Annotated in this window: 406 protein-coding genes, 4 tRNA genes and 3 pseudogenes (2 of these 413 running past the window's edge); 197 read left to right on the top strand and 216 right to left on the bottom strand. The window is 67.3% G+C overall.

The genetic code is table 11. The features are described 5' to 3' along the window. Positions 1-857, bottom strand: the 5' portion of a protein-coding gene (locus tag BJ987_RS04750; RefSeq protein WP_209885029.1) for a cysteine desulfurase-like protein. 346 nt of this gene lie to the left of the window's left edge; 857 of the gene's 1,203 nt are visible here — the first part of the coding sequence; it begins with the start codon at positions 855-857; the stop codon falls past the left edge of the window. Positions 858-1,063: 206 nt separating this feature from the next. Between BJ987_RS04750 and BJ987_RS04755 the strand changes: the two genes are divergently transcribed. The 7 genes from BJ987_RS04755 to BJ987_RS04790 all read left to right on the top strand — a co-directional run bounded on the left by BJ987_RS04755 (position 1,064) and on the right by BJ987_RS04790 (position 7,536). Further along, on the top strand, positions 1,064-1,660 hold the full coding sequence (locus tag BJ987_RS04755) for a bacterial proteasome activator family protein (RefSeq protein ID WP_209885031.1): 597 nt from the start codon (positions 1,064-1,066) through the stop codon (positions 1,658-1,660). Positions 1,661-1,795: 135 nt separating this feature from the next. After that, positions 1,796-2,671 carry a galactan export ABC transporter permease subunit Wzm/RfbD gene (gene wzm, locus BJ987_RS04760; protein ID WP_372446836.1) on the top strand — a complete coding sequence of 292 codons (876 nt, stop codon included), beginning with the start codon at positions 1,796-1,798 and terminating at the stop codon, positions 2,669-2,671. Positions 2,672-2,683: 12 nt separating this feature from the next. Next, complete coding sequence (wzt, locus tag BJ987_RS04765; protein ID WP_209885033.1) at positions 2,684-3,529, top strand: galactan export ABC transporter ATP-binding subunit Wzt/RfbE; 846 nt, start codon at positions 2,684-2,686, stop codon at positions 3,527-3,529. Beyond that, entirely contained in the window at positions 3,526-4,488 is a 963-nt protein-coding gene (gene glfT1, locus BJ987_RS04770; protein WP_245365819.1) for a galactofuranosyltransferase GlfT1, read from the top strand. Before wzt ends, glfT1 begins: the two co-directional genes overlap by 4 nt. A gap of 191 nt (positions 4,489-4,679) precedes the next feature. After that, the gene (rsgA, locus tag BJ987_RS04775) at positions 4,680-5,732 is read left to right on the top strand and encodes a ribosome small subunit-dependent GTPase A (protein ID WP_209885035.1); all 1,053 of its coding nucleotides are present in this window, start codon (positions 4,680-4,682) and stop codon (positions 5,730-5,732) included. A gap of 314 nt (positions 5,733-6,046) precedes the next feature. Continuing rightward, on the top strand, positions 6,047-6,532 hold the full coding sequence (locus tag BJ987_RS37690; protein ID WP_281070356.1) for a hypothetical protein: 486 nt from the start codon (positions 6,047-6,049) through the stop codon (positions 6,530-6,532). Between the two features lie 155 nt (positions 6,533-6,687). Continuing rightward, the gene (locus BJ987_RS04790; RefSeq protein ID WP_209885037.1) at positions 6,688-7,536 is read left to right on the top strand and encodes an SDR family oxidoreductase; all 849 of its coding nucleotides are present in this window, start codon (positions 6,688-6,690) and stop codon (positions 7,534-7,536) included. 24 nt (positions 7,537-7,560) lie between these two features. Here BJ987_RS04790 and BJ987_RS04795 read toward each other — a convergent pair whose 3' ends face one another. Next, positions 7,561-9,153 carry a DUF2142 domain-containing protein gene (locus tag BJ987_RS04795; protein WP_209885039.1) on the bottom strand — a complete coding sequence of 531 codons (1,593 nt, stop codon included), beginning with the start codon at positions 9,151-9,153 and terminating at the stop codon, positions 7,561-7,563. After that, on the bottom strand, positions 9,150-10,118 hold the full coding sequence (locus tag BJ987_RS04800; RefSeq protein WP_209885041.1) for a glycosyltransferase: 969 nt from the start codon (positions 10,116-10,118) through the stop codon (positions 9,150-9,152). Before BJ987_RS04800 ends, BJ987_RS04795 begins: the two co-directional genes overlap by 4 nt. 196 nt (positions 10,119-10,314) lie before the next feature. Between BJ987_RS04800 and BJ987_RS04805 the strand changes: the two genes are divergently transcribed. Then, positions 10,315-10,848, top strand: a complete 534-nt coding sequence (locus BJ987_RS04805) for a GtrA family protein (protein ID WP_307869476.1) — start codon at positions 10,315-10,317, stop codon at positions 10,846-10,848. 83 nt (positions 10,849-10,931) lie between these two features. Next, entirely contained in the window at positions 10,932-12,833 is a 1,902-nt protein-coding gene (locus BJ987_RS04810) for a glycosyltransferase (protein ID WP_209885042.1), read from the top strand. Between the two features lie 43 nt (positions 12,834-12,876). Here BJ987_RS04810 and rfbB read toward each other — a convergent pair whose 3' ends face one another. After that, positions 12,877-13,893 carry a dTDP-glucose 4,6-dehydratase gene (gene rfbB / locus BJ987_RS04815; RefSeq protein WP_209885044.1) on the bottom strand — a complete coding sequence of 339 codons (1,017 nt, stop codon included), beginning with the start codon at positions 13,891-13,893 and terminating at the stop codon, positions 12,877-12,879. Between the two features lie 304 nt (positions 13,894-14,197). Between rfbB and BJ987_RS04820 the strand changes: the two genes are divergently transcribed. Further along, positions 14,198-14,908 (top strand): DUF8020 domain-containing protein, encoded by a 711-nt coding sequence (locus BJ987_RS04820; RefSeq protein WP_209885046.1) that lies wholly within the window; start codon positions 14,198-14,200, stop codon positions 14,906-14,908. Positions 14,909-15,091: 183 nt separating this feature from the next. Beyond that, positions 15,092-15,802 (top strand): DUF8020 domain-containing protein, encoded by a 711-nt coding sequence (locus BJ987_RS04825; RefSeq protein ID WP_209885048.1) that lies wholly within the window; start codon positions 15,092-15,094, stop codon positions 15,800-15,802. Between the two features lie 237 nt (positions 15,803-16,039). Here BJ987_RS04825 and BJ987_RS04830 read toward each other — a convergent pair whose 3' ends face one another. Then, positions 16,040-17,023, bottom strand: coding sequence for an alpha/beta hydrolase (locus tag BJ987_RS04830; protein WP_209885050.1), 984 nt, complete (start codon positions 17,021-17,023; stop codon positions 16,040-16,042). Positions 17,024-17,253: 230 nt separating this feature from the next. On the opposite strand from BJ987_RS04830, the pseudogene rfbA reads away from it, so the two are divergent. Both rfbA and BJ987_RS04840 read left to right on the top strand, forming a co-directional pair. Beyond that, a pseudogene (gene rfbA / locus BJ987_RS04835) lies at positions 17,254-18,120 on the top strand (glucose-1-phosphate thymidylyltransferase RfbA); the annotation flags it as partial. A 95-nt stretch (positions 18,121-18,215) separates the two neighbouring features. Further along, positions 18,216-18,764 carry a dTDP-4-dehydrorhamnose 3,5-epimerase family protein gene (locus BJ987_RS04840; protein WP_209897850.1) on the top strand — a complete coding sequence of 183 codons (549 nt, stop codon included), beginning with the start codon at positions 18,216-18,218 and terminating at the stop codon, positions 18,762-18,764. 63 nt (positions 18,765-18,827) lie between these two features. On the opposite strand, the gene BJ987_RS04845 is transcribed toward BJ987_RS04840, so the two are convergent. Next, positions 18,828-20,312 (bottom strand): MFS transporter, encoded by a 1,485-nt coding sequence (locus BJ987_RS04845; RefSeq protein ID WP_209885052.1) that lies wholly within the window; start codon positions 20,310-20,312, stop codon positions 18,828-18,830. A gap of 86 nt (positions 20,313-20,398) precedes the next feature. Between BJ987_RS04845 and BJ987_RS04850 the strand changes: the two genes are divergently transcribed. Continuing rightward, a complete protein-coding gene (locus BJ987_RS04850; RefSeq protein WP_209885054.1) occupies positions 20,399-20,824 on the top strand; it encodes a MarR family winged helix-turn-helix transcriptional regulator in 426 nt (141 codons plus the stop codon). Positions 20,825-20,827: 3 nt separating this feature from the next. On the opposite strand, the gene BJ987_RS04855 is transcribed toward BJ987_RS04850, so the two are convergent. Both BJ987_RS04855 and BJ987_RS04860 read right to left on the bottom strand, forming a co-directional pair. Next, the gene (locus BJ987_RS04855; RefSeq protein ID WP_209885056.1) at positions 20,828-21,700 is read right to left on the bottom strand and encodes a helix-turn-helix domain-containing protein; all 873 of its coding nucleotides are present in this window, start codon (positions 21,698-21,700) and stop codon (positions 20,828-20,830) included. A 235-nt stretch (positions 21,701-21,935) separates the two neighbouring features. Continuing rightward, on the bottom strand, positions 21,936-22,484 hold the full coding sequence (locus tag BJ987_RS04860) for a DUF4282 domain-containing protein (RefSeq protein WP_209885058.1): 549 nt from the start codon (positions 22,482-22,484) through the stop codon (positions 21,936-21,938). A gap of 140 nt (positions 22,485-22,624) precedes the next feature. On the opposite strand from BJ987_RS04860, the gene BJ987_RS04865 reads away from it, so the two are divergent. Beyond that, a complete protein-coding gene (locus tag BJ987_RS04865) occupies positions 22,625-23,152 on the top strand; it encodes a hypothetical protein (RefSeq protein ID WP_372446837.1) in 528 nt (175 codons plus the stop codon). A gap of 149 nt (positions 23,153-23,301) precedes the next feature. Then, the gene (locus BJ987_RS04870) at positions 23,302-25,482 is read left to right on the top strand and encodes a molybdopterin-dependent oxidoreductase (protein WP_372446838.1); all 2,181 of its coding nucleotides are present in this window, start codon (positions 23,302-23,304) and stop codon (positions 25,480-25,482) included. Here the strand turns inward: BJ987_RS04870 and BJ987_RS04875 are convergent. Further along, positions 25,479-26,123 carry an NAD(P)H-dependent oxidoreductase gene (locus BJ987_RS04875; RefSeq protein WP_209885062.1) on the bottom strand — a complete coding sequence of 215 codons (645 nt, stop codon included), beginning with the start codon at positions 26,121-26,123 and terminating at the stop codon, positions 25,479-25,481. The genes BJ987_RS04870 and BJ987_RS04875 overlap by 4 nt on opposite strands. Positions 26,124-26,174: 51 nt before the next feature. On the opposite strand from BJ987_RS04875, the gene BJ987_RS04880 reads away from it, so the two are divergent. Continuing rightward, positions 26,175-26,534, top strand: a complete 360-nt coding sequence (locus BJ987_RS04880) for a MerR family transcriptional regulator (RefSeq protein WP_209885063.1) — start codon at positions 26,175-26,177, stop codon at positions 26,532-26,534. A gap of 190 nt (positions 26,535-26,724) precedes the next feature. Then, positions 26,725-27,357, top strand: coding sequence for a pyridoxamine 5'-phosphate oxidase family protein (locus BJ987_RS04885; RefSeq protein WP_209885064.1), 633 nt, complete (start codon positions 26,725-26,727; stop codon positions 27,355-27,357). Here BJ987_RS04885 and BJ987_RS04890 read toward each other — a convergent pair. After that, entirely contained in the window at positions 27,354-27,809 is a 456-nt protein-coding gene (locus BJ987_RS04890) for a GtrA family protein (RefSeq protein WP_307869478.1), read from the bottom strand. The two genes, BJ987_RS04885 and BJ987_RS04890, sit on opposite strands and share 4 nt — an antisense overlap. A 178-nt stretch (positions 27,810-27,987) precedes the next feature. Between BJ987_RS04890 and dprE1 the strand changes: the two genes are divergently transcribed. Both dprE1 and dprE2 read left to right on the top strand, forming a co-directional pair. After that, positions 27,988-29,466 carry a decaprenylphosphoryl-beta-D-ribose oxidase gene (gene dprE1, locus BJ987_RS04895; protein WP_245365822.1) on the top strand — a complete coding sequence of 493 codons (1,479 nt, stop codon included), beginning with the start codon at positions 27,988-27,990 and terminating at the stop codon, positions 29,464-29,466. Between the two features lie 16 nt (positions 29,467-29,482). After that, complete coding sequence (dprE2, locus tag BJ987_RS04900) at positions 29,483-30,262, top strand: decaprenylphospho-beta-D-erythro-pentofuranosid-2-ulose 2-reductase (RefSeq protein WP_209885066.1); 780 nt, start codon at positions 29,483-29,485, stop codon at positions 30,260-30,262. 63 nt (positions 30,263-30,325) lie between these two features. Here the strand turns inward: dprE2 and BJ987_RS04905 are convergent, their stop codons facing one another. The 3 genes from BJ987_RS04905 to BJ987_RS04915 all read right to left on the bottom strand — a co-directional run bounded on the left by BJ987_RS04905 (position 30,326) and on the right by BJ987_RS04915 (position 31,921). Further along, positions 30,326-30,868: a hypothetical protein gene (locus BJ987_RS04905; RefSeq protein ID WP_209885068.1), complete on the bottom strand. Its 543-nt coding sequence runs from the start codon at positions 30,866-30,868 to the stop codon at positions 30,326-30,328. Further along, positions 30,865-31,134 (bottom strand): helix-turn-helix transcriptional regulator, encoded by a 270-nt coding sequence (locus BJ987_RS04910; protein ID WP_209885070.1) that lies wholly within the window; start codon positions 31,132-31,134, stop codon positions 30,865-30,867. Before BJ987_RS04910 ends, BJ987_RS04905 begins: the two co-directional genes overlap by 4 nt. A gap of 73 nt (positions 31,135-31,207) precedes the next feature. Further along, complete coding sequence (locus BJ987_RS04915) at positions 31,208-31,921, bottom strand: GbsR/MarR family transcriptional regulator (RefSeq protein WP_209885072.1); 714 nt, start codon at positions 31,919-31,921, stop codon at positions 31,208-31,210. Positions 31,922-32,189: 268 nt separating this feature from the next. Between BJ987_RS04915 and BJ987_RS04920 the strand changes: the two genes are divergently transcribed. From BJ987_RS04920 to BJ987_RS04940, 5 genes are all read left to right on the top strand, one after another. Then, complete coding sequence (locus tag BJ987_RS04920) at positions 32,190-33,002, top strand: alpha/beta fold hydrolase (RefSeq protein WP_245365824.1); 813 nt, start codon at positions 32,190-32,192, stop codon at positions 33,000-33,002. Between the two features lie 91 nt (positions 33,003-33,093). Beyond that, positions 33,094-33,486 carry a hypothetical protein gene (locus BJ987_RS04925; protein WP_209885074.1) on the top strand — a complete coding sequence of 131 codons (393 nt, stop codon included), beginning with the start codon at positions 33,094-33,096 and terminating at the stop codon, positions 33,484-33,486. A gap of 269 nt (positions 33,487-33,755) precedes the next feature. After that, positions 33,756-35,831 carry a galactan 5-O-arabinofuranosyltransferase gene (locus BJ987_RS04930; RefSeq protein WP_209885076.1) on the top strand — a complete coding sequence of 692 codons (2,076 nt, stop codon included), beginning with the start codon at positions 33,756-33,758 and terminating at the stop codon, positions 35,829-35,831. 41 nt (positions 35,832-35,872) lie between these two features. Next, a complete protein-coding gene (locus BJ987_RS04935) occupies positions 35,873-39,241 on the top strand; it encodes an arabinosyltransferase domain-containing protein (protein ID WP_209885078.1) in 3,369 nt (1,122 codons plus the stop codon). A 251-nt stretch (positions 39,242-39,492) separates the two neighbouring features. After that, positions 39,493-39,654, top strand: a complete 162-nt coding sequence (locus BJ987_RS04940) for a hypothetical protein (protein ID WP_194816755.1) — start codon at positions 39,493-39,495, stop codon at positions 39,652-39,654. 68 nt (positions 39,655-39,722) lie between these two features. On the opposite strand, the gene BJ987_RS04945 is transcribed toward BJ987_RS04940, so the two are convergent. Next, on the bottom strand, positions 39,723-43,076 hold the full coding sequence (locus BJ987_RS04945; RefSeq protein WP_209885079.1) for an arabinosyltransferase domain-containing protein: 3,354 nt from the start codon (positions 43,074-43,076) through the stop codon (positions 39,723-39,725). A gap of 131 nt (positions 43,077-43,207) precedes the next feature. On the opposite strand from BJ987_RS04945, the gene BJ987_RS04950 reads away from it, so the two are divergent. Beyond that, positions 43,208-43,687: a peptidylprolyl isomerase gene (locus BJ987_RS04950; RefSeq protein ID WP_307869480.1), complete on the top strand. Its 480-nt coding sequence runs from the start codon at positions 43,208-43,210 to the stop codon at positions 43,685-43,687. A gap of 69 nt (positions 43,688-43,756) precedes the next feature. On the opposite strand, the gene BJ987_RS04955 is transcribed toward BJ987_RS04950, so the two are convergent. The 18 genes from BJ987_RS04955 to BJ987_RS05040 form a co-directional block, all read right to left on the bottom strand. Next, positions 43,757-44,326 (bottom strand): Uma2 family endonuclease, encoded by a 570-nt coding sequence (locus BJ987_RS04955; protein ID WP_209885083.1) that lies wholly within the window; start codon positions 44,324-44,326, stop codon positions 43,757-43,759. A gap of 64 nt (positions 44,327-44,390) precedes the next feature. Then, positions 44,391-45,935: an acyl-CoA carboxylase subunit beta gene (locus BJ987_RS04960; protein WP_209885085.1), complete on the bottom strand. Its 1,545-nt coding sequence runs from the start codon at positions 45,933-45,935 to the stop codon at positions 44,391-44,393. After that, positions 45,932-51,343 (bottom strand): polyketide synthase Pks13, encoded by a 5,412-nt coding sequence (gene pks13 / locus BJ987_RS04965; RefSeq protein WP_209885087.1) that lies wholly within the window; start codon positions 51,341-51,343, stop codon positions 45,932-45,934. The genes BJ987_RS04960 and pks13 overlap by 4 nt, the downstream gene beginning before the upstream one ends. A gap of 201 nt (positions 51,344-51,544) precedes the next feature. Further along, complete coding sequence (gene fadD32, locus BJ987_RS04970) at positions 51,545-53,461, bottom strand: long-chain-fatty-acid--AMP ligase FadD32 (RefSeq protein ID WP_209885089.1); 1,917 nt, start codon at positions 53,459-53,461, stop codon at positions 51,545-51,547. A 212-nt stretch (positions 53,462-53,673) separates the two neighbouring features. Beyond that, the gene (locus tag BJ987_RS04975; RefSeq protein ID WP_372446839.1) at positions 53,674-54,732 is read right to left on the bottom strand and encodes an LLM class F420-dependent oxidoreductase; all 1,059 of its coding nucleotides are present in this window, start codon (positions 54,730-54,732) and stop codon (positions 53,674-53,676) included. A gap of 133 nt (positions 54,733-54,865) precedes the next feature. After that, positions 54,866-55,846, bottom strand: a complete 981-nt coding sequence (locus tag BJ987_RS04980) for a cutinase family protein (RefSeq protein WP_209885091.1) — start codon at positions 55,844-55,846, stop codon at positions 54,866-54,868. Next, positions 55,843-56,388 carry a DUF732 domain-containing protein gene (locus BJ987_RS04985; RefSeq protein ID WP_209885093.1) on the bottom strand — a complete coding sequence of 182 codons (546 nt, stop codon included), beginning with the start codon at positions 56,386-56,388 and terminating at the stop codon, positions 55,843-55,845. Before BJ987_RS04985 ends, BJ987_RS04980 begins: the two co-directional genes overlap by 4 nt. 78 nt (positions 56,389-56,466) lie before the next feature. After that, a complete protein-coding gene (locus tag BJ987_RS04990) occupies positions 56,467-58,212 on the bottom strand; it encodes an alpha/beta hydrolase-fold protein (RefSeq protein WP_245366550.1) in 1,746 nt (581 codons plus the stop codon). A 1,039-nt stretch (positions 58,213-59,251) separates the two neighbouring features. Beyond that, complete coding sequence (locus tag BJ987_RS04995; protein ID WP_209885095.1) at positions 59,252-60,286, bottom strand: alpha/beta hydrolase; 1,035 nt, start codon at positions 60,284-60,286, stop codon at positions 59,252-59,254. Between the two features lie 280 nt (positions 60,287-60,566). Further along, a complete protein-coding gene (locus BJ987_RS05000) occupies positions 60,567-61,634 on the bottom strand; it encodes an alpha/beta hydrolase (RefSeq protein WP_209885097.1) in 1,068 nt (355 codons plus the stop codon). Positions 61,635-61,844: 210 nt separating this feature from the next. Continuing rightward, entirely contained in the window at positions 61,845-62,900 is a 1,056-nt protein-coding gene (locus tag BJ987_RS05005; protein ID WP_209885099.1) for an alpha/beta hydrolase, read from the bottom strand. A 222-nt stretch (positions 62,901-63,122) separates the two neighbouring features. Further along, entirely contained in the window at positions 63,123-65,021 is a 1,899-nt protein-coding gene (locus tag BJ987_RS05010; RefSeq protein WP_245365826.1) for an arabinofuranosyltransferase AftB family protein, read from the bottom strand. Positions 65,022-65,025: 4 nt separating this feature from the next. Continuing rightward, positions 65,026-65,958 (bottom strand): decaprenyl-phosphate phosphoribosyltransferase, encoded by a 933-nt coding sequence (locus BJ987_RS05015; RefSeq protein WP_209885101.1) that lies wholly within the window; start codon positions 65,956-65,958, stop codon positions 65,026-65,028. An 89-nt stretch (positions 65,959-66,047) separates the two neighbouring features. Next, positions 66,048-66,584 (bottom strand): phosphatase PAP2 family protein, encoded by a 537-nt coding sequence (locus BJ987_RS05020; RefSeq protein WP_209897863.1) that lies wholly within the window; start codon positions 66,582-66,584, stop codon positions 66,048-66,050. 50 nt (positions 66,585-66,634) lie between these two features. Continuing rightward, positions 66,635-68,602 (bottom strand): glycosyltransferase, encoded by a 1,968-nt coding sequence (locus BJ987_RS05025; RefSeq protein ID WP_209885103.1) that lies wholly within the window; start codon positions 68,600-68,602, stop codon positions 66,635-66,637. Continuing rightward, positions 68,599-69,822: a UDP-galactopyranose mutase gene (glf, locus tag BJ987_RS05030; protein WP_209885105.1), complete on the bottom strand. Its 1,224-nt coding sequence runs from the start codon at positions 69,820-69,822 to the stop codon at positions 68,599-68,601. Before glf ends, BJ987_RS05025 begins: the two co-directional genes overlap by 4 nt. A gap of 153 nt (positions 69,823-69,975) precedes the next feature. Beyond that, positions 69,976-70,749 carry a MerR family transcriptional regulator gene (locus tag BJ987_RS05035; protein WP_209885107.1) on the bottom strand — a complete coding sequence of 258 codons (774 nt, stop codon included), beginning with the start codon at positions 70,747-70,749 and terminating at the stop codon, positions 69,976-69,978. A gap of 63 nt (positions 70,750-70,812) precedes the next feature. Then, positions 70,813-71,745 (bottom strand): EamA family transporter, encoded by a 933-nt coding sequence (locus tag BJ987_RS05040; protein ID WP_209885109.1) that lies wholly within the window; start codon positions 71,743-71,745, stop codon positions 70,813-70,815. Positions 71,746-71,853: 108 nt separating this feature from the next. Between BJ987_RS05040 and BJ987_RS05045 the strand changes: the two genes are divergently transcribed. Beyond that, complete coding sequence (locus BJ987_RS05045) at positions 71,854-72,354, top strand: MarR family winged helix-turn-helix transcriptional regulator (RefSeq protein WP_209885111.1); 501 nt, start codon at positions 71,854-71,856, stop codon at positions 72,352-72,354. Positions 72,355-72,604: 250 nt separating this feature from the next. On the opposite strand, the gene BJ987_RS05050 is transcribed toward BJ987_RS05045, so the two are convergent. Continuing rightward, on the bottom strand, positions 72,605-74,131 hold the full coding sequence (locus BJ987_RS05050; protein WP_245365827.1) for a SpoIID/LytB domain-containing protein: 1,527 nt from the start codon (positions 74,129-74,131) through the stop codon (positions 72,605-72,607). 196 nt (positions 74,132-74,327) lie between these two features. Between BJ987_RS05050 and BJ987_RS05060 the strand changes: the two genes are divergently transcribed. Next, a complete protein-coding gene (locus BJ987_RS05060; protein ID WP_245366552.1) occupies positions 74,328-77,456 on the top strand; it encodes an N-acetylmuramoyl-L-alanine amidase in 3,129 nt (1,042 codons plus the stop codon). A gap of 396 nt (positions 77,457-77,852) precedes the next feature. Here the strand turns inward: BJ987_RS05060 and BJ987_RS05065 are convergent, their stop codons facing one another. Both BJ987_RS05065 and BJ987_RS05070 read right to left on the bottom strand, forming a co-directional pair. Further along, positions 77,853-78,653 carry an HAD family hydrolase gene (locus BJ987_RS05065; protein ID WP_209897870.1) on the bottom strand — a complete coding sequence of 267 codons (801 nt, stop codon included), beginning with the start codon at positions 78,651-78,653 and terminating at the stop codon, positions 77,853-77,855. 101 nt (positions 78,654-78,754) lie between these two features. Beyond that, positions 78,755-79,534 carry a hypothetical protein gene (locus BJ987_RS05070; RefSeq protein WP_209885113.1) on the bottom strand — a complete coding sequence of 260 codons (780 nt, stop codon included), beginning with the start codon at positions 79,532-79,534 and terminating at the stop codon, positions 78,755-78,757. Positions 79,535-79,698: 164 nt separating this feature from the next. Between BJ987_RS05070 and BJ987_RS05075 the strand changes: the two genes are divergently transcribed. Genes BJ987_RS05075 through BJ987_RS05100 form a run of 6 tightly spaced genes read left to right on the top strand, consistent with a single transcriptional unit; the run spans position 79,699 to position 87,482 of the window. Beyond that, on the top strand, positions 79,699-80,676 hold the full coding sequence (locus BJ987_RS05075; protein ID WP_209885115.1) for an ABC transporter permease: 978 nt from the start codon (positions 79,699-79,701) through the stop codon (positions 80,674-80,676). Then, positions 80,673-81,590 (top strand): ABC transporter permease, encoded by a 918-nt coding sequence (locus BJ987_RS05080; protein WP_209885117.1) that lies wholly within the window; start codon positions 80,673-80,675, stop codon positions 81,588-81,590. Before BJ987_RS05075 ends, BJ987_RS05080 begins: the two co-directional genes overlap by 4 nt. After that, positions 81,587-83,425 carry an ABC transporter ATP-binding protein gene (locus tag BJ987_RS05085; protein ID WP_209885119.1) on the top strand — a complete coding sequence of 613 codons (1,839 nt, stop codon included), beginning with the start codon at positions 81,587-81,589 and terminating at the stop codon, positions 83,423-83,425. The genes BJ987_RS05080 and BJ987_RS05085 overlap by 4 nt, the downstream gene beginning before the upstream one ends. A 24-nt stretch (positions 83,426-83,449) precedes the next feature. Further along, positions 83,450-85,129, top strand: a complete 1,680-nt coding sequence (locus BJ987_RS05090) for an ABC transporter family substrate-binding protein (protein ID WP_209885121.1) — start codon at positions 83,450-83,452, stop codon at positions 85,127-85,129. After that, entirely contained in the window at positions 85,126-86,799 is a 1,674-nt protein-coding gene (locus tag BJ987_RS05095) for an ABC transporter family substrate-binding protein (protein WP_209885123.1), read from the top strand. The genes BJ987_RS05090 and BJ987_RS05095 overlap by 4 nt, the downstream gene beginning before the upstream one ends. After that, positions 86,796-87,482, top strand: a complete 687-nt coding sequence (locus tag BJ987_RS05100) for a hypothetical protein (protein ID WP_209885125.1) — start codon at positions 86,796-86,798, stop codon at positions 87,480-87,482. Before BJ987_RS05095 ends, BJ987_RS05100 begins: the two co-directional genes overlap by 4 nt. Here the strand turns inward: BJ987_RS05100 and BJ987_RS05105 are convergent. Beyond that, complete coding sequence (locus BJ987_RS05105) at positions 87,479-87,913, bottom strand: NUDIX hydrolase (RefSeq protein ID WP_209885127.1); 435 nt, start codon at positions 87,911-87,913, stop codon at positions 87,479-87,481. The genes BJ987_RS05100 and BJ987_RS05105 overlap by 4 nt on opposite strands. A gap of 114 nt (positions 87,914-88,027) precedes the next feature. Between BJ987_RS05105 and BJ987_RS05110 the strand changes: the two genes are divergently transcribed. The 5 genes from BJ987_RS05110 (at position 88,028) to BJ987_RS05130 (ending at position 93,137) form a co-directional block, all read left to right on the top strand. Further along, positions 88,028-88,744: a FadR/GntR family transcriptional regulator gene (locus BJ987_RS05110; protein WP_209885129.1), complete on the top strand. Its 717-nt coding sequence runs from the start codon at positions 88,028-88,030 to the stop codon at positions 88,742-88,744. Between the two features lie 25 nt (positions 88,745-88,769). Beyond that, positions 88,770-89,477, top strand: coding sequence for a sterol desaturase family protein (locus tag BJ987_RS05115; protein ID WP_209885131.1), 708 nt, complete (start codon positions 88,770-88,772; stop codon positions 89,475-89,477). A 142-nt stretch (positions 89,478-89,619) separates the two neighbouring features. Then, positions 89,620-89,838: a heavy-metal-associated domain-containing protein gene (locus BJ987_RS05120; protein ID WP_209885133.1), complete on the top strand. Its 219-nt coding sequence runs from the start codon at positions 89,620-89,622 to the stop codon at positions 89,836-89,838. 72 nt (positions 89,839-89,910) lie between these two features. Then, positions 89,911-90,843, top strand: coding sequence for a DUF8832 domain-containing protein (locus BJ987_RS05125; protein WP_209885135.1), 933 nt, complete (start codon positions 89,911-89,913; stop codon positions 90,841-90,843). A gap of 44 nt (positions 90,844-90,887) precedes the next feature. After that, a complete protein-coding gene (locus tag BJ987_RS05130) occupies positions 90,888-93,137 on the top strand; it encodes a heavy metal translocating P-type ATPase (RefSeq protein ID WP_209885137.1) in 2,250 nt (749 codons plus the stop codon). A gap of 51 nt (positions 93,138-93,188) precedes the next feature. Here BJ987_RS05130 and BJ987_RS05135 read toward each other — a convergent pair. From BJ987_RS05135 to BJ987_RS05145, 3 genes are all read right to left on the bottom strand, one after another. Beyond that, positions 93,189-93,261, bottom strand: a tRNA-Gly gene (locus BJ987_RS05135). 90 nt (positions 93,262-93,351) lie between these two features. Then, on the bottom strand, positions 93,352-94,002 hold the full coding sequence (locus BJ987_RS05140) for an HAD family hydrolase (protein ID WP_209885139.1): 651 nt from the start codon (positions 94,000-94,002) through the stop codon (positions 93,352-93,354). A gap of 34 nt (positions 94,003-94,036) precedes the next feature. Then, entirely contained in the window at positions 94,037-94,897 is an 861-nt protein-coding gene (locus BJ987_RS05145) for an NAD(P)H-binding protein (protein WP_209885141.1), read from the bottom strand. Between the two features lie 85 nt (positions 94,898-94,982). Between BJ987_RS05145 and BJ987_RS37965 the strand changes: the two genes are divergently transcribed. Then, positions 94,983-95,888, top strand: coding sequence for an AraC family transcriptional regulator (locus BJ987_RS37965; protein WP_209885144.1), 906 nt, complete (start codon positions 94,983-94,985; stop codon positions 95,886-95,888). Here the strand turns inward: BJ987_RS37965 and BJ987_RS05155 are convergent, their stop codons facing one another. Then, positions 95,889-97,118: a helix-turn-helix domain-containing protein gene (locus tag BJ987_RS05155; protein ID WP_307869483.1), complete on the bottom strand. Its 1,230-nt coding sequence runs from the start codon at positions 97,116-97,118 to the stop codon at positions 95,889-95,891. A gap of 91 nt (positions 97,119-97,209) precedes the next feature. Here BJ987_RS05155 and BJ987_RS05160 point away from each other — a divergent pair, with 91 nt between their 5' ends. The 3 genes from BJ987_RS05160 to BJ987_RS05170 are packed head-to-tail and all read left to right on the top strand — an operon-like array spanning position 97,210 to position 98,136. Then, a complete protein-coding gene (locus BJ987_RS05160) occupies positions 97,210-97,461 on the top strand; it encodes a hypothetical protein (RefSeq protein ID WP_209885146.1) in 252 nt (83 codons plus the stop codon). Further along, positions 97,461-97,685 carry a hypothetical protein gene (locus BJ987_RS05165; RefSeq protein WP_209885148.1) on the top strand — a complete coding sequence of 75 codons (225 nt, stop codon included), beginning with the start codon at positions 97,461-97,463 and terminating at the stop codon, positions 97,683-97,685. Before BJ987_RS05160 ends, BJ987_RS05165 begins: the two co-directional genes overlap by 1 nt. A gap of 28 nt (positions 97,686-97,713) precedes the next feature. Then, positions 97,714-98,136, top strand: a complete 423-nt coding sequence (locus BJ987_RS05170) for a TIGR03618 family F420-dependent PPOX class oxidoreductase (protein ID WP_209885151.1) — start codon at positions 97,714-97,716, stop codon at positions 98,134-98,136. Between the two features lie 4 nt (positions 98,137-98,140). On the opposite strand, the gene BJ987_RS05175 is transcribed toward BJ987_RS05170, so the two are convergent. Continuing rightward, positions 98,141-98,887, bottom strand: coding sequence for a lysophospholipid acyltransferase family protein (locus tag BJ987_RS05175; RefSeq protein WP_209885153.1), 747 nt, complete (start codon positions 98,885-98,887; stop codon positions 98,141-98,143). Between the two features lie 133 nt (positions 98,888-99,020). On the opposite strand from BJ987_RS05175, the gene BJ987_RS05180 reads away from it, so the two are divergent. Both BJ987_RS05180 and BJ987_RS05185 read left to right on the top strand, forming a co-directional pair. Beyond that, positions 99,021-99,911 (top strand): hypothetical protein, encoded by an 891-nt coding sequence (locus BJ987_RS05180; protein ID WP_307869484.1) that lies wholly within the window; start codon positions 99,021-99,023, stop codon positions 99,909-99,911. Between the two features lie 40 nt (positions 99,912-99,951). Beyond that, a complete protein-coding gene (locus tag BJ987_RS05185; protein ID WP_209885155.1) occupies positions 99,952-101,514 on the top strand; it encodes a Rieske 2Fe-2S domain-containing protein in 1,563 nt (520 codons plus the stop codon). Between the two features lie 39 nt (positions 101,515-101,553). On the opposite strand, the gene BJ987_RS05190 is transcribed toward BJ987_RS05185, so the two are convergent. The 8 genes from BJ987_RS05190 to serS form a co-directional block, all read right to left on the bottom strand. Beyond that, entirely contained in the window at positions 101,554-101,892 is a 339-nt protein-coding gene (locus tag BJ987_RS05190; RefSeq protein WP_209885157.1) for a BP74-related protein, read from the bottom strand. A gap of 194 nt (positions 101,893-102,086) precedes the next feature. After that, positions 102,087-103,073, bottom strand: a complete 987-nt coding sequence (locus tag BJ987_RS37695) for a MauE/DoxX family redox-associated membrane protein (RefSeq protein WP_209885159.1) — start codon at positions 103,071-103,073, stop codon at positions 102,087-102,089. A 212-nt stretch (positions 103,074-103,285) separates the two neighbouring features. Further along, on the bottom strand, positions 103,286-104,272 hold the full coding sequence (locus BJ987_RS05200) for a DMT family transporter (protein WP_209885161.1): 987 nt from the start codon (positions 104,270-104,272) through the stop codon (positions 103,286-103,288). A gap of 50 nt (positions 104,273-104,322) precedes the next feature. Next, positions 104,323-104,889 carry a dihydrofolate reductase family protein gene (locus tag BJ987_RS05205; RefSeq protein WP_209885162.1) on the bottom strand — a complete coding sequence of 189 codons (567 nt, stop codon included), beginning with the start codon at positions 104,887-104,889 and terminating at the stop codon, positions 104,323-104,325. A 46-nt stretch (positions 104,890-104,935) separates the two neighbouring features. Then, the gene (locus BJ987_RS05210; RefSeq protein WP_209885164.1) at positions 104,936-106,189 is read right to left on the bottom strand and encodes an oxygenase MpaB family protein; all 1,254 of its coding nucleotides are present in this window, start codon (positions 106,187-106,189) and stop codon (positions 104,936-104,938) included. 107 nt (positions 106,190-106,296) lie between these two features. Further along, the gene (locus BJ987_RS05215; protein ID WP_209885166.1) at positions 106,297-107,568 is read right to left on the bottom strand and encodes an MFS transporter; all 1,272 of its coding nucleotides are present in this window, start codon (positions 107,566-107,568) and stop codon (positions 106,297-106,299) included. Positions 107,569-107,806: 238 nt separating this feature from the next. Then, entirely contained in the window at positions 107,807-109,654 is a 1,848-nt protein-coding gene (locus BJ987_RS05220; RefSeq protein ID WP_307869486.1) for a putative bifunctional diguanylate cyclase/phosphodiesterase, read from the bottom strand. Positions 109,655-109,729: 75 nt separating this feature from the next. Continuing rightward, positions 109,730-111,004: a serine--tRNA ligase gene (gene serS / locus BJ987_RS05225; RefSeq protein ID WP_209885168.1), complete on the bottom strand. Its 1,275-nt coding sequence runs from the start codon at positions 111,002-111,004 to the stop codon at positions 109,730-109,732. 92 nt (positions 111,005-111,096) lie between these two features. Here serS and BJ987_RS05230 point away from each other — a divergent pair, with 92 nt between their 5' ends. The 6 genes from BJ987_RS05230 to BJ987_RS05255 all read left to right on the top strand — a co-directional run bounded on the left by BJ987_RS05230 (position 111,097) and on the right by BJ987_RS05255 (position 116,799). Then, complete coding sequence (locus BJ987_RS05230) at positions 111,097-112,797, top strand: aldehyde dehydrogenase family protein (protein ID WP_209885170.1); 1,701 nt, start codon at positions 111,097-111,099, stop codon at positions 112,795-112,797. Positions 112,798-112,870: 73 nt separating this feature from the next. Next, positions 112,871-114,010, top strand: a complete 1,140-nt coding sequence (locus tag BJ987_RS05235; protein ID WP_209885172.1) for a septum formation family protein — start codon at positions 112,871-112,873, stop codon at positions 114,008-114,010. Between the two features lie 9 nt (positions 114,011-114,019). After that, positions 114,020-114,373 (top strand): metallopeptidase family protein, encoded by a 354-nt coding sequence (locus BJ987_RS05240; protein WP_209885174.1) that lies wholly within the window; start codon positions 114,020-114,022, stop codon positions 114,371-114,373. 156 nt (positions 114,374-114,529) lie between these two features. Beyond that, positions 114,530-114,850, top strand: coding sequence for a PE family protein (locus BJ987_RS05245; RefSeq protein WP_209885176.1), 321 nt, complete (start codon positions 114,530-114,532; stop codon positions 114,848-114,850). Between the two features lie 42 nt (positions 114,851-114,892). After that, the gene (locus tag BJ987_RS05250; RefSeq protein ID WP_209885178.1) at positions 114,893-115,972 is read left to right on the top strand and encodes a PPE domain-containing protein; all 1,080 of its coding nucleotides are present in this window, start codon (positions 114,893-114,895) and stop codon (positions 115,970-115,972) included. After that, positions 115,969-116,799, top strand: a complete 831-nt coding sequence (locus BJ987_RS05255; RefSeq protein WP_209885180.1) for an ESX secretion-associated protein EspG — start codon at positions 115,969-115,971, stop codon at positions 116,797-116,799. The genes BJ987_RS05250 and BJ987_RS05255 overlap by 4 nt, the downstream gene beginning before the upstream one ends. Positions 116,800-116,850: 51 nt before the next feature. Here the strand turns inward: BJ987_RS05255 and BJ987_RS05260 are convergent, their stop codons facing one another. From BJ987_RS05260 to BJ987_RS05270, 3 genes are read right to left on the bottom strand one after another with little or no spacing between them, the layout of a single operon-like run. Then, positions 116,851-117,510: a histidine phosphatase family protein gene (locus BJ987_RS05260; protein WP_209885182.1), complete on the bottom strand. Its 660-nt coding sequence runs from the start codon at positions 117,508-117,510 to the stop codon at positions 116,851-116,853. Further along, entirely contained in the window at positions 117,507-118,421 is a 915-nt protein-coding gene (gene pheA, locus BJ987_RS05265) for a prephenate dehydratase (protein WP_209885184.1), read from the bottom strand. Before pheA ends, BJ987_RS05260 begins: the two co-directional genes overlap by 4 nt. A gap of 47 nt (positions 118,422-118,468) precedes the next feature. Then, positions 118,469-118,876: a hypothetical protein gene (locus BJ987_RS05270; RefSeq protein ID WP_209885186.1), complete on the bottom strand. Its 408-nt coding sequence runs from the start codon at positions 118,874-118,876 to the stop codon at positions 118,469-118,471. Positions 118,877-119,248: 372 nt separating this feature from the next. Between BJ987_RS05270 and BJ987_RS05275 the strand changes: the two genes are divergently transcribed. Continuing rightward, positions 119,249-120,010 carry a DUF2470 domain-containing protein gene (locus BJ987_RS05275; RefSeq protein WP_209885188.1) on the top strand — a complete coding sequence of 254 codons (762 nt, stop codon included), beginning with the start codon at positions 119,249-119,251 and terminating at the stop codon, positions 120,008-120,010. Here BJ987_RS05275 and BJ987_RS05280 read toward each other — a convergent pair. Beyond that, positions 120,007-120,672: a TetR/AcrR family transcriptional regulator gene (locus tag BJ987_RS05280; protein WP_307869489.1), complete on the bottom strand. Its 666-nt coding sequence runs from the start codon at positions 120,670-120,672 to the stop codon at positions 120,007-120,009. The two genes, BJ987_RS05275 and BJ987_RS05280, sit on opposite strands and share 4 nt — an antisense overlap. Before the next feature lie 13 nt (positions 120,673-120,685). Here BJ987_RS05280 and BJ987_RS05285 point away from each other — a divergent pair, with 13 nt between their 5' ends. From BJ987_RS05285 to BJ987_RS05305, 5 genes are all read left to right on the top strand, one after another. After that, a complete protein-coding gene (locus BJ987_RS05285; RefSeq protein ID WP_209885192.1) occupies positions 120,686-121,933 on the top strand; it encodes an oxygenase MpaB family protein in 1,248 nt (415 codons plus the stop codon). A 19-nt stretch (positions 121,934-121,952) separates the two neighbouring features. Then, complete coding sequence (locus BJ987_RS05290) at positions 121,953-122,741, top strand: CPBP family intramembrane glutamic endopeptidase (RefSeq protein ID WP_209885194.1); 789 nt, start codon at positions 121,953-121,955, stop codon at positions 122,739-122,741. A 98-nt stretch (positions 122,742-122,839) separates the two neighbouring features. Beyond that, positions 122,840-124,105, top strand: coding sequence for an LCP family protein (locus BJ987_RS05295; protein WP_209885196.1), 1,266 nt, complete (start codon positions 122,840-122,842; stop codon positions 124,103-124,105). Positions 124,106-124,115: 10 nt separating this feature from the next. Further along, positions 124,116-124,661 carry a ferritin gene (locus BJ987_RS05300; RefSeq protein ID WP_209885198.1) on the top strand — a complete coding sequence of 182 codons (546 nt, stop codon included), beginning with the start codon at positions 124,116-124,118 and terminating at the stop codon, positions 124,659-124,661. Between the two features lie 82 nt (positions 124,662-124,743). Beyond that, the gene (locus BJ987_RS05305) at positions 124,744-125,292 is read left to right on the top strand and encodes a ferritin (protein ID WP_209885199.1); all 549 of its coding nucleotides are present in this window, start codon (positions 124,744-124,746) and stop codon (positions 125,290-125,292) included. A gap of 294 nt (positions 125,293-125,586) precedes the next feature. On the opposite strand, the gene BJ987_RS05310 is transcribed toward BJ987_RS05305, so the two are convergent. From BJ987_RS05310 to BJ987_RS05325, 4 genes are all read right to left on the bottom strand, one after another. Beyond that, positions 125,587-126,507, bottom strand: coding sequence for a DUF5926 family protein (locus BJ987_RS05310; protein ID WP_209885201.1), 921 nt, complete (start codon positions 126,505-126,507; stop codon positions 125,587-125,589). Between the two features lie 69 nt (positions 126,508-126,576). Beyond that, entirely contained in the window at positions 126,577-127,344 is a 768-nt protein-coding gene (locus BJ987_RS05315; protein ID WP_209885203.1) for a glycerophosphodiester phosphodiesterase, read from the bottom strand. Then, positions 127,341-128,333 (bottom strand): DUF4328 domain-containing protein, encoded by a 993-nt coding sequence (locus BJ987_RS05320; RefSeq protein WP_245365830.1) that lies wholly within the window; start codon positions 128,331-128,333, stop codon positions 127,341-127,343. Before BJ987_RS05320 ends, BJ987_RS05315 begins: the two co-directional genes overlap by 4 nt. Positions 128,334-128,381: 48 nt before the next feature. Then, positions 128,382-128,744 carry a rhodanese-like domain-containing protein gene (locus BJ987_RS05325; protein WP_209885207.1) on the bottom strand — a complete coding sequence of 121 codons (363 nt, stop codon included), beginning with the start codon at positions 128,742-128,744 and terminating at the stop codon, positions 128,382-128,384. 413 nt (positions 128,745-129,157) lie between these two features. Between BJ987_RS05325 and BJ987_RS05330 the strand changes: the two genes are divergently transcribed. From BJ987_RS05330 to BJ987_RS05340, 3 genes are all read left to right on the top strand, one after another. Further along, positions 129,158-129,769, top strand: a complete 612-nt coding sequence (locus BJ987_RS05330) for a hypothetical protein (RefSeq protein ID WP_209885209.1) — start codon at positions 129,158-129,160, stop codon at positions 129,767-129,769. A 240-nt stretch (positions 129,770-130,009) separates the two neighbouring features. Then, positions 130,010-130,633 (top strand): superoxide dismutase, encoded by a 624-nt coding sequence (locus tag BJ987_RS05335; protein WP_209885211.1) that lies wholly within the window; start codon positions 130,010-130,012, stop codon positions 130,631-130,633. Positions 130,634-130,870: 237 nt separating this feature from the next. Further along, positions 130,871-131,689, top strand: coding sequence for a class I SAM-dependent methyltransferase (locus BJ987_RS05340; protein WP_209885213.1), 819 nt, complete (start codon positions 130,871-130,873; stop codon positions 131,687-131,689). Positions 131,690-132,110: 421 nt separating this feature from the next. Here BJ987_RS05340 and BJ987_RS05345 read toward each other — a convergent pair whose 3' ends face one another. Then, the gene (locus BJ987_RS05345; protein WP_209885215.1) at positions 132,111-132,878 is read right to left on the bottom strand and encodes an SDR family NAD(P)-dependent oxidoreductase; all 768 of its coding nucleotides are present in this window, start codon (positions 132,876-132,878) and stop codon (positions 132,111-132,113) included. A gap of 228 nt (positions 132,879-133,106) precedes the next feature. On the opposite strand from BJ987_RS05345, the gene BJ987_RS05350 reads away from it, so the two are divergent. After that, positions 133,107-133,997, top strand: coding sequence for an SDR family NAD(P)-dependent oxidoreductase (locus BJ987_RS05350; RefSeq protein WP_209897878.1), 891 nt, complete (start codon positions 133,107-133,109; stop codon positions 133,995-133,997). Between the two features lie 92 nt (positions 133,998-134,089). Next, complete coding sequence (locus tag BJ987_RS05355) at positions 134,090-134,755, top strand: TetR/AcrR family transcriptional regulator (RefSeq protein ID WP_209885217.1); 666 nt, start codon at positions 134,090-134,092, stop codon at positions 134,753-134,755. Here the strand turns inward: BJ987_RS05355 and BJ987_RS05360 are convergent. From BJ987_RS05360 to BJ987_RS05375, 4 genes are all read right to left on the bottom strand, one after another. Beyond that, complete coding sequence (locus BJ987_RS05360) at positions 134,748-135,443, bottom strand: TMEM165/GDT1 family protein (RefSeq protein WP_209885219.1); 696 nt, start codon at positions 135,441-135,443, stop codon at positions 134,748-134,750. The genes BJ987_RS05355 and BJ987_RS05360 overlap by 8 nt on opposite strands. 316 nt (positions 135,444-135,759) lie before the next feature. Beyond that, positions 135,760-136,287, bottom strand: a complete 528-nt coding sequence (locus tag BJ987_RS05365) for a peptidase (protein ID WP_209885222.1) — start codon at positions 136,285-136,287, stop codon at positions 135,760-135,762. A 205-nt stretch (positions 136,288-136,492) separates the two neighbouring features. Continuing rightward, positions 136,493-138,451, bottom strand: coding sequence for a molecular chaperone HtpG (gene htpG / locus BJ987_RS05370; RefSeq protein ID WP_209885224.1), 1,959 nt, complete (start codon positions 138,449-138,451; stop codon positions 136,493-136,495). A 24-nt stretch (positions 138,452-138,475) separates the two neighbouring features. Continuing rightward, positions 138,476-140,197, bottom strand: a complete 1,722-nt coding sequence (locus tag BJ987_RS05375; protein ID WP_307869493.1) for a TM0106 family RecB-like putative nuclease — start codon at positions 140,195-140,197, stop codon at positions 138,476-138,478. Positions 140,198-140,408: 211 nt separating this feature from the next. Between BJ987_RS05375 and BJ987_RS05380 the strand changes: the two genes are divergently transcribed. From BJ987_RS05380 to rraA, 7 genes are all read left to right on the top strand, one after another. Beyond that, the gene (locus tag BJ987_RS05380) at positions 140,409-141,029 is read left to right on the top strand and encodes a DUF6474 family protein (protein WP_209885228.1); all 621 of its coding nucleotides are present in this window, start codon (positions 140,409-140,411) and stop codon (positions 141,027-141,029) included. Between the two features lie 74 nt (positions 141,030-141,103). Then, positions 141,104-141,577: a hypothetical protein gene (locus tag BJ987_RS05385; protein WP_209885230.1), complete on the top strand. Its 474-nt coding sequence runs from the start codon at positions 141,104-141,106 to the stop codon at positions 141,575-141,577. Positions 141,578-141,624: 47 nt separating this feature from the next. Next, the gene (locus tag BJ987_RS05390) at positions 141,625-142,281 is read left to right on the top strand and encodes a YcnI family copper-binding membrane protein (protein WP_209885232.1); all 657 of its coding nucleotides are present in this window, start codon (positions 141,625-141,627) and stop codon (positions 142,279-142,281) included. Then, complete coding sequence (locus tag BJ987_RS05395) at positions 142,278-142,832, top strand: copper resistance CopC family protein (protein ID WP_209885234.1); 555 nt, start codon at positions 142,278-142,280, stop codon at positions 142,830-142,832. The genes BJ987_RS05390 and BJ987_RS05395 overlap by 4 nt, the downstream gene beginning before the upstream one ends. Positions 142,833-142,864: 32 nt before the next feature. Further along, positions 142,865-143,758, top strand: coding sequence for a CopD family protein (locus tag BJ987_RS05400; protein WP_209897880.1), 894 nt, complete (start codon positions 142,865-142,867; stop codon positions 143,756-143,758). Between the two features lie 37 nt (positions 143,759-143,795). After that, entirely contained in the window at positions 143,796-144,269 is a 474-nt protein-coding gene (locus BJ987_RS05405; RefSeq protein ID WP_209885236.1) for an SRPBCC family protein, read from the top strand. A gap of 70 nt (positions 144,270-144,339) precedes the next feature. Beyond that, the gene (gene rraA / locus BJ987_RS05410) at positions 144,340-144,825 is read left to right on the top strand and encodes a ribonuclease E activity regulator RraA (protein WP_209885238.1); all 486 of its coding nucleotides are present in this window, start codon (positions 144,340-144,342) and stop codon (positions 144,823-144,825) included. 66 nt (positions 144,826-144,891) lie between these two features. Here the strand turns inward: rraA and BJ987_RS05415 are convergent, their stop codons facing one another. Then, positions 144,892-145,110: an RNA-binding S4 domain-containing protein gene (locus BJ987_RS05415; protein WP_209885240.1), complete on the bottom strand. Its 219-nt coding sequence runs from the start codon at positions 145,108-145,110 to the stop codon at positions 144,892-144,894. Positions 145,111-145,275: 165 nt separating this feature from the next. Between BJ987_RS05415 and lysX the strand changes: the two genes are divergently transcribed. From lysX to BJ987_RS05435, 4 genes are all read left to right on the top strand, one after another. Next, entirely contained in the window at positions 145,276-148,638 is a 3,363-nt protein-coding gene (lysX, locus tag BJ987_RS05420; RefSeq protein WP_372446841.1) for a bifunctional lysylphosphatidylglycerol synthetase/lysine--tRNA ligase LysX, read from the top strand. 136 nt (positions 148,639-148,774) lie between these two features. Further along, the gene (locus BJ987_RS05425; protein WP_209885242.1) at positions 148,775-148,999 is read left to right on the top strand and encodes a hypothetical protein; all 225 of its coding nucleotides are present in this window, start codon (positions 148,775-148,777) and stop codon (positions 148,997-148,999) included. A gap of 80 nt (positions 149,000-149,079) precedes the next feature. Continuing rightward, a complete protein-coding gene (locus BJ987_RS05430) occupies positions 149,080-149,688 on the top strand; it encodes a histidine phosphatase family protein (RefSeq protein ID WP_209885244.1) in 609 nt (202 codons plus the stop codon). A 111-nt stretch (positions 149,689-149,799) separates the two neighbouring features. Then, the gene (locus BJ987_RS05435) at positions 149,800-150,162 is read left to right on the top strand and encodes a hypothetical protein (RefSeq protein ID WP_209885246.1); all 363 of its coding nucleotides are present in this window, start codon (positions 149,800-149,802) and stop codon (positions 150,160-150,162) included. A gap of 159 nt (positions 150,163-150,321) precedes the next feature. Here BJ987_RS05435 and BJ987_RS05440 read toward each other — a convergent pair whose 3' ends face one another. The 3 genes from BJ987_RS05440 to gltB all read right to left on the bottom strand — a co-directional run bounded on the left by BJ987_RS05440 (position 150,322) and on the right by gltB (position 157,715). Beyond that, positions 150,322-151,221 carry a cutinase family protein gene (locus BJ987_RS05440; RefSeq protein WP_209885248.1) on the bottom strand — a complete coding sequence of 300 codons (900 nt, stop codon included), beginning with the start codon at positions 151,219-151,221 and terminating at the stop codon, positions 150,322-150,324. A 321-nt stretch (positions 151,222-151,542) separates the two neighbouring features. Next, complete coding sequence (locus tag BJ987_RS05445) at positions 151,543-153,012, bottom strand: glutamate synthase subunit beta (protein ID WP_209885250.1); 1,470 nt, start codon at positions 153,010-153,012, stop codon at positions 151,543-151,545. A 50-nt stretch (positions 153,013-153,062) separates the two neighbouring features. Continuing rightward, entirely contained in the window at positions 153,063-157,715 is a 4,653-nt protein-coding gene (gltB, locus tag BJ987_RS05450) for a glutamate synthase large subunit (RefSeq protein ID WP_209885252.1), read from the bottom strand. A gap of 990 nt (positions 157,716-158,705) precedes the next feature. Here gltB and BJ987_RS05455 point away from each other — a divergent pair. Next, positions 158,706-160,412, top strand: a complete 1,707-nt coding sequence (locus tag BJ987_RS05455; protein WP_209885254.1) for a DUF4407 domain-containing protein — start codon at positions 158,706-158,708, stop codon at positions 160,410-160,412. A 68-nt stretch (positions 160,413-160,480) separates the two neighbouring features. On the opposite strand, the gene BJ987_RS05460 is transcribed toward BJ987_RS05455, so the two are convergent. Further along, entirely contained in the window at positions 160,481-162,016 is a 1,536-nt protein-coding gene (locus BJ987_RS05460) for an MFS transporter (RefSeq protein WP_209885256.1), read from the bottom strand. Between the two features lie 72 nt (positions 162,017-162,088). Here BJ987_RS05460 and BJ987_RS05465 point away from each other — a divergent pair, with 72 nt between their 5' ends. The 6 genes from BJ987_RS05465 to BJ987_RS05490 all read left to right on the top strand — a co-directional run bounded on the left by BJ987_RS05465 (position 162,089) and on the right by BJ987_RS05490 (position 168,316). Beyond that, complete coding sequence (locus BJ987_RS05465; protein WP_209885258.1) at positions 162,089-162,673, top strand: TetR/AcrR family transcriptional regulator; 585 nt, start codon at positions 162,089-162,091, stop codon at positions 162,671-162,673. A gap of 323 nt (positions 162,674-162,996) precedes the next feature. Next, entirely contained in the window at positions 162,997-163,830 is an 834-nt protein-coding gene (locus tag BJ987_RS05470; protein WP_307869497.1) for a hypothetical protein, read from the top strand. Then, on the top strand, positions 163,823-164,992 hold the full coding sequence (locus BJ987_RS05475) for a DUF4129 domain-containing protein (RefSeq protein WP_209885260.1): 1,170 nt from the start codon (positions 163,823-163,825) through the stop codon (positions 164,990-164,992). Before BJ987_RS05470 ends, BJ987_RS05475 begins: the two co-directional genes overlap by 8 nt. Further along, on the top strand, positions 164,989-165,972 hold the full coding sequence (locus BJ987_RS05480) for an AAA family ATPase (RefSeq protein WP_209885262.1): 984 nt from the start codon (positions 164,989-164,991) through the stop codon (positions 165,970-165,972). Before BJ987_RS05475 ends, BJ987_RS05480 begins: the two co-directional genes overlap by 4 nt. A gap of 2 nt (positions 165,973-165,974) precedes the next feature. Then, entirely contained in the window at positions 165,975-167,270 is a 1,296-nt protein-coding gene (locus BJ987_RS05485; protein ID WP_209885264.1) for a DUF58 domain-containing protein, read from the top strand. 89 nt (positions 167,271-167,359) lie between these two features. After that, on the top strand, positions 167,360-168,316 hold the full coding sequence (locus BJ987_RS05490; protein WP_209885266.1) for an esterase/lipase family protein: 957 nt from the start codon (positions 167,360-167,362) through the stop codon (positions 168,314-168,316). A gap of 87 nt (positions 168,317-168,403) precedes the next feature. On the opposite strand, the gene BJ987_RS05495 is transcribed toward BJ987_RS05490, so the two are convergent. Continuing rightward, entirely contained in the window at positions 168,404-169,180 is a 777-nt protein-coding gene (locus tag BJ987_RS05495) for an RDD family protein (protein WP_209885268.1), read from the bottom strand. A 43-nt stretch (positions 169,181-169,223) separates the two neighbouring features. Here BJ987_RS05495 and BJ987_RS05500 point away from each other — a divergent pair, with 43 nt between their 5' ends. Continuing rightward, entirely contained in the window at positions 169,224-170,231 is a 1,008-nt protein-coding gene (locus BJ987_RS05500; RefSeq protein WP_209885270.1) for a stage II sporulation protein M, read from the top strand. 1,188 nt (positions 170,232-171,419) lie between these two features. Here the strand turns inward: BJ987_RS05500 and BJ987_RS05505 are convergent. After that, positions 171,420-172,829 (bottom strand): hypothetical protein, encoded by a 1,410-nt coding sequence (locus tag BJ987_RS05505; RefSeq protein WP_209885272.1) that lies wholly within the window; start codon positions 172,827-172,829, stop codon positions 171,420-171,422. Between the two features lie 137 nt (positions 172,830-172,966). Between BJ987_RS05505 and BJ987_RS05510 the strand changes: the two genes are divergently transcribed. Next, positions 172,967-173,593 carry a class I SAM-dependent methyltransferase gene (locus tag BJ987_RS05510; protein ID WP_209885274.1) on the top strand — a complete coding sequence of 209 codons (627 nt, stop codon included), beginning with the start codon at positions 172,967-172,969 and terminating at the stop codon, positions 173,591-173,593. Here the strand turns inward: BJ987_RS05510 and BJ987_RS05515 are convergent, their stop codons facing one another. After that, the gene (locus BJ987_RS05515) at positions 173,594-174,361 is read right to left on the bottom strand and encodes an SDR family NAD(P)-dependent oxidoreductase (protein WP_209885276.1); all 768 of its coding nucleotides are present in this window, start codon (positions 174,359-174,361) and stop codon (positions 173,594-173,596) included. A gap of 92 nt (positions 174,362-174,453) precedes the next feature. Between BJ987_RS05515 and BJ987_RS05520 the strand changes: the two genes are divergently transcribed. Further along, positions 174,454-175,674, top strand: a complete 1,221-nt coding sequence (locus tag BJ987_RS05520) for an NADH:flavin oxidoreductase (RefSeq protein ID WP_209885278.1) — start codon at positions 174,454-174,456, stop codon at positions 175,672-175,674. 48 nt (positions 175,675-175,722) lie between these two features. On the opposite strand, the gene BJ987_RS05525 is transcribed toward BJ987_RS05520, so the two are convergent. After that, positions 175,723-175,808: transfer RNA gene (locus BJ987_RS05525), tRNA-Leu, on the bottom strand. 238 nt (positions 175,809-176,046) lie between these two features. Here BJ987_RS05525 and BJ987_RS05530 point away from each other — a divergent pair. From BJ987_RS05530 to BJ987_RS05565, 8 genes are all read left to right on the top strand, one after another. Continuing rightward, positions 176,047-177,453, top strand: a complete 1,407-nt coding sequence (locus BJ987_RS05530; protein ID WP_209885280.1) for an FHA domain-containing protein — start codon at positions 176,047-176,049, stop codon at positions 177,451-177,453. Positions 177,454-177,675: 222 nt separating this feature from the next. Next, on the top strand, positions 177,676-178,143 hold the full coding sequence (locus BJ987_RS05535; protein WP_194816648.1) for an FHA domain-containing protein FhaB/FipA: 468 nt from the start codon (positions 177,676-177,678) through the stop codon (positions 178,141-178,143). After that, positions 178,140-179,639 (top strand): PP2C family protein-serine/threonine phosphatase, encoded by a 1,500-nt coding sequence (locus BJ987_RS05540; protein ID WP_209885282.1) that lies wholly within the window; start codon positions 178,140-178,142, stop codon positions 179,637-179,639. The genes BJ987_RS05535 and BJ987_RS05540 overlap by 4 nt, the downstream gene beginning before the upstream one ends. Beyond that, positions 179,639-181,111: an FtsW/RodA/SpoVE family cell cycle protein gene (locus BJ987_RS05545; RefSeq protein ID WP_209885284.1), complete on the top strand. Its 1,473-nt coding sequence runs from the start codon at positions 179,639-179,641 to the stop codon at positions 181,109-181,111. The genes BJ987_RS05540 and BJ987_RS05545 overlap by 1 nt, the downstream gene beginning before the upstream one ends. Next, complete coding sequence (locus tag BJ987_RS05550) at positions 181,108-182,592, top strand: peptidoglycan D,D-transpeptidase FtsI family protein (protein ID WP_209885286.1); 1,485 nt, start codon at positions 181,108-181,110, stop codon at positions 182,590-182,592. Before BJ987_RS05545 ends, BJ987_RS05550 begins: the two co-directional genes overlap by 4 nt. Positions 182,593-182,629: 37 nt before the next feature. Continuing rightward, entirely contained in the window at positions 182,630-184,165 is a 1,536-nt protein-coding gene (locus BJ987_RS05555; RefSeq protein WP_209885288.1) for a protein kinase domain-containing protein, read from the top strand. Further along, on the top strand, positions 184,162-186,063 hold the full coding sequence (pknB, locus tag BJ987_RS05560) for a Stk1 family PASTA domain-containing Ser/Thr kinase (RefSeq protein ID WP_209885290.1): 1,902 nt from the start codon (positions 184,162-184,164) through the stop codon (positions 186,061-186,063). The genes BJ987_RS05555 and pknB overlap by 4 nt, the downstream gene beginning before the upstream one ends. 113 nt (positions 186,064-186,176) lie before the next feature. Next, positions 186,177-186,599, top strand: coding sequence for a CBS domain-containing protein (locus tag BJ987_RS05565; RefSeq protein WP_209885292.1), 423 nt, complete (start codon positions 186,177-186,179; stop codon positions 186,597-186,599). A gap of 4 nt (positions 186,600-186,603) precedes the next feature. Here the strand turns inward: BJ987_RS05565 and BJ987_RS05570 are convergent, their stop codons facing one another. Genes BJ987_RS05570 through BJ987_RS05580 form a run of 3 tightly spaced genes read right to left on the bottom strand, consistent with a single transcriptional unit; the run spans position 186,604 to position 188,414 of the window. Then, a complete protein-coding gene (locus tag BJ987_RS05570; protein ID WP_209885294.1) occupies positions 186,604-187,053 on the bottom strand; it encodes a deaminase in 450 nt (149 codons plus the stop codon). A 27-nt stretch (positions 187,054-187,080) separates the two neighbouring features. Then, the gene (locus BJ987_RS05575; protein WP_307869499.1) at positions 187,081-187,773 is read right to left on the bottom strand and encodes a RibD family protein; all 693 of its coding nucleotides are present in this window, start codon (positions 187,771-187,773) and stop codon (positions 187,081-187,083) included. Then, positions 187,770-188,414 carry an aminodeoxychorismate/anthranilate synthase component II gene (locus BJ987_RS05580; protein ID WP_209885296.1) on the bottom strand — a complete coding sequence of 215 codons (645 nt, stop codon included), beginning with the start codon at positions 188,412-188,414 and terminating at the stop codon, positions 187,770-187,772. Before BJ987_RS05580 ends, BJ987_RS05575 begins: the two co-directional genes overlap by 4 nt. Before the next feature lie 163 nt (positions 188,415-188,577). Here BJ987_RS05580 and crgA point away from each other — a divergent pair, with 163 nt between their 5' ends. Together crgA and BJ987_RS05590 are read left to right on the top strand one after the other, a co-directional pair. Next, the gene (gene crgA / locus BJ987_RS05585; RefSeq protein ID WP_209897889.1) at positions 188,578-188,841 is read left to right on the top strand and encodes a cell division protein CrgA; all 264 of its coding nucleotides are present in this window, start codon (positions 188,578-188,580) and stop codon (positions 188,839-188,841) included. Positions 188,842-188,952: 111 nt separating this feature from the next. Beyond that, a complete protein-coding gene (locus BJ987_RS05590) occupies positions 188,953-189,420 on the top strand; it encodes a PH domain-containing protein (protein ID WP_209885298.1) in 468 nt (155 codons plus the stop codon). Between the two features lie 49 nt (positions 189,421-189,469). On the opposite strand, the gene BJ987_RS05595 is transcribed toward BJ987_RS05590, so the two are convergent. The 6 genes from BJ987_RS05595 to BJ987_RS05620 all read right to left on the bottom strand — a co-directional run bounded on the left by BJ987_RS05595 (position 189,470) and on the right by BJ987_RS05620 (position 195,248). Further along, on the bottom strand, positions 189,470-190,342 hold the full coding sequence (locus BJ987_RS05595) for a rhomboid family intramembrane serine protease (protein WP_209885300.1): 873 nt from the start codon (positions 190,340-190,342) through the stop codon (positions 189,470-189,472). Positions 190,343-190,346: 4 nt separating this feature from the next. Beyond that, positions 190,347-190,874, bottom strand: coding sequence for a peptidylprolyl isomerase (locus BJ987_RS05600; RefSeq protein WP_209885302.1), 528 nt, complete (start codon positions 190,872-190,874; stop codon positions 190,347-190,349). A gap of 354 nt (positions 190,875-191,228) precedes the next feature. Continuing rightward, the gene (locus BJ987_RS05605) at positions 191,229-192,095 is read right to left on the bottom strand and encodes an ABC transporter permease (RefSeq protein ID WP_209885304.1); all 867 of its coding nucleotides are present in this window, start codon (positions 192,093-192,095) and stop codon (positions 191,229-191,231) included. Next, positions 192,092-193,084 (bottom strand): ATP-binding cassette domain-containing protein, encoded by a 993-nt coding sequence (locus tag BJ987_RS05610; protein ID WP_209885306.1) that lies wholly within the window; start codon positions 193,082-193,084, stop codon positions 192,092-192,094. The genes BJ987_RS05605 and BJ987_RS05610 overlap by 4 nt, the downstream gene beginning before the upstream one ends. A gap of 734 nt (positions 193,085-193,818) precedes the next feature. Continuing rightward, entirely contained in the window at positions 193,819-194,733 is a 915-nt protein-coding gene (locus BJ987_RS05615) for an acyl-CoA dehydrogenase family protein (RefSeq protein WP_209885308.1), read from the bottom strand. Between the two features lie 20 nt (positions 194,734-194,753). Next, on the bottom strand, positions 194,754-195,248 hold the full coding sequence (locus BJ987_RS05620) for a pyridoxamine 5'-phosphate oxidase family protein (RefSeq protein ID WP_209885310.1): 495 nt from the start codon (positions 195,246-195,248) through the stop codon (positions 194,754-194,756). 86 nt (positions 195,249-195,334) lie between these two features. Here BJ987_RS05620 and BJ987_RS05625 point away from each other — a divergent pair, with 86 nt between their 5' ends. Further along, on the top strand, positions 195,335-195,760 hold the full coding sequence (locus tag BJ987_RS05625; RefSeq protein ID WP_209885312.1) for a winged helix-turn-helix transcriptional regulator: 426 nt from the start codon (positions 195,335-195,337) through the stop codon (positions 195,758-195,760). Here BJ987_RS05625 and BJ987_RS05630 read toward each other — a convergent pair whose 3' ends face one another. Beyond that, positions 195,761-196,444: an AIM24 family protein gene (locus BJ987_RS05630; RefSeq protein ID WP_209885314.1), complete on the bottom strand. Its 684-nt coding sequence runs from the start codon at positions 196,442-196,444 to the stop codon at positions 195,761-195,763. Positions 196,445-196,575: 131 nt separating this feature from the next. Here BJ987_RS05630 and BJ987_RS05635 point away from each other — a divergent pair, with 131 nt between their 5' ends. Further along, positions 196,576-197,292 (top strand): YoaK family protein, encoded by a 717-nt coding sequence (locus BJ987_RS05635; protein WP_307869501.1) that lies wholly within the window; start codon positions 196,576-196,578, stop codon positions 197,290-197,292. A 50-nt stretch (positions 197,293-197,342) separates the two neighbouring features. On the opposite strand, the gene BJ987_RS05640 is transcribed toward BJ987_RS05635, so the two are convergent. The 11 genes and pseudogenes from BJ987_RS05640 to BJ987_RS38350 form a co-directional block, all read right to left on the bottom strand. Continuing rightward, positions 197,343-197,415 (bottom strand) — tRNA-Ala (locus tag BJ987_RS05640). 83 nt (positions 197,416-197,498) lie between these two features. Further along, positions 197,499-197,606 (bottom strand): DLW-39 family protein, encoded by a 108-nt coding sequence (locus tag BJ987_RS05645; protein ID WP_209885316.1) that lies wholly within the window; start codon positions 197,604-197,606, stop codon positions 197,499-197,501. Between the two features lie 93 nt (positions 197,607-197,699). Next, a tRNA-Ile gene (locus tag BJ987_RS05650) sits at positions 197,700-197,773 on the bottom strand. 167 nt (positions 197,774-197,940) lie between these two features. Then, a complete protein-coding gene (locus tag BJ987_RS05655) occupies positions 197,941-198,906 on the bottom strand; it encodes a DUF3566 domain-containing protein (protein ID WP_209885318.1) in 966 nt (321 codons plus the stop codon). 40 nt (positions 198,907-198,946) lie between these two features. Then, positions 198,947-201,454, bottom strand: coding sequence for a DNA gyrase subunit A (gene gyrA / locus BJ987_RS05660; RefSeq protein ID WP_209885320.1), 2,508 nt, complete (start codon positions 201,452-201,454; stop codon positions 198,947-198,949). A gap of 98 nt (positions 201,455-201,552) precedes the next feature. Next, positions 201,553-203,586 (bottom strand): DNA topoisomerase (ATP-hydrolyzing) subunit B, encoded by a 2,034-nt coding sequence (gene gyrB / locus BJ987_RS05665; protein ID WP_209885322.1) that lies wholly within the window; start codon positions 203,584-203,586, stop codon positions 201,553-201,555. Between the two features lie 306 nt (positions 203,587-203,892). After that, on the bottom strand, positions 203,893-204,498 hold the full coding sequence (locus tag BJ987_RS05670) for a DUF721 family protein (RefSeq protein ID WP_209885324.1): 606 nt from the start codon (positions 204,496-204,498) through the stop codon (positions 203,893-203,895). Positions 204,499-204,787: 289 nt separating this feature from the next. After that, positions 204,788-205,990 carry a DNA replication/repair protein RecF gene (gene recF, locus BJ987_RS05675; protein ID WP_209885326.1) on the bottom strand — a complete coding sequence of 401 codons (1,203 nt, stop codon included), beginning with the start codon at positions 205,988-205,990 and terminating at the stop codon, positions 204,788-204,790. Positions 205,991-206,083: 93 nt separating this feature from the next. Then, positions 206,084-207,244 carry a DNA polymerase III subunit beta gene (dnaN, locus tag BJ987_RS05680; protein WP_209885328.1) on the bottom strand — a complete coding sequence of 387 codons (1,161 nt, stop codon included), beginning with the start codon at positions 207,242-207,244 and terminating at the stop codon, positions 206,084-206,086. Between the two features lie 892 nt (positions 207,245-208,136). After that, a pseudogene (gene dnaA, locus BJ987_RS38345) lies at positions 208,137-209,246 on the bottom strand (chromosomal replication initiator protein DnaA); the annotation flags it as partial. 722 nt (positions 209,247-209,968) lie between these two features. Beyond that, positions 209,969-210,257: pseudogene (locus BJ987_RS38350) on the bottom strand (chromosomal replication initiator protein DnaA); the annotation flags it as partial. A 657-nt stretch (positions 210,258-210,914) separates the two neighbouring features. Between BJ987_RS38350 and rpmH the strand changes: the two are divergent. The 9 genes from rpmH (at position 210,915) to BJ987_RS05730 (ending at position 221,235) form a co-directional block, all read left to right on the top strand. Further along, entirely contained in the window at positions 210,915-211,058 is a 144-nt protein-coding gene (rpmH, locus tag BJ987_RS05690) for a 50S ribosomal protein L34 (protein ID WP_209885332.1), read from the top strand. Positions 211,059-211,079: 21 nt separating this feature from the next. Further along, complete coding sequence (gene rnpA / locus BJ987_RS05695; RefSeq protein WP_209885334.1) at positions 211,080-211,526, top strand: ribonuclease P protein component; 447 nt, start codon at positions 211,080-211,082, stop codon at positions 211,524-211,526. Next, positions 211,523-211,885, top strand: a complete 363-nt coding sequence (gene yidD / locus BJ987_RS05700; protein WP_209885335.1) for a membrane protein insertion efficiency factor YidD — start codon at positions 211,523-211,525, stop codon at positions 211,883-211,885. The genes rnpA and yidD overlap by 4 nt, the downstream gene beginning before the upstream one ends. Before the next feature lie 4 nt (positions 211,886-211,889). Next, positions 211,890-212,978, top strand: a complete 1,089-nt coding sequence (gene yidC, locus BJ987_RS05705) for a membrane protein insertase YidC (protein ID WP_209885337.1) — start codon at positions 211,890-211,892, stop codon at positions 212,976-212,978. 137 nt (positions 212,979-213,115) lie between these two features. Further along, positions 213,116-213,622 (top strand): Jag family protein, encoded by a 507-nt coding sequence (locus tag BJ987_RS05710; RefSeq protein WP_245366578.1) that lies wholly within the window; start codon positions 213,116-213,118, stop codon positions 213,620-213,622. Between the two features lie 154 nt (positions 213,623-213,776). Further along, positions 213,777-214,499, top strand: a complete 723-nt coding sequence (gene rsmG / locus BJ987_RS05715) for a 16S rRNA (guanine(527)-N(7))-methyltransferase RsmG (RefSeq protein WP_209885341.1) — start codon at positions 213,777-213,779, stop codon at positions 214,497-214,499. Positions 214,500-218,240: 3,741 nt separating this feature from the next. After that, a complete protein-coding gene (locus BJ987_RS05720; protein WP_245366581.1) occupies positions 218,241-219,191 on the top strand; it encodes a ParA family protein in 951 nt (316 codons plus the stop codon). A gap of 40 nt (positions 219,192-219,231) precedes the next feature. Further along, positions 219,232-220,284: a ParB/RepB/Spo0J family partition protein gene (locus tag BJ987_RS05725; protein ID WP_209897895.1), complete on the top strand. Its 1,053-nt coding sequence runs from the start codon at positions 219,232-219,234 to the stop codon at positions 220,282-220,284. 231 nt (positions 220,285-220,515) lie between these two features. Further along, on the top strand, positions 220,516-221,235 hold the full coding sequence (locus tag BJ987_RS05730) for a GNAT family N-acetyltransferase (RefSeq protein ID WP_209885343.1): 720 nt from the start codon (positions 220,516-220,518) through the stop codon (positions 221,233-221,235). 63 nt (positions 221,236-221,298) lie between these two features. Here BJ987_RS05730 and BJ987_RS05735 read toward each other — a convergent pair whose 3' ends face one another. The 8 genes from BJ987_RS05735 to BJ987_RS05770 all read right to left on the bottom strand — a co-directional run bounded on the left by BJ987_RS05735 (position 221,299) and on the right by BJ987_RS05770 (position 233,474). Further along, positions 221,299-222,495, bottom strand: a complete 1,197-nt coding sequence (locus tag BJ987_RS05735; protein WP_209885345.1) for an N-acetylmuramoyl-L-alanine amidase — start codon at positions 222,493-222,495, stop codon at positions 221,299-221,301. A gap of 266 nt (positions 222,496-222,761) precedes the next feature. Continuing rightward, on the bottom strand, positions 222,762-223,088 hold the full coding sequence (trxA, locus tag BJ987_RS05740; protein ID WP_209885347.1) for a thioredoxin: 327 nt from the start codon (positions 223,086-223,088) through the stop codon (positions 222,762-222,764). Positions 223,089-223,135: 47 nt separating this feature from the next. Next, on the bottom strand, positions 223,136-224,116 hold the full coding sequence (gene trxB / locus BJ987_RS05745; RefSeq protein ID WP_209885349.1) for a thioredoxin-disulfide reductase: 981 nt from the start codon (positions 224,114-224,116) through the stop codon (positions 223,136-223,138). A 92-nt stretch (positions 224,117-224,208) separates the two neighbouring features. Further along, positions 224,209-225,048 (bottom strand): RsmA family anti-sigma factor, encoded by an 840-nt coding sequence (locus tag BJ987_RS05750; protein WP_209885351.1) that lies wholly within the window; start codon positions 225,046-225,048, stop codon positions 224,209-224,211. Positions 225,049-225,125: 77 nt separating this feature from the next. Further along, entirely contained in the window at positions 225,126-225,746 is a 621-nt protein-coding gene (gene sigM, locus BJ987_RS05755) for an RNA polymerase sigma factor SigM (protein WP_209885353.1), read from the bottom strand. A gap of 265 nt (positions 225,747-226,011) precedes the next feature. Next, positions 226,012-229,854: a murein biosynthesis integral membrane protein MurJ gene (locus BJ987_RS05760; RefSeq protein ID WP_372446927.1), complete on the bottom strand. Its 3,843-nt coding sequence runs from the start codon at positions 229,852-229,854 to the stop codon at positions 226,012-226,014. Between the two features lie 483 nt (positions 229,855-230,337). Next, on the bottom strand, positions 230,338-232,938 hold the full coding sequence (locus BJ987_RS05765; RefSeq protein ID WP_209885355.1) for a DUF6049 family protein: 2,601 nt from the start codon (positions 232,936-232,938) through the stop codon (positions 230,338-230,340). After that, positions 232,935-233,474 (bottom strand): NUDIX hydrolase, encoded by a 540-nt coding sequence (locus tag BJ987_RS05770; protein ID WP_209885357.1) that lies wholly within the window; start codon positions 233,472-233,474, stop codon positions 232,935-232,937. Before BJ987_RS05770 ends, BJ987_RS05765 begins: the two co-directional genes overlap by 4 nt. Before the next feature lie 96 nt (positions 233,475-233,570). Here BJ987_RS05770 and BJ987_RS05775 point away from each other — a divergent pair, with 96 nt between their 5' ends. Beyond that, entirely contained in the window at positions 233,571-235,031 is a 1,461-nt protein-coding gene (locus tag BJ987_RS05775) for a CCA tRNA nucleotidyltransferase (protein ID WP_307869503.1), read from the top strand. A 17-nt stretch (positions 235,032-235,048) separates the two neighbouring features. Here BJ987_RS05775 and BJ987_RS05780 read toward each other — a convergent pair whose 3' ends face one another. The 7 genes from BJ987_RS05780 to BJ987_RS05810 form a co-directional block, all read right to left on the bottom strand. Then, complete coding sequence (locus BJ987_RS05780) at positions 235,049-235,864, bottom strand: hypothetical protein (protein WP_209885359.1); 816 nt, start codon at positions 235,862-235,864, stop codon at positions 235,049-235,051. 153 nt (positions 235,865-236,017) lie between these two features. Further along, a complete protein-coding gene (locus BJ987_RS05785; protein ID WP_307869505.1) occupies positions 236,018-239,656 on the bottom strand; it encodes a hydantoinase B/oxoprolinase family protein in 3,639 nt (1,212 codons plus the stop codon). A gap of 99 nt (positions 239,657-239,755) precedes the next feature. Further along, entirely contained in the window at positions 239,756-242,017 is a 2,262-nt protein-coding gene (locus tag BJ987_RS37970; RefSeq protein ID WP_209885362.1) for a tetratricopeptide repeat protein, read from the bottom strand. A gap of 89 nt (positions 242,018-242,106) precedes the next feature. Then, a complete protein-coding gene (locus BJ987_RS05795) occupies positions 242,107-242,571 on the bottom strand; it encodes a Het-E N-terminal domain-containing protein (protein ID WP_209885364.1) in 465 nt (154 codons plus the stop codon). Between the two features lie 281 nt (positions 242,572-242,852). Beyond that, positions 242,853-244,871: a M13 family metallopeptidase gene (locus BJ987_RS05800; protein WP_307869506.1), complete on the bottom strand. Its 2,019-nt coding sequence runs from the start codon at positions 244,869-244,871 to the stop codon at positions 242,853-242,855. 139 nt (positions 244,872-245,010) lie between these two features. Further along, the gene (locus BJ987_RS05805; RefSeq protein WP_209885366.1) at positions 245,011-245,388 is read right to left on the bottom strand and encodes a DUF397 domain-containing protein; all 378 of its coding nucleotides are present in this window, start codon (positions 245,386-245,388) and stop codon (positions 245,011-245,013) included. Positions 245,389-245,398: 10 nt separating this feature from the next. Further along, positions 245,399-246,250: a Scr1 family TA system antitoxin-like transcriptional regulator gene (locus BJ987_RS05810; protein WP_209885368.1), complete on the bottom strand. Its 852-nt coding sequence runs from the start codon at positions 246,248-246,250 to the stop codon at positions 245,399-245,401. Positions 246,251-246,384: 134 nt separating this feature from the next. Between BJ987_RS05810 and BJ987_RS05815 the strand changes: the two genes are divergently transcribed. Then, positions 246,385-246,891, top strand: a complete 507-nt coding sequence (locus tag BJ987_RS05815; RefSeq protein ID WP_209885370.1) for a hypothetical protein — start codon at positions 246,385-246,387, stop codon at positions 246,889-246,891. Between the two features lies 1 nt (position 246,892). On the opposite strand, the gene BJ987_RS05820 is transcribed toward BJ987_RS05815, so the two are convergent. Then, complete coding sequence (locus BJ987_RS05820) at positions 246,893-247,678, bottom strand: pirin family protein (RefSeq protein ID WP_209885372.1); 786 nt, start codon at positions 247,676-247,678, stop codon at positions 246,893-246,895. A 164-nt stretch (positions 247,679-247,842) separates the two neighbouring features. Between BJ987_RS05820 and BJ987_RS05825 the strand changes: the two genes are divergently transcribed. Together BJ987_RS05825 and BJ987_RS05830 are read left to right on the top strand one after the other, a co-directional pair. Further along, the gene (locus BJ987_RS05825; protein WP_209885374.1) at positions 247,843-248,322 is read left to right on the top strand and encodes an NUDIX domain-containing protein; all 480 of its coding nucleotides are present in this window, start codon (positions 247,843-247,845) and stop codon (positions 248,320-248,322) included. Between the two features lie 95 nt (positions 248,323-248,417). Next, positions 248,418-249,743: an MFS transporter gene (locus BJ987_RS05830; protein WP_209885376.1), complete on the top strand. Its 1,326-nt coding sequence runs from the start codon at positions 248,418-248,420 to the stop codon at positions 249,741-249,743. On the opposite strand, the gene BJ987_RS05835 is transcribed toward BJ987_RS05830, so the two are convergent. After that, complete coding sequence (locus tag BJ987_RS05835) at positions 249,740-250,225, bottom strand: hypothetical protein (protein WP_209885378.1); 486 nt, start codon at positions 250,223-250,225, stop codon at positions 249,740-249,742. The two genes, BJ987_RS05830 and BJ987_RS05835, sit on opposite strands and share 4 nt — an antisense overlap. 148 nt (positions 250,226-250,373) lie before the next feature. On the opposite strand from BJ987_RS05835, the gene BJ987_RS05840 reads away from it, so the two are divergent. Beyond that, positions 250,374-251,933: a glycoside hydrolase family 183 protein gene (locus BJ987_RS05840; RefSeq protein WP_209885380.1), complete on the top strand. Its 1,560-nt coding sequence runs from the start codon at positions 250,374-250,376 to the stop codon at positions 251,931-251,933. Position 251,934: 1 nt separating this feature from the next. Here the strand turns inward: BJ987_RS05840 and BJ987_RS05845 are convergent, their stop codons facing one another. The 6 genes from BJ987_RS05845 to BJ987_RS05870 form a co-directional block, all read right to left on the bottom strand. Next, on the bottom strand, positions 251,935-253,014 hold the full coding sequence (locus BJ987_RS05845) for an ABC transporter ATP-binding protein (protein WP_209885382.1): 1,080 nt from the start codon (positions 253,012-253,014) through the stop codon (positions 251,935-251,937). A gap of 23 nt (positions 253,015-253,037) precedes the next feature. Beyond that, complete coding sequence (locus BJ987_RS05850; RefSeq protein ID WP_209897903.1) at positions 253,038-254,342, bottom strand: ABC transporter substrate-binding protein; 1,305 nt, start codon at positions 254,340-254,342, stop codon at positions 253,038-253,040. Between the two features lie 76 nt (positions 254,343-254,418). Further along, positions 254,419-255,210, bottom strand: coding sequence for a carbohydrate ABC transporter permease (locus BJ987_RS05855; RefSeq protein ID WP_245366587.1), 792 nt, complete (start codon positions 255,208-255,210; stop codon positions 254,419-254,421). A 71-nt stretch (positions 255,211-255,281) separates the two neighbouring features. Then, positions 255,282-256,211, bottom strand: a complete 930-nt coding sequence (locus tag BJ987_RS05860) for a carbohydrate ABC transporter permease (RefSeq protein WP_209885386.1) — start codon at positions 256,209-256,211, stop codon at positions 255,282-255,284. 239 nt (positions 256,212-256,450) lie between these two features. Continuing rightward, positions 256,451-257,350 carry a L,D-transpeptidase gene (locus BJ987_RS05865; RefSeq protein WP_372446928.1) on the bottom strand — a complete coding sequence of 300 codons (900 nt, stop codon included), beginning with the start codon at positions 257,348-257,350 and terminating at the stop codon, positions 256,451-256,453. A gap of 277 nt (positions 257,351-257,627) precedes the next feature. Further along, positions 257,628-258,134 carry a DUF6764 family protein gene (locus tag BJ987_RS05870; protein ID WP_209885390.1) on the bottom strand — a complete coding sequence of 169 codons (507 nt, stop codon included), beginning with the start codon at positions 258,132-258,134 and terminating at the stop codon, positions 257,628-257,630. Between the two features lie 169 nt (positions 258,135-258,303). Here BJ987_RS05870 and lppU point away from each other — a divergent pair, with 169 nt between their 5' ends. Further along, on the top strand, positions 258,304-258,936 hold the full coding sequence (gene lppU, locus BJ987_RS05875; RefSeq protein ID WP_209885392.1) for an LppU family putative lipoprotein: 633 nt from the start codon (positions 258,304-258,306) through the stop codon (positions 258,934-258,936). 36 nt (positions 258,937-258,972) lie between these two features. Beyond that, positions 258,973-260,454 (top strand): MFS transporter, encoded by a 1,482-nt coding sequence (locus BJ987_RS05880; RefSeq protein WP_209885394.1) that lies wholly within the window; start codon positions 258,973-258,975, stop codon positions 260,452-260,454. A gap of 99 nt (positions 260,455-260,553) precedes the next feature. Here the strand turns inward: BJ987_RS05880 and BJ987_RS05885 are convergent, their stop codons facing one another. Next, on the bottom strand, positions 260,554-261,228 hold the full coding sequence (locus BJ987_RS05885; RefSeq protein WP_209885396.1) for a S1 family peptidase: 675 nt from the start codon (positions 261,226-261,228) through the stop codon (positions 260,554-260,556). Positions 261,229-261,695: 467 nt separating this feature from the next. On the opposite strand from BJ987_RS05885, the gene BJ987_RS05890 reads away from it, so the two are divergent. The 9 genes from BJ987_RS05890 (at position 261,696) to BJ987_RS05930 (ending at position 271,274) form a co-directional block, all read left to right on the top strand. After that, the gene (locus tag BJ987_RS05890; RefSeq protein WP_209885398.1) at positions 261,696-262,547 is read left to right on the top strand and encodes an MlaE family ABC transporter permease; all 852 of its coding nucleotides are present in this window, start codon (positions 261,696-261,698) and stop codon (positions 262,545-262,547) included. A gap of 4 nt (positions 262,548-262,551) precedes the next feature. Further along, positions 262,552-263,415, top strand: coding sequence for an MlaE family ABC transporter permease (locus BJ987_RS05895; protein WP_209885400.1), 864 nt, complete (start codon positions 262,552-262,554; stop codon positions 263,413-263,415). Positions 263,416-263,421: 6 nt separating this feature from the next. Beyond that, entirely contained in the window at positions 263,422-264,894 is a 1,473-nt protein-coding gene (locus BJ987_RS05900; protein WP_209885402.1) for an MCE family protein, read from the top strand. Further along, positions 264,891-265,925 (top strand): MCE family protein, encoded by a 1,035-nt coding sequence (locus tag BJ987_RS05905; protein WP_209885404.1) that lies wholly within the window; start codon positions 264,891-264,893, stop codon positions 265,923-265,925. Before BJ987_RS05900 ends, BJ987_RS05905 begins: the two co-directional genes overlap by 4 nt. Further along, entirely contained in the window at positions 265,925-266,917 is a 993-nt protein-coding gene (locus BJ987_RS05910) for an MCE family protein (protein WP_209885406.1), read from the top strand. Before BJ987_RS05905 ends, BJ987_RS05910 begins: the two co-directional genes overlap by 1 nt. A 44-nt stretch (positions 266,918-266,961) precedes the next feature. After that, complete coding sequence (locus BJ987_RS05915; protein ID WP_209897905.1) at positions 266,962-268,050, top strand: MlaD family protein; 1,089 nt, start codon at positions 266,962-266,964, stop codon at positions 268,048-268,050. Further along, a complete protein-coding gene (locus BJ987_RS05920) occupies positions 268,047-269,147 on the top strand; it encodes an MCE family protein (protein WP_209885408.1) in 1,101 nt (366 codons plus the stop codon). The genes BJ987_RS05915 and BJ987_RS05920 overlap by 4 nt, the downstream gene beginning before the upstream one ends. Beyond that, on the top strand, positions 269,144-270,322 hold the full coding sequence (locus tag BJ987_RS05925; RefSeq protein ID WP_307869508.1) for an MlaD family protein: 1,179 nt from the start codon (positions 269,144-269,146) through the stop codon (positions 270,320-270,322). Before BJ987_RS05920 ends, BJ987_RS05925 begins: the two co-directional genes overlap by 4 nt. Positions 270,323-270,446: 124 nt before the next feature. Next, positions 270,447-271,274, top strand: a complete 828-nt coding sequence (locus BJ987_RS05930) for a hypothetical protein (protein ID WP_209885410.1) — start codon at positions 270,447-270,449, stop codon at positions 271,272-271,274. Between the two features lie 73 nt (positions 271,275-271,347). On the opposite strand, the gene BJ987_RS05935 is transcribed toward BJ987_RS05930, so the two are convergent. From BJ987_RS05935 to BJ987_RS05965, 7 genes are all read right to left on the bottom strand, one after another. Beyond that, a complete protein-coding gene (locus tag BJ987_RS05935) occupies positions 271,348-271,920 on the bottom strand; it encodes a ribonuclease H family protein (RefSeq protein ID WP_209885412.1) in 573 nt (190 codons plus the stop codon). Between the two features lie 10 nt (positions 271,921-271,930). Next, positions 271,931-272,401, bottom strand: a complete 471-nt coding sequence (locus BJ987_RS05940) for an SRPBCC family protein (RefSeq protein ID WP_209885414.1) — start codon at positions 272,399-272,401, stop codon at positions 271,931-271,933. A gap of 99 nt (positions 272,402-272,500) precedes the next feature. Further along, the gene (gene lhgD, locus BJ987_RS05945; RefSeq protein ID WP_209885416.1) at positions 272,501-273,709 is read right to left on the bottom strand and encodes an L-2-hydroxyglutarate dehydrogenase; all 1,209 of its coding nucleotides are present in this window, start codon (positions 273,707-273,709) and stop codon (positions 272,501-272,503) included. Continuing rightward, on the bottom strand, positions 273,706-274,407 hold the full coding sequence (locus tag BJ987_RS05950) for a hypothetical protein (protein WP_209885418.1): 702 nt from the start codon (positions 274,405-274,407) through the stop codon (positions 273,706-273,708). The genes lhgD and BJ987_RS05950 overlap by 4 nt, the downstream gene beginning before the upstream one ends. Before the next feature lie 375 nt (positions 274,408-274,782). Continuing rightward, positions 274,783-275,574 (bottom strand): TIGR03084 family metal-binding protein, encoded by a 792-nt coding sequence (locus tag BJ987_RS05955; RefSeq protein ID WP_209885420.1) that lies wholly within the window; start codon positions 275,572-275,574, stop codon positions 274,783-274,785. Between the two features lie 67 nt (positions 275,575-275,641). Continuing rightward, positions 275,642-276,997: a DUF445 domain-containing protein gene (locus BJ987_RS05960; RefSeq protein WP_209885422.1), complete on the bottom strand. Its 1,356-nt coding sequence runs from the start codon at positions 276,995-276,997 to the stop codon at positions 275,642-275,644. A gap of 167 nt (positions 276,998-277,164) precedes the next feature. Beyond that, positions 277,165-277,779 (bottom strand): hypothetical protein, encoded by a 615-nt coding sequence (locus BJ987_RS05965; protein ID WP_209885424.1) that lies wholly within the window; start codon positions 277,777-277,779, stop codon positions 277,165-277,167. A 287-nt stretch (positions 277,780-278,066) separates the two neighbouring features. On the opposite strand from BJ987_RS05965, the gene lon reads away from it, so the two are divergent. Next, on the top strand, positions 278,067-280,403 hold the full coding sequence (gene lon / locus BJ987_RS05970; protein WP_245366596.1) for an endopeptidase La: 2,337 nt from the start codon (positions 278,067-278,069) through the stop codon (positions 280,401-280,403). Between the two features lie 70 nt (positions 280,404-280,473). On the opposite strand, the gene BJ987_RS05975 is transcribed toward lon, so the two are convergent. Next, complete coding sequence (locus BJ987_RS05975; protein ID WP_209885428.1) at positions 280,474-280,920, bottom strand: PaaI family thioesterase; 447 nt, start codon at positions 280,918-280,920, stop codon at positions 280,474-280,476. A 32-nt stretch (positions 280,921-280,952) separates the two neighbouring features. After that, positions 280,953-281,513: a TetR/AcrR family transcriptional regulator gene (locus tag BJ987_RS05980; RefSeq protein ID WP_209885430.1), complete on the bottom strand. Its 561-nt coding sequence runs from the start codon at positions 281,511-281,513 to the stop codon at positions 280,953-280,955. A 113-nt stretch (positions 281,514-281,626) separates the two neighbouring features. Here BJ987_RS05980 and BJ987_RS05985 point away from each other — a divergent pair, with 113 nt between their 5' ends. Then, positions 281,627-282,688: a DNA polymerase IV gene (locus BJ987_RS05985; RefSeq protein ID WP_209885432.1), complete on the top strand. Its 1,062-nt coding sequence runs from the start codon at positions 281,627-281,629 to the stop codon at positions 282,686-282,688. 3 nt (positions 282,689-282,691) lie between these two features. Here the strand turns inward: BJ987_RS05985 and BJ987_RS05990 are convergent, their stop codons facing one another. Beyond that, entirely contained in the window at positions 282,692-282,934 is a 243-nt protein-coding gene (locus BJ987_RS05990; protein ID WP_209885434.1) for a hypothetical protein, read from the bottom strand. 83 nt (positions 282,935-283,017) lie between these two features. Here BJ987_RS05990 and BJ987_RS05995 point away from each other — a divergent pair, with 83 nt between their 5' ends. After that, positions 283,018-284,013 (top strand): oxidoreductase, encoded by a 996-nt coding sequence (locus tag BJ987_RS05995; protein WP_209885436.1) that lies wholly within the window; start codon positions 283,018-283,020, stop codon positions 284,011-284,013. 51 nt (positions 284,014-284,064) lie between these two features. On the opposite strand, the gene BJ987_RS06000 is transcribed toward BJ987_RS05995, so the two are convergent. Next, positions 284,065-285,582 carry an MFS transporter gene (locus BJ987_RS06000; protein ID WP_209885438.1) on the bottom strand — a complete coding sequence of 506 codons (1,518 nt, stop codon included), beginning with the start codon at positions 285,580-285,582 and terminating at the stop codon, positions 284,065-284,067. 125 nt (positions 285,583-285,707) lie between these two features. Between BJ987_RS06000 and BJ987_RS06005 the strand changes: the two genes are divergently transcribed. Further along, positions 285,708-286,439 carry a TetR/AcrR family transcriptional regulator gene (locus BJ987_RS06005; RefSeq protein WP_209885440.1) on the top strand — a complete coding sequence of 244 codons (732 nt, stop codon included), beginning with the start codon at positions 285,708-285,710 and terminating at the stop codon, positions 286,437-286,439. Between the two features lie 69 nt (positions 286,440-286,508). Here the strand turns inward: BJ987_RS06005 and BJ987_RS06010 are convergent, their stop codons facing one another. Beyond that, complete coding sequence (locus BJ987_RS06010; protein WP_245366597.1) at positions 286,509-288,359, bottom strand: ABC transporter ATP-binding protein; 1,851 nt, start codon at positions 288,357-288,359, stop codon at positions 286,509-286,511. Positions 288,360-288,601: 242 nt separating this feature from the next. Between BJ987_RS06010 and BJ987_RS06015 the strand changes: the two genes are divergently transcribed. Both BJ987_RS06015 and BJ987_RS06020 read left to right on the top strand, forming a co-directional pair. Next, positions 288,602-291,439 carry an FAD-binding and (Fe-S)-binding domain-containing protein gene (locus tag BJ987_RS06015; RefSeq protein ID WP_209885444.1) on the top strand — a complete coding sequence of 946 codons (2,838 nt, stop codon included), beginning with the start codon at positions 288,602-288,604 and terminating at the stop codon, positions 291,437-291,439. Between the two features lie 99 nt (positions 291,440-291,538). Then, complete coding sequence (locus BJ987_RS06020) at positions 291,539-292,477, top strand: DNA-3-methyladenine glycosylase family protein (protein WP_209885446.1); 939 nt, start codon at positions 291,539-291,541, stop codon at positions 292,475-292,477. Between the two features lie 153 nt (positions 292,478-292,630). Here BJ987_RS06020 and BJ987_RS06025 read toward each other — a convergent pair whose 3' ends face one another. Next, the gene (locus BJ987_RS06025; protein ID WP_194816555.1) at positions 292,631-292,837 is read right to left on the bottom strand and encodes a hypothetical protein; all 207 of its coding nucleotides are present in this window, start codon (positions 292,835-292,837) and stop codon (positions 292,631-292,633) included. Between the two features lie 484 nt (positions 292,838-293,321). On the opposite strand from BJ987_RS06025, the gene BJ987_RS06030 reads away from it, so the two are divergent. The 3 genes from BJ987_RS06030 to BJ987_RS06040 all read left to right on the top strand — a co-directional run bounded on the left by BJ987_RS06030 (position 293,322) and on the right by BJ987_RS06040 (position 294,698). Next, positions 293,322-294,254 (top strand): helix-turn-helix domain-containing protein, encoded by a 933-nt coding sequence (locus BJ987_RS06030; protein WP_209885448.1) that lies wholly within the window; start codon positions 293,322-293,324, stop codon positions 294,252-294,254. Beyond that, a complete protein-coding gene (locus tag BJ987_RS06035) occupies positions 294,251-294,460 on the top strand; it encodes a DUF397 domain-containing protein (RefSeq protein WP_209885450.1) in 210 nt (69 codons plus the stop codon). Before BJ987_RS06030 ends, BJ987_RS06035 begins: the two co-directional genes overlap by 4 nt. 100 nt (positions 294,461-294,560) lie before the next feature. After that, positions 294,561-294,698 carry a hypothetical protein gene (locus BJ987_RS06040; protein ID WP_245367871.1) on the top strand — a complete coding sequence of 46 codons (138 nt, stop codon included), beginning with the start codon at positions 294,561-294,563 and terminating at the stop codon, positions 294,696-294,698. 48 nt (positions 294,699-294,746) lie between these two features. Here BJ987_RS06040 and BJ987_RS06045 read toward each other — a convergent pair whose 3' ends face one another. From BJ987_RS06045 to sdhC, 3 genes are read right to left on the bottom strand one after another with little or no spacing between them, the layout of a single operon-like run. Next, entirely contained in the window at positions 294,747-295,493 is a 747-nt protein-coding gene (locus BJ987_RS06045; RefSeq protein WP_209885454.1) for a succinate dehydrogenase/fumarate reductase iron-sulfur subunit, read from the bottom strand. 2 nt (positions 295,494-295,495) lie between these two features. Beyond that, positions 295,496-297,427: a fumarate reductase/succinate dehydrogenase flavoprotein subunit gene (locus BJ987_RS06050; protein WP_209885456.1), complete on the bottom strand. Its 1,932-nt coding sequence runs from the start codon at positions 297,425-297,427 to the stop codon at positions 295,496-295,498. A 35-nt stretch (positions 297,428-297,462) separates the two neighbouring features. Continuing rightward, complete coding sequence (sdhC, locus tag BJ987_RS06055; RefSeq protein WP_209885458.1) at positions 297,463-298,293, bottom strand: succinate dehydrogenase subunit SdhC; 831 nt, start codon at positions 298,291-298,293, stop codon at positions 297,463-297,465. Between the two features lie 332 nt (positions 298,294-298,625). On the opposite strand from sdhC, the gene BJ987_RS06060 reads away from it, so the two are divergent. Then, positions 298,626-299,783 (top strand): thiolase family protein, encoded by a 1,158-nt coding sequence (locus BJ987_RS06060; RefSeq protein ID WP_209885461.1) that lies wholly within the window; start codon positions 298,626-298,628, stop codon positions 299,781-299,783. A 47-nt stretch (positions 299,784-299,830) separates the two neighbouring features. Here the strand turns inward: BJ987_RS06060 and BJ987_RS06065 are convergent, their stop codons facing one another. From BJ987_RS06065 to BJ987_RS06080, 4 genes are all read right to left on the bottom strand, one after another. After that, on the bottom strand, positions 299,831-300,118 hold the full coding sequence (locus tag BJ987_RS06065; RefSeq protein ID WP_209885463.1) for an Rv0250c family protein: 288 nt from the start codon (positions 300,116-300,118) through the stop codon (positions 299,831-299,833). A 191-nt stretch (positions 300,119-300,309) separates the two neighbouring features. Further along, entirely contained in the window at positions 300,310-301,281 is a 972-nt protein-coding gene (locus tag BJ987_RS06070; RefSeq protein ID WP_245365838.1) for an alpha/beta fold hydrolase, read from the bottom strand. A 295-nt stretch (positions 301,282-301,576) separates the two neighbouring features. Further along, positions 301,577-303,532: an acyl-CoA dehydrogenase family protein gene (locus BJ987_RS06075; protein ID WP_209885465.1), complete on the bottom strand. Its 1,956-nt coding sequence runs from the start codon at positions 303,530-303,532 to the stop codon at positions 301,577-301,579. Between the two features lie 128 nt (positions 303,533-303,660). Continuing rightward, a complete protein-coding gene (locus BJ987_RS06080; protein WP_209885467.1) occupies positions 303,661-304,842 on the bottom strand; it encodes a DUF8462 domain-containing protein in 1,182 nt (393 codons plus the stop codon). 111 nt (positions 304,843-304,953) lie between these two features. Here BJ987_RS06080 and BJ987_RS06085 point away from each other — a divergent pair, with 111 nt between their 5' ends. From BJ987_RS06085 to BJ987_RS06100, 4 genes are all read left to right on the top strand, one after another. Next, positions 304,954-305,214, top strand: coding sequence for a hypothetical protein (locus BJ987_RS06085; protein WP_209885469.1), 261 nt, complete (start codon positions 304,954-304,956; stop codon positions 305,212-305,214). 358 nt (positions 305,215-305,572) lie between these two features. Further along, positions 305,573-306,139, top strand: a complete 567-nt coding sequence (locus BJ987_RS06090) for a C40 family peptidase (RefSeq protein WP_209897912.1) — start codon at positions 305,573-305,575, stop codon at positions 306,137-306,139. A gap of 9 nt (positions 306,140-306,148) precedes the next feature. Beyond that, entirely contained in the window at positions 306,149-306,547 is a 399-nt protein-coding gene (locus BJ987_RS06095; protein WP_307869512.1) for an RNA-binding S4 domain-containing protein, read from the top strand. A gap of 18 nt (positions 306,548-306,565) precedes the next feature. Then, positions 306,566-307,531, top strand: coding sequence for an MBL fold metallo-hydrolase (locus BJ987_RS06100; protein WP_307869513.1), 966 nt, complete (start codon positions 306,566-306,568; stop codon positions 307,529-307,531). Here the strand turns inward: BJ987_RS06100 and BJ987_RS06105 are convergent. After that, positions 307,528-308,457: an NAD-dependent epimerase/dehydratase family protein gene (locus BJ987_RS06105; RefSeq protein WP_209885473.1), complete on the bottom strand. Its 930-nt coding sequence runs from the start codon at positions 308,455-308,457 to the stop codon at positions 307,528-307,530. The genes BJ987_RS06100 and BJ987_RS06105 overlap by 4 nt on opposite strands. Positions 308,458-308,645: 188 nt before the next feature. Between BJ987_RS06105 and BJ987_RS06110 the strand changes: the two genes are divergently transcribed. After that, a complete protein-coding gene (locus tag BJ987_RS06110) occupies positions 308,646-309,170 on the top strand; it encodes a hypothetical protein (RefSeq protein ID WP_209885475.1) in 525 nt (174 codons plus the stop codon). A gap of 13 nt (positions 309,171-309,183) precedes the next feature. Here the strand turns inward: BJ987_RS06110 and BJ987_RS06115 are convergent, their stop codons facing one another. The 3 genes from BJ987_RS06115 to BJ987_RS06125 all read right to left on the bottom strand — a co-directional run bounded on the left by BJ987_RS06115 (position 309,184) and on the right by BJ987_RS06125 (position 311,903). After that, a complete protein-coding gene (locus BJ987_RS06115) occupies positions 309,184-310,275 on the bottom strand; it encodes an RNA ligase (ATP) (RefSeq protein ID WP_209885477.1) in 1,092 nt (363 codons plus the stop codon). 76 nt (positions 310,276-310,351) lie between these two features. Beyond that, positions 310,352-310,780, bottom strand: coding sequence for a DUF4189 domain-containing protein (locus BJ987_RS06120; RefSeq protein WP_209885479.1), 429 nt, complete (start codon positions 310,778-310,780; stop codon positions 310,352-310,354). A 151-nt stretch (positions 310,781-310,931) separates the two neighbouring features. Further along, on the bottom strand, positions 310,932-311,903 hold the full coding sequence (locus BJ987_RS06125) for an NAD(P)H-dependent flavin oxidoreductase (RefSeq protein ID WP_209885481.1): 972 nt from the start codon (positions 311,901-311,903) through the stop codon (positions 310,932-310,934). Between the two features lie 214 nt (positions 311,904-312,117). On the opposite strand from BJ987_RS06125, the gene fadD5 reads away from it, so the two are divergent. Together fadD5 and BJ987_RS06135 are read left to right on the top strand one after the other, a co-directional pair. Next, positions 312,118-313,695 (top strand): fatty-acid--CoA ligase FadD5, encoded by a 1,578-nt coding sequence (fadD5, locus tag BJ987_RS06130; RefSeq protein WP_209885483.1) that lies wholly within the window; start codon positions 312,118-312,120, stop codon positions 313,693-313,695. A gap of 100 nt (positions 313,696-313,795) precedes the next feature. Continuing rightward, positions 313,796-314,401 carry a cysteine hydrolase family protein gene (locus tag BJ987_RS06135; protein WP_209885485.1) on the top strand — a complete coding sequence of 202 codons (606 nt, stop codon included), beginning with the start codon at positions 313,796-313,798 and terminating at the stop codon, positions 314,399-314,401. 20 nt (positions 314,402-314,421) lie between these two features. Here BJ987_RS06135 and BJ987_RS06140 read toward each other — a convergent pair whose 3' ends face one another. Further along, the gene (locus BJ987_RS06140; protein ID WP_209885487.1) at positions 314,422-315,006 is read right to left on the bottom strand and encodes a TetR/AcrR family transcriptional regulator; all 585 of its coding nucleotides are present in this window, start codon (positions 315,004-315,006) and stop codon (positions 314,422-314,424) included. A gap of 104 nt (positions 315,007-315,110) precedes the next feature. Here BJ987_RS06140 and BJ987_RS06145 point away from each other — a divergent pair, with 104 nt between their 5' ends. Next, positions 315,111-315,797, top strand: coding sequence for a class I SAM-dependent methyltransferase (locus BJ987_RS06145; RefSeq protein WP_209885488.1), 687 nt, complete (start codon positions 315,111-315,113; stop codon positions 315,795-315,797). On the opposite strand, the gene BJ987_RS06150 is transcribed toward BJ987_RS06145, so the two are convergent. After that, the gene (locus tag BJ987_RS06150; protein WP_209885490.1) at positions 315,794-318,169 is read right to left on the bottom strand and encodes a lysylphosphatidylglycerol synthase transmembrane domain-containing protein; all 2,376 of its coding nucleotides are present in this window, start codon (positions 318,167-318,169) and stop codon (positions 315,794-315,796) included. The two genes, BJ987_RS06145 and BJ987_RS06150, sit on opposite strands and share 4 nt — an antisense overlap. A 257-nt stretch (positions 318,170-318,426) precedes the next feature. On the opposite strand from BJ987_RS06150, the gene BJ987_RS06155 reads away from it, so the two are divergent. After that, the gene (locus BJ987_RS06155) at positions 318,427-319,287 is read left to right on the top strand and encodes an SDR family NAD(P)-dependent oxidoreductase (RefSeq protein WP_209885492.1); all 861 of its coding nucleotides are present in this window, start codon (positions 318,427-318,429) and stop codon (positions 319,285-319,287) included. A gap of 7 nt (positions 319,288-319,294) precedes the next feature. Here the strand turns inward: BJ987_RS06155 and BJ987_RS06160 are convergent, their stop codons facing one another. Further along, the gene (locus BJ987_RS06160; RefSeq protein ID WP_209885494.1) at positions 319,295-320,056 is read right to left on the bottom strand and encodes an SDR family NAD(P)-dependent oxidoreductase; all 762 of its coding nucleotides are present in this window, start codon (positions 320,054-320,056) and stop codon (positions 319,295-319,297) included. Continuing rightward, positions 320,043-320,864: a 2OG-Fe(II) oxygenase gene (locus BJ987_RS06165; RefSeq protein ID WP_245365839.1), complete on the bottom strand. Its 822-nt coding sequence runs from the start codon at positions 320,862-320,864 to the stop codon at positions 320,043-320,045. The genes BJ987_RS06160 and BJ987_RS06165 overlap by 14 nt, the downstream gene beginning before the upstream one ends. A gap of 222 nt (positions 320,865-321,086) precedes the next feature. Here BJ987_RS06165 and BJ987_RS06170 point away from each other — a divergent pair, with 222 nt between their 5' ends. Continuing rightward, positions 321,087-322,211, top strand: coding sequence for a nitronate monooxygenase (locus tag BJ987_RS06170; protein ID WP_209885509.1), 1,125 nt, complete (start codon positions 321,087-321,089; stop codon positions 322,209-322,211). Positions 322,212-322,306: 95 nt separating this feature from the next. Then, a complete protein-coding gene (locus tag BJ987_RS06175) occupies positions 322,307-323,695 on the top strand; it encodes a threonine/serine exporter family protein (protein ID WP_209885511.1) in 1,389 nt (462 codons plus the stop codon). A gap of 46 nt (positions 323,696-323,741) precedes the next feature. Here the strand turns inward: BJ987_RS06175 and BJ987_RS06180 are convergent, their stop codons facing one another. Beyond that, positions 323,742-324,509 carry a FadR/GntR family transcriptional regulator gene (locus tag BJ987_RS06180; protein WP_209885513.1) on the bottom strand — a complete coding sequence of 256 codons (768 nt, stop codon included), beginning with the start codon at positions 324,507-324,509 and terminating at the stop codon, positions 323,742-323,744. A gap of 153 nt (positions 324,510-324,662) precedes the next feature. On the opposite strand from BJ987_RS06180, the gene BJ987_RS06185 reads away from it, so the two are divergent. Further along, entirely contained in the window at positions 324,663-326,030 is a 1,368-nt protein-coding gene (locus tag BJ987_RS06185) for an ABC1 kinase family protein (RefSeq protein ID WP_307869515.1), read from the top strand. Positions 326,031-326,055: 25 nt separating this feature from the next. Here BJ987_RS06185 and BJ987_RS06190 read toward each other — a convergent pair whose 3' ends face one another. The 7 genes from BJ987_RS06190 to BJ987_RS06220 all read right to left on the bottom strand — a co-directional run bounded on the left by BJ987_RS06190 (position 326,056) and on the right by BJ987_RS06220 (position 333,351). Beyond that, entirely contained in the window at positions 326,056-326,682 is a 627-nt protein-coding gene (locus tag BJ987_RS06190) for a DUF459 domain-containing protein (RefSeq protein WP_209885515.1), read from the bottom strand. 51 nt (positions 326,683-326,733) lie between these two features. After that, on the bottom strand, positions 326,734-328,083 hold the full coding sequence (locus BJ987_RS06195; RefSeq protein ID WP_209885517.1) for a WS/DGAT/MGAT family O-acyltransferase: 1,350 nt from the start codon (positions 328,081-328,083) through the stop codon (positions 326,734-326,736). A 109-nt stretch (positions 328,084-328,192) separates the two neighbouring features. Continuing rightward, the gene (locus BJ987_RS06200) at positions 328,193-328,819 is read right to left on the bottom strand and encodes a class I SAM-dependent DNA methyltransferase (protein WP_209885519.1); all 627 of its coding nucleotides are present in this window, start codon (positions 328,817-328,819) and stop codon (positions 328,193-328,195) included. Next, the gene (locus BJ987_RS06205) at positions 328,816-329,745 is read right to left on the bottom strand and encodes a DMT family transporter (RefSeq protein WP_209885521.1); all 930 of its coding nucleotides are present in this window, start codon (positions 329,743-329,745) and stop codon (positions 328,816-328,818) included. Before BJ987_RS06205 ends, BJ987_RS06200 begins: the two co-directional genes overlap by 4 nt. Positions 329,746-329,892: 147 nt before the next feature. Beyond that, positions 329,893-331,575, bottom strand: a complete 1,683-nt coding sequence (locus tag BJ987_RS06210) for a cutinase family protein (protein WP_209885523.1) — start codon at positions 331,573-331,575, stop codon at positions 329,893-329,895. Positions 331,576-331,710: 135 nt separating this feature from the next. Next, the gene (locus BJ987_RS06215; RefSeq protein ID WP_209885525.1) at positions 331,711-332,898 is read right to left on the bottom strand and encodes an NAD(P)/FAD-dependent oxidoreductase; all 1,188 of its coding nucleotides are present in this window, start codon (positions 332,896-332,898) and stop codon (positions 331,711-331,713) included. 75 nt (positions 332,899-332,973) lie between these two features. Further along, entirely contained in the window at positions 332,974-333,351 is a 378-nt protein-coding gene (locus BJ987_RS06220; RefSeq protein WP_209885527.1) for a winged helix-turn-helix transcriptional regulator, read from the bottom strand. Positions 333,352-333,424: 73 nt separating this feature from the next. Between BJ987_RS06220 and BJ987_RS06225 the strand changes: the two genes are divergently transcribed. Both BJ987_RS06225 and BJ987_RS06230 read left to right on the top strand, forming a co-directional pair. Continuing rightward, a complete protein-coding gene (locus BJ987_RS06225; RefSeq protein ID WP_209885529.1) occupies positions 333,425-333,835 on the top strand; it encodes a Rid family hydrolase in 411 nt (136 codons plus the stop codon). 96 nt (positions 333,836-333,931) lie between these two features. After that, positions 333,932-335,023: a serine hydrolase domain-containing protein gene (locus BJ987_RS06230; RefSeq protein ID WP_209885531.1), complete on the top strand. Its 1,092-nt coding sequence runs from the start codon at positions 333,932-333,934 to the stop codon at positions 335,021-335,023. Between the two features lie 63 nt (positions 335,024-335,086). Here BJ987_RS06230 and BJ987_RS06235 read toward each other — a convergent pair whose 3' ends face one another. The 5 genes from BJ987_RS06235 to rpsF all read right to left on the bottom strand — a co-directional run bounded on the left by BJ987_RS06235 (position 335,087) and on the right by rpsF (position 340,564). Beyond that, entirely contained in the window at positions 335,087-338,188 is a 3,102-nt protein-coding gene (locus BJ987_RS06235) for a replicative DNA helicase (protein ID WP_209885533.1), read from the bottom strand. A 676-nt stretch (positions 338,189-338,864) separates the two neighbouring features. Further along, positions 338,865-339,317 carry a 50S ribosomal protein L9 gene (rplI, locus tag BJ987_RS06240; protein WP_209885535.1) on the bottom strand — a complete coding sequence of 151 codons (453 nt, stop codon included), beginning with the start codon at positions 339,315-339,317 and terminating at the stop codon, positions 338,865-338,867. A 17-nt stretch (positions 339,318-339,334) separates the two neighbouring features. Continuing rightward, complete coding sequence (rpsR, locus tag BJ987_RS06245) at positions 339,335-339,586, bottom strand: 30S ribosomal protein S18 (protein WP_209885537.1); 252 nt, start codon at positions 339,584-339,586, stop codon at positions 339,335-339,337. Between the two features lie 47 nt (positions 339,587-339,633). Beyond that, positions 339,634-340,191: a single-stranded DNA-binding protein gene (locus BJ987_RS06250; protein WP_209885539.1), complete on the bottom strand. Its 558-nt coding sequence runs from the start codon at positions 340,189-340,191 to the stop codon at positions 339,634-339,636. A gap of 85 nt (positions 340,192-340,276) precedes the next feature. Continuing rightward, positions 340,277-340,564 (bottom strand): 30S ribosomal protein S6, encoded by a 288-nt coding sequence (rpsF, locus tag BJ987_RS06255; protein ID WP_209885541.1) that lies wholly within the window; start codon positions 340,562-340,564, stop codon positions 340,277-340,279. Positions 340,565-340,920: 356 nt separating this feature from the next. Between rpsF and BJ987_RS06260 the strand changes: the two genes are divergently transcribed. Both BJ987_RS06260 and BJ987_RS06265 read left to right on the top strand, forming a co-directional pair. Continuing rightward, the gene (locus BJ987_RS06260) at positions 340,921-342,201 is read left to right on the top strand and encodes a glycosyltransferase family protein (RefSeq protein WP_245366605.1); all 1,281 of its coding nucleotides are present in this window, start codon (positions 340,921-340,923) and stop codon (positions 342,199-342,201) included. A gap of 36 nt (positions 342,202-342,237) precedes the next feature. After that, positions 342,238-343,200: a DUF389 domain-containing protein gene (locus BJ987_RS06265; RefSeq protein ID WP_209885543.1), complete on the top strand. Its 963-nt coding sequence runs from the start codon at positions 342,238-342,240 to the stop codon at positions 343,198-343,200. A 62-nt stretch (positions 343,201-343,262) separates the two neighbouring features. On the opposite strand, the gene BJ987_RS06270 is transcribed toward BJ987_RS06265, so the two are convergent. Together BJ987_RS06270 and BJ987_RS06275 are read right to left on the bottom strand one after the other, a co-directional pair. After that, complete coding sequence (locus BJ987_RS06270) at positions 343,263-344,381, bottom strand: DUF475 domain-containing protein (protein WP_209885545.1); 1,119 nt, start codon at positions 344,379-344,381, stop codon at positions 343,263-343,265. A 173-nt stretch (positions 344,382-344,554) separates the two neighbouring features. Continuing rightward, positions 344,555-345,130, bottom strand: coding sequence for a TerD family protein (locus BJ987_RS06275; protein WP_209885547.1), 576 nt, complete (start codon positions 345,128-345,130; stop codon positions 344,555-344,557). Positions 345,131-345,273: 143 nt separating this feature from the next. Here BJ987_RS06275 and BJ987_RS06280 point away from each other — a divergent pair, with 143 nt between their 5' ends. The 4 genes from BJ987_RS06280 to BJ987_RS06295 are packed head-to-tail and all read left to right on the top strand — an operon-like array spanning position 345,274 to position 351,228. Beyond that, the gene (locus tag BJ987_RS06280; protein WP_307869516.1) at positions 345,274-346,509 is read left to right on the top strand and encodes a hypothetical protein; all 1,236 of its coding nucleotides are present in this window, start codon (positions 345,274-345,276) and stop codon (positions 346,507-346,509) included. Between the two features lie 19 nt (positions 346,510-346,528). After that, entirely contained in the window at positions 346,529-347,740 is a 1,212-nt protein-coding gene (locus BJ987_RS06285; RefSeq protein ID WP_209885549.1) for an HpcH/HpaI aldolase/citrate lyase family protein, read from the top strand. Beyond that, positions 347,737-350,382, top strand: a complete 2,646-nt coding sequence (locus BJ987_RS06290) for a phosphoribosyltransferase (RefSeq protein WP_209885551.1) — start codon at positions 347,737-347,739, stop codon at positions 350,380-350,382. Before BJ987_RS06285 ends, BJ987_RS06290 begins: the two co-directional genes overlap by 4 nt. Before the next feature lie 57 nt (positions 350,383-350,439). Next, complete coding sequence (locus BJ987_RS06295; protein ID WP_245365841.1) at positions 350,440-351,228, top strand: HAD family hydrolase; 789 nt, start codon at positions 350,440-350,442, stop codon at positions 351,226-351,228. A gap of 8 nt (positions 351,229-351,236) precedes the next feature. On the opposite strand, the gene BJ987_RS06300 is transcribed toward BJ987_RS06295, so the two are convergent. From BJ987_RS06300 to BJ987_RS06320, 5 genes are all read right to left on the bottom strand, one after another. Next, positions 351,237-351,650, bottom strand: coding sequence for a hypothetical protein (locus BJ987_RS06300; RefSeq protein WP_209885555.1), 414 nt, complete (start codon positions 351,648-351,650; stop codon positions 351,237-351,239). An 89-nt stretch (positions 351,651-351,739) separates the two neighbouring features. Further along, positions 351,740-352,786: an alpha/beta hydrolase gene (locus BJ987_RS06305; protein ID WP_209885557.1), complete on the bottom strand. Its 1,047-nt coding sequence runs from the start codon at positions 352,784-352,786 to the stop codon at positions 351,740-351,742. 109 nt (positions 352,787-352,895) lie between these two features. After that, complete coding sequence (locus BJ987_RS06310) at positions 352,896-353,657, bottom strand: AIM24 family protein (protein ID WP_209885559.1); 762 nt, start codon at positions 353,655-353,657, stop codon at positions 352,896-352,898. A 3-nt stretch (positions 353,658-353,660) separates the two neighbouring features. Beyond that, entirely contained in the window at positions 353,661-354,359 is a 699-nt protein-coding gene (locus BJ987_RS06315; protein ID WP_209885561.1) for an AIM24 family protein, read from the bottom strand. An 8-nt stretch (positions 354,360-354,367) separates the two neighbouring features. After that, on the bottom strand, positions 354,368-354,991 hold the full coding sequence (locus tag BJ987_RS06320) for an AIM24 family protein (RefSeq protein WP_209885563.1): 624 nt from the start codon (positions 354,989-354,991) through the stop codon (positions 354,368-354,370). Between the two features lie 129 nt (positions 354,992-355,120). Between BJ987_RS06320 and BJ987_RS06325 the strand changes: the two genes are divergently transcribed. Further along, positions 355,121-356,368, top strand: coding sequence for a TerD family protein (locus BJ987_RS06325; protein WP_209885565.1), 1,248 nt, complete (start codon positions 355,121-355,123; stop codon positions 356,366-356,368). Between the two features lie 32 nt (positions 356,369-356,400). Then, the gene (locus tag BJ987_RS06330; RefSeq protein ID WP_209885567.1) at positions 356,401-357,981 is read left to right on the top strand and encodes a TerD family protein; all 1,581 of its coding nucleotides are present in this window, start codon (positions 356,401-356,403) and stop codon (positions 357,979-357,981) included. Here the strand turns inward: BJ987_RS06330 and BJ987_RS06335 are convergent. The 3 genes from BJ987_RS06335 to BJ987_RS06345 form a co-directional block, all read right to left on the bottom strand. Then, positions 357,978-359,714: a glycosyltransferase family 87 protein gene (locus BJ987_RS06335; protein WP_372446929.1), complete on the bottom strand. Its 1,737-nt coding sequence runs from the start codon at positions 359,712-359,714 to the stop codon at positions 357,978-357,980. The two genes, BJ987_RS06330 and BJ987_RS06335, sit on opposite strands and share 4 nt — an antisense overlap. Before the next feature lie 99 nt (positions 359,715-359,813). After that, entirely contained in the window at positions 359,814-361,976 is a 2,163-nt protein-coding gene (locus BJ987_RS06340) for a transglycosylase domain-containing protein (RefSeq protein ID WP_209897927.1), read from the bottom strand. Positions 361,977-362,786: 810 nt separating this feature from the next. Further along, on the bottom strand, positions 362,787-363,176 hold the full coding sequence (locus BJ987_RS06345; protein WP_209897929.1) for a DUF5318 family protein: 390 nt from the start codon (positions 363,174-363,176) through the stop codon (positions 362,787-362,789). Between the two features lie 163 nt (positions 363,177-363,339). Between BJ987_RS06345 and BJ987_RS06350 the strand changes: the two genes are divergently transcribed. Continuing rightward, on the top strand, positions 363,340-363,915 hold the full coding sequence (locus BJ987_RS06350) for a PadR family transcriptional regulator (RefSeq protein WP_209885569.1): 576 nt from the start codon (positions 363,340-363,342) through the stop codon (positions 363,913-363,915). Next, a complete protein-coding gene (locus BJ987_RS06355) occupies positions 363,908-364,990 on the top strand; it encodes an inositol-3-phosphate synthase (protein ID WP_209885571.1) in 1,083 nt (360 codons plus the stop codon). The genes BJ987_RS06350 and BJ987_RS06355 overlap by 8 nt, the downstream gene beginning before the upstream one ends. Before the next feature lie 245 nt (positions 364,991-365,235). Here the strand turns inward: BJ987_RS06355 and BJ987_RS06360 are convergent, their stop codons facing one another. The 6 genes from BJ987_RS06360 to BJ987_RS06385 all read right to left on the bottom strand — a co-directional run bounded on the left by BJ987_RS06360 (position 365,236) and on the right by BJ987_RS06385 (position 372,017). Continuing rightward, the gene (locus BJ987_RS06360; protein WP_209885573.1) at positions 365,236-365,661 is read right to left on the bottom strand and encodes a GyrI-like domain-containing protein; all 426 of its coding nucleotides are present in this window, start codon (positions 365,659-365,661) and stop codon (positions 365,236-365,238) included. Between the two features lie 5 nt (positions 365,662-365,666). After that, complete coding sequence (locus tag BJ987_RS06365; RefSeq protein ID WP_209885575.1) at positions 365,667-366,125, bottom strand: GyrI-like domain-containing protein; 459 nt, start codon at positions 366,123-366,125, stop codon at positions 365,667-365,669. Positions 366,126-366,440: 315 nt separating this feature from the next. Next, positions 366,441-368,696 carry a transglycosylase domain-containing protein gene (locus tag BJ987_RS06370; protein ID WP_209885577.1) on the bottom strand — a complete coding sequence of 752 codons (2,256 nt, stop codon included), beginning with the start codon at positions 368,694-368,696 and terminating at the stop codon, positions 366,441-366,443. 127 nt (positions 368,697-368,823) lie between these two features. Then, positions 368,824-369,699: a carbohydrate ABC transporter permease gene (locus BJ987_RS06375; RefSeq protein WP_209885579.1), complete on the bottom strand. Its 876-nt coding sequence runs from the start codon at positions 369,697-369,699 to the stop codon at positions 368,824-368,826. Further along, positions 369,699-370,682, bottom strand: coding sequence for a carbohydrate ABC transporter permease (locus BJ987_RS06380; protein WP_372446843.1), 984 nt, complete (start codon positions 370,680-370,682; stop codon positions 369,699-369,701). Before BJ987_RS06380 ends, BJ987_RS06375 begins: the two co-directional genes overlap by 1 nt. Positions 370,683-370,715: 33 nt before the next feature. Beyond that, on the bottom strand, positions 370,716-372,017 hold the full coding sequence (locus BJ987_RS06385; protein WP_209885581.1) for an ABC transporter substrate-binding protein: 1,302 nt from the start codon (positions 372,015-372,017) through the stop codon (positions 370,716-370,718). A gap of 148 nt (positions 372,018-372,165) precedes the next feature. Here BJ987_RS06385 and BJ987_RS06390 point away from each other — a divergent pair, with 148 nt between their 5' ends. Both BJ987_RS06390 and BJ987_RS06395 read left to right on the top strand, forming a co-directional pair. Next, entirely contained in the window at positions 372,166-373,008 is an 843-nt protein-coding gene (locus tag BJ987_RS06390) for a DUF2786 domain-containing protein (protein ID WP_209885583.1), read from the top strand. Between the two features lie 47 nt (positions 373,009-373,055). Then, positions 373,056-373,562 (top strand): TIGR04338 family metallohydrolase, encoded by a 507-nt coding sequence (locus BJ987_RS06395; RefSeq protein ID WP_209885585.1) that lies wholly within the window; start codon positions 373,056-373,058, stop codon positions 373,560-373,562. 72 nt (positions 373,563-373,634) lie between these two features. Here BJ987_RS06395 and BJ987_RS06400 read toward each other — a convergent pair whose 3' ends face one another. Then, positions 373,635-374,603, bottom strand: a complete 969-nt coding sequence (locus tag BJ987_RS06400; protein ID WP_209885587.1) for an o-succinylbenzoate synthase — start codon at positions 374,601-374,603, stop codon at positions 373,635-373,637. A gap of 60 nt (positions 374,604-374,663) precedes the next feature. Continuing rightward, positions 374,664-375,833, bottom strand: a complete 1,170-nt coding sequence (locus BJ987_RS06405; RefSeq protein WP_209885589.1) for a thiolase family protein — start codon at positions 375,831-375,833, stop codon at positions 374,664-374,666. Positions 375,834-375,913: 80 nt separating this feature from the next. Here BJ987_RS06405 and BJ987_RS06410 point away from each other — a divergent pair, with 80 nt between their 5' ends. Continuing rightward, positions 375,914-376,426 (top strand): winged helix-turn-helix transcriptional regulator, encoded by a 513-nt coding sequence (locus BJ987_RS06410; protein WP_209897934.1) that lies wholly within the window; start codon positions 375,914-375,916, stop codon positions 376,424-376,426. Between the two features lie 61 nt (positions 376,427-376,487). Beyond that, positions 376,488-376,814: a hypothetical protein gene (locus BJ987_RS06415; protein ID WP_209885591.1), complete on the top strand. Its 327-nt coding sequence runs from the start codon at positions 376,488-376,490 to the stop codon at positions 376,812-376,814. A gap of 3 nt (positions 376,815-376,817) precedes the next feature. Here the strand turns inward: BJ987_RS06415 and BJ987_RS06420 are convergent, their stop codons facing one another. Further along, on the bottom strand, positions 376,818-377,909 hold the full coding sequence (locus BJ987_RS06420; RefSeq protein ID WP_209885593.1) for an ABC transporter ATP-binding protein: 1,092 nt from the start codon (positions 377,907-377,909) through the stop codon (positions 376,818-376,820). A 122-nt stretch (positions 377,910-378,031) separates the two neighbouring features. On the opposite strand from BJ987_RS06420, the gene BJ987_RS06425 reads away from it, so the two are divergent. From BJ987_RS06425 to BJ987_RS06435, 3 genes are all read left to right on the top strand, one after another. Then, the gene (locus BJ987_RS06425) at positions 378,032-378,826 is read left to right on the top strand and encodes an LLM class F420-dependent oxidoreductase (RefSeq protein WP_209885595.1); all 795 of its coding nucleotides are present in this window, start codon (positions 378,032-378,034) and stop codon (positions 378,824-378,826) included. Between the two features lie 67 nt (positions 378,827-378,893). Next, positions 378,894-380,690, top strand: coding sequence for an ABC transporter substrate-binding protein/permease (locus tag BJ987_RS06430; RefSeq protein WP_209885597.1), 1,797 nt, complete (start codon positions 378,894-378,896; stop codon positions 380,688-380,690). A gap of 155 nt (positions 380,691-380,845) precedes the next feature. Then, the gene (locus tag BJ987_RS06435) at positions 380,846-381,142 is read left to right on the top strand and encodes a hypothetical protein (protein ID WP_245365842.1); all 297 of its coding nucleotides are present in this window, start codon (positions 380,846-380,848) and stop codon (positions 381,140-381,142) included. A 56-nt stretch (positions 381,143-381,198) separates the two neighbouring features. Here BJ987_RS06435 and BJ987_RS06440 read toward each other — a convergent pair whose 3' ends face one another. From BJ987_RS06440 to BJ987_RS06465, 6 genes are all read right to left on the bottom strand, one after another. Next, positions 381,199-381,618, bottom strand: coding sequence for a hypothetical protein (locus BJ987_RS06440; RefSeq protein WP_209885599.1), 420 nt, complete (start codon positions 381,616-381,618; stop codon positions 381,199-381,201). A gap of 49 nt (positions 381,619-381,667) precedes the next feature. Further along, entirely contained in the window at positions 381,668-382,024 is a 357-nt protein-coding gene (locus tag BJ987_RS06445; RefSeq protein ID WP_209885601.1) for a nuclear transport factor 2 family protein, read from the bottom strand. 130 nt (positions 382,025-382,154) lie between these two features. Further along, positions 382,155-383,426: a CHAT domain-containing protein gene (locus tag BJ987_RS06450; protein ID WP_209885603.1), complete on the bottom strand. Its 1,272-nt coding sequence runs from the start codon at positions 383,424-383,426 to the stop codon at positions 382,155-382,157. Beyond that, entirely contained in the window at positions 383,423-385,126 is a 1,704-nt protein-coding gene (locus tag BJ987_RS06455) for a tetratricopeptide repeat protein (RefSeq protein WP_209885605.1), read from the bottom strand. Before BJ987_RS06455 ends, BJ987_RS06450 begins: the two co-directional genes overlap by 4 nt. After that, entirely contained in the window at positions 385,126-386,133 is a 1,008-nt protein-coding gene (locus tag BJ987_RS06460) for a hypothetical protein (RefSeq protein WP_209885607.1), read from the bottom strand. Before BJ987_RS06460 ends, BJ987_RS06455 begins: the two co-directional genes overlap by 1 nt. Continuing rightward, positions 386,133-387,476, bottom strand: coding sequence for a hypothetical protein (locus BJ987_RS06465; RefSeq protein WP_209897938.1), 1,344 nt, complete (start codon positions 387,474-387,476; stop codon positions 386,133-386,135). The genes BJ987_RS06460 and BJ987_RS06465 overlap by 1 nt, the downstream gene beginning before the upstream one ends. A 150-nt stretch (positions 387,477-387,626) precedes the next feature. On the opposite strand from BJ987_RS06465, the gene BJ987_RS06470 reads away from it, so the two are divergent. From BJ987_RS06470 to BJ987_RS06480, 3 genes are all read left to right on the top strand, one after another. Next, on the top strand, positions 387,627-388,160 hold the full coding sequence (locus tag BJ987_RS06470) for a lipoprotein LpqH (RefSeq protein WP_209885609.1): 534 nt from the start codon (positions 387,627-387,629) through the stop codon (positions 388,158-388,160). 75 nt (positions 388,161-388,235) lie between these two features. Further along, positions 388,236-389,030 (top strand): hypothetical protein, encoded by a 795-nt coding sequence (locus tag BJ987_RS06475; RefSeq protein ID WP_209885611.1) that lies wholly within the window; start codon positions 388,236-388,238, stop codon positions 389,028-389,030. A 243-nt stretch (positions 389,031-389,273) separates the two neighbouring features. Beyond that, positions 389,274-391,274: a PhoX family protein gene (locus tag BJ987_RS06480; RefSeq protein ID WP_209897940.1), complete on the top strand. Its 2,001-nt coding sequence runs from the start codon at positions 389,274-389,276 to the stop codon at positions 391,272-391,274. A 29-nt stretch (positions 391,275-391,303) separates the two neighbouring features. Here the strand turns inward: BJ987_RS06480 and BJ987_RS06485 are convergent, their stop codons facing one another. Genes BJ987_RS06485 through ggh form a run of 3 tightly spaced genes read right to left on the bottom strand, consistent with a single transcriptional unit; the run spans position 391,304 to position 394,256 of the window. Next, positions 391,304-392,008, bottom strand: a complete 705-nt coding sequence (locus BJ987_RS06485; RefSeq protein WP_209885613.1) for a glycoside hydrolase family 25 protein — start codon at positions 392,006-392,008, stop codon at positions 391,304-391,306. 15 nt (positions 392,009-392,023) lie between these two features. Beyond that, on the bottom strand, positions 392,024-392,872 hold the full coding sequence (locus tag BJ987_RS06490) for a G1 family glutamic endopeptidase (RefSeq protein ID WP_209885615.1): 849 nt from the start codon (positions 392,870-392,872) through the stop codon (positions 392,024-392,026). Between the two features lie 46 nt (positions 392,873-392,918). After that, positions 392,919-394,256: a glucosylglycerate hydrolase gene (ggh, locus tag BJ987_RS06495; protein WP_209885617.1), complete on the bottom strand. Its 1,338-nt coding sequence runs from the start codon at positions 394,254-394,256 to the stop codon at positions 392,919-392,921. Between the two features lie 167 nt (positions 394,257-394,423). Here ggh and BJ987_RS06500 point away from each other — a divergent pair, with 167 nt between their 5' ends. The 3 genes from BJ987_RS06500 (at position 394,424) to BJ987_RS06510 (ending at position 396,710) form a co-directional block, all read left to right on the top strand. After that, on the top strand, positions 394,424-395,122 hold the full coding sequence (locus BJ987_RS06500; protein ID WP_209885619.1) for an SDR family oxidoreductase: 699 nt from the start codon (positions 394,424-394,426) through the stop codon (positions 395,120-395,122). A gap of 144 nt (positions 395,123-395,266) precedes the next feature. After that, the gene (locus tag BJ987_RS06505; RefSeq protein WP_209897942.1) at positions 395,267-396,040 is read left to right on the top strand and encodes a polysaccharide deacetylase family protein; all 774 of its coding nucleotides are present in this window, start codon (positions 395,267-395,269) and stop codon (positions 396,038-396,040) included. Positions 396,041-396,110: 70 nt separating this feature from the next. After that, positions 396,111-396,710 (top strand): Uma2 family endonuclease, encoded by a 600-nt coding sequence (locus BJ987_RS06510; protein WP_209885621.1) that lies wholly within the window; start codon positions 396,111-396,113, stop codon positions 396,708-396,710. Between the two features lie 37 nt (positions 396,711-396,747). On the opposite strand, the gene leuS is transcribed toward BJ987_RS06510, so the two are convergent. Continuing rightward, entirely contained in the window at positions 396,748-399,591 is a 2,844-nt protein-coding gene (leuS, locus tag BJ987_RS06515; RefSeq protein ID WP_209885623.1) for a leucine--tRNA ligase, read from the bottom strand. Between the two features lie 116 nt (positions 399,592-399,707). Here leuS and BJ987_RS06520 point away from each other — a divergent pair, with 116 nt between their 5' ends. The 6 genes from BJ987_RS06520 (at position 399,708) to BJ987_RS06545 (ending at position 403,282) form a co-directional block, all read left to right on the top strand. Next, positions 399,708-400,109 (top strand): SdpI family protein, encoded by a 402-nt coding sequence (locus BJ987_RS06520; protein WP_209885625.1) that lies wholly within the window; start codon positions 399,708-399,710, stop codon positions 400,107-400,109. 117 nt (positions 400,110-400,226) lie between these two features. After that, the gene (locus BJ987_RS06525) at positions 400,227-400,547 is read left to right on the top strand and encodes a hypothetical protein (protein ID WP_209885627.1); all 321 of its coding nucleotides are present in this window, start codon (positions 400,227-400,229) and stop codon (positions 400,545-400,547) included. A gap of 10 nt (positions 400,548-400,557) precedes the next feature. Further along, positions 400,558-400,827: a hypothetical protein gene (locus BJ987_RS06530; protein WP_209885629.1), complete on the top strand. Its 270-nt coding sequence runs from the start codon at positions 400,558-400,560 to the stop codon at positions 400,825-400,827. 47 nt (positions 400,828-400,874) lie between these two features. Continuing rightward, positions 400,875-401,399 (top strand): EXLDI protein, encoded by a 525-nt coding sequence (locus tag BJ987_RS06535; RefSeq protein WP_209885631.1) that lies wholly within the window; start codon positions 400,875-400,877, stop codon positions 401,397-401,399. A gap of 111 nt (positions 401,400-401,510) precedes the next feature. Further along, the gene (locus BJ987_RS06540) at positions 401,511-402,476 is read left to right on the top strand and encodes an ATP-binding cassette domain-containing protein (protein ID WP_209885633.1); all 966 of its coding nucleotides are present in this window, start codon (positions 401,511-401,513) and stop codon (positions 402,474-402,476) included. After that, positions 402,476-403,282: an ABC transporter permease gene (locus BJ987_RS06545; protein ID WP_209885635.1), complete on the top strand. Its 807-nt coding sequence runs from the start codon at positions 402,476-402,478 to the stop codon at positions 403,280-403,282. The genes BJ987_RS06540 and BJ987_RS06545 overlap by 1 nt, the downstream gene beginning before the upstream one ends. A gap of 9 nt (positions 403,283-403,291) precedes the next feature. On the opposite strand, the gene BJ987_RS06550 is transcribed toward BJ987_RS06545, so the two are convergent. Then, positions 403,292-403,933, bottom strand: a complete 642-nt coding sequence (locus tag BJ987_RS06550) for a YqgE/AlgH family protein (protein WP_209885637.1) — start codon at positions 403,931-403,933, stop codon at positions 403,292-403,294. A 99-nt stretch (positions 403,934-404,032) separates the two neighbouring features. Here BJ987_RS06550 and BJ987_RS06555 point away from each other — a divergent pair, with 99 nt between their 5' ends. After that, complete coding sequence (locus BJ987_RS06555) at positions 404,033-404,794, top strand: lysophospholipid acyltransferase family protein (RefSeq protein WP_209885639.1); 762 nt, start codon at positions 404,033-404,035, stop codon at positions 404,792-404,794. Here the strand turns inward: BJ987_RS06555 and BJ987_RS06560 are convergent. Continuing rightward, positions 404,788-405,150: a GNAT family N-acetyltransferase gene (locus tag BJ987_RS06560; RefSeq protein ID WP_307869517.1), complete on the bottom strand. Its 363-nt coding sequence runs from the start codon at positions 405,148-405,150 to the stop codon at positions 404,788-404,790. The two genes, BJ987_RS06555 and BJ987_RS06560, sit on opposite strands and share 7 nt — an antisense overlap. Before the next feature lie 169 nt (positions 405,151-405,319). On the opposite strand from BJ987_RS06560, the gene BJ987_RS06565 reads away from it, so the two are divergent. Continuing rightward, positions 405,320-406,915 carry an alpha/beta fold hydrolase gene (locus BJ987_RS06565; protein ID WP_209885641.1) on the top strand — a complete coding sequence of 532 codons (1,596 nt, stop codon included), beginning with the start codon at positions 405,320-405,322 and terminating at the stop codon, positions 406,913-406,915. A gap of 79 nt (positions 406,916-406,994) precedes the next feature. Then, positions 406,995-408,122: a glycerate kinase gene (locus tag BJ987_RS06570; protein WP_209885643.1), complete on the top strand. Its 1,128-nt coding sequence runs from the start codon at positions 406,995-406,997 to the stop codon at positions 408,120-408,122. Here the strand turns inward: BJ987_RS06570 and BJ987_RS06575 are convergent. Together BJ987_RS06575 and BJ987_RS06580 are read right to left on the bottom strand one after the other, a co-directional pair. Continuing rightward, positions 408,119-408,496 (bottom strand): VOC family protein, encoded by a 378-nt coding sequence (locus tag BJ987_RS06575; RefSeq protein ID WP_209897945.1) that lies wholly within the window; start codon positions 408,494-408,496, stop codon positions 408,119-408,121. The genes BJ987_RS06570 and BJ987_RS06575 overlap by 4 nt on opposite strands. Positions 408,497-408,562: 66 nt before the next feature. Next, on the bottom strand, positions 408,563-408,919 hold the full coding sequence (locus tag BJ987_RS06580; RefSeq protein WP_209885645.1) for a winged helix-turn-helix transcriptional regulator: 357 nt from the start codon (positions 408,917-408,919) through the stop codon (positions 408,563-408,565). A gap of 127 nt (positions 408,920-409,046) precedes the next feature. On the opposite strand from BJ987_RS06580, the gene BJ987_RS06585 reads away from it, so the two are divergent. Both BJ987_RS06585 and BJ987_RS06590 read left to right on the top strand, forming a co-directional pair. After that, a complete protein-coding gene (locus tag BJ987_RS06585) occupies positions 409,047-409,928 on the top strand; it encodes an NAD(P)-dependent oxidoreductase (protein ID WP_209885647.1) in 882 nt (293 codons plus the stop codon). After that, positions 409,925-410,806 (top strand): NAD(P)-dependent oxidoreductase, encoded by an 882-nt coding sequence (locus BJ987_RS06590; RefSeq protein ID WP_209885649.1) that lies wholly within the window; start codon positions 409,925-409,927, stop codon positions 410,804-410,806. Before BJ987_RS06585 ends, BJ987_RS06590 begins: the two co-directional genes overlap by 4 nt. Here BJ987_RS06590 and BJ987_RS06595 read toward each other — a convergent pair. From BJ987_RS06595 to BJ987_RS06605, 3 genes are read right to left on the bottom strand one after another with little or no spacing between them, the layout of a single operon-like run. Beyond that, the gene (locus BJ987_RS06595; RefSeq protein ID WP_209885651.1) at positions 410,798-411,040 is read right to left on the bottom strand and encodes a helix-turn-helix transcriptional regulator; all 243 of its coding nucleotides are present in this window, start codon (positions 411,038-411,040) and stop codon (positions 410,798-410,800) included. The genes BJ987_RS06590 and BJ987_RS06595 overlap by 9 nt on opposite strands. After that, complete coding sequence (locus BJ987_RS06600) at positions 411,030-411,881, bottom strand: ABC transporter permease (RefSeq protein WP_209885653.1); 852 nt, start codon at positions 411,879-411,881, stop codon at positions 411,030-411,032. Before BJ987_RS06600 ends, BJ987_RS06595 begins: the two co-directional genes overlap by 11 nt. Next, entirely contained in the window at positions 411,878-412,807 is a 930-nt protein-coding gene (locus BJ987_RS06605; RefSeq protein ID WP_209885655.1) for an ABC transporter ATP-binding protein, read from the bottom strand. Before BJ987_RS06605 ends, BJ987_RS06600 begins: the two co-directional genes overlap by 4 nt. A 176-nt stretch (positions 412,808-412,983) precedes the next feature. On the opposite strand from BJ987_RS06605, the gene BJ987_RS06610 reads away from it, so the two are divergent. Continuing rightward, complete coding sequence (locus BJ987_RS06610) at positions 412,984-413,430, top strand: nitroreductase/quinone reductase family protein (RefSeq protein ID WP_209885657.1); 447 nt, start codon at positions 412,984-412,986, stop codon at positions 413,428-413,430. Here the strand turns inward: BJ987_RS06610 and aroQ are convergent. After that, on the bottom strand, positions 413,423-413,872 hold the full coding sequence (gene aroQ, locus BJ987_RS06615; protein WP_209885659.1) for a type II 3-dehydroquinate dehydratase: 450 nt from the start codon (positions 413,870-413,872) through the stop codon (positions 413,423-413,425). The two genes, BJ987_RS06610 and aroQ, sit on opposite strands and share 8 nt — an antisense overlap. 14 nt (positions 413,873-413,886) lie before the next feature. Then, positions 413,887-414,498 (bottom strand): ATP-binding transcription factor AbmR, encoded by a 612-nt coding sequence (gene abmR, locus BJ987_RS06620; RefSeq protein WP_209885661.1) that lies wholly within the window; start codon positions 414,496-414,498, stop codon positions 413,887-413,889. 397 nt (positions 414,499-414,895) lie between these two features. On the opposite strand from abmR, the gene BJ987_RS06625 reads away from it, so the two are divergent. Continuing rightward, positions 414,896-416,575, top strand: a complete 1,680-nt coding sequence (locus tag BJ987_RS06625; protein WP_209885663.1) for an NTF2-like N-terminal transpeptidase domain-containing protein — start codon at positions 414,896-414,898, stop codon at positions 416,573-416,575. Position 416,576: 1 nt separating this feature from the next. On the opposite strand, the gene BJ987_RS06630 is transcribed toward BJ987_RS06625, so the two are convergent. The 3 genes from BJ987_RS06630 to BJ987_RS06640 all read right to left on the bottom strand — a co-directional run bounded on the left by BJ987_RS06630 (position 416,577) and on the right by BJ987_RS06640 (position 419,626). After that, on the bottom strand, positions 416,577-416,945 hold the full coding sequence (locus BJ987_RS06630; protein WP_209885665.1) for a DUF3054 domain-containing protein: 369 nt from the start codon (positions 416,943-416,945) through the stop codon (positions 416,577-416,579). A gap of 64 nt (positions 416,946-417,009) precedes the next feature. Further along, positions 417,010-418,101 (bottom strand): lysylphosphatidylglycerol synthase transmembrane domain-containing protein, encoded by a 1,092-nt coding sequence (locus tag BJ987_RS06635; protein ID WP_209885666.1) that lies wholly within the window; start codon positions 418,099-418,101, stop codon positions 417,010-417,012. Between the two features lie 4 nt (positions 418,102-418,105). Continuing rightward, positions 418,106-419,626 carry an adenylate/guanylate cyclase domain-containing protein gene (locus tag BJ987_RS06640; protein WP_209897947.1) on the bottom strand — a complete coding sequence of 507 codons (1,521 nt, stop codon included), beginning with the start codon at positions 419,624-419,626 and terminating at the stop codon, positions 418,106-418,108. 102 nt (positions 419,627-419,728) lie between these two features. On the opposite strand from BJ987_RS06640, the gene BJ987_RS06645 reads away from it, so the two are divergent. The 4 genes from BJ987_RS06645 to BJ987_RS06660 all read left to right on the top strand — a co-directional run bounded on the left by BJ987_RS06645 (position 419,729) and on the right by BJ987_RS06660 (position 423,670). Further along, positions 419,729-420,985, top strand: a complete 1,257-nt coding sequence (locus BJ987_RS06645) for an AI-2E family transporter (RefSeq protein WP_307869518.1) — start codon at positions 419,729-419,731, stop codon at positions 420,983-420,985. Beyond that, positions 420,963-422,165 carry a MacS family sensor histidine kinase gene (macS, locus tag BJ987_RS06650; protein WP_209885668.1) on the top strand — a complete coding sequence of 401 codons (1,203 nt, stop codon included), beginning with the start codon at positions 420,963-420,965 and terminating at the stop codon, positions 422,163-422,165. The genes BJ987_RS06645 and macS overlap by 23 nt, the downstream gene beginning before the upstream one ends. 88 nt (positions 422,166-422,253) lie before the next feature. Next, complete coding sequence (locus BJ987_RS06655) at positions 422,254-422,913, top strand: response regulator (RefSeq protein ID WP_209885670.1); 660 nt, start codon at positions 422,254-422,256, stop codon at positions 422,911-422,913. Between the two features lie 121 nt (positions 422,914-423,034). Continuing rightward, positions 423,035-423,670, top strand: a complete 636-nt coding sequence (locus tag BJ987_RS06660; protein WP_209897951.1) for a DUF1707 SHOCT-like domain-containing protein — start codon at positions 423,035-423,037, stop codon at positions 423,668-423,670. A gap of 63 nt (positions 423,671-423,733) precedes the next feature. Here the strand turns inward: BJ987_RS06660 and BJ987_RS06665 are convergent, their stop codons facing one another. After that, on the bottom strand, positions 423,734-424,924 hold the full coding sequence (locus BJ987_RS06665) for a helix-turn-helix domain-containing protein (protein ID WP_209885672.1): 1,191 nt from the start codon (positions 424,922-424,924) through the stop codon (positions 423,734-423,736). Between the two features lie 287 nt (positions 424,925-425,211). On the opposite strand from BJ987_RS06665, the gene BJ987_RS06670 reads away from it, so the two are divergent. After that, a complete protein-coding gene (locus BJ987_RS06670; protein ID WP_209885674.1) occupies positions 425,212-425,670 on the top strand; it encodes a hypothetical protein in 459 nt (152 codons plus the stop codon). A gap of 51 nt (positions 425,671-425,721) precedes the next feature. On the opposite strand, the gene BJ987_RS06675 is transcribed toward BJ987_RS06670, so the two are convergent. Next, positions 425,722-426,846, bottom strand: coding sequence for an alkene reductase (locus tag BJ987_RS06675; protein ID WP_209885676.1), 1,125 nt, complete (start codon positions 426,844-426,846; stop codon positions 425,722-425,724). Between the two features lie 65 nt (positions 426,847-426,911). Here BJ987_RS06675 and BJ987_RS06680 point away from each other — a divergent pair, with 65 nt between their 5' ends. Together BJ987_RS06680 and BJ987_RS06685 are read left to right on the top strand one after the other, a co-directional pair. Next, positions 426,912-427,283 carry a MerR family transcriptional regulator gene (locus BJ987_RS06680; protein ID WP_209885678.1) on the top strand — a complete coding sequence of 124 codons (372 nt, stop codon included), beginning with the start codon at positions 426,912-426,914 and terminating at the stop codon, positions 427,281-427,283. A 74-nt stretch (positions 427,284-427,357) separates the two neighbouring features. Then, positions 427,358-429,535, top strand: coding sequence for a DUF2339 domain-containing protein (locus tag BJ987_RS06685; protein WP_245365846.1), 2,178 nt, complete (start codon positions 427,358-427,360; stop codon positions 429,533-429,535). A gap of 50 nt (positions 429,536-429,585) precedes the next feature. Here BJ987_RS06685 and BJ987_RS06690 read toward each other — a convergent pair whose 3' ends face one another. From BJ987_RS06690 to BJ987_RS06705, 4 genes are read right to left on the bottom strand one after another with little or no spacing between them, the layout of a single operon-like run. Further along, entirely contained in the window at positions 429,586-432,330 is a 2,745-nt protein-coding gene (locus BJ987_RS06690; RefSeq protein WP_209885680.1) for an MMPL family transporter, read from the bottom strand. Further along, positions 432,330-433,052, bottom strand: coding sequence for an NYN domain-containing protein (locus tag BJ987_RS06695; RefSeq protein WP_209885682.1), 723 nt, complete (start codon positions 433,050-433,052; stop codon positions 432,330-432,332). The genes BJ987_RS06690 and BJ987_RS06695 overlap by 1 nt, the downstream gene beginning before the upstream one ends. Then, complete coding sequence (trmB, locus tag BJ987_RS06700) at positions 433,052-433,867, bottom strand: tRNA (guanosine(46)-N7)-methyltransferase TrmB (protein WP_209885684.1); 816 nt, start codon at positions 433,865-433,867, stop codon at positions 433,052-433,054. Before trmB ends, BJ987_RS06695 begins: the two co-directional genes overlap by 1 nt. Positions 433,868-433,919: 52 nt before the next feature. After that, complete coding sequence (locus BJ987_RS06705) at positions 433,920-435,380, bottom strand: lipase family protein (RefSeq protein ID WP_245365847.1); 1,461 nt, start codon at positions 435,378-435,380, stop codon at positions 433,920-433,922. A 211-nt stretch (positions 435,381-435,591) separates the two neighbouring features. Here BJ987_RS06705 and BJ987_RS06710 point away from each other — a divergent pair, with 211 nt between their 5' ends. The 5 genes from BJ987_RS06710 to BJ987_RS06730 all read left to right on the top strand — a co-directional run bounded on the left by BJ987_RS06710 (position 435,592) and on the right by BJ987_RS06730 (position 441,642). Then, entirely contained in the window at positions 435,592-436,374 is a 783-nt protein-coding gene (locus tag BJ987_RS06710) for an SDR family oxidoreductase (protein WP_209885686.1), read from the top strand. 62 nt (positions 436,375-436,436) lie between these two features. Then, positions 436,437-437,573 carry a hypothetical protein gene (locus tag BJ987_RS06715; RefSeq protein ID WP_209885688.1) on the top strand — a complete coding sequence of 379 codons (1,137 nt, stop codon included), beginning with the start codon at positions 436,437-436,439 and terminating at the stop codon, positions 437,571-437,573. A 37-nt stretch (positions 437,574-437,610) separates the two neighbouring features. Next, positions 437,611-439,116 (top strand): hypothetical protein, encoded by a 1,506-nt coding sequence (locus BJ987_RS06720; protein WP_307869519.1) that lies wholly within the window; start codon positions 437,611-437,613, stop codon positions 439,114-439,116. Between the two features lie 272 nt (positions 439,117-439,388). Continuing rightward, on the top strand, positions 439,389-441,212 hold the full coding sequence (locus tag BJ987_RS06725; protein ID WP_209885690.1) for a phosphoenolpyruvate carboxykinase (GTP): 1,824 nt from the start codon (positions 439,389-439,391) through the stop codon (positions 441,210-441,212). Positions 441,213-441,450: 238 nt separating this feature from the next. Next, the gene (locus BJ987_RS06730; RefSeq protein WP_209899735.1) at positions 441,451-441,642 is read left to right on the top strand and encodes a hypothetical protein; all 192 of its coding nucleotides are present in this window, start codon (positions 441,451-441,453) and stop codon (positions 441,640-441,642) included. Here the strand turns inward: BJ987_RS06730 and BJ987_RS06735 are convergent. Beyond that, positions 441,639-443,084, bottom strand: coding sequence for an aldehyde dehydrogenase (locus tag BJ987_RS06735; protein ID WP_209885692.1), 1,446 nt, complete (start codon positions 443,082-443,084; stop codon positions 441,639-441,641). The genes BJ987_RS06730 and BJ987_RS06735 overlap by 4 nt on opposite strands. 234 nt (positions 443,085-443,318) lie before the next feature. Here BJ987_RS06735 and BJ987_RS06740 point away from each other — a divergent pair, with 234 nt between their 5' ends. Further along, entirely contained in the window at positions 443,319-443,594 is a 276-nt protein-coding gene (locus BJ987_RS06740; protein WP_245365848.1) for a hypothetical protein, read from the top strand. A gap of 2 nt (positions 443,595-443,596) precedes the next feature. Here the strand turns inward: BJ987_RS06740 and BJ987_RS06745 are convergent, their stop codons facing one another. Both BJ987_RS06745 and BJ987_RS06750 read right to left on the bottom strand, forming a co-directional pair. Beyond that, positions 443,597-444,361 (bottom strand): class I SAM-dependent methyltransferase, encoded by a 765-nt coding sequence (locus BJ987_RS06745; RefSeq protein ID WP_209897959.1) that lies wholly within the window; start codon positions 444,359-444,361, stop codon positions 443,597-443,599. 149 nt (positions 444,362-444,510) lie between these two features. Then, complete coding sequence (locus BJ987_RS06750; protein ID WP_209885696.1) at positions 444,511-444,657, bottom strand: hypothetical protein; 147 nt, start codon at positions 444,655-444,657, stop codon at positions 444,511-444,513. A 256-nt stretch (positions 444,658-444,913) separates the two neighbouring features. Here BJ987_RS06750 and BJ987_RS06755 point away from each other — a divergent pair, with 256 nt between their 5' ends. Then, positions 444,914-446,089: a glycosyltransferase family 4 protein gene (locus tag BJ987_RS06755; protein WP_209885698.1), complete on the top strand. Its 1,176-nt coding sequence runs from the start codon at positions 444,914-444,916 to the stop codon at positions 446,087-446,089. Between the two features lie 21 nt (positions 446,090-446,110). Here the strand turns inward: BJ987_RS06755 and BJ987_RS06760 are convergent, their stop codons facing one another. From BJ987_RS06760 to BJ987_RS06775, 4 genes are all read right to left on the bottom strand, one after another. Beyond that, positions 446,111-446,494: a nuclear transport factor 2 family protein gene (locus BJ987_RS06760; protein ID WP_209885700.1), complete on the bottom strand. Its 384-nt coding sequence runs from the start codon at positions 446,492-446,494 to the stop codon at positions 446,111-446,113. A 52-nt stretch (positions 446,495-446,546) separates the two neighbouring features. Further along, positions 446,547-448,679, bottom strand: a complete 2,133-nt coding sequence (locus BJ987_RS06765) for a hypothetical protein (protein WP_372446844.1) — start codon at positions 448,677-448,679, stop codon at positions 446,547-446,549. 346 nt (positions 448,680-449,025) lie between these two features. Further along, a complete protein-coding gene (locus BJ987_RS06770) occupies positions 449,026-449,598 on the bottom strand; it encodes a P-loop NTPase family protein (protein ID WP_209885704.1) in 573 nt (190 codons plus the stop codon). 44 nt (positions 449,599-449,642) lie between these two features. Next, entirely contained in the window at positions 449,643-450,203 is a 561-nt protein-coding gene (locus BJ987_RS06775; RefSeq protein ID WP_209885706.1) for a maltokinase N-terminal cap-like domain-containing protein, read from the bottom strand. Between the two features lie 159 nt (positions 450,204-450,362). Between BJ987_RS06775 and BJ987_RS06780 the strand changes: the two genes are divergently transcribed. Next, positions 450,363-451,553 (top strand): polysaccharide biosynthesis protein, encoded by a 1,191-nt coding sequence (locus tag BJ987_RS06780; RefSeq protein ID WP_209897961.1) that lies wholly within the window; start codon positions 450,363-450,365, stop codon positions 451,551-451,553. A 47-nt stretch (positions 451,554-451,600) separates the two neighbouring features. Beyond that, on the top strand, positions 451,601-451,954 hold the full coding sequence (locus BJ987_RS06785) for a VOC family protein (protein WP_209885708.1): 354 nt from the start codon (positions 451,601-451,603) through the stop codon (positions 451,952-451,954). A gap of 18 nt (positions 451,955-451,972) precedes the next feature. Here the strand turns inward: BJ987_RS06785 and BJ987_RS06790 are convergent, their stop codons facing one another. Then, complete coding sequence (locus BJ987_RS06790; RefSeq protein ID WP_209885710.1) at positions 451,973-452,908, bottom strand: NAD(P)/FAD-dependent oxidoreductase; 936 nt, start codon at positions 452,906-452,908, stop codon at positions 451,973-451,975. A gap of 104 nt (positions 452,909-453,012) precedes the next feature. Further along, positions 453,013-454,125, bottom strand: a complete 1,113-nt coding sequence (pgfA, locus tag BJ987_RS06795) for a cell envelope lipid trafficking protein PgfA (RefSeq protein ID WP_209885712.1) — start codon at positions 454,123-454,125, stop codon at positions 453,013-453,015. 203 nt (positions 454,126-454,328) lie between these two features. Here pgfA and BJ987_RS06800 point away from each other — a divergent pair, with 203 nt between their 5' ends. Continuing rightward, the gene (locus BJ987_RS06800) at positions 454,329-455,519 is read left to right on the top strand and encodes an acyltransferase family protein (protein ID WP_209885714.1); all 1,191 of its coding nucleotides are present in this window, start codon (positions 454,329-454,331) and stop codon (positions 455,517-455,519) included. 100 nt (positions 455,520-455,619) lie between these two features. On the opposite strand, the gene BJ987_RS06805 is transcribed toward BJ987_RS06800, so the two are convergent. The 3 genes from BJ987_RS06805 to BJ987_RS06815 all read right to left on the bottom strand — a co-directional run. Continuing rightward, on the bottom strand, positions 455,620-459,900 hold the full coding sequence (locus BJ987_RS06805; protein ID WP_209885716.1) for an alpha-(1->3)-arabinofuranosyltransferase: 4,281 nt from the start codon (positions 459,898-459,900) through the stop codon (positions 455,620-455,622). A 119-nt stretch (positions 459,901-460,019) separates the two neighbouring features. After that, on the bottom strand, positions 460,020-460,187 hold the full coding sequence (locus BJ987_RS06810; protein WP_209885718.1) for a DUF2613 domain-containing protein: 168 nt from the start codon (positions 460,185-460,187) through the stop codon (positions 460,020-460,022). A 150-nt stretch (positions 460,188-460,337) separates the two neighbouring features. After that, positions 460,338-461,373: the 3' portion of an isochorismate synthase gene (locus tag BJ987_RS06815; protein ID WP_209885720.1), read on the bottom strand. Its footprint extends 71 nt past the window's final position; the window shows 1,036 of its 1,107 coding nt (coding positions 72-1,107); the start codon falls outside the window, past its right edge — the gene reads right to left on this strand; it ends in the stop codon at positions 460,338-460,340.

A 461,373-nucleotide genomic window follows, 5' to 3' on the forward strand; every position in this document is an offset into this window, starting at 1 on the left:
CGCCGGGTGCCGGTGGCGCGTTCGTCCAGGCCCGCCAGAAAGTCGATGGAGGTGGTGAGGCCGGCCAGCAGCGCGTACTGGTGCCCGCCGACCTCGAGACGCTCGGCGCCTTTCGCGTACGGGTTCAACGACATCGACGGAATCCGGTCCAGGAACGCCGGGTCGCGGAACACCAGCGCGCCGATCTGCGGGCCGCCCCACGCGGGCGCGCTGAGCGCGATCACGTCGGCGTTGAGTTCGTCGATGTCGATGAGCGCGTACGGGGCCGCGCCGACCGCGTCGGCAACCAACAGGCCACCTACCTCGTGCACCCGATCCGCCGCCACCCGCACCGCGGGCGCGGAGCCGACGATCGGCGAGGCGGCCGTCAATGCCACCAGCCGCGCGGTGGGCCCGATCAATTCCTCGAACTGCCAGGACGGCATCTCGCAGGTCTCGATCTCCACCTCGGCCCAGCGCACGTGTGCGCCATAGCGGTTCGCGATGCGAAGCCACGGCGCGACGTTGGCTTCATCATCCAGCCGGGACAGCACGATGCCGGTGCCGAGCCCGAGCCGGGAACTCAGCGACTCCGCCAGCCAGGCCAGCAGTACCGCGCGATCAGGGCCGAGTACCACGCCGGCCGGGTCGCCACCGACCAGATCCGCGACCGCTTCGCGCGCCGCGTCCAGGATGGCGGCGCTGCGCACGGCGGCGCCGTTACGACCGATGTGCGAGAAGGCGGACGTGCGGAAACCCGTTGATACGGCACGCGATACCGAATCCGGAACCAGCATGCCCGCCTGCGGATCGAAGTGGATCCAGCCGTCGCCCAGGGACGGTATCAGGCCCCGAACCCTCGCGACGTCGTAAGTCATGTTGGCCACTCTAAGGGCAGCGGGCGAGGCTGCGTAACCGTGTTCCGCCTGACTGGCAGATGGCACCGCAGCGACCGGGGTGAATGCATGGCAACCGACTTTCCGCAAAAATCCGAACCACACGACGACCCGAACAGTTTAGGACGCCGGGCGCTCAGGTAAACACGGACGGGCAAGCCCGCGGAGCGGATGACATGATGGGGGTCATGACGCATTCGGATGAGGCACCCGATTCCATCGTTGTCGTCGGACCCGACGGGCGGCACCTGGTCATCCCGGCCGACGCCGGTACTCCGCTGAACGCCCAGGTGGTCTCCGACGACGAAGCCGGCGCGCGGGACGACAACGCGGACGCCGCCGAGTCTTTGGCCGACATGGTGGAGCAGCCCGCGAAGGTGATGCGCATCGGCACCATGATCAAGCAGCTGCTCGAAGAGGTGCGCGCGGCTCCGCTGGACGACGCCAGCCGCACCCGGCTGCGCGAGATCCACCGGTCCTCGGTGCGCGAACTCGAGCAGGGCCTGGCACCGGAACTGCGCGAGGAATTGGAACGCCTGACCCTGCCCTTCACCGACGAGGCCGTGCCCTCCGACGCCGAACTCCGTATCGCGCAAGCGCAGCTGGTCGGCTGGCTCGAAGGACTGTTCCACGGTATCCAGACCGCGCTGTTCGCCCAGCAGATGGCCGCCCGCGCGCAGCTGGAGCAGATGCGTCAGGGTGCGCTGCCGCCCGGCCTGCATGCCGGCGAACCTCGTACCGGCAGGCCGGACCATGTGACCGGCGGATCCGGGCAGTACCTGTAGCCCTTCCGGACGATCCGGTCACCGTGGTTCCGGCCGCTCCCGGTCAAATTCGCAAGGGTAGTGTCGAGCACCGTGTCCGCCGCTGCCGCTCGCCCCGACTCCGACGTGAGTGCGGTGCGTCCTGAAGAAAGCACAGTGCCTGTGACCACCGAGGAACCCCTCGCCGCGGAAGCCGTTCCGGCCGAGCCGATCGTGTCGGATTCGCAGACCTTCCAGCGCGCGTTCAAGGATTTCCGCGACGGTTTCAACCAGCGTGAGCTGTGGTTGTCGCTGGGTTGGCAAGACATCAAACAGCGCTACCGGCGCTCGGTGCTCGGCCCGTTCTGGATCACCATCGCCACCGGCCTGCAGGCCGCGGCGATGGGCATCCTCTACGCGACGCTGCTGAATCAGCCGCTGACCGAATACCTGCCGTATGTGACGGTCGGCCTGATCGTCTGGAACGTGATCTCCGCCAGCCTCATCGAGGGCTCGGAGGTGTTCATCGCCAACGAGGGTTTGATCAAACAGCTTCCGTCGGCGTTGAGCGTGCACGTCTACCGGCTGGTGTGGCGGCAGTTCCTGTTCTTCGCGCACAACATGGCCATCTATGTGGTGCTGCTGGCCGCGTTCAGCGTGTGGCGCGACCTGAGCTGGTCGGTGCTGCTCGCGGTCCCGGCGATTCTGCTGCTGTTCCTGAACGCCGCGTGGGTGTCGATCGTGTTCGGTATCTTCAGCACCCGCTACCGCGATATCGCGCCCATCCTGTCCAGCACCACGCTGATGCTGTTCGTGCTGACGCCGGTGATGTGGACGACCAAGACCCTGCAATCGGTGGGCGGCGGTGACCGGGCCAAGATCGTCGAGCTCGTGCCCACTTTCCACTACCTCGAAATCGTGCGAGCGCCCCTGCTCGGCGAGCCGTCGGGCTGGGACCACTGGGCGATCGTCGGGGCGATCACCCTGATCGGCTGGATCGTCGCGATCCTCGCCATGAAGCGGTACCGTTCGCGCGTGCCCTACTGGGTATAAAAGGAGCCCCCGGTGACTTCGAATGTGAGCATCGAAACCCACCAGGCGTGGGTGGAATTCCCGATCTTCGACGCCAAGTCGCGGTCGTTGAAGAAGGCGTTCCTCGGCAAGGCGGGCGGGGCCATCGGACGCAATCAGTCCGACGTGGTGGTCGTCGAGGCCCTGCGCGATATCAGCCTGTCGCTGAAGGAAGGCGACAAGGTCGGTCTGGTCGGGCACAACGGCGCGGGCAAATCGACACTGCTGCGGCTGCTTTCGGGCATCTACGAACCCTCCCGGGGCAGCGCGCGCATCCGCGGGCGGGTGGCGCCGGTGTTCGACCTCGGCGTCGGTATGGACCCGGAGATCTCCGGCTACGAGAACATCATCATCCGCGGGTTGTTCCTCGGGCAGACCCGCAAGAAGATGCTGTCGAAGATCGATGAGATCGCCGATTTCACCGAACTCGGCGAATATCTGTCCATGCCGCTGCGCACCTATTCCACCGGTATGCGGGTGCGCCTGGCAATGGGCGTGGTGACCTCCATCGATCCCGAAATCCTGTTGCTGGACGAGGGTATCGGCGCGGTCGACGCCGAATTCATGAAGAAGGCGCGGTTGCGCCTGCAAGAGCTCGTGGCCCGGTCTGGCATCCTGGTGTTCGCCAGCCATTCCAACGAATTCCTCGCTCAGCTCTGCGATTCCGCGCTGTGGATCGATCACGGCCAGATCCGCAAACGCGGCGGTATCGAAGAAGTGGTGCGCGCGTACGAGGGTCCCGACGCGGGAAATCACGTGGCGACGGTGCTGCGGGAAATGGCAGCCGAACGCGCGGCAGGTCAGCAAGCAGAGCGAGAACTGGAGCGTAATCAGGCATGAGTTCCCCGATCGGGCCTACCGACCCGACCAGGCCGGACGCACCGTTCGAGCAGCCTTCGACCGGGTCGGATGCCCGGATCGTGGCGGTGGTGGTCACGCACAAGCGCCGCGAACTGCTCACCGAATCGCTGAAAGTCCTCACTTCGCAGTCGCGGCCGGTGGATCACCTGATCGTGGTGGACAACGCCAACGAGCCCGAGGTGGCGGAGTTGGTCGCGGAGCAGCCGATCGAGGCGACATACCTGGGTTCGGCGCACAACCTGGGCGGCGCGGGCGGTTTCGCGCTCGGCATCCTGCACGCGCTGACCCTCGGGGCGGACTGGGTCTGGCTGGCCGACGACGACGGCCGGCCCGAAGGCTCGGAAGTGCTGGCGGTGCTGCTGGATTGCGCGCGCCGGCACGGACTGGCCGAGGTGTCCCCGGTGGTCTGCGATATCGACGAACCGGATCGGCTGGCGTTCCCGCTGCGCCGCGGTGTGGTGTGGCGGCGGTTGCGGTCCGAACTCGGCGACGAGGACTTCCTGCCCGGGATCGCCTCACTGTTCAACGGTGCGCTGATCGCGGCGAAGGCGGTCGATCAGATCGGCGTGCCGGATCTGCGGCTGTTCGTGCGCGGTGACGAGGTCGAGGTGCATCGCCGGCTGGTGCGTTCGGGGCTGCCGTTCGGCACCTGCCTGCAAACCGCGTACCTGCATCCCAATGGCGCGGCCGAGTTCAAGCCGATCCTGGGCGGGCGCATGCACACCCAGTACCCGGACGATCCGGTGAAGCGCTACTTCACCTACCGCAACCGCGGCTACCTGATGTCGCAGCCGGGCATGCGCAAACTGCTGCCGCAGGAGTGGGTGCGGTTCTCCTGGTTCTTCCTGGTCACCCGCCGGGATCCGGCCGGTCTGAAGGAGTGGTTCCACCTGCGCAGCCTCGGTCGGCACGAGCAGTTCGGGAAGCCCGAAAAATAGGTTGCGGCCCGTCAGGGGCTGTGCCAAAGTGATCGGGAACGTCGAGAGAGTCGAGGAGGTGGAGATCGTGGCGACAACGTCGCGGATTGTCGTGCCTGCGGTGGTTGTGCCCGCAGTACCGATCTCCTCCTCCACCTCCTTGCACTGAACCCTGATTCGGGGTTCGGGCCCGACGAAGGATTCCTTCCATCATGGTCGAGAACGACCCTAACTTTCATGTCCCTTTCGGCTGGACCGAAGCCGTAGCCGCGCAATACTCCCCCCTCATCGAGGATGGCCGGGTCCCCGCGCGCGTCATCCGAATGGATCGCAGCGAATGCGATGTGGCGACGCCCACCGGGCTCGCTCGGGCTCGCTGCCCCCGCGCGGATTCCGAGATCAGCGGTTTGTGCACCGGCGACTGGGTGACTGTGGACGCCGAGCTGAACGTGCGGCAGCTGTTGCCGCGCCGTTCGGCGATCATGCGCTCCTCGGTCTCCGGCCGTTCCGAAGCCCAGGTGCTGGCCGCCAACGTCGACACCGTGCTGATCTGTTCGGCCGCCGACGGCGACGTCGACCTGAACCGCATCGAACGGATGCTCACCCTGGCCTGGGAGAGCGACGCACAGCCCATTGTGGTGCTCACCAAAGCGGATGCGGCAGCGGAGATTCCGATCGACGACGTGCGGGCCGCCGCGCCCGGCGCGACCGTCCTCGCCCTCTCCGCCGAGACCGGCGCCGGGCTGGACGTACTGGGCGCCATGCTCGACGGCACCGTCGCTTTGATCGGTCCCTCGGGCGCCGGCAAGTCCACTCTGGCCAACGCGCTGCTCGGTCAGGAAGTGTTCGCCACCAACGGCGTTCGCTCGGTAGACAAGAAAGGCAGGCACACCACCGTCCATCGCGAGCTTCGCCCGCTTCCCGGCGGCGGCACCCTGATCGACACGCCGGGTCTGCGCGGGATCGGCCTCTATGACGCCGCCGAAGGCATCGAGAAGACCTTCAGCGACATCGAAGCCCTTGCCGCGAGTTGCCGTTTCCTCGACTGCTCGCACCTGGCCGAACCCGGTTGCGCCGTCCAGGATGCCATCGAAACCGGTGAGCTGACCCAGCGCCGCCTCGACAGCTACCGCAAACTCGTCCGCGAGAACGCCTGGATGGAAGCCCGTACCGACAAACGGCTGCAGGCCGAACGCTCCCGCGAGTGGAAGTCGATCGTCAAGCAGCAGCGTCGGATGTACCGGGAACGCGGTTCGCGCCGCTGAGCTCCCGAAACCGGTACCCCGCAGCGGTTTCGCTGCGGGGTATCGCCGATTTGTCCCCAGGCGTGCCCAGGCGAGGTGGGCCGTAGGGCCGGAATCGATGATCCACGGTAGGGTTCGGCGCGAATAACCGTGCTTTCGGGAGGGTTTGGATGAGTTACCCCGGCGGATTTCCGCCTCAGGGCCAAGCGCAAGGTGGGCAATACCCCGGGCAGCCTGCGCATGGTCAGCAACCAGTGCCCGCGGGAAATCCGTACGGCGCCCCGCAGCCCTATGGGCAGCCCGCGCCATACGGGGCACAGCCTTATGGGCAGCCGGTGCAGCAAGGCTATGGGCAGCAACCGAATCCGTATGGGCAACCGCAGTACGGACAGGCCGCGCCGCAGTACGGCCAGCCCGCGGCGACCCCGGCACCGCCGGGAATCACCGTGCAGGCCGACTACGAGTGGTTCGCGTTCATGCTCGGCCTGCTCACCAAGCCGAAGATCTTCATCAACGGTCAGCAGGTTCCGACAACGCGGTGGGGCGAGAACCACATTCCGGTCGGACCCGGCCAGTATCACCTGCGGGTGAGCACGCCGTGGCTGCTCGACATGGGGCCGGCGGATCAGCAGGTGGCGCTCGGTGAGGGCCAAGGGGTGCGGTACTACTACAAGCCGCCCGCCATGTTCTGGCTGCCCGGCGCGATCGGCGAGTTTCCGCAGAAGACTCCGGGTGTGGTGATCATCTATGTCCTCTACGGATTGATGGCGCTGCCGTGTGTGCTGAGCCTGCTTTTGTTCGTCATCGGACTGGCAGTCTGACGTTCTCCGAGCGGGGCACCTGACCGGTGCCCCGCTTTTTGTTGCCCAGCTCGCATATGCAACTGGTTGCATAGCACCGGAGGTTACGCTTAAGGTGCGAAGTGCGGATGGCCGCGGGGCGCCTCTTTCCTGCGGCATACAGACAGGAGCGGGTCATGGCGGAATCGGGCAAGCCGTTGGCGGGCAAGACGATGATCATGTCGGGCGGCAGCCGGGGCATCGGGCTGGAGATCGCCAAGAAGGCGGCGGCGGACGGCGCGAATGTCACGCTGATCGCGAAAACGGACCAGCCGCACCCCAAGCTGCCGGGCACCATCCACACCGCGGCCGCGGAGATCGAGGCGGCCGGCGGGCAGGTGCTGCCGTTCGTCGGCGATGTGCGGCTCGAGGAATCGGTGGCCGAGGCCGTACGACAGACCGTCGAGCGGTTCGGCGGCATCGATCTGGTGGTGAACAACGCGTCGGCGATCGACCTGTCCCCCACCGAGGCGCTGCCGATGAAGAAGTACGACCTGATGCAGGACATCAACTGCCGCGGCAGTTTCCTGCTGTCGAAGCTGTGCATACCGCATCTGCGGGCATCGGCGCGGGCCGGGCGGAACCCGCACATTCTGACGCTGTCGCCGCCGCTGAACCTGGACCCGAAATGGGCGGGCATGGCACTGGGCTACACCATCGCGAAGTACGGAATGTCGCTGACCACACTGGGTTTGGCCGAGGAACTGAAGGGCGACGGCATCGGCGTGAACTCGCTGTGGCCGCGCACCACCATCGCCACCGCCGCGGTGCGCAACCTGCTCGGCGGGGACGAGATGATGTCCACCTCGCGCACGCCCGCGATCTACGCCGACGCCGCGTACCTGGTGCTGACCGCACCGGCGGAGAAGACCTCCGGGAACTTCTTCATCGATGACGACGTCCTCGCGGCGCACGGAATCACCGATCTGGATCAGTACCGGGTCACCCCGGGCGACGCGGAACTGACCACCGATCTGTTCCTCTGACGCCGCCTCGACGTCTGGGGCGTGCTAGCCCCAGACGATCGAGTGGTACTTGGCCAGCGCCGCGATCACGCCGATCGAGCTGGCGGCGACGATGGCGATCGCGGGGCCGAATGTGGGCGTCTTGCCCTCGGTGTCGGTGAGCCGCAAGGGCATCCAGCGCAGCAGCACGCCGAGCGCGATGATGGCCAGCGGCACGAAGTACCGGCCCTGCACGCCGTCGATGATGTAGTAGCCGACCGGGGTGAACGACATGTACAGCGTCACGTAGATCATCGCGACGCTGGCGGCCACCGTCAGCGCGACCACCCAGGTGCGCCAGCGGTTCGACGCGGTCAGCCGGTCGGCGATGCCGACGGCCACCGCCAGCGCGAACAGGCAGGCGACGATGGACAGCGCGGGCACGTCGATGTAGGCGAAGCCGAGTTCACCGAAGAACTGGATGAACCAGCGCTGGTCGCGGTAGGCGATGCTGTCGCCGAACACGTCCACGAAAGCCAGCGGGTCGCTGAGGATTCCGGAGAGCTGGTCGGCCGGTCGCACCGAATTCCACTGGTGCTCCGGGCGCATCAGGCCCATGCCCTTGGTGGTCGGTTCGGCGATCTTGGTCCACAGGGCGAACCCGATCGCACCCAGGCCGGCGAACACCCAGGGCACGAAACGCTGCCAGGGACGCGGTTCGGCGGCACCGAAGGCGAAGCGCCGCACCGGAATCAACACGACCAGCAGCGCCAGGAGCACGTAGGTCGGCTTGCTCAGCGGCAGCAGGATGGCGGCGGCCAGGATGGCGGCGGTCTCGGTGCGGCCCAGCCGATCTCCGGCGAACAGCGCCTTCACCAGCAACGCCGAAACCATGATGGCGAGCGCGTTGGTCATGGTGTCGGCCGTGACCGTGCCCGCCTGGAACACCGCGATCGGCAGCAGCGCGACCGCGAACACCAGCCATTGCACCCGGTGCCGGCGCAGCGCCCACAGGGCGAATCCGACGAGCGCGAGATACACGGCCAGACCGGCGAGGCGGGTTGCCATGATCATGCCGCCGACCTTCAGGTCCAGCGCTTCGGCGACCCGGATGCCCACTGCGGCAGGGATATACGGCACCGGAGAGTACGCGGCGGTGTTGGTGAACCACACCGGTTCGGCGGCCTGGGAAACCTCGGCGCGCTTCATCCGGTCGTAGTCGGCCGGATCGTACACCATCGGATCCGGTTCCTGCGGATTGGTGGTGTAGTCCTGCAGCGCGTAACCCATCAGCTCGGTGATGCTCTCCGGCACGTCGGCGCCGTAGGCGACGCCGCGCGTGTCCGGAATCCGTTCGGGCAGGAAGCCGCCGTGGGCGACCTGATAGGCCCGCCCGAACTGAGTGATCTCGTCGTGTCCCCAGAACGGCGGCGTGCTCACCGCGAACGCCGCACCGAAGATCGTCACCAGCACCGCGAAAGCGACGGTGGCCGCACCGAATCGGTGCACGACCGAGGTCGCCGCGCGGCGCACCGGGCCCGGCGCCCCGCCACCGGTCCGTGGTTGTTCTACTGAAACACCTTCCGGCACAGACGCATTGGTGGCGGGTGCGGTGCTGCCTGCCGTGCTCGGCTCGGCGTGATCGGCGGAGGTGGTCACCGCGGCGGCTCCGCGTCACCGCCGCGATCGTCCACGCCCGGTGCGGAATGCAGCAGATAGATCAACCGCGAAGCCTCGTGCCGGGAGCGCCGGATGCCGTCGAGCACCAGCCCCGCGGTCCAGGCAAGGCTGCCGAGCAGCAGCAAGGTGAACGCGAGGAACAGCGTCGGGAACCGCGGCACCTCGTGCGTCGCGTAGAACTCGACGACGATCGGGATCGCCAGCGCGATCGACACCAGCCAGCTGAGCGTGCCGAACAGGCCGTAGAAGGCGACCGGGCGCTCGTGCCGAGCCAGGCCGATGATCAGCCCGAGGATCTTGAAACCGTCGTGGTACGTACGAAGTTTGGACTCGCTGCCGGCCGGCCGGTCGCGGAACCCGACCGGCACCGCGGTCTGCGGGACGCGCAGGTGCAGCGAATGCACCGTCAGCTCGGTCTCGATCTCGAATTCACGCGACACCGCGGGGAAACTCTTCACGAAGCGCCGGGAGAACACCCGGAACCCGCTGAGCATGTCTTCGACGTTGTCGCCGAACACCTTTCCGACCACTCCGTTGAGCACCTTGTTGCCCATCTCGTGGCCGGCGCGGTAGGCCGAGGCGCCCGCGTCCTCGCGGCGCACGCCCAGCACGTGATCGTAGGGGCCGTCGAGCAGCGTCTTGATCATCAACGGCGCGGCCGACGCCTCGTAGGTGTCGTCGCCGTCGATCATCAGATAGATGTCGGCGTCGATGTCGGCGAAGGCGCGGCGCACCACATTGCCTTTGCCCTTGGTGTTTTCATACCGCACGATCGCACCGGCCGCGCGGGCCCGTTCGGCTGTTTTGTCGGTGCTGAGGTTGTCGTAGACGTAGACGACGATTCCCGGCACAGCGGCCTGCAGATCGGCGACGACCTTGGCGACCGATGCCTCTTCGTTGTGGCAGGGGACGACTGCGGCGATACGAAGCTCGGTGGAGTCCACCCGGGTAAATCCTCTGTGTTCGATTTGCGGCGCTCGCTGAGCCCTGCGGGGTTACGCTGCGCTACCGCCTCCGGGCTCTGAGCTCACACCGCTGGTCGGCGGTGAAAGGGAACACCGGGAGGTTACAGGGCGCTGCGCGATTTGCCACGTTCACGGTCGGCTCCGGCGCGCACTCGCGTTCAGGTACCGTCACTCAGTGTCTTACCCCGAGCAGCCCGTGTCAGTCCCGGATCCGCCGCCGGTCTCCGCTGTCGAGGCCGTGGCCGCTGCTGAACCGGGGCCGAACCTGGCCGCCAAACTGATGTCCGCGCTGCGCAAGGGCAGCGCCTTCCTGGTCGTCGGCGCCATCGGTTTCCTGGTCGACGCGGGCACCTACAACCTGCTGGTGTTCTGGGGTGGCGAAGGGGTGCTGTATCACCAGCCGCTGGCCGCGAAGATCATCGCGATCCTAGTGGCCACGGTCGTCACGTATTTCGGCAACAAGTGGTGGACCTTCGCCGATCAGCGGACCGACAACCCGGGGCGCGAATACCTGCTGTACGCGCTGTTCAACGTGATCGCGATCGCGTTGCAACTGGGCTGTCTCGGGTTCTCCCGGTATGTGCTGGATCTGTCCACACCGCTGTCGGACAACATCGCCGGCACCGTCGTCGGCCAGGCGATGGCCGTCGGCTTCCGTTACTGGGCCTATAACAAGTTCGTGTTCACCGGATCCAAACCGCAAGTCTGACGGGCGGCGGAGGGTGCGGATTGATATCCTCACCCCCGCCGCGAACGGCATCCCGTCGGCACAATCAAGATTTCGAGGACTTCATGGAGCAGTCGGCTACCGAGGCCGTTACCGAAACGAACGACCGCAATTCGGCCGAGGCAGCACCTGCCGCACTGCGGGTCGACCATCGGGCGCCGGACCGGCTCGTGCTGCAGCGCGGCATCTTCACCGGGCCCTCGGCGAAAGTCAGCGACGAGCTCTACGCGGTGGTGAAGGGCCGTTCCCATCGGGAACGCCTGGAACTGCGACTGGAGAAAGGCGCGACGGCCCACACCAACACCTATTTCGGCCGTTTCGCCGCCGCCTACTGGCAGCGCTGGACCGTCGTCACCGAGGTGCGCGCGACCATGGTGCTGGAGGTGACCGGTAAGGCGCTGGTCCGGATCGTGGCCTCCGATATCGCCGGGCACCGCCGCATCATCGGTTCCGCCGACGTGACCGACAGCGGCGCGCTGACCCTGACCGCCCCGGTGGATCAGTTCGTCGACGGCGGTGCGCTGTGGCTGGAATTCGACGCCGTCGGCGGCCCGCTCGGCATCAGCGAACTCACCTGGACCGCGGCCGCGCCGGAGCGGATCCGCCCGGTCGCCATCGCGATCTGCACCTTCAACCGGGCCGCCGACTGCGCGGAAACCGTTGCCGCGCTGGCCTCCGACGCGCCCGTGCTGGCCGCGATCGACGCGGTGTACGTGGTCGACCAGGGCACCGATCTGGTGCAGGACCGGCCGCGCTTCCAGGAAACGCTGCCGATCTTCGGCGACAAACTGCGCTACATCCGGCAGCCGAATCTCGGCGGCGCGGGCGGCTTCACCCGCGGCCTCTACGAGGTGTCCGCGGTGAACGAGCACGCCGACGTCATCCTGATGGACGACGACATCCTGTGCGAACCGGAAACGGTGTTGCGGCTCAACGCCTTCGCCAATATGACCGTGGAGCCCACGCTGGTCGGGGCGCAGATGCTGTTCCTGCTCAATCCCGACTACCTCAACGTCGGCGCCGAAGAGGTGCATCTGCACGAGCTCAAGCACGGGCAGAAGGTGGCCAAGGCGCTGCGCAACACCTCCATGCTGAAGAAGAACCAGGAGCGGCGCGTCGACGCGGGCTACAACGCCTGGTGGACCTGCCTGATTCCGGCCGAGGTGGTGGCCCGAATCGGGCTGCCGGTGCCGATCTTCTTCCAGTGGGACGACGTCGAATACGGTGTGCGCGCCCGGGAGCACGGCTTCGTCACCGTCACCCTGCCGAACGCCGCGGTGTGGCACGCCGACTTCTATTGGAAGGATTTCGACGACTGGGCGCGCTACTTCAGCACGCGCAACTCGCTGATCGTCGGCGCCATGCACGCCGACCTGGACGGTAAGAAGATCACCCGCCAGTTCTTCCGCAATATCGCCGAGTACCTGGTGGCGATGCAGTACGGCCTGGCGCACACCACCCTGCAGGGCATCGAGGACTTCCTGGAAGGCCCGAAGGTGTTGCGCGACGGCGGCATCGACGCGCTCGCGCGGGCCCGCAAGAGCCGCGGCGACTACCCGGAGACCGCCAAGCACGCCGCCGCGACTCCGCCGGTGCGCGCCGCCGACGTCCAATTGCGAAGAGCCGGTGGCGAACCCAGCCGCGTGCTGCTGGTGCTGATCAAACGGGCCATCAACCAGTGGACCGGACGCACCCAGCACGGCCTGATCGGCGTCACCCGGGAGGACGCGCACTGGTGGCACGTGTCGCTGTTCGACCACGTGGTGGTCACCGACGCCTCGCAGTCCGGTGTGCGAATCCGGCAGCGGGACAAGGAACGTGCGCGTCAGCTACTCAAGCGCACCATCCGCGTCCTACGCCGGCTGCGCAAGGACCTCCCCCGGCTGACGGCCGAATACCGTGCCGCCATGCCGGAATTGACCAGCCGCGAGAACTGGGCGCGCCTCTACGGCATCGACCCGGACTGACACCCCGCACCGGGTAGCGCTCGAAACCAGTTGTGGGCGAGCGCTACTCGGCGGTGCCGTCCAGGGTGCGTTCACCCGCCGCGACGTAGGCCCGCTCGGTGGCCGCCTTCTCCGGCCGCCACCAGTCCTCGTTGTCCCGGTACCACTGGACCGTCGCCGCGAGGCCCGCGCGGAAATCGGCGTACCGCGGCGACCAACCGAGTTCGGCACGCAGCAGCGACGCGTCGATGGCGTATCGCTGGTCGTGGCCCGGCCGGTCGGTGACGTGGTCGAAATCGTCGGGTGCGCGGCCGAATTCTTCCAGGATCAGCTGGACGACGGTTTTGTTGTCGAGTTCGCCGTCGGCGCCGATCAGGTAGGTCTGGCCGATGCGGCCGCGATCCAGAATGTCCCAGACCGCGCGGTTGTGGTCCTCCACGTGGATCCAGTCGCGGATCTGATGGCCCGCGCCGTAGAGGCGCGGGCGGACGCCGTCGATCAGGTTGGTGATCTGGCGCGGAATGAATTTCTCCACGTGCTGATACGGCCCGTAGTTGTTGGAGCAGTTCGACAGGGTGGCGCGCACGCCGAAGGAACGGGTCCAGGCGCGGACCAGCATGTCGCTGGACGCCTTGGACGCCGAGTAGGGGCTGGACGGGTTGTACGGGGTGCGCTCGGTGAAGCGCGGCTCATCCGGGGTGAGATCGCCGTAGACCTCGTCGGTGGAGACGTGGTGGTAGCGCACGTCGTAGCGCCGCACCGCCTGCAGCAGCGAGTACGTGCCGACGATATTGGTCTGGATGAACGGCCACGGCTCGGTGAGCGAATTGTCGTTGTGCGATTCGGCCGCGAAATGCACCACCGCGTCGACGCCGCTGACGAGCTCGTCGACCAGGTCGAGGTCGGCGATGTCGCCGTGCACGAAGTCGATGCGGTCGGCGACGGGGTCGAGTGAGGCCTTGTTGCCCGCGTAGGTGAGCGCGTCGAGGACCGTCACCGTCGTGCCGGGCCGCTGGGCCACGGTCTGGTGGACGAAATTCGCACCGATGAATCCGGCTCCGCCGGTTACGAGCAATCGCACGGCATGAACCTTACGTCGGTGGCACTGTCTGGGTTGCCGCAGGCGGGAAACCGGCGCGGGCGGCACCTGAGAGCAACCTGAGTGTCGTTGATCACACTAGGGTTCGGTTAATGCCGAACGGAACGACTTCGGTAATTCGAAAAGCGTGCTGAGAGCGGACATTTCCAAAACCACACCACGGCGCAAGTCCGTTTGGTGAACAAAATTTGAATTAAAGGTCACAACCGGTTCACCACCCGTTAGCTGGTCTAGATTTCGATCAGTTAGTCCCCGCCGAACGCTCTACATCGAGGTTCAAAACCAAATGCTTATGAGGAAATTCGCCGCTACGTCGGCTCTGCTGATCGCCGCCCTGGGCGTCACGGCAGGCACCGTCAACGCGGCTCCGGCCGAGGCCGGTCCCGAAGCCATCAACTTCACCGCCCAGTCCACCGACACCCAGTCCATCATCTCCATCGACTCCGGCTCGCTGGTTGTCGAGGACGACGCGCTCAAGATCAAGGCGGCCGACGGCACCACCGTCGCGGGCACCCCGCTCAAGTTCAAGGTCGACGAATTCGAATTCCCGATCGCCGCCCAGGTTTCGGATCGCACCGCGACCCTGACCCCGCAGCTCGACATGGACAAGGCGGTCTACAAGCCGGTCGCCCTGCCGTTCGAGGACAAGGCGCCGTGGAAGACCGAATACGACCGTGAGGTGGCCGCCTTCAACCGCATGAAGGACACCATCGCCATGGGCGCCACCATCGCCACGCTGGTCGGTGGCCTCGGCGGCGCGGCCGTCGGCTGCGTGCTGGGCGGCGTCCTGGGCGGCGCTGTCGTCGGCGGCACCATCGTCGGCCTGTTCGGCCCGTTCATCCCGGCCGCCCTCGCGGGCTGCCTCGGCGGCGCGGCCGCCATGGGCGCGCTGGGCACCATCGCGGGCCAAATCTTCATCACGGCTCCGGTCGCCATCGGCGCCGTGATCCAGTACTTCGCCACCGTCAACGCGCCCTTCGTGCCGCCGGCGAAGTAATTTCCCCAGCTCACAACTGAATTCGCACAACTGAATCAACAACCGAACATCGAGCCAGGAGCCCCGCCCGGCGTGCTTTCCGCGCGGGGCTTCCTTCGGCCCGACCGGGTTACTGAAAGTTTGCGAACTCAGTCACCGGTCACCAGTCAACCGCTAAATGCACCTGATGAGGACCAAAACACCATGCGTTTCAAGAAGTTTGCTGCTACCTCTGCGCTATTGATCGCCGCCATGGGCGTCACGGCGGGCACCGTCAACGCGGACCCCACCGCTCCGGCCGCCCAGCCGATCAACTTCACCGCCGACTCCACCGACACCCAGTCGATCATCACCATCGACTCCGGCTCGCTGGTCGTCGAGGACGACGCGCTCAAGATCAAGGCGGCCGACGGCACCACCGTCGCGGGCACCCCGCTCAAGTTCAAGGTCGACGAATTCGAATTCCCCATCGCCGCGGAGGTTTCCCAGCACAAGGCGGTGCTGACCCCCCAGCTCGACATGAGCAAGGCGGTCTACAAGCCGGTCGCCCTGCCGTTCGAGGACAAGGCGCCGTGGAAGACGGAATACGACCGTGAGCAGGCCGCCTGGAGCCGCATGACCTCCACCATCTCCATGGGCGCCACCATCGGCACCCTGGTCGGTGGCCTCGGCGGCGCGGCCGTCGGCTGCGTGCTGGGCGGCGTGCTCGGTGGCGCGATCGTCGGCGGCACCATCGTCGGCCTGTTCGGCCCGTTCATCCCGGCCGCCCTCGCGGGCTGCCTCGGCGGCGCCGCGGCCATGGGCGCACTGGGCGCCATCGCCGGCCAGATCTTCGTGACCGCTCCGGTCGCGATCGGCGCTGCAATCCAGTACTTCGCCACCATCAACGCACCGTTCACCCCGCCGGCCAAGTAATTCGGTCTCAGACAGCCCCGTCCGGAATTCCGGGCGGGGTTGTTCTGTTGGGCAGTGCTTTTCGCGCGCTTGATGAACGAACGATTAACTGAGTAAGTCTAATTGGTGACAATTGGTTTGCCGCTACACGTGAATCAATTTCTTAACACACCGCTGACAATTGAACCCCCGCCCCTTGCACGGGAGCGGGGGTTCATGCTCGTCCGGCCGACCGGAGTCGAGGCCGTCCGAGCTCAATCAGGCGGTGCGCGCTTCGTCGGCTGCCGCGGTGCAGGCGCGGACGAAACGGGCCACCCGGCCCAGCGCCCTGCGGCCCTCGGGTAAGCCGGGAGCGATGCTCATGAAGGCGTGGACCTGGCCACGCCACAATTCGACGGTGTTCGGTACGCCCGCCGCGGTCAGACGCTGGGCCATGAGCTCGCAGTCGTAGCGCAGCACCTCGTCCTCGGCGGCGATGAGCAGGACCGGCGGCAGACTGGCGAGCGCGCCGTTCACCGGAGACAGCATGGGGTCCAGCCGTCCGTCGATCTCGGCCCCGATGCGGACCACCGCCGCCAGCGCGGACAGTGGGATATAGGGATCGCGGGCCACGTTCATGTACGCCCGCTTGGCGGCGTAGTCCAGGTCGAGCAGCGGGCTGAGACCGATCAGGGCCGCCGGGGTGGGCAGGCCGGTTTCGATGGCCGCGAGGGCGGTGGCGAAGGTGAGGTAGCCGCCCGCCGAATCGCCGGCGAAAGTGATGCGCGAGGGGTCCGCGCCCTTCCGTAGTAACCAGCGGTAGGCGGTCAGGCAGTCCTCGACCGACTGGGCGATGCTGCGCCCGGGTAGTTGGCGGTACTCCACATTGATCACCGGCAGTCCGGTGCGCCGGGCCAGGCTGGCGGCGACGGGGCGGTGCGTGGTCAGGCCGCAGACCGCGAAGCCGCCGCCGTGCATATAGAGCATCGCGCCGTGGCGCAGCGACTTGGAACCGCCCGCGGGCCGGAGGATCTCCATCCGGAAACCACGCAGCGTCACCTGTTCCCGGTCGACGCCGCGCGGGCCGGGCCGTAGCTTGGCGAGATTGTCGATGGCGAACGCGCCGATCGGGATGGTGGCCCGGGTGATCGGGGCTACCCGCAGCGCGGGTCGCACCACCGAGATGCAGGTCGCCAGGAGCAGGCGCGCCGCCGGGCTTGGTCCGTCCGGATTCATTACTTCGCCGACACCGATCGCGGACATCGCGCACCTGCTTCCCACTGGCGCGCCGACCTCTGAGACATCGGCGCTGACATCCCACACGGCGTTGTTTCACAACGCTCTGACTCAGGAGACCACGTGAATGTGACCTACACAACAAGATTCGCCCGAATCGCCGAGAAGCTAAACCCCCGTGATCATTTCGTAGGCGTGTCGGAACCTGCCCGACGTCGAGTGCGACGCTGGAAGTGGAAACTGGCAGACTCCTGGGCATGCGCGGAATCATCTTGGCGGGCGGCACCGGCTCCCGGTTGCACCCGATCACGCGCGGGGTGAGCAAGCAGCTGGTCCCGGTCTACGACAAGCCGATGATCTACTACCCGCTGTCCACGCTGATGCTCGCGGGCATCCGGGACGTGCTGGTGATCACCACGCCCGAGGACGCGGAGGCCTTCCGCCGCCTGCTCGGCGACGGTTCCCAGTTCGGCATCGCGCTCGACTACGTGGTGCAGCCGGAACCCGACGGCCTGGCCCGCGCGTTCGTGCTCGGCGCCGACCACATCGGCACCGACAGCGCCGCACTCGTGCTCGGCGACAACATCTTCCACGGTCCCGGCCTCGGCACCAGCCTGAACCGCTTCTCCGGGTTGGAGGGCGGCGCGGTCTTCGCCTACTGGGTCTCCGACCCCACCGCCTACGGCGTCATCGAGTTCGCCGAGGGGCGCGCGGTCTCGATCGAGGAGAAACCGAAGAAGCCGCGCTCCAACTACGCCATCCCGGGGCTGTATTTCTATGACAACGATGTCGTGGAGATCGCCAAGACGCTGCGCCCGTCCGCACGCGGCGAATACGAGATCACCGATATCAACCGCGCCTACCTGGAAGCCCAGCGGCTGCGTGTGGACGTATTGGCCCGCGGCACCGCCTGGCTGGACACCGGCACCTTCGATTCGCTGCTGGACGCCGCCAACTACGTGCGCACCATCGAGGAACGCCAAGGCTTGAAAATCGGCGTGCCCGAGGAGGTCGCCTGGCGAATGGGGTATATCGACGACGAACAGCTGCGCGCGCAGGCCGAACCGCTGGTGCGTTCGGGGTACGGAACGTATCTGCTCGACCTGCTCGCGCAGGGGCCGGACCACTCGGGAATGGCGGACGGCGCGGGTAAGCACAGCGCGCTGACGCACGGTTCGGCGGGCGCGGACGGGCGAGCGCCCAGGTGGGATTGGTGAGGATGGAGTTCCGGGAACTCGCGGTGCCGGGCGCGTGGGTGATGACCCCGCGCCTGCTCGGGGACGAGCGCGGCACCTTCGCCGAGACGTTCAAGGCCTCGGAGTTCGAGAAGGCGACCGGCCGGACCTTCGATCTGTGCCAGGTCAACACCTCGGTGTCGGCGGCCGGCGTACTGCGCGGCATCCATTACACCGAGGACCCGCCCGGCCAGGCCAAGTACGTGACCTGTGTGCGAGGCGCCTTCTTCGACGTGGTGGTGGACCTGCGTCCCGGCTCGCCCACCTATGGGCACTGGGACAGCGTGCTGCTCGACGATGTGCACCGCCGTTCGGTGTTCCTCTCCGAGGGTCTCGGGCACGCGATCCTTTCGCTGGAGGACCGATCCACCGTCACCTATCTGTGTTCGCTGGAGTACACCCCCGAATTCGACCGGGACATCGACGCTTTCGACCATCGGCTGGGCATCGACTGGCCCGAGGTCGGCCGGGACGGGCAGCGGCTGTCCTACGTGCGCTCCGCCAAAGACACTGCCGCCCCGCCGTTTTCCTGACGAAAAAGCCGAACGCCACACTGTACGTGTGACGTCCGGCTTTTCTATCGGCCGGATGAGGGGTCAGCCGACGGGCTCCAGGGCGGGCTTCAGCTCGGCCTCGACCGAATCCTGTTGCGCCACATTCTTACGCCGCTTGGGCAGGTAGACCGTGAGCGCCACCAGGGCTCCGACGATCGCCACCCCGGCGGCGAACTGCAGACCGGGCCGGTAGGTGTCCAGCATGGCGGCCGCGCTCCGGTCGGTGTGCACACCGCTGGTGATGATCGCGGTGGTCACCGCCAGGATGATGGCCGCGCCGACCTGCATGGCGGTCTGCAGCACACCGGCCGCCAGACCCTGCTCGTCATCCTCGATGCCGCTGGTGGCCTGAATGTTGATGGCGGGGAAGCCGACCCAGCCGATGCCGATCAGCAGCAGCGCGGGCAGCAGTACCGTCAGGTAGTTCGGCGCGACGTCCAGGCGCAGGTAGGCCAGGTAGCCCAGGGCCATGATCACCATGGTGACCGCGATGATCGGGCCGGTGCCGAAACGATCGACCAGCTTGTCGGAGATGAACGCCGAGGCGACCACCAGCAGACCGACCGGGAGCAGGGCGAGCGCCAGCTTCAGCGGCGACCAGCCGAGGGTTTCCTGCAGGTACATGGTGGTGATGAACTGCCAGCTGAAGTAGGAGCCGGCCACGGCGATGATGGCGAGGCTGGCCCGCACCAGGCTGGCCTTCTTCAGGATGCCGAGCCGGATCAGCGGGTACTTCACACGCTTCTCCACGGCGATGAAGCCGGCGAACAGCGCGGCGGTGATGAGGAACGAGCCCAGGGTGCGCACCGAGGTCCAGCCCACCTCGGGTGCGGTGACGACGGTGTAGACCAGCAGCAGCATGGCCGCGGTGGACAGCACCGCACCGAGGAGGTCGTGTCCGCCTTCTTCGGCGGGCTTGTCCTTGGGCACCAGGTACCAGGCGGCGACGAGGGCCGCGACGGCGACCGGGACCGGGAGCAGGAAGGTCCAGCGCCAGCCGAGACCGGTCATCAGACCGCCGAACAGCAGGCCCATGGAGTAGCCGCCCGCACCGAACACGGTGTAGATGGACAGCGCCTTGTTGCGGGCCGGGCCCTCACGGAAGTTCGTGGTGATGATCGACAGACCGGTCGGCGCGGTGAACGCGGCGGCCAGGCCCTTGATGAAGCGGGTGATGATCAGCAGCGTGCCGTCGCTGACGAAGGCGCCGGCCAGCGAGGCGATCGCGAAGACCGCCAGGGCGATCAAGAAGACGCTGCGGCGTCCGAGCAGGTCGGCGGTGCGTCCGCCGAGCAGCAAAAGGCCGCCGTAGCCGAGAACGTAGCCGGAAACCAGCCACTGCAGGGTCGAGGTGGACAGATCGAGTTCCGCGCCGATCGAGGGCAGCGCGACACCGATCATCGAAACGTCGAGGCCGTCGAGGAAGAGCACGATGCAGAGGGTGATCAGCATGCCCCAGAGCCGGGCGGACCACTTGGTCGGGTCGGTCGCCTCCACGGCGGCCGAGAGCGGTGCTGGTGAAGTCATGATCGAAACGATTGCATGCACGCGCATTAATTGTCAACACATCTAATGCGGTTGCATAGATCTGGAGTCATCACTAAGATGTGGGCATGTCGATGCCGTCTCTACCTGAGACAGCCCGGGGCAGCGCCGCCTCCGGGCTGGTCGGCGAGTGGCGTGAGCTGCTCGATCGTCACGCGGCGGTGAGTTGTGCCCTGGAAAAGGCGTTGCAGGGCGAGCACCAGATCGGGGTCAGCGAGTTCGAGACGCTGGACCGCCTGATCGACGCGAACAGCGGCGACTACCGGATGAGCGATCTCGCCGACGACATCTACCTGAGCCAGAGCGCGCTGTCCCGAACGGTGGCGCGCCTAGAACGCGACGGGCTGGTGTCGCGGCGGATGTGCGCCGACGACCGGCGCGCGATCTTCGTCTGCCTCACCGACAAGGGCCGCGACGTCTACGAACGGGCGGTGCCCACGCACCGCGAGGTCCTCGCGAACACGTGGGAGACCCGCAAGAAATGCGATACCTGACCGCTACACCAGGCTGGCCCGAGCGTCCTCGATGATCGGGCGCGCGTCCACCGACGCCGCCTTGATGTTCGCGAAAGCCGCACGGTAGCGGTCCGTTTCGGGCAACTTGTCCAGATAGACCGGCCCAGCGAACGCTTCGATGTAGACCACTGCCGGCTCCGACTGCTCGGCACTCTCGGGAAATTCGAGGATGACGAAGCGGCCGGCCTCCATGCCGTCGTGGTACTCCGATTCCGATTGCACCACTTGGATGCGAATATTCGGTAGATCGCACACCTGCCGTAGGTGATCGAGCTGAGCCGCGGACACGTCCGCGCCGCCGATCCGCCGCCACAGCACCGCCTCGCTGATCACCACGTCCAAGTGCACCGGCGACTCGCTCCGCAGAATCAACTGCTGACGGGCCAGGCGCAACTGCACCCGGCGCTCTACTTCCGCCGCGGACATACCGGGGCGCGCGGCCGCGGTCAGCGCGCGAGCGTAACTCTCGGTCTGCAACAGGCCCGGGACCAATTCGTTCTCATAGGAGCTCAGCACCCGGGCGGCCTCCTCGAGCCCGAGGTAGACCTCGAATCCCTCGGGAATCACGTCGCTGTAAGTGGTCCACCAGCCGCGCGACTTGGTCTCCTTGGCCAGTGCGGCCAGCGGTGCGACAAGTTCCTCCGGCGCGCCGTAGACCTTGCACATGGCCTCGACATCCAGGCTGCGCAGCGAGGTCTGTCCGGTTTCGATGCGCCAGATCTTGGCTTCGGACCACTCCAACTGCTGGGCGGCCATCCGGGTGGTCATCCGGGCCCTGGTCCGTAACTCACGCAGCTGACGACCGAGCTGGCGTCGCGGCATGGTGGATCCGGTGGTGCCCTGCGGTAAAGCCATGCTTCCCCCTCGTACTGATACGGCACGCGCCGCACGCCGACTACCCGGCGGCACCTCCACTGCCACCGGTACGACGCTTCCCTACCCGCATCCGTCGTCGTGTCCCGGACACTCGAACAGCATTGTTTCACAGCAAATCTGACATAGCGTACGATGTCCGGCACAGGTACGTCATCGTCACATTCGCGCCAAAGCGGTTCAAGGCAGGGGATATTGGGGAATATAGCCTGGTTAGCTACTTCTTGGGGCCCCTTTTCCGGAACCGCCAGAACTGCACCGCCCGTACATCCTCGGACAGCTGGTTCACCGGTTCGGCCACGTCGGAGAGTGCCTGGAACAGATCGTCGGCCAGCTCGCTGATGTGCTCCACGCGGGTCGCCAATCGAGAAGCGTTGACCAGGAATTCGAGCAGCAGTCGCACGACTGCCGCGATGGTGAGTCCCAGCGGGATGCCGATCAACACGGCCAGCACCCCCAGGACCGCGGAGACCTGCCACATCAGCACGATCAGAACGACCGGGACGGTGACTGCGCCGGCCAGGCCCAGCAGGTAGGCGAGCGGAAGGAGAGTGCGGGTGACAGGACGTTGGAACTGCACATCGAGCAGCCCGCGCGCCGCGTCGGCGCTCCACTCCCGAAACGCCCGCGGACTGCGGAAGGGTTCGGCGGCCGGTTCGTCCTCGACCGCCCGCGGCTTGGAAAAACGATCTTTCCAAGTGATCCAACGGGATTCGGTTTCGAACTCCTCGGGGTCCACGGGGATTCCCTCGGTGTCATCGGTCATGGCGTGATCCTGCACGTAAACGCTGATTCCGGCCAACCGGAAATTGATAGCAAACCCGCACCGATGAGATGAATCCGACACAAATGAAGAAGTTTCCGATCAATCCGTAACGCTGGAGCTACCTGGTGTCGATACGACCCATGAACGCAGCAGGACCCAGATCTATCGGGGAATGGAGAAAGACAGTGCGCACCACGTTTCCGACTTCCGTCTCGGCGGCCGACATGACTGCCGCAGCGCAGGACTACAGCCAGCGCGGGTGGACGGTTGCCGAAACGGCCAACGGGATCTGCCTGATCACCGATGCCGACGTTTCCGGCATCGAGGTGACCGGCGAGCTCGCCGGCGAGGTTCGCCGATTCCTCCGCGCGAACAACCTCTCCGGCCCGGTGATCGAGTTCCCGGGTAGCGAGCGGCGCGAGATCCACCTGGTCACCGGCGTCCGCAAGGCCGCCATGGCGCTCGAGGCGCTGCGCGAGTCCGGTGCGGTCATCCACACCGACGGCGCAGGCATCCCGTTGCCGCCCACTCAGCTCTCCGCGGGCTCCGCCTGCTGGGGTGTCGCCCCGAACGAGGCCCGCTGGCTCCCGCCGGTGGTCGCGATCGGCGCGGCGGTGCGTTCGGTGCTGGCCCGGCGTCAGGCCCGGCTCACCAGCGTCGCCTGCTGACCTGAACCACTGATAGCTGCGTTCCCACGATTCCCCCCTGCAGGGGCGGCCGGTCTTTGGAACCGGACGCGGAACGACCGGTACCCGCCACGCGCGGATACCGGTCGTTGTGGTTTCCGGGGTGTTGTCGGCGGGCTCGGCAGGCCAAGATGGTTTGTATGAGCGAGATCACGTCCAGGAACCTGCTGCGCACCTGCCCGTTATGTGAGGCGGTGTGCGGCCTGGAGCTCCAGCTCGACGCCGACGACCATGTGACCTCGGTACGCGGCGACAAGCTGGATCCGTTCAGCCAGGGATTCATCTGCCCCAAGGGCGCCAGCTTCGGCCAGTTGGACGAGGACCCGGACCGGGTGACCGAACCGTTGATCCGGGACCGGGCCACCGATACCTGGCGCACGGCCACCTGGGACGAAGCCTTCGACTACATCGCCGAGCGATTCCCCCCGATCGTCGCCGAACACGGAAATCAGTCGGCGGCACTGTATCTGGGCAACCCGAACGCGCACACAGTAGCGGGCGCGCTGTACGTGCCGGTGCTGATCCGGGCGCTGGGCACCAAGAATCTGTTTTCCGCCAGCACCGCCGACCAGATGCCGAAACAGGTGGCCAGCGGCCTGATGTTCGGTGACCCGCTGCGCATCCCGGTACCGGATCTCGATCGCACCGATTACCTGCTGATGTTAGGGGCGAATCCGCTCGAATCGAACGGGTCCCTGTGCACGGCACCGGATTTCCCCGGGCGGCTTAAGGCACTGCGCAAGCGGGGCGGAAAGTTCGTGGTGGTGGATCCGCGAGCCACCCGGACCGCGAAACTGGCCGACGAGCATTTGTTCGTCCGGCCGGGCAGTGACGCGTACCTGTTGTTCGGAATCGTGCACACCCTGTTCGCCGAGGAATTGACCTCGGTCTCCGTCGAGGCCAACGGCCTGGACGAATTGCGCACGGCCGCGCTGAAATTCACGCCGGAGGCGGTGGCCGCCCGGACCGGAGTGCCCGCGGCGACCATCGGGCGGCTGGCGCGCGAACTCGCGGCCGCCCCGACCGCGGCGGTGTACGCGCGGATCGGTACGTGCACCACCGAATTCGGCACTGTCACCCAGTGGCTGGTGGATGCGATCAACGTGCTCACCGGCAATCTGGACGTACCCGGCGGTGCGATGTTCCCGGAGGCCGCCGCGGGCGGGATCACCCGCACCAAACCGTTCCGGATCGGGCGCTGGGCCAGCCGGGTGCGCGGGCTGCCGGAGGCGATGGGCGAACTGCCGGTCGCCACGCTCGCCGATGAAATACTCACGCCGGGAACAGGTCAGGTGCGCGCCGTGGTCACCGTCGCGGGCAACCCGGTGTTGTCCGCGCCCAGCGGCGCGCGGCTCGACGCCGCCTTCGCGCAGCTGGACTTCATGGTCAGCGTGGACCGGTATGTCAACGAGACCACCCGGCACGCGGACGTCATCTTGCCGCCACCGCGCCCAGTGCAGTCACCGCACTACGATTTCGCGCTCTTGCAGTTCGCGGTGCGCAATTACGCCAGGTACTCCCCGCCGCTGGTCCCGCTGGGCGATCGGCCGTCGGAGGGCGCGGTGCTCGCCCGGCTGGGCGCGGCGCTGACCGGGCAACCGCACACCGGCGACGTGCTCGCCATGGTGGACGAGCTGATCATTTCCGGCACGCTGCACAAGGCCGGCCTCGCCGATCGCCGCCCGGAATTGCGGGGCGCCACCAGCACCGAGCAGCGCCTGGATCTCATGCTGCGCGTCGGCCCATACGGCGAATGGAACGGCGGATCCCTGAATCTGCAAGTCCTGCTCGACAATCCACACGGCATCGACCTCGGCCCGCTGCGGCCGCGGCTGCCCGGCGTCTTGATCACCGCGTCCCGGCGGGTGGAGCTGGCACCCGAGCCACTGCTCGACGAGGTAGAGCGGATGCGGGCCCGGATCGGCGAGGCCGCACCGGATTACGTGCTGATCGGACGACGGCAGCTGCGGTCCAACAACAGCTGGATGCACAATGTCGCGCCATTGGTGAGCGGGTCCAACAAGTGCACCTTGCACATTCATCCCGAGGATGTGGCCAAGCTCGGCCTCGGCAGTCACGCGGTGGTGAAATCCGCGGCCGGCACCTTGACCGTGCCGCTGGAGCCGACCGAGGCGATCATGCCGGGTGTGGTCAGCCTGCCGCACGGCTGGGGCCACCAGGACAGCGAGCAGACCGTCGCGCGGGCCCACGCCGGCGTGAACGCCAATGTGCTGACCGATGATTCGATCGTGGACGGACCGTCGGGCAACGCGGTCTTCAACGGCGTTCCGGTGACCCTGATCGCGACCTAAACCTGATCCGCCTTCCGGTCGAAGGCGGTTTGCGCTCGGTGCGCCAGATTCGCACCGAGCTTGTAGGCCTGGGCAACGAGTTCCTGGTGGGCCTCGGGGTCCGTGGTCTCGGTGCCGTAGAGCAGTTCCACGGAGGAGTTGGGGATAGCCGAGTAACCGGCGATGCCGTCCCGCAGTTGCAAGGCCATCGCTTCCTGGTAGCCGCGGCGCTGGTACGGGCCTTCGGCGACGCCGGCGAATCCGACGAAGTGCAGTTCGTCGAGCGCGCTCCCGGTCTCGGTCGCACTGTTCTCATAGGCCCAGCCGCGGCTGAAGACCCGATCGATCCAGCCCTTGGCCAGGGCGGGCAGGGACCACCAGTAGACCGGGAACAGTACGGCGACGACATCGGCCGACTCGACCAACCGGTGCTCGCGCGCGACATCCGCGGGCACTTCGCCGCGCAGCCGGTGCACGGCGAGGTCGGCGGCGGTGAAGACCGGGTCGAAGCCGGTCGCGGTGAGGTCGTGCACGGTGACCTCGGTGCTGCCGTCGGATCGGATGCCCTGTTCGACGGCGCGGGTGAGAGCCCAGGTGGCGGAGTCGTGGTCGGGATGCGAGACCACGAGCAGGACGCGCGGGCGGTTCCGTTCGTTCGTCATGCCGCCAAGGTAAAGTATGACATTAACGTCAATGTCAAGGAGCGAGTTCGGATGCGGATCAGTGACCTCAGCCGGGCCACCGGCGCGAGCCCGCGCATGCTGCGGCACTACGAGAACGCGGGCGTGCTGACGCCGCAGCGTCATCCCAACGGTTATCGCGACTACAGCGAGGCCGACGTCAAGACGGTGCATGACATCCGGTGGCTGCTCAGTTCCGGCCTCACACTCACCGAGGCCGCCGAACTGATCCATATCGCCTGCACCGCGCCGCAGCACGCCACCGCCGACGACCGCGCCGCCGTGCTCGCTCAGCTCGACGAGCGCGCCCGCCGACTGGAGGCGGGCATCGATCGGCTGCTCACCGAAAAGGCCAGACTGGCGAAATTGCGCGCCGACATCGCAACCGGCTGACAAAACGTCCGGTCGGAATGTAGCTAATCTCCGGAAACACTTGCGCTAACTAAGCATTCGGCGTTTTCGCAATGTTGATTTCGTAGATTAGCCCGTACGGTTTCCCCTAGACTGAACACGATTTGGTGTGCCCATGAGCTCATCGGGGAGCCGCGGCGCACGCGGATTCCGGCGACCCTAGGGGGCACCCATGCCCGGTACACGTTGCGGCAGTGACGGCGAGCACGAACTGCAGGACAGGTCCGGTACGCAGGACAGAGCCGATCGCTTCTACACCGACCAGGTCCTCGACCGGCTCAACCCGGCAATGATCGAATTCGTCGGGCGAATGGATATGGCTTTCCTCGCCACCGCCGACAAACACGGTGAATGCGACACCAGCTTCCGCGCCGGTCCGCCGGGATTCCTGCACGTCATCGACGAACGCACAGTTGCCTATCCGGAATATCGCGGCAACGGCGTAATGGCCAGCCTGGGCAACATCCTGGAGAATCCCCACGTAGGCATCCTGCTAATCGATTTCGTGCGTGCCCTCATCGGATTGCACATCAACGGATCGGCGCGCATCGTCGAGGACGCGGCGCTGCGCCGCTGCGTCGCGGATCTGCCGCCGAACCTCAAGGGCCGGATCGCCGAACACTGGGTGGTCGTGGATGTGGAGGAGGCATACATCCACTGCCGCAAGCACATTCCGCATCTCGCGCCGGCCCCGCGGGAACAGCGCGACTGGGGCACCGACAACGCGCGGGCCAAGGGCGGGGACTACTTCGGCGCGAAATCCGCGGCCGCCGAACGCCAGCTCGCGGACGTGCGCATCTCCTAGTGGATCTTGAAGATGACCACGCGCTGCACCACGAAGTTGATGACGGTGGCGGTGCCCTGCGCGACGAGGAAGGCCAGCGGCACGCGCCACCACTCGTCGGGCAGCGTGGTGTACATCACCCAGTTCAGGCCCACCTGGACGGCGAAGGTGCAGGCGTAGAGCGCGACGACCGCGAGGAAGCGCAACCGGCTCGGTTCGGCCTTGAAGGTCCAGCGCCGATTGATCAAGTACGCCGTTGTCGTGCCCGCGACGAAGCTGATCGCTTTCGCCACGCTGACCGGTAAACCGACCACCTGCAACAGCAGGACGTAGAGCCCGAAGTCCACGATCGCCGACAGACCGCCCGTGAGGGTGAATCGGATGATCTGGGTCTTGAGGTCGACATCGGTCCCGCCCGGCTCGTCTACCAGCGGAAGCTCGGCAGGCAGCGGGAGGTGGGGTTCGGCAGGCACGCGACGAGCCTAACGGTGCTGCGTTTCTCGACACTCCGGATGTCCACCCAAGCGACCGCTCGGATTGGTTTCAGGGCGCTAACCAGCCCGGATGTCCGATCCGCGTCATCGCCGCCGGCGCTGCCCCGGTCGGCGCTCGCCGCCGCTATGTCCGGTCCTACCTGTAGCCTCTATGCCGATGTCCACGAAAGCCTCGACCCCCACACAGGTCACCGACAGCGGTGCCGCCGGCAGTGAAATCGACAGCGCCCCCGCTGCCGAGCCCTTCACGTTGCCGACGCGCACCCGGTCACTGACCGGCTGGGGTCGCACCGCACCGACCTCGTCCGAAGTGCTCGCCACCAGCGATCCCGAAGTGATCGCCAAGGCGGTCGCCATGGTGGCCGAGGACAACGACAGCAAGCCCGCCCACCTGCGCCGCGGTGTCATCGCGCGCGGCCTCGGCCGCTCCTACGGTGACCACGCCCAGAACGCGGGCGGCCTCGTCGTCGACATGACCGCGCTGAACAACATCCACCGCATCGACCGCGATACCCGCATCGTCGACGTGGACGGTGGCGTCAGCCTGGATCAGCTCATGAAGGCGGCACTGCCGTTCGGCTTGTGGGTCCCGGTCCTGCCCGGCACCCGCCAGGTCACCATCGGCGGCGCCATCGCCTCCGATATCCACGGCAAGAACCACCACAGCGAGGGCAGCTTCGGCAACCACGTGCGCTCGATCGATCTGCTCACCGCGGACGGCTCGGTGCACCACATCACGCCCAAGCGCAATGCCAAGCTGTTCTGGGCGACCGTCGGCGGCAACGGGCTCACCGGCATCATCCTGCGCGCCACCATCGAGATGGCGCCGACGGAAACCGCGTACTTCCTCAACGACGGGTTGAAGACCACCACCCTCGACGAGACCATCGCGGCACACAGCGACGGTAGCGAGGCGAACTACACCTACTCGAGCGCGTGGTTCGACGTGATCAGCCCGCTGCCGAAGCTGGGCCGGGCCACGATCACCCGCGGCCGCCTCGCCAAGCTCGACGAACTGCCGAAGCGCCTGCAGAAGAAGCCGCTGAAATTCGATGCGCCCCATCTGATGACGGTGCCGGATATCTTCCCGAACTTCACCATGAACAAGCTGACGCTGTCGGCCATCGGTGAGGCGTATTACGCCATGGGCGGCAACTACACCGGCAAGGTGCAGAATCTGACGCAGTTCTACCATCCGCTCGACATGATCTCGGAGTGGAACCGCGGCTACGGCTCCAACGGCTTCCTGCAGTACCAGTTCGTGGTGCCGACCGAGGCGGTCGAGGAGTTCAAGCGGATCATCATCGATATCCAAGCCTCCGGGCACTATTCGGCACTGAATGTGTTCAAGCTGTTCGGCCCGGGTAACCAGGCGCCGTTGAGCTTCCCGATGCCGGGCTGGAACATCTGCGTCGACTTCCCGATCAAGCCGGGCCTGAACGAGCTGGTCACCGAATTGGACCGCCGCGTCATGGAATTCGGCGGACGGCTCTACACCGCGAAGGACTCGCGCACCACCGCCGAGACCTTCCACAAGATGTACCCGCGGATCGACGAGTGGATCAAGGTCCGCCGGACCGTCGACCCCACAGGCGTTTTCATGTCCGATATGGCGAGAAGGCTGGAGCTGCAGTGACCGTAGGAGTTCGCAAGTGATCAACGCCGTTGGTAACCCGCAGACGATTCTGCTGCTCGGCGGGTCCTCCGAAATCGGGCTGGCGATCTGCGCGGAGTACCTGAAGAAAGGTCCCGCCCACATCATCCTGGCCATGCTGCCCAACGATCCACTGCGCGAAGCGGCTTCGGCGCAGATGTACGCGGCGGGCGCGAGCAAGGTCGGCATCATCGACTTCGACGCGCTCGACACCGACAGCCACCCCAAGGTCATCGACGCGGCCTGGGACAGCGGTGACGTCGATGTCGCCATCGTCGCCTTCGGCCTGCTCGGCGATGCCGAGGAACTGTGGCAGAACCAGCGCAAGGCCGTGCAGATCGCCGGAATCAACTACACCGCCGCGGTTTCCGTCGGCGTGCTGATCGGCGAGAAGATGAAGGCGCAGGGTTTCGGCCGCATCATCGCCATGTCCTCGGTGGCGGGCGAGCGGGTGCGCCGCTCCAACTTCGTCTACGGCTCCACCAAGGCCGGACTGGACGGGTTCTACCTGGGTCTCGGCGAGGCGCTGCGGCCACACGGCCCGCGCGTGCTCGTCATCCGGCCGGGCCAGGTGCGCACCACCACCACGCTGGAGCACTGGAAGGCCACCGGCGCCAAGGAGGCCCCGTTCACGGTGGACAAGGAAGAGGTTGCCGCGCTGGCGGTTTCGGCTTCCGAGAAGGGTAAGGAACTGATCTGGGCGCCCGGCCCGGTGCGCTACCTGATGTCGGTCATCCGGCACATCCCGCGGCCGGTCTTCCGCAAGCTGCCGATCTGAGTTAGACGTCGAACAGCCCGCACACCTGAATGGTGTGCGGGCTGTTTCGTTTTCGGCGGTAGCTCAGGCCTCGGGTTCCGGATCGAGCCGGTTCCAAGCCAGGATGAGCCCCGGCGTGCAGCCGCCGGTCAGCAACGTCGCGAGGACCATGACACCGCCCGCGTACGCGGACTGAAAGGTGCCGATGTCGGGAAACACCGCCGACACGAAGATCAGATAGAACACCGGTGGCAGCACCAGGAACTGGGTGACCGACAAGCCGATGGAACGGGCCGTATTGCGTTGCGCCACCTCCAATTCGTCGAGTGCCGCCGCCGGCGCGGTGTCCTGCACGTGCGAGACGATCCGCAGCATGCCCCACACCGGAACGAAGATCAGGGCCGCCGGAAGCAGGGCCACGGCCGCCCAGCGCACATCGAAGGCGCACAGCAGGCCCGCGATGAACATGACGGCGAGGGCGAGCACCACCGTGACCGCCAGCGCGCGACGGCGGCGGCGATTGCGCCAGCCGGGCAGCATGCCGGACAGGCGCTGTTCCTGGATCTGCCAGCGCCGGACCCGGTAGTCCTGGTAGCGGTCGAGCAGGCCGTTGGTCGTGGTTGTCATGGCCGTCCTTTCGTGTAGATCTCGGCCGACAGGGGGGTGAACTCGGTCCGGGCGAACACGGCCTCGATCGGCAAGCCGAAGACATCGCAGATCCGCATGGCGAGATCGAGGCTCGGATAGTGATCGCCCCGCTCCAGCGCACCGATGGTCTGCACGTTGACGTTCACCGCCTCGGCCAGGGCCGCGCGGCTCATCCGATGTTCGGCCCGCAGCACCGCGATTCGGTTGTAGATCGGGAGGGTTTCTCCCCTTCTGACTGGGCTCACACAACATAGTGTTGGGAAAACACAACAATCTGTCAAGTGTTCCGCCCGAAAGCGCTGATCGCGCGGTGGCCGGCTACGGGCGTGCGGCGAGACGCTGCTGCCACTCCTCGGTGGCCCGCTCCAGCGCCTCGGTCACATGCAGGAGCAATGCGGCGGAGTCTTCGAAGCGCGTGCCCGCCGGGGTATCCCGCCCGAGAACCTCTGCGCCCCGCCGCATTTCGGCTGCGAGGGCCTTTTGCGAACGTACCGACGCGAGGAGGTTCCGGAGCCAGATCTCGTCGTCCAAGACGTAGCGCTCGCGGCGCCCACCGGGCACTCGTTCGCGCGCGAGCATGCCCTGCTGCTCGAGCCACGCGACGGCGTGTGAAACCGAGGCCGGGCTGACGCGCAGCCGCTGGACGAGATCAGCCGCGGTGAGCGCGCCGGAGTCGGTGATATGCAGACAGGCCAGCACTCTGGCCTCCATGCGGGGAAGCCCCTGCGCCACGAGCAGCGCCGTCCAGGATTCCGCGACGTCCCGCACCGCCCGCGGATCTCGCCCGTAGCCGACATCGGGGATTTCAGGCTCCGGCGGTTGCGCGCGCTTCTGTCTGCGCGCACGCTCACCGGTGGCCTTCTGGGCCCGATCGGCCCGATAGTCGTCGGGCCCGCCGTTGCGGGTGACCTCGCGCATGATGGTCGACGCGGGCCGGTCCAGCCGTCGGCCGATTTCCGCGTAACCGAGCCCTGCGGCCAGCCCCGCCGCGATCTGGCGACGGTCCTCGTTGGTGAGTCTGCCTCCGGGCATCTCGTTCCTCACTGTCGACGTGCGCGGCGCTCCGCGTCCGCTGGTCAGTATGCATCCGAACGCAACTCATTGCAAAGACAGGCACGGAATCGCTTTGCGTTTACTCATATTTTCATTGCAACGCAGTTGAAATAGCGCGGTCTATCAGGCGAATTTGCCTTGCTTTGAACGTTGACAGTTCTATGAACGCAACGTACTGTTCTCCTTGTTCAGAGATTCCCGAACAACCGGGAACACGGAGATCGAACCCTGATGCAAGGAGATCGAAATGACCACCACGGCTGCGAACCCGACCCCTTCGACCGCTTCGGCCTGGTCCGGGATGGTGCGGGTGGAGGACACCGCACTGGCGGTGACCGACACCGGCGGCGCGGGCTTGCCGGTCCTCTACCTCAACGGCGCCTACGCCAATACCAAGCCGTGGAAGAAGCTGATCGCCGAACTCGGTGACGGCTACCGCCACATCACCTACGACAAGCGGGCCCGTGGCAAGTCCGAGACCTCGGCCGACTACTCCTTCGCGGCCTGCCTGCGCGATGTCGACGCGGTCCTGGCCGCCGCCGGCGTGCAGCGGGCGATCCTGGTGGGGTGGTCCTACGGCGCGACCCTGGCCGCGCACTGGGCCGAGGCCAACCCCGACCGCACCATCGGCGTGGTATCGGTCGACGGCGCGATGCCCTACGGGCTCACCGGCGAAGAAGGGCGCGCACAGATCCGCAAGCTGTTCCACAAGATGCGCTGGCTGTTTCCGATCGTGCGCCCCTTCGGTTTGGCCGCGAAGATGTCGGTCACCGAGCATGCCGACGTCGGCATCGAGATCAATGAGATCTGCGCGCACATGGCCCCGGTCCTGAACAACATCACCCGCCCCGTGCGATACGTGCTTGCCAGCGGCTCCAATCTCGGTGGCAGCGAAGCGGAAATGGCCGCCGCCCGCGCCTCACTCGATCCCTGCCTGGCCGCCAACCCGAATCTGACCATCCACGCCCAGGTGGCCAGCAACCACTCCCACATCCTGCGCAGGGACTTCGAAGCCGTCGCCGCGGCCGTCCGCGAGACCGCCGCCGATGAGCAGAACTAACCGGCCGCGGTACCGCGCAGCCCTGGCCCTGACCGCATTCCGACCCCGTCGAACACCCCTCAGCACAACCGATTCCAAGGAGAACACCGCCATGTCCAGCACCCTGACCGACCAGAACAAGGCCACCCTGCGGACCGCCGCCTACGGGGCGATCTCGTTGCTCGCCGCCGCGAGTGGTTCGCCGCACAAAGCCGCGACCGCGGGCACCGCTGCCCTCTACTCCGCGACCGGAACGGTCGGACATGTCCTCGCCGCCAAGTCGAAGGACATCAAGCTCGACGGCAAAACCGTCGCCGAGCTCGCCGACCAGGTGTTGCCTGCCCTGACCGAGTCCATGCACCTGCTCGGTGCACTGGACCCGGCCGAGGCCGAGAACTTCCGCAGCACGATCGTTACCGCGATCGACGCGGCAACCGCCAAGGTCGAACCCAGCCCGACCACCACCCAGATCACCGGCAAGATCACCGCGGCCCTCGACGCTTGATGGGATCCCGACCTGGACAACCGCCACTCGGCAGGGGGACCACACCGGCCCCCTTGCCACGGCCGCCCAGTGCACACGCGGACGGAACATGAAGGCCCCGAACGGAACATCGTTCGGGGCCTTCATGGTGGTCGACCAGCCGGTCCCGAGGGAGACATCAGCAGCGCTGGGGCCGGGGTTGTGGCGGACTGCGGTTGGTGATCATGGGGCACTAGGCTGACGCGACGGCTTTTCGGTCTACAGGTCAACAGAGGGAAACCGGAGGGGCTATGAACGGCACCGTTACCGAGACTGGCACGGCGGCGACACCTGGGCGGGTGGGGTCGGCGGTCCGGCAGGTCGGGGCGGGCCTGGGGGAAGCGCTGCTGGCGGCGCTCGTCGCCGTGGTGGTCGCGGGCGTGGGGCTTTTCGCGTTTTCGCTGGTGCAGTGGCCGGCCTTCAATTCCTCCAACGTGACGCGGGCGTTGACCACGGTGGGGCAGGTCGGGGCGGCGGTGCTGCTGGTCGCGGCGATCTGGCTGTTGCGGGAGCGGAAGTGGCCGTGGATGGCGAAACTGCTGTCGTGGGCCGGGATTTCGACGTTCGTGACGGTTACGCTCGGCATGCCGCTGGCGGCTACCAAGCTGTACCTGTTCGGGGTTTCGGTGGATCAGGAGTTCCGGACCGAATACCTGACCAGGCTCACCGACAGCGCCGCGCTGCGCGATATGACCTATGTCGATCTGCCGCCGTTCTATCCGGCCGGGTGGTTCTGGGTCGGTGGCCGAGTCGCGAACGTGCTCGGAATGGACGGATGGGAGGCGTTCAAGCCCTACGCGATCGGGTCACTGGCGGTGGCGGCGGTGTTGTCACTGGTGTTGTGGTCGAAGCTGATTCGCGCCGACTGGGCCGTCGCGGTGACGGCCGCGACCACGGCGGTGACGGTGACCTGGGCGGCTCCGGAGGCCTACAGCGCGGTGATCGTGCTGCTGTTCGCCCCCGCACTGGTGCTGGCGTGGGGTGCGTTGCACCGGCCCGCCGCGCCGGGTGCGGAGCGGACGGCCGGTGGCTGGGGCGCTGTGGTCGGCACGGGGTTGTTCCTGGGGATGGCCGCCACGTTCTACACCCTGCATTTCCTGGTCGCGGCGTTCGCGGTCGCGTTGATGGGGTTGCTCGCCGCCTGGTCGGCGGTGCGGGCACAGCGGGTCGCCAATAGTCGGCGGGGTGCGAAAGACCTTGGCGGCGCGGCAAACACCGGCAGCGCCACAAACACCGGCAGCGCCAAAGATACTGGCAGCGCGAAAAACCCTGCGGGCGCCGGTCGCCCGGCGTGGCGAGCGGCGGTGCCGCCACTACTGCGGCTGCTCGCGATCGCCGTGCTCGCCGGGTTGATCGCGGCGATCGTGTGGCTGCCTTATCTTTTGAAGACGCTCAGCACGAAGATTCCGAGTTCCGGGACGGCGCTGCACTATCTGCCGCAGGGCGGCGCCGAATTGCCTTTGCCGATGGTGGAATTCACGCTGCTGGGCGGGCTGTGCCTGATCGGGACGATCTGGCTGGTGCTGCGGGCCGGGTCGTCGCGACGAGCGCAGGCGCTGGGCATCGGTGTGCTGGCCATCTATCTGTGGACGCTGCTGTCGATGGTGGCGACCGCCGCCGGGACGACGCTGCTGTCCTTCCGCTTGGACGCACCGCTGAAGGTGCTGCTGGCCGCGGCGGGCGCGTTCGGGTTCGTGGAGGGCGCGCGGGCGCTGTACCAGGCGTTGAACGAACCGGCGGCGCTGAAGCCGGTCGCGGCGGCGCTCGCGGTCCTGGGCGCGCTGGCATTCGCGCAGGACATTCCGCATGTGCTGACGCCTGAAATCAACACCGCCTACACCGATACCGACGGCGACGGCGTGCGCGCGGACCAGCGCCCGCCCGCCGCGGTGGCGCACTATCGCGAGGTGGACGCCGCCCTGCTGGCACAGACCGGCCGGCCGCGGGATCAGACGGTGGTGCTGACCGCCGACACCAGCTTCCTCGCGTTCTACCCGTACTTCGGGTTCCAGGCCCTGACCTCGCACTACGCGAACCCGTTGGCGGACTTCCCCGCTCGCGCCGCGCTGATCGCGGACTGGAGCAAGCTGAAGTCCGCGCCGGAGTTGCTGAACGCGCTGGCGCAGAGCCCGTGGCGGGCGCCGGACGCGTTCCTGTTCCGCCGCAGCGGCGACAACTACACCCTGCGCCTGGCCCGCGATGTCTATCCGAACGACCCGAACGTGGAGCGCTACCCGGTCGCTTTCCCGAAGATGCTGTTCGCCGATCCGGCTTTCACCACCACCGAGATCGGGCCCTTCACCCTGGTCACCGTCAAGCGCGCGTAGCGGCGGAGCGCGCGCCGGCGGGGTGGTTAGAGTGAACGATCGTGCGAGCGGACCGATCGACTTCAGCGTTCAACCGTTACCGCCTGATCGCCCTCGTCTCCGGATTACTCGGATTCGTGCTGGCGCTGCTGACGCCGGTGTTGCCGGTCGAGCAGGACCGGGCGACCTTGGACTGGCCGCAGGCGGGCAACAGCACCAGCGTGGCAGCGCCGCTGGTGTCGTATGTGCCGCTGCGGTTGCGGGCCGAACTGCCGTGCTCGGTGTTGTCGGAGCCCGCGGCGGGCGCGACGCGGACGTTGTTGTCGACCATTCCGGTGGGGTCGGGTAAAGCCACCTCCAAAGGGCTTGTGGTGTCGATAGCCGACGGCACCCTGTCGGTACTGCAGCGCGATGTGCCACTGCTGTCCGCGCCGGTGGCGGAGATCACGGGCTGCGGTTCGATCCGGATCGACGCGCAGGCCACCCAGACCTCCGTCGAGTTCCTCGGCGCGAACCGGCAGGACGGAACACCGTTCCAGAACACGGTTACCCGGGATATCCGACCGCAGGTGGTCGGGGTGTTCACCGAACTGGACCAGGCGCAGCTGACCGGTGCGCGGCTGCACGCCGATATCGACTCACGGTTCTCCTCCACCCCGAGCGGGTGGAAACTGGCCGCGATCATCGCGGCGGCGATCTGCACCGCGATCGCGCTGCTCGCACTCCATCTGCTCGACAACTCCGACGGCCGCCGCGCACGCCGGTTCCTGCCCGCGCACTGGTGGCGGGTCGGCCTCGCCGACGTGGTGGTGCTCGGCACGCTGCTGGTGTGGCACTTCATCGGCGCGAACACCTCCGACGACGGTTACATCCTGAACATGGCTCGGGCGTCGGAACATTCGGGCTACATGGCCAACTACTACCGCTGGCTCGGGGTCCCCGAAGCGCCGTTCGGCTGGTCCTACGAGGTGCTGGCCTGGATGTCGAAGGTTTCCGACGCCAGCCCCTGGATCCGCCTGCCCACCCTGCTCGCCGGAATCGTCTGCTGGCTGGTGATCTCCCGCGAGGTCCTCCCCCGCCTCGGCGCGCGGGTCCGCCGGCACCGGATCGCGCTGTGGACAGCCGGTCTGGTGTTCCTCGCGTTCTGGCTGCCCTACGACAACGGCCTGCGCCCGGAGCCGCTGATCGCCGCCGGCGCGCTACTCACCTGGTGCTCCATCGAGCGCGCCATCGCCACGGGCCGGCTGCTGCCCGCCGCGATCGGCGTCTTGATCGCCGCGTTCTCCCTCGCGGCCGGGCCCACCGGCCTCATCTGTGTGGCCGCGTTGATCGCCGGTTCGCGGCCGGTGCTGGAGATCATCGTCAAACGCGCGCAGGGCAAGCGAACCGAGCAGATCCCGGCCGACGCCTACGCCGCCGACTCGGCATCCGCCGACGCCGCGGCGGATGCCGGGACGCCGAAGGTGTACGCCGCGGACTCGGCGGATCCGTCGAGCAGTTCCCGGCTCACCACCTTCTTCCGCTATGCCGCGCTGATCGCGCCCGGCCTGACCGCCGGAACCCTCGTCCTCGCGGTGGTTTTCGCCGATCAGACCCTGGCCACCGTGATGGAGGCGACCCGTGTGCGCACCATCATCGGGCCGAACGTCGCCTGGTTCGATGAGCGCACCCGCTGGGATTCCCTGCTGATGCTCTCGCCCGACGGTTCGCTGGCCCGCCGGTTCGGTGTGCTGATGATGCTGTTGGCGCTGCTGGTCTGCGTGCTGCAGGTACTGCGGAAAGGCCGCATCCCCGGCACTTCGCGCGGTCCGTCGGTCCGCATCCTCGGCATCGTGTTCGCCTCGCTGCTGCTGATGATGTTCACCCCGACCAAGTGGACGCACCACTTCGGCGTCTACGCGGGGCTGGCCGGTTCGCTGGCCGCGCTGGCGGCGGTCGCGGTGGGCAGCAACGGGATTCGGTCACCGCGTAACCGGGCGCTGTTCGCGGCCGCGGTGCTGTTCGTCCTGGCGATCACCTTCACCGGTTCCAACGGCTGGTGGTACGTGTCCTCCTACGGCGTGCCGTGGTGGGACAAGGCGCCGCTGGTCGCGGGCAAGGGCATCTCCACCTTGTTCATGGGCCTCGCCCTGCTGGCTCTGCTGTGGGCGGTCTGGGAGCATTACCGCGCCCCGTACCAGAAGTCCGTGCCGACAAGGCCTTTCGACCGTTTCGCCTCCGCGCCGCTGACCATCGCGGCGGCACTGCTGGTGCTGTTCGAGGTGGCCTCCTTGGCCAAGGCCGCGGTCACCCAGTACCCCGCGTACTCGATCGGCAAGTCGAATATCGAGACGCTGGGCGGTGATCCGTGCGCGCTGGCGAACTCGGTACTCGTGGAGACCAACACACCGGACTCGCTGCTGCAACCCTACGACGGCTCCCCCGCCGACGGATTGTCCACTGAGGCAAAGGGATTCAGCCCGAGCGGCGTCGCCGCCGACCTCACCGCCGATCAGGAGGAAACCGTCTCCGGCGGCGCCAACTCGATCAGCAAGGATGAGAACAAGACCACCAACACCACCGGCGCGGGCACCGGCGGCGGCACCAGCGAGCAGGCCGGAATCAACGGCAGCACCATCGCTTTGCCGTTCGGCCTGGATCCGGCGCGCACCCCCGTCCTGGGTAGCTACAGCGCCGCCGCACAGGAGCAGGCGAAGCTGACCTCGCAGTGGTACCGCCTCGATCTCACCGACAGCATGCGCCAGGACCCGGCCTACCGAGTGCTCACCGTCACCGCGGCGGGCCGTATCCGATCGGTGGATCAGGACGGCGTCGTCACCTACGGCCAGGAACTGCATTTGGAATACGGGACTCGGCAAGCCGACGGACGGTTCGAGACGCTGGGTTCCATCGACCCGATCGACATCGGCCCGGCCCCGTCCTGGCGGAACCTGCGCGTCCCGCTGGATCGCCTGCCCGCGGGCGTGAACGCGGTGCGCCTGGTCGCCGTCGACAACGACATCACCCCGAAGCAGTGGCTGGCCGTCACCCCGCCGCGCCTGCCGCGCCTGGCCAGCCTGAATTCCGTTGTCGGTGACACCGACCCGGTGCTGCTGGACTGGCACGTCGGCCTCGCCTTCCCGTGCCAGCGGCCGTTCGATCACCACGACGGCGTCGCCGAGGTGCCGAAGTGGCGGATCCTGCCCGACCGGGTGGGTTCGGACGCGTCCAACGCGTGGCAGGACGATATCGGCGGCGGCCCGCTCGGCTGGACCGGCCTGCTGCTGGAGGCGGAGTCCATTCCGACCTATCTGGACCACGACTGGGGCCGGGATTGGGGCTCGCTGGAGCGGTTCACGCCGTACGACCCGACGGCCGCCCCGGCAACTATCGGAGCCACGGTCGTCAGCCGGTGGGGCGTCGCGAAGGACGCTCCGATCCGGATTCCGTGACGGAGACCGCGAAAGGGCTACCGGCGCGCTATCGGTCGTGCTATCACTTTCTGGGCATAACCGACAGCTGGCGCCGGGCCGCTCCGGGCAGGCGTTTACATTTTGTCAATATTCCGCCCCGGTTACGCCGGGGTGCTCCGTACAAGATCATGAAAGCGGTTGGGGCACTGACCGTTTCGTACCGATGACACCTTCGTAACCGATGATTCGAAATAGAGACGAAGGCGCGTCCGGGACGTAATGTGTGCGGTATGACAGCGGCGTTCGATGACATGGGTCTGCGCGATCTGGTCGATCTGCTCACCGACGAGGAGCAATCGGAATTGCGTCCGGAAGTACTGCGGGTTCTCGGGCGGTTGCCCTCGCAAGAGGTGCTGCGCCGAGAACTCGGCCGGCGCATGTTGAAGGTATAACTCACCACTCACACAAATAGGCCCGCTGAGAGTTGCTCAGCGGGCCTACTTCTCGTCCTGCGACCGGGCTAGAACACCCGCATCATCCCCGGCGACCAGAAACCCCAGCGGGTTTCGGTGCCGGTCTTCAGCTGGGCCGCGGTGGCGGGCAGGTACTGGTCGTAACGTTCCAGCGAACCCCAGTCCCGGGCCCAGTCGTTCTTCAGATAGGTCGGCAGCGTGGTCGACTTGGCCAGCATCTGACTGAACCCGAGCGGGCCGCCGAACTCCTGGGCCTGCCAGGTGTTGGTGGAGCTGATGGCCAGCGGACGGTCCGGCAGGATGCGGAACTTCGGCACCTCGGCCACCCCGTTGCGGTGCAGGAACGGCTGCTGGCACGGGAACTGCAGGCCGACCGCCCAGTCCTCCAGGATCGGCTGCTCCGAACCCAGGAAGGTGTTGAGCGACTCCAGCTTCGGCATCCGCGGCGGCGTGAACGCCAGCCACTGATCACCGATCAGAATCGGATCGTTGGCGACGAGGCGGACCGTGTCGGCCTCCGGCGCGATCTCGTCCAACGGCACCCGCAGGTTGCGCCAGGACGGGTACGGGCCGATATCGCGCGGCAGATAGGTGCCGAGCTTCTCGACCGAGCCGTCGGGCAGGCGCCTGCCGTAGTCGACGGTCAGCGACTGGCCGTAGTTCAGGTCGCCGGTGTCGTCGAAGGACAGGATACGGCCCGCGGCCGAGATCACCACCAGCGGCTTGTCCGCCGAACGCGGACCGAGCTCGTACCAGCTCGAGGTCAGGTGCGCGGGCTGCTGCACGCCGGGCTGGTAGCTGCCCATGATCGGGGTGGTGGCCGGGTTCAGGCCGAACGGAAGCGCGACATTGGAGCCGTTCACGCCGACCGCGCCCTTGCCGCCGCCGGTGCCCGCGCTCTCGCCCTCGGCGAAGGCCGCCCCGACCGACTGAGTGGAGGTGTTGCCGGTGCCCGGCTTCACCTCGACGCTGTCGGCGGACAGATCGTCGGGCACCCCATTAGGACTGAAACCGACCGGGTTCGCGCCGGCCAGCGGGTCGCCATCCTTCGGCGGATCGGCCGGATCGATGATCGGCTGCAGCAGGCCCGCGTTCGGATCCGCTTCCACCAGCACATCATTGGCGAGACCACAGGAATTGCCGGTGATCGCGTCGTAGTTCGAACGCGCCAGCGAATACGCCGGATACTGCGAGTAAGCGCCCTTGACCAGCGAGAGCACTTCCAGCGCCACCATGGCGGCGGCGACGATGGTCAGCGGAATCGCGGCGAACTTCCGGATCCGCCGCACGCGTTCGGACTTCGCCGAACTCTCCGGCTTGGCATAACCCTCACGCAGCGCGTGCCAGGCGACCAGCGCCAGCGCGACGCCGAACAGCACCAGCATCAGCGTGTTGCCCTGGTAGCCCTGCACCGAGATCCGCTTGTCGAACCACGGCACACCGAAACTGGAGACGTACCAGTAGCCGTTGATGCCGGAGAACGACACCGCGAGGACGAACAGCAACCCGGCCAGGAAGATCGCGCGATTCTTGCGATGCCGCAGCGCGGTGGCCGACACCGCGACCGCGGTCACCGCGGCCAGGGAGCCGGCGATACCCGCGTACGCGCCGAAGTGGTGCGTCCACTTCGTCGGGTTGAACATCATGAAGAAGATGGTGCCGAAGACAATGCCCATCAACCGCCAGGTCGGACCGCTAGCGATCCCCGCCACCTGCCGCCGGCGCAGCAGCACCAGCATGGTGGTGAACAGGCACAGCAGCATGGTCAGGAACGCGAACCGGCGCGGCAGCGAACCGTCCACCGTTTCCACGAACAGGTAGTAGTAGCGCAGATAGTCCTCGTACCAGGCCAGGTTCGGGCCGGTCGCCTGCCGCACGCGGTTGGCTTCCTGGATGGCCGAGAAGGTCTGGTCGCTGTAGACCACGGTCAGCACCAGCACGCCCGCCGCGGCGATCGGTGCCAGCAACGGGAACGTCGAACCCCACCACGGCGAGGCCCCGAGTTTCATGAAGTCGCGGCGGCGGCGCACCACGATCCGGATCAGCGGGCGAATACCGGCGAGCAGCGCCGCCACACACATCAGGCCCGTCGGCGCGGCCGCCAGGGTGAAGGCGGCGATGAGCACCGCGGCCGCCGCGGGCAGCAGCCGCCCGGTGGCGATGGCGCGTTCGATCGAGACCCAGGTCAACAGCGCGCCCAGGGCGACGATCGGCTCGGACCGCAGACCGTTGTCGTAGGGCAGCCAGAAGGCCAGGAACACCAGGCCGCCCGTCCACAGCGCGACCTTGCTGTTGCGGACACCCCGACCGAGCCGCGGCACCACCTCGCGGCTGATCACCATCCAGCACAGGATCGCGCAGGCCAGCGCGGGCACCCGGACCCACGGGCTGGCGGTGGAGATTTCGGCGAAGGCCTGGATCACGTAGTAGTACCAGCCGAACGGCGCCTCCGGGACGCCGTACCAGCGGAAGTAGTTGGCCATATATCCGGCGTGCGGCGCGACCCGCACCATGCTCAGGATGTAGCCGTCGTCAGAGGTGTTGGCGCCGATGAAGTGCCACACCAGCAGGGTGCCGATCACCGCGCCGTCCGCGCCGGTCGGCTTGAGCCAGTGCGCCGGGAAGAATCGCCGATGCCCGCGGCCGTCGCTGGTGTCCAGCTTGGCCAGCGCCGCCAGCGCGATCAGGGTCAGCAGTACCGCCGCGATGATCGCGACCAGCTTGGTCAGGCTCGGGCTCGTGCTGAAGCGGGTATCGATGGTCGATTCGAAGGACAGACCTTCGGGCGCCGCGCCCCGCAGATCGGTGAACACGCCCACGATCTGCGGCCGCAGATCGCCGATCAGCTCCCCGGCGAGCGGTTCCTGCACGATAACGGAATCCCCGCCCGGGACCGGCTTCTCCATAGCCTTGGTCAGCCCGACGAACTCGGCCCGCGTCTTGTCGATATCCGAGCTGATCAAGATCGAGGAGCACTGCGCCATGTCCGACCGCGGGGCGGACGCCACCACCGCATTGCGATCGACCACATCGACGGTGTCCGCGGACACGCGCACGAACAGCGCCTGCAGTGCCGCCTGATCACCCTGCGGCGGCGCGGTCGCCAGCAGCATGCCGCCCTGCTCCGGCAGCGACTCCACCGCCGAACACGGGATCGACGCCCGCACCTCGATCGGCACCTGCGACATCAGCGGCGCGGCCACATTGCCGAGCGTGCCGCTCTGCGGCCAGTTCAGTGTCGCCGTGGTCTGGGTGACCGGAAGAAACGGTGTGGCCAGCGCCAGCAACGCCCCTATCAGGCCGGTAATCAGCGCGATCGCGCGCGCGGTCCGGAAATCGCGGGGGGCGACGGCCGGAGCGGGGGCCGGGCGTTCGAGTACAGCGGTGGCGGCGTCTGACACGGTTGGCAATGCTAGCTGCCCAGGTCCGCGAAAGCCCCCTCGACCGATTGCTGGAACCCCGAAAAAGGACCCGAGTTGCTGACCGGCAACGGGGTCTTTGGCAGGGTGTGGGTATGACCAAGGTGAATCTCGTGACGAATAAAGGACCCATCGTCCTGGAACTGGACGATGCCCAGGCGCCGAACACGGTGCAGAACTTCGTGAGCTACGTGAATTCCGGCCACTACACCAACACCATCTTCCACCGCGTCATCCCGAACTTCATGATCCAGGGCGGCGGCTTCGAACCGGGTATGAAGCAGAAGGGCACCCAGGCGCCCATCAAGAACGAGGCCGACAACGGCCTGAAGAACGACAAGTACACCGTCGCGATGGCCCGCACCAACGACCCGCACTCGGCCACCGCGCAGTTCTTCATCAACACCGCCGACAACGACTTCCTCAACCACTCCGCGCCGACGCCGTCCGGCTGGGGTTACACGGTCTTCGGCAGGGTCGTCGAAGGCACCGAGGTAGTGGACAAGATCGCCGCCGTACGCACCGGCTCCGCGGGCATGCACCAGGATGTTCCGGCCGAGGACGTCGTCATCCAATCCGCCAGCATCGCCTGATCTTTCAGCGGTAACACGCGAATCGGGCCGTCTCCCAGCGGAGTACGGCCCGATCACGCGACCGGCCGGTTACTCCCGGCCGCGCACCAATCCGGTCAGATTCAACGCGACCGACATGCCGTCCAGCACCATCGACGTGTCTCCGGTTCGCTCGCCGACCTGCTCGTATTCACCGGCGATGAGGCGGTAGGCAGACAGACTCACCGGGTCGTCCAGATCGACGATCCAGTAATACTCGATCCCTACCTCGGCGTACTCGTCGAACTTGGTGCGCCGGTCGGTGCGTTTGGTGCCGGGCGAGATGATTTCGACGGCTAGCAGCACATCGTCCGGGGTGACGCGAGGAAGGTTCCGCTCGACCGCCGAGCTGTGCACGACCATGATGTCCGGGACCCGGACCGTGGCCGGCGGTGATGGGTCGACCACGAGCTCCGCCTCACTGACGGTGGCCCATGCCGGGGGTAGTTGCGACTCCAGTTGCGCTCCAAGCCGCACAATGGCGGCTTGATGACGCAATATCGGTCTCGGACACACAACGAGGACCCCCTCCGCCAACTCATAGTGGCGGCTGTTGTCCTCCGGCAGGGCGATCCAGTCATCCAGCGTCAACAGATGATCCGGCCAGTGCACGACAGTCACCATATCTCCTCCTGCGACAGTCTCGACCGGATCAGTGTGGCATAAGCCAGTTCGTCCCAGTGGGTTACAGCGGGATCAGGTGGTGCTTGCGGGGGTAGCGGATCATCTTCTTGTCCTGCAACATCTTCAGGGCCCGACGCAGTTCCAGCCGCGTCGCGGACGGTTCGATGACCGCGTCGAGGTAGCCGCGTTCGGCCGCCAGCCATGGGGTGGCCACGGTGGCGTTGTAGAAGTCGATCATCTGCTTGCGCATGCCCTCGCGCTGGTCCTCCGGCAGGGCTTCGATCTGCTTGCCGCCCATCAGGCTGACCGCGCTCTCCGCGCCCATCACCGCGATCCGCGCCGTCGGCCACGCCAGGTACACATCCGAGCCCAGGGCCTTGGACCCCATGACCGCCCAGCCGCCGCCGTACGCCTTGCGCACCACCACGGTCACCTTCGGGACCGAAGCGGCGGTGTAGGCGAACAGGAACCGGCCGCCGCGTTTGATGACGCCGATCTTCTCCTGCTCCACACCCGGCATGAAGCCCGGCGTGTCGACGACCAGCACGAGCGGAATCTCGTACGCGTCACACATGCGGATGAAGTGCGCCGACTTGTCCGAAGCCGCCGCGTCCAGCGCGCCCGCGTAATGCATCGGCTGGTTCGCGACCACGCCGACCGGACGCCCGTCGACGCGGGCGAAACCGGTGATCACGTTCTGCGCGACCTGGCCGCCGATTTCGTGGAAACCGCCGTCGTCGAAGATGCGCAGCAGTACCTCGTGCATGTCGTAGCCGGCGTTGTCGGAATCCGGGACGATCGTGTTCAGCTCCAGATCCGAATCCGTGAGTTCGGGTTCCAGACCGGGATTCACGACCGGCGGCAGCTCCACACAGCTCGACGGCAGGTAGCTCAGATAGTCGCGCACCCACTCGAACGCCGCGGGCTCATCCTTGGCCACATGGTGGATATTGCCGTACCCGGCCTGACTGCGGGCGCCGCCGAGTTCCTCGATGCTGACATCCTCGCCCGTCACCTCCCGGATGACCTTCGGTCCGGTGACGAACATGTGCGCGTCTTCGGTGGCGACCACGACATCGGTGCAGATCGGCTGGTACACCGCGCCACCGGCGCAGTTGCCCAGGATCAGCGAAATCATCGGCACGTACCCGGATAGCGGCTCCATCGCGGTCGCGAGCTGGCCGTACCAGTGCAGTGAGGTGACAGCCTCCTGTACGCGCGCGCCGCCGGAGTCGTTGATGCCCACGATCGGGCAGCCGACCTTGGCCGCGAATTCCATGGTGGCGACGATCTTGCGACCGAACATCTCACCGACCGAACCGCCGTACACGGTCTGATCGTGCGAGAAGACCGCGACCGGGCGACCCTCCACCAGACCGTGCCCGGTGACCACGCCGTCGGAGTAGAGGGCGTTCTTGTCGTTCGGATTGCGCACGAGCGCACCGATTTCCACGAAGGAGCCCGGGTCCAGCAGCATGTTGATCCGATCGCGGGCGCTGGGAATCCCCTTCTTCGCCCGCTTCGCCACGCCCGCTTCGCCCGTCGGCTCCTGCGCCAGCTCTAAACGCTTACGCAGATCCGCGAGCTTTTCGGCCGTCGTGCTCACTGGACTCCCTTCGCCTCGATCTCGGCGAGCTTCGCTGCGAGATCGGTACCAATCTTGCCGATGCGCGGCTCATCGACGATCTGCAGGTGGTCACCGGGGATGTGCACGATCTCCAGATTGGGGATGAACTCGTCCCAGCCGCCGTTGGGTCGCCGGTCGCCGTAGCGAGGCTCCAGCTCGATCGCGCCGTCGTGATAGCGATCGGCGAGGTAGAGCACTACGTGACCGTCGTACTGGCTGGGCTGAACCTGCTGCAGCGCACGCTGTTCGATCCACGAGGTCCGCTGGTGTTCGAGCACACCACCAGGGATCTTCGCACCACTCAACTTGACCAGATCCATGATCATCTTCATCTGGTCTTCGTCGCTGGCCGCGGCCAGCTCCTCGATCTGCTCGCTGTCCAGCTCGTGCGGAACGTTGTAGGTCTTCTTCGCGAAAGCCTGGTAGCGCTCGAGTCGACGCATCCGTTCCGCAGGGCTGTTGTCTTCCTTCTCGACCGGGATGGCCAAGTCGATCAGGCCGACGGTGCGCACGTCCGCCCCCTCCTCGCGGAGCAGCTGACCGACCTGCAGAGCCAGCACCGCACCCAGCGACCAGCCGTACAGCACATACGGGCCGTCACCCTGGATCTTGCGGAGCTCCGGCAGATACTGACGGGCGCGTTCCTCGATGGAGCCTTCCACGCGCTCGAAACCGTACATCGGCGTGTCGGCGGGCAGCCGCTTCAGCAGCGGTTCATAGACCAGTGTGTTGCCGCCTGCCGGATGGAAGACGAAGACCGGCACCGCGTTCGAGCCTTCGACGCGAGCCCGCAGCGGCCGGACGAATCCATCCACATCCGCGCCGCTGTCCTGCAGGTCGCGCACGATGTCGGCGAGCTGCTCGATGGTCTCGCAATCGAGCACATCGTCGACGGTGATCTCCGCACCGACTCGCTCGGTGAGGCGACGCGCCAGCTTCTCGGCGACCTCCTCCTCGAGGATCGGGAGGGTGTTGAAGATGCCGCCGGCGGACTTGCCGGTCACCAATGCCCAGGTGCCGTAGGCCAACCGCTCGGCCGCGTCGCGCGGCGGCACGTCGTCCTCGTTCTCGACTTCGTACGCCACGCCACCGAGTACCGCCGCCTCGGCCACCGGAGCCGCTTCGGCACTCGGAGGCGTTTCAGCGACTGGAGCCGCTTCGGTCACCACCGCGGCCTCGGCCACCAGCGCGCCCGCCTCGGACTCGATCGCTTCCTTCTTCGCCTCGGTCGACTTCACATCTGCCGACTGCACGTCAGTCGACTGCACGCCTGCCGACTGCACGTCGGTCGACTTCACTTCGGCCGACTTCGCATCAGTCGACTTCACTTCGGCCGCAGCGGCTTTCGCGATGGCGTCCGGGTCCTCGCCCGCCTCCATCGCGGCCCGCGCCTGGTTGACGAAATCGGCGTCGATGGTCACGTCTTCACCCGCGGCTTGCCGCTCGGCGATCGCGGCCACCTCGTCGCGGTGTTCGATCGCGTACCGCAGCACCTTGCCGACCTCGGTGAGGTTGGCGTCGCGCACGGCCTGGATCTGCAACTGCGGGATATCGAATTCGTACTCGACGCGGTTCTTGATCCGCATCGCCATCAGCGAGTCCAGACCGAGCTCCATCAGCGGAATCTCCATCGGGAGGTCTTCCACCGCGTAGCCCATGGACTCGGCGACGATCAACGCGAGCCGCTCCTCGAGCTTCTGGCTGCCGTTCGGATCCCAGCGGTCACCGAAGCTCTCGACGACCGCTACCTCGGCGGGGGCTTCCGCCGCGGCCGGGACCGGCTGCGCCGCAACGGGTTCCGGCAGTGCAGCGCCCGAGGTGACGACACCGTCGAACAGCAGCTTGAAGTTGTTGCCCTCCTTCGCGTGCACCTGCGCCGCGGCACCACCCGGGTAGGGGGTCAGCGTCGTGGTCAGCGTGCCCGTCGCCGGGACCGGGGCGTACGCGTACGACGCACCGGGTGAAACGTCCGAAAGCACCTGGGCGGCAGCGGCTTTCACCAGCTCGCCGAGATCGGTGACGGCCGCGGCCTGCACCTCCCACACGTGCCGGCCGTCCGGCAGCGACACGTGAGCGCCGGGAATGCGATTGTTGCCCGAGCCCGCGTTCAGCGTCACCTTCGGCCAGTACTGCTTGCGCAGGAAAGCGGTCCGTGGAACGGCCGCGTACTCCCCCGCGGTCAACAGCGACGGCAGATCGACCGGGTGGCCGTTGACGTAGAGCTGGGCGAGCGCGGCGATCACCGCGGCCGACTCGTCTTCCTTGCGCTTCAGCGTCGGAATCAAGACGGCGTTGTGCACACCGGCGGCGAAGGTGGTGCCCATAACCTGCATGAGCGCAACGGAATTCGGGGCCAGCTCCAAGAAGGTGGTGATCCCGACGTCGACCGCCTGGCGGATGGCGTTGGTGAAGTACACCGAGCCACGCATATTGGTGACCCAGTAGTCCTCGTTGTGCACCGGAGCGTGACCCGCGCGGTAGACGGTGTCCTTGTGCGCCGTGGAGTACAGATCCACCCGCAACGGTGTGGGCTCGATTCCGGCCAGTTCGGCGGCCAGCTCACCCAGCAGCACATCCATCTGCGAGGTGTGACCGGCGCCGCGAGTCTGCAGCACCCGAGCGAACTTGCCCTGCTCCTCGACCTTGGCGACGATGGCGTGCACCTGGTCCGGCGGGCCGCCGATGACGGTGTTGGTCGGCGCGGCGAAGACCGCGAGCTCGATGTCCGGGAAGTCCGGCAGCATCGCTTCGACGTCTTCGGCGCTCAGCTCGACCAGCGCCATATTGCGTACCTGGTCATCGGTGATCATCTGCTCGCCCTCGGCCATGAGGCGGCCGCGCGCACAGATGGTGCGCACCGCGTCCTCCAGCGGCAGACCGCCGGAGATATAGGCGGCCGCGACCTCACCCTGCGAATGACCCACCACGCCACCGGGTTCCGCGCCGTGGGCGCGCAGGATCGCGGCCAGACCCGCCTGGATGGTGAAGGTGCCGACCTGCGCGGTGCCGATATCCCAATCCTGGGCGTCGTCGAGCATCATCTCCGTGACGGAGTATCCGGCCTCGTCGACCACCAGCTGGTCGATCTGGTCGACGGTCTCCCGGAAGATCCGGTTCTCCTGGTAGAGCTGTTTGCCCATCTTCCGGTGCTGGGCACCGAAACCGGCCATTACCCACAGCGGTCCCTTGGCGGCGGGCGAGTCCGCGGTGAACACACCCGGCGCGGGCTTACCGGCCGCGATGGCGCGCAGGCCCGCGACGGCTTCCTCGTGGTTCGTCGCGATGACGACGCCGCGCGAACGCCAGTGGCTGCGCTTGGCAAGCGCGCGGGCCACATTCTCGAGCGGCGCGTCGCGGCCTTCCTCGGTCTCCAGCCAGTCCGCCAGATCCGCGGCGGCACGGCGGCGACGCGACGGCAGGTAACCCGACACGGGCAGGATCACCGGCAACGGCTCCGCGCGCGGTGCCCACTCCGGTTCCACGACCTCTGCGGCGACGGAGTCGTCCGAGGGCGCCTCCAGCATCTTCTCCGCTTCGGCCAGCACATCGGTGGTCTGGTGATCGAGTGCCTCGGCGAACTCATCGGTAACCGCCGCCGACTCCTCGACCGCAGTGGGCTCCGCCGGCGCGGCCTGCGCCTGGGCCGAAGCCGGCACATACTCCTGCACGACGACGTGGGCGTTGGTGCCACCGAAACCGAAGCCGGAGACGCCGATCGTGGCTTTACCGCTGTAGCGCGGGAATTCGGTGGGCTCCTCGACGACCTTCAGGTGCGCCTGATCGAACGGGATGTAGGGGTTCGGGCCGGCGAACCCGATGTTCGGCGGAATGACGTTGTGCTGCAACGCCATTACCACCTTGGCCAGGCTGGCCGCACCGGCGCCCGACTCGAGGTGGCCGAAATTCGTCTTGGCCGAACCGAGCAGCGCGGGCTGGTCGTCGGCGCGGCCACGGCCGACCACGCGACCGAGCGCTTCCGCCTCGATCGGGTCGCCGATGAGGGTTCCGGTGCCGTGCGCCTCGATGTAATCGACGGTGGACGGGGCGATTCCGGCATCGCGATACGCGCGGCGCAACACGTCGGCCTGGGCGTCCGGGTTCGGGGCGAGCAAGCCATTGGAGCGGCCGTCATTGTTGACGGCGGTGCCCTTGACTACCGCGTAGATCGTGTCGCCGTCGCGTTCGGCGTCGGCGAGCCGCTTGAGCACGACCAGACCGCCGCCCTCGGAGCGCACCATGCCGTCGGCGTCGCTCGAGAAGGCCTTGATATGACCGTCCTTGGCGACACCGCCGTTGGCGTCGAAACCGAGCGTCGCCATCGGCGCGAGCAGCATGTTCACGCCGCCGGCCAGGGCCAGGTCCGCGTCACCGCCGCGCAGCGCACGCACTGCCTCGTGCACCGCGACCATCGTGGAAGAGCACGCGGTGTCGATGGAAACCGACGGACCGCGGAAGTCGTAGAAGTAGGACACCCGGTTCGGGATGATCGACGAGACGCTGCCCATGATGCCGTAGGCCTCGGCCGACAACGGCGTACTGCCATCCGGCTCGGAGCCGAGGCCCAGGGCCGCGATCAGCATGAAGTCATTGCTGGACGAGCCGATGAACACGCCCACGGGCTCACCCTTGAGCTCGCTCGCGGGAATCCGGGCGTGCTCCAGCGCTTCCCAGGTCAACTCCAGCATGAGCCGCTGCTGCGGGTCCATGCGCTCGACCTCGACCGGGGAGGTAGCGAAGAACTCCGCGTCGAAGCCCTTCACCACCTCCTGATCGAGGTATCCGCCCTTGGTGTTGGCCTTTTCGATGGCTTCGGCGGCACGCGGGTCGGACTTGAACTCTTCCCAGCGCCCGTCCGGCAGGTCGCGAATCGCGTCCCCACGACCGATCAGGAACTCCCAGGTCGACTCCGGCGTATCCCCCGCGCCCGGCAGCCGGGTGGACAGACCGACGATGGCGATATCGTGCGCCTCGTCCGGCGTGTAGCCCGCGTAGAACGCGTCGTCGGCCGACTCCTCGGGCAACTCCGGCACACCGTTGACGACTACCTCGGCCAGCGAGCCGATGGTCGGATGCTGGTAGACGACGGTGGCGTTGAGCACCACGCCGGTCAACTCCTCGATATCACCACCGAGCGCGAGCGCGTCACGCGAGGCCAGCCCGAACTCCTCCATCGGGCGGTCCACCGTGATGTTCTCCAGCGGCTGACCGGTCGCCTCGGATACCCAGCGCCGCAACCACTCCCGCAGTTCCGCCACGGAGATGTCCGGGTTCGCCGCATGCTGTTGGGGCGGGGTGGGAGACTCCGCTGCAGGTGCGGCGGTCTCCGGTACCGCCGAGATTTCGGCGGCGTCGGTCGTCTGGGTGGGTGTGCCCTCGTTGTCAGCCATCAATTCCTCAAGCTACCTGTCTGCGTACCGGGCGCGCCGCGAATTGACGCTCGGTTGTTACCCCGCGCGTAGTCGCCCCGGGCGTGGATTAAGAGCGACTTGCACAGCACATTACTTACTCGCCCCGTCGGCCTCGCCGACCGCCGACCCTCGAAGCGCCCGCGGGTGAAGCCGGTGCCGAGCATCACCCGCCGGCGCGATCTACTCGGTATCCGGTGCGTCGGGGAACGCCTGCTGGGTGTAACCGCCCCGCAGCGTGCCCTCTAGATATGCGGCCTTGCAGGCACGCCGGGCGATCTTGCCGCTGGAGGTCCGCGGGATGGAACCCGCCGGCACCAGCAGCACGTCGCGCACGGTGACACCGTGGCGTTGCGACACCGCCGCGCGGACCGCGTCGGCGATCGGCATCGGATCGGCCTTGCCCGCCCCCGGGCCGCGCTCGGCCACGATCACCAACTGCTCGGAGGCGTCGTCGGCGTCGAAGTTCAGGCCCGAGTGGCTGCCCTGCTCGAACACCAAGGCCGGCAACTGATTCGCGGGCACCGAGAACGCGGCCACGAAACCCGGTCGCAGCGCGGTGGAGGCCTCCTGCGCCGAGAACTCGAGATCCTGCGGGTAATGGTTGCGTCCGTCGACGATCACCAGGTCCTTGACGCGGCCGGTGATGTAGAGCTCGCCTTCGAAGTAGACGCCGTAATCGCCGGTGCGCATCCAGTTGGCGTCGTCCGGGGTGCCCTCGGCGTGGCTGTCCTCGGGGTTCCGCTTGCTGATCTTGTTCTGGAAGGTCGCGGCCGTCTCGTCCGGGCGATCCCAATAACCGATGCCCATGTTGTTGCCGTGCAGCCAGATCTCGCCGACCTGGCCGTCGGGTAGCTCGTGACCCCCGTCACCGTCCACCGTGGCCGGATCGACGATCGCGGCCCACTGCGACACCGCCACATAACCGCAACTGACCTGAGCGATCGCGTTCTCGCTGTCCTGCGGCACCTTCACCATGCGCCCGGCGTTGAGCTCGTGGCGATCGACGTAGACGACCTTGGCCTCGTCCTCCGCCTTGGTCGCGGACACGAACAGGGTCGCCTCGGCCATGCCGTAGCAAGGCTTGATCGCCGTCTTGGGTAGGCCGTAAGGGGCGAACGCCTCGTTGAACTTCTTCATCGAGGACACCGTCACCGGCTCGGAACCGTTGATCAGGCCCAGCACATTGGACAGGTCCAACGACTCGCCCGGCTTCGGCAGACCACGCGCGGCGGCGTGCTCGAACGCGAAATTCGGTGCGGCCGCGAAGGTCCCGGCACCGTCGGAGACGGCGGCCAGCTCCTTGATCCAGCGATACGGGCGGCGCACGAACGCGCTCGGCGACATGATGGTGATGTACTTGCCGCCCACCGCGGGCAGGATCACCGTCAGCAGGCCCATGTCGTGGAACAACGGCAGCCAGGTGACGCCGCGCGAACTCCAGTCCAGGTTCAGCGCCTTGACCATCTGCAGCAGATTGGTGCCGACCGCGCGGTGCGTGATCTCCACACCGGCCGGGACCCGGGTGGAACCCGAGGTGTACTGCAGGTAGGCGATGTCGTCGACCTTGATGTCCGGGCGGACCCAGGCGTCGCCGACGCTGTCCGGAATCGCGTCCACCGCGATGATGCGCGGACGCTGCGCGGCGGGCAGGGCCCGGAAGAACTGGCGCACACCGGCGGCCGAGGAACTGGCGGTCAGAATGGCCGCGGGGGTGCAGTCACCGAGGACGGCGTGCAGGCGATCGGTGTGACCGGGCTCATCCGGATCGAACAGCGGCACCGAGATGCAGCCCGCGTAGATCGCGGCGAAGAAGGAGATCACGTAATCCAGGCCCTGCGGCGCCAAAATGGCGACCCGGTCACCGGGTTTGGTGACCTGCTGCAGTCGAGCGGCCACCGCGCGCAGCCGAACACCGAACTCCTGCCACGTCAGCTCGTGCACTTCACCGTCGCGTTCCCGCGAGTAATCGATGTAGCGGTACGCGAGCGTATTCGCGTCATTGCGGGTGTGCTTCTCGACGTGATCGACCAGGGTGCGACCCTCGGGAATATGGATGTTCCCGGTTTCGTCCAGGTAGTCGTCGAAAGTCTCTTCCATTCCTTCTTCTCCTCCGAGGCACCCGCAGCAAGACGGCTACTTCGCCGCTGTTTACCTGTGAGGCCCCGACTCGCTATCGCCCCGCTGGTCGCTCTACACGCTCCGCGTGAGCAACATGCATGAGCCGGCCTGCAGATTCTGGTGCGGTCTGCGCGGTGACCGCTATCGGCTAGATGTACCCAAACCGCTGTTATGTTACAGAGGAGAGCCGTTCACTCGTCCCTCAGCAGGGGGATGACGGGAGCGAACGCGTCCATCTGGGTGGGAAACACCCCGACGTACGACATCGACGTGAGTTGCCGCACACGCTTGATCTGCTCGGCGATTTCTTCGAACGATCCGATCGCCACATAGGGCGAATTCAGGATCTCCTCGACCGACAGTTCGACGTCCACCTCCAGGTCCGGGTGCAGACCCCGGCGGATGGCGTTGAGCGCCATCTCCGCGGTCTTCTCCCGGTCGTCGGTGATGACGATGGCCGTGATGGCCCAGTTCAATTCGATCTCGTGGAACCGATCTCCGGCGGCCTCCTTGATCAGCTCGACCTTTTCGATGGTCTTCTCCATCGTGATACCCGAGAGCAGGCCCTTGCCCTGCTTGGTGGTGACCGGCACGACCGAGACGATGTCGGCGTGCTTCGCGGCCAGGCGCAGCATCTTCGGACCGCCGCCGCCGGTACAGATCGGCGGGCGCGGGCCCTGCCGCGGCCGTGGCGTCCCCTTGATGCCGTCGACTTGGTAATACTTGCCGTCGAAGGTGCATTCCTGACCGCGCAGCAGCACGTCCAGGATGGTCAGCGCCTCATCGAGTTTGGCCAGGCGGACGCCCGGGGTGTCGTAGACCAGGCCGGCGGCGAGGTATTCGTCCTGCTTCCAGCCCGCGCCCAGACCCACTTCGAGACGGCCCTTGGACAGCACGTCGATGGTGGCGAGATCCTTGGCGAGCACCACGGGATGACGGAAACCGTTGGCCAGCACCGAAGTCCCCAGGCGGATCCGTTCGGTGGCCTGGCTCAGCGCGCCCAGCGCGGCGATCGGGCCGATCTGATCACCCAGGTGATCAGGCACGACGAAGGTGTCGTAGCCGTACTCCTCGGCCTGCTGTGCCGTCTGGATGAACTTGCGCGCCCCGCCCTCTTGCTTGTTCCCTTCACCCGCGGCGGCGAAGCGGAAGGGACGCAACGGCGTACCCAGCGCGCTCAGCGGCTGTGCGTCTTGGTCGCTGCGCAGGCTTCGCTCTTGGGCGGCCGGTGCGGCTCCCGCTTGTGTCATGAACTCATGCTCCTGGCGTTAGACGGCGTCTACGAACTTCAGCGCACTTTACAACGTGCTGACGAATCGCATCGCGAATGTCACACCGGCCCAGAGCCGGACACCACTGCCGACCGCTCTGGACTGTGCAGATTCACGAATGCGGAGGGTGCGGAGCGTTGTTGACCAGCTGGGTAGCCCAGTTGACGGTCCACTGTGTCGCGGTCGCCCCGGTGGCCGGATCGACGACGTAGCCGTTGTACAGACTGTGGATCGGATTGCCCGCCGCCCGCACCAGCGTCAGCACGCTCGGAATGAAGTTCGCCGGGTTCAGCGCCTGTTTCGGCGAGTCACAGATCATGTCACCGGGCGCGCAGATGGTGAAGGTGCGCTCGGCGAGCTTGCCGAATCCGGACCGCGCGCCGGTCATCGTGATGCCGGGCACCTTCAGGCCCTTCAACGCGACCTCCGCGCCGATGCCGGGCGGTTCGGCGCCGATCAAGGTCGCTTGACCCGGACCGGGCTCGCGCCGGCCGTCGGCGATCAGCATCACGCCCAGTACCCGGTCGGCCGCGACCGGGCCCTTGCCCGCGCCGATCCGTTCGGCCACATCACCGGCGATCACCGCGCCCTGCGAGAAACCCGCGAGGACATAGGTGGTCAACGGGCATTCCCGCTGCCGCTGCACCATGAAGTCGAGCGTGCGCTGCTCACCCTCGGCGCGGCTGAGGTTGTAGGAGGTCTGACCGTCCGGCGGGAACGCCACCGGATTGGAGAACTGCGCCACGTAGGGGACGGTGTAGACGTCCAGGCGGCTGGACGGGAATTGCTCCCGCATCGGCTGGGAGATGTTGAGCATCAACGAGATCGGATTGGCCGTCGGGTTGTACGGGTCGTCGGCGCTGTTGGATTCCCAGGTGCCCGGAATCGAGATGAACTGCACGTCCGGGCAGCTCTCCGGTTGTGATGTCGGCGGTTTCTCCGGGCCCGGCGTGGGACCCGGCGGCTTCCACCAGCCGGCGGCGATCGACCAGATCAACAGGACGATCGCCACCAGCAGTGCGACGACTGCGAGGAAGATCAGGCACCCCGCCGGTCGGAACCGGCGGGGGCTGGCACCTCGGCGCGCGCTCACTGGCAGTACGTCGACTTAGCGGCGCTCATGTACTTCTTGCCCGCGTCCTCGACCGACATCTTGCCCGCGTCGAAGGACGGATCCGAACCGGCCATGGCGTTCACGAAGGTCGTCATATCGGCCTCGGTCGCACCGGCGGCGACGCCCTGGCAGACGTAGGTACCGATGCTCAGCGCGATATCCGGGCTGGAGGGCACGACGCCCTCGGCCTTCAGCGCATCCAGGAACTTCTTGTCCTTGTCGGTCAGGTTCGAGCTGTCGGCCGGAGCGGCGGACTCGGTGGGCACCGGCTGCGGGCGCTCCAGCTCGGTGCTCGGCGCGGGAGCCGCCTCGCTGCTGGTCTCCGTGCTCGACGGTGCTTCCGACGGCGCGGCCGAGGACGACACCGCGGCGGCTGACGTGGTGGGGGTCAGCGTCGGCGTGCTCGATGCGGTCGAGTCGTTGCCGCCGCACGCGGCCAGCAGGCCGGAGGCAGCGACGGCTGTGAGCCCGAACTGCAGGCGGCGACTGACGCCGAAAACCTTTCCACGGGTCCGATCCATGAATACGTATCCTCGATCTGTTCGCTGTTGGGCTGCGGGTCGCCCACCAGGCTAGCGGGCGACACCGGAGACCGCCGCTCACAGACCGTGAATCTCGGCCTTGCCGTTCTTGACGACGATGCGCCCGAGCTGGAAGTTCTGCTGCACGCCGCCCGGAATCTCGACTTCGTCACCGGTCGGGAAACCCAGCCGTCCGTTCTCGAAGCCCACCGAACGCCACGCCTCGAACACCGGGCCGTCGCGCACCGACCAAGCTCCCGAAAGCGGACTCCAATAGATATAGCCACCCTCGAACCGGCTGTAGCGGCCGAAATCCTTCAGCGGTTGCTCCTCGCTCGCCGGGAAACCCAGCCAGCCGTTCTCGTAGCCCATCTGCTTGTACTTGTCGAGGATCTGGCCCTGCACCCGAAACACCCCGGTCTTCGGGCTGTAGTAGATCGGCCCGCCCTCGAAAGCCTGCACCGCGCCGTCGCGAATCGGCGTCTTCTCTTCCGGCGCAACGGGATACCCGGCCGGGCCGCGCTCGAAGCCCTGCCTGGCCCACTCGCTCAGGATCGCGCCGCGCACCATCTGCGCGCCGGTCTGCGGAGTCCAGTACAGCGAACCGCGCTCGAAATCCTGGACCCGGCCGCGACCGTCGGGCAACCCGCGTTCCCCGCTGATCGGCAGGCCGAGCGGACCGGCGGGACCATTCGCCGCCTGATAGCCGCCACCGATCATCCCGCCCACGGCGTGCGTGCCCGCGGCGGAATCGAACACTCGGCCGCCCTGGAAGTCCTGCGCGGTGCCGCCGGGCACCTGGTACGCGGCGGTGGTGCAATTGCCGAGCCACGGCGCGTGCTGGATCAGGTTCGCCATCGCACCGGCCGGACTGCAGTCGACCGTGCCCGGGTCCACCCCGAGCGCGGCCGCGGCCTGCGGCCAGGACTGGCGCAATTCGAAGTCCCAGTACGCCCACGAATGTGTGCCGGAGGGACGGTAATTCACCTGCGCCGGGATCTGCAGCTTGCTCAGTTTGGTGACGAAGTTCTGCGAGGTCAGCCGGGACAGGATCTCCAAACCCATGCCCGAGTAATTGGTGCTCACACCCGGGATACCGCCGGGCTGGTCGAACGGACCGGCGGTTCCCGAGCCGCTGGAGATATAGAGGCTGGTGCCCTTCAGTTTGTCCGCGAGGGCGTACGGGTCGTGTTTCTCCCACTCCTCGCTGGTCGGCGGGCCCCACATGGCGTTCGCGTCGAACCCGCCCGCGTCGCGCAGCGCGTACATGATCGCCTGCGGCATGCCGAGCGTGGTCGTGGTCAGGAAGCCGGAGTAGGACGCGGCGTACTTCGCGAAACCCGGATTGCGACCGGACAGGAACATGGCGGCGGTGCCGCCCATGGACAAGCCCGCCAGACCACGCACATCGGTGGCGCGCCACTCCCGCTCCAGCAGCGGCGGCAACTCCTTGGTCAGGAAGGTCTCCCACTTGTAGTTCTTGCCGTTGTTCGGCGCCACCCAGTCCGAATAGAAACTGGCCTGACCACCGATCGGCAGCACCACGGTGACATTCTTGTCGGCGAAGAATTCCTCGGCGTTCGCGTCCTTGGTCCAGCCGCTCTCATCGTCGGTGGCGCGCAATCCGTCCAGCAGGAACAGGGTCGGAAACTTGGCGTCCGGCTTGGTATTCCAGTCCCGCGGCAGCAGCAGCTGCACCTGGATCGGGGTGGCCATGGCCGCGGATTCCACCCACACCGCCACCCGCCGGTCCCCGAGCCAAACCGTTTTCTGCACCCGGGATGCGCCGGGGTGCGGCGCGGCCGCGGGAGCGGGCGGTGCCAGAGCAGCAGGAGCCGGTGCAGCAGGAGCCGGAGCAGCAGGAGCCGGAGCAGCGGGTTCCGCTGGAAGACCCGCAGCGGGAGCCTGAACCGGATTCGCGAGATCAGCACTCTGGGCAGGGGCCGGAGCCTCCGCAGGCGCAGGAGCGGCGGGTGCCGGAGCGGGAGGTGCGAGGTCCGCACCTGGGGCGGGAGCAGCGGCCGGAGCCGGAGCCTGCGCCGGGACTGGAGCCTCCGCCGGGACTGGAACCGGAGCGGGGGCGGGGGCGGGGGCCTCCGCCGGAACCGGGGCCGGAGCGGGGGCGGCGGCCTCCGCCGGAACCGGGGCCGGATTCGCCACATCCGCACCCGGACCAGGAGCAGCGGCCGGAGCCTGCGCCGGAACCGGGGCCGGAACGGCAGAAGCCGGATTCGCCACATCCGTACCCGGGCCGGGAACGGCAGCCGGAGCCGGGGCCGGAACCGCAGGGGCGGGATTCGCCACATCCGCACTCGGAGCGGGGGCGGCGGGCGGGGCCGGGGCCTCGGCGGGCGCGGCGGGTTCGGGAATCGGGGCCTGTGCGGGAGTTGGTGTGAGTTCCTGCGCCGGAGCGGGTGCGTCGGACGGCGGGGGAACGGGTTGCGGTGCGGGAGCGGATTCCGGGCCGGGGCCCGCGGCGGGGGCCGGCTCGAGGTGCGGTGGCGCGGGTTGGGGATTTGGAGCGAGGGCCGGCGGTGGGATCGGCGCGGGCTCGAAAACAACCGGGTCGGCCAGCGCGGGTACCGCGGCCGGTGTGATTCCGGCTGCCAGTGGTAGGACCAGCGCCGTCGCGATCAGTGCCAGGCGGCCGCGTCCCATGCGACCGTCACGTCGACCGTTTCGCCCCCGTCTGCTGCCGCTCTCAGCCCCTGTCATAGGTGTTTTGTACCCCGGACCAGGCCGAGAAGCCGGTAGGACGCGCTGATAGCGAGCGCCTATATCCAGATGTGTCCTGCCCCAAACAAACGACGCCGCCGCTTCTGTGCAGAAGCGGCGGCGTCGTTCGGTTCAGGCTGGTATCAGCTCACCAGGCGCCGGTGGCGTCCAGAATTCCCTTGCGGGAGTTGAAGAGCTGGCCTTCCCAGTACTTCCAGGAGTGCGTGCCGCTGGCCGGGAAGTCGAAGAACGCCGGGATGTTCAGCGTCTTCAACCGGGCCTGGAACGCGCGGGTGTTCACCAGCGAGAGCGCTTCCAGCGCCATGGCGTTACCGGTGTTGAACACACCGACGGCACCGTTCGGGCGATCGAACTGGCCGGGCAGGCCGCTCGCCGCCGAGATGTACATCGGCAGGCCCTTCAGCTGCGGCGCGAACACGAACGGGTCCATGCGCAGCCAGGCCGGGCTCCACGGCGCGGCCATCGAGTCGACGTTGTACTTGCCGGCGTCGAGCATCGCGATGCGGATCGCCTCACGCATACCCGGCGCGGAGATGTTCAGGTAGCCGGAGTAGGACGCGGCGTACTTGAACTGGTCGCGGTGGTAGGCGGCCAGGGCCAGGGCGGCGGAACCGCCCATGGACAGACCGGCGACCGCGTTGTTGGTCTTGGAAACGCCGTAGTTGGCGAGGAAGTTGGGCAGCTCTCGAGATAGGAACGTCTCCCACTTGTAGGTCGTCTTCTGACCGTTGGTGTTCGACGGGGAGATCCAGTCGGTGTAGAAGCTGGACTGGCCGCCGACCGGCATCACCAGGGTGATGTTGTCGTTCTTGAACTGCTCCATCGCGTTGGTCTCGAAGGACCAGGCGTTGCGGTCGTCCCGGGCGCGCAGGCCGTCGAGCAGGTACAGCGCGGCGCTACCGCCACGCGAGGCCCACTGGACCTGCACCTTGATCGGACCCATGGCCGAGGGGACCATCAGTTCTTCGTAGCCGCCGGCCGGCGCGCGCAGCGCCGGAGCGGTGATGGGGGCGGCGACAGCGGTCGGAGCGGCCACACCAGCGGCGATCGGCAGCGCCAGCGTGGCGGCACCGACGGCCAGAATTCGATTACGCCAACCGCGAGGTTCGCTTCGCCGGCCCGGCTGAGTACTCTTCGGCGCGGCGGCCCTGCCGAAACGCATGAATTCTGCTCTCTTTCTGCTGTTGTGGCATCACTCGAGACGCACGCCACATTCGTGCCACGAGCCCGACCTCTCGGCACAACGGCGGCGCTACAACGATCTGGTCACACACTCGTGCTCCAAGAGCACAAACTGTGATCGTGCGGTGACGATACCGCGTCGGCGGCGTGATGTCGTCCCCTGGGCCGGATTTTGTTATGCCGGTCCGGATTTCACCGAATAAAGACGACCGCCCGGCACCTGCGTGCCGGGCGGTCGCTATCCGAGCTTGCTATAGTCGTCAGCCGATATTCGCCGAGAGATCCGGCACCATCCGCGCCGCCTCCTCGATCCAGTTGTGCCAGTTATGGATACCGAACGGCGGGAACGAATACACCGCGTTGCCACCGCCCAGGCTGTCCATCCGCGCCTGGAACGCTCTGGTGTTGATCAGTGCCAGCCACTCCAGCGGCATGCCCTGGACGACATCCATCGCCGTATGGATATCCCCGTCCATCGGCCATCCACTACCCGCCGCTATCCACAGCCGGGTGCCGTTCTGAACCAGGTTGGGCGCGAAAACGAATGGGTCCATCCGCAGCCAGCTCGGGCCCCACGGCGGCGCCATCGAGTCCACGTTGTAGCCACCCGCGTCGATCATGCCGGCCCGGATCGCTTCCCGCATGCCCGGCGCGGAAATGTTCAGGAACCCCGACATCGCGCCGGCGAAGCTGAATTGGTCCGGGTGATAGGCGGCCAGGGTCAACGCCGCGCTGCCGCCCATGGACAACCCGAACACGCCATTGCGATAGGGGTTGAATCCGAGCCGCTCGCTGAGCGCGTTCCGCAGGTCGCGAGTGAGGAAGGTTTCCCACTCGTACCGATAGCTCTTGCCCGGTCCGGTGGAAATGACGTTCAGCGCACCGGAACCCGAACTCGAGCCGGCGTTGGGCGGGGCGCCGAAGAACGAACTTGGCGCGTTCCAGTCGGCGTAGAAGCTGGACATGCCGCCGACCGGCATGACGACGTTGATATTCCAATCCGCGAGTATGGCGGGGACATTCGTTTCGATTTCCCAGCCGCTCAGCGTTTCCGGCGCGCGCATACCGTCCAGGGCGTAGACGACACGATGGGTGTTGCCGTCGCGGGCGCGCAGGATGCGCGATTTGATCGGCCCCATCACCGGTGAGTCCACCCAGAAGTCGAAAGCCGCTGGGTCGAGCCCGGCTCGCGCTTCCGGAGCGCTGACGGAAGCGGCCGCGCCCAGTGGGAACAGCAGCGCCGCAACTAAGGTCAGAACCACGGGCTCGAGCCGGGCGCGCGAGGTTGCTGAACTTCTCGGCCTCCGTATCCAGCGGGCAATTCGCATTCGACTCGACCTCTCATTTCAGACGATCAGCCAGCAAATCTGAGCAGCAACAGCCAAGAATGCCTACATGTTGCTGGAAGTTGACCCGCGCTACAAGCACCGGGCGTATATAGCCCTTGCGATTCGTTGCCGCCGGGTGCCGCGGATGTGCCCGAAACGAAAACCGCCCGGTGCGCGAACGCACCGGGCGGTGGGAGAGACTACGGCCGACTAGCCGATGGTGGCCGACATATCCGGAATCATCCGGTAGGCCTCGGCCTCCCAGTTCGCCCAGTTGTGGATACCGGCGGACGGGAAGCTGTAGGTGACGTTCTGGTAGCCCAGCGTCGCCATACGCACCTGGAAGGCACGGGTGTTGACCAGCGCCAGCGCTTCCAGCGGCATGCCCTGGATGACATCCATCGGGTTGTTGATGTCGCCGGCCTGCGGCAGCGCGCTACCGGCGGCCACCCACAGGCGGGTGTTGTCGGCCTTCAGCCGCGGCGCGAACACGAACGGGTCCATCCGCAGCCAGGCCGGACCCCACGGCGGGGCCATGGCGTCGATGTTGTAGCCGCCCGCGCTGATCATGGCGACGCGCAGCGCCTCACGCATGCCCGGCGCGGAGATGTTCAGGTAGCCGGAGAACGAACCGGCGTAGTTGAACTGGTCCGGGTGATAGGCGGCCAGGGTCAGCGCCGCGGAACCGCCCATGGACAGGCCGAACACGCCGTTGCGGACCGGGCTGAAGCCCAGGCGGTCGCGCAGCGCGTTCTTCAGGTTCTGGGTGAGGAAGGTTTCCCACTTGTAGGTGTTCGCCTTGCCGAGGGTCTCCTGCCAGCCCGAGGAACCTGTCATCGAGGACCCCGAGGAGGAACCGGACGGGCCGGAGCCGGTGGCGATACCCATGAAGGTGCTCGGACCGTTCCAGTCCGCGTAGAAGCTGGACGGGCCGCCGACCGGCATGACGACGTTGATGTTGGCGTTGACCAGCGCGGCGGGCACGTTGGTCTCGATTTCCCAGCCGTTTAGGTCGCCGCGGGCGCGCATGCCGTCGAGCACGTAGACCACGCGGTTGGTGTTGCCGTCGGCCGCGCGGAAGACGCGCGACTTGATCGGGCCCATGCTGGAGTCGACCCAGAAGTCGAAGCCCGTCGGGTTGAACGCGGCTTGCGCGGCCGGGGCTCCGGCGGCGACGGACGCGCCGAGCGGCAGTACCGCCGCCAGCGAAACCAGTACCGACTTCTTAAGCCAAGAACCGGCTCTCCGGACTCTGAGGCGTCGCATATTTCTGTGGGGCCTTTCCCTCATCGCGGCCGAGTTCGGCCGCCTTCGACGATCAGCCCCGCCGGAATCTGCCCACGCAGAGTGGACGCCCCCGACGGGCGCACTTTCACCGAGGGTATCGCTCCATCGATGCCCTCGCGTTATCAAACCGATATGACTGAGGCGCATGACACGTTTACGACCCTTTGTGAAGTGCACGGATTTCTTTGCCGAGCGTCCCCATTATCGCGGCGGATCCGGATAGGGGTTCACCAATCCACAGCGCTCGATCTCGTACTTCGGCACCCGATCCATCCGGTATTTGGCGAAGGTCAGCGAATGGAGCAGGTTGTGCTTGAACCGGTCCCAGGTGAGCGGATCGCGGTAGGAGATGAGCAGCGCCTCGGTCGCCGGGCAGGACATCGCGGTGCGCGCCTGCGCTACCCACTTCTCGTCCAGGTACCACGGCATCCACGGCTTCACGTCGACCATGCCGGCCTCGACGATGACCCAGTCCGGGTACAGGCTCTTGTCGTGCCCGATCCGGCCGTCGGCGAGCCGCTCGGTGTGCGCGGCCAGCGGATAGGCCAGGCCCATCGGATCGATGACGCGCACGTCCAGCGGGACGTTCATGCTGGTCATGCCCAAGTTCAGAAAATACACCGTATGCCCGGCCCCGCCCTCGGGGATCGGCAGCGGCGGCGGCGCGACGTACCAGAACATGAACGACGGGGAGTTCAGCAGCACGCCGCCGTTGGGGTTGGCGGCGATGTCGTCGACCATGGCCCGGATGCGCGGGTAGTCGAGGTAGTCCTCGGCGCGGATCGGATGGTCGTGGCCGGTGTTGAGCACGTAGTAGATGCGCTCGTCCACGATGCCGGACGGCCGGATGACGGTGCCGGTCTTGATCGCGGTGGTGCCGGCGGCGAACAGCGACCAGCCGAGGGTGCCGATCCAGGCGAGCAGGATGCCCGCCAGCGCCCAATTCATCCCGCGGCCCGGCGCGGGCAGCTTGATCGGGATGACGGCGACCGGCAGCAACAGCAGGAACAACTGCGGCAGCAGCATGCGTCCGTGCATGAAGTCACCGCCGACGCGCAGGGCGTAGACGGCGAGCAGCAGCCCGGCGCCGATCACCATGGTGACCACCGCGCCGGGTGAGCGCAGCCATTCCCGGAACCGCCGCACGGTCCAGGGCTGCCGTTCGCCGTGCGTGCGGCGCAGGCGGGCGGCGAGCACACCGACGACGAGCAGCAACAGGACCGGGAGGTAGAGGTGGTACGGCCCGGCGAAGTCCCACAGGTAGGTGAAGCCCTGGCTCCACTTCGCACCGCCCGCGTCCTTGGCGACGGCGGTGTTCGGGTAGGGCAGGCCGTAGTAGCCCATTCGCCAGATCTGGTAGCCCAGCGGCACCAGCCCGGCGACGGCAACGATGAAGGCGCGCAGGAAGATCGGCCGCAAGCGCGACTCCGGCATCGGCGCCAGGAAGATCATCAGCAACGCCAGCGCGCCGACGAGCGTCATCTCGGGGCGGATCAGCGGGGCCAGTCCGGCGAGGAAGACCAGACCGAACAGCGCGGGCATGCGCACCCGATCGGCCCGCGCCCAGCGCATCATCAGCCACCAGAGCAGACCGATCCAGCAGATGACCAGGCCGCTCTCCAGACCGGAGGTGGCGTAGTCGCGGGACGGCGGCAGCGCGACATAGACGAGCACACCGGCCGGCAGCAACAGCGCCGAGGTGGTCCCACCCCACAGCCGAGCCGACCCGAGCATGGCGAAGATCACGGCCAGGATCGACATCGTGAGCGCGATGCCGAGCACTACGTACTCCAGGCGGGCCTGGGTCACCCAGCTGAAGAACCACACCAGGTAGGTCCAGGCGGTGCTGGTGTTGGCTTCCACGCGTTCGCCCGCGTTGAACACCGGTCCGTTGCCCGCGAGCAGGTTCCGGATGGTGCGCAGCACGATCAGGCCGTCGTCGGCGATCCAGCGCCGATTCCAGCCGCCGACCGCGAAAAGCACGGCGGTGAGCACGATCCCACCGACGAAGGTGGTGCGGGATAGCACAGCGAACCGCGAGGCGGAGCGCTCGTCACGCTCCGCCTCGTCTCCGATCCGCTCCACTTCCGCAACCAACATCTCGTCAGGTGAGATAGACAGCGACACCTACCGCTCCGATCCAAGCGATTGCGAGGAACTGGAGGATCCGGTCCCCCAGCGCGATCTCTTCGGGCTCACCGGCCTCGCCGCCATCGACGTCGACCGCGTAACGCAGGACTGCGATGGTGAACGGCACCATCGAAATCGCGTACCAGATGGTTTCGTTCTTCTCGCCCTGCTGGAACGCCCACAGACCATAGAAGATCACCAGGGCGGTCGCGGCGAGGGTCCAGATGAAACGCAGATATGTGGGGGTGTAGTACTCCAGCGACTTGCGGATCTTGGCGCCGGTACCCAGCGCGATCTGCAGTTCGGCGTAGCGCTTGCCCGCCGCCATGAACAGCGAACCGAACGCCATCACCAGCAGGAACCACTGCGACAGATCGATGCCCGCCGCCGCGCCGCCGGCCACCGCGCGCAGCAGGAAGCCCGAGGACACGATGCAGACATCGAGCACCGCCTGATGCTTCAGGCCGAAGCAGTAGGCCAGCTGGATGCCGATGTACACCGACATCACGATGGCCAGATGCCAAGAGGCCAGGAAGGACAACAGAATCGAACCGGTCAGCAGCACCAGCGCCAGCCCGTAGGCCAGGTTCACCGGCACCACTCCGGCGGCGATCGGGCGGTACCGCTTGGTCGGGTGCGCGCGGTCGGCGTCGACGTCCATCGAGTCGTTGACCAGATAGATGCCCGAGGCGGCCATACAGAACACCACGAACGCGATCGCCACGTTCCCGAGCACGCCGAAATCGCCGACCACATCGGGACCGGCGGCCAGCGGCGCGGCCAGCACCAGGACGTTCTTCACCCACTGGCGCGGCCGCATGGCCTTGATCACCCCGCCGGCCAGTGTCTTCGGCGGACCCTTGACGACCGCTTCGGCTAGGTCCGTGCTGGTCGGCTCCTCGCTCATGCCGCCGCCTCGCTGGGGTTCGGCTCCGGCACGAGCGACACCTCGGCTGTGCTTATTGCTAGCATCCTCAGTCTTTTCCTCGGCAGTGGTCACGACTTATCGAGTCTCTTTTCGGCGGCAAGCACCACGGCGGCGGACGCGGCGCCGAGCGCGGATCCGGCGAGCACGTCGGAGGGATAGTGCACTCCGAGGACGACCCGGGAGAGCAGCATCGGCGGAACGAGCACCGCAGGCAAGGGTAGCCCGGTCAGCCTGCCGAGCAACACGGCAGCCGCGGTCGTGGAGGTGGCATGCGAGGACGGAAAGCTCAACTTGCTCGGCGTGCTCACGTTGACCTGCACCGACGGATCGTTCGGACGGGGACGACGGACCACGCGTTTGATCACGATGGAGGCGGCGTGCGCGCCGACCGCGCCGACCGCGACCCCGGCCCACTGCCGGCGGCGGGGCTTGTCGACCAGCCACCCGGCCGCGGCGATGCCGACCCAGCCGAGCGCGTGCTCACCGAAGTGCGACATGCCCCGCGCGGCCGAGACCACCGCCGGGTTCGCGCCGATCGTGGACTGCACGGCGTTGAGGATCGCGACCTCGGGTGGCCGGTTCGCCTGGGCGGGACGATCTTCCACGCTGAACTCGTCCGGTAGTGCGTCCGCGGAAAAACTCCGGTGCACGGCGTTCACTTCTGGTCGCTCCCCTTCTCGGCACGGTCTGCTTGCTGCGCGGGCTCCGCGGCTCGGATGCCGAAGGCCTTTTCCCACGCGGCGGTGCTGGTGAGTTCCGGATGCGCGGCACGATAGCGCTTCTGCATTTCCGGGAACCGGGCGGCCAGTTCCTTGCGCAGCCGCATGGCCTCTTTGAACAGGCCGAGCGCCTGGCGCGGATCCCGCTTGCGGTAGACGACGCCGCGGCCGTCGGCCGTGGTCACGGTGACACCGTCGACCTGCGAGAGCAGGAACCAACGCGCGTCCAGCGTGGGCACGTTCAACTGCGGGGTCTGGTGATGTTCGGTGTGCGCGGGCTTGACGTTGTGCACCAGCCCCTTGGCCAGGCGGACCACCTTGGCGATCGGGTTCGGCGGCTCACCGACCGCGCCGACACCGAGGTGGCTGGCCAGCGGCAGTTCGGTGGAGGACGGGAGGATCACCGCGTCCGGGAACTGCTTGCGCAACTCGTGCACCGCGCCCAGGGCGCTCGGCAGCAGCTGGAACAGCCGCTCCGGTCCGGCCAGGAAGTCCTTGATCGCGAGATTCTGGATCGCGACGGTCGAATACTCCAGGCAGAGCAGGTGCTTCAGCGTCGCCTTGATGGTGTTGACGACCATGCCGCGGCCGTTGCCGGGCAACTGCAGCGAGGCCACCACCAGGCGGTTGCGCAGGTGGAAGTAGGCCTGCCAGTCGATGGCGTCGTCCTTGTCGCTCCACGCCATGTGCCACACCGCCGCGCCGGGCAGGGTGACCGTCGGGTAGCCGTGATCGCGGGCGCGCAAACCGTATTCGACGTCGTCCCACTTCAGGAACAGCGGCAGCGGCTGCCCGATCTCCTCGGCCACCTGACGCGGGATGACACAGGTCCACCAGCCGTTGAAGTCGACGTCGATGCGCCGGTGCAGCAGCTTGGAGTTGTCGCGATCCTTGAGCGGATACTTCGAGAAGTCGTGGTCGTACTCGACATTCGGGGCCGAGGACCACATGAAGACGCCGCGATCGACGACCTCGCCCATGGAGTGCAGGTGCGAGCGTTCCTGCAGGTTCAACATCTGCCCGCCGACCAGCATCGGCGATTTGGTGAAGCGGGAGAAGGCGAGCGCGCGCAGGATCGAATCGGGTTCGATCTCGATGTCGTCGTCCATGTAGACGATGTACTCGGCGTCGGAGTGCTTCAGTGCCTCGTACATGACGCGGCTGTATCCGCCGGAACCGCCGAGGTTGGGCTGATCGCGGATGACCAGCCGGTCACCCAGTGTCGCGGCGGCTTCGGTGAAGCCGGGCTCGTCGACGACCTTGCGGTTGCCCTGGTCGGCCACGATGACCTTGGCGACGTGCTCGAGCACCAGCGGGTCCGACCCCAGGGCGGCAAGGGTTTTCACCAGATCCGTGGGCCGGTTGAAGGTCGGCATGCCGCAGGCGATGGTGCCCGCGCCGGGCGCTTCGACGGGCGCGTACCAGCCGCCGGACAGCAGTGTGACCGCCGTGTCGGTGGTGATGTCGAACCACAGCCAGCCGCCGTCCTCGAACGGACCGAGGTCGGCCTCGAACTCGACGGTGGTGGAGTCGGCGCCGGGCGCTACCGCGAACTCGTCGCCCTGCACGTGGATCCGGGAACCGTCCGCTTTGGAGCGATACAGGTCGACCCGGCCGTGGCCGGCCAGTTCCAGCCGCAGCACCACCGACTTCAGAATGCTCCAGCGGCGCCAGTAGCTGGCGGGCAGCGCGTTGAAGTAGGTGCAGAAGGAGACCTCGGATTCCGCGCCGATGGACAGCTCGGTGCGGGTGGAGGCGTGCGCGCGGCGCGCGTTGGTGGTCGACTCCTCCAGGTAGAGGGTGCGCACGTCGAGCGGCTCACCCGGGCGCGGCAGGATGATGCGCGCCAGCAGCGAAATCGCGCGGGTCTCGGTCACTTCATCGATCATCGACGGCGAACTCATGCGTTGTCCTCATCCACGAGGGGGGCGCCGGACTCCAGGTGCGGGCGCAGCACATTGTCGAACATATTGAGCGCGCTGCCGATCGCCATGTGCATGTCCAGGTACTGGTAGGTGCCCAGGCGGCCACCGAAAAGCACCTTGCGCGAAGCGGTTTCGGCCTTGGCGCGCTCGCGGTAGGCGAGCAGCTTGGCGCGGTCCTCGGGGGTGTTGATCGGGTAGTACGGCTCGTCGCCGGTCTGCGCGAAACGGGAGTACTCGCGCATGATGACCGTCTTGTCCTGCGGGTAGTCGCGTTCCGGATGGAAGTGGCGCGGCTCGATGATGCGGGTGTAGGGCACGTCCGCGTCGTTGTAGTTCATCACCGAGGTGCCCTGGTAATCACCGGTTTCGACCACTTCGGTCTCGAAATCGATGGTGCGCCAGCCCAATTCGCCTTCGGCATAGTCGAAGTAGCGGTCCAGCGGGCCGGTGTAGACGACGGGAGCGTCCGGGTTCTGGGCCCGCAGCTCGTCGCGCACGTCGAACCAGTCGGTGTTCACGCGGACCTCGATGAGGTCGGAGGCGGCCATGTTCTCCAGCCACTTCGTGTACCCCTGCTTCGGCAGACCCTCGTAGGTGTCGTTGAAGTAGCGGTTGTTGAAGTTGTAGCGCACCGGCAGGCGGGTGATGTTGCCGGCGGGCAGTTCCTTCGGGTCGGTCTGCCACTGCTTGGCGGTGTAATCGCGCACGAACGCTTCATAGAGCGGGCGGCCGATCAGCGAGATGGCCTTTTCCTCGAGGTTCTGCGCATCCTTGGTCTCGACCTCGGCGGCCTGCTCGGCGATCAGCTTCTTGGCTTCGTCCGGGGTGAAGTAGCGACCGAAGAACTGGGAGATCAGGCCGAGGCCCATCGGGAACTGGTAGGCCTGGCCCTTGTGCATCGCGAAAACGCGGTGGTTGTAGTCGGTGAACTCGGTGAACTGGGTGACGTAATCCCAGACGCGCTTGTTCGAGGTGTGGAACAGGTGTGCACCGTAGACGTGCACTTCGATCCCGGTTTCCGGTTCCGGCTCCGAATAGGCGTTCCCGCCCAGGTGGTGGCGGCGATCGAGGACCAGCACGCGTTTGCCGAGCTGGGTGGCAGCGCGTTCGGCGATGGTCAGGCCGAAAAAGCCCGAACCGACGACGATCAGGTCGAAAGTGGAGTTTGCGGAGTTACCGGGGGACGATGCGACGGTCACGGGAGCCCAGAGTATCGGAAGTGCGCAACCGCGCTGGGTGCAGTCACGGCGGGCACGACTTTGCGACAGATTTCACAGCGTGGGCGGCAAATGGCGTCGGCCTGCCGGAGGCGCCCGCACCGGCTGTGCGGGCGCCGTCGGCGTTCGGCTACGTCAGTCCTGATGGGTCTCGGCGTAGATCTTCATGGCGTCCCGGACGAATTCCGCGGTGCCCGCCCCGTGGACGTCGTAATTGGCCCGGAAGCGGTCGTCGGAGACATACATTTCGCCGATGCAGGCGAATGTCTCCAGCGGGACCGATTTGCCGCCCCAGCCCTGGCCCATCCAGGCCCGGTGGCGGGCCGCGAGCGCCTGGACCGCGGCGCTGTCCGGGGTGTGACCGGCGGCGCGGGCGTCGGCGAAGCCGAGCGAGATGTCCTGCGCCTCCTGCTGGAACGCCTGCTTGCCGGCCTCGTCCAGCGAACGCCACCATTTGTCACTGTCGGCGTAGGCCTGTTTGCCCCACCGCTCTTCTACTTCGTCCTTGTACTGGGTGTGGTCGAACCCGTCGAAAACCTCTGCGGCCACGAGCTTCTCACCTCTTTCCGTCTTGTGCAGCGTGGTCAGTACCGAGTCGATCCGGCGCCGGATCCGATCCTGTTCTTGCCGTAGCAAACCCAGGTGCGTGCGCAGTGCGGTGGTCGTATCCTGTTCTCCGGCAAGGACTTCGGCGATGGCCGGCAGGCCGAGGCCGAGTTCCCGCAGCAGCAGGATGCGTTGCAGCCGCACGAGGGAGTCCTGGTCGTAGTAGCGGTAGCCGTTGGCGCCGGTCCGGCTGGGCGGCAACAGCCCGAGCTGGCCGTAGTGGCGCAGCGTGCGGCTGGTGGTACCGGCCGCCTTCGCCAGATCCTGGATGGACCATTCGCCGGTGCGGAATGCCGTACTCATCACCAGTTCTCCTTCCCGTTTCTCGTCGGTGGAACCAGTCTGCAAGTTGACGTAACGTCAAGGTCAAGCCTTTACCAGTATGCCCTCCACCTGCGGCGGCGCGACGGGTCGCAGCGTGCGCACCCGCGCGGTGGTCTGGCCGAGGACCGTGCCGCCGAGGGCGACCGCCATACCCAGCATCTGCAGTGGAGTGAGTGCCTGACCGAGGGCGATCCAGCCGATCACGGCCGCCGACACCGGCGACAGCAGCCCGAGGAAGGCGACCGAGGTGGCGGGCACCTTGGAGATGCCGCGCAGCCACAGCCAGTAGGCGCCGGCTGTTCCGATGACGCCCAGGTAGAGGTAGCCGCCGATGGCCGCACCGTCCAAGGCGGGTGGCGCGCCTTCGATGACCAGCGCGAGCGGGGCGATGAACAGTCCGCCGGCGGTGAGCTGCCAACCGGTCATACCGAGCAGGCTGACGCCCTCCGGACGCCCCCAGCGCTTGGTGAAGATGGTGCCGAGCGCCATCGACGCGGCACCCGCCAGTCCGGCGACCACGCCGACGGCGTCGAGTCGCGCCGTGCCCTGCAACACAACCAGCGATACCCCGGCGACACCCACCAGCGCCGCGAGAGCCTTACGGGTGCTGAGCTTTTCGGCCAGCACCAGGGCCGCGAATCCGAGTGCGAACATCGGCGCCACCGCACCCAGTACTCCGGCGACACCGCCCGGCAGCCGGTAGGCAGCCAGGAACAGCAGCGGGAAGAACGCGCCGATATTGAGGAATCCGAGCACGGCCGCCCGCCCGATCCACGCGCCGTGCGGCAGCGTCCGGGTGAAGGCGAGCAGGATCAAGCCCGCGGGCAGCGCACGCATGAGCGCGGTGAACAGCGGGCGATCCGGAGGCAGGAACTCGGTGGTGACCGCGTAGGTGGAACCCCAGACGATCGGGGTGAGGGCGGTGAGCGCGAGAGTGGCGGCGGGTGAGCCGGTTCGCACTGCGGGGGTTGTCATGGCGTTCGCTCCTCATTGATAATCTCAACGTTGAAATATCTACTCGCCGTGGTGTCTCAGCGTCAAGTAGATGAACGTTAAGATTTTCGATATCGAGAGGAGCTGTGGATGAGCGACGCGATCGACCTCATCACCGCCCAGTGGGCGCGCGAACGCCCCGACGTGGACGTCACCCCCATGGCGGTGATCGGCCGGATCACCCGCCTCGCCCAACTCCTGGAGGCCGAACTCAAGAAGTTCTTCGCCGGACACGACCTGGAATTCTGGGAGTTCGACGTGCTCGCCACCCTGCGTCGCGCGGGCGCCGAAACCGGGCTCACCGCAGGCGCTTTGAACCGCTCCGCCATGCGCACCTCAGGCGCGATCACCAACCGAGTCGACCGGCTGACCGCCCGCGGCCTGGTGCAGCGCGCCGCCTGCCCCAACGACCGCCGCGCCATCCGAGTCCAGCTCACCCCCGAGGGCCGCGCCCTGGTCGACAAGGTACTGCCGCTGCACATGGCGAACGAGAAACGCCTACTGGAAACCCTCGGCGTCGACGACCGGACACAGTTGGCCGACCTCCTGCGCGACCTGGCCGAGTCGCTGGGTGACACCAGCCTGGATTGAGCGGGGTCGACCACGGCGCGGTGCGGGGTCGTGCGCCTTTGGGGAGACGAGCACTGTGGGGGCCGAATACCCATGCGGTCGGCTCTGTCGAACTTCGGCGGCGCAGGGCTCCCAGGCTGCGGCGAAAGCCGAGTACTTGGTGTGACAATTGCGTAGGCGGGGTTATTCACTCGGGGTGGATACTGTCGACCTCCACTTGTTCCGACCGCGCGAAGGTACTCGGCGGTGCTGGAGACTGCAGGTGCCGGAGCTACCCATTCGGGTCTACACCGCCGAGTTCCGGCTGCGCGGAAATGTGTTCCGGCGCAACCAGTTCCACCTCGCCATCGAATGCCGGAGCACCAGCCTGCGCGGGAATGCCGGGGTCGGGCGGCGATGCGGCGGCGGGTTGTGCTGGTGGCACTGCGAGTTCAGGGGTGGCCGGTTCATGGTGCGTCGAATCTGCGTATGGTGCAGGGATATTCACCGTCGGTCGCGGGGTGGGGGTGGAGGCGGTGTGGGGTGGGATAGTGGCGGCCGGTCCGGGTTGGGCGACGCCGCCGGGGGCCAACTCCATGAGCGTGGTGAAATCGACGACGCGCGCGCCGAGGGCGGGGGTGGCGACGATGATGCCGTTGGTGAACATGCGGTAGCTGCCGATGCTGCGCGGTAGACGCAGTTCCGGGCCGAGGGGCGGGCCCAGCGCGCCGGAATCGCCGCCGAGCCTGCGGAATTCGAGGTCTATCGGCGATGTGGTTTCCGCGGCTTGGACCATTGGTTCCGGCACGTGCCCGATGCCGAGTTCGGCGGGCGTCGGGCCCACTTCGAAGGTGTGGATGTCGGCTGGACCGCCGCCGTCGGGGGCGGAGGAATATTCCGAGCGCAGGATTCGGCCGTCGCGCAGCAGTACGGCGCCCGCGGTGGCGTGGACGGCCTCGGCCGCGCGCGGGTCTTCGACCACAGTGCCCGCGTAGACCTGGCAGTCGGTGGTGTCGCAGGTCTGGGCGTAGGGGTAGCGGGATTCGGCGAGCACGTACGACCGGGCGGCGACGGCCTGCGCGCGCAACGCCTCACCCGCGCCCTTGTCGGCCCAGTTCGCCTGCATCTCGGCGGGGACCACGCCGAGCAGATAGTCCTCCACGTTCACCCGGTTGACGGTGCGCGCCACTCCGTCCTCGGTGGCCAGACCGAGTGCGCCGCGATAGCCGGTGCCGTTGCACAGCATCAGATGTTCGGCGGCGGGGCGCCCCGGATTCGGGTCGAGGGGGTAGACCCACGGATCACGGGTCTCGGTCTGCCACAGCACTTCTCCGTCGCATCCGACGGTCACGACGACATTCGCACCGCCGTCGGGCAGTGCGGTCAGGTGGGCGACCTCGCCGGGCGCGAGCACCTGTCCGGCAACCCGCAATCCCGCCTCGGCGTAGGTGTCGAGCGTGGAGTCGTCCTGGGCGGTGAGACGCACCGCGACGGTGGTCGGCGGGATGGTGCCGAGCGTCGCGCCCGGATAGTAGTGCTCGAGGATGCGTTCGGCGGCCCACCCCTGTACCGCGTTGTCGAAGGCGCCGTGCTGACTCATACCCCTGCCATGTCCCGGTCCGGCCAGCTGCCGATACTCGGCGGGCCAATTCACCCAGGTCAGCAGCATTCCGGCGAGGGCCGCCGCACATCCGGTGACCAGCAGCGGGCGCCACGTTCCGGTCAGTGCGGACGGCCGGATTCTGCGTCTGCGGGGCGCTTTGCACAGGCCGCCGGGGCGGCGGATCCGATCACCAAGAGGGCGTTGTCTGCGTCGCATTCGTTCACTCCCACCGGTTTCCGCCGACCGCATCGGTTCGGTAGCCGTCGGCATGTCGCTGCATCGGGGCAGAACTCGGAAGCTACATTCGAGCAATCCTCAACTTGACATCTAGACATGTGACATTTGTTGCTTAGTGTGATCGGTGATGCATCAAGAAGCAAGCACATGTGAGCCCGGTTCGACCTGAATGGAGATGCTCGTGCCGTACCGCAGACCGAAACGTTCCTACGTGCTCCCGGTGGTCACCACCCTCGCGGTTTCGGCCCCGCTCGCAGCGCTGCAGTTGGCCGATTCCACCGAGTACCGCTCCGCGAACGACAGCGAATTCGCCGCCGTCCCCGCGCAACTGGCCGAGGTCGTGCTCAGTTCGGTCCCCGAGATCACCCTGCCGCTGCGCGAACTCACCGGATTGGAGCTGCCGGACCTGCGCCTGTCCGACTTACGCAGATTGCCGCTCCCGGCCTCGATCCCGGTCCCCGAGGGACTGCCGCTGCCGCCCGGAGTCGAGCTACCCAGACAGATCCCGCTCCCCAGATTGGGTTCCGATCAGGACCCCGGCAAATACTCGATCCCCGGACAGAGCCCCGCGGCGCCGACAGCGCCCGCCACCAACGGCCAACCGGCCCCAGCTCAGCACCCCAACTCGACCGGTTCGACGCCCGGCCCATCGGCCGCGGTTCCCGGTCAGACTCCCCCCGCGAGTGGCCAGATTCCTGGCAACACCGCCACGGTTCCCGGCACACCCTCCGCGCCGAACGGCGCAGTTGCCGCTCCGGCCGACACACTGGCCGCACCAGCCAGCACACCTCCCGCGTCCAACGGCACACTTGCCGCTCCGGCTGGCACACTGACCGCACCGAACGGCACACCCGCGGTTCCGGCCAATACACTGCCCGCGCCGAACAGCGCAGTTGCCGCTCCGGCCGACACACTGACCGCACCGAACAGCACACCTGCGGTTCCGGCCAGCACACGCCCCGCGCCGAACGGCACACTCGCCGCACCGGCCGCACCGAACGGCACACCCGCGGTTCCGGCCCACACACGCCCCGCGCCGAACGGCGCATTTGCCGCACCAACCGGCACACTTTCCGTACCGAGCCCCGGCCTCGAGAACCAGGCGCCGATGGCTTTCGACCAAAGTTCCGTCGAGGCATTGCTAGGCATGATTTCCAGTGCGTCGAATCCGGCCGATACCGGCAGGCCCGGCGACTCGGTGCCGACTGCGCAGGCGCCCGCGCTTCCCGCAGTGGCTCCACACACCGCTCGGTTCGTCGCCGATCCAGTGGACAACTCGCTCCCGGGGCCGCCGCATATCACCGCCGTTCCGGCCGGACCGCCGCACGACGCAAAGGATTTCGTCGGCAACCCGACCGCACCGGCACCAGCCAGCGCCGCACCGATTCCCGGAACCTTGCCCGGCACAACGGTTCTCGCGGGTGACCCGATACCGGCGAAGCCGAACGGTCCGATCTTCGGGCCTGAAACCAGCCCGGACACACCGGCTCTTACTCCCGGCGCCATCCCAGCGGAGGTACTCGAGCAGGTCGGCGCACAGGTGAAGGAACTGTCCCGGGACAAACCGTTCAGCATGGTGGCCCTCACCGCCAAGGATCTCGCCGGCACCAAGGCGATGGTCCGGGCCAAGCAGCCCGACGGCAGTTGGGGTCCCTGGTACGAAACCGAACCCGTCGACACCCACCGCAACGACCGCGGCGCGCCGAGTCGGACCAGGGGTACCGAGCCGATCTACGTCGGCTCCACCAAGGCCGTGCAGATCCTGGTGACTCGCAAAGAAGCGGTTCAGCGCGCACCCGAGCAGCCCGCTCCGATCGCCACTCCGAAACCGGAGGGCGAGCTCCAATTCCCCAGCGACGAAGAAGTTTTCGGCCGGGACGTCCTGTCCCCGTTGACCGCGGTGCTGATCGATCCGGGTCGCGGTGCGATCGACAACGCCCGCACGGCGGTCGCCGCGGAACTACCCGGCGGCGGTCCGAACGTCATCAGCCGAGCGGGCTGGGGCGCGGACGAATCGATCCGCTGCGAAGACCCCACCTATGACGACTTCCTCGGCGGCGTCACCGTGCACCACACCGCGGGCCGCAACGACTACGACAAGTCCGAGTCCGCCGGCATCGTCCGCGCCATCTACGCCTATCACGCGAAAACGTTGGGCTGGTGCGATATCGGCTACAACGCCCTGGTCGACAAGTACGGCCAGATCTTCGAAGGCCGCGCCGGCGGTTTGGACAAGCCGGTGCAGGGCGCGCACGCGGGCGGGTTCAACGAGAACACCTCCGGTGTGGCACTGATGGGCAACCACGTCTCGGAGCCGCCGACCGACGCCGCGATCGACGCCATCGGCCGGTTCGTCGGCTGGCGCGCCAAGCTCGCGGGACTCGACCCCCAGGCATCCACGGTGATGGAATCCGAGGGCACCGAGTTCACGCCGATCCCGCAAGGCCAAACCATCGATCTGCCCATCGTTTTCGCGCATCGCGATGTCGGCAACACCACCTGCCCCGGCGACGCCGCCTACGCGATGATGGACCGCATTCGCGAGATCGCGGCCGACGCGCCCGCCCCGGCGCCGCGCGCCTCCCAGCCCCAGCAGCGAAAAGCGAACACCGCGCCCACCACCATGGGCACTCCGAAACCCGCCGACCCGCAGACCGCCGAGAGCACCGAGAAACTGGCCGCGCTGACCCAACGACTGCTCGGCATGCTCAACGACAACGTCATCGCCAAGCACTGGGCGGCCAAGGGCGGCGCGAGCGGCCCGCTCGGCGCCCCGCGTTCGGAGCCGATGCCCGCCGCGCGAGGCGGACAGTACGCCAAGTTCGTCAACGGCTACGTCTACAGCCCGCCGAACGGCCAGGTCTTCGAAGTGGCGGGCAGCATCCTCGACCGCTTCCTCGCGCTCGGCGGCGACACCGGCCTGCTCGGCCTCCCCGTCAGCAACGTCTACCCGGTGCTCAACGGCCTGCGCTCGGATTTCCAGCACGGCTCCCTCATCGTCAACGAGTTGAACGGGATCATCACCACGGTCTGGAAGGAAATCAACACCGACCCATACGGCCCGCCCACCGAGGGCTCCGCCCCCGCAAACGTGGCGGCTCCGGCCGACTCCCCCACAGCGTCCCCGGCGCCCGCTTCGGTCGATACTCCCAACCCGGCGCGAGCCCCAGCTGCGGTTCCATCACCCGCCCAGGCCGACGCCCCCGCGGCCCAAGCACCGCCAGCGATCGATGCCCCCGCTCCAGTCCCAGCACCCGCAGCGATCCAGGCACCCGCCGCGGTCGATGACGCCGCTCCGAACTGATTCCCTGCAGCGGGCGGGGCTTCGCTCAGCCGTCGCCGCTCCGTGTCCAAGCTCCGCCGCAGCGGGGACTTCGCTGAAGCCGAAGCACGCTCTCCTGCTTACAAATCCGCACCGGTCGAAGCCACAATCCCGTGAATGTGCCCCTCCGCCTGCGGCCTGATTCGCCCGCCTCGGCCTGAGCAGGTCGCCCGGTCCGAGCACCCGGTCCAGCCGAGGCCACACACAGGCGGAAATCACTCCTGCATTCGTCGCGTGGTTCCACGACTACGACGTCGCGGACTGCCGGGATCGAACGTGCCCGCTCCATCAATGTCTGCGGTTCGCGAAATCTTCCGTGCCGAGCACAGGGAACCGGAGCCGCCTACGCCCGTAGTCCGCATCGCCCGTTCGCTGTGCTCAGGACCACCAGCGTTCGAGGACCTGGGCGACGCCGTCGTTGACGTTGGTGCCGGTGACCTCGTCGGCGGCGGCGATCGCCTCGGGGTGGGCGTTGGCCATGGCGACGCCGTGGCCGGCCATGGACAGCATCGGAACATCGTTGGGCATGTCGCCGAACGCGATGATCGCGGAGTGTTCGACGCCGAGGCGCTGGGCGACGATGGCCAGGCCGGAGGCCTTGGTGACACCGGGCGCGGAGAGTTCGATCAGGCCATGGTCGGTGGAGTAGGTGATGTCGGCGCGATCGCCGATCAGTGGTTCGAGTTGGGTGCGCATGTCGCCGCTGCGCATGTCCCGGTGCCGGATCAGCATTTTCACGGCGGGGGAATCGATCACCTCGTGTCTGGCGACCATGGTGTCGTCCGGGTTCAGCCAGGCGTGTTCGTACTGCGGTGAACTGACGAACTGCGGGGTGACCGCGTCGTGCGCGCGTGCGCCGACGCGTTCGGCGGCCAGACCGCATCCGGGTAGCGCGGCTTCGGCGACGTCGGCGAGCCAGGACAGGGTCGCCACGTCGAGGGTGCGGCTGGAGAGCACGCTGTCGGTGGCGCTGTCGTAGATCACCGCACCGTTGCCGCAGACGCACAGCGGGGCGTAGCCGAGGCCGTCGACTACCGGATCGATCCAGCGCGGCGGCCTGCCGGTAGCGAGGACGAAGGGCACACCGTCGGCGATCAGGGCATCGACCGCGGCTTTGGTCCGTGCGGTCACACGCTCGTCATGATCGATCAGCGTGCCGTCCACATCGGAGGCCACCATCTTGGGCTTGGGCAGGTGCAGGCGGGTCACCTATTCCATCCTGCCGGAAAACCGTCTCGGCGCGGTCGCGATCGCGACCGGGGTATGACGTGCGCCTCACCTCAGCCGGGGCGCTGGCCGGCACCGTCGTCGGGTTTCTCGAAGGGGTTGGCCGGCGGCGACGGGCTCGCGCCATTGCTCCACGGCGCGACCTGGGTCGGCGCGTCGGCGAACCCGTCGACGCGCTGAGCAGGCGGTGCTTCGGGCAGACCCGGCGCCGGAACGTGGCCGAACGGGGCCTGCGCGAAACCGCCGAACTGGTTGGGAGCGAACGAGTTCTGTTGGGGATATCCGGCGGGCGGGTAACCCGAACCGTACGGCGGCGGATAACCCGCCGCCGCGGGTTGATATGCCAGCCAGCGCGCCGTCGAAGGCAAGAGCACCAGAATCAGGGTGGCGATCGGGAAGACGATCGCGATCAAACCGCCGACACCGGCACCCAGCAGATCGGCACCACCGGAATATTCGCCGACGGCGGTCGTGGCCACCACGAAGCTCACGATCTGCGCCAGGATGTGAATCGCGCAAGCGACGGCGACCAGGACACGGCCGATCTTCTTCCGCAGGAACAGCGTGACCGCCCCGATCCCCAGCAGGACGCCCGTCAGCAGCGAGAAACCCGCACTGACGAGGACGAAAGCGTAGAGCCCGTCCTCCTCGTCGAACACATCCGATGTCACCAGCCCGAGTCCCAGCACCCCCGCCCCGCTGATCAATTGCGCGACCGCGCCCAGCGCCGCGAGCACCCCCGCGGTGATCGCCGTGCCGCCACCCGGCGCCGGCTCCCAGCCCGGCCCCGTCGCATAGGGCTGATACCCACCGTCGTATTGCGGATAACCCACAGTCCCCCCTCATCATTCACCGGACGCGACCGTGCCGGTGCAGCCAGGATAGGCCCGCCCTCCGACACCCGCGACATGCCTGAGCTCCTCTCGCCTGCGCGAACCCGACCTCCCTCCCTATGATCAGTGCCTACTACCCCCCAGGTGAAAGACCGTGAGGACTGATGACCGGCTTCTTGCTGCGACGCGCTCTCAATTACGTCGTGCTGTTGCTGCTGGCGTCGTTCCTGACATTTGCCTTGGCCTCGTTGACATTTCGACCGTTGGATCGATACGAACAGGCCAGTCCGCGGCCGCCGCAATATGTGATCGACGCGAAAGCCGAGGAGCTGCATCTGGATGAACCCATCCCGGTGCGGTACGTGACCTGGATCAAGGGCGTGGCGCACGGGGATTTCGGTAAGACCCTGGCGGGCCAGCCGGTTAGTCAGGAGCTGGGGCGCCGGATCGGAGTCAGTTTGCGGCTGCTGATCATCGGCTCGATCGTGGGCACGGTGCTGGGGGTGCTGATCGGGGCGGCGGGCGCGATCCGGCAATACAAGTTCAGTGACTATTTCACGACGGTGTTTTCGCTGTTGTTATTGAGCACGCCCATCTTCCTGCTCGCCACTTTGCTGAAATACGGTGCGCTGGAAGTGAATTCGCTGACCGGCCAGCAGATCTTCCTCTATACCGGGGAGACCTCGGCCAGCCATATCGCCGGGTTCTGGCCGCAACTGCTCGACCGGATACAGCATCTGATACTGCCTACGACGGCGCTGGCGATGGGCGCGATGGCCGGTTACAGCCGCTATCAGCGCAACGCGATGCTCGACGTACTGCAAAGCGATTTCATCCGTACCGCCCGAGCCAAAGGCCTGTCCCGCGGAAAAGCTCTGTATAAGCACGGGCTTCGCACCGCGCTCATCCCGATGGCCACTCTGTTCGCCTACAGCCTGGGCGGGTTGATCACCGGTGCGACGTTCACCGAGAAGATCTTCGGCTGGCACGGCGTCGGGGAATGGCTGGTCGATTCGATCAATGCCCAGGACCTCTATGTGGTGGTCACCGTGACCGCGTTCGCCGGACTCGTGGTGCTCATCTCGGGGTTGCTCTCGGATGTGGTGCTGGCGATCCTCGATCCCCGGGTGCGTGTGTCATGACCGAAACCGAGCTCATCGTCCAGGGCGCGCCACCGGCGGCGGCCGGGCGACGAAAGCTGGTGTGGCGCAGGTTTTTGCGCAACAAGCCCGCGGTGGTGAGCGGGTTGATCCTGATCGCGCTGTTCGTGATCAGCTATGCGCTGCCGCCGTTTTTGGCCTATGACTACCAGCAGATGGATCCGACGGCGTTCCTGAAACCGCCGAGTGCGAAACATCCGTTCGGTACCACCCTGATCGGCCAGGACGTGCTGGCTCAGACGCTGCGTGGTCTGCAGAAGTCGCTGACCATCGGCTTGTGCGTGGCGCTGATCTCCACCACTATCGCCGCGACCGCCGGAGCGGTGGCCGGGCTGCTCGGCGGCTGGACCGATCGGGCCATCATGTGGCTGGTCGACCTGCTGCTGGTGATCCCCAGTTTCATCATCATCGCGATCTTCGCCCCGCGGACCAAGGGCAGCGGCTCGATCCTTATTTTGATCATCCTGCTCGCCGCGTTCGGGTGGATGATCAGCGCCCGCATCGTGCGCGGGCTCACGCTGAGCCTGCGCGATCGCGAATTCGTCCGCGCGGCACGCTATATGGGCGCTCCGACTCGAACCGTGATCGTTTCGCACATCGTGCCCAACATCGCCTCGATCTTGATCATCGACACCACCCTCGCGGTCGGAGCCGCGATCATGGCCGAGACCGGGCTGAGCTTCCTGGGCTTCGGCGTGCAGCCGCCCGACGTGTCACTGGGCTCGTTGATCGCCGCGGGCACGAAATCAGCGCTGACCCATCCGTGGCTGTTCATGTTCGCCGGCGGGTTCCTCGTGCTGACGGTCCTGTGCGCGAACTTGATCGGCGACGGACTGCGCGACGCCTTCGATCCCAGCGCCAAGCGCGCGCGGGCACGCAAGCAGGAGAAGGCATGACGAACCCGCCACTGCTCGAGGTCACCGATCTGCGGGTGTCGTTTCCCGGCGAAGAGGGTCGCATCGAGGCGGTGCGTGGAGTCGACTACACCGTCTCCGATGGCGAGGTTCTGGCCATCGTCGGTGAATCCGGCTCCGGGAAATCGGTGTCCTCGCTGGCGGTGATCGGTCTGCTGCCCGAGCAGGCGCGAGTGCAGGGGTCGATCCGGTTACGGGGACGGGAGCTGCTCGGGCTCGGTGACCGCCAATTGTCACGGCTCCGCGGCAGTTCGGTGAGCATGGTGTTCCAGGACCCGCTGTCCGCGCTGACTCCGGTGTATCGGATCGGCGAGCAGATCGCCGAAGCGCTGCTTGCACACGGCAAGATGAGCACCAAGGAAGCGGCAGCGAAAGCGGTCGAGCTGCTCGAGTTGGTCGGTATCGACGACGCGGCGGTGCGCGCCCGGTCATTTCCGCACGAGTTCTCCGGCGGCATGCGCCAGCGCGTGGTCATCGCCATGGCCATCGCCAACGATCCCGAGCTGATCATCTGCGACGAACCCACCACCGCGCTCGATGTCACAGTGCAGGCGCAAATCCTGAATCTGCTGCGCAAAGCACGTGACATCACCGGGGCCGGGGTCGTCATGATCACCCACGACATGGGCATCGCCGCCACCATAGCCGACCGCGTCGCGGTCATGTACGCGGGCAGGATCGTCGAAACCGCCGCCGCCGACGAACTCTTCAGCGCGCCGCGCATGCCCTACACGGTGGGCTTGCTCGGCTCCATCCCGCGCATCGATGGTCCGCCGCGGACACCGCTGATCCCGATCGTCGGCGCGCCGCCCGCCATGCATTCGCTGCCGCCCGGCTGTTCGTTCGCACCCCGCTGCCCCATCGCGATCGACGAATGCCGGGTCGCCGAACCACCTTTGGACCCGACCGGTCCGGGGCACGCGGCCGCCTGCATCCGTACCGACGAGGTCGGCACCGACGACCTTTTCACCGCCTACCGCCGGGAAATCTCCGAGCCCGCCGCCGAGGCCAGGCCCGATCCAGCAGTGGTACTGCGGGTAACGGACCTGGTCAAGACGTTCCCGATCACCGCCGGAGTGGTATTCCGGCGGCGCAAAGGCGAAGTCCGGGCGGTCGACGGCATCAGCTTCGAAGTGCGCGCCGGACGCACCCTGGCGCTGGTCGGGGAGTCCGGCTCCGGCAAATCCACCACCCTGACCCAAATCCTCGACCTGGTCCGACCCGAAGCCGGGACCATCGAAATCCTCGGCCGCGACGTCAGCACGATGACCAAGCCGCACAAGCGCGAGATCCGCAGGCAGATGCAGATCGTCTTCCAAGACCCCACCGCGTCGCTGGATCCGCGCCTGCCCGTCTTCGACGCCCTGGCCGAACCGTTGCGCATCGACGGCCGCTCGCGCACCGAAATCGCCAGGCGGGTACCGGAACTACTCGAACAAGTCGGACTCCGGCCCGAACATGCCGACCGCTACCCCGCCGACTTCTCCGGCGGCCAGAAGCAACGCATCAGCATCGCCCGCGCGCTCGCGCTCGACCCCGAACTGCTGGTCCTGGACGAACCCGTGTCCTCCCTCGACGTCTCCATCCAAGCCGGCATCCTGAACCTGTTGCGCGACCTGCAGTGCGAACGCGGACTCTCCTACCTGTTCGTCTCGCACGACCTCTCGGTGGTCCGCAACCTCGCCCACGACATCGCCGTCATGTACCGCGGCAAAATCGTCGAATCCGGCCCCGCCGAACAAATCTTCGCCGCACCCACGCACGAATACACCCGCAAACTCATCGAAGCGGTACCCGTACCGGTCGCCAGCCGGTAGCCGAACGAAAGTCAGGAGTGCGTCATGCGGATCCGAGCGAATCGAATGCGTTGTGCCGCTGCGCTGGTCGCGGTCGCGCTGACCGCGGCGGGCTGTGGATCAGGAGACGACTCCTCGGGGCAGGGCCGGTCCGACACCGTCGGCACCAGCAGTGACATCAACCCGAAACCCCGCGACGAAGTGCGCGAGGGCGGGAATCTGCGGCTGGCGACCTCCGCGATGCCGGACAACTGGAACACGCTGTCCAATGATGGCAACAACGGGGAGATCGCCGACATCGAACGGCCGATGATGCCGCGCTCACACCATGTCGACGCGGCCGGCAAGCTCACCGTCAACCAGGACTATTTCACCGATATCGCGTTGACCGGCAGCAACCCGCAGCAGGTCACGTACACCATCAATCCGAAGGCGTTCTGGTCCGATGGACAGCCGATCACCTGGGAGGACATCAAGTCCCAGGCGAACGCGCTCAGCGGCCGGGACAAACGCTTCCTGATCGCGATCACCAATGGTTTCGAATACGTGGCGAAGGTGGAGCGCGGCGCCGACGACCGGCAGGCCGTTCTCACCTTCTCGCAGCCCTACGGTGAATGGCGCGGACAGTTCTCCGGAAACGCCTCGCTGTTCCCGAAATCCGTGACGGCGGACCCGGAGTCGTTCAACAACAGTCTGGTCGATCAGATGGGGCCCACCGCCGGTCCGTTCAAGGTGCGGACCATCGACCGCGGCAATTCCCGGATCGTGCTGGAACGCGACCCGAACTGGTGGGGTGAGCGGCCCAAACTGGACACGATCACCATCAGCGTGCTCGACCAGACGGCGTGGGTGGGCGCGCTGCAGAACAACGAAATCGACCTCGCCCGACTCTCCTCGATCGAGGAGGTGCAGACGATAGGCAATACCGGCGGACTGGCGATCCGGCGCGCGCCCGGAAACCGCTGGCGGCATCTGACTTTCAACGGCGCGCCCGGATCGATCCTCGCCGACCCCGCGCTACGCGTCGCGATTTCCAAGGCCATCGATCGCCAGACCATCGCGACGGCCACCCAGATGGGCCTCGTCGAGAACCCGAAACCTTTGAACAACCACATCTTCCTGGAAGGCCAAGAAGGCTACCGGGACAACAGTCTCGGCTTCGATCCGGCCGCGGCCGCCCGCGAACTCGACGCGCTCGGCTGGAAACTCAATGGCGACGTGCGCGAAAAGGACGGCAAGCAGCTGATCATCCGCGACGTCATGTACAACAATCCGCTGTGGGTGCAGCTCGCGCAGATCATTCAGCAGAACCTGGCGGCGGTCGGCGTGAAACTGACCATCGACACCAAACCCGCTGTCGGATTCTTCCCCGATGTCATCCAGAAAGGCGACTTCGATGTCGCGCAATTCATTTGGCAGGGCGACGCGTTCCCGCTCAGCAGCGTCCGGCAGGTCTACTACTACGACCCCAACGATCTGCAGGGCAACTACGGACGCATAGGTTCACCCGAGCTGAACGCGCTCATCGACCGGGCCATCGCGGAACTGGACCCGCAGAAGGCGATCGAACTGAGCAACGAGATCGACCGGAAGGTGTTCGAGGAAGGGCACTCGCTGCCGCTGACCCAGGACCCGGGCACGTTCGGGGTACGCACCGAACTGGCCAATATGGGTTCGCACGGACTGGCGTCGTACGACTACACGAAGATCGGATTTGTGAAATGAGCACCAAATACGCGCGCCGGCTGCGGGCGATAGCGGCGCCGGCCGCCGCCTTTTCGTTGATCCTGGCCGGCTGCGGTGACGACAACGGTGGCGTCGCGACCGGGACGAGTGCCATCGGCAAGACCAACGACATCAATCCGAAAAGTCGCGAGGAGGTGCGGGACGGCGGAAATCTGCGCCTGCCGACGGGGGCGTTCCCGCCCACCTTCAATCCGCACCACATCGATTCCGACGGTGATGCCGCGAACATTCAGGCCTGGACACTGCCCGGTCCGGTCAGTTCCGACGTCACCGGTGAAATATCCATCAACCACGATTACTTCACCGATATCCAACTGACTGGCACCGACCCCCAGCGGATCGTCTACACCATCAACCCCAAAGCCGTGTGGTCCGATGGCAGCCCCATCACCTGGGAAGATATGCGCGCCCAGGCCGAAGCGCTGAGCGGCCGCAACACCGCGTACAAGATCGCCGCCAGCCAGGGGTACAGCCGGCTCGACAAGGTCGAGCGGGGCGCGGACGACCGGCAGGCGATCGTCACCTTCGCTCAGCACTACGCGGAATGGCGCGGGCTTTTCAGTCAGCTGGTGCCCAAGGAACTGACCGCGACGCCGGAGGCTTTCGACACCCTGGCCAAGTCGGCTCCGGTCAAATCCGCTGGGCCGTTCATCATTACCGATTTGGACCGTTCGGCGCAGCGAATCGTGCTGAGCCGCAATCCGAAATGGTGGGGCCAGACCCCGAAACTGGACACCGTCACCTACAGCGTGCTCGACCGTTCCGCCTACCTGGGCGCACTGCAGAACAACGAACTCGACGCTTTCGACCTGTCCGGCCTCGAAGAGGTCAAGGCGGTGGCGAGTACTCCCGGGCTCGCGGTTCGCCGAGCCTCCCGGCCGTACAACTCGCACTTCACCTTCAACGGTGCGCCCGGCGCGATCCTTTCGGATCCGCGCCTGCGCCTGGCTATTTCGAAGGCCATCGACCGTCAGAGCATCGTGTCCGCCATTCAGAACGGCATCGTGGAAGATCCGAAGCCGTTGAACAATCACATCTTCCTGAACGGTCAGAAGGGTTACCAGGACAACGCGGAAGCCGTCGCCTACGACCCCGCGGCCGCAGCCCGCATGCTGGACGAACTCGGCTGGAAACTGAACGGCCAGTACCGCGAGAAGGACGGGCGGCAGTTGGTGCTGCGAGATGTGATGTACCGGCAGGACACCTGGATCCAGACGGCGCAGATCGCTCAGCAGAATCTGGCGCAGATCGGCGTCAAACTGGAGATCGAGACCTACGGCGGTGAGCTGTTCACCGAGGTGGTCGACCCCGGCAATTTCGATATCGTCCAATTCAGCTGGCAGCGCAGCGCTTTCCCACTCGGCGCGTTGCCGCAGATCTACTCCTATGATCCGAACAACATCTTGAGCAACAAGGGCCGCATCGGCTCCCCGGAACTGAACGCGCTGATCGAAGAAGTGATTTCCGAACTCGACCCGGAGAAGGCGATCGAACTCGCCAACAAGGCCGACAAGATGATCTTCGAGATGGGCCATTCCCTGCCGATCGCGCAGTCCGCCGGAAACGTCGCGGTCCGCGACAACGTGGCCAACTTCGGCGCCTTCGGCCTGGCCGACACCGACTACACCATGGTGGGTTTCGTGAAGTGAGTTCCGCCCACCCGCTGACCTATCCGGTCGGCGTGACGCTCGGCGCCCTCGCGGTCTGTGCCGCGTGGGCGCCGTTCGCCAATTCGAGCCAATTGGCTGTGCTTGCCGCAGTGGCGCTGGTCATCCTCGGCTACACGGCATTTCAGGTCTGCACAGCGCGTGGGCTTCTGCCGCTCGGGCTGCCGGTTCCCGCGACCGCCGTGGTCAAGCGGGTTCGTCAGGAACATCGGCTGGTCAGTCGGTCTTGGCTGGAGTTCAGTGGGGTGTCGGCGGATTGTGCACAGTCATCCACAGGGGCACCGGGGACCTGGTGGGTTCCTGTTTATTTCGATCCGGCGCTGGTGTCGCTCACCGAGGCGAAGGCGGTGCTGGGTGGGCGGCAGGTTTGGGTCGGGGGGTTGCGGGTTTATCCGTCGGGGCGTGCTCGCACCACCGAGCCGCCGGGGCGTTTGATCGACAATCCGTCTCGGCCGGGGCCTGATTCGCGGGGGCTCGCGGTCGCCGCCGCGCGGACGGCACGTCGACTGCTGCTCGACGCGCAGTCGGGGGTTGCGGCTCCATTCGCCGCTTTGCTCTGGGTGTACCTCGACGGCGGCGGGCTGCCCGCGTTCGCCGGGGCGTTCTGCGTCGCGTTCGGTACCGCGGTCTGGCTGGCGGCTATCCGCGGGTCGGACCCCAGTTAGGAGAGCAGGCCGAGGGCGTCGGCGTGGTCCAGGGTTTTGCGCACGTGCCAGACCAGCGGGACGTGGGTGGCCTCCTGGTAGGTCATCCATTCGTACTCGTCGTGCTCGTCGTCCGGTAGGTGCACGGCGCGGCCGATCTCGTTCTCGAAGCAGCCGAAGGTGACGGTGTGGAAGTCGATATCTCGGCCGCTGGTGTCCGGGTTGACGAAGTGCGTCAACTCGTCGGTGACCAGGACGTCCAAGCCGGTTTCCTCGGCGACCTCGCGCCGCGCGGCGTCCGCCGGGTTTTCGCCGGGCGCTACGACACCGCCCGGAATATCCCATAGCCCACCCAGCGGCAAAATCGGATTGCGGTGCAGCAGTAGTACTTTCCCGGTGCGGATGGGCAGGGCGTGTGCCGTCCACCGCTGCTCCCCGTTGCGTTCTGTCATGTCCCGCTCCCTCCTCCCGCTGTCGAGTGTGCCACGCTCGGCGGCGGCATGGCTCGTCACTTCGCATTGGTCTGACCACTTGACCAGCTGACCATCAGGGCGCACAGTGGGGGCATGGCATTGCAACCTGTGGTCAAGCGGTCGGTGTCGGCGGATGTGTTCGAGCAGATCGCCGCGGATGTGCTCAGTGGGGAACTCGCGCCCGGCGCGACGCTGCCGAGTGAGCGGCAGCTGGCCGAAGCGCTCGGGGTGTCGCGGCCGGCGGTGCGCGAGGCGTTGCAGCGGCTGGCGGCGGCGGGGCTCGTCTCGGTGCGGCAAGGCGATGCGACCACGGTGCTGGATTACCGGCGCGGCGCCGGACTCGAGGTGCTGCCGCGGCTGCTGGTGCGGTCCGGGGCGCTGGAGCCGTCGGTGGCCCGCAGCATCCTGGAGGTTCGCTTGCACAACGGCCCGAAGATCGCCGAGCTCGCCGCCGAACGCCGCACCGATCCCGACCGGGTTCGCGCCGAATTCGATCGGATCATCGAAGCCCTTGCCGCCGAATCGGATCCGATCGCCAAGCAGCGGCACGCGCTGGCGTACTGGGATCACGTGGTCGACACCGCCGACTCCCTCGTCTTCGGCCTGATGTTCAACATGCTGCGCGCCGCCTACGAACCCGCGCTCGCGGCGCTCGCCCCGATCATGTCCGCCGAGGTGGACAACACCGCGGGCTACCGGGATCTGGCCGCCGCCATCGTGGCGGGCCGGCCGAAACAGGCCGCCAAACAGGCTCGGGCACTGCTCGAACCGGCCACCCAAGCCCTGATCGGCGCCCTCGGCGGGGCCTGATCGTCACGCGTCACCAGGAAGTATCATGAGCGATTCTGTTCCAGCCCAGCCTGATTCACCCCGCGCGCCGCGCGCGAAGGCGGCGCTCCGCCGCGGGCTCTCCCTCGGGGCCGCGTTTCGTGAGTTCACCCGGCATCCCTCGCCGTGGCTGATCGGCACCGCCCTCGTGGTGGCGCTGACACTGCGCATCGCGGTGGGCGACTGGCAGGTCACCGACGCGCTGCTGCCTTTGCTGATGCTCGCCGTCTTTCCCGCTTTCGAATGGGCTGTCCATGTGCTGGTGCTGCACTGGCGCCCGAAGCGATTCGGCCCGTTCCAGCTGGACAGCGAGTTGGCACGCAAACATCGCGCGCATCACGTGGATCCGCGCGATATCCCGCTGATCTTCATCCCCACCCGTTCGCTGGTGATGGTGCTCGTGGTTCTGCTCGCGCTGACCGGGTTCGCCTTCCCACGGCTGGGTCTCGGCCTGACGTTCCTGCTCACCATCACGGCGCTCGGCTCGGCCTATGAGTGGACGCACTACCTCATCCACACCGACTACAAGCCGAAGACCGCCCTGTACAAGGCCGTGTGGAAGAACCACCGGCAGCACCACTACAAGAACGAGCACTACTGGTTCACGGTGACCAGCTCCGGTACCGCGGACCGCGTCTTCGGCACCTACCCGGATCCGTCGGCGACCCCTACCTCCCCCACCGCGCGCCACCTACACGCGCAGCCGAGTAGTTAGCGCTCGTTCGACCGAAGGCACCCCCGCGCCCCGGGGGTGCCTTTTTCGTGGGCCGGAATCGGCCATTGACAATGTACCCTAGGGGGGTATGGTAATCAGCAGAGCGACGGCGCGGGCCGTCGACAGACCGGAGGAGAGCATCATGAGCACCGCAGCCAGCACCGCCACTGTCACCGTCACCGGCATGACCTGCGGCGGGTGCGCCAACTCCGTCCGCACCGAGGTCGGCCGGATCGACGGGGTCACCTCCGTCGACATCGACCTGGGCAGCGGGCTGGTAACCGTCGACAGCGCGAGCCCGGTCAGCCGCGAGGCGATCACCGCGGCGGTCGCCAAAGCCGGGTACCAGGTCACCGCTTGACCCGCCGGGATCGCGGTACCCCAGGGGCGCCGCGATCCCGCCTCATCCCCCGAAGCGAGACGGAGCGATCCGATGAACACCACCACCAAATTCGCCGGTTTCACCGCGGGCCTGGCCGCGGTCTTCGGGCTCGCGCTCGGCGCGGGCGCCGCCTTCGGACCGGAACCCGGCGAATCCGAGACCCACGACGCGAACAGCCACGGCGCTCCCGCCCCCGCGGCGGACCAGCTGCCCGGCGGCCTGATGGCCACCGAATCCGGCTACACCCTGCGCCTGGACAGCCCGCAGGCCCCGGCCGCGGCCGACGTTCCCGTCCGATTCCGCATCCTCGACAACGCGGGGCAGCCGGTCACCCGCTACACCCGCGCCCACGACAAAGACCTGCACTTGATCGTGGTCCGTCGCGACATGACCGCCTTCCAGCATGTGCACCCGGTGCTCGACGACACCGGAACCTGGAGCGTCCCCCTGAATCTCACCCGCGCGGGCGAGTACCGCGTCTTCGCCGACTTCACCCCCGAGGGCGGCGAGAACCTGACCCTGGGCAGCGACCTGCGGGTCGCGGGCAACTATGACGCCCGGCCGCTACCCGCGCCGTCGACCACGGCGACCGTCGGCGACTACACCGTCACTCTGAACGGCGCGGTCACTCCGGGCGCCGCCTCGAAGGTCACCCTTTCGGTCAGCCGCAACGGCACCCCGGTCACCGACCTGCAGCCCTACCTCGGCGCCTACGGCCATCTGGTCGCGCTGCGCGCCGCCGACCTCGCCTACCTGCACGTTCATCCGGAAGGCGAGCCCGGCGACGGCGTCACCCCATCGGGACCGGGCATCACCTTCTTCGTCACCGCGCCGAGTGCCGGCGACTACCGCCTGTTCCTCGATTTCCAGCACGAAGGCGTTGTCCGCACCGCCGAATTCACCGTCGGCGTCGGTGCGAGCGCGTCCGCCGCGCCTGCCCCGAGCCACGCCCCCGAGCCGGCCCAGCCCGGCCACGGGCACTGACGACGCCCCGCCGCTGAACCACACTTCCCAGAAAGGACCCTACGATGACCACCGTGACACAACCGTCCGCCGGGCAGGTCGAATTGGTGATCGGCGGGATGACCTGCGCGTCGTGCGCCAACCGCATCGAAAAGAAACTCAACAAACTCGACGGCGTCACCGCGTCGGTGAACTACGCCACCGAGAAGGCCCGCGTGGACATCACCGGCGATATTTCGGCCGCGGATTTGATCGCGACCGTCGAACAGACCGGATACACCGCGTCCTTGCCCGCTCCCCCGGTTTCCGAGCCGGAAAGCGCTGTGGCCGAGCCGGATCCGACGGCGTCCTTGCGGACTCGGCTGCTGGTTTCGCTGGTGCTCACCATTCCGGTGATCGCCATGGCGATGATTCCGGCGTTGCAGTTCACCAACTGGCAGTGGCTCTCGCTGACGCTGGCCGCGCCGGTGGTGGTGTGGGGCGCGCTGCCGTTCCACCGCGCCGCCTGGACCAATCTGCGCCACGGCGCCGCCACCATGGACACCCTGGTGTCGATGGGCACGCTGGCCGCGTTCGGGTGGTCGCTGTACGCGCTGTTCTGGGGTACCGCGGGCACACCCGGCATGAAGCATCCGTTCGAATTCACCATCTCCCGGATGGACGGCACCGGCAGTCTCTACCTCGAAGCCGCCGCCGGTGTGACCACGTTCATCTTGGCGGGGCGGTTCTTCGAGGCCCGGTCCAAGCGCCGCGCCGGTGCGGCGCTGCGGGCCCTGCTCGAGCTCGGCGCCAAGGAGGTCTCGGTACTGCGCGACGGCGCCGAGCGGCGAATTCCGGTGGAGCAGTTGGCCGTCGGTGACGAGTTCGTGGTGCGCCCCGGTGAGAAGATCGCCACCGACGGCGTGGTGGTCGAGGGTTCCTCGGCGGTCGACGCGTCCATGCTGACCGGCGAATCCGTGCCGGTCGAGGTCGCACCCGACGACACCGTGGTCGGCGCGACCGTGAACGTCGGCGGCCGGATCGTGGTGCGGGCCGCCAGGATCGGCTCGGACACTCAATTGGCGCAGATGGCCCGCCTGGTCGAGAACGCGCAAACCGGCAAAGCCCAGGCCCAGCGGCTGGCCGACAAGATCTCCGGGATCTTCGTCCCCATCGTGATCGCCCTCGCCGTGGCGACACTCGGATTCTGGCTCGGCACCGGCGGTTCGATCGCCGCGGCCTTCACCGCCGCGGTCGCCGTCCTCATCATCGCGTGCCCCTGCGCCCTCGGGCTGGCCACCCCGACCGCGCTGATGGTCGGCACGGGTCGCGGCGCGCAGCTCGGCATCCTGATCAAAGGTCCCGAGGTGCTGGAATCGACGCGGCGCGTGGACACCATCGTGCTGGACAAGACCGGCACCGTCACCACCGGCAAGATGACGCTGCTCGAGGTCGTCGCCGCCGACGGCGCGGACGCCGACGAGGTGCTGGAACTGGCCGGAGCCCTGGAGGATTCCTCGGAACACCCGATCGCCCAGGCGATCGCCAAAGCCGCCCGGGACAAGGCCGGCGCGCTGCGCCCGGTGCGGGACTTCGCGAATATCGAAGGCCTAGGCGTGCAGGGCATGGTGGACGGCCACGCGGTGCTCGTCGGCCGGGTCCGGCTGCTCGCCGACTGGTCCCAGCACCTCGACGCCGAGCTGGAACAGGCGGTGCGCTCCGCCGAAGCCGCGGGCAAAACCGCGGTCGCGGTGGGCTGGGATGGTCGGGCCCGTGGTGTGCTTGTAGTCGCCGACGCGGTGAAAACCACTTCCGCCGAAGCTATTACCCAACTGCGGGCGCTCGGCCTGACACCGATCATGCTGACCGGCGACAACGCCGCCGCTGCCCGCACCATCGCGGACGAGGTGGGTATCGACGAGGTCATCGCGGAGGTCATGCCGCAGGACAAGGTCGATACGGTCAAGCGTCTGCAAGCCGAGGGCAAGGTCGTCGCGATGGTCGGCGACGGCGTCAACGACGCCGCCGCGCTGGCCCAGGCCGATCTGGGCTTGGCCATGGGCACCGGCACGGACGTCGCCATCGAAGCCAGCGATCTCACCCTGGTCCGCGGCGACCTGCGCGCGGCGGTGGACGCGATCCGCCTGTCCCGCCGGACACTCGGCACCATCAAGGGCAACTTGTTCTGGGCGTTCGCCTACAACATCGCCATGATCCCCCTGGCGATGGCCGGTCTGCTGAACCCGATGCTGGCCGGTGCGGCGATGGCCTTCAGCTCGGTCTTCGTGGTCACCAACAGCTTGCGGCTGCGGGGCTTCCGCTCCACCGCGGCATAACCGCAAAACGAAAAAGCCCATGCTCCCGGGAAGCATGGGCTTTTTTTCGAGAGCGGATGACGAGATTCGAACTCGCGACCCTCACCTTGGCAAGGTGATGCGCTACCAGCTGCGCTACATCCGCACGCCTCCGGCACCGGGAAAATCGGTACCATCGTGCGAACGAGAACTTTAGCCGCTCGGCTCCGAATTTCGAAATCCGCTGGTCACGGCTTCAAGCCGGGGCGAGCAGATCGGGCAGGGCGTCGAGATCGTCGACGACGGTTCCGTATCGGGTGGCCTGCGGCAATTCGGCGTGCAGATAGCCCCACGGACCCCGGCGGATCAGGACCGGCTTCATGCCGGCGGCATGCGCGGGCAGGACGTCGTTGTCCACGCGGTCGCCGACGTAGCAGATCTGCGCCGGACGCACGCCCACCACCTCGGCCAGCTTCAGGAAGAACTTCGGATCCGGCTTCTCCAGATCCCATTCCGCCGAGGTGTAGACGCCGTCCACCGGAAGCTCCATCCGCTCCAGCGCCGACTTCGCCTGCGGCGGTTGGTTTCCCGCCACGATCACCCGCAAACCCCGATCCCGCAGCTCGGCCAGCGCCCGGCGCACATCCGGGTACAGATCGTCGGCGTCGAAATCGTTCCGCAGACTGTCGGGTTCGGCCGCGGCCCAGGCAGCTTGCTCCGCATCCAGATCGATACCCGGCGACACCAATTCGAAGGCGTCGGTGAGCGGCCGGCCCGTCGCCGCCATCCCGCCGATCACCCCGAGCATCGCGAATCGCGGCACACCGAGCCGATCGGCCCACCGGCACCAGATCCGCGTCTCGTCGATGAGTGTCTCGCCGACGTCGAACACCACCACCTTGATCATCAGGCCAGCGTATCGGTGCGCCCGATCCGGTGCGTCACTCCCGCTCGGGCGTGAACGCGGCGGCGTTCGCCGCCACCCACTCGGCATAGGTGTGCGGTGCGCGGCCGAGGACGTTCTGGACATCGTCGGTGAGGACGGCATTGCCGCCGGCGCGGACGTACGCCTGACCCGCGAGCGCACCCTCGACGTACTGCGGCGTCATACCGGCGGCTCGCATGTGTTCGGCGGCAACGGAATGCGGGACGTCGGCCACCTCGACGGGATGTCCGAGCACCTCCGCGAGGATGGCGGCTTGGTCCGGTCCGCTGAGCAGTTCGGGACCCGTGAGGGTGTAGAGGCGGCCCGAATGCGCGGACGAGACAAGCGCTTCCACCGCGACGGCGGCGATATCGCGGGGATCGATGACACCCTGCGTCCCGGTACCGCTCAGGTTCGGCACCGGCTGACCGGAGCGCACGGCTTCGGCCCAGCTCAGGGTGTTGGAGGCGAACGTGCTCGGGCGCAGGATGGTCCATTCCAGACCGCTGTCGCGAACGGCGTTCTCGCCGGGCAGATGCCATTTGCTGTAGACGCCGAGCCCGGGTTCTCCCGTCCCGATCGCGGACAGTTTCACGATGCGGCGCACTCCCGCGTCCCGGGCGATATCGATCAAGGCGCGATCGGTGTCGGCGTCATCGGGTCCGAGCACACTGACCAGGAAAGCCGCTTCCGCGCCCGCCATCGCGGCTGCCATCGATGCGCCGTCGGTGTAATCGCCGCGCACCACCTCCACACCCGCCGGAGCCTGGAGACGCGCCGGATCACGGGTTACCGCACGCACTTTCACCTCGCGTTCCGCCAACTGCCGAACGACCGCACTGCCGATGGTGCCCGTGGCACCGGTTACCAGAATCATGCTTCGAGCCTGCCGCCGCGCACCCCTCGGGCTATAGGAGAATTCGGCACGGTCGGCGCGGTGGAATTTCTCTACAGTGAGTCCGGTGAGCACCCTTCTCGCGCCGGAGATCGGCCCGGCGCCCGCGCGGCCGAACGGAGTCGCCGAACTGGTGGACGCCGGTGTGCCGCGCGGCGGCGTGCTCACCACAGACCTGATCGACTCGACGGTGCGGGCTCCGGAATCGTTGCGGCCGTGGATCTCCGAGGCCGGGCATATTCCGCCCGTCACCGCCGTGTCCACACCGTTCACCCATGTGCCGCACACCGCGACCACCATCGTGCTGCGCACGGAGCGGTCCGGTCACCGGAACGCGCTCGTGCTGGGCCCGCAAACCCGTGCCAGCTACTCGGTGAACGAACAACCCGCCGGTTGCCTGCGGCTACGGCTCGCACCGGGCGCCACCCGGCAGTTGCTCGGTGTGCCGGCGGTAGACCTCGCCGACAAGGTCTTCCGGCTCGCCGACCTCCCCGGAGTCGCCGCCGACCTCGTGCCCGAACTGTTCGAACTGGCTCCGGCGGAGGCGCTCGCCTTCCTCTCGGCCGCGCTGCCGCAGCGGATCTCCGAGGACGCCACCCAGCGCGCGCACCGCGCACTGCTCAGTTCCGCGGTCGCCTCCCTGGCCGCCGCGACGACCCCGGTCCACGCCCTGGCTTCGGACCTGGCGGTGAGCGAACGCCAACTCCGCAACCTCTTCACCACCGGCGTCGGCGTCTCCCCGAAACACTTCGCGCGCATCGGCCGAGTCCGCTCCGTCCTCGCGCACGCGGGCAACACCCCGTGGGCGCAGATCGCCTCGCTTGCCCAGGTAGCAGCGGTCAGCGGCTACTACGATCAATCCCATATGACAGCGGACTTCCGATCGCTCATGGGCACAACTCCTGCCAGCTACTTCAAAGGAAAGCTGCCTGCTCCAACGGCCTGCCGACCTACGAACCGAGTCGCACGGTGACTACGACTGGTAGGTGTCTCGGAACGCTTCGCGCACCGTAGCCGCGTCCGGCGCGTCACGGCCCGCTATCCCCGAAATCACCTCGGCCACCCGCCAGTAGTGGGACGGCACCAGGTTGCCGGACGTCACCACCGACAGCGCTACGTCCGCCGCCTCGTCAGGCTTATCGGCAGCGACCAACGCCAGACCCAGATCCAGACTCGCCATCGCGATTCGGCGCGGGCGGACCGACGCCGCACCGGACAGGTCGGCCAGGACATGCCGGGCGTAGGACTCTGCCGCAGGATCACCGAGCCAGGACAGCGTGGTGGCAACGTAGGTATCAGCTTTGGCCGGGTCGTACTGGAAATGGTGCTCCGGCCGGTCAGGAACACTCAGCCCCGACACAAGCCGGGCGACTTTACGCAGGGCCTCGTAGGTGCCCTGGCGGTCCCCCAGCCTGGCCGATGCGCGGCCCTCCTGGGCTGTCGCCTGAATGTGAACCGAACTATCTTGTGGGGCAATGGATTGCGCGGCACGCGACAGCTCCGCCGCCTCAGCGAATGCGCCGTCCATCAGCTGGTGCCAGGCCCTGGTCTCCAGGCACCAAGCCGCAATCTCCGGGTGCTGCGCTTCGTCAGCCAGTTTCCACGCGAGGTGCCCCCGTGCAGCTGCGGCGGAAGTTTCACCCAGGTCGATATGGCAGGTACTTCCCAGTAGTGACAACCACCCGACCACGACGAGCAACCGGCGGTGCTGGGTCAGAGTCTTGCGCGAGTCCATGAGTCGCCCGGCGTAGCCCAAATGCTGTCGGACGCGCACGAGCAATTCGCCCGGTGCGGTCGTCGGATACGCGGACGCCAGGTCGTCCACGGCCAATTCCAGGCGCTCCAGAGTGTCGCCTCCGATGTCCGAGGCCGCCGCGCGCTGCATCCATTCCGCCGCCGCCCGTTCGCCATCGGCCGGTTCGACGAACAGGGCCGAGCCGATCCCGAGCGCGTCGGCGTAGGCGCGCACGTGTTCAGGTCTGACCGTGCGCTGCCCGGTCTCCAGCATCCCGAGCAGCGGCTTGCTGAAGTGGGTACGCGCAGCTAGGGCGGACAAACTCAGCCCAGCGGCTTCCCGCGCCGCGCGCAGCCGCTCACCTGTGACGTTCTCACCGCCTGGGCGCATGAGTCCCACGGTAGCCGTGTGTTTTCGCTGTTGTAGACGGTTGTGGACAGCAAGAGGGTCACGGAACGAAATACGCACGCCTAGCGTTTTATTCAGCCCCCATCGCCGGTTTGATCTCGATTCGTCGGCGATGGGGCCAACCAACCCGGACTGTGGGAAGGGGCGGGCCATGAATCCCGCACGACGTGACGACGAAGACGACCGGAAGCCGGCGTTGGCACCCGAAGGCGGGCCGGGCCGCTACCTCCAGAGTGGCGACGGGACCTGGTCGTTCCCGGACTCCGACGGGTGGCCGGTCGATCCCGCCGAATTCCGCGACCTCGAACGCCAACTCCACGCCGATGCCATTTCGGCCATCGCCGCCGCGACGCACGCGCCGATCGACGTGGTGCCAACCATCGTGCGGGACACCGAGATTTGATGAGCGATGGCTGGATTCTCCTTGGCTGGATCGTCGTCTTCGGCCTGCCCTTGGCTGTAGTGGTCGCGGTGATCTTCTGGCCGGACCAGGTACCGCCGGACCGGTCCGTCGATGGGATCCGGCAGCGCATCGAGCACGAAGACCGGCCCCCGCCGGCCAAGTTCGTCCAGGGGCGGCTGCCCGACCCGACCCCGTGCCGCGCTCCCGAAGCTGGGCCGGAATGAATCGGGGCGCCCGCTGTTGGTAGTACGCATGCGACTGGATGATTCGGCACGTCAACTCATCGGCGCGGGGGCCGATGCCACCCTGGTCACGATCAACGCCGACGGGAGCCCGCAGGTGTCGGTGGTGTGGGTGGCCCTGCGGGAGACGCCGGACGGTGACGAACTGGTGACCGCGCACCTCGGCGAGTACCTGAAGGTGCGCAATGTGCGGCGCGACAGCCGGGTGGCGGTGACGATCCTGTCCCCGGAGCCCGGCGAGGTGATGCGGCCCTACCTGGCGATCAAGGGCACGGCGCGCGTCGTCGAAGGCGGTGCGCCGGAACTACTCACCGAACTGGCACGGACCCTGGCCAGTCCCGGTGTCGACTTCCCGCCGGCGGACGCGCCGCCGGGACTGCTCACCCGCATCCGGATCGACCGGGTCGGCGGCATCGGGCCCTGGGCGAAATGACGTGCTAGTCAGCTGATTTCCGGCGGGCCGAACGCTCGGCGCTCTCCGCGGCGTCCATCGCGTCGGCTTCCGCCAGGGTGGGGGCGCTGCCGCCGAGCCGGGCCGGTACCCAGTAGGCGCCGGGTTCGTGGACGTAGTCCTTCTGCAGGTCCAGCAGCATCGCCTGCATGGTGGACCGGAGTTCCGCGGTGAGGTCCGCAGCGGGCTCGTAGGGCTGGATCGGCCGGCCGACGGCGATGGAGATGGGAGTGTTGGTGCGGCCCAGGCGCTTCGGGAAGCCTTTGGTCCACACCCGCTGCGCGCCCCAGATGACGATCGGGATCAGCGGCACCCCGGCCTCGATGGCCATGCGGGCCGCGCCGGACTTGAATTCCTTGATCTCGAAGCTGCGGCTGATCGTCGCCTCCGGATACACGCCGACGAGTTCACCGCGCTTCAGGTAGTCGACGGCGGCCTGGTAGGAGTCGGCGCCCGCGCCCCGGTCCACCGGGATGTGTTTGAGCGCCCGCATGATCGGGCCCGAGATCGGGTTGTCGAACACTTCCTTCTTGGCCATGAACCGGATGTAGCGCTTGGGGGTGCGCACGGGCAGGCCGGCATAGGTGAAGTCCATGTAGCCGGTGTGGTTGACCGCGAGCACGGCGCCACCCGAGGCGGGGATATTCTCCGCGCCCTTGACGGTGAACTTCAGACCTTCGACGAAGAAGACGGTACGGGCCAGCCCGATGATCGTCCGGTAGACGGGTTCCACAAGTCCGCTAGCGTAGTCGCACCACGCCGGATCCGGCAGCGGCGACGCCGGGTACGGGGCGGCGGTAGCGCGGCGGCACCCGGTACGGCAAAGTGAGCACGGCAATTCCGAATGAAGGAAGAGGATCGTCGAAGTGGAACGCGCTCGGCCGAAATCCCGTGTCTGCGAACGGAACACACCACGCGGCCGACGGGCGCTGCTGAGTGGGCTGGCTGTCACCGGGGCGGTTCTGCTGACGGGTTGTGATTCTGTCGCCGGAATTCCCCCGGAGGAACCCGGCCCCGTCGCCACGCAGGCACAGACCACGCCGCCCGCCGCGGTCCCGGCGCCGGTCACCTCCACCCTGGCGCCGCCGCCCGCGGACGCACCGCCGGTCGGCGCGGTCCCCGGCGTGCCCGAGGCCGCGCCCGCGGTGCGGCGCTGGGCCGCCGACCTGCGCTCGAAGACTCTGGCCGAGTTGCAGGACAGGTGCTGGATCATCCCGCCGAAGAGCGCGCAGAGCATGTACGCCGACGAGGCGACCATTCTCGACACGCTCGCCAACCCGGGCACCGTGACGGCGAACACGGTGAGCTGGAAGAGCGACGACGCGACCGTCACCGTCGAACGGGACGCGGTCGCCTCCGGTTACGCCTGCCCGCGGGTGTTCCCGGCCGGTGCGCAGGTCGGATACGACGACGCCGACGCCCGGCACACCGTCCGCCGCTACCTCGCCCGTTTCGTCGGCAGCCCGCTCGACCCCGCCGATACCGAAGGCGACTATCCGCTGGTCTGCGCACCGGTTCCCGCCACCTGGGATCCGACCGGCTCCGGCAAACCCGTCCGCGCGCCGCTGTTCGACAACTCCGGCCGCCTCACCGGCATCAAGGCATTCGCTGATCAGCAGCTGGAATCCGAACGCCTGGGCGGGGACTACATCGCCGTCACCGCGCCGGTCACCAATGCCGCGGGCGTCGTCCAGACCCGCACCTTCACCCTGGTAGAACAGCCGGAGGGGTACTGCATCGGGGATATTTCGGGCTAGCCGTACCCTGGATGACTGGTAACGGTAGGAGGAGCAGCTCGTGCAGATCACCAGCGTCGGACACGCCGGATTCCACATCCGCACCGCGGCCGGGACGATCCTTTGTGATCCCTGGGTCAACCCCGCGTATTTCGGTTCGTGGTTCCCGTTCCCCGACAACACCCGGCTCGACTGGGACGATCTGGGCAATTGCGATTTCCTCTACGTCTCGCATCTGCACCGCGACCACTTCGACGCGAAACTGCTCGCCGAGAAAGTCAACAAGGACGCGACCGTGCTGCTGCCCGACTACCCGGTGCCGGACCTGCGCCGCGAACTCGTCAAGCTCGGCTTCCACCGGTTCTTCGAGACCGAGGATTCGGTCAAACACTCGCTGAAGGGTCTGCCCTGGCGCGCCGGCCGCCCGGAAGACACCGACCTCGACATCATGATCGTGGCGCTGCGCGCGCCCGCCGACGGCCCCATCGGTGACTCCGGCCTGATCGTCTCCGACGGCGAGACCACCTGCTTCAACATGAACGACGCGCGCCCGGTCGACATGGACGTGGTGCACGACGCGTTCGGCCACATCGATATTCACCTGCTCCAGTACTCGGGCGCCATCTGGTATCCGATGGTGTACGACATTCCGGCGCGCACCAAGTCCAACTTCGGTAAGCAGAAGCGGCAGCGCGGTATGGACCGGGCGCGCAGCTACATAGAGCAGGTCGGGGCGACCTGGGTGGTGCCCTCGGCCGGTCCGCCGGTGTTCCTCGACGACGAGCTGCGCTACCTCAACGACGATCGCGGCGACGAGGGCAATATCTTCCCGGACCAGGTGGTCTTCCTGGAGCAGATGGAGATCCACGGCAACAAGGGCGGGATCCTGATGATCCCGGGCTCGGTCGCCGAGGTGCACGGCGAAGAACTCGCGTCGCTGTCGCATCCGAGTGATCCGGCCGACATCTACGACCGCAAAGCGGATTACATCGCGGATATGGCGGAACGGCTGGCCCCGGTGCTCGCGGCCGAGAAAGCCTCCTGGGCAACGGGTTCCGAACCGTTCCTGGAGCCGCTGAAGGCACTGTTCGAGCCGATCATGGCGCAGTCGGATCTGATCTGCGACGGCATCGGCTACCCCGTCGGCCTGGTGCTCGGCGACGAAACCGTGGTGCTGGACTTCCCCAAGCGCGTCGTGCGCGCGCCCATCGAGGGAGAAGGCAAGTACCGCTACGGTTTCCGCATCGCACCGGAACTCGTGCGCACCGTGCTCCGCGACAACGAACCGGACTGGGTGAACACCATCTTCCTGTCCACCCGCTTCCAGGCGTGGCGGATCGGCGGCTACAACGAATTCCTCTACACCTTCTTCAAATGCCTCACCGATGAGCGCATCGCCTACGCCGACGGCTGGTTCGCCGAGGCGCACGACGACACCGCCTCCACCGAGCTCGCCGGGTGGGAGGTACAGCGCCGCTGCCCGCACCTGAAGGCGGATCTGTCCAAGTTCGGTGTGGTGGAAGGGAATACCCTCACCTGCAATCTGCACGGGTGGCAGTGGGATCTGGAATCGGGGCGGTGCAAGACGTCCAAGGGGCACGAGCTGCGCAGCCGCAAACTCTGAGCACAGGGCCGGTGCCGCGTCGAACCGGCCCTTTGCCGGTCAGGCGGTGAGTTCTCTGGTCAGCCGGGAGGACCAGGGGCACCAGAAGCAGCCCGGCAGGAAGGCCCCGCACGCTTCGTCGAGATGGTCTTCGACGTAGGTGATGCTGGCATCGCAGACCTCGATGGCCATCGTGAAGAAGCTGATGGTCTCGGGGTCGAGATGGAAGCTCCAGCCCGGGTTGTAATCGGCCTGGGTCTTTCGGAGACGGCCCATGACGTGGATCGACATCTGTTCCTCGCCGGAGAGAATGCGACGCGCCTCGCCGATGCGTTGCTCGTTGGTCAAACGGATAACGAATTCTTTGCCGGAGTAGTCGGTAAACGCGAAGTCGGCCATGATCTTTCACCTCGTTGCTAGTCCGCGGAGTAGATCCTTGCCTCTCGATGATATCGGCGGGTGAGCTAGCATATTCGCCGAAATAGATTGTGCGGCAAAAGAATTGAAGTACCGCCCTGTATTCGGCGAACAAACCGGGCGGCCCGGTACCCGCGGCGGGCAGTGGCCGACCGGCAACCTGTTCCTCCCGTCGGTTATTGCCGGACAACCGTTTTCGCTCGCATGATCAGTTCCCGGACCGCCATCGCGCCCCGAGCCACCGGCGCCGCCACCCGGCCCTCGGCATCGATCAGCACCGCCGAGGGTGTGCCGCGCACCCGGTACCGCAGCGCCGCCTCGTTACCCTGCTGCACCAGCACCGCTATCGCACCGAGCCCCTGCGCCCGGCCCCACTCCGCGTGCTCGGCCAAGTCACCGTTGCCTACGACTACTATTCGCAGCGCCTGCGAGGTCCGCGCCTGCCAACTCGGCAACTCCCTCGCCAATGCCGCACACATCTCACAAGCCGGATGCACGAAGACCAGCAGCACCTGTCGCCCCTGCGCCAGCAAATCCGCCGAAGTCACCCGGGTCCCGTCGGTCGCGAGCAACTCGAACTCCGGGGCCACCGCACCCGGCGGCAGCCCCTCCGCACCGAGGGTCGACAGCGCGTACTCGTCCAGTCGCCGCCGCAGCGCCCGCACCTGCCCCGCCATCCAGACCAGGGCCGCGGCCAGTACCGCGGCCACCGCCATCCCCCAGGCGTGGGCAGCGGGCAAGTCCTGCGGAACGCCCTGATACCCAACCGAACCCACAGCGGCGAGCAACGCGAACAGCATCAGCGCCGCGTTGCGCGCGATCGTCCACCGACTGATCGGCGCATTACCCGCCGCCCCGAAACAGGAACACGCGGGCCGTTTGCCCTGCGCCAGCAACCTCGCCACCGCCGCGGTGAACACGGCCAGCACCAGCATCGCGACCATTGCCGCCAGCACCGCTGTCCCGGGCAGCAACATCCCCACGGCCAATCCCGCCTCCACCACGGGCAACCCCCACGCGACCGCGGGCGCCCAACGGACCGGCACCCCGAAATCCACCACCGCCTGCCGCGCTCCGACCCGATCCGCCAGCTTTCCCCAAGCGGCCAGACCGAATACCACCGCAAGCCCCAACCGAACGACCCACACCCCGTACTCGGCCATGCTCGCACCATCCCACACGCGGTGCCGCGGTGAAAGGTGAATGGCGAGAACGGTTTTCGACGGGCCGGTGCCTGACCGTACGGTTTGTGAAATCCACGGTCCGGTGCACGCCCGACGCTGGAGAACCCCTCCGGCAAGAGGATTGGGCGTTCGCAGCCGAAGACCGTGGGGCCAATAGGTACTCGGTAAAGGCATGCGCTGCAACTGCCGAGCTATCGCCGAGGCCCAGTCGCCTCGTCCACCTGATCACCCCGGCGCGCGGCGACGACGACCGCCACCAGCGTCAACAGACAGCCGAGCACCGAAAGTGGTGACAGGCCAACGCTGGTGGGGATCAGCAGATCGAGGACCAGCGCGGTCGTGAGTTGTCCGGCTACCGAGGTGAGGCCGAACAGCAGAACACTGATCCAGCGAACGGTCACCGCCGCCAGCGCGATGAACGCGACACCGATCAGGCCGCCGAGGTAAAGCCATGGCGCGGTCGGGAATTCGGCCGGACCGCCGATGGTGACCAGCACCAGCGTCTCGATGACGAGCAGGGCGGCGAGTCCGATCGCGAAGTTCACCAACGTCGCCGAGAACGGGCCGCCGACCGCACCGACCCGCCCGTTCACGGCCTGCTGCCACGCCAGCCCGATTCCCGCCAGCGCGGGCAGCACGATCAGCAGCACCGAGGGCGCGTTCCGCATCGACTCCGGCAACGCGAGCACACCCGCCGACCCACCGGAACGATCCATCCCCGCCAGCAACACCGCCCCCACCGCCAGCGCGGCGCCGCCGCTGCGAAAAACAGTCACCGGCGCAGACCCGCTCGGCGCCAAACCGAGCCGGTCCACCACCAAACTGCTCACCAACTGCCCCGCCACCGCCGCCACCGTAAACGCGGTAACGCCGACCGCGGTCACCGTCAGCCCCTGACAGGCGACAAACAGCGCACCGCACAAGCCGCCCAGCAACTGCCAAGGCCGCAACACCCCTTCGGCAAGCCCCCGCCGCACCCTGCCCAGCCCATCCCGCAATCGCGCACTGAACCCGAACGCCACGCCCAGCAGGACCAACCCCACCGCGAAACTCACCGCGGCGGCGGCGATCCCGTCCTGCAGCCGAGCACCCAACGCCCCGTTGATCCGGCTCTGCACCGCCACCCCGGCCCCGACACAAAACCCGAATCCGACTCCCAGCCGCGTCCGCCCATCCACCCCCGCACGCTACCGCCGCCCCCAACCGGCCCTCGCGCGACGATGTCCGGTCAGTCGTGTTTCGCCTCGTAGCGCAGCAGGACCGTGCCGCCGGGGAAGGTGCGGTTCTCCAACAGCCGCAGCGAGATCCACGACGGCAGTGCCGGGAAGAAGGGGGTGCCGCCGCCCACGGCGGTGGGCATGACCACGATCCGGTACTCGTCCACCAGTCCGGCCTGCACGATCGGTGCGGCCAGGGTCGCGCCCGCCACCTCCAGTACGCCGTCGGTTTCGGCTTTCAACTTCGTCACCACCTCGACCGGATCGCCGCGTTCCAGGCGGGAATTCCAGTCGACGGACTCCAGGGTGCGCGAGAACACGACCTTGGGCATGTCGCGCCAGACGCGGGCGAAGTCGACGACCAAAGGGCTGGCGTCGGGGTCCTGGTCGGCGGTCGGCCAGTACGCGGACATCAGTTCATAGAGCCGCCGACCGTAGAACGACAGGGCGGTCTCCCGCTCGAAGTCGTTCCAGTACTGCTGCAGTTCTTCGCTCGGATCGCCCCAGCCGATGTCGCCTTGCGCGTCGGCGATGTATCCGTCGACCGACACGTTGAAGCCATAGATGAGTTTGCCCATGCATTACAGACTGCGCCGGCGGGCAGAATTCATCGCGACAGCACAATCAGCCCGCGCGGCGGGCGGGACGGGCGTAGGTGTCGTGGCGGGCGTAGGTGCGGTCGCCGCCGTTGCGGGCGATGGAACCGCGGACCAGGCGGGCGCGGACGCGGGCGCCGAGGTTCTCCTGGAGCCGGGTGGCGCCGGGGACCAGCTGGCGCGGGATCTCCAGCGCGCCGTTGACCACCGCGGTGGCCAGGACGGCGGACTTGAAGAGTGCGCGGTCGGGTAGGCCGAGGAAATCAGAGTTGCTGGGCCCGAGCACGATTCGGCTGTAGGCCGCCATGTACTGGGTGACCATGCGGCGGAAGGCGCGCTGCGCGAAGGTGTCGGTGCCGACGAAGAGACCACCGGCGGCGGGGAGCAGCGCCTGGGCCAGGCGACGCGAATCGTCGTCGGGGATGAATTCGGTGTCGGCGAGGATCCAGAACGCGCGCCAGGTGTCGGTTTCGTTGGTCGGCAGAATCTCTTGATCGATGCCGAGCAGGAACCCGATGTAGCGCCACAGATGGAAGACGGACTCCTTCTCGGCGGCCGAGAAACGCAGGCCGAGCGCCTGTGCGCCAACGAGATTCGCCATGGAGAACAAGGTGAGGGTGCCGACGGTGAGAACCTGATTGATCGGGTGATCCCAGGCGTCGTAGTCCCAGTCGGAGCGCTGGTTCATGCCCGAACGCACCAGCGCGTGCATCAACCGCACCCGCAGCGCGCTCTGGTAGCCGACCGCCCACCGATCCAGTTGCCCCGGCGTAGTGACATCGAGCCACCACTGGGTGGTCTCGGCCAGCCGGCGCGGAGCCATCGCGTCCAGATCGCCGGTGCCGACCAGGGTCTTGTCGGCGCGAGAGGCGAGATAGCCGCCCATCAGCGCGAACATCCCCATCGCGATACCGCCCCACACGCTGGTGCGGCCCACCACCCGCGCACCACGCTCGATCTTGGCGCGATCCAGCCAGTACGGCTCGGACTCCACCTGATCGAAGAAGGCGCGGAGTTCGGCGGGCGCGTCCGGCACGGCACCGATTCCGCGTTCCACCGCGATCTCGAACATCCGCCGGCCCTCCCCCACCGGCAATCGCTTGATCATGGCGACCACGTCGTCGGCCAGCGGATCGCCCACCTGCGCGAACTTCCGGAACGAATCCCGCTGCTCCGCGGTGCACCGCAGGTCACCGGGGGAAAACACCGGCACGGCGTACTTGAACGGGAACTCCGTGAACAGCGGCGGAGTCGGCAGGAAGTTCTGGTCGTCATGCGCCATCGCAATGCACCCATCGGCTCGAACGGTCGCATCCGGGCCCGTTGCCGAATGCGTCTGATACCGACGGTCCCATACAATCCGCAATCTGGCAACGCTCCATGCCAGATTCACGACTTGCGCGGCAACCAGGCGGGCGTGACCAGCGCGAGGACGAGCATGAGGACGCCGAGGATCGCGAGCGTGGTGGCCATCGACAACCACAGCGTGGCCAGCGCTACGAAACCGAAGATGGCCAGGGCGACCAACTCGGAGAGCAGGCCGGATACCGAGGTGACAGTGGCGCGAGCGGGTCCTTCGATCGCGTCCTGGAGCCTGGCCTCGGCGACCACGCTGGTGTTGTAGACGACGCCGTACGCCGCGCCGATCGCGGTGAATCCGACACCGGTCAGCAGGTAGACGGACTTGGGATGTTCCGTCGCCAGGCCGGTGATCAGGCAGCCGGCGATGAACAACGCCGCGCCGACCACCAATGCCAGGGCCATGGTTCGTGCGGACATGTTTTCGGTCCGTCCCGCCAGCAGCGCACCGGACATCGAGCCCAGCACCGTGAGACCGACCAGCAACGCCACCACCGCGGTCGCCGCGCCCGCCGACTCGGCCAGCAGCGCGAAATACTCGTCGTAGGCGGTGAGTCCGTACAACAGCGAGCCCAGCAATACGCCGTAGCGAACCTGCCGCACCCGGATCGCCTCACCGATACCGGTGCGCAGCATCGTCAGATAGCGGGCGAAGGGCGACTGCGTACCTTCCTCGCCGGAGCCAGCGCCATCGGATGCGGCGGGCGTCGTGGCCGACAAGTCATCTTCGGCCACTTGCTCTTCCAGCTCGTCGACCACACCGGCCGACACCGCCATCGGCGCCCGCGGCATCGACAGCGCGATGAACGCGTGCAGGGTCGCGACCGCCACGCTGGACCAGCCGACCAAGGCATACCCGCCCCAGGCATAAAGCGGGGCGGCGGCGAGGATCGCGACGACGACCGCCGTCTCCGCCGCGGCACGGGTGTAGCCCATGATGCGCGGATAGGCCGTTCGTTCGCCGCGTGCGACCAGGTCGTCGTAGATCAGGGCTTCGAAGGTGCCGGATTCCAGCGCGCCCGCGGTACCCCACAGGACGAAGCCGATCGCGAATCCGAGGTAGGACGGTGTCACCGTCCATACGGCGAACCCGCTGACCAGCAGGATCGCGCTGAGGATCAGCAGCGCGCGGCGCGACACCGTGTCGGCCCACGCGCCCGAGGGCACCTCGAGCACGAAGGCGGTCAGCGACCAGATCGCCAGGAGCGACGAGATCTGCGCGGTGCTCAGACCGTGGTCGGCGAACAGCAGCGCGTACAGCGCGTACAGCGGAATGAGATCGCGGGAGCCCTTGAACAGCACCGCGCGCAGCGTTAATCCACGGACTCCGTAGTCGGGACGACGCTCAGGCCGGGCGGATCGAAGACCCGCCGGAAAGCCGCGGCCGGCCGACAGGCTCCCTACCGCGAGCAGACAGCCGAGCAGGGCCGAGATGAACCGGGAAGGTCAACAGCCATAGATGAGCATGCGCATGGAACCACTTCACCGCACACCCTCGGTCTCGTCAACCCATTTGTTCGCGCTGGTGCCCGCGGGGTCGTCAGCCGAGCGGGAGCCAGCCGTTGGCGGAGGCCATCGGGTCGGCGTCGGGGTCGCGATCGGCGTGCGGTCCCACCCGGCCGTGGCCTTCGTTGAGGTCGCTGATCAGTTCCGAGACCGGATGCGAGTCGCTGTAGTGGTAGCCCTGAGCGAGCGCGAACCCCAGTTCGGTGAGCACCGCCGCCTGGTACTCGGTCTCGACGCCTTCCGCGATCACCTGCAAGTCCAGTGCGGAACTCAGCGCGGCGATAACCCCCAGCAGCGGCGGGGCCGGTGAATCGGAACGGATCGCGGCGACGAAGGATTGGTCCACCTTCAGAATGTCGCTGGGCAGGGTGGCCAAACGGCTCAGCGACGAGTACCCGGTACCGAAATCGTCGATCGCGATGCGCACCCCTCGATCGCGCAGCGTATGCAGATTGGCGATGGCCGTTTGGGATTCGGCGGCGAGCTCGCTTTCGGTGACCTCCAGCACCAGCTGGTCGGCCGGCCACCCGGTGCTGGCGAGAATCCCGGAAACCCGGTCGGCGTAACCGGTCTCCGCCAGCTCCAGCCCGCTGACGTTCACGTTCAACGTCAGATCCAGTTGGGCGAAGGTTTCCTGGAGCCGGGCGGCGTCGGCGCAGGCGCGGCGCAGCACCAGCTCATCGAGGTCCGCGATGAGGTCGTACTCCTCGGCGACCCGGATCAAACCCTCGGTGGTGACATCGGGCTGGGCATTGGACGACCAGCGCAGCAGCGCCTCCACGCCGACCGCTTTGCCGCCGCCTTCGCTGAGGCTGACGATCGGCTGGTAGTGCACGTCGAGCGCGCCGCGATCGATGGCCTCCCGCAGTTCCACCGCCAGCGGCAACTGCCGCGAGGACTCCAGGACGGTGCGGTTACGCCCGGCTTGCTTCGCCCGGTAGAGCCCGACGTCGGCGCGAGAGACCAGCAGGGAACCGGATTCGCCCGGCTGCCACGAGGTCACACCGGCCGAACAACCGGTCGTCACCGCGGCGCGCAACTGCTCGGTGAGCAGGATCGCGGCCTGCTCGGTGGTGTTCGGCAACAACAGCGCGAACGCGTCGCCGCCGTAGCGGGCGAGGATCTGTTCCGGCTGCAGCAGCCCCGACCAGGTGTCGGCGACCCGCTGCAGCACCGCGTCACCGGCGCGATGCCCGAGGTGATCGTTGATCTTCTGGAAGCGGTCGAGGTCGACCAGCACCAGTGAAAGTCCTTGTCCCGTGCGGGTAGCCAGTTCGATGGCGGAGTTCAGCCGGCGATCGAAACCGCGCCGATTGTGCAGTCCGGTGAGCACGTCGATATCGGCCTCGGACGCCATCCTGGTCAGGATTCCCACGACGACGCCGACGCCGAAGGTGACGCCCGCCGGGATCAAGCCGGACCACCACGGCAGGTCGCGCGTCGGCAGCACCCACAGGCACAGCACCACCGCGAACGCGATGTGCGCGGCGGCCTGGCTCCAGCGGAAGAACAGGGCCGCGTCGCAGGCGACGAACACATAGAACGCCGCGAGACTGATCGCGCCGACGGTATTGGGGAACGAATGCACCGCGATGGTCACCAGCACCGTCGCGATCGCGACGTAGGCATGGTGGATCCCGTGGGGTAATCGCGGTCCCCAGGCCAGCAACGTCAGGCCCAGCAGCAGCGCGATCGCTGCCGCTGCGCCGACCAGCGGTCGATTACCCTCCGAGCCCGGGGCGATGGCGGTGATCACCAAGCCCAGCACACCACCCATGACGTAGAACGCCCCGGTGGTTCGAGCCATAACCATTGCTGTCGCCAGCGCCGATGCCGCCCGCACCCGGGTTCGGGTATCGCCGCGCGCCCCGATTCCTCGCACGGGGAATAGCGTAAGGGCAATGATTCTCGGCGGTTGCCACATCAGGGGAAACTAGTCCGGCGAACTACGAGCTATTTACCTGCCGGCAACTTTGGGCGGCTCCAGCAGCTCGGTGCCGACGAACGGGACCAACGCCTGCGGCACCCGCACCGAACCGTCGGCCTGCTGGTGGTTCTCCAGGATCGCGACGATCCACCGGGTGGTCGCCAGGGTGCCGTTCAAAGTGGCTGCGATCTGCGGCTTTCCGTTCTCGTCGCGGTAGCGCACGGCCAGGCGACGCGCCTGGAAGGTGGTGCAGTTCGACGTCGACGACAGTTCGCGGTAGGTCTGCTGCGTGGGAACCCAAGCCTCACAGTCGAACTTGCGCGCCGCCGAGCTACCCAGATCACCCGCCGCGGTGTCGATGATGCGATAAGGCACCTCGACGGCCGCAAGCATTTCGCGTTCCCAGGCGAGCAGCCGCTGATGTTCGGCGTCGGCCTGCTCGGGCGTGGTGTAGACGAACATCTCCACCTTGTCGAACTGGTGCACGCGAATGATGCCGCGCGTGTCCTTGCCGTAACTGCCCGCCTCGCTGCGGAAGCACGACGACCAGCCCGCGTACCGCTTGGGGCCGGCGCTGAGATCGAGGATCTCGCCCGAGTGGTACCCGGCGAGCGGCACCTCCGAAGTGCCGACCAGATACAGATCTTGATCCGGCAGATGGTAGACCTCGTCGGCGTGCTGACCGAGGAACCCGGTGCCCGCCATGATCTCCGGGCGCACCAGCACCGGCGGAATCATCATGGTGAACCCGTTGGCCACCGCCTTCTGCGCCGCCAGCTGCAGCATGCCCAGCTGCAGCAGCGCGCCGTAGCCGGTGAGGAAGTAGAAGCGCGAACCCGACACCTTGGCGCCGCGTTCCATGTCGATCAGGCCCAGCGACTCACCGAGTTCCAGGTGGTCCTTCGGCTCGAAGTCGAACGTGGTCGGCGTGCCGACCGTTTCGAGCACGATGTAGTCGTCCTCGCCGCCCGCGGGCGCACCCTCCTGCACCACATTGGAAATGGCGCGGTGCGCTGCCTCGAGTTCCGCCTCGGCGGCGGCCTGCGCGGCCTCGGCCTCCTTGACCTTGACCGACATCTCCGTCGCCTGCGCGAGCAGGGCCGGACGCTCCTCCTTGGACGCCTTGCCGATCACCTTGCCCATCGCCTTGTGCTCGGCGCGCAGATTGTCGGCGGTCGCGATGGCGGAACGGCGCGCCACGTCGGCGGCCAGCAGGGCGTCGACGAGGGCCGGGTCTTCACCACGGGCGCGCTGCGAGGCGCGGACCGCTTCGGGGTCTTCCCGCAGGAGTCGGAGGTCGATCATGGACGATCAGCCTAGTCGGCGGCCCGAGGTGGTTTCACCTGGATATCCCGTGCCCGATTCCGGCCGATCTGCCCGGTTCCGGCCAGTTGATCATGCGTGACGCGCATAGTTGGCCTGTGGGCACGACTTTCGACGTAACGACCATCGACAACGCACTCGCCGATCTGGCCGCGGGCGAGAAAGTCTGGGCACAGACCTCGTTGCGCCGGCGCGGGGAACTGCTCGACGAGATCCATCAGCGGACCGGCCGTTTCGCCGAGGACTGGGTGCGGGCGGCCGGCACGATCAAAGACTTGGACCCGGCGTCGCCGCTGGTCGGCGAGGAATGGATGTCCGGCCCGCTGACCCTGTTGCAGGCCACCGCCGCGCTCTCGGAGACCATGACCGCGCTGGCGGCCGGTCGCAGCCCGCTCGACGGCGTCCGCCTCGGCAGCGCGCCGGGCGGCCGGGTCGCGGTGCCGATCCTGCCGCACGATCGCTACGACCGCCTGCTGCTCAGCGGTTTCCGCGGCGAAGTGTGGTTACGCCCCGGCGTGGACGCGGACACCGCGCGCCGCCGGGCCGGCCTGGCCCAACTCGACCCGACCACCACCCACGGCATCGGCGCGGTGCTCGGCGCGGGCAACATCACCTCGATCCCCGTGCTGGACGCGCTGTATGAGCTGTACGCGCACAACCGGGTGGTCGCGCTGAAGCTGAACCCGCTCACCGACCCGCTGTACACCGTCTTCGAGATGATCTTCGCGCCGCTGCTGGAGCTCGGCGTGCTGCGCATCCTGCTCGGCGGCACCGAAGCCGGCAGCTACCTGGTGCGCCACGCCGACGTCGCGCACGTGCACATGACCGGGAGCACCCAGACCCACGACGCCATCGTCTGGGGTACCGGCAAACGTGAACGGATGCAGCTCGACAAACCGATCACCAGCGAGCTGGGCGGTGTCTCCCCGACGATCGTGGTGCCCGGCGACTGGTCCGACGCGGATCTGCAATTCCAGGCCGAGCACATCGCCACCCAGCGACTGCACAACGGCGGCTACAACTGCGTCGCCGCCCAGACCGTCGTACTCAGCGCCGACTGGCCGCTGAAACACAAGTTCCTCAACGAACTCCGGGCCGCGCTGGAACTCGCGCCGCACCGCGCGCCCTACTACCCGGGCAGCGATCGCCGGGTCGCGAGCGCGCTCGAGTCCTACCCCGACGCCGAACAGCTCGGCCAGGGGCGCGTCCTGGTCGAGTTGCCGAACTCCGAAACCCCTTTGCTGCGCACCGAATACTTCGCCCCGGTCCTCGGGGTCGTCCAACTGCCCTACGCCGGCGGCGAATTCCTTGCTCGGGCCGTCGATTTCGCCAACAACGAGCTCACCGGCACGCTCGGCGCGAACGTGCTCGCCCACCCGGCGACGATCCGCCGGCTCGGCATCGCCTTCGACCGCGCCGTCGAACGGCTGCGCTACGGCGCCATCGCCGTCAACGCCTGGACCGGACTCGCGTTCCTGGCCCCGCGCGCGTCCTGGGGTGCGTTCCCCGGCCACACCCTGGCGGACGTGCAGAGCGGAATCGGCGTGGTGCACAACGCTTTCCTGCTCGACGACGTCGAGCGCACCGTCGTGCGCGGCCCCTTCCGGCCCGCGCCGCGCACCTTGCTGCACGGCGAACTGTCGCTGTCCCCGAAGCCGCCGTGGTTCGTCGGCAACAGCACCGCGGCGGCGACCGGGCGGAAACTCACGGAGTTCTACGCCTCATCGAACCCCGCCCGTCTGCCCGGCATATTCCTTTCCGCCATCCGCGGCTAGACCGGCCGCCATGACAGGTCGCGGTGTGCCGGGTCGTGGCACCGCGATGCGGACACTGCAATGATGGATCGCGATGTCTGAAGACGATGAGTACTCCCGGTACCCGGACCCCGAGCAGTCCTCGGGGTCGTCGTCGCGTGCCGAGGCGCTGCGGGATCAGCTGATCATCGACCGCAAGGTCCTCAACGACGGCAAGGTGCACCTGCCCGCGCCGACCCTGCGCTGGGTGCTGCTCACCATCGCGGCGGGCGCGGTGGTCGCCTCCCTGGTGGGCGTGTTCATCACCGGCTTCGACAACGAGAACGGCCTGGAGGCGCACAACCCGGCCGCGCCCGTGGATACCGTGCTGGACAAGGAATTCGGCACCGCCGCCGCCGGCGACTGTCTGAGCTGGACCAAGGCCGACCGCTCCGATCTGGTGAAGGTCGCCTGCTCCAACAAGCACCTGTTCGAGGTGGCTTCCGACATCGACATGAGCAAGTACCCGGGCGTCGAATTCGGGCCCGGCTCCCGTTTCCCCGATTCGCTGCGCCTGACCGAACTCAAGGAAGAACACTGCGTGCCCGCGGTGCAGCAGTACATGAAGGGGAAGTTCGATCCGCGCGGCCGCTACGTCGTCGGTCTGATGTACCCGAGCCCCGACGGCTGGAAGCACGGCGATCGCACGCTGCGCTGCGGACTCCAGTTCTCCGGCAGCACCGGCACTCCGCTGCCGTCCACGGGCAGCGCGACCGAGCACGACCAGTCGAAGGTCTTCGAACCGGGGACCTGCCTGGGCATCAACCAGAACCTGCCCACCGATCCGGTCGACTGCGCCCAGTCGCACTCGGTGGAGATCGTCTCGACAGTCGATCTGGCCGCGCACTTCCAGGGTCCGCCGCCCGCCAAGGAAGAGCAGGACAGGTTCGTCGAGGAAGAATGCTCGCGCACCTCGACCGATTATCTCGGCTCGCCCGATGCCATTCGGAACAAGACGCTGACACTGTTCTTCGACTACATCGACGCCCGGAGCTGGCTGGCCGGCAGTCGCAAGCTGGACTGCATGATCGGCAAGGGCACCGACCGGGAAGGCTTCGCGCCGATCCAGGGCTCGGCCCGCGGGGAGATCCTGATCAACGGTCAAGCCCCGGTGCCGCCGCCGAATTCCGGTCGCTCGACTCCGGCTCCGCTGCCCGGCGCGGCGCCGCTGCCGCCGCAGCCGCAACCCAGGTAGGAATTCGTCATGCCGGTCTCCATGTCCGACACCAGGTTCGAGGAACTGGTCGGTGATGCCCTCGATCGGATTCCGCCGGAACTGGCCCGTGCGATCGACAATGTGGTGATTCTGATCGAGCCTCGCAATCCGGAGGATCCACAATTACTCGGTCTCTATCACGGGATCGCACTGACCGATCGGGTCGACAGTCAGTACGGCGGGGTACTGCCCGACACGATCACCATCTACCGCAACGCGATCCTGGACATCTGCGCTGATGACAAAGAGGTCGTCGACGAGGTCGCGATCACCGTGATCCATGAGATAGCGCACTATTTCGGGATTGACGAAGACCGGCTGCATGAGCTGGGATGGGGATAATCTTGTTCGAGCTTGCGGGTTCATTAAGAGCTGGGCAAGATCGCTGAAAGAAGTAGGGGATTCGATGGAACCGATCGCAGAGCTATCGCGTCCTATCACTCGAAGGGGGAATTCTCGTGGTTCCGCCCATTTGCCGCCACTAGAAGGAGTCGAGTCATGGTTGGCCTGGTAAACATCACACCCGAAGCCGTCCTCCTCGCTGCCGCGGAGCTGGATCTGCTCGCCGATCGGCTCGCTGCCGCCGGTGCGATCACCGCCCCCGCCACGCACGTCGTCCCCTCCGGCGCCGAGGAAGTCTCCTTGCTCGCCGCGAACCACTTCAACAAGGCCGCCGGCAGCCACGACCGGGTCGTCGCACAGGGTGTGCTCGAGCTGCACCACGCCGCCAACGTGCTGCGTGCCCAGCTCGCCGCCCACATCTCCGAGGACGCGGCGAAGGCGAGCATCATGAGCGCCGTCACGAACACCATCGTCTAGGCCGCGGCGTCAACCAGTACTGATCACAGGGGAGAAATAAGCATGACCGCAGGTATCACCGGGGTGTTCTGGCTGCCCCGCATGGCCGAAGCCAACTCCATCGCACTCAACGCGGGCGCGCACGCCGTCCCGATCTCCGCCGCCTCCTCCGCCTGGGGCGCGCTGAGCGGCGTCTGGCTGGAAGCCACCGCCACTGTTTCCCGCGTCGTCGCCGAACTCGGCGTCGGCATGCAGGGCGTCAACGGTATGAGCGCGATCGGGAAGCTCGCCGGATTCACCGGCTGGGCCGAGCAGCAGAGCGTGATGGCCGCCGCCCTGAGCGCCAAGACCGCCGCCAACGCGGCCGCGTACACGGTGGCCTCGCTCGCCATGCCGAGTCTGCCGGAGATCGTGGCGCTCAACACCGCTCGCGCGGCGTCGCACACCACCGGCGGCGCGCTGCGCGGTGACGCCGAGGCGCTCGAGGCCGCCAAGGCCGCGATGGATCTGCGTGCCGCACTGACCATGGAGACCTATGAGGCGGCCACCACCGCTCAGGTCACCACCCCCGGCGAGTTCTCCGACCCGCCGCACATCGCCGAAGGCGCCGGCGCCGCCGATCCCGTGGGTATGGCGCTCAGCGCGGTCTCCGCGGCCGTGCAGAACGCGGGCGGCGCCGTCACCCAGGTCGCCAATGTCGCGGGCTCGGTGGCCAGCACCGCCGTCGGCACCGGCGCCAACCTCGCCGGCGCGGCCGTTTCGGCGGTCACCGCGCCGGCCGCCGCCGGCACGGCGATGGTCGCACCGGCCGCTACCGCCGTCGCCACCCCGGCCGCCGCGGTCACCGTCGCGTCCACCGTGGGTGCCAGCACGGTCCAGCTGCCCGCCGGCTGGGGCACCCCGTCCACGATGGGCGGCGCCGGCTTCACCTCCATGCCCAGCAGCAGCGGCATGCGGATGGAGACCACCGCCACCCGTCCGGCGTCCACGCTGAACAGCCCGCTGGTCCCCAACCGCACCACCAATGACGAGGACGAGGAGCACGAGCGCAAGGCCGCCGTCGATCTGCAGGACGACCAGTTCACCGATGGTCGTTTCATCGCCGACGGTGTGATCGGCGCGGGCACCGGGCAGAATAAGTGACCATTCTGGGCGCGGGCCCCGGCCCGTCGACGCTCGGGAGCGTCGTGTTGTCGCTCGACGAGATGCAGTTTCTCATGGAGAAACTGGAGCTCGACGAGATGCCCGTGGTGCTCCAGGCCATGGGCCGCTACGACGACCAGGCAGCTCACGACGCGGCGATGGCCGTGGCCGCCCAGTCCCTCGACGACCGGGATCTCCTGGTCGATCGAGCGGTGCACAGCGAACTCGAAGACAGGCTGCGCGTGCTCTACCGGCCGCACTGGGTGCTCGCGCTGCGCCTGGTCGTGGAAGGCGCGATCAGCCGACTGTGCCTGGCGAAGGGTGACGACCTCGCGGTTCTCGCCCTTCGCGGGCCGGAGTCCTATGTCATCAGCACCGTCGACGACGATCTGCCCGGTCCGATCATCGCGGCCCTCGGCACCGCCGAACCGCTCGAACTGTCCGGCATGAACGCCGAAACCGAGTTGCTCGCGGAGATTTTCGGCGACACCGGAGACGCGGCGGCCACCGCGACGCGGCTGGCGAAGGTCTGCAACCCGAACCGGGACGCGCAGGTGCTCGCCTCGGCGCTGGTGGAAGTCCATTCGCACGCCCAGATTTCAGCGGTGGTGTACGGCGACGGCACCCGCGATATCTCCGACAATCACATCGCCGTCTTCAACACCCGCGGCGGGCGATTCATCGTCACGGCCAGCCTCGCCGAGGACGGCACCAAATGGTCGTCTATCAGCAACGGCACCAATGCCCGGCTGCGCCAAGCCTTGCTCGACCTGATGAACACGCTGCCGGAGCGCCAGGAGTTCCCGCCCACGGCGAAACTCCAGTAGTGACAAGCACTTTCACCCCGTCGCAGGCGACCGCGGCGGGGTGATTTGTTTCTAGCCCATCGGGTCGTCCTGGGTGGGGGCGGCCTGATAGCTGAACGGTGGCGTGAAACGGCCCCAGCGGGCGCAATCCCACCCGCCGTCGGAGCGTGGGACCAATTCGATGGTCTCGGTGTTGTCCAGGTGGTTGTTGGTGGTGAACGGCGGGGCCACACCGGCGAGCATGCGTCCGATCAAACGCATTGCGGCGCCGTGGTTCACGAGCAGGATGTCACCGGTGGCCTCGGCGGTCAGGTACTCGGTGCGCAGGTCCTCGATGATCGGGACGAAGCGTTCCAGCACCTCGTGGCCGGTTTCGCCGCCGGGGACCCGCTGGGACAGGTCGCCCTCGTGCCAGGCGTGGTAGATGTCGAGGAAGATGTCGTGTGACCGACTGTCGTTGCGCCCCTCGAGATCACCGACCTGGACCTCGTGCACACCCTCCAGCACCTGGACGGGCACACCGGTGGCCGCTTCGATATAGCCGGCTGTCTGTCTGGCCCGCAGCGCCGCCGAGCAGAACAGCGCACGCGGCGGCGCGGCCAGATTCGCACCGAATGTTTTCGCTTGTGCCGCACCACGTTCGGTGAGCGGTAAGCCGGGCACGCGGGTATCGAGGATTTTGGCGACATTGCCTTCGGTCTCGCCGTGCCGGACCAGAATCAGCTTGCTCATAGGTCGGCCACCCCTTTCCGCAATTGCGTCAACCATTCCGCCGCGTCTTCGTCGGACGGGGGCGGGGCTCCGGTGGCCGAGGTCGCCGGCCAGGAACCGAGAAACCGGATCCGCGCGGTGCGATGCAGCGCCTTGAGCGCTTCCGCCACCGCGGTGTCGTCGATGTGCCCGACACAGTCCAGATAAAACCGGTAGGTGCCGAAACTCGTTCGGGTAGGACGGGATTCGATACGGGTCAGATCGATGCCGCGGGTCGCGAACTCGGCGAACGCGCGCATCAGCGCGCCCGGCTCATTGGCCAGCTCGAGCACGATCGAGGTGCGGTCGGCGCCCGTCGCGGTGGGCGCGACGCACGGCCGGGTGACCAGCACGAACCGGGTGATCGCCTGTTCGTGATCGGCCACTCCGCCGGCGAGTGCGGTCAGGCCCAGCCGCTCGCCCGCCAGCGCGGTGGAGACCGCCGCGTCAGCGAGGCCCGCCGCGACGTCTTCGGCGGCGGCCGCGTTCGAGGCGGAGGTGTAGAGCTGAGCCTCGGGCAACTCCCGCGCGACCCATTCGCGCACCTGCGCGGCGGCCACCGGATAGGCGGCCAGCGTGCGCACCTCGGCCAGCCGGGTGCCGGACCGGGCCAGAATCGTGAAGGTGACTTCGAGTTCGGTCTCCGCGACGATCTGCAACCGGGGCCCGATGGCGAGCGAATCCAGCGTCGCCGAAATCGAGCCCTCGACCGAACTCTCGATCGGCACCACCGCGCCGTCGACCTTTCCGGCCCGGATCAACTCCAGCGCCGCCCCTTGGCTGGGCGCGGCAATTCTCCGCACCGTCCCCTCGAAGGCGCCAGAGGATTCGAGCTTGGCCAAAGCCATCTCGGTGAATGTTCCGGAAGGACCGAAGTACGCGATACGCGGCACGCCTACGACATTACTTGCGTCCGGAAGGGATGCTCCGGGATCGCGGGCTAATCCTGGGCAAGAATCCGGAGCGCCCGGGTCACGTCCGCTACCGCATCGGTTTCGACCGCGAGCAGCACACCGCGCACCGCCTCCACCGCGGGCGGTTTCAACCCGGTCAGAAAGCCGATATCCGGCTCCGCGAGTGCGGCCCGAATGTCCTCCCCGCACAGTGCCGCCACGGTGGCCGCGACGACCGCCACGGCCCGTTCCCCGCTGCCCGTCCGAGCGACGAAACCGGAGTCGGCGTGCGCGACTCCGGCCAGGAAATCCGCGAGCTCCGCGTCCGGAACGTCGACGTCGACCACCGGCGCTGACCCTCGATAGTCGGCGACAACCAAACCCTCCACCAGACCGCGCCGGGAAGGCACCGTCAGTGCCACCAGCACCGGCTCACTCTTCCCAGATCCATCCACACACCCACCGTAACAACCGTGGGCGTCCCGATTCCCGTGAGCCATGACTACTTGCACGGCCGCCATGGCTCCCCCCGACAGCGTTGTCTCGCATGTCTTTTCGTCGGTTCACCGACATGCTCGCGGCGTCACGCCTGGCATGCCGCGCGCGCGGTGACGCGCGGTCGCTGGCAGTGGTGTGTCGTCGCGAGCGGACGGTCAGCAACTTGCGGCACAAAGCCTTTCGTCCCCCTGCGGACGTTCCGGTGCCGACCGCAGACTGCGCACCGCGCCCGGCGTGCATAAGAAATCGCGGTGAAAGGTTGCGGAAGTGATCTTCGTGACTTAGCTTAGGTTTACCTAATTTCACCGCCGTCTTCCTCGGAGGTTTGCATGCCGACTTCGACCATCGCGCCGACGACCGCTGAGCGGGTGCGGAGCGCGTGCGCCCACGCCGAGCAGGCGGTCCTGGCCCTGCCCGGCGTCGATCCGACACCCACCACCGTGCACTACCTGCGCGAATGCGGTGACGTGGTGATCGCGGTGCCCTCCGCTTCGGTGGCCGCCGTGCTCGTCGGGAACGCCCGCGCCGGCGGGTCGGCGGCGGTGCTGGAGCTCACCGATCACGCCCCGCTGCCGTTGCGGGAGCCGGTGCGATCGCTGGTGTGGTTGCGCGGATCGGTGCGATCGGTGCCCATGCAGGCGCAGCGCGCGCTGGCGGGCGAGGTCGCCAAGGAGCACCCGCATCCGGAACTGCTGGATGTCGGCCACACCGCGACGCTGCTGCGGCTGGTGCTGGAGTCGGCCGTGATGGCGGATTCCACCGGCGCGGAATCGGTGTGTGTCGACCAACTGCGCCTGGCTCAGCCGGATCCGTTCTGCGGCATGGAATCCGCGTGGTTGCAGCACCTGGACGAGGACCACGCCGACATCATCGCGCAACTGGCCCGGCACCTGCCGCCACGACTGCGCACCGGCGCCGTGCACCCGCTCGCCATCGACCGCTACGGCCTCACCCTGCGCATCGAAGGTCACGACGGCGACCACGATTTCCGCCTCCCGTTCAACGCGCCCGCCGACGACATCGAATCGCTCAGCCGCGCTGTCCGGACGCTCGCGGGATGCCCGTTCCTCAACGGACTCCGCCGAATCTAGTTCCCGGGCAAGGGGTCCCGCGGCTCGGAATTGGCGCTCAGCCAGCCCGCGACCATCACCGCCGCCTCGTCGATCAGCTTCGACCGGTCCAGGTGCGCGGGCGCGTCGATGCCGATGCGGAGGCTGGTGGCCAAGCCGACGCTCACCATGACGTAGGCCTTGATGTCGAGCTCGTCGTCCGGCAGGGGCCCGAGTATGTGGAGTAGATAGGCCCGGGTCAGTACCAGTAGGCGGCGCTCCAGTTCGCCGAAGCCGAGGCCGTCCAGAGTCGCTCCGGCCGAGAGCGCGCGCACCAGCGCGCGGTGTTTGGTCAGCGTGCCGACGATGCCGTGCAGACTTCGATTGAAGGATTCGCGCACGTCCAGCGACATCCCGGTAAGCACCGCGGTGGTGAAGTCCTCTTCCAGTTCCGCCAGCAGCCGCAACCGGAGCTGCTCCAGTATTTCCTCCTTGTCGGCGAAATAGCGGTACAGCGTGCCGATGCTCATGCCCGCGTGCTCGGCGATCCGGTTGGTGGAGGTATTCGCCACCCCGCGTTCTGTGAAAAGTCGAGTAGCCGACGCCAGTACCCGCTCGACGGATTCCCGTGAACGTTCCTGACTGGGCTGTTTACGCCGAACGGCCATGCGGAAAATGCGAGTAGAAGTCGAGCATTTACTCATCTTAGGCTGCGTTATGGCCGCAGAACCAAGAATTCCCACCGAGTTCCGCTACTGGGACCACCTCGACGATCCGAAAGTCCAGCGCGCCCGCCGCCTCTGGCAACGCCTGTTCGGTTTCGACCCGCAACCCTCCGACGACCTGGTCCGCGCCTTCGGCCAGGCCTACTATCAGGCCGATCCGGTCGCGGAGGCGTTCGTCGACGAGGTCTACCTGGGCCCGGCCGGCCCGCGTGCCGGACGTGAAATGCTGGATCGCGCACTGGAATTCGGGGTCGACGCGGTCGACGACGCCCCCGCCTCGCTGATCCGGCTGTTCGAGGAGTTCGAGACCCCGCCGGACTGGCTCGATCAGGAGCTCGTCGACCTCGGCGCGAAAGTGTTCCGGCGCTGGGGCACCTCGGTGTTCAGCTTCGCCACCACCAGCACGCTGGAGATGTATTCGGAGAGTTCCATCGCCAAACCGCTGTCCTACACGGGCGGCTACGCGGGCGACCGCGCGCACAAACGTCAGCTGGAGACGGTCCGATTCTGGATCGACGTCTCGGAGCCGGGCGGACTGGCCCTCGGAGCGCGCGGCCGGCAAACGGCGATGCGGGTGCGGATCATGCACGTCTTCATCCGCCGCAAGCTGGTGCAGCGACCGGAATGGGACGCGACCGCGTGGGGTGTGCCGATCAGCGTCGGCGACGCGACCTTGACTCTGATGGGCGGCAGCGTCGTGCCCGGCTTGGCGCTCTGGAGCGTGGGACACACGACCACGATCCGCGAAATCGAGGCGACCCTGCATTTCTGGCGGTATGTCGGGCACCTGCTCGGCGTTCGGCCCGAGTGGTATCCGCGGGATTTCCGGGAATCGGTGCGGCTGATGTTCGCGGCGTTCGTCAAACGCGCGCACACCGCCGGGGCGGACGGCGCCGAACTGGTGGAGTCCTATCTGCCCGCTTTCGCGCCGAAGCCGGGCACACCCTGGCACAAGCGGATCCGAGACGAACTCAACTACCGCGTCCAGATCGGTTACACCGGTTTCTGGTTGCCACCCGCCACCTATGCCGCACACAACATGCCGCGGCGTTTCCCGTGGGTGCTGCATCCCCTGGTGCAGTTTCCGTTCCAGCTGACCGCGGAAGCGGCACGGCGACTGATCCCCGGTCTGGACGAAGTGGCGGACCGGGTACAGCGCTACCGGCGAGAAGCCTGGTATCGCAACGAGGTCGGGGACGCCGCCGCGGAATTCCGTCCAGTACAGGAGTTCCGGCGCTGACTCCCCTAGATTCGACGGCATGCGTGCTGAGTCGGGGTCGGACGAGAGCGAGTTGACCGAGCGGGAGCGGCTCGGGATCCGGCTCGAGCTCGTGGTGGTGCTGATCGTCACCTTCGGTCTCAGCGGGATGAGCGCGGCGCTGTCACTGGTCGAGAGCGCGTTGTCGCCGGGCGGTGTCGGCGGCCAGACCATGAAACTCAATCCGTCACGGTCCGCGCAATCGGTGCTGGACCTGCTGTTTCAGCTGCTGGGTGTGCTGCGCCTGCTCGGCTGGGCGGCGCTGGGGCTGTATCTGTTGTGGCGCAGCGGGATCGGTCCGAAGGCGATCGGATTGGCGCGGCGGGTGCGGTGGCGGCAAGACGTGCTGCCGGGTCTGGGTTTGGCGGCGCTGATCGGAATTCCCGGACTCGGGCTGTATCTGACCGCGCACGCGCTCGGGATGAGCGTGACGATCGTGCCCGCGTCGCTCGGCGAGCACTGGTGGCGGTTGCCCGTGCTGGTACTGGCGGCGTGCGCGAACGCGGCGGCCGAGGAGATTCTGGTGGTCGGCTATCTGCTGACCCGGTTGCGCCGATTGGGCTGGACGGAGAACAGGTCGCTGTTCGCCTCGGCGCTGTTGCGCGGCAGTTATCACCTGTATCAGGGCGTGGGTGGCGGAATCGGCAATGTGGTGATGGGTGTGATCTTCGCCCGGTTCTGGCAGCGCACCAACAGGTTATGGCCGCTGGTGCTCGCGCACGCCACCATCGACACCGTCGCCTATGTCGGGTACACATTCCTGCACGGCCACGTGAGCTGGTTGCCGTAACGGAATCCAGCTGGTTCGGTATCAATAGAGGACGGCTATCTGTCGTTCGCGAGCCGCTTCCCCCAGCGTGCGCCCCTCCGATCAGTAAAGTCAGTGTGATGAACGGCGACGACCACCAGCGAAGCAACCGACCACGCCGGATGCCGCCGCCCGACTACGTTCCCGGATCAGCGGGCGCACAGCATGCGAAGCCCACGGAAGTCTTGCGACGCGACGGCCGGGCCTATGAGCCACCGCAGGCCTACTCGCAGATGCGCCGGCAACAGGCCCCGCCGCCACCACCGCGCCGCACGCACGCGCCCACGCAGCAGCCACAGCCCTACCACGAGCCCGCGCCACGACAGCGTCGTCAGCCACCACCACCTCCGCCGGCCGCACCGCCGACCCGCCGGGAACGCGAGCCGCGTCCGCCGCGCGCCCGCCGCAAGCGGCACCCGTTCCGCTGGTTTCTGATTTTCTTGCTGGTCTTCGTCGTCGGGTCCGTCGCCGGTGTCATCCACCTCGACGGCAAACTCCAGCGCATCGACGCGCTCGCCGATTACGAAGGCCGCGTGGGTGATACGCCGGGCACCAACTGGCTGCTGGTCGGCTCCGACTCCCGCACCGGCCTCACGCCGGAGCAGGAAAACGAACTCGCCACCGGCGGTGACGTGGGCAGCGAGCGCACCGACACGATCATGCTGATTCACGTCCCGAAGTCCGGCGGCACCACCATGGTCAGCCTGCCCCGCGATTCCTACGTCTCCATTCCGGGTTACGGTCGCGACAAACTCAACGCCGCCTTCACCTTCGGTGGCGCGCAGTTGCTCGTGCAGACCGTGGAAATCGCGACCGGCCTGCACATCGACCACTACGCGCAGATCGGTTTCGCCGGTTTCGCGGGCATCGTGGACGCGCTCGGCGGCATCGACCTCTGCGTCCCGACTCCCATCGACGACCCGCTGGCCGGGATCAACCTGGATGCCGGCTGCCAAAAGCTCGGCGGTGCCGAGGCTTTGGGGTTCGTGCGCTCCCGTGCGACGGCGCTGGCCGATATCGACCGGATGAACAATCAGCGCCTGTTCATGTCAGCGCTGCTGAAGAAGGCGACCAGCTGGTCGACCCTGATCAACCCGTTCAAGTTGTGGCCGCTGGCCAGCGATACCGCGAAGTCACTGAAGGTGGACGAGGGCGATCACCTGTGGCATCTGGGCCGGCTGGGCTGGGCGTTACGCGCCGACACGGTGACGACCACGGTGCCGATCGGCGGCTTCGACAACACCGCCAGCGGCAACGTGCTGGTGTGGGACAAGACGAAGGCGAGCGAGTTCTTCGAGGCGCTGGCTTCCGATCAACCCGTGCCGGAGGCGCTGCTCACCCGGTAACGTCGACCACATGGCCGGTACCGAGTCTTTCCCCGTCCTGCTTCGCGATCAGATCCGGCACGGCTTCACCGCTGCCCAGCAGTGTCTCGCCGCCGCGGTCTATTTCGATTCCCACCGCCTGCCACAGCTGGCGCAACACTGTTATCACCGCTCCGAGCAGCACCGCGCGCATGCTCTGCGGATGATCCAGTACCTGCTGGACCGGGAGCTCGAGGTGCGAGTGGGCAGTCTGGACGAGGTCCAGCCCGATTTCGAATCACCGCGCGCGGCGCTGGCCTTCCTGCGGCAGGCCGAGGTCGTGCACACCGAACAGATCACCGAGCTGGCCGGCGCGGCGCGCGCGACGAACGATTATCTCGGCGAGCGGTTCGTGCAGTGGTTCCTCGAGGAGCAGGTCCAGAATGTCGCCCGGATCAATACGCTGCTGACGGTGCTGGATCGGGGCGCGGGCGACCTGTTCGATGTCGAGGAGTTCGTCGCCCGCGAGTTGCGGACGCCCGCGCCGAAGGTGGATCGGAATGCACCGAAAATGGCGGGCGCGGCAAAGAATATTTAGGAATGGCTGACCTCAATAAGGCTCGACTCAATAAGGCTGCACTTGGATGACACGCGCTCTGACCAGCGTTAATGTGTCCCTCATGTCCAGCCACCCAGAGACCCCGCGCAGCAAATTCCACAAACTGCTTCACGACCAGATCCGGCATGAATTCAATGCCGAGCATCAGTACATTGCGATCGCGGTGTGGTTCGATAACGCGGACCTGCCGCAGCTGGCGAAGCGCTTCTACGCCCAAGCGGTGGAAGAGCGCAACCACGCCATGATGATCGCGCAGTACTTCCTGGATCGTGATCTCAGCGTCGAACTCACCGGAGTCGATGCCGCCAAGTCCTCGTTCAAGAATGTGATCGATCCGATCCAGCTCGCGCTCAAGCAGGAGAAGACGGTCACCGACCAGATCATCCAGCTTGCCAGCACCGCCCGCGAAGAGGGCGATTACCTGGGCGAACAGTTCATGCAGTGGTTCCTCAAGGAGCAGGTCGAAGAGGTTGCCGCGATGCACACCCTGCTCAATGTCGCCGAGCGGGCCGGCTCGAACCTGTTCGATCTGGAGAATTTCATCGCCCGCGAAATGAGCGGTCCGTCGGATGCCTCCGGTGCGCCCTCGGCCGCCGGCGGCTCGCTGTAAAACAGCCTTCGAGACAACTCAGGCCCAGCTCTTCGCGACGAGCTGGGCCTGAGTCGTGGGCAATAGTCTTATCAGGCTTTGGCGCTCAGCGAGCTGAGCAGCGTGACGAGCAGGGTGAGAATGCCGGAAGCGGATCCAGAATCCATAATGTGCCTTCTTTCCTCATCTTTCGGTGAGGTTGGTCCTCACCACCACCAGCTTTCGGTGATGGGGAGAACCTAGCCGAGCACAAGTCCGAAAGAAGTGTTTTTCACAAAATTCTTCCGGCAAATTTTGGACCTGTCACGGCCGGTGTCAGCGCAGTGTCACCTGGCGCGAACGCAATCCGTCGCGGGAACGACGCTCCTCCGCGGTCATCGGCGCGTCATCGGCCAGCGCCGCCGCCAACCGCACACCGAACTCCTTTGCCGGGGTTTCCCATTCGGTCGGGTGCAGCTCCGAATCCAGATCGAACACCGGCACCAGCAGACCGTGCGTGCGGAACGACCCCGCGAAGCGGGATCCCTCGCCCAGGGTCAACTCGCCCTTCGCGTGCAGCCGGGCCAGCGCGAGCATCAGATCGTCCTCGTTCTCGGGACGGACCCAGCGCAGATGCGCCTTGTCTCCGGCGTCGACCCACCAGGCCGCGCCGATCGCGTCGGGACCGAGAGTCAAACGCGCGGAAGGCATGATCGCCTGCTTGGCCTGCTCGATGGTTGCGGCGACCTGCGGGTCCGGCGTGACACCCTCGGGCACCCACCAGTCGAAGTCCTGATGCACGGTGAGTTCCAGATCCGCGCCGGGGTCGAGGACGTCGGCCAGGCGCGGGCCGCCCTCGATCGCTTCGGCGGAGGTCAGCGATTCGCCGGGCTCGGCGGACTGGGTCCACAGAATGGCGGCGGCCATGTCGGCGCTCGGATCCGCACCCTGGAACTGCACCTGGGTGCCGACGAACCCGATCTCCTGCTCACCGGCGCGCACCAGCGCGGCCACCGCGCCCGGCAGCACCGTCGCCAGCACGACCGACCGCTCCGCGGCCACACCCGGCGCCAGCTTCAAGGTCGCGGTCGCCGACGGCACGAACTCCCGCAGCGCCACCAGATCGCATTCGGCGGCCAGCCCCTCGAAAGGACGCGTCACGGCTTGCGCCGCCTGTTCCAGCGCTGCCTTCCGCTCGGCGAGACGCTGCGCCCGGTTCCCTCCGGGCTTAGGTTGATTGCGCTTGCTCTTACCCACGAAGGGTCAAACTACAGCGTGCGGGAGCGGTGTTCACTACGCCCTCCATGGTTACCCGGCGCGCCATGGTTACGCGGCGGCGAGCAGAGCTTTCGTGCGGCCGGGATGGTTGGTGGCGACCCAGCTGACGCCGAGGTCGGCACACAGGCGCACGTCCTGCGGGTCGTCGACGGTCCAGCAATAGGTGGCGCGACCGGCGGCGGCCGCTTTGTCGACGAGTTCGGGGTGTTCGCGCAGGGTTTTCACCGACGGGCCCACGGCGGTGGCGCCGACCGTGGTGGCCGCGCCGCCGCCGAGGTAGCGAGAGGACTCACCGAGCAGCACAGTCGGCAACAAAGGCGCGGAGCGACGGATACGCCAGACCGCGGTAGCCGCGAAAGACATGACGACAGCACGCGAATGGTCGGCCGAGGCCGGGGTGGCGATGCCGAACCGCTGGAGCTCGGCGAGCAGTTTGTTCTCCACCAGGGCGCCGTAGCGGACCGGATGCTTGGTCTCGATGAACAGCTTGGTCGGGCGGCTGCGCCAGTCGAGCACCAGCTCGATCAGTTCGGCGAGGGTCAGCACGTCGGCCGGTGCGTCCTTACCGCCGAAGTCGAGCTCCCGCAGCTCGTCCAGCGTCATTTCGCTGACCAGGCCGGTGCCGTCGGAAGTCCGGTCGACGGTGCGGTCGTGCACGCAGACCAGCTGCCCGTCGCGGGTGAGCCGGACATCGCATTCCACGCCGTCCGCGCCTTCCTGGAGCGCGAGTTCGTAAGCGGCGAGCGTGTGCTCGGGTCGCGCCGCCGACGCCCCCCGATGCGCCACGACGAACGGTGCGCGATTGCCCTGGCTCACTTGGCCATAACCTCCTGGTCTTCAACTTTCGCCTGACCCGCGCCCGGGTGCACCGGTTCGATGACGGGCACGGCCGCGTCGGCGGCGACCACCCAGCGGCGGGCGAGTTTGGTGCGGCCCAGCAGATCCCGGCCCGCGAACAGGCGTACCACCCACAGTGTGAGCACCGCGACGCCGGCGGCGACCAGGTCGGTCCAGACCATGAACAGCACGCCGTCGGCTTGGGCCTGCAACGAATCCGCTGTCCGCCAGAGCAGGGCGGCCGCCGCCATGGCGCCGCCGAGAATCCAAGCGCACCACCAGACGCGGATCGCGCGCAGGGTTCGCGGATCATCCCGCTGCCGTGCCAATTCGGTGAGAAACACTCCGGGCCACAGCAGATTGACCCCTGGAATCACACAGCCCAGCGTCAGTGTGCGCGCCGACCGCGGATCGCTGCGGCCGGCGCTCGCGAACGTCGCCGCGCGCGTCTCGATCAGCCAGCCGATCAGCGCCACCGCGGTGAGCAGCGCGAAAACCGATGCCAGTACGGCCGATCCGATGACGAGCGCGTCGGACGCGCGCAGCAGCAGCGGTTCGATCAACCGGGTGCGGTTGCGCAGCAGGATCCCGTAGCGCCCCAGCTCGGCGGCCGAGGCCAGCGCGAACAATCCGGCGGTGACGAGGAGCAGGGGTTCGACCCGCTCGGTCCACCGCTGCCACCTGGTGCGCGGCGCGTCGGCGGTGCGCGGCGGCGGGTCGATCAATCCCCAGCGCGGGATGTGAGTGTATTTCGGTGTGCCGGCTTGGGTTCCGGACCGGCCGCCCGCGGGCCGCCGGGGACGGTGGTCGGGCCGCCGGGCGATCCACCGATAGTTACGGCGTTCCGGGGGCGCGTCGATGGGCGCGGGCGAGAGGAGGACGCCCCGGCAGCGCGGGCACCAGTGCATCGGGGTCGATTGCACGGCCCAGCGCGCGCCGCAGCGCGCACAGGGTTGCACCACGCTCATGGGCTTACTCCCTTCGGGTACGGCAGACGGCGAATGCGGCGGCATATGTCAGTAGATCTTCGCCTGGTGATCGCCCTCGGCCACCAGCGGGCGGCCCTGCTGCTGCCAGGCCACCATGCCACCGTTCACCTGGATGGCGTCGAACCCGACATGCGCGAGGTATTTGGCCACTTCGATGGAACGGCCGCCCTGCCGGCACACGACGTAGAGGTCGACGTCGAATTCCAGTTCGTCGAGCCGAGCCGGCACGTCAACCATCGGGATGTGGATCGCGCCCGGCGCGTGCCCGAGTTCCCATTCGTCGTCCTCACGCACGTCGAGCAGGATGGGCCCCGGCTCGCCGCGCACGGGGTTGTCGAATTCGGCGGGCACGGCCTCCACCGGCACCGACGGTACTTCCGGGCTTGTCACATTCCCGATCCTGCCATGTCGGCCGAGCAAACGCCCCGGTGAAGTCGGGGCGGAAACCAAACCGTCGATAATCGACTCTCGGTACGTTCTTGCCCCGAAGACCCTATCGGGCAGCCTGCCCAAGCCGACCTGTGCATATCTCCCTCGGAGTTATCCACATAATCCACAACCTCATCCACAGGTTAAGACTTGTCGATCCGCAGCCGGGGTTTCCTTCAGCGCTGCGAACGATCGATCCGGGACTCCCCTCCTGAAATCCCGGAGCGATCATCCGCCGGTGGGTGCGGGAACCCGCACGGGGCCCGACAACTACTTGGACGCCGGCACCGCCGGTTCGGTTCCCCCGGAAACGAGAACGACTGGGAAAAAGTGAAATACCAGGTTCCACAAGGTCGTATCGGTAGCCTTGATGCATGAACGTGAGCAGGGGGCTACTCGACGGATTGGACACCACCGGACTCAACACCGCTCTGTCCGAGGCGACTTGCCTCGGCCTGGATGTCGACACCAAGGCGCGTGAGCTGCGCCTGCAACTCGAGGTGCTGACACTTCCTGCCAAAGGGCAGGCCAGTGATGATTTTCCAGTGCAACTGACCTTCACCGGGGTCAGCCGAGTCGCGGCGTCCCTGCGCATGCAGCGCTGGGACGACGTGGAGCCGCAGGTGCTACCGCTGCAGCTCGACGGACTCCACGACGCCATCCGCAGCTTCGGCGGCGGCCGGCTGCACGGCTGGGAGTTCATCGATCTCGACGACACCGGCTGGGCGCTGTGGCGCGAGTTGCTCAGTTTCGACACCAAGTTCGATGACCACATCTCCTCGCACGTGTTGGAGTTCTCCCAGGAGGAGGGCATCGATCCGCGCGAACTCGACATCCGGGTGTGGTTCGACAACATGACCATTCACGATTCCACCGGCAGACAGATTCCGCTCGAGGAGTTCATCGCGGGTGGTCGGAACTGGTGGAAGGCACACGACGAAGGCGATCCGCGGACCATCCGTCCCGGCATCGTGCCGCAGCTGTAGACCCGACCGGGCCCACACTCCCCCGCGACCGCGCACTCGTCAGGGTGCGCGGTCGCCTCATGTCCGGAAAAAGCCAGGTTTTCCGGCGCGCACCGGGTACCCGGCACCGCGGTCCGTTCGGTAACTTCCCAGGGGGAATGAGGGGGGACCGAGCCCGGTTGCTACCTAGCGGGTGTACGAATGGTGGTTGGGTGTTGCCCGAAAGCGGGCACACACGGCCCGACATTAGGAAGGGACATCGTGGCTGTTTACACGCTGCCAGAACTCGATTACGACTACAGCGCCCTGGAGCCGTTCATCTCCGGGCAGATCAACGAACTCCACCACTCCAAGCACCACGCCGCCTACGTCGCGGGCGCCAACACCGCGCTGGAGAAGCTGGAAGCCGCCCGCGAGGCCGGCGACCACGGCGCCATCTTCCTCAACGAGAAGAACCTGGCGTTCCACCTCGGTGGCCACGTGAACCACTCCATCTGGTGGAAGACCCTGTCCAAGGACGGCGGCGACAAGCCGGTCGGCGATCTGGAAGCCGCCATCGTCGACCAGTTCGGCTCCTTCGACAAGTTCCGTGAGCAGTTCTCCGCGGCCGCCAACGGCCTGCAGGGTTCGGGCTGGGCGTGGCTGGGCTACGACACCCTCTCGGGCAAGCTGCTCACCTTCCAGCTCACCGACCAGCAGGGCAACGTGCCGCTCGGCATCATCCCGCTGCTCGGCCTGGACATGTGGGAGCACGCCTTCTACCTGCAGTACAAGAACGTCAAGGCCGACTACGTGAAGGCGTTCTGGAACGTCGTCAACTGGGCCGAGGTGCAGGATCGCTTCGCCCGCGCCGTCAGCCAGGGCAAGGGCCTCATCTTCGGCTGAGGCTGCACTACGCTTTCGAGCCCGCGAACCGTCCGGTTCGCGGGCTTGCCGCGTCTTCGGGCGAAAAACGTGCGGGTCGACCGGTGCCGGACGGTTGCGGGGTGCCGGCACGCGGTCTTGCTGGTTCCGATCGTGAGTTCAGACACGTTTGGGCACAGCAATATTCGCATGAGGTTGTGGTTAGCGAGGGGGGTAGCCGCGTAGCCTGAGGCGGTTGGGTAGATCGTGGAGGAAGACATGTCCGGAAACCCCCTGGCCGCCGCCGAGCCCTGGGACCTCGTCGCCGATGGTTATGCCGAAGAGGCGCTGGCGATCATGGAGCCGTTCTCCGCGCGGGCCTTGGAATTGGCCGGCCTGTCCCAGGATTCGCACGTCCTGGATGTAGCCGCCGGACCTGGCACGTTGAGTCTGCTCGCCGCGGCCCAGGCCGCGCGCGTCACCGCCCTCGATTTCGCCGAGCACATGCTCGAGTTACTGAACCGGGCGGCCGCGGCCGCCGGGCACACCAATATCGAAACCCATGTCGGCGACGGTCAAGCGCTGCCGTTCGCGGACGACGGTTTCGACGCGGGCTTCTCCATGTTCGGCCTGATGTTCTTCCCCGACCGCGCCAAAGGCTTCGCCGAACTGCGCCGGGTGCTCCGGCCGGGCGGAGTCGCGGTGGTGTCGAGCTGGGCGCCGGTCGTCGAGTCTCCCCTGATGCGGCTGATGTTCGAAGCGATGGCCGCCGCCGACCCCGCGATCCAAGAGCCGCAACCGAACTACTTGAGCCTGGAAAACCCGGAAGTCTTCGCCACCGAGATGCGCTCGGCCGGGTTCGCGGGCGTCACCATCCAACGCCACACCACCGAACTGGCCTGGGACAGCGCCGACGACATGTGGGAGAAAATGACCCGCAGCAGTGCCCCCCTGGTCCTGCTCCGACGGTCACTCGGCGAAGAGCTATGGGCTGAACGCGCGGCCACCATGCGCGCCTACCTCACCGAGAACTACCGCCCGAAAACCCCCCTGGCCACCACAGCCTTCCTCGGCATCGGCCACAAGCCCAACCCCTGAAACGCGAACTGCGCGCAACCCTCTCAGGTCACGCGCAGTTCGATGTCAAGCACATCCGCAGGGCTCGCCGAACGACTAAGACCCGCCCGGCCCACCCCGCGTCAACCGCTGAGCGTCGCAAGATCCTGCCCCGCCGCCCCCAGCGTTCAACCGCTGCTCAACCCGCAAGACCCGGCCGCCGACCCGCCGAACCAGCGTTGTCCACTCAGCCAGCGAGGGCCGCCCTAGCGACCCAGTGCTAACCGCTGAGCGCAGCGAGGACCCGCCCCGCCGACCCGAGCGCCAACCGCCGAGCGCAGCGAGGGCCATCTCTCACCGATCGCAGGGCGAACCGCCGAGCGCAGCGAGGCAAGCCCGACTCAGTGCTCCACCGGATCGAAGCTGATCGGGCGAAACCGAGCGAAGCGAGGGCTTCGCCCGATCAGCGAGGAGCCATGCGCAGCGCGCCGTCCATGCGGATGGTTTCGCCGTTCAGGTAGTCGTGCTCGGTGATGTACTGCGCGAGCTGCGCGTACTCGTCCGGGCGGCCCAGGCGCGAGGGGAACGGCACGCCGGCCTCGAGGCCCTTGCGGTACTCCTCGGTGACGCCGGCCAGCATCGGGGTGTCGATGATGCCGGGGGCGATGGTGTTGACGCGAATGCCGAACTGCGCCAGGTCGCGCGCGGCCGGGACGGTCATGCCGTGCACGCCACCCTTGGAGGCGGAGTAGGCGATCTGGCCGATCTGGCCCTCGAACGCCGCGACCGAGGCGGTGTTGATGATGACGCCGCGCTGGCCGTATTCGTCGACCGTGTCGGTCTTGGCGATGGCGTCGGCCGCCAGGCGCATGACGTTGAACGTGCCGAGCAGGTTCACGGTGATGACGGTGCGGAACAGCTCCAGGTCGTGCGGGCCGTTCTTGGACAGGATGCGTCCGGCCCAGCCGACACCGGCGCAGTTGACCACGACGCGCAGCGGGGCGCCGGACTCGACGACCTTCGCGACGGCCGCGGAAACCTCGTCGTGGCTGGTGACATCGGCGGGAATAAGGGTGACGCCCGCGGGCACGTTGTCGCCCGCGCGCTCGATGGACTGCGGCACGTCAAGGCCGAAGACGGTGGCGCCGAGGTCGGCGAAACGCTTGGCAGTGGCGGCGCCGAGGCCGGATGCGCCTCCGGTGACAATGGCGGCGGAACCCGAAATCTCCACGATGGTCCTCTCGTTCGTGACAGCCAGTTGGCCTTTCGTCAATTGCACCCTAGCGCCTGACCTTTGCGAGCCCTAGCACCACTCCTTCGCACCCCGGTAGGACAGCTTTTTGTCCGGTATGTGACGCGGAATTATTTACGAACAGACCTGTTCATCGGTGGTATCGTCGGCCGCATGAAGTCCGCTCGCTCGTCGCCCGACCAGCACTCCGCAGGGGATCGCAAGGCGATGCGGTGGCTTCGGGGGCCGGGGGTTCGGGGGCGGAAGGTGTTGATCACGGGGGCGGCGCGGGGGATCGGGGCCGCGCTGGCCAGGCAGTTGCATGCGCGCGGGGCGGCGGTGGCGTTGCTCGGGATCGAGCCGGATCTGCTGGCCGAAGTGGCCCGGGATTGCGGGGAAGCGCCGTGGCGGTACTGCGATATCGGGGATCCCGCGCAGGTGGAGCGGGTGGTGGACATGCTGGTGGCCGAGCTCGGCGGGCTGGACGTGGTGATCGCGAATGCCGGTGTGGCCAAACAACTTCCGTTGCTCGGCGGTGATCCGCGGGTGATGGAGGAGACGCTGGCGGTGAATACGCTCGGCGTCTATTACACGTTGCGCGCGGCCGGACCGCATGTGTTGCACGGTAATGGATACGTCCTGATCGTTTCCTCGCTGGCGGCGGCGGTCAACCTGCCGCTCGCCGGGGCCTACAGCGCGTCCAAGGCGGGCGTGGAAGCGCTCGGCAACACCTTGCGACACGAGATCCGGCACACCGGGGCCAAGGTCGGTATCGCGTACTTCGCCGAACTCGACACCGACATGACCACCCGCGGCTTCGGCACGGCTGCCGCGCGCGCCATCCTCGGCCGCTCCACGGTATCGGGGACAGCGCCGCTCGGTCCCGCGATCGACGGCATCGAACGAGCTATCGCCCGCCGTAAGCGCCAGGTCGTCTCGCCGTGGTGGGTGGCGGTGGCGCTGCCGATGCGCTCGATCGCCCAGCGCCTCATCGACTTCGCGTTGCGCGGCGGTGTCGCCACAGCGCTGGAGATCGCGCGCACCGAGGACCCGCCCTTCACCACGGACCAACCTCGGCGGCCACGCCGCGTGCAGTCCGAAGCGGGCGGCGCGGCGTAACTCGCCACGCGCACCCCACCACCGGCAACCGGTTCCACCCAGCAGAATGGAGCGGCAGCCTGAGCCTCCCTCCCCGATCCCGGAGCCGCCGAATGACCCAACCCGCCGCCCGCCAGCTACCCCGCGGCCGCCACGGCCTGCCGCGGGAGCAGGTGATCGCCTCGCAGCGCGAACGCATCCTGCAGGCGATGGCCGAGGCCATGGCGGAAAACGGGTACGTCGGCACCTCCGTCGCGGTGATCCTGAAACGCGCCGGTGTCTCCCGGGAAACCTTCTACGAGCAGTTCCGTTCCAAAGAGGACTGTTTCGAGGCGGCCTACGAACGCGCCGTCGGCAGCCTGCTGACCCGCATCGCCCAAGCGTCCGCCACCCCGCAATCCGAGGCGAACGGCACCACGCCGCCGGACCCGGACCGCACGAGTCGCATCCTCAGCGCCTATCTGGACGGCCTGGCCGCCGAGCCCGCCTACGCCCGCCTGTTCCTCGTCGAGGTGTACGCGGCCGGTTCCAAAGCGGTCGCCCGCCGTGCGCAACTGCAGGAATCCTTCGTCGAACTGATGGCGGAAATCCTCGGCGCGCGCACCGAACCCCAGCGCTTCGCCTGCCAAACCCTCGCCGCCGGAGTCAGCGCCATGGTCACCACCCGCTTGGCCGCCGACGACCTCGACGGCCTGCGCGCCCTCCGCGAACCCCTGCTGGATCTGGTCCGCCGCAGCGGCGATCTCTACGGGACGGCGATGCGCAGCGGGACTAGTTGACGTTCTCTACCAACTCCGGTTGCGGGCGACGGCGGGTGCGCCGGGCCAGTAGGAACGCGCCCGCGGCGGCCGGGACGAGGACGGCGAGCGCCGCGCCGGCGAGCAGGCCGAGGCCCGGCAGGACGGTGGCGAGCAGGGTGGCGGAGCCGAAGTAGAGGAACAGCAGGCCGGCGGCGATACCGATGGCGCGTTCCGGGAGATGCTTTCCGACGACGATGCCCACCACGATGGCGAGGGCGTCGGCGGCGACCATGCCGAGGGTGGAGCCGAGCCACACGGCGAACCAGTTGTTGTCGGTGGCGAGGGCGGCGGTGGCGAACATGGTGCGGTCGCCGAGTTCGGCGAGCAGGAACGCCGACAGGACGACGAAGTAGGGGGCTTTGCTGGAGCGGGGCGGCTTGGGCTCGTCGCCGTCGTCCTCGGTGAGGTTCTCCCGCAGGGTCCAGAGGCCGACGCCGAGGAACATCAGCGCCGCGACCAAGGCGATGGCGGTGGTGGGGAGAGCGGCGCCGAGGAAGTGGCCGACGGCCACGGAGATGATGTGCACCAGGGCGGTGGCGGTGGCGATGCCGGCGAGGACAACCCACCAGCGGTAGCGCAGGGCGAACGTCAGCGCCATGAGCTGGGATTTGTCGCCCAGCTCGGCCAGGAAGACGATGCCGATGCTCAGCAATATCGTGGCGATCATGTTGGTGGTGACTCCCGGGTCTCCGGCCTGCCGGCCTGGAGACGGGGACGCCTCCGGCCGACAACGAATGGTTGTTCAGGCCGAAGGTCTCGCCCACCGGATCGATACCGGTTCACGCAACCGGATCCGGCTCGAGCTGAGCGGTGGATCAGTATGTCGACTGCATGATTGGGGGCTACTCCCCTTCGCTGTAGCCGACTTTACCCGGATGCCGCTCGGTTGCCAAGCGGCTGTTGTCGAAATCGCAATGCGCACAATAAGTTTGGGGCCCGACGTACAAAGTTTCGGGCACCCTTACCGCGTCCGCAGGGCAGGCTCACGCGGCCAGCAGCATAGCCAGAACCGCGGTGTCGGGATCGCTGATCGGGTCCAGTCCGACCCGGCTGACCAGGGAGGTGATGGTCCCGTCGGACTCGGCCTCGACCCATGCCGCGCGGTGCTCCAGACCCAGATGCGGCACGCCGGGCAACAACACGCAGCCCGAGGCTGCCCCCGCGCATTCGGGCAGTGTGGGCCGGGTTTCCGACGGCGGATGGAGCATCAACAAGGCCGGTGGCACATGTTCGGCAAACCTTCCGGGCTCGACCGCCTGGTCGCCCAGCACCGGCCCCTCGGCCAGCACCAAGCCCACCATGTCGGGCGCGGGGTCATCGGGCAGCTCCTCCCGGACCCCGAAGACAGTCGACGTACTCAACAGTCCGGGTAGCGTCGCGACTCGCACGGCGAGCACCAGCACCTGAGCCCATTCCTTGGTGGTATCGGGCCAACGCCCGGAAATAACGAAACCCCGCAACGAGCCCCGCGCGTGAAACGGCGTGATGCCGATCGGTCCACTGGTCCGCATGATGCCTCCATTCTTCCGGCACCGGCCAAACTGTTGGAGTCGAAGAATGAACCAGACATCACCTGGCACACAAGTACCAATGAGTGCCAGCCATGTGATTTCCCGTGCACTCAGCCAACTCTGTTATCAGGGAATACCCCGGTCAAAACCCTGATGACGGCGAATGGCCGCCCCCGAGGGAGCGGCCATTCGTAACCAGAACTTCTCAGAGCGTGCGCGTCAGCCGGTCGGTGAGGATATGCGCGAACCGCGCCGGATCCTTCAACTCGCCGCCCTCGGCCAGAACCGCGGTGCCGTAAAGCAATTCGGCAGTCTCGGTGAGCTCGGGCACCTTGCCCTCGTCGGCGTCGTCCTTGCGGGCGAAATACGCCTCCTTCAGCCCGTTGACCAGCGGGTGTGTCGGATTCAGCTCCAAGATTCGCTTCGACTCCGGCACGATCTGACCCGACGCCCGGTACATCCGCTCCAGCATCGGCGTGAAGTCGAAGACGTCACCGACCAGACAGGCCGGCGAGGTGGTGAGCCGGTTGGTGAGGCGCACCTCCTTGACGCTCTCGTCCAGCGTCTTGCCGAGCCAGGTCAGCACGTCGGCGTAATCCTTGTCCTGCTGTTCGCGCAGCGCCTCGGAGGCCTTCTTCTCCTCCTCGGTCTCCAGATCGACCTCGCCCTTGGCGATGGACTGGAACTGCTTGCCCTCGAACTCGGTCACCGAGCTGACCCACATCTCGTCCACCGGATCGGTGAGGATCAGCACCTCGCGGCCCTTGGCCTTGAAAGCCTCGATGTGCGGGGAGGATTCGATCTGCTGCCGGCTCTCGCCGGTCATGTAGTAGATCTGCTCCTGACCCTCGGGCATCCGCTCCAGATACTGCGCCAGGGTGGTGAGCTCGGACTCGGAGTGCGTCGAAGCGAACGAGCTGACCTGCAGGATGGTCTCGCGGTTGTCGAAATCCGAGAGCAGGCCCTCCTTGAGGACGCGGCCGAATTCCTTCCAGAAGGTCTGGTAGTTGGTCTGGTCCTCGGCGTTGCGCAGATCCTTGACCGTCGAAAGCACCTTCTTGACCAGGCGCTTGCGGATCATCTGGATCTGCCGGTCCTGCTGCAGGATCTCGCGGGACACGTTGAGCGACAGATCCTGCGCGTCCACCACGCCCTTGATGAAGCGCAGGTACTCCGGCATCAGCTCTTCGCAGTTGTCCATGATGAACACCCGCTTGACGTAGAGCTGCACGCCGCGCTTGTGCCCGCGGGTGAACAGGTCGAACGGCGCGTGCGACGGAATGAACAGCAGCGCCTGATATTCGAAGGTGCCCTCGGCCTTGAGCGGGATGATCTCCAGCGGATCGTCCCAGCCGTGGCTGACGTGCCGGTAGAACTCCTTGTACTCCTCGTCGCTGACCTCGCTCTTGGGGCGAGTCCACAGCGCCTTCATGGAGTTGAGGGTCTGCTCCTCGGTGACCGTCTTCTCGGTCTTCTCCTCCCCCTCACCCTCGGTGACCGTGCGCTCCACCGTCATCCGGATCGGCCAGGCGATGAAGTCGGAGTACTTCTTGACGATCTCGCGGAGCTTCCACTCCAGGGTGTAGTCGAAGAGGTGATCGTCCTCGTCGGCCGGCTTCAGGTGCAGGGTGACCGCGGTGCCCTGCGGAGCGTCCTCGACGGTCTCGATGGTGTAGGTGGAGCTGCCCGCGGCCGATTCCCAACGGGTGCCCTCGGTTTCGCCCGCCTTGCGGGTGGTCAGGACGACCTTGTCGGCGACCATGAAGGTGGAGTAGAAGCCGATGCCGAACTGGCCGATGAGTTCTTCGGCGGCCGCCTCGGACTTGGTTTCGTTGAGTTGCTTACGCAGTTCCGCGGTGCCGGACTTGGCAAGGGTGCCGATCAGGTCGACGACCTCGGCACGGGACATGCCGATGCCGTTGTCCCGGACCGTCAGGACCCGCGCCTGCTTGTCGACCTCCAGCTCGATGTGCAGGTCGGAGGTATCGACATGCAGATCCTTGTCCTTGTAGGACTCCAGCCGCAGCTTGTCCAGGGCGTCGGAAGCGTTCGAGATCAGCTCCCGCAGGAACGTGTCTTTGTTGGAGTAGACCGAGTGGATCATCAGCTCGAGGAGCTGATGCGTCTCGGCCTGGAACTCGAGTTTTTCGACGTGCTCTGTCACGCCCGAAATATTAGCGTCCCCGACTCAAGGTCCGACACGGACCGTGAAATCTTCCAGGCCGGGAACTTCCAGGTCCGCGCTGTGCGCCGTCGGCTCTTTCGGGCACATCCATTCGCGCAGCACCATGGTGGCGCGCACGTCGTCCTCGTTGTACTCGAGCAGCCGGGTGCGCTGGGACATGTCCGGCGCACCGTCGTATCCGACCGCCAGGCGATACCAGCTCATCGACGCCTCGCCGCCGGCCTCCGGATCACGCCAGGCGAACCCCGCGACCGGCGCGATCTTCTTCAAACCCTTACCGGCCGGGCAGATGAACTGATCGGAGACGGCCTGGAACATGTCCACCCATTCCGGGCCGTCGACGAACGCGCGGATCTGATCGACCGTCGGCACACCCGGCTGACCGGCGAACCGGCGCGCCGACTCGTAGAGCCACTTGTCCTCGGCGGTGCGCGAATAGCAGTAGGCGGCAAAGGTTTTCCCGGCCATGGCGGCCTCGGCACGCACCTGCATCAGCCAGGTCCAGAACTCGGCGAAGGAGCGGCCCTCGTCTTCGGTGGGCAGCGGATCCCAAGTGACGAACGGGCGGTACACCCCGTCCAGCAGCGTGCCCCACAGATAGGCGCCGTATTCCTGGTAGCTCTCCAAGTCGACATCCACCTCGACGTCGGCGCGCTTCACCCACACCCGGTCCACCCGGCGCACCAGCGGCGCGTTCGCGATCCAGGCGCGGGCGGTGACGACCGCCTCGTCGAACGGGCCGTGCTGCCAGTCGTCGGGATCCTCGCCGGTCCAGCCCGCGAGGTCGTCGATGGTCTGCACACCGTGCGCGCGCAGCACTTCCGCGCGCGAACCCGGCGCGACCAAGCTGACATCACGGTGCTCGGCCAGCCAGTCGGCGCAGCTGCTCAACCCCGGCGCGGCGCGGTTCCACCACGGGCACTGCCGGCACTCCGGAACCTTCGACGGAATCGTCGGCAGTTCGCCGCGCACCACGGCGATGCGATCGGCGTAGCGGTGGTCGTAATCGTCGAGCAGCGGGCCGATCTCGTGCACCAGGATCCGATCCAGGTGATAACCGATGACACCGCCGACCAGCGCCGGACTGGCCAGGCCGTGGCGCTGCAGCATCCGGTAGAGATGCGCGAGCCGCTGCTGATCGCGGGGCTGCTGGCGGAGCTTGCGGGTGGGATCGGGTTTCGGATCCCACCTGTACGGATCGGAGGTGATGGGGTGGAAGTCGGCGGGTTCGGGACGCCGCGGGTCGGTGACCTTGTGGTTGACCACGATGATCGGGATATAGCCGCCGCGGTCCAGATCGCGCAGCAGGATTTCCGCGCCGCCGCGTCTGCCGGTATCGGCTTCCTGCGGTAGCAGAGCGCCCCAAATGTGATGTGTCGCGGCCTCGCAGGCCGCCATCGTGGCTTCGGCGCGGGCGCGGGCGGGAAGCGTGGGATCGATGACGACCCAGCTGCCGGGATCCGCGGCGATCAAGGCGTCGCGCACCCGGTGCCGATGCGCGGCGGCGGCCTCACGGCGCTGGCGCACGCCCGGATCCTCCACCACCCCGGTCAGCTCGCGGGGAAAAGCGGCATCCAGATGCAACCGATGGCGGCAGCCGATCAACGCGCGCGCATCGATGTAGGCGACCGGAACACCGTGGTCGGAGGCAGCGATGCCCGCCGGCCGAGCCGCGGCCGAAGCGTCGTTGTTGCGACCGTCGCGGTCATCGATGCCCGAATACACATACGCAAGTATGGTCCCTACCCCTGACATGTCCCGCAGCTGTACCCACTGGCGGTGTTCCCCGGACCGCCGCGGACGACATGCTCGGGTTCACCCGATGGCAGCGGAGCCCAGGGAACCGATAGGGTACTGACAGACCGTGTGACATGGGCGGACGGGCGTTTGTGCACGTCGATCCGCCATGGCGAACCAGCATGACGGAGGGCCTTCGATGGGGTTGTTCACGAAGCGCAAGCGGCGGCCGAGCCGCCGGGCCGAGGCGAAAGCCCTCAAGCACAAGGCCGCGTTGGAGGCCAAGTACGGGGCGAAGATCACCCGCAAGGCCAAGCGCGCGGAAACTCGCACCCAGCGCGAGGTCGCGAAGGCGCAGATCGCCGCGTTCCAGGCCGAGGAGAAGGCCGCCCAGAAGCTGGCGGCCAAGGCCGAGCGCGACCCGTTCAGCGCGGCCCAGGTCCGCAAGTATCTCGGCGTCGCCCGCATCCTGGTGCCGGTGCTCGCGCCGCTGGCCTACCGCGCCGCCACCATGGTCCGCGCCCAGCTCGACGCCCGCCGCGCCCAGCAGCTCGGCATCGGCATCGACCAGCTCGGCGATTTCAGCGGGCACGGCGGGAAGTTGCACGCCCGTATCGCGAATATCGAAGCGAGCCTGACGAAAATCACCGATCAGGGTGAGTTCTCCCTGGCCACCCGCGATCGCCTGGACAGCCTCAGCGCCGCCGTGCGCACCGCCGAGCAGATGCCGGCCGCGCGCCGCCGCGCCGTGCACACCTCGATCGCGCACGAACTGACCACCATCGAAACAGAGGTGCTGGCCCGCCTCGGCGTGAGCTGACCGGTCCGGTGGTCAGCGGTCGCCGTGGCGATGTGACGCCGCAACGGGTTTCGACCGGTTCGGTTGTCGGTGCGATGAGCGCCGCACTCGCTATCGCCGCGCATGGGGCGGCGGGCGGCGCTTTCCCCGATTCCGTGGAAGCCACCTTGGTCTTGCTGGTCGCCGCGCTCACCGGTGGCGCCGCGGCGGCGGCGCCGGCCGGCCATCGTCGTGCCGGTGTGCTCGCCATGCTCGCCGCGGGCCAATATGCCGGTCACAGCGTGCTTTCCGGCCTGCATTCGCATGCTCACGAAACCACCGCGACGCGGCTGCCCGGCTGGTGGATGCCCGCCGCGCACGTGGTAGCCACGCTGGTCTGCGCCGCGCTCATCCTGCTGGCGCAGCGGTTGTATCTCGTTGCCTCGGGCGCGATCCGGCGCGTGCTGACGCGGCCGCACAGCCTCCGGCGCACTAGCTCGAGCGCCGGCTGGCCCGCCCCGGCCCGCGTTTCCTACCGCTTCTCTCCGAATGGCGCGATCGGTCCGCGCGCGCCGCCGGTCCCGGCCTGATTCACCGCACCGGTTCCGCATTTCATTCGGAGAGAAAGTCTTTCATCATGCGTAGTTCTGTTCTGCGTGCCTGCGGCGCGGTGGTCCCCGCCGTCGGCCTGGTATTGCTCGCCGGCGGTCCGGCCGCCGCACACGTCACCGTGGACGCTCCGGGCGCCCAGCAGGGGAAGTATTCGGTCGCGACCTTCCGGGTGCCGACCGAATCGGACACGGCCTCGACCACCGCGCTCACCGTCACCCTGCCGAACCTGAAAAGCGCTCGTAGCGAGCCGATTCCGGGCTGGACAGTCAAGGTCGAGAAGAACGACAAGAAGGAAGCCGTCGCGGTGACCTGGACCGCGGATCCCGGTAATCCGGGAGTCGGGCCGGGTCAGTTCCAGCGCTTCGTGCTGTCGGTGGGCCCGCTGCCCAAACAGGAGACGGTGTCCTTCCCTGCCAAGCAGACCTACAGCGACGGCAAGGTCGTGGCCTGGGATCAGCCCGCGCACTCCGACGGCTCCGAACCCGAACACCCCGCGCCCACACTGACTTTGGCGGCCGGCCAGGACGACACCGAGAACGGTCACAAGGTCGACGACAGCGCGGCGAGCGCACCGGAGGCCACCGACGACACCGCCCGCTGGCTCGGCGGCGCCGGCCTCGCGCTCGGCATTCTCGCGGTCGCGCTCGGCCTCGGCAATGTCCTCCGTGGACGCAAGTCATGAAGCGCGCCATAAGCACTCGGGTACTCGGCGCACTGGGCGCGGGCCTGCTGCTGCTCGGCTTCAGTGTGGTCGGCGCGGGTTCCGCGGCGGCGCACTCCGCGCCGATCGCCAGCGTGCCCGCCGACGGAGCCAGCATCGACGCCAGCCCAGGCAAGGTCTCCATCACCTTCAACGAGGAGCTGCAGCCCACCTTCCAGTCCCTGACCGTGGTGGGCCCGCCGGACCGCAACCTGTGGTCCAAGGGGCAGCCGGTGGTGGCGGGCAACACCATCAGCATGGAGGTCGGTGATCTCGGTCCCGCCGGGGAGTACACCGTCGCCTTCCGGGTCACCTCCGCCGACGGCCATCCGGTCAGCGGCACCCGGACATTCACGCTGACCAAGGCCGGTACCGGCACCCCTGGTCCGCGCGCGGACGCCAAGTCGACGGGCACCGGCGACGAGGGGGACGGCGGGATTCCGCTGTGGGTCTTCATCGCGGGTGCGGTCGTGCTGTTCGGCGGCGGTCTCGCGTTCGCGCTGTTCGGCGGCAGAGGCAAAGCCCAGAAGTGAGTGGCGTCAGCGGCGGCCGGGACGCGGGCACGATGCTGTTGCTCGTCCCGGCCGGGCTGCTCGGCGTCGTCCTGGCCTGGGCGCTGGCCGATCAGGATTCCGCGACCGCGGAGGCAGCGGTTCGGATGCTCGCCGACTGCCTCGGCGCGACGGTGCTCGGCCTGGCCGCCCTGCCGCGGCTGCACGAACGGCTCGACCCACCGTGGCGGCCGTTGGCCGTGCTGGCCGGACTGTGGTGCCTCGCCGAGGCCGTGCTGCTCGTGTTCGATGCGGCGGAGGTGGTGGGCGTGCCCGTGCGGCAACTCCGCGCGGGCCAGTTCGGCACCTTCCTGACCGATCTCAGTGGCGGGCAGATCGGCATCGCGGTCCTGGTCGGTACCGCGGTGGTCGCGGGTTACGCGGCGTTGTCGTTCCGGCGTCCGGATTCGGCGTCCACCGATCTGGTGCTCGTCTTCGCCGCTGTCGCAGCGGCGTTGCGGCCGATCACCGGTCACATGTCCCAGCAACCGTTCGGGTCGGTGCTGGCGGCGGTGCACGCGCTCGCGGCGGCGGCGTGGTTCGGTCTGCTCGTCGCCCTGGCGCTGGTCGTGCGCACCCGCGGGGCGTGGGCGGTGGTGCTCCCCCGCTATTCGACGCTCGCGCTGCCGTTGGCCGCCGCGGTCGGCGGCACCGGCCTGGTCAACGGTTTGGTGCGGGTGGGCGGTATCACCCCGCTGGTGACCACCGGATACGGCCGCATTCTGCTCGCGAAAGCCGTTGTGCTGATGGGTCTGCTGGCCCTGGGCTGGTGGTGGCGGCGCACCTGGGTGCGCCGGGCCGCCGACCATCGGATGACCGCGATAGCGTCGCTGCGCCGGGCGGTCGGCGAGGTCGTGGTGATGGCTTTCGCCTTCGGTTTGGCGGCCACTTTGGCCGTCACCGCCTGAAGAGCAACCCGCTATAGAACCAGTTACAGTGGCCCGCATGACCGAAGTCAAGATCATCGAACCCTGTGCGGCATCGGCCGAATCCGCGTTCGCGTACCTGAACGACTACCGCAATCTGACCAAGTTCCTGTACGGCATCCAGTCGTTCACGCCGGTCGGCGCGCAGGTCGAGGGCATCGGCGCGGCGTTCGACGGTCACGTGAAACTCGGTCCCGCCTCACTGAAGTCGCGCGTCGAGGTGGACAAGTGGGAAGAGAACGCCGTCATCGGCATCACCACCATCAAGGGTTTCGAGATCCACTCCACCTTCCGGTTCCACCCGAAGGGCGACGGCCAGTGCACCATCGACGCCGTCGTCGACTACCGGGTGCCGGGCGGTCTCGCCGGTAAGGCGCTGGGCCGCACCATCGAGCCGTTCGTGAAGATCGCGGTCAAGCACACCACCGAGAACCTGATCAAGCAGATCGCCGAGTTCCACGCCGCGCGCGCCGAGCAATCCGACGCCCACTGACGGACGGCGCAGCGGCCCGAGGAGTGCCGTGGCAGCACTGCGACCCAGGTCACAGGCCTAAGCTGACCCCATGACCGAATCGAATGTTGTTGCCACCGCGGACCTCGCCGACGAGATCGGCCCGGACATTCGCAGCTGTGATACCCAGTTCATTCAGTTCGGCGGACGCGAGGCGTTTTCCGGCCGGATCACCACCATCCGCTGCTTCCAGGACAACCTGCTCGTCAAGCAGACGCTGAGCGAGCCGGGCAACGGCGGGGTGCTGGTGGTCGACGGCGGCGCCAGCGTGCACACCGCGCTCGTCGGCGACATCATCGCCGGCCGGGGCGTGGACAACGGCTGGGCCGGTGTCATCGTCAATGGCGCGGTGCGGGATTCGGCGATCCTGCGCACTCTCGACATCGGCGTCAAGGCGCTGGGCACCAACCCGCGTAAGAGCACCCAGACCGGCAGCGGCGAGAAGGATGTGCCGGTCGAGTTCGGCGGCGTCACCTTCACGCCGGGCGACATGCTCTACAGCGACCACGACGGCGTCGTGGTGCGCGCGGAATCGTGAAAGCACGACTCGGGGAGTGACCTGTTCGCGGCCGTCGCAGCGGCCGCGCACACACGGTGCCGCCGGTTACACCGAGACGATGGCCCGGCGGCCGGCGAGGGTGACGACGTCGCCGACGACCAGTTGCCGTCCGCGCCGTAGTTCCACTTCGTCGTTGACTCGGACCAGACCGTTGGCGATCACGGTCTTGGCCTCGGATCCGGAATCGATCAGGTTGGCCAGCTTCAGAAACTGGCCGAGCCGAATTCCCTCGTCCTCGATCGGCACTTCGACTGGATCTGACATGGCTACATGCTTACCTTGCCGCCGAACCGACCGGAACGCCCACCCCCACGCAAGGCGCCGCCGATCAGCCACCGTGACGACCGACACGCTTGTGGGACGCGCCGAGTGCCGACATCCCGGGCGGTGATGGCGGCTCGGAGCGGCCGGACCGTACACACTGGTTCGGTGACTTCCACGCAAGCCGGGCACCGCAGCACCGAACACCCGCCTGAAAGATCGAATCCCGCTGTCCCGCGGCGTTCCGCCACCCCGTCGGCTACACCCACTGCCATCCCCCATCGCGGCCACGGACGCCTCACCGACGTCCCGCATGTCACCGCGACCTTCCTGGGTGTGTTCGCGGTTATCTGTTTTCTGTGGAGTCTCTCCCCCGGCTTCCGTTTCCTGACCCACGTACCACGGCACTACATCGACGACTTCTATATCGACGCGCCCGAAACGAACCTGATGTGGGCGCTCATCGTCGGACTGCTGGCCGGTGCGGTCGCCAGCCGGAAACGCATCGCCTGGTCGCTGCTCGTCGGCTACCTGGTGCTGTGGTCGGTGGCCAATGCGCTCGACTTCGCCACCAGCGGCAGCATGCACGCCCTGGTGGCGCTGGTCGTGCACGTCATCGTGCTGGGTGTGCTGCTCGCGGCGTGGCGGGAGTTCTACACCCGGGTGCGCTCCGGGGCGGGCTGGAAAGCGCTGGGGGTGTTGGCGGGTGGGCTCGCGGCCGGTTGCCTGCTCGGCTGGGGCCTGGTGGAACTGTTCCCCGGCACACTGCCGACCGGCTGGCAGCGTCCGGGCTGGGCGGTCTACCGGGTGACGGCCGCGGTGCTGGTGGACAACGAGCATTTCGACGGCCGCCCACACCAATTCGTGAACTTCCTGCTCGGCCTGTTCGGCGCGATCGCGTTGCTGGCGGCGGTGATCGTGCTGCTGCGGTCGCAGCGCGCGGACAACGCGATGACCGGAACCGACGAATCCGCGATCCGCGGGCTGCTGGAACGCTCCGACGTCGAGGACTCGCTCGGCTACTTCGCCACCCGCCGCGACAAGGCGGTGGTGTTCGCGCCCAGCGGCAAGGCGGCGATCACCTATCGCGTCGAACTCGGGGTCTGTCTGGCCAGCGGTGACCCGATCGGCATCCGCGAGGCCTGGCCGCAGGCGATCGACGCCTGGCTGCGCCAAGCCGACCAGTTCGGCTGGGCGCCGGCGGTCATGGGCGCGAGCGAACTGGGCGCGACCGCCTACCGCCGGGCCGGGCTCTCGGCGCTGCGGCTCGGCGACGAGGCCATCCTCGACACCCGCGGCTTCTCCCTGGCCGGGCCGGAACTCAAGCAGGTCCGCCAGGCGGCGAACCGGTTGCGCAAACACGGTGTGACCGTGCGGATCCGACGCCATCGCGACATTCCGGCCGAGGAGTTCCCGCAGGTGATCGCGCGGGCCGACACCTGGCGGGACACCGAGACCGAACGTGGTTTCTCCATGGCGCTGGGCCGTCTCGGTGACCCGCTCGACGGCGACTGCCTCCTCGTGGAAGCGGTGAACAGTCACGATGACGTGCTCGGCATGCTTTCGCTGGTGCCCTGGGGCCGCACCGGTGCGTCGCTGGAGCTGATGCGCCGGGATCCGAACGGACCCAACGGCGTCATGGAGCTGATGATCTCCCAGCTGGCGCTGACCTCCGAACAGCACGGCATCACCAAGGTGTCGTTGAACTTCGCGGTGTTCCGGTCGGTGTTCGAGGAGGGTGCGCGGATCGGCGCCGGACCGGTGCTGCGGATGTGGCGCGGTGTGCTGCTGTTCTTTTCGCGATGGTGGCAGCTGGAAGCGCTGTACCGGTCGAATGTGAAGTACGGCCCGCACTGGGTCCCGCGGTTCTTCCTGTTCGAGGAGCGCCGGCATCTGCCTCGCGTCGCCCTCGCCAGCGCGCTGGCCGAAGGGTTCCTGCCGCGACTGGGACGCGACCCCGAAACCGTCGCGCACACCGGTTTGCACAGTGCCGTACCGCCGACCATGACGGGTCTGCACGCCGACGGCAGCGCGCCGGAACCGCCGGAACTCGAAGTGGAGGAACAACTCCCACGCCGGCCCGAGCAGGTCCGGGTCCGGATGGACAAACTCGACCGGCTCAACGCCGCGGGCGTCGACGCCTACCCCACCGCCTATCCGCCGACGCACACCGTGGCGGCGGCCCGGCGCTCACCGCGCGGCACCACAGTCCGAATTTGCGGCCGGCTGTTGCGGATTCGCGACTACGGCGGCGTCATCTTCGCGGTGGTGCGGGACTGGTCCGACGATATCCAGCTGGTCATCGACCGGGACCGGGTCGGCGCGGAACGCAGCGCCGAGTTCACCGAGTTCTTTGACCTCGGCGATCTGATCGAAGTGAGCGGCAAGATCGGCACCAGCCGCCGCGGCGAGCTATCCCTGCTGGCCGCGGACTGGCGGATGAACGGCAAGTGCCTGCATCCGTTGCCGGACAAGTGGAAAGGGCTCTCCGACCCCGAAGCGCGGGTGCGCCAGCGCTACGTCGACATGGCGATCAATCCGGAAACCCGGGAGATCCTGGCCAAACGCAGCGCGGTGGTGCGCTCGCTGCGGGACTCGCTGAACGCCCTCGGCTACCTCGAGGTGGAGACGCCGATCCTGCAGCAGGTGCACGGCGGCGCCAACGCGACACCGTTCGTCACCCATATCAACGCCTACGATCTGGACCTGTACCTGCGAATCGCGCCCGAACTCTATTTGAAGCGGCTGTGTGTGGGCGGCATGGAGAAGGTCTTCGAATTGGGCCGCACCTTCCGCAACGAAGGCGTGGACTTCAGCCACAATCCGGAATTCACGATCCTGGAAGCCTATGAGGCGCACAGCGACTACCAGCGGATGATGGACACCTGCCGTCAGCTGATCCAGCACGCGGCGATCGCGGCCAACGGGAAGATGGTCGCGCTGCGCCCCGGCGCGGACGGCACCTTCGACGAGGTCGACATCTCCGGTGACTGGGCGGTGAAGACCGTGCACGGCGCGGTGTCGGAGGCCATCGGCGCCGAGATCACCCCGGAGACGACCGTGGCGGAACTGCGCGAACTCTGCGACAAAGCCGAGGTGCCCTATCAGCACGGCTGGGACGCCGGTCAGATCGTCCTGGAAATGTATGAACACCTGGTCGAGTCGCGTACCGAGGAACCCACGTTCTACATCGACTTCCCGACGTCGGTGTCCCCGCTGACCCGCGCGCACCGCAGCATTCCCGGTGTCGCGGAGCGCTGGGATCTGGTGGCGTGGGGCGTGGAATTGGGTACGGCCTACAGCGAACTCACCGATCCGGTGGAACAGCGCCGCCGGCTCACCGAGCAGTCCGTGCTCGCGGCCAACGGCGACCCCGACGCCATGGAATTGGACGAGGATTTCCTGCAGGCGCTGGAACACGCGATGCCGCCGACCGGCGGCCTGGGGATGGGTGTGGACCGGGTGGTCATGCTCATCACCGGGCGCAGCATCCGCGAAACGCTGCCGTTCCCATTGGTCAAACCGCGATGAACGTTAACGGGAGCGCGTAGATTTCAGAGTGAGATTTCGCATCGGAGAACTACGCACATCGGACGAAAGCACCGTCTAATGTGGGAAACTCGGCCCCGGGAGGAGGCCGTTTCACCTTCGACAAGGGGATGGATATATGTACCTCGACCTGCTGACCAACGCGACCCTGCTGGACCACGCGGTGTGGGCCAACCCGGACACCCTGCTGGCGTCCGATACCTACACCCAGGCCATGGAGCTTGCCGCCAAGAAAAAGAAGAAGGGCGGCGGCGGCCTCATCTTCGGCCTGATCTGCCTGCTCGTGGTCGTCGCGATCGCGGTCGGCGGCTACCTGCTCTACAAGCGCAGCAAGAAGAACTAGTCTTCCCCGCTGCCGCTCGACCGGCCCGTGTCACCCGACCCGGGCCGGTTCTGTTTGTCCGCTTGCGGCAGAGTGGTGGTGTGCAGTTGATACTCGTCCGCCATGCCCAGCCGCTCCGCGTCGTCAACGCCACCGGCCCCGCCGATCCGGAGCTGTCGCCGATCGGGCAGGAGCAGGCCGAACGAGTGCCCGCCGCGCTGAGCCAGCACCGCGTCAGCCGGATCTTGAGCAGCCCGCAGCGCCGCGCCCGGGACACCGCCACCCCGCTCGCGAGCAAACTCGGGTTGTCCGTCGAAATCGTCGACGACCTCGCCGAATACGATCGCGACCTGCCCGCCTACATCCCGATCGAGGACGCGAAGACCGAATTCCAAGCGACCTACGAGCGGATCAAAGCCGGTCACCTGCCCGAACAGATCGACGGCCCGGCCTTCATCCAGCGGGTGCGCGACGCCATCACCGAGATCGCCGCGAACACCGACCCGGCCGACACCGTCGTCGCCTTCGCGCACGGTGGCGTGATCAACGTGCTGCTCCAGGAAGTGCTCGGCCTGGCCCGCCCGCTGACCTTCCCGATCGACTACTGCTCGATCACCCGAATCCTGTTCTCCCGCACCGGCCGCCGCACCGCCGCGACCGTCAACGAGAACGGCCACGTCTGGGATCTGTTGCCGCGCAACCTGAAGTGATCACTCCCAGCTGATTGCCAGCTTCATCCCATCGTCATCCCAGCGTCCGAACCTTTGATAGGTCCGGTGAGCCGCCGCGAGGCGCTCACCGTCCCAGAGAAAGGAACCGACGTGCAATCCGACAAAACCACATTCCGTCGCCGCACCGCCCGATTCGTGGTGGCCGGTGCCCTGATCACCGTTCCGCTCAGCGCGTTCGCCGTCACCGCCCACGCGCAAACCGCCACCGACGCCCCCGTGGAATTCGAGACGACCACCGTCGCCGGCGAGGCGACCCCGGAAGCCACCGAAATCCACGACCGCCGCCCCGACCACCCCGGCCGTCCCGGCCAAACCATCATCATCCCCGGCCCCGACGCCCACCCCGGCGGCCCCCGCATCGAGCACCGCGAGTACCGCGAGGATCCCGGCCCCGACCACGGCCCGCGGATCTTCCACCACCGCCCGTCCACCGGCTCCGCCAGCATCAGCTAGCAGTGAAAAGGCCCGCCTCCCCTCAGGGAAGCGGGCCTTTTGTACGGTCCCGAGCGCAGTTGACTCAGCACGCATCCGGGCGAGCGAAGCGACCCCGGATGCCACCTCGAAGCAGATCACCATGCTGAACCCGGCCGGAGGCCGGGTTCAGCATGGTGATCAAGCCATGCCGGCGATCCAGTTCCGCATCCACGAGATCGCGGTCTGCCCACCTCCGACGTGGTAGCTGCCGTACAGGTGATGCGCCTGCGACTTGTAGAACTCCTCCAGGCTCTTGGCCCGCTCCTGGTTCGCGGATTCGCTGAGCTGGGACTGCAACACCGGCACGCCGCCGTGCGCCATCAGATCGTTGAGGATGGCTCCGGCTTCGAGCTGGTAGCGCCAGATGTTGGCCGGGTTGGCCTCCGAGCTCTGGGCCAGCCAGCCCGCGAAGCGGGTGACGAAGTCGTCGGTGGCCGTCGCGCAGTACAGGTCGTCGACCGCGCAGATGGTGCGGGTGCGGTCGGACAGCCAGCCGAAGCCGCCGACTCGGGGGCCACCGGCGCCAGCACCGGCCGCGTACGGCCCGACCTGGATATCGGTCGGTGAGCGGCGCGGGTCGGAGATCAGGCCGACACCGGAGACGCGGTCGGCCGGGACGACGCTCAGTCCGGTGCCGATTTCGGCCGCCAGGTCACCGGCGGCGTCCGCGCCCTGGCTGTAGCCGACGAGCGCGAACTTCGTCCCGCCGCACCGGGCCGCCATATTGCTGATGAGGCCGCGCGCGTTGCTGACGGCTTCCTTCTTGGAGTTGCCGTAAACCTCACCCTCCCAAGGGAAGGCTGTCGCGGCATAGGTGACGTAGTCGACATCGACGGAGGACGGCAGTCCTCTGGTGACGCCGGACAGCATGCCGGGGCCGGGCGGCTTGTCGTGCCCGGTTTCCCAGGTGCCAGGGATCGCCACCACATACAGACTCGGGCATCCGGGGGCCGCCGCGGCGGGACCACTGCCGAATGCCAGGCCGGACGCAATCGTCGCGGACACACCGAGGGCCGCGACAACCTTCTTCAACCGCATACTGCTCCAGTTCAAACCTGCCCTCTTGTGAAGGGCGCTCCCCGACAAGTTGCCGCTAACCATGTTGAACTCGGCGGATGACTCACTAGTGCACGCCGAGCAACAGCACGGTTAACCCGGTGGTATATCGCTGTGGAACCTCACATCCCGAAGATCCGCAGCACGCCGCTGATCACACTAGAGCCCAACGGCGCTGCGCGCCACGCAAACCGGGTCGGCATGTCCGATTTCCGACGAAGATCACTCTCGCAGAGCCGTCTCCGGACAGCAAAAACGCCTGCGGACCGGAGTCCGCAGGCGCCCTTGGCTATTCGTTTCGGCTCAGCGCTGAGCGACCATCGTGGGGGTGACCGGCGACGGCAGCGCGGTCTCGCCCTCCAGATAGTTGTCCACCGCGGCGGCCGCGGCGCGGCCCTCGGCGATGGCCCACACGATCAGCGACTGGCCGCGGCCCATATCGCCGGCGACGAAGACGCCGGGAATGTTGGTGGCCCAGTTCTTGTCGCGCTGCACATTGCCGCGCTGGTCGTAGCCGACGCCGAGATCTTCGAGCAGACCCGGCTTCTCGGGACCGGTGAAGCCCATGGCGAGCAGCACCAGGTCGGCCTCGAGGGTGAAGTCGGTGCCTTCGACCTTCTCGAAGCGGCCGTTGGCCATCTTCACCTCGTGCGCCTGCAGACCGGTGACCTTGCCGTCTTCGCCGACGAAACGCTCGGTGTTGACCGAGAACACCCGCTCGCCGCCCTCCTCGTGCGCCGAGGACACCCGGTACATCAGCGGGTAGGTCGGCCACGGGGTGGAACCCGCACGCTCCTCCGGCGGCCGCGGCATGATCTCGAACTGGTGCACGCTCGCCGCGCCCTGCCGGTGCGAGGTGCCCAGGCAGTCCGCGCCGGTGTCGCCGCCGCCGATGATGACGACCTTCTTGCCGCGCGCGTGGATCGGCGGCAGGCCGTTCTCGTCGGTGACATCGTCGCCGAGCTGCACGCGGTTGGCCCACGGCAGGAACTCCATCGCCTGATGGATACCGTCCAGCTCGCGACCCGGGATCGGCAGATCGCGGGCCAGGGTGGCGCCGCCGGAGAGCACGACCGCGTCGAACTGCTCGCGCAGCTGCTCGGCGGTGATGTCGACGCCCACGTTCACGCCGGTCTTGAAGATGGTGCCCTCGGCCTCCATCTGCGCGAGCCGGCGATCGATGAAGCGCTTCTCCATCTTGAATTCCGGGATGCCGTAGCGCAGCAGACCGCCGATGCGGTCGGCGCGCTCGTACACGGTCACGGTGTGACCGGCGCGGGTCAGCTGCTGTGCGGCGGCCAGACCGGCCGGGCCGGAGCCGACGACGGCGACCTTCTTGCCGGTGAGGCGGGTCGGGTAAACCGGGGTCACCCAGCCCTCGTCGAAGGCGTTCTCGATCAGCTCGACCTCGACCTGCTTGATGGTCACCGCGTCCTGGTTGATGCCCAGGACGCAGGACGCCTCACACGGCGCGGGGCACAACCGCCCGGTGAATTCAGGGAAGTTGTTGGTCGCGTGCAGCCGGTCGATGCCCTCACGCCACTGGCCCTTGTAGACCAGGTCGTTCCATTCGGGAATCAGGTTCCCGAGCGGACAGCCGTTGTGGCAGAACGGGATACCGCAGTCCATGCAGCGGCTGGCCTGGGTCTTGAGGGTGTCCTTCTGGAAACCCTGCTCATAGACCTCTTTCCAGTCCATCAGCCGCAGCTCGACCGGACGACGGGCGGGCAGTTCCCGCTTGGTGTGCTTCAGAAATCCTTGTGGGTCAGCCACGAGCCGCCCCCGAATAGTCACAGCGCCGAGTCAGCACTTTATTCGACACGTTAACCACGAGCGGCCTCCATAATCGCCTCGTTCACATCCGTGCCTGCTTTTTCGGCCTCGGAGATCGCGAGCAAAACCTTCTTGTATTCACGCGGCATGACCTTCACGAAGTGAGCCGATTCCTTGGCCCAATCGGTCAGGATGCGTTCGGCGACAGCCGAACCGGTCTGGGCGCGGTGCTCGCTGATGATGTCGCGCAGGAACGTGCGGTCATCGTCGGTGAGCTCCTCCAGGGCGCCGGCCTGTTCCGGGTTCACCCGCTCGGCGAAAGTGCCGTTCGGGTTGTAGACATAGGCCTCGCCGCCGGACATACCGGCGCCGAAGTTACGGCCGGTCTCACCCAGGATGACCACCTTGCCGCCGGTCATGTACTCGAGCGCGTGGTCGCCCACACCCTCGACCACCGCGGTGGCGCCGGAGTTGCGCACCGCGAACCGTTCACCGACCACACCGGACAGGAACGCCTTGCCGCTGGTCGCGCCGAACAGCAGCACGTTGCCCGCGATGATGTTCTCCTCGGCCTTGAACTCGGCCGGGGCGTTGAGCGCCGGGCGGACGACCAGGTGGCCGCCGGAAAGACCCTTGCCCACATAGTCGTTCGCGTCGCCCTGCACCCGCAGGGTGAGACCCGCGGGGACGAAGGCGCCGAAGCTGTTGCCCGCGGAGCCGGTGAAGGTGATGTCGATGGTGTCGTCGGGCAGACCGACGCCACCGAAGTTCTTCGTCACCTCGTGGCCCAGCATGGTGCCGACGGTCCGGTTCACGTTCGTGATCTTGGTTTCGAACTTGACCGGGGTGCCGCGCTCCAGGGCATCGCGCGCCTGGGTGATCAGCTGCTGATCCAGCGCCTTGTCCAGGCCGTGGTCCTGGGTCTTGGTGCAGCGGCGATCCTGGTACATGAACGCCGTCTCGACATCGTCGAGGATCGGCGACAGGTCCAGCTTGCTGGCCTTCCAGTGCTGCTTGGCCTTGGCGGTGTCGAGCATGTCGACCCGGCCGATGGCCTCGTCCAGCGTGCGGAAGCCCAGCGACGCCAGCAGCTCCCGGACCTCTTCGGCGATGAACATGAAGAAGTTCTCGACGAATTCCGGCTTGCCGGTGAAGCGTTCGCGCAGCACCGGATTCTGTGTCGCGACACCCACGGGGCAGGTGTCGAGGTGGCAGACCCGCATCATGATGCAGCCCGAGACCACCAGCGGCGCGGTCGCGAAGCCGTACTCCTCCGCGCCGAGCAGCGCGGCGATCACGACGTCACGGCCGGTCTTCATCTGACCGTCGACCTGCACCACGATGCGGTCGCGCAGACCGTTGAGCAGCAGCGTCTGCTGGGTCTCGGCCAGGCCGAGCTCCCAGGGACCGCCCGCGTGCTTGAGCGAGGTCAGCGGCGACGCGCCGGTGCCACCGTCGTGACCCGAGATCAGCACCACGTCGGCGTGCGCCTTGGAGACGCCCGCGGCGACGGTGCCGACGCCCGGCTCCGCGACAAGTTTCACGTGAATCCGCGCCTGCGGGTTCGCGTTCTTCAGATCGTGGATCAGCTGAGCCAGATCCTCGATCGAGTAGATGTCGTGGTGCGGCGGCGGGGAAATCAGACCCACGCCCGGCGTCGAGTGCCGCACCTCGGCGACCCACGGGTACACCTTGTGCGCGGGCAACTGACCGCCCTCGCCCGGCTTGGCGCCCTGGGCCATCTTGATCTGGATGTCGGTGCAGTTCGACAGGTAGTGCGAGGTCACGCCGAAGCGACCCGAGGCCACCTGCTTGATCGCGGACCGGCGCCAGTCGCCGTTCTCCTCGACCTCGAAGCGGGCCGGATGCTCGCCGCCCTCACCGGAGTTCGAGCGGCCGCCGAGCCGGTTCATCGCGATCGCGAGCGTCTCGTGCGCCTCCGCCGAGATGGAGCCGTAGCTCATCGCGCCGGTGGAGAACCGCTTCACGATCTCCGAAGCCGGCTCGACCTCGTCGATGGAGATCGGCGCGCGGTTCTTGGTCTTGAACTTGAACAGACCGCGCAGCGAAGCCAAACGCTCGGACTGGTCGTCGACCAGCTTGGTGTACTCCTTGAAGATGCCGTACTGACCGGTGCGGGTCGCGTGCTGCAACTTGAACACGGTGTCCGGGTTGAACAGGTGGTACTCACCCTCGCGCCGCCACTGGTATTCGCCGCCGACCTCGAGCTCGCGGTGCGCGCGCTCGTTGCGGTTCTCCAGGAACGCCACCCGGTGCCGGGCCGCCACGTCGTCGGCGATCTCGTCCAGGCCGATGCCGTTCAGCGGCGAGTTCAGTCCGGTGAAGTATTCGTCCACCAGGTCCTGGGACAGGCCGATCACCTGGAACAGCTTGGCGCCGTTGTAGGAGGCCACGGTGGAGATGCCCATCTTGGACATCACCTTCAGCACGCCCTTGCCGGCGGCCTTGTTGTAGTTCGCGACGGCCTTGCGGAAGTCGGCGGCATGATCGCCGGTGCTGCCCGGCATCTCCAGCGCGCCGCGCTCGAGCAGGTCCTCGATGGTCTCGAAGGCCATGTACGGGTTGATCGCGGCCGCGCCGAAACCGACCAGCAGGGCCATGTGGTGCACCTCGCGGGCGTCACCGGCCTCCACGACCAGGCCGACCTTGGTGCGGGTGCGCTCACGCACCAGATGGTGGTGCACCGACGCGGTCAGCAGCAGCGACGGAATCGGCGCCAGCTTCTCGTTGGACTCGCGGTCGGAGAGCACGATGATCCGCGCGCCGCCGTCGATGGCCGCCGACACCTGGGTGTTGATGGCCTCGAGCGCCTTGCGAAGACCCTTGCCGCCCTTCTTGACCGGGTACAGACCGCGCACCACGACCGACCGCAGCTCGGGGTGCGAGCCGTCGTCGTTGATGTGCACGAGCTTGGCCAGCTCGTCGTTGTCGAGGATGGGTCCCTCGATGGCGATCTGCTTACAGGACTCCGGGCTCGGATGCAGCAGATCGGCCTCGGGGCCGATGGCCCGCTTCAGGCTGGTGACGACCTCTTCGCGGATGGCGTCCAGCGGCGGGTTGGTGACCTGCGCGAACAGCTGCGAGAAGTAGTCGAACAGCAGGCGTGGACGCGAGGACAGCACCGCGATCGGGGTGTCGGTGCCCATCGAGCCGAGCGCTTCCATGCCGCTCTTCGCCATCGGCGAGATCAGCAGGTTCAGCTCCTCGGTGGTGTATCCGAAGATCTGCTGCCGGATCAGCACCCGGTCGTGCGACATGTGCACGTGCGGGCGGTCCGGCAGATCGCTGAGCTTGGTGACGCCGTCGTCGAGCCACTGCTGGTACGGGTGCTCGGCGGCCAGCTGCGACTTGAACTCGTCATCGCTGATGATGCGGCCCTGGGCGGTGTCGACCAGGAACATCTTGCCGGGCTGTAGTCGGAACTTCTGGACCACCTTGGACGGGTCGATGTCCAGCACGCCGACCTCGGAGGCCAGCACGACCAGGCCGTCCTCGGTCACCCAGATGCGGCCGGGGCGCAGGCCGTTGCGGTCCAGCACGGCGCCGACGACGGTGCCGTCGGAGAAGCAGACCGAGGCCGGGCCGTCCCACGGCTCCATCAGATAGGAGTGGTACTCGTAGAACGCGCGGCGCTGCGGATCCATGTTCTCGGAGCGCTCCCACGCCTCCGGGATCATCATCAGCACGGCGTGCGGCAGGCTGCGGCCACCGAGGTGCAGCAGTTCCAGCACCTCGTCGAAACGCGCGGTGTCCGAGGCCCCGGGGGTGCAGACCGGGAAGATCTTCTCCAGGCGGTTCTTGCCGGCCGAGTCGGTGCCGAACACGTCGGAGTTCAGCAGCGCCTCGCGGGCGCGCATCCAATTCTCGTTGCCGGTGACGGTGTTGATCTCACCGTTGTGCGCGACCCGGCGGAACGGGTGCGCCAGCGGCCACGAGGGGAAAGTGTTGGTGGAGAACCGGGAGTGCACGATGCCCAGCGCCGACTCGACGCGGTCGTCTTGCAGATCCAGGTAGAAGGCGCGCAGCTGGGGCGTGGTGAACATGCCCTTGTAGACGAAGGTCTCCCCGGACAGGCTCGGGAAGTACACCGACTCCTTGCCGGTCGAGCCCTCGCCCGCGCCGGCCTTGCCGAGCTCGTGCTCGACCCGCTTGCGGATGACGTAGGCGCGGCGCTCCAGAGCCATGCCGGACAGCTGCTCGGCGGAGTCCTTGGGCGAGGCGACGAAGATCTGACGGAAAGTCGGCATGGCGTCGCGGGCGAGCGCGCCGAGCGAGGACTCGTCGATCGGGACCTCGCGCCAGCCGAGGACCTCCAGGCCCTCTTCCTTGACGATCTTCTCCACGCCGTAGGCGGCGCGCGCGGCTTCTCGACGGGCCTGCGGCAGGAAGGCGATACCGGTGGCGTAGGCGCCTGCCGCCGGCAGATCGAAGTCCACGATCGCGCGGAAGAATCGGTCCGGCACCTGCAGCAGGATGCCCGCACCGTCACCGGAGTTCGGTTCGGCGCCGGCAGCACCACGGTGCTCCAGGTTCAACAGAGCCGTAATAGCCTTGTCGACGATGTCGCGGCTGCGGCGGCCGTGCATGTCGACGACGAACGCGACACCGCAGGCGTCGTGCTCGTTCGCCGGGTCATAAAGCCCGATGGGTCCAGGGGACCTGTGGCCAGGAAGTTGCGTCATGCCTCTGCCTTCAAGAAAAGTCGGCCTTCGAAGAAAAGAATTCGGCCTTTCCGCCTCTGTCGTATAACTCCGAACGCCTACGTCAAGACTGCGCCCGTACGTTCCGGATCCAGCCGCGCTGATGGTCCGGCGTGCAGTCACGTCTCCAGTTGTCCACCCGCTTCGGTGTGGGGTGCTCGGAAGTAACGGAACTCTTACGAGTTCCTAACTTCCTTGCGGGTGTCGCCCGCTACGCTGGGGCACCGGCTGGGTGAACCGTGCGGGCGATACAGCCGACCAGTTTGTGTTCGGCGTAAGAGCAAACGATAAGTCAGGTCCGGGGCCCAACCAACTTAGGTTTGACTAATAACCAGGTCTAGCTGGGCTTCTTCATGCGGTCCTCCAACTCGTGCGCGTTGTCCAGTGTAAAGCAGCGGGTACGGACCGATCGATCCCCAGCTCCGGGGTGTCAACCAGCGGAAACTTGACGTTCGCCGGATTGTGGACCCAGCCGTATCCACCTTCCGACCTGCATCGCAGTGGATTTCCCCGCGGTCTCGATCGACAAACCACGCAGTGGCGGCTACCTCGCTGCGGGCGGGCCTGAGACATTTCCTACAGAAGGCATGACGAGCATCGGAGTGGGATCCGACCGTTCGGACTCTTTCTCGGCATGTGGCTGACAGCACACTCTCAGCTATCGAATCGAGTGGGATTCCCCACAGCACCCGGCACTCTTCCGGCGGCTCGGCCGCAACACGGTATTTAGTCCCGTCGCAACCGCCTCGAGCCCGAAATCGCCTGCCGGAGTGGCGGTTCCCCGTCCAATTGTGAGGCTGCCCACAACCCCGTCCGCACGCTCGGTGTGTCGGGCACCCGGCTGTCACGCTGTCACAACGAATCCGTGACAGTTTCGCCTGACGCCATGCCCCCGACCGGAGTCCAAGCGGGGAAGCCGCGCAGCTTCCGGGGGTGCGGAGCCGGGCCCACCTATCCAGGATGTGAGATCCCATGACCGTCACCGGCTTGCTCACCTGGCTCGGCGGAGGTCTGCGGTGGGACACCCCTGATCGGTCCGAGGTCTATCGGCACGAACACTCCGACTACGCCGTCACCGGCGCTGTCGTCGCCTTGTTCGCCGTGGTCGCGGGAGTGGTGACAACGCTCGCGCTGGCCGCCGCCGAGTGGTCACTGTTCGCCGCGGTCCCGGTCGCCGTCGTCGTCGCCCTGCTGGCCGGGGCGGTCGGGCGGGCGCTGGCCACCGTGCGGCCCAGCGGCACCCCCGATCGGAGCGGGCAGCTGGCCCGGATCGGGGTCGCGGTGCTGGTGGGCGTGCTGATCGCCGAATTGGCGAGCACCGTGCTGTTCGGCGGCACCGTCGACCGGTTGTTGGACGAGAAGGCCCAGCGCGGGGTGGAATCGGCCCCTGCCGTCCTGGCCGCGCACACCGAGCTCGACAGCGCGCGAGCCGACCGCGGTGCGCTGGACCAGGCGATAACCCAGGCGCAGACCGATATCGATCGCCTGCTCGTCATCGCGCGGTGCGAATTCAATCCGTCGCCGGAATGCCCCCGAACCAGGATCACCGGGGTGCCCGGCAACGGACCCGAGGCGCGCACCGCCAACGAGATGCTGGACGACGCGCGCCGCCAACTGGCCACCGCGCAGGGCCGAGTGGAGGCGGCGAACCAGCGGATCTCCGAGGAGGAGAAAGACGCCGCCGCGGCCCGCACCGCGGCATTCGCCGACGCCGACCGCGGCCTGGGCGCGCGCTGGCTCGCCGTGCACGACCACGCCTTCGGCAGTGCGGGCGCGCTGCTGCTCTGGCTGCTCACCGTCGTGGCGTTCACCCTGCTCGCCCTGCTGCCGTTGCTGCTGCGCTGGTGGCGCGGCAGCACCTCCTTCGATCGGCGCAATGCCTTCCGCACGGTGCAGGACGAGGCCGAACGGGCCGCCGACGCGGCCATCGCCGTGAAACGAGCCGAGGTCCGTGCCGAAGCCGAAAAACTGCGCGCCGAACAACAACTCACCGCCGCCCGCCTGGCCGCCGAAGCCGACACCGCCATCGATCGGGAGCGCCAGCGCACCCGCGTCATCGCCGCCATCGGCGGCCTGGAGATCGGCATCAACGAACCCGAGCGCCTCGGATCAGCACCGCGACCCGCCGAACTTCCGGCCGGAAAGGACAGCACCGTGTCTTCCCACCTACCCGCCACCGTCTCCGCCCCGCCGTCCACCCGCTCCGGCGAACTCGTGCCGCATCAGCCCGCCGCACCGCGGAGCGGCGGCCTGGAACTGCCGATCATCGGCCAGGTCCCGTTCTCCGACACCGCCGCCCGCTGGATTCGCCCGCTGGTTCCGTCCTTCGTTGCGAACGCCGTCGACACCGCGACCCATCCGCTGCGCACCGCCCGGCAAGCCTTCGAAGAGGTCGAGGAGATCACCTTCACGCTGCGGCGCACCCGCAAAGTGACGGTGGACACCCAGGATTCGCCCGCGATGAGCACGCCGCAGTCCGGCTACCAGTTGCAGACGGGTTCCCCGCAGGCGCAGCACATCGCCGCCACCGTCGTCGACGCGGATTACGCACAACCGCAAACGCCCGCGCCGCAGACCCCCGCATTGCCCGACGCGGATCGTCAGGATGAGCTGTCCGGGCCGCGGAAGCGCCAGCTCTTCGGCCGCCGCGGACCTCGCGAACTTCCGCCCGGCAACTGACGCTGAAAGGGCGTGCCCTGACAGGTCGCTGTTCAACACCGAGTAACCGCCGTCGAACGTCGGCCGGACTACTCTCCCGAGTCCTTACTACGCGCTGCGCGGTACACCATCACCGCGGTGAGCAACAGGATCACCGTGGTCCCGGTCGCCGCCCAGTGGACACCCGACACGAAGGCCGCGCGTGCGGATTCCAGCAGCTCCACGGCCATGGATTCCGGTAGCGCGCGGGCGGTTTCGACCGCACCGCCGAGCGACTCGTGAGCCGCCCCGGAGTGTGCGGCCGGGACCGAGGACACATCCAAACCGTGCCGGAACACGCCCATGACGACGCTACCGAGTACCGCGACGCCCAGGGCCACACCGGCTTCCATCGCCGTCTCCGAGATGGCGGCGGCATTGCCCGCACGTTCGGCGGGCGCGGAGCTGACGATCATGTCCGCCGAAACGGTCAGCGCCACACCGGCTCCGATACCGATCAGGGTGAAGCCGAGGACGAACGGCGTGACCGCGGCCGACGGGTCGGCCCGCAGCAGCCAGAACAACATGCCACCCACGGCGGCCACCAGCAGCGCGCCGCACAGCACCATGACCGGTCGCCACCGGCGCACCAGCCAGGCCGCGCCCAGCGAACCCGCGATGCTGCCGACCATGCCCGGCACCAGCAGCACACCGGCTTCCAGCGGCGAGCGGCCGAGAACCAGTTGCAGATACTGCGAGCCGAAGAACAGCACGCCCGCGAGCGCGAAGACCGACAGCAGATTGGTCAGCGTCGCCGCCCGGAACGGCGGGCGCCGGAACAATTCCAGGTCGAGCAGCGGGTCGGCCAGGCGGCCCTGACGGCGCAGGAAAACCACGCCCGCCCCGACACCGACCGCGGCGGCGGCCACCGCGAGCCAGCTGAACCCGTGCGCCGCGGTTTCCTTGACCGCGTAGACGATCGGGATCAATGCCAGCATCGACAAGCCCGCGCTCGCCAGGTCGAAGCGACCGGGATTCGGGTCACGTGACTCCGGCACCAGCATCGGAGCGAGCACGATCAGCAGGGCCATCACCGGCAGGTTCACCAGGAACACCGAACCCCACCAGTAATGCTCGAGCAGCCAGCCGCCCAGCAGCGGACCGAGCGCGGAACCGGAACCCGCCATCGCGCCCCACACCGAGATGGCGATGGTGCGCTGCCGCGGATCGGCGAACATGCCGCGGATCAAACCGAGAGTCGCGGGCATCAGGGTCGCGCCGGCGAGCCCTTGCAGCACGCGCGCCGCGATGAGCATTTCGGGATTGATCGCCCAGGCGGCCACCGCCGAGGCCAGACCGAAGCCGGCCGCGCCGATGAGCAGCAGACGGCGGCGGCCGATCCGGTCGCCGAGGGAACCCATGGTGATGAGCAGGCCCGCCAGGACGAACGAATAGACGTCGATGATCCAGAGCAGTTGCGGGGTGGTCGGGGCGAGGTCCGCGCTGATGGCGGGGACCGCGAGGTCGAGCACGGTCGCGTCCACCGCGATCAGCAGCAACGCGAGTGCGAGGACGCCCAGGCCCGCCCAGGTACGGGCGGTGGCGGGTGCGCTCGAACCGGGTGCGGCGGTGATGTCGGTGGTCATGATCCTTCTACTTTCGGGGGGTGAACCGTCCAGCCGGTACAGTACCAGATTAACCGTCCGGACGGTACAGTTATGCCCGTGACGACTCGCGACCCAGCAAGCACCCGCGACCGAATCCTCGACGCGCTGGAGATGCTGCTCCTGGAAAAGGGCATGTCTCAGGTGACATTGGAGAACGTCGCCGCCGCGGCCGGCGTCTCCAAAGGCGGGCTGCTCTACCACTACAAATCCAAAGACGCCCTGCTCGCCGGGCTCGTCCGCCGTCTCGGCGAACGCGCTGATCAGCAATTGGAAACCGCCGTCGCCGAAGGCAAATCGGTCGCCGAGTGGTACCTCCAAGCCCCCCACCCGGACAACGAGGACGACGCACTCGAGATCGCGGTACAGCGCTCCATGCTGGCCGCCATGCGCACCCTCGACGGCCCCCAGGACACCGACGTCGACGAAGCCGAACGCGCCCTGGACGAGGTGATGGCCAAGTGGCAGACCGGCCTGGACAACGAGATCCCGGACCCGATCCAAGCCACGATCGTCAGCCTGGTCGGCGACGGCGTCTATTTGCGTGCCCTCCTCGGCCTCCCCCCAGTGGAGCCAGAGCTGTACCGCCGAGTCGTGGCCCGTCTACTCGGCGGACGGACGACGCCTCCGCCGTCTTGAGGCCGACTCGCGCGCCAACGGCCTGAGCACACGGCGAGCCGCGCCTCGATCCAATGGCGTGCTCCCCTTCATCGGGCCGCGGCTCATCCCAAAGGACGCGCTACTTCACTCCTGACCCACTGCTCGGCGGAAAGAAGTCGAGTCGCAAGCACTCTCGCCGCCGGCGAGCCGCTGCTGACCCGCGCTGAGCTGGATCGTCCGCGCGTTTACCGAGGTGACGGAAGCAGCGCGGACGCTCTAGACTCGGCCGGGTGTTACCAGCCGACCCGGCCGGTGCCGTCGGGGCGGAAGACGATCCGGCACCAGGGTCAGTAGGACCGACGGTGCCGGTGCGCCCGTTGACCTTCCGTGAACTGCTCGACCTACCGTTCGCGCTGGTCCAGGCCAATATCGGGGCGCTGGTCCGGCTGGGTGCGGCGGGGTTGGTGGTGGCCGAGATCTTCGTCATGGCTGTCACCGTGGGCGTTTCGGCGCTGACCGGCGGCTCCGACGAGGGAATCCGGTGGGGAGCGGTGCTGGCGACGCTGGCGGCCGCGTGGGCGCTGCGCTTTCTGCTGCGCGGGACGACCGTCGCGCTGGGGTTGGCCGACGTGGCCGGTCGCCGGATCACCTGGCGGGTGGCCCTGGACCGGATGGGTTCTTTCGTGCGGCCGATGGCGCTGTACGAGTTGCCCTATACGCTGATCCGGGCCGTGGCCTTCGGGGTTTTCTGCCTGCTGCTCACCACCGCCCCCGTGCTGGGGGTGACGTCGCTGGTGCTGCTCGCGCTCTTCGGTCTGCCCTTTCTCGGCCGGTGGCGCGCACGACACTATGTCGCCGTTCCGGTGATCGCTGCGGAGCGGGCCGACCGCGGCACAGCCGCAGGACGCACGAAACTGCTTGTCGCCGGTAAGGAATGGTCGTTGACCGGCGTGTGGCTGACGCACCGCGGGCTGCTCTTGCTGCTGTTGCTTCCGCTGCTCGGTCTCGGTCTGTTCGTCGCCGATTTCTCCGGTACCCGCATGTGGACGGTGGTCACGCTGACCACTTCGGCGGCGCTGCTGTTCCTGGCGTTCGGTGAGATGGTGGAGTCGGCGACACGGGTGGTGTCCTATCTCGACCTGCGCTGCCGCCGCGAGGGTCTCGACATCCGCATCCCGGAGCAGGTCTATGAGTGAAGTATCGCGTCGCGATTCCGCGCGGGCAGACGACGACGCGCCGGGCGGGCACGATCCCGTCGAAGTCGAGTTCTGGCGTCCGCCCGCGGCCGAGCCCGCGCCGCGGATCCCGCCGCTGGGTCCGGCGGCCGAGCATCGCGGCGCGGCCGACGCCGCCGCCGCGAACCGCGACTACGACCGTGCGCTCCGGGAGCGATTCCGTGCCATGGTGCGCGGCTTGGAACAGGGCGGCGTGCTCGAGGTGCGGCGCTCGCGCACCGCCGACGAAACCGCCCAGGACGTGTCCCGCGCGCTGCCGCCCGAAGCGAGCGACGAGATCCAGCCCGCGGCACGCGATTTCGACGAGGTCGTCTACGGCGGCCGCCGCGCCACCGAGGACGAATACCGGCGGCTGGAATCCGCCGATCGTTACTCCGCGGCCGCCCCGCCGCCCAAGCACGGCCCGGCCGACACCGAGCCGGTCGAGGTGCGCACGCGCAAACGCCGCGCGCTTCCGCCGGTACCCGACCTGCTGCGGAATCCGAAATTCTGGGCGGCCGTGCTGGCTTCCCTCGCTCTGGCGCTGGTCCTGTGGGGCGCGCTCAACGCGCTCGGCACGCCCCCCGCGCCGAAACCGCCCCAGCAGCCGGACATCCCGCCGCCACCGAAGCCGCCCGCGGATAGCGACGACACCTGCTGGATCTTCTGCTCCGGCGAGGACTCGATCTTCACCCGCATGCCCCCGTGGCTGGCGTTCGGTGGTCTGCAATTCCTGATCGCCGCCGCGGCAGTGGCTTGGTGGCGGGCCCGTCGCCGGGGCGCGCTGGTCCGGGAACCGCGCCCGGTCGAGGTCGCGGCGAACGAACTGCTGGCCGGGCAGGCCGCGCTCTATCGGCGTTCCGGCGATCACGAATATGTCGCCGCGAAACTTCGCGCCGCCACCCTGCGCCGCGTCCGGCCCACCCTCGGTGTGCCCGCCGACGCGCGGCCGGAACAGATCGTCGCCGCCGTCAGCGCACGCACCGGCACCGACCAGCAGTTGGTCGGCACCGCCCTGTACGGCCCCGTACCCGACACCGAGGCGCTGCGTATCGTCGCCGCGGTGCTCGATCTGATCGAGGCCGATACGCCGAGCAGCACACCAGCCGGCGCCACCGCCGGACCCACAGGAGGGGACCGATGACCCAGACCGACACCACCCACACCCCGACCGCCGCGGAGGCCGTGCAGGCGTTCGCGGCGCTGCGGAACGAGATCGGCAAGGCGGTCGTCGGAAACGACCAGGCCATCATGTATCTGGTGCTCGCGCTGCTGTGCCGGGGGCACGTGCTGCTCGAGGGTGTGCCCGGTGTCGCGAAGACCCTGCTGGTGCGGGCGCTGGCGACGGCGCTGGATCTGGAGCATTCCCGAGTCCAGTTCACTCCCGACCTGATGCCGGGCGATGTCACCGGTTCGCAGATCTACGATCCGCATTCCGCCGAGTTCACTTTCCGGCACGGCCCGGTGTTCACCAATCTGCTGCTCGCCGACGAGATCAACCGGACGCCCCCGAAAACCCAGTCGGCGCTGCTGGAATCGATGGAGGAGCGCCAGGTCTCGGTGGACGGCAAACCGCAGCTGTTGCCCGACCCGTTCGTGGTGATCGCCACCCAGAATCCGGTCGAGCAGGAGGGCACCTATCCGCTGCCGGAGGCGCAGCTGGACCGGTTCCTGTTCAAGGTCGACATCCAATTGCCCGGCCGCGACGACGAATTCCGCATCCTGCAGCGGCACGCCGCCGGCTTCGATCCGCGTGATCTGACCGCCGCCGGTCTGCGTCCGGTGGCGGGCTCGGCGCACATCACCGCCGGGCGGGCGGCTGTCGCGCAGGTGACGATCAGTCCCGAGGTGCTGGCCTACACCGTCGATCTGTGCCGGGCCACCCGCAACTCCCCCGCCGTGCAGCACGGCGCTTCGACCCGTGGCGCGACCGCGCTGATGGCGGCCGCGCGCGCCTTCGCCTGGCTCAACGGCCGCGCGTTCACCACCCCCGACGACGTGAAATACGTTGCCACGGCGGTACTCCGGCACCGGCTGCAGCTGAAGCCGGAGGCCGAACTGGACGGCGTGACGACCGAGGGTGTGCTCTCGTCGCTGCTGCTGTCGGTTCCGGTCCCGGTGTAGCCGTGGTCGTCACCGGACGGCTGGCCGCCGTCGCGGCGCTGGGCGCCCTGCTGGTCGCCGTGGAGTTGCACGGCTGGGGTGGGGTCATCTTCGTGACCTCGATTCTCGGCTGGCTGCTGTTGATCGATGTGGGCTGGGTGGCGCGGGCGCGGGCGGTGAGCCTGACCCGCGAGCCGCTCACGGTGGTTCGGCTGGATCGCAGCGTGGAGGTCGAGCTCGTCGTGACCAACACCGGTAACCGCACCGTGCGCGGCTACCTCTGGGACGACTGGCCGGACAGCGCCCGCACACGTAACCGCAGGCACCGAATCCATTTGGCGCCCAACACGATGGTTCGACTGCGCACCACCCTCACGCCGACTTGTCGCGGCGACCGCGTCGCGGGCCCGGTGACGCTGCGGCTGCTCGGCCCACTCGGGCTGGCGGGCAGGCAGACTCGTCGTGCGGTCCCCGCGCGGGTGCGTGCGCTGCCGCCGTTTCGCAGTGAGCGGTTGATGCGTTCGAAAGTGCGGCGGTTGCAGCATCTCGAGGGCCGCAATGTCGCCAACACCCGCGGGCAGGGCACCGAATTCGATTCCTTCCGTGAGTATGTCGCCGGTGACGACGTGCGGTCGATCGATTGGCGGGCCACCGCCCGCGCCACCGACGTGCTGGTGCGCACTTGGCGGCCGGAACGCAACCGGCACGTCATGATGCTGCTGGACACCGGGCGAATCAGCGCCGGTCGGGTCGGCGAGGGCACCCGGCTGGACGCGGGTATCGAGGCCGCGCTGCTGCTCGGTGGAATCGCCGGGGCCGCCGGTGATTCGGTCGATCTGCTGGCCTACGACCGCGAGGTCCGCGCGGAGGTGCGCGGCATCGGCGGAAACCGGTTGCAGCTCAAACTGATGCACGCGCTGGCCGGGGTGACGCCCGCGTTGGTCGACACCGACGCGCCGGGGCTGGTGCGCGCTGTCATCCAGCGGGCCCGCCGCCGCAGCCTGGTGGTCTGGTTCACCACCTTGGACGGCGCCGCGGTCGAGGAGAATCTACTGCCGGTGCTGCCGGTATTGGCTGTGCGGCACCGGGTCCTGATTGTCTCGGTCACCGATCCGGACATCGCCGCGGCCGCCACCCGCCGTGACCGTCTGGATGACCTCTACACCGCGGCCGCCGCCGAATCGGTGCTGGCCGAGCGTGCGCTGGTGCAGGAATCGTTGCGCCGCATGGGTATCGCGGTGGTTTCCGCTCCGCCGAATCGGCTGCCCGAAGCGCTCGCCGACGAGTATCTCGAACTCAAGCAATCCGGCTCCTTGTGAACCGCACTGTCTCAGTTGGTCATTTCCCGCATATCTAGAACCGGTTCCAGTTAGATTCGCGGAGCAGAGTCCAACTGGAGGGGTCCATCATGCGTGCGTTGTTCCGGCGCTCATCGAAAGCACTACTGCTCGTCGCCGCTCTCGCGGCCCTCTGGACGACGGCGAGCGCACCGGCCCACGCCGACCTGCCGGTGGACTACAACTTCTTCTCCGGCATCCCGTCCGAGCTGACCAACCCGAACGGAGCCTTGCCCGGCGCGAACGACTGGTCCTGCCGTCCCACCGCCGCACACCCCAATCCCGTTGTGCTGGTGCACGGTACCGGCGGCGGCGCGCAAACCAACTGGGGCGTCTACGCGCCACTGCTCGCCAACGCCGGCTACTGCGTCTATTCGCTCACCTATGGCGCACTGCCGGCGCCGTGGCCGCTGAACCAGATCGGCGGCCTGCGGCCCATTCCCGAAAGCGCCGCTCAGCTGGCCGCTTTCATCGACCGTGTGCGCGGCGCGACCGGAGCCGAACGCGTCGACATCGTCGCGCATTCGCAAGGCAACTTCGTCGGCAACTACTACGTCAAACGTCTGGGTGGCGCCGGTCAAGTCGACAAGTTCGTCGGCATCGCCCCACCCTGGCTCGGCATCTGGGAAGACGCCACCGACCTCATCCGCACATTCGCCCGCGGCCTCGGCGCCCCCGCCGCCTCCGTCGACAGCATGCTCACCCTCGGCCTCTGCCAGTCCTGCCCCACCATGCTCGGCGGCTCCGCTTTCCTGGCCGCCTTGAACGCCGACGGCGTCTACCACCCCACCGTCACCTACACCAATATCGCCACCCGCTACGACGAAGCCGTCATGCCTTATACCGTCGGCCTGGTCCCCGCCCCCAACGCCACCAACATCACCGTCCAGGACGGCTGCGAATCCGATTTCTCCGAGCACGCGGGCATCGCCGGCAGCCCCCGCGCAGCCGCCTTCGCCCTGAACGCCCTCGACCCAGCCAACCCCCGCCCGGTCCCCTGCGAGTTCATCCCCCCGTTCACCGGCTAGGCCGGAGACCACGGGATCCATGACCGGCTACGACACTGACGGCCGAGGTGACGCCGACCGGCGCACACCAGCGCAGCCGGGTTGAGGTCAGCCGGTGCGTACCAGGCTGGGTCCGCTGGTCGTGAGGGCGCGGCGCTGACGTTCGGCGATGATCGCGCCGAGGATCTGGACCGGCGGGTAGCCGACGGGAGGTGCGATGCGGAGGCGGGCGCAGACCGCGTGGACGAGTTGCTGTCCGAGGCCGGCTTGTGCTGCGGGAGTGAGGGTTCGGAGCCGGGTCAGGTATTGCCGGACCGCGAGGGCGAGGTCCTCCGGGATGCCGGTGAGATCGAGCTGGGTGACCCAGCCGGCCAGCCAGGGCGGGGGGACGGCGAGGGCCGGGCGGGGCAGCGGCTGCTGCGCGTGCACGACGACAGTGCCCGCGAGCACATCGCCGACGCGGCGGGCGTTGGGGGAACAGATCGAGGTGATGACCGCGATCGCGCCGAACCCGCCGAACACCCAGAAGTCGACGATCGCGCCGGACAGCCCACGGGTGAGGGCGTGCCGGAAATCGATGGGGCCGCCGTCGGTGCGGACGACCCGGAGACCGACGGCGATTTTGCCGAGTGTCCGGCCACGGCTGAGGGTCTCGCAGGTGACGGGGTAGCCGACCAGAACGGCCACGATGGTCAGCAAGAAGATCGCGGCGACCCACGCGTCGTCGGCGTCGGCCTGCTCCAGCAGGACGGCGACCGTGAGCAGGCCGACGGTGCCCAGCACGAGCTGGACCAGCACGTCGATGAGAAACGCGGTGGCCCTGGTGGGGATCCGGGCGATCGGCAGCTCTAACGAGACCGCTTCGCCGGTAGTGAATTCAGCCATGTGACTAGCATTCTTCCCATCGGCGGTATGGGAGGCAACCGAAATGGACGTGGACGCCTACAGCGTCATGCATCGGCGGTCCTGGGACCGGCTGGACTATCTGTCCCGGCGGGGGAAGCTCACCGGCGCCGAAGCCGAAGAGCTGGTCGCGCTGTACCGGCGGACGTCGCAGCAACTGGCCCGGCTGCAATCGCACAGTCCGGAACCGGAACTCATCGCTGGGCTGAGCGCGGTACTGACTCGGGCGCGCGGCAAGGTGCTGGGCACCAAATCCGATCCGTGGGCCGAGATCGGCCGATTCTGGACGCACGCCTTCCCGGCGGCGGTGTACCGGACCTGGGTGTGGTGGGCGACGGCGGGCGCGTTGTTCGTCTTGCTGACGGCCGGGATCGCCGAGTGGGTTCGCGGTTCCGGTGCGGCCCGCGACCTGTTCGGTATTCCGGCGGACAACTCCGCGATCACCGCGCCGGGCGGCAGGTTCGAGACGTATTACACCGAGCATCCGAACGACGCGTTCGCCGCGCAGGTCTGGACCAACAACGCCTGGGTGAGCGCGATCTGCTTGTTCACCGGCGTGCTGATCCTGCCCGTGCTCTACATGCTGGTGATGAACGCGGTGAATGTCGGCATCACGGGCGGCCTGATGGCCGAGGCCGATCGGCTGGACGCGTTCTTCGGCTACATCCTGCCGCACGGGATGCTGGAATTGACGGCGGTGTTCGTCGCCGGCGGCGCGGGTTTGAAGCTGGGCTGGACGCTGATCGATCCCGGCCGGTTGAGCCGGTTGGAGGCGGTCGCCCGGCAGGGCCGTGCCACCGCGACGATCGCGCTGGGTCTGGTGGCGGTGTTGTTCGTATCCGGCCTGCTCGAAGGGTTCGTGACGCCGAGCGGCTTGCCCGGTTCGATGCGGATCGGCATCGGTTTCCTCGCGGAGGCCCTGTTTCTGGTGTATGTGTTCGGCCTGGGACGGCGGGCGGTGCTCGCGCAAGCCAGCAATCCGGCGGCGGCGACGCTCGACAACCCATGGCAGACAACGCCGAGCACACACTGAGTGAAGTGGGACCGGAAACGCGGTAGCAACGCCTGATAACGGCGTAATCTCGGAACCCCCCATTTGAGTTCCGCTGGCCGCAGCGAGTCCAGCTCAGCTGCGGCCAGCGTTGGCGTTAACTCTACACAATCGTTACCCCTACGCAACCCCCCGCACAGCTGTCAAGTCTATTTAGCAGCCCTCCAGCAAACCCCAGTGAGCCCAGTGTTTTTCGTTGCTCCAGCTAACCCATGGCTGCCAACCTGAGCCAGTTCGAAAGGCGCTGGACACCGTGCTTTAGTGGTTACGAAAATCGATAGCGCGAGCCCCGACAAACGCAACAGGCGTCGCTCGATCGATTTGCCGAGAATAGTCCCACGCTCTCGATGAGCCTTCCCAAGGCTGTCTACCTGCAATTTCAGAGTTGCTTGCGAGGTAGCTAGATGGCGAAGCACACGAAAGAGACTTCAAGTTTGTTTATTAGCCTATTTGCAAGATACGTGCTTGCGGTTTCCCCTCTGGACATACTCCACACCGCCTCATCTCAACGATAACCAGTTACAGAAATGCTCCGCGGCCCGTGCCGCCCTCCGAGGCGAACAGCAGCACAGCCGCAACTTCGGTCAGCGGTGTGATCTTCGCCTCAGCCACGTTTCCACAGCGGCTCGACGGCCATATCTCAGACTTCGATTCGACTGGCGAGCACCGCCACCACCAGCCTCGGGCAGCCCCGAGACAACCCACCTGTGGACAAGTCGTCCACCTTCCGGCACGCGAAGCCGTCCGGCGCGTGTTCCATAGCGCGGGTTCCGCTGCGCACATTTGCGCCGATCTTCACATCGTCGCCGAAAACACGTCACCACCAGCGGTGTAGCCGCGACCCGGCGCAGTTGCGCCATCCGTCGTACGCAGCCGGTGCGGCACAGCAGCTTTCACTCCTGCGCTGTCTCCGCGACGCGACAGCCAGCACGAACGCCATTCGCACACAGCTGTTATCCACATTTTTGCCTCAGATATCCACAGGCTCGCGTACATCGGGCGAACGGCCCAAACCGGACCGCACCACGGCCTGGCGTGCGCGGCAAAACCCGCGCTTCACCGGCCGTCCGCCCTGTCACCCCGGCACACCCGCACTACCAGCGCTTTCCTTGCCCACAGCGACGAATTCCACAGGCCAGCGCCAGATATCCACAGGCCGTCGGCGAAAGCTCAGCTGATACGCAGGATTCCGGTGATCGTGCCCTGCAACACCTGTGCACCGGCGGTGATCAACGCGGAGGTCTGCAGCGGATCGTCGACAATCGTGCCCGGCAACGGCCGATCCGACAGCACCGCGCCGGAATCGGGGTCCAGCACGGTGAACGCGTAACCATCCAGTGGCGTAGTGGTATTCAGCCCCACCCGGCGCACTGTGTACAGCTTGCCGTCGGCTGTGGACAGATGCGGCACGGCCGCGCTGCGCACCGTGTTCTCCCAGACGGTGTGGCAACCGGTTTCGTCTACGTCGACCCGTGTCATACCGCCGACGAACGGCGCACTCGCGGGCACCGCGGGACCTGCGCCTTCCGGCACCGCGGGATACGGGTAGCCATAGGTACTCGCGACGAACAGTGACCGCCCGATTCCGATCGGCGAATTCTCGCTGCCCGCACCGCCCTTGGTGAGGACCGGCCGCGAGCACATCAATTCACCACTACCGGAACGGTAAACCAGCGCGTGCACCTGATCGTCGGCATTGTCGACGATGGTCAGATAGTCCGCGCCGTCGGTCGGCCCGAAATAAGTAGGCGTCGAACCGGTCCCCCAGCTGAGTTGTCCCGGCTTGCGTGCCGAACCCCGCGCATAGGCGGCGCGCCAGAGGATTTCGGGCCGCCCGCTCGAGTCGGCGCGCAACTCGTAGAGCGCGTGGGTAGAAGCCACCGCGACCCGGCCGCTCGGTGCGGCCGAAATACTGTTTGCCACTTGCTCGCCCGCGGGAAGCGCCACGGTTGCCGTGGTTCCGGAGGCGGTGACCGCACCGACCACACCCTTGCCCGTGGCGAACCAGACATTCCCGGACCAATCCGGCACCAGGCCGGTCACGTTGTCGCCCACCGGGATCACCCCGGACAGATCGGTGACCGCGTCGACCGCCAGTCGCCAGCGACCAGATTCCCGGAAATGCCCGATTCGCAACAATTTTCGGTCACCGTCCACAGCGACCAATCGGTCGGCGTGGTCCAGATACGCGTAAACCCCGCCGAGCAGACTGCCTTTCGACAATTCCAGTGACGCGAGCGAAGTGCCGATCGGACTGTCGCTCGCCGGATCCAGCAGGTGCACGGTCGGCGCCTGTCCGACGATCGCCGTGCACAGCGCGACCACCAAACCATCGGTTCCCTGCAACAGCGTCGGGCAGGCCGAGGCCAGCGGATACGCCGCCACCGAAATGTGTCCCGTCCCCGGCCCGGCCAGCGGCGTAGCGTCCGACGAACCCGCGTCTCCGTGCATGGTTGAGGTACCGACCGGCCCGAGGTACGGATTCGGCGGCGCCAGCGGGCCCCACTCGCCAGCCTGAGCGGTGCCGGCCGGCGTGAGCGCCAGAGCACAGGCGGCGAACAGGACAAAGGGGGAACGCATACTGATCAGCTTTCGGGGTCGAGCCAGGGTCATTCGTGCCGATCCAACCCGATCGGCATCAGCGGCGACAGTATTGGAACCAGGGCTAATTCAATTCGTCCGAGCGTGCGGCGACCGATCTCCCTACGATGAACGCCATGTCTGGAGTACGCGCGAAAATCCTGTCCACGCTCGCGGGCCAGCTCGGCAACCCGCACGGCGTGCTGGGTAAGGGTGTCGCCTTCGTGCTCAACCGCGGCAACAAAGCCCTCATCGCAGCCGCGGTCGATGCCGCCACGGGCGCGACCGTCGCCGATATCGGTTTCGGTGGCGGCGTCGGGCTCGAGTTGCTGCTCGCCCGCGAGGCGACCGCTGTGGTGCACGGCGTGGAGATCTCCCCGGACATGCTGGCCCGCGCGCGTTCGGCATACGCTCGCGAAGTCGCCGCGGGGCGACTGCGGCTCACCGCGGGCTCGATGACCGATCTGCCGTTCGCCGACGACAGCCTGGACGCGGCCATCACCGTGAACACCATCTATTTCGTGCCCGATCTGGATGCCGCCTGCGCCGAACTCGCGCGCGCCGTGCGACCCGGCGGCAAGGTGGTGATCGGCATCGGCGATCCGGAGGCGATGGCCGGAATGCCCTTCACCGCCTACGGATTCACGCTTCGCCCGGTAGCCGATGTACGGGCCGCGCTGGAGCGCGCGGGCTGCACTGTCGAACACCGGCAGCTCCCGAGCCGTCCGATCCCCACGCATCTGCTTGTCGCCGAACCGAATTGACTACATGACCGCGCCGCCGTCGACGCGGATCTCGCAGCCGGTCATGTACCGGCCGTCGTCGGAGGCGACCATGGCGACCACACCCGCGATGTCGTCGGGGGTACCGAGCGCGCCGCCGTTGAGCCAGCCGGTCAAGCGCGCGAACAGGTTCCAGTCCGCGCCCTCGGGCTGATCCAGGATCGACTTGGTGGTGATGCCGCTGGTGATGCCGGCCGGCAGGATGTTCACCGCGCGCAGTCCCTGCTTGGCGTATTCCAGCGCGATGGCATGGGTGAACGCGTTGACGCCACCCTTGGACGCGGCGTACGCGGCGAGGTACGGCGCGGCGTTGGTGGCCGCGGTGGAGGACAGATTGACCACGACGCCGTGCCCGGAATCCAGGAGCGCGGGCAGCGCGGCCTGGGTCATCAGGAAAGTACCGGTCAGGTTGACCGTGATGATCTGGTTCCAGGCGTCCAGCGGCATCTCGTGCGTGCGCGCGGGCTTCAGGATGCCGGCCGCGTTCACCAGAACGTCCAGCCCGCCGAGGAATTCGAGTCCTTCGGCGACACCCGCGCCGACCGACGCCGGGTCCGCGATGTTCACCTGGACCGTCCGCAGCCGCTCGGCCGCGTCACCCGCTTTGTCCGCGGTGGTTTGCAGGCCGGCCTCGTCGACATCGGCGGCGATCAGCTGCGCCCCCTCGTCGAGTAGGCGCAGGGCGATGCCCTGTCCGATACCCGATCCCGCTCCGGTCACCAGTACTCGACGGCCCTCATATCTGCGCATGCCCCAAACTAGAACAGGTTCTCGCGCGGAAGCAACGGTTTACGGCGTCGAATTCCGCCCTGCATAAGTGCAACACGTTCTAGTCTGGCTGCATGTCGCCTGATCCGTTCGGCCCCGCCATGCTCGGACCGGTGCACCTGCGTAACCGTGTCATCAAAGCGGCCACCTTCGAAGGCCGCACCCCGGACGCGCTGGTCACCGATGAGCTCATCGAATTCCACCGCCGAGTAGCGGCGGGCGGCGCGGCTATGACCACCGTCGCCTACTGCGCCGTCGCCCCCGAGGGCCGCACCGATCGGCACCAGATCTGGATGCGTCCGGACGCGGTGCCGGGACTACAGAAGCTCACCGACGCGGTACACGCGGAAGGCGCCGCCGCCTCCGCCCAGATCGGCCACGCGGGCCCGGTCGCGAACGCCGCTTCCAATCGGCTGCCCGCACTCGCGCCCGGCCGGCAGTTCAACCCGCTCGGCCTGCGCTTCACCCACGCCGCCACCGAATCGGACCTGCGCCGCGTCATCGACGCGCACGCCGGCGCCGCCCGGCTGGCGGTGCGGGCCGGATTCGACGCCGTGGAACTGCACTTCGGCCACAACTATCTCCTCAGCTCGTTCCTGAGCCCGCTGGAGAACAAACGCACCGACAGCTACGGCGGCAGCTTGGAAAACCGCGCCCGCCTGGTCCGCCAGACCGCCGACGCGGTGCGCCGCGCGGTCGGCGACTCGATCGCCGTGCTCGCCAAATTCAATATGGACGATGGTGTGCGCGGCGGTTTCCGGGGTGCGGAAAGCTTGACCGTGGCCCAGTGGCTCGCCGCCGACGGCAACCTGGACGCGCTCGAACTCACCGTCGGCAGTTCGCTGCGCAACCCCATGTTCCTGTTCCGCGGCGACGTGCCGATCCGCGAGTTCGCCGCCCAATTCCCGCCGTTGCAGCGCTGGGGAATCCGGCTCGGCGGCCGCAAATTCCTGCGCACCTACCCGTACCGCGAGACCTATCTGCTCGACGAGGCCCTGAAATTTCGCGCGGCCCTGGACCTCCCGCTGATCCTGCTCGGCGGCATCGCCTCCCGCGCCGCCATCGACACCGCCATGACCAACGGGTTCGAGTTCGTCGCCATGGCCCGCGCCCTGCTCTACGACCCGAACCTGATCAACCAGCTGCGCGCCGAAGAGCGCACGGTCTCCCCCTGTACGCACTGCAACCGCTGCATGCCCACCATCTACGAACGCACCCGCTGCGTACTCACCGAGACCGACATCACTTCCGCCACGCCCGGGAGCGCTCCCAGCACCAAACTGACGAAGAACTGATGCCGAAACGAGAAGAGGCCCACACTCTGGGAGTGTGGGCCTCTGCTGTGGTGGGCGAAGGGGGACTTGAACCCCCACGTCCCGAAGGACACTGGCACCTGAAGCCAGCGCGTCTGCCATTCCGCCACTCGCCCGAGCGACTGGAAGAACTTATCACGGGTGCGTCTCGGAAACGAAATCGCCTGTTCAGCGATACCGTTGATGACTCCTGGGGACGGTGGGAACCAGTCAGGGTTTCCAGGAGTTACAGGTGTGGACGATCGTGGATATCATGCAATGAACGTGGTCGACACACGACACGCCATACATGCGTGTCGTTGTTATGAAATGGGCAATGACTCGGGGAAGACGTTCGACGAAGGGAGGCCGGGGATGGGCATCGTTTCGCGATTCGAAGCGCGCTTGCGCGGCACCGTCGACGATGTCTTCGCTCGCGCCTTCGGTGGCAACGTCGTGCCCAAGGAGGTGGAGGCGGCGCTGCAGCGCGAAGCCTCCGAGCACATCGAGGACGTGGGCGGCGGACATCTGCTGGCGCCGAACAGTTATGTGATCACCATCAACTCCTCCGATCACGGCAAACTCGACGCCGATCACACCCTCACGACCCGTGCGTTCGCCAAACATCTCCAGGACTACATCCGCGATCAGGGGTGGCAGACCTACGGCGAAGTACACGTAGCGTTCGAGGCATCACCTACGCTGCACACCGGACAGTTCAGGGCACGCGGCCGGGTCGATCCCGACGCCGGTCGCGGAGCTACACCGGCTCACCGCCCGGAACCCTCGCCACAACGACCTGCAAACCCGCAACCAGGAGCTGGCCCCATGACGCAGAACTCTGGCTACGACCCGAGCCGTGAGCCCGCGGAGTCCGATCCACGCAATCGCGGGTACGCACCGCCGCCGGCGGGGCGGCCCAACCCGCCCAACGGCGCCTATCGCGAGGAATACCGCGCTCCCTACGAGGGTGGTGCCGACAACTATCGCGCGCCCGAGGGGCAGCAGGGCTACGGCGACTACCAGAACGGCTACGACTACCAGCCGCAACCCGGTCAGGCCGGGTATCAGGCCCCGGGTGGTTATCAGGCGCCGGGCGGTTACGAGGAGCCCGGCTACAGCCAGCAGGCGTACGGGCAGGCACCCGCCTACGGCGAACCGGGCTACGGCCAGCAGCCCGCCGGTTACCAGGAGCCGGGCTACGGGCAGGGCGGCGCCGGGTACGGCCAGCAGCCCGGCTACGGACAGCAGGGCTACGGGCAGGCACCCGCCTACGGCGAGCCCGGTTACGCGGAACCCGGCTACGGCCAGCCCGGATACGGACAGCAGCCGGGCTACGGACAGCCCGGATACGGCGAACCCGGTTACGGCGAAGCGGGTTACGCCGAAGAGCAGGGCGGCTACGGCCAGGCCTACTCGCAACAGGCCGGCTACGCCGCCCAGCCCGGGTACTCCGCGCCCGCGCCGTATTCCGGTGCGGCACCGGCCGGTTCGGGCTACTCCGCCACCCTGCAGCTGGACGACGGCTCCGGCCGCACCTACCAGTTACGCGAAGGCAGCAACATCATCGGCCGCGGCCAGGACGCGCATTTCCGCCTGCCCGACACCGGTGTCTCGCGCCGCCACATCGAGGTGCGCTGGGACGGTCAGACCGCGATGCTCTCGGATCTGGGTTCCACCAACGGAACCCTGGTCAACGGCTCGCCGGTGCAGGATTGGCAGCTGGCCGACGGTGATGTCATCCGCGCCGGGCATTCCGAGATCCTGATCCGTATCGTCTGATCCCGTAAGCTCGCGTCCAGGTCACGATATGACGTGTGCGGAACGCATGGCGAACAGCGGTTCTGCGGTCGTATCGTGATCGAAATCGACTGACGGCCCTATGATGCTGCCAACGCGCGGCACCGTCATGGGGCCGGGCAAGACCAGCAGGCCGGGTGGGGGCGAATCAGCACCTACGCGGCGGCACCGACAGACACACGGTCGAACAGGAGGTGGAACGCCGTGCAGGGACTGATCCTGCAGTTGACCCGAGCGGGGTTCCTTTTGCTGTTGTGGCTGTTCGTCTGGGCGGTTCTGCGAACCTTGCGCAGCGACATCTACGCGGCCTCCGGCATCCGGATCCAGCCCAGGGCCGCACGCGGTTCCGCGGTGCTGCCGTCCTTCAGCCGCGGCCAGAAGGGCGCCAAATATCTTGTGGTGACTCAAGGTTCACTCGCCGGCACGCGCATCACGCTCGGCACCCAACCGGTGCTGATCGGGCGCGCGGATGATTCCACGCTGGTACTCACCGATGATTACGCCTCCACCCGGCATGCGCGACTCTCTCCGCGTGGTGACGACTGGTATGTCGAAGACCTCGGCTCCACCAATGGCACCTATCTCGACCGCGGGAAGGTCACCACCGCCGTCCGTGTTCCGCTCGGCACCCCGGTTCGTGTCGGCAAGACAGTGATCGAGCTCCGATCGTGACACTTGTTCTCCGCTACGCAGCGCGCAGCGACCGCGGCCTCGTGCGAGGCAACAACGAGGATTCCGTGTACGCGGGCGCCCGGTTGCTCGCCCTGGCCGACGGCATGGGCGGCCACGCCGCCGGTGAAGTCGCCTCCCAGTTGATGATTGCCGCGCTGGCTCATCTCGACGACGACGAGCCCGGCACCGACCTGCTCGGCAAACTCGATCATGCGATCCACGAGGGCAATGCCGCGATCGCCGATCAGGTCGAGGAAGAGCCCGAGCTCGACGGCATGGGCACCACACTGACCGCGATCCTGTTCGCGGGCAACAAACTCGGCCTCGCCCATATCGGCGATTCCCGCGCCTACCTGTTGCGCGGTGGCGAACTGGCCCAGATCACCAGAGACGACACGTTCGTCCAGTCGCTGGTGGACGAGGGCCGGATCACCCCCGAGCAGGCGCACACCCACCCGCAGCGCTCACTGATCATGCGCGCGCTCACCGGCAACGAGATCGAGCCGACGCTGATCATGCGGGAGGCCCGCGCGGGCGACCGCTATCTGCTCTGCTCCGACGGCCTCTCCGATGTGGTGAGCGACGAGACGATCGCGAACACCCTGCGCGAGGGCAGCACCGACGAATGTGCCGATCGGCTCATCGAATTGGCGTTGCGCAGCGGTGGCCCGGACAACGTCACCGTGGTCGTCGCCGATGTCATCGATCTCGATTACGGGCAGAGTCATCCGATCGTGGCGGGCGCCGCCTCCGGTCAGGACGAGGACACTCCCCCGCCGAACACCGCGGCCGGCCGCGCCGCCGCGATGCGTCCCCCGCGCGCCGCACCGCCGCGCCGGGCGAGCAGCACTCCGGATCCGGAGCCACCGGCGAAATCGCACAAACTGCGCTGGATCCTGCTGTCGCTGGGTCTGGTGCTGGCGGTCGGTGTGGGCCTGCTGGTCGGCTACAAGATGGTGCGCAACAACTACTACGTGGCCGCCGAGGGCGGCAGTGTGGTGATCCTGCGCGGACTGCCGGGTTCGATACTCGGTTATTCGATCCACGAGGTCGACACCATCGGCTGCGTGAACAAAAGCGGTGAGCTCACCATCCTGAAGACGGGCACCACGCTGCCCGCGGGCTGCCGGGCGCTCGAGATCGAAGATCTCACCCAGACCGGACGCAACCAGGTCAACCAGGGTCTGCCGCCGGGCTCGCTCAACGAGGCCGAGAGCCAGATGCGCCGCTTGGCCTCCCAGCAGCTGCTGCCGGTGTGCACGCCCAAGGAATCGACGCCGCAGCCCGGTGTCATACCGCCGACCTCGACGGAGCCGGCCCCCGCCACGCCGAACCCGGTCGCGACGACCACCGCGCCGCCGCCCGTCGAACCGCCGCCTCCTGGGGACACCCGGGGTACCGATATCAAGACACCGACGAAGGTGGAACCCACCGCGCCGACGTCCACGTCGGCGACCCCCCAGACGCCGGGGGAGAACTGCCGGGTGACGGACTGATGTCCGCTCCGGCACAGCCGTCCGCTGGGGCATACCCCAGTCCGCCAGGCGGCTTCGCGCCCGCGCCCCCGCCGTCCACGCGGCGCAATGTCGAATTGCTGCTGCTGGCGTTCGCGGCGGTGCTGACGACGGTGTCGCTGTTCCTGGTGGAAGCCAGTCAGGAACAGTCGCTCACCTGGGATATCGCCAAATACGGCGCGGCCTACCTGGCATTGTTCGGCGTGGCCCATCTGGCGGTGCGCCGGTTCGCGCCGTTCGCCGACCCGCTGCTGCTGCCGATCGTGGCGGTGCTCAACGGAATCGGGCTGGTGCTGATCCATCGCCTGGATCTCGGCTCCGCGCAGAACGCCCGCTACAACTCCTGGACGATCCCCTCCCCCGACGCCAGTCCGCAGATCATGTGGACCGCGCTCGGCACGATCGGGTTCATCGCGGTGCTCGCGATCCTGCGCGATTACCGCACGCTGGCCCGCTACAGCTACACCCTGGGGCTGATCGGCCTTGTCGCCCTGATGATTCCGGCGTTGCTGCCCAGCGCGTACTCGGAAACCAACGGCGCCAAGATCTGGATCCGGCTGCCCGGTTTCAGTGTGCAGCCGGGTGAGTTCTCCAAAATCCTGCTGATCATCTTCTTCGCCTCGGTGCTGGTGGCCAAGCGCGACCTGTTCACCACCGCCGGGCGGCACATGCTGGGCATGGAATTCCCGCGCGCCCGCGATCTCGGGCCGATCCTCGCGGTGTGGATCGTGTGCATCGGCGTGCTCGTGCTGGAGAAAGACCTGGGCACTTCGCTGCTGATCTTCTCCACCGTGCTGGTGATGCTCTACATCGCCACCGAGCGGGTGGGCTGGCTGATCATCGGCGGCGGTCTGCTCGCCATCGGATTCGTCTTCGCCTACAACGCCTTCGGTCACGTCCGGGTGCGCGTGCACACCTGGCTGGACCCGTTCTCGGACTACAACAACACCGGCTACCAGATCTCGCAGTCCATGTTCGGCCTGGCCACCGGCGGGCTGGCGGGCACCGGCCTGGGCAACGGCCGGCCGAACCAGGTGCCCTTCGCCAAGACCGACTTCATCATCACCACCATCGGCGAGGAACTGGGCCTGATCGGGCTGACCGCGGTACTGGTGCTGTTCCTGGTGTTCATCGTGCGCGGCCTGCGCACCGCCCTGGCCGTGCGCGACAGCTTCGGCAAGCTGCTCGCCGCCGGTCTGGCCTTCACCATGGCGATTCAGCTGTTCGTGGTGGTAGGCGGTGTCACCAAACTGATTCCGCTGACCGGTCTCACGACGCCGTTCATGTCCTACGGCGGCTCGTCGCTGCTGGCCAACTATCTGCTGCTGGCCCTGCTGATCAAGATCTCCGACGCGGCCCGCGCACCGGCACCGGCGCGCAAGAAGGAACCCGCGGCGCCCCTCGCCGATGCCCCGACCGAGCTGTTCCGCAAGGATGCGAGGCCGCAGGAATGAACACTCCACTACGGCGGGTAGCCGTCGCGGTCATGCTGATGATCGTCGCGCTGCTGATCAACGCCACCTACGTCCAGGTCTCCATCGGCCCCTTCGGGAAGGCCGACAGCCTGCGCCACGATCCGCGCAACTCCCGCGTGCTGCTCGACGAGTATTCGCGCCAGCGCGGGCAGATCTCCGCGAGCGGCACCGTGCTGGCCAGTTCGGTCGCCACCGACGATCGCTACAAGTACCTGCGCACCTATCCGACCGCCCCGGACGCCTACGCCCCGGTCACCGGCTTCTACTCGATGCAGTACGGCAGCAACGGGCTGGAGAAGGCCGAGGATTCGGTGCTCAACGGCTCCGACAGCCAGTTGTTCGGACGCCGGTTGATCGACATGATCTCCGGGCGTGACCCGCGCGGGGCGAACGTGCTCACCACGCTGAACCCGGCGATGCAGCAGGTCGCCTACGACCAGCTGACCTCGAAGGGCTACACCGGTTCGGTCGTCGCGATCGAACCCAGCACCGGCAAGATCCTCACCATGGTCTCCACGCCGAGTTACGACCCGAACCTGCTGTCCGGGCACGACGGCGCGCGCGGCACCCAGGCCTGGGAGGAACTGAGCCGGGACAAGTCCAAGCCGATGCTCAATCGCGCTGTCTCCCAGACTTATCCGCCGGGGTCCACGTTCAAGGTGGTGACCACCGCGGCCGCGCTGCAGGACGGCATCGCGACACCGCAGGATCAGTTCACCGCGGCCAGTCAGATCACCCTGCCCAACACCGCGACCACGCTGGAGAACTACAACGGTTCGCACTGCGGCAGCGGCAACACCGCCTCGCTGTACGACGCGTTCCGGTTGTCCTGCAACACCGCCTTCGCCGAACTGAGCCAGAAGGTGGGCGCGTCCAACCTGAAGGACGCGGCCGCCGCGTTCGGTGTGGGCCCGAGCCGCGGCATCCCGATCCCGGTCGCCGAATCCACCGTGGGTCCCATCCCGGACAACGCGGCACTGGCGCAGAGCAGCATCGGTCAGCGCGATGTGGCGCTGACCCCGCTGGAGAACGCGGTCGTCGCGGCCACCGTCGCCAACGGCGGTGTCCGGATGGAGCCGTACCTGGTCGATTCGCTGCAGGGGCCGGACCTCAGCGAGTTGTCCAAGACCAAGCCGGTCTCGGTCGGCCAGGCCGTCAGCGCCTCGGTCGCCGACCAGCTCACCAGCATGATGATCGCCTCGGAACAGAACACCGCGGGCGGTCAGCAGAACCGCGGATACACCATCGCGTCCAAGACCGGCACCGCCGAACACGGCGACAATCCGCGCTCCACACCACCCCACGCCTGGTACATCGCTTTCGCCCCCGCGCAGAATCCGACCATCGCCATCGCGGTGATCGTGGAGAACGGCGGCGACCGTGCGCTGGCCGCCACCGGTGGTTCCGTGGCCGCGCCGGTCGCGCGGGCCGTGCTGGACGCCGGTCTGCGAGGGGGCTGAACGTTATGACTGTGCGAGTGAATGTACGGAGTCCCCGATGCTGAACAACGGCGCGTTGATCGCCGACCGCTACCGCCTGCAGCGGCTCATCGCCACCGGCGGTATGGGTCAGGTCTGGGAGGCGCTCGACACCCGGCTCGACCGCCGGGTGGCGGTGAAGGTGCTCAAGGCGGAATTCTCCGCCGATCCGACCTTCCGGCACCGGTTCCGCACCGAGGCCAGGACCACCGCGCAGTTGAATCATCCCGGTATCGCCGGGATCTACGACTACGGCGAGACCTACGACCCGTCCGCGGGTGAAACCGCTTACCTGGTCATGGAATTGGTCCAGGGCGAACCGCTGAACACGGTGCTGAACCGGCTCGGCCGTTTGTCGGTGGTGCAGGGTCTGGACATGCTGGAGCAGACCGGCCGCGCGCTGGAGGTGGCGCATGCCGCCGGCGTGGTGCACCGGGATGTGAAGCCGGGCAACATTCTCGTGACGCCGACCGGTCAGGTGAAGATCACCGATTTCGGCATCGCGAAAGCGGTGGACGCCTCGCCGGTCACCAAGACCGGCATGGTGATGGGCACCGCGCAATACATCGCCCCCGAGCAGGCGGTCGGTGAGGACGCGACCTCCTCCAGTGACGTGTACTCCCTCGGCGTGGTCGGTTACGAGGCGCTGGCGGGTCAGCGGCCGTTCACCGGCGACGGCGCCATCACCGTCGCGATGAAGCATGTGCGGGAGAACCCGCCGCCGATGCCCGCGGACCTGCCGCCGAACGTGCGTGAGCTCATCGAGATCACCATGCGCAAGGACCCGAATCAGCGCTACGCCAGTGGTGGCGAGTTCGCCGACGCGGTGGCCGCGGTGCGCGCCGGTCATCGGCCGCCGGACCCGAAGGGGGCGGCCGTCACGGGAGCGGCGGGCCCGCTCACCGAGGGCGCCACCCGGGTGTTGCCGCCCGGTCCGACCGTCATCCTGCCGGCACCGCAGCAGGACGGCCCGACCGTGCCCTACAACGGCACCGGCGCGAGCACTTACGGTGCCGCTGCCGCCGCCGGCGCTTACGGTGCGCCGGAGACGGCGATGAACCCGGGCAGCACCGGCACTCCGCCGCCCAAGCCCGCCGGTCTCACCAATACCCAGAAGTGGCTCATCGGACTCGGTATCGGTGCGGTTCTGCTGGGCGGCGCCGCCACCTGGCTGGCGTTCGGCGGCGACACCAATCCGCAGCCGGATCGTCCCGTCGTGACCAGCACACTGGTCCCGCCGACCACGACCAAACCGCCGGTGACCACGACGACGCGGCCGGCTCCGCCCCCGCCGCCGGTCACCACGGAGGCGCCGACCACGACCACGGTGCCGCCGACAACCACTACCGAACCGCCGACGACCACTACGGAACCGCCGACGACGACCACGAAACCGCCGACGACGACGCCGGTCCCGAGCACCACCAAAACGGGCAAGACGACCACGACCCGGCAGTACTTCCCCACCCTCGACTTACCATTTCCGGATAGTCCCGGTGCTCGAGGCCCCTCGTCCACTCGTAGCGTGCCTACTCCTCCGCAAGGACAACAATGACTACCCCGAAGAATCTCTCGTCTCGCTACGAGCTCGGCGAGATCATCGGATTCGGCGGTATGTCCGAGGTGCACAAGGCCCGTGATCTGCGGCTCAGCCGCGATGTCGCGATCAAGGTCTTGCGGGCCGACCTAGCGCGCGACCCTACGTTCTATCTGCGCTTCAAGCGCGAGGCGCAAAACGCCGCCGCACTGAATCATCCGGCCATCGTCGCGGTGTACGACACCGGCGAGGCCGAGGTGGACGGCGGCCCGCTGCCCTACATCGTGATGGAGTATGTCGACGGCGATACCCTGCGCGATATCGTGCGCGGCGAGGGCCCGCTGCCGCCGCGCCGCGCGATGGAGGTCGTCGCCGACGTCTGCGCCGCACTGGATTTCAGCCACAAGGCCGGCATCGTGCACCGCGATATGAAGCCCGCCAACATCATGATCAACCGCGCGGGCGCGGTGAAGGTGATGGACTTCGGCATCGCGCGTGCGCTGGCCGACAGCTCCAACCCGATGACCCAGACCGCGGCCGTTATCGGTACCGCGCAATACCTTTCACCCGAGCAGGCACGCGGCGAGACCGTCGACGCGCGCTCGGACGTGTACTCCGTCGGCTGTGTGCTCTTCGAAATCCTCACCGGTGAACCGCCTTTCACCGGTGACTCACCGGTCGCGGTGGCCTACCAGCATGTCCGCGAAGACCCGCGGCTGCCCTCGCACGTTCACTCCGGGGTGCCGCGCGAGCTGGACTCGGTGATCCTCAAGGCGATGAGCAAGAACCCGGCCAACCGGTATCAGACCGCGGCCGAGATGCGCGCCGACCTGATCCGGGTGCTCGGCGGGCAGAAGCCGAGCGCGCCGATGGTGATGACCGATGAGGATCGCACCACCGTCTTCGACTCCAACGAACCGTCCCCGCGCGGCTACCGCATGGTCGAACGGCGGGACGACACCGCCGAGCAGGAAGCCGCCGAGCCCGGCGGCTCCCGTCGCACCTGGATCGCGGTCGGCGTCGTCGCCGCGCTGGCGGTCGCCTTCGGTTTGTTCTGGGTACTGATCGGTCCGGGCAGCCGGCCCGATCAGGTCGCCATTCCGGATCTTTCGAACAAATCCCAAGCTCAAGCCCAGGACGCGCTGCAGAAGCTCGGCTTCAACGTCGCGGTGCAGCAGAAACCGGATGGCAAGATCGCGCAGGGCAATGTGATCGCCACCCAACCGCTCGGCGGCTCCCGCATCGACGAGGGCAGCACCGTCACCCTGCAGGTCTCCACCGGACCGGCGCAGGTACAGGTGCCCCGGCTCGAGGGGATGACCCAGGAGCAGGCCGAGCAGGTGCTCAATTCGCAGGGCCTGCGGATAGATCCGAACGTGCAGCGCAGGCCGTCCAGTCAGCAGGAGAAGGACAAGGTCATCGGCACCGAGCCCTCGGCGGGCTCCAAGGTCGACATCGACAAGGCCGTCATCGTCACCCTCGGTGACGGACCGGAGAAGGTGCGCGTTCCCTCGGTCGTCGGCCAGGACATCAGTTTGGCCCAGCCCAACCTGGAGGGCAGTGCCGGTTTCAAGGTCAACGTGGAGGAGGTGCCGTCCGCGAAGCCGAAGGGTGAGGTCCTCTCGACCAGTCCCGCGGGTGGTACCCAGGCCGACAAGGGTTCGTCGGTCACCGTGCAGGTTTCCAGCGGCGAGATCACCATGCCCAGCGTCGTCGGCATGACGCCGTCGCAGGCGGTGGAGGTACTGCGTTCGAAGGGCTGGACCGGCAGCACCAGTCAGATCGTCCAGCAGCCGCAGGGCACCTTCGACACCGGTAGCGTCGGGCGAATTCTCGGCCAATCTCCGGCGACCGGCTCCACGCTCGCCAAGAACGAGACAATCACCATTTCCGTCGGTGTTCTGGGCCCGCCGTGATCCTCCACAGGGCATACAGCTACTTTCTGGAAAACTCAGTCTCCGCCGCCTGACCCGCTGGAGAATGGGGCTGCTCATCCGAATGCGTCATACCGCAACCAGGAGGTAGCCCCATGACCACTGCCCGCGACATCATGCGTCCCGGCGCGCACTGGATCTCCATGGAAGACACCGTCGGCAAAGCCGCGCGGTTGATGGCCGAACTCGGCGTCGGATGCCTGATCGTCTCCGACGACAACGAACGCATGCGCGGCATCATCACCGACCGCGACATCGTCGTGAAATGCGTAGCCCAGGGCAAGTCACCCGGCGCCACCAAGGCCGCCGACCTCTGTGAAGCCACCCCGCGCTGGGTCGCCGCCGACGCCGACTTGGAAGAAGTGCTCGACGAGATGGAAGGCCACCGGGTCAAGCGTGTCCCGGTTATCGACGAGAGCAAGAAGCTCGTCGGCATGATCAGCGAGGCCGACCTGGCCAAACACCTGGACGACAATCAGCTCGGCGAATGGGTCAACTCCATCTACGGCCGCCCCTAACCGCCTAGGAGAGGTCGAGATGCCTGTTCATCGCCATGGCTTCCGCCGCGAGATCAGGCAACTCGATCACTTCGACCCCGTGCTGACGGAGCTTCTCGACGCCCACGCAGTTCGTCACGAAGGTCGCGGGCTCCCGCCAGGCGATGACGACCCGCGGAATCCCGGCGCGCAGAATCCGTTCCGTACACGGCGGCCGCCCCGCGCTGGCCCGCTGCGAACAGGGCTCCAGCGTGCTGTAGATCGTCGCCCGCGCCAGCCGCGGGTCCGCATCGCCCAGCTTGTCCAGCGCCGACTCCTCGGCATGCACCTTCGCATCGGTCTCCCGCGAGAACCCCGTCGCGATCTCGACCCCGTCCGCGACCACCACGGCCCCGACGGAGAACGCCGTAGCGCTCGGCGGGCACATCCGCGCGAGCTCGACAGCCCTCAGCATGTATCGGTGGTCGGTGCTCATCCTCGGTCATCCTTCCCTCGGGAGATGTCAGCGGGTGTAGCGCAGGACAGCCATGTCTCCCACTCGGGTCACCTCGGCGAGGTGCAAACGGCGGTGCGGTCCACCGGGATACGCGGCGGGCCCGGTGAACCGCGGCGCGGCCGGGTCGCCGACCAGGATGGGCGCGACGGCCAGATGCAGTTCGTCGGCCAGGTCGGCGGCGAGGAATTCGGTGTGGACGCGGGTACCGCCTTCGACCATCAACTGGGCGATGCCGCGTGCTCCGAGGTCGTCCAGTAGCGCGGTGAAGTCGACTACCGCGCCGAGGCTGACGACCTCGGCCAGGCCGGACAGCTGAGCACCGATCCGGGCGGCACCGGAATCGGTGGTGTAGACGAGCTTGTCGCCGCCTTGCTGCCAGAGGCGCCAGGCCGGATTCAATTCGCCGCTCGCCGTGACGGTCACCTTCGTCGGGTACTCCGGCTTGCCGGCGGCCACCCGGTCCGCGCGGCGTGCTTCGCTATTCACCAGCAGGCGAGGATTGTCGCGGCGCAGGGTCTCGGCGCCGACCAGGATGGCGTCGGATTCGGCGCGCACCTGATCGACGCGGTCGAAATCCGCGGTGTCGGACAGTTTCAGCCGGTCCGGACTCGCGTCGTCGATGTAGCCGTCGATGCTGACCGCTACCGAGAGCAGCACATGGGGCCGCGGCGCCGACGGGCCGGGCGGGGGCAGGGTCACTGCGTCACCAGCGCAGCGACCTCCGATTCGAGCATTTCCACCAGACCCTCGGCGGGGCGTTCGCCGCACACCTCGAGCCAGTTCGCGAGCATGCGGTGACCGCCCTGGGTGAGGACGGATTCGGGGTGGAACTGGACGCCGTGAATGGGCAGCTCACGGTGGCGTACCGCCATCACGATGCCGGACTCGGTGCGGCCGGTGACCTCGATCTCGGCGGGGAGGGTGTCCTCCGGGACGGTCAGCGAGTGGTAGCGGGTGGCGGTGAAGGGATCGGGCAAACCGGCCAATACGCCGTTGCCACTGTGGAACACCAGCGAGGTCTTGCCGTGCAGCAGCTCCGGGGCGCGAGTGACGGTCGCGCCGAACGCCTCGCCGATCGCCTGATGGCCCAGGCACACCCCGAGCAGCGGGGTCGTGGACTTCGCGCAGGCGTGCACCAGCGGGATGCTCGCGCCGGCCCGATCCGGCGAACCGGGGCCCGGGCTGATCAAGATACCGTCGAATTCGGTGGCGACGGCGTCCACGTCGGCGAGCTGCGGATCGTCATTGCGCCAGACCACGGCCTCGGCTCCGAGCTGGCCCAGGTACTGCACCAGGTTGAAGACGAAGCTGTCGTAGTTGTCGACGACGAGTACACGCATGAGTCGAGATTACGTGGGATAGCCTAGAGACACACCGGAGGGCGTCCGAGCCGCGCCCGGGTCGGTCCTGGCTGGGCCGGTTCGACCGTCGCGGCGAGTGGCTCGAGACACACAATTCAACCGAATCCCCGGTACCGACCTGCACGCCGAACACGAGGACGTCATGCCGAAGTCGAAGGTCCGTAAGAAGACCGACTATACGATCAATCCCGCCAGCCGGACTCCGGTCAAGGTCAAGGGTGGCCCATCGCCGGTCTGGTACGTGGCGATCATGCTGGGTTTCATGGTGGCCGGGCTGCTCTGGCTGCTGGTGTACTACCTGGCCGCCGAGAAGATCACCTGGATGAACGACCTCAACGCCTGGAACTTCCTGATCGGTTTCGGCCTCATGGTGGTCGGGCTGATCATGACCATGCGCTGGCGCTGACCCGTTCGAGCGCCGAGTCTGCCGGAATTAACCGGATAACAGACATGTCATTCATCCCCACCTGTGGATAAAGGTGTGGACAACTCGAGGAACGATTGGGGAATCGGCCGCATGGAACCGGAATCTTCGATTCCCCAGCCCACCGAATCCGCTCTGACCTGGTCTACTCCGACCTCCACGCTGATCGCGGTCACCGTCGGCGGGGTCATCCTCACCGGTGCGGCCGTACTCAGCAATGACGGCGCGAGCCGATTGTTGATCGGTCTGGCCGCCACCGGCCTGCTGGGTCTGGCGCTGCTCGGCTACCGCCAGCGGCCCCGCCTGGCCGTCATACCGGGCAGTGCACCCCGCCTGGTGGTGCGTTCCCTCGTCGGTTCAGCCGAGTACACGCGCGAGCAGATCATGCGCGCCCGGATCGTGAGCTACCGCCGCCTCGGCCGGAAGACCCCGATGCTGGAGATCGATGTCGACGACAACGGCACCGAGCGCCTGCTCATCTTCGGCCGCTGGGATCTGGGCACCCGCCCGGAAGACGTCTTCGACACCCTGGTCGAACACGGACTCGCCAGCCTCGCCTGACCCTGTGCATCGCCGACGTTTCACGTGAAGCAACGGCCGGAATCGGACCTCAGCCCAACGTGATCGCCCGCGCCGCGATGACCACCAGCGAGATCAGCCCGATCGACACAATGCTCGCCCAGCCGATGCTGCGCGCCGCTTCCTGCGACTTCGCGCCCAGCCATTCGGGCAGGAACAGCACACCGAGGGTGGCCAAGGTGCCGCCGAGCAGACCGCCGAGGTGGCCGGCCAGCGAGAGGCCGGGCAACGAGAAGCTGATGAACACGTTGATACCGATCAGGATGAACATCTGATTCGGGTTCTGCTTCACCCGGATCAGCAGCACCGTGATCGCGCCGAACAGGCCGTACACCGCGCACGAAGCGCCCGCCGACACACTGTTGGGCGCTTGGAACACCATGCAGGCGGCCGAGCCGGCGAGCAAGGCCACCGCATAGATCGCGATGTAGCGCAGGCGACCGAGCACCGGTTCCAGACTGCGGCCGACGATCCACAGCGCGAACATATTGAGCGCCAGATGGATCGGACCGAAATGCAGGAAACCCGAGCCGACGACGCGCTCCCACTGCCCGTAGGACACCAGGCCGGGGACCAGCACCCAGCGATCCATCAGCGACGAGTTCGCGTAGTTGTCGATCAAATTCCTGGACTGGAGGGCGGTGATGGCGAACAACGCCACGTTCACCGCGATCAGCGCGTAGGTCACATACGGAATGGGTGAGCGTGCGACCTCCGCGCCCGCGACGGTCCGGACCTGCCGGGTATGCCGCTGGCCCTCCCGCACGCAATCGACGCAATGCTGCCCGACCGAGGCGGGCCGCAGGCATTCGGGACAAGCCGGCCGCCCGCAGCGCGTGCACGCCAATCCGGTGGGGCGATCAGGGTGGCGGACGCACGTCGGTGCGGGCGGCTGCGGGTTCATAGCATCACTCGATCGTGATCTTGGAGATCACGACCGGCTCCTTCGGGCGGTCGTTGCGATCGGTCGGGGTGGCGGCGATCGAATCGACCACCTTGCGCGAGTCCGGGTCGATGACCTCGCCGAAAATGGTGTGCTTGCGATTCAGGTGCGCCTGCGGGCTCACGGTGATGAAGAACTGCGAACCATTGGTGCCCGGGCCCGCGTTCGCCATCGCCAGAAGGTAACCGCGGTCGAAGCGCAACTCCGGGTGGAATTCGTCCCCGAACTCATAGCCCGGGCCGCCGCGACCGGTGCCGGTAGGGTCGCCGCCCTGGACCATGAATCCGTCCATCACCCGGTGGAACAGCGCGCCGTCGTAGAACGGGCCGGTGCTGCCACCACTCGCGTTCTGCGTGGTGTACTGCGCCGAACCGTCCGCGAGCCCAAGGAAATTCCGCACCGTCTTGGGCGCGTGATTGCCGAATAGCGCGATCTTGATGTCGCCGTGGTTGGTATGCAGCGTCGCGCTCGCAGTCTGAATCGGTGAGGTCACCTCGTCATGCTAGCCGCGGGCGGACCGCTCGCAGCCGAAGCCGGTTACCGACGCGTCGCACTTCACAACCGGACGACCTGGGCCTCTGCGGGATTTCGCTGGTTGTGCCACAGTGGTCGAATGACCTTGGGGCGCCAGATTGTATCCGCACGTTCTCGTAACCGGTTTGTTGCCGCGGTCGTTGTCGCGCTGGCCGGAGCCGTTGCCTGGTTGCTGCGCAGCCGGCGGCCGCAACCGCCCGCGGTGGCTCCGGAACCGCCACGGATCGGTTACTCGCGCAACGGTTCTCCGCAGCCTGTCGGTGTCGACGGCCACGGCGAGGCCTGAGGTCCAGACTTCGCCGGGCCCGCCGGCTCAGCGACTGACGGTGCGCTTGTACTGACGCAGAGCCAGCGGCACGAAGATCAGCAGAATGACCACCACCCAGATCAGTGTGGTCGCGACCGGATGCCGCATCGACCACACATCCGGCGGCGGCATGGCCGGATTGGTATTGCCGAACAGATCCCGGGCCGCCTGCGTCAGCGCCGACACCGGATTCCATTCCGCGAACACCCGCAGCACCGACGGCAGATTCTGCAGCGGTACGAAGGTGTTCGCCAGGAAGGTCAGCGGGAACATCACCATGAAGCTGGCGTTGTTGAAGACCTCGGGCGCGCGGACCAGCAGGCCGACCACGGCCATCATCCAGGACACCGCGTAGGCGAACAGCAACAGCAGCACATAGGCCAGCACGGCGTCCAGCAGCGAGCCGCGGATGCGCCAGCCGACCAGGTAGCCGGTCAACGACATCACCGTCAGGCTGACCACATTGATCACGACATCACTGATCGTGCGCCCGAACAGCACCGCGGCCGGCGCCATCGGCAGCGAACGGAAACGGTCGATGATGCCCTTCTGCATATCCTCGGCCAGGCCGGCTCCGGTGAACGAGGCGCCGAACACCACGGTCTGGGCGAAGATGCCCGCGATCAGGAATTCGCGGTAGCCACCCTCCATGCCCGGCACGCTGATCGCGTTGCCGAAGACGTAGGCGAACAGCAGCACGAACATGATCGGCGACATCGTGGAGAAGATGAGCACATCGGGGACGCGCTTGATCTTGATGACGTTGCGCTTGGCGATGGTCAGGCTGTCACTCACAAGATAGGACAGGCGCGCCCCCAGCCCCACCCGCTGCGGTTCGGCGAAAGTAGTGGCTTCCTTGCGGAGATCGGTCATCGGACGCTCCCTTCCGCTTCGAGCTGCTTGCCCGCGCCGTTGACGTAATCCTCGGCCTCGTGCCCGGTGAGCGTGAGGAAGACATCGTCGAGCGACGGGCGGCGCAGCCCGACGTCGTTGATATGCACCTCGTTGGCTCCCAGCAGACCGATCGCGTCGACCAGCGCCTGCGACCCGTTGCTGACCGGCACGATGATCCGGCGCAACCCCGGCTCGAGGTGGATCTCGCCGTCCGCCAAGCCTTTCAGCACCTGTTCGGCGATCCCCAGCTTGGCCGGATCGGTGACCGTGAGTTCGATGCGATCGCCGCCGACCAGCGTCTTGAGTTCGTCGGCGGTGCCGCGCGCGATCACCTTGCCGTGGTCGATCACCGCGATGGAATCGGCCAGCCGGTCGGCCTCGTCCATGTACTGCGTGGTGAGCAGGAGCGTGGTGCCGCCCGCCACCAGTTCCTCGATGACGTCCCACAGGTCGAGCCGGGCGCGTGGGTCCAGGCCGGTGGTGGGCTCGTCCAGGAACAGCACCGGTGGATTGGCGACCAGCGCGCCCGCCAGGTCGAGCCGACGGCGCATACCGCCGGAATAGCCCTTGACCGGGCGATCCGCCGCATCGCTGAGCCGGAAGCGGTCCAGCAGCTCGCGAGCGCGCTCCTTACTGCGCTGGACGCCCATGTGGTACAGCCGGCCCACCATTTCGAGGTTCTCGAAACCGGTGAGGTACTCGTCCACCGCGGCGTACTGGCCCGACGCCCCGATGCGGGAACGCAGCGCCTGGGGGTTGCGCAGTACATCGATGCCGGCCACGGTGGCGCTGCCCTCGTCCGGGACGAGCAGGGTGGTGAACACCCGGACGGTGGTGGTCTTGCCGGCGCCGTTGGGGCCGAGCAGGGCGGTGACGGTGCCTTCGGGCACCGAGAGATCGAGTCCATCGAGGGCGACCAACTGGCCGTAGCGCTTGACCAGACCCTCGGCGACTATTGCGTCGGGCATGACTCTCCTGAAGTTCGTGGGTTTCGCGATAAGGGCCGATCGATACCGGAGTCAGTATTGCCCCGCGCACCCGGAAATTCATCCGTTCTGTCCGGTGCGCCGGTCGCGACGGAGACGTCGAAGGCCGCATCCCGGTCCAGGCGGTGCTCGGGGGTACCGGATCGGAATGCGACCGGTTCGATCCTGGCGCGCGCGAGCCCCGCGGGGCCTGCGTAGGCGGCTACCTGTTTCCGCGGCGGGCGGTACTCGAGTACCGAGCGAATCATGTGGCGATCCTCGCAGCAGGGTCCGACAAGTTCGAGTAGTCGACATGCCCGAGACCCCGATGACACGCGACAAATACGACAGAATTGGAACGAACGCGCCAACCTGAAACCCGCTGTGGGACAGGCAGCGACCGGTCTGCACGTTTCCCGGAACCAGTCGGAGTTCCAGCTGACCGCGCATTCCGGTCCGGTAATTTGCTGATAGACAACGGTTTTGGCAAACAATCAGCCGATGCCGTACCGCCCCCGGCCAACCCGGCCGCCTGGAGACGGCGAGCCTGCGGCGATACCCAGGTAAGTCAACCCCAAAAAATCTACGAAAGTGGCGTTCCCCACGCGTACACAAACACAAATCATCGCGTAGGATCATTCTCGTCGGCCCCTCCCCCCCGGGCCGACCCTACGCGGGCCTCGGCTAACTCCCCCCCTTCGCCGAGGCCCGCTCCCCATTTCCGGGGTAGGCCTCGATCAGTCGATCGCGACCCGCCGCCAAGCGGTCTCCAGTCGCTGGGCCCGCACCCGCCCGGCCGTCGCGAGCAGCGGGCGATCACGCTCCCAGCGCTCCCGAGTCCCCGCATCGACCTGCTGCCACAGCGGCTCCGACTCGGTCAGCAGCCGTTCGAATTCCGCGAAGATGCCGCCGAGCGCGATGTGCACACCGGGCGAAGCCGGCGAATCCAGATCCAGGCCCCGCACCATCGCCACCGACGCCAGCAAGCGCTGCAGCGTCGCCCGCGGCCACCGCGCCGCCCGGCCTACCCGAACCAGCCAGCCCAGCGTCGCCGCGAGCACGTGCGCGTCCTCGATGGTGCGGAACGGCTTCAGAAAATTCAGGTATCCGTCGCCCGGCAGCAGCCGCGCCGGTGCGTCCGCGAAAACCACTGTCGCATGCGGGATTTCCGGCGCCATCGGCAACGGCGGCCGGTTCGTCACCGTCACGCCGGGCTGTTCAGCCGCGACCAGCACGGCACGCAGCCGAGGTCGCCCATCGACCACCTCGCCGGTGCCCGCGATCACCACCAACTGCCGCGCGCGCTCGCCCATCGTCGTGAATGTCTTGGTGCCGCGCACGACCCAGCCGTCGCCGGCCGGGACCAGCGCGGTCCGGATCGAGGACGGATGCGCCCCGCCCTCCTCGGTCGCGGAAACCGCGAGCAGGTCGGCGCCCGCCACCTCGGGCAACAGCTTCCGCAGCGCCTCCTGATAGCCCGAGAGGAAGGCGACACCCAGCCGATCCGCCGCGAACCCGCCCGCGACCGCACGGTCCACCGGCGACCGGAAAGCCTCCGCTACCGCCAGGTGCCGGGCCCACGCCTGGTCGACATCGGCAGGCGCGGCCTCGGCGATCGGTTCGGTCAGCACATACTCGAGCACATCGTTCACTCCTGCACGGTATCCCGGGCTCAGGCCTCGACCCGCTCGTCCACCCGGGCCCAGATGCGGCTACGCAGATCCCGGCCCCGGATTACCTGGATCCGGTACGGCTCCAGCCGCATGACGTGCAGTTTCGGGTCCGCGGGCGAACTCCAGAACTGCCCGAGCGGATAGCCCGCACCCGGCGGGCTGGTCTGGGCGTACAGCTCCCAAACCCGTTGCCGCACCGCCATATCGTCGTCCCAGGCGGCGGTGGCGTCGACCGCCACCGAGTCATTGCGCCGATCCCAATACGAGAAGCTGACATGCGGATTCCGCGCGATATGCGCCGCCTTCACTGGTGTTCGGTAGGTGGCCAGCCAGCCCACCGGCTGTCCGTCGACGTTCTCCCAGATAGGGATCAGCACCCGCGTCCGCGGCCTGTTCTTGCTGTCCACCGTCACCATCGTGGCGTAGACGATGCGCCCCACATAGGCGTCGAACTCCGATTCCAGCTCCGCGAATTCCGCGACTTTCCCACTCATGGCGGTGTGTCCTTCCAGGATGGTTCTCTTCAAGCCCGTCGGTTACCTCTTGTAACTAAGGCCATCATGCGTCACCATCGATAACCATGGAAGAAGGCACTTCAGAGTCCCTCGGTTACTGCGCGGATACCGACGACTTCACGGCTCGGCAGTGGGACACCCGCGCCGACTGCGAAGTGCGCCAAATTCTGGACCGCATCGCCGACAAGTGGTCGCTACTCGCCATCGCACTGCTGGCCGGCCGCACCATGCGCTTCACCGAACTGCGCCGCGAGATCGACGGCATCAGCCAGCGCATGCTCACCCGCACCCTGCGGCAGCTGGAACGCGACGGCCTGGTCCGCCGCACCGTGTACGCGGTGGTGCCGCCGCGCGTCGACTACGAACTCACCCCGCTCGGCGCGAGCCTGCACGAAACCATTCAGGCGCTGGTGAATTGGACCGAATCACACCAGCGCGAGATCGCCGCCGCCCGCACCGCCTACGACACCGCCGAGGCGGCGGCGGTGTAGTCACCTCGATCCTGTTGCCACGCCCAAGTTCAACTCCGAGGGCTGGAGCATGACGAAACCCTCGCCGGCGAATCGCACCTGCGCCACCTCACCGGAGCCGCCGCGCAGCATCGAGCCGAAACTCTGGGTACGGACAATCGAGGTCTGCAATCCCGCGGACCAGCCGATCAACGCGTCCGAATCGGCGAACACCGGCTGCTGATGACTGACCGGGACGACGATCGGCTGACCATGGCTGGTGATCGCCAGCCTGCCCCGGCCTTGGAACACACAGTTGAACAGGCCACCGCCGACGAAAGCACCTGCGCCGGACACCATCTGGATGTCATAGCTCAAGGTGGGCTCGTAGACGAGGATGTGCTTGCCGTTGATCGAGAGCGAATCCCCCGGATCGAGGTCGATCAGAAAACACTCCGAGGAATGGTGGGCGAACCAGACCTCACCCTGGCCGCGGCAGGCCATCAACGCCACGCCTTCGCCCGTGGCGAACCGCTTCACCAGGTTGCCCAGCCCCTGGCTCTTCACCTCGAACGCGAACTGTCCGCGATAGCCGATCATCGCGCCTTGGCGGGCATAGACCTCCCCGTTGACACACGCCTTCACGCACCGCGAGTGCTGCAGGGCGAGGCCGAGTTCGGTGGCCGGCTGGGCCATATTCTCCGCGCGGAAGATGTCACTGCGCATGTCGGTCCTCCTGGAATGAGTCGGCGCTCGCTCGAAATCTACTGACAAACCACCGGCGCTGCCGCACGATCATCCACCTGGTTGTAGGTGAGACTGAACCTCCGTCACCTGCCGTGGGAGGAGCCTGACCTGTGAAGCAGCCGGATTCGGCGCGCAAACGGGCACTGTACGACGCCGAAGCCCGCATCTCGTGGGTGCTGGCGGGGCTGGCCGGTCTGATCGGCGCGGCCGCGTTCATGCACACCGCCGGCTACTTCGTCACCTTCATGACCGGCAACACCGAACGGGCCATCCTCGGCCATTTCGACGGCGGCCGCGATATGGCCGTCGCCGCGGCCGCGCTGCTGGCGTCCTTCCTGTCCGGTGTCATCGTGGCCTCCTGGTGCCGCCGCCATTTCTGGCACGCCCACCCGCACGGCCCCACCCTGCTCACCACCGTCAGCCTCGCTGTCTCCGCGCTCACCGACCTCTACCTGGTCAGCCACGCCGAGGACACCTCGCGGATCGAGTTCATCCCGATTCTTTTCGTCGCCTTCGGCGTCGGCGCGCTGAACACCTCTTTCGTCAAGGACGGCGAAGTCTCGATCCCGCTCAGCTATGTCACGGGCACCATCGTGAAGATGGGCCAGGGCATCGAACGTCACATCGGCGGCGGCGATTACGCCGACTGGCTCGGCTACTTCCTCGTCTACGCCGCCTTCGCCCTCGGCGCGTTCCTCGGCGGCCTGCTCAGCCTCGCCGTCCCCGGCTGGGCCATGCTCATCACCGCCACCGTGGTGTGCCTGCTGACCACCTGCTACACCTATTTGCACCTGGACCGGCACGGGCCGCTGGAGGAAACCGCCTGACACAACGAAAAATGGCCCACGCTCGTGCGAGCGCGAGCCATTCGATCGAGTGGAGCCTAGGGGAATCGAACCCCTAACCCCTGCCTTGCAAAGGCAGTGCTCTGCCAATTGAGCTAAGGCCCCTTACCGCCCGAAACGGTACCTGCCGGGCGTTTGCCTAGTCAAACAAGCCCATTGCGAGCGAACTGCCAGATAGCCGGCAGCGGTCAGCGGTTGGTCACCTCGTGCCAGAGATCAGCGTCGTCGCGCTTGCGCAGCTTGGTGATTCCGACGAGGACGGCGACCGCAATACCAACGGTGAGAAGAAGTTTCATGACTCCACCCTACTGGGCCGATCAGCCCGCACCCAGAATTACGACAATGGCTCATGCTCTGAGTGAGCATGAGCCATTTCTGGAGTGGAAATGTGGGCCTAGGAGGACTTGAACCTCCGACCTCTTCGTTATCAGCGAAGCGCTCTAACCGCCTGAGCTATAGGCCCGAAAACGACTCTGTGGTGTAGCACCCGAGCCGAGGACAAAGATTACCCGACACCACCCAGTACAACCAAAACGCCTGGTCAGATCACATTTCTTCGGCGTGCCTGGAAACGGCGGACGGCCGGCGCCCGCCCCGCGAGGGCTGACACCGGCCGTCCGTAAAGCATTGCTAGTCGGGGTCGGCCAGGGTGACCTGGATACCGCCGACGAGGTCGCAGCACTGGTTGTAGATGAACGTGCCGACCGTGCCGAGCGCGGTGAACAGCACCACGTTGATCAGCCCGATGACACCGGCATAGCCGAAGACCGTGCCCGCGTCGATCAGACCCACCGAACCGCTGTCCTGCGACACCATGTCGGTGAAGGTGTTGTTCAGCCGCTCCCAGACGCCCATGCCCTCGAGCACGATATAGAGCAGGCCGACGGCCAGCATCCACACGAAGAACAGGGCCACGCTGATCACCAGCGAGATCTTCAGCGTCGACCAGGGGTCGATGCGGCGGATCTGCACGGTGGCACGCAGCGGCTCACCGGAGGCGACAGCCGCGGCCACCGCTACCGGAACCGCCGGCGACACCGGGTGGTACTGCGGGACGGAGGCAGTCGCTTCCTGCGGCGGCAGCGGATGCCGGATGTCGGACAGGTCGGGCATGTCCTTGATGAGTTCCGGCCGCGCGATGCTGCGCGTAGGTCCGTCGATACCAACGGATTTCACCATCGCCGCTTCCTTGCGCGCGGCTTTGGCGGCGAGGTCGGCGGTGGTGCGGGCGTTGGTGACGCCGCCGTTCAGCCCGCCCGCGGGCCGTCCGGTGACCGGCGCCTGGCCGGGCCGGTACAGGTTGGACTGCGGTTCCCGCTGCGGAAGTTGCGACCAACCTTCCTGATAGGGCGATTGGCCGCCACCGGTCTGCCCGACCGGCTCCGACTGTTGTTCTCGCCCTTCGGCGCCGGATTTTTGATCCGGCGCCTTGGCGGAGAATTCGCTCTTCTGATCCGGATTTTCGTTCGACTGCCCGCCTTCGGCCGAAGCGACCGGCCGGGAAGTCGGCCGCGGCGGAATCGGGGACGGTGCGATCCGTTCGGTCACACCGTTCGTGTGCTGCCGCTCGTCATTCGGCTGATTCGGAGTGGTCAATGGGAATCCTTAGATCCGTTCGTTGCCGCCGCTGGTGGATTTACTCGGAACCGGTGCTGTCATCGCCGGCAAGCTGATCGGGCTCGTCGGCATTGCGCGCGATAGCAAGCAACGTATCGCCATCCGCGAGGTTCATCAATCGCACGCCCTTGGTCTGTCGTCCAGCCTTACGAACCTGCTTCGCCGCCGTGCGGATAACGCCGCCACTGGACGTGATCGCGTACAACTCATCTTCGTCGTCGACGATGAGCGCACCGACCAGAGTGCCACGCTTGGCGTCGAACTGGATAGTCAATACACCTTTACCGCCACGACCCTGTGCGGTGTATTCCTCGATCGCGGTGCGCTTGGAGTAACCGCCGGACGTCGCGACCAGCAGATAGGTGTCGGGGCGAACCACGTTGAGCGACAACAGTTCATCGTCGGTATTGAAACGCATACCCTGCACACCGGAGGTGGCGCGGCCCATCGGGCGCAGCGCTTCGTCGGTGGCGGAAAAGCGAATCGACTGACCGTGCGCCGAGACGAGCAGCAGATCGTCCTCGTTGGAGCACAGCGCGGCGCCGACCAGTTCGTCCTCGTCCCGCAGGTTCACCGCGACGATGCCGCCGCTGCGATTGGAGTCGAAGTCCGTCAGCTTGGACTTCTTGACCAGACCGTTGCGGGTGGCGAGCACCAGATACGGTGCGTCCTCGTAACTCTGGATGCGGATGATCTGGGCGATCTTCTCGTCCGGCTGGAAGGCCAGCAGATTCGCCACGTGCTGGCCGCGCGCGGTGCGGTTGGCCTCGGGCAATTCGTAGGCCTTGGCCCGGTACACCCGGCCCTTGTTGGTGAAGAACAGCAGCCAGTCGTGCGTGCTGGTGATGAAGAAGTGCTTGACGATGTCGTCCTGCTTGAGACCCGCGCCCTGCACGCCCTTGCCGCCACGCTTCTGCGAGCGGTAGAGGTCGGTCTTGGTGCGCTTGGCGTAACCGGTCTCGGTGACGGTGACGACCACATCCTCGCGGGCGATCAGATCCTCGTCGGCGACATCGCCGTCGGCCGCGACGATCCGGGTGCGGCGCTCGTCCCCGAACTTCTCGACGATCTCGCGCAGCTCGTCGCGCACGATGATGCGCTGGCGCTCCGGCTTGGCGAGAATGTCCTTCAGATCCGCGATCTCGGTTTCGATCTTGTCCAACTCGTCGACGATCTTCTGCCGCTCCAGGGCGGACAACCGCCGCAGCTGCATGTCGAGAATGGCGGTGGCCTGGATCTCGTCGATGTCGAGCAGCTGCATCAGGCCGGTGCGCGCGGTGTCGGTGTTGGCCGAACGCCGGATCAGCGCGATGACCTCGTCGAGCGCGTCCAGCGCCTTGACCAGGCCGCGCAGGATGTGGGCCCGCTCCTCGGCTTTGCGAAGCAGGTACCGGGTACGCCGGACGATGACTTCCAACTGGTGATCGACGTAGAGCCGGATCATCTGGTCCAGGCGCAGCGTGCGCGGCACGCCGTCGACGATGGACAGCATATTGGCGCCGAAGCTGGTCTGCAGCTGGGTGTGCTTGTAGAGGTTGTTCAGCACCACCTTGGCCACGGCGTCCCGCTTGACCGTCACCACGATGCGCATGCCCGCGCGGTCGGAGGACTCGTCGTGGATATCCGAGATACCGGCGATCTTGCCGTCTTTCACCTGCTCGGCGATCGAGTTGATGAAGTTGTCGGTGTTGACCTGGAACGGCAACTCGGTGATGACGATGGTGGTGCGGCCGCGGTTGTCCTCTTCGATCTCGACCACGCCGCGCATGCGGATGGAGCCGCGACCGGTGCGGTAGGCGTCCTGGATGCCCTGGCCGCCGACGATCAGGCCGTAGGTCGGGAAGTCCGGGCCCTTGACCCGCTCCATGCACGCTTCGAGGGTGGTTTCCTCGTCGGCCTCGTAGTTCTCCAGCGCCCAGTAGACGGCTTCGGCGAGCTCGTTGAGGTTGTGCGGCGGGATGTTGGTCGCCATGCCGACCGCGATGCCGTTGGAACCGTTCATCAACAGGTTCGGCACCCGGCTGGGGAGAACCGTCGGTTCCTGGGAACGACCGTCGTAGTTCGGGGCGAAATCGACCGTCTCGTGGTCGATTTCGCGCAGCATCTCCATGGCGAGCGGCGTCAGGCGGCACTCGGTGTAACGCATGGCGGCCGCGCCGTCGTTGCCGCGGGAACCGAAGTTGCCCTGGCCGTCGACCAGCGGGTAGCGCAGCGACCACGGCTGGGCCATGCGCACGAGGGTGTCGTAGATCGACGCGTCACCGTGCGGGTGGTAGTTACCCATGGTCTCGGCGACCGGGCGCGCGGACTTCACATAACCGCGGTCGGGCCGGTAGCCGTTGTCGTACATCGCGTAGAGCACGCGACGGTGCACCGGCTTGAGACCGTCGCGCACGTCGGGCAGCGCACGGCCCACGATCACGCTCATCGCGTAATCGATGTAGCTGTTCTGCATCTCGTTCTGGATATCGACCGGTTCGATCCGGTCACCGGCCCCGCCGTTGGGAGGCAAGGTGGTCTCAGTCATGCGGTGGTCTCCTTAGAGGGCCAGGCCCGAAAAAGCGCTGTTAGCAGCTGATCTCAGGGCTGGCCGGTTGTTTCGAGCGACCTGCGGGCGATCGCCGGCTACACGTCGAGGAAGCGAACGTCCTTGGCATTGCGGGTGATGAAGCTGCGACGCGCCTCGACGTCCTCGCCCATCAGAATGGAGAACAGTTCGTCGGCCGCGGCGGCGTCGTCCAGGGTGATCTGGCGCAGCACCCGCACGGACGGATCCATGGTGGTCTCCCACAGTTCCTTGGCGTTCATCTCGCCCAAACCCTTGTAGCGCTGGACGCCGTCGTCCTTGTTGATCTTCTTGCCAGCCGACAGACCCGCCTCGATCAGCACGTCGCGCTCGCGGTCGGAGTAGGCGAACTCGGGCTCGCTGCGCTGCCACTTGAGCTTGTACAGCGGCGGCTGCGCGAGGTAGACGTGCCCGTGCTCGACCAGCGGCCGCATGAAACGGAACAGCAGCGTGAGCAGCAGCGTCGAGATGTGCTGGCCGTCGATGTCGGCGTCGGCCATCAGCACGATCTTGTGATACCGCAGCTTGGCGATATCGAACTCGTCGTGGATGCCGGTGCCGAACGCGGTGATGATCGACTGGACCTCGTTGTTCTTGAGGACCCGGTCGATGCGCGCCTTCTCAACGTTGATGATCTTGCCGCGCAGCGGGAGGATCGCCTGGTACATCGAGTCGCGGCCGGACTTGGCCGAGCCGCCGGCGGAGTCGCCCTCGACGATGTAGATCTCGGACTTCACCGGATCCTTGGACCGGCAGTCGGCCAGCTTGCCCGGCAGACCGCCCAGGTCGGTGGCGGACTTTCGGCGCACCAGCTCGCGCGCCTTACGCGCCGCCACCCGGGCCTGCGCGGACGAAACCGCCTTGTTCACAATGGTCTTCGCGTCGGCCGGGTTGGCCTCGAACCAGTGCGTGAGATGCTCGTTGCACGCCTTCTGCACGAACGACTTGACCTCGGTGTTGCCCAGCTTGGTCTTGGTCTGGCCCTCGAACTGCGGCTCACCGACCTTGACGCTCACAATGGCGGCCAGGCCCTCACGGATATCGTCACCGGTGAGGTTGCCGTCTTTGTCCTTGATGAGCTTCTTGTCTTTGGCGTACTTGTTGACCACCGTGGTCAACGCCGCGCGGAAGCCCTCTTCGTGCGTACCACCCTCGTGCGTGTTGATGGTGTTGGCGAAGGTGTGCACAGACTCGGAGTAGCCCGAGTTCCACTGCATCGCGACCTCGAGTTCGTGACCGGTGCCCTTGCCGGTGAACGAGACGATCGAGTTGTGGATGGCCTGCTTGGTCCGGTTGATGTGCTTGACGAAATCCTCGAGCCCGCCCGGGTAGTGATAGGTGCGGGTCTTCACCTTCGGCGCAGCCGCCTCGGCCGCCTCGTCGGCATGCTTGGGCGCTTCCGCCGTCTCGCTGACCACCTCGTCGGTGATCTCGTTGTCGGAGACCCGCTCATCGGTGAGGGTGATGGTGAGTCCCTTGTTCAGGAACGCCATCTCCTGCAGGCGGCGCGAGACCGTCTCGAAGTTGTAGGTGGTGGTCTCGAAGATCTCCGAATCCGCCCAGAAGCGGATGGTGGTACCGGTGCGCTTGGTCGGCTCGCCCTTGATCAGCTGGCCCGGCTTCGCGTCCTTGTAGGTCTGGCTCCAGTGGAAGCCGGCATTGTCGATCTCGGCTTCGAGCCGGCTCGACAGGGCGTTGACCACGGAGATACCGACACCGTGCAGACCACCGGACACCGCGTAGGAGTCGGAGTCGAACTTGCCGCCGGCGTGCAGCTGGGTCATGACCACCTCGATGGTGGGGATGCCCTGCGCGTGCATGCCGGTGGGGATACCGCGGCCGTCGTCGACGACCTCGACGCCGCCGTCGGCCAGGAGCTTCACATCGACGCGCGAGGCGTAACCGGCCATCGCCTCGTCGACCGAGTTGTCGACGACTTCCCAGATCAGATGGTGTAGACCGCGCTCACCCGTGGAGCCGATGTACATGCCGGGGCGCTTGCGAACCGCCTCGAGCCCTTCGAGGACCGTAATGGAGGAAGCGTCGTAATCACCGGATGTTGCTTTGGTCGAGCCCGATTCGTTGGCAGCCACTTGTCGGTAGCTCTCCTTACTTGCTGATCCTCAGGACAGCGGCCGGACAGCGCCATGAACCCCGTAGTCTGGACTGGTCGAAATCTGGGGTCCGAGAGCGTGCCGATCCGAACGCGCCGAAGGTTCGCCGCTAGTTACGCCACCATCCTACTGGTAGACCCAAGCCACAGTGCACCTAACACACCCCTAACGGCTCCGTGGCCCAAAGAAATCGACTCCACACGTGTCCTGTCGGCCATCCGGCGGTTTGATTCGCCTCTCCGAGCACCTAGGGCGCACTAGTTACTTGCCCGGAAGTAGCACGGCCTACCCGTAGGTGTCCCGGGGGCCGCGACCGCGGATGTGCCGCTCGCCCTTGCGCCAGCTCGGCGCCGCCGGACCGGTGATCTTCACCTGGGTGACCACGCCGTTTCCGACCGCGGCCGCGATCTTGGCCAGGATCTGGCTCTGCAACATGCGCAATTGGGTTGCCCAGGCGGTGGATTCGGCGGCGATGGACAGCACGCCGTCTTTGAGCGTCACCGGGTTCGCGTGCGAGGCGATGTCCTCCCCCACCACCTTCGGCCACTGACCGAACACCATGCCCTCGGCCACCTTCGCCGACCAGCCGCGGTTCTTCGCCAGCGTGCTCGTGATTTTGAACAGCGGCTGTGGATCACGGGCGTCCGGACCCGGACCCGACCACCCTGAGCGCCCGCGGCGGGCGCCGGGACGCAGACTCCGCTTCGGTGACGCCCGGCCCTGGCCGACCGATTTACCGGAGGCCCGCGCCGCCGCCCTGGCTTCTTCGAGCGCACGCCGGGCCAGATCGATACCGCGCAGCTCGGGTTCGCCATCACCTGGTTGTGCACTGCCTGGTCGTGCCCCGGCTGATTGTGCACCGGCGCCGTGCTGTTCCGGCTGATCGGTCATCACCTGCTCCGTTCGCCCGCTGGGTTTGTCCCCAGTTTTGTCAAGTTGTCCCCAGGCGCTGAACCTGCGATCCGGGGATGGAAATCCCGTGGTCAGCGGCTCGAGCACACAAGATCGAACGTCTGTTCGCCCCGGTCAAGTGGGTGTTCTGCACAACATCCACCGTTCGCGCCACCAAGTCGCGGTAGCGGGAGGGCGGTCACCTGGACGAAGTTATCCACAGAACCTGTGGATAACTCATCGGTGCTGGTGATACCGCCGCCGACCCCGTAACTCGGCGCTGCGAACTCTACGGGAGAACGCAGACATCGCGCTGTCCCGAATCGTCAGGTGTGACGATTCGGGAGGTACGCCGGTCCGCCTCCCCGCTGGTTTCCACCCGCAGCGGCACCGCCGCCAATTCGGCCGGCACGTCCTCGGGCACCGCGGCGGTGATGAGGACCTGCTCGGCGTCGGCCGCCACCGCGGCCAGGGCGGCGCGCCTGCGGCGGTCCAGTTCGGCGAAGACATCGTCGAGCAGCAACACCGGCTCCGTGCCGCCGGCGCGCAGCAGCTCGAACGCGCCCAGCCGCAACGCCAGCGCGAAGGACCACGATTCGCCGTGACTGGCAAACCCTTTCGCCGGTGCGCTGCCCAGCAACAGGTCCAGATCGTCGCGGTGCGGACCGACCAGGCAGACCCCGCGGTCCAGCTCCTTGGGCCGGGCAATCCCCAACTCGCGCAACATGATCGCTTCCAGCTCCGCGGCATCCTCGGGCTGCGGCTCCCGGGCGGGGTCGAGCAGTTCCGGCGGCAGATAGCCGCTGCGGTAACCGATTGTGGCGGGCCGGGATTCGGGCGCGATCGAGGAGTATGCCTGTGCAAGATGGGGATAAAGATCGTGCACCAACGCCAGACGCTGCGCCAGCAATACCGAGGCATGGGACGCCAGGTGACCGTCCCACACGTCGAGAGTGCTCAGGTCGGACTTCGAACGCGCTTGGCGCCCGGCGGTTTTCAGCAGAGCGGAGCGTTGCCGCAGTACCCGGTCGTAGTCCGCGCGCACCGCCGCGAGCCGCGGGAGCCGGGTTGTGCACAACTCGTCGAGGAAGCGCCGCCGCTCCCCCGGGTCGCCGCGCACCAGCGCCAAATCCTCCGGCGCGAACAACACCGTCTGCAGGATGCCGAGGATCTCGCGCGGCCGGCGCACCGGCGAACGGTTGATCTGGGCGCGGTTGGCGGCACCGGCGTTGAGTTCGACATCGATGCGCAGTTCGCGGCCCGTATTCACCACGGTCGCGCCGACCCGGGCCTTGGTAGCCCCCATGCGGATCATCGGCGCGTCGGCCGCGACCCGGTGCGAGGCGAGCGTGGCGAGGTAGCCGATCGCCTCGATCAGGTTGGTCTTGCCGTTGCCATTCGATCCCAAGAAGACCGTGCGGCCTGGGGATAATTCGAGCTCGACCTGTTCCCAGGACCGGAAATCACGGAGCGAGAGCGCCCGGATGAACATGCGTTATCCCACCCTGACCTGCGGAAGAACCCAGCCCACGGCGAGTGGACCGGGTTCCACCCGGTTATGCACAGACGTTTGCACTCCTGGGGATCAGCCCGGCAGCCGGACCGGCATCAACAGGTAGATGTAGGGGCTGGCCAGCGCGGCGAAGGCACCGGAGTCGAGCACCTCGGGCTCCTCCTCGCCGGCGGGCAGCAGCACCGCGGGACGGCTCGGCGTGGTGAACCCGAAGGTGACTCGATCCACGTGCAGCGCCGCGAGACCGTCGACGAGATAACCGGGGTTGAACGCGATGGTGAGCGGTTCGCCGCGGAAATCGGCATCCAGCCATTCCTCGGCGCGTCCGGCGTCGTCACCGCCCGCGGACAGCAACAAGCCTTCTGTGGAGAACTCCAAGCGCACCTGAGCGCCGCGCTCGGCCACCAGTGCTACACGCTTGATGGCTTCGGACAAGGCCGAAACCGACAGCGTCGCAATGGAGGTGTGCTCCTTGGGGAGCAATTGGCGGAACTTGGGGAATTCGGCATCGAGCAGGCGCGTGGTGGTGCGGCGCCCGGCGTTCACGATGCCCAGCAGGCCCTCCGAGCCCGCTCCTGTGCCCAGGGACAGCTGCACGGGCGCATCGGAGGAGCCGAGGGTCTTCGCGGCTTCGGAGAGCGTCTTGGCCGGAATCAGCACCGCGGTCTCGATATCCGCCTTCTCCGGCTTCCACTCGATGTGGCGGACCGCGAGGCGGAACCTGTCGGTGGCCGCGAGAACGACGTTGGCGCCCTCGATTTCGACGCGGATGCCGGTGAGCATCGGCAGCGTGTCGTCCCGGCCGGCCGCGACGGCGACCTGACCGACCGCCTCGGCGAAGACATCCACACCGAGTTCACCGGTCTGCTGCGGAACTTCGGGAAGCTGGGGATAGTCCTCGACCGGCATGGTGGGCAGGGAGAACTTGGCGCTGCCGCAGCTGATCAGCACGCGGGTGCCGTCGACGGAGACATCGACCGGCTTGTTGGACAGCGCCTTGGTGATGTCGGCCAGGAGGCGGCCGGAGACGAGAACCTCACCGGGACCGGCGACCTCGGCGGCGACGCGCATCTGCGCGGACACCTCGTAGTCGAAGCCGGAGACCGTGAGGCCGTCCTCATCGGCTACCAGCAGCACACCGCCCAGGACGGGCACCGGAGGCCGGGAGGGGAGGCTGCGCGCGACCCAGGCGACGGATTCCGCGAAATCCTCACGGGCGACCCGAAACTTCATGCTTTCCATCGCCCGATCTGTCCTCTCCCAGTCTTGGAGTCGATACTGCCGTGATCCGTGTGCGGGGCCGAACGTCGTAAGAGGGTACTGGATCGGCCGCCCTTCGAAAGTCTGGCATAGGCGGCCGACAACAAACCGTACTCGCGTAGGCCGCGCAGACCTAGCCCGACCCTCCGGAGCTTTCACCGGTGAGTGGAGATCGCGTGTGAGTCCGCGACTTCCGGGTATCGCGCCGGCATGCGATTCGGGTTCGGCGGCGAAACGACTCGGCCGAACTTGTCGGTGCCGCGTGCTTGGCTCTGCCTCGATGCCGCTCTTCGGTGAGTGGCTCGGCGCGTGACCCTGCTCGACCGACTTTCCACACAGCCTGTTTTCAAGAGATCTCTCTAATTGAAAGAACTGAAGTAGTAGTAGGCACTGTGGAATCTGTGGACTGAGCCTGTTTTCGCAGGTGGCGCGGTGCGGTGCCGTGGGGATGACCGGCGCATGACTCGAGGATGAACCGAGGGTGTCTGTGGACCGCGGAAAGTTGTCCCGTATTCATCCTCGAGTGCTCCTCGAGTTGTTCCACCGTAATCAGGTGTTTGTGCACACGTGTGCAGGAACAGGTGCACAACTCGAGGATTCCTCGAGGACTCCCCAGGGACTCCTCGAGGAATCCACAGGGGTTAACCGGCAGTCTGCCTGGTCAGTGCCTGTGAGTAGCTGAAGGTGTTAGCGATGGGGACAACTGGCTGTGAGTGGCGGCCCCCAGGCCTGCTCCACAGGGTGTGTGCGAACCGGTGGACAAACCAGTGGATTCCTCGAGGAGTCCACAGGAATTCCTCGAGGAATCCCCAACCCATAAAAATGCACCGCCCCTGGTCAGAGGCGGTGCACAGGTGTGTATAACTTATCGGGAGCGTTGTTTGATGCGGGCTGTTAGTTCTTGCACCTGGTCGTACACCCGGCGGCGCTCGGTCATCTCCTTACGCACCTTTTTCTCCGCGTACATCACCGTGGTGTGGTCTCGGCCGAACGCCTGGCCGATCTTCGGCAGCGACAGGTCCGTGAGCTCACGACATAGGTACATCGCGATCTGCCGGGCCTGCGCCAGCGGCCGAGCCTTACCCGGCCCCGTCAACTCCTCCAGGGTCGTGTTGAAGTACTCCGCGGTCACCGCCATGATCGTGGCCGCGTTGATCTCCAGCGCCGCGGTCTCCGGCATCAGATCGCGCAGCACCACCTCGGCCAGCGGCAGATCCAGCGGCTGACCGTTCAACGAGGCGAACGCGGTGACGCGGATCAGCGCGCCCTCCAACTCGCGGATATTGCGCTCCACCCGGCTGGCGATCAGTTCCATCACGTCGTGCGGCACGTCGAGCCGGTCCATGCGCGCCTTCTTGCGCAGAATCGCGATCCGGGTCTCCAGCTCGGGCGGCTGCACATCGGTGATCAGGCCCCATTCGAACCTGGTCCGCAACCGTTCCTCCAGAGTCGCCAGCTGTTTGGGCGGGCGGTCCGAGGACACCACGATCTGCTTGTTCGCGTTGTGCAGCGTGTTGAAGGTGTGGAAGAACTCCTCCTGAATACCTTCCTTGCCCTCGATGAACTGGATGTCGTCGACCAGCAGGATGTCGGTCTCGCGGTAGCGGCGCTTGAACGCCACCTTCCGGTCGTCACGCAGCGAGTTGATGAAGTCGTTGGTGAATTCCTCGGTCGAGACGTATTTCACCCGCATACCCGGGAACAGCCGCTGCGCGTAGTGGCCGGCCGCGTGCAGCAGGTGCGTCTTGCCCAAACCGGAAGCGCCCCAGACGAACAGCGGGTTGTAGGCGCGCGCGGGCGCCTCCGCGATAGCGACCGCGGCGGCGTGCGCGAACCGGTTGGACGCGCCGATGACGAAGGTCTCGAAGGTGTATTTCGCGTTCAGGCTGGCCGAGGAACTCGGCGCGGGCGTCTCCTGGGTCTTGGTGAAGTAGGTCGGCCAGGAGTTGCGGGCGCTGACGATGGGTTCGTCGTCGTCCTCGTGGTCGGAGTGCGCGGGGCGGTTGTCGCGGACCGGTTGTGGTTCGCGGGGTTGATGTTCGCGTCCGGGATGTTCGCGCGTCTGGTGTTCGCGCGTCTGGTGTTCGCGTGACGGATGTTCCCGTCCCGGATGTTCCCGTCCCGGGTGCTCGCGGACCGGCTGGTGCGCGGCGGCGATCACGGGCTCGGGCTCGTCGTGGTGCGACCCGCGCCCACCCTGCTCGCGACCGGGGCCGCGCATCGGGACGGGTTCGGGTGTGAACAACGACTCCTGTCCGGGCGGACCGGACTCGCGGCGCGTCGATTGCCCGTTCGGCCGGGACGGCGGCTCGGGCGCGGGTGCGACCGGCACGGCGACCGGAGTCGGGTAGTCCTGGCCCGGGTAGTAGTCGTCGGGCGGGCCGTATTCCGGGGCCGGTTCGTAATCCGCTTGCGGCTGGTAGTCCGCTTGCGGCTGGTACTCGGGCTGCGGCTGGTACTCGGGTTCATAGCCCGGCGCGGGCTGGTACTCCGCGGCGGCGGGTGCGTAATCACTCCCACCCTGTTGATAGTCGGGCACCGGGTCGTAATCACCGGCCCCGCCGTAACGCTGGGGCTGGCCGTATTCACCGCGCGCCGGGTAGTCCGGGGCGGGAGCGCGCCGCGGTTCCCGGCGTTCGGGCCGGCTGGTCATGCGGGCATGCCGCGGATTCGCCGCGGACCGCTCGCTGGTCGACTGCGGCGGCGCGGCGATACGCACGCCGAGGCCTTCGACCTGGGGGCCGAGCCGTCGGCCGAGGGAACGCAGGATCGGTTCGCGCAGATCGCGTTCGATGGCTTCCTGGGCCAGCGACGAGGGCACCGAGAGCAGCGCGAAGCCCTGCGCCACGGTGATCGGCTTGACCAGCTTGAGCCAGGCCTGCTGCGCTCTGGTGACCGGGGGGATAGCGCCGTCGGGCGAGCCGGTGGTGAGCTCAGCGATCACCTCGGGCCACACAGTGGCCAACACGTTCTGCTCGTCGTCCATGCAGTGTCCTCCCCAGTAGTTGTCGATAGGCGCAGGCCGCCTTTCGGGTGACCCGCAAGCAGTTACCAACGGCCGGGGGCACGCGGGCATCTACCGTGGATGGCGGTACAGCGGTCCCGCGAGCGCGAGCGCTGTTAGGAACCTCCGGTTCCAGGTAGCGGCGAAGGGGCAGCCGTCGGCCTACGAATATGCCACCGGAGGGGTGTTTCCACACAATTATCCACAGATGTGGAAAACCCTGGGGACATGTGAAATGTGCTTCAGCTCGGCCGGTGTGTCGCTCTCACCTGCGGATCTTCAGCTACCAGCTGGCTATCGTTGGGCATCCGCACACCCCTGGGCGCCTAGGGGTGTTGATAACGCACGACGGAGTCCACAGCCCTGTTCATAGTTTGACCTGGTCCGATGACGGGCGACGTGGGGGCTGAGTTTGACCCGCATCTCGAGGATCAGTACCCTCGTACAGTCACCCCTTGGTGCGGTGGCGGTCCTGTGCTGACCGCGTTGAGGTCGTAACCGACCCTGTGCGCCAGGACCGACGCGCATCGATGATGACCGAACTTGCAATGCTTGGGCTACTCAGCATCGCGCGCACTACGTTTTACCGACCAGCTATCGGGCGCCACCTGGTGCCCACCAACTCTAGGAGTGTTGACCGTGGCCAAGGGCAAGCGGACGTTCCAGCCGAACAACCGTCGTCGGGCGCGTGTTCACGGCTTCCGTCTCCGGATGCGGACCCGTGCGGGCCGCGCCATCGTTTCCGCGCGTCGCGGCAAGGGCCGCAAGACCCTGACTGCCTGATCCTCGCATTCGGACGCTCGGGTGTTGCCTGAGCCGTATCGGTTGCATCATCGTGCCGACTTCTCCCGGACGGTGCGCCGCGGCCAGCGAATCGGGAGGCGAGATCTGGTCGTACACGTGCACATTCACGGGTATGACGGAATCGTGGGCACGAGTGGACCTGACGGCGCAGCGGGGTTTACCCACCCCGTCGGCTCCGCCTCCTGCCGTCCCCCGGCGGATGCGCTGGTCCGCGTGGGCGGTCCGCGATTCGGATTGATTGTCAGCAAGGCGGTGGGCTCCGCGGTGATTCGACACCGGGTAGCCCGCCGCCTGCGTCATATGTGCGGCAAGGTGATCCACGATCTACCCGTCGAGGCCGATATCGTGATCCGTGCGCTGCCCGGCGCCGCCGACGCCGATTCGGACGAGCTACTCCGCCAACTCCGGGGCGCGCTGCGCAAACTCGATGGGGCCCGGTCGTCGTGAGAAGCCTCGCGCGGCTGCCGGCTCGCTTGTTGATCTTCTTGATCGAGCTGTACCGGACCTACGTCTCCCCCACCCGAATGCCGGTGTGCCGCTTCACACCGACCTGCAGTGAATACGCCGTCACCGCGCTGCGCACCCGGGGCCTGTTCATCGGGCTCGGACTGACGGTCGTGCGACTGCTCAAATGTGCGCCCTGGCACCCTGGTGGGTGGGACCCCGTCCCGGAGCGCCGTCCGCGCGCCCGGGATGAGGCAGCCGCTGCCGACAATGCCACGTCATCCGACGACGCGTCGGCGCCACACGCTTGTACAGGATCACCGTCCGCGGTGATCGGCGAACCGAACGACGGGAGTGCATAGAGCCGTGCTCGACTTCATTTATTACCCGGTGTCCTGGATCCTCTGGTTCTGGCATCGAGTTTTCGCGGCCATCCCCGGCCTGGGTAAGGACAGCGGTATCGCCTGGGCCCTGGCCGTGGTGTTCCTGGTCTTCACGCTTCGCGTCGTGCTGTACAAGCCGTTCGTGAAGCAGGTCCGCACGACCAAGCAGATGCAGGAGTTGCAGCCTCAGATCAAGGAGCTGCAGAAGAAGTACAAGAACGACCGCCAGAAGATGGCGCTGGAGATGCAGAAGCTCCAGAAGGATCACGGCTTCAACCCGCTGATGGGCTGCCTGCCCATCCTGGCGCAGGTGCCGGTGTTCCTCGGTCTGTTCCATGTGCTGCGTTCGTTCAACCGGACCGGTCACGGCTTCGGTCAGCTCGGCATGAGCATCCAGGAAAACGCCAACACGCCGAACTACGTCTTCAATGCCGCCGACGTGCAGTCCTTCCTGAGCGCGCGCCTCTTCGGTGCGCCCATCTCCGCGTTCATCACCACTCCGGTGAGCGAACTGCAGGCCTTCGCCATCGACGGTCAACTGCCCTCCCGGGTCGCCATCGGCGCCGTCGCGATCCCGCTGATGATCATCGCCGGTCTCGCCACGCACTTCAACGCGCGCGCCTCGGTCGCTCGCCAGAGCCCGGAAGCCGCGGCCAACCCGCAGGCCGCGATGATGAACAAGCTCGCGCTGTGGGTGTTCCCCCTCGGCGTGCTCGTCGGTGGTCCGTTCCTGCCGATCGCCATCCTGCTGTACTGGGTCGCGAACAATATCTGGACCTACGGTCAGCAGCACCTCGTCTTCGGCCGGATGGCCAAGGAAGAAGAAGAGAAGAAGCAGCAGAAGCTCGAGCAGCGCGCACAGAACGCGCCGAGGCCGGGTGCCAAGCCGGTGAACGTCAAGAAGAAGCAGCCGGTCGACGCCGACGTGGCGGACGCGGTCGAGGATGTGGTGGACACGGTCTCCACGAACGGCACCGCAGCCGCCAAGCCGAAGACTTCGGCCCAGCGCCGCTCGGGTGGCGGACAGAAGCGTCCGAACCGCGGCCGGGCGAACCAGAAGCGACGGCGTTGATCGCGCGCCGGCACTGAGCAGCAACCCCTTGATCGCGTACCACCCGGCGGCGATGGCCAGGCGGTCGCGGCGAGCAGATGAAGGAAAACCAAATGACTGTTGAGACCGACGGAGGGGACGCCACAGTGGCGACGACGATGGTGAACGCCGAGACGGAACCAGCTGATGTCGCGAGTGACTCCGAGGAAGCCCTGATCGAAGAGGGCGAAATCGCGGGTGACTACCTCGAGCAGCTGCTCGATGTGCTGGATTTCGACGGCGATATCGATCTGGACGTCGAAGGCGATCGTGCGGTGGTGAGCATCGATGGCGGCCGGGATCTGTCGAAGCTGGTCGGCCGGGACGGGGAGGTGCTCGACGCGCTGCAGGAGCTGACCCGTCTCGCGGTGCAGCAGGCGACCGGTGTGCGCAGCCGGCTGATGTTGGACGTGGCCGGCTGGCGGGCCAAGCGTCGGGAGGAATTGAGTGCGCTCGGAACCGCTGCGGCCAAGCGGGTGCTGGAATCCGGTGCGCCGGAAGCGCTGGCGGCGATGACCCCGTTCGAGCGGAAGATTGTGCACGACGCGGTCGCCGCGGTCGACGGAGTCGAGAGCGAGAGCGAGGGCGTGGAGCCGAACCGCCACGTGGTGGTCGTTCCCGCCTGATATCGGGCGAGGTTGGGGACGGGGCGTTTCGTCACCGTGACGTTTTGGACCGGGCCCCTGATCTTCGGATCGGGGGCCTTCTCCATGTCCCGGCTGCGAACCCCGGGTGCCGGTTCAATACTGTTGACCTATCGAACGCGGAAGGAAGTTTCACGTGGAACGGGATCTCGGGGAAAGCGCTCCCCTGCCGACCGAGTTGGAGCCACCCGCCGAAGCCGCTCAGGTTTTCGGTGCGCGGTTGGATATCGCGCGGATGTACTGCGCGGCGCTCGCCAGCGCCGGGGTGGAGCGCGGACTGATCGGTCCCCGTGAAGTCCCGCGCCTATGGGATCGGCACATCCTCAACTGCGCGGTACTCGGTGAGCTGATCCCCGAAGGCGCGACGGTAGTCGATATCGGGAGCGGTGCCGGTCTGCCCGGCATCCCGCTCGGCATCGCGCGCCCGGATCTTCGAATCACCTTGGTGGAACCGCTCTTGCGCCGCACCATCTTTCTGAGTGAATTCATCGAAGCGGCCGGCCTCGACATCACCGTCGTGCGCGGTCGCGCCGAACAGTCCGGGGTGATGAAGGAAGCGGGCGGTGCCGACATCGTCACCTCCCGTGCGGTCGCCCCGCTGGCGAAACTGGCTCAGTGGTCCCTCCCCCTCCTCCGCGATCACGGACGGATGCTCGCGCTCAAAGGCATCAGCGCCGCAGAGGAGTTGGCGCGCGACGGTGAGGCGCTCGCCCGAGCCGGAGCAAGCAACGCACAGGTGCTCGAATGCGGAACCGGACTGGTCTCCACCCCCACTCTGGTGATCAGCGCCGAACTACTTCCCCGGGCTGAGCGGACGACTCGTCGTCGTGTGGCGCGGGTCAACAAGTCTCGGGGCTGAGCAAGTCTTTTGGTGCGTCGCCTGTTTCACATGAAACATCGCCGACTCGGCAGATGCTTCCGCGTCGTCTGATGCGACAGCGGCCTTACGCAGATGCCGACAAACCGCGTCGCGGACGATGGCAACCGATCAAGTCCGGTGCAGCGTCGAAGCCGGGTGCGACCACCTCCCAGCAGCGTGTCGACCAACGGCCAATCGGTATCTGCATGTTCTCCCCTCCCCTGTGCCCGGCTTCAAGACCGAGTTGGACTCAGTGACCGTCACGACGCTCGGCGTGCACATCCGCGCTGTATCCAGGTCGCCAGGAATGCCACCGGACGGGCCCAAGGCCAATAACCGACTTGCTTGGATTCGACCAACGAGTTGGCGTCTGAGGGACTGCGGTCAGGATGACAACCACTGCGTCTGGTGCGCCTACCTATCGCTGCGGTCTGACGCACGTCTCCCCCCTTGCGCGCAGGGCGACCGCCGACCGGCCTTTGCCCGACTCCCCTTCCTTGGTGTCTGGCGACAACTGACCGGCGTCTGATGTGAGTATCAACCAACGTCTGAGTAACAGCAGCCGCGATGACAACCAACTCGCATGTGGCGCGCCAACTGACCGCCGGAGTCTGGCGCGGCCCTGCTCCTCGCGTGTTGGCATCTGCGCGACTCCCCGTCCGGCGTCTGACGCAGCGATCGCCCGGCGTCTGATGCGGCAATCGACCGGCGTCTGAGCGTTGACAACCAACTGGCATGTGATCCACCCACTGACCGGCGGAGTTCGGGGCGGCTCTGGCTCCCCGCGTCATGGGCGTCTACTGCACCGCATACTGGGTGACTGTGACCGGTACGCGCTCGGCTCCCCCAGGTCTGGCGCAACGATCGGCTGGTGTCTGATGTGACTATCCCTTTACGTCTGAGCGATTGCTCAGGATGGCAACCAACCCGCGTGCGGTGCGCTAACCAACTCACGTGCTTTTGCTGCTCTCTCTCCGCGTGTGGGGCTTCTACTCCCCGCGTATTGAGTGACCGTCGACCGGCATGCGCGCTGCTCCTCTTCCGGTCTCTGGCACGACGACTGTCGACGACTGAAGCGAAGGCCGACCTGCATCCGAGCAACAGCGGCAAGTTGGCCGCCGACTGGCGTGTGATGCGCCCATTGCTTTGTGGTGACGCTGCGGGCGGCGTACGAGTGACTGGCTCAGGACGGCAGCCGACTGACTTGGTGCCATATCCGGCGGGGGTCTGGCCTGCCAACTGACCGGCGCCATTCGGACTACAGATTTCGATTTAGGAGGGTGACATCAGACCCGCGACGGAGCGACTGCGTTCAAGAGACATCCGATCAGCCTGTGGTGTGACCGTCGTTCGACTGCATTGCGATATGGATTGAGCGCCAGGGTGATTGCGTCGAGGGCAGCTGGCTAGCTTCCGGTGGACCAACCGACCGAGGGACTGAGTGACCATCGGCCAGAGGCTGACGCGACGATCCAGCCTGTATCTAACGCGGCACATGACCAATGTCTGAGTGACCTGTTCAAGAGGGCAGCGACTCAGTCTCGTTCAACGCCAGGGGTGCCGGTATGACAACTCCCGTGGCGCCGGCGCACCTGCCGACTGAGGGTTCGACGTGACACAGGACCGAATGTCCGATTGCCGATAGAGAAGGTGGCAGCCAACTTGTTAGTCAACCATCAACGGCAATCGGCGCCTCGTGCCAGTTGACCTTGGGATGGCGTGGAGGCCCAACTGGACGTCTTACGTGGCAGAGGAACCTGATATCTGATCGCCTTGGTGCTCACGTGCGGCAGCCAACTTAGCCGCCGAAGCGCGATCAGCGGTCAGTGAGCGGCGGTCAGTGAGCGGCAAGCGCGGCCGACGTGACAGCCGCCTGCGGCTGATGTGCTGATCGACGGGTTTGACAGGACACGGGAGCCGACCTCCGATTTCCTGGGTTCTGGGTGGCAGCCAACTCAATTTGTAATCCGCCATCCGCCATCCGGCGACCGCCAATCGTCATCTGTCGGGCGGTGCCTGGTGTGACAACCGGCCGGCTTGGCGTGCCTGTCGGTTTTTGGATTCGATGGCATGGGGGCCGGTTCCAGAGTGCCGGGTGCAGAGGTGGCGGACGATCCGGTCTCGTGCGACTCGCCGCTGGCGCCTGTCAGTCATCTGACGGGCGTCGGCGCGATTATGGGTTTTTGCGTCTGGCACGAGGTCACCCTCGGTGTTATCGACTGCATCCAGATGAGAACCCCTTCACTGTTGGTGGGAGCTACGGCCGATGCATGAAGACGGCGGCGGCGCTGCGCCTCGTTGTCATCTGCCTAATCACCTCGTAGTAGCGGGCTTGCGCTCCGGCGAAGCAGGTCGGTCCGCGAAGGGGACCGACTGTGTTCAGGCGGACGTTGAGGCCCAGGGGCGCGTCTGACGCGATGCGGGCTGAGAAGGTCTCCTAGCGCGTCGCCTTGTTTCACATGAAACATCTCCGTCCTCGGGAATCCCCTCTGCGCTGTCTCGTGAGCAGCGGCCTAACGCGAAAGCCGATAACGGCTGCACGCACGATGGCAACCGATCAAGGCCGGTGCAGCTCCCTACATTTGGCTGTGCCGGGGTGATCGCCGACTGAGTCCTGTGGACGACTCGGTGCGGTGCGGTGCGGTGCGGAGCCGGGCGGGTTTGGTGTCTGTGTCTGTGTGCCTGTTAGAGGTGCTTGCGGAATTGGCTTTGTGACAACCTGGTCGGCTTCCGGTGCTGTGCGTGCCTGTGTCGTGGGCGGTTTGTGGAATTGGTCGTGTGTCGAACTTGGTCAGGGGCTGGTCGCGCGGGGCTTGGTATCTGTGTGGATGTGTTCAGGTGGTGTGGACCGGATCTTGTGGGCAACTGATCCCGGCCTGGTGCGATATTGATCCGGTGTCTGTGTTCAGAGCTGCGGCCGACGCACCTGGTTCGAGAATCGGCCGTCGCCGCTCCGGACACCGAGCACGCATCTGGGCGGAGGCGTCTGGATATGGAGCTTGCGGTTCGGCGATGGCGGAGCTTCGAGTGCGCGATGGCGGAGCTTGTGGCGCAAGGAACGTCCGGTGTTGCGATGTGGTGCATCCGGGCCTGCGACAACGAACCCGAGCACCAGTTGCGTCACCTGATTCGCCGGGCCGCGCGACATCATGCGAACGATGTCGCCTATCAAACCGAGCTCGGCGAGTGGAGTGGCCACCGCAGTGGTGGGCGATGGCGGAACTTCCGGTGATTGGACGGCACTACAGCTTTGCGCACAGGACGACGTCGTTTGACGCCGCGACGCTGCTCAGAGGGGGAGACTTTTGCGGCGATCGACTTCGACCGGGTGGCGAGAGCCTGCTTCGCGGGCAAGTTCGGGCACGTCCAGGGGCGCGCCCGCTAGCGTTGCCAGGCCGTGCCGCTGTTTCATGTGAAACATTCGGAATCTCGGGTGGGGTTTGGGGACCGGCGGTGCGGTCAAATCGCTTGTCCTGTGCGCCGCACCGCGATTCAGCTTTCTAATCCTGCTGAGTGCTGGCAAGCTATGACACGTCGGGCGTGAGCGTTGTTGCCACGAAGGAATATTGGTATGCGGGATGACTCCGCTCGTGATGTTCGTTCCGACTCAGCTGTTTTTTGAAGTCACATGCGTCGGCGTTCGGCCGATGGTGCGTGATCTGAAGTTCTCGGTTAGGAGCAGTTATGTCGAGCGGTCCGGCGAAGAATGTTTCACGGGAAACCACGTCGCGCGTGCCGGGGATGCTGGACTCCAGCAACCTCGACCAAGAAGCCTTCGGGAGCACACCGTTCGGGCACATCTCCCCCAGCGAGACTCCGATCGCGGCCGAAGCGCAGCGCGCCAGCCAGATACTGCATCCAGGAAAGGTGACTGTGCCGAAACCGCACGAGCAACGGATCATCACCATCGCGAATCAAAAGGGCGGCGTCGGTAAGACGACAACGACGGTGAATCTTGCCGCGGCCCTGGCGCATCAGGGGATGACAGTGCTCGTGATCGATCTGGATCCGCAGGGCAACGCGAGCACCGCCCTCGGCATCGAGCACCACTCGGGGGTGCCCTCCAGTTACGAGCTGCTCATCGGCGAGGTCTCGGTGAAGGAGGCGATCCAGCAGAGTCCGCACAACGAGCGCCTGCTGTGCATCCCCGCCACCATCGATTTGGCCGGCGCGGAGATCGAATTGGTCTCCATGGTGGCTCGGGAAGGCCGCCTGAAGGCCGCGATCGAGCAGGCGAATATCGCCGGCTACGACATCGACTACGTAATGATCGACTGCCCGCCCTCGCTCGGTCTGCTGACCGTCAACGCGCTCGTCGCGGCGAAGGAGGTGCTGATTCCGATCCAGTGCGAGTATTACGCGCTGGAGGGCGTCGGGCAGTTGTTGCGCAATATCGGTCTGGTGCAGGCGCATCTGAACCCGCAGCTGCACGTCTCGACGGTGATCCTGACGATGTATGACGGTCGCACCAAGCTGGCCGATCAGGTCGCCGACGAGGTGCGCGCGCACTTCGGGGACGCGGTATTGCGTTCGGTCATCCCCCGCAGCGTAAAGGTCTCGGAGGCACCGGGATACGGCATGACGGTGCTCGATTATGATCCAGGCTCCCGGGGCGCGATGAGCTACCTCGATGCGGGCCGGGAGATGGCGCAGCGAGCGATGGCGAAAGCCGCTACGGGCGGCGCAGCTTAAATGCTCGGTGTGGTTGGCGACAGAAGGGATCGGTAAGCCGATGAGTCAGGCGAAGAAGGGTGGGCTGGGACGCGGTCTGGCCGCGTTGATCCCGACGGGCCCGGCGGCCGATCCGACGGCGATGGGGGCCACGCACGGCCTCGCGCCGGGGATGGGCAGTGCCGCGGCCAATGTGGTGATCGGCATCGATCCCATCGGCCCCCAGCCGGCTTCGGCCTATCTGCATCGGGTCCCCGACCCCACCGAAGACGCCGATCCGAACCTGGCGGGCGCGACGTATCGCGAGATTCCGCCGGCGCAGATCGAGCCGAATCCGAAGCAGCCGCGCCAGGTCTTCGAAGAGGAGGCGCTGGCGGAGCTGGTGCACTCCATCAAAGAGTTCGGCCTCATGCAACCGATCGTGGTGCGCCGGGTGGAACCGGGCGTGGACCGCTTTCAGCTCGTCATGGGCGAGCGGCGCTGGCGGGCCTGCCAGAAGGCGGGGCTGGAGAGCATTCCGGCCATCGTCCGGGAGACCGCCGACGAGGCGATGCTGCGGGATGCCCTGTTGGAGAACATCCACCGGGTGCAGCTGAATCCGTTGGAAGAGGCGGCGGCCTATCAGCAGCTGCTGGAGGAATTCGGCGTCACCCATGAGGAATTGGCGTCGCGCATCGGCCGGTCTCGTCCGGTCGTCACCAACATGATCCGCTTGCTGAAATTGCCGATTCCGGTGCAGCGCCGGGTGGCAGCCGGCGTGCTGTCGGCGGGGCATGCGCGCGCGTTGCTCGGGCTCGAGGCCGGAGCCGACGCACAGGAAGTGCTGGCCGCGCGGATCGTCGCCGAGGGCCTATCGGTGCGCGCCACCGAAGAAGCGGTGACGCTGGCGAATCGCGATCCGGAGAATGCCGCCACTCCCCCGGCGGCGCCGCGCCGCAAGCCGATTCATATGCCGGGTCTGCAGGATGTGGCCGAGCGGCTGTCGGAGTCCTTCGACACCCGGGTGACGGTGAGCCTAGGTAAGCGCAAGGGCAAGATCGTCGTGGAGTTCGGTTCCGTCGAGGACCTCGAGCGCATTGTCGGGATGATGCAACAGCAACAGCTCGACCAGTGACGAAAATCGCTCCGTAGTTCCGGTAGCCCTGTGCTCACCGCCGAAACGTCACTGTGACGGCGCGTTTCAGCGCAGCGTTTCGGCGGTCCGAACGGGGCCCTCTGACAACAGCACAGCGAGTGGAGTGAGGCGTGTTCTCTTTGATCGCTTATTCTTGCTGGCGAGCAGCAGCAACAAAGCGGCGTGCGCGAACGCATGGATGAATCGGACAGCTGGAGGCTGAGCAGAGCGGTGTCGACCAGCGTCACAGCACTTTCCCTCGGAGAACTCGACAAGCTCCCGGCACACGCCAGGCGCTGTGTTTTCTGGGAAATGGATCCGGCCGTTGCCGCGGACTCCCGCGACTTCAGCGACCCGGTCTTCGAGAAGGAAGCGTGGCTGTCCACGGTCCTGCTGGAGTGGGGGTCGTGCGGTCAGGTAGCCGCGGTGGACGGCAATGTCGCGGGGTGTGCGCTGTATTCGCCGCCCAGCGTTGTGCCGCGTGCCGCGCTGTTCCCCACCTCCCCCGTAAGCCCGGACGCGGTCCTGTTGACCACGCTGCGGACCGAATTCCGTTATGCCGACTCGGATATACCCCACCGGTTGCTACAGGCGGTGGTGGCCGATCTGGTGCGTCGTGGTGTGCGCGCGCTGGAGGTGTTCGGTATCCGCAGCGGTCCATCGTCCAAGGCGATGTCCGATCGTTCGGTTGGTTCGATGATGCTGATGGAGCGGATCGGCGCTCCGGTGCGGGAGAACCCGGCCGCGGACTGCTCGCCGGAGACCTGCATGATCGACGCCGACTTCCTGGAGGACGCCGGTTTCGAGGTCGTCGCGGCTCATCACAAGTTCCCGCGGCTGCGACTGGAGTTGAACTCCGATCACGGCTGGAAGGAAGACGTGGAGCGGGCGCTGGATCAGCTGCTGGCCGCCGCGGAGCTCACCGTGCCGTTCCGCATCGGCGCCGCTTAGTACGGGTATCGAAAAGCCCCTGCCGGATCAACCGGCAGGGGCAGTGTCGTCGGTGGCGCTTCGTCAGGCGCGTTCCGCGGCCGCCAGCTCCTCGGCCAGCAACTCGGCGAAGGTGTAGGTACCCGTGGGCTGATCGTCCTGGCCGAGCAGATACAGCCGCTTCACCGAGATGAGGATGGCCTCGGCGATGACGTCACGCATGCGCGGGTTACTGAGCACCGAGGCGTCGTAATCGTTGGTCAGATAACCGATATCGATCTGCACCGTCGGCATCTTGGTGAGCCGCAGCAGATCCCAGGTGCGGGCGTGGGTCCGGCAGTCCTGCAACGAGGTCCGGGCCACCACTTCACGCTGGATGAATCCGGCGAGCACCTGACCGATCATGGAGACCGAGCCGTGCGAGTTGCCGAAGTAGAAGCCGGCCACACCGTTGGCGGAGGGGCTCGGGTTGGTCGCGCAGCGCAGCGAGATCATCAGATCGGCGTCGAAGGCGTTGGAGGTGTCGGCACGATCGGCATCGCTGGGGTTGGCGCCCCAGGGCCGGGACAGGAACGTCTCCATGCCGGTGGCGGCCATCCGGCCCTCGAGCCGGCTCGCCAGGTCCCAGAGAATCTCCGACTCGTACACATCGCCGTACTCGGTGGGTACGGGATGACCCTTGTCGGGTCCTCCGAGACCCGGATCGATGACGATCCGTTTGCCCGTCAGCTGGGGACCGGCCCGGTGCACGACCTCTTCCTCGGCGATCCGGTGCGGGTTGCCGCCGGTGACGCGGGCGCCCAGCAGTTCGAGCGAACGCAGGGTCTCCGGACCGCAGATGCCGTCGGCGGACAACCCGATCTCACGCTGGAACGCTGTCAGCCCCTCGTGCGTGTGCGGGCCGAAGTAGCCGTCGACACGGTGCACGTAGAAGCCGAGATCCTGCAGGCGGCGCTGCAGGGTGGCGACATCGTCGCCGTACAGCGGTGCGGACAGTTGGTAGATGAGGGTTCGGGCGCCCAGGCGATAAGAGGCTTCCTTGAGCGCGCGATAGGTCGCCGGCCCGACCACACCGTCGACGAGCAGGCCGCGGTGCTGCTGGAACGCGCGGACGGCGGAATCGACTTGGTGGTCGAAGGAGGCTTCGGTGTCTTTCCAGTACTCGCGCGCATCGGCGGGATCGGTGCCTGCGGTGTGCGCGTGTAGGAACCCGAGGCTTGCCAGGGTGCTCCGAACCTCTGCGACGGCTGGACCGGTATCGCCGTGACGAAGTCGGTGCATGCGTGAGAGCCCTTTCCTTCCGTCAACCCGGGTACCCACTCATGCGAGGGTCTACACCCTTCGCACGACCGGAGCTGTGCTCGCGTCGATTGTCTCAGACCTGACCCGCAATTCAGCAATTCGCGGGGTCCAGGGCATCCTACGGCGCGTCGTGGGGCCACGATGTCCTAATGACACCGTGAATTACAGCACCGGGCCCTGGGGGATTAAACGGGGAGATTACCCGATCGAACCCCGCAGCGGACTGCGGGGTTCGTTAGGGGATTTCAGATAATGCCGTCGAGCTCGCGCAGCAGCGCGGCCTTGCCCTTGGCGCCGACGATCTGCTTGACCGGCTTGCCCTTCTCGAACAGCACCATGGTCGGGATCGACAGGATCTTGTATTCCTTGGCGGTCTCGGGATTGGCGTCCACATCCACCTTGGCGATGGTCAGCTTGTCCGAGTGCGCGCCGGCGATCTCCTCGAGCACCGGGGCGACCATCTTGCAGGGGCCGCACCAGGTGGCCCAGAAGTCGACCAGCACGGGCTTCTCGCTGAGCAGCACCGTATCGGCGAAATCCTTGTCGGTGACGGTGACCGTGTTTGCGGACATGGGTATCTCCTTGAATCGGGAAATGCGAACGGTATGGGTGAGTACCGTCAGTTCGCCGCGACGGGTTGCCCCGCGTGGTCCAGCGTGTTGGTGGTGATGTCGCCCTGCTCGGCCAGCCAGCGCTCGGCGTCGATCGCGGCGCGGCAGCCGGTGCCCGCGGCGGTGATGGCCTGGCGGTAGGTGTGGTCGACCAAGTCGCCCGCGGCGAACACACCGGGCACGGCGGTGGCGGTGCCGGGATGCTGCACCTGCACGTAGCCCTCGGCGTCCAACTCGACCTGGCCCTTGACCAGCTCGCTGCGCGGATCGTGGCCGATCGCCACGAACAGGCCGGTCGCGTCCAGCTCGGAGATCTCCCCGTTCTTGGTGTCGCGAATGGTGAGGGAGGACACCTTGTCGGTGCCATTGACCTGGACGACCTCGGCGTTGAGCCGGAACTCGATCTTCTCGTTCGCCTTGGCCCGCTCCAGCATGATGCGCGAGGCCCGGAACTCCTCACGGCGGTGCACGATGGTGACCTTGTCGGCGAACTTGGTGAGGAAGGTCGCCTCCTCCATCGCCGAGTCGCCGCCGCCGACCACCACGATGTTCTGGCCGCGGAAGAAGAAGCCGTCACAGGTGGCACAGGCGCTGACGCCGCGGCCGAGCAGATCCTGCTCCCCCGGGACGCCGAGGTAGCGGGCCGCCGAACCCATGGCGAGGATGATGGCGTAGGCCGAATAGGTCTCGCCGCCCACCGTGACGGTCTTGACCGGGCCGGACACGTCGATCGCGTCTACATCCTCGGTGCGGATCTCGGCACCGAAACGCTTTGCCTGCTCACGCATTTCGTCCATCAGGTCGGGGCCCATGATGCCCTCGCGGAAGCCGGGGAAGTTTTCCACCTCGGTGGTGGTCATCAGGGCGCCACCGAACTGGGTGCCCTCGAAGAGCAACGGCTGGAGTTCGGCGCGGGCCGCGTACACGGCGGCCGTGTAACCGGCCGGTCCGGAGCCGACGATGATCAGGTCGCGAACTGGCGTAGTCATGGGGCCCTTCCGAGAAGAAAAAACGTGGGACGGTTCGGTCAACAACAGCCTAATGTCCGTTGTTCCCGGGGGAATTTACCCGTCCCGCGGCCCTAACCGATGTCGGTGACATTTCTCATCTGGGCATCGGCCGCGGTGCAACCGGTCCCGACGACCAGCGCGGTGATCTTGCGTCCGTCCGGGCCGCTGAGCAGGATGAGCACCGCCGCCGCGCCCTTGTACTGCATGTCCGTCGAGCCGAGGATCTTGCGCTGGCCGAAGCCTGCCGCGGCGACGCAGGAGGACAGGGTGTCGCGATCGGCGAGGGCGCCGGTGACATCGAAGCGGCCGAGGGAGGCCAGGGCGACGGAGGCGGGGAACACATCGTTGTCGACGGACGCCGATGTCGGCGTAGGGGGCTGAGCGATCGGTACGCCGGGGGTATTCGAGGCATTGCGCAGCAGTTGGACGGTGAAACCCGCACCGGCGAGCAGAACGACGGCCGCGGCCGCCGCCGCCAGCCACCGCAGGCGCCTGCCACGGCGTTCGTCCAGCGAGATCGGTGCGTCGGGGCCTTCCGGCTCGGCGATGTAATGCTCTGGGGCAGCGCCGGATTCGGCGGCAGTGCCGGATTCCGGCCGGGCGGTGGCGGGCAGCCGGTGAACGCTGCCCGCCGGGCCGGTGATTTCGGCGCTGTCCTCGAGCTCGTCGACGAACGACGCCAGCCGGGCCGCTACCTCGGCGGGCATGGGTTCGGGGGCGCGGTCGCTGCCGGCGAGGGCGCGGAGCGCGGCATTCACCTCGTCGAGCGAATTCAGGTAACGGCGGGCTTCCGGGTCCTGGTCGACCACGGGCCACAGCTTCGCGCTGTCTTCCGGCGGAAGATTGTCCGCGTGCAGGTCGGCGAGCAGCTCCGGCGAGAATGGAGGCTGCGGATCGGACCGTGTCGCCATCGCACCTCCAGTGGTCTCGTAATACTGCCGTCAATTACATCGCCGAGTAGTTCGTCACTATTAATGACGCAGCCCGGCTACTTCCGGTTCCGTGGATCTCGCAGAAATTCCAGGCGTTCTTGCAAACGTTGCCGACCGCGGGCACAGCGGCTCTTGATCGTTCCTTCCGGCACGCCCAGTAATGCCGCCGCGTCGGACACGCTATACCCCTCCATCTCCACCGCGACCAATGCGGTGCGCTGGTCGGGCGGCAGGGCGAACAGGGCGCGTTCGACGACCATCGAGACCTCCTTCTCGGCGAAGGCGTCCCGGTCGTCGACCGGTTCCGGCACATTCTCCGGACTCAGTGACAGCGCGCGCCGGGTCTTGTTGCGCCGGATCCGATCCAGGCAGGCGTTGACCACGATACGGTGCAGCCAGCTGCGGACCTCGGACTCGCCGCGGAACGAGCCGGCGGTGCGATGCGCGGCCAGCAGCGCGTCCTGGAGTGAGTCGGCGGCGTCCTCGCGGGTGTAGGAGGTGCGGATGGCGGTCTGCCACAGGTGATCGTTGTGCCGGCGCACGAGCTCGCCGAAAGCATGGCGTTCGCCGCGGGCATGAGCACGGAGTAACTCGATATCGGAGAGTTCGTCCGGGGCGAACGGCCGAGTGCGGAACGTCACCGGCCCTGAGGGACTCCCGTGGGAACCCCCGTTCATTTCGGACAAAAGCCAAACCCCTCCGACGGCGCTCACCAGCGACAGCCGGGCCGGCTGTCGCCATCTATTTCCCGCGGCATCCAGGATCGAGACACTCCCGGGAAAAGCTCCCACCAGAGAGCGCAGAGAGATCATAACCGGGGGATCCGTCGCGTCGAGCACTTGGGACGAGTTGGCGCACTACAGCATTGGCAGGCTCGGGAACCGGGCACGGAATGGACACGTGCGCGGGTGGCACGGAATGGACACGTGCGGGCTTCGGTGCTTACCGGGCAGCGTCGAAGCGAAGATCGGCGATCGCGGTTTGGAACTGACCACCGGAATTGCCGAGTCCGGTGATCCAGACGAGTACGAAGCGGGCGGGCTGATCGGCGCGCACCGAGATCTCGGTGACGCCCTCCCCTAGTCGGGCCGAGCCGATCAGCTGGGTCTGATCCAAGGTCGGTGAATCGGTGGGCGAGGTCCGGATCTCCACCGACGTGCCCGGGCTCGGCGAATCGATCGACACATTGGTCAGCTTCGCCGGGCTCGGGAGCGTGGCCAGCAGCCCGATGCCCTTCTTCAGGGCGGGGAACTGCTGGAAATACTGATCCGTCTTCCACACGGTGCCGGCATTGCTGTCCAGCACCCCGCTCACCGTGCCGGCGTTGTCCGGGGTGCCCTCCGGGGAGAACACCTCGACCTTGGTCACCGGCACGGGCACCCCGGCGGGTGCGGCGGCGCTCGGCGCCGTGGGGCTACCCGCGGCCGAGGACGGGGACACCTCGGTGGTCAGGCCGATATTGCGCTGCTCGTCGAGCGGCTGATCGGAGGCCGTCGGGGCGAAGAAACTGACCATCCACCAGATGATGACGCCGACCACCAGCGCGGCCAGGATGCCCAGGCCGACCATGATCCACACCATCCGCTGGGAGCGCTCCCGCTCCTGGGCGAGCAGTTCCGGATCGGCCAGCGACTCGTCGACGGCGGCCGCGGTCTGCGCGTGCTGGCGCTGGCCCAATCTGAGCACGGGGATGAAATCGGTCTTCTGATCGACCACCGACGCCTGCTCCAGCACGTGCTGGACGGTGGCGGCGGTGCGCACGCCCTTGTTCGATTCCAGCGAGCGCACGGCGACCGCGGAGATCTCGAAGGGCACTTCGGGCCGGATCTGCCGCGGCTCCACCGGGGTGCCGTCCGGGCCGAAATCGGCCAGGTGCAGACCGCCGACGGTGGCGGCCGCGCCGGACATGCCGCCGGTGCGGATCGGCCAGCGCGCGGTGATCAGCGCGTAGAGCATGGCGCCGAGACCGCGCACGTCGGACTGCGCGTCCGAATCGGAGAGTGTGCCCGGGAACGCGAGCACGGCGTCGCCGGTGGCGCTGATCCGCACCCGATCCGGATGATCGATGGACAGCGAGCCACCACCGCGGTGCGCCAGTTCGGCGGCCGAGGCGAGGGCGCGGATGGCGCGGGCCGCGCCGATCGGGGACGGCACGGTTTCGGCCATCTCGCGCAATGAACGGCCCGGCGTCCACTCCGCGACCACGATGCCGCCGGAGCTGCCGCGCACCACATCGAGCACGCGAGCCAGACCGGGCGAGTTGATCCGGCCCAGGCGCAGCGTGCGGGACAGGATGGCCTGCGGACCGTCGTGGCCGGAGTTCTCGGCGGCCTTCTGATCGGCGTCGACGAAGGTCAGCGCGACCTCACGGTCGAGCTTGATGTCCAGCGCCTGCCAGAACCGCAGACCGCGCGCGCCACCATGCGGCGCGAGCAGCCGGTAACGGCCACCGGCCACCGACGCGCCGGCCATCAGCTTGGGACCGCGTGGGCCCCGGCGGGCGCCCGGATCGACCGGCGGCGCCTGCAACGGCGGGATCGGGATCATCCCGGTGTCATACATCGGATCGCGAGGCGCGGGGCCGTCGCTGTCGCGCCGCCCAGGCGCGGAATCCGGAGTGGGATGTTCGATGTCGGTCTCCAAACCGCCGGCTGTGGTCGCAGATGGATCGGCGGACGGGACGCCGCCCACCGCCGCGTCGTCGCTCACCCTCGGTCCTCCTTCGCCCTGATTTATCGAGGTGCCGGCGAATTCGCCACTTGTGCTTCTCTGCCGAACAGGGTACGGGAACTCACCCCTGCCGGTGCGGTCAACAGCCACGTCTCGAATGACGGGCAGCACCATGGTTTGTGCGTCCATGTACGGGTCGAATCCGGAGTAGCCGTACGGGTCCGGCCTGCGGAACACCTGCGTGGCGTACTCGTCCTCGACCGTGGCGTCCAGATCCAGATCCGGCGCGGGCGGCGTGATTCCGAGCCGCCGCGACACCGCGACCGTAATTGCAACGATTTCAGGAACACCGGCGAGTCGCATCAGGCCGAACGCCACGGCGAGCAGCACGATCCCGTCGATCGCCACCCGGATCAGCGAGCCGGGCCCGCCGAAGGAAGCGGAGAGCCGATCCAGCCCGAGCACGGTGTCGACGATGAGCATCACCGCGCCGCCCGCGATCGAGGCCAGCACGACCCGGGTGATGGTGCGGCCGACATTGGCCATCCGCAGATCGCCGAGACTGCGATGCAGCAGGTAGCCGCCGATACCGGCGCCGACCGCGAAGCTGACGCCGTTCACCGCGCCGAGCACGATCACGACCTGGTCGGGTGTACGCGCGATCATCGGCGCCAGGGCCGAGAGCGCGATTTTCACGCCGGTGATGCCGAGGATGATCCAAGTCGGGGTCCAGGCCTGATGCCGGGCGTAGAACACGCGCAGGTGAATCAGCACCAGCGAGTACGGGATCAACGTGAACGCCGACCAGGCCAGCGCCGTGCCGAGCCGAGCCGCGTCCCCGGAGAAGCGCGCGTACCCGAACAGCGCCTCACCGATCTGCGGGCCCGCCAGGGTGAAGAAGGTGACCACCGGCAGCAGCGCGATCATGCTCAGCCGGGTGGCGACCGACAGATCGTCGACCACTGCGGGGGTGTCGTCGGCGGCGGCATTGCGGCTCAAGCGCGGCATGATCGCGGTCAGCAGCGTGACCACCAGGACGCCGTAGGGCAGTTGCAGCAACAGCCAGGTGTAGGAGTAGATGGCCGGACCGGCCGCGTCGGCCTCCGAGGACACATGGTTGGCGAAGATCATGCCGACCTGGCTGATCGCCACGTACAGGATGATCGCCGCGCCCATGGTGCCGAACTGGCGGAGCCGATCGTCCAGGCCCCACAGCGGGCGCAGATCGATGCCCTCGCGGCGGATCGCGGGCAGCAGGCTCATCGCCTGCACGACCACGCCGAGGGTGACGCCGACGCCGAGGACCAGCAGCTTCGGATCGGTCATCTGGACCGGGTTCAGCGTGATCTCGCCCGGCGTCAGCGCGTAGAGCGCGAGCACCGCGAGCACCACCACGTTGTTCAGTACCGGGGCCCAGGCGCCGGGTTTGAAGTTCTCCCGGGTGTTGAGGATCGCGGTGAGCAGCGCGGACATGCCGTAGAACAGGATCGCGGGCAGCAGCAGGAAGGTCAGCGCGGTGGTGAGCGCGGTGTTGACCTTGCCGTCGGAGTCGACGAAGACGTGGGTCGCGAGGATCGGAGCGAGCGCCGTGGTCAGCACCGTGGCGGTCAACAGGACCGCGAAGGCGGCGGTGATCAGCCGTCTGGTGAAGGCCGCGCCGCGGTCGGGGTCCTCTTGTTCGGCGCGCACCAGCGTCGGGACGACGATCGCGCCCAGCACCGCGCCGAGCACCAACTCGGCGATCATGTTCGGGATCAGGCTCGCGGAGGTGAACGCCGAGGCGATCTCCGGGCCGAGCACGGCCGCGAGCATGAGCACCTTGCCGAAGCCGGTGATGCGGCTGATCAGCGTCGCGACCGCCATCGAACCGGAGTTGCGCAGCAGCCGCCCGCCGGCGCTCTCCTTGGGCTCCGGCTCTTTGGTGGCGACCGGCCATTCCTGCGTGCGCGGACGCCGTTCCCGCACCGGAGGTCCGGGCCGCCGCTGCTGCGGGGCCGGACGCGCGGGCGCCGGGTTGGGTTGTGGCGGCGGATAGTTCGGTGGCGCGGCGAGCCGCCGGGTGGGCTGCTCGGGACGCGGCTGACCGGGCGGTGGCTGGGGACGACCGGGCGGCATCGGTGGTCTGGGCCGTCCGGGCGGCGGCTGTTGCCGATCGCGCGGTGCGGGCGGCGGGTAGGACTGCTGACCCGGATGCGGCCGGGGCGCGGGCTGACGCGGATCCGGTCCCGGACGGCCGGGTGGCGGCGGCACCGGTCTGCCCGGTTGCGGCGGCGGACCGCCGGGCCGGCTGACCTGCGGCGGGCGCGGCGGGTTGCCGTACGGATCGCGATGGGTCATGCCCGGCTCTTCTCGCGGCTCGGACGGCGGTAGTCGCCGTTCCCAGGGTGCCGCAGGAGCCCGGCGGGCGGGCGGCCCGTCAGGTCTTTCCTCCGGTCGAGAAGGATGAGCGGACAAATCATCGTCGCTCATCATGCCTCCTGTACCGCGCCGGATCTGCGCATCCGGCTTGCTCGAGGCCCGGCGTTTCGCCACACATCACCAAAACACCGTCACCCATCGAGCTCTCCCCCATTGTGCACACCTGCGGGAAGGAGCGGCTCAACTCTCTTCACGCAGTACCCGTTTCCGTGCCCGCAGGTAGCGGTTGACGCGGCGCCGGGTACCCGGATCGAACCCTTCGTCGGCCGGATCCGGTTGACCCCGGAACCGGTGCCACAACCGGCGTCCGGCCAAGAGGAACAACAGCAATCCAGCGCATCCGGTAATTATCGCCAACGCCTGACCGTAAGCGTTCGAGCGCACGGAAACCGAGGTCGGATGACCCAGGGAGACCCCGTCCGGTGTGGTAATGGAGATGGGAACGACCAGGTTACGGCTGTCGTCGATCTCGGTCGGTACCTGGAACGAGCGGGTTCCGTTGGGCGGCAACTGCTGTTCGCCGATGTCGGTGATATTCGTCTCGGCGGGGGCTTCGATCCGGAACCGGATGCGGATCGTGACCGGCAGGTTGTTGCGCGCCACCAGCAGCAGCGGGCTCTGTTCGGAGGCGAGGGTGTAGACGCCGCCCGGCGGCAGCACTGTCACCGAGTTGTAGAGACTGTCCAGCTCCCGGGTCGTCTGATCCTGGCGGCGCTGCGCGAAGGTGTCCGGCTGATCGGAGTTTCCGGTGCGGCGATCCGACAGGGTGAGCGTCCGGATCAGGTCCTCGCGCAGCGGGGTGAGGAACGCGGTCGGTGTCGGCTCGGATTCGGGCACCTCGACCAGCGCGTCCAGCAGGTCGGTGACCCGGGCGGCCTGGTCCCGGACCGGAAGGATGAAACGACTCGGCACCGCGTCGCGCGCGGCCTGCCCGAGATAGTCCAGTTCGTACGGCTGCGGGTCCGGCTGTTCGGCGAGCAGTTCGGTGAACGGGCGCGGGGTAGCGAGATTGCTGCGCATCAGCAGATCCAGCTGTTTGAGCAGTGCCGAGGCCTCGTCCTTGTTGGCGCCCCACTGCTGTGGGGGCATGAGCAACTGCGAACGCGGGCGGCCTTCCAGCGGATTCAGCGCGGTCCAGGAGATGGCGCCGAGCGCGTCCTGCAACCGGGCGGTCCGGGAATCGTTGGTGACGTCGTAGCGGACCCGGCTCGGCGTGTAGGACGGGGTCGGCGGATTGGAGCCGACCGCGGCGAGGGCCGTCGCCGACCAGATGTCGAACGTCGCGACGTGCAGCGCGGGGTCGGCGGGCGGTGCCGCCGGAGTGGTCGGGGTGGGTGTGGTCGTGGTGGGCGCCGGGGAGGTGGACGCCGGCGTGCTGGATGGAGTCGCGGCCGTCGTGGAGTCGGTCGGCGCCTGCTCGGTGTCCGGGATCGTGATGCCGGGCACGCGGACGATATCGGGCACCGAGGGCTCCGGCAGCGCGGACTCCGCGGTGGCGGCGCTCTGCGGAAGATCATCGGCGCCCGCGGTGCCGACCGGGACCGCCGCGGTATCGGCGAGTACCGCGGTCCCGAAACCGTGGCTGCGCAGCAGCATTCCCGCGCCGGAGTCGATGCTGCCGGAATCGGGCAGGCTCACGCCGCGCACGGACTTGGTGGTGAGCAGGGTGTCGATGATGTCGGCGGGTGCGTTCAGTGCGCGCGCGGACAGGTCGGGGTCGTTCACCGCCGCCAGCGCCGAGACGTCGACCTGTGCGAACGGTAGCGCCACCGTGCAGGACGAAGCCGCGACCGTGCGCAAACGGTCCAGCCAGGCCTGCGCCGCCTCGGCGCCGCCACCCGCGCGGGTCGGGCCGTCCGGGTCCGACGGACTTGCCAGCACCCGGTAGCCCCCGGTCATCGCCCGTGCGGTGAGCAGGAGATCGGGGTCTATCGCGACACAGATCGCGGAGGCCGGGTTGTTGCGGCCGCTGTTGCCGATGGCGGTTTCCAGCGCGGCCAGCAACTGCTCCAGCCGACCGCCCTTGGCGAGTGACGCGGCCAGCTCGTCGTCGGTCAGTTCCGGCTGGTTGTCCATCGCGCCGGGGATGCCCGCGACCAGGCGCGGGCGGTCGGCCAAGGGCCAGATCAGGGTGGTGGCCACCGGCACGTCGGGCGGGGCCGGGATGGCGGGTTCGCCGTCGGCCGGCGGCAGGCCGAGCACCGGCAGCAGGAAGCGCGCATCGTCCAGCCGCGCCTGGCTGCCGTAGGCGGGCTCCCCGTTGACATTCAGCAGCAGCGGATACACACCGGCCTGCGTCAGCCCGAGCGAGGCCTCCCCGCTGCCGCGCAGGTCGATGCTCAACGTGAACTGTTTGCGCTGACCGGGACTGAGCCGTTCGGCCACATCCTCGAACGGACCGGTCACCTCGTAGTTGATCTGGTCCAGCCGCAACGCGTACCGCAGATCGCTGGGTGTGGTGACCGGCGCGGCGCGTTGAATGCGGACGCTGATGTCGTCGACCACCCGGTCGCCGATATTGGTGACCGTGCCCGACACCGTCAGGCGCGGATCGCTGGACGTGGTGACCGTGGACGGCGTCACCGAATCCAGCGACAGCTTCAGGAATTTCGGCGTGGCGGGGTTGGTCGATCCACTCGGTTGCGCGACGGCCAGCACCGGAACCGCGAGTGTCGAACCGATCAGGGTCAGGACCGCCACGATGATCCGGCACAGGCGCCCCCGCGGCCCGGCCACCACCTCCCACGGAATCGCTGCGTGACGCAGACAATCCTTGGTCATCGCTTGCCGGTCTCCATCCGGTCGATCAGCTTGTTCGCCACCTCGGCCAGACGCCGTTCGTCCGCGTAGGCCAGCCGGGAACCCAGCTCGCTCAACGGAACCCAGGCGACCTGGGTGACTTCCACATCGGCGTCGGACAGCTCACCGCCGACCGATCGCAGGAGATAATGATGCACGGTCTTGTGTACCCGGCGCCCCTCGGTCACGAACCAGTAATCGATGCTGCCGAGTTCGGCGACCACGACACCATTGATTCCGGTCTCCTCCGCCACCTCGCGAATCGCGGTCTGCTCGGGTGTTTCGCCCTCTTCGATATGGCCCTTGGGCAGCGACCACAGCAAACGACCGCGCCGATCGGTGCGCCCGATCAGTGCGGCACAGCGCTTTTCGCCCGGACCGTCGAGCCCGTCGACCACCAGACCACCGGCGGAGGTTTCCCGCACGGTGCGCATGCGCGGCTTCGGCGCAGCGTTGGCGGCCGAACCGCGGCGCCGAGGCTGGCGGCGTCGACTGTTCGCACGATCGGCCGAAGACACTCAGCAAGCTTAGACGGTGGGTCCGGAAAGCCTGAGTTCGCGGCGGCGATCCTCGCGCTTAGGAGCTGGTGCGGATGGTCGGTAAGCTGCCGTTTCGTGGTTTCGCCCAAGTCCGAGGATGCAGCAGTAGATCGACGTACCCGACTGCTGGCTGCGGCCGCGGTCACACTCGGCGGGTTGTCGGATGTGCTGACCCCGCTCGGTGAGTTGTTCGCGGCCCGTGGTCACGAGCTCTATCTGGTCGGCGGAAGTGTGCGCGACGCGGTGCTCGGACGACTCGGGACCGATCTGGATTTCACCACCGACGCCCGGCCCGATGTGGTGCAGGAGCTGATGCGCGGGTGGGCCGATCATCTGTGGGACACCGGCGGGCTGGCGTTCGGGACGGTCAGCGCGTCCAAGGCCGGGCAGCAATTGGAGATCACCACCTTCCGCAGCGACAGCTACGACCGTGTTTCGCGGAATCCCGAGGTGACCTTCGGTGACACGCTCGAGGCCGATCTGGTGCGGCGTGATTTCACCGTGAACGCGATGGCGGTGCGGGTCGGCGCGGACGGGACGCTGGATTTCGTCGATCCGCTCGGCGGCATGGACGCGCTGCTGGCCGGAATGCTGGATACGCCTGCCGCGCCCGAGGATTCGTTCAACGACGATCCGTTGCGGATGCTGCGCGGGGCGCGGTTCGTATCGCAGCTCGGGTTCGAACTGCATCCGCGGGTGTACACGGCGATCACCGCGATGGCCGAGCAGATCGACCGGATCACCGCGGAGCGGGTGCGCACGGAGCTGGACAAGTTGATCGGCGGCGCGCATCCGATCGACGGCATCAACATCATGTGTGAGACCGGGCTGGCGCAGCGAGTGCTGCCCGAGGTGCCGGCCATGAAGCTGGAAATCGACGAGCACCACCAGCACAAGGACGTGTACTGGCATTCGCTGACGGTGCTGCAGCAGGCGATCGACCTGGAAGAGGGCGATCCGGATCTGGTGCTGCGCTGGGCGGCGCTGCTGCACGACATCGGCAAGCCCGACACCAAGCGCAACGAGCCCGGCGGCGGGGTGAGCTTCCATCACCACGAGGTGGTCGGGGCGAAGATGGTGCGTAAGCGGTTGCGGGCGTTGAAGTATCCGAAGCAGTTCACCGAGGACGTGGCCCGGCTGGTGTTCCTGCACCTGCGGTTCCACGGTTACGGCAAGGGACAGTGGACGGATTCGGCGGTGCGCCGGTATGTCACCGATGCCGACGAGTTGCTGCCGCGGCTGCACAAACTGGTGCGTGCCGACTGCACCACGCGGAACAAGCGGCGGGCCGCGGCGCTGCGCGCTACCTACGACGAGCTGGAAGCGCGGATCGAACGGCTGCAGCAGGAGGAGGATCTGGCGAAGGTCCGGCCCGACCTGGACGGCAACGCGATCATGGAGTTGCTCGGCCTGCGCCCGGGTCCGCAGGTGGGTAAGGCGTGGTCGTACCTGAAGGAACTGCGTCTGGATCGCGGCCCGATGAGCCGGGACGAGGCCGAGGCCGCGCTGCTGGAATGGTGGAAGACGCAGAGCTGAACCGGGATTCGACCCGGTCAGAAGATGATCAGCGTGGTGCCCGCGACAATGGCCGAACGGATTTGCGCGAGGTCGAACGAACCCGTCATCGCCGGTAGGTCGACGCGGAACCGGACCAGGTCGCCGTCGCGGGTGGCGTGCACGATGCGGGCGTGATTGGGCAGGCCGTCCATCACCACCGCCGGTGCGGTGATCAGGTTGCGCGGTAGCCGCAGGCCCCACCAGGTGGCCTTCTCGATCCGTACGGTCAGCAGGTTGTTCTCGACGGCGGCGTCGACCAGTGCGGTGAGCTTGTGTCTGCGGTGCCTGGCCTGGATCAGGCCGCTGTCGTGCACGCTCAGTTCCCAGTCGAACTCGCGCTCGTTGAGCCAGCCGATCAGCGCCGCGGTGGTGACGGTGCCGTCCAGGTCGAAGTGCTGGGCGCGAACCCTGGTCGGCACGCCGGGGATCAGTCGCACGCCGTGTGCGATCAGCGTGACGGATTCGATCGAGTGCTTGTCCCAGAGCACCCGGGACAGCACGGTTTTGGTCTGGAAATGCGCGCCTCGACGCCGGACCTTGAGCACCTGGAGAGTGGCGTGCAGATCGTGGCCGAGCAGGGTGGCGCTGATCTCCTGGCCGCCGAAGCGGCTCAGGATGCCTTCGCTGAGCATGGTCATCAGGACGTCGGGGACGAGCGCGGTGACGGTGCCCGCGCCCAGGTCGGCCACCGGGTCGACCCAGGACGTGGTGACCGAAATCCACTGGTCTATCCACGACTGGTCGAACAGGCGTTTACCGGCTTCGACGGCCCGTAGTGGCGACCATGACTTCGGATCGAAATACGTGGCCATGATTGCTCCGAGCGTACCGGCGGGGTCCGCGCCCCGCCCATGCCCATCGGACATTACCGGCGTTTCCGCAGGTCCGCCGCCCAAGGAGGGGTTGCCGACCGGTTGCGGCACGGGTCCGGGTTCCACGTGAAACCGATTGGTACACCCGGGTTTTCACGACGGTGTCCCGTACCCGCCGCCGCCCGGGGTCTCGATCACCAGGACGTCGCCCGGCTCCAGATCCGCGGAGTCGGCCCCGTCCAGCTGCTCGACGGTGCCGTCCGCTCGCTCCACCCGGTTGACGCCCAGCGCTCCCGGCGACCCGCCGGCCATCCCGTACGGCGGGACCCGCCGGTGGCTGGACAGCGTGGAGACGGTGACCGCCTCGGTGAACCGGATTCGCCGCACCCCGCCGTCGCCGCCGCGCCAGCGCCCCGCGCCGCCGCTGCCCGTCCGCACGGAGAACTCCTCGAGCAGCACCGGGAGCCGCCACTCCAGCACTTCGGGGTCGGTGAGCCGGGAGTTGGTCATGTGCGTCTGGACGACCGACGCGCCGTCGAAGCCGTCACCGGCCCCCGAACCGGAACCGATGGTCTCGTAGTACTGACTGGTCGCGTTGCCGAAGGTGACGTTGTTCATGGTGCCCGCGCCCTCGGCCTGCACGTCGAGCGCCGCGTACAGCGCACCGGTGATCGCCTGGGAGGTCTCGACATTGCCCGCGACGACCGCGGCGGGCGGTTCGGGCGCGAGCATGGAGCCGGACGGCACGATGATCCGCAGCGGACGCAGGCAGCCGTCGTTGAGCGGGATGTCGTCCGCGACGAGGGTCCGGAAGACGTAGAGGACCGCCGCGTTGACCACCGCGTACGGTGCGTTGAAGTTCCCGGTCAGCTGGGCGGACGTGCCGGTGAAATCGACGGTGGCGCCGCGGTTCTCGCGGTCCACCCGAACCCGCACCGCGATGGTCGCGCCGAGATCGGTCCGGTAGGTGTACGCGCCGTCCTCCAGCGTGTCGATCACCCGCCGCACCGCCTCCTCGGCGTTGTCCTGCACGTGCCGCATGTAGGCCTGGACGACCTCGAGCCCGAAGTGCTCGATCATCTTGCCGACCTCTTCGACGCCTTTGGCGTTGGCGGCGATCTGCGCGCGCAGGTCGGCGAGGTTGGTGGCCGGATTGCGGGAGGGGTACGCGGCCTCGGTGAGCAGCCGATGGGTCTCCGCCTCCCGGAACCGCCCGTCCTCGACGAGCAGCCAGTTGTCGAAGACCACGCCTTCCTCTTCGATCCGGCGACTGTTCGCCGGCATGGAACCCGGTGCGATACCACCGATCTCGGCGTGATGACCGCGCGAAGCCACATAGAAGAGGATCCGCTCCCCCGCACTGTCGAACACCGGCGTGATCACCGTGACATCGGGCAGATGGGTGCCGCCGTGGTACGGATCGTTGACCGCGTAGGTATCCCCCGGGCGCATGGCCCGCGCGCCCGCGCGACGTTGGATGACCTCTTTGACGCTGGTGCCCATCGAACCCAGATGGACCGGGATGTGCGGCGCGTTCGCGACCAGATTTCCCTCGGGGTCGAACAGCGCGCAGGAGAAGTCCAGGCGCTCTTTGATGTTCACCGACTGCGCGGTGGACTCCAGGCGCGCGCCCATCTGCTCGGCGATCGACATGAACAGGTTGTTGAAAACCTCCAGCAGGACCGGATCGGCCTCGGTGTCCGCATCCGGTCCGGTGGTCGCGGCCACCCGCTCCATCACCAGGTGCCCGATCTCGTTCACCGCGGCCTGCCAGCCGTCGTCGACCACGGTGGTGGAGTTGTCCTCGGTGATCACCGTGGGGCCGGTGACCGCGGTTCCGGGCGTCAATTCCGTTCGCCGGTAGCGGGATACGTCTCGCCACCCGCCACCGGTGTGCAGTCGGACCGTCCGCGGCGCGCTCGTCTGCGCCGCCCGCCGCACCAGACCGGACAGGTCGGGCGGCTCGGTGATGCCGGTCGCCTCGATCGACATCGCCTCCACCACGATCGGCCGGTCCAGGGTGAACGAATAGGTTTCGCGGTGCCTGGTCTCGAATTGCGAAGCCATCGCGACGGGTTCGCCGAACGGTACGGCGATGGCGGTATCGGTGCCGTCGTAGCGCAGCTGCGCGCGGTGCGCGACCTGAATCCGTTGCGCGGGAACGCCTTCTGCCAGCAGTTCGGCGCGGGCGGCCTGCTCGAGCCCGTCGGCGATCGCCGTGACGCGCGGCATCGACTTCGCGTCCAACGGCAGTTCGACGGACTGCTCGCGCATCGCGGTGACATCCGCCAGTCCGATCCCGAGCGCGGACAGCACGCCCGCCATGGGCGGGACCAGCACGGTCCGGATACCGAGGGAATCGGCTACGGCACAGGCGAGTTGGCCGCCCGCGCCACCGAAGGTGGTCAGCGCGTACCGGGTGACATCGTGCCCCTTCTGCACCGAGATCCGTTTGATCGCCGCCGCGATATTGCCGACCGCGATCTGCAGGTATCCCTCCGCGACCTGCTCGGGAGTGCGATCGTCGCCGGTGCGCTCGCCGATGTCCGCGGCCAGCTCGGTGAACCGGTCCCGCACCAGCGCGTCGTCCAGCGGTTGATCCCCGTCCGGACCGAAAACGCTGGGGAAATACGCGGATTGGATCCGGCCCAGCATCACGTTGGCGTCCGTGACAGTCAGCGGGCCGCCGCCGCGATAGCACGCGGGTCCGGGCTGAGCGCCCGCGGAATCCGGTCCGACCCGGTACCGGCTGCCGTCGAAATGCAGGATCGACCCGCCGCCCGCGGCGACGGTGTGGATGTCGAGCATCGGCGCGCGCAACCGCACGCCGGCGATCTGGGTGGTGAACACCCGCTCGTACTCCCCCGCGAAATGCGAGACGTCGGTGGAGGTGCCACCCATATCGAACCCGATCACCCGATCGAATCCGGCGAGCTGCGACATTCGCACCATGCCGACGATGCCGCCGGCGGGCCCGGACAGGATCGCGTCCTTCCCCCGGAACTGCCCCGCCTCGGTAAGACCGCCATTGGACTGCATGAACATCAACCGCACCCCGGTCAGCTCGCCCGCGACCTGGCGCACATATCGGCGCAGCACCGGTGACAGATACGCGTCCACCACCGTGGTATCCCCGCGCGGTACCAACTTCATCAGCGGGCTGACCTCGCTGGACAGCGAAATCTGCGGAAAGCCCAAGCTTTCGGCAACCCGGCCGATCTCCCGCTCATGAGCGGGATACAGGTGGCTGTGCATACACACCACCGCCACCGCCCGGATCCCGTCGTCGTAGGCCCGGCGCAGCTCGGTGGCCAGAGCCTCGAGGTCCGGCTCCGTCAGCACCGTTCCGTCTGCGGTGACCCGCTCGTCGACCTCGATCACGCGCTCGTGCAGCAACTCCGGCAACACGATCGCCCGCGCGAAGATCTCCGGCCGATTCTGGTAAGCGATCCGCAACGCGTCCCGGAATCCGCGCGTGATCACCAGAACCGTCCGCTCCCCCTTACGCTCCAGCAGCGCGTTGGTCGCGACCGTCGTCCCCATCCGCACCGCTTCGACGACATCGCCCGTCGTCTCCCGGCTCCCCGTCTCCGCCTCGAGGATTTCCCGGATTCCGGCTACCGCGGAATCGGGGTACCGAGCCGGGTTCTCCGACAACAACTTATGCGTCACCAGCCGCCCGTCGGGCCGCCGCGCCACCACATCGGTAAACGTTCCGCCGCGGTCGATCCAGAACTGCCATCCTGGTGCCTGATCCGCCGGTTCGGTTGTCGCCCTACCCGCCTCGGTCACCGAAAACTCCTGCTCTGTGCACATGCGCCGACCCGCGCACGATACCGAACGGCCACCGCCGGGTGCGCGGCCCAGCGCCGTCGCCCGGGGCTGGTGCGGTCAGTCGTCGTCGGTGGGCCGGTCGCCGATGGCGAACGGGACGGTGGGCGGCATGTCGACGGTGGTCAGGGCCGCCAGCGCGCGTTCGGCGGCGAGGGTGTCCGGGTGTTCTACGCCGAGCACGCGCCGACGGGCCAGATAGACCTGGTTGCCCAAGCGGATGGCGGCATGGATTCGGCCCTGTTCGGCATAGAGTCCGGCCAGGTCTGCCGCGGTCGCGAGGGTGCGGGGATTGTCGGGGCCGAGCACCTCGCGGTACAGGCGGAGTACCTGCTGGTATTCGCGTTCCGCGTCGTCGAGCCGACCACGGCTCTTCAAAACGCGGGCAAGATTGTGACCGGTGCGCAACGTGTCCGGGTGCTCGGTGCCCTCGATCAGGCGGCGCGCTCCCAGCACCGCCCGGTATTCCTGCTCGGCGGCGGGCAGGTGACCGCGTTGTTCCAGCAGCCAGGCTTGCCCGTGCCGGGTGCGCAGGGTGTCGGGATGTTCCGGTCCGAGGATGCGGCACCGCGCCGCGTACACCTCGTTGTAGGCCGCCTCGGCTTCGTCCCACCGCTGGGCGTCGGTCCAGCAGTTGCCGAGTTTGTGGTGTGCCATCAGGGTGTCGGGGTGTTCGGGGCCGAGCACCCGCCGCCGCACGGCGAGGACTTCGCGATAGACGGCTTCGGCCTCGTCGAGCCGGCCCTGCTGGCGCAATGACCACCCGAGCTGGTGCCGGGCATCGATGGTGCGCGGATGTTCCGGCCCCAGTGTGCTTTCCGCGATTCGACGCGTCGCCTCCAGCACGGCGACCGCCTGCGCGTAGGCGCCGGCGGCGTTGAGATGGCGCGCACTGAAGATCGCCAGCCGGGCCGCCCGCGCCACCGTGCCCGGATCCGCGCCCGCCGCGGGGCACAGCCGCACGGCCGCGGTGCCGTGTGCCACCATGCGTTTCCAGCGGATGAAGGTGAAATGCGCGAAGGGGTCGAAGCGGCTTCCGTCCTCGCCCTGCTCGTCGACCTCGGTCACGGCGTATTCCATGACCTCGACCAGCACCTCGAGATACGTGGGAAGCAGTCCCGCGGTACGCAATTGGTCCAGCCCGACCTCCCGGATCAGCGGATGCAGATCGACCAGGAAGACCGAGGTCCGTTCCTCCGGTTGCTCCAGCCGCCGCAGATCGATCAAATGGCGATCGGCCAGTGCGAGCAGTCCCTCGCGGACCGCGTTGCCGTCCGCGCCGTGGAACGGCCCGGTTTCCGCCAGCTTCCGCGGATGCAGCACCTCCACCGGGACGACCGCTTCGTTGAAGCAGGCGAGCAGCCACAGCAGCGGTGTGGCCAAAGTGCCGCCGTGCCGGTCGATTTGGTGCAGCGAGGTGGAGACCACCTCCGAAATCGTCGCCAGCAGTTTCTGTCCCGCGCTGGCGGACCGCGGCAGGTCGACGCGATCGATCAACGCCCGGCGGTAGGCGGCGAAGGAGCGAAGGGATTCGTCACCGGTCCACGACGGGCCGGAAAGCGTTGCCTTGAGATCGTTTCCGACCAGGGTCAGGGCGAGCGGCAGATAGCCGAGGCGGGCGGCCAGCTGTTCGGCCTCCTCCGGCGTGCCGGCTTCCGGCCCGGCGAGATCGAGGAGGACGCGGGCGGCTTCGGCGGGATCGAGAACGTCCATGGCCAAGCGTACTGCCCACGGCCCCCAGGTTCGGGGCGATCCGTCGCGGCTGGTGACGATGACCGCGCCGTGTGGCGCGGCGGGCGCGCGCAGCCATCCGGTGCCGTCGGCGACCGTGGCGTGCTGGGCGCTGAGTAGTTCCGGCCGGTCGGCCTGATCCAGGATCAGCAGCCACGGTACCGGTGATCCATTCAGCCAGCGCCACACCAGATCCGGTGCGGACGACAGACCCGACCAGGCGGCCTGCACCTGAGCGGCATCCACTCCCAGACTGATCGCCACCTGCCGCATGCCGAGACTCAATTGCGACGGCGTCGAGGCGTCGACCCGCCACGTGCGGACGCCGAGTTCGTGCGCGCGGCGCGCGACTTCCAAGGCGACAGTGCTCTTTCCGCATCCGCCGGGGCCGTGCAGCACCCGGACCGGCCGGTGGTACTTGCCGAAAATCAAGCCGCCGACAAGGGATTCGACCAACGCGCCGCGCCCTCGGATCACCGCGGGCAACCGCCCGAACAGCGGTTCCACCGACACCATCAACGGTTCGTCGGCGCTGCGCTGCGCGATCGTTTGCAGAAAGATCTGATCTCGATCGGCGCGGAATTCGTACACCGTGCGCTGGTCGACGCCGATGTTCGAGCCGGCACGAACCCCGGTGAAGTGGACCGACGGCCCGCGTTCCGGCGCGACAGTTCCGGGTGCTACTGACGCGCCTGGGTGGGGTCCGAGTCCTGCTGTCCCGCGCGCACTCGCTGGATCTCGATGTCGCCGTGGAACTTCGCGTCCACGGCCCGGACCCCGGTCCCGCTGGACTCGACCGAGCCGATCCGCAGCGCCGCCGCCTCGACCCGCTGGAGGTCGACGCCGATCGCCGGACCGGTGCCGGGCGCGTGCTCGCGGACCGCGGTGATCACCGCGCGCGCCGCGGCGAGCAACTGCGGGTCCGCATCGGCGCCGGCCGCGGACAAATCCTCGGCCAGTGATTCTCGCTTGGCCGCCGAATCGGGCTTGCGCTCGAGCGGCGCCACGTCCACCTCCCGGTAGCGACCGGTCAGCAGATTCTTCAGCGCTGTGTAGGCGTCGGTGACTGCCTGCGAGACAGTCTGCGTGACGCCCGCCCCCGCCCCGGCAGCGATCGCGGCGACGATCACCGTCACTGGTTCCATGGCAGCAATCGTGCCGAGCAATCATGCTGGGAGTCAACCGGTTTCAGGTAACTTTCTGGGTTCTGACCTGCGCATACCGATCGGTTCGAGGCATGATGGGATCACCCGGCGTTTTCGGCGGCGACCTTCAGGGCTCGCGACCGGACCTCTTGCACCTTGCGACGTGACGGCCATGTACATCTCCCTGAGGTCGACCGGGTAGAGCGGGACTCCGCTGTCCTCCGGTACCCGGCCGACCCTGCGGTCCGCAGCGCCGCAGCGCGCCGCGTAATCGTCGGCTACTACCAGATCCGTACGCGCTCAGCGGGTTCCATGTACAACGCGTCACCCGGTCCGACGTCGAAGGCCTCATAGAAGCTGTCCACATTGCGGACAACGGCGTTGCAGCGGAATTCCGGCGGCGAGTGCGGATCGATGGACAGGCGGCGGATGGCCTCCTCGGTGCGGGCCTTGGTGCGCCACACCTGCGCCCAGCCGTAGAAGACGCGCTGCAGACCGGTGAGGCCGTCCAGCACCGAGGCTTCCTTGCCGTCCAGGGAGATGCGGTACGCCTCCAGCGCGATCGAGAGGCCGCCCAGGTCGCCGATGTTCTCACCCACGGTGAACGCGCCGTTGACCTTGTGGTCGTCGGAGAGCTCCTGCGGCGACAAGGCGTTGTACTGCTCGATCAAAGCCTTGGTGCGCTTACCGAATTCGGCCCGGTCGTTGTCGGTCCACCAGTCGACCATATTGCCGTCGCCGTCGTATTTCGCGCCCTGGTCGTCGAATCCGTGCCCGATCTCGTGGCCGATGACCGCGCCGATACCGCCGTAGTTCGCGGCGTCGTCGGCGTTCATGTCGAAGAACGGCGGCTGCAGAATGGCGGCGGGAAAGACGATTTCGTTCATGCCCGGGTTGTAGTAGGCGTTCACCGTCTGCGGTGTCATGAACCATTCGGTGCGGTCGACCGGACCACCGAGTTTGTTCAGGTCGCGGTCGTGATCGGCGGCGTAGCCGCGCCGGTAGTTGCCGACCAGATCGGCCGGATCGATCTCGACGGCGGAGTAGTCGCGCCAGTTGTCCGGGTAGCCGATCTTGGGCGTGAACTTCTCCAGCTTGGCCAGCGCGGCCTGCCTGGTCTCCGGGCTCATCCAGTCGAGCTGGGAGATATTGCGCCGGTATGCCTCCTGCAGGTTGGCCACCAGCTCGACCATGCGCGCCTTGGCCTCGGGCGGGAAGTGCCGCGCCACATACAGTTTGCCGACCGCTTCGCCCAGCAGCGCCTCGACCAGGGACACTCCGCGCTTCCAGCGCTCCCGGTTCTCCGGCTGACCGCTCAACGTGCGCCCGTTGAAGTCGAAGCTTTCCTCGACCAGTTCGTCGGTGAGGTAGGCGGCGCGGGAACGGATGATCCGCCACGCCGTCCACGCCTTCCAGTCGTCCAGCGATTCCGAATCCCAGGTCTGGGCGAAGGTACGCAGGAACTCCGGCTGCCGCACCACGACCTCGGCGAACAGTTCGGGGCCGGACTTGTCCACGCCTTCGGCGAGCGCGGAAGTCCACGCGGCCCAGTCGAATTCCGGGTTGGTCGCGGTGAGTTCGGCGAAGGTGGTGAGGTTGTAGCTCAATTCGGCGTCGCGCCGCTTCACCACGTCCCAGTGCCCGGCGGCGAGCTTCTTCTCCAACTCGAAGACCCGCTCGCCGATCCCGTCCAGATCCGAGGGCAGCAGCGCCGCGATGCGGGGATCGGCGGCCGCGAGCGCGAACATCCGGCCGATGTGCGCGAGGTATTTGGCCCGGATCTCGGCGAATTCGTCCTGCCGGTAGTACGACTCGTCCGGCAGGCCGATGCCCGCCTGCGTGGTGTGGGCCAGGTAACGGGTGGAGTTCTTGTCGTCGGTGTCGACGTAGAACGAGACCGCGCCACCGACACCGGTGCGCTGCAACCGGCCGAGCAGCGCCGCGAAATCGGAGCGATCGCTCACGGCTCGCACGGCGGCGAGTTCGTCGGCGATCGGGGCCAGTCCGGCCGCGGTGACGGTCTCGGTGTCCATGAAGCTGGTGTACAGATCGCCGATTTTGCGCGCGTCGGTCCCCGCCTCGGCCTGTTCGGCGGCGGCATTCTGGATGATTGCTTGCACGTCCAGCTCGGCCTGGTCGTAGAGCGCGCGGAACGCGCCGTCGACCGACCGGTCGGCGGGAATCTCATAGGTGTCCAGCCATTTGCCGTTGACATGCGCGAACAGGTCGTCCTGCACCCGCACGGCCGCATTCAGGTGGGACAGATCGATACCGGAAGGGCTCGTCAGTTCGGAAGTCACGGTCTCCAGTATGCCGTCGGTCCGGAGTGCGCGGTGGAGCGGAAAGCACCCGGGCAGCAAGCAACCAGACAACAGCCGTCCGCGACCAGCACGGCAGGCCAGCGCACCCCGGCCACGAACCGCGGCCTGGATAACGGCTCTAGCGGGCCTGCGGGACCCGGTCGAATTCCCCGTCGCGGACGCCCGCCAGGAAGGCGGTCCATTCCTCCGGGGTGTAGCTGAGGGTGATGTCGCGGTGGCGCAACGTCGCGCTGCCGTCGGCGGAGGTGCGCACGAGCAACTGATCATGTGCTCGTCCGCTGTCGAGGAGCTTCAGGAACGAATTCCATTGACTCGCGGTAACCGTGATGATGGGCTCGTCGGCAAGGCGGTTGGCCGGGTTGCGGCGGTATTTGCTGTCGCGGATGAGCACCGCATCACCATCGAATCGGACCTCGACGCATTGGTTGCCGTTATTGGAACGAGACGATGTGAACCAGCCGGTGTGCTCCGGCAGCGGACTCGCGGTGGTGGCCATGCGCTGGATTTTACACTTTGTCATAGGCTCTGAGCAGCGCCAATGACCCGTCACGAGAAAGAGATTGGTCGAGCGCGCGCACGTATGCGAAACCGAGATCGCGCACCAGGTCCGGATCCTCGACAGCCCCGCCGAACACCGAGCTCTCCGCCCACCCGAAGGTCGGCAGCTGATCGCCGGCGAAGTCGATCAGGTGGAAACTGGAGCCGCCGAGAATCGCGCCGGCGGTCGCGGTGAACGGGATGACCCGCACCTCGATGTTGTCGTGCTTCTCCAGCAGATCGGACAGGTGACTCAACTGCCCGCGCAGCACCTGCGGCCCGCCGGTCTGCTGGCGCAGCGCGGCCTCCCCGATCACCGCCGTCAACTCCACCGGGCTCGGCCCGAAAAGCCGTTCCTGCCGCCGCATTCGGATACTCACCAGCTGTTCCACCTGCACCGGCCGGATCATGACGTCGGCGCTGATCAACGCGCGCGCGTAATCCTCGGTCTGCAGCAGGCCGGGCACGATGAGACTGTCGTAACTGCGGATGCTCTGCGCGCCGAACTCCATACCGTAGAGCCGTTGCAGTTCCGGGCCGATCAGCGCCGAGGACTTGGTCCACCAGCCGCGCTGCTTGCTGGCTTCCAGCAGCGCCAGCAGTTCGGTGCGTTCCTCGGCGTCCACTTCGAGCAGTTCGAGGACGGGACCGATGGTGTTGGCGGTGAGGACGCGGCGGCCCTTCTCCACGTGCGACCAGTTCGCGGCGGTGAAGCCGACACGTTTGGCGAAGGTCGCGGAGTCGAAGCCGCGCTGTTCCCGTAATTCCCGCAGGCGCAACACCAGTTCCCAGCGCGCGACAGTGGGCGAAACGGGTGCCATGACTGGGCATGGTACGCCCGGCCGATTCTCCTGCGTGTGACTATTGTCAACCCGGTTTCCCGAGGCTACTGTCCCTCTCAGCTGGCCGTTCACCCGTCATATCGATCCATCGATGCATCGAGGCGAGGTTCGTCATGAGTACGTCCCGCACAGATCCCGGCAGTCCCGAAGCTTTCGCGGCGACCCAGGATGCCATCGCACGGTGCCGCCGATATCGCAAGGACCATGGGCTATACGGGCTGGTCGATCCGGCGCTCGGCCGAATCATGTTGGAAGTCGGGGCCGTAGGCGCGGTCGTCATGCCGGCCCCGCTCGGCGAACGGGTGCGGGCACTGCTGGCCCGCGACCAGGCGAGCACCGGGCCGGTCATCGCGCACCCGCGTTCAGGGCGCTGGACGTTCCTGACCGGACCGACCGACAGCTCGTTTCTCGATACGGCGCTGTTCTCGGATCTGTTCCGGGTGTGCGCGTCGGTGGCGTTGCCGGGCACCCGGGTGGTGTTGCCCTCCCCCGCCGACGAGCAAGCCGACTACCGCCTGTGGATAGACCCGCCGCAACGCGATTTCCGCCCACTGCTCGGTGACGTGGTCGCGGCGACCCGGGCCTGCTCGGCCCGGATCCGGGAACCCGCGACGGAATGAACTACTGCCCGCCCAGGCGCGCGTGCATCTCCCAGATGAGAACCTCGGCGGGCTCGCGGGCGGTGACGCGCTGACCGCCGGATCTGCTGAGCCGCACGGCATCACCCTCGTACAGCGGACCCACACCCTCCATCTCCACCTCGCCCCGCGCGACGAACACATGCAGATACGGTGCGTCGGGAAGATCGATGACCTGCGGTGTGCCTTCGACGCCCGGCATCCGCGCCACATGGAACGCCGAATGGCTGCTGTTGATGGCGATGGCGGTGCGATCGCGATAGCGCGGCAGGCCCGAGGCCACGGTGACCAGTCCACCGGCCGCCAGTTCGGCATCGATTTCGAGCTGCTGATAACCGGGGGTCAGGCCGGGCTCATCCGGCACCACCCACATCTGCACGAAGTGGACCGGGTCCTCGTGTGCGGCGGCGGCGTCGGACAGTCGCCAGGAGTCGTTCTTCTCCGAGTGCAGAATGCCGGTACCCGCGCTCATTCGCTGAGCCAGGCCCGGATAGATAACGCCACTGTGGCCCAGCGAATCCTGATGTACCAGGCTGCCGCCGAGCACCCAGGTCACGATCTCCATGTCCCGGTGCGGGTGGGTTTCGAAGCCCTGACCCGGCAACACGACGTCTTCGTTGTTGACCAGCAGCAACCCGTGGTGAGTGTTCTCGGGGTCGTAGTGCTCCCCGAAGGAGAAGGAATGCTTGGAGTCCAGCCACGATATCCGCGTTTTCATGCGGTCACCGCCGCGGTGGATGTCGATATGGGGAGTCGTGAGCGTGGACATCGGGGTCCCTCCTTCTCCGACCAGCGCTTCCGGGTGGAGCACCGCCGACGGGGTACCCCGGATTCCGAGTAAATTGTCCTGCACTTGGCATTTTACCCAGCGACTCCCGGGTGAACTCCAGGTGAGGAGTATCCGCGCGACAACGGAACCGGAGGTGACTCACGATGCGGCCCGAGACACTCGAACACATCGAGCGGGACCTGCGGGCGAGCGCGCGGGCCGAGGGCATCACCGACTTCGTGGTGGGCGTCGCCGTCTTCCGTGACCACAAGCTGCTGGTGGTGCGCCGGGTGCCGAATGCCTACTACGGCGGGATGTACGAACTGCCGGGCGGCGGCGTCGAGGCCGGGGAGACCTTCGCCGAGTGCGTCGTCCGGGAACTGCACGAGGAGACCGGGCTTCGGGTGCGCGGCATCGTGGAGTTCCTCGGCGGCGTCGACTACGCCACCCGCACCAAGGCCAGGGTGCGCAAGTTCTCCTTCATCGTCGAAGCCGAGCCCGGCCGGGTGGAATTGGCACCGGGTGAGCACGACGCCCACGCCTGGATCGACGCGGGCGCGCTCGAGGTGCTGCCGTTCGCGCCCGATACCCGCGAGACCATCCGGGTTCTGGTCGATTCGCTGGATCAGTCGCACCGGGCCTGAACTACCGCGGCGCGGTTGGAGCCCGAGGCGATAGCGCGGCGTAACCAGGTAGGGCTCAGCGACGACCGCCGATCGGGCACGGCACAATCAGCACGATGTCGACAGCCTCCGCCCCGCCCGAGTCGGTGCCGTTGCGCACCGCGCTGCGCGCGAGTCCGGGTGTGCTGCGCTTGGCGATCATGCGTTTCGCCGGGCAGTTCGGCGACGGGATGTTCCAGGCCGCGCTGTCCGGCGCGATCCTGTTCAATCCGGAGCGCGAGACCGATCCGCTCGCCATCGCCGCCGGTTTCGCCGTGCTGCTGCTGCCGTATTCGCTGATCGGGCCGTATGCCGGTGCGCTGCTGGATCGATGGGACCGGCGCGCGGTGCTGTTGGTGGCCAACATCGCGCGGGCGGTGCTGATCGGCGCGGTCGCGCTGGGGCTGCTGGCCGGGATCGGCGAGACGCCGCTGTTGCTCGGCGCGCTGGCGGTGGTCGGGATCAGCAGGTTCGTGCTGGCGGGGGTGTCGGCGGCGTTGCCACGGGTGCTGGCGCAGCAGTGGCTGGTGCCGATGAACTCGGTGTTCGCGACGGTCGCTTCGGGATGTGCCGGGGTGGGCGCGGCGGCCGCGGTGGGGATCATCGGGGTGCTCGGCGCGGGTGATTTCGCCGCGGCGGTGGCGGTCGGGGTGAGCGCCGCCGGATCGGTGCTCGGCGCGCTGCTCGCGACGGGGTTCCGGGCCCGGGTGCTCGGGCCGGCGGACGGAACCGCGGGCCGGGAGAGCGCGGTGCGCGCGATCGCGACGGGGCTGCGCACCGGAGCGGCGGCGGTGTGGCAGTCGGCGCAGGTGACCACCGCGATGATCGGCATCGGGGCGCATCGAATCGTGTTCGGCACCAACACGTTGATCATGGTGCTGGTGTTGCGGCAGCCACCGGCGGGCGGCTCGGGACTGGGCAGTGGGTTGCTCGGTTTCGGGGTCGCGATCACCGCGGTCGCCTCGGGCATGCTGGTGGCCGCTGTCGTCGCGCCGCTGGTGATTCCGCGGCTCGGACGGCCGCGCACCGTGGTGGCGGGCTTGCTGACCGCGACACTGGTGCAACTGATGCTGGTCACGCCGATCGCGGTGGCCGAGTCCGGGCCGATCGCCCAGTACGCGCAGCATCTGCTGCTGGCCGGGGCGTTCCTGTTCGGGCTGGCCGGGCAGACGATCAAGCTGACCGGTGACGCGACAATGCAGATCGATATCGACGATGCTCGGCGCGGGCAGGTGTTCGCGCTACAGGACACCGTCTTCAATATCGCCTTCGTACTGGCGATAGCCGTTGCGGCGCTGGCGATTCCCGCCGACGGACGATCGCTGCCGGTGGTATCGGCCGGTGCGGCAGTGTATTTCGCCGGAATAGTCGCGATCGCGCTGAATGCGCGGCGGGCGCGTTAGTCGTTGCGCCAGGAGTCCTCGGCCTGCTCCGGTGGTTCGAACTCGCGCAGCGGTGCGCGCAGCGAATCATGGGGCAGGACAGGATATTCCGCGAGTACGCGATCGAGGTCGGCGGTCACGATATTGTCCGGAGCCGGCCCCCGGTCCGGCTCGGTCTCGAGCCCCGGTTCGGGACGGATGGTCCACTCCAGTGGCTCGTTGGCCGAGTCGAAGCCGGTGACCAGGTGATTCCAGGTGCCCAGGCCGGACGGGTCGGTGTAGAAGTGGTCGAGGATTCCGTCGTCGGTCAGGTCGAGCGCGGCCACATCGGCGACACCGGTGCCGTGCGTATCCCACAGCGCGTCGTCGAGGAGGCCGTCGCCGTCGAAATCCAACTGCACCGCGTCGACCGTGCCGGTGCGGGCCAATTCCAGATCCGCCGGTGACGACCAGACATGGACCTCACCGTCACCCGTCCCGAAGACGTATTCGATATCGCTCATATCCAGTTGGACGCAGGCCAGCGGTTTCCGGTTCCATATCGAATGTATTCCGACCGCCCGGCCTCCCGCGCCCGCGCACCGACTCGGGTAAGTTGATCCTCCCGCGCTGCCCCCGTACGAGCCGAATCGACCAGGGAGTCAACAGATCATGGGATTGCTGCCGGAGAAACTGGATGCGCCAGTGGTCTTCGGAGCGGTCCTAGCCGGACTGCTCTGCGTGCCGTCCCCGGCGCAGGCCGACCCGCATCCGTGGGCGCCGCCGCCGGTGAATCTGTGCGGCGAGGTCGGCTTCGATCCGCTGCTGCGGCAACCCGACCCCAGTCTGCCGCCTCCGCCGCCGGTCCAGATTCCGCCGAGGATCGAGATTCCGGTGCCGGTCCCCGAGTTCACCCCGGTGCCGGTGCCCGATCCGCCGCAGGACAACACGCGCGTCAAGTCGGAGCCACTGCCCGCCGATCCGTGCCGCAACCCGTGTCCGGATGTCCGGGACACTCCCGAGCCCGAGGAATCGACGGAACCGGAGACACCGGACACCGGGTCGGGTTCCGGTTCGAGTTCGGGTTCGGGCCGGTTCGAGCTGCCGCGGCTGGAGATCAAGCCGGAGATCGAGCCCATTCCGATCCCGTATCCGGGCGACGACGGGGCGGAACCGCAGCCTGCTCCGCCCCGGGTGGTGCACCCCGCCGAACCCGGGCCGGTCGCCGAGCCGGTGGCCGGCCCGCAGGTCGAGCGGGTGGAGTTGGTCAGCCAGGTCACCGGCCACGGCTCGCTCAACCGTACCGATTTGCGCTGGCAGGTCGACGGCACCGACCTGGGCCTGATGTGGGAGACCGAGCCCGGGAAGGTGGCCGTGGTCTTCGGCGACACCTTCGGTGCCGGCTGGGTGACCGGCGGAGCGGGCGGCCCGGACTGGCGCAGCAATGTGCTCGGGTTCAGCACCGACCGTCACCTCGAAGACGGTCTGACCATCGACTCCTTCGTGCAGGACAGCCGCTGCCACGCGGCCGAATTCCTGGCCAGTCGCAAGATCAAGAACTGGGAGACCACGGTCATCCCGACCTCGGGATTCGCACTGGGTGCCCGCCAGTACCTGAGCTACATGTCGGTGAACCGCTGGAGCCGCATCCCCGGGCTGTGGTCCACCAACTACGGCGGTATCGCCTACTCCGACGACGGCGGCAGCACCTGGGTCAAAGACGAGCATGCCAAGTGGGACAACATGTTCGGCCGCGGCCGCTTCCAGGTCGCCGCCATGGTCCCGCAGGGCGACTACGTCTACATGTTCGGCACACCCAACGGCCGGATCGGCATGATCGCGCTGGCCCGCGTGCCCAAGGCCGAGGTGCTCAACAAGTCGGCTTACCAGTACTGGGTCGACGGCAACTGGGCGCCCGCCGCCGAAAACGGCGCCGACCCGATCGTGCTCGGGCTCGCGAGCGAGATCTCGGTCCGCTACGACGCGGCCGCGGAACAATGGCAGATGGTTTACCTGGACCCGGGTAAGGGCGCCATCGTCGTCCGCAATGCCGCCGCGCCCCAGGGTATTTGGACCGAAGCCGCGACCCTGGTCACCACCGCCGACTATCCGAAGTCCTACGGCGGCTTCATCCACCCCTGGTCCACCAGCGAGGATCTCTACTTCACCATGTCGGCGTGGGACAGCTACAACGTCTATCTGATGCGGGCGAAGCTGAAACCGTCCGAGTGAGTCAGCGCAGGCGCTGCTCGGTCTCGGCGTCGAAGAAGAAGATCTCGTCCAGCTTGGGCCGCAGCCGCAGCCGCTCGCCCAGGGCGATCTGGAAGTGCCGGTCGACGCGGGCGACGACCTTCCCGGAGCGGCTGGACCACGCCGCGGTGATCGGGTGGCTGTAGACGAAGGATTCGGCGCCGAGCTCCTCGAGCAGTTCGGCGTCGACCGCCAGGCTGTTGTCGGGATCGGTGGTGACTTCCCAGGATTCGGGGCGGATACCGATGATCACGCGGGCCTGGGAGTTGTTGTTGGGCACCGCGATCCGGAGGTCCTCGAGCACCGCGTGACCATCTTCGACGGGCGCCTCGAGCAGGTTCATGCCCGGTGAACCGATGAAGCCGGCGACGAAAGTGTTCAGCGGGTTGTCGTAGAGCTCGCGCGGTGCGGCGATCTGCTGGAGTTTGCCGTCGAGCATGACCGCGACCCGATGCCCCATCGTCATGGCCTCGACTTGATCGTGGGTGACATAGACGGTGGTGGTGCCGAGCCGTTTTTGCAGGGCGGCGATCTGCGAGCGGGTGCTGACCCGGAGTTTGGCGTCCAGGTTGGACAGCGGCTCGTCCATGCAGAAGACCCGCGGGCGGCGCACGATGGCGCGCCCCATGGCGACCCGCTGCCGCTGGCCACCGGAGAGTTTCGCCGGTTTGCGATCCAGCAGCGCTTCGAGTTCGAGCATTTTCGCGGCTTCCAGCACCCGGACCTTGGTGTCGGACTTGCTCATTCCCATATTGCGTAGCGCGAAGCCCATGTTCTCGGCGACGGTCATATTGGGGTAGAGCGCGTAGGACTGGAAGACCATGGCGACGTCCCGGGCCCTGGGCGGCAATCCGGTGACGTCCTTGCCGTCGATCAGGATGCGGCCCCGCTCCACCGATTCCAGGCCCGCGAGCATGCGCAGGCTGGTGGATTTGCCGCAGCCCGACGGGCCGACGAGGACGATGAATTCCCCGTCGGCGATGTCGAGTTCGAGGTTGTCGACAGCAGGGCTCGGCGCACCGGGATACTGGTGCGTCACCCCGTCGAAGTGCACTGTCGCCATGCTGTTTGTCTCCTGACGTGTTGCTACTTGGGCAGTTTCGGGGTGATCTGCCGGTCGATGATGGCCTGCAGCTGGGTGGTCACTCCGGCGAAGACCGTGGCCGGGTCGGCATTCTGCAGACCGATCTGTTCCAGCCCGGTACCGATGATCTGGTCGCCGCCCGGCACGAATACCCGGGCGTAGTCCTGCGACTTGGTCACCGCCAGCTGGTCGATGGCGACCTTGGAGTTCGGATTCTTCGCCAGGAATTCCTGCTCGCTCGGATCACTGACCGCCGATTTGCGGACCGGCATGTAGCCGGTGTTCTGCGAGAAGTACGCGGTGTTGGTGGCATTGGTGATGAACTCGATGAACTTGAGCGCGTTCACCTTCCGCTCATCGGAGATGCGCGACGGGATGGCCAGGCCCGCGCCGCCGGTGGTGACGCCCGGACCGTTCGGGTGCGGCAGGAACGCGGTGCCGAAACTCAGCTTGCCCTCGGCGTTCTTGGTGATGCCGCGCAGATCGCCGGTGGAGGCGATACAGGAGGCGATGACGCCGGCGCCGAAATCGACCGCGATCTGCGGCTTGATGCCCGCGTACTTCTTGGTGTGGATCATGTCCCGCAGGAACTGACCGGCCTTGATGGTGTTGGGGTCGTTGAACTTCAGCGTCCACTTGTCGGAGTAGGCGCCGCCGAAGGTCCAGTTCGGTCCCTGGAAGGTCCAGGCCAGGTAGTTCTTGGCGTCACCCCAGCCGTGCGCGAGCTTGTCCGGGCCGACGACGGCCTGAATCCGCGGACCCCACTCGTCGAACTCCTGCCAGCTGTTCGGACCGCGGTCCGGCAGACCGGCTTTGGACCACACGTCCTTGTTGTAATAGAACAGCGGGGTCGAGCGGGCGTAGGGCAGTGCGTAGTGCTTGCCGTTGAACAGGTAGTCCGCCGCCAGCGAGTCGACGTAGTCGTCGAGCTTCACCCCGGCGTCGCCGAAGTGCCCGTCCAGCGGTTCGATGGTGCCGTTGAGCGCGTAGTTGAACCACCAGACGTCCGACAGCACAACCACATCGGGCAGATCACCGCCGGACAGCGCCGCGTTGAACTTCTGCGACACCTCCTCGTAGTTCTTGCCCGCGTCGACCAGGTTCACCTTCAGGTCGGGATAGGCGGCCTGGAATCGGTTGATCAGCTCCAGCTCGAAATCCTTCGAGGTGCCGGGATGGTTGGACCAGAACGAGATGGTCTTGCTGTCACCGCCCTGCTTGCTGCCGCTGCCGCCGCCCGCACACGCGGTGAGCAGGGCGCCGGCGGCGGCCGCGCCGGTCAAGCCGATGAAGCCGCGCCGCGACAGCGCCGGGAACCGGGAATCGGCGGACCGCGCCGCGGGCGGGGTGGATGGGTGCTGTGATCGGGACACCTGGATCTCCTTAACCTTTGACCGCACCCGAGGTGAGGCCTTTGATCATGTGACGTTGCAGGAGCAGGAACACCACGAGGATCGGCAGCATCGTCAGCAATGTCCCCGACATCACCGGGCCCCAGTTGGTGACGCTCGGATTCTCGGTGTTCTGCAGCAGAGTCAGGCCGACGGGCAGTGTCGCGACATCGGTGGTGTCGGCCATCAGGAACGGCCAGAGATATTCGTTCCACTCGTTGACCAGCGTGACGACCGCGAACGCGACCATGGTGGGCCCGGACATCGGCAGCACCACCCGGGTGAGCAGGCGCCACCAGCCCGCGCCGTCCATGCGCGCGGCCTCGATCACTTCGCTCGGCAGTGACAGGAAGTGGTTGCGCATCAGGAAAGTGCCGAAGGCGACGCCGCAGAGCGGAACGATGATGCCCTGGAAGGTATTTCGCCAGCCTAGCTGGGCGATCAGCGCGTAGTTGGAGATCACCGTGATCTGGTTCGGCACCATCAGCGCGGCGATGATCACCAGGAACACGAAGGTCTTGCCGGGGAAGCGCAGGAAGACCAGCCCGTAGGCGCTGAAGATGCCGAGGACGAACTTCACCGCCGCGATCACACCGGTGATGACCAGCGAATTCCGCAGGAAGGTCCAATACGGCAGCGTGGTGGTGGCCTCGCTGTAGTTCTCCGGATGCCAGCTGTGCGGCCAGTACACCGCGGGCTGCACATAGATGTCGGGGCGCGCCTTGAACGAGGTGATGAAGATCCAGAACAGCGGCACCCCGACGATGATCAGTACGCACACCATGGCGGCGTAGCCGAGCACCGTCACCAGGCGCTGCCGGCGCCGGTACGAAAGTGTTTCCACAGCAGGAGTTTTCACCGTTCGCCTCGATCCATGATGCGCACCTGCACCAGCGTCACGATGAGCAGCACCAGGAACATGATGGTGGCCACGGTCGCGCCGTAGCCCGCGCGGAAGTTGCGGAACGACTCCTCGTACACCTGGTAGACCATCGTCATGGTGCCGGTGCCGAGCGGCCCGCCGCGGGTCATCACATTGATGATGTCGAAGACCTGCAGTGAGTTCAGCAGCACCGTGATGGACAGGAAGAACGTCGTCGGACGCAGTTGCGGCAGCAGCACTTTGGTGAATGTGGTCCAGCGGCTCGCGCCGTCGATCTCGGCGGCCTCCATCAACTCGGCCCGAACGCCTTGCAGCGCGGCCAGATAGATGACGAAGCTGTAGCCGAGGTTCTTCCAGATGTAGGTCACCGTCACCATGAACAGCGCCCAGTCCGGGTCTTGATAGAAGTCGGGCACCTTGTCCACGCCGATCCGGTGCAGCAGATCCTGCACCAGGCCGAAGCTGGGATCGAAGATGAACTGGAAGGCCACGCCGATGGCGGCGCCGGAGATCACGAACGGCGCGAAGATGGCCGAGCGGACCATATTGCGGCCGAACAGCTTCCGGTCCAGCAGCAGCGCCAGTGCCAGACCCAGCACCATGGATCCGGCCACGGCGGCCACGGTGAAGATCAGGGTGTTGGAGACGATCTGCCAGGAGTCGTCGCGGCCGAACCACTCGGTGTAGTTCTCGAATCCGATGTAGGTGACGAACTGGTCGGAGATATTGAAGTCGGTGAACGAGAGCCGGATGTTGTCGACCAGCGGCCGGTAGACGAACAGCGTGAGCAGCGCGAGATTCGGAGCTACCAGCACGAAGAACAGCGCGTAGTCCTGCCACGGCCGTCCGCGCCAACCCTTACCTCGGGGTTGCGGGAGTACACGCTCGGGTCTGGATCGCACCGCGGAAGCCTTACGGCGCGCAGCTAATAGAGAGTTAACGCCGCCGGGCGGCGAGCTGAACACTGTCCCTACCCGCCCCGCCGGCTTGGCCTCCTGCCGTCCCCGTGTGCGCATGCGCGCAAGTGAACCAAGGAGCGGACAAACCGGTCAGCGAATTCGCCGAATTGATCTTTAAGTTCCCGGGGAACGACGAAGGGCCACCGGAAACCGGTGGCCCTTCGGGTATCAGCGGGTGCGGATCAGTTCCAGTCGCCCAGACCGTCACGCGCGTTGAGGGTGCCGCCGGTGGTGTTCTGCACGATCACCGGGTCGCCCCGCTTGACGTTCTCGAAGAACCAGCGGCCGTTCTCGGTGCTCACGTTCAAGCAACCGTGGCTCGCGTTCGAAACGCCCTGCTGCGCGACCGACCACGGTGCGGCGTGCACGAAGATGCCGCTGTTGGAGATGCGGGTGGCGTATTCGACCTCGACCTTGTAGCCCTCCGGATCGGTGATCGGCACACCGTAGGTGGAGGAATCCATCGTCATCTTCCGCAGCTGCTCGCCGACGATGTAGATGCCGTTGGGGGTTTCGTGCTTCGGCTTGCCCATCGAGATGGGCATGGTCTGCACGACCTCGCCGTTGCGGGTGATGGTCATGGTGTGGGTGGCGTCGTCGGCGGTGGCGATGACCGCGTCACCGATCCGGAACGCGCTGCGGGTGCCGCCCGCCTCGACCGTCACCTCGGTGTTGTCCGGCCAGAAATCGTTCGGCCGGAAACGCACCTGCTTGTCGCCCCACCAGGTGAAGTGGCCGGGCGCGGGCTTGGACGACGTCACCTTGATGACCTTCTCCACGGCCGCGCGGTCGCCCTCGGCGATGGGATCCTTGAAGTTGATGATGATCGGCTGCGCGACGCCCACCGTCTCGCCGTCGGCGATATTGATGCTCGGCGGCGCGAAGGTGATCTTCGGCGCGGGATCGGTGGCCGAGGAGCCCAGCCCGGGGAAACCGGGGATCAGCGGTTCGGCCTGAGCCGGCGCGACGATCAGGGCACCGGCCGCTGCCACCGCCGCGGACAATAGGACGCCCTGCCGCAGGCGGCGGGATAGCCGGGATTGCGATCTCGGCGACGACCTGTTGTGCGAACCGGCATGCATAGGTACCTCATCCATTCCAAGAAAATAGGTAGAACTGACCCGACCCCGTCCGTCCTTCCTACCTGCCGGGCGTGAACGGAATCCAGCGCGATTCGAGATTGATACGAGCCGACCGGCCGGTGTGTCCTACGACACAGAAGTCGTTGGTAGTAGCCAACATTCACCAAAGGTGCCGGTCACCTCGGCGAGTCCCGGGGGCCGCGGGATCCCGGCCGTCCGTACGGTTTACCGGAACACCAAACCGGTTCGTGACGAAGATCACGTCTGGGAGGTGTTTCTAGGCGCGCAACCCGAACGGCGTCGCCAGACAGCTCGCCCCCGTGGCCGAGTTCCACGCGAAGGCGCCCGACCCGAGGCAGACCACGGTGTTCTCGGCGCTGCTGACCTGCGCCCGCGACCCGTTGACCGCGATCGCGATGCCGAGGGTGTCGCCGGGCGGGCCGGTGCCGGACAGGGCGGTGAGGGCGATCGCGTCCGGGCCCAGCCCGATGGCGATCGGCATGCCGCCCGACCCTTCGCTGGCGCCGACCCCACCGGCCGCGCCGATGCCGAGTGCGACCGCGCCGAGCGTGGCATTGGCATAGCCGACACCGTCGAAACCGGCGGCCCGCGCCTGCCCGATCGTGTCGGTGACCGCACGACAGGCCGTGCGGCCGTCGATGACGGTGATGTCCAAGCCGCTGTCGGACGCGCAGTGCACATCGGCGGCGGTGGCGGGCCCGGGCAGCAGGAACGAGGCTCCGGCCGCGGCGGACGCCACACCGACAGCGCTGATCAGCTTCACGGACTGCCCCTTTCCCACCGGTCGTCCCCACCCTAACGGGCGAAGTTGAAAGATTTGCGTTTCTACTGGTACCCGGCACGGCGCGGCGGCGTCGTTACGAGTCGACGCGCAGGCGGCGATTATGTAAGCATGGCGTGTTATTTCGGCGGGCAGCTCGGGAGGACTGTACGTGTCTCGTCTACTTGAGCGTCTCGCGCTGGGCGTCAGCGCCGTGGTGGCCGTGGCGGCGCTGGCCGCGTGCGGGCAGACCATCGAAGGCCGGGCGAAGCCGATCGGAGACGGGACCGTCGACGCGGTGGGGACCAGCACCACGAAAACCGCCACGGCCAAACCGAGTTCGAGTTCCCGGTCGAGTACGAGCAAGACGGCCAGTCCCACCGCTCCGGACCAGGGCGGCAGTATCGATTTCGACGCGGCCGTCGGCGACTGCGTCAGTCTCGGCGGCGCCAGCAACGATCCGAAGATCGAGAAGGTCGCGTGCGGCAGCAAGACCTCCAATTACAAGGTCATCGGCAAGGTGCCCAACACCTCGGAGTGCGTCAGCGACCGCGACAGCTACTACGCCGAAAAGCGCAACGGGATACAGACCGGTGCGCTGTGCCTGGACATCGACTGGGTGGTCGGCGACTGCATGGATGTCGGCGGCGAGGACCCCAAACGCATCGATTGCACCGAGACCGCCGTCGAGGGCGTGAAGGTGGTCAGCATCGAACAGAACACCACCGCCGTGGCCTCCTGCGGCACCGGCTCCGGATTCACCTACAAGGAACGTAAATTCGTGGTCTGCGTCTCCGACATGTAGCCCCGACTTGTCGGTTCCGGTGGCTAGTTTGTACCGGTGAGCACCCTCTCGGAGCTACCCCGCCTGCAGTCGGCCACCGGCCGCTGGATTCTGCTCGCCACCATCCTCGGTTCGTCCGTGGCTTCGCTGGACGCGACCGTCGTCAATATCGCGCTACCGCGTATCGGCGAGGAGCTGCGTACCGACGTGGCCGGCCTGCAGTGGACGTTGAACGGCTACACGCTCACGCTGGCGGCGTTCATTCTGCTCGGCGGTTCGCTCGGCGACCGGCTCGGCCGGCGCAAGGTGTTCCTCTGGGGCGCCGTCGGTTTCGCGATCGCCTCGGTGCTGTGCGGGGCCGCGGTGAATATCGAGATGCTGGTCGCCGCGCGCGTGCTGCAGGGCATCGCGGGCGCGATGCTCACTCCCGGCAGCCTGGCGCTGATCTCCTCCTCCATCGACAGTCGTGACCAGGGCGCCGCGATCGGCTTGTGGTCCGGGTTCGGCGGTGTCGCGGGTGCGCTCGGTCCGTTCCTCGGCGGCTGGCTCATCGATGTGGTGGGCTGGCGCTCCATCTTCTTCCTCAATGTGCCGCTGGTACTGGTGGTCGTGCTGGTAGCGCTGCGCCACGTACCCGAGAGCCGGGATCCGGACGCCACCAACCGCCTCGATGTGCCGGGCGCGGTGGTGGTCGCGCTCGCGCTCGGCGCGCTGACCTTCGGCCTGATCGAGGTCAACGCGCTGCTCATCGTCGGCGGCCTGCTGCTGCTCGCCGCCTTCGTGGTGATCGAGCTGCGCAGCGATCATCCGCTGGTGTTGCCGGCGCTGTTCCGCTCACGGGTCTTCACCGCGGCCAATCTGGTCACCCTGGCCGTGTACGCCGCGCTGGGCGGCGTGTTCTTCCTGCTCGTGCTGGAACTGCAACTGGTGGCCGGTTATTCGCCGCTGATGTCGGGGGTGGCGACGGTCCCGATCACGCTGATCATGCTGGTGCTGTCGGCACCGGCGGGCCGCTGGGCGCAGGTGCACGGCGCCCGGATCCCGATGACGCTCGGTCCGCTGCTGGCCGCCGCGGGCTTGATCCTGTTGCTGCGCATCGGGCCCGACACGGTCTACCTCACCGATGTCCTGCCCGGCGTGCTCGTCTTCGGGCTCGGTCTCGCGGTCCTGGTCGCCCCGCTCACCGGAGCCGTGCTGGGTGCGGTACCGGCCAGCGAGGCCGGTGTCGCCTCCGGCGTCAACAACGCGGTCGCCCGCACCGCCCAGCTGCTGGCGGTGGCGGCGCTGCCCGGCCTGGCGGGCATCTCCGGATCGCTCTCCGACCCAACGGAGTTCGATCGTGGCTTCGCGACGGCGATGTGGATCTGCGTGGGGCTGCTGGTGGCCGGCGCGCTGCTGGCGGGTGTGCTGCTGCGCCCGGAGCGCAAAACACCGGCGACGCTGCGCAAGAAGCCCGAGCTCGATCGCGTCGACTGCGTTCCACAGTGCGCGATCTCCGGTCCGGCGGTCGCCCCCCGCCGGTCGCTGACCGGGTCCTGAAAGCCCGGCCCGGCAGGTAAGGGCCCGGCAACGAGGTAAGGGCCCGGCAACGACAAAGGGCGGACGCTCACGCGTCCGCCCTTCGTACCGATCGTCAACCTAGATAGGCCGGAAACCAGCTCCGACGCCGCCGCGGGCGTTGATGTCGTCCATGATCACGGTCATATTGGTGCCGACCTCCGGACCGAAGCAGGCCAGCGCGAGGTAGGCGTTCACCATGCCGACCAGTGTCGAGCCGACGACCACCGGTGCGCCGGAATCGCCTTCCACGACGCACATCTGGGTCCAGGTCTCGATCTTGCTGTCGAACACGTCGCCCCACACCAGGCCACAGGTGTTGCCGGTGGTGCGGCCTTCCTTGCAGACGACCATCGGGAACTGCGGCGGCCCACCGACATTGGTGATGGTGACGCCGCCGACCCGGTTCACCGGCACGATGCTGCCCGGATCGAACTGGATCACCGCGTAGTCGAGGTCGTGGTTGGAGTAGATGAATCTGCCGATCACGCCCGCGTCGCGATCGGACTCGGCGTAAACCTCGGCGCCCGCGTCGCCGCAGTGGCCGGCGGTGAGCCCGACGAGCCGGCCCGCGTTGTCGTGGCCGACCGTGGTGACAGTGCATTCGAATTGGTTGTCGATGATGATCCCGGAGCCACCACCCAGGACCGGCGGGGCGGGCGCGCCTTGCGCGGCTCCAGCGCCCGTCCCGAGCAACGCCGCACCCAGGGCTACGGCGAGGACGGCGTGTGCCGCCTTGGCGAGTTTGCTGAACATGTCCCTCCAGACGTCGGAAGCCCGCACGATATCAATCTGTCGCACCCATCGTGTCAGTATTCGGTGCCGGGCGCGTCAGGTAGGGGTCTGTGTCGCTGATAGCGAGGCCCTATTGAAACCGTTTGATCGGTGCCCGAATTTGTATTCCGGGAACGACATCCGTTTGTCCAATTGGCATTTGAAAACAGGGCTTTTTTAGATGAAAGTTTTCCTGGTAAACACTCGGAGATACTCGGGACCTGGTCGTAACGTCGCAGGTGAGCTGTCACGGGTTCTAGAACTTTGCCTGGCTTTTTGGGGCGTGTCCCAAATAATGGACAGGCACTGCTGGCATTTTTCCATGCAGTGACATCAATCTATGACTGCAATCACATGACCATGGTGTGTTCCGCACTACTCCGTAGTAAGGTGCGTCAAGCAAACAGTCGTCGGGGTTGTCCAACCTGGCGTCGAGAGGGGTAGCGAAGTTGCAGTCGACCAAGAGTCCACCGAGGTCACGGTTCAGTGATGCGGTCGATTGGACGAGGGGCTACTGGGAAGACCATCCGAAGAAGTCGCTGGAGACCTTCGGACGTCAGATCACCATGGGAATCGCCGCTGTCGCGGAGCTTTTCATCGCGATCTTCCGGCGCCGCTTCCCGTTCAACGAATTCATCCGTCAGTGCGCCTTCATGTCGAACGTCGCCGCGGCGCCGACCCTGCTGGTCGCCATCCCGATCGGCGTGATCGTCTCGATCCAGGTCGGCGCGGTCGCGGGTCAAGTCGGCGCCACCTCGTTCATCGGTGCGGCCAATGGTCTCGGCATCATTCAGCAGGGTGCACCACTGGTCACCTCGATCATGATCGCCGGCGCGGTCGGCTCGGCCATCTGCGCCGACCTCGGCTCGCGCACCATCCGGGAAGAGATCGACGCCATGAAGGTGATGGGCGTCGACCCGATGCGCCGCCTGGTGGCCCCCCGGCTCGGCGCCGCCATGCTGGTCAGCGTGCTGCTCTGCGGCTTCGTGGTTTTCGTCGGCTTCCTGACGGGCTACATCTTCAATATCTTCGCCCAGAACGGCACCCCCGGCTCCTACATCGGCACCTTCTCGTCGTTCGCGGTCACCTTCGACCTGTTCGTCGCGCTGCTCAAGTCGCTGATCTTCGGCCTGCTCGCGGCGATCATCGCCTGCGACACCGGCTTGAATACGCGCGGTGGCCCGGGTGGTGTCGCCAATTCGGTGAACTCGGCAGTGGTCTCGTCCGCGATCATGTTGTTCGGGGTGAATCTGATCATCACCCAGATCTACAACACTCTCTTCCCCCCACAGGTGGTCTGAGCCGGTGTCCTCAACTTATGTGCCGCCGCTGCTGCGGCCGCTTCAGCAACTCAGGCGCGCCGGTCAAGCCCCGGTAGACCTGCTCGCCCGCCTGGGCCACCAGGTCTTCTTCTTCCTGCGGTCGCTCGGCTCGATTCCGCTGGCGCTCAAGCACTACCCCAAGGAAGTGTGGCGGCTGCTCTCGGACGTCACCTGGGGCAACGGCAACCTAGTGGTCGGCGGCGGCACCATCGGCGTCGTCGTCATCCTGAGCGCGTTCGGCGGTATGACCGTCGCGATCCAGGGCCACACCTCGCTGAATCTGCTGGGGCTGAGCCCGATCACCGGCGCCATCTCCGCCTTCGCCACCACGCGTGAGCTGGGACCGCTGCTGGCGTCGCTGGCATTCGCCGCGCAGGCCGGCTGCCGGTTCACCGCGCAACTCGGCGCGATGCGCATCTCCGAGGAGATCGACGCGCTCGAATCCATTGCGATCCGGCCGCTTCCGTACCTGGTGAGTACCCGGATCTTCGCCGCGATCGTGGCGATCATCCCGCTGTACTGCCTGGGCCTGGCCGTCGCCTACATCTCCTGCTCGCTCACCGTGCAGATGATCGGCGGCACCGCCAGCGGCACCTACGCGCACTACTTCTACCAGTTCCTGATACCTACCGACGTGCTCTATTCATTGGCGAAAGCGATTCTCTTCGTCGCGATCACCACGTTCATCCAGTGCTACTACGGCTTCTTCGCCTCGGGTGGTCCGGAGGGCGTCGGTGTCGCGGCCGGCCGCGCGATCAAGATGTGCATCATCCTGGTCGTCTTCGCGGACCTGTTCATGACGTTGGCGATCTGGGGCGTCGACGCCGGAATCCGGATATCGGGGTAGGGCGAGATGATCATTGATCCGAGTGGGCGCGGGCCCACGATGCGGCAGCTGCTCTTGGCCGGTGTGGCGGGACTCGTTGTCTTCGCGCTGATCATGGGCTTCCTGATGGCCAGGTATCGCGGCTATTTCGTACCGAAGGTGAACGTGGTCGCGGAGCTGACCACCACCGGTGACGGGCTGCCCGCGAAAGCGGACGTGAAGTTCCGCGGTGTGCTGGTGGGCGCGGTCAAGGGCGTCGACGTGGCGTCCCGGGGCGAGCTGCAGAAAGTCCAGATCGAGCTGAAACCCGAACTGGCCAAGGGCGTTCCCGCCAATGTCACCGCACGCGTGGTGCCGTCCAACCTGTTCGCCGTCACCTCGGTCGAGCTGGTCTTCAACGGTCCCGCCGACGAGTTCCTGCGCGACGGCTCGGTCATCGAGGAGGACCGCAGCCAGGGCACCATCGCGTTGCAGGACACCCTGACCTCGGTGGAGAAAGTGCTCGACAAGATCGACCCGGTGCAGTTCGGGCGCGTGCTGGGGACGCTGTCGCAGGCGCTCGACGGCAGCGGCCGGATGCCCGGCTCCACGGTGGAGCGGCTGGATCGCTGGCTGCTGTCGGTGGACGAGTCGATCCCGGATCTCGGTGTACTGCTCGGCGACTTCGCCGGCTCGCTGCACGCGCTGAACCAGTCCGCGCCGGAACTGCTCGACGTGGTGAACAGCTCGGTGCAGACCGCGCGCACCATCGCCGATCGCCGTGCCCAGCTGGTCGCGCTGATCACCGGCACCAGCTCCACGGTGGACAAGGTGAACGACCTGTTCGCGCGCAATCCTGATGTGGGCAAGCAGCTCACGGCCGGCACCAGTGACACCTTCGGCGCGCTCGCCGCGGATCCGCAGGCCGTCACCCAGGCGATCCTGAACCTGGGCACCTCGACCGCCAAGCTGAACACCGTCTTCACCTGGGGCACCCAGCAGCAGATGGTGTGGAACCTCGGGCTGACCTTCACCCCGTACAAGCCGTGGACGGTCGCCGACTGCCCGCGCTACGGCGAGCTGGCCGGACCGAGTTGCGCTACCGCGCCCACCGAGGCGATCCTGCCGCCGCTGCCGGAGAACCTGAAGCCGCGCAAGCTGGATTCGGCCGCGGGCCTGCCCGCGCTGGTGCCGATCCCCGGTCTGCCGATGATCCCGGGTCTGACGACCGAGGGTGCGCCGGCGCCGACCGCACAGGATCCGACCAGGCCGTTCGCGGGCACGCCGCTCGAGGGACTGTTCCCGTGGCTGCCGGGCATGCTCGGCGGTGGTCAGCCGGCCCCCGCCGCGCCGGCGGAACCGCAGGAGGTCAAGCCGGCCGCGGCGCCGATCGCCTACCAGGGCGAGGACGCGATGACGCAGTTGCTCGGCCGCAAGCCGACACCGTCGGAAGTCCTGTTGCTGAGCACGATCATGAGGAACGGAACCCTGCAAGTGACTCCTACAGGGGGTAGGCAGTGAGTATCAAAAAGCCGCTTATCGGCTTCTCGCTGTTCGCGATCGTCTCGATCCTGGTGACCGTCGTCGTCTGGAACACCCTGGCGCGCATCGTGCCCGGGGACACCCGGACCTACTCGGCGGTCTTCAGCGACGTGCTCGGTCTGCGCGAGGGCGACGACGTCCGGATGGCGGGTGTGCGCGTCGGCAAGATCGAGACGATCGAGCTGGACGCCAAGAACAACGCCAAGGTGACCTTCATCGTGCAGTCCGATCAGACGCTCTACGACGACACCAAAGCGCTGGTCCGCTACCAGAACCTGATCGGCCAGCGCTATGTCGCGCTGGCCCCGGGCAAGTCCTCCGCGCCGCAGCCGCTGAAGAACAAGTCGACCATTCCGCTCGAGCGCACCGAACCGTCGTTCGACGTGTCGGCGCTGCTCAACGGTTTCCAGCCGCTGTTCCAGGTATTGCAGCCCGAGCAGGTGAACCGGCTGTCGGAGACCTTCATCCAGGCCCTGCAGGGCGACGGAGTCTCGTTGAGCGCGTTCGTGGCCCAGGCCGCGGCGTTGGCCACCGACTTCCAGCGGCGCGACGCCATCCTCACCGATGTGATCGTCAACCTGTCCGGCGTGATGCAGGGGCTGGCCAAGCGAGGTGATGAATTGGAGACCCTGGTGACCCAGACCCGATCGTTGATCGGCGGGTTGTACGAGCAGGGCCAGTCGCTGCAGACCTCGACCGTGGCGATCGCGGACGCGACCAGCTCGCTGGTCGACATGATGGGCAACGTGCAGCCGAAGATCCAGGAGGCACAGAACTCCACCCACGCGGCGCTGACCCTGTTGATCAACACCGGTGCGCAGCTGGATCAGGCGGCGGTCGACCTTCCGGCCGTCCTGGCGAACGCGGGCGTCTTCACCTCCGAGGGCACCTTCGCCAACGCCTACCTCTGCCACCTCGACATCTCGCTGTACGGGGTGTTGTTCCCGCGCGGCTTCCTCGAGCGGACCGGACTCGGCGGCAAAACTCATTCGGCGGTGTGCAGGCCATGATGACCAAATTCAAGCGCAGATTCGACAATAACCGCTACTTCTGGCTCGGCATCCTCGGTGCCGCCGTCGTCGTGGTGCTGCTGGTGGTCTCCAGCGTCTTCCGGCTGCTCGGCGTCGGCGATCAGACGGTCAAGGCGGAATTCGCCCAGGCCGCCGGTATCCGGGTCGGTGACAAGGTGGACGTGGCCGGTGTCCCGGTCGGCACCGTGGCGGGCGCGAAGATCGAGGGCGATCACGTCCTGCTGGAACTGAACGTCAAGAGCGACCTGAAGCTGGGCCCGGACGCGCGCGCGTCCATCAAGATGGCCACCCTGCTCGGCGCTCGCTATGTCGATTTGGAGCCCGGTGACGGCTCCGGCCTGCCCGGCAAGCGAATCCCGAAGTCCAACACCGAGGTTCCGTACAACCTGGCCGACGTGGTGCAGATCGGTACGCCGAAGTTCGAGCAGCTCGACACCAAGAAGCTGAACGAATCGCTGAACCTGATCAACCAGGAGCTCAGCAATCCGGAGCTGCTGGCGCAGGCGCTCGATTCCGTCGGCGCGCTGGCCAAGGTCATGGACGCACGCAAGACCGAGGTCGACGGCCTGCTGAAGGACCTGAACAAGGTCACCCAACTGCTCGCCGACAACCGCAACAGCGTGCTGCTGATCATCACCCAGGGCGAGGCGATCGCCAACCGGGTGATGGAACGCCAGGGCCTGCTGCGCCAGCTGCTCGACAATGTGGCGATGCTGACCCGGCAGTTGCAGGAGATCGGTGCGGAGAACGACGGTCAGCTCGGGCCCACGCTCGACCAGCTGAACACCGTCGCCGAAGGGCTGCAGAAGAACAAGGACAATCTGGACCGGCTGCTGTCCATCGCGCCGACCTCGGTCCGGTACCTGGCCAACGCCTGGGGCAGCAACGGTAACTACGCCGAAGTCGGCCTGCCGTGGCTGTTCCCGGACAACTGGCTGTGCCGCGCGCAGGTTATCGAGGGGTGCCAGTGATGAACGTGAGGACTCTGTTGCGGAATCAGAAGCTCCGGCCGGCCATGTCGAGCGTCGCTACCCGGGCGGTCGTGCTGGGCGCGACCGCGCTGGCGATCGGCAGCTGCTCGATCCTGCCGAGTTCGGTGAACAACGCGCTCGGCACCACCACGCGCATCACCGCCGACTTCGAGAACATCGCCGGCATGTACGAGGGCAACCCGATCACGGTGCTCGGCCTGCAGGTGGGCAAGGTGGACAAGATCGTGCCCAAGGGCACCTTCGTCGAGGTGCACATGTCCATCGACAACGACACCAAGATCCCCAAAGACGCGATCGCCGCGATCATCTCGCCGTCCATCGTCACCGACCGGCACATCGAACTTACCCCGGTCTACACCGGCGGGGATCAGCTGAAAGACGGCGAGCATCTGCCGTTGCAGCGCACCCGCACACCCGTCGAGCTGGACACGATGATCAAGACCATCGATCAGTTCGCGGCCGCGCTGAAGCCGCAGGAAGGCCAGGAGGGCATCGGCGCGCTCTCCGGCCGGGTGCTGTACCCGATGGTGAACGGCAACGGCGAGAAGATGCGGGACACGCTCAACGCGTTGTCCGGTGCACTGAAGGTCGGCGTCGACAACAAGGACGCGGTCTCCAACATCATCATCAAGCTCAACGAGTTGACCACCATGCTCGCCGAGAACGACCAATCGGTCCGGGATTTCAGCAACCGGATGACCCAGATGACCGGCCTGCTCGCCGAGCAGGCGCCGGGTCTGCAGGCGACGCTGCAGCAGATCAACGACTTCCTGGCCAACACCAGCTCGGTGTTCGTGCAGTACGAGGACAAGCTGTCGGGCACCCTCACCGGCTTGACCACCGTGACCGACCAGCTGCGCGCCAACGCCTACGGTCTCACCGAGATCGTGGACACCGCGCCGATGCTGCTGCAGAACATGGATCGCGTGGTGAACCGCGAGAAGGGGTTCATCCGCCTGCACGCGGTGCTGGGCACCGCGCTCAGTGGCGAGATCGTCAGCCTGTTCTGTGAGCGGATCCAGATGCGGGCCGACGGCTGCCGCACCGGCAACATGCAGGACTTCGGGCCGGACTACGGTCTGACCGCGGCCCTGCTCGGACTGACGAAATGACGCACCGAATGAAGAAGGCTCGTAAAGCTGTTGTCGCGCTGGCCGGTGTAGCCGCGATCGGGGTCAGCTCCGGTTGCGGGTTCACCGTGGAGGAACTGCCGCTGCCGAAGCCGGGGCCGGGTGACGACACCTACACCGTGCACGCGGTCTTCGAGAACGCGCTGAACCTGCCGGATCAGGCCAAGGTGAAGATCGGTGGTTCCGATGTCGGCGTGGTCTCCAATATCCGGACCAAGAACTTCCAGGCCGTCGTCGACCTGACCATTCGCAAGGACATCGAATTGCCGAAGGGCAGTTCGGCGGAATTGCGCCAGGCGACGCCGCTCGGCGATGTGTTCGTGGCGGTCTCCAAGCCCAAGTCCGATCCGGGCACGCAGATGCTCACCGACGGTGACACGCTGCCGTTGGAGGTCACCTCGGCCGGCGCCACCGTCGAGGAGCTGTTGATCTCGGTCTCCATGCTGTTCAACGGCGGCGGCATCGCCAGCCTGAGCCGGTTGACCTCGGAGCTGGACTCCATCGTCGGCGGTCGCGGCGAGCAACTCGCGCACCTGATCAAGGAGATGACCGGCGTCGTCGGCAGTCTCAACGCCAACACCCAGCACATCGACAATGTGCTCGGGAACTTCAGCACGCTGGCCACCACCATCGAGACCCGGCACAACGACCTCGGTCAGGTCGCCGACACGCTGCCGCAGATGATCGGCGCGGTCGCCGAGAACAATCGGGCGCTCGGTGATCTGCTCACCAAGGTGGCGACCACCAGCGCCGCGCTCGGCGACTTCTCCAACACCACCGGTGACCAGCTGGGCGATCTGCTGGTGAATCTGCGCAACCTGATGGACGCGCTCGCCGCGACCGGCGACAAGTTCGGGTACGCGCTCGATCAGCTGCACACGATCCGGCCCAAGGCCGACGCCAGCTTCAAGGGCAAAGGCCTGGCTACCTACGCCACGCTGACCATGCTCGACGTCGGTCTGCTGACCGACCCGGCGAACAGCAAGTTCCCCGACCTGACGGATCTGTCGGACTTCACCGGCAGCTTCCTCCAGGTGCTGCAGGTCATCCAGAACCGGGTGGAAGGGGGCCAGCGGTGAGCCGAGTCGGAAACGTGCTGCGCAGCAAGCTGTTCCTGTCCAACGCGGGGCTGATCCTGGTGCTGGTCATCGGGGCCACCTACCTGTTGATCAGCATCATGCGGATCAACCCGCTGCAGGAGACCTACTCGGTCACGGTCAATCTGGACCGTTCCGGCGGCTTGCAGCCCGGCAACGATGTCACCCTGCGGGGCTACCGGGTCGGCAAGGTCAAGTCCATCGACTTGACCAACCGGGGTCAGGCCATCGCCGCGACCGCCGAGATCGACGCCGACTACCGGATCCCGCAGGACACGGTGATCTCCGTGCAGGCACTGTCCGGCGTGGGCGAGCAGTACATCGATTTCCGGCCGGCCGGTGAGCAGGGCCCGTACCTGCGGGACGGCTCCGTGGTCGACTTCGATGCCGCCAAGATCAAGACCCCGACCCCGGTCTGGTCGGTGCTGGACAACACCACCGCGCTGATCTCCCAGGTCGACCCGGACAAGTTCGCCGTCATCCTGTCCGAGCTGGATATCGCGCTCAGCGGTGGCCCGGACCAGTTGCGCGGTCTGGTCAACGGCGTCAGCCTGGCCGCCTACGGCCTGGACAACCTGCTGCCGCAGACCACCAACCTGATCACGAATCTGCGCACCATCACCGAGACCACCTCGCACGCGCAGCCCGATCTGGCCACACTCACCGCGAACTCGGGCGTGCTGTTCGACCAGTTCAACAACGCCAACGCCGAACTGCAGGCGATCCTGGATCAGGCGCCGGGCCAGTTCTCCAGCCTCGGCGCGGTGCTGGATCGCACCGCCGATCCGATCACCAGCCTGGCCGCCAACTTCGTGGCGATCACCAAGGCCGCGCAGTTGCGCACGCCGGCGCTGCGGGCGTTGTTCCCGTCGCTGGCACTGGGTCTGGACGCGCTCGGTGTGCCCGCCCACGACGGTGAATTCCACACCATCCTCGATATCTGGCCCCGGCCGACCTGCTACTACGACACCCCGGTGATCCGTAACGAGGTCGTGTCGGACAACACCATGCCCAAGTGGAACTACTGCGTGAACCCGCCACCGGGACAGCAGATCCGGGGCGCGGCCAACGCGCCGCGGCCGGACGTGCCGAACAACGGCGCGCAGCGGCCGCCCAACGCCGATCCGAACGAACGGACGTTGCCGCCGGTGCGGTGAGTCACACCCCGTCCGAGGCCACTCCCACCGGACCGGGCATACTCGCAGCAACGCGTACGGTTCGCCCAGGTGAGCCGCTAGCCGATCGGCACCTCCGGGTGCCGGGAAAGTGCAGGTTGTATCGATGTCCAAGGACGACGCCGACACCAATAAAGACGCCGAGGTCACCGAGAAGGTCGCTGCTGCCGACGAAGCGGCTACCGAGAAGATCGCGGCTACGGACAAGGACAAGGCCGCCGAGCCGGTCGAGGCCGAGACCGCCGCGGTGACGGCGAAGCCGGATCTGGCCAAGAAGCCCGCCGAGGCGGCCGGAGCCGACGTTCCGAAGGCCTCGGATTCCAGCACCGGCTCCGAGCGTCGCTCGTCGAACCTGGTGCCGGTCATCGCCGCTTTCGCCGCGGGCATCCTGCTCGTCGCCGCGGCCACCGCCGTGACGATGTTCTACCTGCAGGCCAGCAAGAAGAGCGATGAGCTGGCGGCGATCGATACGGCCACCAAGACCGCCTGCGCGTTCGGCCGCGACGTCTCGACCTACGACTACTCCAAAGACCTCCCCGGCTACTTCAGCAAGGTCAAGGAAGGCGCCACCGGCGAGTTCCTCAAGGAATTCGACGACGCCAGCAAGGCGCTGAACGATGCCATGGTGCAGGCGCAGGTGAAATCCTGGACCGACAACGTCGAGTGCGGCTACCAGTCCGGCGATACCAGCCAGGCCAAGGTGCTGGTCACGCTGGCCAACTACCGCACTAACTTCACCCAGGCCAACCCCGATCGGCAGTACGTCGCGATCGTCGCGGATCTGCAGTACACCGACGGCAAGTGGAAGGTGAGCAAGTTGGATTCGCCGATGCTCAAGGGTGCGGGCGCCGCGCTGCCCGGCACCACCGACCCGGGGCCGCAGGCGAACACTCCCGCTCCCGCGCCGAGCGGTGAGCCGGCGCCGGGCAACTGACCCGGCACGCACAAACCAGAGCCTCCGGCTCAGTGGGTCCCAGTACCACTGAGCCGGAGGCTCTTTTGGCTGCTCAGAACAGGGTCAAGGTCTGAGTAGCCGTAGGCGCGGAAGCCTTCTCCGGGGTCGGAGCCGGAGTCGGCTGCACTGGCGCCGCCGGTGCCTTCTCGGCCACCGGTTTATCTACTGACAGCGCCGTATCGGTGCTAGGCCCTGCCGCTGCCGCCTTCCGTGCTGCTTCCCCAGCCAGCACGTCAGCCTTTTCATTGAAGTAATTGCCCACGTGACCCCGCACCCAGCGGAACCGCACCGGCCCCGGGCGGGTGGCGATGGCCCGATCGATCTGTTTGATGATCTCGACGTTCTTCACCGCGCCACCGCTGGCGGTGCGCCAGCCGTTCATCCGCCAGCCGTTGATCCACTCCGAAGAGCACTTGATGGCGTAGAGCGAGTCGCTTTCGATGAGCAGCGGCTCGGCTCCCGGATGGGCGAGGATCGCCTCGCATACCGCGCGCAGCTCCGCTACCTGGTTGGTGCCGGACGCGGCTCCCCCACTGTTCGATCCCCCCTGGTGATTGACCCAAGCCCAGCCGATGGCGCCGCCGGGGTTGCGGAGGCAGGATCCGTCGGTGCTCACGATGATCATGGCTGGCACCCTACGCAATCCGGCCGACAAGATCGGTACCGTGGAATTCCTCTATCTCCCTTCGCAATTGCGACTCGGTGCGGCGTAGTGCCGAGCGCACCGCCGAATCCACCAGGCGGGCGCAGATGCGGCCGATGAATCCTCGCGGAGCAGCGTACTCCGCTTCCGAGGTGAGCACCGCGCGGCCGTAGCCGAGCGGGTCGAAGCGCAAGGTGAGTGTTCCCGCGAACGGACCCCGCAGGGTGTAGCCGAGGACCGCGTTGCGGCGATATTCGGTGATCTCGCAGTCCAGCACGGGCCGCCAGAGCACGATCCGCGCGGTCGCGGCGTAGCGGGCGCCCAGGCCCTGGTCGAGTTCCCCGACCGGTTCGAACGCGGCGACCGCGAACATCCAGTCCGGGACGAAGAGGTGATTGTCGGTGTAGCTGAACGCCGCCTCCACGGGAGCGCCGACGTCACTCGCGTACTTGATGTGGCCCATGAGGCCCTCCCTGCCCGATTTCGGCGGCGATCCACGGCTGCGCTAAAAGTACTACAGGTCTCCTCTTTATTAGGAGATATCCGCGAATCCGGTGCGACCTCAGTTACGCAGGAGATCGACGATGTGGGCGGCGATCGGCATGGCCGAGGTGGCCGCGGGTGACGGCGCGTTGAGCACGTGCACCATGCGGTCGGTGCGTTCGATCATGAAGTCGTGTACCAGTGTTCCGTCCCGCAGCACGGCCTGGGCGCGGATGCCCGCTTCCTTCGGCCGCAGATCGTCGAGGGTCAATTCCGGGCAGTAGCGCCGGCATTCGGCGAGATAGCCGCGTTTGAACAGCGAGTTGCGCAACTCCCGCACACCCGTTGCGAGGTGATCGCGTGCGACCCGGTGCAGGCCGCGGTAGCCGAGGACCTCGCGGGCATCGCGCAGGTTGACGCTGCCTTTGCGGTAACCCTCGCGGGCGAGCCCGAGCACCGCGTTCGGGCCCACGGTCAACCCACCGTCGATGGTCGGGCTCAGATGGACGCCGAGGAACGGCAGACTCGGATCGGGCACCGGATAGATCAGAGTGCGCACCAGGTCTTTTTGCTCCGGTGGCAGTTGGTAGTACTCGCCGCGGAAGGGCACGATGCGGAAATCCGTCGGCAGGCCCGCGAGCCGGGCCATACGGTCGGCTTGCAAGCCCGCGCAGACGACCAGCTGACCGGCGGTCCAGGAACCGGCCGGTCCGGCTACGATGACCGCGTTCCCGGTTTCGGTGAGGGACGTGACCTCCGCGCCGAGCACGATGTCACCGCCCGCTCGGCGCACCGAGTCCGCGAGTGCGGCAACGACTTTCGTGAAGTCGATAATGCCGGTGCCCGGGACGAACAGAGCGCCGGTACCGGTCACCCGGGGTTCGCGGCGGCGTAGCTCGGCGGCATCGAGCAGTTCGACTTCCACACCGTTGGTGACCGACCGCTCGTGCAGGGCCAGCATCCGCCGGTACTCCGCGGAATCGGTGGCTACCAGCAGTTTTCCGCAGACCTCGAACGGAATGTCGTGTGCGGCGGCGAATTCCTTGGTCCACTGCGCGCCCCGGCGGCACAGTTCGGCCTTCAGGCTGCCCGGTTCGTAGTAGATGCCCGAATGGATGACACCGCTGTTGTGCCCGGTCTGGTGCAGGGCCAGGGCCGGGGATTTCTCCAGCAGCACCAGGCTGGCTCCAGGATGGCGCCGCAGGATTTCGTGCGCGGTGGCGACGCCGACGATGCCGCCGCCGATCACGCAGAAGTCGTAGTTGGTGGAGGTGCCGGCTGACGTCACACGGTAATGGTGCCAGCGTTGGCCACCGGCGTCTGCTCAGCCGCCGCAGCCGATGCCGATGCGGCCGGGTCCGACGATTCGACGCGCTCCGCGGGTGCGGGGTTGCGATTCACCTGAAGCGCGTGCTCGCCGAGCACCGGGTCGGAGAACATCAAGGTGACGCCGGCGCGGGTATCGAGTTCGGTGCGCAGGCGCGTGACGCCGGCCAGTTCTTCCTGTGCGCCGAGGCCCTCGCGGACCGGGTCGGACAGCAGGATATTCGACAGCGTCGAGAACACATTGGTATCGAGCGTGATCGCGAAGGTGTTGCCGCGCACCGGCGCGACGTGCGCGCCGACATAGGCGGTCTCGCCCAGGCGCAGTGTTCCCGCGACGCCGCGGGGTGTGCTGGGTGTCGTCGAAGCGACCTGCGGCGCAACCGGTTCCGGCTCCGGCGCGGGCGGCTGGTGGAACGCGGGCAGTGGGCCATTGTTGCTGATCAACCGGATGTGCGGGGTGTCCGGCTCTGACCCGGCACCGTTCGGAGTGGATTCGCCCGGCGCGCGCACCGCGGCGGGCGGCGCTGACTCCGCATGCTGGATATCGGACATCTGACTCATGATGTAAGCGCCTGCGGCGCCGGTGAATCCGATACTCGCGGCACCGGCGAGCACGATGGCGGTATGCCGGATGACCTGGGCAGGACTGTGTGCGTGCACGATGCTCCCCTTCCCTGGGCGCCCCTGATCTCCCCTGACGACGACCCGCATCGTTGAAAGCCGTACGCCCGTCCAGGTTACGGGCCGCGACGCGGGGCGGTCGCCTTCGTGCGAGCAGGATCACAACACGCTACCCGCGAGTGTGAACTTGCGAAGGCGCGGAGTTGCCGCCGGCATGTTTCTGGAAGGCGTCCGGCGGGTAAATAGGGGGGTAGTCGGCGAGCGTCATCCTCGACTGCCACATCGAGACACCCGGCCAACGGCGTCCGGCCAACGCGAACGGCGCACCCAAGTGTGATGCTCGCCGGCTCCCGAATTTTTCGGATCGGGGGCCGGGTGGCTCCGGCCGGATTTCGCGTCCGGCCGGTTACCTGTTCAGCTGAACTGACCCGCTTTTCGGCCGGTTCCGGTGGGTCCGGCGAAGGCCTGCGCGATGCTCAGCCAGTGCTCGGCGTCCGCGCCGTGCGTTTCCAGCGCGAGATCGGCGCGATGCCGGCGTTGCGTCACCAACAGGCAGAAATCCAAGGCCTTCCCCGTGATTCGCTGCGCCGCGTCGTCCGGGCCCCAGGTCCACACCGAACCGTCCGGAGCGTCGAGTTGCACCCGGAATTCCGCGGCGGGCGGCGTCTCGCCCCGCACCTGGTAGGCGAAGTTCCTGGTCCGGACGCCGATGTGCGCGATATTGCGTAGCCGCGCCGTCGGGGTGCGGGAGGCGCCGAGCGCGTCGGCGACATCTTGGCCGTGTGCCCAGGTCTCCATGATGCGGGCGGTGATCATCGACGCCGCGCTCATCGGCGGCCCGAACCAGGGCAGCTTGGTTCCGGCGGGCACCGCGCGCAAGGCGTCGAGCAGCCCGGTTCGGCCGCGGCGCCAGCGCTCGAGTAGTTCGGCCGGCGGTGCCGTGGCGGCTTCCGCCGCGGCTTCGTCGACGAAGGTGAGCGCTTTCGGCCCGGCCTCGGTCACCAGGGTCGTGAAGCGTGCGGCGTCGGCGGCGGCGAGGGTGGCGACCTCGTCGGTCCAGGCCAGGTGCCCGATCTGATGCGCGATGGTCCAGCCTTCGGCGGGCGTGTGCCGTGCCCACTCGGCCGGCGCCAGCGGGGCAACCAGGGATTCCAGGTCCCCGCATTCCGCGGCGAAATCGCCGAGCAGCGCCTCTAGATCAGCCATGCCGCTCAGCATCGCAGCGGGCCTCTAAAAATGCAAGCACGCGTGCTTGTTTATTGGCGGTCGCCGCTCACCAACCGAAAAGAACCAGGTGCGCCGCGCCGACGACCAGCCCGAGCAGCGCACCGTGCAGGTACAACAGCCACGCGTCCTGCTCCACCGAGGCATAGAACATCTCCATGAACTCCCCCGGGCTCAGCTGCTGCAGCTTGCGCGCGGCGAACTCGTCGATCTTCGTGGCCTGCTCGCGCGCGAACTCCTCGTCGGCGATCATGCTCGGCGCCAAACCCACCGCGGCACCGGCCGCGCCGACCTTCAGATTGTCGAACTGCCGCTTGCCCAGCGCCGCCCGCACCATCGACTTGGTGGGGCCCAGCTGCCGGTGGATCTCCTCGGCGACCAGCCGCTCGATCAGTTGCCGGGTCTTGTCGCCGTTGGGCCCGTCGAGCAGCTCGGTCGCCAGGTTCGGCAGTGTCAGCACCTGGTAGGCCAGGATGCGCGCGAGATCCGTCGCCGCCTGCGGCTGCCGCTTGGCCAGCAGCGCCTGCCGCCACAGATACCGGTAGCGCGGCTGCGGATCGCCCGGTTCGAACACCATCTTGACCGCGATGACATTGACGAGCACCCCGATCGCCGCCGAGCTGGCCAGCACGATCACCCACGCGGGCAGCCAGCCGAGGACCGGAACCTCGTGATGCACATGCAGATACAGCGCCAGCAGCAGGCCGAACGGCGCGCCGAGCAAGCCGATCCGCACCATGAACTTCAGCTCCGGGGCCGCGATGGTGGTGGTGAGGTCCTTGAGGATGCCGGGGTTGTCCTGCAGATACCGGATGACGAAGCTCTTGATGTCGATGAGCTGGTCGATATTGTCGCCGAGCGTCTCGAAGGCGCGCTCGCACAGCGCGGGCAGTTCCTTGTCGATGCGCTGGTAGATGACCTGCTTGACCTGCCGCGGCACCGATCGCCACAGGTCCGGGTTCTCCCGGTACATGATCTCGTCGACGATGGGCCGCACCTGCGCGCGCGCCAGTTCGGCGATGTAGTCGGCGATACCGTCGAGGTCGAGTTCGTGGATGAAATCGCGCGGGCTGCCGATCCGCATCAGTGCCTTGTCGACGCAGATGCTGGCCATCTTCTCCGCCCGCGCCGGAATGAAGCCCTGGAAGCCGAGCCGGCGGCCGTCACCGGAGAAGGTGGGCAGCACCTGCACCCGGCGCGGGAAATACGGATACAGCAGGTGCAGGCCGGGAATCCGGACGCCGCGAAACCGCACCGGCCAGAACAGCATCAGCACGCCGGTCCAGTTGGTGAGCCAACCGGCCAGCGCGCTGAAGATCGGGAAGGTGATCAGCTCGACCACGAGCTTGGATTGGCCGGTGAGCTGCTCCCAGTCGATGAACACGCCGGAGGCGAGTGTCGCCATCGTGGGATCCCCCTAGAGCCTGACCTGAGAACTTAAGGCCCCAACAGTCTCATTGCCTTCGCGGGAGTGTCAACGCGGGCCGCGACGTGCGGATACGTTCCGTAACCCCACACCCGGTCGATCACCCGGGCGCCGCTCCGCCGCAGGTCGCGAGCACGATCTATCGATCACTGCCGGACCTGGAGTGTGTCGACGATCCGGTCCAACTGCTCCAGCGTCGCGTTGTCGCCGTGCAGCACCAGGGTCACCACCAGATTCTTGTTGCCGAGGATCGCGCAGACGCCTTTGGCTTCGATGCCGCGGCACACCGGCCCGGCGAAACCATGGTCGTTCCCGATTTTCTCGCCCCCGTCCCATTCGGCGGGAAAGCCTTCGACGCCCAGCACTTTCAGCCGCCGGGCCGCCGCGTCGGCGAAGTCGGTCACGCCGTTGCCGACGTGTACCGCGAGCACCGCGTCGTCCCTGGTCAGCAGTGCGGCGGCGGCGTCGCCGGTGGGCCGGCGTTGCCAGCCGTCGACGCCGGCGAAGCCGACGGTGTCGGGATCCGCGCCGATGGCGGTGAGATCGATCACCGAGTCCCGTGCGGTTTCCCGGTCCGGGACGGCCATCGCCAGGATGGCCGGGACGGCGATCAGCGCGGCCACCACCGCGAGCACGACGGCGGCGACTCTCCAGTCCTGGCGGCGCGGCGGCGGGGTGCGCAGGGCATCCGCCATTCGGACGGCCGGATCTCGCCAAGCGGGATCCGGATCCCAATTTTCGTGTGGCACGCCAGTGCTCATGTCAACGCTCCGCTCAGCTTCTATCGCGTTATCCAACCGAAGAAACTGGCCCTAACCTGCGGCTCAGTGACGCCAACCCTAGGGCAGCCGGATGGTCATTCCGGTGAGCGACGCGGCACGGCGGCGGTCGCGTATTCGCCGACAGCGAACGTGGGCGCGGACTCGGAACAAACTCGAAACCGGTGGGGTTGAGTAGGCATCGCTCAACTTTTGGAAGGTGCGAACTAGTGACTACACCTCAGAACCTGCCGGTGCTGTTCCTCACCGATCCGATCGTGCTGCCGGGCATGGTCGTGCCCATCGAACTCGACGAAGCCGCGCAGGCCGCGATCGACGCCGCGCGCGCCGCCAAGGCGGATCAGGTGCTCATCGCACCGCGGCTGGACAACGGCTATGCCTCCTACGGTGTGGTCGCCACCATCGAACAGGTCGGGCGGATGCGCGGCGGCGCGCCCGCCGCGGTCCTCAAGGCCGAACGCCGGGCCAAGATCGGGCACGGAGTGACCGGGCCGGGCGCCGCGCTGTGGGTCGAGGCCGAACCGGTCGAATCCGGCGCGGCCGACGGACGCACCAAAGAGCTTGCGGCCGAATACAAGAAGCTCGTGGTCTCGGTGCTGCAGCGGCGGGAAGCCTGGCAGATCATCGACGCCGTCAATCAGCTCGACGACCCCTCCGCGATCGCCGACACGGCGGGCTACGCCTCCTACCTGACCGCCGAGCAGAAGCGAGAACTGCTCGAAACCCCGGACACCGCAGCACGTTTGACCTTGCTGATCGACTGGACCAAGGCGCATATCGCCGAGGCCGAGGTCACCGAGAAGATCAGCGACGAGGTCCGGGAGAACCTGGAGAAGACCCAGCGGGAATTCCTGCTGCGCCAGCAGCTCAACGCGATTCGCAAGGAACTCGGCGAGGACGAACCCGACGGCGCCGACGACTACCGGACCCGCGTCGAACAGGCCGACCTGCCCGCCGACGTGCGCGAAGCGGCACTGCGCGAGGTGAGCCGGCTGGAGCGGGCCAGCGATCAGAGCCCGGAAACCGGGTGGATCCGCACCTGGCTGGACACCGTCCTGGAATTGCCGTGGTCGGTGAAAACCGAAGACAGCACCGACATCTCGGCGGCGCGTGCGGTGCTGGACGCCGACCACCACGGGCTGGACGAGGTCAAGGACCGCATGGTCGAGTACCTGGCCGTGCGCGCCCGTCGCGCCCAGCGCGGGCTCGACGTGGTCGGCGGTCGCGGCTCCGGCGCGGTGCTGGTGCTCGCCGGTCCGCCCGGGGTCGGCAAGACCTCGCTCGGTGAGTCCGTGGCGCGGGCGCTGGGCCGCAAGTTCGTGCGTGTCGCCCTCGGCGGCGTGCGCGACGAAGCCGAGATCCGCGGCCACCGGCGCACCTACGTGGGCGCGCTGCCGGGCCGGATCGTGCGCGCGATGAAGGAAGCGGGATCGATGAATCCCGTTGTGCTGCTGGACGAGATCGACAAGGTCGGCGCGGACTTCCGCGGTGATCCGGCGGCGGCCCTGCTCGAGGTGCTCGACCCCGCGCAGAACCACACCTTCCGCGACCACTACCTGGACTTCGACCTGGACCTGTCCGACGTGCTGTTCATCGCCACCGCGAACGTGGTGGAGTCCATCCCCGGCCCGCTGCTGGACCGGATGGAGCTGATCACCGTCGACGGGTACACCGAGGAGGACAAGGTCGCCATCGCGCGTGACTTCCTGGTGCCGCGGCAGTTGGAGCGCAACGCGCTGACCGCCGAGGAGGTTTCGATCAGCGAGGCGGCGCTGCGGGAGATCGCGGCGAACTACACCCGCGAGGCGGGTGTCCGCCAGATGGAGCGGTTGGTCGCGAAGGCCCTGCGCAAGGCGGCCACTCGGCTCGCCGAGACGGCTGGCCTGGGCTACGACGCCGAACTGGGCTACGACGCGGTCGAGACCGGTTCGCAGGCAACGACTCTAGCCATCGATATCGACGACCTGAAGGACTACCTGGGCCGTCCGCGCTTCACCCCGGACGGAGTGGAACGCACCTCGGTCCCCGGCGTCGCGACGGGTTTGGCGGTGACGGGTATGGGTGGCGACGTCCTCTACATCGAGGCCAACGCCGCCGAGGGCGACCGCGCCCTCACCCTGACCGGTCAGCTCGGCGACGTCATGAAGGAGTCGGCGCAGATCGCCCTCACCTACGTGCGCTCGCACCTGGAGGAGATCGGCATCGAGCCGAAGGTGCTGGACCGCAACATCCACATCCACTTCCCGGCGGGCGCGGTGCCCAAGGACGGTCCGTCCGCGGGCGTCACCATGGTCACCGCCCTGGTGTCGCTGGCGCTGGGCCGGCAGGTGCGCGCGGATGTCGGCATGACCGGCGAGGTCACGCTGAACGGCCGGGTCCTGCCGATCGGCGGCGTCAAGCAGAAGCTGATGGCCGCCCAGCGCAACGGACTGAAGACGGTCTTCATCCCGGCGCGCAACGAGCCGGATCTGGATGACGTCCCCGCCGAAGTCCTTGCCGCGCTGGATGTCCGGCCCGTCGCGGACGTGGCGGACATCCTGGCCTACGCCATCGAGCCGGTGCGCGAAGCGTCGCTGACCGCGCCGAAGTTCGCGGCGACCGCCTGATCGGACCGAATCGGGCCGGGCACGGAATTCACCGTGCCCGGCCCGTTCTCGTTCAGTTGCCCGTTCTCGTTCAGTTGCCGTTGTCGGCGAGAGCGCGTTCGACCGAGCGGGTGGTGCCCTGCGCGACGGCGCACAGCACGGGCTCGGAATCGGTTGTCTCGGCGTAGATCTCACAGCTGACGACGGCCTGCCGCCGGGTCGCGCCGGTGACCTTCGCTTCGACGCGCAGGCGGGCGCCCGAGGCGGGACGCAGGTAGGTGATGCTGAAGCCGCCGGTCAGCACGTTCGCGCCGAGTACGGTGCCGGCGGCGAAGGTCAGCGCGTTGTCCGCGGCGTAGGCCAGCACTCCCCCGTGCACGAAGCCGAACTGCTGACCGAGTTCCGGGCGGATGGGGATGATCAGGGTGGCCGCGCCGTCGCCGAAGGCGGTGATCTCGGTGCCGACCAATTGGGCGAACGGCTGGGCGTCCAGAACCTGCTGGGCGAGTGCGTGATTCAAGACGGTCGTGTCGGTCATCGGGACAGCTCCTGGGTGTGTCGGGCAGGGTTTCAGCGGTCGTCGGCGCGGAGCGAGACCCAGGCGGCGTCGGCCAGCTCTTTGCCGACATCCTTGGGCGAGGTGCGCATATCGCCGCCGAGCCATTGGCGGGCGTACTCCTGGGCCGGGCCGAGCCACAGCGCGTAGACGAGGTCGAATTCCAGATCGCGGACCGCGCCGTAGCGCGCGTGCGTGCGCCACCAGCGATACACGTTGGCGAAGAATTCCCGGTTGCTGTCGCTCTCGCGCACGCCGGGCGGGCGTGACGAGGTGAGCACCTTCGCGCGGTACTGGTTTTCGGTGACCCAGCGCAAGTGCTCGCGTACGCCCGCGGTGACGCCCTCTTGCGCGTCGGTGCTCTGCCCGACCGCGACCCAGAAGTGCTCCTGATAGTCGGCCAGCGCATGCGCCCATACCTGGCGGTACAGCTCGGCCTTGTCCGGGAAGTGGTGGTACAGCGCTCCCACGCTGGCCCCCGCCGCATCGCGGATCTGCGTCAGGGTCGCATCGAGGGCGCCGCGTTCGGCGAACTGCCGCTCGGCTGCCAACAGCAACCGATCTCGAATCTTCATGACCAGAATCTAGTTCTGTTTCGCGCAGCCGCGCAAGGGCGGGCGAGGTATTGGTTCTCGGGGTGAGCTGCGTATTCGCGCCTGTTCGCCCGTGCATGCGGTAAGACGGAGATATGGCCAGATGGCTGCTGCATGTCGATCTCGACCAGTTCCAAGCGGCGGTGGAGTTCCGCCGTCACCCCGAACTGCGCGGTCAGCCGGTCATCGTCGGCGGCAACGGCGATCCGAGCGAGCCGCGCAAGGTGGTGACCTGCGCCTCCTATCCGGCACGGGCCTACGGTGTGCGCGCGGGAATGGCTCTGCGGTCCGCGCAGCGTAAATGCCCCGAGGGCGTCTTCCTGCCGCTCGACATGGTGGCCTACGAGGAAGCCTCCGAGGAGGTGATGTCGCTGCTGCGCACCTTCCCGGGCCGGGTCGAGGTGTGGGGCTGGGACGAGGCCTTCCTCGCCGCCGACACCGATGACCCCGAACAACTCGCCACCGCCATCCGCGCCGCCATCGCCGAGTTGGAGCTCACCTGCTGTATCGGCATCGGCGACAACAAGCTCACCGCCAAATTGGCCACCGGGTTCGCCAAGTCGGTGAGCAAGTCCGACGCCCCGGCGGCCGGAGACGGCACCGGCCTGTTCCGTCTCACCGCCGCGAACTGGACCGAGGTGATGGCGCACCGCCCGACCTCGGCGCTGTGGGGCGTCGGCAAACGCATCGCCGCCCGCATGTCCGAACTCGGCATCGAAACCGTCGGCGATCTGATGGCTGCCGATCGGCAGCGGCTCGCCGCCGAGTTCGGCCCGAATACCGGGCCTTACCTCTGGGTGCTGGGCCACGGTAAAGGCGACACCGATGTGGTCACCGAGCCGCGAGTTCCGGTGGGGCGCAGCAAGTCCGAGACCTTCCCGCACGACCTGACCGAGCGCGCCGAGATCCGCGCCCAGGTCGCCCGCCTGGCCACCGAGGTCGCCGAGGAGATGGCCGCGGCCGGCCGCACGCCGTTCCGCGTCTCGGTCACGGTGCGCAGCAACACCTTCTACACCCGGAGCAAACAGGCCAAACTGCCTGAGCCGACCAACGACGTCACCGTCATCGTCGAGACGGCCGTCCGGATTCTGGACCGCTTCGAGCTCGAGCGCCCGGTCCGGCTGCTCGGTGTCCGCCTCGAACTGTTGCCCGAATAGCGTTCAGCGCCACCGGTGTACCACCGCGACCGACCGGCCGGCGAAGTCCGCCGCCGTCACCGCCAGCCGCCAGCCGCCGTACGCGCTGTCCTGCAGGAAGCCCTCGCAGGTATCGACATCGACCCAGGAGCCGTCAGGTAGTAGACAGGTGACCGCGCCGATGTCGGAGAGCTGATTCCACGCGTCGACCCAACGCATTTCGATTTCCGCGGCGGCGATTCGGTCCGCAGGATCTTGGTGCGTCATGCGACCACACTAGGTTTCCCCGAAGGTCTTCTCCACCGATGGAATCCCGGCACAGCACCGTCGGCACTCGTATGCTCGAGACCATGGAGTTCTGGGCGATGGTGGCGCACCGGTCGGATAACGGCATCGAGTTGGCGCGGGAGAAGGTCGGCGAGGAATTCCTCGGACCGGGCACCGTGCTGGTCAAAGTGCATTACTCGAGTGCGAACTTCAAGGACGGACTCGCGGTCACCGAGGGTGGCGGCGTGGTCCGGAACTACCCGATCGTGCCGGGTATCGATCTCACCGGTGAGGTCGTCAGCTCCGAGGACGATCATTTCGTCCCGGGTGATCTGATCGTCGCGCACGGCTACGACATCGGCGTCGCGCACCACGGCGGTTTCGCCGAGTACGCGCGCGTCCCGGCGGAGTGGGTGGTGAAGCTGGACGGCTTGACCCCCCGCGAGGCCGCCGCCCTCGGCACCGCCGGATTCACCGCGGCCATGAGCGTGCAGGAACTGCTGAACCGCGGGCTCACTCCCTCCGACGGCGCGGTGCTGGTCACCGGCGCGACGGGCGGGGTGGGCAGTGTCGCGGTCGACATCCTCGCCGGTCTCGGCTTCGAGGTCGTCGCCTCCACCGGCAAAAAGGATGCCGCGGAACTGCTTTCCGAACTCGGCGCCGCCGAGGTGATCGGCCGGCTGCCCGAAGACCCCGATGCCGCGCTGCGTCCGCTGGCCAAAGCCCGCTGGTCCGCCGCGGTCGACAGCGTCGGCGGAAAATCGCTCGCCTATGTGCTGAGCTCCATCGCCTACGGCGGCACGGTCGCGGTCAGCGGCCTCACCGGGGGTCCCGATCTGCCTGCCACCGTGCTGCCGTTCATCTTGCGCGGCGTCGCCCTGTTCGGCATCGACTCCGTCCACTTCCCGATCGACCAGCGCCGCGACCTGTGGACCAGGCTCGGAAAAGAACTGAAACCCCGGCACCTTTCCGCCATCGAGAACCTGGCCCCCGTCACCGAGGCGCCCGAGGTATTGCGCGCCATCCAAGCCGGTTCCCATTCCGGCAGAACAGTTCTGGCTGTCGCCGGCGCCTTCTGAAGACAGCACGAGGCCCGGCCTGCACGGCCGGGCCTCGTGTTTTCTCTTGGGCTACCGCGCGATTGCCAGCTCGCGGGTTTCCCGCATCGCTTCCGGTGCCGTCTTGTTGCCTCGCATGACGAACAGGGCCAGGATCGCGGCGGCCAGCACGCCAACGCCGCCGGCGAGGAAACTGGTGGTCATGCCGCTGGCGAAAGCCGTTCGGGCGGTGTCGATCAGCGCCGCGTCGCCGGTACCGGCGGCCACCGCGAAGGCGTCACCGATGGAGCGGCGGGCGGCCTCCGGTGCGTCCTCGGGCATGGCTCTGGTGAAGCCGCTGGCGAGAATCGAGCCGAGCACCGCGATGCCCAGCGCCGCGCCGGCCTGCTGGATGGTGTCGTTCAGGGCGGAGCCCGCACCGGCCTGCTCCTCCGGGACCGCGCTCATCAGGGCGGCGATAGCGGCGGGTTGAGCGAAACCGGCACCGGCGCCGAGGACGACCAGGGCGACGGCGACCAGGGTGAACCCGCTGTCGGCCCGCAGACTCGACAGCAGACCCAGACCAACGGTGGTGATCAACATGCCGGTGACGGCGAGGGCCCGGTTGCCCAGCGTCGCGCCCAGCCCGGCGCCGAGGCCGTTGCAGAGGATCGAGGCCAGCAGCATCGGGATCAGCGCCAGCCCGGCCTCGGTGGGCGAGTAGCCGAGGACGAACTGCAGGTACTGCGTCAGCACCAGCAGAATGCCGCCGTTGGCGACCTGCACGAGAGTCAGCGACAGGCTGCCGCCGGCGAAGTCGCGGTCCCGGAACAGGTGCAGTGGCACCATCGGTTCGGCGACGCGCTTTTCCCAGGCGATGAACGACACCAGGCTGAGGACGGCAATGGTGAGCGTGATCAGGGTGCTCGCGTGATCGAAGCCGCCCGCGGGGAATTCGATGATGGTCCAGACCAGGGCCGTCATGCCGACCATGGACAGCACCGCGCCCGGCACGTCCGGTTTCGTTTGCGGCCCTTTGGATTCCGGCATCAATACCAGTGCCGCGACGATGGCGATGATCGCCACCGGGATGTTGATCGAGAACGCCGCGCCCCACCAGAAGTGCGCGATCAGCACGCCGCCCAGCACCGGACCGGCGATCAGACCGAGCACCGACGCGGCGCTCCACGCCGCCATCGCTTTACGGCGCTCCTGGTCGTCGAACACGGTGATCAGGATGGACAGGGTGCTCGGCAGCACCAGCGCGCCACCGATGCCCATCACGGTGCGGGCCACGATCATCTCGATCGAGCTGTCGGCCAGGGTCGCGCCGAATGAGGCCGACCCGAACAGCGCCAAGCCGATGATCATCACCCGGCGGCGGCCGAACCGGTCGGCCAAGCCGCCCGCGGTGAGCAGCAGCCCCGCGAACACCAGGATGTAGGAATCCAGGATCCACTGGATGTCCTGTGCGCCGGCACCGAGATCCTCGGCCAGCGGCGGCACCGCCACGGCCAAGACGAAATTGTCGATGACCAGGACCAGGGTGCTCAGGCACAGCACCACCAGAATCCACCAGCGCTTGGGGTTGCGGGTGTCGATCGCGTCCATCGGAAACTCTTCTCTCGCAGTGTTGCGTACGCTGTTTGCGTGTTGCGAACACTGTATGCATCATTTTGGGACGTTCGCAAGTGCGAACATCGTGCGCTAGGCTGGCCGAAACGGAAGGAGACTCGATGCCCAGCGAGAAGCCGCAGGTGGAATCGGTGTGGACGCGCCCGCGCAAAGGCCGGGACCAGCCCGCCCTCACCCGCGAGCACATCGTCGCGGAGGCCGTCGCGCTGCTGGACGCGGAGGGCATGGAGGCGCTGACCATGCGCCAGCTGGGCGCGCGCCTCAACGCCGGCGCCACCTCCCTCTATCGGCACGTTGCCAACCGCGACGAACTGATCGAGCTGGTGGTGGACGAGGTCTACGGCGAGATCGCCGTCCCCGGGATTTGCAACCCCGACGAATGGCGTGGTGCCACAGTGCAATTCGCGGCCAACATGCGGGCAATGATTCTGCGCCATCCCTGGATGGCCGGCACGCTCAGCCAGGTGGGCCTGTCCCACCTGGGCCCCAACGTCACCCGCATGACCGACCGCATGATCGCCCTGTTCCAGGCGGGCGGCTTCACGCCCGGCGAAGTGGGCGATGCCATCAGCGCGCTGAGCTCCTACGTCGTCGGCAGCAGCGTCAGCGAAGCCGCCTGGCTCACCGCCATCGCCCGCTCCGGCGGCACCGAAGCCGAACTGGTCGCCGGTCTGCGCCCCGCCGTCGAGCAGGCCGCCGCCGAATTCCCCCGTCTCACCGCCGATCTCGCCACCGAGAACTGGGACCAGGACCCGGCCGAAGTCCGCGACCGCAAATTCACCTACGGCCTGGACCGTCTGCTCGACGGGCTCGATCCCCGCCGCAACCACTGAAACGTCAATCGCGCACAGCCGAACGCGGCCCCGCCCATGCCATGGGCGGGGCCGCGTTGCGGGTTGCGGTCAGGCCGCGACTTCGACCGTGTCGTCGGCGAATTGGGTGCGGTACAGCTCGGCGTAACGGCCTTCGGCGGCGAGTAGCTCGGTGTGTGTGCCGCGTTCCACGATGCGGCCGTCTTCCAGGACGACGATGAGGTCGGCGGCGCGGATGGTGGACAGGCGATGGGCGATCACCAGGGCGGTGCGCCCGTCGAGAGCTTCGGAAAGAGCTTCCTGGACAGCGGCTTCCGAGGTGGAGTCCAGCGAGGCCGTCGCCTCGTCGAGGATGACCACCCGCGGCTGCTTGAGCAGCAGACGGGCGATGGTGAGGCGCTGGCGTTCGCCGCCGGAGAGGCGGTATCCGCGTTCGCCGACCACGGTGTCCAGACCGTCCTGGAGCGAGGCCACCAGATCGCCCAGCCGGGCGCGCTCCAGGGCGTCCCACAGCTGCGCTTCGGTGGCTTCCGGACGGGCCAGCAGCAGATTCGAGCGGATCGAATCGTGGAACAGATGGCCGTCCTGGGTGACCAGGCCGACGGTGTCGCGCAACGACGCCGTGCTCAGCTGGCGGACGTCAGTGCCGTTCAGGCGCACCGCGCCACTGTCTACGTCGTACAGCCGGGAGACCAGTTGCGCCACAGTCGATTTACCGGCGCCGGAGGAGCCGACCAGCGCGACCAGCTGGCCGGGTTCGGCGCGCAGCGACACATTGTGCAGGACGTCCACACCGCCTCGGGTATCCAGCGTGGCGACCTCCTCCAGCGAGGCCAGCGACACCTTGTCGGCGGAGGGGTAACCGAAGGTCACGTCGTCCAACTCCACGGCCACCGGGCCCTCGGGCACCGGCACCGCGCCGGGCGCTTCCTCGATCAACGGCTTCAGGTCCAGCACCTCGAAGACCCGCTCGAAGCTCACCAGCGCGGCCATGATCTCCATCCGGGCGCTCGCGAGTGCGGTGAGCGGGGTGTACAGCCTGGTCAGGAGCAGCGAAAGAGCCACCACCGCACCGGCATCCAGTTGTCCGCGCAGCGCGTACCAGCCGCCGAGGCCGTATACCAGGGCGAGGGCCAGGGCCGAGACCAACGTCAGCGAGGTGACGAAGACCGTCTGCAACATGGCGGTGCGGACTCCGATATCGCGGACCCGGCGGGCGCGCAGCGCGAACTCGTCCGATTCCTGCGTGGGCCGCCCGAACAGCTTCACCAGCGTGGCGCCGGGCGCGGAGAACCGCTCGGTCATCTGGGTGCTCATCGCCGCATTCAACTTCGCCGCCTCCCGCTGCAGCGTGGCGAGCCGGTTGCCCATGCGCCGGGCGGGAATGACGAACACCGGCAGCAACAACAGCGCGAGCAGGGTGATCCGCCAGGAGATGGTCAGCATCACGCCCAGGGTGAGCGCCAGCGTGACCAGGTTCGCGACCACGCCGGACAAGGTGTCGCTGAAGGCGCGCTGCGCCCCGATCACGTCATTGTTCAAGCGGCTGACCAGCGCGCCCGTGCGAGTGCGAGTGAAGAACGCGATCGGCATCCGCTGTACGTGATCGAACACCGCGGTGCGCAGATCCAGGATCAGGCCCTCCCCGATGCGGGAGGACAGCCAGCGGGTACCGACCCCGAGTGCGGCGTCGAACAGCGCGAGTACGCCGATGATCAGGGCGAGCACGACCACGACCCGCGGCGCCGCACCGCCGACAATGCTGTTGACGACACGGCCGGCCAGCACCGGCGTGGCCACCGCGAGCAGCGCCGACACCACGCTGAAGACCAGGAATACCGCGATCCGCGCTCGATGCGGCTGCGCGAATCCGAGAATCCGCTTGGCGGTCGCCAGGCTGAACGGACGCTGCTCGTCGGGCGCGTTCATTCGCCGATACATCTGGCTGTACGCCACCGATTCGATATTCACGCTCGCACTCCCTCTCACTCCCGGCCCATTCAAGCCGGTAGCACCGACACTAGAACCTAAACATTGGTTCAGATCAACCCATTCCCCCAGGCCCCGGGTCCTGTCGAACCTAACGGCGCGCCCGTCGACAAGGGAGACCCTGCTACTACCACCCATATCGATGGTCTGTGTTGTCGCCGACCACGTCGGCGGGACAGGCTTAGGCTGGCGGGGTGAGCGAGCTGGATCGGATCGTCGAGGCGTTGCGCGAGCGGGTCGGCTGCGCGGTCGATCTGTCGGCGCGGCGGCGCGCGGAGTATTCCTCCGACGCTTCGAACTACCGGGTGCTGCCCGCTGCGGTGGTCTTCCCCCGTGAAGCCGACGATGTGGCGGCGACGCTCGAATTCGCCCGGGACAATGGGCTTTCGCTGACCGCGCGCGGCGCGGGGACGTCGGTGGCGGGCAACGCGATCGGCGACGGAATCATCCTGGATTTCAGCCGATACATGAATCGAGTGCTGGAACTGGATCCGGAACGGCGGACAGCCCGGGTGCAGCCCGGAGTGGTGCTGTCGGCGTTGCAGCGCGAGGCGGGAGCGCACGGGTTGCGGTTCGGGCCGGATCCGTCGACCCAGAACCGGTGCACGCTCGGCGGGATGATCGGCAACAACGCCTGCGGACCGCGGGCCGTCGCCTGGGGACGTACTTCGGACAACGTGCGTGAACTGCGCATCCTCGACGGCACCGGCGCGGATCGCGGGCTCGGCGACGACCTGACCGTCGTGCCCGGTCTACCGGAATTCACGCGGGCGAATCTGGCCGTGCTGCGCACCGATCTGGGCCGGTTCGACCGGCAGGCTTCCGGATACGGGCTGGAACATCTTCTGCCGGAGCGCGGTTCGTCGATCGCCAAGGCGTTCGCCGGTTCCGAGGGCACCTGTGGTGTGCTGCTCGAGGCCACCGTCGACCTGGTCGCGCTGCCCGGGGCCACCGTATTGACGGTGCTCGGATACGACGACATGGCCGCCGCCGCCGACGATGTCGCGGCCGTCATGCGCTGCGAGCCGATCGCCGTCGAGGGCATCGACGCCCGATTGGTCGACATCGTGCGCGCACACCGGGGGACAGTTCCGGAACTACCGCGCGGCGGCGGCTGGTTGTTCGTGGAAACCGCGGGCGACAGCGCCGAGCAGGCCTGGGCTGCCGCCGCCGGACTGTGCGAAGCGGCGAACGCGCTCGACTCCCGCATCGTCGCCGAACCCGCTGAGGCAGCGGCACTCTGGCGAATCCGCGCCGACGGGGCCGGACTCGCCGGACGCACACCGGACGGGAAACCGGCGTGGCCCGGCTGGGAGGACGCCGCCGTCCCGCCCGAACATCTGGGCGCGTACCTGCGCGACTTCGCCGACCTCACCCGCGAGCACGGTGTCGACGGCCTGCTCTACGGCCACATCGGCGACGGCTGTATCCACGTACGTCTCGACCTGCCGATCGCCGAGGCACCACAACGCTTCCGCGCCTTCCTGTTCGACTCGGCCGAGCTGGTCGTCCGCTACGGCGGCTCGCTGTCCGGTGAACACGGTGACGGTCGCGCCCGCTCGGAGTTGTTGCCCGTCATGTACTCCCGAGCAGTGCTCGACGTATTCGCCGGATACAAAGCACTGTTCGATCCGGACAATGTGCTCAACCCCGGCGTGCTGGTGGCCCCCCGGCCGCTCGACGCCGACCTGCGGGTGGCCGGCTTGCCGAGGGTCCCGCTCGCCGACGGTTTCGCCTACCCGCATGACGAGGGCGACCTCGCCACCGCGGTGCACCGCTGCGTCGGCGTCGGAAAGTGCCGGGCGGACAACAGCTCCGCGGGCGGTTTCATGTGCCCGTCCTTTCTCGCGACCGCCGACGAGAAGGACAGCACCCGCGGCCGGGCCCGGGTGCTGCAGGAGGTCGTGCGCGGCGCCCTGCCCTGGGACTCCCCCGCCGTCGCGGAATCCCTGGACTTGTGCCTGTCCTGCAAGGCTTGTCGTTCCGACTGCCCCGCGGGCGTCGACCTCGCCACCTACAAATCCGAGGCGCTGCACCGTCGCTACCGGGGCCGCCTGCGCCCGGTCGACCACTACACCCTCGGCCGGCTCCCCCGCTGGCTGGCCCTGGCGACCCGCGTGCCGCGGTTGGCCAATGCCCTATCCGAAATCCGCTGGTTGCGCCGAATCGGCCTGCGCGCCGCCGGCATCGACCCCCGTCGCGAGATCCCCCGGCTCGCCGATCGCAGTTTCCGCCGTCACTACCAGCAAAATCCCACCTTGGGGGCCGGTTCCGATAGCCAGCGAGATCCGGTGGCGCAGCCGGAGATCATGCTGTGGGTCGACACCTTCACCGATGCCTTCGACCCCGAAATCGCTCTGGCCGCAGTCCGATTGATCGAATCGCTCGGATTCCGGGTGCGCGTGCCGGATCGCCGGCTGTGCTGTGGATTGACGTGGATAAGTACCGGCCAGCTGGACGGAGCCCGGGCGCGATTGCGCACGACGCTGGACGAACTCGACGAGCACGTGCGCGGCGGCGGCATCGTGCTCGGGTTGGAGCCGTCCTGCACCGCTGTGCTGCGCGCCGATCTCCCGGAACTGCTCCCGGACGACCCGCGGGCCGCCCGGACCGCCGCGGCCATCCGCACGCTCGCGGAATTCCTTGCGGCACAATCCGACTGGCGTCCTCCGGTCCGGGAAGGCGCGGAGGTGGTGGTGCAGCCCCATTGTCACCAGCACGCGGTACTGGGTTTCCAGGCCGACCGGGAGCTGCTGGCCCGCATGGGTGTACGCGTACGGGAGATCGCCGGATGCTGCGGCCTGGCCGGAAATTTCGGTATGCAGCAGGGTCATTACGACGTGTCGGTGCAGGTCGCGGCGAACGGTCTGCTGCCCGCCCTACAGGCGGACGCGACGGCCACACTGCTCGCGGACGGCTTCTCGTGCCGTACCCAAGCCGAGCAGCTGGCGGGCCGCGAGGGCGTGCACCTGGCCCAGTTCCTGCTGGACGACCAGCTGCCGAACGGCAGCGTGCCGGGCGGAATCGAGTAACGACCGGCAAGCCCTGCTGATCGAGATCGTTATCGTCACCGGCACTTCGCCCGTCAGCCCGGTGTCTGGATCACCGGACGAGCCGGGCAGAATGGGGCCGTGCGCGAACAGGCGGCGGTTGCCGAATCCGGCCTGGTCCGGACGGTGACTTCGGCCCGTCCGGTCGATCTCGCCCACACCATTGCCCCGCTGGGCCGGGGGCCGGGTGATCCTTGCCACATCACCGCCGGTGACGGCAGCTACTGGCATGCCTCGCGCCTGCTGTCCGGCCCGGTGACCTACCGCCTCAGCCAGCCCGACAGACATTCCGTGCGGGCGAGCGCCTGGGGTCCCGGAGCCGACGAATTCCTGGACCGGCTCGAGCACCTGCTCTGCTTGGACGAGGACGTATCCGGTTTCGTCCCCGAGCACCCGAAACTGGCCGACGCGCACCGCCGCTACCCGGGTCTGCGCATGCTCCGCACCGGCTTGGTTTTCGAAGCGCTGGTCCCCGCGGTACTGGAGCAAAAGGTGCACACCAAATCGGCGCGGGCCTCTTGGCGCGCCCTGGTCCGGAAATTCGGCGAACCGGCGCCCGGCCCCGCTCCGGCCGGTCTCACCCTGCCGCCGGACGCGGACACCTGGCGGCGGATTCCCTCGTGGGTCTATCACCGCGCCAATGTCGGCCCGCAACGCGCCCAGACCATTGTCCGAGCCGCCCGCCTCGCGGAATCGCTGGAACGCATCGCGACACAGGATCCGTCCGAAGCGGCGCGCCTGCTGTGCACCATTCCTGGTATCGGGATCTGGACCGCCGCCGAAATCGGCCAGCGCGCCTTCGGTGACGCCGATGCCCTCTCGGTGGGCGATTTCCATCTCGCCGCGATCATCGGCTGGACCCTGCTCGGCCGGGCGATCGAGGACGACGAGATGATCGAATATCTGGAACCCCTGCGCCCGCACCGTTATCGAGCGGTTCGCCTGCTGGAGATCAGTGGTTACGCGCACAAACCCAAATTCGGCCCGCGCACTCCGCTCACCGATCACACCTGGCACTGACCCGCCGTACCTCCGGTCGGGACCCAGGCACCGGAACCCGATAACGGGTCCTCTCATCCGATGCGCCGGGTCCCGGCCGAAGGCGCGCCGGGACGACGGGGCGCGCTGCCGAGGCCTTCCCCAGTCCCGGCCGCGCGCCGCCACCGCGAGCCGTCAGGTTCGCAGCGCCCGCTCGTCCAGCACGCATTTGCCCGCCTCGACCAACGTCGCTCGCGCCCGGCGGCGCACCCGGCACCGGTCCACGGTGCAGTCGAGGTGCAATTGCATTGCCGCGTGCGCTTGCTCGGTCGTCATCGGGCCGGGGTCGGTCCCGCAGGCGAGCAGCGCGGCGACGTGCATGTTCAGATTGGTCAATTGCATGGCGCGATTTCCGTCCTTTCCCGGGAGACGAGAGCTGGCATTCTGTCAGTTACCTTCACAGTTCCGATCGCCCACGGGTCGACACGCCGCCGCGTGTGTGGTGGGGGAACCATCCAGCGCTCACGGCGGGACTGGTCTGGGCATTGATCATCAACGGCCATGACTCCTCGTTCCTGCATGCGATCGGTGATGTGCCCGGAGCTTTCACAGCGGGGAGGGGCCGGGCCTGGAAGGCTCCGGGCACACTCTCAGCACACCATCGCAGACGGCGGCGAGCAACGGACTTGCCGGATACCGGAAGATTTCGCGCGAATTCCCAGCACGAAGTCCATTCAGGGGAGGAAGATTCTCCATATTGGATGAGATGTGCTGTTGCCCCCAAAGAGCCTATTGCCCAAGTGAAGTGCCGGTCGCCGAGCGGCGGACCAGGCACGACGCCGGAGGCGAGCCTGAGCACTGAACGGAGCGTGCCGTGTCTGCGAGTATGGCTAGAGTTTCCGCGACCGACAGCTACACCGATCGCCCGGCCGCGAGTGCGGAGAGCGGGTCCTCCACCCTCCCCCGCCGCCAGCTCGGCCGGTATCTGCGCGACTGGCGCACCCAAGCCGGCCTGACCATCGCCGAAGCCTCACGGTTGATGGAATGGGGCGCAAGCACTTTGCAGCGGATGGAAAAAGGCCAGGCCGACCGGATACGTACCATCGACATCCAGGAGCTGTGCCGGATCTACGGCATACCCGACGATCTGGCCGAGGCGCTGAAGGGTTTGGCCCAGCAGGCGGCGGTCAAGAGCTGGTGGCACGCCTACGGCGACCTCATCCCCGAAAACTTCGATGTCTACGTGGGTTTGGAGGCGTCCGCGCATCAGCTCAACGCCTACCAGTCCGAACTCGTGCTGGGTCAGTTGCAAACCGGCGACTACGCCCGCGCCCTGCATCGCCTGGGGTATCCGGACGATTCCGAGGACGAGGTCGAGCGCCGAGTCCAGTTGCGCCAGCAGCGTCAGGCCCTGACCACCCGGAAAACCGCGCCCGCCGCGGTCGACGTGGTGCTGCACGAATCGGTGCTGCGCCGCGTGGTCGGTGACGCGAAAGTGATGGCGGCGCAATTGCGGCACCTGGCCGATATGAGCACCAAACCGAATGTGACGCTGCGTATTCTGCCGTTCGCGGCGGGTATTCCCCTCGGCGACGCGACGGGGCCGTTCACCGTCCTGCAGTTCGGGTTCGACAGCAAGGGGCATCCGGTGGAACCACCGGTGGTCTATGTGGAGGGTTTCACCGGCGATCTTTATCTCGAGCGCCCGGCCGACGTCGAACGGTATCTGCGGGCGCACGAATGTCTGCAGCGCGCGTCGCTGGACGTGCAACCGAGCCGAAATCTGTTGCGGCAGATAGCGAAGGAGTTCGTGGCATGAAGGGGAACGTGGATCTGTCCAGCGCCGTGTGGCGTCCGAGCGCCGGGACGGAGGGCACCGGCGTGGAGGTCGCGTTGCTCGCGGACGGCTACGTTGCGTTGCGCAACGGAAATGAACCGGACGGGGGAGTTTTGATATTCACGCCCTCGGAATGGTCGGCATTCACCGCGGGGGTGCAGGACGGCGAGTTCGACCGGCCGCGCTGAATTGTGTTTACCTCGCCTAACAGCGGGGTAGTAATAGCTAGTGGACCGTGGGTTGAAGAACACCCATCCTCGGTATCGGAAATTACGGCCGGGCGATTGGGTGGAATGGTTGATCGTGGCGCTGTTGTTCGGCGCCTCCGCGGTCGGTGTGTACGTCCTGTCGGGCTCACTGCTGTCGGCGTTGTTCGTCGGCGTGCTGGTGTGGGTCGTCGCTCTGGGTGTCATCGCCACGTTGTGAACAGGGTGCGCGGACCGGCCGGGTGATCCACCCGGCCGGTTCTTTGCGTCAGCGCCGGAACAGCTTGTTACCCAACCACACCAGCGGATCGTACTTTTGGTCGACCACGCGCTCTTTCATCGGAATCAGCGCATTGTCGGTGATCTTGATATGTTCCGGGCACACCTCGGTACAGCACTTGGTGATATTGCAGAGTCCGAGACCGTGCTCCTCCTGCGCCATATCTCGCCGGTCCGCCACGTCCAGCGGATGCATTTCCAGCTCGGCGATCCGCATGAGAAAACGCGGGCCCGCGAAGGACTCCTTGTTCTCCTCGTGATCACGCACCACGTGACAGGTGTTCTGGCACAGGAAGCACTCGATGCACTTGCGGAACTCCTGCGAGCGTTCCACGTCCACCTGCTGCATGCGGTAGTCGCCCGGTTTGAGATCGGCGGGCGGCGTGAAAGACGGTATTTCCCTGGCCTTCACGTAATTGAACGAGACGTCGGTGACCAGATCGCGGATCACCGGGAACGTGCGCATCGGTGTCACGGTGATCAATTCGTCCGCGCCGAAGGTCGACATACGCGTCATACAGAGCAGTCGCGGCTTGCCGTTCACCTCCGCCGAGCACGAACCACATTTGCCCGCTTTGCAATTCCAGCGCACCGCGAGGTCGGGCGCCTGTGTGGCCTGCAGGCGATGGATGATGTCGAGCACCACCTCGCCCTCGTTCACCTCGACGGTGAAATCCTCCAGCGCGCCGCCGGTATCGTCACCGCGCCATACGCGGAACTTCGCGTCGTATCCCATGGCTAGGCCTCACCTTTCGTGGCAGTAGCCGGCTGTCCCGGGAGTTCATCCGGGCGGTAGTACTTTTCGAGCTCGGCCACGTCGAACAGCTCGAGCAGATCGGCCCGCATCGGCGTCTGATCCTCCGGTGTCACCCGCACGGCGGGCACGGGGGCGTCGGCGTCGTTCGGGTCGATGGAGCAGACCAGCAATTTGTTGCGCCAAGCCGGATCCATCGAGGGAAAGTCGTCGCGGGTGTGGCCGCCGCGGCTTTCGGTCCGCAACAGCGCTGCCTGCGCGACGCATTCGCTCACCAGCAGCATGTTGCGCAGATCGAGCGCGAGGTGCCAGCCGGGATTGAACTGCCGCTTGCCCTCGACGACGATGGCGTCGAAGCGCTGCCGCAGGGCCGCCAGGCGCTCGATGGCCTGCTGCAGCTCGTGTTCCTTACGGATGATGCCGACCAGGTCGTTCATCGCCTGCTGCAGATCGGAGTGCAGAGTGTAGGGATTTTCGCCGGTGCCGTCCGCCGGCGGTTCGAACGGCGCCACAGCGGCTTCCGCCGCCGCCGCGACGTCCGCGTCGGTCACGGTCGGCCGCTGGGCCAGCTGCTCGACGTAGCTGGCGGCGCCGAGTCCGGCGCGTCTGCCGAAGACGAGCAGATCCGACAGCGAGTTGCCGCCCAGCCGGTTCGACCCGTGCATACCGCCGGAACACTCACCGGCCGCGAAAAGCCCGGGGACGGTGGCGGCTCCGGTATCCGGATCCACCTCGATGCCGCCCATCACGTAGTGACAGGTGGGTCCGACCTCCATCGGCTCACTCGTAATGTCCACGTCCGCCAGCTCTTTGAACTGGTGGTACATGGACGGCAGCCGACGGCGGATCTCCTCGGCGGGCAGCCGAGAAGCGATATCGAGGAAGACGCCGCCGTTCTTGGTGCCGCGGCCCGCTTTCACCTCGGAGTTGATGGCTCGGGCCACCTCGTCGCGGGGGAGCAGGTCGGGGGTGCGGCGCGCGGAATCGTTGTCGCGCAACCACTGATCGGCTTCTTCCTCGGTCTCGGCGTACTGCCCTTTGAAGACCGGCGGAATGTAGTCGAACATGAACCGCTTGCCCTCGGAGTTCTTCAGCACCCCGCCGTCACCGCGCACACCCTCGGTGACCAGGATGCCCTTCACACTGGGCGGCCAGACCATGCCGGTCGGATGGAATTGCAGGAACTCCATGTTGATCAGCGTCGCTCCGGCACGCAGCGCGAGCGCGTGCCCGTCGCCGGTGTACTCCCAGGAGTTCGAGGTGACCTTGTAGGACTTGCCGATGCCGCCGGTCGCCAGAACGACGGCGGGAGTTTCGAAAAGGATGAACTGTCCGGTCTCGCGCCAGTAGCCGAACGCGCCGGAGATCTTGTCGCCGTCTTTGAGCAGCTCGGTGATCGCGCATTCGGAGAAGACCTTGATCCGCGCCTCGTAGTCACCGGTGGCCGCGAAATCCTCCTGCTGCAGCGACACGATCTTCTGCTGCATGGTGCGGATGATCTCGAGGCCGGTGCGGTCGCCGACATGCGCCAGCCGCGGGTAGGTGTGGCCACCGAAGTTGCGCTGACTGATCCGGCCGTCCTTGGTCCGATCGAACAGCGCCCCATAGGTTTCCAGTTCCCAGACCCGGTCCGGCGCCTCCTGCGCGTGCAGCTCCGCCATCCGCCAGTTGTTGAGGAACTTGCCCCCGCGCATGGTGTCTTTGAAGTGGGTCTGCCAGTTGTCCTTCTCGTTGGCATTGCCCATCGAGGCCGCGCAGCCGCCCTCGGCCATCACCGTGTGCGCCTTGCCGAACAGCGACTTGCACACCACCGCGACGGAGTGGCCCTGTTCCCTGGCTTCGATCACCGCGCGCAGACCGGCGCCGCCGGCACCGATCACGACGACGTCGTACTTGTGCCGCTCAACTTCTGGCATGGGTGCGAATACTCCTGGGGTCGAGGCTGATTCAGCTAGTTGATGAACCGCAGATCCGAGATGGTGCCGCTGGCCACCAACATGACGTAGAAATCGGTGAGCACGAGAGTGCCGAGGGTGATCCAGGCCAGCTGCATGTGCCGGGTGTTGAGCTTGGAGATCTGGGTCCAGAACCAATACCGCACGGGGTGCGCGGAGAAGTGCTTGAGCCGTCCGCCCGCGATATGCCGGCAGGAGTGGCAGGACAGTGTGTACGCCCAGAGCAGGATCACGTTACCCAGCAGCACGATATTGCCGAGCCCGAAGCCGAAACCACCGCCCTTGCCGTGGAACGCGAGGATGGCGTCATAGGAGTTGATCAGCGCGATCAGCACGGCCACATAGAAGAAGTAGCGGTGCGCGTTCTGAATCAGCAGCGGCAGGCGGGTTTCGCCGGTGTACTTGGTGTGCGGTTCGGCCACGGCGCACGCGGGCGGGGAGAACCACACCGCCCGGTAGTAGGCCTTGCGGTAGTAGTAGCAGGTCAGCCGGAACAGCAGCAGGAACGGCAGGACGAGGAAGCCCAGCGGCAGGATGGCCGGGACACTGCCGAGCGGGGTGCCGAAGTGGCTGGAGCCCGGCACGCAGTCGGTGCTCAGGCACGGCGAGTAGAACGGCGTCAGATAGTGGTAGTCGTCCACCCAATATGCCGTCCGCACATACGATCTGATCGTCGCGTAGATGACGAACGCGGCCAGGCCGAGCACCGTGAGCAGCGGCGCGAGCCACCACTTGTCGGTGCGCAGTGTGCGCTCGGTGATCCGGGCCCGGGTCTTGGCGAAGACGCCGGTTCCTGTTTCGGGAGTGGATGTCGGTGCGGCACTCACGGCTGGATGCCTCGCTGATCTGGGAGTGGCATGGCGGCGGAGCCGCCGGGGTGGGTGGATACAGCTCTGGGGGCGGTCATTCGATACCTCCGCGATCGAATGTGATGCTGAGCACCATACGACACGTCAGCTATCGCGTGAGCGGGGTCCTGGCAAAGCCGACCCCTATGATCTGCGCCACAACTGATCTTGTCCGGGTATGACAGCACTCGAAACCTAGCACCGGTCGAACCCTGTTCGAGCAGAACAGGATTCACGTCACAACCGCGCAAACCAAACCGTACGGCCTTCAATTTCACACGGCGGCAACATGGCTGTGCTGTGCTGAGCCGATGAGAAGAGCCGCGATTGTGGCGCCGGTACGCACCCCGAGCGGCGTCGACGGCGGCGCACTGTCCGCACTGACGCCGGACGAACTGGCCGCCGCGATCCTGGACCGCGTCGTCGAGCGCTCCGGCATCGACCGCCGGTGCGTCGAGGATGTCGCGATGGCCGGCGGGGGAGCGCCCACCGGGCTGCGGCTGCCCGGTTTCGGCACCGATCGTCGCTGCGGCAGCGGACTGCAGGCGGTCATCACCGCGGCGATGATGGTCCAGACCGGTGCCGCCGACGCGGTGGCGGCGGTCGGGGTGGAGGGCACGCCGCGCCCGTCGCGCCCGGATCAGCGGGCGCTGGTCAACGCCGAGACGGTGGCGCAGCGCTACGGTATCGGCCGGGTCGAAGCGGACGAATTCACGGCGGCCAGCCATCGCAAAGCCGCCCGTGCCTGGCGGCAGGGCGTTTTCGCGGGGGAGATGGTCGCGGTGGGCCGCGCCGCCCGGCGTCCCGGGGTCGATCCGCTGACCGACTCGGCGATGCACCGAATCCTGCGCGACGAAGGCGTGATCGAGGAGATCTCGGCGCAGACCCTCGGCATGCTCGAGCCGGTGCTGCCCGACGGCGTGGTGACCATGGCCAACATGAGTTCGCACCGGCACGGCGCCGCGGGTTGCCTGGTGGTGGCCGAGGATCGGCTGGCCGAACTCGGTTTGCGACCGATCGCGTATCTGGCCGGTTGGGCCGCCGCCGGAACCGATTCCGCCGCAGCGACTCTCGGTGTCGCGCCCGCGGTCGCCAAACTATTGGCCCGCACCGGCCGCACCCTGGACGAGATCGACCTGGTCGAGATCAACGAGGGCTTCGCGGTCGAAGTGCTCGCGCTGGCCCGGGAATGGGACCTGGATCCGCAGGTCCGCCTGAACGTCAACGGATCCGCGCTCGCGCTTGGTCATCCGGTCGCCGCGACCGGCCTGCGGATCATGACCACGATGCTGCACGAATTGGCGCGCGGTGACGGGCGCTACGCGCTGGAGGCCATCGCGCTCGGGCCGGACCACGGGATCGCCGCGCTCTTCGAATCGGCCCGCGACGCCCCGGTGACCGAGGCGCCGCGGGGCGCGCGGTTCCACGGGTCGCGCCCGGCGCGGCGTTTCGGCCGGCATCGGGCCTGACATGGCGATCGTCCCGGCCGTGACCAGCCGGGACGATCGAGATCCGGTTACTTGGTGCGCGGGCGCGAGTGGAAACCGAGCCCCTCGTCCTGCGCGCCCATCCACGCCGCCTCGTCGGACTTGCTGTCCGGGACGTAGATGGTCTCGCCCGGCCGGCGAGTCACCTCCGGCGGCGGGGCCTGCTCGAAGTCCTCGGCGTCGATGACGAGCCGTTCGAGATCGTTCTCCAGCCGACGCACCATATTGGCGTCGCCGTAGTGGGAGCGCAGTGCGCTGATCGATTGCCGGAGCTGGCCCACCGCATAGCGGAGTTCCGCGATTTCGCTGCGTGTCATCGTTTCCTCCTGTGTTCGCTGGCAGGCCGTCGCTCGCGACGATGCTTGTCAATCCTGTGACCCACCACACATCGTGATCTACAACACAGTACGTGACGAATCCGGATCTGGCTCGTCGGATTCGGAAGTCTGGTGGATAGCCCGAGTGTTGCCAGTTAACCGGCGGCAGCAGCCGTAGCTTTCGCCGAGGCCTAGCCGGCGGCGGCGAACTCCGGCTCCGGCCCGTGGTCGGCCAGGGTCGCGCAGACCCGGTTGACCAGCGCGACGATTTGCAGCGCCACCTCTTCGGCCCGTTCCAGGATGACGCTGTGCCCGGCGCCCTCCACCCGCACCAGTTCGGAGCCGCTCAGCTGGGACGCCAGCACCACCGAGTGCACGAACGGCACCACGATGTCGTGCGAACCGGCCAGCACCAGCGCCGGAATCGTCCCCAGCTGGTCCAGCGCCGCGGTCTCGTCGAAGGCGATCAGCGAACCGAGGAAGCTGGACATGGTGAGCAGCGGCGTGTCGTTGAGCATGGCCGTGGCGACCGCGACCACACGCGGACTCACCTTCTTGGTGCCGAATTGCGCCTCCCGGATGATCGGTTCGAAAATGCGGCGGGAGAACCGCTTCGAGGCCTGCATGACCCGCGGTGCGCGCACCACGGCGGTCTGCAGCGAGTTCACCGCGTACCGGTGCAGGAAGCGGCCCAGGCCGACCGCGGTGATCGCGTTGGCGGCGCCGGCGATCAGGCCGACGCCGACCACGCGGGTGCCGATCGCCTCGGGAAACAGGCGGGCATAGGCGAGGCACACCATCGCGCCCATCGAGTGCCCGACCAGTACGACGGGACCGGCCGGCGCCACTACCCGCAGCACGGCGTCGAGGTCCTGGCCGAGCTGATCGATGGTGTAGGTGGCGGGGTCGGCCACTCCGGATTCGCCGTGACCGCGGTGGTCGTAGAAGACCATCCGGGTATCGGAGTGCCAGTGACTCAGCAGCTGATCCCGCAGGTAGGACCAGGAGTCGGTGCGCAGGCAGTGTCCGTGCACGAAAACCACGGTGAGCGGGGCGGTGTCGGCACCGAAGGTTCGCACCGCGATCGGGACACCGTCGTCGGCCGATACCGTGACACGGTGGCCGTCGTAATCGGCGGCCACCCGGGCGATGGGGGTGGACATGATTTCTCCTGTGGCGCGTCGACCCAGTGGAGCGTTTGCCCGGTTGTCGGTATACATAGCCGCCCCGTTAGCCGTTCATACCTGCCGTTATGTACGCGTTGCGCAACTGACGCGGTAGATCGACTAGATCTTTCTCGTCTATCGGAAACATCTGTCTATCAATCAGTCTCGGATATCTCATAGATACCCCTAGATAGTGCTAGCGCGATGACAAGGGCCCTCGCCGGAAGTAGCGCGAGGGCCCTTGTATCGACAATCTTCAGTTATCTAGTAAATATCCAATATTGATGAATATTTACCCGTCGAGGGTGCCGGTCGTGCGCGTCGACGGCAGGAACGGATTGAGCAGGTTCGGTTCCGTGGACGCGCCCAGCTGCCACTCCGAGATCCACGGTCCGGTGCCTTCGCTCGGATCGAAGATGCCGCCCTCCAGCCAGGTGTAGCGGCCGTCCAGCACGCCGCGGGTGACGGCGCGATCCTCGTCGTCGGTGTTGTCCCAGAGCGCGCCGAACAACTTGCGGACCCGGACCCGGGACTGCTGGCAGAAGGCATCGGCGAGTTCGGCCGCGCCCTTGCCCTCCGGGGCGTCGCGCAGCGCGTGCGCCCGGACCACCGCCGCCGACATCGCGAACAGTTCGGCGCCGATGTCGACGATGCGGCCCAGGAAGTTCTGCCGGTACTCCAGGTTCGCCTGCCAGCGGCCCATGGCGTACATCAGCGAGCGCGCCTGCTTGCGCGAGTTGCGTTCGACGAAGCGCAGATGCTTTGCCAGCGCGCCGAATTCGGCGTAGGTGGCGGGCACCGTTCCGGTGCCGACGGCGAGCTGGGGGAACCATTTGGCATAGAAACCGGTAGCGCCCACAGCGGCTTTCGCCTTGTCCTTGAACTCGGCGTTGCGGTCCACCAGCGCACCCGCGGCGGACATGTGCGCGTCGGCCATCTCGCGCGCGATGAGCAACCGCATGATCTCGCTGGAGCCTTCGAAGATGCGGTTGATCCGCAGGTCGCGCACCAATTGCTCGGCCGCCACCGCTCTTTCGCCGCGAGCCGCCAGCGAGGCGGCTGTCTCGTAGCCGCGTCCGCCGCGAATCTGGATGAGCTCATCGGCGATGGCGCAGCTCATTTCGCTGGCCCACAGCTTGGCGAGCGCCGCTTCGATGCGGATGTCGTTGCGGGCCTCGTCGCACATGGTGGCCGAAAGATCCAGTACCGCTTCCAGCGCGTAGGTGGTGGCGGCGATGAAGGCGATCTTCTCGCCGACCGCCGCGTGCTCGCCGACCGGGCGGCCCCACTGCACGCGCGCGCCGCTCCACTCGCGGGCGATCTTCAGCGACCATTTCGCCGAGGCCGTGCACAGCGCGGGGATCGCCAGGCGGCCCGCGTTGAGAGTGGTGAGCGCGATTTTCAGCCCGTCGCCCTCGTGGCCGATGAGGTTGCGCCTGGGCACCCGGACGTCGTGCATCCGGGTGACGCCGTTCTCGATGCCGCGCAGACCCATGAACGCGTTGCGGCGCTCCACGGTGATGCCGGGGGAGTCGGCCTCCACCACGAACGCGGAGATGCCGCCGCGGTGGCCCTCGCTCTTGGGCACGCGCGCCATCACGACGAGCAGCTCCGCGACAACGCCGTTGGTGGTCCACAGCTTGACGCCGTTGAGCACGTAGGCTTCGCCGTCCTCGGTCGGCGTCGCGGTGCTGGCCATGCGCGCCGGGTCCGAGCCGACGTCGGGCTCGGTGAGCAAGAAGGCGCTGACCGCACCCGCCGCACAGCGGGGGAGGAACTCGGCCTTCTGCTCGGGCGTGCCCGCCAGCTTGAGTGGTTCGGGGACACCGATCGACTGATGCGCCGACAGCAGCACGCCCAGGCTGGCGTGCGCCGAACCGACCAGCATCAGTGCGCGGTTGTAGCCGACCTGGGAAAGCCCTTGTCCGCCATAGGATTCCGGTATCTTCAGGCCGAAGCAGCCGAGTTCGGCCAGACCCTTGACCACCTCGTCCGGAATGCGGGCCGTCGCTTCGATCGCGGCGCCGTCGATGCTTTCGCAGAACGGGCGCAGCCGAGCCAGGTAGGCCTCGGTGCGTGCGGCGTCCGCGGCGTCGGGCCGGGGATAGGGATGGATGAGGTCGAGCCGGAACCGTCCGAGAAACATCTCCTTCGCGAACGAGGGCTTGGCCCAGTCGGTTTCGCGAGATTCCTCGACGAGCGCGCGGGACTGTTCTTCGGTGGCGTCGACTTTGGCGGTGGTCGCCATGATGTCCTCCTTCGGAGGTGATCAGCGTCACATCCGAGTGTAGGAACAATGGTTACCCGCCGGTAGGCGTTTGCCCGAGATTTCTAACGATCTCTAATGATCTTGTTAGAGAGGCGAATACACAGCAATCACACGCTGCGCAGATAGCGTCCGAAGTGCGGGACGGTGAAGCCGATGGTGCCCCGCTCCGCCGAGTAGATCAGTCCCTTCTTGATCAAGCCGTCCCGTGCGGGGGATAGGGACGCGGGCTTGCGGCCCAGCTCCTGAGCCACCGCCGAGGTCGCGACCGGGCCGTCGTCACCCGACAGATCGGCCATGGCGCGCATGTACTCGCGCTCGGCCGGCGTCGCGCGCTCGTAGCGCGAACCGAAGAAGCCCACGGCCAGTTCCTCTTCCGCCGCCGGGGCGGCCACCTCCACGTCCTCGGCGGTGATGGGACTCTCCGGCGCCTGATCCCAGGACGCCTTGCCGTAGGCCTGCACGAAGTACGGATAGCCGTCGGCCTTCTGGTACAGGGCATCCAGGGCTTCGTCGGTGAACTTCACGTCCTCGCGGCGCGCGGGCGCGATCAGGGCCTGATCCGCGGACTCGCGGTCCAGCCGGTCGATGCGGTGATAGCTGAACAACCGCTCGGAATAGCTCTTAGACGCGGACAGCACCGCGGGCAGGTGCGGGAGACCGGCGCCGACGACGATCAAAGGCGCGGCGTCCTGGCTCAATTCGTGGCAGGCGCCGCAGATGGCGGACACGTCGGCGGGGCCCAGATCCTGCATCTCGTCGATGAAGATCGCGATGCCGACCCCGATATCGCTGGCCAGCGCCGCCGCTTCCTTCAGCAACTCGACCAGGTCGATCTCGATGTCACCGGAATCGGCGCGGCCCGAGATCGCCGGGACGTCGATGCCGGGTTGCCAGCGTTCCCGCATGCCCTTGTCGGCGGTGGAGCGAAGCGCGAAGGCCTTGAGGATGCCGAGGAAATCGTCGACGCGCTCGGGATCGCGGTGTGCCATCGCGACCGCGCGGGTCGCCATGTGCAGCGCGGAGGAGAGTGGGCGGCGCAGTTCCTGGTCCGGGCGGGCCTCGATCTTGCCGGTGCCCCAGCCGCGGTTGATCGCCGCGGAGCGGAGTTGGTTGAGCAGCACCGTTTTTCCGACACCGCGCAATCCGGTGAGCATGACACTGCGTTCGGGCCGGCCGCGCGCGATGCGTTCCAGCACGATGTCGAAAGCGGTGAGTTGCTTGTCGCGCCCGGCCAGTTCGGGTGGGCGCTGACCGGCTCCGGGAGCATACGGATTCCGCACGGGGTCCATACCCTGACACCGTAGCGCTTGAAGTCCGTAAAATCTGGGGCAATCTACGGACTCTTCTAGACGCGGCAATTTTGTCCTTGCCATTGCCGCGGAAGTCTCTACCCTGAGCGGGTGTCCGAGGAAACCGTTCCCCATACGACCGCCGAGGTAGTCCAGTCCTGGCATGTGCCCCCGGGGGCCACGCAGGCGGAGGTGATCCGGTCCAACATCCTGGTCGCGATCGAGCAGGGGTACGACGATCCGCAGCTGGTCGCGGACCTGGCGGTCGGGCCGCTGGTAATGGCGTTGGGAAAACTCGAGATCGGGCTGGCCGACGCGCGCCGGCGGATCGCCGAACTCGAACGCGCGCTCGCCGAGCGGGATTCCCGGTAATCAGGTGGAACCTCGTCGGCCGGTGTGCCCGGTAACGCCGCGGGTTGCTCACCGATATCGAGTTGTAATACCCCGTATCCCTGCCGCAGGCAGGGCCCCGTCCTGGGGTTTTGCTGTCGCACAAGAATATGCGTAGCTGTGCGCTGGACAACACCGGGTCCGCGCCGTAATCTTCTCGTGACTTAGTGGAGTCTGTCGCTCGTAAGAGAAGCGGCGCCACGAAGTCACCTCTGATCGGTCGTCGGGGCCTCGGGTCCCCGGTCAGTGGTGGAGTATGAAACGGAGACTCAGCTCGGTGGGTAGACACAGCTTGCAGCGGGAATCTCGGTTGCCGAATTCCGTAAAGGGCGCCATCGTCATGGGCGCTATTGCTACGACCGGCGCGATGCCCGCCATTCAGGCGCAGGCCGCGACGATCAACGTCCCCGGTATCGGCGACTTCGATGTCCCGGTTCCGCAGGAGTTCGAGGTGCAGGCCCAGGACCTCGGTAAGCAGCTGGGCCAGGCCCTGTCCACGATGCCGCCGTCCGCCCTCGGCACACTGCCCGAGTCGAACATGCTTCCCTGGGAAGCTCCTTCGTCCCCCGCGGACATCGCGCTGGACGCCGCCAAGACCAAGGTCGGCGCCGCGTACTCCTGGGGCGCCTCGGGCCCGTACAACTTCGACTGCTCCGGTCTGGTCCAGTGGGCCTACAAGCAGGCCGGAATCGAACTGCCGCGCACCAGCTTCGAGCAGTCGCACGTCGGCGCGCCGGTGGCTTTCCAGAACCTGCAGCCCGGCGACATCGTCATCACCAACGGCGGCGGCCACGTCGGCATCTACGCCGGCGACGGCAAGCTGCTCAACGCGGTCCAGTCGGGCACCCCGGTGTCCTACACCCCGCTGCGGCCCGACCAGGTCGTCACGGCACGCCGCGTCGTTTAACTTGTAGGGGTGGCCCCTACCGAACGGATTGCTCCCGTCCAGGCCCGCGTCGACGCGTGGACCTGGGCGGTCCGTCTTTTCAAGACCCGTTCCGCCGCCGCCGAAGCCTGCCGGGGCGGCCACGTCCGCGTCAACGGCGCCACCGCCAAACCCGCCCAGACGATCAAGCTCGGCGATGAGATCCGTATTCGCGGCGGCGGTCTCGAACGCATCGTGATCGTGGAGCGGATCGTCACCAAGCGCGTCGGTGCCCCGATCGCCGCGCAATGCCTGATCGATCGCAGCCCGCCGCCGCCACCGAAGGAACTGCTCGCGACCCTGCCGGTGCGGGACCGCGGTTCCGGCCGGCCCACCAAACGCGAACGGCGCGAGACGGATCGGCTCCTGGGCCGCACCGACCAGCTCTGATCCGTTACCGTGGCAGTCGTGCCAGATTCCGACGGTTCCCGCGAAGGGCGCACACCCACCCTGCCGACCATCCTGCGCTGCTGTGCCGCGCTGGCCGCGACACCGCGCCGGCTGTTGCGGCCGCGTCGCGCCGATCAAGCCTTCCTGGCCGGGTTGACCCTCGCCGACGCACCTACGCCCGCCGCTACCGTCCGGCTCACAGTCCTTGCGCAGGGTGCCATGTCGGCGCCGGAAACCATTGTGGCCGAGGGTGTTCGGAGCCTGCGCGAACTGCCGCTGACGATGGCGGCGTTTCTCGTCGAGCATCCCGAGGCGCGCTTCCTCATCGATCCCGCGCTGTGCTCGGGTGTGCACGACCGGGTGATGCCCGAGTTGCCGTTCCCGGTTCCGCTGCTGGTGGCACCGGACAAACCGGTGCTCGGCCTGGCCGACGCACTCGCGGCCCGGGACATCGACGGCGATGACATCGATTTCGTGATCCCGACGCACCTGCACTGGGATCACATCTCCGGCTTGCTGGAGCTGCCCGCTTCGGTGCCGGTCAGACTCCCTGCGGCAGAGCATGATTGGGCACTGCGTGGCGCGCACGCGCCGATCGGGGTGGCGCGTGGTCCGCTGCGTGAACGGACTTTCGATCTGCTCGAGCTGGATGGTCCGCCGGTGCTCACCTTCTCCCGTAGCAAGGATCTGTTCGGCGACGGGTCCGTTGTGCTGGTAGAGCTCGCGGGGCACACTCCCGGCAGCATCGGCGTACTGCTGGCCGTCGACGACGGCACCCGGGTATTGCTGGCCGGGGATTCGGTCTACAGCACACTGCAGATCGACCTGCTCCGGGAGAAAGCCCCGATGCCGGGGTTGCTCTTCGACCACGACCGGGACGCGGCCTTCACCACCATCCACCGGCTGCACGCGCTCCCGCCCGGCATCGAGGTGATCGCGGGCCACGACCACGCCGCCGTCACCGCCCGCGCCGCCAAGAATTAGCGCCGGTCGTCCACACCGAGCCCGTCGCGCACCGAGCGATGGTCCGGCGTCCAACCCAGCTCGCGCCGTGCCTTTTCGCTCGACACCCGCATCGACGTGTCCGACATGAGGCAGGCCAGGTACGGCACGGTCAGGCGGATCAGCCAAGTGGGCAGGGCCAGCGGGCGCGGAGTGTGGTGGTGCGCGGCGACCGCGTCCATGAACTGCCGCCAGGTGATCGGCTCGTCGTCGGCGATGTTGTAAGCCGCACCGCGGCGGCCGTTTTCGAGCGCCGCGACAGTCGCGTGGGCCGCGTCGGCGACATGCACCCAACTGATGTATCCGCCGCCGCCCATCGGGATGACCGGCACGCGCTTGCGCATCAGGTCGGCGAACATATCGCTGAAGGCCCGCGGGCCGTAGAACAGGCCGTAGCGCAACGCGATTCCGTCGAGGTCGGCCGCGAAGACCTGTTCCTCGGTGGCCCGGCAGCCCGCCACCACCGGGTCGGCGTAACCGCCGGTTTCCACACCGAACGGATCGGCCTCGGTGATCGGGCGGTCCCCGTGGTCGAAGTAGCCGTAGCCGGTGATCAGCGACTGGGTGACGAATCGGCGCGCGCCGACCAGCTCCGCCGCCTCCAGCAGATGCGCGGTTCCCTTGCCGCGCAACGCGTTTGTCGGATCGTCCGCCTTCAGTCGGGGGCCCGCGCCCTTCAGGGCGGTCGCTTCGTGCAGCACGGCGTCGGCGCGGAGCCCGGCCACCGCGCGCAGCAGTCCGTCGCGGTTCAGCACATCGGCGGCCACCGGCTCGGCGCCGAGCTGCCGGATCAGTCCGTGGCTCTCCGGCCGTCGGGCCAGCGCCAGCACCTGGTGACCGCGGTCGGTGAGCGCTGTGATCAGGGGCTGTCCGATCGCGCCGGTCGCCCCGGCAAGCAGAACTCGCATCGTCTTCTCCTGTTCGTAGCTGGTACCCCTTGGACGAGACAGCGCCGGATGATGTGACGAGGCGTGACGCAGCACACGATGGCGGCGAAGTACACGATGGCGACACAGCCGCTGACCGCGCTTGCCGGGTTCCGGTGGCGAACCGGGGAAGAATCCGTGCCGAACGCCACCGCCGAAGGAGCCGGATCTTGGGAGAGTTCGTCGCATACAGCCCGCAGGAACTGCGTCAGCATGCGCTGCGGCAGCGTGACCCGGAGTTCACCACCTGGCTCGCCGCGATGGACGGAGACCTGGCGCGTCTGGCCCTCGACGAAGCGCCGGAGCTCGGCCCGCGGCCCTGGGGGCAGGATCGGCTGCCGATCTTGGAACAGGCGCTGCTGCGCCACTTTCCGACCGGCGGATTGGCGCCGACGATGGCGCAGTACGCGCTGTTCGAGCGGTTCGCCCGGGGCGTCGGTCATATCTTCGCCAGCACGTTGGACGGCGCGTGGGTGTACGCGACCCCCATCGTCGCACCCGGTGCACCGGCCCATCCCGTGGTGGAAGTGCCGCCGTTGCCGGTGTGGATCGACCCGGGCGCTTTCCTCGGTGCGGCACTGACCCGGCGCACCGGCGTCGTTTTCGACGCCGCCTACGAGGTCGCGGCCGCCGAGCACCGGCAGTGGATCGACGCGGGCAGCCCGGACCCGGAGCAGTGGGCCCGGACCCACTGACTCCGGGCTTCGGTCACTCGTATTCGGTGCCGCCGTCGCGGAGCAGGTACGCGTCGGACACGATCTTGCCGATGGCGCGACCGCCGAGGACGGGCGCGTACCGTTCGATGGCGGGCCGGACCACCAGGCCCTCCCGGATGTTCGCGCCGGTACCGGTGACGGTTTCGGCGCCCTCGGCGAGTTCGAGCAGGGCCTCGGCGTCGTACGGGCCTTCGTAGAGGACGGGTACGCGGGGCACGGAGATCCCGAGATCGCTCAGTACGGAGCCGATTTCGGCATGGCTCAGCCACCGCACCGGTTCCGGGTCCGGATCGATCGCGATATCGAACAGCGCGTAGCCGAGGGTCTCGTCGTGCGCGGCGGCGGCACCGTAGTGCAGGTCCTGGACGCCCTGCCCGTACACCTCGCCGAAGAACGCGACCCGCGCGAGACCCAGTGCGGCGCTGAGTTTCCGGGCCGCCTCCGGCAAGCCGTGCCGCTGTACCGCGCGCCAGTACAGGTTGCCCTCGGCCGCGACCAAGGCCAGCGATTGCCCGCCGATGCCCTTGGAGGACACCTGAACTCGGTCGCCCTCGCGGATATAGGTCATCAGGCACGCGCTGCCGTGGATCTTCTCGGTCGCGACGACCGGCTCCCCGACCTCGAAGATTCCCGGATACCGCTTGATGTTCTCCACATCGATCCACCGGATCAGCTCCGGCGCCGGCTCGACCTGCCCGGACATCGCCACCGGAATCGGCGGCACCCACTTGGTGATGCCGAGCAACTCGGCGAAGTCGGTCCGTTCGGCCGCGGCTTGCGCCAGGTCTGTTCCCGCCATGGCCGCCGGACGGCACACGATGCCCTGCGACACCTCACCGCGCAGCCGGACCGTTTTCACCCGATTGCGCTGTGGGCCAGCCAGTTTCCCGGTCAGCCCGAGCTCCTCAATCAGCGGCTCGGGCAGGATCGCCTGCTCCGGGATGTACAGCGCGTAATCGCCGGTCGCGAACTGCGACTTGGCGACCACGGCTCGGTACAGGCCGACTTGGGCCAGCTCGAGCCGGTCGGCATTCGCATGCGGATGGACTACGAGTTCTTCGACAGTGACAGACAGCGTGGACATGGGCATCCCCCTCCAGAAGATCGCGCCAGCCTACGTCCGCGCCGTCCGCGTCGTCGAAGCATTTTCGGCTGGGCTGTCAGCCGGTGCAGTGCGAGATCAGGATCTCGGCGGTCTTGGGCGCCGCGCTACCGAGATCGGGGAACGGCGGTGCGAGCGGCCCGAGATTGCGGATCGCGTCCTGTTCGGCGATGCGCAGGGTGGGGCCGTAGCCCTCGGTCCACTCGTTGTCGGAGTTCACCGCGATGGCGGCGCACCCGTCCCGGAAACGCGCGACGACGATGCAGTCCGCGCCGCCGCATTCCTCCAGCGCGTTGGCGTCCGACGTCGCCCAATCCGGATAGTTCACGGCCCACGCGGAGTCGCCGTTGTTCTCGTTCAACGCGAGCGAGCCGTACAGACTTCCGTCCGGCCCCGGCTCGGCCTGTGCCACTCCGGCCCCGGCCGTGGCGAAAGCGGCCGTGGCCGCCGTGACCAGAGCGAGGGCGGCCTTGCGCGACAGTGACATTCGAATACTCCCAGCTGATGAAGAAATCCCGACCAGGGCGCGATCCTTACCGAAATATCAGGTTTGTCCAAAATTGGACATACTGATCGGTACTTAACCCCTGGTGGGACGACTTCGTCAGGTTCGGCCTGAAAGATTCATTCGGCAGTCATCAGGCGACCAAGTCGGCCAACCGTGCCTTGATGAGCGACTCCGCCTCGGTAACCATCCGCTCGATGAGTTCCGCGCAGCTCGGAATGTCATGGATGAGGCCCTGCGCCAGGCCGGCGGACCAGATGCCCGCGTCGAGGTCGCCGTCCTCGAAGACGCGACGGCCGCGGGCGCCGGAAACCAGTTCGCGGACATCGTCGAAAGTGCCGCCGGCCTTTTCGATCTCGACGACCTTGCGGCTGATCTCGTTGTCCGCGACGCGGGCGGTATTGCGCATGGTGCGGAAGATCAGCTGGGTGTCGAGTTCGCTGTTGGCGACGATCTTTTCCTTGACCCGCTGATCGATCGAGGACTCCTGGGTGCACAGGAAGCGGGTGCCCATATTGACGCCGTCGGCGCCGAGCGCGAGGGCGGCGACCAGGCCGCGGGCGTCCGCGATGCCGCCGGAGGCGATCATCGGGATCTCCAGCGCGCGGGCCGCGGCGGGGATCAGGATGAGGCCGGGGATGTCGTCCTCACCCGGGTGGCCCGCGCATTCGAAGCCGTCGATGCTGACGCCGTCGACGCCGATCTTCTGGGCCTTGAGCGCGTGCCGGACGCTGGTGCACTTGTGCAGCACCTTGATGCCGGCGTCGCGGTAGTAGGGCAGGAACGGCTCCGGGTTGCTGCCCGCGGTCTCCACGATCTTGACGCCGCTGTCGATGATCGCCTGGACGTATTCGGCATACGGCGGCGGGTTGATCGACGGCAGGATGGTGACGTTCACGCCGAACGGCTTGTCGGTCAGTTCCCGGGTGCGCGCGATTTCCTTGCGCAGGTCCTCCGGGGTGGGCTGGGTGAGCGCGGTGAGGAAACCGAGGCCGCCCGCCTCGGCGACGGCGGCGACGAGTTCGGCGCGGCCGACCCACATCATGCCGCCCTGCACGATCGGGTGCTCCACCCCGAAGGTCTCGGTGAACCTGGTACGCAGCATCGCGCTCTCCTGTTTGTCTGTCGGTCTTCGGCCTTGATGGTGACATGGGAGTAACTGCCTATACAACCCGTAAGTGAGCCACGATTCGCTAGAAATTGATCGATTACCTCGATTTCGGGCAGATGGATTCGCTCTTGCCGCACAATTAAGTTAGTTGTTATTCTCGTCTCAGTCCGACCCCGGCGGTGTGGGTCGGCGGCGAGGAGCTCAACTCATGACCAACGGTGCCCAAGCGCTCGACGAGCCGATCCGTTCGCGGCGCAACCACTGGAACAACCAGATCGCGACGCACGCGCTGATGCGGCCCGACGCGGTCGCGCTGCGGTTCCGTGGCGAGGACACCACCTGGGCTCAACTGCACGAGCGTTCGGAGAAGTTCGCCGACGCGCTGGCCCGCCGCGGCGTCGGCTTCGGCGACCGGGTCCTGTTGCTCGCGCTGAACTATCCGCAGTACCTGGAGGCCGTCTTCGGCATCAACGCGCTCGGCGCGATCGCGGTGCCGGTGAACTTCCGGCTCACCCCGCCGGAGGTCGCCTACATCGTGAGCGACAGCGGCGCGAAGGCGATCGTCACCGACACGGTGCTGCAACCACTGGCCACCGCGGTGCTGGCACAGGCCCCCGCGCTGGAGACCTGCGTCGTCATCAACGGCACATCGGGCGAGGGCGTGCTGGGCTTCGAGGAGCTGCTGGCCGAGGGCGGCGAGCCGCACACTCCGCTCGACATCCCCGAGGACACTCCCAGCCTGATCATGTACACCTCGGGCACCACCGGCAGCCCGAAGGGCGCGGTGCTCTCGCACGCGAATATGAACGCCCAGGCGCTGACCTGCATCCGGGCCATGGACATCACCCCGGAATCGGTCGGCTTCTGTACCTCGCCGCTGTTCCACATCGCCGGATTGGGCAGTCTCGCACCGTATTTCCTGCTCGGCGGCAAGACCGTCCTGCATCCGCTGGGCGCCTTCGACGCGACCGAGTACCTGGACGCGGTGGAGCGGGAAGGAGCCACCACCGCGTTCTGCGTGCCCGCGCAATGGCAGCTGATCTGCGATGAGCCGACCGTCAAACAGCGCAAGCTGGCGCTGAAGATGCTCAGCTGGGGCGCGGCGCCCGCCTCGGACACGGTGCTGCGCGCCATGGCCGACTGCTTCCCGGACGCCCAGAACGTCGCGGTGTTCGGACAGACCGAAATGTCGCCCATCACCTGCGTGCTGGAGGGCAAGGACGCGATCGCCAAGCTGGGCTCGGTGGGCAAGCCGATACCTACCATCCAGAGCCGCATCGTCGACGACGAGATGAACGATGTCGCGCCCGGTGAGATCGGCGAAATCGTCTACCGCGGACCGACTCTCATGCAGGGCTACTGGAACAAGCCGGAAGCCACCGCGGAGGCGTTCGAGGGCGGCTGGTTCCACTCCGGTGACCTGGTGCGCCAGGACGCGGACGGTTTCCTCTACGTCGTAGACCGCAAGAAGGACATGATCATCTCCGGCGGTGAGAACATCTACTGCGCCGAGGTGGAGAACGTGCTGTTCGCGCACCCGAAGATCCGCGAGGCCGCGGTCATCGGGCGGGCGCACGAAAAATGGGGCGAGGTGCCGGTCGCGGTGGTGGCGCTCACCGACCCCGCGGGCGAGCTGAGCATGGCGGAACTGGAACCGTTCCTGAACGAGAACCTGGCCCGCTACAAGCACCCGAAGGACCTGGTCGTGGTGCCGGAACTGCCGCGCAACGCCAGCGGCAAGGTGGTGAAAGTACAGCTGCGCAAGGACTATTCGAGCGGTGCCTGATCGGCGGTGTGCGCCGCGCTCCGCGTGGTCACGTCCGGCCGGCTGAGTTCACACCTGCGGATACCCTGCGCAACCGGTGCGGATGCCTCATGATCGGCCCATGGCTACTCCCCGCATCCGCGCCGCCGTGCTCGGACTGCACTGGCAGGTGAATGTGATTCGGCCCGAAGGCTTCTTCGGGCCGATGCTGGCGGCTCCCGTCGCGCGCAGCGGGGTGGTGCGACGGGCCGTCGGCTTCCACGCGGGCGCGCTCGACGCCGGGGTGCCGGTCGTGTTCACCCGGTTCACCATTCCGATCGGGGAGGGCGAGCTGGTGCGCAACACCGGATTCATGCGCTCGGTCGCGGCCGGGCAGACCGACTTCCGGCCGGGATCGGCGGGCGCGCAGACGATTCCGGAGATGGCGGGCCGATACACGGTGGCTTTCGACAATCAGAAGTTGTCCGGCTTGGCGGGCAGCAAGATCGTCGAGTGGCTCACCGAGCACGAGGTGGACACGCTGTTCCTGACCGGCGTCGCCACCAATCTGACGGTCGAGCAGACCGCCCGGCACGGCACCGACCTCGGTTTCACCGTGCATGTCGTCACCGACTGTGTCATCGCGGCCACCGCGGAGGCGCACGCGGCGTCGCTGGCGAATCTGGAACTGGTGACCGCCGGCAGTCTCACCTCCGCGGTCGCACTGGAGTTGTTGCGCCGCCGATGAATTCAGCGTAGGCGCTGACTTCAGCGCAGCCGGGCGCGTAGCCCGGGGCCGACGAGTTGATCCAGCCGCCGGTAGGCCTCGCGCGGCGGTGTCGGCGGGTCGTCCTGGGCGATCGCGCCAAGCAGCCCGACCACACCCCAGGACAGGAACGTCACCGTGGCGGCCAGCTCGGCTCGGTCCAGGTCGAGGCGGTCGGCCAGCCGTTCGGTCAGCAGCTCCGCCAGCACCGCCTGGTAGGCGCGCAGCAGTTCGCCGGTGCTCTTGCGGCCCAGCCAGGCTCGGTACACATCGGAGTACTGGGCGGTCAGCCAGAACACGGTGTACATCGGCGCGAGCGGGTCGGTGTCCGGCGGGGCCCACTCGGCGTGCGCCGCGCTCCGCCGCGCCGCCGCGATGGCGCCGCGCAGGAACTCGGTGCTGCTCACCACCAGCAGGTCGTCCTTGTCGCGGAAGTGGGCGTAGAAGGTGGACCGCCCGACATCGGCGCGCTCGAGGATGTCGCGCACCGTGATCCGGTCGTACCCGCGCTCGAGCATCAACTCGATCAGCGCGCGATGCAGCAGCTGCCTGGTCCGCCGGACGCGGCGATCCGCGCTGTCGTTCATCTCAACTCCCGAACCCGGACAATACCGGGCCATCTGTCCGGAAACGAACGGTTCGCACCGCATTGTTCCTGGTCGGTACGGCCGTACCCGCCGACCATGAAGCCATGACCGAAACCCGAAATCCCGCCGACGAGGTCGGCATTCTGATCACCAGACCCCGAAGCTATCTGATCTTCCGCTCGGTGTTCACGCTGGGCCGCAGCGCCTCGCTGAACCGGAAGCTGACCGCGCTGAGCGGTGTCCAGGCGGGCGACCGGGTGGCCGACATCGGTTGCGGGCCGGGCGATCTGGTTCGCCGGCTGGCCGAGCGCACTGGTAGCGGGGGATCGGTGACCGGCGTCGATCCCGCCCCCGAAATGGTCCGGTACGCGAGTGCGCATTCCCGGCACCTGGGCAACTGCGCGTTCGAACTCGCTCCGGCACAGACACTTCCGCTGCTCGACTCCAGTGTCGATGTCGTGACCTGCACCTTCGTCATGCACCACATCCCGGAGGCGCAACGTCCGGCGGCGGTAGCGCACATGTTCCGGGTGCTGCGACCCGGCGGCCGGTTGCTGCTGGCCGACACCCACCCGCACGGCCGGATCCTGCCCGCCGTCTTGCGCGCGATGGGCCGTTCGGCCGGGCGCAAGACCCACGATCACGCCGCGATCGGCCCGGACGCGGATCCGGTGGCCGCTCTCGACATCCGTCGCTACCGGGAGTTGTTGGCGCAGACCGGCTTCCGGGATATCGAATTCAGCGCGGTGCGGCCGGTGACCGGCGTCCTGCGCGCTGTCAAGCCCGGCTAGATCAGGTTGCGGGTCGTCATCCAGCGCATCGTGAACCAGCCGCAGAAGACCGGCAGCCAGCAGGTCAGGACGCGATAGAGCAGGACGCTGGGCACCGCGATGGCCGGGGGGAGACCGAACGCGGCGAGGCCGCCGATGAGGGCGGCCTCGACCGCGCCGACGCCGCCGGGGGTGGGTGCGGCCGAGGCGAGGGTGCCGCCGATCATGGTGACGATGGTGACGGTGACGAAGTTGGCGCCGCCGCCGAACGCCTGCACGCTGGCCCACAGGGCGCCGGCCATGCCGAGGGTGATGGCGCCGGAGCCGAGCACGATGATCGCGAACCGTTTCGGATCGCGCGCCAGGTCACCGAGTTCGCCCAGCACCTCCTGTAATTGCGGGCGCACCGAATTGTTCAGCCAGTGCCGCAGTTTCGGCACGAACATGAAGGTGCCGATCACACCGACGCCGACACCGGCGGCCAGGTACAGCACGGTGGCGTCGGGCACGAAGTGCGACAGGTCCGTCGAGGTGCCCGCCACCACGCTGAACAACAGCAGCAGCCCGAGGTGCGTGATCACCTGAACGGCCTGCTGCAACGCCACCGCCGCGGTCGCGCGCACCGCGCCGAGCCCGCTCTTCTGCAGAAACCGCACGCTGAGCGCGAGGCCGCCGACCCGGGCCGGCGTCGTGGTCGCGGCGAAGGTGTTGGCGATCTGCATGATCACCAGGTTCGGGTACGACGCCATCCCGGACGCGCACGCCCACAGCGCCGCCGCCGCACCGAGATAGGTCAGCTGCGAGATGCCCAGACCGAGCAGCGCCCACCACCAGTCCGCCGTCTTCAACTGGGTGAAGAACGTCGGCACCTGGCTGATGAACGGGTACGCGACATAGACCAGGCCGATCAGCAAGGCCAACTGGATGATCTGCTTGCGGCTGAACCGGGTGATCTGATCGGCCTCGATCTTGTCCTTACCGGTCTGCTTGCGCACCTCGTCCCGGGTCCCGGCGAGCACGGACTTCCACTCGGGGACGGACTTGCGGATCCCGGAGGGCATGGCGGACTTGGTCAGTCGTGGTGAGGCGGTCAGCACCGGCTCCTCGCCGAGCGCGTCGATCGCCGCCCGCACCGCTGTCTCCTTGCCGAAGATCGCGGAGGTGAGCACCAGCAGTTGCGCGATATCGGTTTTCTGCTGAACCTCGGACGCGCCGAACTCGGCATTGCCGAAACCGGTGAAGCGGGCGACGCCGTCGTCCCCGAGCCGGACCTCCTCGGGCCGCAGATCACCGTGCGCCACCTGGCCGCAGTGCAGCGCCCGCAACGACTTCCACACATCGGGCAGGTCCTCGGCGGGCACCTCGCTCAACGGCTTACCGCGGGGTGTGGTGTGGGCGTACAGCATCCAGCCGCGGTCCAGCGCGGCGACCGCGAGGGTTTCCTGCGCCGCCAACCCGATCTCGCCGACGGCGATGGTCATCAGCGCCCGATGTTCCACGGCGCGATGCAGCGAACCGTGCATGGCCGCCGTCTCCCCGCGCCGGAAAGTCAGCCACCGGAACAGCATTCGCAACGCGCCGTGACTGCGCTGATCCTTGCCGTACAACTCGACGTTCAGTTCACCCGCGTCACCGTCGGTCGCGGCCGCGAGCACCAGCGGACCCGGCCCGGCCGGTCGTACCACCCGGAACGCGGTGACCGTGTGCCCGCCCCTGGCCAGCACCCGGACGGCCGCGTCCAGCGGCACCTCCAGCGCGGGTGTACCGACCAGCCAGACGATGATCGCGCCGACCAGCCAGCCGACCGCCAGCCCGAGCATGGCGCGCGCCGGCACCACGGTCGAGACCACCAGGTGGATCGGTGCGAACAACAGCAGCAGGAACCACAGCCACCGCCGTGGTTTCCGCGGCAGCCACGGGCTCGACACCGTGAGCACCGCCGCGATCATGGCGATCCAGCGCGGGTCGTCGAGGAACTGGGACAGGAAGGTGTCCAGGCGGTCCGGCACCTGCAGATGCCATTGCGGCGCGGACAGTCCGGTGCCGGTGATCGACAGCAGCAGTCCGGCCAGGACCGCCGCGGCCGCGTATCCGGCGAGCAATTTCCACTGTCTGCCGATGATCAGTTCGACCAAAATCGCGAACGGCAGGATCAGGATCAGCACGCCATAGACCAGATAGACCAGGTTCGACTGATCGGGTGTCAGGAAGCCGACGATATCGGAGACGGAGCGTTCCAGAGCCAGCCATTCCGGCCGGGTGATCACCGACGCGGCGATGATGAGGCCCAGCCAGGACGCGGCCAGCACGACGCGAACTATGTCGGTGGTCCGCCGGGTCAGCGGTTGCAGCAGGCTGCCCGTGACCGGGATGTCCCGCCCGTCGACTCGCATGTCGTATCGGCACTTTCGGATCGGTTGGAGCTGCACGGCGCGCTGTGTGGAGGGCCACCCCGTGGTGAGTATGCAGCAGCCCGCCGGGACGTTCGACGCCAACACGCCGACGTCCGCACGGTGATCAGCCTGCCAGAACCGCCACCGCCGGTCGTAGCCCGGGAGACATCTTCGGCACATGCGCGGGTATGCGCCCTTGAAGAACTCTTCCGATCCATCGACGATGAGGAAGGGTGGGCATTTCAGGGAGGAAAGTTATGGCAGTGCAGGACAAGGACTTACAGAACCGGACCGTAGTGATCACCGGCGCCAGCAACGGGATCGGCGCGGTGGCCGCCGAGCGGCTGGCCGCACGCGGCGCCACCGTCGCGGTGGTCGGGCGCGATCCGGAGCGGACCGCGCAGGTCGCCGACAAGATCGGCGCACCGCATTTTCTCGCGGATTTCGCCCGTCTCGATGACGTGCGCAAGCTCGCCGATCAGTTGCTGGGTCGTTTTCCCCAGATCGATGTCCTCGTCAACAACGCGGGCGGCTCCTGGGCCGAACGCGCCGTCACCACGGACGGCAACGAACGGACCTTCCAGGTCAATCATCTCGGCGGCTTCCTGCTGACCGCACTGTTGCTGGAACGCTTGCAGGCATCGCCGCAGCCGCGGGTCATCAATACTTCGAGCGTGACCTACCGGATCGCGAAACTGGACTTGGACACCGCGAACGCGCCCACCGGCTCGTTCTCGATGCTCGGCTCCTACGCCGCGTCCAAGCTGGCCAATATCGTGTTCACCCGCGAGTTGGCGCGCCGCACCGCCGGCACCGCGCTGGTCACCGCCGCCTTCCATCCGGGCGCGGTCGCCACCAACGTGTACGACAACATCCCGTTCGGGATCGGCGCGCTGATCCGGTCGCCGCTGTCGCGGCCGTTCTTCATCCGTCCGGACAAGGGGGCCGAGCCGATGGTGCATCTGGTGACCACTCCGGATGCCGCGGCGATCAACGGCAAGTACTTCCACCGGTTCAAGGAGGAACCGCCGAGCGTCAAGCAGGCGGTGGATCCCGTTTTCGCCCAGCGGCTCTGGGAGTTGTCGGAGCAGCTGACGGGCGTCGGCTACCAGCACTGACGCGGTGTCAGGCGGGCAGGGCGTGCCTGCCCGCCGGTGGCTCTTCCTCGATCTCGACGTCGAAGACACCACCGGTCATCTCGCCGTGGTCGAGTTCGAAGATGGCGCGCAACACGTTCTCGATCGGTACGACGCCGGGAAAGCTGTTGGGCGTGATGGCGTTCACGCGCACACCGAATTCGGTGAATTCCGCGGCCAGGTGCCGGGTCAGGTGGTTCAACGCGGCTTGGGACGCCGCGTACAGCGCCTGGCCGCCGGGCAATACCTCGGTGCCCGCGACGCAGGAGACGTTGACGATATTGCGATTCCACTCCCGGTTCCCGGCGTCGTCGTGCAGCCAGCTGCGCTGTGCCAGCCGGGTCGACAAGCGCAGGGGGACACCGACATTCGTAGCGAAGGTGCGGTCGAAATCGTCCAGCGCGGCATCGCCGTCGACCAGCCCGTTGAACTGGATGCCGGCGTGCACCGCGTTGTTGACCAGCAGGTCCACCCGGCCGAACCGGGCCAGCGCCAAGTCGACGACCCGCTCCACCTCGCCGGGCTCGGTCAGCTCGGACTTGATCAGGTAGACGCGCGAATCGTTCTCCGGCACAACGTCGTCCGGCTGGAACGGGTCGACGAACCATTCATGCTGCGAGGGCGCCGAGGGCAGTCGCTCGCGGTGCACGGCGACGATGTCGTACTCGGTGTAGAGGCGGCGGCAGAATTGGTCGCCCAGCCGCCCGCCCGCGCCGGTGATCAGGCAGACGCGGCGGTCACCACTGGACAATGTGGCCCTCGCCCCAGCGCCGGACGGCTTCGGCCTTCGGCCGGTGCAGCCACATCACCACGCAATTACGGTCGTGCACATTGGCGCCCGCGAAGGTGTGCCAGGACCGGGGCGTGCATTCGAAGATGACCATCGAGTTGTTCAGCGGCGGCACCAGCAGGTCGGGCGCGGGGTCGTGCCTGCCGTGCACGTGGGCGAACAGGGCCGTCTCGCCGCCGTCGCCGGCCGTCCAGGACGGATCGTTGGCGAGGTAGAACATGACCGCCACGCCGCGCACCAATTCGCGTGCGGGAGTGCCGGGTTCGCGTTCACCGTGCTGGATGTCGACCGAGTCGTCGGGCAGCCGGGTCTCGTCCGCGGCCGGCGGCTCCGCGCCGGGGAACCAGGCGGGCGCGAGATCGCTGTGCGGCCAGCCGCGCGGACTGGCCGGCGGGTGATGATGCACGGCTCCTTCGATGTCGCCGGTCCCGCGCACCCCCGCGACGCCCGCGATCAAGTCGTGCCATTCGCGGGAACTGAACAGCGCCAGCGGACCGTCCTGCAGTTTGTTCAACGAGATCGCGTCCGCGCTGTAGAGCTCGTTGACCTCGTGGAAGTCCGCGAGACGGTCGCGGCGCACGCGCAGGTACTCGGCGGCCAGGCGTTGATAGAACTCGTCGACGAACACGTCGCGCGCGTAGACGTGCGGAAACGGTGTGGCGCGGCGGACCCACCGCCGATGCGCGAACAACTCGGTGAACCACCCCGGTAGCGCGGGCGCCGGGCTTTCCATTACGCCGGTCAAGGTCACTCCCTCCCAAACGAACATCGCGATCCTATGGGGTCGGCGCGGTGTTCGAGGGCCCGGTTAAGGAGAAATTGATGCTGTACCGACAAAACTAGAACGTGTTACTGTCGGTTGATGGTGCACCCGCCAGTCGATGCTGCCGCTGCCGCGCCATGGCGATACTCGTGGTACGCGGCAGTTTCGAGCGTTGCGGGCGGCCGCCTGAACTGTAACCCGTTCTATGGCTAGGGAGACCAGCACGCCATGCGTACCGAAATCTGCGACCGGCTGGGGATCGAGTTCCCCATCTTCGCCTTCACTCACTGCCGCGACGTTGCCGCCGCGGTCAGCAATGCCGGTGGCATCGGCGTGCTCGGCGCGGTCGGTTTCACCGCCGAACAGCTCGAGGTCGAACTGGCCTGGCTGGACGAGCATGTCACCGGCGTCTACGGCGTGGACTTGGTGATCCCGTCCAAGTACGAGGGTAAAGGTGTCGAGGGCCTGAGTCCCGAGGAACTGGAAGCCAAACTGGCGGAAATGGTTCCGCAGGGGCACCGGGACTTCGCCGAGAAACTGCTCAACGACCACAACGTGCCGCACCTGCCCGACGACGAGCAGGTCAACCAACTGCTCGGCTGGACCGCCACCACCGTCGCGCCGCAGATCGAAGTCATCCTGAAGCATCCCAAGGCCAAGCTGGTCGCCAACGCGCTCGGCACCCCGCCGGATGACGTGATCAAGCAGATCCAGGACTCCGGTCGTCTGATCGGCGCGCTGTGCGGGTCGGTCAAGCACGCGCTCAAGCACAAGGAAGCCGGTCTGGACTTCGTCGTCTGCCAGGGCACCGAGGGCGGCGGTCACTGCGGTGAGGTCTCCTCGATGGTGTTGTGGCCGCAGGTGATCGACGCCATCGGCGATCTGCCGCTGCTCGCCGCGGGCGGTATCGGCAACGGCCGTCAGGTCGCCGCCGCCATGGCGATGGGCGCGGCCGGCGCGTGGACCGGTTCCATCTGGCTCACCGTCGAAGAGGCGAATGTGCCGCCCGCCCAGATGCAGAGCTACATCGAGGCCTCCAGCCACGACACCGTGCGTTCGCGCGCCTGGACCGGCAAGCCGGCCCGCATGCTCAAGAACGACTGGACCGAGGCCTGGGAAGCGCCGGAGAACCCGAAGCCGCTGCCCATGCCGCTGCAGATGATGGTCGCGATCGACGGCGTCAAGCGCGGGCATCGCTACCCCGAGCAGGCCAAGGATGTGAACTTCAATCCGGTCGGTCAGGTCGTCGGCATGATGAACAAGGTGGAGCGTTCGGCCGACGTGGTCGCGCGCCTGATCCAGGAGTACGTCGACGCCTGCGAGCGCCTGAACAAGCTCAACGACGCGTTGTAACCGCGTCGGAACCGGCGCCACGCGGTCCGTTTGCCATAAGCTTGCTGGATTGTCGGCAGCGGCGGAGGTGAGCGGGCGGCGTGGACGCCGATCGGGTGAGTCAGTGGACTGACGCACGGCTTCGGGGTGCGGTCCATTTCGTGTTGCGCCGCATGCCCGCTCCCCGTCCGCCGCTGGCGCAGGCCCCGCCGCCGGAGGAACCGCCGGTCTCGGCGGATCTGCTGGATCTGCTGCGGCGAATCGGTGTGGCGCTGATCGGCGCGGGCGAGACCACGAACCGCGTGCAGGCGCTGCTCGACGAACTCGCGCGTCGCTACGGTGCGCAGGGGGTGCACTTCTTCGTCCTGCCCACCGGCGTTTTCGTCCGGATCCAGGATGCGCGCGGTTCCGCGGTCGACATGCTCGGCGCGTCGATCGGCACCTTGCGTCTCGACCAGATCGCCGAGCTCTACCGGCTGCTGGATCGGGTGAAGGAGAAACTGCCGCCGCCCACGGAGGTGACCGCGGCGCTCGGCGACATCCTCGACTCCAAGCCGCGCGCCCCCGTATTGCTCACTCTGCTCGGCCAAGTCGTACTGACCGTCGGACTGGGCCTCATGCTCAATCCGGCGGAGCCGTCACTGGTCGGCTACTGCGTGCTCGGTGTGCTGGTCGGCCTGCTGGTGTGGGTCGCCGAGAAGGTTTCGCTGCTGTCGCTGGCGCTGCCGGTCACCGCCGCCGCGCTGGTTTCGGCGGTCGCGTTCGGGTTTCCCGATCAGCTGTCCGGCGGGCATCCGAGTCAGCTGGTGATCCCAGCGGTAGCCACCCTGTTGCCAGGTGCCATGCTCACCAACGGCACCATCGAATTGGCCACCGGTTCCATGGTCGCCGGGGCGAGCCGGCTGATGTACGGCATCAATATGCTGTTCCTGCTGTCGTTCGGACTGCTCATCGGCCTGGAAGTGCTGGGACCACGCCCGGTTCCGGAAGCCAGCGGGCCGGACCAGATGGGCTGGTGGGCGCCCCTGATCGGCGTGCTGCTGATCGGCCTCGGGCATTCCTGGCGGGCCAGCGCACCACCGAATTCGCTGGGCTGGTTGCTGGTCGTGCTCTACGTGACCTACGGAGCCCAACTCGTCGGCCAGAATTTCTCCGGTCAACTCCTGGGCTCTTTCCTCGGCGGACTGGCCGCGGTCCCGGCCGCCTACTTCGTGCAGCGGCGCAAGAACGCCCCGCCTTCGCAGGTCGCGTTCCTGCCCGCGTTCTGGATGCTGGTGCCGGGCGGGATCGGGCTCACCGGCGTCTCCAACCTTGTCGGCCAAGGGAACTCGGGTGGGCTGCACGTCATCGCCTCGGCGCTGCTCACCGTGCTGTCCATCGCCCTGGGCGTGATGGTGGGTTCGGGACTCGTCGGTGACCAGCGGCCGCGGATCAGCACGCTGCTGGATACGATCCTGCCGGCTGATCGCCGGAGTGCGGCCGCCCGGGACGAGAAGCAAAAGTAAAGCGGCCCAGACGGATGTCCGGGCCGCTGCACAGCTTTCAACACAATCACGCGGTCGCCGCGTGCACCTCGCCCGCTTCGTCGACAGTGCCGACGAGTTCGGTGAATCGGGCGATCACCTTTTCGTGGTACATCCCGAACAGGTCCTCGAACAGTGCCAGCTGCGCCTCCGAGGGGCCCGACCCGGATTCCCACACCGCGATCAGCGCCCGCCAGACCAGCACATGCAGATCGGCGGCGCCGGCGAAGTAGGCCTCGATGGCATTCGGCACTTCGAGCACCATGTCGCCGATGGAATTGAGAATGGCGCGCTGCATGCTCGATCCGATACTGATCAGCAGGTTACGCACCAGCGTGAGCTCGATATCGAGGATCCGGTAGAAATCCGGAACCTCTTGCCGCGCCAGCGCTTCCATCTCGTCGACGGCGGATTTCAATTCCGCCGTATCGATCTCCTGCGCGCTGCCGGTGTACGCGAGCAGCGCCTCCATCACGATCCCGCGTTCGACCTCCACCATGTCGCGGAACATATCGATCGCGACCTCGGGACTGGAAAAACGAAACAGATGCCGGTACACATCGATGCCGCCCGCCTCCCGGACGTCACGAATGGTAAACCCCTTGCCCCGGCGTGCTTCGACGAAACCGTAGGACTCCAGCCGCCCGAGGGTCAGCTGCGCGGTCGCGCGGTTCATCTGGAATTCCTCGGCGACCTGGCGGACCGAGGGCATCAAATCCCCTGGCTGATATTCCCCTGCGGCAACCCGGCGCGCCAATTCGTCGGCAACGTCGGCGACTACCGTTTGGGATCCCATCGATGCCACCTCTCAAGTCTGTGCCAATTACGTCCCAGACAGTCTAGGCCCTCTTGTGTCGCACCGCACCTGCGGTAACACTGGTCGGCGCAGAGTGTGAGGTGATTCATGACTGGGCTGGGTTCTGGGAAGAAACCGCCGGTACGGAGGTCGGTGCGCAACGCCAAACTGGCGGCGCTGCCGGTGGCGTACGCGGGGCGGCAGGCCGCGGGTGTCGGCAAGCGGGTGCTCGGCCGTTCGTCGAGCGAGATCAACCGCGACATCCAATTGCGCACGGCCCAGCACATCTTCGAGGTATTGGGCGAACTGAAGGGGTGTGCGGCGAAACTCGGGCAACTGCTGGCCATCTATGGTCTGGCGCTGCCGCGCGAGGTGGCCGAGCCCTACACCGTCGCCCTGAGTCAGCTGCAGGATTCGGCCCCGGCCATGCTGCCGTCGATGGTGCACGCGGCCATGGCGGAGAGCCTGGGCGCGGACTGGCGCTGGCATTTCCAGGAATTCGACGATCGCCGGGCCGCCGCCGCGTCCATCGGGCAGGTACATCGCGCGGTCTGGCACGACGGCCGACGGGTCGCGGTCAAGATCATGTACCCGGGCGCGCGGGCCGCGATCGAGGGCGACCTGGCGCAACTGCGCCGAATCTCCTTGCTGGCCACGGTGTTTCTGTCCGGCGCCGATGTGAAGGGCGTCACCGAGGCGATCTCCGACGGCCTGCGGGCCGAACTCGATTACGCCGCCGAAGCCGAGCATCAGCGGGCCTTCGCCGCCGCCTACGCCGACGATCCGGAGTTCTATATTCCGAATGTGGTGGCGCAGCACGGCGATGTGCTGATCACCGAATGGCTCGACGGCACTCCGCTGACCCGGGTGGTTGCCAACGGCAGCCGAGACGAACGAAATCGCCTGGGCATGCTCATGCTGCGCTTCGTGCTGTCGGGCTGGGCTCGCGACGGTCTGCTGTACGCCGATCCGCACCCCGGAAATTTCCAGGTGCTGGCCGACGGCCGGCTCGGCATCGTCGATTTCGGCGCCTGCTGTCCGTGGCCGCCCGAGGGTTTCGACGAACTGGCACTGGACTATTGCACCGCCATTTCCACCGGCGGGCCGAAAGATCTGGAGTCGGCCGCGCGCCGGCACGGTTTCGTCGAATCCAGCCGGGATTTCGATATCGACGCGTTGTTCAAGACGGTGATGTCGGCCAGTGAGCCGTTCCGCCGGTCGTCCTATCGGCTGACGACGCCCTGGTTGCGCACCCAGGTGCTGCGGACGACGAAACTCCAATTGACCAACGTGACACGGCAATTGACGATGCCCGCGTATTTCACGCCGTTCGCGCGTTCGGCGCTGACCCTGATCGGGACGCTGTCGCAGCTGGAAACCGAGGGGCCGTACCGGGACGAAATCGTGCGCTGGCTACCGGAACTGGCAGCGGTGATCGAGACGCAGCCGCGAAAGTCCGGCGGGCCGGTCGATTTGGCGGACGTGCGCGAGCGCCGGGAATCGGTGCGCCGAATCGGATAGCGATCCGTCTCAGACAGAGCTATTCTTACTCGCCGCGCCGCACATCGCGGGCCGGCCGCAGCAACCACTTGCGCCAATCGGGCAATACCAGTGCGGCGAGGACGTCGTATCCGGCGGCGCCCGGATGCGCGCCATCGCCGTCGCGAACTTCACGCATCCACACTTCGCTGGCCAGCAGGGCCTGGTGCACCTGGATGTACGGCACCTCGTGCGACGCGCAGACCTCGGCGAATCGCTCATCGAGCTCAGCGGTCCGGGCGTTGTGCTCGACATCGTCGATCGGCGGCGGCGCGACCATCAACACCTGCCACCCGCGCTCGGCCGCCTGCTCGAGCAGCTTCGCCAGATTGACCGCCGACCCCGCCGGATCGACCCGCGGCCCGCCGTTCTCCTGCGTGGCATCGTTCACGCCGAACGACACCACCACCCGGGCATCGGTCCCCGCGAGCAGCCGCTGTTCGCATTCCGCGGTGCAGCGGCTCAGCACGTCCGCCGAGGTCTGGCGGCGCACGCCCAGGTTGTAGGCGGTGAGCTGGATCCCGTCGGCGACCGCGCGCTGCCCGAGTCGGCCCGCCCACCCCAGCAACAGCGGGTCACCGACGCCCGCCACGAACGAATCTCCGACGAAACACACCCGAACGTCTGCGCTCACCCGACCATCCTGGCAGTTGCCGATTGCGTTCGGCGGATCGGCCTTCCGGTGCTAGATCGCGTCCTCCAGTTCGGCGAGCGCGTTCTCCAGGTGATCCAGAATCCGGTGCATATCCGGCACGCTGCGCCGGCACCCGACCAAACCGAAGTCCAGGTTCTCCGCGGTAGTGGTGAGGGTGATGTTCATGGCCTGACCGTCGAACGGGATCGACATCGGATAGCTGGCGTCCAAGCGAGCGCCGTTGAAGTACATGGGTTCGCGCGCGCCCGGCACATTCGAGATGACGATGTTGAACGGCGGCGCCGTCCGCTGCACCAGGGCGGGCAGCAGCGACATCGCGATCGGGCTGAGCGTCAGCGCCGACAGCGCCATCGCCTGGGTGCTGGACAGCTGCTTGTACACATTCTTGGCGTCGTGCATCGATTCGCTGATCACGGCTAGTCGGGCCACCGGGTCGACGACATCGGTGCCCAGATTGCACAGTGCGGCGCACACCTTGTTGCCGCTGACCTCGGTGTCGTCCTCGCCGCGCAGATTCATCGGCACCATGGCGATCAACGGGTTGTCCGGCAACGCGTCTCGCTCCAGCAGGTAACTGCGCAGTGCCCCGGAGGACATGGCCAGCACCACGTCGTTGATGGTCTTCCCGGTCGCCTTCTTCACCTGCTTGATCCGCTCCAGCGGCCAGGACCGGACCGCGACGGTGCGCGCGCCGCCGATCGGCACATTGAGCATGGTGCGCGGCGCTTCGAACGGCAGCGTCAGCTGCTGTTCGAGCAGCGCCGAACGAGCGGCACGAGCCAGCTTCGGGCCGAAAGACGCCGCGGACATCAGGTTTCGCGCACCGTCGCCGAGCCGGGAGTTCTCCGGCTTCGGATCCCGGTGCCGCCGCGGCAGATTCCATGGCACCCGGATCTCGCGGTCGGCCGGATCGCTGGTCAGGGTGCGCTGCATCAGGCGTTGCGCGGCGACGCCGTCGATCAGCGCGTGATGCATCTTCGTGTACAGCGCGAACCGTCCGTCGTTGAGCCCTTCCACCACGCGGATCTCCCACAGCGGCCGATGCCGGTCGAGCAACTGGCCGTGCAGCCGGGAGGCCAGATCGAGCAGCTGGTCGAAGGTGCCGGGGCTCGGCAATGCTGAACGCCGGACGTGATAATCGAGTTCGACGTGCGGATCCTCGGACCAGCCCAGTTGCGGCGCACCGAGCCAGGTGGCCGGGCGCTTGCGGAACGTAGGACTGATCTCGTGCTCGGTCAGCACCCGTTCATAGATGGACCGGGCGAAATCGGGCCCGGCGTCCTCGGGCGCCTCGAACAGTTGCAGGCCGCCGACATGCATCGGGTGTTCCCGGGATTCGGCGAGCAGGAAAATGGCATCGATCGGTGCGAGAAACTCCATGGAACGTCGCCCCCTGACGACAGTGGTGAAGTCTTGTTACGGATCGACCACGTTGTCGGACGAGCGATAGTCCAAAGTTACCCGGCCGGAAGGCCTCGTGTACGGCGAATCATCGTGGCTTACAGCACAACACGTAGGCCTGCTCGAACCGCTCGCCGTGGCCGGGTTCCCGGACCATCCGCGCCGATACCTCGAAGCCGCTGTCACGCAACAGCTCGGCCAGTCGTTCCGGCGACCAGCGGTAGGCGCGAATCACCTTGTGGTCGAACGGCTCCACCACTTCCGAACCGTCCGTCGCCTGGAAGGCGAACAAGGCGTGCCCTCCGGCTCGGAGTACCCGATGAAACCCGTTCAACACCCCCGGGATTCGCTCCGGCGGCAGATGGATGAACGAGTACCAGGCGACGAGGCCGTCGAGACTCGCCGCGCCGAAATCGAGATCCTCCATGCTGCCCTCGTCGAAGCGCAACTGCGGAAACTCGTTGCGCGCCAAGGCCAGCAGGCGTCTGGAGACGTCGATCCCGCGCACGTCCAAACCGGATTCGGCCAACTGCGCGGTGAGCCGGCCCTGACCGCAGCCGATATCGGCGACCACGCCGCCGGGGCCGACCAACTCGGTGAAGATGGCCAGCATCGCGTCGTCGAACGGTTTGCCGTAGAGCGGCTGCCGCACGAGTTCGTCGTAGAGCTCAGCGATTTCGTCGTAGGCCGCACCGACCGCGGCGATCTCGTTCATCGGCGACCATTGTAGGAACCGGGTGGTACCGGCACATCCGCACAGGGTGCCACCTGGGCGTCATCCGCCGGCCGGGACGCGCGCGAGCGGGCGGTGCCGAGAATGGAACCGAGGATGACCAGCGGGAAGCCGATGGCCATGCCCGCGGTGAGCGGTTCGTTCAGCGCGGTGACACCGAGCATGATCGCGACGGCCGGGTTGATGTAGGTGATGACCGTGGCACGGGACGGGCCGACCTCACTGATCAGCGCGAAGAACACGAGAAACGCCAGCGCCGTGCAGATGACGGCCAGGCCCACCACCGACCAGCTGGCGTCGGCGGGGTAGTGCGCGGGCCTGCGCAGTGCCGCCATCGGGGCGTAGATGATCGCGGCCAGCATCAGCGACGCCGTCACCACACCCATCGGCGGCAGATCGGCGAGCGAGCGATTGATGATGATAGGCCCGATCGCGTAACCGATGGCGGTGAGCCCGATCGCGCCGATCGCCGCCGGATCGGACAGGTCGACGTCCAGACCGACCAGCGTGGCGACGCCGCCGAATCCGACGATCAGCCCGAGAACCCTTCGGGTGTCGAAGGTTTCGTGTCCCATGGTGGCCACCAGGACCACCGCGATCAGCGGCACCGCCGCGATCAGCAGGCCGACGGTGGAACTGTTGAGCGTGGTTTCCGCGTAACCGATCAGGAACCACGGCCCGGTGATCTCCACCAGGGTGTAGGCCAGCAACGGTTTCCACCGCCGCAGCACCGGCATCAACGATTTCGTGAAGAGGGCGATCGGCAGCAGGATCAGCCCGCCGATGAGCGTGCGCCCGAACGCCACCACGAACGGATCGAAATCCTCGACCGCGATTCGGATCATCGCGTACGGCACGCCCCAGATGGCGCCCATAGCGAGAAACAGCACCCATCCGCGCCTGGTCATCGGCCTTCTCCACTCTGTGATCCACCCGGGAGCCTAACCAAAGATCCGATGATCCGACACTGCCAATTCCGGACTCGGCGCGCGACTGGCTCCGGACACCGAAAAACCGGCCGGATCGGATCCGGCCGGTTCTCGGTGGTGCGGTTACTACTTCGACTCGGTGGTGGTCGGCGCGGCCGACTCCGTGGTCGTGGTGGGCGCGGCCGGAGTGGTGGTCGGCGCGACCGTGGTGGTGGGCGCGACGGTCGTCGGCTTCGGCGCCTCGGTGGTCGTCGGAGCCGCGGTGGTCGTGCTCGAGGTCCCGGACGACGTGGTGGTCGGCGCGGCGGACGTCGACGTCGCGGCAGCACCGGACTGTGTGGTTGTCGTGGTGCTGGTCGACGGTGTCGTGGTGGGCGACTTGCTGGTCGAGGTCGCCGACGGCGTGGTGGTCTTCGGTGCCTTCGACTCGTCGACCACCTTGTACATCGCCTGGACGTCCTCGGTCTTCGGCGTGGCCGCCTTGTCCACCGGCTCACCGGCTTGGGCCTGCTTCGCCAGATGTGTCAACCACGCGGCCGCGTACTCGGCGGAGGTCAGCGGCTTGCCGTTCTCCGGATCGGCGTTCTTCCAGTAGTCGAAATGATGACCGGTGTGGTTCGGTCCGAGGGTGAGCTTGTACGGGTCGCTCATCACCACGGGGATCGTGTTCTGGTTGGTCACGATGAGCCCGATGATCTCGTTGAGCACCTTCTGCGGCAGGTAGGCCAGCGGCGACATCTCATCGGTCGAGATCTCCGACTTCACCGGGGTCTTGGGAGTGTTCTGGCCCGGCTTGTAGGCCGGGTCCGAAACCCGCAGCAGCACATTCAGGAACGTCTCGTCGCTCTGCATCCAGTTCGGCTGCGCGGCGATATCGGCGAACGCCGTCATCGCGATCCGGCCGAGCACCTCGGCGACGTTCTGACCGGTCGCCGGGGTCAAGCCCTCCCGCTCCAGGTTGTCCACATTGATCTGCCGGCCGACGTTCACCGCCAGCTGCAGCAGCGAAATATTCTGCGGCGCGGCACAAGTCAGGTCGCCCTCGGAGCAGAACGAGGCGACCTTGCCGTTCAGTTTGCCGAAGCCGCCGCTGGTGCCCGGCATCGCGCCCTGGCCCGAGACCGGCTTGCCGTTGTACTTCTGATCGAAGTTGTCCGGGTGGTTCGGATCCTGCGCGCCGATGAAGGTCCCGTCGCCGGCCGAGCGACCCGGGTCGGCGAGGATGACCACACCCACGACATCGTCCGGGTCGACGATTCCGTACTTCCCGTCCTTGTCGGACTCCTGGTTGCCGACCTCCATCGCGACACGGCGCACCACGTCCGCGCCCTCGCTGTAGCCGACGATGGAGAAACGGGTGTCCGGGCACGCCTGCGCGATCTCGCGCATGACTTGCTTGGTGTTCGCTACACCGGCGTTGACCGAATCCTCATAGCTGGACATGTTCGCCGGATAGGCGACATACACCGCGCGGTAGGAGCCGGGGTTCACATCGTCGGCCGGTGCGTTGACCACCGGATCCACCCACTCGCTGCGGTGGTCACCCGACAGCGCGGCGGGCAACGGATTGCCGTTGGCGTCGACCAGCATTGCCGTGGTCTCCGGATTCGGTGTGTCGTTACGACCGGCGACCGAGATGGTCACCATGTCGTGGCACTCGGTGACCGAGCTGGTCAGCCGCGTATCCCGGGTCTCCGGAGTGGATGTCAGCGCGAACGAGGCGGCGACGAGCGCCGTCACGCCCAGCACTGCTGGTGCGGCCACGCCTACGCCGATGCGATGGCGGGCAAGGAACTCACGAAGAGCCATGTCCTGATCCCTAATTTTCATGGAGCGACAAGCGGAAATGGACAGGCCCCCCGACGGGCCGTCTGTCACGAAAGCTGTCGTGCCAGAGGCCCCCGGTGTTACGGACTGTGTGCTACGCCCCTGCTCGAGCGTGAGTCAGCGGATCGGCTGGGCTTCGGTGGATGCGGCGCGCAACAGTTCCCGCCGCTTGGGGTCCTTGCTCCACCAGGTGCGCACACCCGGCTTACGCGCCTCGTAGCTCAGCTGCCAGACGGTGCTCCAGCAGACCGCCTCTTTGAGCAGCGCGCCGGGACGGCCACCGAGGTATTGCTTGTTCGCCCGGTCGTCCTTGCTGGAGAACTGGAAGACGCCCGCGCCGCGACCCAGGCTGATGCATTGACCCGCGAAACCGACGTCGATGGTCGCGGGCTTGTTGCCCGCGATCCGGCTGAGCACGGTCTCGGCGGCCTGCGGCCCGGTCTGTACCGCGGACTGGCAGCCCATCCGGAACGGCAGATCCGAGGGCGCCGCGGAATCGCCCGCCGCGATGACGCGTTCGTCATCGAGACTGGTCAGCGTCTCGTCGGTGCGAAGCCGGCCCGCCGCGTCGGTGCTCAGCCCACTGCGCGCGGCCAGATCCGGCACACCGAAGCCAGCGGTCCAGATGGTCAACGCACTGGGCAGCACACGGCCGTCGGCGAGTCGCACGGCATCGGCGCTCACGCCGGTCACCTCGGTGCCGCCGCCCTCGAGCACTGTCACGCCGAGCCGGGTCAGCCGCTTCGCGATCGAGCGCCGCCCGCGCGGATGCAGGTACGACCCGAGCACCCCGCCGCACACCAGCGTCACCACGCGACCCTGTTCGGCCAGTTCGGCGGCCGTCTCGATACCGGACGGACCGGCCCCGACCACGGTTACCGCCGCCTGCGCCGGGGCGGCATCCACGGCAGCGCGCAACCGCCGCGCCTGCTCCAAACTGGCCACCGGGTAGGCGTATTCAGCCGCGCCGGGCACGGCCGAGTCCGCGCTGCCACTGCCCACCGCGTAGACCAGGTAGTCGTAGTAGAGCGCGTCGCCGTCCCGCAGCAGCACCGTGCGACCGGCCGCATCGATTCGGGTAACGGTGTCGACCACCAACCGCACACGCTCGCTGAGCACCTTGCGGTAGTCGGCGACCGCGTCGTGTGTGCCACTTGCCAACTGGTGCAACCGGATTCGCTCCACGAAGGTGGCACGCGGGTTGATCAGCGTCACCGTGACGTCCGCGCGCCGGGTGAGGCGGTTGGCCGCCATGACACCGGCGTACCCGCCGCCGATCACAACCACATCGATGTTCCCGCTCATGGGTCTCTCCTCTGTCTCAGGGCGTTCGGCATGAAGACAGTTGAGCCTCGCGAGATGTGACAGTTGTGCGGGGTATCACATTTCCTGGTCGTCGAAGCGGGTGCGGGCTCGCTCGACCTCGGGCAACGTGACCGTGGACCAGTGCAGCAGCGCGTCGATGAGGTCCTGCAACGTCTTGCCGAGGGGCGTGATGCGGTACTCGACGGCGACCGGGCGGGTGCTGAGGAGATGGCGCTCGACCATCCCGTTGCGTTCCAGCCGCCGCAGCGCGGCGGTGAGCGACTTCTGCGTCACGACCGGGATCGCCCGGCGAAGCTCGTTGAAACGCAACGAGTTTCCGCACAGCGCGTCCAGGATCTGCATCGACCATTTGTCGAGCACCTCGTCCAGTAATTCGCGGTGCTGCTGGGTGAGGTGCGGGGCGGCCGAAAGCGGCGAGGCGGTTTCCTGCATGACACCTAGTCTCGTTGAAGTTCCCTTCGAATACCAGGTAGACATCGGATACCTACTACGAAAGAGGATCACGATGTCGGTGCAGCTGTTCAGTCCCGCGGGCATGTTCAGTCCGGTTCCGTACCACCACGTGTCGATCAGCACCGGTACCCGCCACGTGCACGTGGCGGGACAGATCGCGCGCGACGCCGAAGGCAATGCGGTCGCGACGGGCGACCTCGCCGGTCAGGTCGCACAGGCCTTGCGCAATACGGCGCGCGGTCTCGCCGGAGCCGGCGCGAGTTTCGCCGATGTCGTCCGCCTCCGGTTCTTCGTGACGAACTGGACTCCGGACAAGTACGACGACTTCGTCGCCGGAATCGATCGCGTCGCGGACGAACTCGGATTGCCCCGGCCGTTGCCGCCGCTCTCGGCGATCGGAGTCGACTACCTCTTCGAACCCGACGTGCTGGTGGAAGTCGAGGCATACGCGATGCTCGACTGAGATGTAGTGAGCCAGATCACTATTGAGGTTGACCCGGGGTCAAGGTGGAGGTTTGTCGCAGAACGAGATCGGAACACCCTCGAAGGAGCGACCACCATGACCACCACCTTGACCACCCAGGATCCCTCGCTGCTGCAGCAGACCATCGATGAACTGGTCGGAACCGGCTTCACCGGGTTGTCGTTGCGGGTCAACGACGAACACGGTGAGTGGGTCGGCAGCGCCGGGATCGCCGAACTCGGCACCACCGCGGTGCCGCCGGTGGACGGGCACATCCGGATCGGCAGCAACACCAAGACTTTCATCGCGACGGTGGTGTTGCAGCTGGCCGGTGAAAACAAGATCGACTTGGACGCCGCGGTCGTGGACTATCTGCCCGAGTTCGACCTCGACCCCCGGATCACGGTGCGAATGCTGTTGCAGCACACCAGCGGTGTCTTCAACTTCACCGGCGAGGTCTTCGAGGACGGGTCGGTCGCCCCCGGCATCGACTGGTCCGGCCAAGCGTGGGTGGACAACCGCTTCAAAACCTACCGCCCACAGGAATTGGTGGAGTTCGCGTTGTCCAAGCCGGCCCGGTTCGAACCCGGAACCGACTGGAGCTACGCCAACACCAACTACGTGCTCGCGAAACTCGTAGTGGAGAAGGTCACCGGCCGCACCCTGGGCCAGGAAATGGATCGGCTGATCCTGGGCCCCCTCGGCCTATCGGGCACCGTGGTCCCCGAAACCTCCACCGAGATCCCCGAACCCCACGCACACGCCTACTACCGCTACGAAGACGCCGCGGGCGCCCAGCAGATCGCCGACGTCACCAACCAGAACCCGTCCTGGATCTCCGGCGGCGGCGACATGATCTCCACCACCGCCGACCTGCACACCTTCATCACGGCACTCGTGACCGGCAAATTGGTCCCGTCGGCCCTGCTGGAGCAAATGTTCACCCCGCACTCCAAAATCCCCTACGGCCTCGGCGTCTTCGTGCAGGAAAGCGCCTCCGGCACAGTGATCACCCACAACGGCGGCCACGGCGGCCACGGCGCCCTGATGTACGCCACCGCCGACGGCCGCAAAACCCTGACCGCCACCCTCAACTACATCGACGACGCCGACCTCTCCCTTTCGGCAGAATTCCAAGCCGCCACCCAGCGCCTCGTCAACGACCTCTTCGGCGCGCCGCCACAGTAGACAAATCCAGACCATGCCGAACCTTTCCGGCTCGGCATGGTCTGCATTTCGCGGCAATAAAATTCAGCCGCGGGCCATATCCACGAACCGGCTCAAATGCAGCTGGTGCGCGACGGTGATGGTGGCGGTGGGGCCGTTACGGTGCTTTCCGAGAATCAGGTCGGCTTCACCGCCGCGGGGGTCGTCCCGCTCGAAGGCGTCGGGGCGGTGCAAAAGGATAACCATATCGGCATCTTGTTCGAGGCTGTTGTGTACTGCAATCCCTTGGGCCACAAAGTTGTTCGTGCCTGGCACGGTTCCGTCGTAGACGTCCTGCTCGCCCAGACTGGTGATCTCGACGACCCGGTCCCAGAAGACATCGTTGGTGGCGAGCATTTCGATATCCGCGTCGTCGAGGACAGCAGCCACTCGGGCGAGGCGGGCGCGGCTAGGGGAGCGCTTCCACATGGCCGACCCACAGAAACGGGAGCCCATGGCCGCCGAAAAGTCGCGGTGGGTCATCTGTTTGGTGGCGAGGAGGGTCCTGACCTGGGACCAGACTTCCTTGGGGACAGTGTCCACGTTGGTATTGGACACGATCGGAGCGAGTTCTCGCAGCACGATTTCGGCTGCCTCACCGCGAGCGCCGTTTACTCCCACATCACGGAGGAAAGTTGTCTGGTTCTCCGCACCGTCGATGGTGAGGTGCCAGCTGTCACGGTATCCGGCCTTGATCACACGCTTGATCCGCCCATGGACGCCGACGCGCAACAGCAACTGCGCCACGTCGTCGATCAGGCGACGACTGGTCGAGGCGTAGTAGACCCGGGCCTGGCGCCCCTTCGCGTCCCAGCGCACGGAACCATCCGTAGCCCAAAGATGATTCAGGAACAGTGCTACCTGACGGGTCGGCAGCGAAAACACCTGTTGCGGAACGAACTTCTCGTAGCTCCGCAGACCGAAAAGGCCGAGCTCGTCGAGCCATGATGCGATGGGGTTCCGCTTGCCGTGGGTAAGTTGATAAGGCGCCCGCAGGCGGAGCGTGGTGACCCGAGCGGCGGCGTACTCGTCGCGGACCGCGGTGACGCCGAAGTGCTCTGCGGCAGCGGCGACTGCGGCGAGGTTCGCTTCGTCGATGCTGGCGTAACGGATCGGCTGACGCTTCACACAGGAACCGTCACCGATCATGTGCGCCAGCAAAATGACTTCGGAGTCGTCCATTGACGCGGTCCGCACTGGTTCGGGAACCAAGCGCGGTGTGGCGAGGCGGTCACCGACCGCAAGATTTTCCAGCGCGATCCAGCCGTCAACAGTGAGGAACGGATGGTTGCCGGTGGCTTCTACTTCACGTCCAGAGGCCAGCCGCAGCTTGAAGACTTCCTTACGACCGCTCGGGAAGACCTTCACCATCGGCCGGGCAACCATTCGCATTCGCTCGTCCAACGACCACACGAGGGGCTGTTCACCGCTGGTAAGTAGTTCACCGAGGGTGACCTCGGCACCGTTGTCGGCGCGCAGAATGCGTGTGGATGCCGGAAGGCAGCCGGATTCACGGAGATCGGAGACCATGGGCCGCTTGTCGGTTCGCTGTTCGGGTCCACGGTTCAGCTGCGAGATCGCGATGACCGGAACCTCGAGTTCCTTGGCCAGCAGCTTGAGGTGACGCGAGAATTCCGAGACTTCCTGCTGACGGGATTCGACCTTCTTGCCAGAGCTCATCAGCTGGAGGTAATCCACGACGACGAGTTTCAAGTCGTGACGCTGCTTGAGCCGACGCGCCTTGGCGCGAATCTCCATCATGGTCAGATTCGGCGAATCGTCGACGAAGAGCGGGGCTTCGCTGATCTCACTCATCCGGCGCGCCAGCTTCGTCCAGTCGTCATCGCTCATCCGGCCGGAACGCATGTCACCCAGTTTTATCTTCGCCTCTGCGGAAAGCAGACGCATGACGATTTCTGTGCGGCTCATTTCCAACGAGAAGATGACGCTGGCGAGACCGTGCTTGATCGAGCAACTGCGCATGAAATCCATGCCGAGTGTCGAGTTGTGCGTGGGCACATGCGATTCGCCGGCGAGATAGAGGTGCTCAGGGTTGTCTACCTCGACGCACCGCACTGGCAAGCTGTCGATCTTACGGACATCCACTATGTGACGAGGGTCGGAGTGCGCGGATCCGGCCACTAGGTGGTTGAGACCACCATCGAGGCCACGCACGGTGTGGGCGATGTCGCCGGTGGTCCGCACAGCGACGCGGTTCGCCAGGTGCAGGCCCGACTCGGTGAGCCACTGATGCTGCTCATCGGCGACAAGAACTGTGCCGTCGGAGAATTCGACCTCGTAGCACGGGCGGTCGTGCATTACCTCGGTGGCGGCGACGACGCGGGTGGGGCGGCCGTGGGCGTCGAGGAGCTCGTCGCCGACGCGGACCTGGCCCATGGTGGTCCAGCCGGTCGGTGTCGGCAGCGGGGTGTCGAGGGCGAGCGCCTTACCCACACCGGGACGGGCCGCGACGATGATCATCTGGCCGGGGTGCAGGCCGTTGGTGATCTCGTCGAGTTCGGTGAAGCCGGTGGGGACGCCGAGGGAGATGCCGCCGCGGGAGGCGATGGAGTCGATTTCGTCCATGGTGGGCTGGAGGAGTTCCTCCAGGGGCATGAAATCTTCGGTGGTGCGGCGTTCGGTGACTTCGTAGACCTCGGCTTGGGCGCGGTCGACGACTTCGGCGATGTCCTGGCCGTCGGCGCCGGCGTAGCCGTATTGCACGATGCGGGTGCCCGCTTCGACGAGGCGGCGCAGGATGGATTTCTCCGCAACGATTTCGGCGTAGAAGCCGGCGTTGGCGGCGGTGGGGACGGTCTGGGTCAGGGTGACCAGATAGGGCGGGCCGCCGATGCGTTTGAGCTCGCCGCGGCGATCCAGGCCGGCGGAAACGGTGACCGGGTCGGCGGGTTCGCCACGGCCGTACAGATCGAGGATGGTGTCGTAGATGGCTTGGTGCGCGGGCCGATAGAAATCTCCCGGGCGCAGCACTTCGACGACGTCGGCGATGGCGTCCTTGGACAACAGCATGCCGCCGAGTACCGACTGCTCGGCCGCCATGTCGTGCGGGGGCTGGCGGCCGAAATCTTCGCCGGGTGGTTCGGGCGGGAATTCCGAGGTGTGCCCGCGGTCATCGACGACTGCCACCAGACTCGACCGTCCTCTCGTCCCCTCGACCGTCGCAGGAGCGGAGCCTGCGTAGCGACCACGAGGTGCTGTCACACTATCGATGAGTTGTTCTACTCCCGGGTACCGACACGTTCGCCGAGCGCCCCACGCCATCAGGCGCTTTCGATGAGGCTATCGGGCAGGGTGCCAGCAAACCGTTGCGGCACGGACGAACCGATCTTCGTTCCCGGTGCAGCGACGAACTTAGGCGACAGTACGGCGGGTCGCCAAACCGCCCTGTGTACACAATTGTGGATAACTTGGGGAGTGTTCCCCTCACCGTGTGCAGCCGCTGTGGACTACCTGGGGAAAACCCAGGTCACATCGCGAGAATGTGCAGATAGATATTCATTTCCTGAGCTATCTACATGTGGATTAATACAGTCACGGCGTGTCGGTCGAGATGAACAACCGGGCGTGTTGGGTTAACGGCAGATGTGGAGAAGGATGCCGCGCCTCACATTGCGATCGGTCGGTTTCCTAGTAATCCACAGGCCGAATAACCGGTGGTAGAGCGCGGACCGGAATTCGCCGGTGATGCACCCGAGCTCTGCTCGCCAGGAATGGCAAATATGCGGCTATCGATGATTCGCACCGCAGCCGCGCAGCCGAAGACCACCCTCGCGCGAACACGAGGGTGGTCTTCGAACCGGTATCAGTTGGCCGCGACCTGCAGGTCGAACTTGGCCACCACGTCGGGGTGCAGGTGCACCACGACGCCGTGCTTGCCAACGCTCTTGATGTGCGACTTCGGCAGCTCGATGCTGCGCTTGTCGACCACCGGGCCGCCGGCGGCCTTGATGGCCGCGGCGACATCCGCCTGGGTGACCGAACCGAAGAGCTTGCCGGTGCCGGCCGTCTTCACGCTCAGCGAGACCGACTCCAGGCCCTCGATGGCCTGCTTCAGCTCGTTGGCATGATCCAGGTCGCGCACCTTACGGGCGTCCTGCGCCCGGCGGATGCCCTCGACCTGCTTCTCGGCGCCACGGCTGGCCACGATGGCCAGGCCGCGCGGCAGCAGGAAGTTACGGCCGTAGCCGTCCTTGACCTCGACCGTGTCGCCGGGCGCACCGAGGTTGTCCACATCAGCAGTAAGAATGAGCTTCATCGCGATGCTTCCCTTTCTCAGCGAGCCGTGGAGACGTAAGGCAGCAGGGCCACCTCACGGCTGTTCTTGACGGCAACGGCGACATCGCGCTGGTGCTGCACGCAGTTACCGGTGACCCGGCGAGCGCGGATCTTGCCGCGATCACTGACGTACTTACGCAGCAGCGTGGTGTCTTTGTAGTCGATCTTGACGGTGCCGGACTTGGCTTCCTTGCAGAAAGTGCAAGCCTTCTTCTTCAGCACCTTTTCGCGCGCGGGCGCTTTAGGCATGGTTTTACTCCGTTGGTTATCGGGCCCGAAGCCCATGTATGCCGTTCTTAGAACGGCGGTTCGTCATCAACGCGGCCGCCGCCCCCGAAGGAGCCGGCCGCGGGCGCACTGCCCCAGGGGTCGTCCTCGGCGCCGCCGGAACGACCGCCACCACCACCGGAACCGGAGGAGGACGCGGCGAAGTTGTTGCCCCCGCCGCCGCCACTGCCGCCGCCGAAGCCGCCTCCGCCGCCACCACCGCGATTGGCCTTGTTGACCTTCGCGGTGGCATAGCGCAGCGAGGGACCGACCTCGTCGACCTCGAGTTCGACGACCGTGCGCTTCTCACCCTCGCGGGTTTCGTAGGAGCGCTGCTTCAGTCGTCCGCTCACGATTACGCGCGAGCCTCGGGTCAGCGATTCGGCGACATTTTCCGCAGCTTCGCGCCAGATGTTGCAGCGCAGGAAAAGCGCTTCGCCGTCTTTCCATTCATTCGAATTACGGTCGAACACACGGGGAGTCGACGCGACGGTGAAATTGGCCACCGCCGCCCCCGCGGGCGTGAATCGAAGCTCGGGGTCAGCCGTCAAGTTTCCGATGACGGTGATGACCGTGTCGCCTGCCATGTGGTTCCTCCTGCTCGGTGTGCAGTCCGCCTTGCACTCGCTTTGCGCTAGAGCCTAGGCATAGGCACCGACGCAATCGAGGGGGTCACTTGCCGTGGCGCAGAACCTTGGTGCGCAGCACCGACTCGTTCAGACCCAGCTGGCGGTCGAGCTCGCTCACCGTGGCGGGGGTGGCGGTCAGATCGACCACCGCGTAGATGCCTTCGGCCTGCTTGGAGATTTCATAGGCGAGCCGGCGACGGCCCCAGATGTCGACCTTGTCGACCTTGCCGCCTTCGGTCTTGACGACGTTCAGCATGTTGTCCAGTGTCGGACTAACAGTGCGCTCGTCCAGGCTCGGGTCGAGGATAACCATCACTTCGTAATGACGCACGGACCAATCACCTCCTGTGGGCTAAGTCGGCCACGGACGTTCCGTGGCAGGAGGGTCGTTGCGTCAGCAACCCGACAAGGCTACATGAAGCCCAGGTCAACCTCGAAATCGATCTGACGGGTCTGTGGGGGAAGCGTTCGCGGCCGGAGGCACCTAGGGTGGTGCGCATGTCGACCGGACCGGCTGTGAGCGACCTGGTTTCGGACCGCGAGCCCTCGTGGTCTGTCCCGTCGCGCGGTCCCGAGACGGATGCGGAGGGGGTCGAGGGCGCCCGGTTGCGCGCGGCGACGGCTCGTCGTTTCCCCCGGCTATCCCGCCGTACTGCCCTGGTCACGGTTACTTTCCTGCTCTGCGCGATGACCTTGGCCCTGGCCTACGCGAACAAGGCGCGGTGCGCGGGCGCGCCGTTCTACAGCGACGGTCGCAGCACTTCCTTCGACGTCGTCAAGGATTCCGACGTCTGCTATTCCGACATCCAGTTCCTCTGGCTCGGCCGCGAAATCGATCAGCATGTCTTTCCCTATATCCACGGCGGTATCACCGCCGATGGCGGGTTGACCGGTGGCGCGGTCGAATATCCGGTGCTCAGCGGCCTGCTGATGTGGCTGGGCGGCATCGGCGCGGACAACGACGCCGAATTCCTGCTGCACTCGGCGCTGCTGCTGGCCCCGTTCGCGCTGCTGACGGCGGTATTGCTGGTGCTGCTGGCCGGGCGCACCGCGCTGTTGTGGGCGGCGGGCCCGCCACTGGTGCTCTACGGCTTCCACAACTGGGAGTTGCCGGTCGTGTGCACGGCCGTGGCCGCGGTGTACGTCGTGATCTCGACCAGGTATTCGGTGCGCACCCGAGGGGTGCTGGCCGCGATCCTGCTCGGTCTCGGGTTCTGTCTGAAGGTCTATCCGGGGATCTTCGTCCTCCCGTTGCTGGCTTTCGTGCTGACCAGCGACCGGAAGGGCAGGGGCTTGGACGTGCGCGGCGCGATGCTGACCTTGGGCGCGGCGGTCGGCACGGTCGTCGCGGTGAACCTGCCGTTCTTGCTGGCCGGCTACGAGGGCTGGCGCGCGTCGATCACGTTCCAGCAGATGCGCACGGCCGATATCACCACCAATTCCATTTGGTACTGGGGTCTGCGCAGGCTGTTCGGCGCGGACTACGCGAGCGAGGTCTCCTTCCAGCAGTTGGTGTCGTTCGCCTCGCCGACGCTGATGCTCGCCGCGTTCGCGGTGGCGTTGTGGCTGGGCTGGAAGCGCTGTCAGGAGACCGGCGTTTATCCCTGGGTCGGTGTCAGCGGAGCCATGCTCTGCGGATTCATGCTGCTACACAAGGTTCATTCACCGCAGTACACGCTGTGGTTGCTGCCGTTCCTGGTGCTGCTCGAGGTGCCGTGGCCGGTGATCGGCGCTTACCTGCTGGCCGACGCCGCGATCGGGATCGGTGTCTTCCGCTACTTCCATGCCCTCGCCACCGGCCGATGGGTGGAGATCTCGGAAAGTGTCGTGCAGTTCGGGGTGTGGGGGCGCGCGATCCTGTTGGGCCTGTTGTTCTTCCTGTTCCTGCGCTCCGGTCTGCGTGGGGCCCGGCCGGAGCCGCCCGCCGTGCCGCGGTACGCGCCCGGCACGCTGGTGCCCGCCGGTTAGCCGGTGGCGCAGGCGAACTCGCGGCACACTGGGTGAATGTTGCACATCCGGGTCAACGCGCCGGCCGCGATGACCGATGCAGTGATCAAGATCTTCGACGAGGACGACGCCGTCACCGGACTGTCGGTACTTCGTGGCGCATCGGTGAAACCGCCCGGTGATCTGGTGCTCGCCGATGTTGCCCGGGAGGCGGGCAATGACGTGATCACTCGTTTACGCGAGCTCGGCGTGCACCGCGAGGGCACCGTCGAGGTCGACGCGGTGCGAACCTGGCTCTCCCGCAGCGGTTTCGACGCCGAGGTCCGCACGCCGGGCAGTAGCTCCGACGCGGTGGTGTGGGCCGATGTGGCCCAGCGCTCGTACGAGGAAACCGAGCTGAACTGGACCTACCTGAGTTTCATGACCCTGGCTACCGTGATCGCCTCGATCGCGATAGTCCTGGATTCGCAGGTGTTGTTGATCGGCGCGATGGTGCTCGGCCCCGAATTCGGCGCCATCGCCGCGCTGGGGGTCGCCCTGGTGCGCCGGCGCTTCACGCTGTTGGGCCTGGCGTTGCGGACCCTGCTGATCGGGTTCGCCGTCTCGATCACCGTCACCTTCGTGCTGGCGCTCATCGGGCGCGGATTGGGTTGGATCACCGTCGATGACGTGATCGGCCCGCGCCCGAGTACAGCGTTCATCTACACGCCCGACAAGTGGTCGTTCATCGTCGCGGTGGTGGCGGCGATGGCGGGTGTGCTGGCACTGACGTCAGCCAAGGCGACCGGCATGGCCGGTGTCTTCATCTCGGTGACCACCGTGCCCGCTTCCGGCAATATCGCCCTGGGCGCGGTTTTCGGTGTAAGCGAGGCGGTGTGGGGGTCGAGCTTGCAACTGGTGGTGAATCTGACCGGTATGGCGGTCGCGGGCTGGGCCACCTTGGCGTTCCAGCAGGCCGTCTGGCATCGAATGTCGCTGCGCCGCGCGAAAGCCCTGCACAAGCCGTACCGCATGCTGTGACAACGCCGAACGGCCCCTCCCGGAGGAGGGGCCGTTCGTTTGCGTCAGTGCGAATCCGAGCTTCAGCCGACCGGGGTCGCCGACTTCTCCAGCTCGACCTCCGGGGCGTCGTCCCCGCCGTTGCGCTTGTTGCGAATGATGCTGGACAGGAACGCCGCACCGATCAGCGCGATGCCGATGAAACCGGTGACGAGCTCCGGAACGTGCACCTTGATGGAGATGAACAGGATGATCGCCAGGGCGCCGATGGCCCAGTGCGCGCCGTGCTCCAGGAACACGTACTCACCGAGGGTGCCCTTGCGCACCAGGTACACCGTGATGGACCGGACGAACATGGCGCCGATCAGGCCCAGGCCCAGCGCGATGATGATCGGGTCGGAGGTGATGGCGAAGGCGCCGATGACACCGTCGAAGGAGAACGAGGCGTCGAGCACTTCCAGGTACAGGAACAGGAAGAACGCGGCCTTACCGGTCGCCTTGACCAGCTTGGACGGGCCGCCCTCGTGTTCTTCGGTGAGTTGCTCGGTGTGGAACAGGGAGCCGAGCCCGTCGACCGCGATGTAGATCACCATGCCGAGCAGACCCGCGAGCAGGACGGTGGACCGGTCCTCGTCGGCGGTGAGGAACTCGGCGGTGAGGATCAGGGCGATGCCGGCCACGACGACCGCGACCATGTCGAGCTTGCCGACCTTGGCCAGCGGGCGCTCCAGCCAGCCGAGCCAGGTGATCTCCCGCTCTTCGAAGATGAAGTTCAGGAACAGCATCAGCAGGAACATGCCGCCGAACGCTGCGATCGTCGGATGCGCGTCGGTGAGCAGTTTCTCGTAGCTGGGGCTGCCGTCGGGGAAGGTGAGGGCGCCGTCGGCGGGGGGGTTCAACGCGAGGTCGAAGGCACGCTGGGGATCGAGTCCGGCGGTGACCCAGACGATCGCCAGCGGGAAGACCAGGCGCATACCGAAGACGGCGATGAGCACGCCGATGGTAAGGAAGATCTTCTGCCAGAATTCGCTCATCCGCTCGAGGATGGTGGCGTTGATAACGGCGTTGTCGAAGGACAGGGACACCTCGAGGACACCGAGGATGGCACAGAGGATGAACGCCTCGGGGCCGCCGTACAGGAAGGCCGCGATCAGCGATACCACCGTGACGGCGATGGAGAGTCCGTATATGCGCAGGACCACTGGGGGACCTTTCGTGTTATGTCAGATGAGAACGAATAGCGGGGTCTTTTCAGCGTGGTCGCTGACGCGCTGGATGTCCAACTGCCGCCCCCCTTATTTGCACGCCACTGATCATGGCTTGCACATACGAGGAGGGGGCTCGGCGGCGAGCCCCCTCTTCGTTCGCGCTGTCTTTAGACGTTGACGCCGTAGTCGCGAGCGATACCGGCCAGGCCGGCGGCGTAGCCCTGACCGATGGCGCGGAACTTCCACTCGGCGCCGTTGCGGTACAGCTCACCGAAGACCATGGCGGTCTCGGTGGAGGCATCCTCGGAGAGGTCGTAGCGGGCCAGCTCTTCACCGTTGTCGCGGTTCACGACGCGGATGTAGGCGTTGCGGACCTGGCCGAACGACTGCTGCCGAGTCTCGGCGTCGTAGATCGAGACCGGGAAGAAGATGGACTCGATGGTCGGCGGGGTGCCGGCCAGGTCGACGTTGATGACCTCGTCGTCGCCCTCACCTTCACCGGTCTTGTTGTCACCCGCGTGCTCGATCGCGCCCTCGGGAGACTTCAGGTTGTTGAAGAACACGAAGTGCTGGTCCGAGACGACCTTCTTGTCGGCGCCGGTCGCGATGGCGCTGGCGTCGAGGTCGAAGTCGGTGCCGGTGGTGGTCCGAACATCCCATCCGAGGCCGACGGCCACCTTGGTGAGGCCAGGCGCCGCCTTGCTCAGCGAGACATTTCCGCCCTTGGACAAACTGACACCCATGCGGGAATCCCTTTCGATAGTCCGTCTAGTGGTTCCCAGCATGTCCGAATAGCCGGGTACGTCAACGACAGTAGTAGGTTTCGCCGGACTTGCGTAGGAACTGGATACGGCGGTCGTTCCTGAACACCGCATACGATCGGGGCGTGGCAGGCCGTAGGCGTGGTTGGTTCCGGCCATCCGAGAGCAATGAGTGGATCGAGGCCGCCCGCGCGCGGTTGGCCGAGGCGTTCCTGGAGATGGATCGGCGCCAGAGCGCGGCCGAGGCGGCAGTGCACGCCGCCGACCAGATCTACCCCGAGCGGGGGCACGCGGCGGGGTGGGAGCCGGTACGCGCCCGTTGCTATGCGGCCGCCGGCGCGTACCTGAGTTTGACCGAGGAACTGGAGAAGGCCGAACGGGAGAAGTCGCCGTTCCCGCAGGGGCAGCAGCGGGCCGATACCGTGACCCGGCAGCTGGTCGAGGCGACCCGCGGGGTGGACGAGTTCTATCGCGGGAATCAATCCCAGCTCGAGCAGGCGCTCGCGGTGCTGGGGTCGGTGCCGCAGCTGGCGCAGCAGGTGAAGCTCGCCGCCGCGCAGGTGCGCGGCGAGGCGGTCGCGAGCGAGTTCGCCGGGTATCCGTCGGTGCGTGCCCGGTCGGCGGCCGTCGATGAGGCTCTCATCACAGTGGAGGCGGCCGAACTGGAGGCCGCCGGCGGCGGGCGCGGTGCGGCCGCGAAAGTGCGCACGGCGGCCACCCGCCTGGAGGCAGCTACCGCAGAATTGGCAGATGCGTTGGCGCAGGCCCCATCTCGACTCGGAGCCGCGCGCACCGCGATCACCTCGGTGAATACCAGGTTATCGGCGGTGCGGACCCGTGCGGAGCGACTCGATCCCGCGTACTCGGCATTGCTGCGTGAGTTCAATGCTGCAAGTTCGGCGGATCTAGCGAACAATGGGCGCGAGAGCCAGCGAGACATGGACGCTGCTGCCGCCGCCTTGGAGCAGGCGCGGGCGGCAATGGCCGACAACAACCCGGAGTTAGCCCTTGAACTGACCGCTACCGCGCGGGGGAACCTCGCCGAGGCCGAACGCCAGGTCGACGCCGTCACCAAACGACTCGCTCTGCTGCGTGCGGTCCGTACGGATCCCCAAGACAAGGTGAAGGCCGTACGCTTCCGGCTGCGGGACGCGCAAATGCTCGCGGTCAGGCTCGGGCTCGTCGCCGAGTGGGGATCTGTGCTCGACGCGCAGGTGGACCGGATCGACCGAATAACCGAATCACTTACGGGGCGACACCCCGATTACTGGGCCTATGTGACGGAACTGGATGCCGTCACCGAATTCATAGCCGGTGTGGTGGATCGAATGAGAAAACAAGCAGGAAATCAACGAGAATGAGGTTGGGGATGGGGCACCGATGACCGCTGGCATCGCCGTCCAGCAGGAGGTATCCCTGCGGAAGCGTTTGCCGCTGCGCCATTTTCGGCAGCTGCACGGACCGGATGTACGACATCTGTTTCATCGGCCGCCGGAACCGTTCGGCGCCAGCACGGATCGGGAAATGCTCGCAATCGCTTTGGGGGCAACGCTTTACGCGCCCGCGACGCGTCCGGACCTGACCGAGACGATTCGAAAACGGGCCGCGCGCGGCGTGTGCTCGATGGTGATCGATCTCGAGGACGCGGTCGCCGATCACGAGGTGGAAGACGCCAAGCGTCAAGCGGTCGCGTCTCTGAACCTGCTGGCCGAGAGCATGGAGCCGAATCCGCTGGTGTTCGTGCGGGTCCGCGACGCCGACACCGTCGGCGAGATCGCGCACCAGCTCGGCGCGGGCGCCGCGGTGCTGACCGGATTCGTCTTCCCCAAGTTCGACAGCTCCACCGGCGCGAAATATCTCGATGCCCTGGAGGCGGCGGCCGAGCGGCTGCAACGGCCGGTGTACGGAATGCCGGTGCTGGAATCGAAGGCGTTGGTGCACCGGCAGACCCGGGATCAGGAGCTGACCGAGATCGCCGCGCTGCTGGACGAGCATCGGGAGCGGGTGCTCGCGGTGCGCGTCGGCGCCACCGACATGTGCTCGACCTTCGGCATCCGCCGCGACCGCGACCTCACCATCTACGACGTGCGAGTCGTCGCCGACGTGATCGCCGACATCGTGAACTACCTGGGCCGCGCCGACGGTAGCGGGTTCGTCATCACCGGGCCGGTGTGGGAGTACTTCGCCGACCACGAGCGCATGTTCCGGCCGCTGTTGCGCACCGCGCCGTTCGAGGAATCCGACGCGGTGCCGTTCCGGCAGTACCTGGTGAGCCGGGATCTGGACGGGCTGCTGCGGGAGATCACCCTGGATCGGGCCAATGGCATGCAGGGCAAGACGGTCATCCATCCGTCGCATGTGGCCGCGGTGCACGCTCTGTCGGTGGTCAGTCACGAGGAGTACTCCGACGCGCTGGACATCCTGCAGGTGGAGGTCGGCGGGGTCGCGGCCTCGGAGTACCGCAACAAGATGAACGAGATGCGCCCGCATCGCAGTTGGGCGCATCAGACGCTGCTGCGGGCGCGGGTGTTCGGAGTGGCGAACAAGGGAGTGTCGTTCGTGGATCTGCTGACCGCTCTGGTGAAGGTATGAGCGCGCTACCTTGGGCCACCAGGGAACTCGGCCTCGAACTGCGGCATCAGCAAGGGCACAGCACCGAATCGTCCATCCCGGCGCTCATCCAGCCCGGCCTGCGGCGGGGGAACCCACGGCGAGCGCATCTGCTGGTGTCGACGGTGCTCGGTAAACACCTGCCGACCGATCCGCGCGTGGTGCTCGATGCCGGTGACCGGCTGGGTGACCTGGTGCGCGCCGCGGTGGGGGAGCAGGACGTGGTCGTCCTCGGATTCGCCGAAACCGCAACGGGTCTCGGTCATATCGTGGCCGCGCGCATCGGCGCGGGCTGCTACCTGCACTCGACTCGCCGGGAGGTGGCCGAGGCGGAGACGCTGACCGGATTCGAGGAGGGCCATTCGCACGCCACCTCGCATCTGCTGCAACCGATGCCCGCCGCGATCTTCCTGAACGATCAGCCGCTGGTGCTGGTCGATGACGAGATCTCTACCGGCGCAACCGCTATCGACGCGGTGCGGGCGCTGCACGCGTTCGCTCCCCGCTCGCACTATTTGCTGGCCTCGCTGGTGGACATGCGCACCGAGGACGATCGCGTGGCCTTCGAGAAGGCGGCTGCCGAGCTGGGCGCGCGGATCGACACCGTCTGCCTGGCCGCCGGTCGCACTACGCTGCCCGAGGGGTTGATCGACGCGGTCACCGCGCTACCCGATTCACGGCTGAATCCCGTTGCCTCGCAGCGGGGATCGTTCAGCCGGATCGAATTGCCCTGGCCGTCCTCGGTTCCGGAGGGCGGGCGGCACGGCATCCTCAACTCCGACAGTGCGGCCTTCGACGCGGCGGTCGGCGCCGCCACCTCGGCATTGCGTGCGCGACTGGACGCCGAAGCCCCGGGCCGCCCCGCGATCGTGCTGGGCCACGAAGAACTGATGTATCTGCCGCTGCGATTGGCGTCGGCCCTCGCCGAATCCGGTGTGCCGACCAAATTCCAGACCACCACCCGCTCGCCCGCCTACGTGCTGGACGAGCCCGGCTACCCGCTGCGCCGCGGCTTCCGGTTCACCGCACCGGAATTCGACACCGAAGCACCGCGCTATCTGTACAACGCGCAGTGGAATGCGGATCCCGACGCGGAACCGCGGCCGATCACCGGGAGTTCGGAAACCGACTCGGCCGCCGTCTTGGTCGTGGTGATCGACAAGCCCGCCGACACCGCCGAGCTCGTCGGCGCGGGCGGGCTGGTGGACGTACTCACCGCGTCCGGAGCCGATGTCCTCGTCGCCGTGCTGCCGGGAGTTGACCCGCGTGAGCTGCACAACCAGCGCAAAGGTTCGGGGCCCGCACCCGCATCCCCGGCTCGGACCGCCGCAGCGGCTCGTGCTGCCGAGCAACACGGAACCGCGGAACTCACCCGTCCGGCCGACAACGGTGCCGATCTGGTTCCGAGCGACGCACGAACCGGCAGCGCCGCGAGCCCAGACGATGAAGGACCGGCTGTGACTAGAGCGCACACCGCGTCGAGACCGGCGCTGGTTCTCCCGCCACCGCTGCACGGGCCGGAATTCGGATCGTATGCGGCCGAAGAGGTTTCGTGGCTGCTGAAGGATCTTTCCGAGGTGGATCTCGAGGCGGATGTGGCCGAGCGGGAACGGCGGATCCAGGCGGGTGCGGCGCATTACGCGGAGTCGCTGCCGATCGAATTCCAGCCCGACGCCGCTTACCGCGAGCTGTTCGACCAGGTGCTGGCCGAGAGCGCCGAGCGGCTGGCGCTGGCGGTGGGAACGGTCGCCGAACTCGTTGTGGCCGAACGTGGTGACGACATCGTGCTGGTGTCGCTGGCCCGAGCGGGTACCCCGATCGGCATCCTGATGAAGCGCTGGTTGAGATCCGGGCGGGGCGCGGAGCTACCGAGCCTGGATGTGCCGCACTACGCGGTCTCGATCGTGCGTGATCGGGGGATCGACGCGGTGGCCTTGGATTACCTTGCCCACCACCACGATCCGTCGACGATCGTGTTCGTCGACGGCTGGACCGGCAAGGGTGCGATCACGCACGAGTTGAACGAGGCATTGGCCGCCTACCACGCCGCGGGCGGCGCGCGGTTCAACGGTGAACTGGCGGTGCTGGCCGACCCCGGTCACTGTGTGCGCACCTATGGCACTCGCGACGACTTCCTCATCGCGTCGGCCTGCCTGAATTCCACGGTGTCCGGCCTGGTTTCGCGCACCGTACTGAACGACACCTTGATCGGGCCCGGTGATTTCCACGGTGCGAAGTTCTACCGCGAGCTGGCCGATGCCGATGTGTCGGGGCGGCTGCTCGACACCGTCAGCGCGGCGTTCGGCGTCGTCCGGGACCAGGTACCCGCCGCGGTGGCCGAGATCCAGGGCAGCGACCGCACGCCCACCTGGTCCGGGTGGGCCTCGGTGGAGAAGGTGCAGGCCGAGTACGGCATTACCAGTGTGAATTTCGTGAAACCCGGTGTCGGCGAGACGACTCGGGTGCTGTTGCGCCGGGTCCCGTGGCGGGTGCTGGTCCGCGAAGCGGACGCGCCCGAGCACGCGCACCTGCGCATGCTCGCTGGAGCGCGCGGCGTGCCGGTGGAAGTCGTTCCAGACCTTGCCTATTCGTGCATGGGATTGATCAAGGAAGTGCGCAAGTAAATGCTGTTCAGCAGGCCCCGAAGTCAGACTCTGGTAGCTACCGACCTCGATCGCACGATGATCTACTCGCGCAACGCCATGTCGCCCGGCGCGGAGGTGCCGACCGTGTGCGTGGAACACCTGGAGGGTGCGCCGCTGTCGTTCATGACCACGGCCGCGGCGCTGCGAATGCAGGCGCTCACCGAATCCGCCGCGGTCATCCCGACCACCACGCGCACCATCAAGCAGTTCCAGCGCATCCAATTGCCCGGCGCGCCTTGGCGCTACGCCATCACCAGCAACGGCGGCAACATCCTCGTCGATGGTGTACCCGATACGCGCTGGCGCACCGGTATCGACGCCAAGGTACGTGCGGGCGGCGCCACCCTGTCGGAGATCAACGCCGAATTGCGGGCCCGCGTCGACGACTCCTGGGTGAGCAAGTTCCGCGTCGCGGACGACCTGTTCACCTACCTGGTGGTGCAACCTCGCGAGGTGCCGGACGGTTTCCTCGCCGAATGGGACGCGTGGTGTCAGGCCCGGGGCTGGTCGGCTTCGCAGCAGGGTCGCAAGATCTACACGATGCCGCGAGCGGTCTGTAAGAGCATCGCGGTAGCGGAGGTCCGACGCCGATTGACCGAGTCCGGTGAACTCACCGAGGACGCGACCACGCTCGCCGCGGGCGACGGCGCGCTGGACGCTGAAATGCTGCGCGCCGCCGACGCGGCGATCCGTCCCCGCCATGGCGAACTGGAGCAGCTCGACTGGACCAGTCCGAACCTGACGATCACCCGGGCTTCCGGCATTCTGGCCGGCGAGGAGATCATCGACTGGCTGATCCAGGAGTCCCCGGCCCTGGCCGCCTGAGCGAGCGACTACTTCTGACCGAGAGCCGCGCTGCCGGATTCGATGAGCTCCTGCAGCGGGTTCCCGGCGCTCGTCGCGCCCACCTCGACGCTCTTGTTCAGTAGCTCGACGGCCGGCGTGTTCACCGTGCAGCTCTCGCCCTCGCCGACGTAGACGTGAATTCGCACCTGATACGTGCCGGCCTTGATGTTCGCCAGCACCGCCGACGGCTTCTCTGGCGTCAGCAGGACCTGCTGGATCATCTCGTCCAGCAGCACGGTTCCGGACCAGCACTTGTCGTCGGTGTTGTTGATCGAGACGGTGATGTTGTCCTTACCGCCCACCGCGTCGGCGGTGCGCGCGGCCGTGGCCGTGCCCGCGAACAGGGTGATCGCCGCGGCGGCGAGGGCGGTGGCTCCGGTGGCAAGCTTGAAAGTACGCATAGTTCCTTTCCGAGGGCCCCCTTCGCCAGCGATCATAGGACCATCCGACGATCTTGTCTGTACCGAAAATTGTTGCAAGAGAACAATTCTCAGCCGAACAAGCCCTTCTCCAGGGTCGGCCAGGAGGCCTTCAGATCGTTCTGCCAGTAACCCCAGGAGTGCGTGCCGCTGTCGCGATAGACGAAGGTGGCGGGGATACCCAGCTGGTTCAGGCGGTTGTTCATGTTCTGGTTGGACCAGTTCACGCCCGCTTCGATGATGCCGCCCAGCGCGACGGTTTGCGGGGTGTCCTCCGGCGCCTCCATGCGGAACTCGCCGCCCGGCTTGTCGTACTCACCCGGGATGCCGTTGCCGGTGGAGAAGAAGAGATGGGTGCCGCGCAGCTTCTCGGCGTTGACCAGCGGGTCGTTGGCCGCCCACAGCGGATTGTCCGGCGCACCCCACATGTTCTGGGTGTCGCCGCCGCCCCAGGTCTCCACGGTCAGTTTCACCATCTGCTGCCCGATCGGGTCGCTGACCTGCGCGATGCCGCTGTAGGTCGCGACGCTGCGGAACAGGCCCGGCTTCTGGATCGCGAAGTTGAGCACCGAGGTGCCCGTCATCGACAGCGCCGCGATGGCGTTGACGCCGTTGGTGCCGAGCGCGGCGTCGATCAGCGCGGGCATCTCCTCGGTGACGAAGGTCTGCCACTTGTTCACGCCGAGCACCGGGTCGGGCGCGATCCAGTCGGTGTAGAAGCTCCACGCCCCGCCGACGACCTGCACCACATTGATGTTCTTCTCGGCCAGGAACTCCAGCGCGTCGGTATTGCGCCGCCAGGACGCGTCGTCCATGCCGCCGCCGGCACCGTTGAACAGGTACAGCGTCGGGCGCGGGACCGAGGTGTCGGCCGGCCGCAGCACGTCTACCGACACGTTCTTGTTCATGGCTGTGGAAAAGATCTGCATCCGCACATTGCGGCTGTCCTTGGTCGCGACCTTGTCGACATAGGACCCGTCCGCCGATTTGAGCGCGGGTTTGACCACGCCGGGATTGGTGATCACCGGATCCGCCGCGGCCGGCGCCACTCCTACGCCGAGCGCGGCGGCCCCTAGTAGCGCCGCCAGCGCGATCCGCTTACCCCGGTGGTGCGACATGCACGCCTCACTTCTCATACCGCTACGACCGTCCGGTCCGACGATCGGATCGGCTCTCACCTTAGCGCCGCCGATCGCCGGACCCACCCCATGGAAATGGGGGCGACTGTCAGTACTGCTGCTGGCCCTGCAGTTGCTGCATGATCGTCGCCTGCAAACGCTGCAGCCCGCTGGGGCCGATGCCGCTCTGCAATTGCCCCTCGATGGTGCGCACGAGCATCGCGTCGTTCATCACCTTCTCGCTGGACTGGATCAGCACCGTCCCGGCCCCGGTGAAGTCGAACTGGCGCTCCTCCCCGGAGGTGACGCCCATCCGGGCCGCACCCGCGGCCAGGAAGCTGGTGATCCAGCGCTGGTCGTAGTGGTGGCTCGGCGACGGGCAATCCGCCCAGCCGACCAGCGATTCCGGGTCCACCCGCAGTGGCGGTTCGGCGAACATGACCGGCCCGTTGGAGGACGCGAGGAACTTTCCGGTGCCGATCAAGGTCAGGAATCCCGGCACGATGGACTGGTTCAGCGACAGCCCCGGCTCGAAGGCGAGCAGGTTGGCCGCGCGCACGGTGAGGTTGCCGTCCTCGAGGTCATAGGAATTGATGTTGTAGCCGCGGTCACCGATGATCAACTTGCCGTGGCCCTCGGCGATCACGTAGTCGCCGGTGAACAGCGGCGCCGAGAACTGCTGCGACACCATGTGCATCAGCCCGCCCTGCAGGCCGTGGGTGAGCATCTGGAATTGGATCTGCCCGTAGTAGGCGATCATCGCGCCCTTGCGGGTGAACCACGGCTTGTTCAGGTCGATGCAGTAGGCGTAGTCGTTTCCCGGGATGTTGTCGCTCTCACCGAGATTCATGGGGTTGAACACTTGAGCCATGGTTTACAACTTCTCCTCGGAGGCCTGCACGTACACGACACCTTGTCCGGCGCAATGCAATTGCATCGCCTCGCCGGAACCCTTGCCGACCGCGTCCCGCCAGCTGGCCGCCGACTTCAACTCGGTCTGCACATTGCCGTAGGCGGCGATGAACGCCTGCGGGTCGACCACGACCGGATTCGGCCCGCCCACTTGGAGTTCCAGGAATCCGCCGTGCGCGAGCAGCACCGCCGCGCCCTGCCCGGACAGTTGCGTGGTGAACATGCCCTGCCCGGTGAGCGCGCCGGTCGCGGCACCGCGCAGCGCGCCCATCAGGCCGCCGCCACCACCGCCGCCACCCGAACTCATCACGGAGACAATCGAACTCTGCAACGCGGCGGTATTCGCGAGCAGCCGCGAAGCCTCCACCCGCAGCACCGCGCCCGGCTGCATCTGCACCACATGCACTTCCAGCCCGGCGAATCCGTAGTGCACCTCGCCATTGCCCTGCGCGAGCATGGTGCGCTCGTGCTCACCGGCCATCATCCGGCCGGCCATGCGCATCAGGCCGCCACCGCCGCCCATCTGCTGGGCCCCCGGAATCTGGTGCGGCGCGAAGGAGACATCGCCGGTGTAGAACAGCATCGCGCCGTTGCGGGCGACCACGCCGCCCGCCATTCCGACGTTGACCTTGACGACCTTGCCGTTGACTTTCTCGAACATCGCTGCCCCTACCGTTCCGCCGGCTGGATCAAAACCACACCCTGGCCGTCCCAGCGGATCTGGAACGCCTCGCCGGCGTCCTGACCGACGACACTGCGCCAGGACACGTCGGTGATGAACGAGGACTGCACATTGCCCTGCGCGGCGACGAACGCGTCTGGATCGACGGTCAGCGGATACTGTGGCGACACCTCCAGATGGATCAGCGGCCCACCCGCCGACAGCAGCGCGACCTGCCCCTGCCCGGTGACCGTGGTGGTGAACAGGCCCTGCCCGCTCGACGCGCCGCTCACCCCCGCGAAGCGCACATCGGTGCGCAGATTCCCGGCGAACGCGAGCAGCTGCTGCGATTCCACCTGCAATGTCTCGTTGTTGAGGTTCACCACCGAGACGTCCTGGCCGTTCACGGCGAAGAAGACACGCCCGTGGCCCTGACATTCCATCAGCGAGAGCTTCTCGCCGGTCGCGCGGCGCTTCATCCCGGCGAGTACGCCCTCGCCGCCGCCGAAACCGGCGGATTTGAACTGCACGTTGCCTTCGTAGGCGATCATCGAGCCCGAGATCGCACGAATGCTGGTGCCGTTGAGATGAGCCTCGACGACCTTTTTCGATTGTTCCAACAGTTGCGCCATGTGGAGAGTTGCCTGCCTTCCGACCGCTTCGGGCGTCACCCTAACGGAAGTGTGGCGTTTGCTCCGGCGGGAGCCGCCACATTTCTCGTAGAGTGACTATCGAATGCACCGACAAGCGAAGGGTCTACCTTGTCCGCAACACTCGCCAAGGGCCAGAACGGTCCGCTGGCCACCAACGATGTGGTGATCTCCGTCCAGCTCGCGGCGCCCGCGGACCTGTCCGCGCTGCTGGTAACCGAGCGCGGCAAGGTTCGCTCGGACGCGGACTTCGTGTTCTTCAATCAGCCCAGCGGTCCCGGGGTCAACCTGCAGCCCGCGCCCGCCGGTCAGCCCGCTTCGCTTGCGGTGTCGCTGAATTCGGTTCCGCCGGATATCGAGCAGATCCGCGCCGTGATCACGCTGGACGACGCGTCCAGCAATTTCGGCCAGTTCCCCCCGCCCACGGCGCTCGTCTCGGATTCCAGCGGCAACCAGCTGTTCGAATACCAGATCACCGGATTGCAGAGCGAGTCCATCGTCATCGCGCTGGAGCTGTACCGGCGGCAGGGGTCCTGGAAGGTGCGCGCGGTCGGGCAGGGCTACGCCGGTGGTTTCGCCGCGCTGGTCACCGATCACGGTGTGACCGTCGAGGATTCCGCGTCCTCCGCCGCCGCCCAGGCCAGCCCGCCGCCGGTGAACCCGCCGACCTACCCGCCGCAGCAGCAGTACGCCCCGCCCGCCGGACAGAGCTACCCGCCGCCGACCCAGCAGGCCCCGGCGCCGCAGTCCACCGGCGAGGTCAGTCTCAGCAAGGACCGCTCGGTCAGCCTGGTGAAGGGCCAGCGGGTCACGCTGCGCAAAGAGGGCGGCGCCGCACTGACTTTCGTGAAGATGGGCCTGGGCTGGGATCCGGTGCAGACCCGCGGCATGTTCGGCAATCGCACCGTCGACATCGACCTGGACGCCTCGGTGATCATGTTCGCCGACGCCAACCCGGCGGATTACGCCTACTACGGCCAGCTTTCGTCCAAAGACGGCTCGGTCCGGCACCAGGGCGACAACCTCACCGGTGAGGGTGAGGGCGACGACGAGATGATCCTGGTCGACCTGACCCGCATCCCCGCGCACATCAGCACGCTGATCTTCATCGTGACCTCCTACAAGGGCCACACCTTCGAGCAGGTGCAGAATGCGTTCTGCCGCTTGATCGACGGCATCAACAACGCCGAGCTGGCGCGCTACACGCTGGCCGGCGGCATGGCGTTCACCGGGATGGCGATGGCGAAGGTGTACCGGGCCGGGGCGGACTGGAAAATGCAGGCGCTCGGTGAGGGCTTCCAGGCCAAGCATCCGGGTGAGGCGATTCCGCAGCTCGGCCGCTTCCTGTCGGCGAACTAGCCGCTTCGGCGCGACACAGCGGGGGACACCACATGATTCAGCTCAGGGCCGGTCAGAACACGCCGTTGACCGCGGACGTCATCAGTTTCGGTGCGAAAGCCTCGGCGGCACTGGATGTCTCCGCGCTGGTGGTGGCGGAGAACCTGCGGGTGTTCGACACCGGCGACTTCGTCTTCTACAACCAGACCGCCACGGCGGGAGTGCGACTGGCCGATGACGAGGTGCGGGTCACGCTGTCGCAGGTGCGGGCCGACGCCAAGGCGGTGCTGCTCGTGGTCAGCGCCGACCCGGCGCCGCTGGGCGGGCTCGGGCCGGTGACGGCGGCGTTGTCCGAGAACGGAAGCGTGACAGCCGAATTCGCGATCACGCCGCTGGCGGGGGAGATCGCGCTGATCTGTCTCGAGGTGTATCGCCGGGGTATGGCGTGGAAGGTGCGCGCGGTCGGCCAGGGGTACTCCGGTGGTCTCCCGGTGCTGCTGACAGCGCACGGCGTCGAGGTGGATCACCCGGGGCCGGACGCGCACGTGCGATCCGCGCAGGCCGCCACCCCGCACGGCGCCGACCAGGGCGCGATCGCCGGCCCGCAGCAGGCCGAGCACTCGGCGGGCGCACCACTGGAGATGACCCACGGGGTGGAACGCCTCTGGATGATCTTCGAGGACGCCGCCCGCTCGGCCGCCGCCCTCATCGCCGCGCGCGACTACGCCACCGACCGGCTGGACGAGGAGCTGTCCGCGGCCGTCTCGGACCCGGCCACCCGCAACAGCCCGGCCGGTGCGGCCGCCCGGCAAGCGGCGCATCAGCGCTACGAGGACCTGATCGCCACCGCCGAGGCGAACCATCGCCGCGACAGCGAACACCTCATCCGGGAACTAGCCGACGCCGACAATCAGCTGCCGCCCGCGCTGGCCTCCTGGGACTCGGCCGCCTGGGACCGCCCGGCCGCCAAGTCCGACGGCATCCGTCTCGGCGAGCTGTACGCGGAAGAGCGTGGGCCACTGCGGATTCCGTACTGCGTCCCGGTGCCCCTGACCAGGCCGCTGTGGATCGATACCGAGCGCTCCGCGGCGGTCGTCCCGGTGGTCGGCGCGCTCCTGGCCCGGCTGCGCGCCGCCGACCCCACCCGCCGCTGCCGCCTCGACGTGATCGACCTGTCCGGCGCGTTCACCGGACTGATCGCCCCACTGCTCCCGCTGCTGAACGGCCCGGTGGTCACCGACCACAGCGAGATCTCGCCCCGTATCAAAGCCCTCGCCGACCAGGCCGAACTCGCCGAAATGGCATACAACAGCGACAATTTCACCCCACCGGCCGAGCATCGAGTGCTGATCGCCGCGGATTTCCCGCACGGTTACCAGCCTGTCGACGCGCAGCGCATCGGCGCGCTCATGCTGCGCGGCGATCTGATCGGGTTGTCCATCATGATCGTCGGCACCGACGAATCCGAATCCGAGGACGAGACCATCGCGGTCCTGTCCCAGGCCTGCCGTCACCTGCCGACGCTCTCGGACACCCCCATGTTCGATCCGTGGACCGGCAGCGCGTGGCGGCTCGAACTCGACCTGCTCCCGCCCGACCCGCATCGGCAAGCCCGGCTGCTGCGCGTCGACTAGCGGCGGAGCTGCTCCACGGGCCGCGCCGGGTGGTGGTCGCGCACCGAATCCCACGGACGCAACCACTCCGGCAGCCACGGCAGCAGCGGATCGGGCGCACGATCGGCGACCCCGCCGACCGGATCGTCCACGAAATCGCGGCGTACCAGGTCTTGTTCGGGGTGATAGACCTGCCAGACGATCAACGCGCACAACCCCAGCACGGCGAGGTCGCGGAGCGCGACGGTGCCGGTGAACCACTGCTCCGGCAAGCCTTTTCGATCCAGCCCGAGGTAGTAGAACATCCGCGGCACCCACACCAGCGCGTCGATTGTCATCCAGGCCAGCAGGATTCGGCGATGCGGCAGCGCCAGCACGGCCAGCGGCACCAGCCACAGCGAGTACTGCGGACTCCACACCTTGTTGGTCAGCAGGAACGCCGCCACCACCAGAAAGCACAGTTGCGCCAGTCGCGGCCGCTTCGGCGCGGTCAGCGCGAGATAGGCGATGAGCAGGCAGGCCAGGACGAACAGCACCAGCGACACCGTGTTCAGCACGGTGGGCGGCTGTCCGTGCTCCAGCGGCCCGTCGAACCCGCTCCACCCCGTGAACGAGGTGATCACGTTGTAGATCGAGTCCGGGTCCGCGTGCCGGGTGGTGTTGAGCCGGAAGAACTCTCGCCACCCGTCGGGGAACAGCAACGCGATCGGCAGGTTCACCAGTAGCCAGGTGCCCAATGCCGCGCCCACCGCCACTCCGGCGGCGCCGAGCGGGCGCACGCTCACAAGCCGGACGCGGGAAGGTGTCTCACGGATCCAGGTCAGTGCGGCCGCACCGCTGTCGATATCGCGCAGTCGCTGTCCGAACCGGGAACTCGGGGTCCGATGCATCGGATCCACCCGCAGGCACAGCACCACGATCGGCCCGAGCAGCAGCAGCGGATACAGTTTCGCCGCGCCGCCCAGCCCGAGCAGTACGCCGGCGAGTACCGGCCGCCGGCGCGCCCAGGCCAGCAGACCGGTCGCCGCGAAGGCGGTCGCGAGCGCGTCGAAATTGGTGAACGCGTGCACGATGACCAGCGGGGAGCAGGCGATCAGCGCCACGTCCCAGATCCGCCGACCGGCCAGCGAGGCCGACGCCCACACCGTCACCAGCCAGGCCAGCGCCAACCCGAGCGCGATCACGTTGAAGTAGATGACCACCTGCAGCGCGCCGGGTAACGGCGAGGCGTCCCAGGACTTGGCGAGCTGCATCCCCAGGTACTGGTACAGCCCGGACAGCACCGGATACTCCATGTACCGGGTCTCGACCCCGCCGTCGGGCCGCTCCTCGGTCCACTTCTTCTTGTACGGGAACGCGCCCTCGTCCAGCCGCTCCGCCCCGTACAGCGGCACGGTGTCGGAGTAGCACATGGCGGTGTACTGGCGTCCGTTGTTCCAGTCCAGCATCGGCCGCCCGTCCGAGGCGGTCGTCTGCTGGATACACGGCGACTTCGCCGCCCAGCCGAGCGCCAGGAAGAACACGGTGAACAGGAACAGCACCCGCAGCGGCGTCCAGAACCGGGCGCGCCCGATCAGCGCGTGATCGCCGACCGGGCCACCCACCACCGTGGACAGCTGCGCCGTCAGGGAGTCGTTGCGGCTCGGCCGATCTCGTCCATCGGCCGACCGCAGATCCGGCGCCGGGGGCCCGGCGAACACATACCGCGCACCCGGATGGTCCGCCTCGACGAGCTCCTGCCCCCCACTGGACAGCGGCACACTCCCATTCGTCCGCGCGTCCGTCAGTTGCTGATCCACGGCACCCGAGGTTACAGGCGCATCAGTAGACACCCCTCGACAACCTCAGCGCGCCTACCGTTCCCGAGTTGTCGGCTGCGTCTGGTTTCCGTTGCCGTTCCCGTTGTTGCTCGGACGCTGTGAATTCGTCGTGGTCGGCTGTGCGCCGTCGGTCGGCGCGACCGGCTGGCCGGGCAGCGGACCGGAATCCGGGGTTTCCGGCAGCTCCTGTTGCTGCTGTTGTTGCTGCTGCGGCTGCTGGACGCCGGGCACCGGGATGGTGATGCCGGGCAGGATCTCCACCTGGCTCGGCACGATCACCGGCGGCACGAACTGCTGCTGGGTGCTGGAGGGCGCGGTGTAGGGCGCGGACCACTCCGGCACACCGGCCTGGCCCTTGATCGGGGCCGGCTTCGGGAAGGTCTCATTGGGGGTGCCCGAGAGCGCACCGTCCATGGTGGCTTTCCAGATGTCCGACGGCAGACCCGAACCGTAGATCATGCCGCCCTGGTAGTTGCGCAGCTTGGAGTTGTCGACGCTGCCGACCCACACCGCGGTGGACAGCGACGGCGTGTAGCCGACCATCCAGGCGTCCTTATTCTCGCCGGTATCGCCGAGCTGGGCGGTGCCGGTCTTGGCGGCGGACTCCCGGCCGTTGGCCAGCTGGTGGTTGCGCGACCAGGCCGCGATCGGCTTCATCGCCGCGGTGACGTTGTCCGCGACGGCCGCGGAAATCCGCTGCTCGCCGGGGACCTCACCGCGGTCCAGCAAGACCTGTCCGTCCGCGCTGACGACCTTGGTCACGAAATGCGGCGCGTGGTAGACGCCCGAAGCCGCGAAAGTCGCGAACACCGAGGCCATATCGAGCGGCCGAGCCTGGTACTGGCCCAGCACGATGCCGTTGTTCGGGCCGGAGCCGTCCGGCTCGGAGAGCGTCTTGCCCACGCCCGGAAGGGTTTCCGGGATACCGAGCTTGTGGCCCATGTCCGCGATCTTCTTCGGGCCGTTGCCCATGTCCAGCTGCATCCGGTAGAAGCTGGTGTTCAGCGAGCGCTTCATCGCCTCGGCGATCGTGCACATACCGCACTGCTCGCCTTCCACATTGGTGATCTTGATGCCGTTCACGGTCAGCGGCGAGCTGTCGTACATCTGCGACAGCGGAACGCCCTGCTCCAGGTTCGCGGCCAAGCCGATCGCCTTGAACGCCGAGCCGGTCTGCAGCGGGGCATTCGCGTAATCCCAGCCCTGACCGTCGGTGCCGCCGTAGTAGGCCCGCACCGCACCGGTGCGCGGATCGATCGACACCGACGCGGTGCGCAGCTGCTCGGGCTCACCCTGCATCTTCTTGGTCGCGGCATCCACCGCGGCCTGCTGCATCTTCGGGTCGATGGTGGTGGTGATCTTCAGGCCCTCGGTGTTGAGCTCGTGCTCACTGATGCCGGCGGCGGCGAGCTCCTTGAGCACCTGGGCTTTGACCAGGCCCTCGGGTCCGGAATCCTGGGACTTGTCCCGGGTCGAGGCGAGCGGCACCACGGTCGGGTACTGCATACCCTGGCGCTCGGTACTCGCCAGGTTGCCCATGTCGACCATGCCGTCGAGCACATAACCCCAGCGCGATTTCGCGCCCTCGGGGTTCTTCTCCGGGTCCAGCGCCGACGGCAGCTGAATGGTGGCGGCCAGCACCGCGCCCTCGGGGACGCTGAGTTCCTGCACCGGCTTACCGAAATAGGCCTTGGCCGCCGCGTCGATACCGTATGCGCCGCGACCGAAGTAGATGGTGTTCAGATACGCGGTGAGAATCTCGTCCTTGCTCCACTGCCGCGCCATCTTCGCCGAGATGACGAGCTCGCGCAGCTTACGGGTGTACGAGCGTTCGTCACCGACCATCGCGTTCTTCACGTACTGCTGGGTGATGGTCGAGCCACCACCGGCGCTTTCCTTGCCCATGAGGTTGTCGCGGGCGGCGCGCGCGAAGCCGGAGATGGAGAAACCCGGGTTGGTGTAGAAATCCCGGTCCTCGGCGGCGATCACCGCGTTGCGGACGTGCGGCGGGATCTGATCGATGGTGACGTCGGTGCGGTTGCCCTCCGGCGGCACCACCTTGCTGAGCACGGTCTCGCCGTCGTTGCCGTAGATGAAGGCGACCTGATTGTTCTTCAGATCACCGGGCTTGGGCACCGACACCGAGGAGTAGGCGATCAGGAACGCGGTGCTCGGCACCACGATGGCCAGCGCCATCAGCACATACAGGGTGCGGCGCACGATCTTCCACGGCGACCGCTTGCGCTGGGCGGGACGGCGCTTGCCGGGGCCGTCGTCGCCGCCGTCACCACCGCGGCCGCCGCGGCGCGGCGGGGGACCGGACGGCGGACCGCCCGCTGTCACCCGGCGCTCGCCGGAAGTCGGACCGGTCGGACGGCTGTTGCGACCCGTGCGCTCGACACCGGGACGATTATCGCGGCCGGGACGGTCGGCGCCGGGACGCTCGGTCGCCGGGCGCGGCGCTGTCACCGGGCGCGAACCCGTCGCGGGACGCGCGCCGGCGCCCGCCTCGGGACGTCGATTGCGTTCGGCCACAGCCTCACTCAGCGAACCCGGACGACCCGGGTTCGGAAGCTTTTGAGTGGCCTGCGGATTGGGTGCGCCCTGGGGCGGCCGGCCTTGCGGCGGGCGACCCTGGGGCGGGCGGCCCTGCGGCGGCGGGCCCTGGGGCGGGCGACCCTGCGGCGGCGGACCCTGCCGCGGTGGCATGGGATTACGCGGTCCACCCTGCGGCGGCGGTGGATTCTGATCGCCGCGCGGATTCCGCTCCCGCGGGTCCCGCGCGTGTGGCGGGGGCAGCGGGCGGAAACCGGGTGGGGGACCCTGCCGTCGCTCCGGGGAGCCGGGAGCCGGATGTGAACCTCGCTGTGGACGGCCGCCGTGCGGATCATCGCCGTAGGGGGAAGTCTCGTAAGGCGAATTCACTGACAAGATCTCCATAACTCGTATCGGACTGCGGGTCTTCGGGTCTGGCGGCCGTGGCCGACGCCCGCGTTCGCGGTTAGCTCATTCGGCGGCAGTACGCCGGTTCGCGCGGCGCCGTGTCGGGGCCGGAGCCGTGCCGAGCACGTAGGACTGCACCAGATGATTCCAGCTGCAGGTCCGGCATACCTCGACGACATGAACCGAGAATTCCGACCGCGTCTCGGCGAGACGCACCAGCTCCTCGGGGGTACGAGCGGACCCGGCTGCCGGTCCGAGCTCGTCACCGTAGACCCAGGATACGAGTGTCAGCTGCTCTTTCCTGCAGATAGGGCACGTAACCTCGCTCCCCCGGCCGTGGAACTTGGCCGCACGCAGGAGGTAGGGATTCGCATCACATACCTCGGCGACGCCCACCCGGCCCGCATACACGTCAGCCAGCAACGACCGGCGCCGGAGCGCGTAGTCGACCACCTGCCGCTGAATAAGCACGGACCCCAGAGTACTGGTGAACCCCGAGTGCTGCCCTGGCCAGAGTGCGCCGTCACCTCGACGTGCGGGCAACTATATCGGGACGATATAGTAGGCAATCGCATCTGTTGGTTAGGTCTGGACACAAGTCAGGGGGTGAAGCCCGATGCTCGAGCTGGCAATCCTCGGGCTGCTCCTCGAAGCGCCCATGCACGGCTACGAGTTGCGCAAGCGGCTCACCGGTCTGCTCGGGCCGTTTCGGGCCTTCTCCTACGGGTCGCTCTATCCGACGCTGCGGCGCATGCAGGCCGACGGGTTGATCGACGAGGAGAACGTCGCGGGCGTCACCATGCGCCGCGCGCGACGGGTCTATCAACTGACACCGCAGGGGCGGGAACGGTTCACCGAACTGCTTGCCGACACCGGCCCGCAGAACTACACCGATGACGGCTTCGGCGTCCACCTCGCCTTCTTCAACCGCACCCCCGCCGAGGCGCGGATGCGGATCTTGGAGGGCAGGCGCAGGCAGGTCGAGGAGCGCCGAGAGAGTCTGCGGGAAGCGATCAAGAAGGCCAGCGGGTCCCTGGATCGCTACACCCGGCAGCTGCACCAGCTCGGTCTGGAATCAAGCGAGCGCGAAGTGCGCTGGCTCAACGAGTTGATTGCGGCGGAGCAATCGACGAGCTCGTCTGCCCAGAAGAATTCAGCACCACAGAAAGAGGGAAACACCGGCCATGAGTAGTGAAGGTCAAAAGCAAGTTCGCGTGGCCATTGTGGGCGTTGGCAACTGCGCCTCCTCCTTGGTCCAGGGCGTGCAGTACTACAAGGACGCGGACGAGAACGCGACTGTGCCCGGTCTGATGCACGTCAAGTTCGGCCCGTACCACGTCCGCGACGTGAAGTTCGTCGCCGCGTTCGACGTCGACGCCAAGAAGGTCGGCTTCGACCTGGCCGACGCCATCTTCGCGAGCGAGAACAACACCATCAAGATCTCCGACGTGCCGCCGTCCGATGTGGTCGTGCAGCGCGGCCCGACGCTGGACGGCATCGGCAAGTACTACGCCGAGACCATCGAGCTGTCCGAGGCCGAGCCGGTCGACGTCGTGCGGGTGCTGAAGGACGCGAACGTCGACGTCCTGGTCTCCTACCTGCCCGTCGGCTCCGAAGAGGCGGACAAGTTCTACGCCCAGTGCGCCATCGACGCGGGTGTGGCCTTCGTCAACGCGCTGCCGGTGTTCATCGCCTCCGACCCGGTGTGGGCGCAGAAGTTCACCGACGCCGGTATCCCGATCGTCGGCGACGACATCAAGTCGCAGGTCGGCGCGACCATCACGCACCGGGTGATGGCCAAGCTGTTCGAGGACCGCGGCGTGCAGCTCGACCGCACCATGCAGCTCAACGTGGGCGGCAACATGGACTTCAAGAACATGCTCGAACGCGAGCGCCTCGAATCCAAGAAGATCTCCAAGACCCAAGCCGTCACCAGCAACCTGAAGAAGGAGCTGGGCGCCAACGACGTGCACATCGGCCCGTCCGATCACGTCGGCTGGCTGGACGACCGCAAGTGGGCCTACGTGCGCCTGGAAGGCCGTGCCTTCGGTGACGTGCCGCTGAACCTGGAGTACAAGCTCGAGGTGTGGGATTCGCCGAACTCCGCGGGCATCATCATCGACGCGGTGCGCGCCGCGAAGATCGCCCTCGACCGCGGCATCGGCGGCCCGGTCATCCCGGCCTCGGCCTACCTGATGAAGTCCCCGCCCAAGCAGCTCGCCGACGACGTCGCGCGCGAGCAGCTGGAAGCGTTCATCGCTGAATAGTTTGGCGGCGTCAGTTTCGGCGGCGCCTGCGGCGCCGCGGGTTCGCGGCCCATTGATGTCTCGCCTCCGAGTAGCCGAGTCTTGCGCCTGCGGCGCTTGCGCTTTCGGCTACTCGGAGGCGAGACGGGCCGCGAACTTGTGATCGGGCTCGCTTCGCTCGAAAACAGTTGCCGGTGTTGTCGGGTGGTATGGGAAAGCGCTGAGTCATTGTGACTCAGCGCTTTTCGTTGATACTTGGTGCTTTGTCAATCCAGGGAGACGTATACCTCGACCGAGGTGGGGCCGGTGTAGCGCTCCAGTTCTGCTCGGTGCGAACGGGTGATCTTGCCTGCCGCTTCGGCTTTCGCGACTTGCGCCCATGCGGTGCGGAGCAGGTCGTATGGCTTGTCGGAGACAACGAATTTGGCGTAGCGACCGGTGGGGATGCGGGTAAGCACGTCGCCGGCGTCCACGTCGTCCAGGCCGCTCACCTCGTAGCCGAGGACGGCGACGGCGTGATCGTTCTGTCCGATGTAAGCGGCCATCCGGGGCACCGCCTTCTCTCTGGCGAGATAGCGGTCCCAGGTGAAATTCACCAGGTCCAGATCTCGGTTGGTCACTTCGCGCCCGGCCAGCGGAATGGTCAGTCCCGCGATCAAACTCTGGTCCAGCGTGACAATCTCGAAGTCCACGGTTTCTACCCCTCGCCCTGGTCGTCTGCCAGCGCCACGAACACCTCGGCCGTGCGCGAATCCGGATAGTGCTCCAAGTCACCGGTGTAGGAGCGCACGAACTTGCCCGCGGCCTCGGCATCCCACACCGCCCGCCAGATGCTGACCACGGTGTCGCCGAGGTTGTCGCCGCTGGCGGTGAACCGGGCGAACCGGCCGGCCGGCACTCGAGCGAGCACATCGCCGTCCTGCAGATCGTCCAGGCTGTCGCAGCGGTAGCCGACGATATGGGTCAGATACGAATTGATCTCTGGCGCGTGGTCGACGTACGCGGTGGTCGGGGGTCCGGGCAGTTTGCGCGCCATGGTGCGCTTCCACGCTTCTTCCACCTTGACGCGGCGCGGCCCTTCGACCGCGAGCGCCGGGCTGCGCAGAACTGTGCCCGCCACCAGCGTCTCGGGACGGTCAACGACATTGAAATCCACCGGCGTTGCCCCTATGTCTAGTCTGTTTCGCTTGGCGGCGCTGTGCTTACCCGTCCCGGTCGGCTTCGCTCCCTGCCATCCCCGGCGGGTGCCTCGTTACTCCCGGGCCTTCCTGGCTCGTCGTTCGCGCCGCTGTTCGTCGCTCGAGCGCCTATCCTTCCGCATCATCGCCTCGGCGTCAGTGCCGACCCGGATCCGGATTCGGAGTTTTCACCCAGGCTTCGCTCTCACTCTGGCAAACGATGCTGCCATGTCATGTGTTCCTGTGGGGCGTGGTAGGTCACAAGATCGACAAGACTGGCTGTGAAGTGGCTGTCACCTGGGCACCGGGATGCTGAAACCAGGGAAAATCTCCACCTCGCCGGGGCCGGGGCCGGGCGGGAACACGATGACCGGCTCCCGATCCTGCTCCGGGGCCTGGTTCTGCGGATTGAGAATGTCGTATGGCCCCCCGGACGGTCGGCCCGGAATGACGGCCTGCGCGTTGGCCGGAGCGGCGGGCGCGGGTAACGGCTCGACCGGAGTGCCGGCCAGTGCGCCGTCCATCACCTGCTTCCAGATGTCCGCGGGCAGGCCCGACCCGTAGATGTCGGCGCCGCGGGCGGTGCGCAGCGGCTGGGGCTGTTCGGTGCCGATCCAGACCGCGGTGGACAGCGACGGCGTGAAGCCGATCATCCAGGCGTCCTTGTTCCACCTGCTCTGGCCGAGTTGGGTGGTGCCGGTCTTGGCGCCGGACGGGCGGCCTTCGGCGAGAGCGTGGCCGTTGGAGTACGCGGCGATGGGTTCCATGGCCGCGATGGTGTTCTCGGCGATCGAGCGCGGGATGCGCTGCTCGCCCTCCGGAAGCTGCTGTCCCACCCGATTTTCCGGGGCGCCCCGATCGAGCAGCACCCGACCGTCGCCGGTGACCACGCGCTGCACGAAATACGGCTGGTGGTAGACCCCGGAGGCGGCGATGGTGGCGTAGGCCGAAGCCATGTCGATGGGCCGGACCAGGTACTGGCCCAACACGATTCCGTTGAGCGGGCGGCCGCCGTCCTCGGTCAGCGTCTTGCCCGCCACGCCGGGGATCTCCTCCGGGATGCCGGCCTGGTGCGCGGCGTCGGCGATGGCGCCCGGACCGTTGAACATGGTCATGGTCAATCGGTAGTAGCTGGTGTTCAGCGAGCGCTTCAACGCCTCGGCGAGGCTGCACTTGCCGCAGCTCTCGTCGTCCACGTTGGTGATCTTGGTGCCGCGGTCGGTGACCGGGGAACTGTCCATCACGCGGTGCAGCGGGATGCTCTGCTGCTGGGCGGCGATCGCCGCGAAAACCTTGAAGGCCGAACCGGTTTGCAGCGGCGCCTGGGCGAAGTCGTAGCCGATGCCGTCCTCACCGCCGTAGTAGGCGCGCACCGCACCGGAGCGCGGATCGATCGACACCACGGCGCCGCGCAGTTCGGGCGGCTGCCCACCGAGACGGTCGGCGATCGCGCCCAGGGCGGCCTGCTGGGCCTTGGCGTCGATGGTGGTGGTGATCTGCAGCGCGCCGGTGTTCAGGTCACGTTCGCTGATGCCCGAGGCGCGCAGTTCGCGCAGCACCTGGGTGCGGATCAGGCCCTCGGGCCCACGCGCCTCGTTCTCGCTGGGCATCTCGGCGATCGGGAGGATATCGGGGAAGCGGGTCGCGTCGCGGTCACCGGGAGCCAGCACGCCCATCTCGATCATGCCGTTGAGCACATACTCCCAGCGCGCTTTCAGTTCCGGCAGATGGGTTTCCGGGTCCAGCAGCGAGGGGGTGCGCAGCACGGCGGCCAGCATCGCGCCCTCGGCGCGGGACAGCTGCGGCGGCTCCTTGCCGAAGTAGGCCTTGGCCGCGGCGGCGATCCCGTAGGCGCCGCGGCCGTAGTAGACGGTGTTGAGGTAGGCGGCGAGGATGTCGTCCTTGCTCCACTGCCGGGACATCTTCGCGGCGATGATCAGCTCACGCATCTTCCGGCTCACGCTGCGCTCGGAGCCGAGGAAGGCGTTCTTCACGTACTGCTGGGTGATGGTGGAGCCGCCGCCGGCGTTCTCCCGGCCGAGCAGGTTGTCCCGGGTGGCGCGCAGGAAGCCGGAGGTGGAGTAACCGGCGTTGGTGTAGAAACTGCGGTCCTCGGCGGCGAGCACCGCGTCGCGCACGTGCTGCGGCACCGCGGCGAGCGGGACGGGAATCCGATTACCGTCCGGCGGTACGACTTTGGAGATGACAGTGCTGCTGTCGGAGGCCAGGATGGTGGCGATCTGATTCGTCTGCACCGACGACGGGCCGGGGATCTCGGCGCTCCAGTAGGCCAGGCCCGACAGCAGCGCGGGCACGCCGGCGAAAATGATGAACAACGCGAGCACGAGTCTGCGGACGCGTTCGGCGCGGGAGCGCGGCGGGCGATCGGCCCCGGCGTCCGGCGGTTGCTCGGCCGGGCGCTTCTTCGGCGCGGGCCGCACCGGCGGTGTGGGCGGCAGTGTCGGCTCGTCCCATCCCGCGAGCGAGGGATAGGGGGCGGCCGGTTTCTCGCGGTCTCTTCGCTTGCCGAACAACGAGCGCACGATCATCTCCTCCCGGAGCGTCGGTCGGACTCACCTGTGCCAAAGCAACGATCGGTACAGCACACCCGACGCTTCGAGACTATCGCGCCCGGGACGTGCCGGGATGCTATCACCGCACCCCGGCACTGGATCCCTAGCTCTTGACGCCGCCCGCGGTCAGACCGGAGATGATGCGACGCTGGAAGATCAGGACCATGATCACCAGCGGAATGGTGACGATGGTGCCCGCGGCCATGATCGCGGCGTAGGGCGGCACCACCGGGTTGTTGCCGGAGAACCGCGCGATGGCGACGGTCACCGGTTCGGTCGCGCCGCTGGAAAGCAGACGCGCCAGCAGGTATTCGTTGACCGCGGCGATGAAGGCCAGGATCGCGGTGGTGAACACCGCGGGCGCGGCCAGCGGCAGCATGACCAGCCGGAAGGCCTGCATCTTGTTCGCGCCGTCGATGCGCGCGGCCTCTTCGAGCTCCCAGGGGAGCTCGGTGAAGAACGACGCCAGGATGTACACCGTCATCGGCAGCACGAACGAGATGTTCGGGATGATCATCGCCTGGTATTCGCCGATCCAGCCGATATTGGTGAACAGCTGGAACAGCGGGGTCACCAGCACGACCACCGGGAACATCGAGGCGGACAGGATCAGCCCGGACACCAGGTACTTGCCGCGGAAGGCCAGCCGGGCCAGCGCGTAGGCCGCGAAGATGCCGATCAGCAGCGCGAGCACCGTGGTGATCGAGCCGATGATGAAGCTGTTGATCAGCGCCTTCCCGAAGTCGTTGCCACGGGAGGTGTCGAAGGCGTTGCGGAAATTCTCCATGGTCAGATGCGTCGGCCACGGAGTGTTGTCGAAGGTGTAGTCCGGATCGCGGAACGCGGTGACCGCCATCCAGTAGAACGGGCCCAGTCCCCACACCAGGATGATCAGCACACCCAGATACAGCCGCACCGAGGTGAGCCGCTTGGTCCACGGGACCGGCTGCGCGGCCGGGGTTTTCGTCGCGACGGACATCAGCGCACCGCCCCTTCTCGCTGGGCTTCCTGAGTGCGAACGGCATTGGCGCCCAGCACCTTCACGAGCAGGAACGCGATCGCGAAGATGAGCAGGAAGGTGATGGTGGACAGCGCCGCGGCGCTGTTGGGACCCTGCCGGAACTGATCGACCACCAGGATCGAGGCGGTCCGGGTGTTCGGGTTGCCCTGGGTCATGATGGCGGGCAGGTCGAACATGCGCAGCGCGTCCATGGTGCGGAACAGCACCGCGACCAGCAGCGCGGGCTTGAGCAAGGGCAGCGTGATCTGAGTGAAGCGCTGCCAGGCCGACGCGCCGTCGACCTTCGCGGCCTCGTAGACATCGCCGGGGATGACCTGCAGACCGGCCAGCAGCAGCAGGGCCATGAACGGGGTCGTCTTCCAGACGTCGGCGGCGATCACCGCGATCCGGGAAGCCCACGGATCGGTGGTCCAGAGGATGTGCGTACCGAGTATCCGGTTGACCACCCCGTCGTACTGGAACATGAACTCCCACAACCGCGCCGTGACGGCGGTCGGGATGGCCCACGGGATGAGCACCGCCGCGCGCAGCAACGCGCGGCCGGTGAAGCTTTTGCCCATCACCATCGCCATGCCGAGGCCGATGGTGGCCTCCAGCGTGACGGTGACGACGGTGAAGAACAGGGTGACGCCGATGGCCAGCCAGAACTGCGAACCGAGGTTGCCGGTCGGGCAGGCCACCGTCTCACCGGTCGGCAGCGTGCATTGCTGCAACAGCCAGTGCGTGTAGTTGGCGAACCCGGCGTTGCCGCCCTCGACGAACATGCCCGTCGCCGGGTCCAGACCCGCGTCCTTCTGGAACGACATGTAGATCGCGCGGAACACCGGGTAACCGATGACCACCGCCAATGCGACCAGCACCGGTGCCACGAACAGCCACGGTTTGCCACTGTCACGGAAGCTGAATCGTTTGCGTGTAGCCGTTCCAGAAGGATCCGACACCGTTATCTCTCTCCTACGGTTGGGTCGGGTCTACTACGAGCCGGCCGACTCGATGCCCTTCTGCATACCGACGATCGCGTCGTCCACGGACTTCTCGCCGCGCAGCGCCGCGGCGGCGTTGTCCTGGATGGCCTTGGAGACCGCCGGGTAGAACGGGGTGACCGGGCGCGGCACCGCGCTGGCGATCGAGTCCTTCAGGGCGGGCAGGTACGGCATCTTCGCGATCAGCGCCGGGTCGTCGTACATCGACGCGCGCACCGACGGCAGCGAGCTGGCGGCCACCAGTTGCTGGGCCTCTTCGCTGATCAGGTAGCGCAGGAAGTCCAGCGCGGTCGCCTTGTTCTTGGAGAAGGCGCTGATCCCCGCGTTGTAACCGCCGAGGGTGGACGCGCCGACGCCGTTCTCACCGGGCAGCGGGGCCACGGCGAACTTGTCCTTGACCGAGGAGCCCTCGGAGCCGAGGTCACCGAAGGTGGACGGCCAGCCGCGCAGGAACATCAGCTTGCCGGACTGGAAGGCGTTGGCCGACTCGGGTTCCTTGAAGGTGATGGCCTCTTTGGGGATGTCACCGTTCTTGTAGGCGTCCACCAGCGTGGTCAGACCCTTGCGGGCCTGCGGGCTGTTCACGGTCGGGGTCTTGCCGTCGGGCCCGACGAAGGTGCCGCCGAAGCCGTTGATCACCTCGGAGGCGTTCACGGTCAGGCCCTCGTAGGTGGCGAACTGGCCCGCGTAGCAGCCGATGTTCTGCGCCTTGGCGATCGGGCACTGGGCGAGCAACTCGGTCCAGGTCTTGGGCGGGGACTGAACCAGGTCGGTGCGGTAGAACAGCAAGCCGCCGTTGGTGTTTCGGGGGGCGGCGTACAACGTGTTGTTGTAGGTCGCGCTGGCCACCGGCGGGGACAGCAGCGACGAGGTATCGATGGCGAAGGTGTCCTTCAGCGGCTGCAGGTAGCCCTTGGCGGCGAACTCGGCGGTCCACGGCACGTCCAAGGCGACCACGTCGTAGTCGGCGGACTTGGAGCGCATGTGCTCGACCAGGTCGTCGTACTGCTGCGAGGCGTCGTTCGACTGTTCCTTGAACGTCACCTGCTCAGCCGGGTGCGCGGCGTTCCAGCGCTCGATCAGCTGCTTGACCACACCGGTATCGGTGGTGTCCTTGCCCTCGACATAGGTGATCGGACCGCGACCGGTCAGGTTCTGGCTGGTCGGGTTGGTACCGCTGTCGCTGGAGCAGGCACTCGTGAACGCCCCCGTGAGCAGCGCGCACGCGGTGACCGCCAGCGCGGCCCGCGGCACGAGCGACGTTCGTAGCGCCGACACCTTCTTCAAAGCCATCGCGTTCACTCCAGAGTTGATCGTGAGCGGCGGCACAGACTGCCGCTGCACAAGGCAAGATACATGGTGCGCGTGGAAGCCGTCCCGATTGTGCCGGTTTCGTACTCACCCGACCGCCTCCTCCGGGCCTCTCCTACGATGGCTGGCGATGACTGCGCCGAATGGGGACCGGATGCTCACGCGGATCGGGGGATTGCTGCGGCAGGCCGAGTCCACCGACAACGAGCACGAGGCCGAAGCCTTCCTGGCCGCGGCGCAACGACTGGCGACCCGCTCATCGATCGATCTCGCGGTGGCGCGCGCGCATGTGCGTGGACGCGAACGCAGGCCGACGCCGGTGCAGCGGGTCATCCCGATCGGCGCGGCGGGCAAGAAGGGATTGCGCACCTACGTGCAGTTGTTCGTCGCTATCGCGCACGCCAACGACGTGCGCTGCGATGTTGCGCGGACCTCGACGCAGGTTTACGCCTACGGATTCGATTCCGATATCGACACCTGTGAAGCCCTGTATACAAGTCTGCTGATCCAGATGGTGCGCGCTTCGGACCATTACATCAAATCCGGCGCGTACAAGACGGCGACGGTGGAGAAAGTGGTCGCCGAAAAGCGCTGGGGGCGAACCGTGCAACGCCGTGTGCAGGCGCCAGTCGCGCCGGTGACGGCACGGTTGAACTTCCAGATGGCGTTCGCGGCCCGGGTCGGGAAGCGGCTGGCGGCGGTGAAGCAAGAGGTGGAGACCGAGGCGGTCGTTCCGTCGGAAACGTCCCGCGGCACGGCGTTGGCCTTGCGCGACAAAGAGATCGAGCTCGTCGACTTCTACAAGCAGACCTCCGAGGCCCGCGGCACCTGGCGTGGACCGCAGGCCTCGGCCGGGCATTCCGCGGCGGCGCGGCGAGCCGGTGACCGCGCGGGCAAGGCGGCGCGTCTGGGTACATCGCCGGAATTAGGCGCGGCCCGTGCGCAATTGGCCGGGCGCGACCACACGGAGTGATCCGATTGTGGACAATTGACGGACCGTAGACGCGGGGGATCTGTGCGATGAGTGTGCGTGACAGCCAGCGGGCCAAGGTCTATGACGCCGAACAATTGGTTCGCGGAGTCTTCGACCGTGCCGACGAATACGGCAGTCGCACCGTCGATCTCTACGGTTCCCAGATCACGCTCCCGATCGAACGCCGTTTCGCTTCGGTCGACTCCGTACAGGCCTATGCTGACAAGGTGCTCGCGCTCAATTGGGTACGGGCGCAATGGGATAGGGCCTCGGTCCCGGTGCGGGTCCGGTCGCGTGCCGGAGCGACCGCTGCCCACTACGAGGCAGCCGACGCGGTCCTGGCGGTACCTCTGCACACCGGCGGGACCGCGTGGGCATTACGTGAACTCGTGCTGCTGCACGAAATCGCGCACCATCTGGGTGCGGCTTCCGAAGCGGCGCACGGCCCCGAATTCTGTTCGCGCTACCTGGAATTGGTGGATGGGATCATCGGGCCGGAAGCCGCGCTGCTGCTGCGCGCCACTCTCCTGAACTGCGGCGTCCGCCTCAACTAGGGCTGCGGCCCGGAAGATCTGGCCGCCAACCCTGTGCGACCGTCGGCTGTGTCGACTCGGATTGTCGCTCGGCTACCGCTGCGACAGCAGGTGGACTCGATGCAGCCGGTCGTGCCACCAGGCAGTTCGTTCGGGGTCCGGGTGCCGGTAGCGGGCGAGGAGTTCCGGGTCCGGTGCCGGAGGAGTGCGCGGGACCGAGAGGTAGCCGTCGACCGGGCGCAGGGAATCGGCGACGACATCGCCCGCGAACAGGGCGGTGGTGCCCAGGCCGCAGGCGAAGTCGAGTTCGGGGAGCGCACCCGCCAAGGCGAGTTGGGCGGAGAGGCCGACGCTGGTCTCCAGCGCCGAGGACACCACGCAGGGGAGTCCTGCCGCTTCGGCGACCTGCAATGCCCGGCGTACACCACCCAGCGGCGTGCATTTCAAAACCGCGATGTCCGCGGCGCCCGCCACCGCGACCCGCAACGGATCGTCGGCGCGGCGAATGGATTCGTCGGCGGCGATTCGCACATCGACCTTACGGCGGACCGCGGCCAGCTCTTCGATGGTGCGGCACGGCTGCTCGACATACTCCAAACCGCCTGCCGCCCGATCGATCTCGTTGATGCGCGCGATCGCGGTGTCCACATCCCACACCGCGTTGGCGTCGACCCGAACGGCTCCGCCCGAACCGAGCGCGTCCCGCACAGCCTCGACCCGGGCGAGGTCTTCGGCCAGCGAATCCGGGTGGTCGGCCACCTTCACCTTGGCGGTGCGGCACCCCGACGCGGTGACGATCTGATGCGCCCGCTCCGGGTCCACCGCGGGCACAGTGCAATTGACCGGTATCCGGTCCCGCACCGGCTGCGGCCATCCGACGATGCTCTGCTCGAGCGCCGTCATCAGCCAGCCTGCGGCCTCCCGATCGTCGTATTCGGGGAATGGGCAGAACTCACCCCAGCCGAGCGGGCCGGGGATCAGCATCCCCTCGCGCACAGTGATCCCGCGAAACCGGGTGCGCATCGGAATCGCGTAGACAACGGGTTCGTCCTCGGCAGTCATCCCCGCCACCCTACGACCGCGCCGATCACACCCCGCCCGATGGCTGCCGCTTCCCCGGATTCAGAGGCGTTCGTAGATGGTGGCGTTGGCCAAACCGCCTGCTTCACACATGGTTTGCAGTCCGTACCGTGCGCCACGTTCCCGCATGGCATGGACGAGGGTGGTGGCGAGCCGCGCTCCGGAGGCGCCGAGCGGGTGTCCGATGGCGATGGCGCCGCCGTTGACGTTCACCCGGGTGAGGTCCGCGCCGGTGTCCTGGGCCCAGGCCAGCACCACTGGGGAAAACGCCTCGTTGATTTCCACCAGGTCGATGTCGGAGAGTTGAAGCCCCGCGCGCTGCAACACCTTCCGAGTCGCCGGGATGACGGCCGTGAGCATGAGCAGCGGGTCGTCCCCGGCGACGGCGAAGCTGTGCACGCGGGCCAGCGGCCGCAAGCCGAGTTCGCGGGCGCGTTCGCTGGTCATGATCAAGGTCGCCGCGCTGCCGTCGCTGACCTGGCTGGCCGACGCGGCGGTGATCTGCCAGCCGATTTCCGGGAAGCGTGCGGCCATGGTCTCGTCGTAGTAGGCGGGGCGCAGTTTGCCCAAGGTCTCGAGGGTGCTGCCGACTCGGATGCCTTCGTCGGTTTCCAAGCCGTTGAGTGGGGCGAGTTCGGCCGCGAACGAGCCGTTCTTCGTTGCCAGAGCGGCCTTTTCGTGGCTGCCGAGCGCGAATTCGTCGAGCTGGGTGCGGCTGAGGCCCCAGCGGGACGCGATCAACTCCGCGCTGATGCCTTGCGGGACAAGGCCTTCCGGATAGCGGGCGGCGAAGCCGGCGCCGGAGAAGTCCGCCGACCCGACCATGCTGGCCCCCATGGGGATCCGGCCCATCGATTCCACGCCGGCCGCGACCACGATGTCGTAGGCCCCGGAGATGACGCCCTGGGCGGCGAAGTGGATGGCCTGCTGGCTGCTGCCGCACTGCCGGTCCACCGTGGTGGCGGGTACGGATTCGGGGTACCCGGCGGCGAGCGCCGCCCGCCGGGCCATGTTCGCGCCCTGCTCACCGACCTGGGTGACGATGCCGCCGATCACGTCGTCGATCAGCGCGGGATCGATCCCGCTGCGGTCCACCACCGCGCGCAGGCTGTGCGCGAGCAGGTCCACCGCGTGCACGTCGTGCAGGGCGCCGTTCGGCTTGCCTTTGCCGATCGGCGTACGTACCGCCTCGACGATCACCGCGTCTCTCATGGTGCTGTCCTTCCAGAGCTGACTTTACCGTTCAATAGTCAGAGTACTCCTGGCAATAGTTGACACAAGTCAGGGTGGCTATGATGTACGCCATGGCAGCAGTGATGGAAGGGCGTCTGGCAGACCTGAGTTCGTGGCAGCCCACCGAGTGCTCGATCGCGAAAGCGCTCGATATCGTCGGCACCCGCTCGGCCATTCTCATCCTGCGCGAGGCCTATTACGGCACCCGCCGCTTCGACGGTTTCGCCGCCCGGATCGGGATCACCGACGCGGCCGCCGCCGCGCAACTGCGCAAACTCACCGCCGCCGGTCTACTCGAAAAACGGCCCTACCAGGAGGAAGGCAGGCGTACCCGGCACGAATACGTGCTCACCCAGATGGGCCGCGACCTGCTCCCGGCGGTGCTGGCGCTGATGCAGTGGGGCGACGCCCACCTCCAACCCGGGCCCGCCCCGCTACAACTCGTCGAGGCCGCCACCGGCAGCCCGGTACATGTCGAAGTCCGCAGCGCGACGGGCAACGAGATCGGGCTGGAGGAGTTGGGCGTCCGCGTCAACGACGACTGGGTGCGGGCCCGGCGCAAGCGGCAGTGACGTTGCGCACCTGAGTAATTTCCCGGTGCCGGGACCGGGCGGACATTGCCATGATGGAGGCATGCCGTACCAGTATCAGGAAGTGCAGCAGCCGAAAACGTGGGACGCGACCGTGAGCAAACTGCTCTACACGGCCGCGGCCATCATCGGCGGCGGCGGCTTGCTGTACGCCACCTTCGCGCTGATTGTCACCTACTTCCAGGGCGGCGTCGCGATCGCGGAAGTGCTTGCGGCGCTGGCGGTCTGCTGGGTCGCGATGGGGCTCATCCTGGGCGTGCCCCGGGTGCTGGGGCGGATGGCGCGGGAACGCGGCCGGTCCAGCCTGATCTGGGCGGGAGCCTCGTTGCTGCTGGTGCTGGCCTCGATCTCGATGTTCATCGCGGTCTGACGCTCAGTTGAGGCGACGCCCGTCGCTCGCGGAGAAGAAGTAGGTGTGGTCGGGCGTGGTGGCCAGCTTCAGCCGGGTGCCCTTCGCCGGCGGGTTCCGCCAATCCGCCCGGGCCACAATGATTTCGCCCGCGCCGTTGGTCACGCCGTCGGCCACGGTGCGGCCGTAGAGGTAGGCGTCGGAGCCGAGTTCCTCGACCACGTCGACCTCCATCTCGATGCCCTTGTCCAGGCCGCCGCCGATTTCCAAATGCTCGGGCCGGATACCGACGACCACCGAGCCCTCCGACCCGTCGACCACCGAACGCGGAACGGGCAGCGCGTGGCCGCCCAGCGACACCGTGCCGTCCGTCACCGGCAGCGTGAACATGTTCATGGCCGGGGAGCCCATGAATCCGGCCACGAACGCGTTGACCGGGTCCTGGTACAGATTCCGCGGGGTCGCGCACTGCTGGAGCAGACCATCCTTGAGCACCGCGACGCGGTCGCCCATGGTCATCGCCTCCACCTGGTCGTGGGTGACATAGACGGTGGTGGTGCCGAGCCGGCGCTGTAGCTGCGCGATCTGGGTGCGGGTCTGCACCCGCAGTTTCGCGTCCAGGTTGGACAGCGGCTCGTCCATCAGGAAGACCTGCGGCTGGCGCACGATCGCCCGGCCCATCGCGACCCGCTGGCGCTGGCCACCGGAAAGGGCCTTGGGCTTGCGGTCCAGGTACGGCTCCAGGTCCAGCAGTTTCGCGGCCTCCAGCACCCGGCTGTCCTTCTCGGCCTTGGCGACCTTGGCGAGCTTGAGCGCGAAGCCCATGTTCTCCGCCACCGTCATGTGCGGGTAGAGCGCGTAGTTCTGGAACACCATGGCGATATCGCGTTCCTTGGGCTCGGCGTGCGTGACGTCGTTCTCGCCGATCAGGATGCGCCCGCCGTTGACCTCCTCGAGGCCGGCGAGCATACGCAGCGATGTCGATTTACCGCAGCCCGACGGGCCGACCAGAACGAGGAATTCACCGTCGGCGATCTCCAGATTCAACTGGTCGACGGCCGGTTTGCCGGAGCCCGGGTAGAGCCGGGTCGCGCTGTCGAAGGTCACTGTTGCCATGCCGAAACCATCCCATTCACCGGCAGGAACGTGCCGGACGATCCGAGTACAGGGTTGGCTGGACTCTACAAGGTCCGCCCGGGATCGGTAGCCTCGTTCCGGAACTACGTGAGGAGACTCGGATGAGCAGGCCAGTGCGTATCGGTGTCCAGCTGCAACCGCAGCATTCCCCCAAATACGGCTTGATCCGCGACGCTGTGCTGCGCGCGGAAGATCTCGGCGTCGACATCGTCTTCAACTGGGATCATTTCTATCCGCTCTCCGGTGACCCGGAGGGCGCGCATTTCGAATGCTGGACCATGCTGGGCGCCTTCGCCGAGCAGACCGAGCGCGTGGAGATCGGCGCGCTGGTCACCGGCGGTGGTTACCGCAATCCGGATCTGCTGGCCGATATGGCGCGCACCGTCGATCACATCAGTGACGGCCGACTGATCCTCGGCATCGGCGCGGGCTGGTTCAAGAAGGACTACGACCAGTACGGCTATGAATTCGGTACGCCGGGAACTCGTTTGGCGCTACTGAAGGAATCGATGGCGCGAATCGACGCGCGGTTGAAGAAGCTGAACCCGGCGCCGGTGCGCGATATTCCGATCCTGATCGGCGGCGGTGGCGAGAAGAAGACCTTGCGACTGGTCGCCGAGTACGCCGATATCTGGCACAGCTTCGCCGATGTTGAGGTGCTGGCCCGCAAGAACGTCATCCTCGGTGAGCACTGCGCCGCCGTCGGGCGCGAACAGGCCGAGATCGAGCGTTCGGTGCAGTGGCCGGGCGCGGCGGACGCGCACGGGTTGCATGCCGCCGGTGTCACGCTGTTCACCGTGGGGGTGAGCGGGCCGGACTACGACCTGTCCGAGGTGGAGAAGGCCGTGCGCTGGCGCGACGAGGTGAATCCGGACGCCGTCACCGGTCTGGCCTAGATCGCGTGGCGCAACCCTCACCCGGGTAACTGGGTATTCGCGTGTGCCGCCGATAGGGTTGTCGGTCATGGCCAGCCTGCTTTTCGTGCGGTTTCGCGCGTTGATCGCCGTGATGTTGCTTGCTGTCGGTGTACTGGCGACGGGATGCGCGTCCGGTGACGACACCACCCGGGATCTGTGCTCGCCGCCCGGGTTGAGTGCCGCGTCGGCCGCACCTCAGAACCTGGCGTCCTCCCAGGCGGCCGGGCCGGACAAGTACACGACCGAGACGTCTGCGCCGCTGAACGCGATCGATGTCGGCAAGTTGGGCCTGATCACGCCGGGGGTGCTCAGCGTCGGCACCCTGTCGGACGCGCCGCCCAGTATCTGCGTGAATTCCGGTGGCCGGTTCACCGGATTCGACAATGAGTTGCTGGTCGCCGTCGCCGCGAAACTCGGTCTGTCCGTGCAGTTCTCGGGCACCGAGTTCGCCGGTCTGCTGGCACAGGTAGCGGGCAAGCGGTTCGATGTCGGGTCATCGAATATCACGACCACGACGGCGCGGCGCGAACTCGTCGGGTTCACCAATGGATATGACTTCGGGTACTTCTCGTTGGTCGTTCGCGACGACAGCGGGATCAAGACCTTCTCGGATCTGAACGCGGGCAGCCGGATCGCCGTCGTGCAGGGTACCGTGCAGGACGACTACGTGGTCAACACGCTGCGTCTGGATCCGGTGAAGTTCCCCGACTACAACACCGCCTACGCGAATCTGAAGTCCGGCCAGGTCGACGCCTGGGTGGCGCCGTCCGCGCAGGCCGACGGCGCGATCAAGCCCGGTGACGGCACCGCGGTCGTCCAAAACGCTTACAGCTTGGACAATTTCGCGGCGTGGGCGGTCGGCAGGAGCAACCAGCCGCTGATCGACGCGCTGAACAGCGGGCTCGACGCGGTGATCGCGGACGGCACCTATGCCCGGCTCTACTCCGAGTGGGTGCCGCGCCAATTCCCGCCGGGCTGGAAGCCGGGCTCCAAGGCGGCGCCGACGCCGCAGCTGCCGGATTTCGCCGCCATCGCCGCGGAGAACGCGGGGAACGCGCAGCCGGAACAGGCGGCCGCGCCGAAGTCCACCTTGCAGCAATTGCGCGAGACATTCTTCGATTGGTCGCTGTACCGCAAGGCTTTTCCCGATCTGATCAAGACCGGCTTGCCGAATACCCTGATCCTCGCGCTAGTTTCGGGCGTACTGGGCAGCATTCTCGGCATGCTGCTCGCGGTCGGCGGCATTTCGCGCACCCGCTGGCTGCGCTGGCCGGCCCGGATCTACACCGATATCTTCCGTGGTCTGCCCGCCGTGGTGATCATTCTGTTGATCGGCTTGGGCCTCGGCCCGGTCTCGCGCAACCTCACCGGAAACAACCCGTACTGGCTCGGCGCACTCGCCCTGGCATTGCTGGCCTCGGCCTATATCGGCGAGATCTTCCGCTCGGGCATCCAGTCGGTGGAAACCGGTCAGCGTGAGGCGGCGGCCGCGCTCGGCCTCAGCTACCGGCAGTCGATGCGACTGATCGTCATTCCGCAAGGGGTGCGGAAAGTGCTGCCCGCCTTGATGAATCAGTTCATCGCCCTGATCAAGGACTCCTCGCTGATCTACTTCCTGGGCCTGCTCGCCACGCAGCGGGAACTGTTCGCCGTGGGCCGGGATCTCAACGCGCAGACCGGAAATCTCTCGCCGCTGGTCGCGGCGGGCCTGGTCTATCTGCTGCTGACCATTCCGCTGACACATCTGGTGAACTACCTGGACCGTCGGATGCGTGCGGGCAAGCCGAAGGCGGGCCGGCCCATCGACCCGCTGGAACGGGCCACCGTTACCGAAGGGCGATAAAAGGCACCGCTCAGGCGATAAAAAGGCACCGCCTATCGGAATCGTTGCCGCCGATTGGTTAGCACATCCTGGGCAATCTGCACGGATGCGCATTCACTAATATGTTGTGGGTAGCCAGAACCACCAATTCGCTCAATGAGAAGAGGGAGATTCTGATGACCACAGCACACCTCGAGCACACCGCCCACGACCACGTCCACGGCCCCAGCTGCGGCCACACCGCGGTGCCGCACGGCGATCACGTCGACTACGCCCACGACGGCCACCTGCACCGTGCCCACGACGGTCACTACGACGAGTGCGAGCCCGCCGGCCACCGGCCCTGCGACGGCCACGACCACGTGCACGGCCCCGACTGCGGCCATCAGTCCGTCCAGCACGGCGATCACGTCGACTACGTGCACGACGGCCATCGCCACGCTGTCCACGGGGACCATTACGACGATCACTGACCCGGAAACGCGCTGACGCGGCACCGGTAGCCGGTGCCGCGTCAGCGCGTTTCAGGTCAGGAGGCTTTGCGGATTCCGAGGAATTGCAGGGCGGCGAAGGCGCCGACGGTGCCTGCCTGCATGACGGTCCAGACGGCGCCGACCAGGGTCAGGTCGAGGCCCCCGACGAACAGGGCGGCCAGGCTGAGCAAGACCCAGCCGGTGTTGAGTGCGGCGACGCCGCGAGCGGCGGTGGTGCTGGGGTGGGCAGGCCGGCCGATGAGGGCGACGGTGATGCCGTAAAGGGTGAGGAACACGCCGATGCCGATGCCGATGGTGCGGTCGAGGCCGAGCAGGTTCTCGATCGGGCCGGACAGAGCGAGGTAGGCCAGGCCGTTGACGCCGGTGACGACAGCGTCCAGGCGCAGGGACAGGCGCAGGAGTTTGGGGCCGGGAGCCATCAGGGTCGACATCGCGGTCGGGGCGGTGGTGGTCATGGCGGGGCTCTTTCTCGTAGAAGCAATGAGTAGCGGGTGTGGGTGTTCCTCAGGCGGCGGCGGGGACCTTGTCGAGGAAGCCGTAGACCTTGGCGATCTTGCCGTCGGTGACGACGGCGACGTCGAAGCCGACGACGATCGCGGGTCCGTCGGCGGGGCCGAGGTCCCAGGTGAAGCGGACCTGGTCGTGGTGGGCGTCGACCGGCCCGGCCAGGCGGAAGGTCCAGCCCGGGAACTGGGCTTGCACACCGGCGATGACGCTTTCGAGTCCGTCGTGGCCGGTGACGTCGACCATGGGATCGGTGTAGGTGGCGTCGGCGGTGAATACCCGGGCGATGGCGGCTTCGCGGGCGGCGGCGTCGGTGGTGTTCCAGGCTTCCAGGTACTGGGCGACGAGCTCGTTCATGGTGTCCTCCAAGGGCTTTGAGCTGGTAGTTCTCGGTTGGTGTTGCTGATGAGAACTACGTTATGGCTCGGGGAGGGTGCACCGAATCAGTCGCCTATAAGTACTTTTCCGACGTCGTTACCTATGTACGTCACGCGCGCTGAGTACTGATGGTGGCGAGTGCGCTCCACAGGATCGGGGAATGCTCGATCGCACCCGTGGTGCGCCACGAGTGCAGTCGACTGCGCTGCCAAGCGGTCAGTGCGTCCACCGGGTCGGTCCGCTCGTGGGCGTCGTCGACCGCGCAGATCGTGTCCAGCAGTGGACGCGCGTCGGCGCCCGCGAAGCGCTGGAAGGCGAGATCGGTGGGCAGCGGCCAGCGGGTCGCGGTGACGAGTTCCGCGCCACCGGCGATCATCGCGGCCGTCAATCCGAGGGCCTCGGTGAACCGCAGGTCACCGCCGCTCTCACAGGCGATCAGCGCGACCCGGCTGGGTATTGGCCAAAAATCCTGCCCGGCAACCGGTTCGGCCTCGAGGGTATGTGTGCCGAGCAGGAAGTCCTTGGCGGACAAGGGTCGATGGGCCCGGGTCGCGGCCGCGAACCCGGGGGATTCCGCGGTGCAGGCGAGGTGGAGTTCAGCGTTCTCGCTCTGCCCCGATTCCGGTGCGGCCGCGGTCACGTGTCCCACATAAAGCAGACGACTGGCACCCTTACGCAGCACGGTTCCGAGCCATTCACGGTCGAGGTCGGTGCGCCGGAACGCCTCGGACGCGCTGGCCACGTCCGGGGTGAAACGTTGCTGGGCAAGGTATTCGGTGATTCGCTCGGTCAGCGCGGACGGCCCGTCCATCCGCCCCAGCACCGATCCCAGGGCGGAGTCGGCCCGGAAGCCCGGTATGCGCGGATCGAGTACCCCGACCACGGGCAGATCCCGATGATCGTCCCAGCCGCGCGCGACGCGACCGGGCGCGCCCACGATGCTCGCCGGAGCCAGCAAACCGATATCCGCCAGATCGAGCAACCGCACTTCGGGCGCGGGCGCGACAATCTCCCACGGCACCTGCGCGACCCGAGGCGACGGCTGCAACCGGATCAACGGCCGAACGCCTCGCGCATGCCACTGGGCGAGCTGCTCGGCCAACCCCGCGGGCAACAGTGCCCGCGAAAGGTCCCGCGCCAGCAGGTATTCCGACTCGAGGCCGGCGAACGCCCCAGTTGTGAGCGCCCGCTCGAGCCCACCCGCTACCCCCGGCACAGGCAAAGCCGCAGCAAGCCGCGCAACCACCTCGTCGATCGCGGACCCCGGCAACATGCTCACACCCCCGGGAGCAACATGCCCATTCCAGCGCCACGACATATAGAGATCAGCGGCATCGGCCATCCGCACCACCACGGTGGGTCGCTGAGTTGCGCGAGTCATGCCGACACCTCGCGGCGATCGCGAACCGGTCGACCGTAGCGCTGTTCGGCGGCGGCGATATAGGGCGCGAGGGCGACGTGACCGTCCGGTTGGCGGACCAGGCGGGGCGGTAGGGATACCGGAAGGCCCTCGGCTGCGGCGACGTCAGCCAGTGCCGATGCCAGTCGGAGAGTTGTCACCGCTGGGCTCGCCGCGTCGGCCGGGAGGGGGCCGACTTGCACAGTAGGGCCGTCGGTTCGACGGGGCGCGAGGTCTTGATCCAGTGGCTCCGTACGCTCGCGGCGAGGAACCGTGGGTGTCGGCTCAGACCCGGCCGCGAACGCCCCCGGGAAATCCGTCTCGGCGTCGTCCGGGTCGATGGTCGCCACGATGCCGGGGTCGAGCAGATCGAGTGGCAGTTGCTTTGTTTCGGGATCGGGCGCGGCGATCACCTGCAAAGTCGCGCCGGCACACTGGGTTTCGATCAGATCCGCGAGCAGTTGCCCGTCGCCGCTCAGGTAGGCGAAACGGAAGGCCAATCGCATTGCCGGGTCGGCGATGCGAGTGTTCCACTGCCGGCGCTGATTGCCGTTCGGGAAGGTGTGCCGGACGGCGTCGATGGCGAGCGCGGAGGTGACGGCGAGGTCGGTGCCGGTCGCCAAAACCGCGGCGGGGTCCGTGACGTGATCGAGCAGCGACTCCAGTAGCAGGGCATGCCAGTAATCGATTTGGGCGCAGTGCAATCCGAGACCGCGTGCGGCGTAGGCGGTGTACGCGGCCTCCAGCAGGGCTTCGCCCTCGTCGATCCGCCCGTTGGCGTAGGCGACGGTGGCGAGTCGAACCTGGACGTCGGCCGCGTCCAGCACGGCGCCCGAGTCCCGGAAATAGGCGTACGCGCGGCTGTACAGCTCTTGTGCCTGTGCCAGGTCGTCGCGTCCTTCGGCGAGGAAACCCAGTGTCTTCAGGCCGATCCCGGCCCGATGACCCAGACCGGCCTGCTCGAAGTAGTCCTGGCTGGCCCGCAGCAGCGGTTCGGCTTCCTCGTGCCGGTTCTGTCGCAGATGCATGGTGGCCAGGTTCTGCCTGGTCTCGGCGACGGCGTTGACGTCACCCGCCGTCTCGAAGGCTGCGAGGGCCTGCTGAGCGAAGTCGAGGGCCAGCTCCTGGCGGCCGGATTCGAAGTAGGCGCCCGCCAGATTCATCAGGGGATGACCGGCCAGGTGCGGCGCGAAACGTACCGCCGCGTCCAAGGATTCGGTGGCGATCTCGATGGTGCGGGTCCAGTGGCCGCGATGGAAGGCGACGGCTGCCAGCGACAGCAGGCAGGACACGCGCAACATGCCCAGCTCGTCGCCGCTGTCGGCGAGCAGTGCGCGCGCCTGCTCCAGGGCGGCCTGTGCTTCGTCGAGTTCGCCGAGGTGTTGCAGCGCCTGCGAAAAGTTGATCAGTGCGGAGCAGCGCTTTTCCACCGCGTCGGCGGGGATTTCGGCCAGCGCCTCGCGGAACCAGGTGAGCGCGGTCGTGTGGTCGCCGAGTTCGTCGGCCATGCTCGCGGCGTTGACCAGGGCGCTGATCCGCAGTGCACCCGTGGTGGTCCGGGCGACCTCGGCGAAGATCCGCAGCGCCTCGGCGACATCGCCGCGCTGGTAGGCCGCGGCGCCGGGCAGCAATGCCGCGCGGCCGTCGTCCGGTGCTGTCGGCTGATCGGCGACGTCGTCCATCAGAAGTCCGAATCCGAGGCGGCGGCGGCAATTTCGGCGCGTAGCGGCGCATCGAACGCGTCCGTGCCCGGCGCGGCGGCGCGATGCAGCCGGGCCGCGGCGAATTCCCTTATCCGTCTGCGTATCTCCGGTCCGCCCCGGTCCTCGTAATCCGGTATTCCGATGCCGGGCAGGTAGACATCCACCGTGACCGGCTCCTCACCGGCGACGACTGTCTGCCCGACCCAGGCATCCCCGGCCAGCTCGAGTTCGATTTCGGCGGCCTCGGCGATCCGGGCCCGCGGCCGCAGGTGCGGTGGTACCGGCGCGGTGAGCCCGGGGGCGGCGACCACGCTGACCCGGGCGATGGTGAGGCCGGACTCCCGGGCCAGCTCCCAGGACACCGCCTGCTCCGAGGCGTCGAGCAGGCCGGGTGGGCAACCGCGCCAGTCCCAGCCGCCGGTACCGCGATCGAGCATCAGGACGTTCCCGCGTGCGTCCACACCCGCCGCGAGGGCGTAATCGGATTGCCGGACAGCGACATTCGCGCTGATCGGCGCGGTCATCGGCTGACCCGCGTCGGCTCCGTCGACGATCATCTCGCACTGCTCGGTGAGCTCGGCGATCTCCGCTTCGAGCAGCCCCGGATCGAGTGCGGCGATGCCGTCGAGGGCGGAGGCGGGCCACCACCGGGCCGCCCAGTGCGCGTATCCGAGCCGCCACGCGTGGGCGATCAGCCGCGGCAGTTCCGGACGGGCCGGAAAAGTGAGGCGGCCGCCCGGATATTCGGCCAGCGCCAGCGCCACCGGCTCGCCGTAGACCGCCCAGAGCCATTCCTGGGCGCTATCGGGGTCATCGATCACCGCGGCCGGAATGGCCTGGCCCGACAGCACGCTCCAGGTCAGGTGGCCGCCGAGCACCTCGAGCACCATCACATCGTTGTCCGGCGCGCCGTCGAGCACGGTGGGCGCGTGCGGGGGCACGATATTCAGTAGATCGCCGGTGCGGAACAGCGAGACCTCGGTCATCAGCTCACCCTCGATTCCAGCGAATCGACCTCGGCGGCAAACGAACTCGCGCTGAGGGCCTTCTTCACCCGCGCGCGATGATCCAGGATGACCGACCGCGCCACCCCGTCGAGCAGATCCCACAGTTCGCCGGGATCGAATACCGGGAACTCCCGGACGTCGCGGCCGTGCAACCGCACCCACAGGCGGCGCAGGTACGGCTGCCACGGTGTGCGCAGCTCGGCGGCGATGGCGTCCAGTGGATTCGCCGACGACAACTCCGCGTTCGGATCGACCACGAGCCGCCGGGCTTGCAGCACATAGGATTCCCGCCGCCAGCGTCCGTTGATCAACCGCAGCGCCGTCGGTTCCTCGGCCTCGGTGCCCAGCCGGCGCAGTCCGCTGCCGGTGGGCGAATTGATCGGCGCGAACTCCACGGCCAGGGTGGCGCCCGCCGCGGCGGCGACACGTAGTGATTCGTCCAGCAATGCCCACGGGGCGCAGCTGCGGGCGACCTCGGAGGTCACCAGCTCCGGAATCTCGGGCAGCTCAGCACGTTCGGTGGATGCCTGCAGCACCGTGAACACGCGCTCATAGATGGTGCGATCCAGCGGCAGACCGAGGGCGGCGGTAGAAGCGGAGGATCCGATCTCGGGCGCACGCGGCAGCGGATGGGTGGTGAGCCCGAACCGATTGGCGCGAGCCGCGGAGTGCCACAACGTGATTCCCGAATGCGCGCCCGCGTGCGCCGCGATCAGGCTGTCGAACAGATACTGCCCCTTGCCGTTCCCGGTCCCGACCCGGGCGCCCGCGGCTTCTTCCAGCAGCGCCGCCAATGTCCGCGTGTGGTCCACCGCGGGCGCCGCGCTGGACGGTCTGCGCCGCCAGGCGACATCGACGAGCTGGGCGAGCTCCGCGGCTCGCCCGGCCGCGGCGAGGTGCGCCTTCAAAGCCTGGGTCGTGCGCCCGGCCGTGAATTCGTGGATCTCGCGCAATGCCGATTCCGCTATACCACGGTCCCGCACGGGATTCGGCGTGCCCGAGGTGGTGGCCAATTCGAAACACCGTTGGAAATACAGGTCCTGCGGGTGTCCCTCGGTGATCCGCATCGCCCGCCGCACCTGCTTGAGCAAGGTGAACCAGGCCGCGGTGGCCCGCAGCACATCCGCGCTGGCGTGCACCCGGGTCGCGAGCAGCGTGGCGCCGTCGGCGGTGACCAGTGGCCCCGCGCAACTCGGATGCTGCACCGGCCGGATCACCAGCGGATCCAGCAGCAGCTTCACCGTGCGGCGCAACGGCCCGCCCTGTGGCCCGCTGAGCGCTTCGACCCCGTCGAGCTCGCGCCACACCTCATCCAGCACCATGGCGCGCGGTCGTCGCATTCGACCAGGTTAACGGAGTTTTCCGGAATTCGGACGGCGCAAACCTGGGATCGGTAGGGCGCGAATCGTTTCTACCTTTCTCTCAACGGCACCGACAAGGGCCGGACCACACGAAAGACAAAGGAAGAAACCATGAATATCAAGACCGCCGCCGCCGTCATCGCCGCCACTTCCGCTCTCGCCCTGGGCCTCACCGCCTGCGGCGACGACGCCAAGAGCAGCAGCCCGGCCCCCGCCGACAAGCCCGCCACCTCCGCGGCCCCCGCCCCGGCTCCGGCCGGCGGCAAGTCCGCCGCCGCCGTCGACGGCAAGGCGCTCGCCGCCTCCTTCGAGACCACCTGCGCCAAGCAGGGCGACGTGATCGCCCTCGCGCTGACCGACAACAACAACGCCGCACACGGCCAGCTCACCGTCAGCGCCAGCATCAGCGGTGACACGGTGCAGGCGGTCGGGATCGCGGGCAGCAAGGGCGGCGCCAACGGACTGCCCTACGCCGTCGGCTACGGCAACGGTCAGCCCGGCGGCTCGGCCAAGCTCGTCAAGGACGGCAACACCTTCAAGGTGACCGGCGAGGGCGTCGGCACCCCGGACATGACCAACCCGATGGCCGGGGCACCCGCCGCCAAGTTCGACATCACCTTCGCCTGCTCGAACATCATCGGCTGATCACCTTCCTCTTACCCGAAACCCGCGCTCCCGCAACAGTTGCGGGAGCGCGGGGCACACCTTCAGGAGCAACCCATGCGCAGCAAAGCCCGTGCCGCCGCCCTCGTCTTCGGCGCCTTCGCCTTCGGCTACTACCTGTTCCACGGCCTCACCGCCGACACCTCCGACCCGTTCGCCATGCCCTGGGTAGGGCCGCAGATGGCCCTGCCGATCATCGCGCTGACCCTCGTACCCCTCGTCTTCGCTTTCACCGGCGAAGGCATCCTGCAAGCGCTCACCGGCAACAACAGCTCCGAATTCCGTCACGGTCTGCTCGGCATCGGCACTGTGAAGTCGTTCCACCACACCGGCGTCACGGTCAACGATCAGCCGCAGGTGCGAATCGACTTCAGCGTGGAAGGTGTGGACGGCAAGGTCTTCGACTCCACCGCTCGCATGATCGTGCCGCTCACCGAACTCGCCCTGCTGCGCCCGGGTGTGGTGCTGCCGGTGCGGTACCTGCCGGAGCGCACCGACAAGGTCGAGGTCGACATGTCCGGTGACGCCGCTCAGGCGCAGCGGGCGATGAACGAGTCCATGATCCGCAAGGGCGTCACCACTCCGGCCAAGCTCGATATCGCCGCCCGCGGCGTGCCGGCCCAGGCGGTCGTGCAGTCGCTGTCGGTGCCGGGCGAAATTCGCAACGGGCACTCGCGCATCGACCTCGGGCTCATCGTGACCCGCCCCGACGGCAGCACCTTCCGCACCCACACGGAGAAGTTCCTGCCGCCCACGATGGTGGGCAATGTGCAGGTCGGCCGGATCGTGCAGGTGCACTACCTGCCCGGCAACGAGCGGGAGGTGGTGCTGTCGCTCCCGGTCAACGCGTGAACCGCCGCACGGCCCGCCCTGAAGTCCCATAATCCCGGTGTTCGCCAGTACAACTGGTGTGCGCCGGGATTCTTGCGGATAGACAGCAAACTGAGGGTTACCTAATTGGTCGCCCGTTCACCTTTTCGTTTCCCGTGGCTGGTTTCCGCGGTTTAGCGTGCGCCCGACAGCTCGAGTTCAGGAGTTACCGTGAAACCGCTCGCCCTCTTCGTCAAGCACGACGGCCAGTCGTCGCGTGCCGCCATGACCTGTGAATACAAGTGCGGGAACGCGTGCTTCCACGAGGTGCCCAACACTTCCACGGGCGCCTACTTCGGCGACATCGTGAGCTCGCTGAACCGTCGCGGCCTGATCAAGGGCGGGGCGGCGGCAGTGCTCGCGGTCGGCGCGGGTAGCGCGCTCGCCGCCTGCGGTTCCGACCAGCCCGCCGATCCCAGCCCCGCGGCCGCGGGTACGCCCGGGACCGGCACGGCCTTTACCGCGGTGGCTCCGAACACCGAAGACGCGGTCGTGGTGCCCGAAGGCTATGAGCAGGGCGTCGTAATCCGCTGGGGCGACCCGATTTTCGCCGACGCCCCGGCCTTCGATTTCGAGAAGCAGACCGCCGCCGCGCAGGCCCGGCAGTTCGGCTACAACAACGACTTCGCCGCCCTGCTGCCGATCGAAGGCCAGGCCAATTCCTACCTGCTCGTGGTCAACCACGAGTACACCACCGCCCCGAACATGTTCCGCGGCTACAACGAAGACGCGCCGACACCGGAACAGCTCGCGATCACCATGGCCGCGCATGGCCTGTCGGTCGTGGAGGTCAAGGGCGAATCCGGCACCGGCAAGCTGACGCCCGTGTTCGGCAAGTACAACCGGCGCATCACCGCGACCACCGAGTTCACGCTGACCGGCCCGGCCGCAGGTAGTGCCCTGGTGAAGACCTCCGCCGATCCGGCCGGTACCAAAGTGCTCGGCACCATCGCCAACTGCGCCGGTGGGCTGACTCCCTGGGGCACAGTGCTTTCCGGTGAGGAGAACTTCAACGGCTACTTCGCCAACAGCGACAAGGTGACCGATGCCGCCGCCGCGCCGGGCCTGAAGCGCTACGGCTTCACCGCCGGCAAGACCGCGAATCGCTGGGAACTCAGCGACAAGCGTTTCGATCTGGCGCAGGAACCCAACGAGGCCAATCGCTTCGGCTATGTCGTCGAGATCGATCCCTGGGATCCCGACTCCGTGCCGGTGAAGCACTCCTCGATGGGTCGCCTCAAGCACGAGGGCGCGAGCATCTATGTCACCGCCGGCGGCGATGTCGTCTCCTACACCGGCGACGACGAGCGCTTCGACTACATGTACAAGTTCATCTCCAAGCGCAAGGTGCAGCCCGGCACCGGTGCGGCCAGCCGACGCAGCAACATGGCCATCCTCGACGAGGGCACGCTGTATGTCGCCAAGCTGACCGGCGACCACCCGGCCGCGATCGACGGCACCGGTAAAGTCCCCTCGGACAAGGGCTTCACCGGCACCGGCCAATGGATTCCGCTGCTGGAGACCGGCGCCGACGGCAAGGGCAAGTCGTTGGTCGAGGGCATGACCGCGGAAGAGGTCGCGGTGTTCACCCGGCTGGCCGCCGACAAGGTCGGCGCCACCAAGATGGACCGGCCGGAGGATTTCGAGGCGAACCCTTACACCGGCAAGGTGTACGTGGCGCTGACCAACAACAGCAACCGGGGCAAGGACGGCCAGGCGGGCGCGGACGAGGCGAACCCGCGCAACCTGAACAAGAACGGTCAGGTCCTCGAGCTCGACGACGACCACACCGGCACGAAGTTCACCTGGTCGCTACTGCTGGTCTGTGGTGACCCGAAAGCCGCCGACACCTACTTCGCCGGTTTCGACAAGACCAAGGTCAGCCCGATCTCCTGCCCGGACAACCTGGCCTTCGACCCGTACGGCAACCTGTGGATCTCCACCGACGGCAATGCGCTGAAGTCCAACGACGGCCTGTTCTCGGTGGTCCTCGACGGCCCGAATCGTGGTGAGACCAAACAGTTCTTGACTGTTCCGCGCGGCGGCGAAACCTGCGGTCCGGTGATTACCGAGCAGCGGGTGCTGGTCTGTGTCCAGCACCCGGGCGAAGCCGACGCGCCCACCCTCGACAACCCGATCTCACACTGGCCCGACGGTGGCGCGGCCCAGCCGCGCGCGGCGGTCGTGGCGGTGTGGCAGCAGGGTGGGGCCCGCATCGGCGTCTGATCGCCGCGCCGGACCGGCGAACGCTCGGCCTACATATTGGCGAAGTGCGCCAGATCGCCCTGGGCGCCGCTGTATACGTTGAGATCGACCGGTGCGGGAATGCCCGGGATGACGCCGCTGTCGGTGGTCTGCCAGAACGTCCAGGCCGGCCACCCGCCGGGCACTTCGGGTTCCGGGTTGCCGCGGTAGTCGGCGATCCACAGCGGGTACCGGGTGAATCGATTCGTGTCGGCCATCGCCGTCTTCCAGAAGTTGGGATAGGTGTAGATGATCGGCACCCGCCCGGTCATGGCCTGCACGGTGTTCAGGTAGCGCTGCGTCCAATCGATGAGCTGGTCCGGGGACAGTCCGCCGGTGGTTTCGAGATCGAGCACCGGCGGCAGGTCCAGCGGGCCGTTCTGCCCGAGCACCACGGTCGAATACAGCGCCGCCTGCGCCTCCGGCGGCAACTCGGGGTGCGCGTAATGGTAAGTGCCACGGGCGACTCCGGCCATTCGCATGAGCACGCTGTCGCTGACGAAGTGCGGATTCACATAGTTCAGGCCCTCGGTCGCCTTGACCATGGCGAACTCGTAACCCGAGCGCCGGACCGCGAACCAGTCGATCAGCATCTTGTTGGGATGCTGCCAAGAGGACACGTCCGGGCCCTGCGGCGCGGCCGCGGCCGGGGGCGCGGTGAGGATGCCCGCCAACGCCGTCAGAGTTACCATCCAGCTCGAACGCCTGGTATCCATAACGCTCGACGATAGCTATCGGCTCTGATTGCGCTGCGGGCGGGTGTCGTTCAGCACACCCGGCGGCTGCACGATGGTGAACGACTCGTCCCGCAACGGGCCCGGTTCGATCGGCGTGCAGGGGCTGATGGTCCAGGTGCGCACCTCGTAATCGCCGAACGGCCTCCCGTCGGCGGTGACCTCGGTGAATTCGACCGGCGTGAAATCCGGTGCGTTACAAGGGATGGTCTCACCGACCGCGAGCGCGAGTTTCGGGGTGATGCCCGGGAGCCGCACGGTGGTCTCTTCGGTCCAGTCGGCGGTGACATTGGTCAGGACCAGCCGGTAGCTGTCGGCGCCGTCCCAGCTGACTGTGGCGTGCATGACATCGCCGGGGGCGACGCTCGGGTCGGTCCAGGCTTCGGGCGACTTCTGCTCGCGCAGCGAGGGCACCTCGAAGAAGCTGCCGTATTCGACGACGCCGAGCGCGCAGGCGGCCGCGGAACCGGTCTGGATCAGCGTCATATCCTCGCCCTCGCCGCCGACCAGGCCGACCCAGAAACTCATGTGCGGCACAAACTGGGTGACGGCCAGGCCCAGCGGGTTGGCCAGCATGCCCGGCGTCCGACCCAGCGCGGAGCCGGTGCCGATCATGTTCTGCAGGCCGCCGGTGAGGCTGGCGAGCGCGTTGCACGAGATGGTCGGCTGAGTCCAGCTGGCGGTGACGGAAGTGATCGGCGCCTGATCGGGCGCGGTCACCGAATAGCCGCTGTAAACCTCGGAGACCTGCGGCTTCGCCGCGGCGGAGGGGATGTGCAGCAGCCCTGCCCCCAGAACTGCCGCGAGTGGCACGGACAGGAGGAATCGCGCAGATCGCTTGACCATAGCGGGAGTGTATGACCGAATTATCCGGCGGGCGTGGACCCGCGCGTCACCCCAGCCAGTCCAGCACCGATGCCGCGGTCCAGGATTGCTGCATGCTGCCCAGCGGCTCCCCGGTGAACGGCTCGTAGTACTCGGCGAAGCTGCCGTCGCTGGCTTGCCGCAGCCCCTCGGCGCGCAACATGAACGCGCGCTCCGCCCAACCGCGGCGGGCGAACACCCAGGAGAACAGCCAGCTCATCACCGGCCAGACCGGACCGCGCCAATACTCGCGCGGCCGGAAATCCTTCGACACCGGCGAGGTCGACGGGGGCAGTGCGTAGCGGAGGTCCGGGTGGCCGCAGTAGCTGGGTCCCTCGAACAGGCGCAGCAGGCTGCGCTCGGCGGCGCGGGGCAGACCTCCGCTGATCAGCGGTGCGAAAACCGCCAAAGTCTCGGTGTTGATGGGCCGTTGCAGGCGAACGTCGAAGTCGCGAGCGATGCCGGTGCGGGCATCGGCGGTCGCGACGACGCCCGCGCGGAACCGGTCGGCCCAGGTGTAGAGATCGCGCACATCCGCCAGGGGTTGCTTGTACTCCTCGCCGATATGCGCCAGCACCTCACAGGCCAACGCGAAGATCGCGGTGACGAACACGTCCTCCACCGCGAAACTCATGGTCGAGGCGAGCTGATAATCGTCGTAGCCGGCCCGGCGCATCTGCTCGACCAGCCACAGGTAGCGGTCGTATTCGCGATTGCTGGGACGCTGGGTGGGATCGGGGACGATCGCGGTGTCCGCGCGCTGGTACGGCGGCAGGACGCCGGGAACCACGTTCTCGTAGGCCCGGTCCCAGCGCGGCGAATTGTCCATCCCGGATTCCCAGCCGTGATACAGCGTGATCCGGCCGGTCTCCTTCGGATCGCGGGCCTGGGCCAGCCAGCGGTGCCAGCGCACCAGGTCGGGCCAGCGCCGATTCAGGAACTCCTCGGCGACCGCGCGGGTGCCGCGGCCGTGCCGGCGCGAATGATCGAGGATGCGCTGCACCGCGATGGCGTGCACCGGCGGCTGGGTGATGCCGGAGGTGTCCGGGCCGTCCGGCGCGTTCGCGGCGAGTTTGCGGCACTCCCAGCGGGCCGGGCCGGGAAAGTAGCCGTCGACGCCGTTGGCGAAGACGATGTGCGGAATCATCCCGTTCTTCCACTGCGCCGACAGCAGGGTGTCCAGCTCCATCACGGCGCGTTCCACGCTGAGCGGGGCCAGACCGACCGCGACGAAGGCGGCGTCCCAACTCCACATGTGCGGGTACAGCCGGGGCGCGGCGCTGGTCATGGTGCCCAGATCATTGCCCCGCAGCAGATAGGCGGCGCGGGCCGCGAGCTGAGTGGGAGTGAAACCCGGGTGAGCCATCCCCCTATTCTGCGGTGCCACCCGCAGATACGCCCGTTCGGACGTGTCCCGAGTCCCCGGACTGACCGGCAGATGTGCGGCTGATCTCACACGAGTGCATCGACGGCCCGGCGCCGGGCGCTACGGGTTACCCCCAGGTTTGTGCAGAGCCACTACGGTGGGGCTCCATGACTACCGCCGTGACCAGTCTTCCGAAACCGACCGCACTGATCACCGGCGCCAGCCGCGGGCTCGGCGCCGCCATCGCCCGGGAACTCGCGCCGGCCTACGAACTGCTGCTCGGCGCCCGAACCGCGGATTCGTTGCGGCCGATCCTGGCCGAATTGCCCGAGGCCACCGGTTGGCCCGTGTCGTTGACGGACTATCCCGCTGTGGCCCAAGCGGTTTCGGAGATCGAACGGCTCGATGTGCTTGTTCACAACGCCGGCGTGGCCGACCTCGGGACCATCGCCGAGTCTTCGGTAGAGCAGTGGCGGAATACCTTGGAGGCCAACGTCATCGCGGTCGCCGAACTGACGCGCCTGCTGCTGCCCGCGCTGCGCCGGGCGAACGGCCATGTGGTGCTGATCAATTCGGGTGCGGGGCTGCGCGCCAACGCGGGCTGGGCGTCCTACGCGGCGAGCAAGTTCGGGTTGAAGGCCTTCGGTGACGCACTGCGCCTGGAGGAGCCGCAGTTGCGCGTGACCTCGATCCACCCCGGCCGCATCGACACCGACATGCAGCGCGCGATCATCGCGGACGAGGGTCGCGAGTACCGGCCCGAGGAGTTCCTCACCCCGCAGACCGTCGCGTGGACGGTGCGCAATGCCATCGACACTCCGCGCGACGCCCATCCCACCGAGATCATCCTGCGCCCATACAGCTGACCGGATCCGTGCCCCGGAGTTTTTCGCGCCTACGCGCGTGGGATGCGGCTCCGCGGCAGCGATCGTGGTCTAGAGTGCCGACCGTCGAAGTATGCCGACTACCACCGAGGTTGGGGATACGTGGACCGACGACAGTTGCTGACCATGCTCGCCGCCGGTACCGCGGTGGTGCTGACCGGCTGTACCCGGGCCGAGGGCGAGCCCCTGGAATCCGGTTCGGCCGGCGGCCTGCCGAGCCTGCCGAACCCCTTGCCGGTCACGCCGCGCCTGCCGCCCCCGCCGATCGGACCGAAGACCCGGATCCCGGCGCAGACCATTACCGCGCTGCCCGGTTCGGGCACCAGCATGGCTCTCACCGTGGATGACGGCGCCAGCCCCGAAGTGGTCGGCGCCTATATCCAGTTCGCCAAGGACACCGGTGCCCGCTTCACCTTCTTCGTCACCGCGCACTACGACTCGTGGTCCATCCACCGAGACGCGTTGCGCCCCCTGGTGGATTCCGGTCAGATCCAACTCGCCAACCACACCTGGAGCCACGCCGACCTCACGGCCATTTCCGCCTCGACTGTCGCCTACCAACTGGAAGCCGCGAAAACCTACCTGCGCAACAACTTCGGCACCGACGGCACGCCCTACTATCGCCCCCCGTTCGGTCGCCACAACGGCACCGTCGACCGCGTCGCCGCCGACCTCGGCTACACCGTCCCCACCATGTGGTACGGCTCCCTCTCCGACTCCGGCGTGATCACCGAGGACTACCTGATCGAATGCGCCCATAAATACTTCCACCCGCAAACCATCATCATCGGCCACGCCAACGCCCCCGCCGTCACCCACTGCTACGGCCAACTCGTCGACATCATCAAAGAACGCAACCTGTCCATGGTCACCCTCGACGACGTACTGCTCCCGCCGTAGGAAGCATCCGGCAGGTCGCTCGCCGACGCACTGATGGCCGAGCATGGGTTGGCCTGCAATGATGGCGGGCATGAGCGCTCGTGGCGAGCAACCCGAACTGCGTTTGACGGCCGAGGAATTCGCTGCTGGGCGCGCGGATGATCTCGGCGACATCGAAATCGTCGACGGGCGCGTCGTGCGAATGATGGCGCAGAGTCCCTTGCACAGCCGAGTGGTGCGGCGGATGGCGGGATTGCTGGAGGCCGCGCGCCGCCCCGGAGGGCCGTGCTTGGTGGTGGATTCCGATGTAGCCGCCCGATTCGCGGACGCGGATGCGGCCGCCGAGGATCGGCGGTTGAACATCCGCTATCCCGACATCTGGATCCGGGATTGTGAGCCTTACGACCTGAACTCGGTACGTGACCACATCCTTTTGATCGTCGAAGTGACCTCCGAATCGACCATCGATGTCGATATCGCCGATAAGCGCGTCCAATACGCGACTGCCGGTATCCCCTGTTACCTCATCGTCCGGTTGGATCAGAAGGAAGAACGAATCGAGGAGATCGAAGAGTATCGGCTCGATTGGTCCGGCCGTCGCTATCGAGCACACGACGTGCACCGCCGGGTATTGCTGCTCGACGAACCGGTAGAGGCGACAATCCCGTTCGAGGTACTGGAACAGGCGTAGCCGGCGTCCCCGCGGTGGGACGCCGGCCGGTAGTCCGCTAGGCGACGATATTGATCAGGCGGCCCGGGACGACGATCAGTTTGCGGGGGGCGGCGCCGTTCAGGGCGGCGGCGATCTTCTCGTCGGCCAGGGCGGCCGCTTCGATGGTGGCGTTGTCGGCGTCGGCCGGGACCTGGATGCGGCTGCGGACTTTGCCGTTGACCTGGATCGGATACTCCACCGTCTCGTCGACCAGCAGCGCCGGGTCGGCGACCGGGAAGGGGCCGTGCGCCAAGGACTCCGGGTGACCCAGGCGCTCCCACAGTTCCTCGGCGATGTGCGGGGACAGCGGGGCCAGCATCAGGATCAGCGACTCCACCACGTGGCGGGGTGCGCCCTGGGGATAGTTCTTGGTGAGGTGATTGGTCAGCTCGATCAGCTTCGCGCCCGCCGTGTTGTCCCGCAGCGCCGCGTAATCCTCGTCCACACCGGCGATCGTCTTGTGCAGCAGCCGCGTGGTCTCGTCCGAGGGATCGTCCTCGGTCACGCGGATCGCGCCGGTCTCCTCATCCACCACCAGCCGCCAGACGCGCTGCAGGAAGCGATGCGCGCCCACGACATCCTTGGTGGCCCAGGGCCGTGAGGTGTCCAGCGGACCCATCGCCATCTCGTAGAAACGGAAGGTGTCGGCGCCGTACAGGTCGCACATGTCGTCGGGGGAGATGGCGTTCTTCAGGGATTTGCCGATCTTGCCGTACTCCTGGAACACCTCGATCTCGGTGCCGGTCGCGTCGATCCAGAAGAACTTGCCGTCGCGTTCGACGACATCGGCGGCGGGCACGTACGCGCCGCGCGCGTCGGTATAGGCGAAGGCCTGGATGTAGCCCTGGTTGAACAGGCGCCGGTAGGGCTCGCGGCCGCTGACTTCACCCAGATCGAACAGCACCTTCTGCCAGAACCGCGCGTACAGCAGGTGCAGCACGGCGTGCTCGACACCGCCGACGTACAGGTCGACGCCGCCCGGGTCGTCCGGGCCGTGCTCGGCAGGGCGCGGGCCGACCCAGTAGGACTCGTTCTCCTTGGCGCAGAACACGTCCGGGTTGGTCGGGTCGGTGTAGCGCAGCTGGTACCAGGAGCTGCCCGCCCAGTTCGGCATGACATTGGTGTCGCGCCGGTACAGCTTCGGACCGTCGCCCAGGTCGAGTTCGACATGCACCCAGTCGGTGGCCTTGGCCAGCGGCGGGGACGGCTCGGAGTTCGCGTCGTCCGGGTCGAAGGTGACCGGCGCGAAATCCGCCATCTCCGGAAGTTCCACCGGCAGCATGGATTCCGGCAGCGCGTGCGCGGCCCCGGTCTCGTCGTAGACGATCGGGAAGGGCTCGCCCCAGTAGCGCTGCCGGGCGAACAGCCAGTCGCGCAGCTTGTACTGCACGGTGCCCGCGCCGTGCCCGTCCGCTTCCAGCCGGGCGATCATCGTCGCCTTGGCCTCGTCGACCGAAAGTCCGTCCAGGTACTCGGAATTCACCAGTTTGCCGTCGCCGGCGTAGGCCGCCTCGTGCACGTCGCCACCGGCGATGACCTCGACGATCGGCAGGCCGAAGGCGGTGGCGAAATCCCAGTCGCGCTGGTCGTGACCGGGCACGGCCATGATGGCGCCGGTGCCGTAGCCGCTCAGCACGTAGTCGGCGATGAACACCGGCACCTGCGCGCCGTTGGCGGGGTTCACCGCGTACGCGCCCAGGAAGACGCCGGTCTTCTCCTTGTTCTCCTGGCGCTCCAGATCCGATTTGGCCGCGATCGACTCGCGGTAGGCCGCGACGGCTGCCGCGGGGGTGGCGCTCGCGTTGGTCCAGCGCGGGTCGGTGCCCGCCGGGTAGGCGGCGGTGACCAGCTGGTCGACCAGCTCGTGCTCGGGCGCCAGCACCATGTAGGTGGCGCCGAACAGGGTGTCGGGGCGGGTGGTGAACACCTCGATCGGACCGGCGGCCGAATCGAACTTCACCTGCGCGCCGCGGGAACGGCCGATCCAGTTGCGCTGCATGGACTTCACGTTGTCCGGCCAGTCCAGCAGCTCCAGATCGTCGACCAGGCGATCGGCGTAGGCGGTGATGCGCATCATCCACTGCCACAGGCGCTTACGGAACACCGGGAAGTTGCCGCGCTCGCTGCGGCCCTCGGCGGTGACCTCCTCGTTGGACAGCACCGTGCCCAGACCCGGGCACCAGTTGACCACCGAATCGGTCTGGTAGACCAGGCGATACGAGTCGATCAGCGCGGACCGTTCGGCCGCCGACATGCTCGCCCACTCCCGGCCTTCGGGAGCCGGCCGCGCACCACTGGCGAACTGGGCTTCCAGCTCCGCGATCGGCCGGGCGCGATCGGCCTCCTGGTCGTACCAGGCGTTGTAGATGCGCAGGAAGATCCACTGCGTCCACTTGTAGTACTCGGGGTCGGTGGTCGCGAACGACCGCCGGCGGTCGTGGCCCAGGCCCAGCCGGTCCAGCTGTCGCTGCATGGTGGAGATGTTCGACATGGTGGTGTCGCGCGGGTGCGCGCCGGTCTGCACCGCGTACTGCTCGGCGGGCAGGCCGAAGGCGTCATAACCCAGCGCGTGCAGCACATTGCGGCCCTGCATGCGGTGGTAGCGCGCGAATACGTCGGTGGCGATGTAGCCCAGTGGATGCCCGACGTGCAGGCCCGCGCCGGACGGGTACGGGAACATGTCCTGGACGAACAACTTGTCGGCGGGCGTCTCGCCGGACAGCGGCCCGGTCGGGTTGGGCGCGTGGAAGGTGCCGCGTTCCGCCCAGTTCCGCTGCCACCGGCGTTCGATGCGGCCCGCGAGATCGGCGCTGTACCGCTGCTCGGGTACATCGCTTTCATTGACACGGTTGTCCTGCATGTCCTGCCTTCTTGTGCTCGCCGATCCCCGACAAAACCGAATGCGTACCAGGGTAGAGCCTGCGGCGCGCAGGACCGAAAAACAGGTCGCGCGGCTCGGTGCGATACCCTGGCCGGGTGTTCGTCGTAGCTCTCGCCCTGTTCGTGCTGGCCCTCGTCGCCATCGCAACCGGCGTGCTCGGATTGACCGGCCGGCTGCCTCGCAACCGCTTCGTCGGCGTGCACACCGAGTCCGCCCTCAGCACCGAGGAAAACTTCCGCATCGCGAACCGCGTCGCCGCGCCCACCTCGGTCGCCGCCGGTGCGCTGTTGTTCGCCGGTGGTCTCGTCGCGTCCCAGGCCGGTGTCGTGATCGGCTCGGTCGTCGCGCTGATCAGCGCGGCTGTCGCGCTGTTCACCCTCGGTGGCGGTGCCATCGCGGCCGACAAGGCCATCGCGAACCTGGTTCCGGCGCAGGCAGGTTGTGGTTCTTCCTGCGGTTCGTGCTCGCTGCGCGACACCTGCGCGCCGTCGAACTGACCGCGGCAGATCAAGTTCTGGCATCGCCGACCAAAAGGTGATGCGCGGGTGCGTCCTGTTCCCGTAGCCTGACGGGAACGGCCTTCGTGGGGGAGGCCCTTTCTCGGGGCAGGAAATATGACGCTGTCGATCTTCGGAATCCTCTTCGCCTTCGCCGGATTCTTCACTTTGGCCGACGGTAATTGGATCGCTGGCTCGCTCTGCCTGGTGGTCGCCTTCACCATGTTCTTCCTTGCCGCCAAGGTGAACGGCCGAGGTCATACCCGCAGTCGTGGCAGTCGGCGCTCGGGTTCTTGGGGCGCGGCCAGCGGCGGCGCCGGCAGCGTGGGCTTCTTCTCCTCTTCCTCCGATTCCGGCAGCGGCGGCAGCAGCTGTGGGGGTGGTGGCAGCAGCTGCGGCGGGGGTGGCGGCGGCTGTGGTGGCGGCGGGGGCTGCTGACAGGCTTCCGATGCGCGCTTTACTGATTTGTCTCGGCTGCTGTCTGATCGCGGCCATCGGGTTCTTCCTCGGCTCCTATCCGGGCGCCGGTGTGTTCTTCCTGCTGTTCGGTGCGGTCTTCGGTGTAATGGCGTTGGTCGACCTCGGTACGAGCCGCTGGGGCCGGGGCGGTGCGCGCGCCAGTAGGCTTCCGGGTGACGCCGACCGCGCGCGTTTCGTCGGCCGACCCGGCGCGGAACAGGGCGGCGGCGATGGTGGGGGCGGTGGCGGAGACGGCTGAGACATCAGCCTCTTGCGTGTACGTATACATCTACGTATAGTGGGTTCATGCCCAACAAGACCATTTATGTTTCCGACGACGACCTGCCCCTGTTCGCTCGGGCGCAAGAATTGGTCGGCGGCAATCTCTCGGGTGCGGTCACCACGGCGCTGCGCCGGTTCATCGAACTGGAAGAGGGGCGGCAGGAGGGCTACGAGGAAGTAGTGCTCGAGGTCGGCCACGGCGGCGTCCGGCAGGTCCGGTTCTCCGGCACCCTGCTCGGTGAAACGCGGGACTGGGACGAGAGCATGCAGAGCCACTACCGGGTGTATCGCAGCCGCAAGGGCAAGTACGTGATGCACGCCCACCTCGCGGACTGGACCGAGTATCCGGCGGGCGGCGAATCCGGCAACTGGATCAAAGATCTCACCAACTGGCGGCGCGTGCTCGGTGTCGGCGATCCGGACTGGGGTGAGTTCAAGCTCGTGATCGTCGATTCGCTCGAAGAGTTGAAGGAACATCTCCCCGAGAAGTTGTACCACCGCGTCGCCGATATCGCGGAGCGTCCGCCGATCGAGGAACTCGACATCTAGGCGGCTTCGCCCGCTCCCAAAAACGAAACGCCGCACCGCAGGACGGGTGCGGTGCGGCTTAAGCATGCGCGTATTCGCATGCACTAATGAAATTTTCGGAAAGGAACACCCATGACGAATGGTCATCGCTTCCCCGCGATCTCCGCACAGGGCCTGCGAAAGTCCTACGGAGACAAGGTCGTACTCGACGGGATCGACATCGTCGTCCCCGAGGGCACCATCTACTCGCTGCTCGGCCCGAACGGCGCCGGTAAAACCACCACGGTGCAGATCCTGAGCACCCTGATCGGCGCCGACGGCGGCGAAATCCGGGTCGGCGGGCACGATGTCGTCGCCGAAGCCAACGCGGTCCGCTCCGCCATCGGCGTCACCGGCCAGTTCGCGGCGGTCGACGAATTGCTCACCGCTCGCGAGAACCTGCTGCTGATGGGCGATCTGCACCACCTGCCCCGTAAGGACAGCAAGCGCATCGCCGCCGAACTCCTGGAACGCTTCGACCTCGTCGAAGCTGCCGACAAGCAGGCCTCGACTTTCTCCGGCGGTATGACACGGCGCCTCGACCTGGCTATGACCCTGGTCGGCGACCCGCGCATCATCTTCCTCGACGAGCCCACCACCGGCCTGGACCCGCGCAGCCGTCGCGGCATGTGGGAGATCATCCGCAACCTGGTCGACGACTACAGCGTCACCGTCTTCCTCACGACCCAGTACCTGGAGGAAGCGGATGAGCTCGCCGATCGGATCGCGGTGCTCGACCACGGTCGCATCGTCGCCGAAGGCACCGCGGCGGAACTGAAGCGCCTCGTCCCCGGCGGGCACATCCGCCTGGAATTCACCAACCGCGCCGCACTCGAGCGGGCCTCGGCCGCCTTGGGCAACGCGCACGTGCTCAACGGCGACGACCTGCACCTCGCCGTGCCGAGCGACGGCGGCGTGCAGTCGCTGCGCGCTGTCCTGGACCGGCTCGACTACGAGCAGATCGAGGTCGAAGGTCTGTCCGTGCAGACGCCGACCCTGGACGACGTATTCCTCACCCTCACCGGACATTCCACCGCTGACGAGAAAGAGACCGTGTAATGACAACCGCTGCCGTGGCGCCGCCCAAGGGCATCTCGATGTCCACCGCTTTCGCCGACTCCATGACCATGCTGCGGCGTAATCTCCTGCACGCCAAGCGCTATCCGTCCCTGACCATCAGCGTTGTCGTGATGCCGGTGGTGTTGCTCTTCATCTTCAACTTCGTCTTCGGCGGTGCGCTGGAGGCGGGAGCGAGCGGAGGCACCAAGTACATCAATTACCTGACGCCCGGCATGCTGCTGCTGCTCCCGGCGTATCTGACCGCGGCCGTGGCGGTTTCGGTGTCCACCGATGTCACCAAAGGCATCGTGAACCGGTTCCGCAGTATGTCGATCTCCCAGTCGGCCATCCTGACCGGTCACGTTCTGGGCACCCTGATCCAATCGCTGCTCGGTTTGGCCGCGATGGCCGGCGCCGGCCTGCTCGCCGGTTGGCGTCCCGAGGCCAGCCCGATCGAGTGGCTCGCGGCGATCGGTCTGCTCAGCACGATCACCTTCGCGTTCACCTGGCTGTCGGTGGCGTTCGGACTGGTCGCGCCGAACCCGGAAAGCGCCAGCAATATGCCGTTTCCGATCATCATGATGCCGTTCCTCGGCAGCGGCCTGGTGCCCACCGACACCATGCCGATGGTGCTGCGCCAGTTCGCCGAATACCAGCCCTTCACCCCGTTCACCGAGACGGTGCGCGGTCTGCTGATGGGCACCGAAATCGGTAACAGCGGCTGGATCTCGCTCGCCTGGTGCGCCGTGATCGCCGGCGGCGGCTACCTGTGGTCGAAGTCGCTGTTCCGCAAGCAAGGCCGCTGAACTACATCGTCAATTACGTTCCAGCTCGATCGGATGCGTCGCCAGCAGCGCCAAGGGCAGCGGCTGGCGACGCAGCACGTGCGCCCACAGATCGGGGCGGCCGGTAGAGATCGGGTCGGAAGGCAAGGCGGACAACACGATCCAATCGTTGTTCTGCAGCTCGCCCTCCAGTTGCCCGAAAGTCCAGCCCGCGTAACCCGCGAAAATCCGTATGCCTTCCAGCAAGGGCGCCACGAGACGCGGATCGGAATCGAGATCGACGAGCACCACCCGTCCGTCGACGCGGCGTAAGCCCGGCACCCCTCCGATGGACGCCCCGACTCTGAGCGTGCCGAGACATAGTGCGGCATCGCGTTTCACCGGCCCGCCGATGAACAGGTTGTGCGGTGCGGCGGTGGTGGCCGCCCAGTGCGGCAGGACATCACGCACCGCGGTCTCGCTCGGCCGGTTCAGCACCACGCCCAGACTGCCGCCGTCGTTGTGCTCGATGATGTAGACGACGGTGCGCCGGAAAGTGGGCTCGACCAGGTCGGTCGAGGACACCAGCAAGGTGCCCGCCCGGACCGGCTGCTCGCTGTGCCGGAAGTCGCGCCGCCGGCGGTCACCACCGCCGTGCGTTCTCCGCTCGTCCGGTTCGTCTGCGCGTGCCACCCGGACATTCTCGCAGCTGTCACCCCGATCCGCACTGGTCTGGAGCCCCGGCGTTTCGGTAGCCCGGTCGCGTCCGCCGCGGCGAAGTAGAGTCGCCCTATGGAACCGCCCGAGGTCATTCTCGAAAATAGCGACGCTGTTTATGACTTCTATCTGCGACACCAGCAGAATCGGCTGAAAGCCATGGCGGCCTATGCCCTACTCGGCCGACGCTACCGCCCGCGCATCAGTTATGCGCCCGGCGCGCGCGATCAGGTGCGGGCGCTGGTGAAATCGGGTCGGCCGATGCTCATCGCGATCAACCATCTCTCGCACAGCGATCCCTATACCGTGGCGGCCGCGGCCTGGCGCAGTGCGTTGCGGCCGATCATCGGGCGCGTGCGGGTGCTCGCCAAGGACGAACTGTTCGTCGAACCCGAGCAGCGCCGCAAGGTCGACATGATGGGCGGAATTCCGGTGTTCCGCGGCAAGGACCACGGTTTGCGCGCGGTGAACGCGGCGGGACAATTGATGATGGATATCTGCGCGCAACGGTTGGCGCGCGGTGAGCATCTGGCGATTTTCCCCGAGGGCACCTGTAATGAGGTGGACCCGACCCAGGTGCAGGCGGTGGGCAGCGGGGTCGGGCACATCGCGTTCCGGGCGCACAAGCTCGGCGCGCAGCCGGTGCTGGTCGGTCTGGGGCTCAGCTATGGGCCGCGCGCCGATCCGGCGGTCACGCCGACCAAGGAGGAGGCGAAGTCGGCCAGCTTCTATTTCGGCAACCCGATCTTCGAGCTGCCCGCCAAGCCCGCCGAAATCGCGCGGCTGGTCCGCACGGATCTGCAGGCTGCGCTCGATGGAGCGGTCGCGAACTACTGAGGCAGGCCCATCCGCTGCCGGGCCCACGCGGGCACCGAGGCGACATACTCGGGATGGGTCTCCACATAGTTGCGCACCATCGGGCACATCGGCAGAATGCCGAAACCCTCCGCGCGACTGGTACGCAAACCGGCGTCGACCAATAACGTCGCGTAACCGTGGCCCGCGTACTGCGGCTGGATCTCGGTGTGCACGAACGCGCGCTCGGAGGCGGTGTCCTGATATTCGGCCCAGCCGGCGAGGGCGCCGTCGACCGAGATCTCGAAGCGTTCCAACTGGGTGTTGTTGCGCACCCGGAATTGCGGCATCGCGGAGCGATTCGATGTGGGGTGGTGGTCGGACGGCGGGAGGGCCATAGGTCGACGCTACTCTGAGATCACCGATTCGCGATGCTTCGCAACGCGAATCGTTAACTCATGTGTGAAATGACCCGCCTCGACTTGTCTACGGGCACCCCTCGTGCACAGAATGCTCTTGGTCGCGCCATGCGCTCCACCAGCGGCGGCCCGGCGGAGGTACGAGAGTATGCGGAATTCAGCGGTGCGGGCGCTCCCGCGGGTAGTGGGTTTGGTCACCGCTGCCGGACTGCTCGGCGGTTCGATCGTCACCGGAGCCGCGCAAGCCGCGCCCGGACTCGAATTCGGCTCCTGCCCAACGGGTTCGGTGACCGCCGAGCGCGGCGTGCAGTGCGCGGTGATCAGCGTGCCGATGGATTATTCGAAGCCCGACGGCCCGCGCATCGACCTCACCGTCAGCCGGATCGCGGCCACCGGCGCCCGCCGCGGCGCCATTTTCGTCAACCCGGGCGGTCCGGGTGCGGACGCCCTGGACTACTGGGGCAAACGCGGCACCGCGCTGCCCGCCGAACTGGCCACCGACTACGACCGGTTCGCGGTGCAGCCGCGCGGATTGCGCTGGGCCACCCCATTGACCTGCCGGGCCGCGGGTGACATCGCCGACGGCGAGCAGGTTGCGCTGAGCGACGGCAGCCGGGACGAGGTGAAGCGAGCCTGCGAGGCCGCGCAGCCCGGTTACCTGGACACGATCACCACCGAGAACACCGCTCGCGATCTCGAATCCGTGCGCGCGGCACTGGGTCTCGACAAGATCAACTACCTCGGCATCTCCTACGGCACCTACCTCGGTGCGGTCTACGCTTCGCTGTTCCCGCAGCGCGTCGATCGCATGGTCCTGGACTCCAACGTGCATCCGGATTGGGTCTGGACCGAGGAGTTCGCCCAGCAGCAGGTCGCGGGCAAGCAACGGCTCGACGACCTGTTCACCTGGATCGCCGAGCACAACAGCGAGTACCGCCTCGGCGAGACCCCGCTCCAGGTCTACGAGAATTGGGTGCGGCTGGTCTCCGCGCAGGGCGGCGGCTGGTACGCCAACCTCACCCCGCCACCCGCCGGCGTCGGCGACCTGCCCGGTGCGCTGCCCGCGCCGCTCGCCGAGATCGCCCGCGACGGTGTGAATCTCACGACGGAACAGGCCGGTAAGGTCCAAAACCTGGTTCGCACTTTGCTTTCCGGTGGCGCCTCGGCGCAGACCCCGATGGTCGGGGCCACCGCGGTGGCCACCTACACCCGGACCTTCTGGCCCGCGTTCGCCCGCGCGATGTCCGAGGCCAGCACCGACCCGGCGAACGTCGCGCGGCTGCTGGCCCTGGCCGGCATCACCGCGACCGACCCCACCGGCCGGTTCGTCTTCGCCGCGATCACCTGCAACGAGAACGCGATCCCGGGCAAACCCGAACTTCTCGCCGCCGCCGTCGGCACCATCGCCACCGGCGGCAACGCCATGGACGCCCGCGCCGACATGGTCCGCTCCGGCGCGGCCTGCGGCGCCTGGGAGCCGGTCGCCGAACCGGTGGCCGTGACCGGCGGCGAGTTGCCTACCAAACCGCTGCTGTTGCAGAGCCGGCACGACGCCCTGACGAAATTCGAGGGCGGCCCCGCCCTGGCCCGCGCGTTGCACGGTTCCCTGATCACGGTCGAGGGCGGGGACCACGGCACCTTCGGCCGGGGCAATACCGTCCTCGACGACGCGGTCATGACCTATCTCCGCACCGGTCAGGTCACCATCACCGCCGCCGACCAGGCCCCATTGCCCAAGCCCTGAGCCACCGCTTCGAAAAGAAGTGCCGGTTTCTGCTCGCCGGGGTGGTCGTAACTCCGGTCTCGGCCGACAGAATGTGGTCATGGCACGTGAGATCTCCCCTCGAGTTGTGGTGGCCCCGGACAAGTTCAAGGGCTCGCTGACCGCCCGCGAGGCAGCGGCGGCCCTCGCGGCGGGCATCTCCGTGGTCCGGCCCGACGCCGAGATCACCGAACTGCCGGTCGCCGATGGGGGTGACGGCACGGTGGACGCGTTCGTGGCCGCCGGCTGGGAGCGGGTCGAATTGACCGCGCCGGGCCCGACCGGCGTGCCCGAGGCCACCGCCTACGCGATGCGCGACGACATCGCCGTGGTGGAACTCGCCGCCGTCGTCGGGCTGGTGCGACTGCCGGCGGACGCGCCCGATCCGCTCGGCGCGAGCACCTACGGCCTCGGTGTCGTCATCGCCCACGCACTGGCTCGCGGGGCCGCCGAGATCATCATCGGTCTGGGCGGCAGCGCGTCCACCGACGGCGGCGCCGGTCTGCTTCAGGCACTCGGGGCCCGGGTGCTGGACGCCGACGGGCGTGAATTGCCGCTGGGCGGAGCAGCTTTGGCGCAGGCGGTCGCGTTCGACCGCTCGGGTCTCGATTCCCGGGTCGCCGCAACACGTTTCACCCTGGCCTGCGATGTGGACAACCCGCTGCTCGGCCCCACGGGTGCGGCCGCGGTCTATGGCCCGCAGAAGGGGGCCACCGCCGACGATCTGGCGATTCTCGAAGCGGCACTGGAGAACTGGTCGGGTCTGGTGGGCCCGGACTACGCCGACCAGCCCGGCGCCGGGGCGGCCGGTGGCGCCGGCTTCGGCGCACTGGCGGTTCTCGGCGCGCGGATGCGCAGCGGCATCGAGGTCATTCTCGACCTTCTCGATTTCCACGCTCTGGTCGGCAAAGCCACCCTGGTGATCACCGGCGAGGGCTCGCTGGACGCGCAGAGCCTGCACGGTAAGGCACCCATCGGTGTCTGCGCGGTGGCCCGCGCCGCCGAGGTCCCGGTCGTGGCCGCGGCCGGACGCACCACCCTGGCCCCGGCGGAGATCCGTGCCGCCGGTTTCACCGCCTGCTACGCGCTGGCCGACCTGGAACCGGACCCGGCCCGATCCATGTCGAACGCGGCGGCGCTACTCCAGCAGGTCGGCCGCCGGATCGCTACCGAGCAGCTGCCGACCTAGACCGGCACCTGCGCCCGCAGCAGGCAGAATTCGTTGCCCTCGGGGTCGGCCAGCACATGCCAGGACACGTCGGGGCCCTGGCCGACATCCACCCGGCGCGCGCCGAGGGCGAGCAGCCGCGCCAACTCGACTTCCTGATCGACGTCGGTCGGACTCACATCCCAGTGCAGCCGCAGCTTCTCGCGCTTCGGCTGCTCCGTGGGGCTGAAGATGATGGTCGGCTGCGGCCCACCGAACCCGGCGGCGGGCCCGATCTCGATACTCCCGTCGGTGTCCCGATCGAGCACGCGGTATTCGAGCACCGCACACCAAAACCGCGCCAGCTCTTCGGCATCGACGCAATCGAGGACAAGTTCACTCATGCGGCATCCCATGAACGGGTCATACCACATTTGTGTTGTGGACACCCGGGGATGAATTGCCGGGCAGGAATTCGGAGGTCAGCTGGCGGACGCGAGCAGGTTTCCGAGGAGTTCGTGGCGGTGTCTGTCGCCCCAGGCTTCCAAGGGAAGCAGAGCGACGCGAAGTTCCTGGCCGAGGTCGGTGAGCGAGTACTCCACGCGCGGCGGAACTTCGGGGAAGACCTCGCGGTGCACGATGCCGGCGGATTCGAGCTGACGGAGATTCTCCGCGAGAACCTTCTCGCTGACGCCCTCGAGCAGCCGGCGGATCTGTCCGAAGCGCTGCGGGCCCGTGCCCAGGACCCACATCAGGTGGAGTTTCCATTTGCCGCCGACGACATCGATCGCGACCGTCATGCCGCACACGTCGTGATCCGCGTCACTGCTCGTCGTCATTGCGTCCTCCTGAGCTGATTGCCTACCTCGAGGTTAGTAGCCCTACCTCGAAGTGCGGTCTTGTCGACTCTACCTGCGCGGATAACCATCGATTCCAGCATCCAGCGAACAACCGAAAGGACACACAATGTCCGAGCAGTCCACCGCCCACTCCGTTTCCGTAGTCGGGCTCGGCCCGATGGGCCAGGCCATGGTCCGGGCTTTCCTGAAAGCCGGCGTCGAGGTGACGGTGTGGAATCGCAGCACCGAAAAAGTCGACGCGATGGTCGAATTGGGCGCCAAGCGAGCGGCGACCGTCGCCGAGGCGCTGGACGCCAATGAGGTGACGGTGCTCAGCCTGACGCACTACGCCGCGATGTACGACGTCCTCGGCCAGGCACTGGATCACCTGCCGGGCAAGGTGATCGCCAACCTCTCCTCCGACTCGCCGGAGAAGGCTCGTGCGGGTGCGGCCTGGGTCCGGTCACACGGCGCCGAGTTCATCTCCGGCGGCGTGATGTCCGCCGGTGACGTGATCGATCATCCCGCGTCCTACATCTTCTACAGCGGCCCGAAGGAGGTTTTCGACGCGCACGCCACACTGCTGCGGCCGCTGAGCCCGCAGGAGTACCTCGGCCCCGACGACGGTCTGGCCCAGGTCTTCTACCAGGCGTTGCTGATCACCTTCCATCCCTGGCTGATCGCCTTCGACCAGGCCCTGGCCACCATCGCGAACGCCGGTCACGACATCGACCAGTTCCTGCCCTTCGCGCAGCGCTCCAGCGAGGCGTACCCGCACTTCATGGAGGTGTCGGTGCAGGCGGCCAAGGCGGGCGGCTGGGGCGACCTGGCCTCGTTCAAGATGATGGACGCCGGCGCGCAGCACATCATCGACGCGAGCACGGAAGCCGGCGTCGACCCCGTGTTCTCGAATGCCGCGCAGGCCCTGTGGCGCCGGGCGGTGGCGGCCACCGAGGCGGCCGGCGAACCCGTGTCCGTCTACCAGCTGCTGGGCGGTCGCAAAGTATGACGCGGCACCGGCGCGCCGTCACCCTGATCGGTCTGGGCCCGATGGGTCAGGCCATGGCCGAGGTAATGCTCGCGGCCGGTGTCGAGGTGACCGTCTGGAACCGCACCCCCGACAAGGCCGAAGCCATGGTCGAATTCGGGGCGCGCCGGGCCCGGACGGTCGCCGAGGCGCTGAGCGCGTCCGAGGTGGTCGTCCTCAGCCTGACCCACTACGCGGCCATGTACGACGTGCTCACCCCCGCGGTGGAGCACCTGCCGGGCAAGGTCATCGTCAATCTGTCCTCGGATGCTCCGGCCGTCACCCGTGCGGCCGGGGCCTGGGTCCGCTCGCACGGCGCCGAGTTCCTGTGCGGCGGCGTCATGGCCCAGAGCGACGGTCTCACCCTGCCCTCGTCCTACATCTTCTACAGCGGTCCGCGGGAGGTGTTCGACGAACATCGGGAGTTGCTGCGGCCCTTGGGCTCCCAGGAGTATCTCGGCGCGGACGACGGCCTGGCCCAGCTCTACTACCAGGCGGTGCTGACCGTCTTCCTGCCGTGGCTGCTCGGCTTCGAACAGGCTCTTGCCACGATCGAAGGCTCCGGCGAAGACATCGCCCGTTTCCTGCCCTACGCCCAGCGGGCACTGAACGGTGCGGACGACTTCTACGCCGGGATGGCCGCGGCCGCGCGGGCGGGCGGCTGGGGTGACCTGGCCAACCTGCGCATGATGGCGGCGGGTGCGGAGCATGTCATCGCCACCGGCGCCGCGGCCGGCGTCGACACCGGCCTCACCGAAGCCGCGAACATGTTCTGGCGCAAGGCGATCGCCGCCAGCGAAGCCGCGGGCCGTGCCGTGCCCACCTACGAACTGATTCGCGGCGCCCGCTCCTCAGGCTGATTCGGTGGCCGAACCCAGGCGCGGGAAGGGGTCGGTGGAGAAGACGACCTCCACCGCTACCTCGAAGTAGGACGCGATACGCAGCGCCAGGTGCAAGCTGGGACTGTATTCGCCGCGCTCCAGATAGCCGATGGTCTGGTAATGCACGCCCAGGGCGTCGGCCAGTTCGCGCCGGGAGATCCCGCGTTCGGCCCGCAGCATCGCGATCCGGTTGTAGATGACCTCAGAAGCCACGCTGCATCGCTTTCTGCCGGCGCTCCGCCACCACGGACCCCGATTCACGGCGGGCCATGCGGCGCAAGACGATCGGGGCGATCAGGAGACCCAGCACCGACCAGATACCAAGGACGGCAGCGGTTTCCAGATGCCGCCAGGACTGGCCGATCTCGATGGACACGGCGTCGGCGGGCAGCAGGGCCGAGCGCATGCCGAGGCCGAGCCAATAGATCGGGAACACCTGCGCCACACCCTGCAACCAGCCGGGCAAGCCGGTGATCGGATAGAAGATGCCCGAGATCCCGACCAGTCCCATCAGCGGCATGGACAGGAAGAACATGCCGGTCGCGCTCTCGAAGAAGGAGCCGATGATCGCTCCGGCCGGCAAGACGGCGAGCAGGCCGAGCACGACCACCCAGAGCAGGGTGAGCCAGCGCCCCAGGCTGTCCAGCGAGATACCGCCGACGATCACCAGGCCGATGCCGAGCACCCCGGCCACCTGGGTGAGCACCATGGCCGCGGTGGCGGCGAGCTTGCCGATCAGATAGCCGACGGTGCCGTTCGGAATCGCCTTGGCGCGCAACAGGGTTCCGTCTTCGCGGTCCAGCAGCAGGTAGTTGGCGATTCCGTAGAACCCGTTGAACGCGATCAGCGAGCCCGCCACGCTCGGCAGCGCCAGCGCGCCGAGTTTCAGCCCCGTGGCCTCGAACGACCCGTTCCGCATGAAATAGAGCGCGATCAGGGTGAGGGCCGGGAAGAAGATCAGGCCGATCAAGTCTTCGACGTTGGTGAACAGGTTCCGCGTCTCGATCGTGGCGCGGCGACCGCCCGCGCGGACCGCGACCATGGTGGCGTTCATCGGTTGACCTCCTCCAGGTTATGTACCTCGGTCTCGAATTCGCCGGATTCGAACCGCCGCACCAGTGTCATATAGGTGTCCTCGAGCGAGGCACGCCGCACCTCCAATTCGCCGATCGCCGCACCGTGCTGTTTGAACAACTCGTAGACGTACTCGGTCGATTCGGTGGTGGTGTGCACGAAACGCTGACCGTCGCGGGTCCAGCGGATCTCGGCCGCACCGGCGATGCGGCGGGACAGTTCGTCGGCGGAGCCGTCGGCGATGATGCGCCCGCCGGCGAGGATCAGAATCTTGTCGGCCAGTTTCTCGGCCTCGTCCAGATCGTGGGTGGTGAGCAGCACGGTGGTCTGCTGGTCGTCGGCGAGGCGGTGGATCAGGTCGTGGAATTCCCGGCGGGCCTCGGGGTCGAAGCCGGCGGTGGGCTCGTCGAGGAACAGCACCTCGGGGCGTCCGACGATGCCGATCGCGACATCGAGCCGCCGCCGCTGGCCACCGGAAAGCGTCTTGATCTTGGCTCCGGCTTGTTCGGTGAGTCCGACCAGACCCAGGAGTTGATCTGTGTCCCAGGGCCTTCGGACCTCGCCGGTGCTGTAGGGCAGATAGAACGAGCCGAGGTGGTCGAGAAGTTCGCGCACCCGCCATTTGCCGTGGTCGCGCCATGATTGCAGGACGACGCCGACCCGTGCGCGCCATCGTTCGTCGCCGTCGGCGGGGTCGACGCCGAGCACGGAAACCCGCCCGGCCGACCGCATCCGGAAACCTTCCAGGATTTCGATGGTGGTGGTCTTGCCCGCGCCGTTCGGTCCGAGCAGCACCACCACCTCGCCGCGGCGCGCCTGGAATGTCACTTCGTTCAGAACATCGGTGCTGCCGTACCGCATGCGCAGCCGTTCGACGTCGAGCGCTACGCCCGCCCCCTCAGCCATGGTTCTCTCCCTGTTGCGGGTTGGTGATTTTTCGTAGCATAGCTACTACATTTCGCAGCCACAATGCACCGTGGCCAGCGTCTCCCGCAGGAAGGGAGAGCACTGCTCTTGACTTAATGGCGACCAGCGTGGAACACTGATCGCAATAGAGAGCAGTGCTCACAATAGGAGTCGAGATGAACGCCAGCACCCGCTACATCGCCCCCGCCGGTTTCGAACCGATGCTGAACCGAATCGTCAACCTGTTGCCGAAACTCGGTATCAGCGTGCTGAATTCGCGCGAACTCGCGGTGCGCGGCCGCAAGAGCGGGGAATGGCGGACCACCATGGTGAATCTGATGGTGGACGCCGACGGCGCGCGCTACCTGGTCGCCCCGCGCGGCCAGACCCAATGGGTGCGGAATCTGCGCGTGGCCGGCGGCGGCGAACTGCGCCTGGGCCGCAAAACCGAGACGTTCACCGCGACCGAGGTGCCCGACGCCGACAAGGTGCCGCTGCTGCGGCTCTACCTGAAGCGCTGGGGCTGGGAGGTCGGCAAGTTCTTCGAGGGCGTCACCAAGGACGCGACGGATGCCGAATTGGCGGCGATCGCCCCGGGATTCCCGGTCTTCCGGGTCAGCTGAGCAGCGGCCCGGTGGCGAGGAATTCGACGGCCGCCGCGTAGCCCTGAATGCCCATGCCCGCGATCACCGCGGTCGCGATCGGCGACACGAAGGAGTGCTGCCGGAACTCTTCGCGGGCGTGCACATTGCTGATGTGCACCTCCACGATCGGGACCTCCGGAATCACCAGGGCGTCCCGCAGGGCGACCGAGGTGTGGGTGAGTCCGCCGGGGTTGATCACGATCGCCGATTCCGCGCCGCGGGCCTGATGGATCCGATCGATCAGCGCGCCTTCCGAATTCGATTGGAACGCGACGACCTCGCGCCCGAACCGGGCCGCCGTCCGCGCGCACAGCGCGACCACGTCATCGAGCGTGGCCGCACCGTACACCTCGGGCTGGCGGGTGCCGAGCATGTTCAGGTTCGGGCCGTTGAGCACCAGGATCGGACCGTGGGAAGGCATGGGCCAACCCTAGTTCAGAGGCCCTGGGGCCCTTCGGCGCGCAGGTCGTCGACTTTGCGCATGGCCGAACGCAGTTCCTCCAGCCATTCCTCGGCGTGCTTGCCCGCGAGCTTCACCGTCCAGGCCAGCGCGTCGGACCGGGACCGGGCCACACCGGAATCGACGAGCGTGTCGAGCACTTTGCGTTCCGGCTGGCGCAGCCGCGTCATCACGGGCACCGACATATTGGTGAAGAGGACGCGCTCGCCGTCGACCGAAACGCCCCACGCCACATTGCGCCCGTAGCGGTGCTGTGCTTCGCCGGCGATCTGCATCCGGGCGGGCCGGGTCGATTCCCGGAACCGGGAGATGGCGCCTTCCTTGGTGGCCTGCGGTACCTCGTCGGTGGGCGCCTCCGGATCCACCTCGGAATCCTTGCTGAGGGTGGTCTTTTCCACCTTCGGCATCGGCAGCTCGCCGATCACCACGATCTCGTCCCGATCGATCTCGATGACGGGCGGCCCGGTGAACCAGTCACTGGGCAAACGACCGGCGAACCAATCCGGGACATCCGCCGGGTCGGGCAGATCGGCCTGCTGCCAACCGCCGGGCCTACCGAAACCACGCCCCCGGTGTTCGTGCCGCATGGGGAGTCACCTTCTTCTGACTGGGCGCTGCCGGAAGCCCTTCAGCGCGGAAGTGTTTCATTGATTACAACATTACGTCGCAATCGAACGGGCTGGTTCTGCTTCGGGTGAACAGGTTTCGGGGCGGGTACACCAAGGGTGCGGTCGCCCCGGTTCGATCGAAACGCCGCGGTTCCGCCGAACCGCTAGACTCCCGTTTCGGCCGGTACCGTGGCGGCGCCAGTTATCGCCTTGTGACTGGACACCGTTCATGATCGGCCCCGCGAAACCGAGCTGATCGGGCACAATTGGATGCTGAGCGTGGGTAACGTCCGGCAGTCAGCAGGGCGGCGCGGGCAAGTTTCTGTCAGGTACGGTGATCTTGTTACTGGAGTGACAAGAGTGAAGAGTGGGCGACATGGATGTGTGGGGATCCCGCCGCTTTCGCGTCCGCGGCGCATTGGCACTCGCGGGGGTGGCGGCTGTATTACTGGGCACGGTCTCGTGCGCCGAGGAGCAGACCCCGAACGAACCCGAAGCCGTCGTCGACAAATTCACCGACCTGCTCGACGAGCGGGATTACGCCAAGGCCGCGCAACTCACGTCCTATCCCACCGCCGCTTCGGCAACGCTGAAGCAAATGTTCGACGGGCTGCAGCCCGGCAAAGCCGACTACGAGAAATCCCAGTTCATCAACCTGGGTTCCAGCGAGGGCATTTTCAGCCTGGACGCCAAGTGGAATTTCGGGGAGAAGAAGGACTGGCGATATAGCCTCCAAGGCACTGTGCGCAAGCTCGCCATCGGCTGGCGGATCTCCTGGGAACCCAGCCTGGTCATGCCGCAACTGCAGAACAACCGCACCGTGAAACTGGTGCGCACCACGCCGACCCCGGCACCGAAAGTCGTCGATCTGGTCGGCGCGCCGCTCATGCACGAGCAGCCGATCAATGTCATCAAACTGGATCCGGCCAAGATGCCCGACCCGCCCGCCTCGGCGAAGGCCCTGGCCGAGGCCATCGAACCGGTCGCGCCGCTGATCACCGGCGATTCGCTGCTCCAACAACTCTCGTCCTCGCAGGGCAAGCCGGTCGTCGCGGTCAACCTGCGCGAACCCGACTTCGAAATTCTGGAACCCCGGATGGCGCCGATCCCCGGGGTGGTGATGGAGAAGCAGCAGCGCCTCATCTCCTCCGACCGCCGGGTCTGGTCGCCCATGCTGGACGCGCTGCGCAAGGTGCAGCAGGACAACCAGGAACAGCATTCCGGCTGGGGCGTGCACATTTTCGAGCCGGATGGAAAGTTCGTCACCCAGGTGGCGGGGGAGCAGGGGCCGCCCGGCCCGGATATCCACGCCACCATGGACCAGCGGTTGCAGCGCGCCGCCGAGGACGCGGTGGTCAGCGTGGGGACGCCCGCGTCCATCGTGGCGATCCAGCCGTCCAGCGGCGCGGTGGTCGCGGTCGCGCAGAACAGCCAGGCCAGCGCGCACGGGCCGGTCGCGTTCACCGGGCTCTACCCGGTCGGCGGCAATATCGAACTGTTCCGGGCCATCGCCGCGGTGAGCAAGAACAAGGCGCCGCAGGACATCACGGTGCCCGAGGCGGCCGAGGCGGCGAGCCGGCTGGGCATCGGCATCGACTATCAGGTGCCCGGATTGGACGAGGTGACCGGTCGCCTGGCCATCGCCGGACGCAGCGCCGAACAGGTGAAACAGGGCGGCGGCTCGGACGCCGTGCTGGCCAGCCCGTTCGGCATGGCGATCGCCGCCGCCGCGATCGCGCGCGGTGAGGTGCCCGCACCGATGATCGAAGCCGGCAAGCCCAGCGTCACCGACGCCGAACTCGAACCACTGCACGGGCCCATCGCCGACCGGCTGCGCACCATGCTGCGCGACGGCGCCGGCGCGCCCGAAATGGCAAGCATGCGTGGGTTTCGCGACGTCAGCGGGTACGCGGCGCGCGCGGGCTCGGACGGCTGGCTCATCGCCACCATGGGCGACCTGGCCTTCGCCATCCATATCAACAGCGTCGACTCCGGCGATATGACCGCGAAGATGGCCGCCCGCATGCTCCAGTCGCTGGCCTCGCCCGAGACGTGAGTCAGTTCAACGCGCGGACCGCGGCGCGCCAGCCGAGCAGGAACAACGCCAGCACGGTGGCCGCGACGATGACGAAACTGAGCGCCGTGCCCTGCCCGCTGACCGCGCGCAACAGCATGCCGCCACCGAGGGTGCCCAGCCAGACCAGGATTCCGGTGGGCCACAGCGCTGTTCCCTCGAACCGGGCCCCGTCGAGGATTCGGCCCGCCGCCGCGTAGGCGACCGCCCAGCCGAGCGCCAGTCCGATCGCGAAGGGCCACAGCGTTTTCAGCAAGCCGGTCAGGACCGCCTCGTCGTGGCTGCGCCGCCCGATGACACAGAACAGGATCACCAGCAGTAGATCAACCACCAGCGGCACCAGTTTCTTCACCCGGGTCAGGGTAGTGCGGCCCGAAAGCGCGCCGACCGGCGCCACCTTTCGTCAGCGGCCGCCACTAGATCCGGCGTTGTTCGAATTCCTTCTCGAACTCGGCGTCCTCGGCCTGCGGGGTGCGGAACAGGAACGCGAAAACGATCCAGCCGACGATCGCCACCAGAATGAAGCTCACCAGGCGGTAGACGAAGGCGGCGGCGACCGCCTGCGCGGCGGGCAGGCCCGCGCCCACGGTGAGGCTGTAGATGAGGGTCGCGTCGACATAGACGATGCCGCCGGGCGCGAACGGGATGGAGCCCACCGCTTTTCCGGCGGTGAACGCGAGCAGCAGCCCGGCCCAGCGCGGGTCGGCGCCGACCGCGTAGCAGGCCGCCCCGAGACAGGCCACGTCGGCGAGCCGGTGCATCAGCGCCCATACTCCGACCAGTGCGCCGTCGCGTTTGCGCAGGTCTACCGATTCGAGCTGACCCAATACTTCGCTGACCTTGTCCATGCCCTGATCGGCCGGGCGTTTGCGCAGCTGGTTCGCGAATCCCAGCAGTCGGCGCAGCGCCGCTTCCAGTCCACCGGGATGTTTCGCGACATAGTTGCCGAGCCAGATCAGCGCCACCACGCCGGCCAGCGACAGAATCAGTTTGAACGGGCCGATGGTATTGCCGACCAGCAGCGCGCCGCCCACGCCGAGCAGCGCCAAACCCGCGGTGGCGACGACACCGGAGATCACCAACTGCCAGGAGGCGACGATCGGGCTGGCGCCCCAGCGGCGCGTCTGCCGATAGGTGAAGGCAGTGGAAAAGACCTGTCCGGCGGGCAAAGTGACCGACATGGCGGTGGCGCCGTAGACGACGGCGACCGAGCGGCGTTGCGAGACCCGCACCCCGCCGGCATTCAGTAGTTGTTTCTGCAGCCCGCCGAATCCACTCATGGAAACTGCCTGCAAGGCGATACAGAGGGCGAACCAGCCCCAATGGATTTCGCTGAGACTCCGCCACGACTCGTGCAGTCGTGGCCATAGATAGATGCCTTCGGCGACCAGCACGGCGACCAGCGCGAGCCCCAGCACCCATTTGAGCCGGCGGAATCTGCCCGGTCTCAGGGGTGGAGCGGGCGGCCCCGGGGCGGGCTCGCCCACTAGTTCACCGTTGGCCGTCACGCGGTCAGCCTAACGAACCCGCCTTTTCGCTGTCTGCATCGACGTGCGACAGCTCGAGCTCCCGGGGCCAGGCGAGACGCGTTTTCCGGCGCCGGCCGCGGAGCTGCACTTCGTCGCCGGAAACCCAAAAGTCCTGCTCACTCTCGTCGGCGAAATACAACGCGCTACCGGAAGCGAGCACCCGGCCGGGTTGATCCTTGGCCAGTTCGGTCAGTCGTGAAGCCTCATTGACCGGGTCGCCGATCACCGTGTATTCGAAACGATTGGCCGCGCCGATATTTCCGGCGACGGCGAGCCCGGCGGACACGCCGATGCCGATATCCAGGCCGGGGACTTCGCGGAGTGCCTCACGCAACTCGCGGGCGGCGGCCAGGGCGGCGGTCGGCGCGTCGGGGCGATCCAGCGGCGCGCCGAAAATGGCCAGCGCGGCGTCGCCGACGAACTTGTTGACGAACCCGTGGTGCCGGTCGATCACGTCGACGACGATCCGGAAGAACTCGTTGAGCAGGCTCACCACCTCGGTGGGCGGGCGCTCGGCGGCGGTCGCGGTCGAACCGACCATGTCGACGAACAGCACCGCCACGAAGCGGGTCTCGCCCCCGAGTTCGGTGCCGTAATCCAGCGCGCGCTGCGCCACTTCCTCGCCGACATGCTGGCCGAACAGCTCCTGCAGCTGACGGCGTTTGGCGGCCTCCTCCATCATCCGGTTGAAACCGACCTGCAGCAGGCCGATCTCGGAGCCGTCGAACACCTCCACCTGAACGTCGCGCGCACCCTCCTGCACCCGGTTGATGGCCTGGCTGAGCTGACGCACCGGGTCGGTGATGCTGGAACCGGTGAGCATGGACAACGCCAGCGCCTGCATGATCACCACGCCGGAGAGCAGCAGGATGGAGATGGCCAGCGATTGCGCCGAGAACTTCACCTCGGAGGTGATCTGGGTGACGCACAGCAGCACGATCGCGATCGTCGGCGCGAAAGTGCCCATGCCCCAGGTCATCGCCATCCGGGTGCCGACACCGGGGGTCAGGGTGTGATCGAAGGTGCCCTCGGTCAGCGCCTGCGCCGCGACCGGGCGCAGAATCCGTTCGCCGAGCATGTAGGTGAAGCCGAACACGATGGTGGCGGCCATGCACAGGGTGACGATCACCGCACCGGCCAGCTCGGGTGTTTTGGAGATGATCAGGGTGGCCAGCACCGCGCCGAGGATGAGCCACAGCGCCAGGTGCACGATCGATTGCCGCAGCGGCGCGTGCAGCGCGGCCATCTGTTCCTGGCGGCTCGGTGGTCCGCCGCGCACCTGCCAGCGCATCACCGGGCGCAGCATCAACGCGGACGCGAGCAGGCTGAGCAGCCCGCCGGTGATGAACACCAGGACGGGCACGAGCAGGCCGGTGCGCCTGGCGCCGGTCGGCTCGCCTTCGGGAACCGGCAGGCCGTACTCGATGAACGCCCACACCAGCACCGCGCCGAAGGCATTCGCCAGCAGCATCGAGGCCAGGTACAGCGGCCAGCGCGTTCGCATGGTCTGTTTGACCGCTTCCAAGGGCGCTGACACGCCACCAATCTATCGTTTCGATCATGTGGACACCCGCTCGAGTCAGCCGCTCCGATTAGGCTCGGTGCCGTGACGGACCAGAAGCAGACTCCGGCGCCGTCGTCGCGTGCGACCGCCGCGGACGCGGTGCATCCGCTGGTCCGGCAATCGGCGGAATGGGCGTGGCGGTTGCTGGTGATCACCGCGGCGCTCGGTGTGCTGGCGATGATCGTGCAGCGACTATCGACGGTGGTGATTCCGCTGGCCATCGCCTTGCTCGCGGCGGGTCTGCTGGCGCCGATGGTGGATTGGATGCATCGGCTGGGCGTGCCGCGCGGGGTGGGGGTCTTCGTCGCGCTGATCGGTTCGCTCGGTGTGGTCGCCGGAATCATGACCTTCGTGGTGGAGCAGTTCGTCGCGGGCATGCCCAAGCTGACCGCCGAATTCACCCAGAGCATTCACAAGGTGCAGGACTGGCTGATCAACGGGCCGCCGCATCTGAGCAACGAGCAGATCCGCAATGCGGGCGACACCATCGTCAAGACGATCCAGTCGAATCAGGACAGTCTCACCAGCGGCGCGTTGACCACCGCCACCGTGATCGGGCACATCCTGACCGGCACCTTCCTCACGCTGTTCATCCTGATCTTCTTCCTCTACGGCGGCGAACAGATCTGGGAGTTCGTCACCCGGATCGTGCCGCGGGTGCACCGGGAACGGGTGCGGGTGGCGGGTCAGCTCGGGTTCGGCACCCTGGTCGGGTTCGTGCGCGCCACCGTGGTGGTGGCCGCGGTCGACGCCATCGGTATCGGCGCGGGCTTGGCGATCCTCGGGGTGCCGCTGGCGCTGCCGCTGGCCTCGCTGGTGTTCATCAGCGCGTTCGTGCCGATCATCGGCGCGTTCCTGGCCGGGTTCGTCGCGGTGTTCATCGCCCTGATGACCAAGGGCCTGGTGACCGCGCTGATCGTGCTCGGCATCATCATCGCGGTGATGCAGCTGGAAGGGCATGTGCTGCAACCACTTCTGCTCGGCCGGGCGGTGAGCATCCATCCGCTCGCGGTGGTGCTGGCCATCACGGCGGGTGTGGTGCTCGGTGGTATCGCGGGCGGTCTGCTGGCGGTGCCGTTCGTGGCGGTGATGAACACCGCGATTCGATCGTTGCTGGCCGGAAGTCCGGAAGAGGCGTTCCAGGAGTTGAAACCCGAAGTGGGACGGTTGTATTCGGCCGCGCCCGACCGGCCCGACCCGGACCGGTTCGACGTGGCCGCCACACTCGCCGACGAGGAGCAGCGGGCGGACAGCCCACTGCGGACCGAGGGTACCGATGGCATGGAACGCGACAGCTGACCAGACCGGGGGCGCGGCCGACGACGTGGGCGGGCTGAGTCCGAGCGAGGCGGCGACAGCGCCGCTGTGGCGGGCCGTGCAGGCCTTCCGGCTGGTGACGCTGCTCTATGCGGTCGGGCAGCAGGTCGCGTCCGTGCAGTACTACGACAACCAGCGGCTGAGCTGGGTGTTCATCGCGCTCATGGCGGTGTGGTCGGGTGCCTCGGCGTTCCTGCTGTCGCACTGGTGGGTGGCGACCGTGGCGCGGGTGCGGCTGTGGGTGGTGCTCGGCGATCACCTGGTGGTCATCCTGTTGATCGCCGCCACCCGGTTGGTCGCCGACTACGACTGGTACCACGGGCATCAGACCTTGCCGACCACGCTGTGGGCGGCGAACGCGGTGATCTCGGCGGCGCTGCTGCGCGGGCCGGTGCTCGGAATCGCCTCCGGCGTCCTGATTTCCCTGGTGATCATCACCGTGCGGGATCAGTGGGGCCAGGATGTGTGGACCGATGCGACGCTGCCGGTGCTGGTATCGGTGGGGCTGGCGCTCGGGCTGGCGGCCAACACCGCGCGACGGGCGCAGGAGCAGTTGCGGCAGGCGGTGCGGTTGACCGCGGCGGCCGAGGAACGCGAGCGGCTGGCCCGGGAAGTGCACGACGGCGTGTTGCAGGTGCTCAGCTACATCAAGCGGCGTGGCACCCAAATCGGCGGTCCGACTGAGGAATTGGCGCAGCGGGCCGGTGAGCAGGAGGTGGCGCTGCGGGTGCTGATCTCCGAGCAGGGGGCCAAGCGCGACGCGGGCGGCGCCGAGGTGGACTTGCGCTCGCTGTTGACGGTGCATGCCACGCCCACGGTGTTCGTGTCGACCCCGGGCGACCCGGTCATGGTGGGGCGGTGGGCGGCTCGCGAGATCGCCGCGGTGGTCGCCAACGCGCTGTCCAATGTCGAATTGCATGCCGGCCCAGGAGCGAAAGCCTATGTGCTGCTGGAAGACACCGGTGACGAGTTGATCATCAGCGTGCGTGATGACGGAGTGGGCATACCGCCCGGGCGGCTCGCCGAGGCGGAAGCCGAAGGGCGGATGGGGGTTTCGCGTTCCATGATCGGGCGGATCGCCACCCTCGACGGCACCGCGGAGCTGCTCACCGCCGACGACGGAACCGAATGGGAATTCCGGATCCCGCGCGCCGGGCTGTGAGTCCGGGTGCTTCCGTCGCAGGTCGCGGGTCTGGCACGATGAGGGAGGGTCTGGCCCGGTGACCCGCGGCGGGGAACAGGAGACGGCGATGACCGACAGTGCGGCGATCTCGGTGATGGTGGTGGACGACCACCCCATGTGGCGGGACGGTGTCTCGCGCGATCTGACCGAGGCCGGATTCCAGGTGGCGGCCACCGCCGACGGTGTGGGCGCCGCGACCCGACGGGCCGCGGCGGTGCAGCCCGCGGTCGTGCTGATGGATATGCAGCTCACCGACGGAAACGGGGCGCAAGCCACCGCCGAGGTGCTGCGGGTGTCGCCGGACAGCCGGGTGCTGGTGCTGTCCGCGTCCGCGGAACGCGACGACGTGCTGGAGGCGATCAAGGCGGGGGCGTCGGGATATCTGGTGAAGAGCGCGTCGGCGACCGAGCTGATCGACGCGGTGCGCGCCACCGCCGCGGGGCAGCCGGTGTTCACGCCCGGACTGGCGGGGCTGGTGCTGGGCGAATATCGGCGGATGGCGACCGCGCCGGCCGAACCGGACGAGCCGCATCGGCCCGCGCTCACCGAGCGGGAGACCGAGGTGCTGCGGATGGTGGCGAAAGGCTTGTCCGCCAAGCAGATCGCGTCCCGGCTCGGGCTGAGTCATCGGACGGTGGAGAACCACGTCCAGGCCACGCTGCGGAAACTGCAACTGGCCAATCGGGTGGAGCTGACCAGGTACGCGATCGAGCAAGGGCTGGAGTAGCGGTTCGGTCATCCCTGAGCGCGGCGCGGGATCCGGGTTTTCCCGGATGTCCAGCGGCCCGGCTCTCGCTACTCTCGATGTCATGGGTGGCCCGGAAACAGTCAATGGCGCGGGCGGCACGATCGGCGACCGCGACCTGCGCGTCTCCGACGCCGAACGCGAACACGTCGGTGAGTTGCTGCAACGCGCCGTCGGCCTCGGCATGCTCTCCCTCGGTGAGTTCACCGAACGCATGGACACCGCCCTCGCCGCCAGAACCCGCGGCGAACTCAACGCCGTGCTCATCGATCTGCCCGGTGTCCGGCTGATCGGTCAGCCCGCTGCTCAGCCGACCCGTTTCGTGAACGCGGCACCCTCTTTGCGTAAACCCGGTCCGGTGCCCGCCCACCCGGGCGATGTCATTCGTAGTCGCATGTCCGGGGTCACCCGTAAAGGCCCCTGGCAGGTTTCACCCACCCTGCGCCTGAACAACTGGTTCTCCGGCACCACCCTCGACTTCACCGAGGCCATCATGTCCACCCAGGTCGTCGAACTCCAGGTCGACGACTACTTCAGCTCCCTCACCCTCATCGTGCCCGCCGAGGCCACCGTCGACCTCAACCAGCTCGACCTGCTCGGCTCCAGCATCAACAACAAGGTCCGCACCGGCCCGCCCATCGGGCCCCTGCACCTCGTCGTCCGCGGTCAACTCCGCTTCGGCTCGGTCACCGCCAAGCACCCTTTCATCGCCCACTGGCGCAAGCTCATGGGCCACTGAGCCTGACCTCCGAGGTTATGGCGCCCATCGGGCGGAGGATGGACACTTACCGATAGGCGAGGGTCAGGTGTGTACGCCGAGTCGGTGCGCGAAGGCGCGGAGGGGGGTGCGGCGGTCGTGGTCGAGAAGTTCGGAGACGATGTGGCGGGGGAGGGCTTGGTATTTGATCCAGTCGGGGCCGCCTACGCGTTCGGCGTGCAGCAGGGCATCGAGGGCGCGCTTGTGCTGGCCGGTGCGGGCCCAGGCGACGGCGGTGTCGGCGAGGTGGCGGGCGCGGGAGGCTTGCGGGAGGCCGACGGTGGCGGGCATCTTGTCGGCGGCGTCGAGGGCTTCGGCGTAGCGCTCGGAGGAGACGTTCACGTCGACCGTTTGCATCACCACTTGGGAAGGGCCGAAATAGGTTTCGTAGTCGCGGCGGTCGGCGCCCAGGCGCAGGGCGACCTCGCTCGCGGCATCGATCAGCGAGAGCGCTTCGGGGACGTTCTGGGCGCGGCCGGCGGCGGTCGCGCCTTGCAGAACCAGGGAACCATAGGACGAGAGCTGTGCCGGGGTCGCGTCGCCGGTGGGTTCGAGTTCTGCGGCGGCGCGCAGGGCGACGCGGCGCGACTCGTCGTAGCGGCCCTGCACCAGCAGCTGCCAGGCGACCGAGCCGCGGATGGTGGCCAGCAGCAACGGATCCGCGCCCTGTTCGGCGGCGGCGAGGGCTTGGCGGATGGCCAGGAACGCAGGGTCGGTCTGACCGAGATGAACCAGGGTGCAGCCGGTTACCCAATACATCCGGGCCAGTTGCTCGTTCGCGGGCGCGACGGTGCCGTTGCGGGCGGCGTGCGCGGTCGCGCGCAGCTGGGTGAGGCCGGACGGCAGGATGGTGGTGAGTAGTTCATAGCGGCCGACCCAGTACGCGCCCCACGCGTAATCCACCGCCCGGGAAGCCTCGTCGAGCGAGATGGCTTGGTCTTCGGGGGGCTCGCCGAGCAGGTCGTCGACGGGGGTTAGGGCACGGCGGATCGCGACGATGCCCGCGTCCGGGTTGCCCGAGGGCACGCCGTGACGTTTTCCGACCAGATCGGCGATGTCCACATCCAGTGCGCGGGCCAGCTTTTGCAGGCTGGCGATGGAGGCGGTCTGCCGTCCGCCCTGCTCGAGCTTGCGCACCAGATCGACGCTGACCCCCGCTTGGTCGGCGAGCTGACGTTGCGTTAGCGCTTTGCCACGGAAACGCCGGATGCGAACGCCGATCGACGAATCGTCCATCTATCCAAACCCCTTTGTTACATCCGTGTTTCAGGATACGACGCTAGGTGATAGCGCTGGGCGAAAGTGGGACATTGCGTACGACTTGTTTTGCCCCGTTCGGAATACCGTTGTGTTTCTGCAACTTTGAGAAAGCAAAGGGCGGCGGCAATGATAACCATGCCGAACACCACTTCTCGCGCGGATCGCGCGACCGGTGCACACCTCACCTGCCACACCCAACGCCTCCCCGAACAGTTAGCTTTACCGGAAGGGGCCGCCACCGGATGCGTGGAGGAGTGAGCGCCATGTTCGAAAGCTGTCACTCTCCCCACGAAATCGCCCACCTGCTGCGCCGTCGCTTCGGCCTCCCGGTGCAATTGCTGGCGGGCCGTCCGATGATCACCACCGGCTCCATCCTCGGCGCCCTGGTCATGCCGCCCCACCTGGGCCGCAGCGTGCTGGAGGCACTGGACCCGGCCTTGCAGACACCGGTGGTCGCCGACCCCGGCGACCGCACCTGGACCTTCCTGGTCGCCCCGCCGACCACGGCCAAACCGGTGGACATCGCCGTCCGCCGGCACCTGGCCGCGCACCAGGTCACCGTCGTCCCGAGCGGCCGCTACGTCCTGCTGCCCACCACCGACTCCAGCTTCGGCTGGCACTGGGCCGCCGAACCGGCCCAGGGCGTACTGCACATGCCACCCCGCTCGGTCGTCATCGATGCCGTGCACCACGTGATCGCGTTACCCGCACCCACCCCGTGATTCACCGCGACCGGCCCCTGCCCCCGGGGATCGGATAGGGGCCGGTCGCGGTCACGCCGCGGGCGCGGCGACGAGGTCGCCCGCCGCGGTGGGGTAGTCGGTGTAGCCCTCCGCACCGCCGACATACATCAGGTGGGCTTCTCGAACCTGGTTGAGCGGGGCGCCGGTGCGGAACCGTTGGACCAGATCGGGGTTGGCGAGGAAAGAACGTCCGAGGGAGACGAAGTCGGCGCCGGCCGCGAGCAGGCGTTCGGCTGCTCGCTTGCCGCCGTCGGCGGGCAAGGGCTGGCCCCAACCGAGATTCGGGTTGGCGATCAGACGGCCCGGCCAGATCTCGCGAATCCGCTGGAACACGGTGTCTTCCGGATCGGCGAACACGACGTGCAGATAGGCGAGATTCCGGTCGGCCAGGGCGCTGACCAGGGCGGGATAGATCGCGGCGGTATCGCCTTCGTCGATGCCGTTGGCGGTGACGGCGGGGGAGATGCGCACGCCGACCCGCTCCGGTCCGATGGCCGCCGCGACCGCTGTGACGACCTCGACGGTGAATCGGATGCGGTTGGCGACCGTGCCGCCGTACGCATCGGTGCGATGGTTGGTGTTCTGTGCCAGGAACTGGTGCAGCAGATAGCCGTTCGCGCTGTGGATTTCCACGCCCGCGAAGCCCGCGTCGAGGGCGTTGCGGGCGGCGGCGACGAAATCATCGACGGTGGCGTGGATTTCGTCGACCGTGAGTTCGCGCGGTACGACCGCGTCCTGGTGGCCGCTGGGGGTGTGGATCGTCTCGGGCAGCGGAATCGGTGACGGAGCCACCGGGTGCACGCCGCTGTTGTCGGGGTGTCCGACCCGCCCGCCGTGCTGCAACTGCAGGAACATCCGGCCGCCCGCGGCGCGCACGGTCGCGGTGACTCGACGCCACCCCGCCACATGCGCTTCGGTGTAGACAGCGGGGATATTCGCATAGGTCTGACCGACCCGGCTGGGTGTGGCCGCCTCGGCGATGATCAGGCCCGCCGACGCGCGCTGGGCGTAGTAGGTCGCCATCAGCGGTGACGGGACACCGTCGGCGGCAGCGCGATTGCGTGTCATCGGCGCCATCACCAGGCGGTTCGGAAGTTCCAGGGTGCCGAGGCGGGCCGAGTCGAAAAGCTGTGCGGTGGCTGCTGTGTTCGTCATACCGGTACGGTAAAACCTGACATTGATGTGAGAATCAAGTCCGAAATCGAAATGCGAGGTCGCGGATGCGAATCGGGGAACTGGCACAGCGCACCGGGGTCAGCGAGCGTTCGCTGCGGTACTACGAGCAGCAGGGGCTGCTCGCGGCCGACCGCACGTCCGGCGGGCACCGAGACTATCCCGAACGCGCCGTGGACCGCGTCATCCACATCCAGGAACTGTTCGCGGCCGGACTCAACAGCAAGAAGATCGCGCAGCTGCTGCCGTGCATGCGCGATTCCGACGGCGGCGCCAACGAATACGCGACCCCAGAACTGGTGACCGCACTGACGATCGAGCGCGATCGAATCAACCGCACCATCACCGATCTGCTCCGCTCCCGCGAAGTCCTCGACGAAGTGATCGATCGCGCCGCCGGACGCTTCACACCTGCGTAAATCGCGTATAACCCGCCTCAGCCGCGGGTGTTTCTACTCATGTGCCGGCCCCCGCCGAAGCCGACCATCGAACCATGACTACAGCCATCGATCCGGTGCTGCTCACGCGACTCTCCGGCGAGTTCACCGCCCTCGGCGCGCAAATGGGCGAACTCGGCCGCGACCTCGAGGTGCTGCGCACCCAAGTAGCCACGGAAGTGGCCGCGAGCCAAGCCGTTTCGACCGAACACCCCCAACCCTCCACCAGCCCGACCGCACCCACCCAAGACCCAGCGCACCCGCAGGCAAGAACCCAACCCCCAGACGACAGGCAGCAGCCAACGGATCGTGTCCAGCAGTCGTCAGGTGCTCTGCTCGGCCAAGAAGCATCGATGGCAGCCGCGCAGCCCGCGGAGGCGAGGTCGCAGGCGTGGATTCCGCAGCCGCAGCAGCCGCAGACGGCTCAGTCGCCGCTGACGGGTCCGTCGACTCAGACGGGGCAGACGTTCGGGTCGACACCATCCCCGCAGGGTGGTGGCGGGCAGGGGGCTGTCTATGGTGGGCGGCCGTCGCAGGGGGCCGGGTTCGGTTGGGCTGTGCCGCAACAGCCGGGTTGGGCTGCGGTGCCCCCGCGGGGTGGGCCGCCGCGGCCGCCGGTGCGTAAGCCGGTGGGGACTCCGTGGTGGCAGCGGGAAGGGGTGATCAGCCGGGTGCTGGCGGTGGCCGGTGTCGGTGTGACGCTGGTCGGTGTGGTGATGCTGCTGGTGTTGGCGGCGCAGGCCGGGATCTTCGGTCCGGTGCCGCGAGTTGTCGCGGGCGCGTTGTTCTCGGCGACCCTGGTCGGTGTCGGCATGCGGGTGTTCGGGCGCGCCGGTGGGCGCGTCGGCGGTATCGCATTGGCGGCCACCGGGTTCGCGGGCGCTTACTTGGATGTCGTGGCGGTGACTTCGACTTATGAGTGGCTGCCGCGAGGGGGCGGTCTGGCGTTGGCGCTGGCGATCGCTGCCGGTGGGGTGGCGCTGGCATTGCGGTGGAACGCGCAGGCGTTGGCCGTGCTGGTGGTGGCGGGGGCGGCATTGCTCGCGCCGGTGGTGACGTCGGAATTGGTGCTGCTCAGCTTCCTCATCGTGCTCCAGTTGGCCGGCGTACCAGTGCAATTGGTGAAGGACTGGCCGGCGCTGCATATCGTCCGCACCATGCCCGCGGTGCTGGTGACGCTGCTGTACGTCATGATCGCCGGCTTCGATTCCGCGCAGCGGGACCGCGTGCACTGGGTGCTCGCCGCGGCGATCGCCGTCGCACTGATCGGTCTGGCCGGTGCGCTTCTGGTGGGACGCAAGCGTCCTCAAGACCTCACTGCCACAGTCGCTTTCGCGATCTCGACCATTCCGCTGCTGGCGGCCGTGGCCCTGTTCGACCGCCTGCCGAGCATGCTCATCGCCGGTACCACTGCCGCGGTGCTGACAACTGTCGCCACGCTCGCGATGCTGCCGAAACTTCGTACGGTGACGCGTATTCCGGCACACACCGGAATCGCCGCCGCGGTCACGGGCGCCTTCGCGCTGCTAGAAGTCTGTGTCCAGGCAACCCAGGTGCAGACCGCCCCGATCGCCTTGTTCTTGGTCGCCATCGGCTACCTCGGTGTCGCCGGCCGGCAGCGCAATCGCGTCGCCGCGGGTATCGGCGGGGTCTTCGCCGTACTGGGCGCGCTCACCTTCGTCGACCGGGTCAACCCGAAAACCTTGGCCACACAACGGCTCGCGGAGAAATATTTGGATCTCCCGACAGCCTTGGCGGCGGTGCTCGGACTGGCCGCGCTCGCGGTGGCGGTGTGGGGCTTGCGCCGGGCACCGGCCTCGAGCAAGGACGACACCGGGCAGTCGATGCTGTGGATCGCCGCGAGCGCCGCCGGTCTCTACGCGGTCACCGCGGCGACGGTCTCGATCGGTGTGGCCACCGGCGCCACCGACGGTTTCGTCATCGGTCACAGCGCCGCGACCATTCTCTGGATGGTCGCCGCGACGACGGCCCTGCTCTACGGACTGCGCAATCTCGCTCGCGCGAGGGCGGTAGCGAAGGTCGCGCTGGGATCGGGTCTGCTCGTCACCGCGGCCGCGCTGGCCAAACTGTTCCTGTTCGACCTCGCCACCCTCGACGGCCTCATCCGGGTTGCCGCCTTCTTGGTGGTCGGCGTGCTGCTCCTGCTGGCGGGCACCCGATACGCCCGCGCTTTCGCCGAGGCCGGTACCCGCGACGACGCTCGATCATCCTGACCTGCAACGAAAAAGGCCCGTCCAGCTGGACGGGCCTTTTCTTGTGCGACTTACTCTTCCTCGCGGCGGCGGAGCAGTTCGTTCACGCTCACCGTGCGCCCGTCCCCACCGGCATGGCGGCCCGGCTCGGTATCGGCGATCCGCCGGCGCGACGAACGCAACTCGGCCATCCAGTTCTCGATGCTGCTGCGATTGTCGTCCGGAGGCGGGTCGGCAGCGGGCTCGGATGCGGCATGGTGCGTGGGCCGGTGCTCCTCCGGCTCAGGCGTGAACGGCTCCGTATTCGCCGGTTCCGGCACGGGCGGCACCGTCCGCGACACCTCCGGAGTCGGCACCGGAGGCGCCACGCGCGGCCGGGTCGGGTCCGGAGCGGGCGGCATCGGCGCGGGCGGCCGGGGCGGTTCGCCCTGCTGAGTCTTGGGCGGCAGAATCCGCGGCCGACGCGGCGGCGGGGCCGGCGGCACCTTGTCCAAGCGCTGGGTCGGGGCTTCCGCCTCGATTTCCGCGACCGTGCGCGGGCGGCGCGGGGACTTCGGCGGGCGCTGACCGTCCTCCAGGACCGGCATCACCATGGTGACGGGATCGGTGACCGGGGTGGTTTTCACCAGGTCGACGAGCTCGCCGCCGCCGGGACGCTCATCATCGAGGATCGGTTCACCGAGCCCGACCTTCTGCTGAATCTTCTTCATCCACTTCGGCGCCCACCAGCAGTCGTCGCCGAGCAGCTTCATGGTCGCGGGCACCAGCAGCATGCGCAGAATCGTGGCGTCGATCAACAGCGCCGCCACCATGCCGTAGGCCAGGTACTTCATCATCACCAGGTCGGAGAACGCGAACGCGCCGACCACCACGAGCAGGATCAGCGCCGCGGCGGTGATGATGCGTCCGGTCTGCGCGGTGCCGATGCGGACCGCTTCGGTGGTGGACGCGCCCTGTGCGCGCGCCTCCACCATGCGCGACAACAGGAACACCTCGTAGTCGACCGAGAGGCCGTACACCACCGCGATGATCAGCACCAGGATCGGTGACATGATCGGCTGCGGGGTGAAATTCAGCAGACCGGCGCCGTGACCGTCGATGAAGATCCAGGTCAGGATGCCGAGCGTGGAGCCGAGGCCGAGCGCGCTCATCAGCGCGGCCTTGATCGGCAGCACCAGCGAACCGAAGGTCAGGAACATCAGCAGCATGGTGACCAGCAGCACCAGGCCGATCATCATCGGCATGCGGTCGACCAGCGCCTCGATACTGTCCCGGGTTATCGCGGGCGTGCCGCCGACATACATCTGCACGTCGTCGGGCAGGGACAGCTCACGCAGGTAGTCGATGGTCGGGTCGTAATTCTCCGAGTCGGCCAGGGTCGCGGTGGTGCGGTACACGTTCGGATCGCTCTGGGAACGCGAGGGCACCTCGAACTGACCGGCGAGACCGGGTGCGGCGTTGGCTTCCTTCCACACCTTGCCGACGTTGCTGCTGTTCGGGGAGACGAAGATCAGCATGATCGGGTCGGTCTTGCGCAGCGGGAAGATCTCGTCGAAGTGCTGTTGCGCGAGCCGGGTCGTATTGTCCGGCGGCAGATAGCGTTCGTTGATACCGCCGAACGCCAAGTTCTTCACCGGGATGATCAGCAGCAGCAGAATGATGGTGATCGGGACCGCGATCTTCAGCGGATGCTGCATCACCCAGCGGGTCTGCCGCCCCCAGAAGCCGTTCTCCACTTCTTCGGCGGTCTTGGTCTTGCGCATGAACTTGAGCCCCAGCCAGTCCACCCGCTTGCCGAGCACGGCGAGCATCGCGGGCAGGATGGTGATCGAAGTCAGCGCGGCCAGGGTCACCGTGGCGATGGAGCCGTAGGCGATCGACTTCAGGAAGCCCTGCGGGAACAGCAGCAGGCCCGCGAGGCTGGCCACGATCATGGTGGCGGAGAAGACGACGGTGCGTCCAGCGGTCATGACGGTCCGGCGGACCGCGGCTTTGGTGTCGTAGCCCTCGGCGAGTTCTTCGCGGAACCGGCTGACGATGAACAGGCCGTAGTCGATGGCCAGACCGAGACCGATCATCGAGACGATGTTCCCGACGAAGTTGTTCACCTCGGTGAATTTGGTCAGGAACATGATGATGCCGTTGGCGCCGAGGATGGTCAGGCCGCCGATGATCAGCGGGAGCGCCGCGGCGACGATGCCGCCGAAGATGAAGAACAGCAACAGCGCGACCGCCGGGAAGGCGATGACCTCCATGCGTTTGGAGTCGTGCGCGATGGTGTCGTTCAGCGTGCCCGCGACCGCCTGCAGGCCGGCGACCTCGGTGTCGATACCCGCAATGCCGAACTTGTCCTTGACCACCCGGTAGTTGCGCACCATGTCGGTGTCGTTGTCACCGACGATCGCGATGGACGCGAAGGTGTACTTCTTGTCCTTGGACCCGAACAGCGAGGGCTGGGCCGGACCGGTTTCGGTCTGCCAGTAGGCGCCGTTGATCTTGGCGATCTGACCCGGGTAGTCCTTCGGCAGCGAATTGAGGCTGGTGAGGACCTTCTGCTTGAACTCGGGGTCGTCGATCGTCTTGCCGGCCGGGGCGGCGTAGAGCACCAGCACGTCGCTGTTGTGATCACGCCCGTAGGAGGCGTCCGCCAGCCGTGCCGCGTGGGTCGACTCCGAGGTCGGATCGTCGAACCCGCTGGAGACGAGATGGTCGGCCACGCCGAGGCCGTAGAAGCCCAACGAGAGCAGGGCGGCCGCGACCAGCCCGATGACGGAATAGCGCAGCCGGTAGACCAGATCGCCCCAGCGTGTGAACACTAAGCGACTCCTTGAGCGGGGCGAGAGGTGAGCAGTGCGGACAACGGCCGGAACGGCTGCAGCCAAGCACCCTCGTCGGGCAGCGACTCGAGGCTGACCCGTGGCAATGGTTCACGGAACACACCCGGGATGTCCTCGAGATCGATGAACTCGAGGGTATCCGATGTGACGGCCCAACTCGCGTGCTCGCGGAACCCCAATACTTGTACGGGGATGCCGTGTGCGGCAAGTTTTTCCAGGGGTTCGCGGAAGGCCTGGCCGTCCGCGGACGCGACCATGATGCCGGCCAGTCCGGCGCCGCGGCTGCGTAGTTCGATGTGGGCCAGCATGTCCGCGTCGACATCGGAGTCCTCGTCGACTTTCGGCTTGGCGAAAACCGCGTAGCCGACATTGCGCAGCGCCTCCACCCACGGCCGCACCACATCGGCGGTGCCGGGCGCGATATTGGTGAAGACGGTGGCTTCCGGTTCCACCCGGGTCTGGCTGCCGACGGACAGTTCGGCGGTGCGGGCGAGCAGCCAGCGGCCCAGCGCGTCGAAACGCGGGCGGTAGGCGGCGGTCGGTCTGCCGCCGAGGATGGCGCCGAGGCCCATGTCCAGATTCGGCGCGTCCCAGACGAGCAGGACCCGGCGCACGTCCGGTGTCGAGACGCTCAACACTTCGGGGCCCTGCACCTCCCCGGCAACATCGGTGACCTCGGAGGCCAACTCACTGGCGATCATCATTCGATCTTGCCCCATATGAACTCGGTGATGGCGCTTCCGGCGCGTTGTGCCTTGCCTTCGAATTTCGTGACGGGGCGGTCGAACCCGATCGGCGCGGTGTCGCGATGCTCGGCGCTGACGCCGCCGGTAGCCTCGTTCAAGCCGGTGAGCTGCGGTTCTCCGGCTCCCACCGCGGCGATCCACTCCGCGTAATCGGCATGGTCGGTAGCGACGTGCAACACACCTCCGGGCCGCAGGCGGCTGGCGATGAGCGACAGGGTGGCGGGCTGCAGCAGTCGGCGTTTGTGGTGGCGCGCCTTGGGCCACGGGTCCGGAAAGAAGACGCGCACACCGGTAAGCGAATTCTCGGCAATCATATTTTCCAGCACGTCGACGGCATCGCCGCGCAGCAACCGGATATTGCCGATGTCCTCGCGTTCGATGCGCTGCACGAGCTGGGCCAGGCCTGGCTGGTACACCTCGATGCCGATGAGGTTCAGGTGCGGTTCGGCCTGGGCCATCTCGGCGGTGGCCGTGCCGGTGCCGCAACCGATCTCGATGACCAGCGGTGCGGAGCGGCCGAACCAGGCGTCGGCGTCGAGCGGTTCGTCACCGACCGGGCGGCCGATCCGGGGCCACATGCGGTCCCAGGACGCTTGCTGATTCGGGGTCAGCGCGCCGCGGCGGGAGCGGAAACTGGTGACCCGCGGGTAGAGGCGGGAGCCGGTGGTGGAGCGTCGTCCGGCTTCGAGGGGGACCGCGGCTGTGGACGGCCCCGGAACCGACTCGTCAGTATGGTTAACGGCGTCGTTCACGCGTCCATTGTCCAGCATCGTGTCAGGGGGACGCTAAGCGAACCCCGGGGAGCGCCTCGAGCGGCGTAATTCAGGCCGCGCGTTCTCGCTGTAGCCGCGGGGCGGACGGGGTCTCCGAGCGCAGCGGCTGCCCCAGCACCACGCGTGCCGCGGTGGACGCCATCTCCAGCAGGCCACGTATTCCGGCGGGGGAGGCGAGGACCGACCAGACGGTGGTATCGGTGTTGGCGGTCGCGGGCGCCCCGGCCAGCCGGTCGGCCAGCCAGCCGAGGGTGATCGGGGTATGCAGCACCAGCATGGAGAAGTGCTCGCTGAGCCGGTCGCGCACATAGGTGACGTGCGCGCCGCCGTCGCGATAGCGCGTCACCTGGCCATCGACGCCGTCCATGTGGATGATCTGGTCGTGCACCGGTTGCACCACCAGCAGCGGACAGGCCGGGGTCGAGTTGCCCAGGCGCAGATCGTCGAACATGGTCTTGAACTCCGGGCTGTCGAGCATCTGCTCCAGCGGCTCGCCGGTGAGGAAGTCGCCGAGCCGCTGATTGGCGAGCCCGACGATCGAGCCGACCGGGGTGGAGTTCTCCGCATGCGTGACGAACTTCTGCCCTTCCGCGGTGAGCCCTTCACGGACCACGGCGCCGAGGGCGGGGTAGAGCTTGTGCAGGGCGGCGATGACGACGGCGGGCAACCCGGCGTACGCGGTTCCGTTGAGCCGCAGGAAAACCTGGCCGGGGTCGCCGACCGGCGCGCCGAGCACCGCGCCGACGAGATTGAGCTCCGGCGCGTAGGTCGGCGCCATCTCGACCAGCCACGAACTGGCCATCCCGCCGCCGGAGTAACCCCAGGCCGCGACCTGAGTGCCCGAATGCAGGCCGAGCGGCGCGAAACTCAGTGCGGCGCGCACGCCGTCGAGTGCGCGGTAGCCGGGTTCGCGGGGCGCGCCGAAATTGCCGTGCGGCCCTTCGTGATCGGCGATGGATACCGCCCAGCCGCGGCGCAGCGCGTTGGCGACCAGCAGCCATTCGAACTGGGTGACCGCGCCGATCGCCCGCGCGCCGCGGCGCAAAGCGTAAGAGGGCGCGCATTTTTCGGTGACCGCGTCCATCGCGGTCTGGAACGCGAGCAGCGGGCGTTCCTCCGCCGGGTCCGTGCCCGCGGGCAGCAGGACCGTGGTGACGGCGGCCTCCGGCGTGCCGTGCATATCGGTGCTGCGGTAGAGCAGTTGCCAGGCCGAAACCTGCTGCGGCACCACACCGAACAGCGCGAGCTCGATCTTGCGGCTGCGCAGCACGGTACCGGCGGGCCGGTTCGCGAAGCCCTTGGGCGGCCGGTGGAACGGGTCCGCGCTGGGCAGGGGCGGCGTCTTGCTCGTCAGCAGCTGGGCCGAATTCAGCAGGATCTGGGCGGAGTTCACCAAGATCTGCGCCGAGTTCAGCACCACCTGGGCGGCGTTGCCGCGCGCGGGCTCCGCGCTGATCCGATGCCGGCGCATGCGCTTCGGCGCGGTCTGGGTAATGGCGTCGCTGCTCATCACGACCTCCCCGCCCGCCCGGGTGGACGGACTCTGTGTATATATCGGACCAGCTTCGATGGGTGTTCCGCAGATCGCGCCGAAAAGTGCATATTGTTCGAAATCGGCTGGTACGCACCGTTACTCATGCTGATCTTCTTGCAGAGTATGGGAGTGCGGTGTATCTGTGAACCCTGGTTATAGGACGCGCGGGCGGCACTAGACTGCGCCCATGAACTCACCGACGGTGTTCATCACCGGTGCGGCCGCGGGCATCGGCCGGGCCACGGCTCTGCTTTTCGCTGCGCAGGGCTATCAGGTCGGCGCGTACGACATCGACGAAATCGGCCTCTCCCGCCTGGCCGCGGCCATCACCGAGGCCGGTGGCGCGGTGCGGACCGGCGTGCTGGATGTGACGAACGCCACGCAGTGGGCCGAGTGCCTCGCCGAATTCCACGGCGCGACCGGCCGGCTCGACATCTTGATCAACAACGCGGGCATCCTGCGCTCCGGCGCCTTCGAGGACATCGAACCCGCCGTGCACCGCGCCGTCATCGAGGTCAACGTCGTCGGCGTCATCAACGGCACGCATGCCGCGTTCCCGTTTCTACGGGACACCCCGGGCGCGCAGGTAGTGAATCTCTGTTCGGCCTCGGCGATCTACGGCCAGCCCGAACTCAGCAGCTACGGCGCCTCCAAGTCCGCGGTCAAGAGCCTCACGGAGGCCCTGGATCTGGAATGGGAACGCCACGATATCCGGGTGCTCGCGATCTGGCCGCTGTTCGTCGCCACCGCCATGGTGGACGGCGTGCGGACCGGTACCACGCAATCCCTCGGCGTTCATCTGACCGCCGAAGACGTGGCGGCCGGCATCTGGGCGGCCGTCAGCACACGCGGCCGGCTGCCGAAGGTGCACTACGAGATCGGCGCCCAGGCCAAACTGCTGGCCGCGGCGGGCAAGTACGCCCCGAACTGGGCCACCCGCACGGTCAACAAATACCTGGCCAAACGCTGAACCAAGCGCGTGCGCCGGCCCTGCGTCTGACAGAATTGCGCAGCGAGAAGGGGGATGGAGCCTTGCCGACAGCGACCGAATTCAATGGGCAACCGCGCGAGCGCGGAGTGCCGACACGGGAACAGGATCAGCTCGATCAGCTGCTTGTCCACTTGCAGGCGTCTGGGGCGGATCCCCAGATCGGGTACCACGCCGGCGTCGCGGTGAATTCCTGGCGCCGGCCGCCGCGGATCCAGGTCACCGGCCGGGCACACGCGGGCCGGACGACGGTGCTGCACGCGCTGGCGCTGATGTCGGCCGCGGAGACCGGACCGGTGGACGAGCCGGGGCAACCCGATCCGGTGATCGACGCCGATCTCGTCGTCTACGTGCTGTCCGGTTCACCGTTGCCCGCCGATCGCCGGATTCTGGACGCGTTGCCGCCGGAGCGCACCGTCGTCGTGCTGAACAAGGCCGACGCCATCGGCACCCGCTGGGCCGACGCCGTCTTCGCCGCCGACCAGTACAGCCGGGAGCTGGGGATCGTGGTGCTGCCGGTGGTCGCCTCGCTGGCCGTGCGCACCCGCGCCGGTGCGGTGTCCGATCCGGAGCTGGCCACGCTGCGCCGGCTGGCCGAATCCGGGGATCCCACGTTGACGCTGTCCTCGGATCTGTTCACCTCGCCGGCCCTGGGCCCGGATGTGGCCGAGCGCGAACAACTTCTGGAGCGCTGGGATTTCTACGGCATCACCTGCGCGCTGAGCGCGCTGCGCCGCGCACCCGAACTGTCCGGGCACCAGATCCTGCAGATCTTGCACGCGGTCAGCGGCATCGACCCGCTGCATCGCCTGCTCCATCGCCGGTACGAGCAGGTCACCGCGTTGCGCGGGGGCGAGATGCTCGACGAACTGGCGCGCCTCGCGGCCCGCGCGGTCCCCGGCGTGCACGGCCGGGCGCGCGATTTGATCGAGGGCTACCTGGACAGCGACGACGCGATGTGGACCGCGCTGTGCGCGGGTGTGGCCAACCCGTCCGTCGCCCATCTCGCCGCCGGTTACCCCTCGCCCGCGCCCGCCGACGCCGACGACGCGTTGCACCGGGCCGCGCGTTGGCGCGCGGTCGTCTCCAGCGACATGTCCCCGGCTGCCCGGCGCGCGGCGTTGCGCGCGCACAACGGCTACGTCCGGCTATGGGAGCGAATGAGCAGTGCCGGACTCTGAGCAACCGGATTCGGCGCGGCGGGCGAGGAGGCCCGCTGTGTCCCCGGTTGATTCGCCGACCGAGACCTTGCCCGCCGAGGTGGAGAAGGTGGTCGCGCGCTGGAACCCGCAGGGCGCGGCACTGCTGAAGGCGATGCGGTCCGGCGGCGGTGCGGCGACGGTGACTCTGATCGGTCCGGACGACGCCAACACCACGCTGCTGCGCACCGAGTTGGCGCGGTTCGAACCGCGGGTCGACCTCACCGACCCGATGCCCGACTCCGGCGCGGCGGTGGAGAGCACCTCGCCCGCGGGTATGGCCCCGAACACGGTCGTGCTGGTCCTGCTCGACGCGGGCAACACCCTCGGCACCGGCACGCTCGAGCTCTTGCGCCGCCTGCGGGCCGACGACATCCGAATCCTGCTCGCCATGAACGCCATCCACGCCTACGGCGACTGGCGTTCGGTGCGGCAGCACAATCAGGAACTGCTCGCCGCCCACGGTTACGGCGAACTGGACATCCTGCCGGTCTCGGCGAAACTCGCCGCCGCCGCCCGCGCCACCGACGACGCCAGCCTGCTGGACCGCTCGGGCCTCACCGCCCTGCACGCCGAACTGACCGCCGCGGCCACCGGCGCTCCGGGTGACGGCCGGTTCGCGGCGGTCACCACCCGTGTTCTCACCGATACGCGGCAACGCATCGTGGGCCAGGTCGAGAAGCTGCGCGCCGCCACCGAGGTGGACCGCTGGCGCGTGGAACGCGCGACGCTGCTCGCCGGCCGGGACGGCGGTCGCGCCGGGGTGATGGCCGCGTTGCGCGGTCAGTTGCATCTGGCTCGGGTCGATCTGATGACCGAGGTCGGTTCGCAGATCCGCTCCCTGCATGTCGCCGCGCGCGCCGAGCTCGACCGACTCCGCCCGAAGGAGCTGGACGCCTACCCGGACCGTCTGCAACAGTCGGTGACCGAACTGACCGGCGCCCTGGACCAGCAGATCGACCGCCGGCTGTCCGCGCTCGTCGATCGTCTGGAGGGCACCGCCGGATTGCGGCATCTACGCCGCGATCCGGCCCCGCGGGTCGGTCCGGATCCCGAGCCTCGGCATCGAGGTGTCGAAGATCACTTGATGGTCGCCCTGGGTGCCTCGGCCGGTGTCGGTCTCGGTCGCCTGCTGGTGGCTCCGCTGGCTTTGGTGCCGGCTCTGGATTTCGCCAGCATTCCGGTGACGCTGCTGCTCGGCGGCCTGGTCGCGTGGTGGGTGGTGCGGGCGCGCCGGCAAGTCGCCGACCGCGCTCATGTCCGGCAGTGGATGGCCGACGCCCTGGTCAACGTCAAGGCTCAGCTCGAACAACGGGTCGCCACGGCACTGGTGGAATCGGAAACCGAGCTGGCCGACCAGGTGGTACGCGCCAGCGCCGCGCGCATCCTCGAAACCGACCGCCGGGTGGCCGAATTGGAGGCCAGAATCCGCCGTGCGGGCGCGGAACAGCCCGGGCAACTCGCCGCGTGCAAACGGGACGTGGACACGCTGGATCAGCATCTTCGCCCTGTTGATCCGGCCTAAGAGTGGGTAATAAGACAGCACCCGATTCCGTACTGGTCGTCATACCGCGTTAACCTCTAAGCAGGAACCTGGGCGTCCGCTTCGTCCTTGTACGCCGCTCAGCCGGGGCGCGCTTTACGACTGGTCGTAGCGGGAGCCTTCACCGCCAATGGTGGCGCTTGGTGTGTTCGCGCTGGTCACAGGCCCGCCGTAGCGACTGCTCGCAGGTCGCTGGAAACGGTCGGCCAGGGCGGGCGTCTACACCTCGAGCCGCCCATCTCAGGAGAGTTTTCATGACCTCAGCGACCATTCCTGGTCTGTCCGACGGAAACGCGCCCACCGCGCACCGCGAACTGCTCGCCTGGGTACAGGAAGTCGCAGAGCTCACCCAGCCGGAGCGGGTGGTCTGGGCGGACGGTTCCGACGCGGAGTGGGATCGACTAACCGCTCAACTCGTCGAAGCGGGCACCTTCAAGAAGCTCGACGAGAAGAAGCCGAACTCGTTCCTGGCGCTCTCCGATCCCTCCGATGTGGCGCGTGTCGAATCCCGCACCTACATCTGTTCCAAGTCCGAAGCCGACGCCGGCCCGACCAACAACTGGGTCGATCCCGCCGAGATGCGCGCCACCATGACCGAGCTGTATCGCGGCTCGATGAAGGGCCGCACTTTATATGTGGTGCCGTTCTGCATGGGCCCGCTCGGCGCCGAGGATCCCAAGTTGGGCGTCGAACTCACCGACTCCGAGTACGTCGTGGTGTCGATGCGCGTGATGACCCGCATGGGCGCCGCCGCGCTGGAGAAGCTGGGCACCGACAAGCCGTTCGTGAAGTGCCTGCATTCGGTGGGCGCGCCGCTGGCCGAGGGTCAGGCCGATGTGCCGTGGCCATGCAACGACACCAAGTACATCACCCACTTCCCCGAGGACCGCGAGATCTGGTCCTACGGTTCCGGTTACGGCGGCAACGCACTGCTCGGCAAGAAGTGCTACTCGCTGCGTATCGCCTCGGCGATGGCGCACGACGAGGGCTGGCTGGCCGAGCACATGCTCATCCTCAAGCTCATCTCCCCGGAGAACAAGGCCTACTACATCGCCGCGGCGTTCCCGTCGGCCTGCGGTAAGACCAACCTCGCGATGCTCCAGCCGACGGTTCCCGGCTGGCGCGCGGAGACCCTGGGCGACGACATCGCCTGGATGCGGTTCGGCGCGGACGGCCGCCTGTACGCGGTGAACCCGGAGTTCGGTTTCTTCGGCGTGGCGCCCGGCACCAACCACAGCTCCAACCCGAACGCGATGGCCACCATCGACGCGGGCAACACCGTCTACACCAATGTCGCGATGACCGACGACGGCGATGTCTGGTGGGAGGGCCTGGAGGGCGAGCCCGATCACCTGATCGACTGGAAGGGCAACGACTGGTACCGGCGGGACACCGAAACCCTCGCCGCGCACCCGAACTCGCGGTACTGCACGCCGATGTCGCAATGCCCGACGCTGGCGCCGGAGTGGGACGACCCGCAGGGTGTGCCGATCTCGGCGATCCTGTTCGGCGGTCGCCGCAAGACCACCATCCCGCTGGTGACCGAGTCCTTCGACTGGGAGCACGGCGTGTTCATGGGCGCCACCATGTCCTCGGAGCAGACCGCCGCGGCCGAAGGCAAGGTCGGCACCGTGCGTCGCGATCCGATGGCGATGCTGCCGTTCCTCGGCTACCACGTCGGTGACTACATGAACCACTGGATCACTCTCGGCAAGAACGCGGACGCGAACAAGCTGCCGAAGATCTTCTACGTCAACTGGTTCCGCCGGGGCGACGACGGCCGCTTCCTGTGGCCCGGGTTCGGCGAGAACTCCCGCGTGCTGGAGTGGATCGTCGGCCGCATCGAGGGTTCGTCCGGCGCCGAATCCACCGCCATCGGCCATGTGCCGCACGCCGCCGACATGGATCTGGAAGGCCTGGACGTGGACGCCGCCGACGTCGACGAGGCGCTCGCGGTGAATGTCGAGGAGTGGCGCAAGGAGATCCCGATGATCGAGGAGTGGTTCGAGTTCGTCGGCGACAAGCTGCCGTCCGGCGTGCGCGACCAGTTCGAGGCGCTGAAGCAACGCCTCGGCTGACCCGCGCCTGAAACGCCGACCGCCCGCACCGTTTCCGAACGGTGCGGGCGGTTCTCTTTGCCGGACAAGGGCTTTGTCGGCGGGTCCTACCTGCCGATCCCGGCCGAATGCCCGTTGTGCGAGGTTTGCCAGAAGCTGTCTTATGCTGGCGTCGATCCGTCAATGACGCCTGTCCAGTCCGGATGCTGACAGATAGCTATCGGCCTGAACTGCTTCCTATCGAGAGGTGGTTTCCCGCATGACCGATCTGGAGTCCGGCGGACCGCGGACCCCGATGGTGACAGATTCGGAGCTGACCGGCGTGAGCACGCCGCTGCGCCGGGCCGCGGGACGGCTGGAGGCGGTGCTGCCGCCCGGCTGGCGGGTGGAGGTGGTCGACCCGCAGACCCCGGACGGTCAGCCCGCCTTACGCGTGGTGATGCCGGATTAGCCGGTCCAGCCGAGCGGCATCAGCAGCGACTTCTGCTCGCAGAACGCGTCGATGCCCTCCGGGCCGTTCTCGCGGCCGAGGCCGGAGTTCTTGTAGCCGCCGAACGGCGAACTCGGGTCGAAGGCGTACCAGTTGATCGCGTAGGTGCCGGTGCGCACCTTGGCCGCGATCTCCGCGCCGTGCTCGATATCGCTGGTCCACACCGAACCGGCCAGGCCGTACTGCGATTCGTTGGCGATCGCGATGGCCTCCTCCTCGGTGTCGTACCGGATCACCGCGAGGACCGGTCCGAAGATCTCCTCCTGCGCGATGGTGGACTTGTTGTCCACATCGGCGAAGATCGTCGGCTCGACGAACCAGCCGCGGTCGACGCCCTCGGGCCGGCCGCCGCCGAGCACCAGGCGCGCGCCCTCTTCCTTGCCCTTGGCGATGTAGCCCTCGACGCGCTCGCGCTGCGCCTCCGAGATCAGCGGGCCCAGTTGCACACTCGGGTCGGTGGGATCGCCGACCTTCATGGTCCGTACGTGCTCGACGAGCGCGTTGAGGATCTCGTCGTAGCGGCTGCGCGGTGCGAGGATGCGGGTCTGGGCGACGCAACCCTGACCGGAGTTCATCAGCCCGGAGAAGGCGAGTTGCGGGATGGCGGAAGCCAGGTCCGCGTCCTCCAGGATGATCGCTGCGGACTTGCCGCCGAGTTCCAGTGAGACCGTCTTGAGTTGTCCGGTAGCGATAGCTCCGATTTTGCGACCGACCGCGGTGCTGCCGGTGAAGCTCACCTTGTCGACGCCGGGATGCGAGACCAGGTACTCGGCCACCTCGGCCTCGGCGGGCAGCACCGAGAGCACGCCCTCGGGCAGCCCGGCGTCGGTGAAGATGTCGGCGATCATGTTGGCGGTCAACGGAGTCAGCGGCGCGGGCTTGAGCACCACGGTGCAGCCCGCGAGCAGCGCCGGGGCGAGCTTGTTGACGGCGAGGAACAGCGGCACGTTCCAGGCGGTGACCGCCGCGACGACGCCGCGCGGTTCCCGCGAGACCCGGGTGGTGCCGAACATGCCGGTGCGGGTCTCGCTCCACGGGAACGACTTCGCCAATCCGGCGTAGGTGTCCAGGGCCGCGGTTGCCGGAATCTGGTTGAGCATCATGGCGAACATTTGCGGTGCGCCCATTTCCGCGGTCAGGGCGGCGACCAGGTCGGCGGAGCGTTCCTCGATCAGGCGGGCGGCGCGGGTGAGAACCTGTGCGCGCTCCTCGGGCGGGGTCTGGGGCCACGGCCCGGAATCGAAGGCCTGCCGGGCAGCGGCGACCGCGGCGTCGACGTCGGCGCGTTCGACCACCGGGACGCTGCCCACCGGCTCGACCGTGGCCGGCGAGAGGACCTGGAGGCGCTCGGAACTGGTTGGCGCGGTCCAACGGCCGCCGATGAACAAGCTGTCGTAATGCATGGGAACACGTTACAGTTTTGCGGCCCGCTTGTCTGTAACATGTTTCAGTTTTCCGGCACGCCGTAGTCCTGAGCTGCGTGAATTCCAACCTGTCGGTTCGCTTCTCGGAGAACGCACTATTGCGTTCTGTTGCTGGAGGGAGGATGCTGATAGCTACTGATCAGCTCGCTCGATTCTCGGAACCGAATGCAGGGGAGACGAGTTATGGCGGTGCAAGTAGTCGGACGCTCGGTAATGACCAGCGACCAGACTCGACATCAAGCTAGAAGCGTGGGCAGCGGCGGGTGGGTGGTGTCCTTCCTACCGGGTCGCACGCTGACAATCGAGCAGGCCACGGCCGCAATGCAAGCGGCGGAGGTGATCGCGTACGTCAGGTCGCTGGCTGATCAGGTCGGCCTCACGACATTGGAGGCGGTCGGCCTCGCGATGCAGGAATCCCCTTGGAACGAAACGGTTCCCGATAGCACCTGTGCCAGGCGCAGCTGGCGTCGCGGCTGGCTGGAGAAGTAGAGCTATTTCGTCGCCACCACGACAAGATTGCTCACCAATAACTCCCTGATCAGCGGGATTCGCACCAACCACCAAGCCCAGCTCGGGTGGTAACGCGGAAACAATGCCCGCACGTCAGCGGATGTGGCCGACGCCCAACGCAATCCATCGGCCGCACCCACGGCGAACAGGGATGTCCCGAAACGATTCTTCGGCTCCCGGCCATGCATCCTCCGGTACCGCCTGGCCGCGTACTCCCCACCGAGGTAATGCCAGGGACCGGTCTCATGACCACCGAACGGGCCGTGCCACACCGTGTACGACAACACGATCAGGCCGCCGGGCTTCGTCACCCGCACCATCTCGTCGGCCATCAACCACGGATCCGGCACGTGCTCAGCCACATTCGACGAAAAGCAGATGTCTACGGCGTCGTTCCGGAACGGCAAGGCCATTCCGGAACCACGCACCGCACCCGCCACCGACAGTCCGGCGGCATGCATCTCCGACGGATCCGGTTCCACGGGGATATATCTGGCGCCGGTGCGCGCGAACTCGTCGGCGAAGTATCCGGGTCCGCCTCCGACGTCGAGAACCGTCGCGCCCGCGAGGTCCCGGCCCGTGATGTCCTGATAGAAATCCGCGATCATCGCGGCGCTGTCCGCGGCGATACCGCCGTAGAACACGGCCGGATCGGACTGCTCGAACCGGAAACTGCTGAGCAACCGCCACGATCGGCGCAGCGTCGCGCGCCGCGCGAACCGCGACGACGGACGCCACCCTGGCAGCGGTCCCGTCACTTCGGCAGGCGTGATGTCAGCTCTCGGCACGACGGCGAGTCTCGCATAACCGGCGTACCCCGCCCTCGCCCAGTACCCGGGCCCGGCGCGGCGACGAGGCGGGCCCGGCCGGTGCGCACCGCCGGGCCCGCGGATCGTCAGCCGATGCCGCTGGAGGCGCCGCTGCCGGTCGAGGTCGACGAGGCGATGAGGGCGAGGATCATGCCGAGCAGGCCGTCCAGATCGCCGCCCGCGCCGCTGCCGGTTCCGGTGTTGTTGCCGGTTCTCGTTCGTATCGCTTTCATGTGTCCTCCTCATCGATGCCGAGTGCGGTACCCGACCACGCCCGCCGGATTCGGCGGGTGGCGGGAGGTTATCGAAGACAAGGTGTGAAATGTCAGCGTTTCAATGAATTGGCGATGGCGTAATAGCGCCACTGTTTTCGGCGACTGGGCAGGTGGGAGGGTTGCGGCGAGGATGCGGCGCGTTATGGTGTAGCGCGATATCGTGTTCCGGGCCGTCAGTGCGGTCCGCACCCTGACGACCGAGAGAAGCTCCACCGTGCGCGAAGTCCTCCTGCTCTGCTGGCGTGACACAGGGCACCCGCAGGGCGGCGGCAGTGAGCGGTACCTCGAGCAGGTCGGCGCGCAGCTCGCGGCGCGCGGCGTGCGGGTCACGCTGCGGACCGCCCGCTACCCGGGTGCGGCCAAACGGGAACGGATCGACGGCATCGAGATCAGCCGGGCGGGCGGGCGATACACCGTCTATCCGCGCGCGCTCGCCGCGATCGCGCTCGGCAGACTCGGATTCGGCCCCCTGCGCGGTGTGCGGCCGGACGCCGTCATCGACACCCAGAACGGCATCCCCTTCTTCGCCGCCGTCGCCGCCGACGCGCCCTCCGTCGTACTCGTGCACCACGGGCACCGCGAGCAGTGGCCGGTGGCCGGCCGGCTGGTCGGACGGATCGGCTGGTGGATCGAATCCCGGCTGTCCCCGCGCGTGCACCGCGACAACCAATACCTCACGGTTTCGCTGCCGTCGGCCGAGGAACTCGCCACCCTCGGCGTGCAGCGCGAACGCATCGCGGTGGTCCGCAACGGCGCCGAACCGGTGCCCGCCGGCGCACCCACGGGCGCCGCGCAGACCCGCGCCGCGCAACCGCGCGTCGTGGTGCTTTCCCGGCTGGTGCCGCACAAGCAGATCGAAGACGCGCTCCAAGCCGTCGCCCAGCTGCGCGACCGCGTCCCCGGCCTGCACCTCGACGTCATCGGCGGCGGTTGGTGGGCCGAGAACCTGCAAGCCGACGCGGACGCCCTCGGCATCGCCGACGCCGTCACCTTCCACGGCCACGTCGACGAACTCCGCAAACACGAACTCCTCGCCCAGGCGTGGGTGCACGTGCTGCCCTCCCGCAAGGAAGGCTGGGGCCTGGCCGTCATCGAAGCGGCACAGCACGGCGTCCCCACGGTGGGCTACCGCAGCTCCCGCGGGCTGACCGACTCCATCGTCGACGGTGTCACCGGTCTACTGGTCGACGACGTCAACCATCTCACCGAAGCCGTCGGCGAACTGCTCGAGGACGCCGAAGCCCGCACCGTGATGGGCGAGAAAGCCCGCGCCCGCGCCCGCGAATTCTCCTGGGAGCTAACCGGAAACGGCGTGTACGAGGTGCTGGCCGCCGCCGCCCGCGGCGAGCATGTCTCCGGATTGGTCGCCGCACCCGCACGCCAGCTCTGAAACGCTTGCACGCCAAGCGATTCAGCTGCGGTCCACCACCCGCGCGATCAGTCCGTCACGGAACTCGAATTCCGAGCGGCCGGTAAGTTCGATGACGGATCCAGCGGCAGGGCCGTCCGGCACATCGGCGGCGAACCGGCCCCGGTAGGCGATCTCGACCACGGTGACCGGGCCTTCCGTACGCGTCGACAGTACGCGCTGTTCCCGTTCGTCGAACAGCGCTGCGGCGTGCTCGGCCAGGCTCCGGAACTCGGCCACACCGTCGGCCGAAGCTGTCAGCTCAGCACCTGAGTAGTTCTCGAACCGCACATCCGGGGCCAAGAGCGCCATCAGGCCATCGATATCGAACGCGTTGTACGCCGCGATATAGCGGTCGATCAACGCCTGCTCGTCCGTCTCGCCCATCCTCGAAGTATCTCAGCCCCGAAACCTTCCGTCGCCTCCTTTTCTTGGGTGTTCAGCGGTCCCCTCCGCTGATTTCGCTCTGATTTCGCCTGGCTAGACCGGCCGCCAAGCCAACGAAAAGCATTCCAGCCCAGAGGATGTGCGCGGCACCGGCAAGCAAACGTTGTGTCCCTTCGGCTTCGGTGACGCGCGTCCCCGGTACTCGATACAACGCGAGCTCGCTGTCGACGTAAACCGGGTCCAGTTGGGCGATGGTGTTCTTCGATTCGCCGAGCGGGCCCGGCGTGGTGCGCTCGACCAGCACCCAGCCGACGCCCAATGCGGCCAGCTGCTCCGCCGAACCGCCCTGTAGCAGTAGGGTTTCCGCCTGCTGGGCCCGCTTTCCTTCGCCGGAGACGACCGCGCCGCGCACCGGCAGCTCACCGGTCTGGAGTACATCGTTGGGCAGCATTCGTGGAGCGGGATCGAGGACCGGGGCCTTTCCGCTATACGGGAACTTCCGGAACATTCCACCGGGCAGTACGGCTACGTCCCCAGGTCCGTCGACTTTTTCGGCCACGTGCTGCCAGCTGTGTGGATAGTGCACCGGGCGCAACGCGCCCCCGACGCCCCACGCCAGATCGGCGAGCGGGAGAATGAGCAGTGCGATGAAAACCGTTGCGATCAAGGCGGTTCCGGATGGGGACTGCGTCAGTGCGCGATCCGTTGGGTTCCCTCCGTTCGAGCCTTGATCTTTTGATACCGCGCTCGTATGTCTCGACTCTTCGGAGTCCTCGATTCGGCTTGTTGTCCCCAAGGGCTTGGGGATGTCTGTGGACAATTTCCCCAGTCGAGATTTCTTAGCTTCGTCTCGCTGGGCCTCCGGCTCTTTCTCGAATCGGCTCGATTCGGCGCTGCTGCCTATGATTTCGTCACCGTCGGCCGTCCTATCGGACAACCGGCGAGCAAACGCGTGACAGCCCGCAGCGGCGCACAGTGCATAGCCCGGCACAGCCAAGGCGACGTATTTCTGGGTATCACGCAGCAGGCCTGCTCCCGGCACCTGAACCACGAGCCATTCCATGACCTCGCGACCGCACCCCGTGGCCGCCAGTGCGGGCAGCAGCACCGCGCCAACTGCGAGTAGCAGTAGCGCCCTGCGGATCCGAACGCGGCTCGCATCCTGAAAGTGGCCAGGTCGGGGTTTATCGGAGTGCCCGAAGCGCGGTTGCGAGCACCGTCCGCTCCCAGGCCTCGAAGACGTTCCCATGCGGCCGTCGGCGACCGCGCGAACGCCGGTGGCCACGATCGCGAGCAGGACAATGGTGCCGACGAGAGCCAGAAGTGTTGTGCGCGAACCCGGTACGGCGTCGGCATTCCAAATGCCACCGAGCCCGGCCAGGCTGCCGAGGGTGGCCAGCCCCGGTTCGGCGCGAGCGGCGAACGCGGCGATACCGACCGGGTCCGAGGGTTCGGCACCTGCTCCGGAGAGCACGGTCGCCACCAGCCAGGGCGCGCTGGCCAGTGCCAGCAACAGCAGGGTTCCTGGGATCTGGGCCCGCCGGACCGTGACGAGCGCGGTCAGCCCCGCCAGCAGCGCGCCCGTCGGCGTCAACCCCGCCGCCGCGAAGCAGGCGGCCAGCGCACCCCATGCACCGGCAGATCCTGTTGCACCCCACCACCTTCGGGCATCTTCTGCGACCGACGAGCCACCCGGATCGGAACCGCTCGGCGGAGGCTGACTCGCACATCGAAGCCGATAGGCCGCCAGCGCGGTCCACGGCAAAGCCGCGTATCCGGCCAGCAAACTCCAGTGTCCTTGCAGCAGACGTTCGGCGACATACGGATTCCACAACGCGACAGTCGTGGCAACCAGCTGCGGCCCGACGCCGACACGCAGTAGCTCCCGCACCAGCACCGCCGCCCCATAACCAGCGGCCCACAACGCGAGCACCAGAATCGCCTTCACCAACACGCCGCCATCCACAATCGGCGACAACACCGCGAGCACCGCATCCTGCGGCACCGCCCGCGGCGCGGCATCCCCCAACCCGAGCGCCGCATCGGTCACAAACGACCGCGGCGTACTCACCGCATCCCGCAACAGCAAATACCCTGGCCCGAGCAGCGGCCCGACCACAAGCAGCGTCAACCCCGCGCTATACGCAGCCGGAACCAACTTCCGCCACTTCCCCGAGTCACCCACGGCTCGCCACCCTACGTGCCCCCGCCCCCCACCAGCCTCCCCACCGCGACAGGACCACACCCACCCCAGCACCGATCCGCAGTGCCGAACCGCCGAGAACCACCGGGCGCGCGAGCTGCTCGAGGCGCGAGTTCTGAACATCACCTCATCCGAACAGCGCGCTGATCCGCGCTACCGCATGGAGTCGCCATGGTGCGCCGTACCCGCAGTTAAAAGCACTATTTCGCGTTGCGCCGGGGCCTGCGCGTGACGCGCCGCGATCGGCACTGTTCCCGAGGGCTGATGCGGGCTCTGCTTTCCCAGTTGCCCAGGCGGCTTGATCGTCCGAGGCGGGGTGAACGGGACCCTAGGGCCGCGGTTCGGTGGGCGCGGCCGCGGGGTCGAGGCCGGTCAGGAACTTTTCGGCCGCGCGGTGGGAGCCGAGACGGATGAAATCGATGTGCTGGTAGGCGGGGTCGGCTCGGGCGGCTTCGTAGCGGGTGCGGTTGCGGGCGTGGGTGGTCCAGGACCACATGATCACCGAGCGTTCCGGGTCGCGGGAGAGCATGTCTCGGAAACGTTCGCGGTTGCCGTTCCACAGTTCGCGGCGGGTCAGGGCGCGGATGACGGTCCGCTGGATGATTTGCCGCAGGACCAGTGGGCGGGGCAGATCGAACCAGAGCACCGTGTCGGCGTGCTGCCATACGAGGTCGCCCAGTTTGCCGTTGTAGTTGCCGTCGACGACCCACGCGTCCCGGGTGACCTGCGCGGTGACCGCGGCCCGGAACTCGTCCGTGGGCAGGGGAGTCCAGTTCGGCTGGTGGTGGATGGCATCGAGTTCGATGTGGGGAATCCCCAGCCGCTGGGAGATCGCGCGCGCCAGCGTACTTTTGCCCGAGCCCGACGTTCCCACGACGGAGATACGGCGCTTCGGAGTCACCAGCGCATTATTCACTCGGGCCTTCGTTCGGCGCGATCGGATTTTCAGGCCACGGCCTCCAGAAGCACGCCGCGCGCGGTGACGTCCCCTGCCTGCCACGGGGCCGTGACATAACCGAGGGCAGCAGCCGGGCGCTGATCCCGCGGGGTGCGGTTGACCCGCACGGTGAGCGGGCGGTCGGGCGCGGTCGCCACTTCGACGGTCGGGTCGATGGCGTCGCTCGCGTTCTGCGCCTGCGCTTGCGCCTTTCCGGTGAGCAGCGCCGCCGCCTGCTCCAGCAGCACCTCATCGGCCGCACCGTCGTAGATCCAGCGTGTGCCCAGCACACCGTGTTCCGAGGTGCCGATCAAAGCGGCCTCCGCTCCCGCGACCGGCTCGCCCCGGTAGGTCATCGGTACGTGGTACGCCGCGACCGGGTCCGCCGTCTCGTCGATCACGATCATGAACTCGATACCGACCTCGCCCGCGGGATCATCGAGGCGGAACCCGCCGGCTTTCCGCAGCACCGGTGCGCCGGCACCGTGATACCACCGCTGCTGCGGCAGCCAGTGCGCCAGCAGTTCCAGCTTGGTCGGTTCCATCGTGGTGTTGTGTACGACAGCCATGCCCTGACCCTAGGCACTCCCGCGCCGGTCGGCCGCCCGAAGCGACCGCACGGTGGGCCGGAGTTTCGGGGTTGCGGCGGTGAGGTGCGACGATGGGGTGTGCCTGCCGTTCGTCGTCTACCCGTGGTCGCGGATTTGACGTTGGTGACAGCCGGGGCGATGACGGCGAATGTCGCGGGCTATCTGTTGCAGGTGCTGGCCAGCCGCTGGCTGGGAGTGTCCGGGTTCAGCGAGTTCGCGAGCCTGCTGGCGGTGCAACTCCTGTGCGCGGTCCCGGCGCTGGCGTTGCAGAACGTGGTCGCCCGGGAACTGGTGCGCGGTGCGAGTGTGCCCGCCCTGCGGCGGTTGCAGTGGCGGTGTGCGGTGATCGTGGCGGTGCTCGCGGCATTGCTGGTGCCGCTGGTGACGGTCGCGCTGGAGGTGAATGTACTCGCCTGTGCCGCCGCTCTCGGCGCCGCGCCCGCCTTGGTGCTGCTGTCCGGTGAGCAGGGAATTCTCCAGGGCAGCAATAGATTCCGGCAACTCGCCCAGGTCCTCGGATTCGCCGGGATCGCCCGCGTCGCCCCCGCGCTGGCGGCGCTGATCCTCGGCGGCGGCACCGCTGCCGCCCTGTGCGCCGCCGCCCTCGGCTTGACGGCAGCGGCGGGATTCGCGCGCTACGTCGCCGGCAGCCGAGCACCCATGGTCGACGTGACCGCACGGCCGTTGCCCCTTGGATCGGCGGAGCCGCCGCAAGAAGGGGCAGCGCCAACCCCCCGCGTAGGCGTTCTCCCGGTGCTGCGGGCCGCGCAGGTGCAGGCGGCACTGATGGCTCTGTCGTCGGCCGACCTGATCGTGGTGCGGATGGTTCTCGGCGATACCGACGACGCCAGCCGATACGCGCTCGGTACCGTCGCCGCGAAGATCGCGTTCTGGTTGCCGCAAGCGGTGGGTGTGGTTCTCTATCCCCGGATGGCGCAGCCGACGCATTCGGCGCGCGCCATCCGGGACGCGCTGGCGGTGCTTTCCGGGATCGGTATCGTCGCCGTCCTCGGTGCGGCGGTCGCGGCTCCGCTGGCTCCGCTGTTCGCGGGTGCGGACTATGCCCCGATTCAGGGCCTGCTGTGGTTGTTCGCGCTGCACGGCGCGATCCTGGCGGTATTGCAAGGGGCGGTGCTGTCGGCGATCGCTGTGGATCGCACCGCGCTGGCGGCGCTGGCGTGGATCGGCCTGGCGGTCGAGGTCACCCTGGCGCTGGTTTTCGCGCATTCGGTGCCGTCGCTGATCACCATTTGCGTGTGCGTCGCGGCCGCCACCACGACGCTGGTCGCCGCGACGGTCCTGCGTACCGCGGACACCCCGGCGGGTTGAGCGCGCGGCGCCACTGTGTTTGCGCCGCAGACCTTTACGATCCTCGGATGATCACCGCTGTGCACACCCTCGTCTACGCGGACGATCCCGATGCCGCCCGCGCCTTCTTCCGTGACGTACTGCGCTGGCCGCATGTGGATGCCCACGACGGCTGGCTGATTTTCAAGACCGGTCCGAGCGAACTAGGGGTGCATCCGGCCGAAATGGACGCGACGCACCACGAGATCTCGCTGCTCTGCGACGACATCGCGGCCACGGTGGACGAACTCGCCGAGCGCGGAGCGAAATTCGACGGCGGGGTGGTGGATCGCGGTTTCGGGTTGTGCGTCACGATGCGCATTCCGGGTTCAGGATCGATGCTGCTGTATCAGCCCCGGCATCCGGTGGCCTACCCGAAATAGTCGGCCCCGCAAGGTCGTTCAGATCAGTGCGGCCGCGGCTTCCGCACACCCCCAGGCCACGGTGACGCCCGCGCCACCGTGGCCGTAGTTGTGCACGAGCAACGCGCCGTCGAGCTGTTCCCGCTCGACGCGTACGACGGGCCGCGAAGGGCGCAGTCCCACACGGTGTTCCAGGATCCGGGCGTCGGCGAGAGCGGGCTGGATGCGGGCGCAACGGGCGACGATGGCGCGTGCCGTGGCCGGATTCGGGATCAGATCCCAGGAGCCGGGTTGTGCGGTGCCACCCAGGATCACATAGCCCGGGCGCGGCAGCAGATAGGTCAGATCGGCCCCGGCGGCGGCGAACCATTCGGTGAGCCCGGGGTTTTCGACCACCACGATCTGCCCGCGCACGGGCCGTACCGAGGTGTCCGGCACCAGGGTGCGCGCGCCGAGGCCGGTGCAGTTCACGATCACCGGGGCCGCCCGGGTCGCGGCTCCGAAGCCGGCGACCGCGCGCTCCTCGAGCACGCCGCCCGCCGCCGCCAGTCGCCGCGTCAGGTAGTCCAGGTGCACCCGCATATCCAGCAGCGGGACGGTCGCCCGCAGCCCCTGGGTGAATCCCTCGGGGAGTTCGGCGGCGGTCGCCTCCCGCGCCCCGTCCAGTGCGCCGGTCCAGACCGGCATGAAGTCGAGCGGTGTATCGGCGTGCACGCCGGTGACCAGCCGAACGCCGGTGGCGGGCGCGTCGGCCAGCTTCTCGTACTCCCGTAGCGACCGGACCGCCCACGGGCCCACCAACTCGGCCGGTTCGACGTGATACGGCCAGATCAGCGCACCCGCCACCGCCGAAGTGGTCCAGGGGGCAAGCTCTTTCGCCCACACCCGCACCCGAGCACCCCGCTCGGCGAGGACGATCGCGGTGGTCAGTCCGGCGACCCCACCACCCAGCACCACCACATCCGCGTCGCTCATACCGGCACATTAATCCGGTGCCGCGTCGCTTAGAAGCATTGTGCGCAAAAAGAATTCGGCCCCCCGGTGCACACCGGGGGGCCGAATTCGAGGTTCTGACGAGGTCAGAGTTTACGCGTGTCGATCACCTGGGTGGGTGAATCGTCGCCACGCACCGGGCCACCCGGCGCGAGGCGGTTGCCGCGACCGGCCGGTGCCGAGCCGCCGCGGATGCCGATGAGCACGCCGACGATCAGCAGGATGGCGCCGAGCACGCCGAACACGATCGGCAGGACCCGGCCGTAGAGGGCCAGCTTGTCGATGTTCTCCTTGGCGACCGAGATCTGCGACTCGATGGTGGGCTCGTCGAAGACGATGTTGCCCTTGAGCGCGGTCACCTCGGGCTTGTCGGCGGTGCGGGAGTAGTACAGGTGGATCTGCTCGCCACCCTTGATCACCGTGCCGGTCTCCGGCTCCACCCACAGGTCACGGGTGTTGGTGTAGTACCGGGTCATGGTGACCGGGCCGTCACCCTCGACGCCCCACTTGGCGGCGGGCAGTTCCAGCCGGTTGGTCGGCGCCTTGACGACGTCCCACATGCTGGTGGCCGGGATGGTCTGGGTGAAGTGGTAGACCTTCATGTTGTTGATCTCGGTCTCTTCGACGAAGTTGATGTCGAAGGTCTTCCGCGCGTTGAGATCGAAGTACGGGTAGGTCTTCTTCTCGGTGCCGAGCGGGAAGCGGTACTGCAGACCGACGTGCTGCACCGGCTCCGCGACGCTCTTCATCTCCTTGTCGACCGTGACCGCGATGGAGCCGTTGGGCTCCTTGGCGACCGGCTCACCGGTCTTGCGGTCGATGGTGACCCGGTCGACGGTCGCGGTGAGCAGGCCGGTGTCGCCCTGCTTGTCGATGCGACGCAGCGTCTGACCGGCCTGGACCGTCATCTCGGTGGCGTCGGACGGCTCCTCGACGGTGACGAAGCGCTGCGAGACCAGCGGCACGTTGCTGTCGACCTTGGCCGAACCCTCGGGCGCGGTGAGCGACTTGGAGTCGAGCACCAGGCTTTCGGATCCGGGGGCATTCTTGGCGATGGTCGTGATCTCGAGGTCGAGCGGAGTCTTCGCCAGTTTGCCGACGGTGTAAGCCGGGATCATCAGCGCTAACACGATCATGAACGCGCCGAGACCCACGAGCAGGCAGGCCACCGTCCTTCTGGTTCCGGCACTCAGTGCCATGCAAACACTCCTCGTCTTAGAACACACAGGTCGTTCCGCGTACTGCGGGCAGCCCGCGGCACTCGTGAGCCCCGACACTAACAGGGACGAGAGGTAACATGCCCTGCCGAGTCCGGTTTCCGACCAAAATCGCGCTGAGTGTAGCGCGAAAAGTGAAACGACGGGTTCTCACCTGGGGAATCGATAGGGCAGACTGGAGCGCGATGACCGCCACCACCCCTGTGTCCGCCACCACGACACCCACCGCAGTCCGATCGCGCGGGTTCGTCCCCGCACTCGAAGGCATGCGCGGCCTGGCGGCCCTCGGTGTGTTGGTCACGCACGTGGCATTCCAAACCGGATCGTCCTCGATGCCGGTCCTCGGCCGGGTGTGGGAACGCTTCGACATGGCCGTCGCGGTGTTCTTCGCGCTCTCCGGATTCCTGCTGTGGCGTCCGCACGCGGCGGCCGCGCGCGGACTCGGCACCGCACCGACGGTCGGCTACTACTTCCGGCATCGCGCCGCTCGAATACTGCCCGCCTACTGGGCCGTGGTGGTCGCCGTGTTGTTGCTGCTGCCGAGTGCGGCCGATACCGCGGGCTGGCGAGTCTGGTTCTCCAATCTCGCGCTACTGCAGGTCTTCATTCCGCTGACCCTGACCGACGGCCTGACCCAGATGTGGAGCCTGTCGGTGGAGGTGGCCTTCTATCTGGTGCTGCCGCTGCTCGCGTTCAGCGTGGTGTGGCTGCGCGGCGCCGCGGCCCGGTGGCGGGTCCCGGTATTGGTAGCGCTCGCGGTGATCTGCCTGAGCTGGAACTTCATCCCGGTCCCGACACCGGACGCGATCCATGCCGACAATTGGCTGCCCGCCTATCTGCCGTGGTTCGCGGCGGGCATGGTGCTGGCCGAACTGGTCGACATCCGGCGGACGGCGGGCCCGGCGCGCTGGGTGCGCGTCCTCGGCAACCAGCCGCTGATGTGGACGATCGCGCTGGCGGCCTTCCTGTTCTCCGCCACCGACCTCGGCGGTCCGGCCGGCCTGACCCGCGCCGAGCCCTGGCAGTACGCGGCGAAGATGGCGCTCGGCCTGATCATCGGGTTCACGTTGCTCGCGCCGCTCGTACTCGGCGACCGCCGCCACCGTTGGCTGGAATCCAGGCTCGCCGCCACCATCGGCCGCTGGTCCTACGGCATCTTCCTATGGCATCTCGCGGTGCTGTCCATTGTCTTTCCGGTTTTCGGCATCCTGCCGTTCCGCGGGGACTTCCTCTGGGTGCTGTGCTTGACCATCGCCCTCACCATCCCGGTCGCGGCGGCCAGCTACGCGTTGATCGAGGATCCCGCCCGCCGCTTCGCCCGCAGCCGCGACCGTGCGAAAGCCGCTGCGCGCGACGCGGACTCGCCGACCGCGTAGTCCCGACCGCCGACGGTATGCCGATCAACGTAACTGCCTGCGAGTAGGACGATTTCGCCTAGACCCGCAGTGCGCGATTCGCGGCACGGAAGCGGTGCCGCTACCGGTCGCGGGGCGCGAGAGCGGCGATGCCGACAGCGATTACAGCGATCAGCGCGGGCAATTGGACCCAGAGCGATCCGCCCATGTAACCGCCCTGGGCGCGCCAAGGGCCGGTGGACAGCGCGGCGACGGAAATGGTCGTGCCGATTCCCGCCACTGCCGGAAGGTATTTCGTGGTGGCCTGCGGGGCGAACCGGGCGGCGGCGACACCGGCCGCGGTGAGGACAGCGCCGACCGGTCCGGCGATCACGGTCGCGACCGCGCCGAGGCCGACTGCGCCGAGCAGTCGATTTCCCCAAGTCGCGGCAGTGGTGGACGCAGCCTGCTCGGGAGCCGTCACCGCGGCGGGGCTGGTCCGTGATCGAAGTCCGAGCAGCGCGGAGAAGCGTCGACGTCGCGGAATCGCCAGCAGGGCAAGGGGAATCAGCAGCAGCAGACCGCCGAAGATGCCGAGTCGGTACCAGCGGTCGTCAGGGAAGGAGACGGTGACCTCGCCTGCGTTCGGGGGAAGTATCCAGCCCTGTTGCCAGCCGTTCACCACGATCGGGGTCAGCTCACGACCATCCGCGGTGGCCGCCCAGCCGACATTGGTGCTCAGCGGGAGGACGAGCAGTCGATCCTGGGTGGGGCGGGGGCTCGGCTCGAAATCGGTGCGAGACAGCCGAATCCGGTCGACGGAGAAAAGTTCGGTCGGCCCGACCTGAACGTCCGCGCGGCCGGTCGACAGGGGAAGTTCCCCGGAGGAAATCTCTAGCGCCGCGTCGTCGCAGACCCGAGCGGCCACCGGCGCGCCGGACAGCAACTCCGCCGCGGTCGCGGTGACCGAGGTGCGCACGAGCTGCCCGTCGATATTGATGGTCGGGCCGAGCGCGCACGGAATGGTGAGCTGCCGGTCGGCGGGTGCCGGAGCCGGATAGCCGGGGCCGAGCACTTCGACTTCGGCCAGGCCCGGCGGCTGCGTGATGGCGAAACCGAGCGCGGTCTTGTCCAGCACCGGCTGCCAGGACTGAATGGTGATCTCGATCCGGTCCGTCACCTGCGGGTGCAGCGAGATCCGCGACGCCGCGCCCGGTTCGGCGTCGGTGTTCAGTGCACGCACCTGCGGACCGTTGCCCAGGTTCACCGCGACCGAGGTGGGCGCGGCGGGCAGACCGCCGAGGGACGGGGTGAGATCCAGGCCGGTGACCAACGCCGGTTCGGGCAGTTCGATGGTGAGTGTCGGTTTCGGGCCGGTGAATTCGCGGATCGAGTCCTCCGGCGCGGTCCAGCTGGTGCGGACGTCACCGTCGGTCGCGGCGAACGCGGAACCGCGCAGATCGCCGACATCGGCCTGGCCGCGCGCGATCGGCCGGTTCGGGTCGGTGAGCAGCGCCGCCAACGCCGGGCCCTGCCGGGTGCGCACGGTCAGGTCCGGGGCGACGCGCATCGGTTCCGGAACCTGCAGTGTGCGTTCGAAAGTCCCCGGCTCCTCCGCCGCCAGCGCGAGCGCCTTGCTGCAGCGCACACGGTCGGGGGCGTCGAAACACGCACTGCGCCCGGGGAATTCCTGGCCCAGATCCCAGGCCAGCACGGGTGTGCCGGTGGCGAGGGGCGGCAGTACGGTCCGGTGCCGGATATCCACCGGCACCGGTGTCTCGCGGACGCTGTAATCGTCGAGTTCGAGCTCGCTGATGCCGAATTGCCCGCCGCCGGTGTCGTTCTCGGTGCGGATCGCGGTGATGGTGAGCCAGGTGGTGCGGCCGGCGGGCAGCGAGATCGACAGCGGGGCACCCGGTTCGGTGACGCGTGCGGACACGCTGCCGTTGTCGGTGCGCACCTCCACCCATTTCACCGGCGTGCCGATGGCGGCGGGGCTGGTGGTCAGGCTGAGCAGTCCGGCCGACTTGATCGGCGTCTCCAGATCGAGCCGAAGCCATTGCCCCACCGCGCTGTCGATGCCGCTGCTGATCCAGGAGGTGGCCGGATCGCCGTCCACCACGGCGGCGGTGGAGCTGCCCGGTGCGGCGCCACCGAGCTGGGTCGCGTCGGCGGCGGAGCTGGACGCGGTGATGGTCGCGCCGGACCATTCGCCGCGCACGAGTTCCGCGCCCGGCACCGGATAGTCGGGCACCAGGTTGTGCGTGCGACGTGGGTCGGTCGGCGCGCGCAACGCCGAGTTGTGGTTGTCGACCTTGCCGAAGTCGGTTTCCCGGTCCATCGGGCTGTCGGTGACGGTGAGCGGTCCGAGGGGCAGACCGGCGCGGGTCGCGTCGGCCGCGAGAAGGCTCGGCACGCCGGTGTTTCCGGACCGGCGCAGTCGCTCCAGTACTTCCGGGCCGCCCTGCACGGTCGGAACTTCGCCCAGTCCCACGGTGTAGGCGCCGGGGAACGAATTCGGCGCACCGGTTCCGCTGCGTACCCGAGTGGGCGTCCCCGGCGGGTCCACCTCCACCCGGTAGATCTCGATCGCCGGATACGCGGGCCGCAGATCGCCATCGGCCACCAGTCCGTCGGCGATCACGGAAATCTGGATGGGTGAACCGAATTCGGCCACCTTGGTCAGGCCGGGCGAGCCTTCGATCGCCCGATGGGCCAGCAACGGCCGGGTCGACCGCGAGGTCTCGGGGTCGAGATCATTGCGCAGCACCAGGACTCCGATGCCCTGATCGGCCAGCGTTGCCGCCAGCCCGGCCGAGGGCCGCCCGTCGGCGATCAGCCGCTGGACGGAGTCCATCGCGCGGATGGTCCCCGGCGGGTTCAGCGGGACCGAATCCCGGATGGCCCACGGCGTGCTCGCCAGCGCCTGCAACGGTTCGTCGCGGGTGAGACCCCACACCTGGCTGCCGAACGGCGCACCGGGCACCACCAGCGCGCGAGTGTCGGAAGCGTTGCGGGAGAGCCAGTCCGCGGTCTGCTGCCAGTAGGCGGGCACCTGGTCGTAGGCGCCGCGCGGCGCCAGCTTCCCGGTCCAGGCCAGCGAGGTGGACAAGGCCAGCGCGGTCAGGACGAGCGCCGCGACGGCGACCCGGCGGTCCCGCTCGGGATGGGCGAAAGCGCTGCGCCACACCGGCATCGGCACCGACGCGGGCAGCGGAATCCGGGCCAGCAGATGCGCCAGGCCCAGCACCAGCGGCAAGCGGATCAGCGGCTCCAGCTTGTGCACGTTCCGCAGCGGCGCACCCGCCGAATCCAGGAAGACCCGCACCGATTCCGCGAACGGCCCGCTCAGTTCCCCGACGTAGCCCGCGCAGATACCGGCCAGCCCGACCAGCAGGATCAGCGTGAGCCGACCGCGACAGGGCATGGTCTTCAGCGCCAGGCCCGCCAGGCCCGCGGCCGCGATCAGCCCGGTGGCCAGCACGGCGGCGGGTTGGGTGACGAGCACCGCGCCCGCGATCCGCTCCGGCGAGACGAACGGTGTCCAGCTGTCGGTGCCGCGCAGCACCTCACCGAGCGACGCCCACTGCGTCGTCACCCCGGACGATTCGATGTAGTCCAGAAATGGCGGCGACACCTTGCCGAGCAGCAACAGCGGCACCGCCCACCAGAACACCGCCAGCACCAGCAGCGGCACCCAGGCCAGCGTGAACCGCCACCAGCGCCGATCCGGCCGATAGGAACCCCACCACAGCAGCGCGGGCAGGAACGCGGCGACGGTGGCGACGGCGTTGACCGAACCCATCAATGCCAGCGCCAGCGCACTACCGGCCGGGCTGCGCGCACCGCCGAGCTTGCGGTTCCGGTAGGCCGTGCCGAGGGCGGCCGGGGCCAGCAGCACCCACGGCGCCAGCACCATCGGCAAGGTCTCGGAGGAAATCGAACCGAGCGTGGTGAGCACGCGGGGCGAGAACGCGAACGCGATCGCCGCGATCACCCGCGACCCGCGACTGCCGATCCCGAGGGTCTCGCACAGCCGGACGATGCCCCAGAACCCGGCGAGCAGCAGCAGCGCCCACCAGATTCGCTGGGTCACCCAGGCGGGCAGGCCGAGCGCGTGCCCGGCCGAGAAGAACGCGCCGTGCGGAAAGAAATAGCCGTAGGCCTGGTTCTGCACCTGACCCATCGGTGCCTGGCTGCTCCAGAGATGAGCGGCGCGCGCCAGAAACCCGAACGGATTCTGCGCCAAGTCGTACTTGGTGTCGGCCACCGTCGTTCCGGGCGCCTGCCAGAAGGCCAGGAGGAAGGCGGCGAGCACGGTCCCGGCGAGCCAGCGTTTGCCCAGCGGCGCGGCGTCGGGCGTACCCGTCGCCGCGCTCTCGGTTCCGATCGAATCGGAGAGTGGCGCGGAAGTCACTGGCATACGAGGTCAGGCCCGGGGCGGCGGCGCGGTGCGCGCACGTCTGCCCCCGGGCCTGCCGGGTCAGCTACTGGCATGCGCGAGTGGGGCAATGCGCGAGCATGCCGAAACGGAGCAGGGGGTCAGCGGGCGCCGTACTCGACGTTGTTGAGCAGGGAGGAGTCCGGGTCGCCCTTGTCGAGCTCGGGCCGGGTGTTCTGCTGCACTGCGGCGGTGATCGCGAACACCGCGAGCAGGCCCAAAACGGCGCCGCCGACCGCACTCGCAATCCCGGGAACAGCAAACTTCATCGCGGCACTCCAATACATTGATGCAGGCACATTCCGGAGCAACTTAGCAGTAGTCCAGGTCACTTCCTACCCTCAGCCCGTCGATTCGCGGTTCGACCAGGGGAAAGGCCCGGAATGAGCCGAAACTTGCGCGCAGCGGCACGCGGGTCGCTAGGCCGAGAGGTCGGTTGGCGGCAGCGCGCACTGTAAGCCGCCCAACAGCGTGCGCAATTTGGCCGTGGTCTCCTCGAGTTCGGCGCGCGGGTCCGACGCCGCGACGATGCCGCCGCCCGCGAAGGCGCGCACCGAGCGGCCGTCGGCGGACAGTTCGGCGCTGCGGATGGCGACGACCCACTCGCCGTCCCCGTCGCTGTCGCACCAGCCGACCGCGCCGCCGTAGAACCCGCGGTCTTCCTCGGTCTCGGTGATGGCTTCGAGGGCGAGGTGCGTCGGAGTGCCGCAGACGGCGGGTGTGGGGTGCAGCATGACCGCCAAATCCAGGGCGGAGATGGCGGGGTCGCGCAAGGTGCCGGTGATGGGAGTGGCCAGGTGCCAGACCTCGTGGGTGTGCACCAGCTCCGGACCGGCGGGGATGCGCAGGCTCGCGCAGAGCGGGGCGAGGATGTCGCGAATCCACTCGATGACGAACGCGTGCTCGTCGCGATTCTTACTGCTGGACAACAACTCCTGGGCCCGCGCGGCATCGGCTTCCGGATCGGCCGAGCGGGGCATGGTGCCCGCGAGCGGCCGCAGTGTCACGGTGCTGCCGTGCCGGGCGACCAGCACTTCCGGCGTCGCGCCGAGCAGCGTCGCACCGGTGCGGCCCGCCGGCGTCAGATCGACCGCGAACACATTCGCGTGCGGATGCCTGGTGAGCAGATGGGCCGCCACCGTTTCCGGATCCAGGGCGCTATCGGCTTCGGCGAGAACGGATCTCGCCGCGACCACCTTGCGTAACGGTTGGCCGGGGTCGTTCAACTGCTCGACCAGTTTCGCGACCCGCGCGATATGTTCTGCCGGACTGGGCATTTCGGTGACCACCCGCACCGGAGCCAGTTCCGGCAGCGCGGCAGGCCGCCACGGCCCCGCGGTGTGCTCCGCGTGCTCGGGCACCGTCAGCGCGGCCGGCCGGCGCGGATCGAACGGCAGCGCTCCGACGATCAGATCGGCCGAATGATCCCGCAGCGCGGCCGCCGCGGCCGCCACC

The organism is Nocardia goodfellowii (assembly GCF_017875645.1).
Taxonomy (GTDB): Bacteria; Actinomycetota; Actinomycetes; order Mycobacteriales; family Mycobacteriaceae; genus Nocardia; species Nocardia goodfellowii.

Coding starts and splice junctions, on each gene's coding strand:
- BJ987_RS04755 (WP_209885031.1), top strand. CDS start 1,064: ATGACGCATTCGGATGAGGCACCCGATTCCATCGTTGTCGTCGGACCC.
- glfT1 (WP_245365819.1), top strand. CDS start 3,526: ATGAGTTCCCCGATCGGGCCTACCGACCCGACCAGGCCGGACGCACCG.
- rsgA (WP_209885035.1), top strand. CDS start 4,680: ATGGTCGAGAACGACCCTAACTTTCATGTCCCTTTCGGCTGGACCGAA.
- BJ987_RS04790 (WP_209885037.1), top strand. CDS start 6,688: ATGGCGGAATCGGGCAAGCCGTTGGCGGGCAAGACGATGATCATGTCG.
- BJ987_RS04810 (WP_209885042.1), top strand. CDS start 10,932: ATGGAGCAGTCGGCTACCGAGGCCGTTACCGAAACGAACGACCGCAAT.
- BJ987_RS04820 (WP_209885046.1), top strand. CDS start 14,198: ATGCTTATGAGGAAATTCGCCGCTACGTCGGCTCTGCTGATCGCCGCC.
- BJ987_RS04825 (WP_209885048.1), top strand. CDS start 15,092: ATGCGTTTCAAGAAGTTTGCTGCTACCTCTGCGCTATTGATCGCCGCC.
- BJ987_RS04830 (WP_209885050.1), bottom strand. CDS start 17,023: ATGTCCGCGATCGGTGTCGGCGAAGTAATGAATCCGGACGGACCAAGC.
- BJ987_RS04840 (WP_209897850.1), top strand. CDS start 18,216: ATGGAGTTCCGGGAACTCGCGGTGCCGGGCGCGTGGGTGATGACCCCG.
- BJ987_RS04845 (WP_209885052.1), bottom strand. CDS start 20,312: ATGACTTCACCAGCACCGCTCTCGGCCGCCGTGGAGGCGACCGACCCG.
- BJ987_RS04850 (WP_209885054.1), top strand. CDS start 20,399: ATGTCGATGCCGTCTCTACCTGAGACAGCCCGGGGCAGCGCCGCCTCC.
- BJ987_RS04855 (WP_209885056.1), bottom strand. CDS start 21,700: ATGGCTTTACCGCAGGGCACCACCGGATCCACCATGCCGCGACGCCAG.
- BJ987_RS04860 (WP_209885058.1), bottom strand. CDS start 22,484: ATGACCGATGACACCGAGGGAATCCCCGTGGACCCCGAGGAGTTCGAA.
- BJ987_RS04865 (WP_372446837.1), top strand. CDS start 22,625: ATGAACGCAGCAGGACCCAGATCTATCGGGGAATGGAGAAAGACAGTG.
- BJ987_RS04870 (WP_372446838.1), top strand. CDS start 23,302: ATGGTTTGTATGAGCGAGATCACGTCCAGGAACCTGCTGCGCACCTGC.
- BJ987_RS04875 (WP_209885062.1), bottom strand. CDS start 26,123: ATGACGAACGAACGGAACCGCCCGCGCGTCCTGCTCGTGGTCTCGCAT.
- BJ987_RS04880 (WP_209885063.1), top strand. CDS start 26,175: ATGCGGATCAGTGACCTCAGCCGGGCCACCGGCGCGAGCCCGCGCATG.
- BJ987_RS04885 (WP_209885064.1), top strand. CDS start 26,725: ATGCCCGGTACACGTTGCGGCAGTGACGGCGAGCACGAACTGCAGGAC.
- dprE1 (WP_245365822.1), top strand. CDS start 27,988: ATGTCCACGAAAGCCTCGACCCCCACACAGGTCACCGACAGCGGTGCC.
- BJ987_RS04905 (WP_209885068.1), bottom strand. CDS start 30,868: ATGACAACCACGACCAACGGCCTGCTCGACCGCTACCAGGACTACCGG.
- BJ987_RS04915 (WP_209885072.1), bottom strand. CDS start 31,921: ATGCCCGGAGGCAGACTCACCAACGAGGACCGTCGCCAGATCGCGGCG.
- BJ987_RS04920 (WP_245365824.1), top strand. CDS start 32,190: ATGACCACCACGGCTGCGAACCCGACCCCTTCGACCGCTTCGGCCTGG.
- BJ987_RS04925 (WP_209885074.1), top strand. CDS start 33,094: ATGTCCAGCACCCTGACCGACCAGAACAAGGCCACCCTGCGGACCGCC.
- BJ987_RS04930 (WP_209885076.1), top strand. CDS start 33,756: ATGAACGGCACCGTTACCGAGACTGGCACGGCGGCGACACCTGGGCGG.
- BJ987_RS04940 (WP_194816755.1), top strand. CDS start 39,493: ATGACAGCGGCGTTCGATGACATGGGTCTGCGCGATCTGGTCGATCTG.
- pks13 (WP_209885087.1), bottom strand. CDS start 51,343: ATGGCTGACAACGAGGGCACACCCACCCAGACGACCGACGCCGCCGAA.
- fadD32 (WP_209885089.1), bottom strand. CDS start 53,461: ATGGAAGAGACTTTCGACGACTACCTGGACGAAACCGGGAACATCCAT.
- BJ987_RS04975 (WP_372446839.1), bottom strand. CDS start 54,732: ATGACACAAGCGGGAGCCGCACCGGCCGCCCAAGAGCGAAGCCTGCGC.
- BJ987_RS04985 (WP_209885093.1), bottom strand. CDS start 56,388: ATGGATCGGACCCGTGGAAAGGTTTTCGGCGTCAGTCGCCGCCTGCAG.
- BJ987_RS04995 (WP_209885095.1), bottom strand. CDS start 60,286: ATGCGTTTCGGCAGGGCCGCCGCGCCGAAGAGTACTCAGCCGGGCCGG.
- BJ987_RS05000 (WP_209885097.1), bottom strand. CDS start 61,634: ATGCGAATTGCCCGCTGGATACGGAGGCCGAGAAGTTCAGCAACCTCG.
- BJ987_RS05005 (WP_209885099.1), bottom strand. CDS start 62,900: ATGCGACGCCTCAGAGTCCGGAGAGCCGGTTCTTGGCTTAAGAAGTCG.
- BJ987_RS05010 (WP_245365826.1), bottom strand. CDS start 65,021: ATGTTGGTTGCGGAAGTGGAGCGGATCGGAGACGAGGCGGAGCGTGAC.
- BJ987_RS05015 (WP_209885101.1), bottom strand. CDS start 65,958: ATGAGCGAGGAGCCGACCAGCACGGACCTAGCCGAAGCGGTCGTCAAG.
- BJ987_RS05025 (WP_209885103.1), bottom strand. CDS start 68,602: ATGAGTTCGCCGTCGATGATCGATGAAGTGACCGAGACCCGCGCGATT.
- BJ987_RS05035 (WP_209885107.1), bottom strand. CDS start 70,749: ATGAGTACGGCATTCCGCACCGGCGAATGGTCCATCCAGGATCTGGCG.
- BJ987_RS05040 (WP_209885109.1), bottom strand. CDS start 71,745: ATGACAACCCCCGCAGTGCGAACCGGCTCACCCGCCGCCACTCTCGCG.
- BJ987_RS05045 (WP_209885111.1), top strand. CDS start 71,854: ATGAGCGACGCGATCGACCTCATCACCGCCCAGTGGGCGCGCGAACGC.
- BJ987_RS05050 (WP_245365827.1), bottom strand. CDS start 74,131: ATGCGACGCAGACAACGCCCTCTTGGTGATCGGATCCGCCGCCCCGGC.
- BJ987_RS05060 (WP_245366552.1), top strand. CDS start 74,328: ATGCTCGTGCCGTACCGCAGACCGAAACGTTCCTACGTGCTCCCGGTG.
- BJ987_RS05065 (WP_209897870.1), bottom strand. CDS start 78,653: ATGGTGGCCTCCGATGTGGACGGCACGCTGATCGATCATGACGAGCGT.
- BJ987_RS05075 (WP_209885115.1), top strand. CDS start 79,699: ATGACCGGCTTCTTGCTGCGACGCGCTCTCAATTACGTCGTGCTGTTG.
- BJ987_RS05080 (WP_209885117.1), top strand. CDS start 80,673: ATGACCGAAACCGAGCTCATCGTCCAGGGCGCGCCACCGGCGGCGGCC.
- BJ987_RS05085 (WP_209885119.1), top strand. CDS start 81,587: ATGACGAACCCGCCACTGCTCGAGGTCACCGATCTGCGGGTGTCGTTT.
- BJ987_RS05090 (WP_209885121.1), top strand. CDS start 83,450: ATGCGGATCCGAGCGAATCGAATGCGTTGTGCCGCTGCGCTGGTCGCG.
- BJ987_RS05095 (WP_209885123.1), top strand. CDS start 85,126: ATGAGCACCAAATACGCGCGCCGGCTGCGGGCGATAGCGGCGCCGGCC.
- BJ987_RS05105 (WP_209885127.1), bottom strand. CDS start 87,913: ATGACAGAACGCAACGGGGAGCAGCGGTGGACGGCACACGCCCTGCCC.
- BJ987_RS05110 (WP_209885129.1), top strand. CDS start 88,028: ATGGCATTGCAACCTGTGGTCAAGCGGTCGGTGTCGGCGGATGTGTTC.
- BJ987_RS05115 (WP_209885131.1), top strand. CDS start 88,770: ATGAGCGATTCTGTTCCAGCCCAGCCTGATTCACCCCGCGCGCCGCGC.
- BJ987_RS05120 (WP_209885133.1), top strand. CDS start 89,620: ATGAGCACCGCAGCCAGCACCGCCACTGTCACCGTCACCGGCATGACC.
- BJ987_RS05125 (WP_209885135.1), top strand. CDS start 89,911: ATGAACACCACCACCAAATTCGCCGGTTTCACCGCGGGCCTGGCCGCG.
- BJ987_RS05130 (WP_209885137.1), top strand. CDS start 90,888: ATGACCACCGTGACACAACCGTCCGCCGGGCAGGTCGAATTGGTGATC.
- BJ987_RS05140 (WP_209885139.1), bottom strand. CDS start 94,002: ATGATCAAGGTGGTGGTGTTCGACGTCGGCGAGACACTCATCGACGAG.
- BJ987_RS05145 (WP_209885141.1), bottom strand. CDS start 94,897: ATGATTCTGGTAACCGGTGCCACGGGCACCATCGGCAGTGCGGTCGTT.
- BJ987_RS05160 (WP_209885146.1), top strand. CDS start 97,210: ATGAATCCCGCACGACGTGACGACGAAGACGACCGGAAGCCGGCGTTG.
- BJ987_RS05165 (WP_209885148.1), top strand. CDS start 97,461: ATGAGCGATGGCTGGATTCTCCTTGGCTGGATCGTCGTCTTCGGCCTG.
- BJ987_RS05170 (WP_209885151.1), top strand. CDS start 97,714: ATGCGACTGGATGATTCGGCACGTCAACTCATCGGCGCGGGGGCCGAT.
- BJ987_RS05190 (WP_209885157.1), bottom strand. CDS start 101,892: ATGGCCGACTTCGCGTTTACCGACTACTCCGGCAAAGAATTCGTTATC.
- BJ987_RS37695 (WP_209885159.1), bottom strand. CDS start 103,073: ATGGCCGAGTACGGGGTGTGGGTCGTTCGGTTGGGGCTTGCGGTGGTA.
- BJ987_RS05205 (WP_209885162.1), bottom strand. CDS start 104,889: ATGGGCAAACTCATCTATGGCTTCAACGTGTCGGTCGACGGATACATC.
- BJ987_RS05210 (WP_209885164.1), bottom strand. CDS start 106,189: ATGGCGCATGACGACCAGAACTTCCTGCCGACTCCGCCGCTGTTCACG.
- serS (WP_209885168.1), bottom strand. CDS start 111,004: ATGATCGACCTCCGACTCCTGCGGGAAGACCCCGAAGCGGTCCGCGCC.
- BJ987_RS05230 (WP_209885170.1), top strand. CDS start 111,097: ATGCGTGACGCGCATAGTTGGCCTGTGGGCACGACTTTCGACGTAACG.
- BJ987_RS05235 (WP_209885172.1), top strand. CDS start 112,871: ATGTCTGAAGACGATGAGTACTCCCGGTACCCGGACCCCGAGCAGTCC.
- BJ987_RS05240 (WP_209885174.1), top strand. CDS start 114,020: ATGCCGGTCTCCATGTCCGACACCAGGTTCGAGGAACTGGTCGGTGAT.
- BJ987_RS05245 (WP_209885176.1), top strand. CDS start 114,530: ATGGTTGGCCTGGTAAACATCACACCCGAAGCCGTCCTCCTCGCTGCC.
- BJ987_RS05250 (WP_209885178.1), top strand. CDS start 114,893: ATGACCGCAGGTATCACCGGGGTGTTCTGGCTGCCCCGCATGGCCGAA.
- BJ987_RS05260 (WP_209885182.1), bottom strand. CDS start 117,510: ATGAGCAAGCTGATTCTGGTCCGGCACGGCGAGACCGAAGGCAATGTC.
- BJ987_RS05275 (WP_209885188.1), top strand. CDS start 119,249: ATGCCGACTTCGACCATCGCGCCGACGACCGCTGAGCGGGTGCGGAGC.
- BJ987_RS05280 (WP_307869489.1), bottom strand. CDS start 120,672: ATGAGTAAATGCTCGACTTCTACTCGCATTTTCCGCATGGCCGTTCGG.
- BJ987_RS05285 (WP_209885192.1), top strand. CDS start 120,686: ATGGCCGCAGAACCAAGAATTCCCACCGAGTTCCGCTACTGGGACCAC.
- BJ987_RS05290 (WP_209885194.1), top strand. CDS start 121,953: ATGCGTGCTGAGTCGGGGTCGGACGAGAGCGAGTTGACCGAGCGGGAG.
- BJ987_RS05295 (WP_209885196.1), top strand. CDS start 122,840: ATGAACGGCGACGACCACCAGCGAAGCAACCGACCACGCCGGATGCCG.
- BJ987_RS05300 (WP_209885198.1), top strand. CDS start 124,116: ATGGCCGGTACCGAGTCTTTCCCCGTCCTGCTTCGCGATCAGATCCGG.
- BJ987_RS05305 (WP_209885199.1), top strand. CDS start 124,744: ATGTCCAGCCACCCAGAGACCCCGCGCAGCAAATTCCACAAACTGCTT.
- BJ987_RS05320 (WP_245365830.1), bottom strand. CDS start 128,333: ATGAGCGTGGTGCAACCCTGTGCGCGCTGCGGCGCGCGCTGGGCCGTG.
- BJ987_RS05330 (WP_209885209.1), top strand. CDS start 129,158: ATGAACGTGAGCAGGGGGCTACTCGACGGATTGGACACCACCGGACTC.
- BJ987_RS05340 (WP_209885213.1), top strand. CDS start 130,871: ATGTCCGGAAACCCCCTGGCCGCCGCCGAGCCCTGGGACCTCGTCGCC.
- BJ987_RS05350 (WP_209897878.1), top strand. CDS start 133,107: ATGCGGTGGCTTCGGGGGCCGGGGGTTCGGGGGCGGAAGGTGTTGATC.
- BJ987_RS05355 (WP_209885217.1), top strand. CDS start 134,090: ATGACCCAACCCGCCGCCCGCCAGCTACCCCGCGGCCGCCACGGCCTG.
- BJ987_RS05360 (WP_209885219.1), bottom strand. CDS start 135,443: ATGATCGCCACGATATTGCTGAGCATCGGCATCGTCTTCCTGGCCGAG.
- BJ987_RS05365 (WP_209885222.1), bottom strand. CDS start 136,287: ATGCGGACCAGTGGACCGATCGGCATCACGCCGTTTCACGCGCGGGGC.
- BJ987_RS05380 (WP_209885228.1), top strand. CDS start 140,409: ATGGGGTTGTTCACGAAGCGCAAGCGGCGGCCGAGCCGCCGGGCCGAG.
- BJ987_RS05385 (WP_209885230.1), top strand. CDS start 141,104: ATGAGCGCCGCACTCGCTATCGCCGCGCATGGGGCGGCGGGCGGCGCT.
- BJ987_RS05390 (WP_209885232.1), top strand. CDS start 141,625: ATGCGTAGTTCTGTTCTGCGTGCCTGCGGCGCGGTGGTCCCCGCCGTC.
- BJ987_RS05395 (WP_209885234.1), top strand. CDS start 142,278: ATGAAGCGCGCCATAAGCACTCGGGTACTCGGCGCACTGGGCGCGGGC.
- BJ987_RS05400 (WP_209897880.1), top strand. CDS start 142,865: ATGCTGTTGCTCGTCCCGGCCGGGCTGCTCGGCGTCGTCCTGGCCTGG.
- BJ987_RS05405 (WP_209885236.1), top strand. CDS start 143,796: ATGACCGAAGTCAAGATCATCGAACCCTGTGCGGCATCGGCCGAATCC.
- rraA (WP_209885238.1), top strand. CDS start 144,340: ATGACCGAATCGAATGTTGTTGCCACCGCGGACCTCGCCGACGAGATC.
- BJ987_RS05415 (WP_209885240.1), bottom strand. CDS start 145,110: ATGTCAGATCCAGTCGAAGTGCCGATCGAGGACGAGGGAATTCGGCTC.
- BJ987_RS05425 (WP_209885242.1), top strand. CDS start 148,775: ATGTACCTCGACCTGCTGACCAACGCGACCCTGCTGGACCACGCGGTG.
- BJ987_RS05440 (WP_209885248.1), bottom strand. CDS start 151,221: ATGCGGTTGAAGAAGGTTGTCGCGGCCCTCGGTGTGTCCGCGACGATT.
- gltB (WP_209885252.1), bottom strand. CDS start 157,715: ATGACGCAACTTCCTGGCCACAGGTCCCCTGGACCCATCGGGCTTTAT.
- BJ987_RS05455 (WP_209885254.1), top strand. CDS start 158,706: ATGACCGTCACCGGCTTGCTCACCTGGCTCGGCGGAGGTCTGCGGTGG.
- BJ987_RS05460 (WP_209885256.1), bottom strand. CDS start 162,016: ATGACCACCGACATCACCGCCGCACCCGGTTCGAGCGCACCCGCCACC.
- BJ987_RS05465 (WP_209885258.1), top strand. CDS start 162,089: ATGCCCGTGACGACTCGCGACCCAGCAAGCACCCGCGACCGAATCCTC.
- BJ987_RS05475 (WP_209885260.1), top strand. CDS start 163,823: ATGAGTGAAGTATCGCGTCGCGATTCCGCGCGGGCAGACGACGACGCG.
- BJ987_RS05480 (WP_209885262.1), top strand. CDS start 164,989: ATGACCCAGACCGACACCACCCACACCCCGACCGCCGCGGAGGCCGTG.
- BJ987_RS05490 (WP_209885266.1), top strand. CDS start 167,360: ATGCGTGCGTTGTTCCGGCGCTCATCGAAAGCACTACTGCTCGTCGCC.
- BJ987_RS05495 (WP_209885268.1), bottom strand. CDS start 169,180: ATGGCTGAATTCACTACCGGCGAAGCGGTCTCGTTAGAGCTGCCGATC.
- BJ987_RS05500 (WP_209885270.1), top strand. CDS start 169,224: ATGGACGTGGACGCCTACAGCGTCATGCATCGGCGGTCCTGGGACCGG.
- BJ987_RS05505 (WP_209885272.1), bottom strand. CDS start 172,829: ATGCGTTCCCCCTTTGTCCTGTTCGCCGCCTGTGCTCTGGCGCTCACG.
- BJ987_RS05510 (WP_209885274.1), top strand. CDS start 172,967: ATGTCTGGAGTACGCGCGAAAATCCTGTCCACGCTCGCGGGCCAGCTC.
- BJ987_RS05515 (WP_209885276.1), bottom strand. CDS start 174,361: ATGCGCAGATATGAGGGCCGTCGAGTACTGGTGACCGGAGCGGGATCG.
- BJ987_RS05520 (WP_209885278.1), top strand. CDS start 174,454: ATGTCGCCTGATCCGTTCGGCCCCGCCATGCTCGGACCGGTGCACCTG.
- BJ987_RS05530 (WP_209885280.1), top strand. CDS start 176,047: ATGGGCATCGTTTCGCGATTCGAAGCGCGCTTGCGCGGCACCGTCGAC.
- BJ987_RS05545 (WP_209885284.1), top strand. CDS start 179,639: ATGTCCGCTCCGGCACAGCCGTCCGCTGGGGCATACCCCAGTCCGCCA.
- BJ987_RS05550 (WP_209885286.1), top strand. CDS start 181,108: ATGAACACTCCACTACGGCGGGTAGCCGTCGCGGTCATGCTGATGATC.
- BJ987_RS05555 (WP_209885288.1), top strand. CDS start 182,630: ATGCTGAACAACGGCGCGTTGATCGCCGACCGCTACCGCCTGCAGCGG.
- pknB (WP_209885290.1), top strand. CDS start 184,162: ATGACTACCCCGAAGAATCTCTCGTCTCGCTACGAGCTCGGCGAGATC.
- BJ987_RS05565 (WP_209885292.1), top strand. CDS start 186,177: ATGACCACTGCCCGCGACATCATGCGTCCCGGCGCGCACTGGATCTCC.
- BJ987_RS05570 (WP_209885294.1), bottom strand. CDS start 187,053: ATGAGCACCGACCACCGATACATGCTGAGGGCTGTCGAGCTCGCGCGG.
- BJ987_RS05580 (WP_209885296.1), bottom strand. CDS start 188,414: ATGCGTGTACTCGTCGTCGACAACTACGACAGCTTCGTCTTCAACCTG.
- crgA (WP_209897889.1), top strand. CDS start 188,578: ATGCCGAAGTCGAAGGTCCGTAAGAAGACCGACTATACGATCAATCCC.
- BJ987_RS05590 (WP_209885298.1), top strand. CDS start 188,953: ATGGAACCGGAATCTTCGATTCCCCAGCCCACCGAATCCGCTCTGACC.
- BJ987_RS05595 (WP_209885300.1), bottom strand. CDS start 190,342: ATGAACCCGCAGCCGCCCGCACCGACGTGCGTCCGCCACCCTGATCGC.
- BJ987_RS05605 (WP_209885304.1), bottom strand. CDS start 192,095: ATGACCGATCTCCGCAAGGAAGCCACTACTTTCGCCGAACCGCAGCGG.
- BJ987_RS05610 (WP_209885306.1), bottom strand. CDS start 193,084: ATGCCCGACGCAATAGTCGCCGAGGGTCTGGTCAAGCGCTACGGCCAG.
- BJ987_RS05620 (WP_209885310.1), bottom strand. CDS start 195,248: ATGAGTGGGAAAGTCGCGGAATTCGCGGAGCTGGAATCGGAGTTCGAC.
- BJ987_RS05625 (WP_209885312.1), top strand. CDS start 195,335: ATGGAAGAAGGCACTTCAGAGTCCCTCGGTTACTGCGCGGATACCGAC.
- BJ987_RS05630 (WP_209885314.1), bottom strand. CDS start 196,444: ATGCGCAGTGACATCTTCCGCGCGGAGAATATGGCCCAGCCGGCCACC.
- BJ987_RS05645 (WP_209885316.1), bottom strand. CDS start 197,606: ATGAAACTTCTTCTCACCGTTGGTATTGCGGTCGCCGTCCTCGTCGGA.
- gyrA (WP_209885320.1), bottom strand. CDS start 201,454: ATGACTGAGACCACCTTGCCTCCCAACGGCGGGGCCGGTGACCGGATC.
- BJ987_RS05670 (WP_209885324.1), bottom strand. CDS start 204,498: ATGACCGATCAGCCGGAACAGCACGGCGCCGGTGCACAATCAGCCGGG.
- recF (WP_209885326.1), bottom strand. CDS start 205,990: ATGTTCATCCGGGCGCTCTCGCTCCGTGATTTCCGGTCCTGGGAACAG.
- dnaN (WP_209885328.1), bottom strand. CDS start 207,244: ATGAAGTTTCGGGTCGCCCGTGAGGATTTCGCGGAATCCGTCGCCTGG.
- BJ987_RS05710 (WP_245366578.1), top strand. CDS start 213,116: ATGGTGAACGCCGAGACGGAACCAGCTGATGTCGCGAGTGACTCCGAG.
- BJ987_RS05720 (WP_245366581.1), top strand. CDS start 218,241: ATGCTGGACTCCAGCAACCTCGACCAAGAAGCCTTCGGGAGCACACCG.
- BJ987_RS05725 (WP_209897895.1), top strand. CDS start 219,232: ATGAGTCAGGCGAAGAAGGGTGGGCTGGGACGCGGTCTGGCCGCGTTG.
- BJ987_RS05735 (WP_209885345.1), bottom strand. CDS start 222,495: ATGCACCGACTTCGTCACGGCGATACCGGTCCAGCCGTCGCAGAGGTT.
- trxA (WP_209885347.1), bottom strand. CDS start 223,088: ATGTCCGCAAACACGGTCACCGTCACCGACAAGGATTTCGCCGATACG.
- trxB (WP_209885349.1), bottom strand. CDS start 224,116: ATGACTACGCCAGTTCGCGACCTGATCATCGTCGGCTCCGGACCGGCC.
- BJ987_RS05750 (WP_209885351.1), bottom strand. CDS start 225,048: ATGGCGACACGGTCCGATCCGCAGCCTCCATTCTCGCCGGAGCTGCTC.
- sigM (WP_209885353.1), bottom strand. CDS start 225,746: ATGAACGGGGGTTCCCACGGGAGTCCCTCAGGGCCGGTGACGTTCCGC.
- BJ987_RS05760 (WP_372446927.1), bottom strand. CDS start 229,854: ATGCCGCCCGGTCGTCCCCAGCCACCGCCCGGTCAGCCGCGTCCCGAG.
- BJ987_RS05765 (WP_209885355.1), bottom strand. CDS start 232,938: ATGACCAAGGATTGTCTGCGTCACGCAGCGATTCCGTGGGAGGTGGTG.
- BJ987_RS05780 (WP_209885359.1), bottom strand. CDS start 235,864: ATGGCCACGTATTTCGATCCGAAGTCATGGTCGCCACTACGGGCCGTC.
- BJ987_RS05795 (WP_209885364.1), bottom strand. CDS start 242,571: ATGGAACCAGTGACGGTGATCGTCGCCGCGATCGCTGCCGGGGCGGGG.
- BJ987_RS05805 (WP_209885366.1), bottom strand. CDS start 245,388: ATGGCCACCACCGCGAGTCCGCTGCCGGAGCACACCGGCTGGTTCACA.
- BJ987_RS05810 (WP_209885368.1), bottom strand. CDS start 246,250: ATGGCACCCGTTTCGCCCACTGTCGCGCGCTGGGAACTGGTGTTGCGC.
- BJ987_RS05815 (WP_209885370.1), top strand. CDS start 246,385: ATGAGTACGTCCCGCACAGATCCCGGCAGTCCCGAAGCTTTCGCGGCG.
- BJ987_RS05820 (WP_209885372.1), bottom strand. CDS start 247,678: ATGTCCACGCTCACGACTCCCCATATCGACATCCACCGCGGCGGTGAC.
- BJ987_RS05825 (WP_209885374.1), top strand. CDS start 247,843: ATGCGGCCCGAGACACTCGAACACATCGAGCGGGACCTGCGGGCGAGC.
- BJ987_RS05830 (WP_209885376.1), top strand. CDS start 248,418: ATGTCGACAGCCTCCGCCCCGCCCGAGTCGGTGCCGTTGCGCACCGCG.
- BJ987_RS05835 (WP_209885378.1), bottom strand. CDS start 250,225: ATGAGCGATATCGAATACGTCTTCGGGACGGGTGACGGTGAGGTCCAT.
- BJ987_RS05840 (WP_209885380.1), top strand. CDS start 250,374: ATGGGATTGCTGCCGGAGAAACTGGATGCGCCAGTGGTCTTCGGAGCG.
- BJ987_RS05845 (WP_209885382.1), bottom strand. CDS start 253,014: ATGGCGACAGTGCACTTCGACGGGGTGACGCACCAGTATCCCGGTGCG.
- BJ987_RS05855 (WP_245366587.1), bottom strand. CDS start 255,210: ATGGTGTGCGTACTGATCATCGTCGGGGTGCCGCTGTTCTGGATCTTC.
- BJ987_RS05865 (WP_372446928.1), bottom strand. CDS start 257,350: ATGCATGCCGGTTCGCACAACAGGTCGTCGCCGAGATCGCAATCCCGG.
- BJ987_RS05885 (WP_209885396.1), bottom strand. CDS start 261,228: ATGTTCAGCAAACTCGCCAAGGCGGCACACGCCGTCCTCGCCGTAGCC.
- BJ987_RS05900 (WP_209885402.1), top strand. CDS start 263,422: ATGATCATTGATCCGAGTGGGCGCGGGCCCACGATGCGGCAGCTGCTC.
- BJ987_RS05910 (WP_209885406.1), top strand. CDS start 265,925: ATGACCAAATTCAAGCGCAGATTCGACAATAACCGCTACTTCTGGCTC.
- BJ987_RS05915 (WP_209897905.1), top strand. CDS start 266,962: ATGTCGAGCGTCGCTACCCGGGCGGTCGTGCTGGGCGCGACCGCGCTG.
- BJ987_RS05920 (WP_209885408.1), top strand. CDS start 268,047: ATGACGCACCGAATGAAGAAGGCTCGTAAAGCTGTTGTCGCGCTGGCC.
- BJ987_RS05930 (WP_209885410.1), top strand. CDS start 270,447: ATGTCCAAGGACGACGCCGACACCAATAAAGACGCCGAGGTCACCGAG.
- BJ987_RS05935 (WP_209885412.1), bottom strand. CDS start 271,920: ATGATCATCGTGAGCACCGACGGATCCTGCCTCCGCAACCCCGGCGGC.
- BJ987_RS05940 (WP_209885414.1), bottom strand. CDS start 272,401: ATGGGCCACATCAAGTACGCGAGTGACGTCGGCGCTCCCGTGGAGGCG.
- BJ987_RS05955 (WP_209885420.1), bottom strand. CDS start 275,574: ATGGCTGATCTAGAGGCGCTGCTCGGCGATTTCGCCGCGGAATGCGGG.
- BJ987_RS05960 (WP_209885422.1), bottom strand. CDS start 276,997: ATGGCGACACTCGCCTCCGGCGTGTTCATCGACTGGGAGCAGCTCACC.
- BJ987_RS05965 (WP_209885424.1), bottom strand. CDS start 277,779: ATGAGCACTGGCGTGCCACACGAAAATTGGGATCCGGATCCCGCTTGG.
- lon (WP_245366596.1), top strand. CDS start 278,067: ATGGTCGTGCCCATCGAACTCGACGAAGCCGCGCAGGCCGCGATCGAC.
- BJ987_RS05975 (WP_209885428.1), bottom strand. CDS start 280,920: ATGACCGACACGACCGTCTTGAATCACGCACTCGCCCAGCAGGTTCTG.
- BJ987_RS05980 (WP_209885430.1), bottom strand. CDS start 281,513: ATGAAGATTCGAGATCGGTTGCTGTTGGCAGCCGAGCGGCAGTTCGCC.
- BJ987_RS05985 (WP_209885432.1), top strand. CDS start 281,627: ATGGCCAGATGGCTGCTGCATGTCGATCTCGACCAGTTCCAAGCGGCG.
- BJ987_RS05990 (WP_209885434.1), bottom strand. CDS start 282,934: ATGACGCACCAAGATCCTGCGGACCGAATCGCCGCCGCGGAAATCGAA.
- BJ987_RS05995 (WP_209885436.1), top strand. CDS start 283,018: ATGGAGTTCTGGGCGATGGTGGCGCACCGGTCGGATAACGGCATCGAG.
- BJ987_RS06000 (WP_209885438.1), bottom strand. CDS start 285,582: ATGGACGCGATCGACACCCGCAACCCCAAGCGCTGGTGGATTCTGGTG.
- BJ987_RS06005 (WP_209885440.1), top strand. CDS start 285,708: ATGCCCAGCGAGAAGCCGCAGGTGGAATCGGTGTGGACGCGCCCGCGC.
- BJ987_RS06010 (WP_245366597.1), bottom strand. CDS start 288,359: ATGTATCGGCGAATGAACGCGCCCGACGAGCAGCGTCCGTTCAGCCTG.
- BJ987_RS06025 (WP_194816555.1), bottom strand. CDS start 292,837: ATGCAATTGACCAATCTGAACATGCACGTCGCCGCGCTGCTCGCCTGC.
- BJ987_RS06030 (WP_209885448.1), top strand. CDS start 293,322: ATGGCTAGAGTTTCCGCGACCGACAGCTACACCGATCGCCCGGCCGCG.
- BJ987_RS06035 (WP_209885450.1), top strand. CDS start 294,251: ATGAAGGGGAACGTGGATCTGTCCAGCGCCGTGTGGCGTCCGAGCGCC.
- BJ987_RS06045 (WP_209885454.1), bottom strand. CDS start 295,493: ATGGGATACGACGCGAAGTTCCGCGTATGGCGCGGTGACGATACCGGC.
- BJ987_RS06050 (WP_209885456.1), bottom strand. CDS start 297,427: ATGCCAGAAGTTGAGCGGCACAAGTACGACGTCGTCGTGATCGGTGCC.
- BJ987_RS06060 (WP_209885461.1), top strand. CDS start 298,626: ATGAGAAGAGCCGCGATTGTGGCGCCGGTACGCACCCCGAGCGGCGTC.
- BJ987_RS06065 (WP_209885463.1), bottom strand. CDS start 300,118: ATGACACGCAGCGAAATCGCGGAACTCCGCTATGCGGTGGGCCAGCTC.
- BJ987_RS06070 (WP_245365838.1), bottom strand. CDS start 301,281: ATGTCCACCCCCATCGCCCGGGTGGCCGCCGATTACGACGGCCACCGT.
- BJ987_RS06075 (WP_209885465.1), bottom strand. CDS start 303,532: ATGGCGACCACCGCCAAAGTCGACGCCACCGAAGAACAGTCCCGCGCG.
- BJ987_RS06080 (WP_209885467.1), bottom strand. CDS start 304,842: ATGGACCCCGTGCGGAATCCGTATGCTCCCGGAGCCGGTCAGCGCCCA.
- BJ987_RS06090 (WP_209897912.1), top strand. CDS start 305,573: ATGGGCGCTATTGCTACGACCGGCGCGATGCCCGCCATTCAGGCGCAG.
- BJ987_RS06105 (WP_209885473.1), bottom strand. CDS start 308,457: ATGCGAGTTCTGCTTGCCGGGGCGACCGGCGCGATCGGACAGCCCCTG.
- BJ987_RS06115 (WP_209885477.1), bottom strand. CDS start 310,275: ATGTCCACGCTGTCTGTCACTGTCGAAGAACTCGTAGTCCATCCGCAT.
- BJ987_RS06120 (WP_209885479.1), bottom strand. CDS start 310,780: ATGTCACTGTCGCGCAAGGCCGCCCTCGCTCTGGTCACGGCGGCCACG.
- BJ987_RS06125 (WP_209885481.1), bottom strand. CDS start 311,903: ATGCTGCGTACCAGGTTCACCGAGACCTTCGGGGTGGAGCACCCGATC.
- fadD5 (WP_209885483.1), top strand. CDS start 312,118: ATGACCAACGGTGCCCAAGCGCTCGACGAGCCGATCCGTTCGCGGCGC.
- BJ987_RS06135 (WP_209885485.1), top strand. CDS start 313,796: ATGGCTACTCCCCGCATCCGCGCCGCCGTGCTCGGACTGCACTGGCAG.
- BJ987_RS06140 (WP_209885487.1), bottom strand. CDS start 315,006: ATGAACGACAGCGCGGATCGCCGCGTCCGGCGGACCAGGCAGCTGCTG.
- BJ987_RS06145 (WP_209885488.1), top strand. CDS start 315,111: ATGACCGAAACCCGAAATCCCGCCGACGAGGTCGGCATTCTGATCACC.
- BJ987_RS06150 (WP_209885490.1), bottom strand. CDS start 318,169: ATGCGAGTCGACGGGCGGGACATCCCGGTCACGGGCAGCCTGCTGCAA.
- BJ987_RS06155 (WP_209885492.1), top strand. CDS start 318,427: ATGGCAGTGCAGGACAAGGACTTACAGAACCGGACCGTAGTGATCACC.
- BJ987_RS06165 (WP_245365839.1), bottom strand. CDS start 320,864: ATGTTCGTTTGGGAGGGAGTGACCTTGACCGGCGTAATGGAAAGCCCG.
- BJ987_RS06170 (WP_209885509.1), top strand. CDS start 321,087: ATGCGTACCGAAATCTGCGACCGGCTGGGGATCGAGTTCCCCATCTTC.
- BJ987_RS06180 (WP_209885513.1), bottom strand. CDS start 324,509: ATGGGATCCCAAACGGTAGTCGCCGACGTTGCCGACGAATTGGCGCGC.
- BJ987_RS06195 (WP_209885517.1), bottom strand. CDS start 328,083: ATGGAGTTTCTCGCACCGATCGATGCCATTTTCCTGCTCGCCGAATCC.
- BJ987_RS06200 (WP_209885519.1), bottom strand. CDS start 328,819: ATGAACGAGATCGCCGCGGTCGGTGCGGCCTACGACGAAATCGCTGAG.
- BJ987_RS06205 (WP_209885521.1), bottom strand. CDS start 329,745: ATGACCAGGCGCGGATGGGTGCTGTTTCTCGCTATGGGCGCCATCTGG.
- BJ987_RS06210 (WP_209885523.1), bottom strand. CDS start 331,575: ATGGCTCTTCGTGAGTTCCTTGCCCGCCATCGCATCGGCGTAGGCGTG.
- BJ987_RS06215 (WP_209885525.1), bottom strand. CDS start 332,898: ATGAGCGGGAACATCGATGTGGTTGTGATCGGCGGCGGGTACGCCGGT.
- BJ987_RS06220 (WP_209885527.1), bottom strand. CDS start 333,351: ATGCAGGAAACCGCCTCGCCGCTTTCGGCCGCCCCGCACCTCACCCAG.
- BJ987_RS06225 (WP_209885529.1), top strand. CDS start 333,425: ATGTCGGTGCAGCTGTTCAGTCCCGCGGGCATGTTCAGTCCGGTTCCG.
- BJ987_RS06230 (WP_209885531.1), top strand. CDS start 333,932: ATGACCACCACCTTGACCACCCAGGATCCCTCGCTGCTGCAGCAGACC.
- rplI (WP_209885535.1), bottom strand. CDS start 339,317: ATGAAGCTCATTCTTACTGCTGATGTGGACAACCTCGGTGCGCCCGGC.
- rpsR (WP_209885537.1), bottom strand. CDS start 339,586: ATGCCTAAAGCGCCCGCGCGCGAAAAGGTGCTGAAGAAGAAGGCTTGC.
- BJ987_RS06250 (WP_209885539.1), bottom strand. CDS start 340,191: ATGGCAGGCGACACGGTCATCACCGTCATCGGAAACTTGACGGCTGAC.
- BJ987_RS06260 (WP_245366605.1), top strand. CDS start 340,921: ATGACCTTGGCCCTGGCCTACGCGAACAAGGCGCGGTGCGCGGGCGCG.
- BJ987_RS06265 (WP_209885543.1), top strand. CDS start 342,238: ATGTTGCACATCCGGGTCAACGCGCCGGCCGCGATGACCGATGCAGTG.
- BJ987_RS06275 (WP_209885547.1), bottom strand. CDS start 345,130: ATGGGTGTCAGTTTGTCCAAGGGCGGAAATGTCTCGCTGAGCAAGGCG.
- BJ987_RS06285 (WP_209885549.1), top strand. CDS start 346,529: ATGACCGCTGGCATCGCCGTCCAGCAGGAGGTATCCCTGCGGAAGCGT.
- BJ987_RS06290 (WP_209885551.1), top strand. CDS start 347,737: ATGAGCGCGCTACCTTGGGCCACCAGGGAACTCGGCCTCGAACTGCGG.
- BJ987_RS06295 (WP_245365841.1), top strand. CDS start 350,440: ATGATCTACTCGCGCAACGCCATGTCGCCCGGCGCGGAGGTGCCGACC.
- BJ987_RS06300 (WP_209885555.1), bottom strand. CDS start 351,650: ATGCGTACTTTCAAGCTTGCCACCGGAGCCACCGCCCTCGCCGCCGCG.
- BJ987_RS06305 (WP_209885557.1), bottom strand. CDS start 352,786: ATGTCGCACCACCGGGGTAAGCGGATCGCGCTGGCGGCGCTACTAGGG.
- BJ987_RS06310 (WP_209885559.1), bottom strand. CDS start 353,657: ATGGCTCAAGTGTTCAACCCCATGAATCTCGGTGAGAGCGACAACATC.
- BJ987_RS06315 (WP_209885561.1), bottom strand. CDS start 354,359: ATGTTCGAGAAAGTCAACGGCAAGGTCGTCAAGGTCAACGTCGGAATG.
- BJ987_RS06320 (WP_209885563.1), bottom strand. CDS start 354,991: ATGGCGCAACTGTTGGAACAATCGAAAAAGGTCGTCGAGGCTCATCTC.
- BJ987_RS06330 (WP_209885567.1), top strand. CDS start 356,401: ATGATTCAGCTCAGGGCCGGTCAGAACACGCCGTTGACCGCGGACGTC.
- BJ987_RS06340 (WP_209897927.1), bottom strand. CDS start 361,976: ATGGCGCTGGCCATCGTGGTGCCGAGCACCGCGTTCCTGATCGCCTAC.
- BJ987_RS06350 (WP_209885569.1), top strand. CDS start 363,340: ATGCTCGAGCTGGCAATCCTCGGGCTGCTCCTCGAAGCGCCCATGCAC.
- BJ987_RS06355 (WP_209885571.1), top strand. CDS start 363,908: ATGAGTAGTGAAGGTCAAAAGCAAGTTCGCGTGGCCATTGTGGGCGTT.
- BJ987_RS06370 (WP_209885577.1), bottom strand. CDS start 368,696: ATGATCGTGCGCTCGTTGTTCGGCAAGCGAAGAGACCGCGAGAAACCG.
- BJ987_RS06375 (WP_209885579.1), bottom strand. CDS start 369,699: ATGTCCGTCGCGACGAAAACCCCGGCCGCGCAGCCGGTCCCGTGGACC.
- BJ987_RS06385 (WP_209885581.1), bottom strand. CDS start 372,017: ATGGCTTTGAAGAAGGTGTCGGCGCTACGAACGTCGCTCGTGCCGCGG.
- BJ987_RS06390 (WP_209885583.1), top strand. CDS start 372,166: ATGACTGCGCCGAATGGGGACCGGATGCTCACGCGGATCGGGGGATTG.
- BJ987_RS06395 (WP_209885585.1), top strand. CDS start 373,056: ATGAGTGTGCGTGACAGCCAGCGGGCCAAGGTCTATGACGCCGAACAA.
- BJ987_RS06400 (WP_209885587.1), bottom strand. CDS start 374,603: ATGACTGCCGAGGACGAACCCGTTGTCTACGCGATTCCGATGCGCACC.
- BJ987_RS06405 (WP_209885589.1), bottom strand. CDS start 375,833: ATGAGAGACGCGGTGATCGTCGAGGCGGTACGTACGCCGATCGGCAAA.
- BJ987_RS06410 (WP_209897934.1), top strand. CDS start 375,914: ATGATGTACGCCATGGCAGCAGTGATGGAAGGGCGTCTGGCAGACCTG.
- BJ987_RS06415 (WP_209885591.1), top strand. CDS start 376,488: ATGCCGTACCAGTATCAGGAAGTGCAGCAGCCGAAAACGTGGGACGCG.
- BJ987_RS06420 (WP_209885593.1), bottom strand. CDS start 377,909: ATGGCAACAGTGACCTTCGACAGCGCGACCCGGCTCTACCCGGGCTCC.
- BJ987_RS06425 (WP_209885595.1), top strand. CDS start 378,032: ATGAGCAGGCCAGTGCGTATCGGTGTCCAGCTGCAACCGCAGCATTCC.
- BJ987_RS06430 (WP_209885597.1), top strand. CDS start 378,894: ATGGCCAGCCTGCTTTTCGTGCGGTTTCGCGCGTTGATCGCCGTGATG.
- BJ987_RS06435 (WP_245365842.1), top strand. CDS start 380,846: ATGACCACAGCACACCTCGAGCACACCGCCCACGACCACGTCCACGGC.
- BJ987_RS06440 (WP_209885599.1), bottom strand. CDS start 381,618: ATGACCACCACCGCCCCGACCGCGATGTCGACCCTGATGGCTCCCGGC.
- BJ987_RS06445 (WP_209885601.1), bottom strand. CDS start 382,024: ATGAACGAGCTCGTCGCCCAGTACCTGGAAGCCTGGAACACCACCGAC.
- BJ987_RS06450 (WP_209885603.1), bottom strand. CDS start 383,426: ATGACTCGCGCAACTCAGCGACCCACCGTGGTGGTGCGGATGGCCGAT.
- BJ987_RS06455 (WP_209885605.1), bottom strand. CDS start 385,126: ATGGACGACGTCGCCGATCAGCCGACAGCACCGGACGACGGCCGCGCG.
- BJ987_RS06460 (WP_209885607.1), bottom strand. CDS start 386,133: ATGACCGAGGTCTCGCTGTTCCGCACCGGCGATCTACTGAATATCGTG.
- BJ987_RS06465 (WP_209897938.1), bottom strand. CDS start 387,476: ATGGTGCTGGATGAGGTGTGGCGCGAGCTCGACGGGGTCGAAGCGCTC.
- BJ987_RS06470 (WP_209885609.1), top strand. CDS start 387,627: ATGAATATCAAGACCGCCGCCGCCGTCATCGCCGCCACTTCCGCTCTC.
- BJ987_RS06475 (WP_209885611.1), top strand. CDS start 388,236: ATGCGCAGCAAAGCCCGTGCCGCCGCCCTCGTCTTCGGCGCCTTCGCC.
- BJ987_RS06480 (WP_209897940.1), top strand. CDS start 389,274: ATGACCTGTGAATACAAGTGCGGGAACGCGTGCTTCCACGAGGTGCCC.
- BJ987_RS06485 (WP_209885613.1), bottom strand. CDS start 392,008: ATGGATACCAGGCGTTCGAGCTGGATGGTAACTCTGACGGCGTTGGCG.
- BJ987_RS06490 (WP_209885615.1), bottom strand. CDS start 392,872: ATGGTCAAGCGATCTGCGCGATTCCTCCTGTCCGTGCCACTCGCGGCA.
- ggh (WP_209885617.1), bottom strand. CDS start 394,256: ATGGCTCACCCGGGTTTCACTCCCACTCAGCTCGCGGCCCGCGCCGCC.
- BJ987_RS06500 (WP_209885619.1), top strand. CDS start 394,424: ATGACTACCGCCGTGACCAGTCTTCCGAAACCGACCGCACTGATCACC.
- BJ987_RS06505 (WP_209897942.1), top strand. CDS start 395,267: ATGCTCGCCGCCGGTACCGCGGTGGTGCTGACCGGCTGTACCCGGGCC.
- BJ987_RS06510 (WP_209885621.1), top strand. CDS start 396,111: ATGAGCGCTCGTGGCGAGCAACCCGAACTGCGTTTGACGGCCGAGGAA.
- leuS (WP_209885623.1), bottom strand. CDS start 399,591: ATGCAGGACAACCGTGTCAATGAAAGCGATGTACCCGAGCAGCGGTAC.
- BJ987_RS06525 (WP_209885627.1), top strand. CDS start 400,227: ATGACGCTGTCGATCTTCGGAATCCTCTTCGCCTTCGCCGGATTCTTC.
- BJ987_RS06530 (WP_209885629.1), top strand. CDS start 400,558: ATGCGCGCTTTACTGATTTGTCTCGGCTGCTGTCTGATCGCGGCCATC.
- BJ987_RS06535 (WP_209885631.1), top strand. CDS start 400,875: ATGCCCAACAAGACCATTTATGTTTCCGACGACGACCTGCCCCTGTTC.
- BJ987_RS06540 (WP_209885633.1), top strand. CDS start 401,511: ATGACGAATGGTCATCGCTTCCCCGCGATCTCCGCACAGGGCCTGCGA.
- BJ987_RS06545 (WP_209885635.1), top strand. CDS start 402,476: ATGACAACCGCTGCCGTGGCGCCGCCCAAGGGCATCTCGATGTCCACC.
- BJ987_RS06555 (WP_209885639.1), top strand. CDS start 404,033: ATGGAACCGCCCGAGGTCATTCTCGAAAATAGCGACGCTGTTTATGAC.
- BJ987_RS06560 (WP_307869517.1), bottom strand. CDS start 405,150: ATGGCCCTCCCGCCGTCCGACCACCACCCCACATCGAATCGCTCCGCG.
- BJ987_RS06565 (WP_209885641.1), top strand. CDS start 405,320: ATGCGGAATTCAGCGGTGCGGGCGCTCCCGCGGGTAGTGGGTTTGGTC.
- BJ987_RS06570 (WP_209885643.1), top strand. CDS start 406,995: ATGGCACGTGAGATCTCCCCTCGAGTTGTGGTGGCCCCGGACAAGTTC.
- BJ987_RS06575 (WP_209897945.1), bottom strand. CDS start 408,496: ATGGGATGCCGCATGAGTGAACTTGTCCTCGATTGCGTCGATGCCGAA.
- BJ987_RS06580 (WP_209885645.1), bottom strand. CDS start 408,919: ATGACGACGAGCAGTGACGCGGATCACGACGTGTGCGGCATGACGGTC.
- BJ987_RS06585 (WP_209885647.1), top strand. CDS start 409,047: ATGTCCGAGCAGTCCACCGCCCACTCCGTTTCCGTAGTCGGGCTCGGC.
- BJ987_RS06590 (WP_209885649.1), top strand. CDS start 409,925: ATGACGCGGCACCGGCGCGCCGTCACCCTGATCGGTCTGGGCCCGATG.
- BJ987_RS06600 (WP_209885653.1), bottom strand. CDS start 411,881: ATGAACGCCACCATGGTCGCGGTCCGCGCGGGCGGTCGCCGCGCCACG.
- BJ987_RS06605 (WP_209885655.1), bottom strand. CDS start 412,807: ATGGCTGAGGGGGCGGGCGTAGCGCTCGACGTCGAACGGCTGCGCATG.
- BJ987_RS06610 (WP_209885657.1), top strand. CDS start 412,984: ATGAACGCCAGCACCCGCTACATCGCCCCCGCCGGTTTCGAACCGATG.
- aroQ (WP_209885659.1), bottom strand. CDS start 413,872: ATGCCTTCCCACGGTCCGATCCTGGTGCTCAACGGCCCGAACCTGAAC.
- abmR (WP_209885661.1), bottom strand. CDS start 414,498: ATGCGGCACGAACACCGGGGGCGTGGTTTCGGTAGGCCCGGCGGTTGG.
- BJ987_RS06625 (WP_209885663.1), top strand. CDS start 414,896: ATGGATGTGTGGGGATCCCGCCGCTTTCGCGTCCGCGGCGCATTGGCA.
- BJ987_RS06640 (WP_209897947.1), bottom strand. CDS start 419,626: ATGCGAACGCGCTGGCCGCTGTACCTGGCCTCGATGCTGCTGGCGAAT.
- macS (WP_209885668.1), top strand. CDS start 420,963: ATGGCATGGAACGCGACAGCTGACCAGACCGGGGGCGCGGCCGACGAC.
- BJ987_RS06655 (WP_209885670.1), top strand. CDS start 422,254: ATGACCGACAGTGCGGCGATCTCGGTGATGGTGGTGGACGACCACCCC.
- BJ987_RS06665 (WP_209885672.1), bottom strand. CDS start 424,924: ATGGACGATTCGTCGATCGGCGTTCGCATCCGGCGTTTCCGTGGCAAA.
- BJ987_RS06670 (WP_209885674.1), top strand. CDS start 425,212: ATGTTCGAAAGCTGTCACTCTCCCCACGAAATCGCCCACCTGCTGCGC.
- BJ987_RS06675 (WP_209885676.1), bottom strand. CDS start 426,846: ATGACGAACACAGCAGCCACCGCACAGCTTTTCGACTCGGCCCGCCTC.
- BJ987_RS06680 (WP_209885678.1), top strand. CDS start 426,912: ATGCGAATCGGGGAACTGGCACAGCGCACCGGGGTCAGCGAGCGTTCG.
- BJ987_RS06685 (WP_245365846.1), top strand. CDS start 427,358: ATGACTACAGCCATCGATCCGGTGCTGCTCACGCGACTCTCCGGCGAG.
- BJ987_RS06695 (WP_209885682.1), bottom strand. CDS start 433,052: ATGATCGCCAGTGAGTTGGCCTCCGAGGTCACCGATGTTGCCGGGGAG.
- trmB (WP_209885684.1), bottom strand. CDS start 433,867: ATGCTGGACAATGGACGCGTGAACGACGCCGTTAACCATACTGACGAG.
- BJ987_RS06705 (WP_245365847.1), bottom strand. CDS start 435,380: ATGAGCAGCGACGCCATTACCCAGACCGCGCCGAAGCGCATGCGCCGG.
- BJ987_RS06710 (WP_209885686.1), top strand. CDS start 435,592: ATGAACTCACCGACGGTGTTCATCACCGGTGCGGCCGCGGGCATCGGC.
- BJ987_RS06725 (WP_209885690.1), top strand. CDS start 439,389: ATGACCTCAGCGACCATTCCTGGTCTGTCCGACGGAAACGCGCCCACC.
- BJ987_RS06730 (WP_209899735.1), top strand. CDS start 441,451: ATGACCGATCTGGAGTCCGGCGGACCGCGGACCCCGATGGTGACAGAT.
- BJ987_RS06735 (WP_209885692.1), bottom strand. CDS start 443,084: ATGCATTACGACAGCTTGTTCATCGGCGGCCGTTGGACCGCGCCAACC.
- BJ987_RS06740 (WP_245365848.1), top strand. CDS start 443,319: ATGACCAGCGACCAGACTCGACATCAAGCTAGAAGCGTGGGCAGCGGC.
- BJ987_RS06750 (WP_209885696.1), bottom strand. CDS start 444,657: ATGAAAGCGATACGAACGAGAACCGGCAACAACACCGGAACCGGCAGC.
- BJ987_RS06760 (WP_209885700.1), bottom strand. CDS start 446,494: ATGGGCGAGACGGACGAGCAGGCGTTGATCGACCGCTATATCGCGGCG.
- BJ987_RS06775 (WP_209885706.1), bottom strand. CDS start 450,203: ATGGCTGTCGTACACAACACCACGATGGAACCGACCAAGCTGGAACTG.
- BJ987_RS06780 (WP_209897961.1), top strand. CDS start 450,363: ATGACGGCGAATGTCGCGGGCTATCTGTTGCAGGTGCTGGCCAGCCGC.
- BJ987_RS06785 (WP_209885708.1), top strand. CDS start 451,601: ATGATCACCGCTGTGCACACCCTCGTCTACGCGGACGATCCCGATGCC.
- BJ987_RS06790 (WP_209885710.1), bottom strand. CDS start 452,908: ATGAGCGACGCGGATGTGGTGGTGCTGGGTGGTGGGGTCGCCGGACTG.
- pgfA (WP_209885712.1), bottom strand. CDS start 454,125: ATGGCACTGAGTGCCGGAACCAGAAGGACGGTGGCCTGCCTGCTCGTG.
- BJ987_RS06800 (WP_209885714.1), top strand. CDS start 454,329: ATGACCGCCACCACCCCTGTGTCCGCCACCACGACACCCACCGCAGTC.
- BJ987_RS06805 (WP_209885716.1), bottom strand. CDS start 459,900: ATGCCAGTGACTTCCGCGCCACTCTCCGATTCGATCGGAACCGAGAGC.
- BJ987_RS06810 (WP_209885718.1), bottom strand. CDS start 460,187: ATGAAGTTTGCTGTTCCCGGGATTGCGAGTGCGGTCGGCGGCGCCGTT.